This is a genomic window from Polynucleobacter sp. AP-Sanab-80-C2, from assembly GCF_035012965.1.
Taxonomy (GTDB): Bacteria; Pseudomonadota; Gammaproteobacteria; order Burkholderiales; family Burkholderiaceae; genus Polynucleobacter.
Genome location: NZ_JAYGQS010000001.1, coordinates 173015 through 616844 on the forward strand (window position 1 = coordinate 173015; position 443830 = coordinate 616844).

Here is a 443830-nt window from a genome sequence, read left to right on the forward strand (position 1 = left end):
CTCTGCGGCGCAGCGATTGGTAAACCAGGTAATTTTGAACGGGCGATGGCACAACTCCAACTCATGCGCGGTCAAACAGTGACCTTTCATACAGCGCTATGCTTAATGAAAGGTGATTCACAAACCACCTTAAGTGTTCCAACTGAGGTGAGGTTTCGTAAACTCTCCGATGAAATATTAGAAAGTTATTTGCTGGCAGAGGAACCTTATGACTGCGCCGGTAGTGCTAAGTCTGAAGGCTTAGGCATCAGCCTTCTAGAGGCGATTCAGAGCGATGACCCTACCGCCCTAATCGGTCTGCCACTCATCGCTTTGACAGGCTTGTTGCGTGATGCAGGTTTTGTGATTCCAGGCAAGAGTTAATCGGTTCATGGCAAAGCTCGGCACACTCTATTTAGTTCCCAACACCTTGGGTGATGATGCTCGCACGGAGCAATTACCTTGGGTATTGCCAAGTGAAACGATTGCTTGCACAGCCAAGCTGAAGCATTGGATTGTGGAAGATGCAAAAACTGCGCGCGCATTTTTGAAAGCGGTTGATAGCATTTCACCGCTAGCCTGCAGCATTCAAGAGATGCAAATGAGTGAGTGGCGTGGCGCTGCACGCAATGCAAAATATGGAGAGTCAGTAAAACCTGCTGACTTATTAAAACCCTTGATTGCGGGCAATGATATGGGCCTGATGTCCGAAGCTGGAGTGCCGGGCGTTGCTGATCCTGGCGCTGAACTGGTGCTTGCGGCCCACAAATTGGGTGCTCAAGTAAAGCCCTTGGTGGGACCTAGTTCTATCTTGCTGGGCCTTATGGCTAGCGGTCTGAATGGTCAGCGCTTTACTTTTCAGGGTTACTTGCCTCATGACGTTCATGAGCGTAGCGCCAAGCTCAAACAGCTAGAAGTTGAATCTCGAAAATTACAAGAAACGCAAATTTGGATTGAGACACCTTATCGCAATACGGCCATGCTGATGGCTTGTATCAATTCACTAGCACCACAAACATTACTTTGCCTTGGTGTTGATCTCAGCCTCAAATCTGAAATGATTACAACACTGTCAATTGCAGACTGGCGCAAACGCTATCCCAATGAAGCAGCCTGCGCCGCATTGCAATCTAAGCCAATGGTATTTCTACTATTGGCCTAGATTGATTCAGCTTTTATAAGTTCTGAAGTTTTCTATTTTTATTTAAGATCTGGCGCCTTTACTAAAGCTTTACCAGCAGCGGCACCCGCTTCAGCACCAAAGCGTTTAGCCACACGCTCCGCAAAGTTTTCTTTCATGGTGTAGTCGAGCACATCAGGCGCCTTAAAGATATCGCGCGCTACTGAATCGACAGTACCGTAACCATCTACCAAACCAAGCTTTACTGCCTGCTCACCATTCCAGATACGGCCCGAGAATAGATCTGGTGCGTCTTTTAAACGTGCGCCACGACCTTCTTTCACTACCGCAATAAATTGTTGATGAATCTCATCAATCATCGTTCTGACCATTTGCACTTGCTTTGGATCTTCCCTACTAAAAGGATCAAGCATGCCTTTATTAGAGCCCGAAGTAATCATGCGACGGGTCACACCCAATTTATCCATCAAGCCTGTGAAACCAAAGCCTTCCATAATCACGCCGATGGAGCCAACCAAACTGGCTTTATCTACCAAGATTTGATCTGCAGCCACCGCAACATAGTAGCCGCCTGAAGCACAAATATCCTCGACCACTACGTAGAAGGGCTTGTTTGGATATAGCTTACGTAGGCGATGAATCTCATCATTAATCATGCCTGCTTGCACAGGTGAACCGCCGGGACTATTAATACGCAGTACCACGCCTGCACTGTGCTCATTCTCAAACGCAGATACCAGAGATGAATTGATATCCATCGCATTAGCCAGCGAACTAGATGAGATCTCACCTTCTAGCGTCACCATCGCAGTATGTTTTTCAGTACCCATGCCGCGCCCAGGCAGATGAAAATCAAATACTGAAAGGACGACGCCAATGATGGCCACCAAAGTCAGAATACGAAGTACCGCCTTCCAGCGACGCGCTTTACGAGTCTCTTTTAGATTCTCCAAGAGCAAGTGCTCAAGCGCTTGACGTTCCCAGTTTGGATTTGGATTATTTTCCATCTTGATTCCTCAGTGTTGCCTATTAAATTACAGATTTTGCTTGAGCCATTGTGACAGTTGTGCAACATCATCTACCTGCGCTAACGACTGTGAGGTCTTTAAAGTATCCAAAGGATGAGCACCATAGGTGACTGCTACAGCATCTACTCCAGCGCTAGCAGCCATATCTAAATCATGCGTGGTATCACCAACCATCAACATCCGACGCGTGGGCACTTGAGTGACATCAGAGAGCTCGAGCAACATTCCTGGGTGCGGCTTAGAGAAGGACTCGTCAGCTGTGCGTGTTTCATGAAAGAGGTGCCCAATCTGATGATGCTGAAGGGATCGATCTAATCCAACACGAGATTTACCAGTGGCAACTCCCAGTAGATAGTTATCTGCTCGCAATTCTTCTAAGAGCTCACGAATCCCTGCGAATAAATCGAGTTCATGATCTTTTGCTAAATAGTGATAACGAAAACGATCAGTCAATTTTGGAAAGTGCACTGGCTCGATCCAAGGAACTGCGCGACGTAGTGAGTCATGAATACCTAAACCAATCACTGAACTTGCCAATGTGTCATCGGGTTCCTTAAAACCCAAATCACGACAAGCCTGCTGAATGCAGTGCACGATGGTTGGTGTGGAATCCATGATGGTTCCATCCCAATCCCACACAATCAGGTCATATCGGCGCTCCGACTTATTTTCTTCAGGCATCTTTTTTACTCATTACTTCTGTTCACATTACTGTTCAAAATTCTTCATCATCGCTTCAAACTCTGCCGGTAGAGGCGACTCGACACGCATCTTCTCGCCCGTGCGAGGATGGGTAAAACCAGCTAGGTGGGCATGCAAATAGAGTCTTTTGGATTTGATGAGCTTATCTTGATCTTCAAAGCCATACTTATCGTCACCCAAAATAGCGTGGCCCAACTTCTGCAGATGCACGCGGATTTGATGAGTACGCCCTGTTTTTAACTGAGCCTCAGCCAAAGTAATCGCAGCATCCTCACGCTTCATCGTTTTGCTGACACGTAAAGCAGTATGACTTGGCAAACCTTCAGGATCAACTCGCACCCGCCGCTCGCCATTTGCTAATAAATATTTATGAAGCGGGTATTTGAGCTGCATCACTTGAGCACCCTGCTGGATTTCACCATGAGCGAGCAAGTAATAACGTTTATCCGTTTGACCTTCGCGAATTTGGCGATGCAACTCTACAAGAGCACTGCGTTTCTTTGCCAAGAGCAACACTCCGGAAGTATCACGATCGAGACGATGCACTAATTCTAGAAATTTCAACTCAGGGCGGGTAATGCGCAAGGTCTCAATCACACCTAAGGCAATGCCAGATCCACCATGAACTGCTAAGCCAGCTGGCTTATCTACTATTAATAGAGCTTCATCCTCAAACAGAATCGGCATTTTGTCGGAATAGCCCTGAGCACGGGATCTGGTCTGGGCGGTATTGACCGCCGCCATTTGGGAAGACTCAGCAATTCTGACGGGCGGAACTCGAACGACATCACCTTCAATCAGGCGAGTAGTTGGCTCAGCCCGCTTTTTATTCACCCGAACTTCACCCGAACGAATAATGCGGTAAACGTGGCTTTTGGGGACCCCTTTGGCCCAGCGTAGTAAATAGTTGTCCAAACGCTGGCCTGCTTCTTCCGGACCAATCGTCTGCAAATGGACTGCAGCCGGGGGGCGGGTTGGGGCGGGTTTAGGCTTGGATACTGGGTCGGATTTCATGATTTATCTCTCTTGCGGCCTCGCTCAAGGACGACAAGGGACTCAACAATACCCCATTGTCATTCAACTTGTGCCGTATAATCAACGCTCTAGCCAATTTATTGGCCCGATAAGAACCTGAAGTCAGGTTTAAATCGTGGAGCTTGGAGTCGCCCTTTAAAAGACTCCCGGGGTTGCCCCTCCCCCGTTGTAATGAGGCGCAGGGTTGGTGTGCCGTATGCCGCGACCCGCGATTAGAAGACAGTTTTCAGGCGCGCGCCTGCATTGATGACCTAAAGGAGGTCTCTGCGGCGATCGTCAAGTGTGGCACCAAATTAACCAACAGTTAACTGGGTGAACTAGGCAAAAAGTGCCTAGAGTTGCATGAACCACACTTATATACCGCCTTAGGCTCAGTCCTTTGCGGCATCTAACTTGTCCCCTAACGCAGCGCGCTTACTTCACCCTCCCCCATAGGAGAGTGTTATGAAACGCATGTTATTTAATGCAACTCAACAAGAAGAGTTGCGAGTTGCCATCGTCGATGGTCAAAAACTCATTGATATTGATATCGAAGCTGCCGGTCGCGAACAACGCAAAGGCAATATCTACAAAGGTGTTATTACCCGTATTGAGCCTTCCCTAGAAGCTTGCTTTGTGAACTACGGTGAAGAGCGTCATGGCTTCTTGCCTTTTAAAGAAGTTGCCAGAGCCTATTTCAAAGAAGGTGTTGATGTTCGCAATGCTTCCATTAAGGATGCCCTGCGCGAAGGTCAAGAAATCATTGTTCAGGTAGAAAAAGAAGAGCGCGGCCAAAAAGGCGCAGCCCTCACCTCCTTTATCTCCCTAGCTGGTCGTTATTTGGTATTAATGCCAAATAACCCACGTGGAGGTGGCGTATCCCGCCGCATTGAAGGTGAAGACCGTCAAGAACTCCGTGAAGCGATGTCTCAATTAGAGGTACCTGATGGCATGAGCATCATCGCCCGCACGGCTGGTATTGGTCGCGACGCTACTGAATTGCAGTGGGACTTAAGCTACCTCATGCAGTTGTGGAAAGCGATTGATGAGGCTGCCAAAGGCAACTCAGCCCCATTATTGATTTACCTCGAATCTAGCTTAGTGATTCGCGCAATCCGCGATTACTTCCAACCAGATATCGGCGAGATCCTCATCGATACCGATGACATCTATGAACAAGCTGCTGCTTTCATGTCAGTAGTGATGCCAGACAATTTGCCCCGAGTAAAGCGCTATCAAGACGATGTGCCTTTGTTCTCTCGCTTCCAAATTGAGCATCAAATTGAAACTGCATACTCACGCACTGTGCCATTGCCCTCTGGCGGCGCGATCGTGATTGACCACACTGAAGCTTTAGTTTCCGTGGACGTCAACTCAGCACGTGCTACCCGTGGCTCCGACATTGAAGAGACTGCAACCCGCACTAACTTAGAAGCTGCCGATGAAATCGCTCGTCAAGCCCGTTTACGTGACTTGGGTGGTTTGATCGTGATCGACTTCATTGATATGGAATCAAGCAAAGCTCAAAAAGATGTTGAGAATCGCCTGCGCGATGCTTTGCGTCATGACCGTGCACGCGTTCAAATGGGCAAGATCTCTAAATTTGGTTTGATGGAAATGTCACGCCAACGTTTACGCCCTGCTCTCTCTGAAGGTAGCCATGTCACCTGCCCACGTTGTAATGGCACTGGTCACATCCGCGATACCGAATCATCTGCATTGCAAGTTCTGCGCATCATTCAAGAAGAGGCAATGAAAGAGAACACAGCAGCGATTCATACACAGGTTCCAGTCGAAGTGGCTGCTTTCCTCTTGAATGAAAAACGGGCTGAAGTCATCAAGATTGAAACTCGCTTCAAAGTTAATGTCTTGATGGTTCCGAACAAGCATTTAGAAACACCGCATTACAAGTTAGAGCGTTTGCGTCATGACGATCCTCGTTTAGATGATCAAAAAGCAAGCTACGTGATGGCTGAAGAGGCTGCTCGCGAATTAGAGACTGACACGACAGTGAGCCGCAAGGATGCTGAAGTCAAGGTTCGCCCAGAAGCAGCAGTCAAAGGCATTACACCAACACAACCTGCGCCTATGAGTCAGCCGCGTCCAGCGCGTACTGAAACAGCATCGGCTGAGAGTTCTGGCGGCTTCTTTAGCTTTATCAAGAAACTCTTCTCTTCTTCTCCAGTAACTGAAGAGAAATCAGTGCCAAGTAACAACCGTGGTCGTAATCAAGGTCGCAATGGTAATGGCGGTAATGGTGGCGATCGTAATCGTGGCCGCAATCGTCGTGGCGAACGCAATGATCGCAACGGTGAACGTGCTGAGCGTCCAGTAGCCAATGCTGCTGATGGTGCAGCTACTGAAGGCAATAACAACCGCAACGGCAATCGCAATAATCGCAATGGCAACCGTAATCAAAACGGCCCAAAACCTGAGCGTCAAGCAAACCCGGCTGCAGTAACCCCTGCAACTGAAGCTAGTCCTGGTAGCGAAGCTGCACCAAGTGCTGAAGGTGAAGAGCGTCGTGGTCGTGGTCGCAATCGTCGTGGTCGTGGTCGCGGTAGAAATGAACGTGGTGAACGCGATGAGCGCACTGAGAATAGTGATGCAGTTTCTGTAGCACCATCAGTAAATCCATTTAGTGGGCCTCCTGTAGGCATGGCTGGTGCATCCGCATCTATGCCGATTCAGAATCTTGCCAATAGTTTCGGTAATGCAAAGCAAGCTGCGGAAAAACAAGAAAGAGCTGAGAGAGCGCCACGCCCTCCACGTCAATCAAATCGTCCAGCTCAAAACACAGCTGCCACTCCAGCTGCAGCACCGGTTGCAATGGTGGCGGCAGTTTCTACTGTTGAGGTGATTGCTAAACCTGTACCAGAGCTTCCTAAAGTTGCTTTCCAGGCACTTGAAGAAACTCCTTTGCACAGCGTGGTGGAATCTGCCGGCATGATTTGGGTGGGTACTGATTCCTCTAAGCATGCTGAAGCACAAAACCAGATTCAGGCAGAACCCGTTGCGGATAACTTAGGCAGAACACCTAAACCAGCCGCAACCCTGCCCGATGGCCCCATGGTCTTAGTTGAAACCGGTGGCCAAGAAAAAACGGTTTAAGGCTTACTAAAACTTTTTCTCCAGACTGCCTCGTATCCCAAAAGGATATTGGACGGTTTGGCAGAAACCCCGTTTCACAGCCATAATTCAGCATATGGTTGAAAAAGTAATCTCCGCAACGTCCAAAGTCATTCCTATTCGCATTGATGAAGGCAAAGGCCTGACGCCCTCTATTGGCGGAGAATTGCTGGCGCCCCATGATCGCACTCAAGATACTCGTGGCCGTACTTTGCGTGATCTACGCATCTCTGTCACTGATCGCTGTAACTTCCGCTGCACGTATTGCATGCCAAAAGAAGTATTCGATCAACACTATCCTTACTTAGCGCATCAAGAATTATTAAGCTTTGAAGAAATTACGCGCCTCACCACCATTTTCTCAACTCTTGGAGTTGAGAAAATTCGCTTGACTGGCGGTGAGCCATTGTTGCGCAAAAATTTAGAAGTACTCATTGAGATGCTGGCAGCCGTGCGAACTCCTGCGGGCAAGCCTTTAGATCTCACCCTCACAACAAACGGCAGCATCCTGCGTAAGAAGGCTGCGGCTCTCAAAGTCGCTGGACTACAAAGACTGACGGTAAGTCTTGATGGCTTAGATGACGCGATCTTTAAAGAGATGAACGATGTTGATTTTCCAGTGGCTGATGTGTTGGATGGTATCAACGCCGCCCAAGAAGCTGGCTTTGAGAACATTAAAGTCAATATGGTTGTGAAAAAGGGAACGAATGATCATGAGATCGTTGCCATGGCCAAACACTTCAAAGGTAGCGGCATCATTCTGCGCTTTATTGAATTTATGGATGTGGGCAGCTCTAATGGATGGAATATGGCCGAAGTGCTTCCCTCTAAAGAAGTGATCGCTCGTATTCATGAAGTATTTCCTCTGGAAGCTATTGAGGCGAATTACACCGGAGAAGTTGCGCAGCGCTGGCGTTATGCCGATGGCTCTGGTGAGATCGGTGTGATCTCTAGTGTGACGCAAACCTTCTGTCATGAATGCACTCGTGCCCGTATCTCTACCGATGGCCAAATGTATCTTTGTCTTTTTGCCAATGAAGGATTTGATTTCAAAACTTTATTACGTTCTGGAAAAAGTGATTTAGAAATCGCCAATGCCATTATGAATACCTGGTCTGTGCGTGATGATCATTACTCCGAAATTCGAGGCTCGCATACCGCCAACCCATCGACTGGCAATCGCAAGGTCGAAATGTCTTATATCGGTGGCTAATGATTCTGACAGAACACATTACTGGACTGATTCTGGCGGGTGGCCGTGCTCAGCGCATGGGGGGCATCGATAAAGGCCTGATTCCTTTTCATCAAAAGCCCATGATCGAAGCGACGCTCACCAGACTCAAGCCACAAGTGGGCTCAATGCTGATTAATGCCAATCGAAATATCACTAAATACGCTGGCTATGGCTACCCCGTCATCATGGATGAAACGCCAGATTTCTCAGGGCCTTTGGCAGGTTTCTCGGTTGGATTGAAGGCTTGCACAACGCCTTATCTCATGACTAGCCCATGTGATTCACCGCTACTGCCAACTGATCTCGCTGCAAAACTTGCTACTGAATTAGAGCGGGGCGACTATCAATTGGTCTATGCCTCTAGTAAAGAGGCAGATGGTAAAGTTTGGGCGCAGCCTGTTTTCTGCCTGATGCGTACTGACTTACAAGATTCATTAGATTCTTTTCTACAGAAAGGTGATCTCAAAATTGATCGCTGGTTTAAAGAACTAAAAAGTAGTACTGTGATTTTTGACGATGCCCGAGCATTTGCCAATATCAACACACCGGAAGAATTGCAATCCTTAGAAGCAGCGTCTGCATGAAGCACTCGCCCAATAGCCCTATTTTACTGACTTCATCACTTCACGTTGATGAGGCACGCAAGGCTATCGCTGATTTAGTCAGTGAGTTGCTTCAAGAATCTCAAACCATGCATCATCCTGCTGACATCGAAACGGTTTCACTAGACCACGCGATTAATCGGATTCTTGCAGAAGATTTACTATCGCCAATTGATGTACCCGCCGCAGATAACTCTGCAATGGATGGTTATGCGTTTGACAGCCAATGTTTGAAAACAAGCGCTGATGAAATTAGCTTGCGTGTTGCAGGAACTGCCTTAGCAGGCAAGCCCTATGAGGGTGAGATTCAAGCTGGTGAATGTCTCAAGATCATGACTGGCGCGGTGATGCCCGCTGCTTGTGATACCGTGATACCCCAAGAGTTCATCACCAGCAATCATGAATCTATTAGTTTCAAATCAGATCAACTCAAGGCAGGCGAGAACCGTCGCTTACGTGGAGAAGATTTACAAAAAGGTAAAGCAGCTATTGCTGCTGGTCGATTATTGCGCCCCTCCGATTTAGGTTTAGCGGCATCGCTGGGTATTGCCACTCTTAAAGTACGACGCAAATTAAAGGTGGCTATTTTGTCTTCAGGTGACGAGCTACGCTCCTTAGGAGAGTCTCTCACTGCCGGCAGCATTTATGACAGCAATCGCTACAGTCTGACCGGTTTACTTAATCGCCTAGATCTAGACATCATCGACTGTGGCATTGTGCGTGATGATCCAGCATCGCTCAAGCAAGCTTTCATTGAGGCAGCTGCCAAGGCGGATGTATTGATTTCTTCTGGTGGCGTATCCGTTGGTGAGGCAGACTTTACTAAACAAATTATGCAAGAGTTGGGAGACGTTGGTTTCTGGAAAATTGCGATGCGCCCTGGTCGCCCCATGGCTTTCGGAATCCTCAAGCCCGCCCCTGGAACATCTAGCGCCCGCAAGACCCTCTTCTTTGGCCTTCCAGGCAACCCAGTGGCGGTGATGGTGACCTTCTATCAATTTGTCCGAAGCGCCCTCTTGCAACTCAATGGCGCCAGTCAAACTGAACCGCCACTAGTGCAAGCCGTGACTGAAACAGCCATTCGTAAAAAACCCGGTCGCACAGAATTTCAACGCGCCATCTTGGGGCGCAATGCTGAAGGCAAACCCAGCGTGAGGCTGACGGGTAGCCAAGGGGCAGGAATTTTGCGCTCCATGAGTGAGGCAAACTGCTTTGTCATCCTTGGTCACGACCAAGGAAATATTGCTACGGGTGACTGGGTTGATATAGCGCTTTTCGATGGACTGCTTTAAGATTGCGTCATCATGAAACTAACCAAAAAAGAGCTTGTCTTCCTAGATCCAACTCATACCGCTAAAACTTTGGTCTTAGTTTACTTATGCTTCTCTGTGCCCATCGTCTTATTAGCTTTATTTGTAGCCTTCATTCGTGATGGCGCGATTCCTGGATTTACCGTGCTATCTGCCTTGATTCTCAATGCACTTCTTGGATTTGGTTTACTGTGGATTGCCTGCAAAGTCTACAACTGGGTGGCTGGAAAATTTGGCGGTATTGAATTAGCTTTGCGCGATCTTCCAGAAGAAGTTGACGCAGAGTAATTGAGATCAGCATACTCAAATAAAAAGCCGAGAATTTCTCGGCTTTTTTACCTTCTACTTATTACTCTTTAAGAACATCTTTCCTAACTACCCCTTAAATACCTCGGTATTAATTAGGCTAGGTGGTTTCTTACCAGCGAGTGCTGCACGCAAATTCTCAACCGCCAAATCGATCATTGCTCTACGGGTTTTTTCAGTTGCACTCGCAATGTGTGGAGCTAACACTACGTTGCTTAATTTCAATAACTCAGGATTGACCTTCGGCTCACCTTCGAATACATCTAAGCCAGCAGCAAAAATCTTTTTGTCTTTGAGTGCTTGAGCTAAAGCCATATCATCCACAATTCCACCCCGGGCAATATTGACAAGGGTCGCAGTGGGTTTCATGAGTGCAATTTCTTTCGCACCGATAGTGTGGTGATTCTCTGGCGTGTAAGGTAAAACCAAAACAACGTGATCGGCAGTACGCAGTAATTCCTCTTTAGATACATAGCTCGCGTCGCAGGCTTTTTCGTCAACCTCAGATAAACGATTGCGATTGTGATAGATTACCTTCATTCCAAAACCGAGTGCGCGCTTGGCAATCCCCTGGCCAATTCGGCCCATTCCAATAATGCCGATCGTGCTGTGATGCAAATCCATACCCAAAGGGTTATGCACAATCGACCATTTATCCCAATGGCCTCCGCGCACCCAATGTTCAGATTCAGTAATCCGTCTGGCGGTTGCCATCAATAAGGCAAAACCAAAATCAGCAGTGGTATCGGTCAACACATCGGGCGTATTAGTAGCCATTACACCAGCCGCAGTAATTGCCGGCACATCAAAATTGTTATAGCCAACGGAGATATTGGCAACGATCTTCAAATTTTTAGCGTGAGCCAAAGCCGCAGCATCAATACGCTCACTTCCAGTCACTAATGCACCAGCAACACTCTCGAGTTCTTTCTGGAGCTCTTCTGGCGTGAGTACTTGATCTGCCTGGTTGGAGCGAACCTCAAAGGATTCCTCTAACTTTGCCAGTAAATCCGGAAATATTGCTCTCGCTACCAAAACTTTTGGTTTATTGCTCATGAATACCCTTTTATTAATCGATCAATTGCTTTTTGCATCAGCGGTAGTTTACCTAGGGTAGTGCCATGACCCTCGCAATCTCAGCTCAGGGTTTTATTATTGCAATGCACAATAAAAACCCTGACCAACAAGGGGAAACCCTCAACCCCCTAGCTAGCGAATTCGATTAATCTTAGTAAGATTTTGTTTTACTAAGCCGTAATTTATTAAAAGCAACAACCATAGGAGATACAGATGTCTGAAACAACCAACAACAGCCCACGTCGTAAGTTCTTAAAGAACGCAGCCGTTGGCAGTGCCGGCGCAGCTGCAATGGCTTTCCCAATGATTTCTTCTGCGCAAACTGTGAACTTGCGCTTTCAATCTACCTGGCCAGCAAAAGATATTTTCCATGAGTACGCCAATGACTACGCTACTAAGGTGAATGCAATGTCAGGTGGTCGCCTCAAAATTGAAGTGCTACCAGCTGGTTCAGTAGTAAAGGCCTTCGATATGTTGGACGCTGTATCTAGTGGAACACTGGATGGCGGCCATGGCGTTTTGGCTTACTGGTACGGTAAAAGCCCAGCACTAGCTCTCTGGGGATCTGGTCCTGCCTTTGGTATGGATGCCAATACATTGCTATCTTGGAACCAATATGGTGGTGGTCAGCAATTGCTCAATGAGATCTATAGCGACCTTAAGCTCGACGTCGTTTCCTTCCCTTATGGTCCAATGCCAACTCAGCCATTAGGCTGGTTTAAAAAGCCAATCGCTAAAACGGATGATTTGAAGGGCTTGAAATACCGTACTGTTGGCTTGTCCATTGAGATCTTCACCGATATGGGTGCATCAGTTCAGGCCTTGCCTGGCGGCGAGATTATTCCAGCGATGGATCGCGGCGTTCTCGATGCAGCTGAGTTTAATAATGCGTCTTCAGACCGTATCCTCGGCTTCCCAGACGTATCTAAGATCAACATGCTCCAAAGCTTCCACCAGTCTTCAGAGCAATTTGAAATTATCTTCAATAAGAAGAAATTCAACTCCTTGCCTGCTGATCTTCAAGCCATCCTTACCTATGGCACTCAGGCAGCTTCTGCAGATATGTCCTGGAAAGCAATCGATCGCTACTCCAAAGACTTCGCTGAGCTGCAAACCAAAGACAAAGTGAAGTTCTACGCTACGCCGAAGTCTATTTTGGTGGCCCAGTTGAACGCTTGGGACAAGATTATTGCGAAAAAAGCCTCCGAACTCCCAATGTTCAAGAAAGTGTTGGATTCACAAAAAGCCTTTGCCCAACGCGCAGTTCGCTGGGATTTGCTCACCAACGTTGATATGAAGATTGCCTACGACCATTACTTCAAGGGCTAATTTGCCTTTATAATAGTGTTTTATGAGTATCTGACCGGACGGTACCCCCGTCCGGTTTTTTATATTTCCCCAGAGAAATAAATAGTCGTTTTAGGAGAGTATTTCATGGATAAATTCATGCTGAGAGTAGATGAAATCAGCACTTTTGTAGGCAAAGCTGCTGCTTGGCTTGTGGTTCTACTGATGCTGATGGTCTTTACAGACGTCGTTCGGCGCTATGCATTCAATTCCCCATCGGCATGGATTGGTGAACTATCTGTCATGGCATACGGCACTCTGTTTATGCTGTGTGGCGCCTATACCTTGGCACAAAACGGACACGTTCGTGGCGACTTCCTTTATGGCTCCATGAAACCCCGCACACAAGCAACTCTAGATTTGATTTTGTACATTACTTTTTTCCTGCCTGGTATTGCCGCTTTGGTTTATGCAGGCTATACCTATGCAGCAGAATCCTGGCGCATCGGCGAACACACGACTCAGATTGCCAATGGTCCGCCGCTCTATCCATTTAAAACCATCATTCCGATTGCAGGCGCATTTGTGCTCTTGCAAGGTGTGGTTGAAATTATGCGTTGCATTCTTTGCCTAAAGACAGGCGAATGGCCAGCCCGCTTAAAGGATGCAGAAGAAATCGATGTGATTGAACAGCAGTTAGCTTCTTCCACTCACGTTGATGAAGAAGCCCGTCAACTCGCAATCAAAAATGCCAAAAATATCGATGAAGCAGCACACCATCGCATTGGTCAAACTAAAGAGATAAATCATGAGTGATCCAATTCTTGGCTTAGCCATGCTCGGCTTGATTATTGTTGTAATCATGCTGGGCTTCCCAACCGCCTTTACCCTGATGGGCTTAGGAATGATGTTTGGTTTTGCAGCGTTTTATGATCCCTCACAAAGTTGGGCTGCAAACAAAGTGTTTACTCTCATGGTGCAAAGAACTTTTGGGGGTATGACGAATGATGTCCTGCTATCCATTCCGCTCTTTGTATTAATGGGCTATGTGATGGAACGAGGGGCGCTGGTAGATAAGATGTTCTACAGTATTCAGCTCGCATTCCGTCGTGTACCGGCCTCATTGGCTGTAGCTACTCTGATTGTTTGTACTTTCTGGGGTATCGCAAGCGGTCTCGTTGGCGCCGTAGTTGTTCTCATGGGTGTGATTGCCATGAAGCCTATGCTCAATGCAGGTTACGATACACGGCTTGCTGCTGGTGTTATTACCGCTGGAGGCACCTTAGGCATTTTGATCCCTCCTTCAGTAATGATCATTGTGTATGCGGCTGTTGCAGGCCAATCTGTCGTTAAGCTCTATGCTGCGGCGATGGTGCCAGGTTTCTTCCTGGCATTCTTGTATTTGGTGTACATCATTGGTTGGGCTTTAATTAATCCTAAAGTTGCGCCTAAGCTACCCCCAGAGCAACTCGTCGTTCCAATTCCAGCAACAATTCGTTTTCTGCGTGAGAACTACTCGAGCAATATGTTAGTTGCCACATTTAAAGCTTTGCTCTCGCCAGCAAAACTATTGAATGCGCCGGTTGACGCAAAGTTGTCTTTTGGAAAAATTTTCAAAAATGTATTGGCCGCATTAACCCCATTCCTCTTGGTTGCAGTGACCATGTGGGGAGTGTGGTGGTACGTCATGATTCATCAGCAATCTGAAAAAGATGCTCAGAACGTGCCAGTAGCAACTCAAGTTGCCAAAGCCTCTACAAGCGCTGCAGAGCCAGTTGAAGAGGCTTTAGTAGCTATTGATGCCACCTCCAACAGCATCAAATCTAAAGAGACTGAGGAAGATGCACCATTGGTTGCCCTCGATGCCGCAGCTGGTGATGACCCCATTGAAGCTGGTGCTGTTGCAGAAGCTAATAATGGGCCACCAGAAAACTTCGAGCTGTATTTTGGCTTGACCTGCGTCCTCTTCGGCTTGCTGCTCATTTACTACTACATTAAGTTAGATGAAGAGCAGTTTGAAATCCTCAAACTATTGATCGAGTCTGTCATGCCCTTAGGCGTGCTGACTCTCTTAGTCTTGGCTGTCATCCTGCTCGGCATTACTACCGCAACCGAGTCTGCAGCGGTGGGCGCATTGGGTGCTTTCATTCTGGCACTACAAGCGGGCACCTTAGACTTTGAGCGCACTAAGCAAGCCGTTTTCTTGACAGCTAAAACAACATCGATGGTGTGCTGGTTGTTCGTAGGTTCAGCACTCTTCTCGGCTGTGTTTACTATTTTGGGCGGTCAATCGATCATTGAAAAATGGGTGCTCATGTTAGATCTGACACCTATTCAGTTCATGCTGCTCTCTCAAGCGATCATCTTCTTCCTGGGATGGCCTTTAGAGTGGACTGAAATTATTGTTATTTTCGTGCCGATCTTCTTGCCTTTGTTAGCTCACTTCAACATCGATCCGCTCTTGTGGGGAACCTTGGTATTTGTGAACTTGCAAGCAGCATTCTTGTCACCACCGGTTGCAATGTCTGCCTTCTATCTCAAAGGGGTATCGCCACCAGGCGTCACACTCAACCAGATTTTTGCAGGCATGATGCCTTACATGTTCATTGTGATTGCCTGTATGGTCTTCATGTACATCTGGCCAGGTATGACATTGTGGCTACCGAAGTTCCTCTACGGAGGTTGATGTTAGGTAGTTTCAGTAAAAGAAAAGCGCTCCCTTGGGAGCGCTTTTTTATGTCCACTGTAATGAATTAAGCAGCCTGTTTTAGCAACTCACTATTCGTCTTACCCAAAGCCAGAGTAAATAAACCTTGCCAGTAATTGAATGCTGCCAGCTCATCCTCATCTAACTCCATCTCAATAAAGGCTGGATGGCGAATTAAGGAAAGCCAAATACGGCAAAACATCTTGTCCTCAAGACGAGAGGGTTTACTGACAAAGGGAATCTCTTCAAGATTGGGGATCATTTCGTAAACACCCTCTTTATCGTCCATCTCTTGCTTATCTCTGCTTAAGCGCATCATTTCAAGCATCACTCGACCCAACTGATCGTAATGACCTTGCCAGCAAATAGGGGTTGCCGCAATCTCTTTTGTTTTCTGTAAATACTTACGGGCAAAGTCGCTCCAGGCATGCGCTAAATCAAACTCCGTTTTTACCTTAGCATTTTGCAGAGCAGTTGGTAAGTTGGTAGATTTCATTAACTCCAAACTGCGATCACTCCCAAAGGTGTAATCGATAATCAATAACGGTTTTGCTGTTTTATCGATCTGTAGCCGATACTCTTCCATAGTCCATTCTTTCTTGACAGGGTTTATTCGTGTGAATGCCTAAAGTGTAATCAATTGAGGTTTATCTTCTGAAAACCAAAGCCCTAGGGAAAGCCCTTGCTTAGACTTCACTCTTACTCTCGACCGCCATATGGGTAAAGGCAATTTTTAATAGCGGGCAGTCTATAGATCCCTGATTAGCAAAACCAATCAAATCGCCCAAGATATGTTGATGTTCATTTTTCTTGCTTGCCAGCAAGTCTCTCAGCATTGAGGCTGTAAAAGGTGAGCCTTCTTTTGTCAGAATTTCTTGAGAGCTCAATTGAGTCTTCTCGGCAATGGGATGACCTTCACTACTAGCAATAGCACAGCATTCTGCGAACATTCGCTTGCTGAGATCTTTGCCATAAGGGGTTGCGGTAATCTCGCCAATAGAGCCGCGACAGATGGTTGTAATGCCTGCTAAGGTTGCCAAGAACACCCATTTATCCCACAAAGTTTGCTCAATATTCTCATGATAGAAAGCATCGAAATCGGTTTTTTTGCACAGCGAAAAGAGTTCCTGACTCAGTGCGACTTGTTGTGGTGTTCTCGGGCCTATTGTGAATGAACCCAATTCGGTTAGCTGTTTTACTGAGCCTGATTCAGAAATGGTTGCAGCGATATGGGCTACCCCACCCATCACCCGCTCTTTGCCGAACTGACGGTCCAAAACCTCAAGGTGCGTGAACCCGTTTAAAAAAGGTAGGATCACTCCTTGAGAGCTTGCTTTGGCAATCGACTTTAACGAATCATCCAAATCAAAGGCTTTGCAGGCCAAAATGATGAGGTCGTAAATAGGCTCCAACTGGGCGGCTAAGACCGTTTTAGGGTGGATCGTAAAGCTGCCCTTCGGAGTCTCGATAGTCAGCCCCTTGGCTTGAATCAGTTGCTGGCGCTGCTCACGTAATAAATAAGTGATATCTGCGCCTGACTGCTGCAATTTGGCCCCAAAAAAGCCCCCGATACCACCTGCCCCAACAATCAGTATTTTCATAATAGATGCTCTTTTTACTCAATTTTCAGCCCCTAGGATAGTCCTCATTTTGCAAAGCCACCAAAAGGGTCATAAGCGCTAAAAATGGCTCATTTCGGCTAAAATTGACCTTTTATAATTTCCCAATTCTTATTTTGGGCTCTTTAGATTAAACGCTATGACATACGTTGTTACCGAATCCTGCATCCGTTGCAAATACACCGACTGCGTCGATGTTTGTCCAGTCGACTGCTTTCGCGAAGGCCCCAACTTCTTAGTCATTGATCCAGACGAGTGCATTGACTGCGCAGTGTGCGTTCCTGAGTGCCCTGTCAATGCGATTTATGCGGAAGACGACGTCCCTGGAGATCAACAAGACTTCATCAAACTTAATGCTGAGCTTTCTTCATCATGGACATCCATCACTAAATCAAAGTCCGCCCTTCCAGACGCTGATGAGTGGAAAGATGTCAAAAACAAACTCGATCAGTTAGCAAAGTAATCCACAACTACACGAGCATTGATTTGTACTCACCCACAGAAGCTGACGCAGTCATCATTGGCGCCGGTCCTGTGGGCCTCTTCCAAGTCTTTGAACTTGGACTGCTCGATATCAAAACCCACGTCATTGACTCACTACCAGAAGCTGGTGGTCAATGTATAGAGCTCTATCCTGATAAACCTATTTACGATATTCCTGCGATACCAGTGTGTACTGGGCGTGAACTCACGCATAACCTTCTCAAACAAATTGAACCTTTTAGTCCACAGTTTCATTTAGGACAAGAAGTCACTCAACTCGAGAAACAAGCCGATGGCCGTTTTTTGATTGGCACATCACAGAATCACCACTTCCTGGCTAAGACCGTCTTTATTGCTGCCGGTGTTGGCGCCTTTCAACCCAGACTACTCAACCTAGAGGGCATTGATAGTTTAGTGGGTAAGCAAGTCTTCTATCACATCAAAGATCCAGAACGATTTATCGGCAAGCGTATTGTTATTTGCGGCGGTGGAGATTCCGCACTCGATTGGGTCTTGTACTTTGCAGACAAAGCAGCGAGCGTCACCTTGATTCATCGTCGCGATGACTTTAAAGCGGCTCCACAATCTATTGCCAAAATGCGCGCACTGTGTGCCGCTGGAAAAATGCAATTACTCATTGGTCAAATTACTGGATACGAGACTAAAGAGGGTCAATTAACTGATATTGCGATCACCGACATTGATAGCAATACCACATTGCTTCCTTTGGATGATCTCTTGATCTTCTTTGGCCTCTCTCCCAAATTAGGCCCCATTGCAGAGTGGGGTCTTGATATTGATCGCAAGCAAATTACTGTCGATACTGAAAAGTTTCAGACCAGTATTCCAGGAATTTATGCAGTCGGTGACATCAATGTTTACCCCGGGAAAAAGAAACTCATTTTGTCAGGCTTTCATGAGGCGGCGTTAGCTGCTTTTGCGGCAGCCGCATACCTGAACCCTGAAAAACAAATCCAGTTGCAGTACACCACCACCTCCCCTAAGCTCCATAAGGCACTTGGGGTGAAGTCGCCCACATTCGAGTAAGCTATCCTTTCATTTATTTACTAAACCCCTTTTAGCCAATTTTTATGCGCCAATATCACGATCTCATGAAAGAAGTCCTTGCCAAGGGCGTCAATAAGTCAGATAGAACGGGTACTGGCACGATCTCAGTTTTTGGGCACCAGATGCGCTTTAATCTAGCTGAAGGCTTCCCCATGGTTACCACCAAGAAGCTCCACCTCAAATCCATCATTTACGAGTTGCTGTGGTTTCTCAAAGGTAGCACTGACAACAATTGGCTTAAAGAACGTGGCGTCTCTATCTGGAATGAATGGGCTGCACCTGATGGTGATCTAGGTCCGATTTATGGCTATCAATGGCGGTCATGGCCCGCACCAAATGGTCAGCACATTGATCAAATCACTGAAGTCCTTGAGACGATTAAAAAGAATCCAGACTCCCGTCGCATCATTGTTTCAGCATGGAACGTAGCGGATATTCCAAGGATGGCTTTAGCGCCATGCCACGCCTTCTTTCAGTTCTATGTGGCTGATGGCAAATTATCTTGCCAACTCTACCAACGCAGCGCTGATATCTTCCTCGGTGTGCCCTTTAATATCGCTAGCTATGCTTTGTTGACCCACATGATGGCCCAACAATGTAATTTAGAAGTAGGTGACTTTATTTGGACAGGTGGTGATTGCCACTTGTATAGCAATCACCTAGAACAAGTGGATCTTCAGCTCTCTCGAGATTTCTTTCCTCTGCCAAAGCTCAATATCTTGCGTAAACCTGCTTCGATCTTTGATTATGAATTCGAAGATTTTGAAATTATTGGTTACGAATCGCATCCCCATATCAAAGCTCCAGTAGCTGTTTAAGAAATCTCTCAGACATGACACAACCTGCTATCTCGATGATTGTTGCGCGCTCACGAAACCACGTGATCGGTCGCGACAATCAAATGCCCTGGAAAATCTCGGCAGACTTGCAATTCTTTAAGCGCGTCACTATGGGCTACCCGGTCATTATGGGTCGCAAGACTTGGGAATCGATTGGTCGCCCACTGCCAGGCCGACGGAATATCGTTGTCAGCCGTAATGCCAACTATGAGGCCGCTGGTGGAGAACTTGCTAGCTCTCTAGATGCGGCCCTCAATCAATTAAATGAAGCCCCAAGAGTATTTGTAATTGGTGGCGAACAATTATTTACGCAAGCCTTTGATAAAGCAGATCGCTTATACATTACCGAGATTGAGATGGATGTTCAAGGTGGCGACACTTTCTTTGAAATCCCTAACGAATCCGCCTGGAAAGAAGTAGAACGTACCCCAGGCTCAGAAAATAATATTCATTTTAATTTTGTAACGCTTGAGCGCAAATAAAAAGGACTCCGAGGAGTCCTTTTTATTCTGAGCATCAAATTCAATACATCGCGATTACTGAACAACGATTTTTGAATTCTTTGCAATCCCAGAAACAAATTCAAATTGCTTCCTCTGCGCTAGGCCAGCACGAATCGCTGGTTTGGCCTGCTCAAAAGTAGGTGGCTTACTGGACTTTTTATCTTCCAGCTTTACTAAATACCAGCCCTGTTGCAATTGAATAGGAGCCGATGTTTGCCCTTTTCCAAGATTGACTAATACAGCAGATATTTGCGGTGGAACTTGGCCAGGTTGAACCCAACCTGCAGCACCGCCTTGTGCTTTATTCGGCGCCAATGAAACGCTTTTAGCCACCTTATCAAAGGCTTCGCCCTTCTTAATACGATTTAAAGCAGCCTGAGCATCTGCCTCTGTGGCTAGCGCAATATCACTAATCTTGTATTCCATGATCATGCCTTGAGGGCCAAGAGATGCTACCTGCTTGTTGTACTCTGCCTGAATTTCGGCATCGGAAATCGGATTTTGCGCCATGAAAGTAGATAGCTCTAGGTCTGCCAAATAATTTTGGCGAATCATCGTTAGCTGAGCATTGGCTTTTTCAGAATTGGCTAAACCATCTTTTTCAGCTTGCTGTGATAACAACAATACCTCGATGAACTTCTCTATCACCATTTTACGGAGCTCGGGAGAATCCTTTTGACCTTGTGAGATTGCAACTTTGATACCTTGCTCAACCATATCGTTTGTAATGATGGCGCCATTCACCGAGGCTGCGGCATTAATAGGTAAACCGCTTTGCTGTGCATATGCAGCACTACACAATGCAAAACTCAAAAGACCGGCACAAATCAGGTGTACTGACCTTGGTTTTAATGGAGACATAAATGGTTTCATCAGGTTTGATCTTTCTAGGCTTTCTTAAAAGTAGCCCTAATAGTAACAGCAGCCTCAACAGTAAAATAAACTGATGTGCGTTCAATACCTCACCACCGTCAATATCGATTGGGTCAAAGCCCACTTTGATCTCGATCTACCAACATCCAGCACGCATGATGTGTTTCCAACCTATCCTGGAACAATCATTCTAAAAAGTCATAATACCCAACGCACAGCCATTGGTCCTGCGCGTTTTGGCTTGATACCGTCTTGGGCAAAAGATGAAGGCTTTGGCAGGAAAACCTATAACGCCAGATCTGAAACTGTCAGCCAAAAACCCTCATACAAACAGGCATGGTCTCAGCGGCACTTCGCACTCGCTCTAGCAGATGCTTTTTATGAACCCTGCTATGAATCTGGCAGGGCAGTGCGCACCAAAATTCAACAGGCCAATCGTGAGCCCATGGCAATCGCCTCTATTTGGGATACCTGGACTGAACCAGAGACTGGCGAACTGATTGTGTCATTCTCAATGCTGACGATCAATGCAAATCATCATCTATTAATGAATCGATGCCATCAGCCTGAAGATGAAAAGCGCACAGTCGTCCCATTGCGACCTGAACTATTTAATGATTGGCTTAACGCTACCCCTGATACAGCAAAATCACTCCTCAGTCTTGATGCAATCCCCGAATTAATTTTCTCTGATTGATTTCAAATCCAAAAGTACTAAAAAGAAATCGTCGGGGTCATGGGCTGGTAGGGTGCTGCCGACCCTGTTTCCAAAGCTTCAGCCTCTTGTTCGCCAACAGGGGCATTGAAAAACTTGGAATTTAACTGTGGTGGTTGCTGCAAATTCATTTGCTGTTGATTTGATCCAACCGGCCCAAAAGGCCCTTCTGCTGGAGAAATTTTTTGCTCATTAAAAGCTTTTAACTGTTCAGGGGTATAGGGAGAAAAGGTCTGCATTCCTTGGTTTGATGGGGTTTGCGCGCTGGCTGAACATCCCAATAACAGTAGGCATACTGCTAACTGAATACGAATAACATTCATCCTACTTCCCGACCAATAAGGTAATTCTGTCTCGCACCACGGGAAGTCTAATCGATAGCAGTAACAGTATCACTCCGGCATAAATCGATACAGTCTGCAAGTCATTTTTACCAGCCTTATGCCACCAGTAGTGCGCAATCACCGTACAAGCAATGATATAGATTAATCGATGTAATAAGCTCCAACGACGTCCCAACTGGCGGACTGCCCAGTGGTTTGATGTGATGGCCAAAGGTATTAATAAAACGAAACTCAAAAATCCCATGGTGATAAATGGTCTTTTGAGAACGTCATGGTTCATCGCCTGAACATCGAGACTCTGATCCAAGAAAAACCAAATGGCGAAATGAACGCAGGCATAGAAAAAACAAAACAGTCCAAACATACGACGATATTTGATTCCCAGACTAGATCCTGTCAAGACACGTAAGGGTGTCATTGCGAGGGTGATACATAAAAATACTAAAGCCCAAGTTCCAGTAGAGCGCGTCATAAACTCGATGGGATTAGCGCCTAAGTCATCCATATATCCCAGCCATACCAAACGCCCCAAGGGAATAAGGGAGATCAGAAACAAGATGCTTTTGAGATACTTCATGAGTAGATGTTAAACGACCCCATCAATATTCTCTGATGGGGTCGCTATTTTTCCTAAGCTTGGACCGAATAAAACAAATGGATCTTATGCCAAGCTCAATCCTTCTTTGTACAACGGGAAGTTGCGTACTGGTCTACCAATGGCTGCAGAGACGGCATTAGCAACTGCTGGCCCAACCACACAAATCGTTGGCTCACCTACTCCACCCCAGAAATCATAAGTTGGTACAAGAACCGTTTCAATTCGAGGTGTAGAGGCTAGTTTGAGCATTGGGTAAGAATCTAAATTCTGTTGCTTGATGCGTCCATTTTCAACTGAGATCTCTGGATTAAAGATGGCACCCAAAGCCATAGCCACAGAACCTTCAATTTGCTCACGCGTTAAATAGGGATTCACCACATGACCAGAGTTCAAAGCAAATACCAGGCGCTTAACGTGCACCATATTGCCATCGACTGAGACCTCAGCAACGCAAGCCGAGTAACTGGCATATCCCATGAACTGTGCTACTCCCCGGAAAGTTCCTGCTGGCAGTGGCTTATCCCAATTTGCTTTTTGGGCCGCCGCATTGAGTACGCCTAAATGTTTCGGATGACTTTGCATCACAGCCTGCCTAAATTTGACAGGATCCTTGCCGGCTGCTTTGGCGCACTCATCCATAAAGCATTCCATAAAAATACCGTTCTGGTTGGTATTCACACCACGCCATGGGCCTACGGGAACATGCGTATTCTTCATGACATATTCAGTCAACAAGGTTGGGAATGTGTAACCTAGCTGCGCATCAGGGCCATTCTCATAAAGACCTTGAAGTTGGCGCTCATCCTTGCCATTTTTGATATTCTGAGGAGCAAGCGTGGCATTAATCGATTGGCCTGCGACTTTGATATGCATACCAGTGATATTGCCACCAGCATCGATACCCGCAGTCATTTTTGCCATCGCAATGGGATGGTAGAAGTCATGCGTCATATCTTCTTCGCGGCTCCAGAGCACTTTCACTGGCACGCCGGGATATTTCATCGCGACCTTGGCAGCAAAAGTGGTGAAGTCTTGTGTGGAACCACGACGACCTAGGCCACAACCAGAATCCAATTTATATATTTCACAATTAGCCAGCGGAATTCCCGTTGCCTCTGATAATGCCGCTAAAGATCCCTCACCATTTTGGGTGGGTACCCAAGCCTCAGCACGATCGCCACTAATTTTGACAGTCGCATTCATCGGCTCCATAGTCACGTGAGCTTGAAAGGGCGTGAAATAAATGGCTTCTACTTTTTTGGCAGAACTATTGATTACTTCGGGCGCATCACCTACCTTGCGTTGCCAGAAGTCACCCTGCTCATCCAAGCCAGCGCGGAGCATTTTGTTAATGTCACCCTGAGAAACATTAGCGCTCTTACCCTCATCCCAAACTATTGGCAAAGTATTCAAAGCAGTATTGGCACGCCACCAAGTGTCTGCAACTACCGCGAGTGTGCTGTCATTAATCTGTACCACGCCTTTAACACCGCGCATATTTTTGATCTTTGATTCGTCATAACTCACCAGCTTGCCACCAAATACTGGGCACGACTTCACCGATGCACTCAACATCCCAGGCATCTGTAAATCTGCGCCATACACTTTAGTACCGTTCACTTTGTTTGCCGTATCTAAACGCGCATAAGGCTGACCGGCCACTTTCCAGTTGCGAGGATCTCTTAAGGTGATTGATTTTGGATCAGGCGGAGTCAAGGTAGATGCCAGTTCAGCCACTTTTCCATAGGTAGTTTTACGACCTGTTGGTACATGGGTAATTACACCCTTATCCACCTTGAGTTCACTGACTGGAACATTCCACTGGTTTGCAGCGGCTTGAACTAACATGATGCGAGCAGCAGCTGCGCCGCGGCGCACATAATCCTCAGAGATACGAATACCACGGCTGCCACCAGTTCCGTGCTCACCCCATACCCGCTTACGAGCTAAGCTTTGTCCAGGGGTTGCAGATTGGGTTTTAACATTCTTCCAGTTGCACTCTAACTCTTCTGTAACCAGTTGCGCTAGGCCCGTACGGGTACCTTGGCCCATCTCTGAACGCGCAATTCTGATGTATACCGTGTCATCGGGCTTGATGCCAACCCAAGCATTGACCTCAGCCTCACCAGCCTTGGTCGGTGTATTCGGATCATATTGACCAGCTTGCGCAAAAGCAAACTCTGGCAAAGCACCTACACCCAACATGAGGCCACCACCAACTAGGGTGCCTTTGATAATGAAGTCGCGACGTGAATGATTTTCTAATGTCATCTTCTTCCCCTTAACCACGAGTCGCTGGAGAAGCTTGGTATTGCGCCAACACTTCCGCTAATTTTTTCTGACCAGAGGCGACATGAATGCCATCCCGAATTTTTTGATAGGTGCCACAACGACAGATATTCGACATCGCATTATCAATATCGGCATCAGTAGGCTTTGGAATTCTTTTTAATAAGGCTGCTGCTGCCATGACCTGACCAGACTGGCAATAGCCACATTGCGGAACATCGAGTGCGATCCAGGCTTTTTGCACAGGATGACTATTGTCTTTAGAAAGTGATTCGATCGTGGTGATCTTAGCGGCACCAACCACAGAAACCGGAACAGAGCATGAACGTACCGGCTCACCATTCATATAGACGGTGCAGGCGCCGCATTGAGCCACTCCGCAGCCGTACTTTGTACCTGTCAATCCGACCACTTCGCGGATAGCCCACAATAAGGGCATATTGGGTTCTACGTCGATATTATGTGTCTGACCATTAATATTGAGCTGCATATTGCCTCCTATTTATTATTTTCAAATGACTATAAATCATTATTGGTTTTTTGTGGGCGCACATCAATTTCTCCCACCGCCAGGCGTAATTTGCTATTCTGAGCCATCAATTAAGGATATTTATGACAAACGAAAATCAAACCCAAAACGACGAAGATTTTGACTATGGGTGCGAATGTGCCATGACCCTACTCAATGAGCCAACCGAAGATTGCCTCAATGACTTAATTGACGAGTTAGACGAAGACGGCATGATCGCTACCGAAGTGGTCTACGGCTTACTAGCGACGATTTTGATGAGCCTAAATGAAGAAGATCACGAAGGCGAAGAACATTAACTTCTAAGTCTGGACCTGTAAGGCAAAAGCGTCCATGGCTTTTGCCATCTGAATATCCAATGCAGTCAACGCTTTTGCTGAGTGAGTGCTGAGGTGCACCACCACCTTATTCCAAGAATTGGTCCAATCTGGATGATGATCAATCTCCTCAGCATATTGGGCACATAAAGCCATAAAGGCGAATGCCTGCTTAAAGTCCTGAAAAATAAATTCCCGGGTCAATTGAATACCGGAGGGTTCGAGCACCCAATGAGGAATCACTCCTTTAAAGTCAAAGTCGATTGTTAAAGCCTGCTGACTCATTTAAGCTCCACACTTTGCGATAAGCATTTCAAATCCTCTGCATCAAGCCAACGCCATTGACCCTCAGCGAGATCTGCTGGCATGACATAAGCACCGATTTCAGCGCGATGTAACTTGGCCACATGATTACCCACTGCAGCCATCATACGCTTTACCTGATGATACCGACCCTCCACAATTGTCATTGCTAAGACATGCTCGGAAAGCTGCTTACAAGCGGTGGCATAACATGGCTTTGGATCATCATCTAGAACGACGCCATTCATCAGGTGATCGATTTGAGATTGTGTAATTGGTTCTGGCGTTGTGATTTCATAGACTTTGCCGATATTCTTTTTTGGCGTTGTCATTTTATGAATGAACTGACCATCATCAGAAATCAAGAGTAGTCCTGTAGTGTCATAGTCTAAACGCCCAACACATTGCAAGCCCCGCTCAACGAAAGGAGCTGGCAATAGACTGTACACACTAGGGTGATGCGCAGTCTTATGAGAGCACTCGTAGTTGGGGGGCTTGTTAAAAGCGATATACGCTTTTTCGTGATACTCCCAATCTGCACCCTCGACGTTGAGAACAAGTCCTTCAGTCGCAATGCGCTCCTCTGGGTCCTCTGCTAATACACCGTTGACCTTCACGAGGTCAGCATAGACCAAATCGCTGCAATAGCGTCGCGTACCAAAGCCTTGGCTAAAGAGAATTTTTTCAAGGGAAATCGGTTTTGCCATATGCTGCAGAGCATACTACAGAGCACTTCCGCCTAGCCGCTGCCACAGCGGGGAATTCATTATCATTAGACTTATCCATATGAATTGAATTGACGACATGCTCTCCAACCCAAAACCTCGCACACCACTCCATACTCGAGAAATTACTTTTCATGGTTTTGCAAGGGAAGATGGTCTATGGGATATTGAAGGTCACCTCAAAGATTACAAACCAACACCTTTTGTCACTGGCGAAACTACTTGGCAACCTGGCGAAGCTTTTCATGACATGTGGGTCCGTCTTACGCTCAATGATGAACTGGTTATCCAAGATATTGAGGTGGCGATGGATGGTCATCCACATCCTGAATGTCCTCAAGCTATGCCTCCAATGATAGGACTGATTGGTGAGCGCTTGGGTAAGGGTTGGCGCAAAACGATCCAAACACATTTGGGTGGCATTGCAGGTTGTACCCATTTACGCGAACTACTCAATAGTTTGGCGACTGCCGCTTTTCAATCGATCCCAAGGGCTCTATTTGATCCCGATGAAAATAAGCCGCCCCTCTATCTAGGCACCTGCAAGTCCTGGGATTTCAATGGCCCCGTTGTGATGCGTATTTATCCCCAGTTTTACCGCTGGCAAGACCAAGATAAAAAGTCTTAGAGCTTAGAGCTCTCCGCGGTGAATCGTGGTCCCTCCAAAAGACTGCTGAATTGGCATAATTTCTACTGCATTGATGTTCATATGGGGAGGCAATAAAGCAGCCCAATAAATCGCTTCAGCAATATCGTCTGAGCTCAACGCTTGCACGTTCTCATAGACTTTTGCTGCCTTAGCATCATCGCCTTTAAAACGAACATTAGAGTATTCAGTTCCAGAGCTAAGGCCTGGCTCAACACAAGTGACTCGTAAGCGCGTACCAAGTAAGTCTGCACGTAAGTTCAAACTAAATTGCTTCACAAATGCTTTGGTAGCTCCATACACATTGCTTCCAGGATAAGGATAAAGACCTGCAACCGAGCCAACATTAATAATATGGCCACATTTACGCTCAACCATACCTGTCAAAAACGCATGGGTCATATGAACTAAACCTTTGACATTGGTATCAATCATTTGATCCCAATCAGAAATGCTGGTTTTATAAGCAGGCTCTAAGCCTAAAGCAAGACCGGCATTATTCACGAGTACAGTGACATTCGCAAAGTCAGCAGGTAAAGTTTTTGGCAATGCGTCTACTTTAGCGCTATCACAGACATCAACTACAAGAGTCAATAATTTTTTCTGCTGCTCTGCTGGCAAAGATGCTTTGAGCGCCTCTAGACGCTCCGCTCTTCTACCGACTGCAATGACTTTATGGCTGTGAGCCAAAAAACGTCGAGCAGTTGCTTCTCCAAATCCAGCGGTGGCGCCGGTCACTAAAACGGTATGTTCCATATTTCCTCTTTTATTTAAATCATATTTCTCTTAAATGATAAATAAATGAATTATTCACCTATTTAAGATCTCTTTTTTATCAACTGCAAAATATTTTTAAATTGAGGATGGTCAGAAGTCTTCAGCCATTCGAATGCCAGCATTTCAGCCCCCAGCAAAATCACTCCCTGCTGGACTAAACGATCGAGTGCGAGCAATTGATCTTGCGCTAATCTACTGCCACAGGCCTCAGCCACTACCGCCACCTCATACCCCGCCTCGAGCAGACCTAAAGCAGTTTGCATCAAGCAAACATGGGCCTCACATCCAGCCAATACAACCTGAGTAATTTGTGGACTTACCGACTTCATGTAATCCACCAAACCATCTGCTGCAGCATTGAAAGAATGTTTGACTAGAGTCTGGCTGCAGAACTGTTTAATACGCTCATCATTTGGCCCTAATCCCTCTGGATTTTGCTCGGTTCCTAAAATTGGGATATCTAAAGCTTGTGCTACGTTTGCTAAAAATATTGCTGAAGCAATAGCCTTTTCTCCATCATGAATACTGGGCATTAAGCGTGTTTGATAGTCAACTAAAATGAGAATACTCGTGGCTTGATGAATCATGATTTGAATGAATTTAGAGTAATTTTTTCTTGGGCAAGCGCAGTGCTAAATGATCTAAATAGTGTGCTATTAATTCATCAGCACCCTTTCCAAACATCCGAATGCGACCTGTATGGTTGAGTAATAGCACGCCAACAATGTGCGCAAACATCGCAGTCAATTCAGTGTCGGTCTCTTTTGCATTACAACCCAATTTATTCAGAGCACTCTCTTGGGGGCGCATAGCATCTCTGAGGCGCATATTGAGTGCTTGATCCCACTCATTACCTAATCCACGCGGCTTTAAGCCTTGGAAGAGATAAAAACCTAAATCCAAGTCACGTGGGTTATCTCGATAGAACTGGTAGAACGCTAAAGCGCTATGACGCAGCTCCTCAAATGTAGTGCTTGGTTCACTTAATACTCTCTGCGCCGCTTCACCGACAAACGCATTTAGGCGCTCGAGTGATTCGGCAAGTAAAGCGCCATAAATCTCTTCTTTGTTGGCAAAGTAGCTGTAAATAGCTCCCGCTGTATAACCAGCGCGTTTAGCAATCTCGCGCATGCTGACTGCTTCCAAACCAAACTCAATAAACACCGCTGTAGCAGCACTCAGAATATGCTTACGCTTGGCATTCGCTAGCGCCTGCTGACGAAGATCTCGCGGGGAAGAAATCGCTTGGTTCATAGGTTAATTATACGACTGTATTAATAATTGAACAGTGTTTAATTATTGTGTATGATTTGAGCTATTGCCAATATCTAGCACCAGGACCCCTATGAGCCAAAGCACTACCAAATTCATGACCAGCAAAGACTATCAGGAGTCTTTGCGCAGCTTAAAGCCCACAGTATATGTAGACGGTCGCCTCATTGAGTCGGTTGCTGATGAGCCCTCTTTAAGGCCAGGCGTACAAGCTTTGGGGGTGACCTACGATATGGTGCATGATCCTGCTTTAGCACCCTTAATGCTGGCAGATCAAAATGGCGTGCAAGTACCACGAATGTTGCATATCAATCAATCCTCTGGTGATCTGCTGAACAAATTAGAAGCGATACGCGTACTGTGCCAAGAAACTGGTTGTGCTCAACGCTATTTAGCGCATGATGCATTAAATGCAATTGGCCAAGTGTCAGCGCATATCGATGATGCTCGCGGAAGTAATGAGCATCGCGCAAAATTTGCAGAATACCTTTCACATGTTCAGCAAAACGATTTTTCTCTTGGCATTGCGATGACCGATGCCAAAGGCGACAGATCTCGCAGACCTCACGAACAAGCAAACCCAGATACTTATGTTCACGTCGTTTCTCAAGATGCCAAAGGTGTAGTGATTTCTGGAACGAAAGCCATTGTGACTGGTGCGCCTTATATGCATGAGTTTTTAGTCATGCCAGGTCGCAATATGAGCAAAGAGGATGCAGCCTTTGCCATCTGCTGCGCAGTGCCGGTAGACGCGAAAGGTATTACCATCGTTGCCCGCCCTGCAGGTCGCCCAGGCGATAAAGTGGAGCATGGCAAACCATTGTTCTCAAGTAAATATGGGCAATCTACTGGTGTCGTGATTTTCGATAAAGTATTTGTCCCGTGGGAGCGAGTATTTTATGCAGGTGAATGGGAGCACTCTAGCGTCTTAACTTATAGCTATGCCACCCATCATCGTCACAGCTGTATTGCGGCGAGAGCAGGCTTTGGAGATCTTTTAATTGGTGCTGGTGCCTTGATGTGCGAAGCCAATGGTTTTGATCCAGAGACAAAATCCAATTTGCGTGACCCAATGGTTGAGCTCATCAAAATTACCGAAGGGTTTTATGCTTGTGGAGTTGCTGCCAGTGTGTACGGTACTCAAGATCCACATAGCAAATCCTTTATGCCTGAGCCCGTGTTCTCCAACATCGGCAAACTGCTATTGGCTACGCAAATTTACGATATGCATCGCTTAGCTCATGAGGTGTCGGGTGGATTAATCGTAGCACTACCTGGACCCGATGAAGATCACAATCCAGCGACTGCTGCTACCTTAGCAGAAGTCTTGCGTGCTAACCCAGCAGTTCCTTACGATAAGCGCATTGAAGTGGCACGCTTTATTGAAGATTTAACGGCATCCTATCAAGGTGGCTGGTACTCCGTTATCAGCTTGCATGGTGGTGGATCACCTGCTGCAATGAAAAAAGAAATCTATCGCCAATATCCCATTGGCAATAAAGTGGAATTAGTCGAACGTTTATTAGACCGCGGAGTACTGACGAGTAATGATGAGCGGGCGATTACCAAGAACAAACAGCCTGGACGCTGTTGTGATCAAGGTTGTAGTGCTCCAGGTCAAGCAGTGATGGTGCCATTGCCAGAGCCTGGCAGAAGAACTTAATTTTTTCTGAGTAAAGCTGATTTATCAGTTAATAGTACTTCTTTAAATCCATGCCAGCGTACATGCTGGCGACCTCATCAGCATACCCATTAAACATCTGGGTCTTGATCTTAGGGGCAAACATCCCCTTAGCATCACCAATACGACGCTCAGTAGCTTGACTCCAGCGTGGATGGTCAACTTGTGGATTGACGTTGGAATAAAAGCCATACTCACGAGCATCAAATTGATTCCAACTGGTTTTTGGCATCTCTTCAGTAAACCGCATTTTAACAATCGATTTGGCACTCTTAAAACCATATTTCCAAGGCACCACAATACGGACAGGCGCACCGTTTTGCTTTGGCAATACCTCACCATACAGACCGAAAGTGAGGAGAGTAAGTGAATTCATAGCTTCATCCATCCGCAAGCCTTCACGATAAGGCCAGCTAATAATATTGCTACTCAGTCCTGGCATTTGCTTGCGATCAGCTAAGGAAATAAATTCAACATACTTAGCAGAGCCCAGAGGCTCTACTTTATTAATGAGTTTGGCTAGCGAATACCCATCCCAAGGAATCACCATAGACCAACCTTCAACGCAACGCATGCGATAGATCCGCTCTTCCATTGGAGCGAGCTTTAATAAGGCATCAATATCGAGCGTGAGCGGTTTTTTTACTAAGCCTTCAATCGAGATCGTCCAGGGCCGCGTTTGTAAGCTACTGGCATAAGCAACAGGATCAGCCTTATCGGTACCAAACTCATAAAAGTTGTTGTAGCTCGTCACGTATTTATAAGGCGTCGATTCCTCTTTAACGCTATAGGCTGAATTGAGGGTAGCAGCTAATTTATCGGGAGTGGCGGCCAGGGCTTGTCTTGAAAACCAGGGGGCTAGAGCAGCGCCAAAACTACCTGCAGCTGCCGCTTTAATCAAGGTACGACGATTTTCAAAAACCGCTTGAGGCGTGATGTCACTAGAAAGAATGGTTTTATCAAGAAAACGCATGGCGAACCCCATCAAAGTATTGAGTCTATTTTGCTCCTGAAAATAATTTATTGCTTGATGCAGCGATGCTTGCTCAAAACAAAAAAGCAAACCCGAAGGTTTGCCTTTTCTGCTGAAACCTGAATTAAATTAGGCTTTCATAGCCTGCAAGGCTGCGTTGAATGTTGCGCTGGGGCGCATCACGGCCGTGCATTTTTCAGGATCAACTACATAGTAACCACCGATATCAGCAGGCTTACCTTGAACTGCCTTTAGTTCGTCAGTAATTTTCTTCTCGTTTTCAGCCAAAGATTTGGCCAAGGGCGCGAAGTAAGCTTGTAGCTCTTTATCTTCCGTTTGTGCAGCCAAAGCCTCAGCCCAATACAACGCCAAGTAGAACTGGCTACCGCGGTTATCTAACTCACCAGTGCGTGGTGAAGGTGACTTATTGTTATCCAATAATTTGCCAGTCGCATCATCCAGAGTGCGCGCTAAGATTTTCACTTTAGCGTTACCAGTCTTGTCACCAATATCTTCGAGTGACACACCCAAGGCTAAAAATTCACCTAACGAATCCCAGCGTAAGTGATTTTCTTCTACGAGTTGTTGCACATGCTTAGGAGCAGAACCACCAGCACCAGTTTCAAATAAGCCGCCACCAGCCATCAAAGGCACAATGGATAGCATTTTTGCGCTAGTGCCCAATTCCATAATAGGGAACAAGTCGGTGAGGTAGTCACGCAAGATGTTGCCGGTAACAGAAATAGTGTCTTTACCACGTATCACACGCTCTAAGGTGTAACGCATTGCGCGAGTCTGAGACATGATCTGGATATCGATACCCTCGAGATCGTAATCCTTGAGATAAGTCTTTACCTTCTTAATCAACTCTGCTTCGTGGGGGCGGTACTCGTCTAACCAAAATACTGCTGGAGTATTAGAGAGGCGTGCACGATTGACTGCCAATTTGACCCAGTCACGAATCGGAGCATCTTTACATTGGCACATACGCCAGATATCACCAGCTTCTACATGTTGCTCAAGCAATACAGTGCCGTCGTCCGCAACGATACGGGCTACACCTGCTTCTAAGATCTCAAAAGTCTTGTCATGCGAACCATATTCCTCAGCCTGCTGAGCCATCAAGCCAACGTTAGGTACAGTGCCCATAGTGGTTGGATCAAAGTTACCATGTGTCTTACAGAAATTGATGATCTCTTGATAGATGCGGGCAAAAGTACTTTCTGGAATCACTGCTTTAGTGTCATGCAAGCGACCATCCGCGCCCCACATCTTGCCGCCCACCCGAATCATGGCAGGCATAGAAGCATCCACGATCACGTCGCTTGGAGAGTGTAAGTTGGTAATACCTTTGGCAGAATCTACCATCGCCAATGCTGGGCGATGCTCATGACACGCATGAATATCTTGAATAATTTCTTCACGCTTAGATTCAGGCAAGGTTTTGATTTTCTCGTACAAGCTGCTCATGCCGTTATTGACGTTGACGCCTAGCTCATCAAATAGCTTGCCATGTTTAGCAAACGCATCTTTATAGAAAATTTTGACGGCGTGACCAAAGACGATCGGATGAGAAACTTTCATCATGGTAGCCTTGACGTGCAAGGACAGCATCATGCCTGTCTTATATGCATCTTCGATTTCTTTTTCATAGAAATCGCACAAGGCTTTTTTGCTCATATACATGCTGTCGATAATTTCGCCAGCCAATAAAGAGACTCTTGGTTTGAGCACAATCGTTTTGCCACTCTTCGTTACCAAGTCCATTTTCACATCGCAGGCCTTAGTCATCGTCATCGACTTTTCACCAGCATAGAAATCGCCGCCATGCATGTGTGACACGTGCGTACGGGAAGCTTGGCTCCACTCACCCATCGAGTGAGGATTTTTACGGGCATACCGTTTGACTGCATTCGGGGCGCGACGATCTGAGTTTCCTTCGCGCAAGACTGGATTGACAGAGCTCCCTAAACACTTTGAGTAACGAGTGCGGATAGCCTTCTCTTCATCGGTCTTAGGATCTTCAGGAAAATGAGGGATCTTGTATCCCTTATCTTGTAATTCTTTAATGGCAGCGAGCAGCTGAGGAACAGAAGCACTGATATTGGGTAGCTTAATAATGTTGGCGTCAGGCATTAAGGTCATCTTGCCCAGCTCAGCCAAATTATCAGGAACCCGTTGCTCAGGAGCTAAACAATCAGAAAATTCAGCCAAGATACGTCCAGCCACTGAAATATCGCTTTCTACTACCTCCACTCCAGCTGGAGCTGTAAAGGTACGGATGATCGGCAGAAATGCGCAGGTCGCCAAAAATGGCGCCTCGTCTGTCAGCGTGTAAATAATCTTTGATGTGCCTGAAGCCATGGATGTTTCCTTACTATTGATCAATAGACAGGGTCAGATTTTGACCCCACCACTCCTAGAGTCCGCATTCTGTCCGCCCGCTTTTAGCAGGCTTACTGATATGCCGAGCCTTCTATTTTAAATCATTGGGATTGGCAAAAATGGGGGTTTTGCACCCCAAAGTCGCAAATCAGCGCTAATTTAAGGAAATCCACCAAAATAACTAAAGCGGAAAATTCCTCGTAAACTGCAAGCCATGATGAGCAAGCACCCTTTACTGAATAAAAACTTGGTGCTGCTGATTGTTTGCCAGGGTCTATTTCTGACCAATAACGTCACCTTCATCGCGATCAATGGCTTGGTTGGCCTCAGCCTTGCCCCAGTGAGTTGGATGGCTACGCTGCCAGTCATGGGCTATGTTGTTGGGGCCGCCTTTTCCACTTCTATCGTGGCCAAATCTCAAAACCACTTTGGCAGAAAGATCTCTTTTCAGTTGGGACTGCTCGTAGCAGTGCTATCCGCCCTGTTATGCGCCTATGCAGCTCTGAGCCGTAACTTTTGGCTTTTGGTAACGGGCACGTTTATTGCTGGTTATTACAGCGCCAATGGCCAACTCTACCGTTTTGCTGCAGCAGAACTTACCGTAGCGAGTCAACGTGACAAAGCCGTGTCTTGGGTATTGGCAGGCGGAATCTTGGGAGCCGTCATTGGGCCGAACCTAGCCTCCTGGACCCGCAATCTTTTTGACACTGCATTCTTGGGCGCCTACCTCACGCTTTCGATTGCCGGCCTAATGGGGATCGTCGTAATGCAATTCATCCACTTCCCTACCGAATTCAAAACCGAGCACTCTCTAGCGGATGGACGCCCTCTAAAGGTCATCCTCAAGCAACCCGTGTTTATGGTTGCTGTAATTGGTGCAGCACTTGGTTACGGGGTGATGAATCTGCTGATGGCAGCCACACCCTTAGCGATGCAAATTTGTGGCCTGCCTTTTTCGGATACAGCCCTAGTTTTGGAGTGGCATGTCATTGGCATGTTTGCGCCAGGATTTTTTACTGGCACCTTAATACAACGTTTTGGTGCCCTCAAGATTATGAGCATCGGAGTCGTACTCAACTTCATCTGTATTCTGATTGCACTCACCGGTACAGACCTTCGTCAATTTTTGATTGCCCTCTTTTTATTAGGCGTTGGCTGGAACTTTTTATTCACAGGCTCAACCTCTTTGGCGATGACTGCCTACAAACCCGATGAGCGTGATAAAGCGCAAGCAGCGATTAACTTCTTTGTATTTGGCACGATGGCCTTCACTTCCTTTGGTTCTGGTGCCTTAATTACCTCACAAGGCTGGAGTATTTTGAACCTCGGCTCTCTGATTCCTGTGATCATTACTGCGCTGGCACTCCTTTGGCTATCAGCCCAGAATAAGAAGCAGAAAATCGCTTAAGACGCTCTCGCTAGCGGCAAATTAAATAATAAGTTTTGTGGCTTTAGCTTTAATTGCTGCTGATCATTCATGGCAATAGCAAGATAGACGGGCTTCCCTTGCTGCACCTTAGTCACCGCAGTCTCGTCAATAAAGTCAAGACGAAATAGACAAATCACTTTCTCAAGCTCATCTGCTTCTAACAATTCTTTGTTATAAAGTTTATTCAAGATGTCAGTTGCTGCCGCATCTAAACCGACATGCCAGGACCACTTAGGATCACTAATTTGCTGCATTGGGGTAATGCGTACTGACACCCCCAGAAAATGTTTAATCCACTTTTCTAGTACGCGACAAAAATGATTAATTGGCTCATGCCCAAAATTGAGTTGAACGGCAAAATCAAAGTCCTCATTACGCGTCCAATATTCGGCAGCATTGTCTTCATACAAAACATCAAGATCAGCAGACTTCGTGAGCATGGATTTACCTTTCAGTAAGTCCATGATGTTGCCGGACTCGCCCGCTTGCGCATTACGAGTAACCACCTCTTCGTCGGCGGCCATGACAATGCTGTCCTCCAATACAGTGATTTTTTGAGTTCTAAAGAAGATCTCGCCCATGCGTACTTCCAGCGGATGCGTATCATCTCCCAAGATATGGCGCACAAAAATTTGGGCTAGTTGCATCACAAATAAGGGAGGCACATCAACCCCATCTCCCTTAAATAAACTCATATAAAAACCTTCTAAGGAGCTTGCTGCTAATAGACGTGTTCGGTAGCGAAGCCAAACTCGATAGTTTTCCTGAATATCCTCATCAGCCATCGCCGTAATCTCTTGCTCGGTAATTTCTGTACGAGGGTTTTCAGTAAGGCGCTGATGCAGCGCTTGCTCGGCAGCACAAGATTCTGGAACTAGGCTGAGTTCAGGTCTTTGCAAATAGGTGCGTAAAAAATCGTCTGTTACCAACAACTGCCCATCAGGGCTGGTTAGCAGGGTTTGATATGCAGAATTGGGCCAGTAGTTACTCATGTCATTCCGTTTTCATTGCGCTTACAGTAAGAATCTAGAGCTCAGAATATACTAGCCAGTCATTTTGTACCCAATAGGAAAAATCATGACCGAACTCAAAAAAATCGATACCGTTGTTGGTGACGGCAAAGAGGCTGCTACTGGCAATGACGTTGATGTGCATTACACCGGCTGGCTCTATGACGAAAATGCCCCTGACCATAAAGGCCAGAAATTTGACAGCTCACTGGATCGCGGTCAGCTCTTTAGTTTTCCCTTGGGCGCAGGCCATGTGATTAAGGGTTGGGACCAAGGCGTTGCGGGCATGAAGATTGGCGGCAAGCGCACTTTAATTATCCCTTCTGAAATGGGTTATGGGGCCAGGGGTGCTGGCGGCGTCATCCCTCCTAATGCGACTCTGGTCTTTGATGTGGAATTACACGGTGTGAACTAAGCACTGCTCTTAGCTACTTAGCCAAAATAAAAGCCACCCGAGGGTGGCTTTTTTAATTATTCAGCTTCGTACAACTCTTAAATTAAGAGCGTACGTCTTTACCATTCAAGCTTAAGCGATTTATCGAGCGGGTTTGGCACAAGCTAATCAAGCGGTTACGTTCTGCCATCACTTTATCTGTATAACCACCATCATCTTCTATATTGGCCGCGCCAACATAGAACTTCAGACCATTACGCAAAGAACCTGCGGTGGCAATGAGGTACTTCAAGATATAAGCGCCAACACGAATATTGACCTCAGGCTTGACCGCTTCTTGCGTGCCACCAAACAAGGCATATTTCTCACGGTGCACTGAAGTCATTACCTGCATCAATCCTTCTGCGCCTGCATGACTCTTGATATTGGGATTGAAGTTGGACTCTACAGAGATCACCGCCAATAACAATACGGGATCAATGTTCACTTCCTTGGCAATCAAGATCGTATTAGAAACATATTCTTCAATCTTCGCGCGATCGAGACTGTATTTCTTTTCAAAGAAATCTGCAACTGCACGTTGATTCTGAATCGAACCCATCAAATTGCTATCCAAGGCTTGAGGGTCGATCTTGGATGTTGGAATGCGATCAGCCAAATGAGAGATCGACTTCACTTGAATCTTCGCGACTGAGGGCGCTAACAAAGCAATGGTTTGTTGTTTGGCGCTTGGAAAGCCAGAGCCGCCAGGGATTGATTTTGGGTAAATGACACTCGCAATATTTGTTTCAGAGGCAACGGAAGCAGAGCTCTCATTAGCACTCTTATATTGATCGAGCATGCTAAAGCCATTGCTCCACACGATATGGCGCGCCTCATCTGGCACCAAGATACGGGCGAGATCGAAGGCACCCGCATTCGTCCCATTACCTGATAGCCAAAAACCTACTACCATGAAGACGCTCAGAGCCAATAGGCCGTTAACGACTCGATAGACTGGAGCCATCGCCTGGGCTAGCAGCGCCTTAGCACTCAAAAAGGCTGGTTGCCTATCGAGCATCTCAATCAAATTTTTGGATAAATATTTAATCATTCACCTTGTCGCGAGCAGTTCAAAACTTTATAAAGAATTTTGCTGCAATGCAATATTTAAAAAACATGGGTCATCCTAAAAAGGTTCTTATATCAAGTCAAGAATAAGGAAAGCTGTTTCAATAACTTTTAGGTCTTGAATTACGGGAGTTCCCGTATATGCACCAAATAAATCATATTAAGTCTATTTAAATCAATGACTTATGGAAGTTAAGAAGCACTAATTTCATTTTATAAAAAATTACCTAAATCTAGACTTTTTTACTATTCGGAATGAAAAATTGCCTGCAAAAACCATACATCTAGTATTTCAGTCGCTCAAAATTTCTACCGGTAGTATCAGGCTGACTAATGCTGCAGGACATTATTTTTCAAGACTTTGAGTTCTTGAGCTCCCAACCTGAGTCCAGTAAGGATCAATTTCTGACTAGCTCAAGAGCTAACTCAAGTCAGAATGTATTTAAATAGGTTCGCCCAGCCCCTACACTTACAGATGATGAAATTCTCTCGCAAGCTCCTCGCGCCCCTAGTTTTGCTGTTTTTATTACTGAGTCCTTTGAGGGCTTTTGCCCTTTTCGATGAATGCAAGAACCTCTTTCCAGCTCAACAGGTTCCAATTACCAACCAAATGGGACGAGATCTTTGCTTTGATAGCTTTGCAGTTTTTTTCTCTCCTCAGGATAAAAAGCCGATTTATACGGTAGAAAAACTTCATCGCGACCAACTGCTAGCCCCACACCCCCGCAGAGGCAACCAGTTTTATGAAGAGGCCAGACTTCCTTTTGCAGAGCGGGCTTTGCTCTCAGACTACCGCGGCAGTGGTTACGATCGTGGTCACAATGCCCCCGCTGGAGATATGAGCAATGAAAGAGCGATGGCTCAGTCATTCTCATTGGCAAACATGATGCCGCAAGCCCGACAGAACAACCAAGGTATTTGGGCTAAAAATGTTGAGGAGCCAACCAGACTTTATGCCAAAAGAGCCACTGGAGATATTTATGTCTTTACTGGCTCCATTGGAAATCAAGGCAGCATAGGCAGAAGCCATGTCACCATTCCGAGTCATTTATTTAAGTTAGTTTATGACCCTGATAAAAGTGAGGCTTGGGCTTACTGGATCGAGAACAGTAATGAAGCCCAAATGTCCCCGCCTATTTCTTATGCTGAATTAATGACCAAAATAGGAATTGATTTTCAATTGCCCATCAAAGTAGGAGCTTCCCAGACCAAGCAAGCAATCGCGCCAACCGTCAAACCCCCAACTGCCAAGCCTCATCAGGATTTGATAGGAGGATGGTATCCAATCTTTTTCGATGAGTATTCAGCTGATAAGGTCAACGCCCTGATTGCCCGTATTCAAGATGGAAAAGTAGCCAGCGTTCAGATTCAATATGATCGCAATGCTGAGTTAGCGAACAGCATTGCCAGACAAATCGACTTAAAAACATCATTAAGAACTCAGCTCACACAAAGCAGTCCGCCAGACTCACCCAACGTGAGCTACGAACGTCATCGGGTTACTGCGATCGTTCACTCAAAGTAGTTTTGATTTGGCTTGCAAGCCATGTGCGCGCTGAATAGGTGCTAGCAGTCCACGTAATCCGTTGTGATCCAGTGTATGCATTAGCTCTAGTAACTCACCTAATTCCCCTTTAGGAAATCCCTCGCGCGCAAACCAAGCCAAATAGTTTCCTGGCAAGTCTGCTAGTGCACGCCCTGCATGCTTACCAAAGGGCATCTTCATGAGTACGAGTTTTTCTAGTGCTTGTGCATCCATTGAAAAGAAATCTTACAAGGGAAAGTAAATTCCCCCACAAATCTCAACATTTATTTAACGATGGGCTTTTTCTTGTTTGAGAATTATTCTCATTTGATGTTATATTGAGAACCATTCTCATTTACTTTTATCAACCCTCTCTCAGAAAACTATGAAACTGACCATTCAAAAACTGATTGCCTTTAGCCTCATCCTCGCCGCTACTTTGCACCTCTCATTAGCCCATGCTGGTGAAGGAGCCTTTGGTTGGATCTATACCCTAGACCTTCAGCCTAAAGGTAAGTGGGAATTTGAGCAGCGCCTACAACTCAACCAAACGCAAGCCGCAGGCACTTACGATGCATGGACTACTAGAACAGAACTTGAGTACGGCCTGACCAACGACTTACAAGTTGCTGGCTATATCAATTCGTACTACACGAATGCCAATCAAAACTACACCAATCCAGAAGCGTGCGGCGATGCGCCTACTTGTACCGGAGGTTATGGAGTCCCTTCTTCACATGACCCATCGACTGCATATAGAAAAAGTGGTATCGAAGGTGGCTCTTTAGAAGCTATTTACCGTATTACAAATCCAGTGACTTCGCCCGTTGGTGTTGGTCTTTATTTAGAACCCACCTGGGGAAGAAATAAAGATGAGATCGAAGCGAGGTTATTACTGCAATCGAACTTCATTGACGACCGCTTAATTTTGGCTAGTAACGTCGTTGTTGCCAACGAGCGTTTGAAGTTTATTGAAAATGGCAACGTTCCTGAGTCAATGTTAGATATCTTGGTTGGCGCTAGCTATCGATTTGCCCCAAAGTGGTCAGCTGGCGTTGAAGCACGCTTTCACAATGACTACTCAGAACTCAATTTACGTAATCAAGTGCAACGCGCAACCTTTGTTGGCCCGAATTTGCACTACGCCGCAAAAGACTGGTGGGTTACAGGTGCATGGCGCTATCAATTGGCAGGCGGAACCTGCATGGGTGGCGGCGAGGCAGAATGCTCCAATGCCCGCGTGTGGGATAGCCACTCAGTCAATGAATACATTCTCAAAGTTGGCTTTCCACTGAACTAATAAAAAAATAAGATCATGAATTGGAAACCAAATCCATATGCTGTAGCAGGGCTAGCCATACTAATTGCACCAATCTTTGCGCAAGCAAAGATTTACATCTCTAGCGAACAAGCCAAGCAAATACTTTTCCCCAATAAGGTACTCAGTAAATCACCCATCATCATTACTGATGATTTACAAGAAAAGATGCGGGCGGCTTCTAGCATCCGCCATCCCTTTCAAGGTGATCGTGTATGGAGGTCATCTGATGGCGGATGGTTTGTGATTGATGAAGTCGTAGGTAAGCATGAAATGATTACCTACGCCGTCGCCTTAAATGCAAAGGGTAGTGTTTTGGGCATTGAAGTCCTAGAGTATGTGGAATCTTATGGCTACGAAGTAGCTGAGGCACAGTGGCGCAAACAATTTGTTGGTAAAACTATCAACGACCCCATCAAACTGAATCAAGATATTCAAAATATTGGGGGCGCAACCCTTTCTTGCAAGCACCTCACCGATGGCGTGAAACGGATCACTGTGCTCTATGACTTGGCTCTCAAGAACATACCAGTCAAATCTCAATAAGCACTCAATGATGTCATGAAGACTCGCTGCAAACCGCTTTTAGGAACCTTTGTCGAAATCACTATTGATCAAGATACCAATCAGGCTGCTGTAGATCATGCCTTTGCCGCCATCGAAAAGATTCAGGGCTTAATGGGCTTTCATCAGCCCGATAGCGAACTCAATTACCTCAATCGTTATGCCCATCTCCGGGCGGTAGATATTCATCCCTGGACCTCACAAGTACTAAGCATTGCAAAACAGGTACATCGTCACTCACGTGGTCTATTTAACTGCGGTATTGGGCATCGCTTGGTTGCGGCTGGTCTTTTACCCCGTCATATTGACTTCACCAATCACAATCTTGGTGGCATTGAAGACATCTGTTTTTTGACGCCTGAGCTCATCACCTCCTCTCGTCCCGTATGTTTAGATCTTGGTGGCATTGCCAAAGGCTTTGCAGTTGATATGGCAGTCAAGATTTTGATCTCCGAAGGGATTCTCTCTGGCATCGTCAATGCAGGAGGTGACTTGAGAGTATTTGGAGATGCCCCTAAACCCGTTCAGATTCGCAATCCAAAAAATCTTTCAGAGCTGCTTCAAATCGGCTCTCTGCAAAACGCTGCGCTAGCTACTAGCAGTCTGTATTTTGCAAAAAGAGATGGGCATGAAAGTCATCTCATCAATCCCCTAGCAACAGAAGAATCTGATATTTATATTCATTCTTCAGACTCCTATTCCATCCTCGCAAAAGAATGCGTTTATGCCGATGCCCTCACTAAAGTGCTCGCTTTATCAAAACAAGCCAATCATCCTTGCTTTGCTAAATTCTCGGCACAAGCTATTCGGATTGCCATATGAGTCGTTTAGGAAAAATGCCAGAATGGCAGAAATGGTTTGTGATACTTGGGATCTTCAGTTGTTCTTTAAGCGGCGGCATTTACTTAATAGGTCACGAATTTCAGATTCAGCGATCCATTTTGGGATCACACAATATTTTAGTGATTCATGGGGTAGCGGCTATGCTGACAATCCTTGCGCTAGGGTCTGTTCTTCCTTTCCACCTCAAGGCCGGACTGAAGTCTAAAAGAAAATGGTGGAGCGGCTTAGGCCAACTGAGCTTCTTAAGCGCATTAATGATTACTGGCTTACTTTTGTATTACGGCCCAGAAGCCATTCGGGAAACGGTAGTCAGTACTCATTGGGGGCTTGGTCTTCTGTTTTTTGCCATTTTCTTAATCCACATTCCCATGGGCCCGAACAAGCAAGCAAGGAGTTAGCAACCCAAACACCTTACTTCTGGATTGATTCACCCTATAAAATCCATAGCAATGGATAACTCATTGCTCATCAGCCCAGCCCTCGGAATTATTGTGGGAGTTCTCATGGGGCTGACTGGCGCAGGTGGCGGCATTCTCTCTGTCCCACTATTAGTATTTGCCCTTGATCTGAATATGGTGGATGCCAGCCCCATATCCCTCTCGGCAATCGCCCTTGCTGCCAGCGTAGGCGCTTTACTGGGGCTAAAAAATAATCTTCTACGCTATAAAGCCGCCATCTTCATGGCTATCTTTGGAGTGATATTGGCTCCTGCTGGATTTTGGTTGGCAAGCCGCATCCCAAATGGTCCGCTACTACTTATTTTTAGCAGCGCGCTCTTTTACTCCGCGTATAGCCAATATAGACAAGCTCGCAATACTGCTTTAGGTATCCCAGAACCTCCAAGGCAGCCACCCCCTTGTTTGCTGAATCCATTAGTTGGAAAGTTTTCTTGGAATGTTCCCTGCGCTAAGGCACTTGCTCTTACCGGCGGCTTGGCAGGTCTCTTATCGGGACTGCTTGGAGTGGGCGGTGGCTTCATCATCATTCCAGCCTTAAAACGCTATACCAATTTATCAGCTCAATCGATCATCGTTACTTCATTGGGCGTACAAGCTCTAATTTCTGGTGGTAGCGTCATCTTTTCTGCGGCAACGGGTAGCTTTAATTTCATTGTGGCTGCACCCTTTTCTATCGGCGCGCTCGGTGGCCTACTCATTGGTCTAGCAATCAGTAAAAAGCTCAGTGGACCGAAGTTGCAGCAAGTCTTTGCAGTCATGGTTTTTGGTGTAGCAGTCAGCCTCACGCTGAAAGGTCTGCATTTACTATGATTTGTATTGATGTGTGAGGTCGTGCAGTAATAAACCATGAAGGCTTCTCGTTCGCTTCAGACTTCTAATCATCTTTGAGTTTTCCAGTAGGGCCAAAACAAATTGACCATCAAGCCCAAGATGACAATACCTGCTGCAAAAATTTTCCATAGGGGCAAAGGCTCACTCAAGAAAAATGCTGCAGAGCCCATACCAAAAATGGGCACCAATAAGGGTGCAGGTGCCACTGCTGCTGCAGGATGTTTGGAGAGTAGCCAGGCCCAAGCGCCATAGCCAAAGAGCGTGTTTCCCCAAGACTGCCACAGAACACCAAGCCAGGCACCTGTTGGCGCTGAAGTGAGTGAGACATACATCGAGTCCCAACCCCCTTCAAAAATCCAGGAGATCAGCAGCAAAGGTGGAATTGCAAAAGCACTAGCCCACACTACATAAGAAAGCATGTTGATAGCACCGGCACGACGACTAGCAGTATTGGCTACACCCCAAGAAAAACCTGCAAATACTACTAAGGCTAAACCCAGAAAGGTGGTAGTGGCATCTGTATGGACTGCAATAATTCCTAAACCGGTCATAGCAATGGCTACTGCAACCGCCTGATAGAGTTTTAACTGTTCTTTAGTAAACAGCATCGCAAAACCAATCGTGAAAAATACCTGTGTCTGGACGACCAAAGAAGCCAGGCCAGGTGAAATATTGCCATCAATCGCAAAATATAAAATCCCGAACTGCCCGACCCCTACCGCAAGACCATAAACACAGAGATTGACCCATGAGACCTTTGGTCTAGGCAAAAAGAACACTGCTGGTAAAAAGGCAAATACAAAACGCAAGGCGGCAAACAAAAAAGGTGGAAAACTCTCTAAAGAAATTTTGATCACTACAAAGTTGGTGCCCCATACGGCCACAATGGCTAATGCCAACAACAAATGGCTGACAGGCAATTGGTAATTATGAGATGGCTTCAATGAATTACTCACGCGTCAGCAATTCCGCTACGCGCTCTGCAATCATCATGGTTGGTGCAGCCGTATTACCCGAAGTAATGGTGGGCATGGCAGAAGCATCTACTACCCTCAAATGATGAATTCCCCTTACTCGTAATTGTGAGTCTAGAACGGCCATCGGATCATCAGACCGCCCCATCTTGCAAGTGCCCACTGGATGAAAAATCGTCGTACCAATATCTCCTGCTGCTTTTACCAACTCTTCGTCACTTTGATATTGAATACCCGGCTTATATTCTTCTGGCGTAAAAGGTTTGAGTGCAGGGCTTTCCACAATCTTGCGAGTTAAACGCAATGACTCTACTGCCACCTTACGATCTTCTTCAGTAGATAAGTAGTTCGGTTGAATTGCTGGAGGCGCTTCAGGATCAACAGAGGTGATGTGTACGCTACCTCGTGAAGTGGGACGTAAGTTACACACACTGGCAGTGAACGCATTGAAGGAATGCAAGTCTTCACCAAAACGTTCAAGCGACAAAGGTTGCACGTGATATTCCACGTTAGCACTCTTTTGAGCTGAAGAGCTATAAGCAAATGCCCCCAGCTGAGAAGGCGCCATCGACATTGGCCCCGAGCGCTTCAAGAGATACTCCAGTCCAATCATCATCTTGCCAAATAATGAATTTGCTTGGGTGTTGAGAGTTTTGATGCCATCCACTTTATAAATCATCCGCAATTGCAAATGATCTTGCAGATTTTCACCAACCCCCGGTAAGTCTGCAATCACCGGGATACCCAGCTGATTTAAATGCGCTGCAGCGCCAATACCGGAACGTTCTAAAATTTGTACGCTACCAATAGAGCCAGCACTCAGAATCACTTCGCCACCTGGATTGATCAATGATTCAGTGACCACACCGTTCCAGCGGTACTCAACCCCGTAACATTGTTTAGTTAATGGATCAATCTTGAGTTTGCTCACCATGGCTTCGGTGAGCACCGTCAGATTACTGCGCTTGACAGCATCTTTTAAGAAAGCTTTTGATGTATTGAGCCTCCAACCCTTACGCTGGCTCACATCAAAGTAGCCTACACCAAAGTTATCGCCACGATTAAAGTCATCTGATGCTGGAATACCAGCCTCTATTGCCGCATCTTTAAATCGGTCCATGATGGGCCAACGCAAGCGTTGCTTCGATACGGTCCACTCGCCACCTTTGCCGTGCCATTGATTGGCGTCACTGTGGTAATCCTCAAATACTTTATAGCGCTTGAGTGCATTCTCCCAAGACCAAGCTTCATCGCCTGTGGCTTGCACCCAAGACTCATAGTCACCCGCTTGACCGCGCATGTAGATCATGCCGTTAATCGATGAACATCCACCAAGTACACGACCGCGGGGATATAACAAAGAGCGGCCATTGAGACCTTTTTCAGCAACCGTCTTAAAGCGCCAATCTGTTTTTGGATTATCAATACAGTAAAGATAGCCCACTGGAATATGAATCCAGATATAGCGATCACTCTTACCGGCCTCTATTAATAAAACCTTCTTTTGTGGGTTCTCAGTTAAACGCTTAGCCAACATACAACCGGCACTGCCTGCCCCAATAATGATGTAGTCGTAAGTGTTTGCTTGAGTCATGTATCCGCTGCTTAAAACATAGTTGCTTCTATTATTGACCAATAAAAAAATCAGGGATTTCTTGGCATTTTTGTTGATTTGTTATAGAATCAATTACGATCTATTATTAGATCATGAGAACTTGCTATAAAAGAGCCTTTGCTCAATTTGTCAAAAGGGCTTCAAAGCCTTTGCAGTTAGCGATAGAAGATAAGGTTATTGAAGTTTGTAACAACCCCAGGATAGGTCAGCAAAAACTTGGTGATCTACAGGGAATATTTGTTTATAAGTTTCGCTTTAATAGACAGGAATATTTAATGGCATATCAATTTAACCATTTTGCAGATGGAAATTTCATAACCTGGATTGAGTTCTGTCAAATTGGACCTCATGAAAATTTCTACAATCAACTAAAACGATCAATTCGTCTCAAATGACAACTCAAAGACACTTGAATAAAGAAAGCGAGGTCAATGAATGACTCCAACGATGACTGCTGAGGATCTATTTGCTCAAGTGCAAAAAATGTCAGCAAAAGAACGTATTAAATTTTTCTCTTTAATTGCAATAAATGCCTTTAAGGAGGCCGATTACACTCACGAACAAGTATTTGGACATCTGAGAAATGCTACCTTTTCGGCAGAAGAGGCTGCAGAATTTTTAGAAATTTCGCTTCCCACTTTGCGTAGATATGTCCAGGCTGGTAGATTACAGCCATCAACCGTCATTGGCCGCAGTCAGTTGTTTTCTAGTGATAGTCTGCGACTTTTCAAACAAAAGATCAGCAAAGAATAATTCGGATCAAATACCCGTCTAAAATACTTAGATGCACATTAATGAGAAAAATCGCACTCCCAAGCTTGCTGAGGAAGATGAAGGCCCTAGCAAGTCGGAGTTAAAGCGCCAAATGACTGAACGCCAGAAATTGGCCGAGGTATTGGCTGCTTTGAGTAGCGATGCCCTCAAAACCATCCCCTTGGATGAAGCCATCAAAACAGCGATTGCAGAAACTAACAAGATTAAGAGTTTTGAAGCGATTCGTCGCCATAAGCAGTATTTAGGTAAGCTCATGCGCTTTCTGGATGAAGAAGAACTTGAAGCGATTCAAAAACGTTTAGATGCCATTCAGGGCGTCAGTAAAGCAGAGACTGCAAAGCTTCACTTCTTAGAGGGCTATCGTGATCGGCTTATCGCCCATGATGAAACTTTTACCAAAATGATTGAGCAATATCCAGATATGGATATTCAGAATATGCGCACCCTTATTCGCAATGCGCGAAGAGAGAAAGAGCAAAATAAGCCTCCTAAAGCTTATCGAGAAATCTTTCGTGTCTTAAAAGAAATGGGGCTTTAGAATTTAATTCTCCGCGCTGGCACTTCTACCCATCGATAGAGATAGTTCGCAGCTTGCCAACTTGCTACTAAGGAGAAGAACATCAGAACTATTGCCATGACTCCATCATGTTGCCGGCTCATACCCCAACCGATATAGAGCGTATTAGCCAACAAGATAAAAGCGAAGTGTATTAAGAAGGCGCAATACGATCTTCTGCTACTCCATAAAATGGCATTCACTAATTTATGTGGACGCAAATATTTTTGATCTCGCCATTGGTCAATGTAGGTCCAATCCCCCCAGAGGATCAAAACTAAAGCGACTACATAAGCCATAATATTTCGTAGCCAAAACTCTTGAAAACTGGCAACTATGATTGCCACACCAATAGCCCCCATCACTACTCTAGCAAAGCGATTGATTAATCGATCAGGATAATTTTTACAAAGTTGAGCCAAGACGCCTAAGCCGTAAGAACCAATGAAGTAGATGAAATAATTTTCGTAGTCAGCATTTCTATTGAAGTACAGCAGCGATAGAACACACAGTACAGCCAAAAACCACACTACTGAACGAAAGGTAGGAAACATTCCCAATATGATTGCCAGAATTGCGTATAACTGCCAATCAATCGCCACATACCAAACGCCAGCAGAAATAGAATCAAGCCCTAAGATGCCCTGCAGAAAAAATAGATGCGCTAAAAACTGACTGAGCGTTTCTGATTCACCCACGAATTCATCTTGTACCCAAAAACGCGCCACCCACGCACAAGCTATGGTGATGATCAGCGCAACAACGTACGGTGCAAACAAGCGCAGATAGCGATTAAAAATAATCCTTAAAACAGTTTGGAGATTTTTTAAGTTACTGGTGCGCGTCAGGGATTGGGCGGCCAAGTATCCGCCCATGACCAAAAAGATCTGTACTGCATAGCGTCCGTATTCAAACAACCAAGTCATTAGTTCTGGCAACACTGTGCGTGCATCCTCTGCGATCTGTCCGTAACTCGACAGATGGTGAATGATGATGATTAAAGCTGCAAAAGTCTTTAAAAAATCAACGAGGAGAAAATGGTTTTTTGACTGCAAAGAAGCAAATTGCTAAAGAGTTCGAAGGATCATTAGATGCTAGTTCAGCGAAGCAGCGTAAGCAGCCAAAGCGTCGATATCATCATCGCTCAAACCTCGCGCTGCGCTCCCCATTGTGCCATCCATGTCCACCCGACTACCAGTACGAATATTTTTAAGTTGAGTCATCACATACTCAGATGATTGCCCAGCCAAACGCGCAATATGCTTTTGTCCTTGTAACTGTGGACCATGACACGAATTGCAATACTGGGCACTGGAGATCTGCTGACCTTTAGCAATTTTTTCTGCATTACCTGATTTAGCCAGCGGCGGCGGTAAAGCGGCATAGTAGACCGCAATATCACGCATATCTTGATCGCTTAAGGGCATCGCTAGAGCCTCCATTGCTCCACCTTTGCGCTGTTGGCCTCTGAACTGAATCAACTGATAGGTAATGGATAGCGCTGGTTGTGCCGCAAGATTTGGTATCTCTGGTGAAATACTAATGCCATTTTCTCCATGACAAGCAAAGCATGTTTGTGCTTTTGCTTTACCTGCTGCTGCATCTGGTGGCGCAGCATATATATTAAATGAGCAGACTAAAGAAGTAAAAAAGGCCACCCCGAGGATGGCCCTAGTGCTAGAGATCAATTTCATTTACCGTATGATACGCGGAAGATTGCACCAGTTTCATCATCGGATACCAACATGGAACCGTCTTTGAGCATCTGAACGTCAACTGGACGCCCCCAATATTTATCACCATCCAACCAGCCGGTTACGAATGGCTCAGCTTTGACAACCTTATTTTTAGAATCAAGCACTACTCGCACCACTTGATAACCAACACGCTGAGTTTTATTCCAAGAGCCGTGTTCAGCAATAAAGATATTGCCTTTGTATTCTGCTGGAAATTGCTTGCCGTTATAAAAACGCATACCCAAAGCAGCTACGTGTGCGCCTAAGTTATAGACAGGCTTATCAAACTCATCGCATGAACGTCCTTTACCAAACTCAGGATCTAAGAAGTCACCCTGATGACAATGAGGGTAGCCGAAGTTCATTCCCTTAGGGCGAACTAAGCGATTTAAGGTGTCATTTGGCTTGTCTTCAGCAACCCAATCACGAGCATTGTTGGTAAACCAAAGTTCTTTAGAGCCTGGTTGGAAATCCATACCAACACTGTTACGAACACCGGTTGCAACTGTTTCTAAAATATTGGTTTTTAGGTTCAAGCGAACGATCGTTGCATGAGTTGATGGTGGCACAACAATATTTGCTGGTGTACCGATTTGAAAATACAAATACTGTCCATCAGGACTGAGCTTCATGAACTTCCAACCATGCGGCTCATCTTTCGGAAGCGCATCAAACACTACTACTGGTACAGGTGGATTATCTAAGTTCTGCTCAATATTGTCGTAACGAATGATGCGCGAGAGTTCAGCAACGTAAAGTGAACCATTGGTGAACGCTACACCGTTTGGACGATGCAAACCCTTGGCGATGGTTTTCACTTCGCGCTTGCCATCTTTAGTTACTACAGCATAGACATTTCCTGTAAAGCGGGTGCCTACAAAAACGGTGCCATTTGGAGACTCGGTCATAGAGCGACCGTTTGGCATACCGGATGCCCACAACTCAATCTTGAAGCCAGCTGGCACTTTTAGCTTGCTGACGGGAATTTCATCTGCAGACATTGCAGAAATACCAGGAGGATTTGGCGCCAAGGATGGATTCATACCATCTGGTGTTCTACCTTGCGCCCATGTTGGCGGAATTGCAGGCGCTGCAGCTGGTGCCGGAGCAGGAGCTTGTGCACTTGCCAAAGTAGCAACTACAATGCCGGCAGCAAACATTAAAGAATTAATAGTTTTTAATTTCACAGATACATCTCCTAATTTTTGTTTTTTATTGCACTTACTCTCATTTACTTCGAACTCAGTTTCGTTAAATCCTAAAGCATTTTCAATATGTTCACACTAAATTCAATACTACTGCACTGCATCAATTTTCTAGAAGATCATCCTAGCCCCAACGGTGATAGCTTGCGGCATGCCAGCCTGATACGAAGAGGCCTGCGATGCAATATTGAAGGTGACATACTGTCGATTCAGTAAGTTCACTGCTGAGGCAAATACTGAGGCCTGGGGGGTGACTTGATAATTCGCCTTTAAGCCAACCACGGCATAGGCAGGCACTGGCAGGGATCCTGTTGCCATCCAGGAGTTGCCAACATAACGCACGGTGGTTGTCAGGCTTGCCTGCGGCACAGGGTAATAAGTAATGGCTGCATTTGCAATATTCATCGGTACACCGCCCACCTGTGAATTAATCGCGTCAGTCGTGGCAGTCCACGTTAATACAGTTCGGGTGTAGGAGTAGCCACCATCTACAGCCCAATTCGGATTGAGATCGTGATGGTATTGCAACTCAAGACCGCGACTCAATAGATTTTGTTGATTGGTGTAGTAGCTGACATTGGTATAGCCTGAGCTTGTACTGGTAGCAGAGCATCCCGAAAGTCCAGCGGCACTACACAGACTGTTTGCATAAGCCCAATTTGCAGTAGTAATTTTGTAGCTGGCGATCGCATTCTGAATGTAATTATTAAAAGCAGTAAGCTGCGCAAAACCATTTTTCCAGCGGTAATCTGTCCCCACTTCATAACCCGTCATTGTCTCGGGCGTTAAATTCGGATTAGCCAGAGAATATCCACTGACAGAGTTTCCATAACTACGCAAAGTATTGTTCATACTCGGCGCATGAAAAGCTTGATAGGCAGCACTACGCAAGTCCCAATTTTGGGTTGCTTTATATAGCAGACCTAGAGTTGGACTCAACTGTGTTTTGCTCTGATTTGGAATGCCTTGATAGATAGGACTTGAACCATTGGCGCCAGCGTTATATGAAGTGGGTGTTTGACTATTCCATGCATCAACCCGCACACCCAGGGAGGTTTCTAGTGGAATTGCGCTAGCCCGAGATTTAACTTGACCAAGAAGTCCATAAAAGTTTTGCTGTCCCTGCGCGTAACTTACTGAGCTTACTGCGCCAGTCGTACCAAGATTATTTGTTAAGTTCGATGCAGAAATATTTCTGGCATCGATACCAACAATATATTGATCAATGCCGGCGGCTTTTAAGTCATGTGTATATTGCGCTGATGCGCCAAGAGTGGAATAGGGATCGGTGTAATTGGCATTGATATACGGCTTATAAGGTGAAGCGGTCAGATTATTAGCAGTTTGTTTATAGAAATTCGTATTTTGATAATAGACATTGACCTGCACTTTTTTATCTACGTCTAGATTTGTAGTTGAGCCACCAGCAACATCAGCTGTCTGAATTAAATTGGGCGCGATAGCGTAGTTGTTACTTAAGTCCGCCATCGTGCTGTAACCCATTCTTAAGAATGCATTGGTATCAGCAGTGGGTTTGAAGTAATTTTGTAGGCGGACATTCGAATTCTTAACGGCATCCGTTCCCATGCCATTTTTAATATTACTCGGCGATCCTGGAGAAATCGTAGCGTAGTTCTGAAAGCCTTCACTTGAAAAGTAATCGGCAGAAAAGCGCATTTGCATTGCATCTGACACGACCAGGTCTTTTGAGGCGGCTACGTTACCTGTCGCAAATGAGCCAATACTGGCAGAAACTTCTTGAGAACTATTTTTGGGTGTTTTGGTGTTGATATTGATCACACCACCCATACCGTAGTTGCCATACAAACTTGATACACCGCCACGCACAAACTCCACCGACTCAATCGAAGACATCGGCACCAAGTTCCACTGTACCGTTCCGTAGAAAGCGTCATTTGCTGGTAAGCCATCAATTAATACTAGGGTGCGGCCATAGCCTAAGCCGCGCACGTTAATGCTCTGGCCGGTAGGATCTTTTTGGTAGTAAGGCACATCATTTAAAAATACGCCTGGCACATTCTTGAGTACTTGATCAATGGTCTGATCTGGAGAAGATTCCAATACTTCTTTTGTCAGAATCGTTGTATTGAGTGACATTTCATCTAGGGGTGTTCCTGAACGAGTGGCATTCACCACCATGTCGTTGAGCTTTTGATCGTAATTTGGGGGTGGTGCAATTTGCGCCCAAGATTGACCAGATTGCAAAACCAATAAGAGAGCTAGAACATTCGCGCTAGATTGCAGTTGCTTACACATAACCATTATTAAGGACGTACTACTGGCATTTTTCTTTTGATTTATTTTTTCTTTGGCTTACTCTTGCCCATCAAAGAAGCCAGCATCGGGTTTGCCTCTGCTAGCTCTTTTTTGGTTTTTGCTACTGCATCGGCAGCTCCAGGCTTGGGAGTCTTGGCAGCATTCTTCATACGCTGAGCAGTAGTCAAGGCTAAGCTCTTGTACAGGTCTGTTTTTTTCATTGCCATGACTATGCTCTTTATATCGAATGATTCAGTGTTTATAGTTTCGTTAATGACTTGGCCGCAAAACCTAAGAACAATAATGTCCAGCCTTGTAGTAGCAATTCGATAGCAATTAACAATCCCGGTAGCCATAAGCTAGAAGAAGGGAAGCTATTCATGATGAGTACGCCCATCAAGATAGAAATGGCTGCAGATAAGGCAAGCCAGAACCACTCAGCAAAATGACGATGCTGAAATGCCGAGACCAAACGCAAGAAGCCAGTAATAAAAAAGATTGCAGCCAACCACAAGGTAATCGCTTCAAGCGCAGGAATCGGAAATGCCCATACATAAATTGCTGCACCAATATACAAAATAGCAAAAATCAGCTGCACGCCAACACTTTTCCAGCCAGTAGATTTAAATGCATGTGCTCCCTGAAGTATGCCGCCTGCAAATAAGAAGATGCCCAGCACATTGACTGAGACCAGAGAGAAGAGGGTTTGACCGGCAATGCCAATCATGCCGAGAATGAGGAACAAAATGCCTAGACCAATGAGTGCCCCCGGAACTTTTGCTGCTGCACCTAATACATTGCCACGGAGTACTTTCATTTGTTCTACTGATAAATCGGCCATGAGGAACCCTTTAGTGATCAATACAAAATAAGAAATATATCTTTAGCATCTTCAAAACTTAAAGATGGCTGTCTACCGAATCAATAAACTCTCGCACCGCTTGATTAAATAGAGCAGGCTGCTCAATGTTCGATAAATGGGCTGCGTCTTCAATAATAACCATCTGCGATCCATCGATCAGGCGATTAAGCACAATACCTTGATCTACGGTACAAGCAGGGTCATGACGCCCAGATAGAACCAGCGTTGGCGCCTTGATCTTCAGCAACATCGTGCTTTGCGCCATATCGCGCACCGCACTTCCGCAACCGATATAGCCTTCCACATTAGTAGCCAAAATCATCTGGCGTACTTTTTCAATATCTTGTGGAGCACGTTCTACAAATGGCGCTGTGAACCAGCGGCCAATCGTGCCGTCTACTAAACCAGCAAGACCTTGTGAGCAGGCGGTTTGAAAACGGTCTTCCCACAAACTGCGGGGTGGCATTTCACTGGCGGTATTACAAAGTGAAAGTGAAAGAATGCGCTCAGGATAACGAGCGCCTAATTGCTGACCAATCATTCCGCCAATCGATAGGCCCATGAAATGCACCTTCTCAATTTTCAATGCATCCAATAAACCAACAGCATCATCAGCTAATTGCGCAATGCTGTATGGGCCAGGCACAACTCCAGACTTGCCATGCCCTCTTTTGTCGTAACGCAGCACGCGGTAACGGTCAGCAAGAGCAGGCACATTCCAATCCCACATACTGCCGTTGGCCATCAAACTATTGGCCACTAACAGTACTCGGCCATCTTGGGGACCATCAAATCGATAGGCAATATCAACGCCATTGACGTTAACGGTTTTGGTGTCTTGCAATTGGGTCATCTGTCTCCGCCTTTTTGGATCTACCGGCCTCTATTTATCTATTTTTGAGACCGTGTTAGATTATCCAATGAAATACCCTAGAAGGTATTTAGACGCCACTAAAAAACGACGCCATAAAAGTCATAGGAGACACGATGTTGACATCACAAATTCAGGGCAAGCGCACCCGCATGCTTGGCAAACTCACTCTGATACTGAGCCTTTCCGTATCTGCAGCCATAGCCAATGCCCAAAGCTACCCCAATCGCACTGTCAAGATGATCGTGCCTTTGACTACTGGCTCTGGGGCTGACATTGCTGGACGACTGGTTGCTAAAAGCCTGACGGAGACTTGGAAGCAACCTGTCATTATTGAAAACCGCCCTGGCGCTGGCGGATTGATCGGGACAGGAGTTGTTGTCAATGCCGATCCAGATGGTTACTCCCTACTCGTTCAATCAGCATCCTATGCAGCCAACCCAGCCATCTATAAAAAATTACCTTATGACCCACTCAAGAGTTTGATTGATGTGGCGATTCTTGGACAAACGCCCTATGTAATGATCACCGCCATAGATGGACCCTATCAGACCATTCGTGATTTAGTGATCGCTACAAAATCTAAACCCGGTGAAATTACCTTCGCCTCTGCAGGCGTTGGCAGCTCATCCCACCTAGCTGCTGAGTATTTCAATCAAATGATGGGTATCAAATTAATCCATGTTCCATACAAGGGATCACCAGAAGCCATCTCCGACACAATGTCAGGTCGTACCGCTTTTTATATGGCACCGCTTGACACCGCAATTGGGCAACTCAAAGGCGGCAAGTTACGCGCATTAGGAGTCACTAGCAAAACTCGTAATGCGGCAGTTCCTGAAATTGCGAGTATCGCTGAACAAGGCTATCCCAATTTTGAAATTGGTCTTTGGTTTGGTGTTTGGGCACCTGCGGGCACTCCAGCTGCAGTAGTTAAAAAGATGAATACCGACATCAATCAATCAATGCAAGATCCTGAAGTGAAAGCTGCTTATGAAACCAAAGGAATCAAAGCAACACCGATGAGCCCAACTGAATTTGGCAAATTTGTTCGTGAAGAAATGGCGAAGTATCAAAAAATTGCTAAAGATGCGAACATCGAACCGCAATAAAGTAACGCAGTAAAAAAGCGGTAAAGCAATTGACCAATCATCCTTCAGCGCCTCTGTGCCAAGCCCCTGATCCAGAAATACGATCACCAAAGATTACGTTTCCGACTGGGGCGGTTGATTGTCATGCCCACATCTGTGGCCCCGCAACTCAATTTCCCTATGCGCAAGAGCGCATCTATACGCCGCCAGATGCCACTGTAGAGAACTACCAATCTTTACTGCACATGCTTGGTGTAGATCGAGCAGTGCTAGTGCAACCGAGCGTGTATGGCTCTGATAATCGTGCGATGTTAGCAGCGCTTAAGGCGCAACCCGTAAAGTTTCGTGGTGTGGCCGTTGTTTCAAACAACGTAAATGAAATTGGCGATCAAGAGTTAGAACAACTGCATGCAGCTGGTGTTCGGGGAATTCGTTGCAATATTGTGGATGTAGCCGATAAGTCTGCTGGTTTACCAATGCAAAATCTAAAAGCTTTAGCAGAGCGCATCAAACCATTTGGTTGGCATATTGAACTCCTCATGCATGTCAATGGGTGTCCAGACTTAGCTCAGGCTTTTGAAAACTTTCCAGTAGATTTAGTGTTTGGTCACTTTGGCTATAGCCATGCAAAATATGGAATTCAGGATCCAGGATTTCAGGGCTTATTAGAGTTACTTAAAAACCAACAGGCTTGGGTCAAAATGACAGGCCCTTACCGCATTTGCGATGGTAATCTTCCTTATGCCGATATGCGCCCTTTTAATGATGCAGTGATAGACGCAAATCCCAAGCGACTGATCTGGGGTAGCGATTGGCCCCATGTAATGGTCAAAAAGCAAATGCCGCATGATGTAGACCTTTGCGACCTATTTAGCGATTGGGTTACAGACCCAAGCTTAAGAAAATCGATCCTGGTCGATAACCCCTGTATCCTGTATGACTTTCCGGCAATCAATTTGTAAATAAGCCAGCAAAACAGAGTAAATACAGTAGAAAGAAGTTTTATATGGATACCACTCTTACCGTCATCTTAGGCATTGTTGCAATGTTGTTACCCCTATTGGTAGGTCGCCTAGTTTGGAAGCGCTTTGATCAATGGTTTGGTCGTAATCATGAAGCTTATATGGATAGCCTGGAATATTTCCTCAAGAAAATTGGCTTTACTGTGCTCGTTGCCTTTGTGCTTTTATGGCTAGGAATGAGCTTGGTCTTTAATGGCAACGGCGCTCCATTAGCCTAAGCAATATGAACGATCAACTTAAAGCTATTCTATCCAAAGCAAAGTTGAACTTTGCGATCTTGGCTAGCATTTTAGCTATTGCTGTATTGGGAAAATTTACCAACCCAGAATTAACCAATGCTATTTTTGTGACTGCGGACCAATTGGTTTCAGAGCTCTACTTAGTATTTATTGCAATCACCTTGGGTGCATTTATACCCAATTTCAAACTGGTAGCGTTTGGATCGATTGGTGCTTTTATAGCAGCTGCGATCATCATCCAACTCAAGGTCTTTAACTACCTCACTACTGAATACCTATTTGCAATACTGATTGTGACCTTAGGATTTGCGTCAATTGCTAACTTATATAGACACTATCGGGAACTCGGGCTTTAATAACCGCTGTTGGTGAAATCGGCTGGTGAAGCCAAATTACCCCCCAGATTTTGCAGCTTTAATCATTTTATCTACATCTACATTCTGATTAATAGCATGTATCAAAGTTTGAGGATTGCGCTTTACAAACACTCTAAATACCTCATCGGCAAAAGCTTGGCCAATCATGTCAACGCCTTTAAAGTCTAAAAGAACTGTTTCAAATTTTTCAATACGATTTAATATTCTTTTAGCCTGCGAACGCGACACCAATCTCTCACCTTCGTATAGGGCTAATTTTACTGGTACTACCGTTTTATTAAATGCGTAGTCTTGCTCTTCATTGCCAGTATATTCATCAAAAACAGCCTTTAATACTCGATTGGTATTTAGAAAAATTTCCATATAGATCTTTGTACCCTTTTGATCCCTTTCTCTATGAAGCAAAAAATCATCCTCATACTCATCTACATGCGAGAACGCCAGATCTCCCGATAGGATAAAAAATTCGTCAAAAGCTCGCGAGGTAAAAAAAATACCCTGGCCAGTATGGTTATCAGGATCGGTTGTAAGCTTTCCTTTGCTTAACTCCAATATTGACTCCCTTGGATCTTGCAAATTCATCAAACGGGCAATGTGGTTAAAAATTCCCTCACCATCATCCATAATAGTAATGGCAATTTTTTCTGCAGTGCGCTCAACGCTGATGAATACCTCGGCCCCAAGGGAATGGTCAATAGCATTATTTAGCATCTCCGTAAAACCATAATGACAAATGCTTTCGATTTCACGAGGCAAATCGGCAAAGATTGATCCAAAATTGTTGTAATAAACATCTGACTCTTGTAAATTTTTAAGCGCAAAGATACTAGACTCAGTTCGATTAACACCTAGTTGATAGGTGCGCCCCTTTGTATTTCCTGCGGCAACTAAATAGCCTTGCTGTATTAAAGCGCTTAAATGGGCATGTACTGCCTGTCGCGAAATCTCAAAGGCCTCCATGGCATCTGAAAGAATATTGCTATTCTTTGACTTGATGCCACTCAACAGGAAGCGGCGAATAACATCGGATCGTTTTGTTCTAGCAAGCGCCATTAGATCGGGAAATCTCTCAAATTATTTGTAAAGTATTCACCTGCTAATTGTAAAATTTAATAAATTAATTGTAAAGATATCTCTCCATACCAAGTCAATATTATTTTTAATGGACTACGTATAGAGCTCTAAACGACGTGTCCCTGACCATCAAAATAATTGCTCCATTCCTCTTGTGTCTATAAGTCTTTGCATCAACTTTCGCTCGCGATCCTCTATATGATCCAAGTCCAAAAAACGCTTGTTTCTCTCATAAATTGACAATGCTTCCGCATCCGTTAAGTATCCATCGTCTTTCAGTTGCCAACATAACGCCTTCAATTGAGGGTAGTCTTTAATGCGGATATGGGGTACCTCGGGACCCTGTAAATTGGCACCCGCCTTTTGACCAGCTATAGGCAATAAAGCCAAATGTAAACCCAAGGCTTCGCAGACCTGTAAATAAGCCCCAATACTCACTGTAGGCTCGCCTTTTTCAATGCGATGTAATGTCACCCTTGAAATACCGGCTACTTCAGCACAAACCTGGGCGCGAACCTTCAAAACCTTTCTTCTAGCTGTTATTTGAGCGCCTAAACGGGCTAACAAAGGCAAGTCTTGGGCTGGGGGTGGATTAATCTTTACTATCATAATGTTTCTTATTATATACAATTTATATTATTTGTATACTATAAGAAACATATTTTATAAAAACCAATGAAATACCCACTCACCACCAAGACCAATTGGCATCATGCTTGTGGCTAGCTTCAAAGACGGGATCAAAGTCATGGTTTCTGAGCCATTGCCTCATCACTCTGTCGTTTCTGGTGCGTCGACGCCGATCAAATACCTTGCGATACCAGCGTGGTGCGCTACTGCCCATAGTGACTTCTTTATAAGAATGAAATAGCGTAATCGCCTTTCTTCCAGCGGGTGAGCGTTGATCATGACGAATACTTGGACCTCCTTTAAGAAATAAATCCCAATCTTTTAAAACCCATACATATTCATGCCGCTGATTTTTACGTCTAACTGTTCGTGACATAACAAATTCCCTTAAATTCTTGTTAAAAAGTTATGTCATATCGATCTCCAGAGGTAAATGTGTTGGATAAAAAAATTAGCGCAAGCATTTTTAGTGCTTGCGCTAATTTTAAAGAAGGGAATATCCACTCAAATGGAGTGGTCAGGTTTAGTAGCTGTTCTTATAACTTTTCATTACTTCTCCAATGCGCCATAAATCACTGCATTCAATTGCTCGCGATGCACCTTACGGATTTCGCCTGGCGCTACACCCATCATGACCACCACCATTTGTTCTTTAGGGTCTGCCCAAAAGATGGTCCCGTATGCGCCGTTCCAGGTGAAATCGCCAACGTTGCCGTTAATCGCTGACAAGCCTCTATCAGTGCGAACTGCTACACCCAAACCGAAGCCATAACCTACGCGACCTGGCTCAGTACCACCGACATTATTTTTAATCTCTTTATTTAAGTGGTTTGATGTCATAAATGCCACCGTCTGCGGACCCAATACTTTCTTACCTTCAAGACTGCCGCCATTGAGCAGCATTTGACCAAAACGAATGTAGTCGCCAGCAGTAGAATAGGCACAAGAGCCGCCACAATCAAACTTGACCTTCTGCGTATGAATATCCACCTTTTGTGGTTTACCAGTAAGCGGGTCAATCAGTAATGGTTGCGCTAAGCGAGCACGATCTTTTTCAGCCAAGTCAAAAGTGGTATTCGGCATTCCAACTTTATTCCAAATACGCTCCTGCATGACTGCGCCCAAAGGTTTGCCGGCAATCTTTTCCTCAATGATGCCGAGCACATCCAAACCAAAACCATAATCCCATGCAGTGCCTGGCTCATATAGCAATGGTGCACTAGCTAACTTATCAATAAATTCTTGCGCATTGTATTGAACGGCTGCGGGCGCTGAACCTGCAGGATAAAACTGATGAACTGGTGTTGCACCACGACCGCCATAAGTGAGACCATTGGTATGGCGCATGAGATCTTGCACAGTAATGGGATTTTTTGCTGGCACGGTAGTGAGATTACCATCAGCATCAATCTTGCCTACTTTCATGTCTTTAAATTGGGGAAGCCAATTGGAGATCGGCGCATTGAGCGGCAACTTCCCTTCTTCATAAAAAGTGAGCCCGCCTACGGCAGCCATCACCTTAGTCATCGATGCCAAATTAAAGATGGCATCCGTTGTCATAGGCTTGTTGTTGGCTTTATCCAAATATCCATAAGGTTTGAAAATGACTAACTTGCCATTCTTGGCAACCGCCAATACGGCGCCGGGCATATTGTTAGCAGCAATTTGATCGGCAAAGAACGCATCAATTCTTTTGAGACCTTCCTGGGTAAATCCTTGGCCAGGAGTGCTACTGAGAGGTAATGGTGCTTTTGAGGTATCTGCGGCAAAACCTATCCCACTCGTCATTAGTCCGAAGCTGAGGGCAGTGGCCAAGCTAATTTCTTGGAATTTTTTCATGCTATCTCCGTATTTGATGTTTTGGGACCTAGCTTGCGCCCTCTTTTTTAAGGTTTAGGCCTATTGAAGCAGACTTTTAGGGATCAGGGTCTATTTCCAGCCTATATATCTATAAGTTATATAAGATCAATTTTTAAGTATTTGGCTGAATATAGAATAACCCTGACAATCGTGGGCTATGTATAAATATGACCACATTGACCAAACCCTTGTAGATCAACGGGTTGCACAATTTAGAGACCAGGTAGCCAGAAGACTCGATGGCAGTCTTGCCGAAGAAGAGTTTCGCCCCCTAAGACTGCAAAATGGTTTGTACCATCAGCGCCATGCGTATATGTTGCGCGTGGCAATTCCTTACGGTCTATTTAATTCAAAGCAATTGCGCACCATGGCGCTCATTGCGCAAAAGTATGACCGTGGTTATGGCCATTTCACGACTCGTCAAAATATTCAGTTCAACTGGGTCACACTAGAAGACACGCCAGATATTTTGGCGGAGCTTGCCAAAGTAGAAATGCATGCCATTCAAACTTCAGGCAACTGCATTCGTAATATTACGAGCGATGCGTTTGCCGGCGTCGCGGGTGATGAGTATGTTGATACACGACCTGTATGTGAATTACTCCGTCAGTGGTCAACACTACATCCTGAATTTGCTCATCTCCCCCGCAAATTTAAATTTGCCATCAATGGTGCAAAAGAAGATCGTACTATATTGCTTTGTCATGATGTTGGTATTGAACTCAAGAAAAGTCCGAGCATCAATCATGGTGAACTGACTGCAGATATCTATGCAGGTGGCGGTATGGGTCGCACACCAATTTTAGGCTCACTGATCAAAACAGATTTGCCATGGCAGCTACTACCAAGCTACCTCACAGCCCTCTTGCGGGTCTATAACCGCTTTGGGCGTAGAGACAATCTTTACAAGGCTCGTATCAAGATCTTGGTTAAGGCTTTAAGTCCTGAAGAGTTTGCTCGACAAGTTGAAGGTGAATGGATCCATATCAAAAATGGTGATGACAATTTCACTAAAGCCGAGTGGGATCGGGTTGCCAAACATTTCACAAAACCAGCTTACAAAAGCCTACCGGCACTTACGATCGAGCAAGTGATTAACCTAGCTAATGATGCAGACAAAACCATATTTACAAGATGGTTAGAGCGAAATGTAAAGTCTCACCAGGTATCAGGCTATGCCAGCGTGATTCTGTCACTCAAACCCCATGGCACTGTTGCGCCTGGTGACGCTACTACCGCACAAATGTTGGCTATTGCCGATTTAGCCGATCAATACAGTTTTGGTGAATTACGTGCAACGCATGAACAAAACTTAGTATTGGCTGATGTAGAACAAGATAAGCTTTATGACTTGTGGCAAGAAGCGAAAAAGCAAAAAGTAGCATTACCTAACGTAGGTCTACTCACCGATATCATCGCTTGTCCTGGCGGTGACTTCTGTTCTTTGGCGAATGCTAAATCTCTCCCGATTGCTAAAGCTATTCAAGAACGCTTTGATGATTTGGACTACTTATTTGACCTCGGTGATATCAGTCTGAATATCTCTGGCTGCATTAACTCTTGCGGTCATCACCACGTTGGCAATATTGGTGTTTTGGGTATCGATAAGGATGGTGAGGAGTGGTATCAAATTACTTTGGGTGGCGAGCAAGGCAATGATGCTGCCATTGGAAAAGTGATTGGCCCTTCTTTCTATGCCGATGAGATTCCGGATGTTATTACTAATGTCATTAGTACTTACGTCAATAACCGCAGTGAAGGTGAGTTCTTTATCGATGCCTATCGCAGAATCGGAGTGACCCCCTTTAAGGAGGCTGCTTATAAGAATGCTAAGAAGAAAGAAAAGGTTGAGTCAGCAGGAGATGCATCATGAGCCTGACAACGAACATCATGGCAGCGCATGATCAAATTTTGCATTTTCCGAAAGATGGTAAACCTAGCTTAGCTGCTAATGAGTGGCTGATTTGGAGTGGTAGCCAGCACGAAGACAGCCCACCCGATCTTGAGCACGGCAAAAAGAAAGTACTTGTGCCATTTACCTGGTGGATAAGCCATCACCATGAGGCTGATATCCAAACCAAAACAAAAAATGGCCAAATTGGCGTTTGGTTTGCAGCTGATGATGATATCCTGAAACATGCCGAGCTAGTTGAGCAAGGCAAGCAAGCATGGTCTCTAGTAGCAGCGCACTTTCCCATCTTTAGGGATGGCAGAAGTTTTAGTACTGCAGCTCTTTTGCGCGATCGCTTTCAATGGACTGGTGAGATTCGTGCGATTGGCGATGTTCTCATCGACCAATTATTACAAGGCGCCCGTGTTGGTTTTGATAGCTTTGCACTACGCCCTGACCAAAAAATCGATGTAGCACTAAAGCAGTTTGATTTGTTTTCTGTAACGACTCAAAACACTTGGCGTGGCCAAAGAACTACACGCTCCACGTTGAGTGCCTAAAAGTGCGAATTCATATGACAAAGCCTAACAACCTTAGAAGCGATCAAATGAATGCCAATACGCCCGGGAAAGTGTATTTGGTGGGTGCGGGTCCTGGTGCTGTAGACCTAATTACTGTGCGGGGCGCAAAGCTTTTAGCGCAAGCGGATATTGTGTTCTATGACGCTCTAGTTGATGCTCAGATGCTTGATCTTTGCCCGCAAGCAGAAAAAATTGCCGTTGGTAAGCGTTGCGGTAAACTCTCTTCCGCTCAACAATTTATCAATAAGCGCTTAGTAGATGCTGCTCAAAAGCACCAAATCGTGGTTCGCCTTAAAGGCGGTGACCCGATGCTCTTTGGACGTGCCGATGAAGAGCTAACCACACTCAAGCAAGCGGGAGTTGAGGTCGAAGTAGTGCCTGGCATTACTGCTGCTCTTGCTGGTGCTGCCAGCATTCAGCAATCCCTGACTCTACGAGGAGTCAGTAGAAGCGTCGCTTTTATAACATTAGCGCAAGCTTCAGAAGGCACTGAAAACGTAAACCCTAACCAACCCATCTCCAATCCAAGCGCTGATACCTTGGTGTACTACATGGGTCGAAAAGATGCTGCCAAGATTGCGCAGCAACTCATTGCGCAAGGTAAAAATCACACCGAAGATACCCCTGTACAAATTTTAGAGGCTGTCAGCACTTCTAAAGAGCGTCAATGGGAAAACAATTTAGGCGCGCTTGCACAAGGTAAGGCGGATAACTGGTTTGATCGCAATTCACCAGCACTCATTATGGTTGGTGAAGCTTTAAGAAGCAAGCAATCGACTACTACAGAATCACAGAGCTCTAGCACCGAAATCGATGATGGCTTGCAAAACGGCAAGATCCTCACCAACGGCAGGCGTCGCGCTTAAAACAATTTTCGGAAATTTTTCCTGGCAAGCAGATAGCAGTACGGGGAAGTCATTCCGTAAATGGCCACCTTGACCAAAAAAGACGGGCACCACCAGAATTTGGTTAGCTCCCTTAGTGCTTAATGAAGTAACCGCTTCCTCTAATGAGGGTTGCATCATCTCTAAGAAGGCTAGCTCAACTAGAGTGCCTGCATGCTGCGCACGCCAGAGATCAGCGAGTCGGTCAAAAGGCTCGCGCCAACGAGCATCTCTAGCGCCATGGCCAAAAAGAATGATTGCCTTCATAAATACCTATAAACTCCAATGAGAAACTTTGATAATCAATTCACCTGCTTATTTACACTGATTTACTAATGATTTGCCACTGATTATTCATACATAAGCTTAACCTTAATTTTATAAAAGCGTATCTATAGGCTCATTCATGGAACTTCTTCACTCCCTAGCCAGTCAAACTTGGTTTATTGCACTGATGTCTGTCATGCTCATTGGTGGCGTTCTTTCTGCTGTTCATCATGCTGAAGTCGTGGCTCATAAAACGGGTGAACCTTATGGTGCTTTAGTGCTTGCCATTAGTGTCACCATTATTGAAGTTTCTTTAATCATCTCCATGATGCTCTCTGGCCATGAGGGCTCTCAATTTATTGCTCGTGATGCTGTATTTGCCACCGTCATGATTGTGATCAACGGCGTCATTGGTCTATGTATTTTTATTGGCGGCCTGCATCATCATGAAATGTCTTTTCGCAATGAAGGCACTAATTCTGCTTTAGCAGTACTAACTGCATTAGCCACTTTCATCCTGGTCATGCCCATTGTGACTACTAGTACACCAGGGCCAGACTTTACCAAGAGTCAGCTAGCCTTTGCTGGCATAGCCTCTTTTGCGCTCTATGCTGCGTTTCTATTCTTTCAAACAGTAAGCCATCGGGACTACTACCTCCCTAAAACTGAGGAGAAGAAAACCGATATTAACTTTCATGCGCCTAAGCCAAGCAATATCAAGACGGGGATTAGCGTAGCACTACTTATTCTGTCGCTCATTGTTGTCGTAGGTCTTGCAGAGTTACTCAGCCCAGCTATCGAGGCAGGAGTCAATGCAGCTGGCGCGCCTAAGACGATTGTGGGTATTGCGATTGCGATGTTGGTCTTACTGCCAGAAGGCTTTGCGGCTGTTAGAGCAACAAAAGCCAATCGCTTGCAAAGTAGTCTGAACTTAGCACTAGGCTCAGCACTAGCCAGCATTGGACTGTCTATACCTGTGATTACAGTGATTGCGATCTATTTCAACCTACCGCTGAGCTTAGGCATCAGTAGCCTGAATATGACGCTGATGTATTTAACCTTCTTCATCGGCGCACTCACCCTTGCCATTGGTAGAACCACCCTACTTCAAGGTGTGGTTCACCTAATCATCTTCTTTGAGTACTTATTCTTAAGTTTGGTGCCTTAGAGTGCTAAGGGGTATTAGCAACCCTATCTTTGGGTCATTTTTGCCCTAAAAATCCCCATTGTTTTTGCCAATAAACTAGCGAAAAATAGAGAAAGCCCAATAATCAAATCTGACTTTGCGGGCGACCAATTGAGAACCAGTTCGTTTTGTAAATAGCTATTTTTGACTCAAAAAAAGGCTACTTCTTTTTAGACTTTGTTATAGCCTTAATTGGGGTAATAACATCCTTGATCACGCCCTGATTTTTACGCCAATTTTGCTGCACTCGTAACTCTTTCAAAGCCCGCGAATAAGCACGGTCTAAATCATCGTGCGCCCTTTGCGTAGAATTTTCTTTGAGAAATTTAAGCAACCTCTTGTCATTTACTTCTTGTTTAGCTTTCAGTAAACGCTCATAATTTTCGATTGCCCAGACCTCACCCTGATAATGTGCAATTAATTTCTCAACCGCATCGGCAATTGGAGTGCTTGGAGCATCCCAATAATATCTAGAGTGTGCCATATCAAAGTCAGAAAGGCTCTCTCCAGATATATCATTCAAAATCTGCTTTAGTTTTTGATAGACATCTGGAAAATTTTTCTCAAGCCCATTCAATAACTCTTCACGTAGGCCGCGCCGTCTAAATACCTCTAGAGCCCAAATTGACTGACGACTTTCTTTAGCGTTTAAGCGAGGAATAAGCTCTGGGCTGGCTACATAAGGCTCCGATGAGGCTGGATAGTTATTGATACCAGCCTTCTGCAGGTCAGACAAGATTGGTACCTTTGCAAGGTAGCCTGCTAAAACACGGGCCTCTATTTTTTCCAGGCGAAGCCTCTTCCAAGAAATCTGCGCCAGTATTTTGACCAATTCTGACTCGACCATCCCAATAGGCTTGAGATCATCTATGAATAATTGCTTAAGGGCGTCGTACTGGCGAACATCATCCTGCGGCAGCAAATCTGCTTGGGCATAAACACCTGCCTTTAAGGAATTTTGTGAGGCAATCGCTTTGCCAGCCATGGTCTTAGGGCCACCAGATCTTGTGGATTTAGGTTGCCCATCCATGGCTACTTTTGAGGTTTATTTAGCCGAACACCAGGGCGATCATCAGGAGCCCCGATGAATTCAACGCCTGCAGTAACAAGGGCCCTTGAAATCTCATCTAAAGTCCTAGCGTGAGATGCAGGAATCCCTGACCCAGCCTCAATTCTCTTTATTGTCGCAACACCCACTCCTGACAAACGAGACAAATCAACCACTGAAATTCGTAGCAATGCTCTAGCAGCTCTAATTTGTTCAGTTGTAATCAATTCTAAAAGTTTATATAATGATACCATAAGTATCGTTTAATAGTTGGATTGCTATATGAATAATACGCTAGACGCACTACAAATTCTTACGAATACAGTTCAAAAAATCGAGGGTGCCTATGCACCTTCAACTATACGTGCCTACAAATCCAGTTTTGAACGATTTATTCAATTTTGCGAAGAAAACAAAGTGTCCGCGTTAGCTGCCGACCCAGAGGACGTAGCACTATATATTTCCAAGTTGACTGCAAGCGGGCTAAAGTCTTCCAGCATCCGAATTATTGTTGCCTCGATTTCTAGCATTCATAAACTGAACTTATTAGACGACCCCACTCAGCATCCCACGGTGAAGATTGAATTGCGACGTATGCATCGAACTCTAGGTCGATACAGTCAACAAGCTTTTGGAATAACAGCACCGATTTTGGAGAAGATGCTGGAGGCTACCACCAATAACCTTAGGGGCACCCGAGATAGAGCACTTCTGTTATTGGCTTATGACAGCATGTGCCGAAGAAGTGAGCTAGTCTCATTAAAGGTGACAGATATCCATCTACAAGAACTAGACAATAAAGGTCAAATGAAAATACGCCTTCGCAAGAGCAAAACCGATCAAGAATTGCAAGGCAGATGGATTCAGCCATCCGAAAGATCAGCTGATGCCATTACTGCATGGATCAATCAAGCAAAAGTAGATAATGGTTACCTATTTAGAGGTATTAATAATGCGATAGATATCACTTGCGAATTAAAGTGCAGTCAAATTAATCGCATTTATAAAAGATTAGCGAAGGATGCCAACCTTCCCAAAGAAGTAATTGACCATATTAGCGGGCATTCGATGCGGGTCGGAGCAGCCCAAGATCTATTGAAATCTGGTGCTAGTATGCCAATGATTATGAATAAGGGAAGGTGGACTAAAACAGATACGGTTATGCGTTATTTAGAGGGAGCATATATTTAACTAGATAAAGCTAGCATTTGAGAATCTCTTTTAAATAACGCTAACCTGGGGGTGTAAATTACTATTCCATTCTTAACCAAAAAATAAGGTTCGCATTCATATTTGGACTATAGGCCCGTTAACTCAATCTGAGCACGCCTAAAGTCTTCAGGTATTCCAATATCGATAAAATGCCCATGCGTCTCAAAACCAAGAAGGGAAGTGTGCATCAAATTTTTAGAGAGGTATTCAGCCTCAAAAGAAAAATTTACTCCCAAAGCAAAAGCATCTAGTGCGAACCGCGGCAATACGTAACAGCCTGCGTTGATTAATCCAGCGCCGGACAATCCTTTTTCCAAAAAGGAAGTAATCCAACCGTCACTTACTTCCACTCGACCAAAGCGAGTGGCATCAAGAACTTCTCGCACCACGACTATTGGCCTTCGGTTACGTAACCAAAGATTCTCAAGTTGACTAACCTCAAGGTCAAGATAAGTGTCCCCATTAAAGACAAACGCATGATCATCGATGCAATGCGTCAGCGCTGCACGTATCGCCCCCCCGGTACCCAGTGGTAGTTTCTCAACCTCATATGTAAGCTCCATTCCCTGGTAACTCTCGCCGAAATGATCAATAATTTTGTCAGCCATAAATCCCAATGACAGAATGGCTCGGGAGAAGCCTTTTCGAGCCAAAGTCGAAAGTAAAATTTCTAAGAATGGACGCCCTGCAATGGGTGCCATGGGCTTTGGTAAATCAGGTACCACCCTCTTAAGTCGGGTTCCAAAGCCTCCTGCCAGAACAATCGCCTCCATCAGTGTGGCGCTGTAAAAATGGCACTTTCAATCAGGCCACATAAAATATGCCCTAGCACTAGGTGGTCCTCTTGAATCTTCGGGGTATCGTCAGAAGGGACCTCAAGTGAAAGATTGCACAGTTCCCGCATGGGTCCACCCCGATTGCCCATGAGCCCAATACAAAATAAACCTTTAGCTTGCGCTTCAGCGAGCGCCTTTAAAATGTTGGGAGATTTTCCTGAGGTTGAATAGCCAATAAATACATCACCCCTATTGCCTAAGGCCTGCACTTGTCTTGCAAAAAGCTTTTCATAGCCATATTCATTACCAATAGCAGTTAGGATAGAGGTATCCGTAGTAAGTGCTATGGCCGGCAAACCTGTCCGATCAAAAGCAAAGCGACTCACAAACTCTCCTGCAATATGCTGAGCATCAGCAGCGCTACCGCCATTGCCAGCCAATAACAACTTACCGTCGTTTTTAAAACAATTGATGCAAGCTTTTGCTGCGGCAACAATCCGATTTTGTAAATTAGAATCTGTCAGCATAGTGGCCATGACCCGCTGGGTCTCGGTAATTTGAGCAGCAATATAGTCGTGCATTAAACCCTCCAGGCTTGAGTTCCACTTTTAGTGAAATGGCAGTTACTCACCTGCCCAGGAAAGGTGTTAAGCGTATGTATTAGCTCCATCCGCCTCGCTGTGGAGACAAAGAACAGCATAAAGCCACCACCACCAGCACCAGAAACTTTGCCGGCTAACGCCCCAGCATTGATCGCAGTATCGTAAATTTCATCGATGTGCGGGTTAGACACAGTTTTGGCCGAGAGCTTTTTACTTTCCCAACCCAGCCTCATCGAATCAACAAAGCCGCTAAAGTCGCCCCGCAGCAATGCCTCCTTCATTACCAGTGCCTCATGCTTAATACCATGCATGGCTGCTAGCGCACCCGTAGATCCAGCTTTCAAGCTATTACTCTGATCGATAATAATCCTAGCGGATTCTCGTGAGATACCCATAAAGAACAGCACCAAGGAAGCCTCTAGTTCACAAAGTATCCAATTCTTTATCCGCAAAGGGTTGATAATAGCGCGCTCGTTTTCATAAAATTCCATGAAATTAAATCCGCCAAAGGTCGCAGAATACTGGTCCTGGCGCCCGCCCTGTAAACCGCAATCAATTCGCTCAATTTTATAAGCTAACTGCGCCATTGCATAGTCGTCCATTGGCAGATTCAGAAGCTCTACAAATGCCCGGATCATTGTCACGACCAAAGTGGACGACGAACCCAAGCCGGACCCAGCCGGTGCATCACAGAAAGTGGTGAGCTTAAGCGGGATAGCCTTGCCACCGTTGAAATGCTGCACCATATGTTTATAGACGGCCTTGTGGAGCATCAAATCGCCTTCGATAACTAAATGTTCTTTTGAAGACATTGTTACTTCAGTCAGAAGATCAGTAGCGGAAAAAAAAATTTTCTCTGAATCTAAAGTCTCAATTACTGCATATGCATATCGGTCAATCGTTGCATTAAGCACATAACCTCCATACTTATCACAATAGGGTGAGACATCAGTTCCGCCGCCAGCCAATCCAAGACGAAGCGGGGCGCGCGCTTTTACAGTTATTGTCATTTCTGCATACCTTAGCGGTTAAGAGGGATCTTGCCCTTAGCAATTTCTTCGCGCCAATGATTCAATAAATCTTCAAACATCTGTATAACCGGGATTTCTGGCTTCCAATTGATAACGGAGCGAATTTTAGTATTGTCGAACATCTGGTAGTCAGCATCAATCGGCCGAAGTCTCTCAACATCTGTAACTACCTTTATGTCATCCCTAGTGCTCATACCCAGCAGGATTTTAATCACTTCTGGCAACTGAAATGCTTCTTCGCCTGCTATATTGAAATAATCTCCGCACTTAATATTGCCCTTGGCACTCTCTTCCATCAAAAGAAAATAGGCTCTAACTACATCACGCGTATCCTGAAACGTACGCGCACTTGCCAAATTTCCCACTTTTAGAATGGGTTCTTGGAATCCGGCCTCAATCAATGCAATTTGCTTAGCCACTGTGCTCTCAAAAAACACATCGCTTCTTTTTGGCCCGGAGTGCGTACCCATTCTCGTAATCAATGTCCGTATGCTATAGGCTTCGCCATAAAAACGACCTAGATAATCCGTTCCAATCTTGCTGATACTATAAGGACTCGCTCCGTGAAATGGAGTGTCCTCCCCCAGCAACTGACCTGGATTTGCTTTGCCATAAACTTCGCTCGAAGAGCAAACATGCACAACAGGGTCGTAGCCATCCAGTTCCTTTTGCTGACGAATGGCCTCCAATAAATTGGCGGTTCCGATAATATTAGTTTGAAGAGTCTCGATGGGAATGTCGAACGAGGTTTTTGGGTAAGACTGAGCGGCTAAATGCGAAATGTAATTCGGCCGGACAGATTTAAGCATCCGTGCAAGGGCCGAGTAGTCATTAAGATCTGCGTAAAATAGATCGATGCGATCTTTCCGATTTATTCGATCTGTTAAGTGGTAAAGATTGTCCATCGACTCTTGCCAGCGCATCATGCCAATAACATCGTAATTAGTGTTTTCAAGTACAAAATCAACTAACTGTGATCCTACCTGTCCCGTGAACCCAGTAATTAATATTTTTTTTGCCATAATAAATTCCAAAGAAGAGTCAAGCTCGATAGGTAGATAAACTACCGTAACCTCTTTCTTCCACAATTTATCTCAACAAAAATAAAGAGCAGAAAACACAATACGCCCAAGACGCTCAAATATATAGAGCGATACAAGATCTTTGGGCGGTACTCAAATGTAATTAATTGGGTACCGCCAACTGAAACTACTCCATTTTGGGTGCCGTTTACTTGGAGGATTTCAGTAGGGCGCCCATTAATGTATGATTCCCAATTCCCATCATTATATTCATTTAAAATGATAGCAGCTCCAGGCGCGCAATCTACTAATAAATTATATTTATTGTAACTTCTGGAAAGCTCCTTGATATTGCAGTCGCTCAATTTTTTTTCTTTAAAGATTATATGGTTTGAGGTAGGCGACCTAACGTAGGCTTGTCGATTATTGCTAGTATTATTAGTTTGCACCTTCTCAATAAAATCTTTAGTATCGGAATAACTTCCCACGATAGGTGCCGCATAAATGCGGGGGTAAGCAGCCTCATTTCTATAAATCTTATATTCACCATAGGCGTTTAGTAGGTTGAAATTAGGATACTGTCCAATATCACACTGCCTACAAATTAAATAGCCGGCCCCTTGATAAGAAAAGAAATGATTGTAACCATGCCATTCAAAGTCAACAGCCTGTTTAATCGGCGCTGGATTTATATAGTAAGTGAAGCTTCGCACCCCATGATAAGCAGCAAGCATTGCAGCCTGCCCTTTGTCTATATTGCCATCAAAAATAAGCCTGTACTCTGAATGCTTATCTCGTTGACGTATATCAAGGATCGCCATTTCAAGTGTTGCGAGATTTTTTTGAACATAAATACTATCAGTAAGCCTGAGTGGGGGTTGCCACGAAACGGTTACAAATAATCCAACGACAGATCCAACTAACCAGAAAAAAAACACCAAACGCTTAAGTGCGACTAACTGGAATATGAAGGCTAAAGCCGTTCCTACAATTAGACCTAAGCAAACAAAAAATAAAATGCAATCTGTACTGTCCAGTTTATATTGATATCCACCAAAAACATTGGTGACATATGCGCCCTCTTTGAATCTTAGAAACCCATATAAAAATGCAAGCGAGATAATTATTGCGGAAAGGAGCAGCAAACCCAATCCTTTTAAGCCAAGTTTCTGACCCTTGCGATAAACAATATTTAAGTTAGAAAGACCAAGCGCCATAAGAATGGCAATACAAAATTGAAATAGGGCAAGGTTTCGCGTTGGCTCGCGAATTTTATTGACGAGCGGTATTTGATGATTTAGATAAGCAAAACCAAGATCATCGCCAAAAGAAGAAAGTAAAGCATAACTTGCCACAACACTCAAAACAATTAAAACCCAAGAAATATTCCTTAGGAAAGCAAAAGCAATCAGCGGAACAGCAAAGAAACCAACGTAGGGGTTACCAACCATTGCACCAGATTTATAAAAAAAGATGCGCCAAAAGTCCTGAATAGGGAACTTATAGTGCACAAATGCTTCAAATGGAATGCGCTGATTTAGAAGGATCGCAGGATAATTGCCGATCCAACGAATTAGCTTTTCAGCCTCTATTACAGGAGGAATTAAAATAGGCGCACACACTAACGCACAAATGCTTGCGATACTTAATAAACGTATCAGTGAAATTGCAACTTCATTACCATGTCCAGCCTTAATATTATTTGCAACGTATCCTATCGTCAAGAATCCCGTTAGACAAAAAGCTTGAATAAGCGGTTGTGATGGGGATGCAGCTATAAGCATGCAAATCGATAGTAATGCAAGCAATTCGTTCTTTACGATTTCCTTGCCCTTCAGGATGCCAAGTAAACCCGCCACGTAAAGGGGCAACCATGCATAAGGTGCCGTTATATTGACCCATAATGCATAGGAATACATATCTGCAGAAAATGTAAAAAAAACAGCGCCTGCAATGGCCGCTAGAATCGTAGCCCCCATTGTGCGAAGTAAATAGCACATATTCACCAGCATTAAAAACAAATGAAATAGTGTAATGTTGTGCAACGCCCTTAAGGTTGATATAAAACCATCAAACGAATCAAGAAAAAGTCCATAAAACGGATAGAATACCGATATTTGCGTAAAGTTATACAAGGGGAAACCGCCAAGTATTGCATCTAGCCGAAGTGGAATGAGGCCAGACCTAAGAATTTTTGAGGTAGCTGAGAAAATTGGACCAAGTAGAAATTCATTATCCTCATAAAGCGAGAATATTCTATCGCTATTAATTGCGCTCGATAAAAATATTAGCCAAACTAAACCCAACAGAGGCCCGACAATGAATATCTGCTTTATGGAACTATGTAGTTTTCGCATTCATTTCAAAAAATAAAAAAATTAAGTCCGGCCAAAGATGCTGGTTTAATTAACACCAGCAAGAGAAAATTCAATACTTAAAATCATAAACATACTATAGGCAGACAATAGTTAGCGCGCATGATTAGCTTTTACCCAATACTGTCCACCTAATGGCAGCCAGCCAAGCTTAGTCTCAAGCGGTAATAGCAACGAAAAAGATGGGGGCACAAATAAACAGTAGGAGTAATTAGATACTGAAAAGCCAGCATTAACGAGTATATTTTTGAGATTTGATGGCTTAAGGAGAACTGCATCCTTATCATATGGACAGTCATTTACAATCTTTCTGGTCACAGGATTGTATGGATTATGCTCGAAGATTAGGATCGTTCCCCCTGGAGCAAGTCGTTGATACAGCATCTTCATTACTCTAGCTCGCTCGACTGGCGGTATATGGTGAAAAACACCTGCAATGAAAATAACGTCATATAAACCCAAAATACTACTTTCTGAATACTCAGTGAAAAATTCGACGCCAGGGTTCTCCTGACGGGCAATATCAAGACTGGCATTCGAGATGTCAGTACCAGTAATCTTAGCCTCGGGGAATGCTGCCCGGAGAAATGGAATATTACGCCCAATCCCACAACCATACTCTAGGACCCGCTTAGCATTTGAGGAAACCTCCCGGCGAAGGATATCCACCTTATACCTTGCGAAGTAAGCCTCGCTCTCAGTAAAAAACCCAGTGCTATCACGAAGTAAGCTATTGTAATTGTCCGTAAACTCATCGAAATCAACCTTAGATTTATTCATATCTTTAAATCTGCTCATCAATAATGTAACGGGGACGGTTTTTCACTTCATCAAAGATACCGCCGATATAGGCACCAATAATTCCGAGAACAATCAACTGAATTCCACTAAACATTAAGAGAAGAACCACCAGAGTTGTCCATCCGCTTGGAATCGTACTATCAAAGAAAAACTCAGCAATCATCCAAATTGACAAAATGAATGCAAATAAAGAAAAGATACAACCCATGAAAATACCTAACCGCAAGGGTTTCGTGCTGAACGAAAGAACGCCAGCCGTAGCCAGTTGCAATACCCTTGAGAGTGAATACTTTGAACGACCGCCAGCGCGCTTATGAGCAACATATTCGATGCCTGCCTGACGAAAACCAATCCAACTAAAAATACCCCGAAGAAACATGTTACGCTCGCTGAAGTCTGTCGATAAAATTTTAGCCACTCGACCTGAGATTAGACGAAAATCGGCTACATTTGAATGCATCGGGATATGAGATAGTTTTGTAATTAGCTTATAAAAGAGATTGCCTGCCATCCGGCGAAAAGGGTTGATTTCCTCAGTATCTTTGCGAACCGTATACACCACGTCAAATCCATTGCGGAAGATATTAATCAGATCCGGTATTAGCTCAGGGGGATGCTGCAAGTCGCAGTCCATCATAATAATCGCATCAGAATCAAGGGCATTATCAATTCCCGCAACCAATGACATTTGGTGCCCAAAGCGTGATGACAATGCTATGACTCTGGTAATGCTATCTCGCTTTGCGAGTACTCGTAAAATCGCAAGCGTATTGTCAGTGCATCGGTCAACAACATAGATGACATTAGCATCAATACCATCGAGAGACGCCAACACCTCGCTTAAACGCGCATGAAAAGCCTCAATGACTTGTTCTTCATTAAAAACAGGGGCAATTACAGTTAGTTTAATTTGTGACATGGCAGCCCCATTTCTTCAATAGCGACATAGTCTTGCTCATTTCCGCATAAATCGATGGTACATCGTAACCTTGCCGATTCGATAAACCAACCCCTTCTATAACGATTGAATCCTCTAACCCATGAGCCGCTAGCTCTTGAGCTAATAGATCGCGCATTGTGATTGGCTCTCCACTAGCGACATGATAAACCTCACCGGCTTCACCATAATCAGCAATAGCCAGTAATTGCGTAACTGCATCATTTACTGAAATGTAATCTCTTACAGCAGAGAGTGGTCCAACTTCGATTTTTTTCCTATCTCCACTAAGCAACTCTTTGATTTGTCTGTGCAAACGCCCTATGAATAGTCGCTCCGATAGGTGAGGCCCAATCAGATTAAATATTCGCGCCATAACTACATTGACACCGCGCGTTGCATACAAATAACCAAGGTCGGTCTGCCAAGCCTTGGTTAAACCATATATTGATACCGGCCGCAATGATCGACTCTCCATTATCGGATTCTCATCTGCCGATACCACCCCATATTCTGCGGCTGAGCCAATCAGCAGGACGCGCGTAGAAAGGGATAACTCCTCAATCGTTTTAAGTATGTGCCAAGCTGAATTCACATTGACTGTAAAAGCCTCATCAAAATCACTTGAAAACGTCGCGGCAAGATGAATAATTAAGTCCGGCTTAGTACGAATGATAGCGTCAAAAATCTGCTCGCAATATCGCAGATCCAATGGATCCAATTCATCTCTACGACCGGGTGAATAAATAACTAGGTCACCTCTAGGGTTTGAACTCAAGCGTGTAATTATCGCCCTTCCCAAGACACCAGTGGCGCCAGTAATAAGAACTCTCCTACTCATTCGATCCCAAGACGCTGAGTGAGCTCATTAAAATTTTCGTCAGCATATTCGTAATCATCTGGACGACCAATATCCAACCAGTAACCATTAAATGGACAGATCTCTACGCGTCGATTAGCAGCCAGACTATCCAGCATTAAATTATCAAAACCATATTTTTTTTCACGTGGCAATTCTTCGATTACAGAACGATTGATACAATAGATACCCATACTAACGTCGAAATCATATTCGGGCTTTTCTTTGAAGCTTTCGAGCCGTCCTGAGGCATCATAATTCAGCACACCAAAATCAATTTTGACGCGCCTCTGGAACGCTGAAACTGAGATCACACTATCAGCAGTTAGGTGAGCCTCATAGAAAGCCCGATAGTCAAGGTCGCAAAGAATATCGCCGTTCATAACAAGGAACGATTCAGGCAAATCATCGATCAAGGTCAATGGGCCTATCGTACTAAGCTCCCCTTCTTCGAGCGAGTAATCGATGCGAACCCCGAGGCGGGCACCATCGCCAAAATATGCCATGATTAAGTGAGAGAGGTGGTTTACTGCGAGTGTTATGTGCGTAAATCCACTGTTACGAAGCTGAAGAATTATAATCTCCAAAATCGAATACTTTCCACCTAACGGAACCAGTGGCTTTGGAATTAGCGATGTGTAAGGACGTAGGCGCGTACCCTTACCGCCAGCAAGAATAATGGCCCTCATGATTTTCCTTTAAATGTTATACAACCAAGCCTTGTAGCGTAAGAAATTTTCTGGTACGCGGAACCAGTCTACCGTAGCCCTAAGCCCCGTATGAAGATCATGAATCGGACGCCAATCTGTGAGTGTGGTTATCTTTTTATTGTCGCCTATTAAACGAAATACTTCAGAAGCATCTGGACGCATGCGCTGTTCATCGCTTATTATTTTTACTTCAGGATTTATTTCGGAAATAAGAAAGTTAGCCACATCTGCTATAGTATGCTCAACACCAGTTGCAATGTTAACCTCCTCGCCTACTGCTTTATCACACTCGGCTAAAGCAATAAATCCTTCGACTGTGTCTCTAACAAAATTAAAATCACGTGTGGGACTCAAATCGCCGAGTTGGAGATTTTTTACTCCGGAAAGTAATTGTGTAATCACCGTTGGTATCACGGCTCGTGCCGACTGTCGTGGGCCATATGTATTAAATGGTCTCGCTATAATCACAGGGGTTTCGAATGACTTAAAAAAAGATTCTGCTAGTCGGTCAGCGCCAATTTTTGTAGCGCTGTATGGTGACTGCCCTTGAGAAGGATGCCGCTCGTCAATCGGAGCATATTGTGCAGTTCCATAAACTTCAGAAGTGGAGGTCACAATAACCCGCTCAGTACCCAGTCGTCGAGCAGCCTGCAAGACATTCAATGTACCCTTAATGTTAGTATCCACATAAGAGTCTGGCGAGTGATAGGAAAAAGGAATTGCAATTAGCGCCGCTAAGTGAAAGACCACACTACAGCCCTCCATGGCCTTTGTCACTCCATTCGGGTCGCGTACGTCTCCTAAAAAAACATCCAGCGAGCGAATCCTTTCCGGAGATAACGTATCGAGCCAGCCCCAACTGTTAAAGGAGTTGTAAAAGACGAATGCTCGCACGTCGTAACCCCTGTCTAATAAAGACTGAACAAGATGACTACCAATAAATCCATCTGCGCCCGTTACTAAAATCTTTTTATTTGATATCTTCATAACCTATATCCCAAGCTATTTATTTAATTGCAATAAACATAAATTGATCGCCACCTAAGTAACCAAATTCTGTTGAGCAATAACAAAGCGCATAAGCATCGCTAAAGCCTGCTGAACGAACCTGGTCAAGCATCTCCCAACCAAAATGTTGAAAGCACAATACACCATCTCCAGATAAGGGGTCTCCATGATATTCCGGGGACTCAATATGAATAATCTCATTATCCCGAATAATCGCCCTCAGTAAATTTTCTTGAGAACTCGGAACGAATGGAGCTGACCACATCAACCTCCCACCATTTTTCAAAACTCGGGCACATTCTTTAAAAGCCTTGCTATATTCGGGTATGTGCTCAAGCACATCAAGTGATATAACCATATCGAAAGATTGATCAGGAAAACTTAAATCACAAAGCGTCTCATTACGTATACCATCGATGTTCGCAGTTCCGAATGGCAATTGCTCACCAAGAAATTCACTACCGATCGTATTGGGAAATTTCTCTGCAAAATAGGTATAGATGGGTGTAATCTGCTCTGTGATGTATAACTTGCTATCTGGGTATGGCTCCATCTCTATATCAAATAAATGAAAAGTTGCGCGCATTCGATTGTTAAAATATGTTTTTGGACAACAAACACGTTCGCGCCAGTTGACTCTATTGCCATCGCCCGAGTGTTGGAAGTCAACAAGAAATTCGACTTGCTTACCAGCTGGATATGAATAGCCAGATACCGTAAATTCACTAGAGCCTGGTGGCGTGACTTGATCTAAATAGATTGTATGCGCATCAATAGAATTTTTATTTCTTAGGGCATGAGCAGCAAACTCATCATAAGACCGAATTCTATATATTTTCATTGATTTAATTACCTTCTAACAATTTTATAGTTTTGTTCATACCATTCATACGTGGAACGCACCCCATCGGCCAGCTTAACGCGTGATGAAAAACCAGTGGATATAAGGCGATCAAGATTGTAGTAGCGAACAAGTTGTCCATCTGGTTTACTAGCGTCCCATTCCACGAGAACTTGAGTGAATTCACTTAGAGCCCTAACAATATCTAGAATAGGATGGCGCATTCCACTCCCCATATTCACAGCCCCTTCCAAATTTCGAAGAATTGCTATCAGTGCATGCGCAGCATCATCTGCATGACTAAAATCACGTATTGCAACACCACTCCCCCAGACCTTTACGGGTGCTCCATTTCGTTTTGCCGCATGAAACTTAGCTATGAGCGATGGAATAACGTGGCCTTCCTCCATATTAAAACTATCATGCGGTCCATATAGATTGCCACTAATTACAAAGGCTGAGGACAATCCATACTGCTCTCTGGCAGCATTAAGTTGCGCAAGCATCAACCGCTTGGAATGCGCGTAAGAATCTTCTGAAGGATGCGGTGGGCCAGTCCATACCTGATTTTCAAAGAGCTCTTCTTGCCCATTAAGTTCCGGGTATACGCAGCCTGAGCCCATGGCAACTATTTTTTTTACACCGGCACGGCGCGCATACTCAATGACATTGGTATTGATAAGTACATTTTCAACCAAAACATCGGATTTGTAACGAGCATTACCACCAATGCCATGCACGCGTGCTGCGAGGTGATAGACGTAGTCGGGGGAAGACTGTGTCATCAGTTGTGACACTGCAGCGCTATCACGTAAATCGCAATCGCGACTGCCAACACTAATAATGTTGATGAAACCATTCTCTTTCAAAACGCGTGACAATGCGCGGCCAACTAGGCCTGTGCCACCCGTAATTAAGATACGTGCAGTGGGATCAATCGTTATTGGATTATTCATTTTTTTGCGTGATTGAAGCGTTCTTTAAATTTTCTTATGTAGGCAGTATTTTTTGAAGTTGAAATCAAAAGTAAGCTCACGAATCTGATCGTGTCAGGCCATGAAACTTTTAGAAGCTCTTTGCTGACGTCAAGCCAACTGGCAGGTTCGTAAAGGAATCTGATTACGTCTGATCCCATTAGCGGGGCAAATCTACTAATGGGCTGACCGCTGCCACAAAACAGTCGATATTTAGTCAGAATAAATTCAGCCTGGGATCGCGCCGACTTAACACGAACGCGCGATGTAACTTCATGCTTGCGAAATCGGTTTAGAGCAGTGTGATTAAACACGACTTTGCCTTGCTTCAATACCTCTCCAACAAATAACCAATCACCTGTGAGCCTTAATCGCTTCAGAAATGGTGTGTAAGCTGTACTGAATGCATTAGCAGTGAAAAGAGCCGAACTCATATTAGGTAACGTCTGTCCGCGCAGCTGAAACTGAATAAGCTCGGCGCGTCCGTCTGCAATAAAGTCGCCATCCCAGCGGGTTTCTTTCCAGATATCGTGAAAGTAGCTGTCGGTATGACCAATAATTTCACCAGCTTCGTTAATAACGTGTGAACTGCTATAAAACATTACCGCATCTGGTTCAGCTGCAAGGCTTGCAACAGCCATTTCCACAAAAGATGATTCTGCAATATCATCGCTCTCACAAACCCAAATGTATTCGCCTGTTGCCAAACTACTTACTCTCTCCCATGCGGAAAAGGGCGTGCCGGAATTCTGCTTGTTACGAAGGTATGCAAATCCATGCTGGGCTTGTAGCCCACGAATTACATCATCTGAATTATCTTCCGAACCATCGTCAATAACGATTAATTCGATATTGACATACGTTTGATTAATTATCGACTCGATCCGCTCCCGGATATAACGCCCATGATTATAAGAAGGTACCAAGACACTTACCTTTGAGGACTGATCCATCATTCAATCCTCACTAAGATTATAAATTTTCTTTATTGCATCCCACTTTGATGGCCATAAATAGCGCTCCATACACAACTTTCGCGCTGCTTGGCCCATACGGTCATTTAACTCTAAGTTAGTCAACAATTGAACACATCTCTCAGCAAAAACCTCTGGCGTTCTTCCGATAAATATATCAATGCCATCCTTGTAAGATAACCCTTTAAGCGCAATTGGTGAGGCCACACAAGGACACCCGAGCGCAGCATATTGATTCACCTTGCCGCGGAAACCTGAGCCGCCAAGCGCTGGGGCAATGCCGACGCGTGCCTTCCTCAGATGTGAGAGAAGATCCGGCACCTCACCAATAAATTCAATCGATGGATCACTGCGGAACTTTGAGAAGGGCGATAGGTCACCGCGACCAATAACAGTAAAAATATATTCCGGAACACGCCCCCTTACAAACGGGTGCACATTTTCCAAATACCAAAGTAAAGCCCGTACATTAGTTTCCGAACCGAAATAAGCTATATAAATTACAGAGGCACTTCTAGCGGCGGAGCTAAGCATTTTAAAATCAGCGCTCAGGACATCTTTGAACTCAAATTCTGATAGCCCCGTCTCAACTCCAGAGATATTTTTGGAAGAGGTTGCCGCCTTCAAAAATCTTGCGTCCGAACGAGATACGCACACGACTTCATCGACCTTCTGCGTCAATAACACCTCCTCTGCTGCAGTATTTAGCGACCTGGCGAACTGACGGAGATTCACAAATTTTTGATGTTTTAATCTTGAATGCAGATCCAGAAATAATGTTTTCGTCGCCGATTCCATAGGCGTAAAAACTACTTTCCGACCAATTTTTCTAAACTCATCTACGTACTTACCAGACTGATGAAATTGTAGGTCAATAACATCATATGTAGATAGCGAACTAAATGGAGTGCCTAAAGAATCTGGGCTTAATTCTTCAGTGGGTGAAAGGTAAACATTATCAAAAAGTATATTTACATCATCCAATGACCAATCAATGGTTGACCTATGATGTGTCAGAAGATCGATTTGAGCACTGGGACATTTCTTGCGAATCATCGAATAGAGATCCAAGATGCGAAGACCGCCAGCATGTGCTCGGGTTGGGTAGTAAAAACTCACAAGAAGAATTCGAAAAGTATTTTTATTTTTGCATTGCTCCTCGCTGTGAAATTTATCGCAAGCAATTACTCGAGAAGAGTCGCTGATTAAATCCTCTTGATAAGGCCCTTTTCTATCAAGAAAGAAAATTGCAACTAACCTTAAACATCGCCAAACAAACCTATGAAGAAAAAGTTTTAGACGCCATGTTTTTGTTTGATACACAGCTGGTAGCTCCCTATTTAAGTTTTCAAGCTCCGCCCTCTGATGGTCACGGTCAACAACCAGCGATTCGATAGTGCTCTTAAGATCATCTCGATCCTGGGAGACGTCGGTGTAATCGCCTCTTAACTTTTCAAGCTCCGCCCTCTGATGGTCACGGTCAACAACCAGCGATTCGATAGTGCCCTTAAGATCATCTCGATCCTGGGAGACGTCGGTGTAATCGCCTCTTAACTTTTCAAGCTCCGCCCTCTGATGGTCACGGTCAACAACCAGCGATTCGATAGTGCTCTTTAATGAACTAATAGCACCTTCTAATCGAGCAGCATGCTCTTTAGCAAGCCTCACTATTGGTGCACTGGTCAAGGGTAGATCAAACAGTCCACACCCCAGCAATGGCAATGGGCCATCCGAGGCAACCGCAATCAAATAAATCGCGTTTGGAACTCCTTGAAAATAACTAGGTATGCCATCTTTCAATACATAGCTTTCCACCCTCTGCGGTATGTCATTAGCCTCACTCAAAATGACCGATCCATATGATACTTTTTGACCATATAGATGATGTTGAGAAAAATACCTAGATAGCAGATGGCAAAATTCTGCGCGATAAAGCTCTTTCACATGAAACTGATTGATATAGCCGGGCTTGTCCGAGTATTCCAGCTTGTCAGGGCAAGAGATAATCAGCAAACCACCGGGGACAAGAACGCGCTTAATCTCCAACAGCATGGCATCATGCTCTGCATGATGCTCAATTGTTTCAAAACTGACAACCATATCCACTGAAGCGTCAGGCAAAGGAATGTCAACGCAAGATGCCTCTAAGAAGCGAAGATTTAAGGCAGTATATTTTTTCTTTGCATGTTGAATAGCCTTCTTCGAGATGTCAACACCAACTACATCATGAGCGTAATCAGCGAGCATTGAACTGCCATAGCCTTCACCGCTAGCTATATCCAATACTCGTTTGCCTGTAGCCAATTTACATACCAAAGCGTATCGATGCAGATGCTCAAGCTCGATATCACCAACTACAATTCCCGGAACAAAGCGTTCGCCAGTAAACTCCAGGACTCGTTTATTCATGAATGTTGCCAATACAAATTAACCAAAGGAGTTGCCTCATAATGTTTCATAGTTTTAATTGAACTATTTCCTAGCAATTAAAATCAATGCTGCAGGATATTCGTACGCATAAATTTCACAAGAAGAAAATCCAGCCATTAATGCCAATTTCCACACATCAACCCCAAATTCAGTCCACACTTTCATATCATTTGTAGGCATATCTGATGGCCCATGGTAACTTGACTCTAGCCCAACACGCGAACGACTCATACGATCAACAATAATTGGAACGGTGAATATACACTTACCACCCATTCGCAATATTCTTAAGCATTCTGCAAGAGCCCTTTCAGGATTTTCTACATGCTCTAAGGTATCAGAGTGAATTATCAAATCAAAACTCTCGGACTGGATATCCAAATCTAACATATCAAACTCTGGATATTCAATGAGTTTATGTTTTGGAGATTTCTGCAAAAAAGATGTTAAATTACACGCCCTATTGATCTCCAATATAGCTAAATCAGCATGATAATCAGAAAATTGCTTGATCAAGCCATTGAAACTATACTCTCGAAGAATAGCAGCCGATAAACCCATCGCCCGCAGGTTGTTTTTACAATTGTCGCAATGAAACCCTTGTTGACGATCAATATATTGAGCTTCCGTTTTTGATAGTTGCCAAGCATCAATAAGCTCAGGCCAAAGCACAAAATTTTCTGTAAACTTTTTTTCACCGCATATAGGGCACGAGATTGGCATGTTTACCCTTTTACTATAAGTCCCTGCCCAGTAGGCAAAGATGCAATTGGTACTCCTCGACTCTGCGCAAAATTATCCATAGCCACTTTTTGATGATGAAACCCAAAATAGGCATAATCATCCAAAAGCACTATTGCACCTGGAACTAATCTATCCCAGAAATAGTCAATGGCTGCAATTTCAGGAGGGGCGCAATTTAAATCAATATGTAAAAAGCTAATTTGATTGGCATCCACGTGCCTCAATGTGTCAGGTATGACTCCTTCAATTATTTTAATATTTTTCCACTGTGAAAAATTTTTCCTCGCACTTTCTGAAGAAGTTAAATAAAAACCGCTTCTAATAAGCGCGGAATTTTTATCTGCAATTCCATCGTTTAACTCCCCCTGGGTTACATGTTTCAAATCAATGCCAGAAAAAGTATCTAGCAGATAGAATGTCTTTCCCTGACTATCCCAATCAAGGTCATGCATTATGCTTGAACTTAAAAAGCCGGCATTCACCCCGCATTCAACGAAGTCACCAATTCGTTTTACCGCGTTTCTTGCGGCCCATAACCCGATATGAACACGCCAATGCCAGTTATAGTCTTTTCCTGCGGCACATACACCTCGTTGATAGGCCGAAGCAAACCTTTCATCAGCCATAAAATCATGGTTATGCATAGAAACCAATCCATCTTGGTTATAACTTTCAATCGGAAAATCTCTATGCAATTTAAACATCAAAATACCTCACTAAAAATATGCACCACAATATAAAACAATCAAAGCGCTAGTAGCTCAATTTTATTCATGGCAACACCCACTAACCCGTAGCACACTGAACTCGAATGTACTTTTAAAATCAAAGCATCATGCAACCAATGAAGCTGAATGTGACTATCTTGTAAGCCGTCAGCCAAAGCAACTGAAATGCTGTAATCGCCCGAAGGTAATACGGGCAAGCGAAAATTAAACTTTGCAATCAGCTCACAACCCTTGCTAACTGGTTGCGGTTGATCACGATAAACCAGGTATGTATTATCTGAAAAAATTACTTGGCCTAATCGATCTTTGAATTCAAAACCAACGATGGGACATAAAATCTCTTTATGAGCTAAAGATCGAATATCAAGAATAATGTCCTCCCCACCGACCGCCCAAGAAAGCCTCATACCGTCTTTATTGAGTAACTGCACTGATGTTATTTCAGCATTACCAGCTCCAAAGCCACTTTCTTCTGGATGGAATTTAAAAATCTCAACGTCATTACGCAATGTTGATGCATTAAATAGGTCCTCACGCATATCTCGATAATCAGTAACCCCCTCAGCATCATCGTCCAATAAAACTGAGTTGCCTGAAATCGTGCCGTCTATATTTTGACTTTCTTCATAGAGCGCTTCAAGATAATGCTTAGTAGCCTCCTTTGGAGAACCTCGTGCGATTATCTGCCCATGGCTCAATAGGATGGCACCATTACATAAATTAAGAACAGCACCCGTGTCATGACTAACAAATAATAAAGTGCCCCCATTACTTTGAAATTCACGAATAAACCGCATGCATTTTTGATTAAAAAAAGCATCCCCTACTGAAAGCGCCTCATCCACGATTAAAATATCAGCATCAACATGCGCTATTACGGCAAATGCCAGTCTAACTATCATCCCGCTTGAGTAGCAATTAATCGGTTGATCAATAAATTCACCAATATCAGCAAACGCACAGATTTCATCATAGCGCTGGTCAATTTCTTCCTTCGATAATCCTAAAATTGAACCATTCATATACACGTTATCACGCCCCGTAAATTCCGGATTAAATCCCGAACCCAATTCCAGCAATGCAGCAATACGTCCCCTGACTTCAATGCTGCCACTACTAGGCTTTAGGATTCCACAGATCATCTGTAGCAAAGTAGATTTGCCGCTTCCGTTACGACCAATAATTCCAACAGTCTCACCTCTTTTAAGGTCGAAGGAGATATTATCAAGAGCCAAAAATTCTCGATAATATTTTTTAGGCGCTTTGCCAAATAAACGAGAGAATTTAGGGAAAATAAATTGCTTTAGCCTGTCGCCAGGCTTTTCATATATTTCATAATGCTTGCTTAAATTTTTAACGCTCAGAACTATTTCTTCAGAGGACATCGGCAAACCCCCTCCTCGTCTTCTGAAACCAGGCATATCCGCACCACATAAATATGAGTGATCCTACCGTGTAAATACTTAGCAGATCCCAATTGGGCATTTGCCCTTGAATCAAAACAGCTCTTGCCTGCTCAATAATGAAACTCAAGGGATTTAGCATCATCCAAAATTGAAATCTTGGTGGCAGTGCATCGATCGAATAAAACACGGGGGATATAAACATCAGGACCGAAGTGAGAATGCCGATTGTCTGCCCCACATCACGCATGTACACACCAAGTGATGCAAAAATCCAAGACATCCCCAATATTAAAAAGATAAGCGGAAGAAATATCAAAGGAATCAATATCGTTGTCCAACTAATGTAGCCATTAAAAATAATCATGCCTGCCATTAATACAAATAGGCTTATTAGGGCATGAAACAAAGAGGCTCCCATGCTAACAACTGGAAGTATCTCCAAAGGGAACATGACTTTTTTTACATAATTGACATTCCCTAGAATTAAATTTGGGGCACGATTAATCGCTTCTGAAAAAAGATTGAAGATGATTAATCCAACAAAAAGCGTCAATGCAAACTGCGTCTTATCCTCATCATTGCTCATCCCCCACTTTGCCTTAAATACTACCGAAAAGACAAAGGTGTAAATAGTCAACATCAATATGGGATTAAAAAAAGACCAAGCCAGACCAAAGAAGGATCCCTTGTACCGCCCTAATACTTCACGCTTTACCATCTGAACAATTAATTGCCAGTTTTTTCTCAAGCTTCTAATCAGCGCTAATAGCGATGTAGGCGGAGTTTGATGGGTGTTCAATAGCTGTGACATGTATTTCGAATTCGTATTTAGCTTTAAATCTTATTGATTAAATTGGCTAGAAATAAGCTAAAAGTGCCGCGTCGTGTCTGTCGATATAAACCACACACCTCCATTAAGCGGAATCGATCTTTGATACCCGCACCTCTCAATAGCTCAAACATTTTTAAAATTTCTTGATGATTTTTTACTAACAAGTGGTTAACTTGCTTTAGCGCATGAATATTTTGCGTATTCCACTTTTGAAAGCGTCCCTGCAATAACATCCAAATTCGTTCCATTTTTGCTGGGAAGGAATCATTCCCGCCAACCAAAGCAAATTCATGCTGGCGGTATAGCAACTGTGGATTGCGATCATAAAAAACATCCCCCTCAACACCTGATATGAGTTGATAAAACCACCAGTCATGTGATGGCACATCAACAGCTCCCACTTTTTCAATTAAATTTTTTGCCGGCCGATTGAATACCATCGTGTTGCCACCGGCTATGCTTTGCACTAAAGCATTTCTAAAGCTTGGCGGAAATACGAATAGTGGCGACATACCGCACGGTTTTAGATTCTCGGTAACGTATTTAGTACGCCCACAATACAAGTAAGGCACACCATCAGATTGATTGGCAACGATATTGCTTAGTGCAACTTCTAATTTGGCTGGCAACCACACATCATCTTGATCACAAAAAGCAAAGTAATCGGCTTTAATTTCCGAATCACAAGCAAGCGATAAAAAATTTTGACAAAAGCCTTTTTGAGGGCCACTACGAATCGTCAATTTCCCGGCAGGCCACTTGGCCTGATATTGCCGCAAGATTTCTAGGGTTTGGTCGGTAGAGCCATCATCACTAGCAATCACCACCCAATTTTGATGAGTTTGAGCCTCCAAGGAATTAAGCTGCTCGGCTAAAAACCTTGCCCCGTTATACGTGCAAAGCAATATAGCCACCAACGGAGCATCGGAAGCGGGGCTCAATAGAGAATTTTTATCAATTAAATCGGTCATTTACAAAAATTTTTACCCAATTTTGACCAATTTATTGACAACTAAGCCGCTCCAGAGGGATTTGACCCCATTTATATATGGCAATTATAACTATTGGGGGGGGTAATTTGGTGCTTATCCGCACAAATTCACACTAAATCTCTCTAATTTAGGGAATAGGACTGCTAATACCGTTTACCGGACAAATACCTATATTTAATTGGTTAGATCATTAATGCATTTTGGGCAGATTAAAATCAATCCATGTACACCCTCATCTTTGGCTTCTTAAGCTCCCTGATTCTTACCCTTGCTTTGGTTAGGTATTCGCATCTTCACTCTCGTTTTAGCGACGATAACCAACTGGCTGGACCACAGAAATTTCATGTCATCCCAGTCCCCCGTATTGGTGGCCTAGGTATTTTCATTAGTCTTTGTATTGCCAGCTTTGTTAGGGCCTTGCAAAACTTGGATGATGGCTTTTTGCTGTTTACTGCGATTGCCTGCTCTTTTCCAGCATTTGCTATTGGCATTACTGAAGATATCAGTAAAAAAATTCGCGTCCTTACTCGGTTATTTGTAGTTGCCATTGGCGCATTACTCGCCATTTATTTTCTTGGGATTCGCATCACAAATTTAGACATGCTCTTTATCGATAGCGCGATCGCACTTCCTGTGATATCAATTATCTTTACTTGCTTTGCGATTACTGGGCTTGCAAATGCATACAACATCATTGATGGGTTTAATGGTCTTGCGAGTATGGTGGGAATCATTTCCTTAATGGCTATTGCCTATGTTGCCTTTAGAGTAGGCGATATTCCCATGGTCATCATGCCCTTAGCGCTCATTGGCAGCATTGCAGGATTTTTCGTCTGGAACTACCCCAGAGGCCTAATCTTCTTGGGAGATGGTGGCGCTTACTTAATTGGCTTTTGGATTGCTATTTCTTCAATACTAATCATTGATCGCAATCAACAAATCTCACCTTGGTTTGCATTGATTATTAACGCCTATCCTGTTTTTGAAACCTTGTTTACCATTTGGCGTAGAAAAGTACATCAAGGAAAAAGTCCAGGAATTCCAGATGCCGCTCATTTTCATTCACTCATCTATCGCAGATTATTACGGTGGGCACATGCCCCCCTCCAACTTCAGGTTGAGAAAGAACCTACTTTTTCAACTAATGCAAAAACATCGCCATATCTATGGCTACTTTCCAGCTTAGCAATAATGCCCGGTGTTTTATGGTGGAATTCTACTTGGGTGTTGCAACTATCATTTATAATTTTTTGTATCAATTACTGGTGGATATATAAATCCATAGTACGCTTTAAAACACCCAAATGGCTCAAAGGGAAATCTTAACTTTGAGCACTTTAGATAACTCATCAAAACTCTTTTGTTTGAGTAGGCTTAGATATTGAGGCGCATTAGCACCCCCTTCTTCAGGTGCCCAAGGTGCCAGCTCTTTAGCTAGAGAAGGGTCAAATGGTCCGCTTTTAACCTCAAATAGAATTGATTCATGAGTCAAAGAGATAACTGTGTGCCAAACCCCAGCAGGTACCTCGACACCTGATGCAATCACCTTTTCTTCTGAATACTTTTCGCTACCAAAAATCGTGATGGAGTTAATGACACCGCAATTTGAGAAAATAATTAGAGAAAATAAACCTTTGATAGCCATCAAACATTCATCTTTAGGGTCAAGGGAATGCCGATGCGGACGAATATAACTCCCAGAATTTAATGCATTAAAAAGTCTTTGGCAGGGATCCTGATGTGATTGATGTAAATTAGCGTGAGCCCTTAACCGCTTTGATTGTCTGGCGGTATTCAATAAATCACTGAGATAATTACTTGAAAATAGCTTCATTTCTTAGAATTTAGTGCAGCAAGAATTTGACTAACTGCCACCTGGGGTGAAAATAAATCCCTTGACAATGCTCTGCATCGCTCGCTAATTCCATTTGCATCTAGCTTAATGTCATCAATGATTGATTCAGCAAGCACTTTAAGATTTTCTTTTGTATAGTCTGAAGTTGCTTTACCTACCTGATATTTCCTAATTAGCAACGCAAGATCATTTTCTTTGTTAATAATTGCCAACACAGGTAAACCGGACTGCAAATAAGAAAGAAACTTGCCCGGAATATTATGCGTTGAATGCCGTGGGTCCAGGGCTATCAGACCAACATGGCATTGTGCATATAAGCCTGGAATCTGATCTGATTTAATCTGATCGAAAAAAAAAGTATTAACTAGTCCTTTATTTTTCGCCTCAAGCTTTAAACGCTCTACATCAGCTCCGCGCCCAACGAAAAGAAATCCAATATCACTTCGATAGAGCAATATCTCAGCTAATTCAATTAGCACCCCCATACCTTGCGCAACACCCATATTGCCCGCATAAATAAAGATTTTTTTATTGGCAATTGGCAGTTCTGAAACCGAGATACTGCAATAACTGACTGGAATAGGGGCAAGCCAATTTTGTAAAACTTGGATTTTTTTCTGTAGGCTAGGCGCACACTTCCTAAAGTAACCCAAATTCCCAAAAGATTGAATGCCAATAAAATCTGCAACTGAGTATTGGAATTTTTCACAACATTTTGCAAAGTAATAAAAAAAACCTTTTTTTATTAGTCCCAAATCTAAGGCCCAAGCAGGAAAAAAATCACGCAAAATTAAGTACACTTGACATGCATTTATTATTTTTAGATAATAAACAAATAGGCTTAAAAAAATACTGGGCGAATACCAAATTATTCCCTCCCATCGCGAGCTTGTCATGCTACTTTTTTGATAATTCCGAATCATAAAAAATGACATAGAAATTTCAGCTAAAGCACGTCTAATAAGGCTAACATCTTTATATCTTAGGGTCTTTAATCGCAATATCTTTACCCCATCCACAGACTCAACCAAATATGGGGACATTAATTCAGAATCAGAGGTGATAACTGTTGGGATAATATCCTGATTTAAAAATTCAATAGCCAGATCTTTTAATTGCTGTGAGGCCGAAGATTGTAAGGGAGGATACGCATCGCCAATAATGACTACGGTTTTAATGGATTTAGAAGGTGTAATAGTATGCAAATCTCATCCGGCTAAAAATTTATGCCTTAGAAATGATTGGTTATTTGAGTACGAAGAGCATTAATCACAACAGCCGAAGGCGATGTATTCTCTTGCAGATCATAGTATCCAGACCAAGGCATTGATGTTGCAGTAACTACGGATTCAACAATATTTACCATGTCCATACCCGATACAATCGTACCGCCACTTTCAACTGTTTCAGGGCGTTCAGTGGCCATCCGCAAGCTCACATTCGGAACTTTATAAAATAAACCTTCTTCAGCTGCTGTTCCAGAGTCAGATAATATACAAAACGCATTTTTTAAAAGCTTATTAAAATCATAAAACCCCAATGGGTCAATGATTTTTACGCCCTTGAGAGCTTCGGCACGGGGTAACTTGCTTCTCGTTCTAGGATGCATTGGGTATAAAACTTCCATATTAAAACGTTCCGAAAGACGCTCAAGCGCCATTAGGATTCGATGTAATATCTCCGGATTGTCGACATTTTCACTGCGATGAGCAGTAACTAATATATAGTCTCGCTTATGTAAACCTTGAGATGTCAATATTTTGCTAGATTCAATCTCATCGCTAAATGCACGCATGACTTCAAAAGTTGTATTACCAGTTACAAATATTTTTGAAGGATGTATATTTTCGCGAATTAAATTTTCACGGTGATACTGGTTGTAGGGCAAGAGGATATTGCTCATGTGATCAATGAGTATTCGATTACGTTGCTCAGGCATCCTTCTATCCCACGCCCTTAGACCTGCTTCCATATGAAAAATTTTAATGCCGCGATGTGATGCAGGCATGACAGACAAACCGCTATAGGTATCCCCCAAAATTAATAGTGCGTCAGGCTTTACTTTTTCCATTACCTCATCAGACTTGATGATTACATCAGCCACCTCCTTTGAATAGCTCGACGTATCAATACCCAGTTGGAAATCTGGTTCTCTTAGATTCAAATCCCTAAAAAAGAAGTCCTTGAGTTCGGGGGTAAAATTTTGACCTGTATGTACCATCACGTGTTCAAAATTGAGATCATCTAATTTTTTTAATGTGCCCCACATTTTGATCATCTCGGGACGGGTCCCAAAAATTGACATAACCTTCATTTCAGCGTTCCCATCCTAAATATCTAAATTTGATCAACACCCTGCTCGCCTATCGCAGAAATAATTTTTACTTTGGGTAATGGAATTATGAATTTACCACCGTTCCTTAAGTATGTAGAAGAACGCAACATTATTTCTTCCAAAAAACTCCACGCAAATATTAATACGTAATCTGGCGGATTACGAGACTCAAGGGCTGTACTTGGACGAATCAGTAAGTGTGAGTTTGGGGTATAAAACCCTTGCTTAATGGGCGCATCATCTACAACATAATCTAAATGCTGTTGCCCTAAGCCACAATACTGGATGAGAGTATTGGCACGCCCAGAAGCACCGTAACCAACAATGCTCTTGCCCGAGTCTTTGAGCCGATCAATCAAAGCCATTAATTCAAGCTTGGTATTATTAACCTGCGTAGAAAAATTGAGGAATGTTTCCTTTCGGTTATAACCGCGCTCAATCTCTTCATTGGCTAAGGTCTGAACTGCTTGTGTTAAATTATTTGCGTTCTCAGATCCTTCTTTGCAAACATAATAACGCATTGAACCGGCATGTGTGCTAACTGGTTCGACATCAAATATGAGCATTCTATATCGCTCAAAATGCTTTTTTAAGGAGAGCAAAGAATGGTAGTAGAGATGTTCGTGATAAATCATGTCGTACTGTAACTCATCCATCATCTTCCCAAGATAATGGACCTCGAAGATGAACACACCTTCTTCATTTAATACCTCATGAATTGCCCAGGTAACATCCTGCATGTCAGAGATATGAGCGTAAACATTATTAGCAATTACCATATCAACCTTACCAAATTGACTAATAACTTCTTTAGCAGTTGCAAGATTGAAAAAACTATTTACGATTTTTATTCGGGGATCATTGATTGTTTTTACTACATTAGCAGCAGGATCAACTCCAATAACTGTACCTATCTTAAGGTCTGCTAAAGGGCGCAATAAGACGCCATCGTTACACCCAAACTCTAGGACCTTTGCATCATTCAGCGGCTTTTTTAGAAATCGAGATACAACCTCAGTCGCATAGTTTTTGAAGTGATTCTTTAAGGTGTTGATTGATGATGAGAAATAGAAGTAATCTTGAAATAGCTCAGCTGCATCAACCTTATCGACCACCTGTAAACCATAGCATTGCTCACAATAAAAAAGTCTTAATGGATAAAAAGTTTCTTTTTGAAAACCATTAGGGCTCAAAAATCCTCCGGCTAATGCTACCTCACCAAAATCCATAACCTTGGTATGTAATTTTGCGTTGCAGAAGGCGCACCTAAGGCCATGTTTGCTGCTTTGCATTATGGTTTTAACGCATTACAAATATAATCTAGCTCAAGTAAAACTTTTTTTACACCCTCAGAATCAAGCAATAGAGTGTTGTGGGAAGTGTAATCATTTGTCTCGCTTATGAGCTCCTCGCCTTGGCTAAAATAAATGTTGTAGTTCAGGCCACGACCATCAGCCGGAATTCGGTAATATTGAGCGCCATTCTGAGCTCTGGCCATTTCTTCTCTAGACACTAAGGTCTCATACAACTTTTCACCATGCCTTGTTCCAATTACTCTTACTTCATTATCTCTTTGAAAAATATCTTTTAAAGCAGTAATTAAATTATTTAGCGTCGTTGCAGGTGATTTCTGTACAAAAATATCACCCTGCCGGGCATGCTCAAACGCATGTAAAACCAAATCTACTGATTCATCCAATGACATCAAAAAGCGAGTCATGTTTAAATCAGTAACAGTTAGCGGTTTACCGACCTTTAATTGCTCCACAAAGAGTGGGATTACTGATCCTCTAGATGCCATTACATTTCCATAACGAGTAGCGCAAAATATTGTTCCGGACTCTTTTTGCATTCTGGACTTTGCAACCATAAATTTTTCCATCATGGCTTTTGATATGCCCATAGCATTAATTGGATAAACAGCTTTATCCGTACTCAGTACAATCACTTTTTCTACGGCATTATCCATGGCAGCCTGCATTACATTTTCAGCGCCCAAAACATTAGTCATCAATGCTTCACGGGGATAAAATTCACATGAAGGAACTTGTTTTAAAGCGGCAGCGTGAAAAACATAACTTACTCCTTGCATCACCTGATATACGCTTCTTTCATCACGCACATCGCCAATGTAAAATTTTAATTTTGGATTATTAAGCTCTAACCTCATTTCCTCTTGTTTTTTTTCATCACGACTAAATATCCTGATTTCTTTGACATCAGTCTCTAAAAAGCGCTTTAACACTTGCTTTCCAAAAGAGCCTGTTCCGCCGGTAATTAATAAAGTTTTATTTTTAAACATTTTATTTAAATTTTTGGTGGGCATTCTTCATATGGCTTATTAATTTTTCCCAAGATGGAGCTGTATATCCAGTATGCAATTTAAATTTAGAGCTATCAAGTGTTCGATTAATTGTAAAACTGTTGTCTGCTATAAGTTCTATTTTTTTTTCATACTCAGAGGCAATCAATTCTAAAACTTCATATTTGGAAATTGGGTCTGCGCTTAAATGATATAAGCCCGTTAAGGAAGCATCGGGTATTATTATATCCTTAATAATATTGGCAATTTCAATGGTTGGAAGACCTGAAAACATAGCATTTATGTAGCCTTTGCAAAAATCTTGTTGGCCCAAAAACCAATCCAATAGACCACTCTGCCCATTTAAACTGTGGCCAATCATAGATGTTCGAAGCGTAATGCAATTCTCGTAATAAACTTCGCCCTGAAGTTTTTGTAAGCCATATTCGTCAATAGGATCTGGTATGTCAAATTCTGAATAACCCCCCTTAATTCCAGAAAATACCCCATCTGTACTTATATGGATCAATCTTGAACCAATTTTTCTACATTCCTTGGCAAGAAAATGCGGTAGCAATACATTAATTTTATAGGCTGCATCAATTTGATCTCTAGTCCTATCAAAATGATTAATAGCAATACAATTGATAACTTTTTCTGGCAAAAGGGATCTCAAAATCTTTCTCACACCTTCCAGATTTGATGCCTCAACCCCATCAATTAATTTTGCACTAAGTTCCGGTGCAAATTGATTTAACAGATTCGAATGCCTTAAAGTCCCATAACTATCGATATTATTTGATTTACTGATAGCCTGAAATATTTCGTTACCAAGCATCCCATTGGCGCCAAGCACTAATACCTTCAAAACAAGCCACTCAATATAGTAGATGCGCTCATTAAATACCGGGTATGCGATATACCGAAATGAATGAAATTGAATTCACCAAAAGGTAAATCCCCTTACATAATGAGTTACCTAAAAGAGGGACCTTACTTAAAACCCAGACCGTATTTGATATGATCTTAAGATAAGCAACCCGATAAGAAAAGGGTCCGGATTTAATCACTTCAAACCTTACTAAATCATTAATCCTATCCGCTGATATCTGCAATGATTTGTTACCTCCGTGCAATCGATGTCCAGCAACTGGCTCACTTAATTCTAACCATGAATATTTCAGATAGGCCTGGTAGAAAAAGATTGAGTCGAAAGCGTAATGACTTTCCGTGTCTAACGGGATGCTTTTGGAAACTTTATTTAACCAAAATGTTGCGGGCTGCAAAACTGCAGTTCGATATCTCATTAATGCAATGCTATCTAATGGATGGTAGCGCATTCTTACTGGCTTAATAATTCTCCCCATTTCATCTAAATAATATCCGCCAAAACTGATAATATCAACCGACGGATAATTTTGAAAGCTTTCAACTGCCTTAGTAATTGCATCTTTTGTAATATAGCAATCATCAGAGTTTAAAAAGCAATAAATTTTTCCATCCGCACACAAAAAAGCTTTATTTAAGCCATCAGATTGGCCACGATCACTTGTGCTTACAAGCTTAAATCTATTATCGCGATTGCAATACTCCATAATTATTTCAATAGATCCATCTGAAGACCCGCCATCAGCAATCAACACTTCGTAATTTTTATAATCTTGCATCAAAATGCTGCTAAGGCAATCCTCGATATATAGCCTATGATTAAAAGAGGGCACTGCAATGCTCACTTTCATTCCAGTCATACGCACTTTCTATATATACTTAATGTTTCTTTTGCACATTTTTCCCAGGAATATAGGCTTGCCTGATATTTACCAAATTTCTTTAATTCTTTAATCTTAGTATCTGAATACACTACTTGCTCTATCGACTTTCTTATATCTTCAATATCTGCAGAATTAAAATAATTAGCTCCATTGCCTAAAACTTCTGGCATGGAACTCGTATGACTGGCAACTACAGGACACCCTACTCTCATCGCCTCCAAGGGAGGCATCCCAAATCCTTCATATAGCGAGGGATATATAAATACAGTAGCTTTTTTATACAGAAATGCTAGATTCTCATCGCCCCCCAGAAAATGTCTGACCTGCCCCTCTCGAAATCCTAAGGCTTTAATAGTCTTGGCTTCTTGATCGGAAAACATCCCGCCACCGTATGCAACGATATCAAAATCGTTCATCAGTCGGGACGATGATGCTGCAGCCTTCAAGAGGCCAATAAAATTCTTATACCCGGCCCGTAATCCAACAAAAAGTAGAAATGGCTTATGTGGCAGGGTCAGGCTCGCTAAAGACGTTGTCTCTATTAAATTGAAATCCTCAAATCCGAGATGAACAACCGAAACTTTTTGAGGATTTACATCATAGAAACGCATCAAGTCATTGCGAGTATTTTCAGAGATACAAATGATTTTGTCAGCCCTTGCAATAGCACTTTTTTTTACATGAATTGTTCTATCAAAAAAAGATAAGCTCTCGCTGTAAACCTCATGAATCATGTCATAAATAGTCAGTACTGTAGGGCATTTATAAGGGGAGGAACCAAACCTAGAGTAATAGGTTTCGTGCACTATATCTGGCTTCCACTTTGCAATTTTATTACGGGATATCAACTGGCTATAGAGGTAATATAACCTCCAGGAGTATCGAGGATAGCTTTGAACAAAGCTGTCATTTTTTATGTTTTTTGGCAACTCATTTAAATAATAATTTCTATGTACATCAGCAAAAATACAGACATCCTGGTCTAGATTGTTTAACTCCAAGCTTAATCGTGTGAAATAGCGAGATATTCCCCCATAGGGCTGAAGAACAAAAGCCTGCGGATCATATGCAATGCGCATCTATCTTACCAAATAACTCTCTAATTTGATAAAGCTGACCATCTTCTATGCTCATTAAGGGTAAATTGGCCAATACTTCTATCCCCTGCTTTCTAGAAATGTATGAAAGCGATCCATCTGGACCTCTAGACTCTCTAAATTTAGATGGCCTCCATACGTCCTGAGTTTTAACGGCACTCAATGCGCCGAGGTTAGTTTTTTTAACAAAAAAGGCATTATTCCCAGCTAAATTTATCCCAACCATTGCATAACCTTTTGAATAAGCCAAATCTTCAAGCGCGCCAAGGGAGGCGCCAAAATATAAATTTGAGTAATGTGCATTGCCTCTAAAAAAAAGGGGGTCATAAGGAGTTGTAACCTTTAAATTTGGGCCCCATAGGTTGTTAAATTCACATATGACAATTTGCGGGTCAATTATATTTATAGATTTCCATACCCAATAATCATTTCCATCAATATCGATTGATAGGAGGCCAATTTCCCCCCTAATTCCATTCTCATCGATAACTTGATTGATATTCTCGCAATCTATAAATTGACTCACAGCAGTAATATCGCTTTTCCAATAAATTTCATCAGATTTAATATGCGCTATATTTTCAAGCGATCCATCTATGATCAGACCACGCCAACCATTATTTGATAACAAAAATCGTGTGTTAGCCTCTAGATATCTCTCGACCCCAAATTCTACGAAAACTGAATTATTAATTTGAATATTTTTTATTAAGTACTGAATTAACCCATCCTCACCAAATTGAGAATAGACCTGAAACTCATAGTCATTAAGATTCTTTGGGGCTACATCACCCAAAAGCTGTCGCGCCTCAATTCTGCCAACGGCAATTTGCAGCTGATTTAGTCTGACATTTAAAGATACCAATAACTTTAAGAGGGTTTTAATTTTTTTAAATTGATTTATAAGTTGTTTCATAATTCAACAATCCAGCCAATACCACGATAGCTTATTTACCTATTTAACGACTTCATTAAACACAGAACTTAGACCAATCAACGAATTTCTATCCACCTCCGGATACATTGGCAAACTGAGGATCGTGCTCTTCAAAACCTCAGTGACAGGCAGCCCACGCTTAGGCAGGACCACCAATTCTTGGTAACCAGGATGTTGATGTGCTGGCAGTGAATAGTGAACACCAGGATTAAAACCCGCATTAATTAACGCATCTCTAAGCTGATCTCTTTTTTTAAGTCCGCTAATTACATAAAGATGAAAAACGTGCCGACTATTTTCACGTTGGACGGGCTGCGTTAAATCAAAATCTTGCAATATCTCGTTATAGAATCTCGCCAATAAGCGTCGATTATTGTTATCCGCATCTAAGGTTTTCAGTTTAATCCTGAGAATGGCTGCTTGAAGCTCATCTAGCCTTGAATTAATCCCCGGCTGATTTGTATATCTATTTTCGTCCCATCCATAGCGCCCAAGAGCCCTTACTTTTATTGCCACCTCTTCATTATTGGTAATTAACATACCTCCATCACCAATTGCTCCTAAATTTTTGGTTGGGTAGAAACTAAAACAGCCAACATCCCCAAGCGTTCCTACCTTTCTACCCTTATAGTCCGCGCCAGTAGCCTGAGCACAATCCTCAATAACATAAAGGCCATATTCTTTTGCGATACTTAAAATATTTTCTAAGTCTGCTACCTGACCATATAAATGCACTGGAATAATTGCTCTTGTTTTTGATGTGATAGCCATCCTAAGGCCTGTCGGGTCCATTGTGTAGTAAATCGGATCTACATCTACCAACACAGGTACTGCCCCACAGGCTAGTATCGCAGATACTGTAGCTAAAGCTGTATGAGATACAGTAATTACTTCATCACCCGCACGAATACCTAATGCGCGAATTGCTAAAATTAGGGCATCTGTACCACTGTTTACCCCAATCGAGTATTTTGCATTAGTGTAAACAGAAAACTCTTTTTCGAATGAATGAACTTCTTCAGACTGAATATAGTTGCCACTATCTAAGACACGCTGTACAGCTTTTAAGATATCCTGTTTTTGACTGAGGTATTGAGCAAGAGGATAGCTACAGTGCAGCATTAGATCACCCTTAGGTCTGGAACAAATAGAACCCAACGACCACCTGCTGCACGAAACTCATCCTCTTTTTCAAAAATCTCTTTAGCATGATTCCAGGCAAATAAGAGAGCGTACTCAGGATAATTCTCATTAAATTTGTCATGCGAAAATACAGGAATATGCATTCCAGGCGTGACTTTACCCTGCTTAATAGGCGTGGTGTCAGAAATAAACTCTATGAGGTCTCCATTAATTTGACAATAATTTAATACCGTTGTGCTTTTTGAAGTTGCTCCATAGCCAACAACCCTTTTACCGTCTTTTTTTAGCTCTTTGAGTTTCTTAACAAGGTCAGATTTTGAACGCTCACAGTTTGATTTAAAGTTTAAATAAGTTTCTGCGAGATTTAATCCCTGAAATCTCTCTTGCTCTAAAAGCTCTTTTACATTTTTCGAAACATTTCGTGCGCCTTTATGTGCTAACACATAACGCATTGATCCACCATGAGTTGATTGTGCTTGCACATCAATCAACTCTAGCCCTTGAAGTCCGAAAGCATAAGCAACGGAAGTGGCTGAAAAAATAAAAACATGTTCATCATAAATTTGATCATATGAGGTTTTGGCAATCATATCCCCCAAATAAGGGTCTTCAAATATTAAAACTCCGCCTGGTTTAAGAAAATGGGAGATACCTGCAGCAACACTTTGAATATTTGGGATATGGCACATAACATTTGCTGCGAGAATTGCATCAGCATGTCCTCGTTCATTGACTAACTTTTTAGCCAACTCTAAGTCAAAAAATTCGCTGATTGTTTCAATTCCATTCTTTTTTGCTACATCGGCTACATTCTGTGAAGGCTCAATGCCGAGATGGCGATATCCACCCTCCTTAAAGTGGCGCAGCATAATGCCATCATTGCTACCCAATTCAACAACAAAAGTATCTTGGGATGCGGCGGGAATTATCTCTTTAACTGCTTTTGCAAAATCTCTAAAATGCTCTTGCATATGCTTAGATAAACTAGAAAAAAAAGCATACTCACTATGAAACATTTTTTTTGGGTCTGGTTGCTCCATTAACTGAAACATGCCACAGTTTTCGCAAAACGCAGGGGCTAATTCAAAAAAATATTCACCCTCAAAATGATTTTTATTCAAAAATCCATTAGCAATTGGCATTTGCCCAAAACTCATAAAAGCCTTTATTTTTGATCTACATACTCTACATTGATTCATTTAGAACTCCATTTAATTTTTACCAAACCCATTCTCCCTCATGGGGCAGAATTTGATTGTCGAATTAGATCAAGCGTTTTTAAAATCTCAGAACGCAAATTTCCTTTAAATTCAAAACCTGTGGACTTAAATTTCTCACACGAGACCTCGTAAGAGAGTTGGTTCATAATTTTGCTGTCAACAAATTGACATTTTAGATTTGGAACAAATTCCTCAATGGCCTTTACAATCATCTTTACAGTTGCATTAAGAGTTAGCACATTATAAATCCTCCCATCTAGCGCCTCCTTCTTAATTACGTGAGTAATTGCCCGGCATGCATCAATCAAATCAAGGTATGGTCTTTTTTGCTCATAAGCAGTTCGCCAGATAGTTAAAGGCTGTCGCATAACTGCCTGCCAGCAAAATTTATTCACAGCGGTATGGAATCTCATCCCAGGAGAAACCCCAAAGATTGTTCCAAATCTCAAAGTCACCGCCTTTAAATCACCTGCAATGACCATTTTTTGAACTAAAGACTCTTCCCGCAATTTAGTTTCTGCGTATGGGCTTTGTGGCCTTAAGTCAGTGTCAAGGCAGGCCTCTGAAACCAAACCCTCTTGAGTTCCATAAACACTGGTGGAAGAGATGGTGATTAATCTGGAATTAGCTCTAATACAAGCTTGGACAATATTAGATGTGGAATTGAAATTATTACTCTCAACCTCGGATGCTTTTTCAAAGCTACCAGCAGCATCAGTAATTGCTGCCAAATGAATCACAACATCATCCAAATTTAATAGAGTGGAAAAATCGAATTTTGTTACGTCCGCCTCTATAAATTTATACAAACTAGATGCAGGCAGAGAAAATAGTGATGGATATCGTTGTGTCAACATATTATCAATCATCACAATTTCAGCATTGGGAAACTCTAGTGGCAGGAACCGCACCAACGAAGATCCTATGTGACCCAATGCACCAGTAATTATTATTTTCATAAATTATCTTTTTGTGGCAGTTAGTCCCAACATATGGTCACGATTACCTTTCCATTGAAACTTTTCTATCTTGACTACTTCAAGATTAATTTTCTTGCATATAGCTCTTAACTTTGCCTCGCTGTAGCAATTTGTATGAAACTGACCATCACCATTTTGACTTCCATAAAAGGTAGCAGTGAGATATCCCCATCTATTGCTGGGCTCATAAGTATGGGTCCCGAACCAATGATTACTGGCAATTGCATCCGCATCATCCCTATAAAAGTCTTGCCAATCATCTTTAGCCAATAACCACTGTTTAGCAGCCATTTCAAAATCCACGGTAGAGATATACAAAATACCCCCTGGTTTTAATATACGCTCAATTTCATAAAAAAATCGCGGCTCATCTTTAAAAGGTAGATGCTCTACCAACCCCTCAGCCCTTATTTCATCGACGGTATCATTCTCGTAAGGCAAATTAAAAAGGTCATATTGAACTAAAACTAAGTCATCCCTAAAATTTTGGTGGGGATATCTTCTCTTGATAGCACTTAGGTCATCCATATCTACATTGATATATCCCTCTAGCGGTCTACCCCCACAACCCAGATTTAGTTTAATTTCATCTCCCAACTTAATTCCGACTTGATTTTGCATACCTTTAATCCACTTAGTCAATTTTGTTTAATTTTGTCTTTAAAAACACTTCATAATTTCGAATGTAGTCTGAAGCGACGTATTTTTTATCACACAATACAGCCAATACAGAATTATCTTCTCGATAATATTGACTGGCCCAAATCCCTGGCGGAATTACTAAACCAACATTGGGATTGCTCAAGCTAAATACCTTTTTATTTTTACCATCATCACACTTAACATCAATACTTCCAGACAGACACACTAACAACTGTGAGCATTCAATATGTGAATGGTTGCCTCTTATTGAATTGCTATCTGCAAGAACAAAAAAAACGCGGGCAATTTCAAATGGCACATTTTTCAAACCCTCTAGCACCGTTAAAGAACCATTTTCGGCAATATGCTGAGAAAAGTTAATTAGCTCCAAACTTTTTATCGCTAAAGTGTTCATTTGCCTCAAGGCTCAATATGTTTTGTTACTTGAATTATAGTGGTTTAGAAGAAGATTTACCCCCTCTTTAATATCAATTTTAGGCTCCCATCCACACACGCTCTTGATTAAATCAATATTTGCTACGTAGTTACGGCGATCTATTTCCTGTGAATTATTCGGCCAATCGATTAATTTTAAATTGACTGTTTCATCCAAAATCTCCTTGATGCAATCTGAAATTAATTTAAATGCGTCATATAAGGCAATCCCTTTGCCACTTCCAACATTCAAAGTTAACCCCGAGGAAACCGATCTAGCCTCAAGCTTCATAAATGCTCTAATAACGTCATCAATGTAGACATAGTCTCGTATATATTTGCCAGTTCCATAAACACTCAAGCTCTTACTCTCAATTGCTATCATTGCTGCCTTATTCAAAACGCCTCTTCCATCAACCTGCCCCATTGAAGGACTTGGTCCATAGACATTTGATAAGCGAACGGAAATACTCTCAATAATTCCCTGTCTATGCGCTAAAGCCAATTTTTCCTCGGAGAAAAGTTTGTACAGATCATAGTTAGTAATTGGCCTTGGCACAGTAGATTCATCTACGGGCAATTCAGTTGTCAAACCATAGACCGTGGCAGTTGAAGAAAAGATTACCCTTACTTTCTTTTTTAAAATGTTAGCAGCCAGAATTAAATGATCAATGGGCTGAATTGCAGAACTCAAGCATTCGAGGGCATGTGATTCTGCATAAGCTACGCTCGTATTGCCTGCAAAGTGATATACGGTATCAATTTTTGGCAAATTATCCAACCAAAAATCTAGAGTACACACATCACCTTGCAACACTCTAAAATATTTCTCAGATGGCAATTTTCTTGAGCTAACTTGGATTGCATTGCCTCCAAAATTATTGATCTCGCGCGCTAATGCTGAACCTAGATAGCCAACTCCTCCAGTAATTAATATTTTTTTATCTTTAAAGCTCAAATGGTTCATATTTCAATAGACTGCGTAGGACAAAAATTTTTATTAAGAGGTCATAAATCGCTGACGCTAACGAACCTTAGGAAGATCTTTTATTTCAATTTGACTCAAGCAAGGGAACTTACCATCCCGATCTTTTATGATGGGGCCCTCCAAGGGCCACGCAACATCAATATCTGGATCACTCCAAAGTAGCCCCCGCTCATCCCCCGGTTCATATTTATGGCTTACTTTGTAGTGCAAGTTCGCCTCGTCAGAGAGAACGCAATAACCATGAGCAAAACCATGTGGCATATAAATCTGCTGTGCCTCACCATCCTCGCCAAGATATGCGCCAAACCACTTTCCAAACGTAGGTGAAAATCTACGAAGATCGACCACCACATCATAGATCAATCCACTGATGACCGTTAAAAGCTGAGATTGTGGGTTTTTACATGTGTAATGCAAGCCTCGCAAAGAATTCTTAACCGCCCTAGAATGATTATCTTGCAAAAAATCCTCTTTGATGCCTATCTTGGCGTAGCGCTCCTTTTGATAAGTCTCGGCAAAAAATCCTCTCGAATCTCGAAAGAGACCTAACTTAATTAATTGGATATCAGATATGCCAACTTTTACAGACTCCACCTAGATCCTCCAGAAATATGAGATACCAACTTACGAAGCCCTTGAATAAGAAGCTTAAGAGAACTTCTTATTGTCATTTTCACAAGAAAGGATAGATATACAACTTTATTTACAGTATTTAATTTGGGAAAATTTACAACCCTTAGGTTGCGTGTAAATATTGATATTTTCTCGAAAAGTTTAACGCTTGGATTTCTTGATAAAATAGCCCATTCATCAACGCTAAACCAGGTCAACATGTTTAAAGTAACTTTATTAACGAGCACTCTAGGAAAGCTTGGCGCTTGGTATAAAAAATCAATTCTTGATAGAAAGTCTTTGCTTGCTGTCCTGTAAGCCTGTAGGTCAGTAGTGCTGCATGAAAGTGATCCAGGGTGCGTTCTTAAAAACAACAATTTGCTGTGGCAATAGATGATTTGTCCGCATTGAGATAATAGCAAGGGCACCAAAGTGTCTCCATATGGCCCAAAAGAACTGCCTAGACATGGCATCCCGCCAATCAGTTTTAATGCTTTAGTTCTAATCAAGCCATAACAACCAATCATTTTAATTTCCCTACCTGTGTAAACCAAAGGAAATGTAAGTTGATCAAAACTGCTGCAATTAACATCTTCATTTGCACTCCAAGATATTGGCGTTTGATTTCCAGTGAAATAATCCGTATAGATTGCAGATAAATAAGATGTATTTTTATTAGCCAAAATAGATCTCATTGTTATGAGGAATCTGGGGTGAAACAAGTCATCATCCCCCAACCATGTAAACCAATCTCCCGTAGCTTGTTTTAAGACATAATTCATATTTTCCAATTCGCCAAGATTAGTTCGTTGATTAACTAATCGAAATCGGTTATCAGAAATAATACCCAAATCTATTAAACTTAGCGGTTCCTCTACATAATCATTAGAAATAATTACTTCAATATTTTTATATTCTTGATCAAGAATAGAATTGATGGCCTCTTTTAATAAACTAATCCTATTATAGGTAACTAAACCTATTGAAATTTTTATATCCTGATTAAACATGATCGCCTAAAATATGCTTCCGATCCAATCTAAAGTCATCAGAATCTATAAAGCTTTTTATTCTTTGCATAATTAATTCATGCTCATGATTGGAAAAATTATCAATCCAATATTTATATACCTTTGGGGAAAATTGATTTTTATATCCCCCTAACAAATTTACCATTTCTGAATAATTATTGAAAAGCCAATTATCAGTATTGTAAATATTATGCATATAATAATACTCATATACTTTTAATTTACTAATTTTTAAATTTAAATTATCAAGATTCAATAACAATTTTCTATACTCATCTATTGATTTCGGGTGAATATTGAAATCATAAGCAATATGAGGATTATTGATTGAACAATTTATCACTGGAACATTTAGCGCGGCATACTCAAATCCAATAGTTCCATATGTTGTTAGCGCAACATCAATTCCCTCCAAAATAATTTGATGATGAGAGCAGTCTGGGGGTAATAACTTAAACTTAGGATATTCATTTATAAATTTTTTGATTATTTCTAATGTTTCATTTATATAATCTGGATGAGTTTTTATATACCAATCATAATTAGTTTGATTAGAAATTTTTCCTAAGAAATCTACCCATTCGTAAAAATCTGGAAATAAATTTTGACCGTAACTATGAGGGCTATCAAAAAAACAATGTGCAGCAATTAGAATTTTTTTTCTTACCGAATCTTTGATCAATTTTTCTGGGTAGATATTCTTAAATGCTGATTTAGTTGAATAGCTCATATCAACGCCTACTTGACCCGAAAATCTGAGATTAATGCGAGCTTTTGCTGTATTTAATCCTTCCTCTTGAATTTCCTTGGATAATTTTTGAAACTTTGTAGGGTAATCAAAAAATTCGTTGTATGCAAAAATTCTATCCCGGGACAAGCGGTATACATGTGTAGCATTAAGTTGATATGCAGGTATTCCATATTTGATTGCAATTCTTGTAGGAATAGCCGTTAAGTAGACGCAGTGACTACATATTAAAGCAGCTACATCTACTTTACTAAAATACTGACTCCAAAATATATATAGAGAAAGCGCTTCAAGTAAAAAAATTTTAAATTCGTGAGATGAAACATTTATAGTTGGCACTTTATATTTTTTTAAAAAAGAATCATAAATTAAGTCACCAACTAGTACTCCATCTATTTCTAAATTTTCAACATCACTTTTATTCTTTATTTTTGAAATAACTTCGGAATATTTTATTTTAGCTAATTTTTTAATTTTATTATTAAAATTTGGTTTTATTATTTTTGAGACTCCAAAGGACTTATATATAGTAAATTCTCTTAAAGATAAATTTGATGAGATATGCCATTCTATTATATGAAAAATTGAATTTATTACATTTGGAATGTAGCCTATTATTTTAGCATTATATTTTTTTGAAAGTGAATCTGAAAAATACGAATAGGCTATGTGATTGGAGCAGCCGGCGTTAAATTCTACTAATATAACTTTTGAGCTGTTAAATTGTAAACTTTTGGGATGAAAAAATTTCTTATTGAATTTCGCATATTTAGAGCTATTAAAAAAATATCTCTTGGCTACATCGAAAAATGAAAACATAGTTTTGAATAGATTTTTTTAAGTTTATAACTTTAAGTCTTCATCTTAAAGCGTTGTAAAATTACTCATTCTTTTTAAGGCGTTATGAAAATTGCAATAATACCCGCCCGCAGTGGAAGTAAACGGATACCCCAAAAAAATATTCGTGACTTTTCAGGAAAACCGATCATCGCATGGAGCATTGCAGCTGCACTAAACTCCAAATGCTTTGATAGAATCATTGTAACAACCGATTCTCCCATGATTGCAGAAATTGCTAGATCCTACGGGGCGGAGACCCCCTTCTTAAGGCCAGCTAATCTCTCAGACGACCACACCCCAACAATTCCGGTTATTCAACATGCAATCAAAGAGGCATCATACAAATATGGAGAGTTTTCTCTGGCTTGCTGCATATATCCAACGGCGCCTCTTATATCCTCAGAAGACATTGCCGAAGGATTAAATGCTCTGCTAAATTCTGATTCCGCAGAATTTTCATTCGGTGCCGCAAGATTTTCATATCCAGTTCAACGCGGCTTTACATTTGATGGAAACAATGGAGTTAGACTCATATACCCCGAACATCGAAACACCAGATCGCAAGATTTGCCTCCAGTTTTTCATGATGCTGGACAATTTTGCTGGGGTTTTTCTTCTGCTTTTTTAGCTGGAAAAGATATCTTTACAGCGACGTCCATTCCAATTATTTTGCCGACACTTAAAGTCAAAGATATAGACACAATTGAAGATTGGGAGGCAGCGGAGTTTGCATTCAATCTTATTAATAAATCAACATAACGGAACCCTGATGAAACTAAAACCGACAATAAGCATTTCCGGCACTTTAATAGGAAGAAACACAAAGCCCTATGTAATTGCAGAAATTGGATCAAATTTTGACCAGGATCTTTCTGTCGCAAAAAAGTTAATCAGCGAATCAGTGATGTGCGGTGTAAATGCTGTTAAATTCCAACTATTTAGCGCTAAGTCTCTGTTTCCCAATATGGATGGCAACTATTTAGACTTTAAAAAAGTTGAGTTAAATCCAAATTGGATTCCTGAGCTGGCTAATTATTCTAAGGAACTTGGCATCACTTTTCTTTGCTCAGTATTTGATCTTAATTCTTTAGCCGTTCTCGAAAATTGCAATGTACCTGCATATAAAATTGCATCTTCAGAAACTACTAATTTGAGTCTACTGAGGGCCGTTGCATCAACAAAAAAACCCGTAATAATTTCAACGGGTATGTGTGACATGGTTGATATTGAGGAATCAGTTAACGCATGCATTGACTCTGGAAACAATGAGATTGCACTTCTTCAGTGTGGAGCAATGTACCCCTTGCCAGAGAAATTGGCTAATCTAAATGTGATTAAAACACTTAGTTCTAGATTTGACTGCCCCATAGGGTTTTCTGACCACACTCTTGGACTTTTGGCTGGTCAAATTGCTGTTGGTGTTGGCGCCACGATTTTTGAGAAACATATAACCCTCAATAAGTCCAATCCTGGTCCTGATCACTTTTACGCATTAACTCCTGAGGAACTAAAAGCTTACGTGGAAAATTTACATCATGCATACTCTATTTTAGGAGACGCCGAAAAAATCATGCTGCCTGATGAAATAAAATTTGGTCGCAGAGATGGAATTTATTTTTTAAGAGATCTTGCTGCAGGGTCCATAATTACGCTTAAAGATATTATGCTAAAACGCCCTGCGACTGGAATAAGATCTAGATATGTAGGCCAAATTATTGGGAAAAAAATTTCTTGTGATTGCAAGAAGGATACGCCACTAACATGGGAGGCTATATCCAATGAATCCGAATAATCAATCACAAAAAATAGTATTCAGCGCTCTATCAAATAGCTTGTTAGACGCAGGTTCGATACTAATTAATGAGCGAGCTTCAGCATTAAAAGCCCAAGGAAAGGACATAACAGTATTATCCTTAGGAGAGGCATTTTTTAACATCCCCATGTTTAATTGGAAAGAATTGGACTTTCAGAAGGGATATCACTATTCCGATTCAATGGGAATGTCTAGTTTAAGAAATAAAATACTTGATTATTACAACGAAACACTTCATTCAGAGATCCGTAGTAGCAAGAATATTCTAATCTCAGCAGGATCAAAGCTTGCAATTTACCTGAGTATGCTTGTACTAATTAATCCGGGCGATGAAATTTTAGTTCAAGAGCCTTATTGGCTTAGCTACCCCGAGCAGGCAAAATTATCAGGCGGTGTAATTAAGCGTATACCTTTTAAATTCTTGGGAAAAAATCTAGAGAAATTTTATTCCGCCAAAACTAGGATGCTCATCCTAAACAATCCCAACAATCCAGCGGGATACCTCTATGACAGAGAAGAGCTTGAATTAATTTATAAACAATGCTTAGAAAGAAATATTTTTCTCTTGGTTGATGAGGCCTATTCGGAATTTTGCGTTGAAGGAAATTTTTATAGCGCAGCACGATTAAATGGTGATTTAAAGAATCTGATCATCATTAATTCTCTATCAAAAAACTTGGGAATGTCTGGGTGGAGATTAGGATACCTAATTGCAGATAAAAAATTAGTCGCAAAAATGCTGCAAGTAAGTCAACATTTGCTTACTTGTGCCCCCACTATACTTCAGCAATATTGCTCTCATTTTTTTGACAAAATACTAATGAGCGCAAAAAATGAAATTAAAAAAACTATGGCCACCAGGAAAATAATCGAAGAAAGATTGAATTCTATTGGTCTAAAGCATTTAAATGGAGAGGCTACATTTTATTTTTTCGTTGATATCAGTGACAGCGGTCTTGATGGTGACAGTTTTGCCCAAAAACTTCTCGAAGAAGATTTAATATCTACAGTCCCAGGATCCTGCTATGGTGAATCAACTAAAAATTTCATAAGAATCTCCTTTGGCTCCGAGCCTATAAAGCGCGTTCTGAATGCCCTAGAAAAAATTCAAGCTAAAATGTTGAATGGATAACATACTATTTAAAATTCAAGGAGCAGGCCATTACGGGCTTGGTCATTTAAATAGAAGTCTAAACATAGCAAAGTTTTTTAAAGCAGGGTTAACTGGGATTAATTGTTTTTTTTTAATAAACAATAACGAGTTTATTGCAAAAAAAATAAAATCCGAAAATTTTCATTTTGAATATGACTGCCATGATTTAATATCAGTCATAAAAAAATTTAAAATAACTAAGGTTATTTTTGATCAATATGATGAAATTGAAGCTGATGTATCATACGTTAAAAATATTGATCCAAAGATTACAGCATGTGCTTTGGATTATTTCAAGACTGATAATAAACATATAGATTTAGTTATCAATTTAGTTAATAGACATAAATTCGAAATCGCTTTTTCCGGACACACGGAATACCATGAAGGATTTCAATTCGTTACGTTAAATCACAATTTTTTAAAGTTTAGATTAAAAAATATTTCAAATTCATCTTTAAAAAATAGAATATTAGTTACATTTGGGGGCTCTGATCCCCAGAACTTTACTGAATTCGTCATAAATTTAATCTCTACATCCAATTTAGATCTTTCTAGATATCACTTAACAATTGTTATTACCTCCATAATGAATTCTGAAGATAAGCTAAAGAGCTTAATATCCAAAATTAACTGTAGGTGCTCTATCATTAAGGATGCAAAAAATATGGCTGAAATAATCAATGAATCTATGATTGGGATATGTAGCGGAGGTACTACTATGTATGAATTTTCAATGCTAGGAGTCCCAGCAATTGTGCTCCCTCAAAATGAAAATGAAATATTGGGAGCATTAAAATTTTCTCTTTTTGGCTCCATTAAAGTTATTGAACGGCAAAATACCTCTTTCTCAAAGGAAATTATTCATAATATACAATTGCTGTTGAGTGATAAGCATTTATGGAGTTGCTTAAGCAAGGCTGGAAGAGAAGCCATTGATGGTTTAGGGGCACTCAGAATTTGCAATATTTTACAAGGGGCTTCAAAAAAATGAATCTTATTTGCATTGATGAACTCAATCGCAATGGCTGGACAAAAATAGGTAAATTACTTACACGGGAAGAAATTCAACTTTATCGAGACAAATTAATCGCCCATAAATTTCAAGATATAAATCAATATGGGGAGGATGCCTTAATTACAAATGGAGATTTTGAAACTGTCAGAGATCTCACTCGCTTCAACAATGATTACCTAGCAATACTCGAAAATAAAAATCTTAATGAATTTTTAAATATTTCTTTGAATGACACTGCAATTGTGCATTCATACAACGGAATAATAACCCAGCCTAGCAAAAAATCTGAAATGCTTGGATTTAAATTTCACAGGGATCAACCATTTTTTGAAAGCACTAGAACTAGTCTGATCATTATGATTCCACTAGTAGACATTTCAAAAGAAAATGGGGCAACTCAAATTTTGCCAAGCTCCCATCTCATTTCAGCCGAGCCGAGTTCAGAGTTCTTTGAAAAACACCATTTTTCAATAGAGGCAAAGGCTGGGGAAGGATTTTGCATTGACTCCACCCTTTGGCATCGAGCCGGTAAAAACGAGAGTAACTTTGAAAGGCCAATGATTGTAATTAAATATACTCTTGCATTTATTAAACAACAAATTAATTTTTTTGAAAATGGAAATTCATCCCTTTATTATTCTAGTCCATTAGTAAAAAAACGTCTCGGCTGGGATTCTCGCACACCCTCTAACTATATTGAGTTTCGTGCACCCCCCGGTGATAGGAAATGGAAGTCTGGGCAATATAATATGCAAAATACAAAGATTAAATAATCAGGTTGCCTGCGCTTAATGAATAAGGATCTATTTGTTGCCGTTACCTTTGACACTGACAGCGATATTTTTGAAGGCGCGGATGTAGCATCAAACCCGTTCTCTCCGTTGCCTTGGAAAGGCATATCCGACGGAATTCCATTGCTTTATGAGCATACCCACTCAATTGTAGATAGCTATGGATCGCCCTTAATTTTTACGTGGCTAGTGAGGGCCGACAATCAAATAAAACGAATTCACGATAGCAGCACTTTCCTGCTTGAAGAATACAATCACATATGGAAGTTTGCTATTCACAGGGGTGATGAAATAGGTTGGCATCCTCATCTGTATAAGCTTGATGACAATTTATGGGTTCAGGAAACTTGCGATGCAACAAACACGCGGATTCTGATGTCAACTTTTGAAGATCTTAAAAAAATCGATACACTTCCGATTTCTGCCAGGGTAGGTGAAACTTATTGTAGCAATGCAATTATTGATACATTCGAAAAACTAGGTGTTATGTGCGACTCCTCTGCAATGCCTGGAAGAAGTAGAAAATTTAAGGGAGGGGGAGTATCTTGGATTAATGCGCCATCAAGACCTTATACCCCATCATATACTGACTACTCAAAGCCATGCTCACAAAGCAGGTCTATACTTGAGGTTCCATTATCAATGGTGCCAATAAAAGCACCCTATGATGAGGACTTTTACCAAAGATATGTTGACCTTACTTTTTATCATAAATTCCTTGAGAATGGGTTAAAAAAACTAGTCAAAGAATCTGACCTAATTGTCACAATTTCTCACCCAAATACTTTATTAAAAAGAAAATTATTGAGACATGGTTTGCTTTCTTTTGACATCAAAGAATTTATAAAGAATCTTAATGTCATAATTTCTGAGTGTAATAAAAATGGGCGAAATTTTCGCTTTATTTCCTTAAAAAATTGCTGTCATTTATTTAAAAACTATGTCAATAGCTAGCAGCGAAAAACTTCAAAACTACTTATGTTCATCTTTAAACAAAAAATACTGTTTATTAACAAGCAGAGCAACTTCAGGCATTTACATAGCATTAAAAACTCTCAATATAAATAAGGGTAAGGTTATTTGCCCAACTTTAATGTGTCCCCATCCTGCTAATGCTATTTTTTATGCCGGATTTGAACCATTATTTTGTGACTCTAATTTATTTGACTTCAATATCGACATAGACGAACTTAATACCTTGCTTCAAAAAACTCCGGATATTGTTGCAATCGTTGCTCCACACTTGTATGGACAGCCATGTCAGATTGAAGTAATTAAAAAAATGGCGATCCAGCATGATATTTTACTGATCGAGGACCTTGCTCAAGCATATGGCGCCTCACTAAATGATGTGCCATTAGGATATTATGGTGACTTTTCGGTAGTTAGCTTTGGACACTCAAAAATAATAGACATAGGCATTGGCGGAGCTTTACTTACAAACGACTATGACTTGTATAAACAATCTAAGGCAATAGAAAAAAATCTTCCACAAAAACCCCTCAACTATAAAGAAATTACTGCCAACTATCGTAGAGAATACTATGAAATACAAAATGCTAATTCGAGTCGCCAGTATCAGATAAGTAGAAAAAAAGCATTAGTAGAAAAATATCGAGAAATGTATATATTTCGATTAGATGTTGATTTTTCCGTAGAAGTTTTAAATTTACTTTTATCACTAAGTGATTGCCTAAAAATAAGAAAGTCTAATTATGCTCAATTTAGAGATAAATTAGAATGTCTAGATATATACATACCACCCTTAAACCGTGGAAGCGCACCCTGGAGATTTAATTTTCTCACTGGAAAGCAAAAATCAATAACTGAAAAATTAAGATTTATGGGTTTAGATGCAAGTAACTGGTATCCTACAACTCACGATCTATTCGTTGAATCCGAATTAAACTTAACTTTTAAAAACGCCATCCGAATCGAAAACGAAATTATTAACCTATGGATTAATCCAGGAACCTCTCAGAGCTACATAGATAATTGCTGTCTAGAAATTAAGCAATTTTTTAATCGATCTCAAATTTAATTTTTTTATTTATCACTTCAGCCTCTCTTCTCAAGCGCTCTTTTGAGAAACTTTGTAAGAGAAAGTATCCAGATCTACCTCTATCAGCTTTAATTACCTCGACTTCATCGCCCTCAACTTTGAAGAACTCAATTGCCCTCAGGCTTTCAAGCCTCATTACATCATTAATTCCATGAATCTTTTTTATTCTCCCTTTAGGTGATTCAAAAAACCCTAATGTGACCGCATTTTTTTCGCGCATAAAGTCCATCAGTACTTTCTCATTAAGAGCGAGCTTGAGGATTGCTTGCAAATGATCAAACCCTGAAACTAAAGGAATAATTTCAGATGAAATCCCAAATCCGCCTCCACGCGATGCTGTTTCTACCATTGCAATGCTTTCATCCTTTAATATGACTTCTGAGTGCGATGGCCCATTCAAGATTCCTAGCGAATTAATCGCATTAATAACAAAATCCTCTATAAGATAGATCTGATCAGAGTTAAGATCTGGCGGGTACTCTAGCATTGATGATACTTGGGGCGAATTTTTAGATTTTGACTTTTGAGAGATGCCTAAAACCTTGGTTTTACCCAAATAACTAAAAGCTTCAATAGTATACTCACGCCCTTCAATAAACTTTTCTGCAATTATCACATCTTTATTATTAGTCGAGTACTCAACAGCTTCCTTATATCCAACTTGTAAATCTTCTTCATTCATACAAATGCAAACCCCCTGACTTCCCATCGAGTCTAAAGGTTTAGTAACTACTGGGTACCCAACCTGGTTAGCAAATTGAATTAATTCTAAATATGAATTAATTTGTTTAAATTCTGGCACGCAGATGCCATCACGCAACCAACGCTGCCGCATTTTTAATTTATTGGTAGTCACGTCTATAACGTCTTGGGGTATAAAAGTCAGCCCTAAGATATCTGCTACCTTTCGAGCAGCATGAATTGGAATCTCAGTCTGATCAATTGCAAGTCCGTCTATATGAATAGAATTGATTTTTTCTAAAATTGCATTATGATCTTTTATATTACAAACCAGTGGAATATCAGAAAATATTAATCCTGGTGCAAGTCTATCTTGATCCATGCAAACTACACGAATGCCCAGTGATTTTGCTTTTAAAATTAATGGGCATTGCCATCTACCCCCACCAAGAATTAAGATAGTTTTCATAGGTTCTTAATAAATAAAAATAGATAAAGGGTTATAAATGTTAAATGTAATGCTTATCGGTTTAGGCAAAATTGGAATGCTAAATGATTACGATCATTCTAATTCTGCCCCGATTGAAACACTTGCTAATGCATTTTCTCAATGCCCAAGCTGCAATTTGGTTTCAGCTGTAGATCCAGACCAAGAAAAAAGGGGGCTCTTTCAAGAGAAATATAATACCAAATCTTTTTCTACTATTTCAGAGGCTGCTAATTTTAAAAATCCTGATATAGCAATTATTGCTACTCCGACTAATTCGCATGCAGAACTTTTTGAAAGCCTTCTAGAAAACTGCAAGCCTCAATTAGTGCTGTGTGAAAAGCCACTCTCTTTTACAAGAAAGGATGGGCTTAAAATCAAACAACTTTCGCAAAAATTAAATGTTCCAGTAGTAGTTAATTATATGCGGAGAACTGACTCTAGCATACTGAAAGTTAAAAATCTAATTGAATCTGGAGAAATTAGAGGTTCTTTCAAAGGTGTAGGGTGGTATTCTAAGGGCATCTTTAACAATGGTTCTCACTTAATTGATATTTTTCAATTTATTTTTGGTGAGATTAAGGAATGCAAAGCAATAAGCAAACCGATGCTCATGAGAGACAATGGCGATCTGGATATTGATATATTCATTAGATTTAATGACGCAGAATTTTATCTCTTAGCAACAAATGAAGTTTATTTTTCGAATTTTTCTTTTACTATTCACTGCAATAATGGGACTCTTAGTTACAATAATAAGACAATTTCCTGGAGCAATCGCTCTTCATTAACTCCTATAGAGTCCAATATCTTGGACTCTTTTATCTTTAATACAGATAGTCCAATTCTCTACTTAAATGTTGCTAATGATGTCTGTAACTTTGTCAATAAAAAAGAATTCTCACTTACATCTCTAAATTCTGCATATCAAATCGTTGATTTGTTAGAAGGCCTAAAGGAATCGATATATGCTAACTAGTAAACTAGCTTTAAATGGTGGTAGTCCAGTAATTAAAGTTAAGTTTCCTCGCTACAATTCCATTGGAAAGGAAGAATTAATTGCTGCCACTGCTGTTATAGAAAGTGGTGTTCTATCAAAATTTATCGGAGCCTGGAATTCTGACTTTTATGGCGGCAGTAAAGTTCAAGAGTTTGAAAGGAATTGCGAACAATATTTCAACGTTAGAAATGCCGTTACCGTAAATTCCTGGACCTCTGGATTAATTTGTGCAGTAGGCGCCCTAGAAATCGAGCCAGGCGACGAAATTATTGTAAGTCCCTGGACAATGTCGGCAACCGCCACATCCATTCTTCACTGGAATGCAATACCAGTATTTGCCGATATCGAAGATATAACCTATGGACTTGATCCCGTATCAATTGAGAAAAATATTACTCAATATACAAAAGCAATAATTTCTGTCGATATTTTTGGTCACTCTGCAAAAATGACTGAAATTTGTAAAATTGCAAAGAAATATAACCTGAAGGTTATTTCTGACTGCGCTCAGTCGCCAGGTGCAATTTATAATAATTCTTTTGCTGGCACTCTTGGAGATATTGGCGGATTTAGTCTCAATTACCATAAGCACATTCATACGGGGGAGGGTGGCATACTTGTCACTAATAATGATGAATACGCTGAACGCATGAGGCTAATTAGAAATCATGCTGAAGCAGTAGTTGGTGATATGCCTAATAATCGACTAATTAATATGCTTGGATATAACTTCCGCATGGGTGAGATTGAGGCAGCGATAGGTATTGAACAACTTAAAAAGTTAAATTCTTTTTTAAAATCAAGACAATCTGCAGCAAAATATCTCACTGAAAAGCTCTCGATTATTCCTGGCTTAAAATTGCCCTATGTAGAAAAAAACTGCACTCATGCTTATTATGCCTACCCAATGCAAATTGACTGCAAAATACTGGGCGTCACAAGAGACAAATTGCATTCCGCACTAGTGGCTGAAGGACTAAATATTTCAAACAGATATCAAAATATTCATTTATTACCGCTGTTCCAGAATAAAATTGCATATGGATCAAAGGGATTTCCTTGGAATTCTGAATTTACAAAACGAGAGGTTTCTTATCAAAAGGGTATTTGCCCCACCGCGGAGTATTTACAAGACAATTCTTTTATGTCAATCGGCATGTGCTTTACTGAAATGTCAAAAAGTGAGATTGATTTGATAGCTGAGTGTTTCTATAAAGTTTGGGCCAACCTAGATGATCTACGCTAAGTGAAAACTCTTTTATGGAAATTGGTTTTGTAGCCCACGATGCAGGAGGAGCTGAATTACTCTCTTCCTACGCTCTTGAAAATTGTTTTTCTGGAAAATTCTGTGTATCTGGCCCTGCCATTGAAATATTCTCACTTAAATTTGAAAAATTTCATAACTATACTCTCGAAGAGGTGATTGCAGATTCTGACCTTATTATGACCGGCACAGGCTGGGCTTCTAATTTTGAATGGAATGCCATAAGAACTGCAAAAATTCATAACAAGCGGGTGATTAGCTTCCTAGATCACTGGTGTAACTACAGAGATAGATTTATTAGAAATGGTATTTCTATTTTTCCTGACAAGATTTGGGTTGGCGATGTATTTGCCTTGAAAATTGCACAGGAAACCTTTCCAAATCTCGAAATCTTATTGGTTGAAAATCCTTTTTTTAAAAGAATTAAAAAATCTTTTTCATCATTCCCCAAAAAGAATTTAACCGGTAATCATAAGGTTTTATATGTATCTGAACCGATTTTAGACGCTGATAAACATGGTTATAGCGAAAGAGAAGCCATAAATTATTTTTTTCAGAAACTACCAGATATTGTTCCTTCTAAAGCTGAAATTATTTTCCGCAAACACCCCTCTGAAAATAAGAATAAATATGATTGGATTTTTGAGTTCTCATCTCAAAATATTAGTTTCAGCAATAATGTAGATCTACTGGATGATCTGAGAGAAAGCGACATTGTCATAGGAAGAAACTCTATGGCTTTAGTTGCTGCGCTAATGGCCGATAAAAAAGTCTTTAGCCTAATTCCTCCTGGAGGCGGTTTTTGTATCCTACCCTTTTCTGAGATTATTCAACTTTAAGTATGCATATACCCCAATACCCCCATCTGAATCTACAATCTAAAAAAATATTTTTAGAGAAATTTAACCACAAGCACATAACTCCCCAATACATCTCTTGGTTAAATGATAAAAATTTAATGCAATTTAGCAATCAACGATTTAACTCACACTCCACTACTACTTGTCAAACCTACTTGAATTCCTTTGCGGAATCTAATTCCTTTTTTTTCTCAATACATGATTTTTCATCCTCTGAGCAAATTGGCACCATAACTGCCAATTTTTTCCCTGCTCACAAAACTGTTGATATTGGCATGCTTATTGGACATCCCTCCTATAAAGGAAAGGGTTTTGGTAAGGAAGCGTGGACACTCCTAATGAGTTGGCTAGAAAAACAACCTTATGTGAGAAAAATAACCGCTGGAACATCCTGCCGAAATATCGGAATGATCAAGATCATTGAGTTTTCAGGCATGACGTTTGAATGCAAAAGGGTTAAGCATGAAGTTATAAATCATATACCAAGCGATGTATATTTTTACTCTAAATTTACTGATTAGGAGATAGTCTAACTTAAGATTTGATGTAGAGTGTTGACCACGAATTGCTGTTGATTTTCGCTTAATCCTGGGTAAATTGGCAAAGTAAGAGCCTCCCTGTAGTAAGACTCAGCTTCAACGCAATATCCTCGATTAAAACCTAATTGTTTGTAATATGGCTGCAAATAAATTGGAATATAGTGTAAATTAATATTGATACCAAGCTGCCTGAGACTGTTATGAACCTCTTTTTGAGATTTGCTAATTTTCTTTAAATTCAATCTAACTACGTATAAGTGATATGTAGAATAACTATTTGGATGGCAATACGGTACAGCAAGAGGAAGTTTTTTGAGAAGATCATCGTACTTATTTGCAATTAGCTGTCTTTTTTCAACGAACTTATCTAACTTTTTAATCTGAGACAATCCTAATGCGGCTTGAATATCAGTCATACGATAGTTATAGCCAAGACCAATTTGCTGATAATTCCAAATCTCCTCGTCTGAAGTCGGGGACATTTCATTTGGAGCGCTTGTTATGCCATGACTTCGGTATTGCCTCATTAATTTAGCCAAATTCTCTTGATTAGTGGTAACAGCACCACCTTCTCCAGTAGTAATAATTTTGACGGGATGAAAACTAAATACTGTTATGTCACTATATTTACATGACCCAACCGAGATATCTTTGTACTTCCCGCCGATAGCATGAGATGCATCCTCTATTACCTTAAAACCATACTCCCTCGATAAGTTATAAATTTTTTCCATATCGCAAGATTGACCAGCCATATGAACCGGAATAACTACTTTGGGTAAGTTATCTATTTTTTTTGCAACCCTCAGCTTTTCTTCAAGCTTATCGGCAGACATATTTAGCGTCAAAGGATCAATGTCTACAAAATCTATATTGGCACCGCAATAAAGCGCACAGTTTGCGCTTGCTACAAAACTTATTGGGGATGTCCAAACATTATCCCCTTTTGATACGCCCAAAGCTAAACATGCGATATGAAGCGCACTTGTAGCGCTATTACAAACAACGACACTCTTTACTTCGCAGTAATCCGCAATCTTTTGCTCAAATCTGGGCACCAATGGCCCTTGAGTAAGAAATTCTGAATTTAATACCTCCATTACGGCATTTTTATCATCGTTAGATAATTCTTGACGCCCATAAGGAATTGGAATAATTTTCATCTTTTCTTACAAGGCATTTATTAGAGCCGAAAAATAATTGGTTTTGTACATATCTTATCTATTATTAACTATTTTCAATTATTTCTTCATAGGTTCCTATTTTTGAAACGGAACCTTTGGATAATTGAACAATTTTCGTGCAATTTTTTAAGGTAGTAAGGCGATGGGCTACGATCAATACCGTTTTTTCATGTCCGATTGTATCAATAGTCCGCATAATTTCGCGCTCTGTTTCGCTATCAAGCGCACTAGTTGCTTCATCAAGAATAATTACATCTGCATCTTTATATAACGCTCTGGCTATACCAATACGTTGCCTCTGGCCACCTGAAAGGCGTATACCCCGCTCACCCACAAATGTTTGATAGTTTCTTGGCCAACTTTCTATGTCATCCGATAATTGGGCTTTTTCAGCTGCCACTCTAACGCGTGATAGATCTATCATATATTTTGGCACTCCGAAGGCAATATTCTCTGCGATTGTGGCATCTGCCAAAAAAATTGCTTGTGGAACATGGGCTATATTGACTTGCCAATCCCGATTATTGGCAAAGGTAACCTCTTCATCATCAATCCTTAATTGCCCAGATGTGGGTTGAAGTAGCCCCATAATAATGTCAAGCAATGTACTTTTGCCGCTACCAGTCACGCCAATAAAACCCACTCGACTTCCTTTTTTTATCGTTAGATTAACTTTTTCTAAAACCTGTGGGCCTTCCGCTAAGTAGCGAAATCCTACACTTTCAAGAGTAATGCAATTAGAAAAATTCATGCGACCTACCGGCTTATTTATATAATCTGGCATCGGCTGGTCCAGCAGTTCAAGAGTGAATTTTAAGGAGGATTGGCCACTATTAATGGTCGTCCATGATCCATAGACTTGTTGCAACATAGGAACTAAACGCTGGGCACCAAGTGCAAAGGCACCCAATATGGGAATTACTCCAACGCCCCCATCAGGTTGGATGTTCAGCCAATAAGCAATCAAAGCAATCAATAACATTCCCAGCGCTTCGATACAGTATCTTGGACTTGTAATAATAAATAAAGTAGTTCCTTGAGCGCGCCTTAGCAAATAATCTGAATTTCTGAAGATTTTGCAGAATACTTCTTGACTACCATCAATTAAGACATCTCGAATACCGCCTAAACTCTCCTGCAAGGACTTGAGTATCTTAGGCGATTCACTGGCAATGCATTCACTATCACGCTTTAATTTTTTGCGAGTCACCATACCAATCAGTAGATAAATAAAACCAAATCCACCAAAGCTAATAATTGCAACCATAGGCTGCATCAGTATTAGCCCTATGAGAATAAAGAGTAACATCACGCTAGAACTAATAATCGTCATAGCCGGAACTATGATGCCGTAAATAACTATGTTTAATTTTCCATTAAGTCCATCAATAATTTCGCTACTGTTACGTAGGGAATGAATTGCATAAGACTGATAAAGCGTACGCCTATAAATTTCAATGCTAAGATCTGCGCCCACAGCAAAAGAGAATTTGTTACTAAACCATAACAAAATTAAGCGCATACCTCCCGCAAGTATTGCCGCCAACCCAAATATAACTGCCAACACAAGGAGAAACTGCTTTGGTTCAGCAATGTTTAATATTTGGGCTATTAATTTAGCAGCAGGCAATTTAAATGCATTCTCTGGGGAAGTTAGTGCACCAAGAAATGGTACGGCAGAACCAATACTAATAATCTCAGAGAAAGAAGTAAGCAGCATTAGTATTAATAACAATTTAAACTGCCTACGACGACACCCGCCAATATGAATCCAAAGACGTTTTAAAAGAATATAAATCGACTGATTTGAATTCATTTTCATGAATTTTGCGTCTTACAGTCTAGGCAAGCTGTAGAAAATATACAAGTAGTGAAAATTAATGCATTAATAAATATTTCCGAAGATAGCTCTTTATTAAAAAAAACTAGCAACATAAAACCTAAAACCCATTTAATAAATTTCGCCCAAGGCAAAACTGCTCCTTTGGCATTTATTAGAACTAAGAGAATGGCTATAAAAATTAATAAAAAACCGGGTATGCCATATCCCAAACAAAAATCCATCCATCCGTTATGGCTCATATTGGTCTGAGACCCTGGAAAGTCTACACTATTTAGGCGTCCAAAAGAAAGGGTCATCAGACCATATCCAAGAGGTTTTTTTAAGATTAAATCAAAGCCCCTTATCGCCCAAGCAATTCGATCATAATTTGACTCATGAACCTGCATTCCCAATTCATTTATAAGTGGTGGGCTTTTCGACCCGGATAAATGCTTCCATTGATCATATTCATTAATCTGAACAGCGAATATTGCATCCGCTTTTAGCGCCCTCCATAAAGGATTCTGAACACTTATCACCACAATGGAAGCCAAGAAAATTAGCAGTATTAATAAAAGAATCAACTGTTTTTTGTTATTAAATTGAAAGTTAGCCACTTTTATAATTGACAGTATCCCAGCAATGATTCCAACCGCACAATAAAACAATCCAGTACGGTCGTGTTCCATTAACATTATTAGTGGGGTACCAATTATTGCAATTAAATACATCCAATTTTGATTTAACTGCCAAGTTTTCTTTCCACATACTTCACCTAACTCTGACATTGCTATGAAATAAGCGGGCAAACAAAAAAACACGTAAGCCGCTCTTGACACACCCCACGGATCAGTTAAATGCGCAGAGGAAAGCATTAAATATATCGGGGTCTCAAAACCCATTATTAAGCATATGTAGCTTGAAATGTATTTGACAAAATAGACGATAATCGGCGCCAAAAATCCTATGTAAATGATTCGCCAATATTTTTCTGTTTTGTAATCGCTTCTATACCATCCAAGAATACTAATTCCTAAGCCAGCACCAAAGGGAATGCTCAAGGCAATCTTTTTCCAAATACGCTGATATTCAAGAAGTTGAGTGCCTTTATCTTCACCAATAAAATATAAATGTATGCTGACCCACAACAATAGAAATACTATTAGCCATAGAGGTAACGATTTTTTTTGAATTAATAAACTCCAATTCCGCGCAATAACCCAGGAGCCTAAAATAGCTCCAATAACTAAACTAAAGTGTCGAATAAAAACAGTGTGGGGTTGAAGCCAAATTCCAAACAAAATTACGAAATTCCAACACAACACTAATGTGATCCAATTTGGAGTCCTAATGAATGAACGCTGATGATGCCCAGGCATCTTGTAGTTTGTTATCTTCATTTTATCTTTTAGATATATGACTTATATTTAGTGCAAAACAGCCCATTTCCAAGCGTCAATACACATTTGTAACAACCCTCTTTTAGCACTCCAGCCCAGAAACTTCTTAGCTTTCTGTGCATTCGCATAATAGGAAGCAATATCACCGCCCCTCCTATCAACAATTTCATAAGGAATTTTTCTTGAACTAGCACTTGTGAATGCATCCACTACCTCATAAACACTATAGCCATTCCCGGTACCTAAATTAAATACTGAAAATCCTGTATTTTCAGAAACGTATAACAAAGCCGAATTATGGCCTTCAGCCAAATCCATCACATGAATATAATCACGCACACCAGTACCATTAGGCGTGTCGTAATCATCTCCAAAAATTTTTAACTTCTCAAGCTTGCCAATGGCTACCTGTGCAACATAAGGAATTAAGTTGTTAGGAACCCCGGCTGGATCCTCGCCAATTAAGCCTGAATCATGCGCTCCCACTGGATTAAAATAGCGCAATGCTACAACCTTCCATTCAGGATCCGAATCAGATAAATCTTTGAGGATTTCCTCCACTTGAAGTTTGGATTTTCCATACGGGCTTTGAGGTCGAGTTGGATGCTCCTCGTCATATGGTAAGTACACCGGTATGCCATAAACAGATGCGCTGGAACTAAAAACAATTGTTTTAATTTCACAATTTTTCATTGCCTTTAGCAGGGAGATTGTTCCGCCAACATTGTTGTCATAGTACATGAGTGGCTCTTGGACTGACTCACCAACCGCTTTTAATCCAGCAAAGTGAATTACTGAATTGATCTGCTTTTCTTTAAGAATCGATTCCACTAAAGCTTGATCTCGCACATCTCCTTTGAAAAACGCAGGCGCCCTCCCCAAAATCTTTTCCAGACGATCTAACACCTCAATCTTGCAATTACAAAGATTATCCAAAATGGTCACTTGATGACCGGCCTCGGTTAGCACCACAGCTACATGGCTACCGATATAACCCAAACCACCCGTTAAAAGAATATTCACAATTGCGACCTAGTTAGGCTTCTAAAAATTGTAAGCGATGTAGATGTGCATAAAGCCCATCTTTGGCAATTAATTGCTCATGCGTACCCAATTCAGCAATCTTGCCTTTTTCCATCACCACAATACGATTCGCACGCTCAATGGTTGACAGACGATGAGCAATCACAATAGAGGTTCTCCCGGCCATCAACCTGTCCATAGCAATCTGAACGTGACGTTCTGACTCCGAATCCAATGCCGATGTAGCTTCATCCAAAATGAGGATAGGAGAATTCTTATAAATCGCCCTAGCAATGACAATGCGTTGACGCTGTCCACCGGAGAACTGATTACCCTTATCACCAATCACAGTATCAATACCATTGGGCAGCTCTGCCACCATATTCGTAAGGTTTGCAGCATCTAGAGCCTGCATTACCCTAGTTCTATCAATTTTTTCTGGTGACTCTCCGTATGCCACATTCACAGCAATCGAATCATTAAAAAGGATAATATCTTGACTAACAAATGAGATTTGACGGCGTAGATCTTTTAACACCAGATCATCCAAGCTAATGTCATCCAAATAAATTTGTCCAGAGCTCGGTCTTAAGAAGCGTGGTAACAAATTTACTAATGTTGTTTTACCAGCACCTGACGGCCCCACCAAGGCAATCACTTCACCAGGCTCAATACTTAGATTGAGATGCTGTAATGCAGCCTCACGACTGGCATCCTGATGGTAGGAGAAAGAAACATCTTTAAAAAGAATTTTTCCTCTTGCAACATCCAAAGATACTTCTTGATCTTTTTTATTGGAGTCAAATTCCACCTCTTGATCCATTAATTTAAAAACCATCTCAGCTGCCGTAAAACCCCGTTGCAATGGCTGACCCACATCTGCGATATGCTTAATGGGCGAAATAATTAGCATCATGGCCGTAATGAAGGAAGCAAATTCACCCACGGTAGTGCCTTGGGAGGAAGACTGCATAAGCGCTATGACTAACACCAAAGAAAGCGCAGTAGACGCTATTAGTTGAGTGATGGGTTGATTCATACCTCCCGTAACCGCTGACTTCATTGAAAACTGATAAAGCAATTTTGCGCGATCCATAAAACGGCGCATCTCATAGCGCTGGCCACTATGAAGCTTGACTAATTTATGGCCAGCCGATGATTCCTCAACTATGTAAGCCAGGTTACCAGTTAATTCTTGTTGCTGCCGATTAATTTTTCGTAAGCGTTTGTTGATCTTATTAGAAAGATAAGCTACCACTGGAAATATTGCCAATACTAAAATTGTTAGGCGCCAATTTAAATAAAGTAGGTATGCCAATAGCCCAATCACAGTTAGCGCATCGCGCAATAAGTTGATAAGTAAGCTACCCATTACTGAGAGGGCATTACCAACCTCAAAGACGACTACATTAATTAAATTAGATGCCGTGCTTCGTAAAAATAGATCTGTTGGAGAGTTCATTAGGCGCGCAAACATCTGTTCACGCATAGTGAGCAAGATATTACTGTTCATGCGAGTAAGCAAATAATTAGATGCAAATTGTGACATACTTCGCACCATCGCTAAGCCAACCAAAATGAAGGGAATCATCCACAGGGTATGATTCATCTTCCCTGTAAAACCATCATCAAGCAGCGGTTTCATGAGTGCAGGAATCGAGGTTTCAGAACCTGCCACAACTACAGTTGCCAAAATAGAGGCGATGAAAAGTTTGTAATGAGGCCGCAAATAGCCCAGCAAGCGAAACAGGATTTGGCGGTCTTGAATATTCATAAAAGCATAAAGGTAGCTAATCCACGCTAGATTGGCATAATATCTTGATTTTAATCGATTAATAGCGGTAAATTGACCTTATTAGAGACTAACGCTCTCCAGCTACCCATATGCCCTCTGAAACCCCTCAAGCTCCCGAAACCGTTTTTATCATCCACCATGGCTCCCAAGACTATCTAAGGGTTGCCGCCCATTTCGTAAAGAAATTTGGAAACCACGCTATTTTGATTGGGGATGATTCTGTCACTGGGAGTATGTGTGATCAATACTACGATGATAGCCAAATTGACCTACCCAATTACGCTACCTTTGTACACAACTATGTGCATATGTCTTCGGCCACGAGAGAGTTCGAATTGTTATGTTTTAAGCGCTACTTTTTTCTTTACGAGATTGCCAAGTCCCAAAGTCTTCATCATTTTTGGATGATTGATAGCGACCTAATTTTATTAAGCGATCTCAAGAGAGTAGTAACGCATCCACTATTTAGAGAATGTATAGCTGCCTTTTCTACACCCTATCAAGATGAAATGGCACTTGCCTCCTCCCCTCACTGCTCCTACTGGACGCTGCAAGGTCTTGAAAGCTTTATTCAATTTCTGGGAAAAATGTACCAAGGAGAAACTCGCAAATCCCTTGATAAGAAATACGCCCATCACCAAAAGTACAGCCTACCAGGCGGTATTTGCGATATGACTGCCTTATATCTTTGGCAAAAAAATAATTCACGAGTAGTCAATTTGGCGGATGTCCATTTTCATGGGCTGCCATTATTTGATAACAACATTAATCATGATGGTAATATGCACGCTAAAGAATTCAAAATGATCAGGCGCGTGAATCTTAAAAAAGTAACCGGTAACTTCCCACAATTTTTTGCCCACAGCATCTCTAGCCAAACACCCATTCCTCTCGCCTGTCTTCACTTTCAAGGTAAAGCAAAATCGTATATGAAACACTTCATGCATAATGAAGCCATATCCTACAGCGTTTACTTTATTGAAATTGCTCAGCTTTATATCAAACGTCGCATTCAATCTTTAAAAAGAATACTATCTTTTAAATCACAATAGCCATGAAACTCTTTCGTAAGTTATTCAAGAAAAAAAACACCTCCTCCACCAACGATTAATGACATCATTGCGGCAGAAATTAAAGATGATCCTTTTTATGATGAACTTCAAAAATATGCTCTCAAGACCGAACTGAAAAAATTCTTAGAGATCGGGTCTTCGAGCGGGGGTGGTAGTACAGATGCATTTGTCAGCGCTATTCGTAAACGAGCTGATAAAGACAGCGTTCAACTCTTTTGCATGGAACTTTCCAAGCCTCGCTATGAGCTATTGAGGAAAACTTATGAGAATGATCAATTTGTAAAAGCTTACAACGTAAGTTCTATTAGCGCCTCAGAGTTTCCGCAAGAAACAGAAATTATCAATTTTTATAATACCCAGCAGACCAACCTCAACCACCACAAACTAGAAACCGTTCTTGGATGGTATCACCAAGATTTGGTATATCTGAGGGATAATCAGTCGAATATTAGCGGAATTGCTTACATTAAATCCACTAACGCTGTTGACCTCTTTGACATGGTTTTGATTGATGGCTCAGAATTTACTGGAGAGAGAGAATTGGCATATGTGATTGGCGCTAAAGTCATTGCTCTCGATGATACCGAAACCTTTAAGTGCTTTAATGCGATGCGGGCCTTAGAAAATAACCCAAATTACCGCCTAGTTACCCATAGACCTTCAGTTCGTAACGGCTATGCAATCTTCGAGCGAATCAATTGATGATTTAAGAAGCTGCCAGATCGCCTTAAATATTTTCCATCAGCTGGGATAGATATTTTTTAAGGCGCTTCTTGCCAAATAAAGCAATACCCGTCTTGCGAATGGCGCTTATCATTACCGCTGATAATACTCTTGGCTTCTTTGGATTCTGGTCAGCTGGTCGTTTGCAATTAATCAGAGCGCTATTGATAAAGATCCGATAACCAGCCTTACGCATATCGGCGCAATGTGCAACATGCTCACAAGCCTCATGCCTGACGCCATCAGAAACTCCGCTACCAACGTAAGTTCCAGTGATATAGGCCTGCTTCTTATAAATAGCGAAACCACCAAACGCAGCTTCAACTTCAATATAACCAGCGGTTATAGGTAACTTAGCTTGTTTAGCCCATACCGCTAAATTAACTGATTGGTCATAGCCCAAAATTGACTCTAGACTACTTTGCTGAACAATACAGTCACCAGGCGACCAGTGTTTGTGACGTAGTGTCCAAACGTCATAATAAAAGTCAAGCTGATTAGCAGTGACAACATCCCAAGGTACATCGGTGTTCCAGCACTCTGCAACTGAGGTAGCATTGAGATGCGTATTGAGACCATCTAAGTCGGCCAGCATCACAAAATCCACTTCAGCATATTTTGGATCTTCTTTGACCAATTTGACAATTTGATTGCGACAATAGGCTATGCGTTCTGTGCGAACAGGAATTTCACCGGCAAGCTTACCTAAAGTGAGATAGTCAAAGTTAGGAATGTTTTTCTTTAATTCCTGCAGAACTTCAACGGTATTATCTGATGAGTCACTCTCAATCACCAATATGAAGACCTTCTTGAAGTTCTTCAGAGAAGACAAAAGATGTTTCATCTCAGAGGCAATATACGAAGCTACATCACGCCCTGTACCAGCTAGCAAGACGGTTGCTTCTTCTATAGGCACTAAAGGTATCTTGAGTTCACTCAAAGCACTATTTCTTTCATTTGATCGAGAGTACATCTTACGGGAGCAAATACTTGGTTAGCCGAATTCAAATTGATTTGCCCAATCCAATGCCGTAGCAAGAGTCTAGAATAATCCATAGTCTGCCCTTGTAATCTCTCAGCCTGTTCTTTCAAAAATAATGGGCTTACTTGCGCCCAATCATCTACCATCAACACTGGAAGGCCCTCAAAAACCTCGCCCATGGGTGAGCGCTTAACAATGGGTACGCAACCAAGAGCTAGAGCCTCCCAGGTTCTATGACAATCTAAACCTGCACCACTTGGGCTTATCACAAAAGCATATTGCGCTTGCTCAACCCAAGTTTGGGTCCGACTTAAACGCTTGCTTTGATAAAAGTATGCTTGAGGATTCATCTTTTGTTTGCATTCCTGGCGATCCCCTCTGTCAACAGACACTCCCCAATTACAATAGGCTAGAACCTTCCGCTCCGACCAGCGTGGCGACTGTTGCAATATCTGACGTAGCTCTGCCTCCTGCATGGCCGGCAAAATAAAACCACCACCCCAAATCTGGGCATCTCGCCAACGAGAATGAAAATCCAGACCAATAGGCAATGCGCGAAGCTTTGTATGCTCACTATCTTTATTTTGGGCAAACCACGCTATTAATAGAGAATGGTCAGCAATAGCTTTCAAGGTTGGGCCCAAAGTCTGCACTGAAATTGACAAATCACTATCGCCACTGACTAATACAAAAGGTATTTGTATTGCTGGTAATACATACTTTGAAAAATAGGGCAATGCATCCGAACAAATATAAATACTGACTGGTCTACCCAAATCATGTAGGGCATTAACTCTGTGTGCAGCCGCGTCTAGAAACTCAAGATCAATCTCTGAAGATTGGGGGTTACTCGCTTTAACATCGCAATTGGCTAGAATTGCACGGCTAGCAACAAGACGTGTATTCGCTATCGATATGACGTAATCATTTTGTAAGCAATACTTCAAAAATTCCTGATGATGATCTAAACGAAAACCGTATTTTGCGCAAGCGCCAAGACCCAACTGGATAATGTACCCATAGACTAAAAGCGACTAAACATGCTTTGACACTTCTTTATGGAAGTCTGTATAGGCGAGAGATAGGCCACGCTCTAAATCTACCTGCGCCTTCCAACCTAAATGATTAAGACGACTTGAATCCATCCATTTCCTAGGGGCACCATCAGGCTTGGATACATCAAATCTAATAGCTCCTTGATATCCAGTGGCTTTTGCTACAGCATGTGCCAGCTCAGCAATAGTAATATCGCTACCAAACCCCACATTAATATGACTTTGCATTGGCAATGTTTGGGCATCATAAGCAGATTTGTCTAATTCCATTACAAATACTGAAGCTGCCGCCATATCATCAACATACAAAAACTCACGTTTAGGCTTGCCCGAACCCCAAATCACAACTTCAGGAGCATTAGCTATCTTTGCCTCATGAAAACGTCTAATGAGGGCCGGAATTACATGACTATTTTCTGGGTGATAGTTATCACCTGGGCCATATAAATTGGTCGGCATGACTGAGCGGTAATCAACTCCATGAGACGATCCATACTGACGGTTATAGCTCTCACATAATTTGATGCCAGCGATCTTAGCAATGGCATAAGGCTCATTGGTAGGCTCTAGTTTACCAGTGAGCAATGCATCCTCGCTCATAGGTTGCGGTGCTAAACGTGGGTAGATGCAGCTAGAACCAAGAAATAGTAATTTTTTAACTCCGTGAACAAAGGCTTGATGTACAACATTGTTTTGCACCATCAAGTTGTCGTAAATGAATTCTGCTGGAAAGGTATGATTAGCATATATTCCACCAACTCTTGCAGCGGCCATATATACCTGATCAGGTCTCTCAAGCTCAAAGAATGACTCTACCGCTGCTTGATTAGTCAGATCCATTTCTGAGTGGCCACGCATAACAATATTGGTATACCCCTTAGCCCTCAGATTACGGACAATGGCAGATCCCACCATACCACGGTGACCAGCTACATAAATTTTTTGATTTAAATCTAAGGCCATTGTTTAATCAATTTTCCTTACCAACAGCTACAGAGTGTCCATGCTTAAGTAATAGCGCATGTTGCTTCGCTTTATCCAAGTCACTAGCCACCATCTCGACGATCATTTGATCGAGCGTAATTTCTGGAACCCAGCCGAGCTTCTCTTTTGCCTTAGAGGGATCACCCAATAGCGTTTCTACTTCAGTTGGACGGTAGTAGCGCGGATCAATTTGCACAATCACATCGCCTACTTTTAATGCTGAAGCCTTGCCCCCCTCAATAGAAGCAACAATTGCTTTTTCATTTTCAGCAGAACCTTCAAACTTCAGGATGATACCGAGCTGCTTAGCACTGCGAATAATAAATTCGCGCACAGTGAATTGAATACCAGTAGCAATCACATAGTCTTCTGGCTTATCTTGCTGGAGCATTAACCATTGCATACGCACATAATCTTTAGCATGACCCCAGTCACGCAAAGCATCAATATTCCCCATATAAAGACACTTCTCCAGACCCTGTGCAATATTAGCTAAGCCACGAGTTACCTTACGAGTCACGAAAGTTTCGCCGCGACGCTTAGACTCATGATTGAACAAAATTCCATTGCAGGCGTAAATACCATAAGCTTCACGGTAATTAACAGTGATCCAGTAAGCGTACATCTTCGCTACAGCGTACGGGCTTCTTGGGTAAAAAGGCGTAGTTTCCTTTTGTGGAATCTCTTGTACTAAACCATACAACTCAGAAGTTGAGGCCTGATAAAAACGGGTTTTCTTCTCCAGCCCTAAAATACGAATAGCTTCTAACATGCGGAGTGGGCCAATTGCATCAACATCAGCAGTGTATTCAGGAGACTCAAATGAAACCGCCACATGTGACTGCGCGCCCAAGTTGTAAATCTCATCAGGCTGGCATTCTTTAATAATGCGCACTAAATTACTTGTATCCGTCAAATCACCATAGTGAAGAATCAAATCTGGGTGGTTAATATGAGGGTCCTGATATATATGATCAATTCGCTCAGTATTAAAAGAAGAGGCGCGCCGCTTAATACCATGAACTATGTATCCTTTTTCCAAAAGAAACTCAGCAAGATAAGAGCCATCTTGACCGGTAATGCCCGTTATTAATGCAACTTTTTGTTTGCTCATATTGACTCTTCTTAATTTACTTTTGAATTAATTTTGACCGACTTTTTGTTCAATTTAACTTCTGCCGTAGGTATCTTCGAAACGGACGATATCATCCTCCCCGAGATAACTACCTGACTGCACTTCAATAATTTCTAATGGCTCAGTTCCTCGATTGGCAAGCCTATGAGTTTGTCCCTGAGGAATGTAGGTACTTTGATTCTCAGACAAAGTAATTACTTGATCACCATTCGTAATTTCTGCAGTACCTTTAACTACAATCCAATGCTCCGCTCGATGATGATGCATTTGTAAAGAAAGACTAGCGCCTGGCTTTACTTGAATACGTTTTACCTTAAAGCGCTCACCCTCATCAACACTGTCATACCAACCCCAGGGCCTAGATACTTTGCGATGCAGATTTTTTTCCTCGCGCTTTTGCGCTTCTAGCTGACCAACAATATTCTTCACGTCTTGACTATTTTTGCGATCGGCGACCAACACTGCATCCGCAGTCTCCACAATAATAAGATTTTCCACGCCAACAGCACTTACCAAACGACTACTTGCATGAATTAATGAGTTCTTTGAATTAGTCAGGAAGGCATCACCATTGGTGACATTACCGTGCACATCTTTTTTACCTACTTGCCAAACAGCATCCCAAGCACCTAAATCATTCCAGCCAGCGTCTAGCTCGACCATCTTAATGGGAAAATTCGAACCTGGGCATTTCTCAATAACAGCAAAGTCAATCGACTCGCTGGGGACCGCGTTAAATAATTCCCTTCCTGGGCGAATAAACTGAGTATCACCAGAAGCGTCAGTAGTTTTAGCTTGCCAAGAGGCCCGGGTTGTCTTCAGAATATCAGGGCGATACTCCTTAAGCACGGTCAACCAAACGCTTGCTTTGAGTACAAACATGCCACCATTCCAAAAATAGCCACCCTCATTTAAGTATCCCTGAGCAGCAGGCTGATTGGGCTTTTCAACAAAACGCTCAACTACATAAGCATTTTTAGAAGGGCCTGTACTAGCATTGCTATTTTCTACCTTAATATAGCCATAACCTGTTTCCGGACCAGTTGGTGTGATACCTAAAATAGCGATCCCATCCTCTTTAGCAATTTCAATACTTTTAGCTAGTACTTTTGTAAATTCTGCAGGATTGATAACCGTTTGATCTGCTGGTGTGACAATCAAAATCGGGTCTTCTTTTTCACCCCCAAGCTCTTTCGCGTAGAGTGCAGCAAGCGTTAATGCAGGAGCGGTATTTCTACCAGACGGCTCCAGCAATAAAGTAGCAGAAATATTTTTCAACTCACGTAATTGATCTAGCGCCAAAAAGCGATGCTCTTCATTCGTTACAATCACCGTTGTACCCAAGTTAACATCATTGCTACCTACCGAATGAATACGTTTGATAGCCTGTTGAAATAGACTTTCATTGGAGCCATCACCAGAGAGCGCCAAAAATTGCTTGGGAAAACCTGAGCGGGACAGCGGCCAAAGACGCGTCCCAGAACCCCCACAGAGTATTACAGGCAAAACTTGCGTCATAAAAAAATAGTTAACTTTCTAAATATATTATGTAATTTTAGAGTTTGATTTTAAAAATGAGCTACGTTAACCAGATTTTATCTCTATATATAAGGTCAAAATCTTTTATAAAATAGATGCGAGCCAAATAAAGGGAGCAAGATTGGGCCCTGGAAGCCAATTATTTCCATGACAACACGTAGGGGCCAATATGACCGCAGAAAATATCCCAAAAAATTAATGCTCAAAACTCCATAGATGAGTGCTCTGAATCACTAAAAACGGAAAATGCCGGAAAGTATCAAAATTACGGCATTTAAGACTATATCGAATTGATTGCAGCTACCAAGATAAGCAATAAAAATCCCAAAATAACCAAATATAAGTCTAATTTGCTCAGAATTAGAGGTTTTATATTTAGTTGAATCAATTTGGATGAATCATGCCTGTGAAATGCTATCAATAAAGATGATTTCATCATGCCAACTCAATAAAAAAGACTGCCGCGGCAGTCTTTTTTATTCATGGGACAAACGATTGCCACGTTTTTAATTGGGTAAGCTTAAGCCTTCTTAGCGTAAGCAGAGCACCAACCTTTAGCAGCAACTTGCTTACCAGCAAATAATGAACAACCGCCAGCAGCAGCATCAGGCTTGCCTTGGAACAATGCGCAGCTAGAGCATTGTTGACCAGCCGCATATTTTGCAAACTTTGCCTTGTCCACCTTAGTAGCGTCTGATTTGTAACCTAAAGCAGCAGCTTGTGGATCAGTTTCTGCAACCATAGCTTGAGCTTGGACTTTACCGTTCAAGGCCAAAGTACAGGCACCAGCAGCAGATAAAATCATAAATTGGCGACGACTATTTTTCATGGATTCTCCAAAATTAAGAAAGTAATAAGACAAAGATTCTCAAAACTAATGAGATCATAGTGGAGATGATTTTTACTTGTTGGTAGCGATATAAGTCTATGATAAATAACACTATTTAGTTGAGAATAATTCTCACCCAATACTAGATCTTAAATTAGATTATTTCCAGCCCTTCAAATTCATACAGCCCTCCCATTGTCGAATGTGAATGCCAGAACCCTGTTCTGGGTAATCCTCCCGACATTCTTTCCAATCTTTACGAAAAGTTGCCAGATTATTCTTGGTAGGATCTTGGTTCTGATCGGGGATGGCACTGCAAGCAGCAATAGTCATTGTCAATAAAGTCGTTACAACAATCCTGAACATAAAGAGCAGATTTAAATTATTTTCGATCAATCAGCGCCAAAAACTCACGACGTAAATTAGAGTCCTTTAAGAAAGATCCGCGCATCACACTGTTAATCATCTTAGAGTCACGATCTTTCACGCCACGCCATTGCATACAAAAGTGATCAGCTTCCATCACCACTGCAACACCAATTGGCTTAATCTTTCTCTCGAGCATATCTGCCAACTCGACAACCGCCTCTTCCTGAATTTGTGGTCTACACATTACCCACTCAGTTAACCTTGAGTACTTAGACAAGCCAATTAATGCCGACTCTTTGCTTGGCAAAACACCAATCCAAATACGACCCATAATTGGGCATAAGTGATGTGAGCATGCACTGCGTACTGTTATCGGCCCAATAATCATGAGTTCATTAAGGCGACTCACATTAGGAAACTTGGTCAAAGTCGGTTGATCAACATAGCGGCCATTAAAAACTTCTTGCACATACATCTTCGCCACTCGACGGCTAGTGTTTCTGGTGTTGTGGTCATTCCGAGTATCAATAACCAAGCTTTCTAGAACGGCTTGCATCTTTTCAGACACCTCATCAACTAAGCCCTCTAACTCACCGGGTTTAATGAAAGCAGCAATACTGTCATTAGCATGAAAGCGCGCCTTCTGCGCCTCGATACGGCGTCGAATGACTACAGATAGAGGCAGCCCGGTATCCTCTTTTTTGTTTATGACTTTCTTTGCTGAAACTTTAGGGGGTAGAGATTTCTTTGCAGCAGTCTTTGCCCTTACTGAGTTAGATGTTTTTTTTGCTGTCATAGTGATGATTTTTCTATTTAGATCTGACAAAAGATAGTAATAACGCAAATCAAACCAAGCAACCAAACTATTGATCTAGTAGTGGGCCAATTAGCGATATAACAAATGAGGTAAGCAATACGAGCAATGACAAAACCAATAGCAAGAAAATCAATTCTTTCCTGGGGTGCATGCTGTATGTGGGCAATAATGACTGCCGCAAAAAAGAGCGGCAAAGACTCAAAGAGATTTGCTTGAGCGGCATTTGCCCTTGCTCTAAAACCAGTTTGTTTGGCCAACCATTGCCTAGGCATGCTGTTGTCGTACTCTTCAAAGCCTTTCTTGGCAATGCCCGCAGCAATATAAGGCAGCAAGCCCATAAATAGAATACAGGCGTAAGCGATTGTCATAATGATTTTTCTTTTCTTTTAAGCAGTTTTAGCTTTTAGTCTTTTTAGAGCCAATACGACTTTCGGTGCCATTGAGCAAATTTTGAATATTGCTACGATGACGCCAAATCAATAACGAACAAACAGCTAAGAGTGCAATCCCCATGGGCTGAAAGCCAAACAGAAAAACAAAATAGATGGGGCCAAATACTGCGGCAGCCAGAGCAGCCAAAGAGGAATAACGCAAAAACACTGCCACAATAATCCAAGTGCTTAGGGTGGCAAGACCAAGAATATCATTCACACCAAACAAAATACCGCATGCAGTGGCAACGCCCTTGCCTCCCTTAAAACCATGAAATACCGGGAACAAGTGGCCTAAAAATACGGCGAGCACTACACCACATAAAACCCAAGAACTAAGTGATGCAGTGAGAGACTGATCCCCTAATAAAACTCGAGCAAGCATGACTGCAAAATAACCCTTGAGAGCATCACCCAAAAAAGTGAGCGCTGCGGCCAATTTATTCCCTGTACGCAGCACATTTGTTGCCCCAGGATTACCTGAGCCATAGGAGTGAGGATCAGGCAAGTTCATGCACTGACTCACCACTACTGCAAATGAAATCGAGCCAATCAGATAGGCAAGTGGAATCAGCAAAATATCTAGAGTGAAAATCATATCGTCATCTTAAACACTTTTAGCATTCCATTCATGTGCCACGTGGATGATGCTGTTGATGAATTGATTTAAGCCGCTCTCTGGCGACGTGAGTGTAGATCTGCGTGGTAGATATGTCTGCGTGACCCAAGAGCAACTGAACTACCCTTAAATCAGCACCATGATTTAGCAAATGGGTAGCAAAAGCATGCCTAAGAGTATGAGGAGATAGCGCTACGGGAATATTGGCTACTGTGGCATAACGTTTAATGAGAGCCCAGAAAGCCTGTCTTGTCAGGCCTAAACCTGTATGACGTCCCACAAAAACTGCATCCGTTGTTTTGCCTTCTAGTAGCGGCGTGCGGGCCTCAGCAAGATATCGCCTCAACCATTGCCCCGCTTCACCGCCAAAGGGCACCAAGCGCTCCTTACCACCTTTACCGTTAACAACTCGCACTACGCCCTCATTTAAGCCTAGGGCTACCGTTTTCAGAGAAATAATCTCTGAAACACGCAGGCCACTGGCATACATTAACTCGAGCATCGTACGATCACGTAAACCCAGCGGAGTTTCTATATCGGGTGCATTAAGCAAAGCGGTGACCTGATCTTCGCTCAGCGTCTTTGGAAAACGTAATGCTTGCTTTGCAGCGCGCAATCCAATACATGGATCGCTCTTGACTAAGTTGATGCGTAAGGCGTGACGATAAAAACGTTTGAAAACCGTAAGTCGTCGATTGGCGGTAGTTGCCTTGTCTGCTCTACGATGCGCTATGTAGGCAGTGAGATCTTTTTCTTGAACCGAGTATAAATCAGCGCCAGATTGCTGATACAGCCATTGCGCTAATAGCAACATATCCCTTCTATAAGCAGACAGACTGTTCTTTGCCAGACCATCCTCTAGCCAGCAAGCATCACAAAAGCGCTCGATCGCCTCTTCGCTTGCTGAGTGTATTTGACCTTTAGGGGTCATATTAGATGAGATTTTTTGGCAAAAAGCAAAGGGGCATCTCCCGATTACTTAGTAGCCTCTTCCAACTTTTCAGCTAGCCAAACTTTCATCAGGGACTGATAAGGCACATCCAACTTATTTGCCTGTAATTTAATATTCTCTAGAAGGCTCTGGGATAGGCGCAAAGAAATTGAGGCCGTTGAAGGCTTAAGATTTGGCATCGTCACTTTTGTTGCCTTGGACAGATCAAAATAATCTGAGGCATCATTTTTTTCCCAAAAAGCACGCTCTTCTTTTTCGTTCTTGAATTTAGGAATAATCTTATTAGGCTTTTTCATAAAACGCCCTTTCTTTTTTGCTCATTGGTCTTGCAGAAACCACTCTAATTAAGGTTTCCTTTTTGCGCAAAGTAAACACTACAGATAATGACACTTTTGCGCTAGTGACTCCAAGTGCAAGATATCGCCGCTCTTCCTCGCTATGCTTTTCATCACCCGAAATTAATAAAGGCTGATTAAAAAATATTTCTTCAGCTTCAACCTGAGTAACTCCATGCTTATCTTGGCTCTTATAGGCATTCCCTGCATCCCACTGAAACCCCGCTATTTGATGAAGATCTATCATTGAATGTATATTATCATAATATACATTAACTTAGCTAGCAAATGGTCTTTAGAGGCTCGCCAGCCTAGCGTTAGTCACGGAAATTATTAAAGCCCAATGGCGCTTCGGTCACGTCTTTTTTAAGTAGAGCCATTGTTGCTTGCAGATCATCTCGCTTTGCACCAGTAACACGAACCGCATCACCCTGAATACTCGCTTGCACTTTGATTTTGCTATCTTTAATAATGCGGACTACTTTTTTAGCAAGCTCTGAAGTGATGCCTTTTTGAATCTTCATGGTTTGCTTACGCTTATCGCTACCAATAGTCTCTTTTTTATCATCTTTCAGATAACGCACATCTACATTGCGCTTAGCCATCTTGCCAAAGAGCACATCCCGTACTTGACCCAATTTAAAGTCATCATCACCAAATAAGATGAGAGTTTCATCTTTTTGCTCTACGCGACTATCAGAACCCTTAAAGTCAAAGCGATTGCTAATCTCTTTATTGGATTGCTCAATCGCATTTTTCAGCTCAACCATGTCTGGTTCGCAAACCACGTCAAATGAAGGCATTTTTTACTCCCTATTTATTCAATTACGTAAGATCTTTAATTATCTGCGCACTTAGCAAACATTCGAATAAGATTGTGGCATGAACTCTGGCCAGAATGAATCCTCACACCCAAAATCGAGCCCAAACCTCGATCTTCAGGATCGCAATACCTTTGGGTTTGATGCCAGCGCAGAACTAGCCTACGAAATTACCGCTGCAGATCAAATTCCAGGGGTAATGAATGAAATTGCCGAGAAGCAATTGACTTGGCGAGTACTCGGCGGGGGTAGTAACGTCATCCTACCCAAGGTTCTACCTGGCGCAACCTTGCTCATGAATATCACCGGTCAGCAGATAAGTACTGCTGATGCCAGCTCAACTTTAATAGCCGTTGGCGGCGGAGTGAACTGGCATGAATTCGTTGCCTGGACCTTAGAGAACGATTTTCCAGGTCTAGAAAACCTAGCCCTTATACCGGGCACAGTTGGCGCTGCACCCATTCAGAATATTGGCGCTTATGGTGTTGAGATAGGCGAGTACATTGATTCTGTTGAAGCTTTTGATTCTAAAAGCCATGCCTTTGTCACGCTTACAAAAGATGCCTGCCAGTTTGCATATCGCGATAGCTACTTCAAGAAAAATCCCCATCGCTATATCGTGACAAAGGTCGTTTTTAAAATCCCCAAACAATGGCATGCACGTATTCATTACGCAGATTTAGCAAAACAGTTTTCAAAAAACTCGTCCCCAAGCCCAGAAGATATCTTTTTGGCAGTTTGTAAGATTCGCACATATAAGTTGCCTGACCCCAAGGTGATTGGTAATGCAGGTAGCTTCTTTCAAAACCCAATTGTTCCAAATGAACAATACGAGACCCTACTTCATAAATACCCAGAATTGGTTTCATACCCAGATGCTGTAGGTAAGCGCAAGCTTGCTGCTGGCTGGTTAATTGATCAATGCGGCTTTAAGGGTCAGCGCATGGGCAATGTTGGCGTTTATGACAATCAAGCGCTTGTCTTAGTGAACCACGGCAACGGCACATCCCAAGATATTTTGGGTCTGGCTCAATGCATCCAAGACAAAGTCAAAAAAGAATTTGGTGTGAGCTTAAAAATCGAACCCAATATTCTGTAGTTTTTTTGAATCTGACCTTAATTCTTTAGTGCGCTGACTTTCTCAAACTGCACTGTCGCCGCACCCTCAGCTAGGCGAATTTCATATTCTGTTGCGGCATGAAGATCGCCTGGTTTACGTGCAGCATGCAGACCTTCATTGATATTGAGCACAACGGCATAACCACGCTCTAAAGTTCTTTGAGGGTTAAGCATTTCAAGTTGGGATTGATAGTGCATTTGATTACGTTTCCAGCTTTCCATACGTACAGCCCAAGCTTGATTAAGGCGCTGTTGCCAGCTTGTCATTTGCTCTCGCATGCGATCTGGATTTGGTAATGCGTGACTTAATCTCAATGCCAATTGATCCAGTGTTTGTGCCTCACGCTCTACCCGTTGATTGATGCGCTGTAACAAGGCTTGCCTGATGGCATCAAGCTCTTGCAGCATTTGATCTCTGCGTGGAGCCGCCAGCTCAGCAGCTCCAGTCGGGGTTGGTGCACGTAGATCAGCTACAAAGTCTGCGATCGTGAAATCCGTTTCATGCCCAACACCACTCACTACTGGAATGGAAGAGCCCGCGATTGCATACGCTAACTGTTCATCATTAAATGCCCATAGGTCTTCAATGCTACCTCCGCCACGCACCAATAAGATTACATCTACCGCTTGTTCTTTTTCAGCAGCCTTGAGTGCAGTAATCATTCCTGCAGGCGCATCAGCGCCCTGCACCAAGGTTGGGTAAATCACAATCGGAATATGCGGCGCGCGTCTTGCCAAGGTGCTTAGAACATCCTTTAATGCGGCTGCTTGTGGCGAAGTAATAATGCCAATGGCTCTTGGGTGTGTTGGGAGCTCTCGTTTGCGATCCTCATCAAATAAGCCTTCTTTTGCGAGTTTGGCTTTGAGCTTTAAAAATGCCTCATACAAACCGCCCATCCCAGCGCGCCGTAAAGTTTGGATCGTCAGCTGAATATCGCCTCTAGGAACATACATGCTTAAGCTGGCGCTGACTTCTACCAAATCTCCCGATTGCGGTATAAAGCCAACTTGGCCATTTCGGCCACGGAACATCACGCAGCGAATTTGACCTTCTTCATCCTTTAATGAGAAATACCAGTGCCCACTGTCATAGGCCTTAAAGTTCGAAATCTCCCCGCTAACCCAAACGGTATCGAAACGATCCTCTAAAGATTGAGCAATGGCGCGGTTTAGATCGCCGACAGACAGAATTTCCCTTGATATTTCCGACATTTTTTCTCTTCGCTCCCTAAGCTATCTAGCCTAGACGGTAATAAATATCCACAGAAGCCCACTGGCTCTTGTTTAATACGAATAAGTAAGTAATTACTGACCCAAAACGTCTGATAAATACTACAGTTAAATGATAAGCATATGATTTATATGCTGAATTTATCCCGACTTCTCATAGTACTTTTAGGAGAATTACACCCAACCGACGATCAATCAAGGACTTAGAGCAGCCCTACAAAAAAGTTTTGCACAGAGTTATCCACAGGCAAGCTTTCTGAAAGGGGCTTATTAATTCAGCTAAAGTACTGGTCATATGTACTCCATCTTACTATCCGCTGGCTGGCCTATTTGGCCTCTTTTAATCATTTCTATTATTGGCCTAGCCATTCTTATAGAGCGCAGCTGGTATCTGCGCCAGGTTCATATTTTCCCAAAAGGGTGCCTAGAAACTGCTTTTACCCTTGCCAATCAGGTAGTTAGCCAAAAAACACTGGCGAGTGAGCAAATCACTCAGTTAGCCCAGTTATCCCCAGCAAGCCCATTGCTTGCCTGCGTTTTGCGCGAGAAATCTGCCGGCAATAACACTCAATCAGCCTTAGAAGAACTGCAAGCGGTTGCACAGGCTACTTGGTTAAAGTTTGACCGCTATTTAGGAGCATTGGCAACGATCGCCACCATAGCCCCTTTATTAGGTTTATTTGGTACCGTTGTGGGCATGATTGAAATCTTTGGTAGTCAAGGCGCTATCAATGGTGCTGGCAGCCCCCAACAGCTTGCACATGGAATCTCCGTGGCGCTCTATAACACTGCATTTGGTTTATTGATTGCGATACCTGCACTGGCAGCCTGGCGAACATTGCGTGCAATCGCCAATCAACGTCAGCGTGAATGCGAAGAGTTCACACGCCAATTATTTAAAAAACTGTATCCAACAGAATCTGCGTAATGAGTTGGTTAGACACCTATTCAAAATCAGGAAAGCAATTTTCCCTAGGAACGATATCAGTTTCTACTGAGCCAGAAATTAATCTGATTCCCTTTATCGATGTGCTACTGGTGATCCTAATCTTTCTCATGATCTCTACCACCTTCACGCGTTATCAAGAGTTAGCGATTACTTTGCCGACTGCAAGCGGCAATGAAACTCAAGTGGAGAGTAAACAAGTTCATATTGCAGTCAGCCGTGATGGCCGCTTTGCAATCAATGGCAAATTGACAGACCCATCTCAGTTAAGCAATGTCTTGACGCAGTTAAGCACTGAATCCAATAAGCAAGCTAACAATAATCTACAAATTAATATCGATGCAGATGCTAAAGCGCCTCATCAATCCGTCATGACGGCCCTAGAAGCAGCGCGTGACGCCAATCTGAGCAATATTGTTTTTAGTAGTCAGACAAAGAAGTAAGTAGAAGAAATTAGCGATGGCGTTATCTATTTTTCGCAATGCCCCCAAGTTTTGGGAGAGGCGTGGTCCAACCAGTCTTGCGCTGTGGCCGCTCTCCTGGCTATATAGCGTGATCTTACGCATTCGCAAGTTAATTCATGACTTGGATATTGGTAGGGCTGAACCCGCTCCAGTCCCCATCATCATTATTGGCAATATTCGGGTGGGCGGCACCGGTAAAACACCCATCGTGATTGCATTAGCGCAACAACTATCTCAACTCGGCTGGAAGCCTGGAATCATTAGTCGAGGTTATGGCTCATCTGTGCAGACGACGCCACTGCAAGTGAAGAGTGACTCTGATCCTGCTGAAGTTGGTGATGAGCCTGTATTGATTGCAAGGCGAACTGGCGACCAATTTCCGATCTGGGTTTTTCCCAAGCGACAGCAAAGCATCAAAGCAATGCTAAAGCACTCCCCTGATGTAAATATCATTATTAGTGATGATGGTTTACAGCATCGCGGCTTGATTCGTTGGCCTGCACGTGAAGGTGGTCGCGATATAGAGCTCGTAGCACGTGATGATCGAGGTGAAGGCAATCGCTTTCTACTTCCCGCTGGTCCACTACGTGAACCAGCTACCCGTGAACGTGATGCCACTTTATTTACTGGCACTCCCAAGAATCAAAAAAGTGGCCTCCTTGATGAATACTTTCTGGGTCGTCGATGTTTCAATTTGGCCAGTCGCTTGGGCATGCCTTATCAACTCATTAATATCTCGAACACTCAGTCGCTTCAACAAATTGCTGAACAATTCTCACCAAAGAATATTACGGCACTTGCTGGTCTTGGTAATCCACAACGATTTTTTGATGACTTAGCAAAGCATGGCATCAGTGGGAAATATATTCCGTTGCCAGACCATGCCACCTTCAGCCCAGACTTTTTCACTGCCATCAAATCAGAATGCATTCTCATTACAGAGAAGGATGCAGTTAAATGTGCGGCTATCCAGGATGAGCGTATTTGGGTTGTACCAATGTTGCTCCATCTACCTGACAATCTGATGGACTGGTTGCAATCCATTTTGCAAAGACCAGATCCTCGTCGATACACTTTATAAGCCCAGTAAGTGCATTAAGCGCTACACTCCTTTCTCATACCCTTCATTTAAATCATTATGGATAAACGCCTACTCAATATCTTAGTTTGCCCTTTGTGCAAAAGCCAACTGCAATTGGATATCGATAAACATGAGCTGATATGCAAAGCGGATCGTCTAGCCTATCCAATTCGTGATGATGTGCCAGTGATGTTGGTTGAAGAAGCTCGCAACTTAAACGCTGATGAAGTTCTCTAATTAAATCAGCATGAGTGACTCTAAAGCTCCAGATTTTTTAGTTGTCATACCTGCAAGGTTAGGCTCTACCCGTTTGCCCCGTAAACCACTTGCTGATATTGGTGGAAAACCTATGGTGGTGCGAGTTGCGGAGCAGGCCAAAAAATCTTTAGCGCATAGCGTAATAGTAGCGACTGATTCGACCGAGATTCAAGCGGCATGTAATGAGCATCGTATCGAATGTTTATTGACGAGTGAGAATCACCCAACGGGGACTGATCGTCTTGCAGAAGTGGTGCAATTACTCAAACTTCCTAATGATGCATTGGTAGTCAATGTTCAAGGTGACGAACCCCTCATACCGCCAGAGCTCATTAATCAAGTTGCGCAAACTTTGGCTGATCATGTGGAATGCGCGATCTCCACTGCTGCCGTTCCAATTGATGATGTTCCTGAAATTCAAAATCCAAATGTCGTTAAAGTAGTTCTCAATCGCACTGGGGAAGCACTCTACTTTTCAAGAGCAGCCATTCCTTTTGTTAGGGATATGCCCCAAAAACAAAAAATTGAGTATTTGCGTCATTTGGGTATTTATGCCTATCGTGCTGATTTTTTACAGGCCTATACTCGCCTAGAACCTGCACCACTGGAGCAAGCAGAAGCTTTAGAGCAGCTTCGCGCCCTTTGGAATGGCTATCGCATTGCGGTATATACGGCCACAGAGAGCCCCCCAGCAGGAGTAGATACTCCCGAAGATCTAGAACGAGTAAGAGCCCTCCTAGCTAAGGCTTGAGAATTCAAGAGCCGATTACTGTTTCTCGGGGATAATCCTAAGCATTAGATACAAAATATCCCGACAAAATACGGGACAATTAAAGATACTCTAAGGGGAAAACAATGCGCTTAATTCTGCTCGGTGCACCTGGTGCCGGAAAAGGCACCCAAGCTCAGTTTATTTGTGAAAAATTTGCAATTCCACAAATCTCTACTGGCGATATGTTGCGCGCAGCCGTGAAAGCTGGAACTGAGCTGGGAGTTGCTGCTAAAAAAATTATGGATGCCGGTGGCTTAGTTTCTGACGACATCATCATTGGCTTGGTGAAAGATCGCCTGACTCAACCTGATTGCAGTAAAGGCTATTTATTTGATGGCTTCCCAAGAACCATTCCTCAAGCACAGGCCATGAAAGATGCTGGGGTACCTATAGATTACGTCTTAGAAATCGATGTTCCGTTTGACGCGATTATTGATCGTATGGGTGGTCGTCGTGTTCACCCTGCTTCAGGTCGTACTTATCACATTAAATATAATCCACCCAAGCTTGATGGTAAAGATGATGTGACTGGCGATACTTTGATTCAACGTGATGATGACAAAGAAGAGACTGTCCGCAAACGTTTGCAAGTCTACGATGATCAAACTCGCCCGCTGGTTGAGTACTATTCTTCTTGGGCAACGCAAGCCAACTCAAGCGATAAAGTAAAAGCGCCAGCCTATCGCAAAGTCAGCGGTACGGGAAGCGTAGAAGACATAACTATCTCAATCTTTTCTGCTCTAAAGTAAATTGACATCCAAAAAAGCGCTAATCATTGGCATTACCGGGCAAGACGGTGCTTATTTAGCCAAACACCTTTTATCTAAGGGATATGAAGTTACCGGTTCATCACGCGATGTGATGTCTTCATCTTTTAATAATCTTAATACCCTGGGTATTCGCTCCCAAGTCAAATTGATTTCAGTATCCATTAATGACTTTAGAAGCGTTTTCAATGCCATTCAAGAGTCAACTCCTGATGAAATCTACAACCTTGCTGGTCAAACCTCTGTAGGGCTCTCATTTGATCAACCAGTCGAAGCCATTGAGAGTATTGCGATTGGCACCCTCAATATTTTGGAAGTGATTCGCTTACTCAATAAACCTGTGCGTTTTTATAATGCCGGTTCGAGTGAATGTTTTGGTGACACCGGAGATATGCCAGCCAACGAGCAAACGCCATTTGCACCACGCAGTCCTTATGCCGTAGCCAAATCCACTGCCAAGTGGCTGATTAACAGCTATCGCGAGTCCTACGGACTTTATGCATGTACTGGGATCTTGTTTAACCATGAGTCACCATTACGCCCTGAGCGCTTTGTCACCCAAAAGATCGTTACTGGTGCAGCAAAAATCAAAACGGGTCAACTCGATAAATTACAGCTAGGTAATTTAGATATTTCTCGCGACTGGGGCTGGGCTCCTGAGTATGTTCAAGCGATGTGGCTCATGATGCAACTAGATCAGCCAGATGACTTTGTGATTGCGACAGGTAGAAAAGAGTCGCTCAAATACTTTGTAGCCAAATCCTTTGAATATTTTGATTTAGATTGGCAAAAGTATGTCGAGATCGAACCTAGCTTCTTTCGCCCTAATGAAATTATTTCTAGTGTAGGCAACCCTGAAAAAGCAATCAAAACTTTTGGTTGGAGTAAGCCGACCGATATTGATGGCGTTATCAAGATGATGTGTGCCGAGCAAGCGAAAAAATACCAGCAATAGCCTGGAGCTTTAAGGCTTTGATCTACTACTTGAGCTCTTTTAGAGCGCTTTCAAAAGATTCAATATCGGCAAAGCTTCGATAGACAGAGGCAAAGCGAATGTAGGCCACTTTATCGAGACGCTTCAACTCTCTCATCACGAGTTCACCTACACGTTCACTAGGGATTTCTTTTTCACCCAGGCTGAGTAGCTTTTCTTCAATGCGCGCAATCGATTCGTCAACTGAATCCGAAGATACTGGACGCTTACGTAATGCCAGCTTAATTGAGCTTACTAGCTTGTCATGACTGTACTCAACCCGGCTACCATTCTTTTTCACAATGGCGGGCAATGCCAGCTCTACCCGTTCGTAAGTTGTGAAGCGCTTATCGCATTTGGCACAACGGCGACGGCGACGAATTGTGTCGCCCTCATCCGATACCCGGGTATCTAAAACTTGAGTATCCTCGTTATGGCAAAAGGGGCAGCGCAATGTGAACTCTTTTCTTTAGTGTTAGCTTGCTTAACCGTAAACTGGGAAGCGCTTCGTTAACTCAGAAACTTGTGCGCGAACCTTGGCGATATTTTCTGGGTCGGTTGGGTTATCTAAAACATCTGCAATGAAATTACCTACCTGTCTGGCTTCAGCTTCTTTAAAGCCCCGCGTTGTCATCGCTGGCGAACCTAAACGGATGCCACTGGTCACCATGGGTTTTTCTGGATCATTCGGAATGCCATTCTTATTGCAGGTGATATGGGCTTCACCCAAAACACGCTCCGCTTCCTTACCAGTCATTTTCTTCGCACGTAAATCAACCAACATCACATGAGAATCCGTGCCACCAGAAACAATGCGAAGCCCACGAGAGATTAATGTTTCAGCCAATGCTCTAGCATTGGCTATCACTTGCTTTTGATAATCTATAAAGCTTGGTTCTTGTGCCTCTTTGAATGCAACCGCCTTAGCAGCGATCACGTGCATCAAAGGGCCTCCTTGAAGGCCTGGGAAGACAGCAGAGTTAATCGCTTTCTCGTGCTCAGCCTTCATTAAGATGATGCCGCCACGCGGGCCACGTAAACTCTTGTGCGTAGTGGAGGTCACGATGTCAGCATGGGGTACTGGGTTTGGATAAACACCAGCAGCAATCAGACCAGAATAATGTGCCATGTCCACCATAAAAATCGCGCCAACCTCTTTTGCTAATTTACCAATGCGTTCCCAATCGATTACAAGTGAGTAGGCAGATGCACCAGCAATAATCAATTTAGGTTTGTGCTCGCGTGCCAAACGCTCCATTTGCTCATAGTCAATTGCTTCGTTTTTATCGAGACCATAGGAAATAGGGTTGAACCACTTGCCACTCATATTCAGGGCCATACCATGAGTTAAGTGACCGCCCTCAGCCAGACTCATCCCCATAAAGGTATCGCCCGGCTTTAAGAAGGCCAAAAAAACCGCTTGATTAGCAGATGCACCGCAATGGGGTTGAACGTTAGCAGCTTCAGCACCATACAGAACTTTGACACGATCGATTGCTAACTGCTCAGCAACGTCGACAAATTCACAACCACCGTAATAACGCTTGCCTGGATATCCCTCAGCATATTTATTAGTTAATTGAGAGCCTTGGGCTGCCATCACTGCGGGTGAGGCGTAGTTCTCAGAGGCAATGAGCTCGATATGGTCTTCTTGACGCTTATTTTCGTTCTGGATGGCTTCCCACAACTGGGGGTCGGTTTTGGCTAAAGTGTTCTGGCGGTCAAACATGGTAATAATCCTGAAGAAGTTGGATTGTTGAGTGAATTAACTTAGTAAAATCAACCTACATCATACAAAATCCATCATGACCACAACACAAGACCTCTCATTCCTTTCCCTCGTCCTCAATGCCAGCCTATTAGTACAGTTGGTAATGTTGTTATTACTGGGGATGTCTATTGCCTCTTGGACCATTATTTTCAAGAAAACGGCTGTTTTGCGTGGGGTAAGACGAGACACCGAACGCTTTGAACGTGATTTTTGGTCTGGCGGTGATCTCAAAACCCTTTTAGAGGCATCACAGCGCAATACTCGCAGTGACGCAGTCCTGGAACATATCTTCGAGGCTGGGATGCAAGAGTTCATGAAAGTGCGTGAAATCGATGCCGCCCGTCGTGCAATGAAGGCTACTTACCAGCGCGAAATGGATACCTTAGAGGCCAACTTGCCATTTTTAGCATCTGTTGGCTCCGTCTCTCCTTACATTGGTCTTTTTGGAACTGTATGGGGAATCATGCATGCATTCCGTGGTTTAGCGAATGTACAGAACGCGACCTTAGCTGCAGTAGCTCCTGGCATTGCTGAAGCGCTCGTCGCAACTGCTATTGGTTTATTCGCAGCGATTCCTGCGGTAGTTGCATACAACCGCGCAGCGACTGATGTAGATCGCCTTGCAATTCGCTTTGAAACTTTCATCGAAGAGTTTACGAATATCTTGCAACGACAAACTTCAGGTCGCTAATCAGCTATGGCCGGATCTTCTTTACGTAAATCAAAACGTCGGGCAATGTCCGATATTAATGTCGTTCCTTACATTGATGTGATGTTGGTCTTGCTGGTGATTTTTATGGTCACCGCACCCATGGTAAATCCAGGCGTTGTCAACCTACCAACCGTGGGTGGTGCTAAAGTGCAATCATTACCACCTGTCTTTCTGACGATTGATGCCAGCGAAAATGTCATCGTTCGCAAAGATGGTGAGCCTGTTCAGACACTGAATCCATTTGAACTTGGTGCATTTGCAAGAGCGCAAGCCGAGAAATCTGCTGAGCAACCAGTAGTACTAGCTGCAGATAAGTCCATCAAATATGAAACTGTGATGAATGTCATGTCTAAGCTCAAAGAAAATGGCGTCAAGCGTGTTGGTCTAGCAGTCAAGAGTCAGTAAGACGCTGATCTAACCTCTATTTGCTTATGAATAGCGCATCTACTTTTCAATCACCTCATTCTTCATTTAAGCGGGGACGCTTTACTAAAGAGGAAAGCACTAAGCGTGCATTTACGTTTTCTTTAATTGCACATCTAGGCTTGCTTGCTTTTTTAGTCATCGGCATTAGCTGGAATAACTCCACCCCTTCTGGAGTAGAAGTCGAGTTATGGGACTCCGCACCTCAAGTAGTAAATAAGCCTGAGCCTGAACTCAAAACAGTCATGAAAGAAGAGGCTGCTGATATTGCAGTCAAGAAAAAGGAAGTAGAAAAAGAGCTCCCTAAAAAAGAGGTGGCTAAAGAAATACCAAAAGTGGTGAAGCCTCCTCCACCGAAGAAAGAAGAGCCGCCTAAAAAAGCAGAAGCACCTAAAGCTCCCTCGCCTGCCGAAACTAAAGCCAATGCTGCCGCAGAAAAAGTTCGCGCTGATCAATTAGCAAGGCTACGAGCTGCCGCTGGCGCTGAAGGGGGTAGTGGTGGCAAGGTCGGAAGCGGTGTTGGTGGCGGTGGCAACGCTCCCCCAGGCTGGACAGATAAGGTCATTAAGAAAGTAAAGCCGCTCATCGTCTTTAATCCCGAATCAGTCAGCGGTAATCCTGCAGCCGTCATTCAGGTGAACCTTGCCCCAGATGGAGCCATTCTCAGTACGAGTGTTTTAACTTCCAGCGGCAATCCTAGCTGGGATCGCGCCGTGCTCTTAGCGCTTTCTCGCGCAGAAAGTCTGCCGAAAGATGACAATGGCAAAATTCCACAACGCGAAGTCAAGTTGACCTTTAAACCCAAGGACTAAAGCATGTTGCAGTTGATGAAAAAAATGATTTTGAAATTGCAATCTTTGTGTATTGCAGTAACTGCCTTACTGATGACTTTGACGAGTCCAGCATTCGCACAAATGAATATTGAAATCACTGGCGTTGGACAATCGCTTTACCCTATTGCCGTGATGCGCTTTAAAGATGAAAACAAATTACCTACTAGCGTTACTGAAATTATTCGCCAAGACTTGGCACGTAGTGGTTACTTTAAAAATACCGAGAACGGCAATGCTGCAGAAAGTGCTGACGATACGCCAAACTACAAATCTTGGGCAGCGCGTGGTGCTGATGCCCTCGTAGTTGGTTCAATCACACAGACTGGTAACGAGCAATTTGAGATTCGTTATAGGCTATTTGATATTCGCAAGTCGCAAAGTCTTGGTGGCTTGAATCTAAACTCTAGCGCAGATAATTTACGCGCAGCAGCACACAAAATTGCAGACGACATTATTTTCAAACTCTTGGGCGAACGTGGCGTCTTTTCTACTCGCCTGTCTTATGTCATCAAAGATGGTAAGCGCTATCGCTTAGTCATCTCTGATGCAGATGGTCAAAATATTCGTAATGCCATGAATAGTAGCGAACCGATTATTTCTCCATCATGGTCACCCGATGGCAAGAAAGTCGCCTATGTTTCTTTTGAAGATCGCAAGCCAGTGATTTATGTTCATGAACTTGCTACTGGTCGACGTATTTCACTTTCAAATCAAAAAGGAAATAACAGCGCCCCAGCTTGGTCGCCTGACGGCAGAAGATTGGCGATCTCACTTTCTAAGGATGGTAATACCCAAATCTATGGCATCAATGCCGACGGCACTGGACTGCATCGCTTAACTCGTGGCAGCACGATTGATACTGAGCCGCAGTACTCAATGGATGGTCGTTATATTTATTTCACCAGTGATCGGGGTGGCAATCCCCAGATCTATCGAATGAGTGCAGACGGTGAACAAGTTGAAGGCGCCAAACGCGTTACCTTCAAGCAAGGCTTTGTGACTTCACCCAGAATATCTCCTGACGGAAAATATTTAGCTTACATCGCCAATATTGGTGGAGCCTATCGACTCTATATTCTGAACCTGGCGACAGGGGATACCCAAGCATTAACCGATGGTACGAGCGATGAATCTCCATCATTTGCAGCCAACGGTCGCTATGTCCTTTACTCAACCAAGGTCAATGGCAAACGTGTCCTTGCAGCCGTTTCAGTAGACGGCAATTCTAAGCAAGTTTTAAGCATCCCGGGGTCTGATGTACGCCAGCCTTCCTGGGGTCCTTTCATGGACTAAAACGCCCTTTTCAGGCTGAAATAGGCACTTTTGATGCTCTTGGGAGCATAATATTAACTATAGGCTATATGCCAACTAAATTACGCATCAAATTCATTACCAAGTTTGTAGGAAAAGGAAAATCATGAACGTTTCTATCGTACGCCGTGCAGCCACATTTGCCCTAATTGGTGCAACTACATTTTTGATGGCAGCTTGCTCGAGCGTGAAATTAGATGATGTTGATAGTGCCAACGGTAGCGGCAGTGGTAACTTTGGCTCGCAACCTTGGAATGATCCTAAGAGTCCGCTTTTTGATAAAAGCGTTTACTTTGGCTTTGACGAGTTCACCGTTCAGACTAAATATCAGAAGATGTTGTCTGCACACGCTGGATACTTAAAGGCCAATCCAAATCAAAAGATCATTATTCAAGGCAATACAGATGATCGTGGTACAGCTGAGTACAACCTAGCATTAGGTCAACGCCGCTCTGATGCTGTTCGTAAATCACTCAATTTAATGGGCGTATCTGATAATCAAATGGAAGCCGTTAGTTTTGGCAAAGAGAAGCCAAAAGCTGAAGGCGATACAGAAGCAGCTTGGGCAGAAAACCGTCGTGCTGACATTATTTATATTACGAACTAAATGATCCACTCTTCACATGCTTTTAAACAAACGCTCTTACGAGCGTTTTGTTTAAGTGCCGCGCTAGTTTGCTTAGGTGCTTCTAATAACGTTTGGGCCCTATTCTCAGATGATGAGGCTCGTAAAGCGATTCTGGATCTACGTAAATCTCTAGCTACGACGCAACTTGAACTTCAAAGTCAAATTGATAAGCTCAAGGCTGAGAATGCAGAACTACGGGGCAAAGTGGAAGTGCTTGAAAAGCAAGGTGATGACATCTCATCTAGCCAAAAAACTTACTACCAAGATTTAGATACCCGCTTAGGTAATTTTGAGCCACGTACAGTCACAATTGAAGGTGTGAGTGGCACAGTGCAACCTGGTGAGAAAAAAGCGTATGACGATGCTCTAAAAGCATTCCAGGCAGGCAATCTTAAAAAAGCAGATGAAGGATTTTCTGCATTTAGCGCTAAATATCTGCAAAGCCCTTTCCTTCCTCTTGTGCTGTACTGGAGTGGCAATAGTAAATACGCAAATAAAAACTACGCGGGTGCTATTAGCCAACTTCAAAGTCTGATTAAGCGATATCCCAACCATCCGCGTGTTCCCGCTGCAATGGTGACATTGGGCAACTCTCAATTAGAGAGTGGCAACAAAGCAGCGGCCAAGAAAACCTTTAGCGAAATCATTGCAAAGTATCCCGATACCGATGCAGCCAAGGATGCGCAGCAACTGCTCGTCGCTACCAAATAATCGAATACCCAAGCTTCATGTCTAAGTTGTCTGCGGCATTTGAGAGTCTCGCGCCACGCAAGTCTGGCGCCCCTGCAGTGATCTTATTTTCTGGTGGCCTAGACTCCACTACAGTGCTCGCATTAGCCAAGGACTTAGGATACTCACCCTATGCTCTATCAGTAGGATATGGTCAGCGTCACTCTTCTGAATTAGCTGCAGCAAAACATATTGCCAGGCAAATTGGGGTCGCTCGTCATGAAGTAGTAAATCTAGATTTAACCCGTTTTGGTGGTTCAGCCCTAACCGACTCATCCATTGCTATACCAACGACTCCAGGCAAAGATTTAGAAATCCCCATTACCTATGTACCAGCACGCAATACGATTTTGCTGTCTCTCGCTTTGGGCTGGGCAGAATCACTTGGTGGCTTGGATGTCTTCTATGGTGCAAATTCAGTTGACTACTCAGGTTACCCCGATTGCCGCCCTGAATACGTTGCCTCTTTCGAAATGATGGCTAACCTCGCCACTAAGGCTGGTGTAGAGGCAATCAATAATGAAAATCGCTTTCGAGTTCATGCGCCCATCATCAAACTCACTAAAGCAGAAATTATTCAACTAGGAAGCACTCTTGGTGTAGATTACTCACAAACTGTATCCTGTTATCAAGCTAATGATTTGGGTGAAGCCTGTGGTGAATGTGAGTCTTGTCGCCTAAGACGAGAGGGCTTTAAGCAGGCTAATTTAGATGATCCAACGCGCTATCGATGAGGTATTGTCTCGTGTGGAAAATTCACACCAAAATCAAAGTCAATATGGCTAATTTAAAAAATAACCAAAACAAAATCACTGGAAGAACTAGAAATTTGCCTTTGGCAGCCCTAAACTGTAAGAAAGCTCAAGCCCACCCTTTATCAGCAAAAGATTATGAGTCACAACTCGACATGGTTGACGACCTTGCCCTAGTTAAAATTATCAAGGCACGCAAAGGTCGGAAAACAGTGAAAGTAAAACTAGAGCAACTTTAGTTTTGACTCTCAAGCATACGCGCAACATAACGCGCAATCAGATCAATCTCCAAATTCACTGCATCGCCCTGCTTTAAGTTTCCAAGAGTTGTACTTTGTAAGGTATGTGGAATCAAGTTGATATCAACAACACAAGCATTGGCACTATCTTCCGTTTTATTTACAGTAAGTGATACGCCATTAACAACGATAGAGCCCTTGTAAGCTAAGAACGGGGCTAATTCTTTTGGCGCCTCAATTCGCAATAACCAAGACCCGTATGCATCTTGAGCGACTTGCGCAAAGTATGCGACTTTACCAACACCATCAACGTGACCACTAACCAGGTGACCGCCAAGACGATCATTAAGTCGGAGTGCCTTTTCCAAATTAACTGGACCCACTTTATCTAAGCCAACCGTTTTATTTAAGGACTCTCGAGAGATATCCAAAGTAAAGGTATTACCTTCTAAATGGGTTGCCGTCATGCAAGCACCCTGAATAGCAATACTATCGCCTAGAGTTACATCATCCAAATATCCCGATGGAACTTCAACGATTAGATGAAGACCATCGCCCTTAGATTGAGCACTTTTGATTTGACCAACGGCAGTAATGATTCCTGTAAACATATGGGTGATTTTAGTTCTTCTGATTGAAATCTTGATTAAGACTTGATTAACCTGAGCCTGAGATCAGAGCCAATTAAACTCTGATCAATGATGTGCCAATCTTGCCGTGATTTCAATGAGGATAAAGCAGGGATATTTGCCATACCAATACCTTCACCCATCAAGAACGGTGAGTAGTAGAGCAAGAGCTCATCTACACAGTTTTCTCTGAGCATGGAGCCATTGAGCTTAAAACCTGACTCCACATGGATTTCATTCATCTCACGCTCTTGCGCAAGAAAAGCAAAGAGCTTTGGTAAATCTACCTTACCAAACTCATTTGCCATCGCAATTACCTCAATGCCTCGAGCCTCAAAGGCCTTGGCTTTTTCTTGGCTTTCTGAGCTATCCAAACTTGCGCAAACAATCATGGCACCAGACTGATCTGCCTTATTCAGAATCTTAGCTTGAGGCGGTGTTTCCAATTTAGAGTCAACAATAATTCGCCATGGCTGACGTTGGGTTTCAACATCACGCACATTCAGAGCGGGATCATCTTCTTTAACCGTACCAACGCCTGTAACAATGGCGCAAGCTTGCGCACGCCAGTGGTGACCATCAGCCCTCGCGAGCGGCCCAGTAATCCATTGACTCTCACCACTCGGCAAGGCCGTTTTTCCATCTAGACTTGCGGCAATCTTTAAACGTACCCATGGCAGACCACGAGTCATCCTGGATATGAATCCACGATTTAAGGCTTTGGCTTCCGATTCCATCAATCCAAATTCCACCTCAATACCAGCCGCTGTCAGCCTTTTCAAACCATTTCCTGCAACTAGGGGGTTTGGATCAGTCATTGCAGCAATCACTTTGGCTGGCTTTGCGGCAATCAAAGTATCAACACATGGTGGTGTGCGTCCAGTGTGGCTACATGGCTCTAAAGTGACATAGACCGTGGAACCTATAGGATCCTTCCCATTTGCTCTGGCATCCGAGATTGCTTGAACCTCTGCATGCGGACCACCAACGCGTTGAGTAAATCCACGACCAATGACTTGCCCATCCTTAACAATGACACAACCCACCCGCGGATTAGGGTTAGCCAAATAAAGTGCTTTTTGAGCCTTGGCTAAAGCCTCGCCCATCCATTGATAATCAATAGCGGTATACATGGGTCTATTAAACCATTCAATGGCAGTGCTTTGCATCCCTAGCTGGGTCACAGATACGCCATCGACCACCACTACCCAGTATCAGCTGGCGCTCCAAGCCAGAAAACCTCTGATGGCCCAAGATTAGACGATTAGCAACAAATCCACCTTGAGCTGTTTTGGCAGCTCCGGCAGCATTAAAAAGAATCCCCATCTTGCCTGTATGTGGATCAATAAAGTGCCTAGCCCCACCCTTAAAAGAAATCGGATCAGTCTTGCCATGCGAGATCCATGTTTTATCGACGCAAGTGGATTTAGGGTTCGTACCAATGCAGCCACTATTAATACTCCACCCATCCTCCCAAGACCTATTCGAGGTAGGCTCTATTTTTACAGACTCACCGAGATGTAAGGCTTGCTGACGAGCAAATTGGGCATGAGCAATAAATCTTCTGGCCACTGATTCAATTTCACGAATAGCAATTTGCTCCTGTAACAGTGGCATCGTGATTGTTGCCGAGATGGCAAGGATTAAAACTACCGCCATTAACTCCAGCAAGCTTGCTCCTGATTCAAGGTGATGATCTTTATTCAAATGCTTGACGCCAATTTAGTCGTGTCACCGCGCCTGATTTTTCATTCACTAAGATGTGCACTTGAATAGTTGGCTTCTCTTTACTGGAAATTAACCATTGATTTTTTCCTGCAGGTTGAATGAAGCAATTATTTTCAGTTAATGCAGATAAGTTAGTGATATTGCTTTGACACTCTAAAACTGATTTTTCTGCTGTTATAAATCTTTCATGCGCATGCTCGATAGTCTGCACCTCAATCATGCGTAAGACTGTCAATCGCTCTAGATACACAATCAAAGACGAACACAAAAGCAATAATGAAATAACCCAAGCCAAAATCATGGAAGATTTCTGGTAGTGAAGATTCGCTCAAAATCCTTCTGAATTGAAGCGCCATCAGTCATTTGAAGCTTGATCTTAAAAGCCCGCTGCCCTAGCCTTGAATGGCTTCCTAACTCCTCAACCCTAAAAGAATTGATGCCATTCATCAAAGTTGTATTTTGAATACGTCCTTGACGATCCAATGACTGGCACAGGAGTGAGCCGCCATTAGTCTTTGCGCCCTTAGGCAAACTAGCCTGTCTATCTACTAGAAAACCTTGAAGAGCTAAGTTATTTTTTGTTCGATCACTCGTTAAAACATTCCCAATGCAATCAAAATCAACACCATCAGATAACTGATGCCTGATCATTAAAGAATCTGATCCTTGGTAACCACTTCTTTTCTGAACTTCAATTACTAGGTTTGAATTTTTCTGATCAATTTTTTGATGGATGGATTGAATATTTTGGTAACCAGCCATTCGAATTGCGCGGCCAATTAATTCTAAGGCGCGCTCCGCTTCTGAAGTCAAGGCGTGCGTTTTTTCATACTCGATTTGTTTGACGAACAGATCAGCGCTCGTTTTCAAAAGAGGATTTAGCAACAGGACGCAAAGAGCGATTCCGACTAGACACTCGAGAAGATTCATTCTTCAAGCCCTTAGAAGAAGTGTTAGGGATACTGGGAGATTTAGTTTGACTGCTATTGGCTCTCACTTGCTCAGTGAGCTCATACACGTCTAAATCCTGCCTCAGTTGTGAACGCTTGCTTTCTTGCTGATTAAGCCGAAGAGCCAAATTCTGATAAGCGCCAATGGAAGTCATCCAAACCCCCAAAATGAGGCTCATTGCTACCAAAACTTCTAGCAGAATGAATCCATTCCGTGATTCTGAGCGCATACGCCATTTTCTAGGGCTTCGAATAGCACCGAAACAGCGTTTAGAGGCTCTTGCTGTCAGAAAAGCGGAAGATTGGCACTGTAGGATAAGGACAAGCGCCTGCTCAGCTTAAAATAGAGGGCTATGCCAAACGCCCTTGCCCATACAGAAGAAATCATCGCCGAGATACGTGCCGGCCGGATGGTCATTCTCGTTGACGAAGAAGATCGTGAGAATGAGGGTGATTTGGTCTTAGCAGCCGATCATGTCAGTGCTGAAGCGGTGAATTTCATGGCTAAACATGGTCGTGGACTCATTTGCCTGACCTTGACCCGCGAACGCTGCCAGCAACTAAATTTACCTCTGATGGTGCGTGATAACGGCACCTCAATGGGTACCAATTTCACAGTTTCGATTGAAGCGGCAAGCGGCGTTACAACTGGCATTTCTGCTGCAGATCGCGCCCTCACCATTAAGACTGCGGTTGCGCCCAATGCTAAACCAAGTGACTTGGTTCAGCCTGGCCATATTTTTCCCTTAATGGCACAACCAGGTGGCGTTCTGATTCGCTCTGGCCATACTGAAGCTGGCTGCGATCTTGCCGCGATGGCCGACTGCTCACCAACATCCGTGATTTGCGAAATCATGAAAGATGATGGCAGCATGGCACGTCTACCTGACTTACTAGAGTTTGCCAAAGAACATCAACTGAAGATTGGCAGCATCGCTGATCTCATTCAGTATCGCAGCCAACATGAAAGCATTGTAGTGCGCGAAGGAATGCGTGAATTTATTACCCCATGGGGCAAGTTTGAAGGCATTATTTATCGTGATACGCCAAGTTCTTGCATTCATATTGCACTCGTTCACGGTAAGCCATCCGAAGGACTAGAAACCCTTGTGCGTGTACATGAACCCGTCACCGTTCTCGATTTTCTAGACGCTAAGGTCAGCAATCACTCTTGGCCGCTAGCGCAAGCCCTGCAGCACATAGCCGCCGGCCCTAGCGGAGTTGCTGTTCTTTTGAATGCTGCTGGTATTGCCGCACCCAATAACGAAGATTGGTTGGCGCAGTTTCAGAAATTGAATCAATCAACAGATGAAGTGAAAAAACCTTTGTCTCGTAAAACAGATTTCAGAAGTTACGGAATCGGTGCACAGATTTTGAAAGATATTGGTGTCGGTAAAATGCGCTTATTAGCAAACCCAAATCCTGTACCCAGTCTTTCGGGCTATAAGCTAGAGGTTACTGGCTATACCCCGTATCAGCCCAAGTAATCTGTATTTATCCTATTGGAAAATGATCATGACCGACTCGAATAATGACTTTGTAGGCGTTTTAGAAGCAGATCTCAATGGCCAAGATTTACGCATTGGTATTGTGCAAGCACGCTTCAATGAAGATCATTGTGTTGCCCTCACAAATGCTTGCATTAGTGAATTAATTTCCTTGGGCGTTTCTCAATCAGACATTAAGTTAGTTACCGTACCAGGTGCCCTCGAAATTTCATTTGCCCTTCAAAAGCTTGCTGAAACAGGAGAGTTTGATGGGCTGGTAGCACTAGGCGCTGTGATTCGCGGTGAAACCTACCACTTTGAACTAGTCTCCAATGAATCTGCTTCTGGAATTACGCGCATCTCGATTGACTCTGGCTTACCAATTGCCAATGGAGTGCTCACCTGCGATACCGATGAGCAAGCAAAAGTGCGTGTGAATGTGAAGGGTGCTGATTGCGCTAAAGCTGTTGTGGAAATGGCCAACCTTGCTTTAGCGCTGACTCCAGATATTGATATCGAAATGAATGTTGGTGAAGAGTAATGGTTCATATGAACAAATCGACTCTTAACCCTTCTCAAGCAAACTCTGCTAAGGATGGTGATACCAAGTCTGCAGTCCCAAAACGCTCCCTGACGCCACGTCGTCGCGCTCGTGAATATGCCCTCCAAGGTGTGTATCAAAGCTTAGTTGTGCGTCGTGCAGGTAGCCTCCCTAATGGTGCAGCAATCTCAAAGCAATTGTCTGAAGATCCTGCTTTTAAGCGTTGCCAACTTGATTTATTTAATGGTATTTTTCAGGGGGTTTTAGAGCGTACTGACGAGCTTGAGGCCATCATTACGCCTGCACTTGATAGACCCATCAATGAACTATCACCAGTAGAGCATGCCGCTCTTTTGATTGGCACCTATGAATTATCTGCCGACCTATCTGTACCTTATAAAGTCGCCATTAATGAGGCCGTAGAGCTTGCTAAAACATTTGGTGGTACCGATGGCCACAAATATGTCAATGGCGTCCTAGACCTCTTAGCTCAAAAACTACGGGTAGCTGAAACTCAAGCGAAATAAATCAGTTCATTGAGTTAGTTGGCGATATCTGCCCCATAAGCCTTAGCTTGTCGGGCTTTTTTACTTCTAGGGATAAAATCATTCTAACAGTGCATACCCCTTTTGATCGGAAAAGTTCATCATGCAAAAAATTGATATTCGCAGCCTTCTAAAAGATCCTAGCCTATTTAAAGAGCAGGCCTTTATTAATGGCAAATGGATTGACTCTAAAGAATCATTTGCAGTCACCAATCCAGCTACCGATGAATTAATCGCATCGGTAAGCAACCTGGGTAGCAAGGATGCAGAACTGGCTATCAAGGCAGCCGAGCAAGCACTTCCTGATTGGCGCAATAGGATTGGCAAAGAGCGCGCCCAAATCATGCGCAAGTGGTTCGATCTCATTATTGAGAACACAAAAGATCTCGCCACCCTCATGACATTAGAGCAAGGTAAACCTTTAGCAGAAGCTTCTGGCGAAGTAGTCTATGGCGCTTCTTTTGTTGAGTGGTTTGCTGAAGAAGCAAAACGTGTTGCCGGCTCTATTCCTACAACCACTTGGGGCGATAAACGTATGATGGTGCTTAAGCAGCCTATCGGCGTATGTGTAGCTATCACCCCTTGGAATTTTCCGATTGCGATGATTACACGCAAGATTGCACCTGCTTTAGCGGCGGGCTGCACGATTGTGATCAAACCAGCAGAACTTACGCCCTTATCAGCTTTAGCTTTGGCAGAACTAGCAGTGCGCGCTGGGATTCCAGATGGGGTCATCAACATCATTACTGCTGATGCCAATCAATCTGTTGTGATTGGCAAAACACTGTGCACCTCACCAACAGTGCGCCACCTCTCCTTTACAGGCTCTACAGAAGTTGGACGCATTCTGATGGAGCAATGCGCTCCAACGGTTAAAAAAATAGCCTTAGAACTAGGTGGTCATGCTCCCTTCATTGTGTTTGAAGATGCCGATATTGATGCTGCAGTCATTGGCGCCATCTCCTCCAAGTTCCGCAACTCTGGGCAGACCTGTGTTTGCGCCAATCGCTTTTATGTCCACAAAAAAGTTCAAGATCAATTCGTTGAAAAATTTGCCAAAGCAATTACAGCGATCAAAGTGGGTAACGGTATGGAGCCAGGCATTACTCAAGGACCACTGATTGAAGCAGCGGCCTTAGAGAAAGTCGAAAAGCATGTAGCTGATGCTATTAGTAAAGGTGCCAAACTTGTTACAGGAGGTAAGAGAAGTATTGCTTCAAAGAACTTCTATGAGCCCACCATCCTATCCAATGTCAATAATCAGATGCTGATTACCTATGAAGAAACCTTTGGCCCTGTTGCCCCCATTATTCCTTTTGAAACAGACGAAGAAGTGATTGCATTAGCTAACAATAGTCAATTTGGCCTGGCTTCCTATTTTTATAGCCGGGATATTGGGCGCATCTGGAAAGTTGCAGAGGCTCTGGAATATGGAATGGTTGGGGTCAACACCGGAATCATTTCTAATGAAGTTGCCCCGTTTGGTGGTGTTAAACAATCCGGCCTTGGTCGCGAAGGCAGCGTCTACGGAATGGATGAATACCTAGAAATGAAATACGTCTGCGTTGGTCTATAACACCTAGGGCTTTATTTCTTTTTATAAACCAAGTCCCACACGCCGTGGCCCAACTTGATGCCACGGTTTTCAAATTTCGTTACTGGGCGATAGCTTGGACGCTCAACATAACCCAGATGCGGTGCACTTAATTGCTCAGCAGTGGGTTTAAATTCATTTAACTCTCTTCCAACCTCTTCTGGCTTAAGGAGATCTTCTACACCAAAGGTTTTAATCTTGGTCTGCTGACTAGAGGTATTTTGAAGAGATGGCTCGGCATTGAGCACTAAGAGCATTTGCTCTGCATAGTTATGCCAATCAGTTGCCAAATGTAAATATCCACCGATCTTTAAACGAGATACCAGCAATCTGGCGAATTCAGCTTGAATCAGGCGACGCTTATGATGACGCTTCTTATGCCAGGGATCTGCAAAGTAAATATGAATACCATCTAAAGATTCTGGTGCAATCATATTCTCCAGAACCTCAACAGCATCATGACGAATCAGGCGCAGATTAGTGAGATTATTTTCTCCAATCAGCTTCAATAAGGCTCCAACTCCCGGAGGATGTACCTCAATTGCCAAAAAGTCATCTTCACTTCTTAAAGCTGCGATCTTGGCGGTGGTCTCGCCCATACCAAAACCAATTTCTAGAATCTTGGGTTTTGTAGATCCCTCAAACGCGCTGTCCATATCAAGCTTCTTTTCTTGATATGGGATCAGAAAGCATGGTCCAAGATCATCGATTGCACGCTGTTGCCCTGCGGTAGTTCTTCCTGCCCTTAAAACAAATGAGCGAATGCGCTCAAATCGTTTTTCTTGTTTTTTTCCTACTTGCTCGATCAACTTAAGCAACAACCTTCTTAAAGTAAGCAATCGTCTCTTTCAGGCCGTCTTCTAGATTTACTTTTGGCTGCCAACCCAGCTTGGCTTTAGCTAATTCAATATTCGGTTGACGTTGCTTAGGGTCATCTTGAGGCAAGGGTTGATGAATTATCTTGGATTTACTACCTGAGAGTCTAAGGACTGTTTGCGCCAACTGCAGCATCGTGAACTCGCCTGGGTTGCCAATATTGACTGGACCAGTAAACCCTTGTTCAGAGTTCATCATTTTGACCATGGCATCGATGAGATCATCAACGTAACAAAAACTACGAGTTTGTTGACCATCTCCATAAATAGTGATGTCTTTGCCTTGCAAGGCTTGCACTATGAAGTTACTCACAACGCGACCATCGTTAGGATGCATCCGCGGACCATAGGTATTAAAGATACGTACGACTTTGATATCTAGATTGTGTTGACGGTTGTAATCAAAGAAGAGGGTTTCAGCGCAACGCTTGCCTTCATCATAGCAAGAGCGAATGCCAATTGGATTTACTTTTCCCCAATACCCCTCTGGCTGAGGATGTACCTCTGGATCGCCATAGACCTCGCTAGTGGAGGCCTGCAAAATACGTGCCCGAGTTCTTTTAGCAAGGCCGAGCATATTAATGGCGCCATGTACGCTTGTCTTAGTGGTCTGTACTGGATCATATTGATAATGTACTGGAGACGCTGGACAGGCGAGGTTATAAATTTGATTGGTTTCTACATAAAGAGGAAAAGTTACATCATGACGCATTAACTCTAAATGGGGATTTGACAACAGATGAGCCAAATTTTCTTTAGAGCCAGTGAAATAGTTATCCACCACCAATACATCATTACCCTCTTTAAGTAATTTCTCGGTGAGATGAGAGCCCAAGAAACCAGCGCCACCAGTAATCAGAATTTTGTTCATATTTTTATATTGAATAAGATGTTTTAATAATTTCTAGGGGCTCTCCAACCGGCGGATCTATAGGCATAAACTACCTCGGCTAGAACAATCAATAAAGATGTCATGAAGGATATCAGACCTAGCACGAAGGTCCAAATCACATAGCTTGTCTGTAGGGAACGGACAGCGCCAGCCTGAAAGAAAAATAGCTCAAGAACGGTAAGAGAGATAAAAACACCGCTTAGGACGTCAAAAAAGATGGCGGCGGTACAGAGTCGTCCACGAATCTTAGCCTCATTAGCCTCAACTTCCATATGCTTTAAAGCCTCTTGATCCTTGAATTTACCCTCATATAAGGCATTCTGAATTGTGCGCATACGATCAACCGTTCTCGCCAAACGACCAGAGATCGCATTGATCAGAGTGGCTACGGCAGTCAATAAAAATACTGGGGCTAAAGCCAGTTGAATATTATTTGTGATTGCGTCTATTGATATATCCATATTGAGCCTTCTAAATTCTTTCAGTAATTATTGTGACCAGGCAATTAAGCCACTATAGGATGTCCCCAAGACCAATAATCCGAATATGATCCGATACCAAGCGAATGGAATGAAATTATGATGCGCGACATAATGAATTAACCAGCGCACACAAACAAAAGCAGATAGAAAGGCCGCTATAAAACCGATAGCAATAGCAAAACTATATTCACCAGAAATTGTGACAGGATTTTTCCAAAGCTTTAATAACTCATAAGCAGTTGCACCCCCAATAACAGGGATGGCAAGGAAAAAAGAGAACTCTGTAGCTACAGCACGCGGCAAACCAAAAAGCATACCTCCAATGATCGTCGCACCAGAGCGAGAGGTGCCTGGAATTAATGCAACACACTGGGCAATACCTACTTTCAAAGCATCGAGGTAGGAGAGATCATCAACTGTATGTATTTGATTATTTGTATTACTAGTTTTTTCCTGACGATGCTCTGCCCAGAAAATAATCAATGCACCAACAATAAAAGCACTAGCAACTGGGATTGGCGAAAACAATACTGCTTTAATGTGTTTGCCAAATACAAAAGCTAAACTCATCGCTGGAGCTGAAGCAATCAAGAGGTTCAAAACAAAACGACGGGAGCTAGCGCTACTACTTAAAGACAAGGTAACCTTAAGAAGCTTTTCTCGCAATTCCCAGCAGACCGCCAAAATAGCGCCAAACTGAATAATGACCTCAAAGGCTTTACCCCGCTCGTCATTGAAATCAAGCAAATCTCCGACCAAGATAAGGTGTCCGGTACTAGAGATGGGCAAAAACTCTGTAAATCCTTCAACTACACCCAAAATAACTGCTTTTAGTAACAATATAAGATCCATAGGACAAATTTTATAGGGATATGAAGTTACCAAAGCTTATTTGGCAAAATTGAGGGTAAATACCCTTCTAAAGCGATTTAGCCTTAAACTTCATGCACCTTTAAAGTAGATGAATTTGATGAACCCAGCACGCTTTCGCCTTTCTCGACTGACCATCTTTGGCTTAGTTCTGAGCCAGGCGCTCGGCCTAAATTCTTGGAGCTCTTTGACCTTTGCCCAAAGCCCTAATGGTTCGGTAAGGCCCGCTTTACCGACCTCAATCAGCGCCTCAACATTAATAGGCTTGGAGCAGCCGCCTCAAATTGCACCTGTGCCAAGTAAAACTGCTCTACCTAGCACTTCTGCGCCATCAAGCGTTAATAGCACTAATAGCAACAATCAAAAAGAGCAATTAACTGATTTGATTCAGCTATACCAAGAGGCGGCATTTAGCGATCCAGTCTTAAATGCGGCGCGCTTTAATTACCAGGCTAGCAAAGAGCTGTACTGGCAAGGCTTATCTCTCTTATTGCCTCAGGCTAGTGCTACACCAGGCGCTACTCGTTACTACCAGCACGGCGTTGGTCAAACTGTAGTGGCCGTAGGTCCAGGTAATTCACGTGTATTTGATCAAAAGAATTACACCGTCACCTTAACGCAGCCTGTTTTCAATATGGGGGCATTTGAGGCATTTAAACAGGGTGACCTCAATACCAAAATCGCAGATATGCGTTTTTACCTGGCTCAACAAGATCTCATTATTCGGGTTTCACAAGCTTACTTTGATGCCCTCACTAGCCAAGATAACGTAGAACTCTATCGCAATAAAAAAAGTCTCATTAAGCAACAATTAGAAATCGCACAAGCAAAATTTGATGCTGGCTTAGCAACTATTGTCGATGTCAATACGGCGCAAGCAGCACTAGATTTAGCCAATTCTCAAGAAATTGCTGCTCAAGCAGATTTAGTGGTAAAGCGCGGAGTTCTAGAGCAGCTCGTAGGAAGGCCAGTTGGCCCTCTTCGCCCATTAATTAAGGAAGCAAAAATCGATGGCGTGCTGAAAGATCCACGCTCTAAAAATAAAGATGTCAAAGGGATTCCGATTGCTGAAAGCGTGAACCCACAGTTGCCGCCAGGACAAACCTTAGATGACTGGGTTAATCAAGCGGAAGCAGCAAACTTTAATGTCCTTGCGGGTCAGCTAACAGTTAGTCTTGCTGAGAGTACCTATCGCGCCTCTCAGGCATTGAACTATCCTTCGCTTAACTTTGTTGGTACCAGCGGTTACAACACTTCGAATGGCACACCAAATAGCTATACACCCGCCAATACCAATGTTTACAACAATACAGTTGCCCTGCAAATGACAATACCTTTGGTGTCTGGCGGCTTTAATAGCTCTGTTATTCGTCAAAATGCTGCATTAGTGGATACAGCAAAAGCTAACTATGATAATGCTCGTCGTACTGCGGCGCAAAATACACGTGCAGCTTTCACAGGTTTCTATGGTGGTCTTGCCAGCGTTAAAGCTTATGAGGCGGCCGAGCGCTCCTCCAACTCTGCGCTCGAATCTAGTAAATTAGGATTCCAAGTAGGCACTTTAATTAATATCGATGTCTTAATTGCACTTGATACCTTAATTACTACTAGGTCTCAATTACAGCAGGCTCGTTACAGCACTATTCTCAATGCGATCAAACTGAAAGCCCACGCTGCTGCATTAAGCGATGAAGACTTAATTGCAATTAATTCTTTGCTCCGCTAAGAAGCTCCAAACAAGCTTTTGAAACCTCGTAAATAGTTGGTGGAGCTTGCATGTCACCAACATTTTGAATCTTGTCTGACCAGTAACCCTCTGTCTTCCACCTTGGTGAATCGCAATAAATCTCAACTGTAGGCTTATTCAATACTGCAGATAAATGGGTCAGGCCAGTATCAACACCAACTACCAAAACTGAATTAGCAATCAACGAAAATGCATTCTCAATAGAAAAAGAATTCGGCACTATTGATCCTGGAATTTGTGCAGACAACTCGTTGCTAATCGCCCTCTCGACGGCGCTTCCCCAAGGAAGCACTACTTGATAACCATGATCTGATAGCTTCTTACCAAGGTCAACCCAATGCGTATTGGCCCAGCGCTTAGCATTTCTTGCGGTTGAATGGAAAAATAAAATATAAGGTTTCTGCAAATCTGTTGCCTGTTTGAAACCAATTGCCTCCACAAAGGTATCGGGATAGAAATTAGGCTTATCAGATCGATCAATCAATGGCCAATTGAGAGCTGAGCATGCTACAAAACGGGAACGATCTACAGCATGACACCTCAGGGGAACCTGAACTGACTGGCTGTAAAATATACGAGAAATTGATTCATATCCAGAAAATTCAGTAGCATTCGCAAGTCCAGCCACTTCTACATATGGACTTTTCTTGGCCAAGGCGGAAACTAGAGCTGACTTTAATAGCCCCTGGGTTTCAATGATGACATCATAAGTCACTTGCTGGAGCTCTCTCTTGAAGGCAAAAAACTCCTTCCAAGAGGTTAGTGCAAGTAATGATTTTTTCCAACGACGCAATCCAAAGGGAATAATTCGATCAATTCCTCGAAAACTACCTCGACTAAGTAATGGCTTTAAGAGGTGTATATAGCTCTCCTCAACAACCCAATCAATTTGAGCATTCGGTAAGCGCGACCGAATATCCCAAACAATCGGTAAGTTATGCAGCACGTCCCCCAGAGAGGACAGCTTTACTAATAGTATTTTGGGGGATGCGCTCGAATTGGCCATTAAAACTTTGGAACTTGTTCCCAAGACAAGCCAGCCAAATCTTTAGGATTGAGATTAGGGGTGAAGCTTGGGGATTTAGGCCATTCAATAGCTACAGTAGGATCGTCCCAAGCCAAACAAATCTCACTTTGTGGGTGATAGTAGTCAGTCGTTTTATACAAAAACTCAGCCATCGGAGTAAGCACTAAAAATCCATGGGCCAGCCCAGCAGGAATCCAAAGTTGCTTGTGATTTTCCGCGCTCAACTCTAAACCCATCCACTTACCATAAGTTGGAGAATTTTTTCGCAGATCTACGGCTACATCGTATACGGAACCAGATACCACCCGCACTAATTTTCCTTGCGCTTTCTCTAGCTGGTAATGCATACCACGCAATGTAGATTGACGAGAAAACGAATGATTGTCCTGCACAAAATTGACATCAAGTCCCACCGCGCCTGAAAAATCTTGTGCGTTAAATGATTCAGTAAACCAACCACGTTCATCACCGAATACTTTTGGCTCAATAATCAATACATCTGCGATTGATGTTGGTGTTACTGAAATTTTAGGATGCTGTTTCAAGCTAGACATTAACTAACCTTCTTGGATGACAAAGAAATAGGTTGCGCACCATTCTTCATCTCATTCAAAATCTTGGTTAAATACTTACCATAACTGTTCTTGCTGAGTTGAGAAGCCACCTTTTGCACCGCCTCTGCTCCAATCCAACCTTGGCGATATGCAATCTCTTCAGGACAGGCAACCATTAAACCTTGGCGTTTTTGCAAGGTTGCAATAAAGCCAGCGGCATCCAATAAAGAGTCGTGTGTCCCAGTATCTAGCCAAGCAAATCCTCGACCCATAATCTCGACACCTAACTGATTTTTTTTGAGATAGATACGATTGATGTCTGTAATTTCTAATTCCCCACGCGCGCTTGGTTTAATCGAGCTGGCGATATCACACACTTGGTTGTCATAAAAATATAGTCCTGTGACAGCATAATTACTTCTGGGCTGCAATGGCTTTTCCTCAATCGAAATAGCTTTATGATTTTCGTCAAACTCGACTACACCATAGCGCTCAGGATCGGTCACATGATAGGCGAACACCGTTGCTCCATTTAGGCGGCTGTCCGCACCCTCAAGATTACTCTTTAAGTGATCGCCATAAAAAATATTGTCTCCAAGCACTAATGCACTAGGATGGTTATTAATAAAGCTCTTACCAAGAGTGAATGCCTGGGCTAAGCCATCGGGCGAAGGTTGTACGCAATACTCAATATTTAAACCCCACTGAGAACCATCACCAAGCAGCTCGGTAAAACGTGGCGTGTCATGAGGAGTAGAGATTAATAAGATATCTCGAATACCTGCCAACATTAAGGTGGTTAATGGGTAATAGACCATAGGCTTGTCATACACCGGCATGAGCTGCTTAGAAACTGCTTGGGTGACTGGATATAAGCGAGTACCAGACCCGCCTGCCAAAATAATTCCCTTGCGATTTTTTGTAAGACTATTTGCCATCTTTACCCCTATTTAATAGGATGAAGCAAACCGTCAATTTTAAGAAAGTTGCTTGACGTAAGTGGAAACTTGCTCATCCCATGGCGTATTCCAATGGGGTAATTTTGACACAAGACCTAGGCGCTCTAGCTCAATTTGAAGCTTATTTGTAGATAAACGAGAATTCATTGGCCTTTGAGCCAGCGAGGGATACTCAGATGTAGATATTGGAACAATTGAAGCGGGGGAGGTTTGCAGTTGCCATCCGGCATCTAGGGCTGACTGAACGGCTAAGCAAGCCAAACCGTACCAACTGGTTTCTCCTGGTGGCACCGCATGATATACACCTGAAGTAAATTGTCTTTTTTGACTACCGTCAAGCACTAGATAACATCCCACTTCTGCCAACCAAGCGGCGCTAGTAGGGGCTCCATGCTGATCATCGATCACTTGGAGCGCTGAACGCTCTTTTGCTAAACGTAAAATGGACCTGATGAAATTATTACCATCGCCATAAAGCCAACTAGCCCTCAAAATGGCATAGCGCCCAACCACCGAAGTGGCAAAAGCCTCCACAATTGCGCGCTCTCCCGCCTCTTTCGATTTGCCATAGACACCTAAAGGACTACAAGGATCGACCTCCTGATGGACACCTTGCTTAAATCCATCAAAGACATAATCAGTAGAAAAATGGAGGATAGTTGCTCCATATTGTGCAGCATACTTAGCCATCAATCCTGGAGCATCTGCATTAACAGCAAATGCAATGTCAGATTCTGATTCTGCTTTATCTACCGCAGTATAAGCAGCGGCATTAATAATCAACTGGGGCCTAAAGTTATTTAATAAACTAGTAATTTGATATGAGTCACTAAGATCACAGTCGCTACGATCAACTAATTTAATTGTATTACCAGCATGAAATGACGAATGTTGAAGCTGCTCCTTAAAAGCTCGCCCTAGCTGGCCATCTTTTCCAAAGACGAGAATATTCATTAGTGAATAGCGACTAGATGAGATATTGCTTTTGAAGCCAGTCACGGTAAGAGCCAGTGACGACACCTTGAACCCAATCCGGGTTATCTAAATACCACCGAACTGTTTTACGAATACCGGTATCAAAGGTCTCAGCAGGCCGCCATCCAAGCTCCTTTTGAATTTTGCGCGCATCAATAGCATAACGAAGATCATGACCGGGACGATCTGCTACGAAAGTGATCTGCTTCGAGTAAGGTTTACCATCAGAACGAGGTCTAAGCTCATCCAAGATTGCGCAGATTATATTGACTACATCAAGATTGGTCTTTTCATTCCAGCCGCCAATGTTGTATGTTTCTCCAAGCTTACCTTTATCCAGCACCACACTTATTGCTGAGCAGTGATCCCCGACATAAAGCCAGTCGCGTATTTGTTGGCCGTCACCATAAACAGGCAAAGACTTACCGGCCAATGCATTCAAAATGACTAGAGGAATTAACTTTTCAGGAAAGTGATAGGGGCCATAATTATTAGAGCAATTAGTAGTTACGACCGGTAATTTATAGGTATGGAACCATGCTCTCACTAGATGATCAGATGCTGCCTTAGAAGCTGAATAAGGACTGTTTGGCTCATATGGTTTCGTTTCTTTAAATGCGGGATCTGATAAAGATAAAGATCCATAGACCTCATCGGTCGATACATGGTGAAAACGAAAACGATCTTTTTCAACATGCTCTAACCCCCCCCAATACTCACGGGCACATTCTAATAGATTAAATGTACCAACAATATTAGTTTGAATAAACTCCGTAGGTCCATGAATGGAGCGATCTACATGGCTTTCAGCAGCAAAGTTGATGATCGCACGGGGACGATGCTCAGCCAACAACTTGTTAACCAACTTCTTATCACCTATGTCCCCATGGACAAAAGTATGCCTAGAATCATTCTTTAGACTCTGCAAATTGGCAAGATTACCAGCGTAAGTTAATTTATCTAAATTGATGACTCCCTCAGCACTTACAGATGAGAGCCAATTCAAAACGAAGTTTGCACCAATAAATCCAGCGCCACCAGTTACTAAAATCATTTTTCTAGATTAATTAAGTTCACCAACTGAAATCTATGGTGTTTGCATCATTTGAAGATATTTATTAAAGCGCTTTTTACCAAATAAAAAGATGCCACATCTTTGCACTAATTTTAGCCCACCCTTGGGCTTAGGCAATAGTGGCTCCTCAACAACACCATCAGGAGTCTTATTGCAGTTAATTAAGGCTGGGTTAATAAAGATGCGATAACCTTTTTTTCGCAATTCACGATGGAATGGAATGTGGTCTGCAACATCAATGCTACCAGCTTGATCATCAGTACCCGCATATCTTCCAGCTAGAAATGCCTCGCGGGTATAAATTCCTAATCCACCAAAAGCAGAATCAACTTCAATTAAATCTGCGCGCGGATCGATGGCAGCCTGCTTGCAACCTACCGCAATATTCTGAGCCGCTTTATCACCGAGGATATTTTCAAGTTTATGTTTTTGCTTCCAGCAATCCATTGGATTCCAATAAGGGTGGCTTAACGCCCAAATATCATAGTACTCGCCCAACTGATTAGCAGTAATAACATCCCATGGCTCATCAACCTCCCAGCACTGTGCAACTTTTTCACGGGTAATCAGTCCATTCATTCCATCCATATCAGCCATGACAATGAAATCAAGCTCTTGATATTTTGGATCATTCGTAACCGCATCAATAATAAGATTTCTGCAATAAGCAATCCTATCTGTTCTTTTAGAAAGCTTTTTACTTAACTCGCCAACACTTATAAATGAAAAATTTGGGAAGATTTTGGCAAATTTTTCTAGCCTAGCGACGGTATCATCACTGGAATCACTCTCCACAATAAGACAAAAAACCTTCTTAAATTGATCAAGGCTGGCCAGTAAACGCCCGAAATCATCATCAATTTTCGCAGAGGCATTACGGACCGGGCCCGCCAACAAGACAGTAGCATCAGCAATAGACTTTCTGGACTTTTTCAGCATTTTTATTAAGGACATAGCAGCATCTTACACGGAACAGGCATCTCAATTACCCACTCAAGTTAATGAAAAATCCTGTTTAATTTTATGGATAACAATGTTGGCAAAGTTTTGCGAAGTAAATGGCGCAAACTGATCGCTCAATAAAAAATTCTTTGCGGCCTGCTGATAATCAGAAAACTGTTTTGACGTGAGCGCTTTTACATATTGATATAGATCTTCATAAGAAGAAAATTGACGGAAATCAATAAAGCAATTTGACGGAATGGATAGCCCAATATTCGCATCACCCCAGTAAATAGGAACGCACCCCGCAAAGAAGCAATCGAATATCTTTTCAGTGATATAACCATCAATGTCACGAGCATTTTCAAAGCAAACACAAAACTTAGTTTTACTTAAGACCTCATATTTTGTTCTAGCAGATCCCTGGTAACTAGGAAATACTGGCTTACCCAAGATCCAAGGCAAAATCTTTTCTAAGCGATATCGCATCTTACCTGCACTGCCAAATCTTTTTTGAGGTACTTTCCAACCATTACCATAGAGCTTAAAGTCATTTAGTGCGTGGGCTTCAAACCACTTGATCGCCTTTACTCGCTCTGAGTAAAGCTCACGCGTATCAGCTAAATTGGCATGTCGATTGCTACCAATTAAACATATCAGATCAGGCCGCTGGTAGAACGCAAGGCTTTGAAAATTATCACCACACTCTTTTGGGATTGGATTGGGATACTGAATCTGAACAAAACGATCACTGGTAATATGCTTGCCAAACCCATCATGTAGCCCACTTTGTAGGAGCTCTTTATTCCACGTAAAGATTGAATCAAACTGATTCAGATAGCTGTAGTCAGAGTTTCTGGGAACAGTTAGCGGAGTCTCATACAAGATGAGGTAGTTTTTTTTAGCAGCGCAGGGAACAAAATTAATCGACTCAACGTAAAGTGAAAAATCTGGATTCACCCGATTGCGCTCGTTCACATCAGAAGTATGTAATGCAACCCCATACTGACGCCCTAAACCCTTCATGAAGCGCATAGGCTCAAGACAATCATCACGGTTGCGATGACTTAGAGGATCGAATATATCGTCCTTACCGATCTCCCACCCATAAATACTGCCTGTTAGCATAAATTACCTATTAATAAAAAAGCGACAAGATACCAGAATCGAATTTGGGAATGAATTCCCATCTAATGCTTTAATTATAGGTATATGAACATTACTACCCAAATCCAAGGAGGCCTCGGAAATCAACTTTTCCAATATGCCACCGGCAAAGCCTTGAGCGTTCGGTTAAAGGGGTCACTACAACTTGGTATTGACTGGTTTAATCATGGCTGGGAAGATGTAACACCTAGGCATTTTTTACTGCCTAATCTCCAGGTTAAATATGAATTAAAACCAGGTAGCACGATAACAAGAGCACCCAAGCTATGGCGCCGAATCGCACAACAATTTTTGCCTTGGACTCCCTATGTGCTTACCGAGCGACCATTTCGTTTTGATGCAAAATTAAATCATATCAAGCCATACGCCAATCAAGATATTTATCTTCAAGGTTACTGGCAATCATTTCGCTACTTTGAAGCAATCCGTGATGCTCTTATTCAAGAAATCAGACCTGTTCATGATTTGTCAAAGCCATATCAGAAATACCTAAATCAAATTCAAAGCAGCTCATCCGCAATGATTCATATTCGGAGAGGTGATTACGTTCATCTACCAGTTGCAGCAAAAATACATGGCTTTCTAGGATTGGATTACTACCAAAAAGGAATGGAAATACTTTTAGCATCGGATCCCAATATACAATTCTTTGTATTCTCTGATGACCTAGAATGGGCAAAAGCAAATCTACCTCATCAAGATAAAATGACATTTATTCAAAGCACTGAAGAGAAAACAGCCCCTATTCAGGAACTCTTTTTAATGATTCAATGTCAAAAGCATTTAATTGCTAACAGCTCATTGAGTTGGTGGGGAGCTTGGTTAAGTAATAGTGCGAATCCTCAAGTCATTGCGCCACTGAAGTGGACCAACGATACAGATAAAAGCTGGGATGATTTACTACCAGCACAGTGGCAAAGAATCTAAAATGATTTTATAAATTGTCCCCAAATGAAGGCTATGAGAGCCACTGTAAATCGCTCTAGACGAGTAAATGGAGTCCACACACCATTACCCCGAAACTGGAATCGAGAATAAATTTGGTAATTAGCGCCAAATGTTATCCCCGGAATCTTTTTATTCAGCTTAATTAAAAAATGGGTTCCAATTTTTAATCTCTCAGACCAATGCAACCTTCTTGGGATGAAATTGGAATCGATGCCAATTGCTGCAAGATATTTTTTCCTGTGCTCATCAAAAATATGATTGACTGTGGCATTTTGTATCTGACTAATTTGATTATCATGCACACGATAGGTAATTAAATTTCTTGGCACGTTGCCAAACTTGCAACCGTTTAAAGCTAAGTTTACCCACATTACATAGTCTTCTGCACCATCATTACCTGGGAGGTATGGCACTTTTTTAAATATCTTTGAGCACCCCATTACCGAAGGATTGCAAAGAGGACTGCATATTGAAATCATCGCACGTATATCAGCATCAGAATGACGCTGCTTAGAGTGCTTAAGTTTGCCATTAGCTTGGTGTAAAACGAGATGATCTGTCCCACAAAGGTCTAAATGATTGGACTCTAAATATTGCAACTGTAGCTCTAAACGCTTGGGATCAGCTAGATCATCAGAGTCCAAAAAAGCGATATATTTTCCTCGAGCCATACCTACCAAAGTGTTTCTTGCACTGACTAGGCCTTTATTTTCCGAAAGAAAAACTTTCTTCATGCGTGGATCTAAATAGGTATCAATAATTTTTGCAGTGTCATCACTCGAACCATCATCCAAGATAATGAATTCAAAATTAGCAAAAGATTGATTAAGAACGCTCTCAATAGCAACAGCAATATATTTTTCAACATTAAAGGCTGGCATTAAAACGCTAATGATTGGTTTTAATGTGAGCTCTGGTGCAGGTTTTTGCATTAAACAAAACTTTGTAGGTAACGGCTGAAGCGTTTGAGGCGCTTGAGTAAATGTGAGGAAAGAGATTTTTGAGATTGGCCTAAGTTAAGCTCAGACTCCCATGCAGACTGATAAATGACCCCTAAGTAATTTTGGGCAACTTTTGCTTTAGTTTCACCCAAGCGCTTCATCAAAAAGTATTGCCAGTCATAGTGGTATGTGCGAAACAAAGGCTCAATTGCAATCAATTGAATAGCACGATACCTTAGAAGGGTTTCACCATAAATGAGTGTCTCCGGAAGTTCTGGACTAATGAGGTCCCACAAACTCATCCCCTTAGGCTCCAAATATTGGGTCTCCAAGGATTGCCATACCTTAGCCGACCAAATAAAAGGGGCAGGGGCGCAATAAAAATTCGGGCCTTTGCGATTAAAAACTGCTTTAACACGCTCAGCTTCTTTTCTTAGATCTCTTTCTACCTTCTCATGTCCCCGATCAGTGGCGAGTTGAAACAGCTCTTTATTCTGATGTAATACCGTATAGGGCATACCATCATTTGCCAAGAAATCAGACTTAAAAAAATTTCTAATGAAGAGACAATCAGAATCTAAGCATAAATAATTTTCCGCATACCTGAGGCGCCAAAATTCCGATTTAATAATTTGCTGAGATAAGCCACCAGGCATAGCATGGTATTTTGCAATATCTGCGTGAGGATTTGCAGTAATAATATCCTCGTCTGCAACCCAGAAATATCCATCCCCACCCAGAGTTTTTTCTAATAAATCTTTATCGACCTTGGGAGTGGAAATATAAAAATCTAAATGATCGGCATTGAACTGATTAACAGACTCCAGCAGGCGCTTTAAGCGTAGAAAATCCCTAGAATAGGATTTGCAATAGAGAACAAAATCTTTCAAGCGATTTTCCTATAACGATTTCTGGCGCGCTTGCACATTAGTCAATATGGTTTTTACTGCCTGATCTACGCCAATCGGATTCCAAATAGGCTCAATTAAGCATTTCGACTGCCAGTCTAACCAAATTCTTTCAAGCGCGATTGAAATTCCCTCAGAGTCTCCCTCGGCGCTTAAATAAGCACCCCGCTCTAATAACATTTGATCAAGCTGTGGATTGCGATGGGTAATTCCCCATATTGGCCTTCCCGTCCATAGGTAGTCATAAAACTTGGAAGGGATATATTCGGCACACCACTCATCATTACCGTGAAGCAAAATCAATACATCAGCTTCTTGCATTTTTTTTGCCACGCGCTGACGACCCGATTTTCCAGTCGTAGGATCAACTTCTAAGCGTCCATGCGCTAGAAGCACATCACTAAACCCCAATTGCTCAATAGCTTCCGCTGATAACGAATCCAAGGGCGCTCCATAAGCATGGACTCGAATCAGATTTCGTGCTTGAGGATATTTTTCAAATAAAGGCACCAAAGCCTTGAGGACAGTTGATAAGGAACGATCATTCGCTAAAGAGCCAAAGTGGGATAAATTTAATTGGTCGGTGTATTTATGCGCCTGATTCGCACTGAGACCACCTGGAGGATGGGCGCCGGGGGTTACTACAAAACCACGTGCATTCGTAGGTGTATTAAGATTAGGATTGCGTACCTTAGCGTAATGTAAAGCACCATCAGTAAACCACCAGACCTTATCAGAGAAGCAGGTAAGCTGATTTTCTAAATAATGCCTAAACCGAGCATCCCGATTAAGAGGTTTTTCAAATCCCTGATCATTAGGATTTCGACGTATCACTAATGGGTCATGTACTTCCGAGATCAATTCAATACCAGTTGCCTTTTTTAGCCATACACCAGCCAAGTGAGCCGACCACGCACTACCAACAGAAAGCACCACATCTACTTTGCCAGCCCGAATTAACCGGTAACCATGAAAAAAAGCCGGTAGAGCCCATGACCATTGACTCGAATATCCCAAGCAGAACTTTTCAATCGCAATAAACGGAGCAAGCAGTATAGAAACTGTTCGAGTCGTCAGCTTGTAGAACCAGCCGCGACCATATTTATTGGCAACCCAATGTCGAAAATCAAAACGAAAACCGGCTGGGGCCCAGGCAATAAATTGATGATGTGGAAAACGTTGATCTTTAATCCCAGTAATTGCACTAAAGACAATAGGCTCTACTCCAGCCTCTAAAAAATAGGGGATCTTGTCTGTAATGGTTAAGCTGGCAGCACGCCCATCCATATTGAAAGCGTGAGACAAAATCAACCAACGCTTTTTTTCAGTGACTACAGGAATTTCAATGCTCACTAGCGATTCCAGTTGGCCTAACTAATTACCAGCAACCATCGACATTACAGCCATACGCACTGCAATGCCAAAGGTAACTTGATTCAAAATGACTGATTGTGGCCCATCAGCTACGACAGAATCAATCTCGACTCCACGATTCATAGGGCCAGGGTGCATGACGATTGCATCAGTCTTAGCGAGTGCCAAGCGTGAAGGCGTTAAACCATACTGCTTAAAGAAGGCCTCACCCTCTGGAACTTGTCCTACTTCCATACGCTCTTTTTGAATACGTAAAGTCATGACTACATCAACATCTTTTAAGCCCTCTTCCATGCTATGAAAGACCTTTACGCCCAACATATTGAGATCGCTAGGCAATAAACTCTCAGGACCAATTGCCCTAATGTCTTCACAGCCCAAAGTAGTCAGGGCATTAATATTCGATTTAGCAACGCGGCTATGGACGATGTCACCAACAATCGCCACTTTTAAGCCTTTGAAATTCTGCTTGAAGTGACGCATCGTATACATATCTAACAAGCCTTGAGTTGGATGCTGGTGACTTCCATCTCCGGCATTAACCACATGTACATGTGCTGGCACATGGTTGGCTATTTCAATTGGTGCTTTTGAAACACTGTGGCGCACTACAAATATATCTGCCTGCATTGCAACTAAGTTATCAATTGTGTCGAGAAGACTCTCACCCTTCGCAGTAGAAGAGGTGGAGATATCTAAATTAATCACATCAGCCGATAAACGCTTGGCGGCAATCTCAAAAGTCGTTCTAGTGCGTGTAGAATTTTCAAAAAAGAGGTTAAAGACACTCTTACCTCGTAATAGAGGTACCTTTTTTACCTCTCTTGATGGATCGGTAATGCTCACAAACTGCTGAGCAGTATCGAGTATATGAAAGATCTGCTCTTTTGGCAAACCCTCTAAAGTTAAGAGGTGGGTGAGCTCTCCAGCGGAATTAAATTGATTCACTAAGCTACTCTCCGAGCCCATTATTCATGCTCCTCAAGCTGAAAGTTAAATTTACCAGCGGTATCTTTTTCTAAAACTAAGATTTGCTTTTCGGAGATGTGGACTTGTTCACTTACAAAGTTTGCGCAAACCGGAAGCTCTCGATTACCACGATCTGCAAGCACCATTAATTCGACTTGTGCAGGACGACCAAAGTCAAATAACTCATTCAAGGCTGCGCGCACTGTTCTACCGGTGAGCAAAACATCATCAATCAAAATAATGTTGGCACCATTCACATCAAAAGGTAAATGAGTCGTCATGGTGCTAGCGGTACGCAGAGCAGTCATTCCTTTCTCAGCATAATCATCGCGATGAAAAGCAACATTAATTACGCCATAGTGAGGCAAGCCCAAATCTTTAGCTAAGCGCTCAGCAATCCAGGCGCCGCCCATTGCTAAGCCAGCAAGCTCAAAAGAGCCTTGCTGCAACTTTTTGTGAAGCTCTTCGAGTAATTTTCCGTATAACAGTTCAGCGTTCATTCGTTTTCCAACACTTCTCAGTTTAAGTCAGCGGTCGTTCCGCAAAATACTGCTCCAAAATCAAAGCAGCAGAGTGTGCATCTAGATTGTCCCGCATCTTGGAGCCCCCCTCCAAAATAACGGACGTATAGCGCTCATCAACCCAAGCAACCGGCAAATTCAGCCTGCCATGTAATTGATTACCAAATCGAGTCGCCTTAGCCGTCATCTCATGCTCAGCCCCATCAGGATAGACTGGGCGTCCGACCACAAGCTGCTGGGGTTGCCACTCCCTAGTCAGCACCTGGATTTCTTGAAAAAGTGCATCAATATTAGGCGCAGCAATTATTTTTAAGGCTTGCCCCGCTTGCGTTACTGAATTTCCGACTGCGACACCAACTCTACGTGTTCCATAATCAAAGGCCATTACTGTAATTGGCTCAGTGAGTGAAGCGTTGGTCATATTAGGCATGCCCCGCTTCACCGGAAAAAGATGCCAAATCAAATCCGAGATGACTCATAGTTTTTTCATAGCGCTGAGTCGATGGTGTATTGAAAATAATTTCCATCATTTGCTCGCGTGACAAAGGGACGTTCATCCAACCATTCAAGATAATCTCTTCTTCTAGCTGACCAGCCCCCCAACCCGCATAACCAAGCGTCATCAAAAATTTTCTGGGGCCATTGCCGATAGCTACTGCCTCTAGAACATCCTTAGATGTGGTCATCGTAAGTCCACCCGGAATAATTAAGGAGGAGCTATAAGCAAGATGAGGGTTGGACTCATGAAGTACAAATCCACGCTCAACCTGAACAGGACCGCCGAAATAGACAGGCTGCTCGAGTAAGGGTGCAATTTCAAGTTTAAGTTCAATCTTGTCAAACAAAGTTGCCAAATCAACTTCAGTGGGTTTGTTCACTACCAAACCCATCGCACCTCGTTCGTTATGCTCAAACAAATAGATGACAGAGTTTGCAAAGTTAGGGTCTACCATGCCCGGCATAGAGATGAGAAACTGATTGGCTAAATGATCGGCAGAATAGGAAATTAAAGACCCTGAGTCTGAATCATGGGGGGCTTTTTTGGCCTTAGACATATAGTCCTATTTTACCGAATATCTAGATTTTTCCGGTAATCCAATAGGCAAAAATGCCAATTACTTCGTGAACTAACTTGTTCCAGTTTTGTGCCCCCTCTTTCAAGTCAAAGGTATCCCAATTGAGACTATTTGCCGTCTGGTAATCCACTGGTAAAGGCAAGACATCAATACCTTGTTTTTCAAATATCTTGACCGATCGATACATATGAGTAGCAGAGGTAATCAGTAGCCAAGGCTTTGAAGCTCCAGCCGCATTCTTTAGGCCGAATTCTTCAATCATGGGCTTCATATAAAGAACGTTCTCATAGGTATTTCGCGACTGATTTTCGTAGTGCGCCATCTTTTCACTCAATCCCTGCTCAGCCACCAATTGCTTGAATGCCTCAGCCTCAGAAGGCCCTCTTGGATTAATACGACCTGAGTAACCACTGAAAATAAAAGGTAGGTCTGGATACTTTCGAATGAGCTCAAAAGCTTTGGTGACACGTTCTGCAGCAGAGCCAATAGATACTTCTCCGCGATCAAGTGCGATTTCTCCACCCTCAATCGCACCACCTAAAATGATGATCCCGCCAATATCATTTCCCGCAAGATTTACTAAAGACGTTTTAGGAACGGCATCCTCAAGACTCCTTAAGCCTAACTCAGAGGTCGGTAGCCACCCCACTATCAGGAGATCCAGTAAAGCCAGTATCAAGAAGCGTTTACACAAGTCGAGCTTTCTGAGGGCTAGAAATAGTAAGCTCAGAAAAACAAAAGTGATGACCCAATTCAGTGGCTCTATGCAGAGCTGCACCACCTTCGAAAGAATAAAAAAGATCGTATCCATCATTAATCAAGATCTTAACCCTTTTAACTAAAGCCCCCTCAACAAATTCTTCCAATTACCCCTAATATAGGAGCTATGCAAAAAGCTCTTGTTTGGCTCCGACGTGACCTCCGCTTATATGACAATGCGGCGCTTCATCACGCCTTAAAAGAAAGTAAGCAAGTCTGGCTGACTTTTATCTTTGATACAGATATTCTCAGACCTCTGATTCAAGGTGAACTCGATGTTAGAGGCTTGAAACATGACCGTCGAGTCGATTTCATTTGGCAGGGTTTAAAACAGATAGACGATGAGCTTAAAAAACAAGGTGGCGGTCTTATCGTTCGCTACTGCAAGCCAACTGAATACATCCCTCAAATCGCCAAAGATCTTGGCGTTGAAACTGTCTTTACCAATCATGACTATGAGCCCTCTGCCATCGCTCGAGATGACATTATCAAGACTTCGTTACAAAAAATAAATATTCAGTTTGCCAGCTTTAAAGACCAAGTCATTTTTGAGAAAAAAGAAATTCTCACTAATTCAAATACTGTTTTTTCTATCTTTACACCCTATAAAAACAATTGGCTAAAAACGCTTCAAGAAAAAGATCTCGCATCTTATGAATGCAGCCCTAAGCCAGGGCAAATTGCTGCTATTCCTAAAAAATTAGACTTGCCATTCCCCTCGCTAGAATCTATGGGCTTTTGTCCTACCGGCATTAAAGCTTATCTTCCACCCGGATCTGAAGGCGGACAGGCATTCTTGGAAGACTTTCTCTCGCGAATTGATCAGTACCAAATGGGGAGAGATTTTCCAGCCATCAAGGGCGTGAGCTACCTCTCTACCCATTTACGCTTTGGCATGCTCTCGATTCGGGACCTAGTACGCGAGGCCCATCGCAGAATGTTGGCAGGCAGCATGGGCGCTACCATTTGGCTGAGTGAGCTCATTTGGCGGGATTTTTATTTCATGATTCTGGCCAATCATCCACGCTTAGCGGATGGTGCTTCATTCAAACCAGACTATGACAATATTGCCTGGGAAGAAGGGACTCATGCTAAAAAATTATTTAAAGCCTGGTGCGAAGGTAAAACTGGTTATCCATTAGTTGACGCAGCAATGCATCAACTCAATCAAACTGGTTATATGCACAATCGCCTGCGCATGGTAGTCGCGAGCTTTCTAACGAAAGACTTAGGAATTGATTGGCGTTGGGGTGAAGCCTATTTTGCGGCACATCTCAATGACTTTGAGCTCTCATCCAATAATGGCGGCTGGCAATGGGCGTCTTCTTCAGGTTGCGATGCCCAACCCTATTTCCGGATTTTTAATCCCATTACTCAATCAGAAAAATTTGACCCAGAAGGAAAATTTATACGCCGTTACTTGCCGCAATTGGAAAAACTTTCTAAGAAATCGATTCATGCACCATGGAAAGCAGGTCATATTGAGCTTGAGACTGCAGGCATCGTACTGGGGCGAGACTATCCGCTACCTGTAGTCGATCACGACGAGGCACGCAAGAAGACCTTGGTACGTTATAGCGTTGTTAAAAAAGTCGGCTAAGTCTACTAATAACTTATCAATCCGCTTTAAGATAGGGTATGAGCAAGATCTATGCTGTTGGTGACGTTCAAGGATGTGCACCATCACTCAAAGCCCTCGTTAAGAAGCTTCCCAAACAGTCGAAAATGATTTTTTTGGGTGACTTAGTCAATCGCGGTCCCAACTCACTTAGCGCGTTGCGTCAACTCAAAAAACTTCAAGAATCCGGTCGAGCTGAATGCATTTTGGGCAATCACGATCTTCACCTTCTGGCAATTGATGCTGGAATTCGTAAAACCAAAAGCCTTGATACGGTGGAAGCAATTCTCAAAGCATCAGATCGCAGAGAGCTTATTAATTGGGTACGCAAGCGCCCTATGGCGCTCAGCAATGGAAAACTACTGGCCGTGCATGCTGGTGTTCTCCCACAATGGGATTTACAGCAAGCGATCGAATGTGCGCAAGAAGTGGAGAAGGCTTTACGTAGCAAATCCTATAAAGAATTTCTGGGAAATATGTATGGCAATACGCCCAATAAATGGAGTAACTCCCTAAAAGGCTACGAGCGCTTACGAGTCATTACCAATGCATTGACCAGAATGCGCTTTTGTACCCCAGGCGGACAAATGGAGTTTGAAAGCAAAGAAGGTCTAGAGAATGGTCCAAAAGGCTATATCCCCTGGTTCAAAGTTCCCAAAAGAAAAACCCGAGATACCTTGATTTACTTCGGCCATTGGTCCACTCTGGGCTTACTGCGTCAGCACAACGTTGTAGGACTAGATACTGGCTGCGTGTGGGGAGGAAAACTCACCGCCATGCAAATCTCAGACAACAATAAAGATATGAAGAAGTCTGAGATTATTCAAGTGGATGGCTATGACCATCCCTTGCGAATGTAATTAAAGCAACTGCTTTATTTCAGTTTTTGGAATGATTTTTCAGCAGCAGTAATAATCGCATCAAGTACATCATTGTCATGCGCAATGGATGTAAAGCCTGCTTCGTATGCTGACGGTGCTAGATAAACACCTTCATCTAACATCAAGTGAAAAAACTTCTTAAAAGCTTCAATATCAGTTTTCGTGACAGCCTCATAAGAGCTTGGAACGGCATTGGCAAAATAGAAGCCAAACATACCGCCAACTTTATCAACCGCAAATGGAATGCCTGCTTTGTCGGCGGCTTGTTTTAAACCAGCCATGAGTTTTTGAGTTTGACCAGTCAGGCACTCATAGAAACCTTCTCTCGAAATAATCTCCAGAGTCTTTAAGCCAGCGGCCACAGCAACTGGATTACCAGACAAAGTGCCAGCCTGGTACACACTACCTAAAGGTGCTAACTTAGACATGATTTCTTTTTTTCCGCCAAAGGCTGCCATTGGCATACCACCACCCATGACTTTTCCAAGACAAGTTAAGTCGGGAACAATACCTTGCAGTGACTGAGCACCTCCAAGAGCCACTCTAAAGCCGGTCATGACTTCGTCATAAATTAAAACGCTACCATGCTTGCTCGTGAGATTACGAATCGCAGTCAAAAATGCTTTTGAAGGCTGAATCAAATTCATATTGCCAGCAATCGGCTCGATGATGACTGCAGCAATTTGATCGCCCTGCTTTTTAAATACCGCCTCGATCGCTTCAACATCGTTGTATGGCAAAACCAATGTGTGCTTGACTAAATCTTGAGGTACACCACCAGAAGATGGCGCATTCTGGGTTGAGTCTGCAAAGGTCAACAGGCCTGAGCCAGCCTTCACTAATAAGCTATCCGCATGTCCGTGGTAGCAACCTTCAAACTTAATGATGAGATCACGACCTGTGTAGCCACGAGCGAGACGTAAGGCGCTCATCGTTGCTTCAGTGCCGCTAGAGACCATACGTACTTGCTCAACACTTGGCATCACAGCGCAAATACGCTCTGCTAATTCAATTTCGCCTTCGGTTGGGGCGCCGTAACTAAAACTCGTTTCAGCAGCTTTTTGAACAGCCTCAACCACTTCTGGATTCGCATGACCGACAATCATGGGACCCCAAGACATAATTAAATCGATATAACGCTTATTGTCAGCATCCCAAAAATAGGGGCCTTTGGCTTTGGTTACAAATCGTGGAGTACCCCCAACCTGACGGAATGCCCGAACTGGCGAGTTCACTCCACCTGGAATTGTCTTCTGTGCCCGTTCAAATAAAACGTCGTTTTGACTCATGTTTATCTCAATCGCTTTTATCTATTTTTAGCTGTTATCAGCCAATTAAATTGCCATCATTTCAAAATCGTCTTTGCGTGCTCCACACTCTGGGCAAGTCCAATTCATTGGTACATCTTTCCAGAGTGTTCCTGGCGCAATCCCTTCATCAGGCAAACCAGCAGCCTCGTCATAGACCCATCCACAAATTAGGCACATATACGTTTTAAATTCCATTTACCTAGTCTCCGCAGTAGTCACGCATTTAGAGGAATAGCTTCTATTTTAAAGCGCATCAATCTTCTAAATCATCGTCTACATTTTTAGTCGCTGGACGCTTTGCATGCATCTCAAACTTGAATAACCGACATTCTAGAGGACCATTAAATAAAGGTGTTCGTTTTGACTCTTTAATGCGCAACTGCCCAGGCAAAGCCATATCCGCCGTCAATACAAAGACATTCCAGCCGCCAAACGTATCCTTAAGGTGCTGCCCAAACTGCCGTAAAAACTCTACAAACTTAGGATCTTGCTCCTCCTGAGCCTGAAGTTTCTTGAGAGACTCACGGCTTGAGCGTTTAGCACTCTGACGCCCCGTTTCTAGATTGAGTTCAAAACGATTTTCAGGTTCTGCAGTTTCATAACTAGCATCGCGCCCATCTTTTTCCTGACCTCTGCCCCCTTTAATTGCCAAACGCTCTCCATAAGGAGGGTTCAATAGCATGACGCCTCCTTTGGTATTGGTTGGTGGCTTACTTGCCATCGCATCGATTTGACGGACAACGGGTTGATCTGGTAACTGAGCTCTTTGCCAATTTCCCCGAAACATAGAAACTAACTTCTCATTAATATCGCTACCACTAATACCAAGAGATTCAGCATGAGGGTGTTGCTTACGCCTCTCCAATATCTCGTTTAGAGATGAGTCTTTTAAAGTAATCCAGCGCTTTTGTTCAGCTGCTTCGTTAAACGGCTTTAGCCTTTGAAAACCAAAACCATGTGCTGAGCTCACTAATGGGCGATACGCAAGCCTACTGGGCTTAGCATCATCACCATACATCCCCGCACGAATCCCGCCTGGAGGAATGGCCAAGGCAATTTGCGCAGCCTCAATCAAGAAAGTGCCACTGCCGCACATCGGATCAAATAAAGTCTGCCCAGGCTTCCAGCCTGTAATAGATAAGATCCCTGCGGCCAGATTTTCTTTTAAAGGAGCATCGCCCTTTTCATCTCGCCAACCTCGTTTAAAAAGTGCCTCACCCGAGGTGTCTAAATAAATGGTGACTTGAGTTGCCGTTAAATGTGCCTGCACCCGAATATCCGGAAAGGCCGTATCAATACTTGGTCGGTCACCTGTGACATCGCGCAAGCGGTCCACAATCGCATCTTTAATTTTGAGAGTCGCAAAATTTAAACTTTTTAATGGCGAACGATGCGCTGTTACATCTACCCGTAAAGTTTGCTTACTGGTAAACCAATCTTCCCAAGCCAAACCACTGGCTAACTTATACAAGTCATCTTCTTGTCGATAGGGCGCTTGCGCCATCTGTAGTAAAACACGACTGGCAATTCTGGAATGAAGATTCAATGCCATTGCCGCAGTAAGCGGACCCGCAAGACCAATCCCGCCGGTAGGACTGGTCGGGGTTGGATCAATCACCCATGCACCCAATGCTTTGGAATCTGGGCGCTGGGAAATTTCTGAAAGCTCCTGTGCAAGCGGTACTTCTAAACCGCCTGGGCAAACAACAAAAAATCTCATGGGGCTAACAGTCTTAAATAGAAAAAAGAGTAGAAAAAGAAATTTGGAATAGTTTTTGAACTTATGGTTTAAAAATGACTAAAGCCACAATTACCAATAGCAAGATGACTGGGACTTCATTAAACCAGCGATACCACACTCCAGACTTGGTATTTAGACCAGCACGAAACTTCTTTAATAAGCTGAGGCAGACATGGTGATAACCAATCACCAGGATTACAAAAAATAATTTAGCGTGCATCCATATATCGCCAGCACCAACTTCAAAAACAAGCCAAAGTGTTAAGCCTAGTAATACTGCTGGCACTGCCAATATGGTCATAAAGCGAAAGAGGCGATTAGCCATTCCCAAGAGACGCTCATAAGTCTCGGGATTTTTTTCATTAGCCAAGTTCACATAAATTCTTGGGAGATAAAACAAGCCTGCGAACCATGAAGTGATCAGCACAATGTGTAAGGTTTTTATCCAGAGGTAAGCATTCGTCATGGTGTATTAGATATGGTGAAGTTAAGTACGAATTTCGCCATGACCCATGACGACATATTTAAGAGATGTCAAACCATCCAAGCCAACAGGGCCGCGGGCATGGAGCTTGTCATTCGAAATACCAATTTCAGCGCCTAAGCCATACTCAAAGCCATCGGCAAAACGGGTACTAGCATTCACCATCACGCTAGCACTATCGACTTCACGCAAAAAACGATCGGCTTGCATCTTATTATTCGTGATGATCGCGTCGGTATGTTTACTACCATAGCGCTCGATATGATTCATGGCCTCATCGATATCGGCCACGGTCTTAATCGACAAAATAGGAGCGAGATACTCTGTGTGCCAATCTTCTTCTGTAGCATCCACTAAGTTTTTAAAGCCACTAGCCTCTAGAGTTGAGCGCGTCAAAGTATCCACGCGCAACTCAACACCTTTATCTTGATAAATTTTGCAAAGCTCAGGCAAGACCTCGGGGGCAATAGCCTTATTTACTAAAAGCGTCTCCATCGCATTGCAAGGTGCATAGCGCTGTGTCTTGGCGTTATCGCAAACTCTGACTGCCATCGCGAGATCAGCATCAGCATCAATATAGATATGACAAATACCATCTAAGTGCTTAATCATTGGGACACGTGCTTCTGCCATCAGGCGAGCAATCAGACTCTTGCCGCCACGAGGAACAATGACATCAATATATTGGGTCATCGTGATCATTTCACCAACAGCGCTACGATCCGTGGTCGTAACCACTTGGACAGCATCTTTAGGCAGGCCCGCAGCAGCAAGACCTTCTTGAATGATTTGGGCCAACACGGTGTTGGAATCAATTGCCTCAGATCCTCCACGCAATATCACTGCATTGCCAGACTTTAAACACAGTGCTGCCGCGTCAATCGTCACATTTGGACGTGACTCATAAATGATGCCAATGACACCAAGTGGTACGCGCATCTGAGCAAGCTCGATACCAGAGGCCTGCTTTTTCAAGGCAGTCATTTTTCCGATTGGGTCTTCTAAGGAAACAATTTGCTCTAAACCTAAAGCCATTGTCTCGATGGTCCTAGGAGTCATTGTTAAGCGATCGATAAAAGCAGTATCTTGACCATTTTTCTGAGAACGCTCAACATCAATCTGATTTACTTTTTGAATTTCACTTGTCTTTTGACGAACTAAGTTTGCGATATGCAATAAAGCTTGGTTCTTCTGCTCACTCGATGCACGAGCCATGGCACGCGACGCACTGCGTGCTCGCTTTCCAATGTCCTGCATCATTTCTTGAATCTCTTTACTCATTGACTTTGTTCTTTAAATTACCGCAATAAGTTTCCAACCAAACGCAATCCATCCCAAGGATCTGCAGGCAATTCAGCTGCAGAAAGACCTTTAACCTGACGATCTAGGCCTGCAGCAACCTGCATTGCCCTGCGCAATTTCAGCGGCTGAACTCTTCTGAGCGCAGCTGGATATAAACGCTCTTTGTTACCCCAGATCCGATTTGCCCGCATCAGCTGTTGCACAGACTCTCCAGCATCACTAGCTACCTTCAATTTAGATAGTAGCCTAAGCTCTTCGGTCACGCTCCACAGAATCAATACTAAGGGCTCGCCCTCGCCTTTTAGACCATCTAGCATGCGATTTAGCCTCGGTAAATCACCCGCAAGCATTGCCTCAGTTAACTCAAAAACGTTATAGCGAGCTACTTTTAGAATGGCAGACCGAATTTGCTCTTCAGTTAAGACGCCTGTGGGATATAGGAGTCCTAGCTTCAGAATCTCTTGGTGAGCAGCAATAAGATTACCCTCAACCTGGTCGGCAATAAACTCCAGAGCACGTTGACCTTCAGTACCACTCTCCACTTCTTGATTTTGCATCTTCAGTCGACCTGCAATCCATCTTGGCAAGTGACTGCGATCTAAAGAGTCAATCTGAATAGCCATCCCAGCATCACCTAAAGCGCTAAACCAAGCCGAAGTCTTCGTCTTGCCATCTAATCTAGGCAGGACAATACATACCACTGTGTCCGGGCCATCTGGAGAATTTGGCTGTGACTCTATTTGCGCGGCAAATTGTTTTAAAGCATCAGCACCATCACGCCCCGGCTTACCAGTAGGAATGCGTAGCTCCACCAAACGCTTATCTCCAAACAAAGACATCGTTTGACCGGCGCTCATGAGTGCACTCCAATCAAACCCTCGCTCCTGCAGCATCACCTCACGCTCGGTAAAGCTCAGTTTTTTAGCGGCTAGACGTAATTGATCCATTGCTTCCATCATCAGCAGTGGTTCGTCGCCACTAAAAATATAGAGAGGGAGCATCGCACCCCCTGAACCTAGGGATTTAAGGTGCACTTGCAAGGCGTCAACTTTGACCATGCGAGCTTTACATACCCTTAGAAAGTTCTACTGCGTGGGGCTTTTGCAGCCGCAGAAACACGGCGCAAGATCTGCACTGCCAAGTCTTTACGCATTAAGGATAAGAATTGTTGCTGCTGAACATCGGTCGCCAACACAGTCGTATTTGAGAAGTCCATATCACGCGTCATATAGATTTCGCTATCAGGAATAATCTCTGCGCCAGCAAGATCGTAAGCTCTAAAGCCCACTCGAATATTTAAGCGATATGCAGAAACTTGACCAGCAGAGTTGTAAGCCAATATCTCGCGACCACTAATGTCGTTCGTAATCTCTAAAATTAAGTCGGCATCTTTTGGATTAATCGCAACCTTGACGTCTGTACCCGTCAAAATAGAGGTTTGAATATCGGCACGTAAGGGTGGCGATGGATTGCCAGTAATGGCAATTGCCTGAAATGGTAAGTCCACCATGCCGCGTAAGCGATAGCCACAAGCCAGCAAGCCCCCGATTGGCGCACTGACGATTAATCCAAGCATTGCACGTCGCAGTCGATTTGTGCTCATATCCTTAGTTTCTCTCATTAGCCTCTATACAGCTATGCAACGATATTTACTAAACGGCCAGGCACGACGATCACCTTTTTAGGAGCTCCGCCGTTCAGCGCTTTAACCGCTGGATCAGTTTGTAAAGCCAAAGATTCAATTTGCTCTTTGGTAGCCTCTGCTGGCACCCTGATATCACCTCGCAACTTACCATTAATTTGGAGCATCAAAATAATCTCACTTTGAACTAGGGCAGATTCATCTACAGCAGGCCATGAGGCATCCAAAAGGGGGCCAAAGGTCTTGACATAAGCCATATCTTTCCAGAGTACATGCGTTAAATGTGGCACCACTGGGTAAAGCATTCGCAATAAGATGCTAAGGCACTCACGTAAAACAGGTGCACTAATAGCGGCAGCTTGATCCAATTTAATGGGTTCAAGCACATTGAGCATCTTCATGGCGGCAGATACCACTGTGTTGTACTGGCGACGCTGGTAGTCAAAATTCGCCTGCTTCAAAATCGAATGGACTTCGCGACGTAATTCTTTCTCAGCATCATTAAGATTGCTCGGTATAGCATCCTGCGCATCACGAATCCAGTTAGCTTGACTACTTGAATACATCCAAACACGTCGTAAGAAACGGGAAGCGCCCTCAACCCCAGCACCCGACCACTCCAACTGTTGCTCTGGTGGTGCCGCAAACATCACAAACAAGCGTGCAGTATCTGCACCGTATTGATCAATCAAAGCCTGCGGATCAACGCCATTGTTCTTGCTCTTAGACATCTTCTCAACGCCACCAATCATGACCGGTGTGCCTGAGGTATCGCCCTTTAGCTTCGCGCCTTGAGGACGACCTTTTTCATCGAGCTCTAACTCTACGTCCAAGGGATTAAGCCAAGTCTTTTTACCAGAAGCCTCTTCTGAGTAATAGGTCTCATTGAGTACCATGCCTTGCGTCAACAGATTTTGGAAAGGCTCATCAAAAGTGATCAAGTTCAGATCACGCATGACCTTGGTCCAAAAGCGCGCATACAGTAAATGCAGGATCGCATGCTCGATACCGCCAATATATTGATCCATTGGCATCCAGTATTCATTGCGCCCATCCACCATCGTCTTCGCGTCAGGACCGGTATAGCGCATGAAATACCAGGACGAATCTACAAAGGTATCCATCGTGTCAGTCTCACGTCTTGCAGGCTTGCCACACTTGGGACATTTCACATTCAAAAAGTCTGCACGCTTATTTAAAGGATTACCACTGCCATCGGGCACACAATCTTCTGGCAACACCACTGGCAAATCAGCCTCTGGAACAGGTACTGCTCCACAACCAGGGTGACTCTCATCACCACAATGAATAATCGGAATGGGAGTGCCCCAATAACGCTGACGTGAAATACCCCAATCACGCAATCGATAGGTAGTCTTGATCTCTCCAATACCCATCTTCTCTAAATCTTTGGCAACGGCACTGACTGCTTCTTCATGTGAGAGTCCGTCATATTTGTCGCTGTTAAAGCAAATCACATCTTCTTTTTGGGCATACCAATCTTCCCAACGCGTTGCATTAAACATGGGTGATTCCCCTTTGAGGGCGATCACTTGTTTGATTGGCAAGTCATATTTGAGGGCAAAAGCAAAATCACGCTCATCATGTGCTGGGACACCCATCACGGCGCCATCACCATAAGACATCAAGACATAGTTACCTACCCAAACAGGCACTGGCTCATTCGTCAATGGATGCGTGACATATAAACCGGTAAACATACCCTCTTTTTCTTGAGTAGCTAGGTCAGCTTCAATCACGCTACCGGTTTTGCACTTCTCAATAAATGCGGCTAAGGCAGGATTATTAGCGGCAGCTTTAGTGGCTAACGGATGCTCAGCTGCCACGGCGCAGAAAGTAACGCCCATAATGGTGTCAGCCCGGGTAGTAAACACGTATAGCAAGCCATCCTGAATAAAGTTGCCATGATCATCTGCGACCTCATGCTTAAAAGCAAAGCGCACGCCACGACTTTTACCAATCCAATTCTGCTGCATGGTTTTGACACGCTCAGGCCAACCCAAACCATCTAAGCCAGTCAGCAATTGCTCTGCGTAAGCAGTGATATTGAAGTAGTAGCCTGGAATCTCACGCTTTTCAACTAAGGCGCCTGAACGCCAACCACGACCATCAATCACTTGCTCGTTTGCTAGAACAGTTTGATCGATCGGATCCCAGTTGACTACTTGAGTCTTGCGATACGCAATCCCTTTTTCCAGCATCTTCAAAAAGAGCCATTGATTCCAGCGGTAATAATCAGGACTACAAGTGGCAACCTCACGAGACCAATCAATTGCTAAGCCCATCGCCGCCATTTGCTTTTTCATATAGGCAATGTTGTCGTAGGTCCACTTCGCTGGCGGCACTTTATTCTGGATGGCTGCATTTTCTGCAGGCATACCAAAAGCATCCCAGCCCATCGGCATCAAGACGTTATAGCCTTGCATGCGGAGTTGACGCGCCATCACATCATTAATGGTGTAGTTGCGCACATGACCCATATGTAACTTGCCGGATGGATAAGGCAACATGGAGCAAGCGTAATACTTCGGCTTCTTCTTGCCGTCTATACCGAGAGTATTTTCTGTTACTTGGTAGACTTGCGCACTTTCCCAATCAGCTTGTGCTGCTGCTTCAATGCTGCGGTAGTCGTAATCCTTACTCATTCAAAACAACTCTTTTCTGTCTTATTTTTTGGTTTTTTATTAATGTAGTTATTTGCGTAAGCCAAGCACGTCTTGCATGTCATAAAGACCTGAAGTTTGGTTCTGCAAGAAACGCGCGGCCCGCAAAGATCCTTGGGCATAAGACTGACGGCTTGAAGACTTGTGGCTAATCTCAATACGTTCGCCATCGCCAGCGAACAGCACAGTATGGTCTCCCACAATATCGCCACCACGAATCGTTGCAAAGCCAATTGACCCCTCTTTGCGCTCGCCAGTATGGCCTTCGCGTGCATACACAGCCAGATCATCTAGCTTTTCACCAAGTGCATCTGCAATAACCTCGCCCATCTTCAAAGCAGTGCCGGAAGGCGCATCTACTTTGTGACGATGATGGGCTTCGATGATTTCAATGTCGTAACCTTGATTAAGCATCTTAGCTGCGATCTCCAGTAACTTGAATGTGGCATTCACACCAACACTCATATTGGGCGCAAACACAATAGCTAACTTTGCAGAAGCTTTTTTAAGATTTGCAATTTGATCCGCACTCAATCCCGTTGTACCAATAATCATCTTGGTGCCCGTTTTTTCTGCCACAGCCAAGTGCGCCATAGTGCCCTCTGGCCTTGTGAAATCAATCAGAAAATCAGCGTTCGCTAATACCTTAGACACATCAGCAGAAATGAGCACACCCGTCTTTTTACCCAGGAAAGCGCCCGCATCTTCTCCCAATTGAGGGCAATCTGAATGCTCAAGAGCACCTTCAAGTTGCGCATCAGATGCATTAAGAACAGTCTCAATCAACATCTTGCCCATACGACCGGTTGCTCCAGCAATTGCAATCTTCATCATGTGTTTCTTCGCTTCTTATTAAAAGTTTCTAGAGACGTCCAGGATTATTTATCTGGCATCAATGTATCAATCATTTCTACTGCTTTTTCTCAGCCGCTGGCGGAGTATTCATTGCGCCAGGGCCTAAAGTTTCTGGCTGGGATACTTTGCCATCTGACGACTTTGAAAAAGTAAAATAGTCCCAGAAAGATCCTGTACTTGCAGCAGGGACCGGTGGTATAGCAGCCCCCTTAGGCAAGTTATCGGTTGGACTTGGCACCAATAATTCTGGTTGTTGCAAAGGCGGTGTTACTGGCGGTTTATTTGAACCCGTCATCACATCCCAAAACGAACGCTTCGTCTTAGCGTAGTTATCAATCTCAGCCACCAACTCCACATCTGTTGGCAAAGCATCACCTTCAAACTTCACCACTTTATCGCCATCAAAAAATACGGTGACATGCCGCTCTTTGCCAACACGCTGACCTGAGCGTTTAAATTCAAAAACATAATCCCAGCGATTGGCATGGAAGTAACTTGCTAATAATGGAGTGCCTAAAATTTGACGCACCTGCTCACGCGTCATACCTAACTGCAATTTGGCATATTGCTCACTGGAGATAAAGTTACCTTGAACAATGTCAGGAACATAAGGTCTAAAAATTTTGTTCATCCAGGCGCGCTGGGTTTCATCTACCGCGGTAGTACACCCCGCAATACCTAGCAAGCCAAACAAAGCAAGAGCCAATACACCCCCTCTTGAAGAGGCAAAATACCTCTTCAGAAACGGGTTAAAAAAACGACTAAAAAGTTCAAGGCAATTTTGCATGGCTGGCCGTATCATTAAGACATTGATTTTAGCTCCCAAAGCCATGAATACGAACCAAAACCCTACTCCTGAAAATTTGCGTGATATTGGCCTCAAAGCCACTGGCCCACGCATGAAAATTCTCGATTTTTTTCATCAAAATGGCGGCACCCACTTTAGTGCTGAGGACATCTTTATGGCCCTCACTAAAGAAGATCAGGAAATCGGTTTAGCCACGGTATATCGAGTGCTTACCCAGTTTGAGCAGGCAGGGCTTTTGCTCCGCAGCCATTTTGAGTCTAGCAAGGGTGATAGCAGGGCCATCTACGAACTTAATGAAGGTAACCACCATGACCACTTGGTTTGCCTAGACTGCGGGCATGTAGAAGAGTTTGTGGATGAGGCCATTGAAAAGCGGCAACGGGATATTGCCAAGAACCTCGGTTTTAAGCTTCAAGAGCACTCTTTAGCAATGTACGGGCATTGCCAGAAGAAAAACTGCCGAAATAAGCAAAAATAAGCACTTTTCTGAGGTTTTGAGTTGATTCTCAGGACTGCAGATATGAAAAAAAACCTCAATTTGAGGTCTTTTTTGTTTTTTAAGCTCTTTTAACTACATTTAATGACTTTTAATCACTTTACAGCCATTAATGCTTCAGCCGCATTGAGCATTTGTACTGAATAACCCCATTCGTTGTCGTACCAAGCCAAAACTTTGACTAGCTTGCCATCAGCAGAAACACGGGTTTGAGAGGCGTCATAAATACTTGGGCGTGGATCATGGTTAAAGTCGATTGAAACCAAAGGCAAAGTATTAAAGCCCAAGATACCTTTGAGCTCGCCCTCGCTAGCAGCCTTCAAAATAGAATTCACTTCATCAATGCTCGTTGCACGACTTGCTGCAAACGTCAGGTCAACCACTGAGACATTGATCACTGGCACCCGCATCGCAAAACCATCAAAGCGACCTGCTAAAGCGGGCAAAACTAAGCCGACTGCTTTTGCTGCACCAGTCTTCGTTGGAATCATGCTGCTCACAGCAGAGCGCGCACGACGCATATCCTTGTGATACACATCGGTCAACACCTGATCATTCGTAAATGCATGAATCGTTGTCATCAAGCCAGACTCAATACCAATTTTTTCTAACAATGGCTTAACTAATGGCGCCAAACAGTTGGTAGTACAACTTGCATTAGAAACAACCACGTCACTTGGCTTTAATACATTTTGGTTCACACCGTACACAATGGTGGCATCGACATCTTTTTCGCCAGGCGCAGAAATCAATACTTTCTTAGCACCCTGTTGAATATGAATCATCGCCTTTTCTTTAGAGGTGAACTTACCAGTGCACTCTAAAACTAAATCCACACCTAACTCACCCCATGGGGTTTCAGCAGGATTGCGTGTACAGAACATCTTGATACGATCACCATTCACTACCATGCAATCGCCATCTACAGATACCTCGGCAGGGAAACGGCCGTGGGCAGAGTCATATTGAGTGAGGTGGGCGTTGATTGCAATATCACCCATCGCATTAATCGCAACGATCTTGATATCACGACGTGGCTTGCCGTTTACCTGATCTTCATACAAGGCGCGGAGTACCATACGGCCAATACGCCCGTAACCATTAATTGCGACACGAATTGTCATTTATTTCCCCTTACTAATATTAAATTTATTGCGCTAACTTTTATTTATTTTATTTATTTGATTTTTTCGAGATGCATTGCTTAACAGTCTTTGCAATTTGATCGACCGTTAAACCAAAATATTCATACAGCTGAGCGGCGGGTGCTGACTCACCAAAGGTATCGACACCATGCACGGCTGCGCAACCATACTTCCACCAGAAATCCGTTACGCCTGCCTCAACAGCGATGCGTGGGATATTGGCCGGCAATACTTTAGATTTATAGGTGGCATCTTGCTGATCAAATACCGTGGTCGAAGGCATCGAAACCACTCGAATACCGATTTTTCCAGCACTCTCTTTTTCTAAATGTTCGGCTGTTTGCAATGCAAGTGCAATTTCAGAACCAGTAGCAATAATGACTGCATCGATCTTTCCTGATTGAGGATCACGTAATACATAGCCACCACGTGCAATGTCTTTAATCTGCTGGCTGTTACGAGCAACAAATGGGCAGTTTTGACGACTAAAGATCAAAGCGCTCGGACCATTCTGACGTTCAACCGCCGCGCCCCAAGCAACAGCGCTCTCGGTAGTGTCACAAGGACGCCAAACCATCAGGTTAGGAATCAGACGTAGGCTAGCAACGTGCTCCACAGATTGATGGGTTGGGCCATCTTCTCCTAGACCAATTGAGTCATGGGTGAAAACAAAGATGCTACGTAACTTCATCAAAGCAGCCATACGAATAGCATTACGACTGTAATCGGAGAAGGTTAAAAAGGTGCCTCCGAATGGAATATAACCACCATGCAAGACAATCCCGTTCATGATGGCGCTCATACCAAACTCACGCACACCATAGTTAATGTGATTACCCCATTGATCGCCGCGTACAGGTTTGCATGCCGACCAATTAGTTAAGTTTGAACCGGTTAAGTCTGCGGAACCGCCCATGAATTCTGGTAAAACGGGTGCTAAAGCTTCAATCGCATTTTGACTCGCTTTACGAGTAGCAATCGTTTCTGCTTTAGATTGGCAAGTTTTTAAATACGCATTGAGTGTGGCTGAAAAGTCTTTTGATAAATCACCTTGCATACGGCGCTGTAATTCAGAAGCAAGTTCTGGAAATTGGATTTTGTATTTTTGGAATTCTTTATTCCATTCGTGTTCAGCAGTTTGGCCACGCTTTTTAAAATCCCAAGCAGCATAAATATCTTTTGGAATTTCAAATGGTGGATAGGGCCAATTCAAGGCCACACGAGTCTCAGCAATTTCAGCAGCACCTAGTGGCGAACCATGTACCTTATCGCTACCAGCCATATTAGGAGAACCCTTACCGATCGCTGTCTTGCAACAGATCAGGGTTGGCTTAGCACTCTTTTTAGCCTGAGCAATCGCCTTCGAAACTGCTTCCGCATCATGGCCATCCACATCAGGAATGACATTCCAGCCATAAGCTTCGAAACGTTTTGGCGTATCTTCGTTAAACCAAGAAACCACCTTGCCGTCAATCGAGATACCGTTGTCATCCCAAAGTGCTATCAACTTGTTTAGCTTTAATGTGCCAGCCAATGAACAAACTTCATGGCTGATACCCTCCATCAAGCAACCGTCACCTAAAAATACATAAGTGTAGTGATCGATGATGTTGTGACCGGGACGATTAAATTCTTCAGCCAGCAACTTTTCAGCAAGCGCCATGCCAACCGCATTTGAAATACCTTGACCCAATGGACCTGTAGTGGTTTCTACTCCGGCTGTAATTCCATACTCAGGATGTCCTGGGGTTTTACTATGCAATTGACGGAAATTTTTTAACTCTTCAATGGGTAAGTCATATCCAGAGAGATGCAACAGTGAATACAACAACATCGATCCATGACCATTAGATAAAACAAAACGATCGCGATCGATCCAGTGGGGATCAGTCGGATTGTGTTTTAAATGTTCATTCCATAATCCAACAGCAATATCTGCCATTCCCATCGGCATACCAGGGTGCCCTGAGTTTGCCTGTTGAACTGCATCCATGGATAAGGCGCGAATGGCATTCGCCATACGAATTTGAAGGTTTGACATCGTAAAAGTGGTCTCGAGGAAAATAAATTGGCTATATTTCAGTAATGCCTCAATTTTATCTTCCCGGACCATGGGAATCCCAAAAGCCCACCCTCCTCACCTCTGAGGTTTGCCACCATTTACGGGTTCGGCGCGTTCAGGTTGGCGAGTCGTTTCCCATATTTGATGGAAAAGGGCAAATCGCTAAGGCAGAGCTCCTTTCCTTAAGTGGAAAAAGCGGTTTAGCCCAACTGAGCGATATCCGCACTGATACCCACCGTGAGGCCCCATATGCAATTACTTTGGCCCAAGGCTTGGCAGGCGGTGACAAAATGGATTGGATTGTTGAAAAAGCCATAGAAACAGGTGCCCAAATCATCGTGCCATTACAGTGTGAACGCTCCATTCTCAAACTGACCCGCTCAAGTGACCAGGATCGCGCCCAAAAGCGTTTAACCCATTGGAATGGGATTATTCAAGCTGCTTGCGAGCAATGCGATAGAACAGTATTGGCGCACATTGAGCCTATCCAAAATTTTGCAACTTACCTCAAAGTAAGTTCAAAGCCTGCACTCAAACTTCTACTGAGTCCCGATGCCAGCAAAAGCATGTACTCCGTCTTAATAGAAAATACACCTCAAGATATTGTTCTCATGATCGGACCAGAGGGTGGTCACTCACCAGAAGAGGAAGCGCAAGCTCAAGCCGCGGGGTACCAAATTGTTTCTTTAGGAGAGCGCGTATTGCGCACTGAAACCGCAGGCCTTGTAGCCATTACAGCGGTACACAGCATTTGGAATCCTGAAATGCAAAATCGCCTCAAATAGAGGCGATTCATTGGTTTGCGGTCTTTTAGCGATTAAGCAAAAGAGTAGAAAACCCGATATGGTGTGCGACGCTCAGCCCAATAATCTACGGCATCGCGGAAGACATCTAACAGAGTCTCGCGTGCTTCTTTATCAAACTTTTGAGTACAAGGTAAACCTTCGAGCACCACTACAAATCCGGGCTGTTGACCAGCCTTATCTGTAGTTGTGGTCAACGCATCCAATAAAGGATCAAAGTTTTTTGCTTGTTGCTTGGTAAAGGTGTAAGCAATGGCGATTGCTTCAAGAACCTCACCCTTAGTCATTGCATTGACGCAATTGGCATAAATGAAATGTTGACCGAGCTCTGTAGCGGCTTCCTGTAAATCTGGTGTACGGAAAGCACGAATAGATTGCACGATATTAGTGCGCACACTGCGCAACATGGCCGGCGGTCCGGCATCACGAACGGCCAAAGCGGCACGCCAAGAAGCTGTCACTTTTTTCCCCGAAACTTGATTTGCTGCATAGGTTTGTAAACGAGATAAACCGCCTTGGGCATAAATATTGGCAGCAGACGATTCGGTCTCGAGTCGATCATTGCTATCCCAACTTTCAGCGCGGCTATGTTCTTCGAAGCTTGCTAGATTGGTATTTTCAGAGCGATTATTCATGATGGGTAGTAGGTTACCCTTAACACGTCATCAAATCAAGCCCAAATACAGTGCTTTTTATATAAGTTATTGATTAATATAGGATTAATTTATGTAAGTAATTGCTTACTTACATAAATGATGAGCGCTCAGGAGATGCCTCTTGCGTTACTAGCAGCCTCAACCACAGCCAAAGTAGTCACATTCACAATCCTACGAACCGTCGCTGCTGGCGTCAAAATATGAATTGGTTTAGCAACCCCCAGCAACAGAGGACCGATAGCAATGCCATTACCTGCAGCTGTTTTTAACAAGTTGTAAGAAATGTTGGCGGCGTCAATATTTGGCAGAACTAATAAGTTGGCATCGCCTTTTAATGGCGATGAAGTGACTGTGCCAGCGCGAATGGTTTCATCTAAAGCGCTATCCCCATGCATCTCACCATCAACCTCTAAGGTGGGATCTGCCTTTTGAATTAAAGCCAAGACTTCGCGCATTTTGATTGCAGATGGCGCATTACTAGATCCAAAGTTTGAGTGTGAGAGTAATGCCACTTTAGGAATTAAACCTAACTTACGCATTTCGCTAGCGGCCATCAAAGTCAATTCTGCCAATTCTTCGGCAGTTGGATCTAGATTGATATGCGTATCTACCAAGAACACTTGGCGACCTGGAAGAATTAATCCAGACATTGCTCCATAGACGTTTGCACCTGGCTCACGACCAACTACTTCATCAACATACTTCAGATGAGTAGCTGCATTACCAATCGTTCCACAAATCATGCCGTCAGCCATTCCCTTAGCAATCATCATGGAGCCAATTAAAGTATGACGGCGGCGCATTTCTAATTTAGCAAATGACTCTGTCACTCCCTTACGCTCAGTCAAACCAAGATAGGTTTGCCAGAAGTCACGAAAGCGTGAATCACGCTCTGGATTCACAATCTCAAAATCATCGCCCGTCTTCATCCGCAAGCCGAACTTCTCAATACGATGTTCAATCACCTCGGGGCGACCAATCAGAATTGGGGTAGCTAAGTGCTCGTCGATGATAATTTGTACGGCACGCAATACACGCTCATCCTCACCTTCGGCAAAGACAATGCGTTTTTGATTTGCTGGAACTCTCTTCGCAATACTAAAGAGCGGTTTCATCAAAGTACCGGAGTGATACACAAATTGTTGTAGCTGATTGCGATACGCATCAAAATCTTTAATCGGACGTAAAGCAACGCCGTCATCCATTGCAGCCTTAGCCACAGCGGGAGCGATGACGGTAATTAAGCGCGGATCAAATGGTTTTGGAATCAAATACTCAGGACCAAAAGAAAGGTTCTCAATTCCGTAAACCGATGCCACTACTTCGCTTTGCTCAGCTTGGGCAAGCTCTGCAACGGCTTTTACGGCCGCTACTTCCATACCGCGAGTAATGGTGGTTGCGCCAACATCGAGTGCGCCACGGAAAATAAATGGGAAGCACAAAACGTTATTGACTTGATTTGGATAGTCAGTACGGCCCGTTGCCATCACCGCATCGGGACGAACTGCTTTTACTTCTTCAGGCAAGATTTCTGGGGTTGGATTTGCTAAGGCGTAAATCAATGGCTTGTCGGCCATCTTCTTCACCATGTCTTGCTTCAATACACCACCAGCAGATAGACCTAAGAAAATATCTGCGCCAGCAATCACTTGATCGAGAGTACGCAAATCAGTCTCTTGGCAGAAAGGCTCCTTCTCAGGATCCATTAATTCTTTACGGTCTTTGTAAGCAACACCAGCAAGGTCAGTTACCCAGATATTTTTACGAGGAATGCCAAGGTCCACCAACAGGTCTAAGCAAGCCAATGCAGCTGCGCCAGCACCAGAGGTAACTAACTTCACATTGCTAACGTCTTTTCCAACCACCTTCAAACCATTGATAATTGCGGCTGCAACTACAATCGCAGTGCCGTGCTGATCATCATGAAAGACTGGAATCTTCATACGAGCTTGCAGCTTGCGCTCGACAATAAAGCAATCTGGAGCTTTGATATCTTCTAAATTGATGCCACCAAAAGTAGGCTCAAGTGCCGCAATAATTTCGACTAATTTTTCTGGATCATTTTCATTGACTTCGATATCGAAAACATCAATGCCAGCAAATTTCTTAAAGAGAACGGCTTTACCTTCCATCACTGGCTTACTTGCCAATGGTCCGATATTTCCCAAACCTAAAACAGCAGTACCGTTTGTAATCACGCCAACCAAATTTCCACGGGCGGTGTACTTAAAAGCATTAGCTGGGTCCTTCACAATTTCTTCGCAAGGGGCTGCGACGCCAGGAGTATAGGCAAGCGCTAAATCGCGTTGATTAGTCAGTTGCTTAGTTGGAGCAATCTCGATCTTTCCAGGAACTGGAAACTCGTGGTACTGAAGGGCAGCTTCTCTTAAAGCTGCAATTTGTTGCTCTTTACTATTTTCTATGCTCATCAACTAACTCGCTTACTCGTTTTGTCTAATGCTTATTAAGGCTTTAATTCTATTCCTCTCTCGCATTGCACTGCCAAGGGTCATAAAATGAGGTATGCATTCTCAATCCGGCCCAATCGGCGAATTCGATCTCATTGAACGTTTTTTTAAAACGGGTAGTGCCTCAAACGCTTCAAATACGACCCTCAGTTTGGGCATTGGGGATGATTGCGCACTCATCAAACCCCTGCCAGGCGAAGAAATTGCTATTACCAGCGATATGTTGGTTTCGGGTAGACATTTTTTTGCCGATGCTGACCCTGAGAAATTAGGTGGCAAAGCCTTAGCAGTCAATCTTTCTGACCTTGCCGCAATGGGTGCTAAGCCACTGGGGTTTACATTGGCCATTGCCTTGCCTGAGGTTGATACAAAATGGTTGGAAGCATTCTCTAAGGGCTTATTTGCGGTTGCCAATCAATTTTCTTGCCCCCTCATCGGTGGCGACACTACTGCTGGCCCCCTCACCATTTCGATTACTGCATTTGGCAGCATTCCTACTGGAAAAGCCATTCTTAGATCAGGGGCAAAGATTGAGGATGAGATTTGGGTTTCAGGCACTGTTGGCGATGCAAGACTCACTCTTGCTGCACTGCGTCATGAAATCACGCTCTCGGAAAGCGACTTAAAAGCAATTGACCATCGCATGCATCAACCCACACCCAGAGTTGGGCTTGGTATGGCACTGAGGGAAGTGGCAAGTGCCGCCTTAGATGTATCGGATGGCTTGCTTGGTGATCTAAAGCACATCCTGAAACAATCACAGCTTGATGCAGAAATTATTTTGGAGCAACTTCCCACATCAGCAACATTGCAAAAACAAAGTAAAGCAATTCAAAATCAATTTGCTGCCAGCGGTGGCGATGATTACGAACTTTGCTTTACTGCACCTAGTAGCAAACGTGATGTGATTCTCAATATCAGCAAAGAACTCAAACTTCCCCTCACATGTATTGGCCGCATTACGTCCATGAAAAATAGTAGTACCCAGATTTGCATCCAGGGCACTGATGGTAAGTTACTTAGTGATGCGGATACCGCTGCACTACTCCGCTCTTTTGACCACTTTGCAAAATGACTGATCAGAATCCATCCTTTGTGAAGCCCAGTTTCAAGTGGATGTTCCAGAGCCCAAGTCGTACCCTAGCCTTTGGCTTTGGAAGCGGTCTAAGCCCGGTAGCGCCTGGCACTGCAGGCACTCTCTGGGCCTGGGCAAGCTTTTTGATTGCTGAGCATTTCCTCGCCACAGAACATTTTCTATGGATCACTGGTGGCGGTATTTTGTTGGGCTGTTGGATCTGTGGCCATGTCAGTGAAGAGTTAGGTAAGAAAGATTTTGGCGGCATTGTTTGGGATGAAATGATGGCTTTTTGGTTGGTGCTGTTATTCATCACACCGACCAGTATTTGGATGCAGATCCTTGCGTTCGCTCTCTTTAGATATTTCGATGCTGCTAAACCGGGTCCTATCGGCATGATTGATCGCCACTTTAAAACGCTCGAGAATACCGATACCCCTTCACACTTCCTGCAACTCCTGTGGCGTGGGTTTGGCATCATGGTGGATGATCTTGCGGCAGCTTTCTTCACACTCTTGGTGATTACTCTCTTGCAAGTAGTCAGCACTCAAATGGGTTGGATTTAAATATGCATTCACTCGATACCGTCCAAACCTTGGCAGAAATTTTGCGCTCGAGAAATTGGAAAATGACGGTTGCAGAGTCCTGTACTGGGGGCTTGGTCTGCGCCACTCTCACTGAATTAGCGGGCTCAAGCGAATGGTTTGAGCGGGGCTACATCACTTACAGCAACCAAGCCAAAGAAGAATCCTTGGGAGTGCCAGCAGAGCTTATTCAAAGCTTTGGAGCAGTGAGCGAGGAAGTTGCTAAAGCGATGGCTAAAGGCGCTCAGCTGAATGCAGATGTCAATGCCGCCATCTCAATTACCGGTATTGCAGGTCCCAGCGGTGGCTCAGCAGGCAAACCTGTGGGAACAGTATGCTTTGGCTGGTCAATTCAAAATGAAGCTGGTGAAAATAGAGTGCTCGCAAAAACGATGCACTTTGCTGGAGACCGCCAAGCGATTCGAGAACAATCTTGCAATTACGTACTGAGCGAATTGGCAAAGCTACTCGAGAATTAAATTACTTCATCCAGCCTTTGCTATGGAAGTAGCCCAGCGGAATAATCGCTGAAATAATCATCAAACCGATTGCCATTGGATATCCCCAAGTCGCATCCAATTCAGGCATGTGCTTGTAGTTCATACCCCAAATACTCGCCAGCAAAGTAGGCGGCATTAAAGCGACGGAGACCACCGAGAAGATCTTGATAATTTTAGATTGATTCAAATTAATAAAACCGACTGTCGCATCCATCAAGAAGTTGATCTTGTCGAATAGGAATGCTGTATGGTTTTCAAGTGAGTCAATATCACGCAAAATTTGGCGCGCTTCCTCTTGTTGCTCATCCGATAGTAACTTGCTGCGCATTAAGAAAGACAGGGCTCTGCGGGTATCCATCACGTTACGACGAATGCGTCCGTTGGTATCCTCTTCCTTTGCAATCGTCTCTAAAACCTCTGCAGCATCGGCATCATTAATGCTATCAGACAGCACTCGCTTACCTGCTTGCTCAAGGTTTTCATAAACCTCTTCTAAAGCGTCGGCTGAATACTCGGCATCCGTGGAGTAGAGGTCAAGCAAGACATCTTTTGCATTGCTGACTGAGCCGGGGCGCAAACGCGCACGCAAACGGACTAAGCGGAATACTGGTAAATCTTCATCATGAATCGAGAACAGCACTTGCTTAGTCAGCACAAACGCCACACGCACGTTGCGAGAAGTCTCTTCTTCATCCAATAAAAAATCGGTGCGGATATGGAGATGACCGTCATCCGCTTCAAAATAACGAGCAGAGGCTTCTAAGTCGCCCAAGTCATCTAACTCAGGCAAAAGCACACCAAAAGCCTCTTTAATCCAAACGAGCTCTTCTTCCTCTGGATCAACTACGTCAATCCAGATAGGATTAGCGTATTGCAATAATTCATTGCGATCTTCCACTTGCTCTTGAGAGAGGCGGCCATTTTGCAGGACGAACAAGTTGATCATGGTGAACTCCTAAGGAATGTGCGCTAGTTTATCCTATAGATCATGACTGTTTCACTAAAATAAGCTAAATCCAATGAACCCTCGCTCAAATACCTTTCACCAGCAACTCCAGTCTGCATGGGCTTCCCAAGGCAGCATGCTGTGTGTTGGTTTTGACCCAGACCCCAAGCGCTTACCCCCATCCCTGCAAGGAAAACCTGAGGGGATCTTTGAGTTCTGTCGCGATATCGCTGATGCCACCGCAGATTTGGTCAGCGCCTTTAAGCCTCAGTTTGCCTACTTTGCCTCACAACGCGCTGAAGTCCAACTAGAAAAACTGGTACGTCACCTCAAAGACAAATACCCCCATATCCCTGTCATCCTCGATTCCAAGCGTGGTGATATTGGCAGTACCGCAGACCACTACGCTCTTGAGGCCTTTGAACGCTATGGTGCGGATGCCATCACCGTCAATCCCTATATGGGCTTTGACACGATTGAGCCCTATCTAAAACATGCTGGTAAAGGTGTCATTGTCCTGTGTCGCACTTCTAATCCAGGTGGCTCAGATTTACAGTTCTTAAATGTTTCCCCAAATGGGGAGCCTTTGTATCTGCATGTAGCCAAACTTGCAGCCACTCAATGGAATCGCTCGGGTCAAATTGGTCTTGTTGTGGGCGCAACCTTCCCAGAAGAGATCGCAAAGGTACGAGCAATTGTTGGGGAGATACCTTTACTCATCCCCGGCATCGGAGCCCAAGGTGGAGATATTGAAGCCACCGTTAAAGCGGGCAGTATTTCAGGGAAACCTGGAACAGGCATGATCATTAATTCTTCAAGAGCTATTCTGTATGCAAGCTCTGGAAATGATTTTGCGCAGGCTGCACGAAACGTAGCACAGTCCACGCGTGATGCGTTAAGAGCGGCTACTTAGCAGTCTTAGACGAACTCTTGGGCTGAGCTATCGGCGCTAAAGCGACACGCCCCATATTCTCCAAAATAAATTCTTGTCTGGTTGGAAAGTGGATCCTGGCCTTGCGGCAATATTGCTCTTTATCAAAACACTTGGGTGCTGGCAAAGCGGAAGCTAGAGCCGCAGCCTGATCTAGATCTAGTCCTGCTGGCGTAGTTGCGTAATAGTGCTCAGAAGCAGCCCCAATACCAAAAATGCCTTCACCCCACTCTACTGAATTAAGGTAGATCTCAAACAATCTCTGCTTAGACAGCGTAAGCTCTAAGAGTCCGGTAATGATGAGCTCTTGCCCTTTACGAAAATAATTTTGCTCGGAAGATAAGAATAAATTTTTTGCAAGCTGCTGAGTAATGGTTGACCCACCACGCAGCACGGTTTTAGATTTAGCCCCCGTCTGAGGTTTTTGCTGATTTTGCTGTTGATTTTTTTGCCATGCTTTTTGCATGTCTTCAACACGAACCCCTTTGTGTTGAAAAAAGATGTCGTCTTCGCTAACCAAAACCGCACGTTTGAGATTGTTTGAAATCTTATCGTAAGGCGTCCACTTTGATTGTACGGAACAAGTCCAATGCCAGGAACACAAGCGCCAGCGCTCCGCTCTCTGAAAGGCTGTGCTGCTGGGATCTACACTAATCCATAGGCCGATCTGAACGGCAAAATATACCTGCATGGCTATGAAACCAGCCAAGAGACATTTGACTAGGTAAGCAATCCAGCGCATGAGTGAGAAATTAACTGCAAGTAAATTTGATCAACTGCGCAACTTAGCGAGCACTGCTCGCGAATCAATTTGTGTTGCTAGATCGGTTCCCCGCCATAACAAGAATGCATCTGCAGCTTGCTCCACCAACATACCAAGGCCATCGCTAATGCGTGCCCCACGCTGTAAAGCTTGCTTCATAAAGGCCGTTGTTTTACCGTAGACCATGTCGTAAGCAAATGAGCTTGGCGTAAAGATGTTTGCTACCGCGGCAATGCTCAAAGGAGACTCATCTGCTAGTCCTGCAGCAGTTGCATTAATCACCAGGTCAAATGGATAGGGTGTTTTTTCAGAACTCTCTAATTGAGCTAATGTGCGAGCTTCCAAGGCAACCTCTTTTGAAGCAGCTACGTTGGCAAATAATTTGATCAATTCATCAGCCTTTATGCTTGAGCGATTAGCAATCACTAAGCATTTAGGTGAATGCTCCAATAAGGGCCCGATCACTCCACGTGCTGCTCCACCAGCACCTAAAAGCAAAATACGCGACTCATGGACGGCGATACCCTGCGCCAATAGGTCGCGCACCAAGCCAGCGCCATCAGTATTGTCACCATAAATCTTGCCATCCTGAATCCATAGCGTATTGACTGCACCAGCCAACTGGGCTCGACTAGTTAATTGATCAGCAAAAGCTTGGGCATATAACTTAAATGGCACGGTGACATTCATACCCTTACCGCCAGCAGAAAAGAATGTTTTAGCAGCTTGAGCAAAACCATCTAGCTCCGGCTGTAAACGGCCATAGTGCATAGCTTGTTTAGCTTGCTCTGCAAAGCGCTGGTGAATGGCGGGCGACTGACTATGGCCTATTGGATTGCCCGCTACCGCATAGACATCTAGACCCGGGTGAAGACTTGGATCGGTATGCAAATCAACGGAAGCGTTTGAACTCATGATGGCTACAGAATAAGCGAATTTGCGATTTTAAGAATAAGGAGTGCTGCACTAACGTTTGAGTTCCAGAAGATCATTCCCATCGCGAGTAAAGTCAAAGGTGGAGATCCAATCGAGCACATCAATTTGATTACGCATTTCTGAAGGGAATGGGCCAAATGGGGCTGATGCACGAACAATGGCTAGGGCCTGTCGATCCAATTCAGGATTACCTGAGCTTCGCCCTATTGACACCCCATCTTTACCTTGCGCATTGGTAGTAATTCGGCCTTGAGAATCGATACTCACAACGATAATCAAGCTGCCGTATAGCGGTCGACCATTGGCACGCGGAAAAAATGTACTACCGTAAGCCTCAATCTTTTGGCGCATACCATCAAAGTAATGGGCAAAAGTCACTGCCCTAGTATTAGCGCCGGTGAGCACCTTACGGCGAGGCTCACGTCCATCCGCTTGCAACTGCTTCGCCAACTCTGCCTCTAGAGAATTCAGTTGGGGGGCAATCTTTTGCTCATCCCCACTTTTCCGTCCACCAGATTTAGCTCGCTGCTCGTCTAACTTGGCCAGCATCTGTTTTTGCTGTTTCTCTAAAACCTCAAGACGTGCCTCCGCTCCCAGTCTGGCTCGATGTAGTGCTGTGGCATCTTGATTTTCAGACTTACCTCCGCCCTGAAGATCTGCCTGGGCCAATTTGTTCACCTGCTTTGGGGGCGTCTTGTTACTGGCATTCACGAGGACAACACTCAAAGGCGTATTCAGTCGGCGATTTTGAATTTCACCAATACCCCAACGAAACGATAGAAACAGTGCATGAATAATGAGTGATACGCATAGTGCGAGTCGAAAAGGATAGCGTCGCCAGGTATTCTGAAAAAAGATCACAGCTCGGTTGAATTTTTCTGAGCGAGGAATCTGAACAGGATTAATCTGGGCTGGCATCTTCTTCTGCATCCTCGGGCAATGCATCGGTCAATTCTTCTACAGTCTTTACTTCTGGCTCTGCTTTGGCTTCAATCTCTAGTACTCTCACGGCGGCACTCAATTGCAACAAGTCGACATCAGCTACCGCGACTTCTGCACGAGTCATGCGGGGGTGACTTGCCAACTCTGGGATAGGTAAGTGTAGAGGTACTAGTTCTACCCTAGACATCCCCTCTTTTAAGTGACGTACATAAACGTTTTTGGAATCTCCATCCTGCGCAATCCAACGCAAGCACCAATACTTTTCTAGGCGATCTTGAAATTCGCCATAAGCTTGATAACAAGATTCAAAGTCTGCAGCGATTCCCATCAGAGTCGCATCTCGTGGTGGAAATGGTGCCATCATCTTCGCAGTCACCCCATGTTTTGCTAAGGCGATTAACTGCCACTGATTGACGAGATCGGAGTAGCGACGTAGCGGTGAGGTGCACCATGCGTAGTAGTCAAGCCCCAAGCCTTCATGAGGCCCCGGGGTAGTTTGCATACGAGTACGCAATGGTCCCCAACCCTTTTGGGTTCGGAACAAACCCGGCAAACCATGATCCGCTAGCAATTTACCAGATGCGCTATTGCAAAAGATCATCCACTCTGCAACGATCGTATCGAGAATAGAACCACGCTGACGCGGAATAATTTCTACACGTTGAACTCCATCCACATCTTGAATTTGAAAATGAAAATCTCTTGCCAAAGCATTGGGATCAATCACACCCAACTGTTCAGCACGTAGACCATTGAGGATTCTTTTTTCTTGTCGACCAGCATGCAAGAGTTTTGCGGCACGCCACAAGATAGCTAACTCTTTTCGATAGGGATAGCTAACGCCTTCATCTAACAAACTCTCTTCGCTCACCAAATGCTCCACATCTTCTAGACGAAGATTAGCAGTCATCGGCACCATCTCTGCCCGCATTTGCAGGGTATCTCGGTTTACTATTCCATCCGCATCAAGATCTACATAGATGGATAGCGCGGGTCTAGGAGCACCCGCATCCAGGGAGAATTGCTCAATGACCGAATCAGGCAACATCGTAATTTTGTTGCCCGGAAAATAAACGGTAGACATACGATTGCGAGCCACTTGGTCCAATGGATCATCTTTACTAATCGCCAAACCTGGTGCTGCAATATGAATACCGATGCGATGACTACCCTCTACAAGTTCTGTTACCGAAAGCGCATCATCAATCTCAGTAGTTCCTGAGTCATCAATCGAGAAAGCATTTACTTCGGCCAAAGGCAGTTCTGCAATCGCCGCATCATAGGCTGCTTGATCAACTCCGATATTGACATGATGAGCAGCGCCATTTGGAAAATGGGCTTTCAAGAACATTCCCTGGTGATAGGCTAATGGAGATTCAATTGCAGCACAACGAATCATCAACTGCGCCGGGGATTCACCTGTTTCTGTGCATGCGGCTATGAGGGCCTTATAAGCTGAAGAATTCTTATCTGGGGAGAACAGTAGTTGCTTAGCTGAAGACTTCAAGGTGTCAGGGAATATGCCTGCGACTAAATCTTGTTGCCAAACAGATTGTTGCTCTAACTCTTTTTGCTTGCGCTCCAGTGCAGCTAAGCCTGCTTGCAATTGCTCAAGGGGCGCTCTTTGAAAGCGCCCTCGCCCTTTGCGACGGAAAAATACTGGAGCATCTTGTAAGGCAATCGCTAATGCTACTTGCTGAGGGATCGTTGCTTGCGAGCCAAAATATTCAAGAGAAACATCTACCAGACCAAACTCTTCTTCAGGCGCGCAATCCCAGAGCAATTGCAAGTCAATATCCTTAGATAAAACGAGCGCTTCATCCATCGCAGCTTGTGCCTCGGGCTTTTCAAAGCGCAACCAAACCTCTTTCGCCTTGAGTTTGATCTTCTTGCCAGAAAGACTGGTCGCCTGCCAGGATTCAGCATCGCCTGTTCCTGTTGCAGACTGTACGGTAGCAATTTTGATATCGCCACCCTCTTCATATAAGAGATTCATGCTTAGAGGGAAATCCCACCGCTAGCTTCTAATGCAACTCCATTAACGTAACTCGCTTCATCGCTGGCAAGGAATAGATATACGTTGGCCATTTCTTCAGGCGTGCCCAAGCGACCTAGCCAACTGCGACGCTCAATATCTTGCAGAATATTTTCTGGCATGGCTTTAACCATTTCTGTCGCAATAAATCCAGGACAAACTGCATTGACTCGAATGCCTTTAGGACCAAGCTCACGAGCCCAAGTCTTGGTAAAGCCAATCACACCAAACTTTGTCGCTGAATAATTAGTTTGACCAAAGTTCCCATACAAACCGACTACGCTAGAAGCATTCACAATCGCGCCAGTACCAGCTTCCAGCATGTGTGGCACTACCAATTGGGTGCAGTTGAATACGCCCTTGAGGTTGACATCAATCACGGTATCAAATTGCGCCTCAGTCATCTTGATCAAACGTGCATCTTGCGTAATACCAGCGTTATTAATCAAAATATCAATGCGGCCATGTTTTTGGATGACTTGATCAACTACCGCCTGAATGCTGGCACGATCAGTCACATCCATTGCATAGGCCTCAGCATGAGGAATTTGGGCTGCAGCACTCTTTACTGCCGCAAGATTAATATCAGCAACGATCACTCTTGCACCCGCTTCTGCAAAGCGCTGGGCCGTTGCAAATCCAATCCCTTTTGCTGCGCCTGTGACAATGGCGACCTTATCTTCTAATCGATTGCCCATATTTTGCTTTCAGTATTTATTTATTAGGTTGCGGTAAGTTACATTAAACAGATATGGCTTCTAATATTTTTTGATGCACTCCACCAAAGCCGCCATTACTCATCACTAGAATGTGATCGCCTGGTTTAGCTTCTTTGGCAACTGCATTCACTAATGCACTAAGGTCATCGAAGGCATGGGCTTTACCAGCCTCTTTTGTATTTAGTGGGGCTAGGGCTTCTGCCAAATCCCAGCCCAAAGATTCCTTGCCACTAGTGGCTCCATAAGCAAAGACCTTATCAGCCTGCTGCAAGCTATCAGGTAGTTGCGCCTTCATTACACCCAGTTTCATCGTATTCGAGCGTGGCTCCAATACCGCCAAGATGCACGCCTTACCCACTCGACGACGTAAACCATCAACCGTGGTGGTGATCGCCGTTGGATGATGCGCAAAGTCGTCATACACCGTAATGTCGTTTGCCACACCAATCGTTTCAAGACGACGCTTCACGTTTTTAAATGCCGCCAAGGCGCGTGCAGAATCTGCTGGTGAAATACCAATGTGATTGGCAGATGCAATTGCAGCAAGTGCGTTGAGTTGATTGTGTCTGCCCATCACACCCGAATCAGGAGCCCATTGCACGGTGGCCACCTCTTTACCTAGCTGACGCACAATAAAGCCATCACTCTCTTGTGAAATCAATGACCACTGGTTAGCGGCATCCTGTCCAAAACGCTCTACCGGCGACCAAGCACCACGGGTGACAACCCGCTCTAGCGCAGGTTCCTCGCCATTGACCACCAATAAGCCATCACTGGGCACTGTGCGTACTAAGTGATGAAACTGAGTTTCGATAGCAACAAGATCCGCAAAAATATCTGCATGATCAAACTCTAAGTTATTTAATAAAGCAGTGCGTGGTCTGTAATGGACAAACTTACTGCGCTTATCGAAAAAGGCAGTGTCATATTCATCGGCCTCTATTACAAAATATTGACTTTCACCCAAGCGTGCAGATACTGTGAAATTCAGTGGCACTCCACCAATTAAATATCCAGGCTTGTAGCCATTAAATTCCAGAATCCAAGTAAGCATGGCTGATGTAGTCGTCTTGCCATGCGTGCCGGCTACCGCTAAAACATGTCGGCCATATAAAACTTGTTCCCCTAGCCATTGAGGTCCAGAGATATAGGGCAGCCCTTGATTCAGAATGGCTTCCATTAAGGGATTGCCACGAGAAACGACATTGCCAATCACAAATAAATCGGGCATGGTCTCAAACTGCAATAATTGATCTGGCGAGAACCCCTCAATGAGCTCAATACCTTGAGCTTCAAGCTGTGTGCTCATTGGTGGATACACGTTGGCATCACAACCCGTTACACGATGTCCGGCTTGCCGAGCGATTGCGGCAATGCCGCCCATAAAGGTACCGCAAATGCCCAAGATATGAATATGCATTAGCGAATTTTAGCGAAGGAGTTGTAATGAATCGAAGACAGTGGATCATGATTGGCGGAATTAGTCTTCTGGCGCTCCTTGCTGGAGTCTTTTCATCTCAGTGGATTTCGCAAACAGGCTTGGCGAACGACCCATCTATTAAAGCTTTCTTTGGCAACCCTTGGCAAACACCCGATGGTAAATCGGCAAACTCTGAAAATTGGCGAGGAAAAGTACTCGTTGTGAACTTTTGGGCCTCCTGGTGCCCCCCATGCGTAGAAGAAATGCCTGCTTTAGACAAAATTGCCCAAGAATATGCCGCTAAAAATGTGTTAATTGTCGGTATCGGTATTGATTCACCATCCAACATACGCGAATTTCTTGAAAAAACCCCAGTTTCTTATCCCATTGTGATTGGTGGATTAGAGGGCAGCAATCTCTCCAAACAAATGGGCAATACCCAAGGTGCCCTACCCTTTACAGTCATCATCAATTCAAAAGGTAAGTCTATTTATAGTAAATTAGGGAAGATAAGCGAAGAAGAGCTCAAAAAAGTCATTAATTCAGAGTTATAAAGATTTTTAAAGACTTTTAACCCTAAGAATTCTATTGAAAATTGCTTAAATATTAAGCAATTACACCCATCATTTTTATATTTACCCTGAAAAGCAGTAAAAAATTTGCTTCCTAAAGGCATTTTTGGGCATTTTCAAGACCCCAGAGGGTATACTCGCATCCTTAGCAGGTAATGCATCAAGTTGCTCTACTTACAGATTAGTGGCCTAAAGCCAAATTAAACCATTGACATCTAACTGCCTCTAAAAATAGGGATCTATGTCTAAAAAAGCATCAATTCTGGTTATTCAAGGCCCCAACCTCAATCTATTGGGAACCCGTGAGCCTGAGGTTTATGGGAAAACTACCCTAGAAGATATCCACCAAAAGCTCGGAGATCTCGCAAAAGCCGAGTCTGTCGATTTAAGTACCTACCAAAGTAATCATGAAGGCGAGTTAATTGACCGCATTCAGAAGGCTAAACAAGATTGCGTGGATTTCATCATCATTAATCCTGGTGCATTTACTCATACCAGCGTTGCCTTGCGTGACGTTTTAGCTGGTGTAGCCATTCCGTTTACCGAGGTGCATCTATCAAACATTCACCAAAGAGAAGAGTTCCGCAAACACTCTTATCTATCAGATATCGCTACCGGTGTGATTTGTGGACTTGGAGCTATTGGCTACGAATTAGCCCTGCAAGCTGCGATCGCCCGCATACAAAAATAAGCTAATTAAAGAATTTCAAGAGAGGACTCACTCATATGGATCTAAGAAAACTCAAAACCTTGATCGACTTAGTTTCTGAATCAGGTATTTCCGAATTAGAGGTCAACGAAGGTGAAGACCGTGTTCGTATTGTGAATGCTGGTACTGCAGTTCCTACTGGACACGTGGTTTATACCAATCCTGCTCAGACACACACGATGCAAGCAGCGCCTGCTGCTGCAGCTCCCGCATCACCCGTACTAGATGCGCCTGCAGCTGAAGCCGGATTTATTGCACGCTCACCCATGGTGGGCACTTTCTATCGCGCCCCAAATCCAGAATCGCCTAACTTCGTCAACGTTGGTGACACTGTTAAGGTTGGTCAAACACTGTGCATCATTGAAGCGATGAAATTGCTTAACGAAATCGAATCAGAACAAGCGGGGGTCATTAAAGAAATTCTTTGTGAGAATGGTCAGGGCGTCGAGTTTGATCAGCCCTTATTTGTCATTGCTTAATTTCTCTGCCTTTCTTTCCAATCTTTATTACCTAACTCAGAGCCTACATGTTCGATAAGATTCTGATTGCCAATCGGGGAGAAATTGCTCTCCGTATCCAACGCGCATGCCGCGAGTTGGGAATTAAAACGGTGGTGGTGTATTCCACTGCAGATAAAGAAGCCAAGTATGTGAAGCTTGCTGATGAGGCGGTCTGCATTGGGCCTGCGCCTTCGCCACTAAGTTATCTCAATATGCCTGCGATCATTTCTGCAGCAGAGGTGACTGATGCCGAAGCGATTCACCCTGGATATGGCTTCCTCTCTGAAAATGCCGATTTTGCAGAGCGTGTTGAAAAATCTGGTTTTGCCTTTATTGGTCCCACTGCTGCCTCAATTCGCTTGATGGGCGACAAAGTTTCGGCTAAGCGCGCCATGATTAAAGCCGGTGTACCCTGCGTACCTGGTTCTGAAGGTGCGTTACCAGATGATCCAAAAGAAATTATTGCTACCGCTAAAAAAGTGGGTTACCCAGTCATCATTAAGGCTGCTGGTGGAGGTGGTGGACGCGGTATGCGTGTTGTCCATACTGAAGCTGCGCTAATCAATGCTGTCAATATGACTCGCGAGGAAGCTGGGCGCGCATTCGGTAATCCAGAAGTCTATATGGAGAAGTTTTTAGAAAAACCTCGCCATGTTGAAATTCAAATTCTGGCCGATACCCATGGCAATGCTATTTGGTTAGGTGAACGTGATTGCTCAATGCAACGTCGCCATCAAAAAGTGATTGAAGAAGCACCAGCTCCTGGCATTGACCGTCGCTTGATTGCCAAAATTGGTGAGCGTTGTGCTGAAGCTTGTAGAAAAATTGGCTATCGTGGTGCCGGAACTTTTGAGTTCCTCTATGAAAACGGTGAATTTTTCTTTATTGAGATGAATACTCGCGTTCAGGTTGAACATCCAGTCACAGAAATGATCACTGGTGTAGATATCGTTCAAGAACAAATTCGAATTGCCGCTGGTCTCAAATTGGCTTATCGCCAAAAAGATATTGTGTTCCGCGGCCATGCAATTGAATGCCGTCTGAATGCAGAAGACCCATTCAAGTTCACGCCGAGCCCAGGAAAAATTGGTTCATTCCATATGCCTGGCGGTCCTGGTATTCGCGTAGATTCTCATGCCTATAGTGGCTATGTAGTCCCCTCAAATTACGATTCCATGATTGGTAAGTTAATTTCTTACGGCAATACTCGCGAGCAAGCGATTCGCCGCATGCAAATTGCCTTGTCTGAGATGGTGATTGATGGGATTACTACTAATGTTCCGCTTCACCGCGAACTGATGCTAGATCCCAACTTCATGGAAGGTGGCACCAGCATTCACTACTTAGAGCATCGCTTAGAAGAGCAAGCTGCAAGTCGCGGTAAATCCTAATTCACTCCAAATTCATGCGAGCACTCCATGTCTTATCGTGAACTGGTATTCACGGTAGCCGCTGAAACTGCCGAGCCCTTAGGCGATGCCTTACTCGAACTAGGAGCACTCTCTGTCACTGTAGAAGATGAAGCCGCAGGGGGGAACGATGAGAACCCTCTTTACGGAGAGCCCGGTCTTTCGCCCAAAGTCCAAGCATGGGATAGATCTGCCGTTACCGCTCTTTTTAACCCTGAGATTGATCACTCAGACAGAGCAGAATTCATTCCCGAACTGCTCGCCACTCTAAATGAAGCAGGCTTTGCATTAGCCCCGCCCCAAGAAAAAACCGTTGAAGAGCAAGATTGGGTCCGACTGACACAAAGCCAATTTACACCGATCCAAATTGGAAAACGTATCTGGGTTGTACCCTCATGGCATGAAGCTCCAACTGATCCTAACGCAATTTGTTTAGCAGTAGATCCTGGACTTGCCTTCGGAACTGGTAGCCACCCTACAACACACCTGTGCTTACTTTGGCTTGAGGAGTACTCCAATTTAAAGAACCAGAGTTTGCTTGATTATGGTTGTGGATCTGGGATTTTGGCGATTGCGGCTGCAAAACTGGGTTGCAATCCAGTCGTTGGTACGGACATAGATCCCCAATCCATGATTGCGGCGCGCAGTAATGCAGAAATTAACAATACGGTTATTCGCTTTGTTTTACCAACCGAAGACGCACCAGAGCTAGCGGCAGAAACGAAATACGATATCGTGATGGCCAACATCTTGGCCAATCCCTTGCAAGTGCTTGCCCCCGCTCTAGCCAATAAAATGCGTGCTGGCGGACATATCATTTTGTCTGGCGTGCTGGCGCGACAAGCGGATGAGGTAATTGCGACCTATAGTCAATGGCTCAAACTTGCCATTTGGAAGGAAAGTGAAGGCTGGGTATGCTTACATGGAATCCTCGAGCAAGACAAACAAAGTACTGAACCCATTCCCGATGCTGTAGCCGCTCTTGCAGCGCCTAGTCAAAAAAAAAGTCTTAAGCGAATCCTTTTAGCTTGCTTTTTGACTTTGCTCCTCATTTTTGGCGAGCATTTATCTAGGAATTCTCTGCTACCTTTACTAGCGCCAAGAGTAGATGGCTCATCAAATTCATTTTCAGTTGGTGCATTTTCGATATTGCAGCAGATTGATGAGAAATTGTGTAGCGCACTGAAATGCTTTAATCGCCCTGTAAGCGATTTTGCTGCATGGAAAATAACTTCTGCCGCACTAACCCCAGAAAACGCAGGAGAGGGCCTTAAAAACGCCCTAAATCAATCAATATTACAAATTGAAATACAAAATCGACTGGCAATTCCAATTTTGTTGCCAAATTTAGAAATTTCTCTCACTGATGCAGAAGAATCTGAGTTGAAATCAATTCGGTTCAGCCCAAATGAATGGTTACCACTATCTTGGCAAGAATCTCATCCTGATTTTTTGAAAATTGGTGCACCTGCTGGAGAAATGATTCAAGCAGAACTGCCGATTATCCTGCCGCCGACTACTGCTGGGTATCGAGTACGTATTCTTTATCCTGAATAATCTCCTTTTATTCATTTTTTATTACCTTACCCATTACAGAAAGTAATTTATGGCTAGCTTGATCTGCGGCTCTATCGCTTACGACACCATCATGAACTTTGAAGGCAAATTTGCCGATCAAATTCTCCCTGAGCAGATCCACATCTTGAATGTGGCCTTCTTAGTACCAACCATGCGCCGAGAATTTGGTGGCTGTGCAGGCAATATTGCCTACAACCTCAGCCTTTTGGGAGGAGATCCCATCATCATGGCAACTGTTGGTGGCGATGCAGCGCCCTATATGAGCCGCTTAAAGCAACTGAATATTGATGCGAGCCATATTCGCCAAATTGAAAATGCATTTACGGCACAAGCAATGATCACTACTGATCAAGCCAATAACCAAATCACGGCATTCCATCCAGGCGCGATGGACGAGTCGCACCTTAATCTAGTTTCTGCAGTGATCACTGAAAGAAGCAAAAACTCCAAAGGGGCAGCTAAATTTGGCATCGTTGCGCCTGATGGTCGCCAAGGAATGTGGGAACACTGCCATCAATTAGTAGAAGCCAATATTCCGTTTGTCTTCGATCCTGGTCAAGGATTGCCAATGTTTAACGGGCCAGAGCTCTTAGAGCTAGTTGATATTGCCAGCTATTTGGCTGTTAACGACTATGAAGGCGAAATGCTTTCGCAGCGAACTGGCTTGAGCGTGCCAAAGGTTGCTGAGCGTGTCAAAGCACTGATCGTGACCAAGGGTGCAGAAGGTGCTGATATTTATACCGAAGGCAAATGTATCTCGATTCCTCCAGTACCGGCAGGAAAAGTAGTCGACCCCACTGGATGCGGCGACGCATTTCGTGGCGGACTCTTGTTTGGTCTTGAGAATGAAATGGATTGGGAAACCACTGGTCGCTTGGCCAGCCTAATGGGTTCGATCAAGATTATCCATCAAGGACCACAAAATCATCAACTCAGCAAAGCAGAGATCGCAGACCAATTTAAAGCAGCATTTGGCTTTAGCTTTTAACCTTGATTCAAAATAATCAAAGCCTATACTCAATAAAAAAGGGGTCTCGTGAGAGACCCCTTCTAATAACACCCGTCTGATTAAGGACGTGTGCCAGTTGGGAAGGGCCAAGCAGCAGCAGGATTCAACGCACTAGTCGCTGGTGCAGCTTTCTTAGCCACGGGCTTTTTTACAGCAGAGCCCGCTTTCTTCGCAGCAGGCTTACTTACTTTTTTTTTGCTACGCGCTTTTTTGCAGCTGGACGCTTCTTAGCAGCTGGCTTCTTCTTTGCGGCAGCTTTTTTAGCAGCTGGACGCTTTTTAGCGGCTGGCTTCTTTTTAGCGGCTGGACGCTTTTTAGCGGCTGGCTTCTTTTTAGCGACTTTTTTAGCAGCTGGTTTCTTAGCAGCTACTTTTTTCTTAGCAGCTGGTTTCTTTGCAGCAGGTTTTTTCTTGGCGATTGCCATAGTCATACTCCTTCACGTGAGGATTAGTTCAAACTACCGATTAAGAAGACCCGACCACTCATTTCCGCCTGGTTTTGCAACCTTTTGGAATTGGCGAGCGAGCCATTCATCGGCGCGCGGCTTGATGCTAAGTGCTGCACGCTAATGAATCCTGGAAAAAAAGCCGTGGCCCCAAGGGACAACGGCTTCTTAAATGTGCTGGAAAAAATGGAGAGAATAGCTCTGGCACCCTTGAGTAAGGGTTTGCGGATTTGAGTCTGTTTCTGCTGACTTCTTAAACTATCCAACCGTCTAATCTCCTATTTAGCCAGTTGTGCGCTTACTTACTGCCAACTACTCCCAACTCAGCGCACCACCGGTTTGATACTCAATAACGCGTGTCTCAAAAAAGTTTCGTTCTTTTTTCAGATCAATCATTTCTGACATCCATGGAAATGGATTCTCTTCATTTGGGAACATCGCGTCAAGTCCTATTTGCAAACATCTGCGATTACAAATGTATCTTAGGTACCCTTTGAACATCGGAGCGTTCAATCCGAGCACTCCACGAGGCATCGTATCTTCGGCATAACGGTACTCTAATTCGACTGCTTTTTCGAAGATGGATTTGATCTCGTCTTTGAACGCGGAAGTCCATAACTGCGGGTTCTCCAGCTTGATTTGGTTAATCAAATCAATACCAAAATTGCAGTGCATAGACTCATCACGAAGGATGTATTGATACTGCTCAGCAGCACCCGTCATTTTGTTTTGACGACCCATTGCAAGTATTTGCGTAAAACCAACATAAAAGAACAAACCTTCCATTACGCAAGCAAAAACAATGAGTGATCGGAGTAACTTTTGATCGTTTTCTAATGTGCCAGTCTTAAAATTTGGATCAGTTAAGACATCAATAAACGGAATTAAGAACTCATCTTTAGCGCGAATCGAGTCAATCTCGTGATACGCGTTGAAGATTTCGGACTGATCTAAACCTAAAGATTCCACAATATATTGGTATGCATGGGTATGAATTGCTTCTTCAAAAGCCTGGCGCAATAAGTATTGGCGGCATTCTGGAGCAGTAATGTGGCGATACGTACCCAAAACAATATTATTAGCCGCTAAAGAATCGGCAGTTGTAAAGAAACCCAGATTGCGCTTAATAATGCGACGCTCATCTTCTGTCAGGCCATTCGGATCTTTCCAGAGCGCGATATCGCGGTTCATATTGATCTCTTGTGGCATCCAGTGATTTGCACAACCAGCCAAATATTTCTCCCAAGCCCATTTGTACTTAAATGGCACCAGCTGATTAACGTCAGTCTTAGCATTAATCACACGCTTATCAGCAGCATTAACACGCAAGGCTGCACCACCAGCCAATGAGACGGCTGGTGCAGGCGTACTTACCTGAGGCGCTGCCATTGCTACTTGATCAGGCTGTGGGCGTTGTGGCTCCACTGCAACCGGCTGCGGTGCAAGACCAGCTTTCGCTAGTGCTGGAGCAACTTCCTCTTCCCAATTCAACATAACTTTCTCCTAAATTCTTCTATTTCTGACCAATAAGCAAATGGCTTATTGGCATGCTTCACATTCTTCAAAGCCAGCATCACCTGGGCGCATTGTGCAAACTGGGCCATCAGCCTCTACTGCACCAGTTGCATTTGCAGCAGCTGTCGCATCAGTTCCATTTACGCCACCACCACTCGAGACTGAGTTCAATTGACCACTAGCCACGGTTGATTTCTCAACGTGGGTTGCGGCCATCGTGCGGAGGTAATAAGTGGTCTTTAGACCACGCAACCAAGCCAGCTTATAGGTGTCGTCCAATTTCTTACCAGATGCACCGCCCATGTAGATATTCAATGACTGAGCCTGGTCAATCCATTTTTGACGACGGGAAGCCGCTTCAACCAACCAACTTGGCTCGACTTCAAAGGCGGTCGCATACAGATCACGCAAATCTTGTGGAATACGATCGATCTTCGATAAAGTGCCATCAAAGTACTTCAAGTCGGCAATCATCACTTCATCCCAAAGACCACGATCCTTCAAATCCCGCACCAAGTACTCGTTTACCACCGTGAACTCACCGGATAGGTTGGACTTCACAAACAAGTTCTGGAAGGTTGGCTCGATACAAGCAGAAACACCAATGATGTTGGAGATCGTTGCCGTAGGCGCAATAGCTACGCAATTGGAGTTACGCATACCGTGTTGTTTGATCCGGGCACGCAAACCGCTCCAATCCATAGTGGATGAGTTATCCACTTCTACATAACCACCGCGCTCAGCTGCCAATAAGGCCACTGAATCTTGTGGGAGGATGCCACGATCCCATAAAGAGCCTTTATAGGTGCTATAAACACCGCGCTCTTCAGCCAACTCACAAGAAGCTTGATAAGCGTAGTAGCACACTGCTTCCATAGAGGAATCTGCAAACTTCACGGCTGCATCGCTAGCGTAAGGAATACGTTGCATATGCAAGCAATCCTGGAAGCCCATAATGCCCATGCCAACCGGACGGTGCTTCAGATTGGAATTACGTGCCTTAGCAACCGCGTAGTAGTTAATATCGATCACGTTATCGAGCATGCGCATTGCAGTGCGCACAGTTTTCTGGAGCTTCTCGTGATCTAAGACCAATTTACCGCTTGCATCAGTAGTCATATGCGCAGTTAAGTTCACAGAACCCAAGTTACAAACTGCAATCTCTTCCTCATTGGTATTGAGAGTAATTTCAGTACACAGGTTAGATGAGTGAACCACGCCAATATGTTGCTGTGGGCTACGGATGTTGCAAGGATCTTTGAAAGTGATCCATGGGTGACCAGTTTCAAACAACATACCAAGCATCTTGCGCCACAATTGTTGCGCTGGAATTCTGCGGAATGGCTTTAACTCACCACGATCTGCTTTTTGCTCATAGGCAACATAAGCCTCTTCAAACGCCTTGCCAAACTTATCATGCAAATCCGGAGTATTAGAAGGTGAGAACAAAGTCCAGTCACCGTTTTCCATGACACGCTTCATGAACAAGTCAGGAATCCAGTTAGAAGTATTCATGTCGTGGGTACGACGACGGTCATCACCAGTGTTCTTACGCAATTCTAAGAACTCTTCAATATCCAAGTGCCATGTTTCTAAGTAGGCGCAAACTGCACCCTTACGCTTACCGCCTTGGTTCACAGCAACTGCAGTGTCATTCACCACTTTGAGGAATGGCACAACACCTTGCGATTTACCGTTAGTACCTTTGATATGGCTTCCTAGGGCGCGGACGTTAGTCCAATCATTACCCAAGCCACCAGCAAACTTAGATAACAAGGCATTTTCTTTCAACGCTTCGTAGATGCCATCAAGATCGTCTTCAACAGTTGTCAAATAGCAGCTAGAGAGCTGTGGACGAGTCGTTGCTGAATTAAACAAAGTTGGTGTGCTGGACATGAAATCAAATGTAGAGAGGATTTCATAGAACTCAATCGCACGACTCTCGCGATCCAACTCATTCATTGCCAAGCCCATTGCAACACGCATGAAGAAAGCCTGTGGCATTTCAATACGACGATCTTCAATGTGCAAGAAATAGCGGTCATACAAAGTCTGGAGACCAAGGTAGTTGAACTGCAAATCACGGCTCGCGTTCAATGCAGTAGCCAATTTTGGCAAATCAAAATCACGCATGCGTGGGTCTAACAATTCTGCAGAGATACCTTCATTGATGTACTTAGCAAAGTAGGTGCTGTATTCAGCTTGGGTATCGCCTTGCAATACTTCCTTACCAAAAATTTCCTTACGGATCACGTGCATCAGGATGCGTGCAGTTACTTGACTATATGCAGGATCTTTTTCGATCAAGGTACGTGAAGCCAAAATAGCGGAGTCATAAACTTGCGCCATAGGCACGCCATCGTACAAGTTCTTGATAGTTTCAGTAATGATTGGGCTTGCATCAATGTGATTGCCCAGGCCTTCACATGCGGCTTCAATCACAGTGCGCAAAGCTGCCATATCGAGATACTTCTCAACGCCGTTATCAGTCACCTTAATGCCGGATTCACCAGCTTGATGAGCCGCTTGCGTTTCTTGATTGATTTCTTGTTGGGCAGCACGCTCTTGATTGCGCTTCTCGCGATAAAGAACATAGGCACGGGCAACGTTGTGCTCACCACTACGCATCAAAGCCAATTCAACTTGGTCTTGAATATCTTCAATGTGGAAAGTACCGCCATTAGGACGGCTACGCAATAGAGCGCGCACTACTGCATGAGTTAATTGCTCAACTTGCTCGCGCACGCGTGCTGATGCCGCACCCTGACCACCATTAACCGCCAAAAATGCTTTAGTTACCGCAATCGCAATCTTAGAAGGCTCAAAAGCTACCACTGAGCCATTACGGCGAATAATTTTGTAGTCAGACAACTGGGTAGCTTGGGCTCCACCAACACCGCCAGCTACAAAGCTAGCAGAAGGGGTCTGATTAATCGCCCCCGCAGGACTCATTCCTGGGTTATTTGCTCCCGGTGTTTGACCTGCCGTCTGTGGATTTGCGTATGTCATGTTATTCCTACGTCTCTATATAGTTATTTGGACAAAATATCGTTAAAAAACAATGGTGTATTGCTGGATTCAAACACTACATCTAGTGTCTCGAAGGGCATTGGGTACTAAGTATAGGGAAATATTTACCCTTTGGTAAGCTTTTTCTAACAAAATTTCATAAGTATTTTTACTAAGGAATCTAATGATCTTGGGGGCAATTTGGTGCATGATTTTTAGCCCTTTTAGGAAAAGGCTAAAAAAGTAAGCGTACGCTTACATACTTAAAACAGACTAGCGAGAAGCAATCCCATAAGGAAGGTTTTTGGTAGAGGCACCTGTCTCATTTTGGAACTTTTTCCAATCAAAAAAGATTCCAGGATCGGTTTTTCTATCGGGCGCGATATCGCTGTGTCCTGCAAATTGAAGATGGGGATAACTTACTTCTAATTTTTTTATTAGGCCTGCCAAAGTTTTGTACTGAACTTCTTCAAAGGGCGTATCTCCATCGCCCTCCAACTCAATGCCAATAGAAAAGTCATTACACTTTTCCCTACCCAAAAATGAAGAGACTCCAGCATGCCAAGCCTTGTTTCGGGTTGAAACAAACTGAATCAACTCACCAGAGCGGGTAATCAGAAAGTGACTAGATACTTTTTGCTCGGCAATTTCCGCAAAATAAGGATGCGCATTTGGATCAAGCTTATTTTGGAAAAAATCCACGATGTAAGAGCTACAGTCTTGGGATTTAAATTGTCCCGGCGGCAAACTAATGTGATGCATGACCACAAGATCTGGTTGTGTGCTGTCTGGTCTCACATCTTGATGCGGTGAAGTACGCCATTGAGCAGAACCTATCCACCCCTCTTCATCCAGTGAATTAAGATGCTCATGAGAGCAATAAAAACGTTGCTCATGAGCGATTGCTTCAGATTTTGGAAGGTGTACTTTGCAATGCTGACAAGGCACCATGATCTCGGGCTCAAAGGTCTTGTGAGCTGTATCTGGCTTAGGGTTCGCTGCAGCTGCCTGATTTGCCTTGATTTGCTTTTTACCCTTTATCCAGAGATAAAAAAGATATGCGCCAGCAAATAAAAGAAGCCACTTAAACAAGGATCATGCTCGCTGAAGAATCACTTCCAATACAAAACGGCTACCAACATAAGCGAGTAATAGGGCAACATAGGCACTCAAGACCAAACGAATTGCGAGTCTACCTCTGAGCCCAACTCTCCAGCGGGCAATAATTAATCCAGCAAATAGAAGCCAAGACACTACGGCAAAAATTGTTTTGTGGTCCCAAACAAAGGGTTTACCAAACAATGCTTGAGAAAATAATAGACCCGAAAATACGGTGAGCGTCAGCAGACCAAAACCAACATATAACAGGTTAAATAAGAGACTTTCAATAGTCATCAAAGGTGGTAGATCATCCAGCCAAAAAGCCACGCGGCTATTGGGCAGAATCCCAAGCTGTTGATGTAAGGCGCGGTCATAGGCACTCATTAACATTGCTTGCATTGCCGCCAAACTTAATAAGCCCACAGAAACAGTTGCCACAATAAAGTGCGCCTTAAACCAAGGATCTGAAACAGCCTCTGGAGAAATCAAGGTACCTGGGAAAAAGAGTGGCAGCAAGGAACAAAATAAAGCAAATAAAACCGACATCCAGAGCAAACTGGCGATTGGTAAAAACCAAGATTGGAACCAATAAAATGCCAAGCCTACCCAGGCAGTCAGGGATAAATCTTGGGCAAAGCCAAATACAAAGCCTTCTGGCGTGAAAACGGATTCATGAATCTGAATACCATGCACTACCAGTAATGCAAATATCAGCGCTCTCACCAGTAAAGATGACTGGGAGGATTGGCTCTCTCTTTTCTTGGACCTTAAGCCCAAAAAGATCAACAGAATCAAATAGCACAGGGGGATAAGGGCGTCGAGACTTAAGTAATCTAAAATGTTCATCATCAAAGTCTAATCGATAAATGCTACAAAACCTTACCGACCGCCTATCTCGCGTTGTTAAAACCATGCGGGGTCAAGCCCGCCTAACGGAAGAAAACACTGCAGAAATGCTGCGGGAGATCCGTTTGGCCTTATTAGAAGCCGACGTAGCCCTCCCCGTTGTCAAATCTCTCCTGGAACAAATTAAATTTAAAGCCCTTGGCGAGGAAGTGGTTGGAAGCCTCAGCCCTGGTCAGGCGCTCGTTGGCGTAGTTCAGCGCGAGCTGGCCCAAGTCATGAGGGGCGATGTTCAGCAAAGTGGTGAACTCAATTTAGCCACTCAACCGCCCGCCGTGATTCTGATGGCAGGCTTACAGGGTGCTGGTAAGACTACCTCCGTCGGTAAGCTAGCCAAATGGCTCCAAGAAAAAAAGAAAAAGAAAGTTCTCACCGTTTCTTGCGACGTATACCGCCCAGCTGCTATCGAACAGTTAGAAACGGTTACCAAACAAGTTGGCGCAGAATTTTTCCCCAGCAGTATCAATCAAAAACCAAATGACATTGCAACTGCTGCACTCGACTGGGCACGCCGTCATTATTTTGACGTAGTCATTGTTGATACGGCAGGACGCCTGGGCATTGATGAGGCACTCATGCAAGAAATCAAAACTTTGCATGCGAGCTTACATCCGATCGAGACCTTATTTGTAGTGGATGCCATGCTTGGTCAAGATGCCGTCAATACTGCTAAAGCATTCCATGAAGCGCTCCCACTTACCGGCGTCATCCTCACTAAGTTAGATGGTGACTCACGCGGCGGTGCAGCCCTCTCTGTTCGTCAGGTGACTGGTGTGCCACTCAAATTTATTGGGGTGGCAGAAAAGATGGATGGCCTTGAAGCCTTTGATGCTGAGCGGATGGCTAACCGCATCCTTGGTATGGGCGACATCCTAGCCTTGGTTGAACAAGCCCAGCAACACGTGGATGTTGCTAAAGCAGAAAAATTAGCTAGCAAGATTTCTAAGGGCGGTTTTGATCTCGAGGATTTTCGCGATCAACTTCTGCAAATGCAAAAGATGGGTGGTATGGCTAGCTTGATGGATAAACTCCCAAGCCAAGTAGCTCAAGCGGCAACCAAAACCAATCTGAGTAATGCCGATAAACAAACCAAGCGGATGCGCGGAATCATCGACAGTATGACTCCGCGTGAGCGCAGTAAACCTGAGTTACTCAAAGCGAGTCGCAAACGGCGTATTGCTGCAGGTGCTGGCGTAGAGGTGCAAGAAGTAAACCGTCTACTTACTCAGTTTGAGCAAATGCAAACCATGATGAAGCAATTCAAAGGCGGGAAGATGGCGCGCACCATGGCAACGATGGCCGCTAAAGGCGCCGCCAAGGGTATTGGCGGGCTCTTCAAAAAATAAATCGCTAACTAAAGTGAATTAACTGAACTCTTTGACGCTTGAACCGCAGTAATTACTTTCTCTTTGATTTGCGCTAGCGGGATATTTTGTGATTCCGCATCAGTGCGCCCTTTGAATTCCACTTGAGAATCTGCCAAGCCACGATCACCAATAACAACGCGGAATGGCGCGCCAATCAATTCCCAGTCAGCAAACATTGCACCCGGACGCTCATTACGATCATCCAAAATCACATCGATCCCAGCCGTCAGTAATTCATGATGCAACTGATCGCATGCTACTTTTACTTGTTCAGATTTCTCGTAACCCATTGGGCAAATCACGACTTCAAATGGCGCCATCGAGATCGGCCAAATAATGCCGCGCTCATCGTGACCTTGTTCAATTGCAGCGCCTAGCAATCGAGTAACACCGATACCGTAACAACCCATCACCATCGGCTGTGCTTTACCTTGTTGATCCAAGTATGTACAACCCATGGCTTCGGAATAACGAGTGCCCAACTGGAAAACGTGACCGACTTCAATGCCGCGGCAGATATCAACAACACCTTTACCGTCAGGCGAAGGATCGCCAATGACCGCATTACGAATATCTAAGACGAGTGGCTCTGGTAAATCACGGCCCCAGTTCACGCCAGTTAAATGGTGGCCAGCCTCGTTTGCACCACACACAAAGTCAGCCATATTGGCAACTGTACGATCCGCGACCACTGTGACGTCAGCACTGACGCCAACCGGACCCAAGTAGCCGGCAGGTGCATTACAAGCTTGTTTAATTTCTGCTTCAGTTGCAAAGCGAGATTCGACCATCCCTGGAATCTTGCTTGCCTTCACTTCATTAAGCTCATGGTCCCCACGCACTAACAACATAAAGAGTTTGGCTGGACCTTTTTCTTGATCAGCAGCAAACAATAAAGTCTTGACGGTCTTTTCTAATGGAAGCTTGAGAAACTGGGCAACATCAGCACACGTACTCTTATTCGGTGTTGGAACCTTATTCAATGCAGTACTTGCAGCAGCACGTTGAGCAATCAATACAAGGGATTCTGCCGCCTCTAGGTTGGCTGCGTAATCTGAACTCGGGCAATAGACAATCGCATCTTCACCGGTATCGGCAATCACATGAAACTCTTGGCTACCTGAGCCACCAATCGCGCCGTTATCTGCTGTCACCGCACGGAACTTGAGTCCCATTCGCTTAAAGATACGGGTATAAGCATCAAACATGATTTGATAGGACTTCTTTAAGCCTTCAGCATCTCGATCAAATGAGTAAGCGTCTTTCATGCTGAACTCACGACCACGCATGATTCCAAAACGTGGGCGACGCTCATCGCGGAACTTCGTTTGTATTTGATAGAAGTTGACTGGTAACTGCTTGTAACTCTTGATCTCGTTGCGAGCTAAATCGGTAATAACTTCTTCCGAGGTTGGCTGAATTAAGAAATCGCGATCGTGACGATCTTTAATGCGGAGCAACTCAGGCCCCATCTTTTCCCATCGACCAGTCTCTTGCCATAATTCAGCAGGCTGAATTATTGGCATTAGCAATTCAATTGCGCCAGCACGATTCATTTCTTCGCGAATGATATTTTCAACCTTGCGGATCACTTTTAATCCCAGCGGCAAGTAGTTATAAATACCGGCACTCAGCTTACGAATTAAACCTGCTCGCACCATGAGCTTATGCGAAACCACCTCAGCGTCAGAGGGGGCTTCTTTTAGCGTGGCGAGAAATGATTGTGATGCTTTCATGTATGGATATAATCAAATCATTGATTTTAAAGGATTTGGGGCACGATCATGCTTGACCGTGAAGGGTATAGACCCAATGTCGGCATTGTCCTCCTCAACAGCCGTAACGAGGTTTTCTGGGGAAAGCGCGTTGGGCAGCATTCGTGGCAGTTCCCGCAGGGCGGAATATCGCATGGCGAGAGTCCTGAACAGGCAATGTACCGCGAATTGCATGAAGAGGTTGGCTTGCTACCGGAACATGTCCAGATTATTGGACGAACCAGGGACTGGCTTCGTTATGACGTCCCTGAGGAATATTTACGTCGTCAACATGCCACCCGCGTTCACCGTGCCGCCTACCGTGGTCAAAAACAAATCTGGTTTCTACTTCGTCTAGTCGGCTTAGATAGCGATATTCAATTAAGAGCTACGGAACATCCTGAATTTGATGCTTGGCGCTGGGTTCCATTTTGGATTCAGCTTGATGCTGTTATTGGTTTTAAACGCGAAGTTTATCAACTGGCTTTATCTGAGCTTGCCCGCTATCTTGCTAAAGGGGTCCGCATGCAACAATTAGCCTGGGGAACGCCTTTAGATCTCCTGCAATCTTTTTACTCCAAGGGCGACGAGATTCATCAAGAGTCTACTAAATCGGATAAGCAAAAATAATGAGTTCTTTCTTTCGCACCCTTAGCCAATATGTCTCTTGTATTTGTGCTGCCTTAACTTTACTGGCCTGTGCTGGTGATCCCATGCAAAGCGGTCTTGATCCTTTCGCGCCGATGGTGTTTAAAGAAGGTGCGACCAAAATGCCCCTGAACCCGCCCAATCCATTAACTCTGCTCCCTTTTTACGTGTCACAACACACTATTTTTAAATTTGCGGTCGACACCGACTCGATTTTGATTGGTGCCGATGGCGTAACTCGCTACATTGTTGTGATGACAAATCCCAGCGGTGGTCAACAAGCACAATATGAGGGCATCCGTTGTGATTCATTCCAATGGCGCCTATATGGCAACTTGGAAAATAGTGCTTGGAGAGAAAATCCGCTTTCTAGCTGGAGGGGGATCCAAAACAATGTTCCCAATCGCTACCAAGCGGCTTTAGCGCAAGGTGCATTTTGCAATTTCAACTCGCAAGAAAAGAATATCAAGACTATCCTTCAATCTCTAAATCCCAATGGATTTACAGGTGGCACCAAGCCAACCAACTCATTTGGTATTCAATAAAGTGGCAATGCAGTTTATTTAGGGCTTAGGCAAGTACCAATTTTCTCGCCAGCTAGAAGGCGTGTTAACACCTCTGGCTCACGACCTGAAGCAATCACCGTAGATGCGCCAGTTTGGACTGCAATTTTTGCCGCTAATACTTTAGTCAGCATGCCGCCTTTACTCAGCTCACTTGCCGCCCCGCCAGCCATTTTTTCCAGGGCAGGATCCCCAGCAATCGCATCGATCAAGAGGGTTGCATCCGGATTTTGACGAGGATCAGCGGTAAATAAACCACCCTGATCAGTGAGAATCACTAAGAGGTCTGCATGCACTAGGTTTGTCACCAAGGCAGCGAGACTATCGTTATCACCAAATTTAATTTCGTCAGTAACGACGGTGTCATTCTCATTGATGATAGGCACTACGCCTAATTTCAACAAGGTGTCTAGGGTACCTTTTGCATTCGCATTACGTTCAGTATGGGCTAAGTCTGCGTTGGTAAGTAAAACCTGGGCACTACGCAAATTAAAGCGTGCAAAACAGCTCTCATATACCTGCACTAAACCCATTTGACCAACGGCAGCAGCAGCCTGTAATTGATGAATTTCTTGTGGACGCTTAGGCCAACCCAAACGCTGCATACCTTCAGCAATCGCGCCCGAGCTCACCATTAAAACTTCATGACCAGCCTCTAGTAAACCCGCAATTTGTTCTGCCCACATGCCAATAGCAACATGATCTAAGCCCTCACCATTATTTGTGACTAGGCTAGATCCAACTTTGACAACGATACGTTTAGTTTGTTTAAGGTTCATAGCAAATGAAGATGCTCAATTAACTTTTAATCTGGAGTTTTATCTTTGTCTTGCGCTTGATCTTGATAGCGTGGGTCTGCTGCGCGCTCCTCAGCATCATCACGATCACGACGTACAGAATCCAAATAATCTTGCAGGGAATAACAAAGCTTGTCGCAACCCAGCCCAGTTAAAGCAGATATCTCAAATACAGGACCTTTCCACTTAAACTTTTTGATAAAGTCAGCAACAACTTTTTGACGATCCTCTTCAGGAATCATGTCGACCTTGTTTAAGACCAACCAGCGTGGCTTTTCAACCAAAGCCTCATCGTATTTACGTAATTCATTCACGATCGCCTTGGCATCCGCTACTGGATCTACATTCTCATCAAATGGGGCTAGATCAACTAGGTGCAAGAGAACTCCAGTACGTTGCAAGTGACGCAAGAAACGATGGCCTAGACCTGCACCCTCTGCCGCACCCTCAATTAACCCAGGAATATCTGCGATCACAAAGCTCCGCTCATTACCGACACGCACTACACCCAAATTAGGATGAAGCGTTGTAAATGGATAGTCCGCAATTTTTGGGCGCGCATTGGATACGGCGGTAATCAAAGTAGACTTACCAGCATTTGGCATGCCCAACAAACCCACATCAGCCAATACTTTTAATTCGAGTTTGAGTTTGCGACGTTCACCAGGCTTGCCATTGGTCTTTTGACGTGGCGCTCTATTTGTACTGCTCTTAAAGTGAATATTGCCCCAACCACCAACACCACCTTGTGCCAAACACAAACGCTCACCATGAGTTGTTAAGTCTGCAATCGGCTCACCGGTTTCATAGTCAGAAATGATGGTGCCTACTGGCATGCGCAATTCAATATCATCACCTGCACGACCATAGCAGTCAGCGCCTCGGCCTGGCTCACCATTTTTTGCAGTATGTGTTTTAGCGTAGCGGTAATCAATCAAGGTATTGATATTTCGATCAGCCGTTGCCCAAACGCTCCCGCCCTTACCACCATCACCGCCATCGGGTCCGCCAAATTCAATAAACTTTTCGCGGCGCATGGAAGCACTCCCGGCGCCACCCTGGCCAGCTATGACTTCAATACGTGCTTCGTCTATAAATTTCATGAATAAAAAAGGCCTCGCTTAGCGAGGCCTGTTCCTAAGAGTTAAATTCGGAATGAATCTGAATCAAACGAGTCTCAGTCAGGCGCCTTATGAACGAGGCAAAACTGAAACTTGGGCCTTCTTCAAAGCACCCTTAACGCCGAATTCCACTTGACCGTCAATTAAGGCGAACAAAGTGTGATCTTTACCAATACCAACGTTAGCACCTGGATGAACACGTGTGCCACGTTGACGAATAATGATGCTGCCAGCATTAATATGCTCGCCGCCAAATACCTTAACGCCTAAGCGTTTCGATTCCGAGTCGCGACCATTTCGTGTTGAGCCGCCGCCTTTTTTCTGTGCCATATCTTTCTCCTACCCTGAATTAGGCTTTAATCGTATTGATCAAAATTTCAGTGAAATTCTGACGATGGCCTTGGTGCTTTTGATAATGCTTGCGACGGCGCATCTTAAAGATTGTCACTTTATCGTGACGTCCTTGGGAGACGACAGTGGCCATCACAGCTGCACCATTAACCATTGGATCACCTAACTTCAGTGAAGCGCCTTCGCCAACGGCGAGGACTTGGTCAAGAGTGATTTCGCTGCCGATTTCCGCTGGTATCTGTTCTATTTTCAATTTTTCGCCTGCGGCAACTTTATACTGTTTGCCACCGGTTTTTATGACCGCGTACATGGTTTGAAACCTCAATTAATATCTAACATTTAAGCTAATCCACCCTGGATAAGCTAAGCCGATTATTATATCTTGCATGACCAGCACTGTCAAAATCAATGAGTTAAGCCAAATCCTGGCCCCTATTTCCTTAGAATTCAAGGACTTAGATGGGGTGATTCGTGAGCGTTTAGCCTCAAAAGTAGCCTTAATTGACCAAATTTCGGCTTATATCATTCAGGCTGGCGGCAAACGCGTGCGGCCAGCGCTCTTGATGTTAGTTGCCAAGGCTCTGAGCAATGGCAAAGTATCTCCTCATACCCAAGAAATGGCTGCTGTAGTTGAATTCATCCATACTGCCACCCTCTTACATGACGATGTAGTCGATGAATCCACGCTGAGAAGGGGTCGTGAGACAGCAAATACCGCTTTTGGCAACGCCGCTAGCGTATTAGTGGGCGATTTTTTATATTCCAGAGCCTTTCAGATGATGGTCAAGCCAAACGATCTGCGGGTGATGCAAATTCTGTCAGACGCAACCAATACGATTGCTGAAGGAGAGGTGCTGCAACTCCTGAATATGAATGACCCTGAAGTTGACGAAGCGAGCTACCTACAAGTCATTCGCTACAAAACTGCCAAATTGTTTGAGGCTTCTACTGAGCTTGGCGCCATTTTGGCAAATGCCACAGACGTTCAACGTGAACAAGCAGCAGCATTTGGTCGTCACATTGGCACTGCATTCCAGTTGATGGATGATCTTTTAGATTACACAGCCAATTCCTCACAGATGGGGAAAAACGCTGGCGATGATTTGCGCGAAGGTAAGCCCACTTTACCGCTCATCTATCTGCTAGAAAATGGCAGCAATGAAGAACGTTTATTGGTCCGCGCAGCGGTGGAGCAAAACCAAGATTTACCTGATGATGTATTTGCACAAATTCTCAACGCAGTGCAAAGTTCTGGTGCGCTTGATTACACCCAAGCCGCAGCAAAGCGTGAAGCAGATTTGGCTTTGGAATGCATTCAGGATTTTCCAGCGAACGAGGCGACATCTGCACTGCAAGCCCTCTGCGAATATTCGCTCTCGCGCCAGACCTAAAAACGCTTAATTTCCAACGCTTTTCATTCTAAGTTCACGCGCTGTAATGCGCGCCTGTTCAGCTTCATCTCTCAATCTTTCAACTTCTTGCTTAGATAACTTTTCCAGATTGGAATAGTCCAATTTCCAACTAGGATCCACCGACCAAACGAGGGGTGATTGCATCGTGGTTCGAGCTGCAGGAGCAGACTCCAATAGGCGCAGTGCTAATTCAAAATTGAGAATCTGAGACTCGGGATCCTTGAGTTTTGCAGCGGCATTTCCTAATGGGAAATCGCTAAACAAAAATCTGGGAACGCCACAATACTCAACAATATCTTTTGCTGCGCCCATCACTACTGTTGAAATACCTGCTTCCTCCAGATATCTCGCTAATAAACTTTGGCTCTGATGGCAGACAGGACAATTCGGAATTAAAACAGCGACCTCAACATGATCTGCACGCAACATGTCCAAAATGATTGGGGCGTCTATCTCGAGAGTATGACGTTGACTGCGATTAGTAGGTAAACCATAAAAATGGGGAGAAAGTGCTTGGATCCTGCCCGCCTTTACAGCCTGCTGAGCTGCTGACAATGGAAACCAACAAGGCATATCTTCCATATTGGCATTTTTACGATCAATACCGACATGCGCAATTCTTAAATCGATATCGCCATCTATTGAATGTTGATAGGGCTGATAAAACTTTGCTGCCGCGTTATAAGGGGCACCAGGACCTTGATTCCCTTTGCTAGCATCAAAGGGTACTGCGGTAGTAATTAAACCCAAAATAGATTGATTGAGGAGTTTCTTGAGCGGCGTAAATGGCGCATCAATATAGTGAGCCCACACATAGGGATTGTCGTATCCCAAAGCTAAATAATAGCTACGGGTGCGTTCCATGTAACGAACGGGCTGATCCAATTCTGGTGCAAAAACGAGCTCAGAAGTCTTAGACATCAACTCACCCCTGTAAGATATTGACTATCAAATATTTAATTCATAGGAACTCATTATGGCTCAATGGCTCAAATTTCATCATCAAGGAAAAAGCGGTTTAGGACAAGTGCAGGGTGACCAAATCGCGGTGTACTCAGGCGACTTGTTTCAAAACCCAAAACCGACTGGCGAAACCGTAAAATTGGTCGATGTCACCATTGACATCCCATGTATCCCATCCAAGATGGTTGCCATGGTGGATAACTTTCATGCGCTCGTAACTAAGCTTGAGCACGCCGTACCTGCCGAGCCGCTGTATTTCCTCAAAGGCAATAATTCCTTTCTGGCTACCAATCAAGTGATTCGCACTCCCAAGTCCTATTCAGGAAAAGTAGTTTATGAGGGAGAACTTGGTATCGTGATTGGTAAGCGCATCCATGATGCAGATGAGGCTGAGGCAGCAAAAGCGATTTTTGGTTACACCTGTATTAACGATGTCACTGCCATTGAGATTCTGAATCGTGATCCTGGTTATGCACAGTGGACCCGCTCCAAGAGCTTCAACACTTTTGGTGTCTTTGGCCCTTACATCACTACCGATGTTGACCCAAGCAAATTAACTATCAAAACTATTCTCAATGATCAAGAGCGTCAGAATTACCCAATATCAGACATGATCTTCCCACCAGCCAAATTGGTAAGCCTAATTTCCCAAGATGTGCCTTTAGAGGCAGGTGACATCATTGCATGCGGCACTTCAGTAGGCGTTGGCTCCATGAAACCTGGTAGCAATGTCAGCATCATCATTGATGGCGTGGGTCGACTCGATAATCGCTTCGAATAGTTGACTCTCTACAAGACAAAAACCCTTGCTATGTTAAGTAGCAAGGGTTTTTTATTTACTGAAAGAACTAAAAGTTTTTAGTAGCCTGATACCGATGGCAATGCCAAGCTACCTTTAGAGGCCTGCACGTTTTCATCCAAATATTTCGTTAAAGCAAATACCGTATTCAAACAAGGTGTAGGTGTCTGAGTAATCTTGCCTAACTCAATTACTGAGCCCAAGAGTGCATCGATTTCTAAACTACGACCAGCCTCCAAGTCCTGCAACATTGAAGTCTTATGCTTGCCCACCTTCTCAGCACCCGCAATGCGACGCTCGATATCCACGCGGAAAGTAACACCGAGTTTTTCAGCAATCGTTTGTGCTTCAGCCATCATGCTGCGCGCTAATTCTTTGGTTAATGGATATTGGCAAATGCCTTCCAAAGTGCCGTGAGTCAATGAACTGATTGGATTGAATGTCATATTGCCCCACAGCTTGAGCCAAATTTCAGAACGGATATCCTCCAAAATGGGTGACTTAAAACTAGCTGCACCCATCATCTCAGACATCTTCTGAATACGTTCAGTTACCTTACCATCCAGCTCGCCCAATGGGAAACGATTGCCTTCTACGTGACGAATCACACCCGGAGCTTGAGTAAAAGTTGCTGGATACACAACACAACCAATGATGTTGTTTGGATTAATGGCCTTCTTTGCTTGACCACCAGCATCAACTGTTTCAACAGAATGATCTTGAAATTCGCCACCCAGTTTTTGGAAATACCACCAAGGAATTCCGTTTTGCATCGGGATCAAAATCGTTTCTGGTCCCATGATCGCAGCTAAGTCATCAATAATCGGCTCAACTTGATGGGCCTTCACTGCCAAGATCACAACATCTGGTGTTTCAGCATCTCTAATTTTTTCTACTGCTTTTACTTCTGCCACTAAAGGCTCGGGTTGGTCATCCATAATTAATGCCAAGCCACGCTCTTTAATTGCCGCTAAAGTTGCACCGCGCGCAACAACCGTTACATCATTACCCGATCGCGCCAACATGACAGCTAGGTAACCGCCAATGGCGCCACCTCCTCCGATCACACAGATTTTCATAGGAACCCCAGAAGAATAGAAAATTTAGTATTACTGTCATATTAGAGGAGAACATTTTGGGCTACAACACATTTGAGTGCCTAATTTTTAGGCACTACTGAAGCTAAACTGCCTTTAAGAGGTCTTTGGGTACTAGACTACCCAAAATCATGCCAGCAATACTGGCCAGTAAGCCAGCCAACTGAGGCGGCATGATGGCATTAGGGGCTAAGATTTCACAGCTAATCCAAATAGTCAGGCCGCCAACCACGGCCAATAGACCGCCCAAAGAATTAGCCTTAGACCAATAGACCCCGAAGGCAAGGGGCACAAAAGCTGCCACTAGAGTCACCTTGTAAGCGCTCTCCACCATCTTAAAAATAGACAACTCAGAATTCACTGCAAAGAAAGTGACTATTACGGCAAAACACAACACTGTGATTCGCATGATTTTTAGTAAATCTTGATCGGATAGATGCTTGAAAAAGCCTCTCACAATATTTTCTGCAAAGGTCACTGAAGGTGCCAATAGAGTTGCACTGGCGCAACTCTTAATTGCCGAGAGTAAAGCGCCAAAGAACATCACCTGTGCAACGATGGGGACATGATTCAGAATCAGTTTTGGCAAAATCATTTGTGGATCGGTATCTAAGTATTCTTTTACCAAATCAGGATTAATCAAGGTCGCCGAATAGGCCAAGTACATCGGTACAAAAGCAAAAATAAAGTAAAGCACGCCACCGAGAATGGCAGCATTGACGGCAATGTTGACGTTCTTACTCGAGGTAATGCGCTGGAAAACATCTTGCTGTGGAATGGAGCCTAGCATCATGGTGCAAAGCGCTGCAACAAACCCGAGAATGGATGCCAAATTCATCTCAGGCCAGAAATTACTAAATTGCCCCGCAGCAGCAGCATGTTCAATGACTACGCTAAAACCACCTGTTTGCGCTGTCATCTCGCCGCCGATGTACAGCATACCAATCACAATAATGATCATCTGAATAAAGTCGGTAATGGCTACTGACCACATGCCGCCGAAGAGGGTGTAGATCAAAACGCTGGCAGCACCAATCATCATGCCACCTGTTTGAGAAATGCTGCCCTCAGACACCACGTTAAAAACTAAACCCAAGGCTTTAATCTGAGCAGCAACCCAACCCAAATACGAAACAACGATACAAAGGGTTACCAAGACCTCTACAGTGCGACCATATTTTTCCCGAAAGAAATCACCAATGGTGAGCATACGACGGTTGTAGAGATGTCGCGCAAAAAAGAGGCCAACTAAAATCAAACAAAGAGAGGAGCCAAATGGATCTGAGACAACGCCCCCCAAGCCTTCTTTCAAAAAGGTGGCAGGAATGCCTAAAACTGTCTCGGATCCAAACCAGGTAGCAAAAACAGTGGCCGTCACAATTGGCATTGGAAGGCTATGACCTGCTGCTGCAAAGTCCGCAGTATTTTTTACGCGCAATGCAGCCCATAGGCCGATGCCAACCGATATAACCCAGTAAATGATGACGAACCAAATCAGCACGCCTGATTTCTCCTTGCAGAATTTGGTGAAATTATATGGCTATGTCACTTTTGTTACTAAGGAAATAAGTCCCAATTCAGGGCAAGTTCGTCTGACATAATTGACGGGTGCAATCACCTAAATCTAACCCTATCGAGAATCTAGATATTGATCTAGCCTACCAAAAAGCCATTTTGGGCTCGGTATCGCGAACCTTTGCACTCACTATCCCCTTGCTACCACCAGAGATGGAAAAGGTCGTTGGCAATACCTACCTGCTTTGCCGCATTGTCGATACGATTGAAGATGCCGCAGACCTCAGCCCAGAGACTAAGCAAACATTATCTAAATTATTTCTCGATGCTGTTCTGGATAAATTACCGGTACAGTTATTTGTCGATCCCTGTCTCCAAGAGTTAAAGGGCTATGACAATCAAGATGAGCTTGATTTAATTACGCATACCCCAGCCGTCCTCAGAATTTTGCATACTTGCTCAAGTGCAGATCAAGCGGCAGTGAGTCGCTGCGTTTCTATCATGTCTGAAGGCATGTCGCATTTTCATGGGAAGCAAACTGAATCAGGTTTAAGGGATCTGCAAGAGTTCGAGAAATATTGCTATGTGGTCGCCGGAGTTGTTGGCGAACTCCTGACAAGCATCTTTAGTAATCACTCTGCTAAGTTTGCAATAAATATTCAGGGACACGAGGCTCTCTCGGTTGCTTTTGGTCAAGCTCTGCAAATGACTAACATTCTCAAAGACTCGCCCGAGGACAAAGCACGTGGCGTCTCATGGAAGCCATGCAATATGACTCAAGCTGAGCTGCTCAAGATTGCGTATCAAAAACTTCAAGATTCGATGAGTTACATTCTTCTGATTCCGAAAGAAGAGGCTGGGGTAAGGCGCTTTTGTTTTTTAGCTTTTGGCTTAGCAGTGATGACGCTCTCCAAAATAGCTGCTCGTAAACAATTTGATCACAAAGATGAAGTAAAGCTTTCTAGAAAAACAGTAATGGCTTTTTATGCTTTTACCAAAGTAGCTGTTGGTAGCGATGCCCTCATGAAGCTCTTTTTTCATAATGCATCAAGCCCACTTAGAAAAGCCCTTTAAAACTTAAAGCACTCCCTCGTGCTTTAAAAGCCATATTTTTATTTGGCGATAAAGACCTGGTGAATTTTCTTTCATAAATCCGCCAATACCTTGCGCGGAAACGACGCGATGACAGGGTGTGATCAAAGGAAAAGGGTTGGCGCCACATGCAGTGCCCACCGCACGAGGACCGCTCTTGATAACGCTAGCTACCTCACCATAGGTTTTTGCCTTTCCGGCCGGTATCTCCCGAATCTGTTGCCATACCTTTTGCTGGTGAACACTACCCATAGGCTTCATAGGTAAATCAAATTGGAACCTTGGATCCTTAAAGTAGGCTGTGCATTGCTGAGCCACCTCCTTAGCCAGCTCATTCTGAGGCTTTGATAAAGCGGCTTTAGCTGGCAGGTAGTCGATCTTCGATAGCATGAGACTACCATCGACTAATTCAGTCAAAATCCCCAATTTTCCAAAAGGGGCGTCGATGACGCAGTAACGCGCACTTTCTGAAAGAGGTGATTTTTTAGAAGAAGGCATGGGGATAATTCTCACATAATTCGGTAAGGCAGATTACAAGCCTTTCTACCCTAGCCATAGCTTGTGAATATGGCTTGTGAAAGCCTACTTTGCTATATTGAATCATCCTTAATTTTTGCAGGCAAACACCATGGACAATTTTTTTGACGATTGGCCCCTTTATAGCCAGGCTGCCTTAGTCCTATTTTTGCTCGCGCTTTCTGGCTTCTTTTCGATGGCCGAAACCAGTATGTTGTCATCGAACCGCCATCGCTTACGCGCCATGGCCAATAGCGGTAATGCAGGCGCCGCTCTAGCAGAAAGACTTCTCAAGCGAATTGATTCCCTTTTATCAGTCCTACTGATATCCAACAATCTCATCAATACCATCCTCCCTATTCTGGTAACTGGTATTGCTCTCCATCTATTTGGTGATAGTGGACTGGTTCTATCAATTGCCACTCTGGTAGTTGCATTACTGATCATCATCTTTAGCGAAATTACTCCCAAGGTCATTGGCGCCGCCTTTCCCGAAAAGATTGCCTCCAATGTCGGCTGGCTCATTCTGCCGCTGACTTTCTTATTAAAGCCCTTGCTCTGGCTGATTAACAGTTTTGTTTCTGGTTTGATGAAGGTTTCTGGTTTGCAATCATCCTCAGATAGTAGGACGATGAGCAAAGAAGAGTTGCGTAGCTTGGTTTTGGAATCCAATCGCTTTGTTTCTAATCACCATCGCAATATTTTGCTCAATCTATTTAACCTAGAGAACATCACAGTGGATGATGTCATGACACCAAGGTCAAAAATAGAAATTTTGGATCTTGCTAGACCCATTGATGAAGTAGTTCAGCAATTAGAAACTTGTTATCACAACAAATTACCTGTTTGCGATGGCGACTCCGAAAGAATTGTAGGCATCCTATCGGTTAAGAAAGCCTTGTCTTTGTTGGGTGATTCAGACCTAAAGCACGAAGACTTTAGATCCTTGGTTAATGAGCCTTACTTCATACCGAGCGGTACACCGGTATTACAGCAGATGCAATTTTTCCAAGACAACCAGCAACGCTTAAGTCTAGTAGTGAATGAGTATGGCGAGGTTCTTGGTCTAGTTACCTTTGAGGATATTGTGGAGGAGCTCATTGGCGAATTTACAACCTCATTCTCCAGCCTCTCGACCGATCCGCACTGGCTTTCAGACGGAACCTATCTGGCTAGTGGCGGAGCGTCCTTGCGAGACCTCAATCGTCTTTTGAATTTGAATCTACCGCTCGATGGGCCACGAACTTTAAATGGACTGATTTTAGAAAACCTTGAAGCGATTCCTGACCACGATGTCAGTATCAAAATTGCTGGCATTGTCATGGAAATCGTACAGTTTGATGATCAAGGAGTGAAGACTGTCAAACTCTATCGTCCTACCCTCAATCAAGATCAAGATTGAACCTTTCTCAAGATGACTCACTCATTATTCGCACCTGGTATGAAATCGCAGCACATGCACTTCACGCCAGGGCGAGTGACATTCACATTGAAGCGTGCGCCCTAGGAACTCAAGTTCGCATTCGAGTGGATGGCTTACTCCAAGCTCAGTCACAATACCCTGCCGAACTGCATGAGCGTCTCATTACGCGCATCAAGATATTGGCGCGTTTAGATATTGCAGAAAAACGCATTCCTCAAGATGGTCGTCTCTGCATTGGCTTAGATTTTTCAAAACCCACCATTGATTGTCGCGTCTCAATACTTCCAACCCTTCATGGTGAAAAAGCAGTTATTCGCATCCTTCCCAATCGTCTTGAGGAACTCTCCCTAGAGCAAACGGGTTTACTACCTGAGCAACTGCATATTTTTCAAAAAGCGATTGCAAGACCTAATGGCTTAATACTGGTAACGGGCCCGACAGGCAGCGGCAAAACGCGTACGCTTTATAGCTGCCTGCACGCACTCAATCAAAGCCATCGCAACCTTTGTTCGATTGAGGATCCCATCGAAATCCGTCTCCCTGGCGTTAATCAAGTGGCGTATCACCCACGCGCAGGCCTTGATTTTCCAGTCATTATCAAAGCACTCCTCAGACAAGATCCTGATGTCATCATGATTGGAGAGATTCGGGATGGGGCTACTGCGGCACTTGCAATTCAGGCTGCACAAACAGGACATCTTGTTTTAAGCACCTTACACACGCGCAATGCCAGAGCTGCACTCACTAGACTCAAAAGTCTCGGGATAGATCAAGAATCGCTTGAATCTTGTTTGCAAAGTGTCAGCTCTCAGCGTTTAGTTCGAACACTCTGCCGTGAATGTAAAAACTGCACTGCTGGCAATGTCTCTGAAGTTTGTAGAGTTTGTAAGGGCATTGGTTACTTTGGTCGCATCGGAGTACATGAGGTTCTAGGTCGTCAGCAATTATTTGACCCATCCTTGCCCTACCTCAATATGGCTGAAGCTGGATTACATCATGTCAAAAAGGGGAACATTGATCAAGCCACCTTAGATACTGAGGTATGTACATGGCACTAAACAAGCAATCGCAATTAGATTTCGCTCAGCAATTACTGACCTTGTTTAATGCTGGGCTAGCCCTCTTGAATGCCATTGAACTCATTCAGTCTTCAGCGCCTAAGGACTGGCAGCATTGGCTCAGGGATGTACAGGCTCATTTAAAGAAAGGTAACAGTTTTTCTCAAAGCCTCATGGCACAACACAATCTGTTTTCGATGGAGTTCATTAATCTGATCCGTGTGAGTGAACGTACAGGAGATATTGAGCTTGCACTCAAGACTATTTGCCAACAACTAGAAGCTCAAATTGAATTAAGGCGCAAAGTACAACAAGCACTAAGCTACCCCATCATTACCTTAAGCAGCTCGCTTCTATTGGTCATCGTCATGATGATTTGGGTAGTGCCAGTATTTAAAGATGTCTTTGGTCACTTTCAAGCAGAATTACCACCGCCGACCAAAGCACTCATTCAAATATCGTCCATCATGAATCATTTCTTTATAGAAATCTGTGCCTGCCTTCTTACTAGCACTCTCATCTGCTTACTTGCTTGGATAAAATCTATTTACGTACAAAAAATGTGTGACCAATGGAGCTTTCGGATACCGCTACTGGGTAAATTGCTTCGCTTGGCTGCCCTGACTTACTGGTGTCGAACTCTGGGCCATCTTCTAGAGTCAGGTTTACCACTCCCTGATGCGCTACGCGTCACCGCGCAATCCTCTAATCACTGGCTCAGTCATGATCTCAGTGCAGAAGTTTTTAAACACCTGACCCGAGGCTGGCCATTAGGTGCGTCCTTGAAAAAGGCTGATCCAAAACATTCTTTTTTCGATACTGAGACTTTGCAATTGCTTCATATTGGAGCAGAAAGTGGCTTTCTTGCACAGATGCTAAGTAAGCGCGCCAACACTTTAGGCTCTCAACTCAGCGGCAGCCTCAATAGTCTTAGCCAGACCCTAGAGCCCTTGCTCATCATGCTAGTTGGCATCATCATTGGTGGACTAGTCATTATTCTGTATCTACCAATATTTAATTTAGGGCAAATCGTTTAATGCATGCTTTAACGATGATTGATTTAGTTCGCACCTTGCTGATCTTGGCTTTGGTATATCTAGCCTATATTGATCTGCGAACTTTGCGCCTACCTGATGCCATGACTATTCCCATCATTGCCGCTGGCTTAGTCTTTAATTACTTTCCAAATTTAGGATTGACCAGCTTTCCAAATGCGATTGCAGGTGCATTCCTTGGATATGCATTTTTATGGGGGCTCAACTTCATTTATAGATGGGCTAAAAAGCAAAATGGGGTCGGCATGGGCGATGCAAAACTACTAGCTGCACTTGGAGCATGGTTTGGCCTCAGTGCTTTACCAGGAATTTTATTAGTGGCATCCATCAGCGGCCTGCTTGGGGGGCTCATCTGGCTTCGATACCAAAAGCAATCTATTCGCTCAGCATTTCCTTTTGGGCCATTCCTGGCTGTTGCTGGCATCATTGAGTTGTTATGGCCACAGATCCTCCAAACATGGTTTCTAAACAATCCGATTTAAGCGGACTCAAGGGGCGCATTCCCCTGATCGGTCTAACCGGAGGCATTGGCTCAGGCAAAACTGCAGTCAGCGATTTACTGGGCAGCTTAGGAGCAGGGATTGTAGATACGGATCTCATAGCCCATCAGATCACCTCGCCAAAGGGAGTGGCAATAGAAGCTATAAAGGAACAATTCGGCGCCGACTATCTCGATGCAGCCGGAGCATTAAATAGGGGCAAGATGCGCGCCCTAGTATTTGCTAAGCCTGAGGCGAGAAAGAACTTAGAGGCGATTACCCACCCCCTCATCCGCCTAGAGACTATCAAGCAAGCCAAGCGATTGGCTGCTGAAGGTGTGCCCTACTTAGTCTTTGTCGTTCCTCTCCTGCTTGAATCAGGCTCTTGGCAAGGACTGATTGACCAGTTGGTGGTGGTGGACTGCCCTGAAGAAGTCCAAATTACCAGAGTGATGCAGCGCAGCAATTTACCCCGGGCAGAGGTGGAAAAAATTTTGCAGGCTCAAGCAGCCAGAAAAGATCGTCTTGCTAGTGCGGATATCGTTATTGAGAATCAAGCTAGCTTTGAGAAGTTGAAAGCTGAAGTAAACCATTTGCACGAAAAAATCCTACAGATTAAGTAAGAACAGCTCAGTTCGTCATAGAATATGGGCTTGTGATTGTCTACGAATACCCCTTCAATGAATTAGTTCGAAGCATGCTTCGACTGGAGTACTTGTTCGCCCGCTTCAATCATTTCGTACGCTCCGATGACCCCGAACTTCATCACAATGCAATCGCCATGTTGTTTGACCTGGGAGATATTGGTGCACGTGGCGATATCAAATCACTTCTACTAAAAGAATTTGAGCGTCAAAAATATGCCCTCAATGGACTAAAGACCTCACAAAAAGTAGATCAAGAAACTCTTTCTCAAACACTAGCAGAAATAGATTCTGTTGCTAGCAAGATTAATCAATCAACCGGCAGACCAAACTTAGCAATTTCTGAGAGCGAGTGGCTCAATAGTATTCGTACACGCTTAAATATTCCCGGCGGTACAAGTCCGATTGATTTACCCAGTTACCATGCTTGGAAAAATAGTCCATCGAATGAGCGTCGCAAGTTACTAGAAAATTTTGCACACCCCTTGTTACCATGGCAAGATGCCTGTCAATTATTTTTACGCTTACTACGTCAGTCAGGTGAAGCAAAAGATGTCTTGGCTCATAACGGCTCATTCCAGCAGGCACCTTCTGGGAAAATTTATCAGCTGATGCGAGTTGCAGTAGAAGATGACACGCTCTTCTCCGAGATTAGCGCCAATAAATATTTACTATCCGTGCGCTTTATGCAAACAGATCGTGATAAAAAATCGCAGCCTGCAAATAAGGATGTGTCATTCAAGCTGACGCTCTGCCACTTCTAGGTCAAAAGGGCTTTCAGCCTCTCCAGCATTGGCCAAGCGGCTGGTAATAGCGGTTCCACACTAGGCTTTTCTGAGCTTAATAATTGCCAGGACAGGGACTGGCCTTCGCAGCCTTTTGGAGTACCTATCCATTCTCGAATAATGCTCACATGTAAGCGTACATAAGCATGCGGATAGTCATACTCGAGGATGGTTAATTCTTCACTCGCATGAATGTCGATACCAAGCTCTTCTTGTAGCTCACGTTTCAGCGCCTCGAAAACAGATTCACCTTTTTCAATCTTGCCGCCAGGTACTTCCCAATAACCTGCATAGGGCTTGCCTTCTAGTCTTTGTCCCAATAGATAGCGCCCGGATTGATCCAGCAATATTCCAGCGGCTACTTCAGTAACGGGTCGATTAATTTCACTCACCAGAATCAATCCATCTTAGGCGTGTGATCCAGCCCAATGTTTTGCAAACTGCCAAGCCACACGGCCAGAACGAGAACCGCGCTCTAAAGCCCAAACGAGCGCTTCTGCACGAGCAGCCGCAATTTGCTCCGCACTCAAACCAAAATGTGCCAACCAGTGAGCCACAATTGCCAAATATTCATCTTGCTTAGGCGGATAAAACGAGAGCCACAAACCAAAGCGCTCTGATAAAGAAATCTTTTCTTCCACCACCTCACCAGGATGAATTTCACCATCATCTCCGTGTACATAACCTTCGTTATCCTTCATATACTCCGGCAATAAATGACGACGATTAGAGGTGGCATAGATCAAAATATTGTCGACTTGAGCCGATACTGAGCCATCAAGAGCAGATTTCATAGCCTTATAGCCTGACTCACCATCTTCAAAGGAGAGATCGTCGCAGAAAATAATGAAGCGCTCGGGACGATCAGCCAGAAGCTCCGTGATATCGGCCAAGTCGGCAAGATGCTCTTTTTCCACCTCTACCAGACGCAGGCCTTGGCTTGCAAACTCGTGCAAGCTGGCTTTAATCAAGGAAGACTTACCCGTTCCTCGGGCGCCAGTAAGCAGAATATTGTTGGCTGGTTTTTTCTGGATGAAATTTTTAGTGTTATCCCGAATCGCATCTCTTTGACGATCAATATTTTGAAGGTCTTCAAAGGTAATATCAGACACATGCTTGACTGGCTGTAAAAATCCAATACTGCCAAAGATACTGTCTCTACGACGCCATCTAAATGCAGTGGAAGATTTCCACAGTTCATCAGTTAATGGCTTGGGTAAAAAGGTTTCGAGATGATCTAAAAGACGGTCTAATTTTTCATTCATATGATTGATATCTTTAAGAGCGATAGTCCGCATTAATCGAAACATAGTCATGCGACAAGTCACAGGTCCACATCGTTTGAGTAGCAGCTCCGCGCCCTAGATCAATCTTGACTGTAATTTCTGGAGCCTGCATTACTCTTTGACCATCTGCCTCTTGATAACTTGGATTGCGCCCACCATCTTTAGCAACCCAAACATCACCCAGCCACATTTGGACATGATTAACGTCTAAGTCTTTTATGCCTGCGTAACCAATAGCCGCAAGAATACGACCCAAATTAGGATCACTCGCGAAGAATGCGGTTTTAACCAATGGTGAATGAGCTACTGCTTTTGCTACTAGACGGCATTCTTCAGCAGTCTTGCCACCAACCACTTCAATTGTCATGAACTTAGTGGCACCTTCGCCATCACGCACAATCATCTGCGCTAATTTTCTAGCTAGGGTAATTAAAGCCTCGCGCACGATGGTGTAACTGGGGTCGCTGGTCGACTTGATGTGTACTGACGATTGATCAGTCGCCATGATGATGAAGGAATCATTAGTCGAGGTATCACCATCAATCGTGATAGCGTTAAACGAAAGATCAGCAACCTCGCGAGTGAGTTCGCTCAATAAGCCAGGGGCAAAACCAGCGTCAGTGGCGATAAATCCCAACATGGTTGCCATATTGGGATGAATCATTCCTGCGCCCTTACAAATACCCGTCAACACAACTTGACCAGCTGGCGTTTGAACCGTGACTGAACTTGCCTTTGGCTGAGTATCTGTAGTCATGATTGCTTGGGCCGCATCAAACCAGTTGTCCTCACCCAAATTAGCTACTGCCTTGGGAAGCGCAGTAATGATTTTCTGAATCGGTAAAGACTCCAGAATCACCCCTGTTGAAAATGGCAAGATCTGCTCTGGATTGATCTTGAGATCCTTGGCTAAAGCAGCGCATGTTTCTAAAGCATGTTTCATACCCTGCTCACCTGTGCCGGCGTTTGCATTACCAGTGTTGACAACTAAGGCCCGAATTTCGCCATTTCGACCCTCTTGCGCCAGATGCTCGCGGCAAACTTGAACAGGGGCGGCGCAAAAACGATTCAAGGTAAAAACACCAGCGACTTGTGAGCCAGGAGCAAGAGTCATCACCAATAAATCTTTACGATTGGCCTTCTTAATTCCAGCTTCAGCGATACCCATCTCAAAACCTTTAACAGGCTTCAGATCGGCTTTTTGGGGGAGAGGTAAATTAACTGTCATAGTCCGATAATTGTAGATGAGGCGTATCAAAAACAGGGGGAGATATCAATTTATCTCCCATTTCGGCATTGAAATAAAAATAGCCAAAAAAAAAAGGCTCTGCATTAGCCGAGCCATTTGATGATTAACGCATTCAGGGCGATGGTTAAGTTAATGCACCACAGCAGTTCTTGTACTTCTTGCCACTACCACAAGAACAAGGATCGTTTCGACCAATCTTCGGACCAGTACGGACTGGCGCTGGTTGAATATCAATTGCAGCGCCGCGATCACCAGTAGAGCCAGCAACTTCCATATCGGCATCTGCATGCTGGTACTGAAGATCTTTTAACTTAGCTAAATCTTCATTCATCGATTCTGCTGCGCGATCTAATTCACTCGCACTACGAATTTGTACCGTCGTGATGCTCTTAACAACATCATTCTTAATAGTACTCAAGAGTTCGCCATATAGCTCAAAGGCTTCGCGGCGATACTCTTGTTTTGGATCTTTTTGGGCATAGCCCCGCAAGTGAATTCCTTGGCGCAAATGATCTAAAGCAGCCAAGTGCTCACGCCAATGGGTATCTACGCTATAGAGCAGTACAGAGCGCTCAAAGCCAGCAAAAGATTCACGTCCAGAGAGATCAACCTTCGCATCATAAGACTCTTTAGCAGCAGCTAATACACGTTCCACGATCTCTGCGTCATCGACACTTTCCGCGCCCTCAACCCATTTCTGCAAATCAACCGCCAGACCCCACTCATTAGCTAGGGCATTCTCCAGTCCAAGCAAATCCCACTGCTCTTCCATAGACTCTAGGGGAACATAGAAAGAGCAAACGGAACGCAATACATCCTCGCGCAAATTAGCAATCAGCTCGCCAATATCCTGGCTCTCAAGTACTTCATTTCTGAGGCGATAGGTTTCTTTGCGCTGATCATTAGCAACGTCGTCATACTCGAGCAACTGCTTACGAATATCAAAGTTACGACCCTCGACCTTACGTTGCGCAGACTCAATAGAACGTGTCACCATACCCGCTTCAATCGGCTCGCCGTCAGGCATTTTCAAGCGCTCCATGACAGACCTTAAGCGGTCACCAGCAAAGATACGCAGCAATGGATCATCTAAAGACAGAAAAAAACGTGAAGAGCCTGGATCACCTTGTCGGCCAGAGCGACCTCTTAATTGATTGTCGATACGACGACTCTCATGGCGCTCAGTACCAATAATATGCAAACCACCTGCAGCTAACACTTGATCATGAATGCTTTGCCATTCATCTTGAAGCTGCTTAATCTTGCTCGCTTTTTCTGAATCTGATAAAGCCTCATCAGCTTCAATCAAGGTGGACTGCTTGCCCACATTACCACCAAGCACGATGTCGGTACCACGACCAGCCATATTAGTGGCAATCGTAATCATCTTCGGACGACCTGCCTGCGCAATGATTTCTGCTTCACGGGCATGTTGTTTTGCATTCAAGACTTGATGCGGCAACTTACGCTTGTCTAATAAGCCAGAGATTAATTCTGAGTTTTCAATCGAGGTTGTACCAACCAATACTGGTTGACCACGCTCATAGCAATCTTCAATATCTTTGATAACAGCGTCATAACGTTCGCGAGAAGACTTATAGATTTGATCTTGTTTGTCTTTTCTTTGGCTAATACGATTGGGTGGAATGACTACGGTTTCAAGGTTATAAATTTCCTTGAACTCATATGCTTCAGTATCAGCAGTACCAGTCATACCAGCCAACTTGCCATACATCCGGAAATAGTTCTGAAAAGTAATCGTTGCTAAGGTTTGATTCTCATTCTGAATCGGCACACCTTCTTTAGCCTCGACTGCCTGATGCAAACCATCAGACCAACGACGGCCTTGCATTAATCGACCAGTAAATTCATCAACAATGATGACTTCTTTGTTTTGCACAACATAGTGTTGGTCTCGGTTGTACAAAGTATGTGCACGTAAGGCTGCATAAACATGGTGCATCAGGGTGATGTTCTGTGGCGCATAGAGAGAGTCGCCATCATTTAAAGCGCCAATCTGAACCAATACTTGCTCAGCTTTATCGTGGCCCTGCTCAGTTAAATAGACCTGCTGAGATTTTTCATCTACCCAATAGTCACCTGGCTTTTCAACACCAGTACCATCCGCTTTCTCTTCACCAATCTGACGCTCTAAATGAGAAGGCAGCGCATTCATTTTGATATAGAGATCGGTGTGATCATCCGCTTGACCAGAAATAATTAATGGCGTGCGAGCCTCATCAATCAAAATCGAGTCAACTTCGTCAACGATCGCATAAGCTAAGCCACGTTGCACACGCTGATCCAAATCTTGGACCATGTTGTCGCGCAAGTAATCGAAACCGAATTCATTGTTGGTACCATAAGTAATGTCGGCTGCGTATGCTTCTTGCTTGGTGTTGTGATCCATCTGCGATAGATTGACACCCACCTTCATGCCTAAGAAGTTATACAACTTCGCCATCCATTCAGCGTCACGTTGCGCCAAATAATCGTTCACGGTAACAACATGAACACCTTTACCGGTCAAAGCATTCAAATACACTGGGAGTGTGGCAGTTAAAGTTTTACCCTCACCCGTACCCATCTCAGCAATCTTGCCTTGGTGAAGTGCCAGTCCACCCATGAGCTGAGCATCAAAGTGACGCATTTTCATAACGCGTACGCTAGCTTCACGCACTACTGCGAATGCTTCAGGCGCAATGTCATCTAAAGACTCGCCAGCAGCCAGTCGAGACTTAAATTCAGCAGTTTTAGCGGCAAGCGCAACATCATCCAAAGATTGCAGGCTTGGCTCGAAAGCGCCAACCTTGGCAACGACTTTGCGATACTGTTTTAAGAGGCGGTCGTTACGACTGCCGACCAGGGTTTTAAGAAGACCGATTACCATGGGATATTGAAGAAAATGAAGACCTTGAGTTTATCACCCGTAACCCCATTTTTTATGAACTCTGCCCCTAAACCATCCCGCAAGCACAAGGCCTATGACTGGCTTGATTACCTACGCAAATCCAATGGTCTTGGGGGAATACTGGCTAAGACCGAAGATCTAGCCAGAATCAAGTCCGCCTTAGGAATAGCGCTGGATAAACTGGGTTTGGGCCATCTCAGCCCCAAAATTGATGCTGGGTGGCACTCTGGAAGCCAAGATGAACTCTTTTTACTGGTCAGTAGTGCCAGCATCGCCAGTCGTTTGCAACAAAATTTACCTAGCTTAATCAATGAGTTATCAAAATTAGGGCTGAAATGCAGCGCTATTAAAGTCAAAATGAAGCCAGCGCCCGCAGGGTGGGAAGTAAAAGCTCGCGCCAAAGATCAACAGCATCGTAAATCCCAAGGTTTTAATGCCATTGCTAAAAAATCATGGGAAGAGTTACTAGAAAAGCTTGCTCCAGACTCTGAACTGCGGAAGACGGTAGAGCGATTACTGCAGCATAAGCCGAAGTAATTCAACACTCAAAAGAATAAAGGTTGGCTTTCTTGAGAGAAAGCCTCAGGGGCCTTATTTTCAGCAAAGCTGCTAATTTCATAAGAACTGGGATCTTCTAAGAGCTTACGTAATAAAGCGTTATTGAGTGCATGACCTGATTTTTCAGCCACATAAGCTCCCACAATGGGATGACCTACTAAGTAGAGGTCGCCAATCGCATCCAAAATTTTGTGACGCACAAACTCATCCTCATAACGAAGTTCTTCGTTATTCAAAATACGGTGCTCATCCAAAACAATCGCATTATCTAAGCTACCGCCTCGTGCTAGGCCCATTTCTCTTAAAGCCTCTACTTCGTGAGCAAAACCAAACGTGCGTGCCCGTCCAATTTCACTACGATATGCATGCTCTGCAAAATCGACAATAAATCGCTGACCCGTTTTATCAACAGCGGGATGTTTAAAGTCGATTGTGAAATCCAACTTAAACCCGAAAAAAGGTTCAAGGCGAGCAAGTTTGTCGCCATCACGTACTTCAACTGGTTTTTTAATGACTACAAATTGACGAGCAGCCGCTTGCTCAACAATACCAGCAGATTCAATCAAAAATAGAAATGAAGCAGCACTTCCATCCATGATGGGGACTTCTTCACCATCAAGCTCAATCAAGAGATTATCCAAACCTAAGCCAGCACAAGCCGAGAGCAAGTGCTCTACTGTAGAAACTCTCACACCATCTTTTTGGATCACAGACGCAAGCCGTGTATCGCATACAGCCAAAGCAGTTGCGGGTACTACCGACTGCTCTGGAGTATCAACACGGACAAACTGAATCCCTGAATCAACTGGCGCAGGTTTAATAGAGATCGTCACCTTGCTACCAGAATGCAAACCAATTCCCACGGTTTTAACCGGAGTGGCAATCGTTCTTTGCTTCATCATGATGACGTCTCTAAATTCAGGGGTGGTTAGTTAATCAATTGAATTACAGTTTTTTCAGAATAGAAGCGGCATCACTGACTTCAAATTTACCTGGCGCTTCGCGCTCCAAAGTTTTTACTACGCCATCTTCCACAATCATGGCATAGCGATCAGAACGCACACCAAAACCACGGGCAGTCAAATCCAGCTCCAAGCCTACCTTTTTGGTGAACTCAGCACTGCCGTCACCCAACATGCGAATTTTTTTACCTACCTTTTGGTCACGGCCCCATGCGCCCATCACAAATGGGTCATTCACAGAAATACACCAAATCTCATCCACACCCTTTGCTTTAATCGCATCGTAGTGCTCAACATATCCAGGGACATGCTTTGCAGAGCAGGTCGGCGTAAAGGCGCCAGGCAATGCAAAGATCACAATCTTTTTGCCAGCCATCAGCTTTTCAACTTCAAAAGCATTAGGCCCTAACGCACAGCCTTCAGTCTCTTCGTTAAAAAATTCATAAAGAGTAGCATTTGGTAATTTTTGTCCAACAGCAATCATGATGTCTCCAATAGGTAATTGTTAGTAAGCATGCCAACGCAAGCGCGGGATTCGTCGTCCGGAGGGGCGCCGCGCTGGCATTTCGCAATGACCTATTGTATTAAGCAGTCAATTAATCTGCTTGCTTACGTAAAAAAGCAGGAATTTCATAGTAATCAGCCCCTTTATCAAGCAAGGTCTTTGCTTGAGGGGAGCTATCGGCACCTAAAGTCGGCGCAGCGCTTGCCTCACGAGAGCTACGAAATACTCGTGGCAAATCATACTGACTATAATCAACACCGCTGCTAGCTGGTTGCGCAGCTGTTGCAGGCGCACTGCCAGAACCTGTCAAAGCCATACCCGCGCTAGTACTCAAAGCAGAATCTAAGCTAACTTTGCTCATCGCTGCTGATGCACTAGCAGGAGCAAAGCTATTGAGATCTGCCATCGTTGGCATTGCATCATGCGTACCAGTCGCTTGTCTCCACACCACTTCTGGTTGGTGATTTTGGCGGGCTTGTGGATTATTCAAACCCGTAGCAACTACGGTGACACGCAATGCATCACCTAAGCTCTCGTCATATACCGTTCCGAAGATCACAGTTGCATCATCAGCAGCATAACCACGAATAGCAGCCATGACTTCACGTGTTTCAGACAACTTCAATGAACGATTAGCAGTAATGTTGACCAAAACGCCGCGAGCACCAGATAAATCAACGCCCTCAAGCAGTGGAGAAGCAACAGCAGCTTCAGCAGCCAAGCGGGCACGATCCATACCTGAAACCGTTGCGGTTCCCATCATTGCTTTACCTTGCTCGCCCATAACAGTCTTCACGTCTTCAAAGTCAACGTTAATTAAGCCTTGAACATTGATGATTTCTGCAATACCAGAAACAGCGTTGTGTAATACATCATCAGCACAAGCAAAGGCCTTATCAAACTCAGCATCTTCACCCATCACTTCAAAGAGCTTTTCATTGAGCACCACAATTAATGAATCCACATAGGACTCAAGTTCGGTTGCCCCATTCTCTGCCACTTTCAAGCGCTTGACGCCCTCAAAATCAAATGGCTTGCTGATCACACCAACGGTCAGAATGCCCATTTCTTTTGCCACTTGAGCAACGATAGGTGCCGCACCTGTTCCAGTGCCGCCACCCATACCAGCAGTGATAAACACCATATGTGCACCTTGCAATACATCAGCAATGCGTGCACGAGCTTCTTCTGCAGAAGCTGCACCAATTTCTGGTTTAGCGCCCGCACCCAATCCGCTAGAGCCCAGTTGCAAATTCACAGATGCCTCAGAGCGCTGTAATGCGCCAGCATCGGTGTTCATGCAAATGAACTCTACGCCATTAACACCGCGACGGATCATGTGCTGGACTGCATTACCACCAGCCCCACCGACTCCAACCACTTTAATAATGGTTTTACCGGCTGTTTCTTGATCTAACATTTCAAATTCCATATACCCTCCTAGGTAAAAAACGGACTACATTGACGACGACGAAAAACTTAAAAATTTCCTGCAAACCATTCCTTCATGCGTGACATCACACCTTGCAACGCGCCTGATTGAGAAAAACGGCGGCCACGCAATAACTGCACCTGACCTTCCATTAATAAACCGATGCTGGTAGCAAATCTCGGACTACGTAAGACCTCATGCAAATGACCGCGATATTCTGGAGTACCAACACGAGCCGGTCTCAAGAACACTTGCTCGGCTAGCTCAACCATTCCTGGCATCAATGAAGTACCGCCAGTCAAAACAATTCCAGAAGAAACCATGTCTTCATAGCCAGAATCACGCACAACTCCTCTAACCAAAGTAAATAGCTCTTCAACCCGCGGCTCGATCACCGCAGCTAAAGCTTGTTTAGACATTGGCCGTGGGTCACGATCACCCATACCAGGGACATCGATCATGGCGGTTGGATCGGCCATTTCTTGACGTGCAATACCGTGAGCAATCTTTAAATCTTCGGCATCAATTGTTGGCGTACGTAATGCCATCGCGATGTCATTGGTGATTTGATCACCAGCAATAGGAATTACCGCCGTATGACGAATCGATCCTTGGCAATAGATTGCAATGTCGGTTGTGCCGCCACCAATATCCACCAAGACAACCCCAAGCTCTTTTTCATCTTCAGTTAAGACTGCAAGGCTCGAGGCCAAAGGCTGCAAAATGAGGTCATTGACTTCAAGACCGCAGCGACGTACACACTTCACAATATTTTGCGCGGCGCTTACGGCACCCGTGACAATATGTACTTTGACTTCTAAGCGAAGGCCGCTCATCCCAATCGGCTCGCGAACATCTTCCTGTCCATCGATAATGAATTCTTGAACAAGAATGTGCAAAATTTGTTGATCCGTTGGAATGTTGATTGCTTTGGCTGTCTCTAGAACGCGCTCCACATCACCTGCTGTAACTTCTTTATCGCGGATAGCCACCATACCGCTCGAGTTGAAACTCACAATATGGTTACCTGCGATACCCGTAAAGGCCTGAACGATTTGACGATCAGCCATGATCTCGGCTTCTTCTAAAGCCTTCTGAATCGATTGAACAGTAGCTTCAATATTGACGACAACGCCCTTCTTCAACCCTTTTGAAGAAGTTTGACCAACACCCACCACATTAAATTTGCCATCGGGTGCTAATTCCGCAACTAGGGCAACCACCTTGGAGGTTCCAATATCTAAACCAACCAATAGGTCGCGATTGTCTTTACTCATTCCCATTCCTTCATTGCTTCAACTCGCTTTTCTTGCCATCAATATCATTTTTTTTCACACTTGCAGACGCTAGATGAACTGCAAAACCATTGGGATAACGTAAATCCACGGCATCAATTCGGTTGGCCCACTTTTCTTGAACTTGTGGCCAATACTTAAAAAGACGCGCAATACGCTCTTCCGTTAATGTTTTGTCTGAATTCTCTTCATCACGCCCAAATTCGACTCTCATGCCGTTGGATAGCTTGATATGCCAGGCATAGCGCTCAGTCAAGGCAAGACTGACAACCTCAGCACCCCAAGGTTTAAACCAGTTATTGGATCGCTCATAAAGACTCATCACTTCCTTACTCGCATCATCCGGACCATAGAAATCGACCAATCGAATGTCATCACTAATCTCAGAAACGCGACCAGCAAAAATTTCTCCGTGATTGTTAATTAGCACATGACTATCGGAACCGCCCCATGTACCAAATGGTTTCTGTTCTTCAATACTCACAATCAGGCCGTTAGGCCAAACTCGGCGCACATTGGCATGTCGTACCCACGGCATACTTTCAAAGCCGCGCTTTACTTCCTCAAGACGCACACTAAAGAAGTTTCCCTGCACAGTTTCATAAACCTGGCGCTTCACAATAGCTTTATTGATGTGTTTTAGTGTTTGACCAGCAACTGGTTCAATCTGAATTTGCTTTAGCGCAAATACGGGGCGCTGACTAAGCCACACCAAGGCCCCTAGCACCATCATTAATACGAAGCAACTCATTAAGAAACGACTGAGCTTTTGCATCCGATCTGGATGATTCCAGAGTGGTGACATCAACATACCGAAAATTTCGCCGAACCGATCCATGAAATTACTCATGCAAGGGCACCCTCTTTTTGTTCTAAGGTTTGACTGAGTAACCAAAGAACTAAATCTGCATACTCAATGCCGGCAGCTTTTGCAGCCATTGGCACCAAAGAATGGGAAGTCATGCCCGGAGAGGTGTTCATCTCAAGCAAATAAGGTTTACCGGTTTTTTGATCTAACATCACATCGGCGCGACCCCAGGTACGGCAACCGAGTGCTTTATAGGCAGCCAAAGCCAGCGCTTGAACTCGCTCGTTTACTTCTGAAGCAAGTCCAGTGGGGCATAGGTACTGCGTTTCATCTGAAAAATATTTGTTATGGAAATCGTAATTGGCTTGCGGCGGAATAATTTTGATTACTGGCAAGGCTTCGGCATTACTACCCTGACCAACTAAGGGGCAAGTCAACTCATCACCAATGATGCATGTTTCTGCAATAACCTTCTTGTCCAGTCCTGCAGCCAATTGATAAGCAGCCGGCAACTCATCGACGGATCTCACCTTGGTTAAACCGAGCGAAGATCCTTCATGAGCAGGCTTCACAATCAAAGGTAAACCAAGATACTTCACTACTGCATTCCAGTCACTATTGGCGGTTAACTCTTCAAATTCAGGAGTAGCGAGCCCATTGCTAATCCACACTTGCTTGGTGACAATCTTGTCAATTGCTAAGGCCGATGCTAAAACACCGCTGCCGGTATAAGGTAAATCAATTAGATCTAGCAAGCCTTGAATAGTTCCATCCTCACCATATCGACCATGCAAGGAAATAAAAATACGATCAAATTTCTCAGAAACTAATTCTGTCGGATTGCGCAATCCTGGGTCAAAGCCATGGGCATCAACTCCCTTAGATAGAAGGGCTTGCAGCACACCATTGCCAGACAACAAAGAAATTTCACGCTCACCGGAGCGACCGCCAAGCAAAACCCCTACTCGACCGAGAGACTTCACATTTAAGCTTGCTAGCCGTGATTTAACACGGCCGCCCCATGCGCTGAGAATATGCTCAGACATTTTTTGTCTCCAACAAGGTGTGAGGCAAAGCAGAAATTGAACCTGCGCCCATCGTAATTAATACATCCCCATCTTTTAAAACTTGACTTAATTTTTCTGGCATCTCAGCAACATTGGATGCAAATACCACTGCGGGAGAATTGAGTGGTGCTTTCGAATTTTTCTCTTCAGCTAAAGTAGCTTTCATCAAACTCTTACCATCTGCGCCTGGAATCTTCGCCTCTCCAGCGGGATAAACCTCAGTTAATACCAAAGCATCAAAATTTCGGAGTACTTGTACAAATTCACCAAAACAATCCCGTGTTCTTGTAAAGCGATGTGGCTGGAATGCGAGAACTAAGCGACGACCTGGAAATGCGCCACGTGCTGCGGCTAAAGTAGCAGCCATCTCTACCGGGTGATGACCATAGTCATCGATCAAAGTAAAACTACCTCCAGAGGCAAGTGGAAGCTCGCCATAACGCTGGAAACGTCGACCAACACCGCCAAATTCAGACAGTGCTTTTGTGATCGCTTCATCGCCAACACCCAATTCAGTAGCAATACCAATTGCCGCAAGCGCATTTCGCACGTTATGCAAGCCAGGCAAATTCAGCTTCACATTGAGTGGTCCAGGTTTGTTGCCATGACGCCGAACAGTACGACGCTCAACCGTAAAGTGCATGCTGGTGCCATTAGCACGAATATTGCTTGCACGAATATCTGCATCTTCTGAGAGGCCATAGCGTAATACAGGCTGCGAAACAAAAGGAATGATGTCGCGTACATTTGCATCATCAATACATAAAACAGCTACACCATAAAAAGGCATCCGCTGGATAAATTGCACGAAAGCTTGTTTCAATCTCGCCATATCGTGCTGATAGGTGTCCATATGATCAGCATCAATATTGGTCACCACTTCCATTGCGGGGAATAGTTGCAAGAACGAAGCATCGGATTCATCTGCTTCAACGACAATGAAATCACCCTGGCCTAAACGGGCATTGACACCAGCAGAATTCAGCTTGCCACCAATCACAAAGGTTGGATCCAGGCCGCCCTCAGCCAGTACGGAGGCTACTAAACTTGTTGTCGTTGTCTTGCCATGCGTGCCAGCAATCGCAATACCTTGCTTCAAACGCATTAACTCACCTAACATCACAGCACGCTGGATCACAGGAATTTTCGCTGCGCGTGCAGCCAATACCTCAGGATTATTCCCAGCTACTGCCGTAGAAATAACCACCGCTTCTGCAGTACCTACATTTTTTGGGTCATGCCCAATATGAATCACCGCGCCCAAGTCTTTTAAGCGCTTCGTTGTAACGCTCTCGGCTAAATCAGAGCCCGAGACTTGATAGCCTAAATTCAAAAGTACTTCGGCGATACCGCTCATACCGGCGCCGCCAATACCAATGAAATGAATTTGTTGAACGATATGTTTCATACGCCCACCCCCGCACAATCAGCACACACTTCAGCTACGCGCTGAGTTGCATGTGGCTTAGCCAATGCATGAGCACGCATGGCCATTTCTTGAAGATCATCACGATTGAAGTTTTGAATCATCAAAGCCAAATCCTGAGGATTGAGATATTGCTGAGGTAACAGGACTGCTGCATTAGCATCTGATAAAAATTTGGCATTAGCGGTTTGATGATCATCAATCGCATAGGGGAAGGGAATCAAGCAAGAAGCTACACCGCATGCTGCCAACTCTGAAACTGTCATTGCACCAGATCGACAAATCACTAAATCCGCCTGCGCGTACGCAGTTGGCATATCGTCAATGAACGGACGAATATCAGCCTCAACGCCACACTCCGCATAACGTTTTTGTAAATCGACTAAATGCTTATCTCCCGCCTGGTGGATCACTATTGGTCGAGCATTTTGTGGTATCAACGCTAACGCAGCTGGAATATTTTCATTTAGCGCTGCTGCCCCCAAACTACCCCCAACAACTAAAAGGGATAAGGGGCCTTGGCGTTGCTGATAACGTAGATCTGGTTTTTGTATGTGGTCAAATTCTTCACGAATAGGATTACCAACCCACTCTGCTTTTTCCATGGTGTTAGGAAAGCCTGTTAAGGTACGCATGGCAATTTTTGTCAGCGCACGATTAGCGCTTCCCGCTACAGAGTTTGATTCATGTAGTACCAATGGTCGCTTCAAGAATTTTGTCACCAAGCCACCCGGAAAAGTAATGTATCCACCCATCCCCAAAACAACGCTTGGCTTTAAACGGCGCATGATCTTCCAGCTCTGAAAGCATGCTCGTATCAAATTGATCGGCAACATGAGCTTGGCCCTCAAGCCCTTACCACGCAAACCGCCAAACTCAACTGCTTCAAACGGAAAGTCACAAGACTTCACAAGCCGATACTCCATGCCACTTTGATTGCCCAACCACGACACATTCCAACCACATATCCGCAAATATTCAGCCACAGCAAGGCCTGGGAAGATATGCCCACCAGTACCGCCAGCCATGACTAATATTGAGGGTTTGGTCACAGCTTCCCTCCGCGCATCAGAATGCGATTCTCATAATCAATTCGCAATAGCATCGCAATCGCTACTGCATTCATCAAAATTCCAGATCCGCCATAACTCACTAATGGCAGAGTTAAGCCTTTTGTAGGGAGCAAACCCAAGTTCACACCCATATTGATAAATGCCTGCCAACCAATCCAGATGGCTACTCCTTTTGCTGCTAAGCCTGCAAAGCTTCGATCTAATTGCAAAGCAGTACGGCCAATGATGAAGGCTCTACGCACAATCCAGTAGAACAAGAAAATCATCACGACAACACCGACAAAGCCGAGTTCTTCACCAATCACCGCCATGATGAAGTCGGTATGCGCTTCCGGAAGATAGTGAAGTTTTTCCACGCTTCCGCCTAGACCAGTACCAAACCATTCACCTCGACCAAAAGCCATCAGCGAATGCGTCAATTGATAGCCCTTATTAGCAGCGTTATCCACTTGCCATGGATCCATAAATGCCAACATGCGACCACGCCGGAATGGTGAGAGCGCAATCATGGCTGCACCACTCATTAAGCCGACCAGAATCAAACCACCAAATAATTTTGCGTTGATACCACCTAAAAACAAAATACCGAATGCAATGATGGCAACAACTACAAAGGCTCCCATATCAGGCTCTTTCATCAAGAGTCCGCCAACCAGCGCAACTGCAATACCCATTGGCAGCATTCCTTTAGAAAAAGAATGTAGATACTCTTGTCGCTGAACCGTATAACTTGCTGCAAAGATCACCGCAGCAAATTTCATTAATTCGGATGGCTGGAAATTCATCACACCTAAGGATATCCAGCGCCTTGCACCATTCACCCCCTTACCAATGCCAGGAATCAAAACCAAAATCAGTAATAGAACGGTAAAACCAAAAATTACCGGTGAATAGCGATCCCAAACCTTGGTCGGTATCTTAAAAACTGTAATGCCAACAACAACAGCAATAGCTAATGAGATCAAATGGCGAATCAAAAAATAGTTACTACTGTAGTTGGCATATTTAGGACCATCAGCCAAAGTAATCGATGCCGAATAAACCATGACTAAACCAATCAGCATGAGCGATAACACTGCCCATACCAATAATTGGTCATATTCCATCATGCGTGAACGAGTTTGCTCTACCCCAGAGACTGCGTCTCTTAAGCCAGTTCGGAAATTATCAATACCGCCCCTAGAAAAATTCCAAAAGCGATCTAAGCCAAGACGGTTTTCAGGAGATAGTTTTTCTCTAAAGTTCATACCTGAACCCCTTCAAAACGCATTCCCAATTCTTCAACCTCTGATGCAAATACCTGTGCCCGCTCCTTATAGTCTCGGAACTGATCGAGGCTCGCACATGCTGGCGATAGTAAAACCAAATCACCTGAGACCGCCTTTGCTGCAGCCGCTTGCACGGCCGCTGCTAAATTACCACTATTGGTAAAAGAGACATCGCCACCGATTGCTTGGGCAATCTTTTCACCATCTTTACCAATTAAGAAAACACCCTTAACAAAACGTAATGCAGGTTCACGCAATGGGCTAAAGTCCTGACCCTTGCCATCGCCCCCTGCAATGAGCCAAATTCTTTTACCGGCTTCGTTACTACCCAAGCCATTTAAAGCGGCGACTGTAGCGCCAACGTTAGTGCCCTTACTATCATCCACATACTCAACATCATTCACAATTGCGATACTTTGTACACGGTGCGGCTCGCCATGGTAATCGCGCAAACCATGGAGTAATACATTCATCGGTAAATTAGCTGCGCGTGCTAATGCTAGGGCAGCAAGCGCATTCAAAGCATTATGACGACCCCGAATGCGTAATGCATCTGCAGGAATCAAACGCCTCAAACGCAATGGCTCATCTTCTTGAACCATTGCGGACTTGCGACGACGCTTCGGTTTGGGATCAAGATCTTCATCGACCTCAGCCCATACCAACCAATCAATGCCACCAGCGCGCAAATCGTGCTCAATGCCAAATGCACCTTGTTCGTCAGGGCGATTCGAACCAAAAGTGACCAGCGCTTTTTCTACTTTTTGCTCATCAGTTAATAAACCCATCACTGCTGGGTCATCGCGATTCAAGATACATATCGTGTCAGAGCCAAATATTTTGGCTTTAGCCTCTGCATAGGCGCCCATATCCCCGTGCCAATCTAAATGATCTTGGGTGATATTCAGAACGGTTGCCGCAGTAGCATTTAAAGAATAGGTATAAACCAATTGGAAGCTTGAAAGCTCCAATACCCAAACGTCTGGCAAATCCTTAATCTGATCAGCACCATTCAAACATGTCATGAGCTTATCGAGTGCTGCAGGACTGATATTGCCAGCAACTGCTACTTTCTTGCCAGCGCGTTCACACAACTGACCGGTTAATGCCGTCGTAGTTGTTTTGCCATTGGTGCCCGTAATAGCCAACACTGAAGCTGTATAACTAGATTGCTTATCTAATGCCATGCGCGATATAGCAGCGATTGCGCGGGCAAAAAATTCAATTTCACTCCAAACATCTACTCTTGCTTTACGTGCTTTGACCAAGAATGATTCTGTTGGCTCTTGTAAGGGCGAAAGTCCGGGGCTAATACCAATCACATCAATATCCGTCAGTAGTTCATCACTGAGAGGGCCAAACTGAGAGGCTTGTAATCCGACCAACTCAAGCTCGGCAAGCCATGCTAGCTGACGCTCTGATAACTGGGAACGATCGCGTGTATCAACTAAGTGCACTACTGCACCATTACGCAAGCACCACTTTGCCATGGCAACGCCAGACTCGCCGAGACCCAAAATCAAAAAGCGATGTGGGGCTACGTAGCTAGCATCAGCTACAGCAGTGGGATTAGCGAAAGTATTTTCTATAGTCAGCATATTTACTCTGTGGTTCACCGTAATTTCAAACTTGATAAACCAATTAATACCAAGAGGATCGTGATAATCCAAAAACGAACCACCACTTGTGTTTCTTTCCAACCGCCTAGTTCAAAATGGTGATGTAAAGGCGCCATCCGGAAGATACGACGACCCTCACCAAAATGTTTTTTAGTCAGCTTGAACCAAAAGACTTGCAACATCACTGAAAGCGTTTCAGCAACAAAAATACCGCCCATCACAAAGAGAACAATTTCTTGACGCACAATCACTGCAATTGTTCCAAGCGCGCCACCGAGAGCTAAGGCACCCACATCACCCATAAATACTTGCGCTGGATGCGCGTTGTACCAAAGGAAAGCTAGACCTGCTCCACCCATGGCGCCACAAAAGATCAATAACTCACCAGCACCTGGGATATACGGAAACAATAGATATTTGGCATAGATAGCATTACCCATCACATAGGCAAAAGCACCCAATGCAGCGCCTACCAAAATCACTGGCATGATTACTAAGCCATCAAGGCCATCAGTCAAATTGACGGCATTACTACTGCCGACAATGACGAGATAACTTAAGATGATGAAGCCCATCATGCCCAAGGGATAGCTCACTTCTTTCATAAAAGGTATTAGCAAATTCGTTTTGGCTGGGAGATCTAAAGCAAAGCCACTTTTGAGCCACTCATAAAACAATTGCAATACCTTGAGGTTATTCACCTCAGACACTGAGAACGCTAGGTAAATCGCTGCAAACAAACCAATCAAGGTTTGCCAGAAAAACTTTTCTCTTGATGCCATGCCCTTAGGGTCTTTGCGTGCGACCTTGCGATAGTCATCCACCCAGCCCACAGCCCCAAAACCAAAAGTCACGATCATCACAATCCATATAAAGCGATTACTGAGATCAGCCCAGAGCATGCAAGAGACAAAAATACCAATGAGAATTAATACGCCACCCATCGTTGGCGTTCCCGATTTCACTAAATGGGTTTCTGGACCATCCGTACGGACGGCCTGCCCCATCTTCAATGTAGTTAACTTCCGAATCACCCAGGGACCTGCAGCCAAGCCAATTAACAATGCAGTAACGGTCGCCATTACCGCTCTAAAGGTGATGTAATTAATTACTCGGAAAAAGCCGAAATCCTCTTGTAACCATTGGGCCAAAATTATGAACATGTCTTAGCCTCCTCTAACAAGGCTTGTACTACACGTTCCATGCGCATAAAACGGGAACCCTTAACCAAAATATTGAGATACTGATTACTACCTGCGTTCTGTGCATGCAATGCATCTCTTAATTGAGCAATCAAACTATCTATATTGGAAAAATGTATGGCTTTTGATGCTGGATTGGTTTTTACGACGCTATCAAAACCTTGAATCGCAAACTGGCATTGCTCACCAAGAGCAAATAACTGAGCAACTCCCTGCTCAGCTGCATAAGCACCTACTTCACGATGAAACTCAGGGCCCTGATTACCAACCTCTCCCATATCACCCAGAATCAACCAAGCAATATTTCCAGACTGCTTCAACGCATCAATGGCAGCCCGCACTGAATCTGGATTAGCGTTGTAGCTATCATCAATCAATGTGTAATTTGGATGAATCTTTTTAGGCTGCATCCGTCCATTCACGGGCGCAAAAGCCTCCAGGCCTTGCTTGATTTTTTCAAGACTAAGTCCAGCAGCCAAAGCTACAGCACTTGCAGCCAAAGCATTACGTACATTGTGGCTACCAAGAGTATTCAGCTGAATTTCAACCGATCCCATATCGGTAATCACCTCTACGAGACCATTGTTTAATAAACAACCTCTTACTGAAGCATTCGTGCCTGCTTGAGCAGACAACAAAGCGAAATCAATCACCTTTCTTGCGCCCGCAGCTACACGCCATACCGAAGTGAACTCGGAGTCTGCGGGAAACACAGCAATACCATCTTTAGGTAAAGCGCGGATCACATCGGCATGCTCCTCAGCAACCGCAGCAACCGTTGCCATAAATTCTTGATGCTCGCGTTGGGCATTATTAATGAGGGCAATATTCGCTTGAGCAATCGCCGCTAGTTGTGCCGTTTCGCCGGGATGATTCATACCCAACTCCACTACTGCAAGGCGATCTGTCGAACGCAGCTTCAACAAGGTCAAGGGCAAGCCAATCTCATTATTGAGATTACCTTTCGTGACTAAGGTATGAGTCTCGCCGGCTGCCACTTTAAATATAGAGGCAATCATCTCTTTAACCGTAGTCTTACCATTGCTACCGGTAACCAAGGCTAATGGAATCTCATGATTTGCGCGCCAAGCTTTCGCTAAATCACCCAAACTAATGCGTGTATCCGCAACACAAACTGCCGGTAAATTTCCTGGGCACTTCTCTGCGCTGCTCACTAGTGCAGCTCCAGCACCAGACTTTGCAACATCGACTAAAAAATCATGGGCATCAAACCGCTCGCCTGACAAAGCAATAAATAGCTCACCAGCATCAATTTGACGGCTATCTGTGCCAACCCTCGATAGGGCAATAACTCTTGCAGCCTCATCAGAAACATTCAGCAATCTACTTCCTGGCAACATGGTGTGTACTTGGGCTAATGTCGTCATCATCAGACTAGACCTCCGGCAGCCAGACGAATATGCTCTTGATCAGAAAAATCAAAACGCTTGCCTTTAATCTCTTGCGAAGTCTCATGACCTTTGCCGGCAACCAGCACCACATCCTTTATATCTGCGTGTCGAATAGCGGCCATGATTGCTACTGCACGATCTGCAATCACCTGCACATTTGCACTAGACGAGTGAATTCCTTGACGAATCATCTCCATAATCGCCTCAGGATCTTCAGAGCGCGGATTATCACTGGTAATGATGATTTGATCGGCAATGTTAGCAACAACGGTACCCATTTGAGGACGTTTGCCACTATCGCGATCACCACCGCAACCAAATACACACCATAACTTGCCACCGCGTTGCTGAGCAATCGGGAGCAATGCCTGCAAAGTCTTCTGCAAAGCATCCGGCGTATGTGCGTAATCCACAACTGCCAAAGGACCTTCAGACTTTTGACTCTTACCTAATGAGATGAGCTCCATGCGGCCGATGACTGGCTGCAATTGACCGACACATTTACTTGCTTCATCCCGAGTGAGGCCTTGCGTCAATAGCGTTGTCCACACTGCCAGCGCATTGCTTAAATTAAACTCGCCAAGCAGAGGAATATGGAGAGAATTTTTACCCACACCTTCGTATGTGAAAACAGAATCATATCCAAAGCCATTTAAGACACTATCTACTGCATAAATACGTTGTAGACGATCACCAAATTTTTCAAAGCCTTTGAAAGCTGATGAATTTAAAGCGTAAGCCCAAACTCTCAGTTCATCCCTAGCCAACAGATTCATCGCCAGCTCACGACCAAAAGGATCATCTAAATTTACGACGGCATGCTCTAAACCAGGCTGACTAAATAACTTTGCTTTTGCTTCAGCATAGTTAGCCATACTTCCGTGGTAGTCGAGATGATCTTGGCTTAAGTTGGTAAATACTGCGCAATGAAATGTAGTTCCTGCGACGCGCTCCTGTTGCAATGCGTGAGATGACACTTCCATTGCCACTTGTTTAGCACCAGCGTCTAATAACTGCTTTAACTGAGTCTGTAGCTTTGGCGCGTCTGGGGTTGTGTATCCAGTCTTCTCCAGCGAACCTGGAAAACCCGTTCCCAAGGTGCCCAGTACTGCTGTACGGTGATTCGGTTGATCCAATGCGTTAGCTAACCACTGAGTAATACTGGTCTTACCGTTAGTACCCGTAACACCGATCACTTGTAATTGCTTGCTTGGCTCGCCATACCATTGGGCGCAAAACTTACCTACTTTCTCTGCAAGATTTTCAATCGCAATACATTGGGGATGATCCAAATAATCAGCATCAGCACTAACAGAGTCAAATACGACTGCTGCTGCGCCTTTTTGTAAAGCAGTATCAATAAATTGGCGCCCATCACGCAAGGCGTTTCCGTGGCCAACAGGGTATGCAAAAAAGATATCGCCAGATTCAATCTGACGACTATCCGCGCTCACCTTTGCTGAAGAATTTGCTAGGGTGTGCAAGTGGTCAATCAAATGATTGGGTTTCATATTCAATGCCACCGTCATCTTTTCAGAACCACATGCTGTGTCTGTACATTAGCAGTACGAACCTCTGTAGGGCTCTTATCATCTAATGCCATTAGATTTGGTCTTGTATCAGGCGCAACATTTAAAGCCCTCAATGTTTCACCAACAATCGTAGAAAAAACAGGGGCTGCCACATCTCCACCGTAGTGGCTACCACCAGTAGGCTCATCAATCATGACCGCCACAACAATCCTCGGTGCGCTAATAGGGGCAAGTCCAGCAAAGTAAGCACGATAAGAATTTCCGTACCCCTTGCCAACAAGCTTATGCGCTGTGCCTGTCTTACCGCCAACCCGATAACCTTCAGTCTGCGCCTTGACAGCTGTGCCGCCAGTCTCAGTTACCGTTTCCATCATTTCCCGCATTTCAATGGCAGTTTTTGCTGAAAGCACTTGCGTACCATTTTTCACGCCCGGACTACGCTCGATGGTTAGTGGAATCAACTCACCATCGCGCGCAAATATCGTATAAGCACGCGCAACTTGAAAGAGCGAAGCAGAAATGCCGTATCCAAAGGCGATACGTGCCTGGTCAGTGGGCACCCATTTTTTAAAGGGATGCACTGTGCCAGCAACAGCGCCTGGGAAACCAATTTTTGGCGCTTGTCCTAAACCTACTGATGTATAAAAATCCCACATCTCTTCTGCGGAGAGATTATTCAATGCGATCTTTGCAGTGCCAATATTGCTTGACTTCTGAATTACTTGGGAAACAGTTAAGTTAGCAAAAGGGTGTGAATCTGTAATTGGCTTAGGTCCAACCAGATACTTTGCACCAATCACCATATTAGTATTTGGTTTAACTACTCCCTTTTCTAAAGCAATGGAAATCGTCAAAGGTTTCATTGTTGAGCCAGGCTCAAAAGTATCTGTCAGCACCCGATTACGCAGTTGCTCGCCACTTAAATTCCGACGATCATTTGGGTTGTAGCTTGGGTAATTTGCCAAAGCCAGGATTTCACCGGTCTGCGTGTCTAAAACAACGGCACCACCCGCTTTTGCATGATGTTGCTCTACTGCACTCTTTACCGCGTTATAAGCAAGATATTGAATTTTGCTATCGATCGATAATTGCAAATCTTTACCATTCTGCGGCAACTGCTCAATAGCGATGTCCTCTACTACACGTCCTAGGCGATCGATTACTACACGTCTTTGACCGGGATGAGCTGCAAGCTCTCTTTCTCTAGAGAGCTCCATTCCTTCTTGACCCTTATCCTCAACGTTAGTAAATCCCACAACGTGAGCCATCGCCTCGCCTTCAGGATAAAAGCGTCGATATTCATTATTCAGACCAATGCCTGGAATTTCTAGTTGCTTAATCTGTAGCGCAATTTCTGGATCGACTTGACGCTTTAAGAAGACTTGCTTCCGATCGTCTTTTAGCTTTTTACGCAATTCAGCTTCGCTAATTTGCAACAAGCCAGCCAGTTTTTTTACCTTATCCGCAGCTAAGTCATCTGGCACAGTATCGTTGTATGCAATCACCGATTTTGCTTCAAGGCTAGTTGCAATCACCTGCCCATTGCGATCCAAGATCTTTCCGCGACTAGCTGGCAACTCTAACTCACGCTGTGTACCTCTCACGCCCTTTGCCTCATAAAAGGCATTACCCGGACCTTGAATCCAGAACGCGCGCAGCAACAGCAACATGAAGACAAAAAACAAAAGAAATAGCATCAAGCGCGACCGCCACATAGGCAGACGCAATACTAAGTTTGGCGTAGTTGAAAATCCAACCGTTCTCATGGGGCCTCCTTGATGTACAAAGTACGTTCAGGAGAAATCGGTGCCATATGCAATTGATTACGCGCTACGCTTCGTATACGCGCGGATTTTGAAAGATTGCGCTGCTCGTATTCCAAACGCAACCACTCTTGATTCAACTTACGCTCTTCAATTTGAGTACGTTCTTGGGCGATAAATAATTGACGAGCACGTTGCTGCGCAGCGACCAAAGATAATGCGCAAAGCAATAACAAAGCTAATAAGGTCAAGGTTGCGCGATTCATGCGAATGCCCCAAATCGCTTTTCTGCTACTCGCATAATGGCTGAGCGAGCGCGCGGATTTTCCGCAACCTCTTCATCACTGGGCTTTATGCGTCCAATAATCTCAATCATACTTTGGGGTAAATCTTTTTCACGCACCGGTAACCCACGAGGTATTTCTACTTTTGCATGAGCCTGTAAAAATTGTTTAACAATACGATCTTCTAATGAGTGAAAACTAATCACTGCAAGCCTTGCGCCTGGCTTCAATAATTTCAGGGCCGCCTTTAGGCCTAACTCCAAATCTTCCAGCTCACGATTGATAAAGATACGTAAGGCCTGAAAAGTTCTAGTGGCAGGATCTTGTCCAGCCTCGCGGGTACGCACTACACCTGCAATGAGACTTGCTAATTGCGTAGTCGTTTGCGGCGACAGGCCCTCTTCTCGCTTAGCCACAATCGCCTTTGCGATTTGAAATGCAAAACGCTCTTCCCCGTAAGTCTTAATCACGTGCGTGATTTCCTCCTGCGGTGCTTGCTCTAACCACTCTGCAGCCGTCAAACCTTGATTGGTGTTCATCCGCATATCGAGTGGACCTTCGCGCCGAAAAGAAAATCCCCGGTGCGCTTCGTCCACTTGCGGCGAACTGATCCCCAGATCTAACAAAATTCCATCGACTGATTCTGGTGCTGCGTACTGATCCATCTGCGCAAAACTGTCGTGTACGATCCTTAAGCGTGGATCGTTGATTTGTTGTGCTACGGCAATCGCATCCAAATCCTTGTCGAATGAAATCATGCGAGCTGAGGCTGGTAATTGCTTGAGCAGTGCTTGTGTATGACCGCCGCGCCCAAACGTTCCATCGATGACTAGCATGTTTTGGGTTGCGCTTTGATTCTGAATGAGCGGACCATTGACTAGCGCCGTCACCGCCTCGGCCAGTAACACTGGGCGATGAGTTATGTTCATAGCACCCTGTCATCAAAAATTAAATTGCTTGAGCGCTTCAGGCATACCTTGCGAAATCGCAGCCTGTTCTTTTGCGGCGTATGTAGCTGCGTCCCACAATTCCAAGTGACTGCCCATGCCGAGCAAGATCACTTCTTTTTCGATTCCTGCAGCAGCACGCAATTCTGGACTGACCAAAACACGACCTGCGCTATCAAGATCAATCTCAGCAGCATTGCCAAGAAAAATTCTGCGCCACCAATGAGCGTTCATGGGCAGTTGCGCAACCCTAGCTCTGAAGCCCTCCCACTCTGGTCTTGGGAACAAAAGAAGGCAGCCATCGGGGTGTTTTGTGAGCGTGACACGGCCGTCACCCTGCACCATTAGGGCGTCACGATGCTTTGCCGGAATCGACATCCGACCTTTTGCATCTAAATTGAGAGCTGACGCACCTTGAAACACCATTTACCCCACTTTTTCACACTTCCTCCCACTTTAGAGGATTGCAATAGGGGGGTCAAGTGTTTTTGGCTATTTTTTGGGAATTTCTCTAGTGTTTACAAACACTTAGCGTCGTATGTTCATAAAATGGTGATAATAAAATAGCTACTTGAAACAATGGCTTGGAAAATATACTTAAGAATACATCTTAGCTATAGAGCTAGATAATGGATAAAGATACTGTTTTTATAAACAGTATCTGTAAAAAATAAATCAAAAAAAATTATTTTCAAACTCTTCAGTACCACTATCAGGCAACTTAAATTTTGTAAGCGGTTGTAGTCATCACTTTAGATGCGGCCTGCATCATTTTATGAACTGGCTCAGGCAAGCTTACTCCGCCAGCATGCAAGGCAGCTTGTCCGTGCTCAATTTCATCGATCCGCATTTGATCAACAATCGCGCGTGAGCGGTGATCTTCTGGTGGTAATTTTTCAAGATGACTCTGAAGATGATTTTCAACTTGCTTTTCTGTTTCAACCACAAAACCTAGACTCCATTGATCACCCGCTAAGCCAGCTGCCAAGCCGATTGCAAAGGATCCTGCGTACCATAATGGATTGAGATAACTGGTATGCGAACCAAGCTCTTGCAGGCGAGTTTCGCACCATGCCAAGTGGTCCATTTCTTCTTGAGCGGAATGATTGAACATCTCTTGAATTTGCGGATTTCTGGCAACTAATTTTTGTGATTGATAGAGCGCCTGCGCGCACACCTCGCCAACGTGATTGACGCGCATGAGACCTGCAGCATGTTTACGTTCCGCTGCATCCAAAGAATGGCTTGGAGTCAATGCTGACCCTGGTGTTGGTCGCCCAGCATTTGCCCCACCAAAGACAGATCGCAAGGCGGTATCAAACTCAATAATCAGCTTATCAATGGGCGAGGTCATGGCCATAAACTTAAACTAAAACCTCGGCTTTACAGCTTTGCTTGGTCTTGAGGCCCAGCTCAGCCAAAAGCGCACGGTCTTGCTCAGCCTCAGGATTAGCGGTAGTGAGTAGTTGCTCACCATAGAAAATGGAATTGGCGCCGGCCAAGAAACACATAGCCTGAACAGCCCTGCCAAGCTCTTGTCGACCAGCAGATAAACGCACGCGTGCCTGAGGCATCGTGATGCGGGCAACTGCAATTGTTCTGACAAATTCAAGGTGGTCTAGAGGCTTTTGATCCGCCAATGGTGTACCTGCAACTGGCACTAAATGATTGATTGGCACTGACTCGGGATAAGGGCTCAAGTTAGCTAAACGGGTCAAAAATGCGGCACGCTGTTCACGGGATTCGCCCATCCCCACAATGCCGCCACAACAAACGGACATGCCTGCTGAACGAACATGAGAAATCGTATCTAAGCGATCTTGATAGTCGCGGGTAGAAATCACGGAGCGATAAAAATCTTCACTCGTATCAAGATTGTGGTTATAAAAATCTAAGCCCGCATCTGACAGGGCCTGGGCTTGCTCAGCCTCCAACATGCCTAAGGTGGCGCAAGTCTCAAGACCCAAAGCCTTAACCCCCTTAATCATGGCGGTCACTTTTTCAATGTCACGATCTTTGGGTTCGCGCCAAGCAGCGCCCATACAGAAACGGTTCGAACCAGCCGCCTTAGCCGCCTTAGCCGCCTCTAAAACCTCCTCTAGACCCATAAGCTTTTCAGCCTTCACATCAGTGTCATAGCGAGCAGCTTGGGGGCAATATGCACAATCCTCTGGGCAGCCACCAGTCTTAATCGACAGCAAAGTGGCTAACTCCACATCACCCTCAGGGAAATAAGCTTTATGGGTCTCTTGGGCCTTGAGCATTAACTCATTGAAAGACAAGGCAAATAGGGCCTCAACCTGAGCAACCGACCACTTACCAGATACATCAAGCTCTTTTCGCAAATCAGCTTTCGATTTGACTTGGGTCAGGGGTTTTTCTACGGTTTGAGCGTACTGCATCGGTAAATTCCAGAAAATAGGTCAATCCAAGGCATAAACATAACAGATACAAGCCTGAATTAGGAAAAACTAGTGGTCAAATATCAAACATGAAGGTTATTTCTGATTTAAATCAAACCAGCTTAGTAGATCGCAGCCTAGCTGCTGTTTGGCATCCCTGTACGCAGATGAAACACCATGAATCTTTTCCGCTGGTGGCGATCACTAAAGGCAAGGGAGCCTGGCTGTATGACGAGCATGGAAATGCCCTACTCGATTGCATCAGCTCATGGTGGACCAATCTCTTTGGACACTCGAACCCTCACATCATTCAAGCCATCACTAGACAACTAGAAAAGATTGAGCATGTCATGCTTGCCGGCTTCACACACCCTCCAGTAATAGAGTTATCTGAAAAACTAGCAGTACTGACCAAAGGGAATTTAGGTCACGTCTTCTACGCATCTGATGGCGCTTCCGCAGTGGAGATTGCATTAAAGATGAGTCACCACTTTTGGCAACTCAATGGCAAACCACAAAAGAAAAAGTTTGTTTGTCTTGAAAATGGCTATCACGGAGAAACGCTTGGTGCACTTGCGGTTACCGATGTTGCGATTTTCCGAGAGGCTTACGGATCGCTTTTGCAGGATGTCTACACAGTAAGCTCACCCGATGTGCGTAAAGCAAAAAATGGTGAAAGCGTAGAGGATGTTGCAAGACAGGCAGCGAATGAGCTCGAGCAATTATTTGCAAAAGAGCATGAACAGATTGCCGCAATCATTATTGAACCGCTCGTGCAATGTGCTGGCCAAATGGCGATGTATTCCCCCGAATATCTACGACTCATTAAAGATTTATGTGAACGCTATCAAGTCCACCTAATTGCGGACGAGATCGCGGTAGGATGCGGTCGCAGCGGAAAGTTCTTTGCCTGCGAACATGCTGGAATTTGGCCTGACTTTTTAACGCTCTCCAAAGGAATTAGCGGAGGGTATTTACCCCTGTCGCTTTGTATGACTACCGATAAAATTTATCGCGCCTTTTACAACGATCAAACCAAGAATGGATTCTTACATTCGCATTCTTACACTGGTAACCCACTGGCTTGCGCAGCAGCGCTAGCCAGTCTCGAGCTCTTTGAAACAGAACAAGTTCTTGAAAAAAATATCATTCGCTCACAAGATTTAGCCAATGCATTTGCTTGGGCTAAATCAGATGCCCGCATTGAGCATTGGCGCCAACAAGGGATGATCTTGGCGTTTGATGTCAAAGCTTCTAAGCTCACATATGCCAATACTTTTCCTCGCGAGATGTTTGCAAAGAGTTTGAATGAAGGTATTTTGATGAGACCAATTGGTAATACCGTTTATGTAATGCCTCCCTATATTTTGTCTGCACAAGAAACTGAGCAAATGGGTCAGGCAGTACAACGTGCACTCAATCAGGTTGTAAATGTCTAAATCTTTTAATGCGCTCAAATTAGCAGAAGAGCAAATTGCAGATTTAGATCTGCAATTACTTAAGCGCAAGCTGCGTATTACTTCATCCCCTTGCGATTCCAAAGTATTGATAGAAGAACGAGAACTGAAAGCCTTTTGTAGTAATGACTATCTTGGTCTTGCAAACCACCCTGAGATTGCCAATGCATGGTCTGAGGGCGGTCAAAAATACGGCGTAGGAAGTGGTGCCTCCCACCTCATCAGTGGCCATAGCATTGCCCATGAGCTACTAGAAAAAAGACTGGCTGCATTTCAGAGCCACCACATTCCTAAGCCGCGTACATTATTTTTTAGTACCGGCTATCTTGCAAACCTCACGGCTATTACTGGCTTGGTAAGGCTTGCTTCTCCGGGTAATGCCAGTATTTATTCAGCAAAACTCAATCATGCTTCTTTGATTGATGGTGTTCGCTTAGCGAGCGCACAAACCAACGCTGTAGTGACGCTGTTTGATCACACACAACTAGACTCTTTAATTGAAGCAATCAAAAAGGATGCCAGGCCTTTTAAATTGATTGTGACTGATGGCGTGTTCAGCATGGATGGTGATCTCGCGCCTATCAAAGAACTGCTAGCTATTGCTGAGCAATACGATGCCCTCTTGATGGTAGATGATGCTCATGGATTTGGAGTGCTAGGTAAACAGGGTCATGGCATTTTGGAGCAAAAGAATATTTGCTCGGATCGTATCATCTATATCGGCACGCTAGGCAAGGCTGCTGGGGTCAGTGGTGCTTTTATCTGCGCACAAGACTCTTTTATCGAGTGGCTGATTCAAAAGGGTCGTCCTTATATCTACAGCACAGCTACGCCCCCTGCGATTGCCCATGCACTTCTCAAAAGCCTAGAGATCATTGAAACAAATGAAGGCAAACAACGCCGCACTCACTTAGATAAACTGATTGATATCTGGCAAAAAGAAATGCATTTCTCAGCATGGAAAAAGATTTCTTCAAGCACACCCATTCAGCCACTGATTCTTGGTAGCAATGCCAATGCTTTATTAGCGGCTCAGTTATTGGATGATGCAGGCTATTGGATTCCGGCAATTAGGCCGCCCACCGTTCCCGCAGGCAGTGCACGCTTGCGTATTACGTTTTCTGCAAACCATAGCGAAGATGATCTGCGCGCCCTGATCAACACACTACAGTCAATCGAACAACAAGTGATTGAAAAGAGTCTTTGATGAATCAACATCCTGGGTTCTTTATTACCGGCACGGATACTGAAGTTGGCAAAACGCTAGTCAGCGGCGCCATAATTCTCAAATTGCGTAAGCAAGGTAAACATGTTCTTGGCTTTAAGCCTGTGGTTGCTGGCACCTATCAAAGCAATGAAGGTCAATGGCTCAATGAAGATATAGAGACTTTACGTATCGCTTCGAATTTAGCCCCAGGTCAACTAACTCTATGTCCTTATGTTTTAGATACTCCAGCAGCACCCCACTTAGTTGCTAAATCTAAAAATATTCAGCTTGAGCTTGACACAATGATGAGAGCTTACAGTGAGATTCAGAAGCAAAGCGACTGTGTAGTGGTGGAGGGGGCTGGTGGTTTTTTAACCCCACTAAATGATCATGAAGATTTGGGAAACTTCGCAGAGCGAATCAATTTACCGGTTATTCTGGTTGTAGGCATGCAATTAGGCTGCATGAATCATGCTTTACTCACCATAGAAGCAATCAAGGTGCGCCACTTAAAAATTGCTGGCTGGGTTGCGAATACCCTTTTTCAAAAAATGCATTTACTCACTGAAAATATCGAATCGCTGCAATCTAAGATAGATGCTCCTTTTTTAGGGCTGATCCCTCAATTGCCCGCTGCAATTCAAAAGCCTGATAACAGCCCCTACTCTGTAGAAGCGCTCGAATTTGCTGCACAGCACATTCAACTACCCAATGCATAAATACATTCATAGCTATCTGTAATCGCCCCATTAAGCCCAGCTAGGGTGCGCCTAGAGCCACTTTCAGATAAGATAAAGGCATGCATTTACTTCCTGAAATCGTCGCATCCACAGAAGCAATCCAAGATATTCGTCGCAATATTCATGCTCATCCTGAATTGCGTTTCGAAGAAAACCGCACAGCTGATCTTGTTGCAGAAGCTTTATCAAGCTGGGGCATTACTGTCTTTCGTGGCATGGGCAAAACCGGGGTGGTTGGACGACTAGATGGAGATTTAGGCGCAGGCAAGATGATTGGTTTGCGTGCAGACATGGATGCACTCCCACTCCAGGAACACAACAACTTCGCGCACACCTCTCGTAATCCTGGAAAGATGCATGCCTGCGGTCATGATGGTCACACTGCCATACTCTTGGGCGCAGCACAATATTTATCGAATCATCGCGACTTTAAAGGTGCGGTGATTTTTATTTTTCAGCCGGCCGAAGAGGGTGGTGCCGGTGCTCGCGAAATGATCAAAGATGGCTTGTTTGAGCAGTTTCCGTGTGATGCTGTATTTGGATTGCACAATTGGCCCGGTTTGGCTGAAGGTCATTTTGGCGTGACTGCTGGCCCAATGATGGCATCGAGTAATGCTTTTGAAATTACTATTACTGGCAAAGGTGGTCATGCCGCCTTGCCGCACAACAGCGCTGATCCCGTGCTTACGGGTGCACAAGTAGTGCTGGCCCTACAGAGCATCATTACCCGTAATAAACGACCTGTAGACGCAGCTGTGCTTTCAGTCACACAATTTCATGCAGGCGAGACCAGCAATGTCATTCCTGATAGTGCGTTCATTGGCGGCACTGTTCGCACCTTTACGCTTGAGGTCTTAGATTTAATTGAGCAACGCTTGCGAGATATCACCCATCAGGTCGCAGCTGCATTTGATTGTCAGGCGGAAATTCAGCTCTCAAGAAACTATCCGCCATTAATCAATCATGAAAAGGAAGTCGTATTTGCCAGCGAGGTGATGAGCGAGTTAGTTGGTGAGCAAAATGTAAATACCTCGATTGACCCAACCATGGGTGCAGAGGATTTTGCTTTTATGTTGCTAGATAAGCCTGGTTGCTACGTTTTTTTAGGCAATGGCGATGGTGATCATCGCTCTGTAGGACATGGCATGGGACCGTGCCATCTTCATAATCCTTCATATGACTTCAATGACGCTTTGATACCAGTAGGTGTGAGCTATTGGGTCAAACTAGCTCAACGCTACCTAGAAAAAAATTAAGCAATTGAATCGTTAAGAATTCGTAAATTTGGCAGGGCGTTTTTCAATAAATGCTGCCATGCCTTCTTTTTGATCATTCGTTCCGAAGCAAGTATGGAACAAACGGCGTTCAAAATGAATGCCTTGTGACAGTGTAGTTTCGTAAGCAGTATTCACTGCCTCTTTCACCATCATTGTGGTCAATAAAGGCATATCAGCAATGTCTTTAGCAATTGCTTTCACCTCTTTTAATAAATCCGCTTTGGGAAAGACGCGGGATACCAAGCCTGAACGTTCAGCTTCTGCTGCATCCATCATGCGACCTGTCAACGCAAGATCCATCGCCTTCGCTTTAGATATCGCACGTGGCAAACGTTGTGTACCACCAGCGCCTGGGATGATGCCTAATTTAATTTCTGGCTGAGCAAACTTAGCGTTATCGGCCGCCATGATGGTGTCGCACATCATGGCCAGTTCACAACCACCACCTAGCGCATAGCCTGATACCGCAGCAATTACAGGCTTGCGTACTTTTTGCATATGCTCCCAGTTGCGCGAAATAAAGTTATGACGATAGACATCTTGCAAGTTACGCTTTGCCATTGATGCAATATCAGCACCAGCGGCAAATGCTTTTTCACTGCCTGTAACGATGATGCAAGCAATATTGTCATCCGCGTCAAAACTCAATAATGCAGCGCCAAGCTCATCCATTAGTTCATCGTTAAGTGCATTGAGTACCTCAGGACGATTCAAAGTGATGGTGGCAACCTTGCCATCTACCTCAGTCAAAATAGTTTTGTAGCTCATAGTTTTCTTTCTAATGTGACATTCATTAACGCGGCAACAATAACCACATCTTGCCATTTTGTTTCATGCGCCCCGCCATTTCTTCGGCAGCCTCACCCGATCCCCAATAGTAATCAGCTCTGACGCCGCCCACAATTGCCTTGCCAGTATCCTGGGCCATTACCAGCTTTTGCAGGGGCTGGCTACTTAAGGGTTTGGTGGTGGCCAAGAATACAGGCGCGCCTAAGGGCATTGCCTGAAGATCGATCGCAATACTCCGCTCACTCGTTAAAGGTACTCCTAGCGCACCATTGGGGCCCAAATCAGCCTCTACATTACCTGGCAGCTCTTTGAAAAAGACAAACCGAGGATTAGCGTTGAGCATTTCATGCACACGCTCTGGGTTGCGCTTAGCCCATTGTGAAATTCCCTGCATCGTTGCCTCGCTACGTGTAATTTCTTTGCGATCAAGCAACCATTGTGCAAAAGATTTAAAGGGTTGGTCATTAGTACCCGCGTAGCCTAAACGCAGAACGCGACCATCCTCAAGGCGAATTTTTCCAGAGCCCTGTATTTGCATAAACGCAGCCGCAACAGGGTCTTGCACCCATGCAATTTCAGATCCCTTCAGCATTCCTGAGCTCATTAACTCTGCTCGCGATGGTCCTGGATTTGGCTTAGATTTTTTCCAAGCATTGGGGTAGGCATAGAGCGGCACGCTGTACATACCGGTTCTCGTTTGCGAACCATTCATGACTGGCTCGTAATAACCTGTGATCAAGCCTGTCTCACTTCCAGAGCTATTGCGAATTTCATAAGCCTGAAAATAATTTTCAAAATAGCGACGAATCGCTTGGCCATCGCTGCTCGAGACACCGTTAGTTTGATTACAGACTTGGCGCCAGTTGGTTTCGCCACTGCGTCTGCGCAAGGCCTCGCAGCTCTTGAGCCAAGCTGGCCATGCCAGCGCCATATCATCTTCCTGCCAACCCGGTAAGACTTGCCAAGATACGGCGCTAAAACTGGCAATGGATGAGCTATAGGTGGATGGTGCAGTACCCGACCCACTGGATCGATATCCCGTACTTCGAGTAGGAGGCGTTGAACAAGCAACCAGCAAGCTGGCAACAACAATAGCGAATACACTTGTCTGGAACAATTTAACTTTAGAAATCATGATTGCCAATTTACTCGATGAATACCCAATGCTACTGTTTGTCCTTGAGGGTGCTATTGCCTTAGGACTTTTATTATTCATCGTCCTTTGGACTGGCAAAGGCAAAAAGTAAGCCTCCAGAAAATAAGGCCCCTTGCTTAGTGGAGGGTGCGGGGCATTACCAGTGCAAATTCTGGGATGGGCGCCTGAAAAAACTGCGCATCCTCGGTTACGCAAAAATACTCGCCCCGCATCGTTCCGGCGGGCGTTGGCAGGGTAGCCCAACTGGTGTACTCAAAATGCTCGCCGGAGCGCAATAGAGGTTGCTGACCAACAACCCCCAGACCGCGCACCTCTTGAACGTCGTTGTCCCCGTCTGTAATGAACCAATGGCGGGCAATCAACTGAATACTGGCTGATCCCGTATTGCGGATGATGACCGTATAGGCAAAGGCAAATTGGCGATTATCTGGGTCAGATTGGTCTGGAAGGTACTGGGTCTTAACCGTAATGCTGATTTCATGGGGATTCATGCTCGAATTCTGCTCCATCCCAAGGCCAACTGCAAGCTAGAATCTAGGGATGGAAAGCCAAAAAACACCATCTGATCGTCAATTTCTGATTGCCCCCTCCATTTTGTCGGCTGACTTTGCCTGCCTTGGCAAGGAAGTACAAGATGTTTTAGGGGCTGGCGCTGACTGGATTCACTTTGATGTGATGGACAACCATTACGTACCTAATCTGACTATTGGCCCCTTAGTGTGTGAGGCCATTCGCCCCTATGCAAATAAAAATGGCACATCTGCGCTTATCGATGTTCACTTAATGATTGAACCGGTTGATCGCATTGTTCCTGATTTTGCAAAAGCTGGGGCCAATTTGATTAGCTTTCATCCAGAGGCAAGCCCTCATGTGAATCGCACATTGAATTTAATTCGTGATCAAGGCTGTCAAGCAGGGCTAGTTTTCAATCCCGCAACACCACTTGATCATTTGGATCACACCTTAGACCTGCTAGATCTTGTACTACTCATGTCAGTCAATCCTGGCTTTGGTGGTCAATCATTTATTCCAAGCACTCTTCAAAAGATTACTCAAGTGCGTTCCCGTTTAGATCGCTACGAAGCAGAGACAGGTCGTCACATTCGTCTTGAAGTAGATGGTGGGATTAAGGTCGATAACATTGCGCAAGTTGCACAAGCAGGTGCAGATACTTTTGTTGCAGGCTCAGCCATTTTTGGTCAAGAGAATTACGCCCAAGTCATTGACGCAATGCGCGCAGAGTTAGGAAAGTCAGGAAAAGCCTAATGCTGCGCGAGGAATTCAATGCCCTAGCAAAGCAGGGTTTCAATCGCATTCCTCTGGTGAAAGAGGTTTTGGCGGATTTAGAAACGCCGCTATCGCTCTACGTCAAGTTGAGCCAAGCTTTTGGCAAAAAAAATACCTACCTTTTGGAATCAGTTTTAGGTGGCGAGCGCTTTGGTCGCTTCTCCTTTATTGGTCTTCCTGCCAGGACTGTTATTCGTACAGTAGGCACCCCATCTAAACCCATTAACGAAGTGCTTACTGATGGCAAAGTAGTTGAGACCAATACAGATAATCCACTAGATTTTGTAGATGCTTATTTCAAAAGATTTAAGGTTGCAGTAGAGGCGGGGCTACCGCGCTTTTGTGGAGGTCTAGCTGGCTACTTTGGATATGACACAGTTCGTTATATCGAATCACGTCTTGCCAAACATTCACTACCAGATGAGCTGGGTGTTCCTGATATTCAACTCATGCTCACTGAAGAGTTGGCTGTCATTGATAACGTCGCAGGAAAAATTTATCTCATCGTCTATGCTGATCCAAGCTTGACTGATGGCTTTGAAAAAGCACAGGCTCGCTTGAAAGAATTACTGGCCTGTCTGAGCAAGCAATTCAACATGCCGCCTTCTTTGGCAAGCAGTAAAACCGATCTGATTCGTAAATTCAAGGCGGTAGATTTCGAAGATGCCGTTCGTAAAACCAAGGAATATATTTTGGCTGGCGATTGCATGCAGGTTGTCATTGGTCAGCGCATTAGCAAACCCTTTACCGATTCACCGCTTGCGCTCTACAGAGCATTGCGCTCATTGAACCCATCGCCCTATATGTATTTCTATGATTTTGGCGATATGCAGATCGTCGGCTCTTCCCCAGAAATCTTAGTACGCCAAGAAAAACGTGCGGCAGAAAAAATTGTGACGATTCGGCCGCTAGCCGGAACACGTCCCCGTGGCGCCAACCCAGAAGAAGATGAGCGCCTAGCCAAAGAGCTATTGGCAGATCCAAAAGAAATTGCTGAGCACGTCATGCTGATTGATCTTGCTCGCAATGACGTCGGTCGTATTGCTAAAACAGGCTCGGTCAAGGTGACTGACTCTATGTCTATTGAAAAGTACTCTCACGTACAACATATTGTGAGCTCGGTTGAGGGTGATCTTTTAGACAATATGAGCAATATGGATGTCTTGCGTGCCACTTTCCCTGCAGGCACCTTATCAGGCGCCCCAAAAATTCGGGCAATGGAAATCATTGATGAAATGGAAATTGTGAAGCGGGGTGTTTATGGTGGCGCAGTAGGCTACCTCTCTTTCTCCGGTGATATGGATGTAGCAATTGCGATTCGTACTGGGGTCATTCGTGATGGTATGCTGCACTCGCAAGCTGGCGCTGGTGTCGTAGCTGACTCAGACCCCACAGCTGAATGGAAAGAAACTGAAGCTAAGGCACGCGCAGTATTAACAGCGGCCGATTTAGTACAAGGAGGACTCGATGCTCCTAATGATTGATAACTATGATTCATTTACCTACAACCTCGTGCAGTACTTTGCTGAGCTAGGTGAAGACGTCAAAGTATTTCGGAATGATGAACTTACCGTTGAAGCGATTGCAAAACTCAATCCTGCACGCATTTGCATTTCACCGGGACCATGTAGCCCAGCAGAAGCTGGTATCTCTGTAGAGACTATCAAGCAATATGCTGGAAAGATTCCTATCTTGGGTGTGTGCTTAGGTCATCAAGCGATTGGTGAAGCTTTTGGAGGCAAGGTAATTCGCGCTCAGAAAGTAATGCACGGCAAGACGGATAGCATTCATCACACTGGCGTTGGTGTATTTAAAAACCTACCAGACCCATTCAAGGTCACTCGCTATCACTCTTTGGCAATTGAAAAAAGCTCTTTGCCAGCATGCTTGGAAGTTACTGCCACCTCCTCTGATGGAGAGATCATGGGTGTGCGTCACAAAGAATTGGCAGTTGAAGGCGTCCAGTTTCATCCAGAATCAATTCTTTCTGAGCATGGTCATGCCCTGCTCAAGAATTTTCTAGAAAACAAGTAACTCAGCAAACATATAAAAGCGTCATGCCAATTACTCCACAAGAAGCCCTCCAACGTTGCATCGAACATCGCGAACTCTTCCATGATGAAATGACGGCAATGATGCGCCTCATCATGAGTGGCGAAATGTCACCCGAGCTTGTAGCCGGTCTCTTAGTTGCTCTACGCACTAAAAAAGAAACCGTTGGTGAAATCGCAGCCGCCGCACAAGTGATGCGTGAGTTTGCTACTGCGGTTCATGTAGATGACCGCTCTCATTTAGTTGATGTTGTGGGTACTGGTGGCGATGGAGCCCATACATTCAATATTTCTACTGCAGCAATGTTTGTTGCAGCGGCAGCAGGTGCAAAAATTGCTAAACATGGCAATCGCAGCGTAAGCAGTAAGTCTGGTAGCGCCGATGTATTAGAGGCGCTTGGCGTCAATCTCGCACTTTCCGCAGAGCAAGTGGCAGCATGTATTTCTCAAGCTGGCGCTGGTTTCATGTTTGCACCGAATCATCACCCTGCCATGAAAAATGTTGTACCGATTCGTAAGCAATTGGGTGTGCGCACTATTTTTAATATCCTGGGACCATTAACTAATCCAGCAGATGCTAAACGTATTTTGATGGGTGTATTCCATGCAGATCTCGTTGGTATTCAGGCGCGCGTATTAGAGGCACTCGGCATGGAACATGCTTTAGTAGTGTATGGTCGTGATGGCCTTGATGAAATTTCACTTGAAGGCCCTACTCTTGTAGGCGAGCTTAAAGACGGGCTTGTGCGTGAATATGAAATTCATCCAAAAGACTTTGGATTAAATACCGCTCTCACTAGTAGTTTCAAGGTTGCTAATGCTGAAGAATCCAAGAACATTTTGCTTGATGTCATCGACAATAAGCCTGGTGCAGCAAGTGATATTGTCTGCCTTAATGCAGGCGCCACACTGTATGTAGCTGGCGTTGCCCCTGATATTGCCAGCGGTATTGCAAAAGCTAAAGCTGCCATTACATCAGGCGCTGCCCGACAAAAATTAGATGCCTTCGTTGCAGCAACTCAATCTAAATAAATCACGGTTCATGAGCGATATTCTCGAAAAAATTGTTGCAACTAAAAAGATAGAGATTGCACAAAGCTTAAAACAACTCTCGCTCGCAAATCAACGCGATCAAGCGCAGGCAAACAATCAAGATCCAGCGTTAAAGCCTAGAGGCTTTATTCGCTCCATTGAGCAGAAAATCGCAGCGGGTAAAGCTGGCGTGATCACCGAAATCAAGAAAGCGAGTCCAAGCAAGGGTATTTTGCGTGAGAACTTTATTCCAGCCGAGATTGCTCAGTCCTATGAAAAACATGGTGCGGCCTGCTTATCCGTCTTAACAGATGTCGATTACTTTCAAGGCTGTAATGACTATCTTCAGCAAGCGCGTGATGCTTGCAGCATTCCAGTATTGCGGAAAGATTTCACGATTGATCCCTACCAAGTTTATGAAGCGCGAGCGATTGGTGCGGATGCTATTTTGCTGATTGTGGCTTGTCTTGAGTTAAACCAAATGAAAGAGCTTGAAGCTTGCGCTCATGAATTAGGTCTTGATGTCTTAGTAGAGGTGCATAACGCTGCTGAACTTGATCAAGCGCTGGAACTCAAGACACCATTGCTGGGAATCAATAATCGCAACCTTAAAACATTTGAAGTAACACTACAAACTACTCTCTCGCTCCTACCTTCTATTCCAAGCAATAAAATATTAGTCACTGAATCGGGAATACTGAGTCGCGCAGATGTTCAACTTATGCGTGCCAATCATATAAATGCATTCTTAGTTGGCGAAGCATTTATGCGCTCACCCGATCCTGGCGTCGCCCTCAGCGAGCTGTTTTCCTAGGCTGCTTTTGAATTTCATTGTTAAAAAGCCCTTCAAGAAGGGCTTTTTTATTTAGGGCTCAAACGAGTAATGCGTCAAGATTTATACATTGAACAAGAAGTTCAAGACATCGCCATCTTTTACAACATACTCTTTCCCTTCAGCGCGCATCTTGCCAGCCTCTTTAGCGCCTGACTCACCCTTAAATTGAATGAAGTCATCATAAGCAATAGTTTGCGCCCGAATGAAACCACGCTCAAAATCGGTATGGATCACACCAGCGGCTTGTGGAGCAGTATCGCCTTGGTGAATAGTCCAAGCGCGTACTTCTTTAACACCTGCCGTGAAATAAGTATGTAGACCCAACAATGAATAACCCGCACGGATGACGCGATCTAAGCCCGGCTCTTCCATCCCTAAATCAGCTAAGAACTCCGTTTTATCTGCATCATCTAAATCGGCAATTTCAGCCTCAATTGCTGCACATACAGCCACAACCGGGGCTTTTTCTTTAGAAGCATGTTGCTTGACAGCCTCAAGATGAAGATTATTTTCAAAGCCATCTTCTTTTACGTTGGCTACATACATCGCAGGCTTTGCGGTAATCAAGCAAAGGGGCTTAATGAGGAGTTTTTCGTCATCAGATAAATTCATACTGCGCACCGGTAAAGCAGAGTCTAAATGCGCTTGAACTTTTGTTAGGACTGCCACCAAAGCAGCAGCCTCTTTATCATTACCTGACTTTGCAGCTTTAGTAGAACGATTGAGTGTCTTTTCCACTGTCGCTAAATCAGAGAGTGCTAGCTCGGTGTCAATGACACCAATATCAGCAATCGGATCAATCTTGCCTGCGACGTGGATCACGTTAGGATCTTCAAAACAGCGCACCACATGGGTAATAGCGTCAGTTTCCCGAATATTGGCCAAAAATTGATTGCCAAGACCTTCGCCTTTTGAGGCGCCCGCCACCAATCCTGCAATATCAACAAACTCCACTGCGGCAGGCAGAATGCGCTCAGGCTTCACGATCTCAGCCAAAGCAGCCAGACGGGGGTCAGGAACCTCAACTACGCCTACATTAGGCTCAATCGTGCAGAAAGGATAGTTTTCCGCTGCGATCCCAGCCTTGGTAAGCGCATTAAAGAGGGTAGATTTGCCGACATTAGGCAGGCCGACGATGCCACATTTTAAAGACATGGCTTTATTGTAAAGGGGCTGGTTTCGATATCATCGAGTTATGTCAGAAGCTCACTCAAATCATTTATCTAAGATGCCTTCCCGTTCCCCACAAATTCGCTCTGTTGATGTTGTTGTGGTCGGTGGAGGCATTACTGGCAAGGCTTGTGCCCTTGGCATGGCTCAACTTGGGCTTCAGACCCTAGAAATTGCCCCTGATTTAGGGCAAACCGTCCCTAACCCTCAAGGAAGCCAATGGGGCCAACGAATTTATGCCTTTTCACCGAGCACCCAAAAGCTCCTGGCCCATTTACAGATTTGGGATGCACTAGACCATAGTCGCCTACAAGTGGTCCGCGATATGCGGATATACGGTGATCGCGGTGAAAAAAATGATCAGCTTCATCTTTCTGCATTTGAAGCTGGTACACCACAACTCGCATGGATTGGTGAATCGAATTTGATCGAGCACACACTAGATCAAGCATCGCGTTTTCAAAATAAATTAGAGCGGATTTCAGATACTGTAGAAAAAATTAAAGTTGATATAGAAGGAAGTTCATTACATTTAAAAAATAGCGGCATTGTTCGCGCATCGCTCGTGATCGCTGCTGATGGCGCGAACTCACCGATTCGATCTGAGATTGGTATCAGTGCTAGCGAAGAAAGTTATTCACAAAGTGCTGTTGTAGCCAATTGGACTTGTACTTATCCTCACCTAGAAACTGCTTTTCAGTGGTTCCTACCAGGTGGTGATATTGTTGCCATGCTCCCCTTGCCCAATAAACAAGTATCTATGGTGTGGTCTACTTCACCGGAGCTGGCTGCAGAACTCTTGCAACTGAGTCAATCCCAGTGGTTAGATCGTTTCGCATCCATTGCAAATGGTGCGATTACTAAACAATTGGGCGAGCTCACCCTTAACTCCGCTCCTGCCGCATATCCACTAAGAAAGATTCGTGCCGCTCGCTTTATTGGCCCAGAAACAAATCCAAAAGTGGTATTGATTGGCGATGCGGCTCATGTTATGCACCCACTAGCAGGCCAAGGCCTGAACTTAGGATTGAGAGATGTAGCCGTACTACTCAATATTTTTAGCAAACGGGAATCTTTTCGCTCACTAAGCGACCTGAACTTATTACGTCGCTATGAACGTCAGCGACAAGGCGACACTAGCGCACTTTTATGGGTTACCGATAATTTGAAAAAATTGTTCTCTGGTAGTAGCAGTACTGAAAAGCAGTTACGTAATTGGGGGCTAGGCTTGGTGAATAAAAGTCACTTCATTAAACAGCGCCTCATTGAGCGCGCATTAGGAGAAATTGATTTTGAATAAATTTTTATCTGTAGCCTTATCCATGCTTGCATTCATGTGCACCAGCATGATTTTTTCTGGATCAGTTCAAGCCCAAGTTGATCAGCAAATCAAGGCAGATATCCAGAAAAAACTAGGTGCAAATGCTAAAGTACGCAGCGTTACGTCTGCCCCAGTACCCGGGCTATATGAGGTGCTAGTGGGCAATGATATTTTCTACACTGACAGCTCAGGAAAATACCTGATCCAAGGTGAAATCATTGAGCTCGCTACTGGTAAAAACATTACGGAGCAAAGACAGGCTGACTTAAACCGAATTAAATGGACTGATCTGAATCAAGCCAATGCCTTCAAGGTAGTACGGGGCAATGGCACTCGCCAATTAGCTATTTTTTCAGATCCAAATTGTGGCTATTGCAAGCGCCTCGAGAAATCGTTGCAGCAATTAGATAATGTCACTATTTATACTTATCTCATTCCGATTCTCTCGGCAGACTCCGCACAAAAATCTAAGCAGATATGGTGCTCAGCCGATCCTAATAAAGCTTATATTGATTGGATGGTTAATGGTATTGCGCCTAGCGGGAAAACGGACTGCAGTAGCCCACTAGATAAAAATCTGACCTTTGCTAAAACCTATGGCATCACCGGCACCCCTACGCTCTTCTTTACCGATGGCAGCCGCTTCCCTGGCGCAGTTCAGATTGCCGATATTGAAAAGAAATTTGCGTCTCTGAAATAATTACTTCAAGAATGATGAATAAAACCGATCTGCCAGCAATTCAATACACTGTCTGGCCTGCAGACCCTCATGGCCATCGTTTTCAGGTAAAGCTTCATATTGCTCACCCCGATCCTCAAGGACAAATTCTGCAAATGCCTGCATGGATACCGGGCAGCTATTTGATTCGGGACTTTTCAAAACATATTGAAACCATCGAGGCGTTTAGCGCAGAATCCACTAAGAAAAAAATTACTCTGGAGCGCATTGATAACAATCAATGGCTTTTACCAACAGCGGTTGGTGCCGTAGATATCCTGACAACAGTTTATGCTTTCGATAACTCTGTTCGAGCAGCTTACCTTGATACAGAACGTGCATTCTTCAACGCAACCAGTCTCTGCCTGACAGTCAAGGGGCAAGAAAATATTCCCTGCTCTTTAGCAATCGTCTCGCCTGAAGGTGGATTTGCTGATCACTGGACTGTGCAAACCACTTTGCGATCTGCAAAAACTGATGGGCGTGGTTTTGGGTTTTATCTTGCCCAAAACTATGATGATCTGATTGATCACCCAGTGGCTATGGGCGAGTTTCAGATGGTGCACTGGAAATCAAACAATACGTCTCATAGCATGGCGATTCAAGGATGTATACATCCAATTGATGCAGTACGCCTAGCAAGTGACTTGCAAGCAATTTGCTCTTGCACTATCAATCTTTTCGAGCCCAAAATAAAAAAAGCGCCATTCACTAACTACTTATTTTTAGTCAATGCTGTCTTAAATGCTTATGGTGGTCTTGAGCATCGCAATAGCACCGCACTATTGTGTCGTCGAGATCAAATCCCGCAGAAGAATATTCCCTTAGATGAAGCGAGCTATCGTGAATTCTTAGGCTTATGTAGTCATGAGTATTTCCATGCATGGTTAGTAAAGCGTATTCAGCCGAAGGCTTTCCAACCCTACGCACTAGGAGATAGAAATCACACTCGCCTTCTTTGGTTATTTGAAGGCTTTACTAGCTACTATGATGATCTGCAACTATTCCGTAGCAAACGCATTGATCTAAGCACGTATTTGAAGCTGGTTTCTGATAATTTGAACAGCGTCTTACGTGGACCAGGCAGATTAAAGCAAAGCTTGGCTGATAGCTCATTTGATGCTTGGACCAAGTACTACCAAGCAGATGAGAACACTCCTAACGCCGTTGTGAGCTATTACGGTAAAGGGGCTTTGCTAGCCCTAGGCTTGGATTTACAAATTCGTGCATTCTCCAAGAATAAAAAATCTTTAGACAATCTCATGCGCCTGATTTGGCAAAGACATGGCGTCACGCTGGATGGCATCTCTGAAGATAGTTTAGATGAATTGATAAACGAGCTACTAGGAAGTAACTTTAGAAAAATATGGAGCGACATCAAGTCTCGCTATATTTTTGGTGTCGAAGATATTCCAATTCAAACATGGATTACTTCAAAGCTAGTGTTAGTGAAACCAAAAACACAAACTAAGCTGGAGAAAATAAAGTTGCAGCTAGGTATACGCCACACTGATGTCAATGGCTGGCTTAAAGTCACTCATGTGTTAGATGGTGGTGCAGCACAAGCAGCAGGCTTAGCAGCAGGTGACTTAGTAGCAAGCATCAATGGTCAACGCATCACGAATGCACGCTGGGATAAGGTACTCCAGGGTCTTTCAGAAAACGAGAGCATCAGCATATCGTTTTATCGCGACGATCTCGAACATGAACGTATCTTGGTTCTAGAACCTACTCAGCTCCCAGCACAATATGAGCTGATTTCGGCGACCACTAGCTCCAAACAAAACTAATGCCCTCTTTTTCTAAAGATGATATCCCGCAGGACTGGCGTAAATTATTGGGTGACTATTTCGCTTCACCGGCTTGGAGTAATTTAGAAAAAAATATTCGAGCAGTCTTAGATGCTGATTTTGCAAGTGTCTGCCCTGAGCCACAGAATTTTTTCAAAGCGCTCAAGTTAACCCCATTAAATTCAGTAAAAGTGGTGATTATTGGACAAGATCCCTATCACTCACCCGGGCTTGCTCAAGGGCTTGCATTTTCAATTCCCGAGAGCATTCCAACAAATTCTCGTGTGTTTCCGAGTTCGCTGCGCAATATTAGCAAGGCACTAACACTTGAGGGCTTTGGTAGCCTGCCCAATGGTGACTTACACGCTTGGAGCAAGCAAGGAGTACTGCTGCTCAACACGGCACTCAGCGTTCAATTAGGTAAAGCCGGTAGTCATACTAAGCTCGGATGGCAAAATCTAATTGATCGCTTAATTTCATCGCTTGCTCTAAAAAAGCCATACTTAGTCTGGATGCTTTGGGGAGGACATGCTCAATCTAAGTTACCCCTCATTGAAGCTGGAAAAGATCAGTTGATTTTGCAATCCTCACATCCTTCAGGTCTAGGAGTCTATAAAACCGATAAGCCGTTTTTAGATCCGGGTGGCGCTGGTAGTTGTAATCACTTCACCAAAACCAATGAATGGCTACTAGCAAATAAGCTTGCTCCTATTGAATGGATTCATAGCTCTGCGAAAGCCCCAAGAAAAGGGGGGCAAGTCGATCTATTTAGCGAAAGCGGTATAGATGCACCCAATGGTGCAAGAGGCCAAGATAGCCACAAGCCACTCTAGCATTTGGCCGGATTGAAAAAAACCGGTGTATTGACCCAAGTAAGAGCTTGCTGCCGCTGCAATAAAGCCCATCAATGCAGCCATGAGGAAGCCTAAAGTGTTTGGGCCTCTGGATCGACCAGGGTAAAAAATCCAGGAAGAAGCCCCAGATAAACCCCCAATTAGCAGAAAAGCCAAAAACCCCATTCTTACCTCCAATAATGACATCATCAAATCTATAATCACCATTATGAAGTTGTTGACACTCGGCATCAATCATCACACAGCGCCGGTCGCCATTCGGGAAAAGGTCGCCTTTGATCCTGAATTTCTTCAAGAAGCGTTGCACGATCTTCGCCAGCATTTGCTTGGGGCGAATCAATCCGGCCTGCCCGAAGCCACCATCCTATCAACCTGTAACCGCACCGAGGTCTATTGCGCCGCCAATGATCCTCATGCTGCCGACATTCTTCACGAAGCAACGTTTGATTGGCTAGCCAAAACTCAGCAGCTTGCCCCAAGCAGTCTTGAACCTCATATCTATTCCCTTCCCCAATCCGATGCTGTTCGTCATGCCTTTAGAGTAGCCTGCGGTTTAGATTCGATGGTGATTGGTGAAACCCAAATTTTGGGTCAGATGAAAGATGCTGTCCGTACTGCAAATGATGCTGGTGTTTTGGGCACTTACCTCAATCAGTTATTTCAAAAAACGTTTGCTGTTGCCAAGGAAGTTCGCGGCTCTACTGAAATTGGCGCGCACTCGATTTCTATGGCTGCTGCATCAGTGCGACTTTCAGAGCGGATTTTTGAAAAAATATCTAATCAAAAAGTTTTATTTATTGGCGCTGGTGAAATGATCACATTATGCGCAACCCACTTTGTTGCTCGTAAACCAAAAAATGTAGCTATTGCCAATCGCACCATCGAACGTGGACAAGAATTAGCAGACTCGATTGCTGAACAAGATATCCAAGCTGAATCCTTCAAGCTTTCTGAACTCCCTAGCCGCTTACATGAGTTCGACATTATTGTTTCAAGCACTGCTTCATCTTTGCCTATCATTGGCTTGGGGATGGTAGAAAGTGCTCTCAAGCAGCGCCGCCAAAAGCCTATGGTGATGATTGATTTAGCAGTGCCGCGTGACTTTGAGCCAGAAATTTCTAGACTAGGTGATGTGTATCTTTATACAGTTGATGACTTAGGCGTCATGATTCAAACAGGAGCAAGTTTGCGCCAAGCGGCTGTGAGCCAAGCAGAGGCGATCATTGAAGATCGTGTTGGTAACTTTATGCATTGGATGCAAGGCCGTAATGCCGTTCCTATAATTCAAGATATTCAGCAGCAAGGCGAACGTTTAAGACAACTTGAGTTAGAGCGTGCCATGAAACGCTTAATACGTGGTGATGATCCACAAGAAGTCCTTAATGCAATGGCACAAGGTCTTACCAATAAATTCTTGCATGGCTCACTCCATGCTTTGCAGCACTCAAACGGCGCTGAGCGTGATGCTTTGATTAAATTGTTACCAAAACTATTCGCCTCACATTCCAAACCAGAAGACCATTAGATGAAGCCCAGCATGCGGGCTAAGCTAGATCATCTAGACACGCGCTTAGCCGAACTCAACTCCCTTTTAACGTCCGAAGAAGCAACCAAAGATATGGATGCTTATCGGAAGCTCACGCGTGAGCATTCGGATATTGCAACTGTCGTTGAGCAATTTGGCCTTTACAAACAGGCTGAGGCGGACGCGCAAGCTGCAGAAGAGATGCGCAAAGATCCCGATATGAAGGACTTTGCGGACGAAGAGCAGAAACAAGCTCAATCAACTATGGAAGAGCTTGAGGCAGCACTGCAAAAGCTCTTGTTACCCAAAGACGAAAATGATGAGCGCAATGTGTTCTTAGAGATTCGTGCGGGGACTGGCGGCGATGAAAGTGCTCTATTTGCTGGCGATCTTTTGCGGATGTATACCCGCTTTGCAGAACGTCAAGGCTGGAAAGTGGAAGTAGTCAGTGCAGCTGAATCCGATTTAGGGGGTTATAAAGAGGTTGTCCTGCGCTTGGTAGGTCAATCTGTATACTCGCGTCTGAAATTTGAGTCGGGCGGTCATCGCGTACAACGCGTACCCCAAACAGAGACCCAAGGACGTATTCATACATCAGCTTGCACGGTTGCAGTCATGCCAGAAGCTGATGAACTAGAGGCCGTCAAAATTAATCCTGCCGAATTACGCATCGATACCTTCCGTGCTTCTGGTGCTGGTGGCCAGCACATTAATAAGACGGATTCAGCTGTTCGTATTACTCACCTACCAACAGGCACCGTAGTGGAATGTCAGGACGATCGCAGCCAACACCGCAACCGTGAGCAGGCAATGAAAGTATTGGTTTCACGCATCATGGATGCACGCGAGCGTGAGAAGCATCAGCTCGAAGCGCAAACTAGGAAATCCTTGATTGGCTCAGGCGATCGTAGTGACCGCATTCGGACTTACAACTTTCCACAAGGTCGTATTACCGATCACCGCATTAATCTCACGCTCTACAAAATTGATGCCATGATGGATGGCGATATTAATGATCTTTGCAATGCCCTTGCATCTGAGCATCAAGCAGAATTACTTGCCGCCCTTGGTGACAATTAAGCGATAGCAACACTTTCATGGGTCAAGATTTCAGTCTGCGCTCTTTGTTGGGTGCTTCGCCTCTTCCCCTAAATGAAGCACGCATTCTGATGGCAAATGTGCTGGATAGGTACTACCAACTTCCGCGCTCTGCCCTGCTATCACGTGATGATATGGAGCTGAATGCCAATGCCCTTGAGGACTGGAAAGCACTTGAATTGAGGCGGCTACAAGGTGAACCTATTGCCTATCTCATCGGTAAACGAGGCTTCCACAATATTGAACTACAGGTTGCATCAGGGGTATTGATACCACGACCAGAAACTGAGCTACTAGTAGACATTGGACTTCGTGAGATTGGGCGAATTGAAAATGGGGTTTCCACCCCTAAGTTGCTTGATCTGGGAACGGGTTCTGGCGCGATTGCATTAGCAATTGCTCATGCAGCCCCAGACGCCATCGTTACCGCAACAGATCAATCTCCTGAAGCCCTCGTAATTGCTAAAGCCAATGCAAAGCACTTAGATCTTGAATCTCGGGTGCAATTTGCCCAAGGGAGCTGGTATGTAGCCCTGGTAGATAATACCTTGTTTGACGTCATCTTAAGCAACCCTCCCTACATCGCTAACGAGGATCCCCATCTCACTCAAGGTGATCTGCGTTTTGAACCCATTTCCGCATTAACCGACCATGCCAATGGGCTCACCTGCCTTGAAGCAATCATTCATGGGGCTTCAAACCACTTAAAACCCATGGGTCTGATTGCCGTGGAGCACGGCTTTGATCAGTCAGAGGCGGTGGCCAACCTGATGAAAGATGCAGGATTGCGCGATATTCAAACCCATCAAGATTTGGCTGGTCATAACCGGGCAGTATCAGCACGAAAATGAGACCTTAAATCACCCTTTTTTGCATTAAGTCTTAAAATCAAACCCATAGCAGGCGTCAAACTATCGTTATCGTTTTTATAGAAAGAATTTATGGATACTCAAGCTCAAATCAAAGAAATCGTTACTAGCCATCCCGTTGTTTTGTTTATGAAGGGTACCGCTCAATTTCCGCAGTGCGGCTTCTCTGGTAATGCCATCAATATTCTTCGTGCCAGTGGCGTTGAAACACTTCATACTGTCAATGTATTGGAAGATGCCGGGATTCGCGAAGGCATTAAGCAATTTGCCAATTGGCCAACAATCCCTCAGCTCTATATCAATGGTGAATTCATTGGCGGCTCAGACATCATGTCAGAGATGTTCGAGTCTGGTGAACTTCAAAAATTAGTTAAAGCTTAAATTCGTTTTCCTGGTGACTTTTGATCTAAGTTCCCTTCTACTATTTGGCCTGCCACTCGGATTGTGTGCAGGCCTTTTGGTTTATGTACTAAATTTACGCTCTAGTCTTACTAGAGCTGAACTTCAAGCCAAAACAGAAATTGCTTTAGCTCTCAGCCTAAGAGCTGAACGAGATATAGCATTACAAAACGCCATTCGGCTTGAAGCAGAACTTGACTCAGAACGCAAACAAGGACTTGGACGGATTGAGTCGCTCAATGAAGCTAAAGAAGTACTAACTAGCCAATTCAAAAATTTGGCTAATGAAATCCTGGAAGACAAATCCAAGCGCTTCACAGAACAAAACGCAGCCAGCCTTGATGCTCTTTTAAAACCATTGCAAGCCAAGCTCACGGAATTTAAAGAGCAGGTCAATAACTCTTATGGCAATGAAGCGCGTGAGCGCTTTGCCCTGAAAAGTGAAATTGAGCGCCTAGCAAATCTAAATTTACGCATGTCAGATGAGACGCGCTCTTTGACTCAAGCATTGAAAGGCGACTCCAAGGCTCAGGGTAACTGGGGCGAACTCGTACTCGAATCTATTCTTGAATCATCAGGTCTTCGTAAAGGCGAGGAATATGTAGTTCAAGATAGCCATACACAAAGTGATGGCTCACGTCTTCAACCTGATGTAGTAATTAAACTTCCCGAAGGTAGGAGTTTGGTGGTTGATAGCAAAGTATCGATTACGGCCTATGCCCGCCATGCAGAAACTACCGATGCAGATACTGCAGAGCGAGAACTGGCTACCCATATTCAATCATTACGTCAGCATATCCACGGGTTATCTGGAAAGAATTACAGCTCTCTCTATGGCGCAGGTTCCGTAGATTTTGTACTCATGTTTGTGCCAATTGAACCTGCGTTTTTATTAGCCCTTAAAACTGCTCCAAATTTATATCAGGAGGCGCTTTCTAAAAATATTGTGTTGGTATGTCCAAGCACTTTGATGGCTACTCTGCGAACAGTGGCCCATCTCTGGAGACAGGATCATCAAAATCGCAATGCCCTAGAGATTGCAAAACAATGCGGCAGTCTCTACGACAAGTTTGTAGGATTTGTAGAAGATCTTGAGAAACTCGGTCAGCGATTGGACCAGGCTCAAACTAGCTACCACGATGCCTTTAATAAACTGAAGACTGGCAAAGGTAATTTGATTCGCTCTGCAGAGAGAGTGCGTGAACTGGGGGTTAAACCCAGCAAGAATCTATCCGCCCCTCTAATTGAATCTTCATCAGATTCTGAATAAATTGAACAGTATTAAAAAGATAGAAGAAGTAAGAGGTCCACAGCATTACAGAAAGGTGGCCATTGCCGCTTGTTTTGGGACTTTTTTAGAGTGGTACGACTTTCTCACCTTTGCAACCCTAGCTGTTGCTCTCGGCCCTTTATTTTTTCCTTCTAATGACCCTAATACAGGGCTTCTAGCCAGCCTTGCAACTTTTGGGATTGGGATGGTAGTGAGGCCTATTGGATCAGCCTTATTTGGATCCTTGGGAGATCGCATAGGCCGTAAACCGGTCTTCATGATTACTATCGCTTTAATGGGCCTCGCAACTGTCAGTGTCGGCTTTCTACCCACCTACGCCCAGATTGGTATTTGGGCTCCGATTCTTTTAGTTGGCCTTCGACTCATGCAAGGGCTCTCTGCCGGCGGCGAAATCGGCGGAAGCGCCGTCTACCTCACAGAACACGCTGGCAACGAAAACCGCGGATTTAAAACAAGCTTTTTACAGTTGATGGGACCATTAGGGATTCTTTTGTCTACGCTACAAATAGCCTTCTTGCAGCAATGGCTATCGCCAGAAGAATTTCAGGCATGGGGTTGGCGCGTACCGTTTTGGATTTCGATACTACTGCTACTCATTGCATTTAAAGCACGCATGGCACTGGAGGAGACCCCTGTATTTTTAGAGCTTAGCAAGCATGCTGAAAAAAATGAGTCTCACCTTATGAATAATTTCAAAGATCCAGAAATTCGCAAGAGAATGTTTCTATTATTTTTTTGCATTTCTTCAAGCGGCGCAATTCTGTTCTTTTGTGTACAGGTATACACCGCAATCTTTTTAAAAACATCCGTAAGGCTCAATACCTCACTGGTTGATCAATTGAGCATTTTTGCAACGATGATGCTTTTTCCGCTGACGATATTCGCAGGATGGATATCAGATCGTATTGGGAGAAAACCAGTTGTATTGATTGGCATTTTTCTTGGTGCTATTTTTATACACCCCGCATTTCAACTACTTCAGCACTTTGGCGAAATCTATATTGAAGCGCCCACTTACGATTTACTACTAGTAATGGGAGCCATACTAATGACTCTCTCGCTTGCTCTTGGAATGGTAGCTGGCCCTCAAACAGCTCTACTAGCAGAATTATTTCCAGCAAAAAATCGCAATAGTGCTGCAACACTACCTCATAATTTAGCTGCAGGCTGGATAGGGGGCTTACTGCCACTAATTATTGCTTGGCTAAACCAATCCTGGGGAAATAGCCTAGCAGGGCTATGGTATCCAACCCTTTTTCTTGGGGCAGCTGGAATTGCGGCGTTTTTTTATTTACCAGAAACCAAAAGAATTAATCTATCTAAATAACCTTACAAGGCATCAATACGATTGACAATCTTTTTCTGCATACTCATTTTGAAGCTTGACCACCAATCAATACAACGCCGTTGGAGTTCGAATATTTCATTAGGGTTAGATATCAACTTCTCCTTCATTTCTACTAAGAATTGAGGCAACTCAGACCAAGATCCTAGAAGCGGAAATGGAACAGGTCCAAGCGATGCTAAAGCATCTTTGGAAAGTAAAAAATCATGTGAAAGTGAGATTGGGATGCAGCCAAGCTCTAATGTGTCATATAAACGAATTGTCTCAGGATTGTTGCCCGATGGACATGGAGCAAAAATACTATCCTCCATAATGGCTGAATATAGTCCAACGTTATAGCCGCCTGCAAAGCCATTAGAAGGCATTATATATAGATCTTCACCACAAGCCGCTGCGGGTCCAGCAAAGCTAGCGCGCTCTTGATTGTAGGAAGCAGCGTTATTAATCCACCCTAAAAAAGCTGCTAAACATTGACGCTGTGAAATTTTCTTTAGGGCAGATTTATCCCTTGGACCAACACCAGTCCTAAATCCATTGGGCGCCCATAAAACTTTTTTTCCGGATTCTGAGTCATTAATAATGCTCGGGAAATAATAATTGCGAATGACAAGGTCACATTCAGGGTATGCTGAAATATCCTTATCCAGCCGCTCACCACCCATGTGGTAAAGAACTACCTTATTGCCAAGAGATTTAATGTGACGAATGAGGTCAACATTAATTTGGCTTAACTCCAAATAAATAATGGTCGCATCACCAAGATGGGTCGAAGACACTCCAAGACTATAAGGCGCCCCTCCAAAAAGCTCATTCTGCACAAACCAGGTTTCCAAAGCGCCGTTAAGCGAATCAGGTGAGCTGATTATTTGTAGATTCATCTTTGAAACGTTAACCTTGATGATATTGAATGATGGAATCTTCACTGGAATAGTATTTACTCAATTCCTCAAAGAATGGGGGAGGATCAACATAGTCATGCCATATTTTGATTGGCCCAAAAAAACTTCTTTGCCATTGGGGACGAAAATTCCAATTTAGGGGCAATACAAATGGATTAAAACCTGTCTCCTTAACTGCCAAAGCAAAAGAGCCTTGATCATTTGCAGGCATTCTGTAAGGGCCATCCTTATTGACACCCAAAATAGTAGAGTCGACCATATATGCCAACTCATTCCATTTTTCAAAAACAGGTCTTGCCTGTTTTTGAAAAAAAATAACGCCAGTGTTGTATTCGATTTCATCGCCCTTGAATATATTTGGGTATCTCTTTCCCCATGGGGACTCGCAAATAGATAGAGCCAAACCAAATTGTTTTGCTTTTTCAAACCCGAAGTCTAGCTTATCCAAGACTACCGTATCCAAATCCAAAAAAAGAGTTTCTTCAAATGGAGTTAACTCAAACATAGATGCTTTTATATTCAAGCTTGCTGGATCATTGCCAGGTGCCTCTACCTTGATAATTTCATGGGGTAATTCAGGGTGGAACTTTTGAACTGATGCCTTTAAACGATCAATAGGAAGCTTAGTTTCGTCACCCCAGTAAATAGATAAGATTCCGCGGGACATTGATATCCTTAGTTAACAGTTATTGAGTTTGGTTAAAGTAATAGTGTACTAAGGGGAAAGCCATAAAGAATAGCCCAATGACTGCGAAATCCTGTGTAAGGGTCAAGCATAATGTGTATACTCGCGTCCAATCCATGATTGAAAACTGCCAATAAGCCTCCGAGCCAAGTAAATTGGGCATGCCTCATTCCAATTACATAATTGCACTCGCCGAGTAACGAGATATTCTTGGCTGCAGTAATACTTTCCTGCAGAGCTAATTCTGGGTTAGCGGCCACCATCCCCGCATTAAAATTATTGTATCTAGCTTCGCAGTCATCCCAGCGCACATCAACCCCAATCAAACCAGTCTGAATGTGCTCAATAGCATTAGGGTCATCACTTGATAAAAAAACTAGTATTTTTTTCTGTGGGTTTTTGAAAATCAAACCTCTAACCTCCCGCAGGTACGACTCATTAGGAACATATGGGCATTCTGAATTTTTATCTCCCCTGCGAACATGTAAGCCAATGTGAACATCATAAGAATTCCAGTGAATGCGATTTTTTAGGGCATCGATTTCTTTGTATAGAGTTGCACTGGGCGCCCCACAAATTGCTTGTGCTAGCACCGCACACCATTGATGTCTTGATAATTCGGCACACTCCTTTATTGGCGATGCTGGATATTGATGATCCGCCTTGATTTGGGGTTGCGCATTCCATGTATCCCGCATAAAGTCCCACTCAATAAGTTCTTGATGCTTTGCTATCTCTATGGATTGTTTGACTCCGATGTCGAACATTTCTTCAACAACATATGGCGAGTCTATCAAATAAGAATAATTGGCATCCAACGCTAAAGAAATATTTAAGCCCGTCATCAACCTAGAGGTAATCGCGCCAAATCCGGCATGCTCAACGCGATGAAATAATGTCTCTGCACTCTTTGATTGGTTAGCCTTAAATAGGGCTTGGAGGTAGTAATCCGGAGATTTCTCAAAAGCCATCATTTGAACTTATTGGTTATTGATTCAGGGCTAGCGCCCGACACCTAATAGTAGACGCATTACAGTGGTGCCCCTTGTCCGACTCGAACAGACCACCTACTGATTACAAATCAGTTGCTCTACCAGATGAGCTAAAGGGGCACATGTGTTATTTTAGCCTATTTGACAATCTTCAAGGATGGTCTGCTAGTTTTTGGCTTTTCAGATGTCCTATCTAGCGGATCTGCTAGATGCAAATCCGGAATCTGGCCTGGATCAAACGGGAATGACATACCCTGACCATTCTCTCTGGCATAAATTGCCAGAACGTGACTTACGGGAACCATGATTTTCTTGGGAACCCCGCCAAATCTTGCCTGAAAACTAATCCAATCATTTTCCATTTGCAGCTGATGGCAGGCCTCTAAGGAGAGATTCAAAACGATCTCATCATTCTTTACGAACTCCATGGGTACTTCGACTCTGGCATCAACAAAAACTGCTATGAAAGGTGTAAAACCAAAATCCGTACACCACTGATGAAGAGCACGGATTAGATAAGGCTTATTGCTTGGAACGTCAGACATGCCGACCAAATGAACCGCTAGGATTGCTTAGCGGCGCATTACCTTTTCTGAAGGAGTCAAGGCTTCAATATAGGCAGGTCTGCTGAAAATACGCTCAGCATACTTCAAGAGGGCTGCAGCATTACGAGAAAGATCTATACCATAGTGCTCAAGACGCCACAACAACGGCGCAATTGCTACATCAAGCATGGAAAATTCATCACCGAGCATGTACTTATTCTTGACGAAAATTGGTGCTAACTGAGTTAAGCGGTCACGAATTGCTAAACGCGCTTTCTCATGAACTTTTTCAGCCGCCTTACCTTTTTCATTTTCTAAAGCAGCAACATGAACAAAGAGTTCTTTCTCAAAATTGAAAAGGAAGAGGCGAGCACGTGCGCGAGCAACTGGATCGGGGGGCATCAATTGAGGATGAGGGAAGCGCTCATCAATATATTCATTGATGATATTTGACTCATACAAAATTAAATCTCGCTCTACCAATATTGGCACCTGGCCATAGGGGTTCATCACTGAAATATCTTCAGGTTTATTAAACAAGTCGACATCGCGGATTTCAAAATCCATGCCTTTTTCAAAAAGCACCAAACGGCAGCGTTGCGAGAATGGGCAATTAGTGCCCGAGTACAACACCATCATAAATTTATTTCCTTAAATTTCCACTTCAATAAAACAAACGCACTACAACTGGCGGCTTTCACTTTTAGATGAAGTTTAAATCCCATCTAATTTCTAGTGCACATCTTTCCAGTAGGCTTTATTCAAGCGCCACGCCAAGATGGTGAAGATAGCTAAGAACAGGAGAACCACTACGCCAAGGCGCTTGCGCTCTAGCTGAACAGGCTCAGCCATCCAAGACAAAAATGCAACCAAATCAGCAATGTTGTCGTCATACTCTTGTGGCTTCATAGTGCCTGGAGTCAACTGCTCAAACCCAACAAAGGCTTTTTCAATTCTACCTTCGTCATGCGGATCTTTGCGCTCTTCAAACTTGGCAGCCCGCTCACCTTGTAATTGCCATAGGACGTGAGGCATGCCAACGTTTGGATACACCAAATTATTCCAACCGGTTTGAGTAGTGTCATCTTTATAAAAGGTGCGAAAGTAGGTATAAAGCCAATCAGTACCACGCGCTCGAGCCTCAACAGAGAGATCTGGCGGCGTCTTACCGAAATAAGCCTTACCTTCTTTTGGAGTCATGGCAATAGTCATCAAATCGCCGACCTTTGCATCAGTCAAAATTAGATTATCTTTAATTTGTTGGTCGGTCAAGCCAATATCACGCAAGCGGTTATATCGCATGCTCGCAGCCGCATGACAGTTCAAGCAATAATTTACAAATATCTTCGCACCATTTTGCAAAGAGGCATTACTGCTAACCCGGTTAGGGGCAGCATCTAATGGAAAGCCACCTTCATTTGCATTGGCATTCACACTAAAAACAAGGGCAGTAACTAATGCCGTTACTTGGCAGATGCCCATCAAAATTTGCAGAATTCGTTTCATACTAGTTCCTAATTTCTCTTAGCTGATATCTCAGGCGTGAATTAATGAGCTTCAAAAGTAACGCGGTTTGGAACTGGCTTAAAGGTGCCAAGCTTGCTCCAGAACGGCATCGCCAAGAAGAAGCCCAGATAATAAATAGTACAGATCTGAGAAATCTTTTCAAATACTGGTGATGGTGGCTGAATGCCCAAATAACCCAAGATCACAAAAGTGACCACGAAAATTCCATAGATATATTTATGGAATTGTGGACGGTAGCGAATCGATTTAACCGGTGAGTGATCTAACCAAGGCAAGAAGAACATAATCACAACAGATCCACCCATAATCACCACACCCCAGAATTTTGCATCAAGCATGTAAAAGGTAGCAGCTAAAACAGCTGCAATGGCAACACAAGCGCCTTTAATCTTAATATCTTTGGACTTTGTGGAGAACATTCCAAGAATGACTGCTAAAAAGATCCATAAAGGCAGCAAGAAGTTTGTCGTAGTAGCGCGCAACATAGAGTAGAAAGGCGTGAAATACCAAACTGGCGCAATGTGCGAAGGGGTTACAAATGGGTTTGCCGGTATGAAGTTATTAGCTTCTAAGAAATATCCACCCATTTCCGGTGCAAAGAAAACAATTGAAGCAAAAATGATCAAGAAACCGCCAAGATACATCACATCGTGCACGCTGTAAAAAGGATGAAATGGAATGCCATCAACTGGATGACCTTCAGCATCAAGATTATTCTTAATCTCAACACCGTCTGGATTGTTTGAGCCCACTTCATGTAGGGCCAGAATGTGCGCTGCTACCAAGCCAATCAACACTAATGGAATGGCGATTACGTGAAATGCGAAGAAGCGATTTAGGGTGGCGTCACCCACTACGTAATCGCCACGCAACCACAAGGAAAGATCTGGCCCAATCAGTGGAATCGCGGAGAACAAGTTCACAATCACTTGAGCACCCCAATAAGACATTTGTCCCCATGGTAGCAAATAGCCGAAGAAGGCCTCACCCATTAAGCACAAGAAAATTGCGCAACCGAAAATCCAAATGAGCTCACGCGGCTTTCGATAGGAACCATAGATCAAGCCACGGAACATGTGCATGTATACCACCACGAAGAACATGGAAGCGCCAGTCGAATGCATATAGCGAATCAACCATCCAAATGGAACTTCACGCATTATGTACTCAACCGACTCAAATGCTTTGGCGGCATCAGGCTTATAGTTCATCACCAGGAAAATACCGGTAATGATCTGAATCGCCAAAACCACGATAGCTAAGGCCCCAAAGATGTAGAAAAAATTTAAATTTTTAGGGGCATAGTATTCACTCATATGCCTTTTAAAGGCTTCTGTCACTGGCAACCTGGAGTCGATCCAGGCCATCACCTTTTGGGCAGCCGATGCATCAGCTGGAACCACTTTTTCTTGAAATGCCATTTATCTCTCCTTAGGCCTTCTTATCGTCGCCAATCAGAATCTTGGTATCGCTCAAATACATATGTGGCGGTACTTCAAGGTTATCTGGGGCTGGTTTATTTTTGTATACACGGCCTGCCATATCAAAGGTTGAGCCGTGACAGGGGCAAAGGTAACCTCCTGGCCAGGTATTTGGTAGAGAAGGCTGTGCACCTGCTTCAAACTTAGCAGATGGAGAGCACCCTAAATGAGTACAAATGCCCACGACTACAAAGTACTCAGGCTTGATTGAACGCCATTGGTTTTGAGCATATTCAGGGGTTAATTGCGCTGGGTTGCGCAAAGAATCTGGGTCGGCCAATTCACCATCAATTTTGGATAATTCAGCAACTTGCTCAGGAGTGCGACGCACTACCCAAACTGGCTTACCGCGCCACTCAGCAGTTCTCATCTCATCTGGCTTCATACCGGAAATATCGATCTCAACCGCTGCACCAGCAGCCTTGGCACGCTCGGAAGGCTCAAAACTATCAACAAAAGGGTAAAGGGCTGCGGCTGCGCCTACACCACCAACCGCCGATGTGGCGATTAGCCAGGTGCGACGATCCTTGTCCATACTGGGCTTGTCACTCATTTACAAAATTCCTAGAAAGGGTATTTAAGGGTGGAAATTGCTCAAACAAGGTATTTTAAAGTAAAAAGTGGGGTAAGCACGGAAGTTATGGGGTTAATCTCTGGTTAATCAGGATTTAGACAAAAAGGGAAGTAATTATGGCTGTTTTAGAGGAATTTCGGGACTTTGCAGTCAAGGGCAATGTGATCGATTTAGCAGTAGGTGTCATTATTGGCGGGGCTTTCGGGAAAATTGTAGATTCATTGGTTAACGACATTGTTATGCCGGTGGTTTCAACTCTTTTAGGCGGTCATATTGATTTCACCAATCTATTTATTGTTCTAGGGCATATTCCAGAAGGTGTTCCAAAAACTTTTGATGCCCTTAAAAAAGCTGGCGTACCTATCTTTGCATATGGGAATTTCATCACCATTTCCATTAATTTCATCCTCTTGGCATTAGTCATCTTTCAGATGGTCAAGGTGGTCAACAAAATACGTATGGTGGATGCGGCGCCCGCTCCATCTACCCCCGAAGATATTGTGCTCTTGAGAGAAATCAGGAATAGTCTGAAAAAGTAAGCCTAGGAAAATAATTAAATAATTGAAACTGTGATGGTCTATGAACCCCCAACTAATAACCATGCTTAATCAAGCAATCCATCACTTTCAGTCTGGCAAACTTCCTGAAGCAGAACGATTACTAAACCAAATTCTTGGCTTAAACCCGTCAAACCCGCCAGCATTGCAAATTCTAGGGCTTATCAAGGCGACTCAAGGAAGCTTTACAGAGGCCTCCAAGCTTCTAAAAAAGGCTTCAAAACTGAATCCAAATGACCTAAGTTTGCTATACAACTTAGCAAAAGTTTTATCAGATTCTGGAGAAGAAATTGAAGCAATCTTGGTACATGAAAAATTAATAAAACTTGACCCTAATAATATCAATGTATGGATCAACTATAGCAAAAGCTTGGCGAATGCAAAGAAATTTCCGCAAGCCCTGAATGCAATTGAAAAAGTCATTCAATTTAATCAGAATAACGCTGAAGCTTGGAATAATAAAGGAGCGATACTGAAAGAGCTTGGTCAAATTGATGAGGCTCTTGAAGCATATGCAATAGCACTGTCATTGAATCCATTGTTTGCAGAGCCTTTATACAATCAAGGTATCGCCCTCATGGAACAAGAAAAATATCTTGACGCGATCAATTGTTTTGATAAAGCACTTGGGCTTAAACCAAACTACTTTGCAGCCTTTAATAATAAGGGAATTGCGTTAACAAATTTGGTTCGGCATGAGGAAGCTTTGTTAGCCTTTGATAGGGCCCTTTCTTTAAAGAATGACTATGTTGAAGGATCAATTAACAAAGCAGTGACCCTAATGCACTTGAGAAAATTTGATGAGGCAATAAAAACACTGTCAGCTATAAACGAATTAATTCCTAACAATTCAGCAGCCTGGAATAATAAAGGAGCAATATTGTTAGAACTTAAACGCCATTCAGAGGCATTGTATTGTTTTGAGAAGGCAATACAAATTCAACCACTCAATCCTGAGGCTCTGGTTAATTTGGGGCAAACATTAGTTCACTTGAAGCGCTTTGATGAGGCAATTCCCGCACTTGAGAGTGCTTATAAAATTTCTCCTGATTACAAAGCCCTACAAGGACTGTTACTGGGTACAAAAATGCAAATTTGTAATTGGAAAAGCTTTTCTCAAAACATAAATTCCCTACACAAAACAATTGATTCTGACAAAGTAGCAGTAACCCCATTCACCTTGCTTTCCCTCACAGGAGATGAAACCCTACATCGCAAGGCTGCTATAAATTACATAAATTCCCTTTACCCAAGCAATCTGTTATCCCAGTCATCTACAATCACAAATCAAAATGGAAAAATTAAACTTGGGTATTATTCTGCTGATTTCCATAATCATGCCACTGGCTATTTAATGGCAGAGCTCTTTGAGCTACATGATAAAGAAAATTTTGAGCTTTTTGCATTCTCTTTTGGCCCCAATAAAAAAGACGAAATGCAGATAAGAATTTCTTCTGCATTTGATCACTTTATTTACGTTGGCGAAAAATCAGATATTGAAATTGCAAATATCTCGAGGGATTTTGGGATTCAAATAGCGGTTGACCTCAAAGGATTTACCCTTGATAGTCGCCCAGGTATTTTTGCAAATCGTGCCGCCCCAATTCAAATAAGCTATTTAGGGTATCCGGGCACAATGGGTGCTGACTATATTGACTACATCATTGCTGATAGGGTTGTCATTCCTGAGGAATCTCAACACTTCTATACAGAAAAAGTTTTATATCTGCCTAATTGTTATCAAGTTAATGACTCGAAACGTGAAATTTCTAGCAAGCAATTTACTCGTTCTGAATTTGGCTTACCAGATGAGGGCTTTGTTTATTGTTGTTTTAATAACAATTACAAGATCAGTCCAGATACCTTTAAAACGTGGATGAATATTCTCAAACGTGTTCCAAATAGTGTGCTGTGGCTGTTTGAGGACAATGAATTTGCTGCAAAAAATTTACAGCTACATGCTGAATCATTAGGTATTAAGGCGGGCCGGCTTATCTTTGCAAAGCTGATACCGCTATCAGAACATTTAGCAAGACATCATCTTGCAGATTTATTTCTTGACACAATTCCCTACAATGCTCACACCACAGCAAGTGATGCGCTGTGGTCAGGCCTACCGGTTCTCACACTTCATGGATCAAGCTTTGCTGGACGGGTATCTACAAGTCTTCTAACTGCAATAGGGCTAAAAGACCTGATTACGAATTCCCCCGAAGAATATGAAAATCTCGCAGTCTCTCTTGCCAATAATCCCAAAGAATTGAATCAGTTAAGAACTAGACTAATGGAAAATAAGAAGTGCTCCCCCTTGTTTAATCCCCAACTTTTTGCCAAGGACATTGAAAATTTGTACATTAACACTCTCAATAACTCGTTGAACGCATGAGTATTTTCGAAGAAGCTAAATCCTGCTTTCTCAAGGGCATCGAAAGTCTCGAATCAAAAAGTTATGAGCAGGCAAACGACTATTTTGAGAAATCTCTAAGACTTTTGCCAGATCGAGTCTCCACTATTACCAATCTATCGGTCACTAAAATTCATCTGAAGAAATTAGATGACGCAATAAGACTTGCTAACCAATCGATTGCTCTCGATCCCGAAAATTTTCAAGGCTATCTTAATCTCGGTCTTATTGAAAAAGAGCGTAAAAATTTTCAACACGCAATTACATATTTTGCTAAAGCTATCAAAATTAATCCTAAGTATGCGGAGGGCTGGCACAACCAAGGCGTTGTTTTGAACGCGCTGAAGCGCTACCCTGAAGCTATTATTGCATTTGAAAAAGCCCATGGGCTAAACCCAAACTTTAATTGCTTGCTTGGAACCTTAATTGAAACCAAGAGCACGATATGCGACTGGACCAGGTTTAATGAATTAACGAATGAGTTGAACAAAAAAATTATATCAGGGGGAAAAGTAACGCACCCTTTTCCAACTTTATCCATATGCTCATCAGAAAACTTGCAATTGAAAGCTGCAAAAACATGGGTACAGGATCAATTTTCTTTTGCTAGCACAACTAAGGAATCATTTCGTTTCCGAAGTAAAAACTCCAAGATACGTATTGGCTATTTTTCCTCTGATCTCATTGATCATGCTATAGCAGTGTTAACAACAGAGCTATTTGAATTACATGATCGGAATGTATTTGAGGTCTTCGCATTTTCCTTAAGCAAGTCTGACCAAAGCGCAGTTCGAAAACGTCTTGAGAAGGCTTTTGATCATTTTATTGACTGTGAAGAACTCGACGATCAGGCAATTGCTCAAATGAGTAATGATTTAAAAATCGATATTGCAGTAGATCTTGGGGGATTTACAAACAAATCACGCACTAAAGTATTTGCGTTTCGGGCTGCCCCAATCCAAATTAGCTATTTGGGGTACTTAGGAACCATGGGTTGTAACTTTATTGACTATATCATTGCCGATCGCATCATTCTTCCGAGGACTTCATATCAATATTATTGCGAAAAGATAATTTGCCTGCCAAGCTATCAAGCCAATACAAGAAGGGTAGTGAGCGATTATTTATTCACACGTAAGGAGCTGGGGCTGCAGGACTCAAATTTTGTTTTTTGCTGCTTTAATAATAGCTATAAAATTACACCCACCACCTTTGATTCTTGGATACGTATATTAAAAAACGTTGAGAGTAGCGTTTTATTTTTATATGCTGATAATGAAGACGTCAAGCAGAATTTACGACTTGAAGCAGAAAATAGAGGCCTTGATTCCACCAGGTTAGTATTCGGCGGCAGGCTCCCAAAACATCTCTATCTTGCGCGTTTCAAGGTTTGCGATCTATTCCTCGATACCCTTCCTTACAATTCTGGAACAATAGCAAGTGATGCACTTTGGTCAGGCCTTCCAGTTCTAACATTAAGCGGTAATACTTTTGCCGGAAGAATGTGCGCCAGCATCCTTAACGCGGCCCACTTGCCTGAGTTAATTACCCAAACTAGCCAAGAGTATGAGGACTTGGCTATTGACCTTGCACGGAATCCTCAAAAACTTAGTCAAATAAAAAATAAATTAAACACAAATCGTCAATCTGCTCCACTATTTGACACTCCCTCATTTGTCAAAAATCTCGAAGAAGCCTACAAACGCATTTATAAACTTTCATTTTCTGATAGCCCACTAGATGATATTTTAATTTAATCATCGACAGAAATGATCAATCCCAAGTCTGATAACAATGTTAAAGCCAAAGAAAAAGCCCGCTAGAAAAATCTAGCGGGCTTTACTTTTACTGCTTTCTATGTGTGCCAGCTTATGCTAGCTCATCATTAGAATGTATGGCGTACACCAATAGCGTAGTTGCTCAAGTTGCCGCTAACTGTTGCTGTTGAAGTAGTGCCAGCAGTGCTAACTGTAGCAACAGCTGCAGTGCTGGTTGAAGAATAACCATAGATAGCATACAGGTTAGTACGTTTGCTCAACCAGTAATTAGAACCCAACTGCCATGCGCTAAAGTTCATGGTTGGGTTGTTATTGCCAGCGGCTGTATAACGGCCTAAACCAGCAGACGCCCAACCTTCGATTGTTGGAGTGATGTAGCTACGTACACCAATCTGCTCAGCAGAGCGCTTGAGGAAGTAGCTGGAGTTTGAAACGTCATTGGCTTTTCTAGAAATCCAGCTTCCGTATGCCTTCAAGATACCGAAGTCATAGGTAGCACCAACATAAGTTTGGTTGTCCTGTACGTTTAAGGGAGCAGCTAGCTGAGTTCCGCTGGTGTTGTAGCCCGTACCAGAAGTACCGTTAACAATAGCGCCACCAGCTTGGCTCCATGGATTCCAACCTGTAGCAATAGCAGCTGCACCAGAGCCAGAGATACCATAGCCTGATCCAGTGCTTGTGTTGTAGTTTTGGGTAACAGTGGTTACTTGGCGCAATTGTTGTGTGTTTGCAGTTACAAACAACTTATTCCAAGTGTAATCAAGACCTAAACCCCAGCCGTTTGCGTTGGTATTACCACCAGAAGAGCTCGAAACAACAGTCGCATTTTGATTGTTTAATGTGTACATCGCATTAAGCTTGAAGCCTGCGATATTGTCAGTCGAAGCGGTCAATGTATTGGCTGTACGAACGGTGTAAGCAACTCCATTGGTCTGTGCAATTGATTTACCTACATCACCGTTTGTGGATGATGCGGGACCAGTAGAGGCAGCATAAATCACGTTACCGGCAACGTTGTTCTGCTGACCAGGGTCAGTAGCGCCAACAGCATTATGAATTGGCGTGTATTGAGTACCCAATGCAAACTGACCGACACCATTTTGCTTCAAACCAACAAATGTTTGGCGATTTAATAAGCCAGTATTGCTGTTGCCAGATAATGTTTGATCCGCTGGGTAAAGCTGGAATTCCGCTGTGAAGAATGCAGATTTACCGCCGCCCAAATCTTCAGTGCCCTTAAAACCTAAACGGCTGGTTTGTTCAGCGCTTGCTGCAAATGCGCTATTTTGGACTTTAACGTTACCGTTAGAGTTGGTTGCTGATGGAGCACCAGCGCTTGTGTAGGATGATGAATTCAAGGTATTGTTGGAACCAACATAACCCATGTCCAAAATACCGTATACGGTTACGCTGGACTGAGCTTGAGCAGCGCCAGCAATAGCCGACAAAGCTGCAACTGCAAATAGCGATTTTTTCATTCTGTAAATCTCCATAAATTAAAGATAATGCCCAAAAATTTGGGACTAATGAATTCTCCACCCTTACGCTTAGTGGACTGGGGGTAAGGGTATTTATGAGCTCTTTTTGCTTGTCAAAAGGTAGTTTTTTGGCTTTCTTCGTTGTATCTCGGCAACAATGGCTACAATTTCTGTCTTTTCAACACCCCAGATGCCAAAATTGTCATATGGCAAGTCGTGAATTCTTAAAAATCCTCCACTCAGCGCGTCTTGGTGATGTATTGGCGCAACAAAAGTTGGCTGATGCATACCTTACCGGTGCATTTAAAACCCCCATTCAACCTGCTAATGCTTTGATTTGGCTGGAAAAATCCTATTTTTCCTTAAAGAATCAAGTGACTCAGGAAGGCCTCTCAAGTGCCGAAGAAATTACTCGTGTATTGACGAAGATATCAAATGTTCCATTAGCGCAGACCTTTAATTCCGCATCATTTCATTTTGGCTGGGAGTCTTTTTGGCAACTCGCGGAAGCTAAAACAGAGTCAAGCTCAACTATTGCAGCTAAGTGGCAACTTGTAGACCTACTTATCAACCCCAATAATCAAGCAATTCAATCACAACTGATGGATTGGTTTGGAAAGAAATTAGTAAGCCTATCAAGCGAAAAATTATCCAACTTGGATTTCAATGGACTTCAAACAATTGCTCGGCAATATTTACAAGAACTAGCAGATGGAAGCTCTGAGTTTGAAAACCAAGCCAATGATTTACTCATTAAACTACAACCCAAAAATGAGGCTCTTTCCTCGCTATGGAATTCATGGTTAGACAGCCAGAATGAATATGCCTTAGCTCAGGCTGCTCAATTAGGTTTAACAGCTGCGAAACTCACTTTGGGTTTACGCCTCGCTCAATTCGATGGAAATAAAGATAGCAAGTCAAATGCATCTCTTAAAAAAGCAGTGTACTGGATAGAACTTGCCGCTAAAGATGGTGATCGCGATGCCTGGTATGCACTGGGCGAAATATATCGTCGCCCACAATTTTCTGGATATAGCGCTGCAGAGAGTGATCGCTGTTTTGATCGTGCCGCAGATCTTGGCCACGCAAAAGCTCAACTCCGCAAAGGTGCAAATCTCTGGCGAAAACGCGAAAAGATCGAAGAAAAAGTTCGCGGCTTACAAGCATCCTATTGGGTTTGGCAAGCACATCAACAAGGTGTCGCTGAGGCAAAAGAATTGCTATGCAAAATATTGGTTAGCTGCCCTGATCCCAGGAAAAATGATTGGTATCTGCTTGCTCAATACGCAGATCATGCGATCAATTATCATGCGGAACATAAATTAGATCTTGACTGGCTAATGCTTTGTCACCGCATCATCATTGCCAATCAATTTAACCTTAGTAAAGCAGAATTATTGCTATCCGAAATCAGCCAACTTCAGCATGAGCATTGCGTGGTGGTGGATATTCGCTGGGAACTTCCTAAGATATTGCCAAGATTGATTCAAATTGAAACGATTCAGCAACGACGTGCTCTGCTAGCTGCTGGAAAAATTTTTGCTAGTGCTGATATAAATATTGAGGGCAATTTACGCCAGAGACGTTATCGCTTTGATCAAGTGACCAACTGGTTAAACACAACGTTTTCTAAAAATCTGAAAACCAAACCTATACTTAACTAGCTTAATTAGCTACCTTATTCTCATCTTCCTGAGAAGGTTTGGGTACATAGAGGCGTGCAACTAATAAACCTAACTCATACAGCAGGGTCATGGGCACTGCTAGCAATAACTGGGATAACACATCTGGCGGAGTCACTACTGCAGAGATAACAAAAGCGCCAACAATCACGTAGGGTCTAATCTCTTTCAATTTTGCCAAAGAGACAATACCCATACGAACTAAAACGACAACTACTACCGGAACTTCAAAGGTAATACCAAACGCTAAGAAAGTGTTCATAGCAAAACCAAGGTACTTATCGATATCGGTAGACATCTCTGCGCCTAACGGGGCGTTATAACTAGCCATAAAATTAAACACAGTTGGAAATACTAAGAAATAGGCAAATGCCATACCAAAGATAAATAGGCTATAGCTACTCACGACCAATGGAACAACCAACTTGCGCTCATGTTGATATAGACCAGGGGCAATAAAAGCCCATAGTTGATAAATGACTATCGGCAAGGCAATGATAAAAGCCACCAACATCGTGACCTTCATGGGTACAAAGAAAGAGCCCGTTACATCCGTCACAATCATCTTTCCGCCCGCAGGTAATGAATCAAGCAGCGGCTGCGAAAACAGATGAAAAATATCTGGCGCCCAATAAACCAAACAAACAAACACCACAATAATCGCTAATGCAGACTTGATGACACGATCACGCAGTTCAAATAAATGCGATAGAAAAGATTCTTGCAAGCCTGAATCTTCGGTAGGGTTATTTTCTGTCATGCCAATCTAATTTTTATTTGCCAGCACTATGATGAAAGCGCTTCATTCTTGCGGCACCAGATTGCACACGAGTGCGTAAGCCAGCCGAACGTTTAAACCAAATAGGCCTTGCTGAGCGCCTAACGCCCCAGCTATTGCGCCCCTGCCGCTTAGTCTTATCTAAAACAGCTCTTTCATCAAGAGGCAACTTCTCAAAATTGGTTTCAAAAATATCCGCCTGATCTGTGAGATTTGCATTTGCTTCGCTAGCTACCGAGCTAATACTGTTTTCAACTTCTTTTAAAGCAGATGCACTTTCTTCGCGGAACTTTTTAAATTCCTCAACTTCCATCTGCCGATTTACTTCAGACTTAAGGTCTGCCATATAACGTTGCGCACGACCAAATAAATTACCAGCCATACGAGCTACTTTTGGCAAGCGCTCTGGACCAACCACCACCAGAGCTACAACTGCAATCAGCGCAAGTTTTGAAACCCCTAAATCAATCATCTTAGGGAGCTAAATGAGGACCGCACGATTTCTCTTTGCGCTATGAACAAATGATGTGAATTATTTATTCAGGTCTTTAGCCTGCACATCCACAGTTTTTTCTGTTGATGCAGCAGCTTGCTGGATTTGCTCCTTAGGCTCATCAGATGGCTTCATGCCGTCCTTAAATCCCTTAACAGCACCGCCCAAATCTTGACCGATATTGCGCAATTTCTTGGTACCGAATACCAACATCACGATGACCAAAACAATTAACCAATGCCAAATGCTAAATGAACCCATCTCTAATCTCCTTGGAATTCCTAAACTTGTTCTTTATCTTGCTTTTTCCAGGGACGCGGACCGCCCATCACATGCAAGTGCAAGTGATAAACCTCCTGCCCACCATCTGCCCCGTTATTGACCATCAATCTAAAGCCGCCATCCCTTCCAGGTCGGCAACCCTGCTCTTTGGCAAGACGAGGTGCTAATTCCATCATTCTACCTAGCAAAGGGGCATCGATGCCTTCCGCCAGCTCCAACATAGGGATATGTTTCTTCGGAATCATTAAAAAATGTACTGGAGCAGCAGGATTAATATCCTTAAAGGCATAGATCTCTTCATCCTCATACACCTTTTGGGACGGAATCAAGCCCTGAGAAATCTTACAAAATAGGCAATTAGGATCGTGGCTCATCTTTTCCTATTCATCCTTATTCCTTCTTCGCTGCTTTTCTGGCGGCTTTTTCTTCAATTCCTGAGGTACCCAGGCGACGATCAAGCTCAGCAATCACGTCTTCAGGGCGCAAATTGAACTGGGACAGCGCAATTAAACAGTGAAACCAAAGATCCGCCATCTCCCCAAGCAAAAGCTTTTGCTGCTCAGCTGCCATATTTGAGCTACGCGCATCTTTAGCAGCCATGACAGCCTCGGTTGCTTCCTCGCCAATCTTTTTGAGGATACCGTCATCACCCTTTGAGAAAAGCAGGGCGGTATAAGAGGTTTTTGGGTCGACATTGCCGGCCTTAAACGCATCCCGACGTTGATCCACCACATCAGCCAAATGGGCTAATACAGAATCTAAATTAGAAGGTTTATTTACTGAGCTACTCATAGCTTCATTTTATGTCTTTTATGAAAGACTTTTATTTTGGCTTGGACTCGTCCACCCAAGTCAAATTACCTGAGTCCCACTGCTGGAAAAAACAGCTATGCTCACCGGTATGACAAGCAATTCCGTCTTTTTGCTCAACAATGAGCAAAATCGTGTCTCCATCACAATCCAAGCGAATTTCTTTCACCCTCTGGGTGTGGCCAGATTCTTCGCCCTTGTGCCAAAGTTTTTGACGTGAACGCGTCCAGTAGACAGCCTCGCCTAAACGCAAAGTAGCTAACAAAGCATCGCGATTCATCCAGGCCATCATCAGGATATCTTTACTACCAAACTCTTGCGCAATCACTGGAACCAAGCCTTGCTCATTCCAAGCGACGGCATCGAGCCAGGACCCTGCTTGAATGGATTCAATTGGAGTAAAGGTGCTCTGGGTTTTGTTATGGAGTTCGCTCATACATAAACTTTACCGTGAATCTGATTTAAATACGAACCGGAATTCCCTGAGCAGCCATATATTCTTTTGCCTGACCAACGGTGTACTCACCATAGTGAAAAATACTTGCGGCCAAGACAGCGTCTGCATGACCTTGGGTAATACCATCAACCAAATGCTGCAAATTGCCCACGCCGCCGGAAGCAATTACTGGAACGGACACCGCATCGCTTACTGCAGCAGTGAGGGCTAAGTCAAAACCATCTTTACTACCATCGCGATTCATGCTCGTCAGGAGAATTTCTCCAGCACCGCGTTTGGCAACCTCAATAGCCCATGCCACCACATCGATTCCAGTAGCGGTTCTGCCGCCATGCGTAAACACTTCCCAATTTCCTGCCTCAGTTTGTTTGGCATCAATTGCAACAACGATGCATTGAGAGCCGTAATAGGCTGCCGCATCTGAAACTAAATCTGGATTAGTGATGGCGGAAGAATTGATGCTCACTTTATCAGCACCAGCATTAAGTAAGCGACGCACATCAGCCACTGCACGCACACCACCACCAACAGTAAGCGGAATAAATACTTGTGATGCGACATCTTCAATAATGTGCAGGATCAAATCACGCCCATCGGACGTCGCGGTAATGTCTAAGAAAGTTAACTCATCAGCGCCTTGAGTGTCATAACGCTTGGCGATTTCTACAGGATCGCCTGCATCACGCAAACCAACAAAGTTCACTCCTTTAACAACGCGCCCTGCTGTGACATCCAAACAAGGAATAATTCTTTTGGTTAACACTAGGTAATGTTCTTTTTGTATTTGAGTGTTAACTCATCAGCATATTTTTGAGCAGCTGCCAGATCAAGGTCACCAGCATAAATAGAGCGCCCAGCAATCACGCCCATCACACCCTCTTCTTCGGCTTTACAGAGCGCTTCAATATCTTTGTTATTAGAGAGGCCGCCACTGGCAATCACTGGAATACGGATTGCTTGAGCCAGCTTCATCGTGGCCTCAATGTTAACGCCTTGGAGCATGCCATCGCGACCAATGTCGGTATAGATAATGGCCTCTACACCCCAGTCTTCAAATTTCTTGGCGAGATCAATTACTTCATGGCCGGTAATCTTGCTCCAACCATCAGTGGCTACTTTGCCATCGCGAGCGTCAAGCCCTACCATCACCTGTCCAGGAAATGCCGTGCAAGCATCCTGTACAAAGCCGGGATTTTTTACTGCAGCGGTACCAATAATCACCGTGCTAATACCATCATCCAATAAACGTTCAATTGTTTCCAAATCCCGAATACCACCACCAAGTTGAACCGGAATTTCATCTCCGACTGCTTTCAAAATCGATTTGATAGCGGACTCATTTTTGAGTTTTCCAGCAAACGCGCCATTCAGATCAACCAAGTGCAAACGTCGCGCGCCTTTGCTAATCCAATGCGCAGCCATAGCCCCTGGATCTTCAGAAAATACCGTGGCTTTGTCCATATCACCTTGTTCTAGTCGAACGCAGTGGCCGTCTTTAAGATCTATTGCAGGGATGAGCAGCATAGTGAAACGTTAATAAATTAATTAAGGTTGCCAAGAAAGAAAATTTTGATAAAGCTTTAACCCGTATTCTGCACTTTTTTCTGGATGAAATTGCGTTGCAAAAATATTATCTCTTGCAACCGCAGATGTAAACCAATCGCCGTATTCAGTAGATCCAGCAGAATCTTCTTTACGTTGCGGCACAACATAGTAGCTATGCACAAAGTAAAAACTCGTTAAATCCGGAATTCCCTCCCAAATGGGATGCTGACGGTCTTGACGGACTTGATTCCAGCCCATGTGGGGCACTTTGTAAGCTGAGCCGTCGGCTTGCTTTTTACCGTTTAAATCAAAGCGACGTACTTCCCCGGAAATGAGCCCTAAACAAGGCGTCCATTGCTCATTAGCCCGAACTTCTGCACTTTTATCAAAGAGCATTTGCTCGCCCACACAAACCCCTAGCAATGGCTTGTTTTTGGAAGCCTCTAGCAAAGCCTCAAGAAGTCCTGACTCCTCAAGATGTTTTATGCAATCAGGCATGGCGCCTTGACCAGGCAACACTACGCGATCGGCAGTACGAATTTCTTCTGGCTTGTGAGCAATCAATACCTTGTCATCAGGCGCTACATGATGGCATGCCTGATATACGGAACGAAGGTTACCCATTCCGTAATCAACGATCGCAATAGTTTGCGCCAAAATTTAGCCTATCTTTGCTGTTATCTAACGGGCAACTAGAAGTATCTAGATTAGAGACTGCCTTTGGTTGAGGGAACCGAACCAGAAGCGCGTGGATCAATTGCCAAAGCCATCCGAAGTGCACGCCCAAAGGCTTTGAAGACCGTCTCAATCTGGTGGTGCGCGTTAATACCGCGCAAATTATCAATGTGCAAAGTCACTCCCGCATGGTTTACAAAACCACGGAAGAACTCGATGCTCAGATCAACGTCAAAATCACCCACCCGCGCACGGGTAAATGGGACATTGAATTCCAGGCCTGGGCGCCCAGAAAAATCGACCACTACGCGAGAAAGGGTTTCATCTAAAGGAACATAAGAGTGGCCATAACGGGTAATACCTGCTTTATCGCCCACTGCCTTTGCAAAAGCTTGGCCCAATGTAATCCCCACATCCTCAACGGTGTGATGATCATCAATATGAGTATCGCCCTGCGCGACTACTTTCAAGTCAATCATGCCGTGACGGGCAATCTGATCGAGCATATGGTCTAAGAAAGGGACACCTGAAGCTAGTTCGGCCTTCCCAGCACCATCTAAATTGATGGAAATTTGAATTTTGGTTTCCGAAGTGTTTCGGGTAACGTCGGCTTGCCGCATGCTTCATTGCGCCGCGAGGCGAAGTGTTGATTGAAGCCTCATAATATCATTCCTAGAAGATATATAAATGCTGAAATTACTTCACTTTCTTTCTGATTTTTGACCTGAGTACCCTCATGAGCCGTTTTTGGAGCCCCGTTGTTCAAACTTTAACCCCCTATGTTCCTGGGGAGCAACCGCAAATGCAGCGGCTGGTAAAGCTCAATACGAATGAGAGTCCTTATGGCCCATCACCAAAAGCGTTGGCAGCGATCAATAGTCAAACGAACGATGACTTGCGCCTCTACCCAGATCCAGAAGGTGTGGCCCTAAAACAAGCTATTGCCAAATTGCATGGCCTAAATCCAAACCAAGTATTTTTAGGAAATGGTTCGGACGAGGTTCTAGCCCATGTTTTTGCGGGTTTATTGAAGCAAAACAAACCAGTACATTTTCCAGATATTACTTATAGCTTCTATCCGGTTTACTGCAAGCTCTTTGGCATCGAATATCAAACGATTCCACTAGGAAACGATTTTGAAATCAATACTAGCGATTTTTGCGAACCCAATGGTGGCGTTATTTTCCCCAATCCCAATGCCCCCACTGGAAGATCAATTGCTCGCTTAGAGATTGAAAAACTACTCGCGAAGAACAAAGACTCTGTAGTAGTGATTGATGAAGCCTATGTCGACTATGGAACACAGTCTTGCGTTCCCCTCTTGCGCGGTAGTCAGTGTCCTGAAAATCTTTTAGTAGTGCATACGCTTTCTAAATCCAGAGCGCTTGCTGGCCTACGAGTTGGCTTTGCTCTTGGTCACCCCACCTTGATTGAAGGCTTAGAGCGAGTAAAAAATAGTTTTAACTCTTATCCATTAGGGCGCCTTGCTCAAGCAGGTGCTATTGCAGCCATTGAGGATCAAGCGCACTTAGAAACTACCAGTGCCAAAGTGATTCAGACACGTACTAAGTTAGTTGAGCAATTACATGCTTTGGGTTTTGATACCTTGCCATCAACCGCAAACTTTATTTTTACTCGTCACCCAAAACATTCTGGCGCAACAATGTATCAAGCCTTGAGAGATCGCGGCATCATCGTACGTCATTTCCAATCTGCGCGTATTGAAGAATTCTTGCGTATTACGATTGGTACAGATGAACAAAGTGGTGAACTTGTCGCCGCTTTAAAAGAAATACTTTCTTAACTTCGTTATTATTTCTTCAGACGCATCTCAGCCGCACGTGCGTGAGCTTGCAAGCCCTCGCCGTGGGCCAGGGTGCTAGCTACAGCACCCAAGGTTTGTGCGCCAGCCTCGCTAACCTCAATCATGCTTGAGCGCTTAATGAAGTCATACACACCCAATGGTGACGAGAAGCGGGCGGTGCGCGCAGTAGGTAAGACATGGTTAGGACCAGCACAGTAATCGCCAAGTGACTCACTAGTGTAATTACCCATGAAGATGGCGCCAGCATGACGAATCTGTTCGGCCCACTTACGTGGATCTACAGCACAAATCTCTAAGTGCTCAGCAGCGATTTCATTGGCAATATCACAAGCCTCATTCATATCTTTAACTTGAATCAGAAGAGCGCGATTGGTTAAAGAAGTCTCAATCACTTTTGCTCTTGGCATCTCAGGAAGTAATTTATTGATGCTTGCCTGCACTTGCTCAATAAATGCTGCATCAGGGGATAGCAAAATGGATTGCGCTTGCTCATCATGCTCTGCTTGAGAAAACAAATCCATTGCGACCCAATCGGGATTACTAGAGCCATCGCATAAAACCAAAATCTCTGAAGGCCCAGCAATCATATCGATGCCAACCGTACCAAATACTCTGCGCTTAGCAGCAGCAACATAGGCATTGCCTGGACCAACAATCTTGTCTACGGATGGAATACTCTTTGTACCAAAGGCTAAAGCACCAACTGCTTGAGCACCACCAATGGTGAAGACGCGATCTACGCCAGCCAAATAAGCTGCAGCCAACACCAAAGGGTTGCGCGCGCCATCAGGAGTTGGCACCACCATGATGACTTCAGTAACACCTGCTACTTTTGCAGGAATCGCATTCATTAAAACAGATGATGGATACGCGGCTTTGCCACCAGGTACATAAATACCAACACGATCTAGAGCTGTTACTTTCTGACCAAGACGGGTGCCATCAGCTTCTTCATATTCCCAAGAGTGGCAGCCTGCTTCAATCTTTTGTTTCTCGTGATACGCACGCACTCGTTTAGCAGCAATGTCCAGAGCATTCTTTTGCTCGACAGATAAAGAGTTGTAGGCTTGCTCCAAATCTTTACGAGGAATTTCTAATTCCGAAACATGAGAAACATTTAAGCGATCAAATTGCTTAGTAAAGCTGAGAACTGCTTCATCGCCCTGCTTTTTAACGGCTGACAAGATTTTGACAACAGCAGCATCAATTGCCTCGTCATCAGCCATGGGCAAGGAAAGACTAGAGAGCAGTGTTTCTTTGAAACCCGCATCTTTACTATTGAGACGCTTAACCTTGACCTGTGAAGACATTGAATGTGTTTTTAGCTTATTTCAACAAATCAAAAATAGGTTGAAGCTGAGTGCGCTTACGTTTGTACGAAGCTTGATTCACCACTAAACGTGCACTGATATCAGCAATAGGCTCAACCTCAACCAGGCCGTTGGCTTTAAGCGTATTGCCTGTCGAGACTAAGTCCACAATAGCATCAGCCAAGCCTACTAAGGGAGCAAGCTCCATCGAGCCGTAAAGATGAATCGTATCAATATGAACACCTTTATTAGCAAAGTGATCACGCGCGCAATTGACATACTTCGTTGCCACTTTTAAACGAGAGCCTTGCTTTACTGCCGCCGCGTAGTCAAAGCCTTCACGAACTGCAACTGACATACGGCACTTGGCAATATTTAAATCAAAAGGCACATATAAGCCATCTGTACCTTTTTCCATCAAGACATCTAAACCTGCGACACCAAAATCAGCGCCACCAAATTGCACGTAAGTCGGCACATCTGAAGCACGCACAATAATCAAGCGTACATCAGGGTTAGATGTCTCAATAATAAGTTTGCGAGACTTCTCAGGATCCTCTTTTGGCACAATGCCAACCTTAGACAGGATCTCAGCAGTCTCTTCGAAGATACGCCCTTTAGAGAGGGCTAAAGTCAATTTCATGACTTAATTATCACTCAGTTATGCCACTGAGTTACTTCACGCGTTTAATGTTGGCGCCCAAGAGGGTCAACTTTTGCTCCATACGGTCATATCCACGATCTAAATGGTAAATTCGGTCTACCTGGGTTTCGCCTTGGGCTGCAAGCCCCGCAATCACTAGGCTGGCAGAGGCGCGTAGGTCAGTCGCCATAACAATGGCGCCAGAAAGCTTTTCTACACCCTGAGCAATCGCGGTATTACCTTCAATTGCAATATCAGCGCCTAGACGATTGAGTTCCTGAACATGCATAAAGCGGTTCTCAAAAATAGTCTCGGTAATAGTTGAATTGCCACTAGCTACTGCATTGACTGCCATCAGTTGCGCTTGCATATCCGTTGGAAATGCGGGGTACTCAGAAGTACGGAAACTCACTGCTTTTGGACGAGCCCGCATCGAAGCTTTAACCCAATCAGGGCCCACCTCCATTTGTAAGCCAGCCTCTTTCAATTTCACCATCACTGCATCGAGCGTATCGGGACGACAGTGCTTGACTAGTACCTCGCCACCAGCGGCAGCGACTGCACAAAGGAAGGTGCCCGCTTCAATTCGATCCGGAATCACAGAGTGTTCAGCGCCGTGTAATTTCTCGACACCCTCAATCACTAAACGATCACTACCAATTCCCGAAATCTTCGCGCCCATCTTCACTAATAGTTCAGCTAAATCACCAACCTCTGGTTCGCGTGCAGCATTTTCTAAAATGGTTGTGCCTGAAGCTAAAGTTGCCGCCATCAATAAATTTTCTGTACCAGTGACAGTAATCATGTCTGTCAAAATTGAAGCGCCTTTTAGGCGATCAGTTGGCGGATTTGTTTCAGCCTGAATGTAACCACTCTTAATTTTGATGCTTGCGCCCATGGCCTTTAAGCCTTTAATATGCTGATCCACAGGGCGGGCACCAATTGCACAACCGCCTGGCAAAGAAACCTTGGCGCTATGCATTCTAGTAAGAAGCGGGCCTAGCACCAAGATAGAAGCGCGCATAGTTTTTACCATTTCATAGGTAGCTTCTGAGCTCTTGATGGCTGCAGCATTCAATACCACATGGTTACGATTTTCTGCATCAGGAAAGCTCACCACCACACCAATCTCTTGCAAGAGTTTAAGCATGGTACGAACATCTTGGAGATCTGGCACATTACGCAAGACCACCGGTTCATCGGTTAATAGGCAAGCACACAAAATGGGTAAAGCGGCATTTTTAGCACCAGCTATCTTGACCTCACCCTTGAGGGGGGTCCCGCCTACCATTCGTAATTTATCCATGAAACGCTTCCAGTAAAAACTTGTATATGTGATTTAAATCTTGTTGCTGTTCTGGGTTTTCTACTAGGCAGCTGAATTCTGAGCAAACTCTTCTGGTGTAAATACCTTCATTGATAAAGCATGTACTTCAGCTTTCATACGATCGCCCATCGCACCATAAACCAATTGATGACGCTGTACGAGACGCTTACCTTCAAACTCAGGACTAACAATCGTTGCAAAAAAATGTTGGCCGTCACCCTCAACCTGAACGTGGGTACAGTTAATGCCTTGTTTGATATAGCCCTCAATCTGCTCGGGGGTTGGAAACATGCTTCTCTCCTCAAAATCGATATAGTGCAAATCATTAATGGCGCAGCTTATAACCCTTTTGCAATAAGCGCAAAGCAACGGCTGAAACTACCGCAAAGAAACACAGAACGATGGCTAAGCTACTCCATGGGGAAACATCAGAGACACCAAAGAACCCAAAGCGAAAACCATCAATCATATAAAAGAATGGATTGAAATGGGATACAACCTGCCAAGCGGGAGGCAGAGAATGAATCGAATAGAAAACCCCCGATAACATTGTGGCAGGCATGATGATAAAGTTTTGAAAAGCAGCCAGTTGATCGTATTTATCTGCCCAAATACCTGCTATCAAGCCTAAGCTACCAAGAATGGCAGCACCTAGAAAGGCAAACGCCAAAATCCATAGCGGATGTTCTAAGGAGGGCAATCCAAACCAGAGCGTAATTAAAAATACACCTAAGCCAACAACAATTCCACGAAATACAGCGGCCAAAATATACGCTGCATAAAATTCAAAGTGACTCAAAGGGGCAAGCAATACAAATACCAAGTTGCCGGTAACCTTTGATTGAATCAGGGATGAAGAAGTATTTGCAAAGGCATTTTGCAACACACTCATCATGACCAAGCCTGGAATTAAGAAAGCGGTGTAATTCAAACGTCCGTACACTTCTCTACCTTCTAGCACATGACCAAAAATCATGAGATAGAGAACTGCGGTTAAGACTGGCGCAGCCACTGTCTGAAAAGCCACCTTATAGAAACGCTTCACCTCTTTAAACAACAAAGTCGGAAAGCCGCTGCCATATTCGAGGGCGGGTTTATTGAGAGCCTGATTTGGGGCCTTACTCACAATGCACCTCCTGACATGATGTTGACAAATACATCTTCAAGATCAGTTTTACCTTCACCATCTTTTTTCACCGAGCCATAGCGGGTGAGCAAATTTGCAGTTGTATCTAAGGCAACAATCTTGCCCTGCTTGAGCATCGCAATACGCTGACACAAAGCCTCGGCTTCTTCCAAGTAATGGGTGGTTAATACAATCGTGTGACCATCCTGATTGAGTCTGCTAATAAATTGCCACAAGGATTGACGTAGCTCGACATCAACGCCAGCAGTAGGCTCATCCAAAATAATGACGGGTGGTCGATGGACTAAGGCTTGGGCAACCAATACGCGACGTTTCATACCGCCAGACAAAGCACGCATATTGCTATCGGCTTTTCCTGTGAGATCTAAATTTGCCATGATTTCATCGATCCAGGCATCGTTGTTGCGGATACCAAAATAGCCTGACTGAAAACGCAAAGTCTCGCGAACAGTAAAGAATGGGTCAAAGACTAATTCCTGCGGCACAACGCCGAGCATGCGACGCGCTTCACGAAATGAACTCTGAACATCTGCCCCCAAGATGGCCGCATGTCCTTTATCGGCCCTTACCAGACCTGCAAGAATCGAAATCAGCGTGGTCTTACCCGCACCATTGGGTCCGAGCAGTCCAAAAAACTCTCCAGGCTCAATTTCCAAAGAAACATCATCTAGCGCTTGAAGGGCGCCGTATTGCTTTGAAATATGTTGAATCGAGATCGCTGAATGCATGCTGCTACAAACCTAGCAATGCAGAGACGCCATAGACATTGGCTAATACTTTGAGCTTTTCAGGAGGACGCTCAACTATTAAAGACTGTCCATCAGCTTGTAACTTTTTTTGCCATGCCAATAAGACTGTCAAAACCGTTGAATCAAAATCTGTCAGGGCTGAGCAATCAACGTTTGTCAACGTTGCACTATTTAATAAGCCCTCTTTTTGCAACTGCAGAGCATTTTCTTGTGTAACCGTCTGAGGCAAAAGAAAGGGCATAGTTTGGGGGGCTTAAATTAATTCGCTGGCTTAGCAGTTGCGAGCTGCTTATTACGATCTTGCAAGAATTTCACAAGACCTTCAACGCCATTTTGGCTAATCTGATTTGTAAACTGATTACGATAGGCCTCCACCAACCAAACGCCCATGATGTTCATGTCGTAAACTTTCCAGCCCTTATCCGTTTTTTCTAAACGGTAATCTAAAGGTACTGGATCGCCACGACCAAGTACTACAGTTTTAACAACAACCTCTTTGTCATCTGGTGCAGCACGCAACGCTTTAAATTGCACAGTCTGATCGCGCAATTGACTGAGTGCGCCAGAGTAAGTACGGATCAGCAGATTTTTAAATTCAGAAGTAAGTTGCACCTGTTGCTCAGGAGTCGCTTTTTTCCAGTTAGAGCCCATCGCCATTTCGGTAGTGCGGCGCATATCGGTGTAGGGAACAATTTTCTTTTCAACTAAATCTACAATCTTCGGAATATTACCTTTTTGAATTTCTGCATCGGCCTTGACTGAGGCCATAACATCGGTCACTACCATCTTGATTAAGGCATCTGGAGGGGTTGCCTGATCAGGCACTTGCGCAAAGAGGGGGCCAGAAATCAACAGCAAGCCGATTGCTAAGCATCTGGAAAACATATTGCAACTTTTCATATATTCCAACTCGCTAGATTTAACTAAAACATTGAACTCATTGAGGGCTCATTTTAGCCCTTTACACCAACCCTTGAGCGCTGCTTACTGGTAAGGGTTTTCGTAAACCGGCATCTGAGGCTCTTCGTCATCACGCCCCTCATTAATCTGATATTGACGCCTTTGAATATAGGCATCTCGCATGAAGCTGTACTTATCAATAGCAGCTCCATCCAAAAGATCGCCCGCCTCGTAATAGGTGTTACGAGCGTTAATAACGCGCAAACCAGTGATGCTATTACGTAGGCCCACATCTTTTACATATTTAAATAGGTAATCAGACTCTAAATCAGCGACTGTACCGAAGGTATCGCGTACGTTACTTGGACCAAAGAAAGGCAGAACAACATAAGGACCAGCAGGTACACCCCATACACCAAAGGTTTGACCCCAGTCTTCTTTATGCTTCTCAAGGCCACCTGGAGTAGCTAAATCTATAAAGCCTCCAAGACCCATCGTTGTATTCACAGCGACACGCATGAAATCATTGAAAGCATAACCAGGCTTACCCTGTAATAAGTTATAGAAAATGTTATAGATATCGCCGTAGTTACTAAAGAAGTTATAGATACCGTCGCGAACAAACTCAGGCAATACAAAACGATAACCAGCAACCACCGGCTTTAACAAATAAGCATCTAGGCCTTCGTTAAATTCAAAGACAGAGCGATTGAAAGGCTCCCATGGATCATGGGGAGAAGGCTCAACTCCCGCAGGAATAGAAGCGCAGCCCACCAATGCAACAGCCATGCAAAGCAAGATGCATTGCCTAAGCTTGCTGATGAACCTGACTGCTGACAACATTATTTTGCTGTGCTCTTCTCTTGGCCGCTATCAGCAGCCTTGTTGTAGAGGAACTGACTAATCAGATTTTCTAAAACAATCGCTGATTGGGTTTGTGAAATCCTTTCACCATTAGTTAACATATCATCTGACCCGCCAGCTTCTAGCCCAATGTACTGCTCACCCAATAGACCTGAAGTCAAAATCTTTGCCGATGAATCTTTGGGAAACTTATAAGAATCTTCTATCGTCATCACAACAGTTGCTTGATAGGTTTTATCATCGAATGAAATATTGGCGATGCGCCCCACTACGACACCAGCACTCTTAACAGGCGCACGTGGTTTGAGTCCACCGATATTGTCAAAGCGCGCAGAAATTTTGTATGTCGGCGCAAATGAAACAGCATTCATATTGCCAACTTTTAATGCAAGAAATAACGCTGCCAGCAAACCAATGGCAACAAAAATTCCTACCCAGATATCAATTGCACTTTTTCTCATAAGAACCCTAGTTTATTCTTTCTAATTTGAGAACATCATTGCGGTGAGCAAGAAATCCAACGCTAAAACCGACAAAGAAGAAATCACCACGGTACGTGTGGTTGCCTGTGAAACACCTTCAGGCGTTGGTTTTGCCTCATAGCCTTGATAAAGGGCTATGAAAGTCACTGCCACACCGAATACCAAGCTTTTAATTAAGCCATTTCCAATATCGGAAAAGAGATCCACCCCACCCTGCATTTGTGACCAAAACGCCCCCGAATCGACCCCAATTAAAGGAACGCCAACAAAATAACCGCCCATCACGCCCACAGCCGTAAAAATCGTTGCCAAGATCGGCATAGAAATAATGCCAGCCCACAGACGCGGGGCAATCACACGGCCCAATGGGTCTACCGCCATCATCTCCATGGCACTTAACTGTTCACCCGCTTTCATTAGCCCAATTTCTGCAGTTAAAGAAGTGCCGGCACGCCCCGCAAACAATAAGGCCGTAATGACTGGGCCCAACTCACGCGTAAGGGACAAAGCAACCAATAAACCTAAAGCTTGTTCTGAGCCATAGCGGTTTAAGGTGTAGTAACCCTGGAGACCCAAAACAAACCCAACAAACAAACCGGAGACAGCAATGATCACAAATGAGTGATTGCCAACAAATAAAATTTGATCCACAACTAAGCGTGGTCTTTTCAATAAAAAACCTGAGCGCCAAATGACTGCAGCAAACATGCACGTAGCTAGTCCAAGACTAATTAAGTTACGACGAATAAAAAATCCGAGGTCACCAAAAAGATTGAGGATTGCAGTCATCAAGCCCTCACTCCAAAATCTTCTTCCAAGCTTTGGCCCGGGTAATGAAATGGCACCGGACCATCAGGCGCGGCGTCTAAAAACTGTCTGACAAAAGGATCTGTGGAACGACTTAATTCCTCAGGTGTACCTTGTGCACCAATGCTGCCATTCGCAATGAAATATACATAATCTGCAATCTCAAAGGTTTCTTCAACATCGTGCGTGACCAATAGGCTCGTGGCCCCTAGGGCATTGTTCAGATCGCGAATGAGCCTGGCTGTAATGCCCAAAGAAATGGGATCCAAGCCTGCAAAGGGCTCGTCGTACATGATGAGTGGAGGATCTAATGCAATTGCTCTAGCCAGGGCTACTCGTCTTGCCATACCACCCGAAATTTGCGAGGGCATTAAATCGCGTGCGCCACGCAAACCGACTGCATTTAATTTCATGAGTACGAGTGAGCGCAAAAGCTCTTCACTTAAATCGGTATGTTCACGCAATGGAAATGCGACGTTTTCAAAAACACTCAGATCAGTGAACAAGGCGCCGAATTGAAAAAGCATTCCCATGCGACGACGGGCAGCCATTAATTCCTTGCTACTCATCTTGCCAATATCCTGACCTTCGAATAAGACCTGTCCAGATTGGGCGGTGAATTGACCACCAATTAAACGCAGAATCGTCGTCTTACCACAGCCAGATCCGCCCATTACGGCAACTACCTGGCCACGACGGAACTCCATATTAAGCCCTGACAAAATTTGTCGCTCGCCAGGGGCATAGGAAAAGTTGACGTCTTTAATAGAGACGACAACTTCACCTAGAGATTTTTTGACATCCAATGAGCTTGGCCGAGGACTATTCATATCCCCAATATTATCGGGGTAAAACAGATGACCCCATTAAGTACTGGTCTACTGCTTGGGCGCATTGGCGACCTTCACGAATTGCCCAAACTACTAAGGATTGACCGCGGCGCATATCCCCCGCAGCAAAAACCTTGGAAACGTTAGTTTGATAGGCATTTTGACCATCTACCGTGGCTTTAGCATTGCCACGAGCATCTTTGTCAACGCCAAATGCATTGAGCACCTGCTGAACTGGTGATACAAAGCCCATAGCTAAAAGCACCAAATCTGCCTTGATCTCAAATTCAGAATTGGGAACTTCGGTCATCTTGCCGTCTTTCCATTCCAAACGAACACCAATCAATTTTTCTACCTTACCGTTTTTACCTTCAAAACGTTTGGTTCCCACTGACCAATCGCGATCACAACCTTCTTCGTGCGAAGAGGAGGTACGCAACTTGGTTGGCCAATAAGGCCATACCAATGGCTTGTTCTCTTCTTCTGGTGGCTGAGGAAGCAGCTCAAACTGCGTGATCTTGGTCGCGCCATGACGGTTCGATGTCCCCACGCAATCAGAACCCGTATCACCGCCACCAATCACGACAACGTGTTTATCAGTTGCACGAATTTCGTTCTTAAAGTCGCCTGCATTTTCTTTGTTTTGGGGAATCAAGAAATCCAATGCATAGTGCACACCAGCCAATTCACGACCCGGTACTGGCAGATCACGTGGTTGCTCAGCGCCACCAGTAATGACCACTGCATCAAAATCTTTCATTAACTGCTCAGGCGAAACAGTCTTGGTAGAGTAATTTTTTACTTCTGCACCCATGGCTTCTTTACCAACAAAAACGCCTGTTTCAAATTTCACGCCTTCGGCCTGCATCTGCTCTACACGACGATCAATCAGCCACTTCTCCATTTTGAAATCTGGAATACCGTAACGCAGTAAACCACCAACGCGATCGTTCTTCTCAAACACGGTCACATCATGACCAACGCGCGCTAATTGTTGGGCGGCTGCCATACCTGCAGGACCACCACCAACAATCGCTACCTTCTTGCCAGTCTTCGTTTTAGAGGGTTGCGGTTTTACCCAGCCGCTTTCCCAGCCCTTATCAATAATGGCGTGCTCAATGGACTTAATGCCAACGGGTGCACGATTAATGCCTAATGTACAAGCAGCTTCGCAAGGTGCTGGACAAATACGACCCGTAAATTCTGGGAAGTTATTAGTAGACTGCAAAACATCTAAGGCATTCTTCCAATCGTTATGAAACACCAAGTCATTGAAGTCTGGAATGATGTTATTCACTGGGCAGCCGTTATTACAGAACGGAATACCACAGTCCATACAACGCGCGCCCTGAACTTTGGCTTCTTCGTCAGTTAACGCTACAACGAATTCTTTATAGTGGTGGAGGCGTTTAGTGGGCGCTTCGTATGTCTCATCGACGCGCTCAAACTCCATAAATCCAGTGACCTTACCCATATCTAATCCTTAGTATCTTTTCTTAATATCCGTCTATCTGTTTACTTAAGCTACTTAAGCAGCGACCGTTTTCTTCTGAGCCTTTTCCCACAACTCACCTAAAGCACGCTTGTACTCAGTGGGGAGAACCTTCATAAAACGACCGCGGGCATTTTCCCAATCAGCCAAGATTGCTTTAGCGCGCTCTGAACCGGTATAGCGGAAATGACGCTCAATCAGGCTCTTCAAGATTTGTTCGTCTGTTAAGCGCTCGCCACCATCTTTAACATCGACAGGAGCATGCCACTCAGACTTCGGCATCTTGGCGTTTTGTTCGGCAGAAGGAAGTACTTTTTCCAAAGTCGCCATGCTGGTATTACAACGCTTATCGAATAAACCATCTTCATCATAGACATAAGCAATACCGCCGCTCATGCCGGCAGCAAAATTACGACCTGTTGTACCCAACACGACTACGGTTCCACCAGTCATGTACTCACAACCATGATCGCCAGTACCTTCAACAACTGTAGTAGCACCAGAGTTACGAACTGCGAAACGTTCACCAGCAACGCCATTAAAGAATGCTTCACCAGCGATTGCACCGTACAGAACAGTGTTGCCAACAATGATGTTCTTCGCCGTATCGCCACGGAACTCATGTGGAGCACGAACAATGACGCGACCGCCGGACAAACCTTTACCCACGTAGTCATTTCCATCGCCAACTAAATCTAAAGTGATGCCGCGTGCCAAGAAGGCTGCGAAGCTTTGACCAGCAGTGCCATTTAATTGAATGTGGATAGTGTCATCAGGCAAACCTGCATGACCATAGCGCTGCGCTACTTCACCAGAGAGCATTGCGCCTACTGTGCGGTTCACGTTCTTGACTGGAACAATGAAAGAGACTTTCTCGCCACGCTCTAAGGCAGGCTCGCTCTTCTCAATCAAAATATTGTCAAGTGCACTTGCTAAACCATGATCTTGAGTGAGCACTTGATAACGTGGAACGTCTGCAGCCACTTGAGGTTCAGCAAAAATCTTGCTGAAGTCCAGACCATGTACCTTCCAGTTCTCAATGCCTTTACGGGTATCTAACAAATCAACGCGACCAATCAAGTCATCGAACTTACGAATACCCAATTGCGCCATGATCTCGCGCGCTTCTTCTGCGATAAAGAAGAAGAAGTTCACAACATGCTCAGGTTTACCAGAAAACTTCTTACGGAGTTCTGGGTCTTGAGTAGCAACGCCTACTGGGCAGGTATTCAAATGACACTTACGCATCATGATGCAACCCTCAACCACCAATGGAGCTGTTGCAAAACCGAACTCATCTGCTCCCAATAAAGCGCCGATTACCACATCGCGACCCGTCTTCATTTGGCCGTCAGCCTGAACACGAATACGGCTACGCAAACCATTTAGAACCAAGGTTTGCTGAGTTTCAGCCAAACCAAGTTCCCATGGTGAACCAGCATGCTTGATTGAGGAAAGCGGTGAAGCGCCAGTACCGCCATCATGACCAGCAATCACAACGTGATCTGCTTTGGCCTTAGCAACGCCAGCAGCAACCGTACCAACACCTACTTCAGAAACCAGCTTGACTGAAACGTCGGCTTTTGGATTGACGTTTTTCAAATCGTGAATCAACTGGGCGATATCTTCAATTGAATAAATGTCATGGTGTGGAGGAGGAGAAATCAAACCAACGCCCGGTACAGAGAAACGCAACTTACCAATGTAGTCAGATACTTTTCCGCCTGGTAATTGACCGCCCTCACCTGGCTTTGCACCTTGCGCCATTTTGATCTGAATCTGATCAGCCGAACGGAGATACTCAGTAGTGACGCCAAAACGACCAGAAGCTACTTGTTTAATCTTAGAGCGTAATGAGTCTCCATCAAGCAATGGAATATTAGCTTCAACAACATCACTGCCTAAGATGCTAGAGAGGGTTTCGCCCTTCTTGATTGGGATACCTTTGAGTTCATTTACATAACGATTGGGATCCTCGCCACCTTCTCCCGTATTGGATTTACCGCCAATACGATTCATCGCAATCGCTAGAGTAGCGTGCGCTTCAGTAGAGATCGAACCCAAAGACATCGCACCTGTTGCAAAACGTTTAACGATTTCTTTTGCAGACTCAACTTCATCCAATGGAATAGCTTTACTTGGATCAAGCTTGAACTCAAACAAACCACGCAAAGTCATCTGACGCTTAGTTTGGTCATTAATAATGTTGGCGTACTCTTTATAAGTCTGGTAGCCCTTCTCCGCTCCAGTGCGAGTAGAGTGTTGCAACTTCGCAATCGTGTCAGGCGTCCACATATGGTCCTCACCACGAATACGGAATGCATATTCACCACCAGCATCTAACATATTGGTCAATACTGGATCATTACCAAATGCAGCACCGTGCATGCGCAAGGCTTCTTCAGCCACTTCAAATACGCCGATACCACCAACATTAGATGGAGTGCCTTTAAAGTACTGATCAATGATGTCGTGGTTTAGGCCGATTGCTTCAAAAATCTGTGAGCCGGTATAAGACATGTAGGTAGAGATGCCCATTTTGGACATGACTTTTTGCAAGCCCTTACCAACTGCTTTCACGAAGTTCTTCACGGCTTTTTCAGCAGATAAATCACCTGACAAGCCTTTAGCCATCTCAGCCAAAGTTTCCAGTGCGAGGTATGGATGAATAGCTTCCGCACCATAACCCGCCAAGAGCGCAAAGTGGTGTGTCTCGCGCGCACTGCCGGTCTCTACTACGAGACCAACGCTGGTACGTAAACCTTTTTGAACCAAGTGCTGGTGAATTGCTGAAGTCGCCAACAATGCAGGAATAGCAACGTGCTTCTCATCCACTTGACGATCGCTGACGATCAAGATGTTGTAGCCAGAACGAACAGCGTCAGCAGCTTCCGCACACAAAGATGCTAAGCGCGCTTCGATACCGGCTTTACCCCATACTGCTGGATAGCAAATGTCTAACTCGTAAGAACGGAATTTACCATTGGTGTAGTGACCAATGTGACGAATCTTAGTGATGTCATCAAAATCCAAAATCGGCTGACTCACCTCTAAACGCATTGGAGGGTTGATATTGTTGGTATCTAACAAATTAGGCTTAGGCCCAATGAAAGAAACCAAAGACATCACCATGTTTTCGCGGATTGGATCAATCGGCGGATTGGTGACCTGCGCAAATAATTGTTTGAAGTAGTTATAGAGAGGCTTGTTCTTATTTGAGAGAACAGCCAACGGACTGTCATTACCCATTGAACCAATCGCCTCTTCACCATTCATGGCCATTGGAGCCATCAGGTATTTGATATCTTCTTGGGTATAACCAAACGCTTGTTGGCGATCGAGTAATTTTGCTGCTGGGCGAATGGTTGTCTTCTCATCGATTAAGTCTGCCTTGCTGGCATCCACTTCATCCAACTTTACCCGCACTGCATCAATCCAGCTCTTGTAGGGCTTGGCTTTAGAGACAGCATTCTTAAGTTCAATGTCATCAATGATGCGACCTTGTTCCATATCGATCATGAACATCTTGCCTGGTTGCAGACGCCATTTTTGAACAATCTTGCTTTCAGGAATTGCTAACACGCCAGCCTCAGAAGCCATGATGACCAAGTCATCATCCGTTACGTAATAACGTGCTGGGCGCAAACCATTGCGATCCAAAGTTGCACCAATTTGACGACCATCAGTAAATGCCATTGCAGCAGGGCCATCCCATGGCTCCATCATGGCTGCGTGGTATTCATAAAATGCGCGGCGGTTGTCATCCATCAAGGTATGTTGTTCCCATGCCTCAGGAATCATCATCATCATGGCTTGTGCCAATGGATAGCCAGACATTACCAATAACTCTAAGCAGTTATCAAAGCAGGCAGTATCAGACTGACCTGGATAAATGAGTGGCCAGAGTTTTTTTAAGTCGTCACCGAGGACTGGAGAGCTAATCGCACCTTCACGTGCATTAACCCAATTCACGTTACCCTTAACTGTGTTGATCTCACCATTGTGCGCAATCATGCGGTATGGGTGAGCCAACTCCCAAGCTGGGAAGGTGTTGGTAGAGAAGCGTTGATGTACTAGGGCTAAAGCAGATACAGTCCGCTGATCCTGTAAATCTTGATAGTACGCACCTACTTGATTTGCTAATAACAAACCTTTGTACACAATCGTCCGTGCAGACATCGATGCTACGAAATATTCTTTGCCATGCTTCAAATGCAAATCTTGAATAGCATGACTTGCTGTTTTACGAATCACATATAACTTCCGCTCCAGTGCATCCGTTGTCATGATGTCGCGCCCGCGACCGATAAAAATTTGACGAATGAATGGCTCTGTCATTTGTACCGTTGGAGACATCGGCAACTTCACATCTACCGGCACATCTCTCCAACCTAAAACAACCTGACCTTCTAAACGCACAGTGCGCTCTAATTCTTGCTCGCAAGCCAAACGTGATGCATTTTCTTTTGGCAAGAAAATCATGCCAACACCATACTCACCGTATGGAGGCAATGCGACTCCTTGCTTGGCCATCTCCTCGCGATACAAAGTATCTGGGATCTGAATCAAAATTCCTGCACCATCACCCATCAGTGGGTCAGCACCAACAGCGCCCCGGTGATCTAAGTTCTCCAAAATCTGCAGGCCCTGAGAAACAATCTCGTGTGATTTTTTACCCTTGATGTGGGCAACAAAACCTACGCCGCAAGCGTCATGCTCATTGCATGGGTCATATAAACCTTGAGCAATAGGACGAAGAACTGAATTGAGTTGTGTGGTCATAGTATTTCCGAGGGCGACAAAGGCCTAATAACTTTTGGAGGATCAAATATAGGGGAATACCCATACCGATGCAATAGAAATAAAATGACTCTGTCCCATTTATTTTCAGGCAAAACCATAATCCGTTTTTTAATTAGGGACAGACTCGAGGCAAGCAGCACTTCAAATACTACTCAATAAACCCTATCCTTTTGTATTTAAAGGGTTTATTTTCTTTGGGCGTCCTCGAGTACGAATCTGAACTAACTCAGGAGCATCTTTGAATAGCTTTTTGGCATAAATATCGCTTATCCAAGGCTTTGAACGGACCAAAGATTCGGTGATTTGTTGGTCTTCCCAGTGAGGGGCGCCCTCTTTGACAAACTCGGCCCACTTCATTTGTCTCTCAAAGGGGGTATTGCCCAACTTCCAAAAATGCTGATGGTCGACCAGCCAAGGTTCTGCATTTCCCCCAATATGAGTGGTAAAGCTAGTCCAGACTGAATCCTGAGGATTAGATTCATATCCAGCCCTTACTGGATTCAACTCAATATAGCGCTGGCAACGCAAAAAATAATTGGGGTCAATGAGAGATGAACGATACCTCCCCTCCCAAATTGTTCCAGAGCGATGATGCTGTTGATTAAAGTACTGGGCATAGCGTCGACCTAAAGACTGCATTGTCTTTGCCAATGAATCGTCATTTTGGGGGGTCATTAATAAATGCACATGATTTGGCATTAATGCAAACGCATGAATAGCGCAAGCAAACTGTTTTGCTGCTTGACGCAACCATTCCAAATAAATCCGTCGATCATCATCGCTAAAGAAAAGTGTTTCGCGATTATTGCCACGCACCATCACATGCATTGCTTGGCCTGGTATGACAGTGCGCGCTTGCCGAGCCATGCTGATGACGAACTACTGTAGTTCGCGTACTCCACCACTGCGAGAGAACTCAGGAATAAACCAATCGCCATCCGCTTGCGTTACACCCTCTGGAACAGGACGTGATTCTTGTGGAGAATCTCTCAAAGCGGTCGTCATATAAGCAATCCACATTGGTAAAGCAAGGCCGCCACCAGTTTCACGATCACCCAAACTGGCTGGCTTATCAAAACCAATCCAAGCAATGGCAACAACTTGAGGGTTGTAACCTGCAAACCAGGCATCATGGGATTCATTAGTAGTGCCCGTCTTACCAGCAATATCGTTACGCCCAAGCTTGACGCGGGCCGATGCAGCAGTGCCTGTCTTGGTCACTTCTTGCAGCATGCTATCCATCACAAAGGCAGTACGAGCATCTAAAACACGAGGGGCGCCATCACCTACGCGTGTTGGTTTAGCTTCAAACAAAATAGTGCCTTTCGCATCTACCATCTTATCGATCAAGAATGGATCTACACGATAACCACCATTTGCAAACACACTATATGCGGAAGCCATTTGCAAAGGTGTTACTGATCCCGCACCCAAAGCCATGGTCAGATAAGGTGGATGCTTCTCTGGCTCAAAACCAAATCGTTGAATAAATTCCTGAGCATATGAGGGACCAATCGCACGAATAATACGGACAGATACCAAGTTCTTTGATTTAGCCAAAGCATTCCGTAAACGCATCATGCCGTCATATTTACCATCGTAGTTTTTTGGCTCCCACGCTTGGCTGCCGGTCTCTAAGCTACCTATGGATAAAGGTGCGTCATTGACCATCGTGCTTGGCGTAAAACCTTTTTCAATTGCTGCAGCATAAATAAACGGCTTGAATGAAGAGCCTGGCTGACGTAAGGCCTGGGTCACGTGATTAAATTGATTGCGACGGAAATCAAACCCTCCTACCAAGGAGAGAATCGCGCCCGTATTTGCATTCATAGATACAAAGGCAGCTTCAACCTGTGGCAATTGCGCCAGCTTCCATACACCACCGTCCGATAGCAATCTCACCACTGCGCCTGGACGTAGACGCTTTTTGGGCTGAGTACTGTCAGTCAAAGAAGCTGTGGCTAACTTCATACCATCGCCCTTGAGCGTAATAGTGTCGCCAGTAGAAATCATCACCTGCATTTCCTTTGGCTTTACATCCAATACAACACCAGACTGCAAGTCATCCAACTGAGGATAGGCTAACAAGGCTTCGTCGATAGCACGCTGACGTTTCACCTGCTCTTGAGGTAAATCAATAAAGCCTTCTGGACCACGGTATGCGTGGCGCAGGTCATACTCGAATATTCCACGACGCACTGCTTTATAAGCGGCGTCTTGGTCGGCCTTCAAGATGGTGGTGTATACATCGATCCCTTGAGAATAGATTGCTTCGCCGTATTGACTAAACAGTAATTGGCGGACCATCTCGGCAGGGAAATCTGCGCGCACTGCAAACTCATTACCTAGTCCACGGATGCGCAACTCCTCAGCCATTGCTTTTTGGTATTGCTCAGTACTGATGTAGCCAAGATCGCGCATGCGCTGCAAAATATATTCTTGACGAATCTTTGCGCGCCTGTAATTAGTCACTGGATTGTATGCCGAAGGGGCTTTAGGTAATCCGGCCAACATCGCCGATTCTGCAATCGAGATATCTTTTAAGTCCTTGCCGAAATAAATCTGTGCTGCACTAGAAAATCCATATGCCCGCTGGCCCAAGAAAATTTGGTTCATATAGATTTCAAGGATCTTATCCTTAGTTAACTGAGATTCAATTTCCCAGGCTAACAAGACTTCATAAATTTTCCTGCTAAAGGTTTTCTCATTACTCAAGAAGAAATTACGAGCAACCTGCATCGTAATAGTCGAGGCACCCTGTGAAAGGTTACCTCGCAAATTAGTTGCTGCTGCCCGAATGATTCCCACATAATCTACGCCACCATGAGAGTAGAAGCGATCATCCTCAATGGCCAATACAGCGTTTTTCATGCTCGCTGGAATTTCACTCAGCGGAATGACTTTGCGGCGTTCTTCACCAAACTCACCGATTAATACCTTATCAGCCGTATATATACGCAAAGGTGTTTTGGGGTTGTAATCCGTTAATGCAGAAATTTTTGGCAAATTGGGTTTGGCTATCAGAAAGGCGTATCCCAATATCAGCGTCACCACGAATGCAGCGGCTACGCCAATAATGAGTAATGCTTTAACAAGGGGGCTGCCAGAAGATTTGCGTGGCGCGCCTGGATCGACTCGAGGCTGACGTGGACGTCTGTCGGGCTGACGAATAGGACGTTGATTAAACGTCGGCTTGTCTTTTGGGGGAAGCGCCATAAGCTTAAATTATAGGGTGCCTAGGCAATTCCACCGAAAGCTCCAAAACCCTCGTTTTCCGACCACTAGTTCAATAAAGGCTGATAGTTTTTTGTCTCCCACATTCTCAGAATATGGGCATGCCTTCACGCCAAATATCCCCGCAGTCCTTTGATGAAATTTTGACTGAACTTGGGGATGATCCTGCAATCCCAGACCCCCATGGAATCCGTAAATCTGGTAGCCCCAAAACCCAGCCAAAAGTACAGGTCCCAAGTCAGATTCCATCTGTAGCTGATCTCAAGAAAATTGGCATATTAATTGCAGTGGTTGTCGGCCTAATTGGTCTAGGGATTGTCTTATTTACTGCTTACGGTTCTTCGCAAGCCTCTGAGGAATCGAATCTAGCAATGACACAAAACCAGATTTCAGAACTCAAAAAAGAATTGGCTAATGTACGTGAAGAAATTCTAGTAATTGAGGATGATCTATATGATGCAATTGATTTATTAGAAGTAAGTATTCACTCATTAAACCACAATAAGCCTTCAATAACCACAAAACCTAAACCTCAAACAATTCCTTTCGAGGCTGAACTTCGTCGTTGGCGTTACTTGGGGCTTAGCCAAATTGGCTCATCCCAGCGAGCCTTTTTCCACAATGGGAAAGGAACGGTCATGCTTGAAAAAGGATCTCTCGCACTGGGTGATTGGAGGCTTAGCCAGCTCGATAAAGAGCTTGCCATCCTTACCCATTCTCAAGGCAAATCTTTTACTCTCAAACCCGCCAAAACTGAATGATCTTTCCACTCAAAAACCACATCCTATGCCTAGTCCTAATGACGATTGTTTTAAGCACCCCCACAGCTGGAACGCTTGCGCAAAATAAGGAGCTAGAAGTGCCTATCAGTTTGCAATTTACTGATATTGATGTGGTTGAGCTTTTACAAATTCTTGCCAAACTTGGCAGCACCAATTTTTTATTAAGCGAATCCATCAAAGGCAAGATCACGGTCGATCTTCACAACACGCCTTGGCAAACTGCCCTCCACTCCATTTTGGCTAGCCGAGGTTTGCGCTTAGTCAGAAATGGTGACATCTACTGGATTGGTCCACATGCGGAAATTGCTGCATTTCAGAAATATCGCCGCGAAGATGCTGCACTTCCTTTTGGCGGGGATCACATCAATAGTCCACAACAGATCTTGATTGAGGCTCGCATTGTAGAAGCAGATGAGCGCTTTGCCCGTGAGCTTGGCGCCAAACTGGGTTACCAAGTAAATTCCCTAGGCGGAATTCCAGATAACAAAATTAGTAGTAGCTTTGATTTGGCTGGCACCGGCTTAAATGGCTTTAACCCCGCAGCAGTTGCGGCAACCTTAGTTTCTAAGAACGCTAGCCGCCTTTTACAGATGGAGCTCTCAGCACTCGAGTCGGAAGGTCAGGGCAAGATTCTCTCTAATCCGCGCATCATGACAGGAGATCAGGTGAAGGCCACAATTGAGCAAGGAACCGAACTGCCATACCAAACCACCTCACAAAATGGTAGCAAGCTGCAGTTCAGAAAAGCCAACTTGCGTTTAGAGGTTTTGCCCAAAATCCACCCTGATGGAAAAATTTCTATGTTGGTCGGGATCAATAAAGACACTATTGGCATGAAAACAGAGCAGGGTTACGCCATCGATACCAAAAGCCTCAGCTCCGAAGTCACCGTAGAAAACGGTGGCACTGCCATTATTGGTGGAATCTTCCAAACCACCGAAAGAGAGGATGAGGTCAAGGTGCCTCTATTGGGAGATATCCCCCTGATTGGCCATTTATTTCGCCATAAATCCAAATTAAAAGATAAAACTGAACTCCTAGTCTTCCTAACCCCCACTGTTCTAGATAAACCCTAATAAAATCAAAGGGTGAACTCTATAACGAACAATATCTTTCTAATCGGCCTCATGGGCGCCGGAAAGTCGACCGTTGGTAAAGTTCTAGCAAAAAAATTGGGGCGTCGATTTTTAGATGCTGATCATGTTATTGAAGAGCGTTGTGGTGTAAAAATTCCCGTCATCTTTGAGATGGAAGGTGAAGAAGGCTTTCGCAAGCGCGAAGCTCAAGCCATCCGTGAGGTCACGAATGAAAAAAATATCGTGCTTGCTACTGGTGGTGGCGCTGTATTACTGCCAGAGAATCGCAAGGTCCTGAGCGAAAAAGGCACCGTCATTTATCTTCATGCTAACCCGATTGAGTTGTGGCATCGTACCAAGAGTGGCGAAGGTCGCCCCCTGCTTCTCAACGGGGATGCAAAAAAAATTCTAGAAAATTTATACGTCATTCGTGATCCTTTATATCGCGAGATTGCTGATCATGTCATTGAAACTGGTAAGCCCAGCGTCAATCAGCTGGTGAACACCTTAATCATGCAACTTGAACTTTCCACTTGAAATTTATGATGAAAACACTTGAAGTTGATCTTGGTAATCGCAGCTATCCAATTTACATTGGCACTGACTTAATTGATCAGCCCCAGTTATTTAACGCCTGCGAAAAATCAAGCTCGATTTACATCGTCACCAATACAACAGTGGCCCCCCTATATGCCCAGCGCCTTACCAAAACTCTAGAAACTTTTGGCAAGCCGGTAAGAACTATCACCCTGCCAGATGGTGAGTCATATAAAGATTGGAAAAATCTCCAATTGATTTTTGATGACCTTCTAAAATTCGGCGCCGATCGTCAAACTATGTTAGTAGCTTTGGGTGGTGGCGTGATTGGAGATATGACTGGCTTCGCAGCTGCTAGCTTCATGCGTGGTATTCGCTTTATTCAAGTGCCAACCACTCTTTTAGCTCAAGTAGATTCTTCCGTTGGCGGCAAAACGGGCATCAATCATCCTTTAGGTAAAAACATGATTGGCGCCTTTCATCAGCCGGTTGCCGTCATTGCTGACCTGAATACTTTGAAGACACTGCCACCACGCGAACTATCTGCAGGCCTTGCTGAAGTAGTGAAACATGGTGCGATTGCAGATTCTCAATTTTTAGATTGGATTGAAGCAAATGCAAAATCATTACTAAACTGTGATACCGCTGCAATGGGTCATGCAGTCCTGCGTTCTTGTGAAATTAAATCCGCAGTGGTTTCTGCTGACGAGAGAGAAGGTGGCATTCGTGCTACCTTGAACTTTGGGCATACCTTTGGTCATGCGATTGAGGCAGGCATGGGTTACGGTGAATGGTTACATGGTGAAGCGGTTGGATGCGGCATGGTGCTTGGTGCAGACTTATCTTGCCGACTCAATTTCATTACCAAGGCAGAGGCTGAGCGTCTAACCAACATTATTCAGTCAATGAATCTTCCAATCGCTCCGCCAAAATTTGGTGCTGAGCGTTATATGGAACTCATGCAAGTTGATAAAAAAACGGAGGGAGGGCAAATCCGCTACGTAGTTCTAGAAAAAATTGGTAAGGCGCAAATTAAAAGCGTGCCAGATGCACAGGTTATTGATACCTTAATAGCAACTGGGGCTGCTTAAACCTTGATTAGTTGAATCTTGACTGGCTGCCCCGCTTGGGTGCTAGCAAATTCTGAAAGATCGCTCAAAAGCTCTTTGCCAGTCTTAGTGTCCAGCCATAGGGGCTGCGACATGGTTCCTGCCCAGCGATAGTGATATCCGCCTGATTTCGCAGCTACCCAAATTTCATGGAGCGGGGCTTGGGTATTGACCACAATCACGCTTTTATCCCGAAACCGAATATTGATGACATTGCCTCCTTGGCGCTCCACATCCAGATCGAGATCCAACTCATCATCGGCAGATTCTAATGCCACTTCGATCGACTGCAATAGATTGCTGCCCAACTGGTAAAACTGCTTGTCGTCAATGGTTTCCACACCTGAATTATTTGGATTCATAACAGAGTCCTGCATGCTATATTCAATCATTCGTTTTAGAGACATTCATGATAGCGATTCTTAACAGAGCCCTTGGTATTAGCCTCCTAATATCCCTTGTGGGATGTGGGGTTAGAGGTCCCCTGTTCATACCAAATGTGCCGCCTGCTCCTACAGCCCCCTCTGAGCCTGAGCCTAAGGGCAAACTATACCCGCCACCCGCCACTTCATCATCGGTCCAGCAATGACAAGCAAAGTAATTCCTCTTCCTAAATTATCTGGATTTACTGAGCGTAGTGGCAATTGGTATGCCGAAGACATTGCGCTGGCGGATTTAGCAAAAGAGTTTGGTACCCCACTTTACGTTTACAGTAAAAAAGCGCTGACTGAGGCATACCAAGCCTACGACAAAGCTTGCATGGATAGCAAAGGCAATCGTCGCGCACGCGTTCACTACGCCATGAAGGCCAATAGTAACTTAGCCGTCATTGATTGCTTTAAACAACTTGGTGCCGGTTTTGATTTGGTTAGTGGAGGCGAATTAGCTCGTGCATTAGCGATTGGCGCAGACCCTAAGAGCTTGGTATTTGCTGGCGTTGGTAAATCCGCCTCTGAAATTGCAACTGCACTCAAAGCCGGTGTCAAATGCATCAATGTGGAATCGATTGCTGAGCTTCACAAAATTAATCACGTGGCAACCGAACTTAAGTTACGTGCCCCGATTTCCTTACGCGTCAATCCTGATGTCGATGCGCAAACACATCCCTATATCTCTACCGGTTTAAAAGGAAATAAGTTTGGCATCGCGTATCACGAAGTATTAAAAACTTATCGTGAAGCGGCACAACTCTCTCAAATTGATGTCGTTGGTATTGATTGTCATATTGGCTCTCAAATCACCACGACTGCGCCTTACCTAGATGCGCTCGATAAAGTATTGGATCTGGTAGCGCAACTGAAAAAAGAAGGCATCGTTATTCATCATCTTGATCTCGGTGGTGGTCTCGGAATTTCCTATAGTGATGAAACGCCTCCTGATATCACCGACTTCACTAATACCTTATTAAATCGAGTAGCAGAACGCGGGTTTGGGCATTTAGATGTTGTCCTTGAGCCTGGCAGATCCCTAGTAGGTAATGCTGGTGTGCTTTTGGCTACCGTTGAATACCTCAAGCCCGGTGCTGAGAAAAACTTTTGCATCGTTGACGCAGCCATGACTGAACTCATGCGCCCTGCCCTGTATGAGGCTCACCATGGCATCGTTCCAGTACAAGCTAAAGAAGCCAAGGGGCTCACTTATGACATCGTGGGTCCTGTATGCGAATCAGGTGATTGGCTTGGAAGAGATCGCTACCTTGCCGTTGAAGAGGGTGATCTTCTGGCTATTCTTTCTGCTGGTGCTTATGGATTTGTGATGGCCTCAAACTACAACACGCGCCCCAAACCAGCAGAGATTATGGTTGATGGAAAGAATGCTTATGTAATTCGTGCTCGTGAAAAAACGACGGACTTGTTTGCAAGTGAAAGTGTTTTACCAAAATAATTTACGAGAAAAATTACCACTGCTTTAGAAATGTTGGACAAATAAAAACCCCGCTGAATGAGCGGGGTTTTTATTTAAAGCTTGGAAAATAGCTTAGTGCAAACCAGCCATGTAGTCGGCAACTGCTTTCATTTCTTGGTCAGACAACTTAGTAGCAATCGTTGTCATCTGGCTGCTATTTTTACGAACGCCTTCGCGGAAAGCGAGCAGCTGTGCATTGGTGTATTCAGCCCACTGGCCACCCAAGAGCGGATACTGCGCAGGAATACCAGCACCCGTTGGGCTGTGGCATGCTGCACAAGCAGGAACGCCTTTTGCTGCAATACCGCCACGATAAATACTTTGACCTAACTCAATCGTATCTTTGTTTTGTGCAACACCTTGTGAAATCGATTGCTTAGCTAAATAGGCAGCAATATTTTGCATATCTTGTTCGGTCAAAGTGGCAGCCATACCCATCATGATTGGGTTAGCACGACTACCTTCTTTAAAGTTCTTCAACTGCTTGGCTGTATAGGCCGCATGCTGAGCAGAGAGTTTTGGCCATGCACCGACTGCGCTTTGGCCTTTAGGGCCATGGCAAGTGATACAGGCAGTAACGCCACGCGTTGCATCGCCGTTTGAATATAAAGTCTCACCAACAGCTGGATCAGTTTTTGGCTTGCCTGGAACCGCAGCCTTAGCTTCAGCAGCTGGAGCCATAGGTGCAGCATCAGCTGCAATTGCCACGCCAGAAGCGCCAACTAGGGCGAAAATGGAAAGGGCTACAAAACCAGCACGCAAGCTAGTGAATTTGGAGATTTGGGAGGTTTGACGCATTATGTTTACCTTGGCAAAAATTCCTAAAAGTGTTTGGGCCCTACATTTACAACCTTTTTACCCAACACCATGAGATATTTCATGATTTGGCGTGATTTTACAATAGCTTCAGGACATGTCTAAACTCTTTCAAGCCCGATTCGCCACCACAGTCAATGACACCCATTGCCTGCCTGCCACACCCCTGCGTGAGGTAGCCTTTGCTGGTCGCTCAAATGCGGGTAAATCGAGCGCAATTAACGTCCTTTGTAACCAAAAAAGGCTTGCTTTTGCCAGCAAGACCCCTGGCCGGACCCAACACATCAACTATTTTGGTCTTTTCTCAAAAGACGACCTTTTAGCCTATTTAGTGGACTTACCAGGCTATGGCTATGCCGCCGTGAATCATGAGACCAAATACCACTGGAACGCCCTTCTCAGTGACTATTTACAAGAGCGCGAGCAATTAGTTGGTATGGTTCTGATTGTCGATGCGCGGCGCGGCATTACCGATCTTGATGAGCAAATGATTCAATGGTTTGTTCCAACAGGCAAATCGATTCATATCTTGCTCAGTAAGTGCGACAAACTCAATAAAAGCGAATGCAAACATGCTCTGGAAGCCGTCCGCAAACAACTCCAACAATACGACCCTGCGCTTCCAGAGGGCACTGGTGACTCCAAGCAACTTACGGCACAATTGTTCTCAAGCACCAAGCGTATTGGCCTTGAAGAGGCAGATAATTTAATTATTAAATGGCTATTTGAAGCAGAAACCCATGAAGATGAAATCACAAGCTAGCTCTTTACTTAACTTTCCAGAACATCGCCCTCGTCGTATGCGTCGAGATGATTGGTCACGTCGACTCATGCAAGAAAATAGCGTGTCTGCGAACGACTTGATCTATCCAGTCTTCTTACTAGAAGGCCAAGGCAAATCTGAGGCTGTTGCTTCCATGCCCGGCGTCAATCGTGTTTCATTAGATTTGTTATTGCCTGTTGCGCAAGAGTGTGTTGATCTAGGTATTCCAGTGCTAGCACTTTTTCCAGTAATAGATGCTTCGTTAAAAACACCTGATGGTAAAGAAGCATTCAATCCAAATGGCCTCATCCCTAATGCAGTTCGTGAACTCAAAAAACGTTTCCCGAATTTAGGCATCATGACGGACGTTGCGCTTGATCCGTATACAAGCCATGGTCAAGATGGCGTTCTCGATGAGCAAGGCCGTATTCTGAATGATGAGACTGCAGCGATCTTAGTAAAGCAGGCAGTTGCACAAGCAGAAGCTGGTGTCGATATCGTTGCACCATCAGACATGATGGATGGTCGTATTGGAAAAATTCGGGAAGCACTTGAGCAAAAGAATTTAATTCATACGCGCATCATGGCTTACTCAGCCAAATATGCATCGGCCTTTTATGGCCCATTTAGAGATGCAGTAGGTTCCGCCAAGAATCTTGGTAAGGCTGATAAGAAAACTTATCAAATGGATTGCGCCAATGGTGACGAGGCTTTGCGGGAGGTTGCACTAGATATTAGCGAAGGCGCAGATATGGTCATGGTCAAGCCTGGCATGCCTTATTTAGATATCGTGCGTCGCGTGAGAGAAGAGTTTGATTACCCCACTTATGCCTATCAAGTGAGCGGCGAATACGCGATGCTCAAAGCTGCTGCACAAAATGGTTGGCTAGATCACGATGCTGTCATGATGGAATCTTTACTTGCATTTAAACGTGCTGGTGCCGATGGTGTGCTGACTTACTTTGCGCTGGAAGCAGCAAGACTCATGAAATCAGGTAGGTGAAGCTTCTTTGAATTGATCGCCAATTCTGATTTGGCCAGAGTCTAAAATTTGGGCTCTAATACCACCCCTGTTTTTAAATGCAGAAATAAAATCAGACTTCTTGCTTAAACTCGCTGGGCGCTCACAGGGGATACATAATTCTGTAGCTTTTAGTCGAATTGAGCCCAGAAAAAATTCTTTTCCAACTAACTGATTGAGATCTTCTGCGCTCACACTCTCAATCACGATATTTCTTCTTGTTTCACTCGGAAGATAGGCCTTTAATCCGCCCGCCGCCAACTCTTCGTTAGCAACTTCAATTCCTGAAAGCGCAATCAGAGAAACATCCCTGATTTTTGCTGGAACAGAGTCAGAGAATGCGCCGATACCAAGCGCGTATCTATCGCCCTCAATTCCTACGCCAGGACTAAGTCTCGCAGCATCCCTTTTAATCATGGGCTCACCGGCCTGAGAGGCAATATAAATCGAGTGTATTTTGATCATAGTGATTAGTTCCGCAGCAACTTTTGCAAACGCTCAATGAAACGCTGAGGCGGCATATAGCCAATCACACGTTGCTTTTTTTGTTCTTCTGAGTTTGGGTTAAAGATCAAAATCCCCGGCGGACCAAATAATCCAAAACGTTTTAGTAGCGCCTGATTTTCTGGGCTGTTAGCAGTGACATCGGCTTGCAATAACACCAACTGCTTCAATTCTTTACTGACCTCTGGATTTGTAAAGGTGTTCACTTCCATTTCTTTGCAACTAATACACCAGTCTGCATAGAAATCTAACAAGACCCATTTTTGCTCTTGCTGCGCTTTCGTAAGTTGCGCATCTAATTCTGCTGGTGAATGAATCACCACAAAAGATAGCTCTCCTACCTGATGGATGCGTTGGCCATTGATTGTTTTTACAGCTCCAATAGGTTCATTTTTCTGAATTAAAGGAGAGGCAATCCACGCTGCGGTAGCTACCAACAAGACACCCAAGGTACGCTGTAACCAGACCATCCAGATACCAGTCGAGGGAATCAAAATACGCGCCTCAATTGCAATAAAGAGGAGTGGCAAGCCCATGCCTAAGGCCATCACAAATAGCAATCCTGCGCCTAGACTCATAGAACCTGTCTGGGCGATAAACGCTAAAACACCTGCTAATGGCGCTGTAATACATGGGCTGGCAACCAAAGTAGAAATGCCACCTAAGATAAAGGCACCTAAAACGCTACCTCCCTTTTGGCGCCCAGCTAAACGATCAATATGGTGATGCCATGACTGAGGCAATCGTAGATCATAGAGGCCGAACAGACTACCCGACAAAGCTAGTAGCAAGATTGCGAAGGCAGCTAGTGCAAGTGGACTTTGTAATGCCCTTTGTACACTACCGCCAAGGGCTGCCATGAGGACCCCAGCCAAGGAATACACCAAGGCCATACCCAAGACATATGCAAGTGCAAGTAGGCTCGCACGGCCCTTAGAGATCGCCTTACCGCCCTGCGTTCCGAAGATGACACTAGAGAGAATTGGCAGCATTGGCAAAACACAGGGCGTAAAAGCTAAAGCGAGCCCTAAAACAAAGAAAGCAAGAAATAAATAGCCAGTTGATGTGCCCTCTAAAAAACGGGTAATCGCATTAACGTCGTCTCGTTCGCGCCATAAATCAGTCAAGCTCAAATCAGCTTGGGTATTAACAGCAGCCTGGGCCCCATCAAGCACTTCAGGTATTGGCGCTGCTCTAACACCAGGGCCCGCTAATAGAAATTTTAGAGTCATGGGTGGATAGCAAATACCAGCCTCTGCACAACCCTGCAAACCTAGCTCAATATGAATAGGCCTACCAGAGGCCGGATTAACATCCAATAGAACCACAAAAGGCTGCTTATACACTTGCAGTTTTTTCTGAAAAGTTTCATCAAACTTTTCTATACCCTTTGGCAATGCAGGCCTTGTTGTATATAGCTTTCCGAGCTCAGTTCCCACTTGAAATTGGAGTGATTCTTGATAGAGGTAATAGCCCTTAGCAGGCATAAACTCAATCTCAACTTGCTTGGAGTTTTCCAACCAAGTAGCCTCAACCCGAAATGCTTTTTCTGGTGGCAAAAAATCAGTTGCAGCAAAAACTGGTGTCATTAACAGCGAAAGTGCTGTGATAACCATTCTCAGAAAGGATTGCATTCTCATATCTTCGAATTTACCTCAGCTTCTACCCACTCACCGTATTGCTGTGCATATTGTGCTGGTGAAAAAGCCAGAATTTCGGGAAGGTCATAAGGATGTTGAGCTCGAATAAAGCTTGAGATCTCTGACCATTTACTACTGATAGTTTTCGCTGATAGAAGAATTTCTTGTTCTTCACAAACCTTCCCTTCCCAGCGGTAAATAGAATGGACGCCATCAATCAGTTGCACGCACGCAGCAATCTTTTGCTCCACTAAAGCGCGAGCTAAGCTTTTGGCAATCTCCATATTAGGCAGGCTTGTGACCACCACCAGAAGCTGATTGGGATTAACAGGGGCGGTAACTGAGGGGTTTTGAGGCATACCGTATTTATAAACCTATCAATGAAAAAAGCCAGACCGAAGCCTGGCTTTTTGCGTATCTAAGAGACTTAAGCCTCTTCAGCTACAACTGCTGTTTCTTCAACTTCTGGACGGTCAACCAACTCAACCAATGCCATAGGCGCATTGTCGCCATGACGGAAGCCAAACTTCAAAATACGAAGATAGCCACCTGGACGTGTTGCGTAACGTGGGCCGAGCTCTGTGAAGAGTTTGGCCACGATATCGCGATCACGAGTGCGATTAAATGCCAAGCGACGGTTTGCTAAGTTGTCTTTTTTACCCAAGGTAATCAAAGGCTCAACAACCATGCGCAATTCTTTTGCTTTTGGCAAAGTGGTTTTAATCACTTCATGCTCCAAAAGAGAATTGGACATATTGCGCAACATCGCCAGACGATGTGAAGATGTTCTATTTAGTTTGCGTAAGCCGTTTCCGTGACGCATGATGCTTCCTTTCTAATTATTTCTCGAGGTTAGCTGGAGGCCAGCTTTCGAGTTTCATGCCAAGACTTAAGCCACGAGCAGCCAATACATCTTTGATTTCATTCAAAGACTTACGACCCAAATTAGGCGTCTTCAACAATTCATTCTCTGTACGTTGAATCAAGTCACCGATGTAGTAAATGTTCTCAGCCTTCAAGCAGTTTGCAGAGCGAACTGTGAGTTCGAGATCATCAACTGGACGCATCAACATTGGATCAACCATTGAAGAGCGACTTGGTGCAAGATCACCAGACACTTCACTGCTCTCAAGAGCTGCGAATACAACTAACTGATCCACCAAGATGCTAGCCGCTTGACGAATTGCTTCTTCAGGAGACAATACACCGTTTGTTTCGATAGTCATTACGAGACGATCGAGGTCGGTACGTTGCTCAACACGAGCAGATTCAACAGCATAGCTAACGCGGCTTACTGGACTAAATGAGGCATCCAATACGATACGGCCAATGATCTTAGTAGTCTCGTCGTTGTATTGACGCACGTTACCAGGAACATAACCACGACCTTTTTCAACCTTAATCTGCATATCTAACTTGCCACCAGCAGACAAGTGAGCGATCACGTGATCAGGATTGATGATTTCTACATCGTGTGGCAAATCGATATCTTTTGCAGTAACAACGCCTGGGCCTTCTTTACGCAAATTGATAGTGACTTCGTCACGGGATTGCAACTTAAATACGATTCCCTTGAGGTTGAGCAAGAGGTTTACAACGTCCTCTTGCACGCCATCCAATGTGGAATATTCATGAACTACACCTGCAATAGCTACTTCAGTTGGTGCATAACCAACCATCGAGGACAAGAGTACGCGACGTAATGCATTTCCGAGTGTGTGGCCATAGCCACGCTCGAACGGCTCCATAACAACCTTAGCTTGGTTGGCGGAAAGCGCTTCAACAGAAATAATTTTTGGCTTGAGCAAATTTGTTTGCATATTTTTTCCTTGATAGTGCCTAATTAGCGTGAATACAATTCGACGATCAAACTTTCATTAATTTCACCGCTAATATCTTCGCGGTCGGGCACTTGCTTAAATGTTCCTTCCAGCTTAGCTGCATCAACTGAAACCCAGGTAACTGCAGACATTTGCTGAACCAAATTGAGTGATTCTGTAATACGCGCTTGCTTCTTCGCTTTTTCACGAATAGCAACCACGTCACCAGGCTTAACTTGGATGGATGGAATATTCACTGCGCTGCCATTGAGCATGATGGCGCCATGAGAAACTAACTGACGTGCTTCAGCACGTGTTGAACCAAAGCCCATGCGATACACCACGTTGTCGAGACGTGACTCTAGCAATTGGAGCAATGTTTCGCCAGTATTGCCCTTACGACGCTCAGCTTCAGCGAAGTAACGACGAAATTGACGCTCTAGTACGCCATAGATACGCTTAACCTTTTGCTTTTCACGCAACTGATTACCGTAGTCTGATGTTCTTGAGCCAGATGTACGACCATGTTGACCAGGCTTAGTATCTAACTTGCACTTGTCTGACAGGGCGCGACGTGCGCTCTTTAAAAATAAGTCGGTACCTTCCCGACGTGCTAATTTGGCCTTAGGCCCTAAGTAACGTGCCACGATGCTTTCCTTTCTTTGCCGCAGTCTTGCGACCGGCGGTGAGTTCACCCTTTAAATCAGATGAACGGTGGGCTTTAATAAAAAACTACTAAAACTTGTACTGCCAACTTCCTAGCTTAGATACGACGACGCTTAGGAGGACGGCAACCGTTGTGAGGAACTGGAGTGACGTCTTGAATCTCAGTGATCTTGATCCCCAATGAGTTCAATGCACGAACTGCTGATTCACGACCTGGGCCTGGGCCTTTGATCTGAACTTCCAAGTTCTTGATACCGCATTCAACGGCAGCTTTACCAGCAACTTCAGCCGCTACTTGAGCAGCAAAAGGTGTTGACTTACGTGAGCCTTTGAAGCCTTGGCCGCCAGAAGTTGCCCATGAAAGCGCATTTCCTTGACGATCAGTGATCGTAATAATGGTGTTGTTAAAAGAAGCATGAACGTGTGCAATACCGTCAGCAACGTTCTTTTTAACCTTCTTACGAGTGCGCTGTGAAGCGGCGGAAGCGGATTGTTGTTTTGCCATGTCAATAAACTTTCTTGATTATTTCTTCAGTGCGATGCCGGACTTACGTGGGCCCTTACGGGTACGCGCATTGGTCTTGGTACGTTGACCACGAACAGGCAAGCCTTTACGATGACGCACACCACGGTAGCAACCTAAGTCCATCAAACGCTTGATGCTCATAGTTACTTCTCGACGAAGGTCACCTTCGGTAATGAACTTACCTACTTCATCACGCAACTTTTCCAAGTCAGCGTCAGTAAGATCTTTAACTTTTTTATCGATTGCAACACCTGTGGTTTGGCAAATTTTGTGAGCACGAGTTGTGCCAATGCCAAAAATTGCTGTTAAACCGATAACAGTATGTTGATGATTTGGGATGTTTACCCCAGCGATACGTGCCATGAGATTTCCTCTTAATTAACCAGATCAGCCTTGACGCTGCTTATGACGTGCGTCTGAAGAACAGATCACGCGCACAACGCGTTTGCGCTTAATGATCTTGCAATTTCTGCAAATACACTTAACGGATGCTAAAACTTTCATAACTCACCTCTTAAAAATAGGTACAACTTAATCTTTACTTCGCCCGGAAAATGATTCTGGCGCGCGTCAGGTCGTAAGGAGTCATCTCCACCGTTACCTTATCTCCCGGCAAAATACGAATGTAGTGCATCCGCATCTTTCCAGAAATGTGCCCTAGAACCACATGTCCGTTTTCTAGCTTCACGCGAAACATCGCGTTCGGCAAATTCTCAATAATCTCTCCCGCCATCTGAATAACATCGTCTTTAGACATTCAGTTAAGCGCCCATCTTAAAGTTGGCTTTTTTCATCAAAGAGCCGTACTGCTGTTGCATCACGTATGACTGAACTTGAGCCATGAAATCCATTGCAACAACCACAATAATCAACAATGAAGTACCGCCAAAATAGAACGGCACGTTGTACTTCAGCACTAAAAATTCTGGTAATAAACAAACCAAAACCATGTAAATTGCACCAGCCAAAGTTAAGCGCACCAGGATCTTATCGATATATCGTGCTGTTTGATCGCCTGGACGAATACCCGGAACAAATGCACCGCTCTTCTTCAAGTTATCTGCTGTCTCACGACTGTTAAATACCAATGCGGTGTAGAAGAAACAGAAGAAGATGATCGCTGCAGCATACAAAATTGTGTACACAGGCTGGCCAGGAGCTAATGTTGCTGCCAAGTCTTTAATGATTCTGCTAAACATATTGGTTGGCTCACCTGAAGTAAACCAGCCAGCAATCGTTGCAGGGAACAAAATAATTGAAGACGCAAAAATTGGAGGAATAACGCCTGCCATGTTTAACTTCAATGGGAAGTAAGAAGATTGGCCACCGTAAACCTTATTGCCAACCTGGCGCTTAGCGTAGTTCACTAAGATACGACGCTGACCGCGCTCTACGAATACCACAAAATAAGTCACTGCTACGCAAATGACAACGATGAGTAATGCAGAAATAATATTCATCGAGCCAGTACGAACTAACTCTAATAAGCTAGCTAAAGCGTTTGGCAAACCAGAGACGATGCCGCCAAAAATAATGATGGAAATACCGTTACCCAAACCACGCTCAGTGATTTGCTCACCAAGCCACATCAAGAACATCGTGCCAGTTACCAGAGTCACTACAGTATTGATTTCAAACATCAAACCTGGATTAACCACTAGTCCTGGCTGAGCTTGCAAAGCAACAGAGATTCCTAATGCCTGGAAGGTTGCTAAAAGCACAGTGCCGTAACGGGTGTACTGAGTGATCTTGCGCTGACCAGCTTGGCCTTCTTTTTTCAAAGACTCTAATGATGGCACAACAATAGTCATTAACTGCATGATGATCGATGCAGAAATATAAGGCATGATTCCCAGGGCAAATACAGTAAAGCGAGATAACGCACCGCCTGAGAACAAGTTAAACATTCCCAAGATGCCGTCTTTTTGGCCAGCAAATAACTGCGCGAGCTGGTCTGGATCAATACCCGGAACTGGAATATGGGCACCTAAACGGAACACGAGCAAAGCCAACACCAAGAAAATCAAGCGTTGACGTAATTCGCCAAACTTGCCTCCTGCTGTTGCAGTGCCTGAGTTATTGGTAGGTGCTAATGCCATTTTGAGTAAAAAGACCTATTACGCTGCTTCAACCAATTTGCCGCCAGCCGCTTCAATAGCTGCTTTTGCGCCAGCAGTTGCTGTAATGCCCTTAAGGGTTACAGCAATCTTGATTTCACCAGTCTTAATTACCTTCACTGCATTAATTTGTTCGCCAGCAAAGCCATGAGCCTTCAATGTCAACAAGTCCACTTCTGGCAAGTTGATTTTTGCTAAGTCGTTCAAAGTAATTTGGCCAACATGACGACGTGTCAAAGACACGAAACCGCGTTTTGGCAAACGACGATACATAGGCATCTGGCCGCCTTCGAATCCAACCTTGTGGAATCCGCCGGAACGAGATTTTTGACCTTTGTGACCACGGCCAGCAGTTTTACCAAGGCCAGAACCAATGCCGCGACCTACGCGACGACGGTTTTTCTTGGAGCCCTCTGCGGGCTTGAGTGTATTGAGTTCCATATTCTTCGCCTATTTACTTGCTAGTTATCAGCCAACGACTTTAACTAGATAAGAAACTTTATTAATCATGCCGCGAACAGCTGGCGTATCTTCCAATTCAGAAACTGAATTAATACGACCAAGGCCTAAGCCACGCACAGTTGCACGGTGGCTTTCACGAGTACCGATCAAGCTGCGCACTAATTGCAGTTTGACTTTGGAGTTTGATTTTGTCATTTGTAGAGTCCTAATCTTTTGGTCTTAGCCGAGAATCTCTTCAACTGACTTACCGCGCTTAGCAGCAATCTCTGCAGGAGTACTCATCTTGCTCAAACCATCAATCGTTGCGCGAACCAAGTTGTACGGGTTTGTAGAGCCCAGGGACTTAGCAACTACGTTGGTTACACCCATTACGTCGAAAATTGCGCGCATTGGGCCGCCAGCAATAATTCCAGTACCGTCTTTAGCTGGAGAAATCAAAACGCGTGAGGCGCCATGTTGGCCAGTAACAGTATGCTGCAAAGTACCTTTACGTAAGGAAACTTTGATCATCTTGCGACGAGCTTCATCCATTGCTTTTTGAACAGCCACTGGAACTTCTTTTGATTTGCCTTTACCCATGCCGATGCGGCCATCGCCATCGCCAACTACAGTGAGTGCGGCAAAGCCAAGAATACGACCGCCCTTAACCACTTTAGTTACACGATTAACAGCGATCATCTTCTCGCGAAGACCATCATCACGCTCTTCGTTTTGCATCTTAGTTTGCATTTTTGCCATGTTTTTTCCTAAACCCTATTAGAACTTCAGGCCGGCTTCACGCGCAGCTTCAGCTAAGGCCTTAATACGGCCGTGGTAACGATGACCGGAACGATCAAAAGCAACATCAACAATGCCTGCCTTAACAGCACGCTCAGCAACTAACTTGCCGATTTGTTTCGCTGCATCAGCGTTGCCGCCGTTTTTGATCGCTTGGCGCAATTCTTTTTCCATTGTTGAAGCAGCTGCCACAACTTTGGTTCCGCATGGGCTATATACCTGAGCAGAAATATGAGTATTGCTACGGATAACTGTTAAGCGATTTGCCATTGCTTCGGCAATGCGAATACGAGTCTGCCGAGCACGTCTTTGTCTGGATTCGTCTTTATTCATTTTCTAATCTCGCTTACTTCTTCTTAGTTTCTTTCAGATGCACAACCTCATCCACGTAGCGAACACCTTTGCCTTTGTATGGCTCTGGTGAACGGTATGCGCGAACTTCCGCTGCGACCTGGCCAACTTGCTGCTTGTTGGAGCCTTTAATAATGATTTCAGTTTGCGATGGAGTCTCAGCTTTTACACCCTTTGGCAGGTTGTAAATAATGTCGTGTGAAAAACCCAACTGCAACTTCAATGTTTCGCCTTGGGCTTGGGCACGGTAACCAACGCCTACCAAGCTGAGCTTGCGCTCAAAGCCAGCAGTAACGCCAACAACCATGTTATTGACCAAAGCACGTGCCGTACCTGACTGTGCACCAGCTTCTGGTGAGTCGTTGTTGACAACTACTGTCAATACGCCATCTGCTTGTTTCAAACCAACAGCAGGATGCAAGTTGTGTGTCAATGTGCCCAAAGGACCTTTAACAGTAATGTTTGCACCGTTGATGCTGATTTCAGCGCCCTTGGGAACTGTAATTGGTGATTTACCTACGCGGGACATATTTCGCTCCTTAAGCTACGTAGCAAATAACTTCGCCGCCCACGCCTGTTGCACGTGCTTTACGGTCTGTCATTACGCCTTGAGGGGTTGAAATAATTGCAATGCCCAAGCCATTCATTACTTCTGGAATGTCATGACGTCCTTTATAAATGCGTAGACTTGGTGTAGATACACGGTCAATACGCTCGATCACAGGACGGCCTGCATAGTATTTGAGATCAATGTGGAGCACTGGCTTAGCTGCTTCACCTTTGATTTCGAAACTTTCGATATAGCCTTCATCTTGCAAAACTTTTGCAATAGCTACTTTAACTTTTGACGACGGCATTGCGACCAAAGGCTTCTGCACTGCTTGCGCATTGCGGATCCGGGTCAACATGTCGGCGATTGGATCGCTGATACTCATGAGTTCTCCTAATTCTTTCGCCGCTTACCAGCTGGCCTTGGTTAAACCGGGGATTTCGCCACGGAAGGCGATTTCACGAATCTTGCTACGAGCCAAACCGAACTTACGGAATGTGCCGCGTGGGCGACCGGTTAATGAACAACGATTTCTTTGACGAATCGGGCTTGCGTTACGTGGAAGTGCCTGTAGCTTCAAGCGAGCTTCATAGCGCTCTTCATCGCTGCGCGATTGATCAGCAATGATCGCTTTGAGTTCAGCACGCTTAACAGCGTACTTCTCTACAGTTTTTGCGCGCTTATTCTCGCGCTCAATCAGGGATAGTTTTGCCACGTTAGCCTCTTAATTGCGGAAAGGGAATTTGAATGCTGCCAACAAAGCTTTTGCTTCTTCGTCGGTTTTAGCAGTCGTCGTAATACTGATATTGAGACCACGCAGGGCATCAATCTTGTCGTATTCGATTTCAGGGAAAATGATTTGTTCTTTAACGCCGATGTTGTAGTTGCCACGACCGTCAAATGCTTTACCGGAGATGCCGCGGAAGTCACGTACGCGTGGTAATGCAACAGTCACGAAACGATCCAAGAATTCGTACATGCGTTGACCACGCAATGTCACCATGGCACCGATTGGGTAGCCTTGACGAATTTTGAAACCAGCAATCGCTTTTTTAGCTTTAGTCACCACTGGCTTTTGGCCTGCAACTTTAGTTAAATCGCCAACTGCATTTTCGATAATTTTCTTGTCGTTCACTGCATCGCCCAAGCCCATATTGAGGGTCACTTTGGTGATACGTGGAACTTCCATTACAGACTTGTAACCAAACTTGGTAATCAAATCAGCAACAACTTTTTGTTGATAGTGTTCTTGAAAACGTGTGCTCATAATTTCTCCGTGCCCCTTATGCGCTTAATGTCGCGCCAGTGGTTTTGAGGAAACGCTGTTTTTTACCGTCAACGAGTTTGATACCAACACGTGATGGTTTGCCGTTACCGTCAACCAAAGCCACATTAGAAATGTGAACAGGCATAGTCTTGTCAATCATGCCGCCGGTTACACCAGCAGCTGGGTTTGGCTTAACGCTCTTTTTATAAATATTCACGCCTTCGATGACTAACTTCTCATCGAGAATGGCTGTAACAGTTCCTTGCTTGCCTTTATCACGGCCAGTCAACAGAACTACGGAATCACCTTTACGAATCTTTTTCATATCAGCCTCTTAAATCACTTCGGGGGCGAGAGAAACGATCTTCATGAACTTTTCAGTACGCAATTCGCGTGTAACTGGTCCAAAGATACGTGTGCCAATTGGCTCTAACTTAGCGTTGAGCAATACCGCAGCGTTTGCATCGAACTTAATCAATGAACCGTCTGGACGGCGAACACCCTTAGCTGTTCTCACTACAACAGCGTTATAAATATCACCTTTTTTTACACGGCCACGTGGAGCGGCTGACTTTACAGTCACCTTAATGACATCACCAATACTGGCGTAACGACGCTTGGAGCCGCCCAATACCTTGATGCACAAAACTTCACTGGCGCCAGTGTTATCGGCGACCTGCAATCTACTTTCGGTTTGTATCATTTCTAATCCCCAACTTATTGGCCAAAGGCAAACAGTCTTGGTTCCGTCTATGGGCTTTAACGAAAATTAAAACCCGGAATTAATGAAAAACACTGCTTCTCCAATAAAACCAGAGAAGCCTTCTATTCTACTACGTAAAACAGGGATTTGGTAAGAAACTTCGCCAAAATCCCTTAAAAATACCTTAAATACCCTTTGAAGCCTCAACCAAACGGGTTACAACCCAAGATTTGGTGCGTGAAATTGGCTTAGATTCAGCAATTTCAACCGTATCACCCATCTTGTAGGTGCTAGTTTCGTCATGAGCGTGGTACTTTTTGGACTGGCCAACATACTTACCAATCACGGGATGCTTGACTTGACGCTCAACCAACACGGTCACAGTTTTTTGCATTTTGTCGCTAACAACGCGGCCCACGAGGGTGCGGCGTAAGGGTTTAGATAATTCTGTCATATCCCTTTTTCCTTATTTCTGCGCAGTCTTTTGGGCAATAAAAGTCTTCACACGAGCAATGTCGCGCTTCGTTTTACCCAATTGGCTGGTATTGGTGAGTTGCTGAGTGCCTTTTTGCATACGGAGCTTAAAGTTAGTCTTTAAGAGCTCTGTTAATTCTGCGTTCAAGCCAGTCAGATCTTTGGCTGCTAATTCTTTATTTTTCATAATCTCTATCCCGATCAACCTAAGTGGCGAATCACGAACGTGGTCTGCAAAGGCAACTTAGCAGCAGCAAGCTTGAAAGCTTCGCGCGCCAAAGTCTCATCCACACCATCCATTTCGTAAAGCACTTTGCCTGGTTGAATTTCAGCTACGTAGTACTCTGGGTTACCTTTACCGTTACCCATACGTACTTCAGCAGGTTTTTGTGAAATTGGCTTATCTGGGAAAATACGAATCCAGATACGGCCACCACGTTTAATGTGACGGGTCATTGCGCGACGTGCTGACTCGATTTGACGAGCAGTCAGACGGCCACGGCCAACGGCCTTCAAGCCAAAGTCACCAAAGGCTACAGAACTACCGCGTGTTGCCACGCCAGTGTTACGGCCTTTTTGTTCCTTGCGATACTTACGACGCTTTGGTTGTAGCATGCTTACTCTCCTGACTTCTGCGTATCTGCGGCAGGTGCTTCAACCTTACGCACACGCTTTACTGCTGGTTTAGCAGCAACTAATGGCTTGTCAGTGCCAGCAGCTGGTTTACGAGCAGCTGTTTTGCTTGGAGCACGACGAGTTTTCTTTTCTTCGGCAGCTGGTTCAGCAGATGGAGCAGCCACTTGAGCTTCTGCACCGCGACCCAATGTATCGCCTTTGTATACCCAAACTTTTACACCGATGATGCCGTAGGTTGTTTCAGCCTCTGATGTTGCGTAATCAATATCAGCCTTCAATGTATGAAGTGGAACACGACCTTCACGGTACCATTCGCGACGAGCAATTTCTGCACCGTTCAAACGACCAGACGACATGATCTTGATGCCTTGTGCGCCAAGACGCATTGCGCTTTGCATTGCACGCTTCATAGCGCGACGGAACATGATGCGCTTTTCTAACTGCTGAGTAATAGAGTCAGCAATCAATTGTGCATCTACTTCAGGCTTACGAATTTCTTCAATGTTCACGTGAACTGGAACACCCATGCGTTTTTGTAATTCACGACGGAGAACTTCAATATCTTCGCCTTTTTTACCAATCACAACACCTGGACGTGAGCTATAGATAGTGATGCGGGCGTTCTTAGCAGGACGCTCGATTACCACTTTACTAACGGATGCATTCTTCAACTTCTTCTTCAAATAGCTGCGGACATCTACGTCCTCTTTCAGCATCTTTGCGAAGTCAGTGTTATTTGCATACCAACGTGATGTCCAATTCTTCGTTACCGCGAGTCGGAATCCGGTGGGATTAATCTTTTGGCCCATATCTTTCCTTAGTTACTCAAGGTCACGCTAATGTGACAAGTTTGTTTTTCGATTTGATTGCCACGTCCCTTAGCACGTGCAGTGAAGCGCTTTAAGGAAGTTCCTTTATCAACGATTACCGCTGATACCTTGAGCTCATCAATGTCGGCACCTTTATTGTGTTCAGCATTTGCAATCGCTGATTCAACTACTTTTTTCACAATGAAGGCAGCTTTTTTGGGGCTGAAATTCAAAATGTTCAATGCGCGTGCAATTGGCAAACCACGAATTTGGTCTGCGACCAAACGTGTCTTTTGCGCAGAAATGCGGGCGCCCTTGTGAATAGCTTTAACTTCCATCATCATCCCCTTACTTCTTCACAACTTTCTTGTCAGCAGCGTGACCTTTGAAAGTACGGGTCAAGGCAAATTCGCCTAACTTATGACCCACCATGTTTTCTGATACATAAACCGGAACGTGTTGACGACCGTTATGAACAGCAATTGTCAGACCGATAAAGTCTGGAAGAATTGTTGAACGGCGAGACCAAGTTTTGATCGGCTTTTTGTCTTTGTTGGCTTGTGCAACTTCAACTTTTTTTACTAAGCTGGCGTCGCAGAATGGGCCTTTTTTAGCTGAACGTGTCATATCTATTTATCCTTATCGCTTAACGTTTTTGACGACGTTGAACGATCATCGAAGTTGTGCGCTTATTGCGACGTGTGCGATAACCTTTGGTTGGAGTGCCCCATGGAGATACAGGTACACGGCCTTCGCCAGTTCTACCTTCGCCACCACCGTGTGGGTGATCTACTGGGTTCATTGCCACACCGCGAACGGTTGGGCGAATACCACGCCAGCGATTTGCACCTGCTTTACCAATTTGACGCAAGCTGTGCTCTTCGTTACCAACTTCACCAATAGTGGCACGGCACTCAATCAGAACACGGCGAACTTCACCGGAGCGCAAACGCACTTGAGCGTATACGCCTTCACGAGCCAGCAATACTGCTGAACCACCAGCAGAGCGCGCTACTTGAGCACCTTTGCCTGGGAGGATTTCAACGCAGTGAATAGTGCTACCAACTGGAATGTTGCGAATTGGCAAATTATTACCAGATTTGATTGGTGCCTCAGAACCATTCATGATTGCTTGACCAACAGTCATGCCTTTAGCAGCAGGAATGTAGCGACGCTCACCATCAGCAAACACGATCAATGCAATATTTGCACTGCGGTTTGGATCGTATTCCAAGCGTTCAACTTTTGCTGGAATTCCATCTTTGTCGTTGCGTTTGAAATCAACAACACGATAGTGATGCTTATGACCACCACCTTTATGACGGGTAGTGATATGACCATTATTGTTACGACCCGCTTTTTGGAATTGTGGCTCTACCAACGCTGCAAAAGGCTTACCTTTATGCAGGTCAGGATTGACCACCTTGACCATTGAACGACGACCTGGTGAGGTCGGTTTTGTCTTCATCAAAGGCATGATTAATTCGCCTCCGCTTCAAAGTTAATTTCTTGACCTGGCTTCAAATTCACATAGGCCTTCTTAGTGTGGTCACGACGACCTTCAAAACGGCCATAGCGCTTAGGCTTACCCTTTTGATTCACGATTTGAACTGAGTCAACTTGCACTTTGAAGAGCAATTCAACTGCTTGTTTTACATCGCTCTTGTTTGCATCGCGAGCTACTTGGAAAACTACTTGTTCGTTTTTCTCTGCAACCATAGTGGCTTTCTCAGAGATAACAGGACCAAGCAGAACCTTCATCAGGTTGTGATCGTTTTTACGGACTTGGCTCATTTCAGCAACTCCTCAATTTTTGCGATCGCTGCTTTGCTGACCAATACTTTTTTGTATTGAACCAAAGCTAATGGATCAGCGTGCTGTGGCTCAACCACGGCAACTTTATGCAAGTTACGTGATGCCAAGTACAAATTCTCGCTAACCTGATCAACAATAATCAAGACTGAATCCAAGCCCATTGCCTTAACTTTGTCAGCCAAAACTTTAGTCTTTGGAGCATCAAGATTAAATTGATCAACGACATTCAAACGACCTTCGCGAGCTAACTGAGACAAGATAGATCTCATACCAGCGCGGTACATTTTCTTATTTACTTTTTGGCTGAAATTCTCTTCTGGAGAATTCGGGAATATACGACCACCTCCACGCCACAGCGGGGAAGAGCTCATACCAGCACGTGCACGACCAGTACCTTTTTGACGCCAAGGTTTCTTGGTGGTGTGCTTAACTTGCTCACGGTCTTTTTGTGCACGGTTACCGCTACGTGCATTTGCTTGATAAGCCACTACAACTTGGTGTACCAATGCTTCGTTATATTCGCGTTCGAATACTTCTGGTGAAGCTTGTACGCCTGCACCTAAAGTACCGTTGTCTTGGAGAAGCTTAAGTTCCATATTCGCTCTCCTTATTTCTTCTTCAACGGTGTCTTCACCGCTGGAGTAACAATCACTTTACCGCCTGGGGCACCTGGAATAGCGCCTTTAACCATGATGAGATTGCGTTCTGCATCAATGCGTGCGATGACTAAATTTTGTACGGTACGGGTAACGTCACCAAGGTGACCAGTCATGCGCTTACCTGGGAAAACACGACCTGGATCTTGCGCCATACCGATTGAACCTGGTACGTTATGTGAACGTGAGTTACCGTGGGATGCGCGACCAGAAGCAAAGTGATAACGCTTGATGGTACCGGCGTAACCTTTACCGATCGATACGCCTTGCACGTCCACTTTTTGACCAGCCGTAAATGCAGCGTCAGCAGGAATTACTTGTCCTGGTGTCATTTCTGCAATTTTTGCTGCGTCTAATTGGAATTCGTTGAGCCCATTACCAGCCATCACCCCTGCTTTAGCGAAGTGACCAGCCATTGCTTTGGTAACGCGAGTAGCTCTACGTGTGCCATGTGCCAACTGGATAGCATCATAGCCATCAGTTGCCTGGGTCTTGATTTGAGCGATTCTGTTGTCGCTCACGTCGATTACGGTCACAGGAATTGAATCCCCTTCGTCCGTAAATAGACGGGTCATGCCGACCTTGCGGCCGATTAAGCCTAAGCTCATATTCATGCTCCACGCCGACTACGATTGGTCGGCAAAATTAATTTAAGTGATTTACAAGTAAAAGTACTTCTAAATCAATAACTTACAACATTTTTAATGCTAATACAGCCTAAAATATCGCCCAAATAAATCAGCGAAGCCTTAGATTCTATCCTGAAATGCCGATCTTGACAAGCAAAAAGACCGGAAACTACAAATTACTGCAACTTAATTTCGACGTCCACACCTGCTGGAAGGTCTAATTTCATCAAAGCATCTACTGTTTTCTCTGTAGGATCAACAATATCCATTAAACGGAGATGGGTACGGATCTCTAATTGATCACGAGATGTCTTGTTCACGTGTGGTGAACGCAAGATATCAAAACGCTCAATACGAGTTGGCAAAGGAACTGGACCCTTAACAACCGCACCAGTACGCTTAGCTGTGTCAACGATTTCAGCTGCAGACTGGTCGATCAAACGGTAATCAAATGCTTTAAGGCGAATACGAATTTTTTGGTTTTGCATATTAATTCCAAAGAGCGGTGTGGTGCTGCCACGTTATACATCCAAAGAGCACGGTGACATCAGCAGCACTGATGTCACCGGTTAGCAAACCGCTAAATATTATTTACTGCTACTTCCTTAAGCCAAAATCTTTGCAACCACACCAGCGCCAACAGTACGGCCACCTTCACGGATCGCAAAACGTAAACCTTCTTCCATCGCGATAGGGGCGATGAGTTTGACGGTAATCGTGACGTTATCACCCGGCATGACCATTTCTTTGTCTTTTGGCAACTCAATAGAACCCGTTACGTCCGTTGTGCGGAAGTAAAACTGAGGACGATAGTTGTTAAAGAATGGTGTATGACGGCCACCTTCATCTTTACCCAAGATATAGACCTCGGCTGTAAAGTGAGTATGGGGGGTGATTGAACCTGGCTTAGCCAATACTTGGCCGCGCTCAACTTCTTCACGTTTTGTACCGCGTAACAAGATACCCACGTTATCGCCTGCTTGACCTTGGTCGAGTAATTTGCGGAACATTTCAACACCAGTACAAGTAGTTTTGAGAGTTGGTTTGATACCAACGATTTCAATCTCTTCGCCAACCTTAACGATACCGCGCTCAATACGACCAGTCACTACAGTGCCGCGACCAGAGATAGAGAACACGTCTTCTACTGGCATCAAGAACGCACCATCAATGGCACGCTCTGGAGTTGGGATGTAAGTATCAAGGGCTTCAGCCAATTTCATGATGGCTTCTTTACCCAATGGGCCTTCGTCGCCTTCTAAGGCTAACTTAGCAGAACCTTGGATGATCGGTGTGTCATCGCCTGGGAAGTCATATTTAGACAGAAGTTCACGCACTTCCATTTCAACTAACTCGAGCAATTCAGCATCATCAACCATGTCGCACTTGTTTAAGAACACCACGATGTAAGGAACACCCACTTGGCGTGCCAAGAGGATGTGCTCACGCGTTTGTGGCATTGGGCCATCAGCTGCAGAGCAAACTAAAATAGCGCCGTCCATCTGAGCAGCACCTGTAATCATGTTCTTAACGTAGTCAGCATGTCCTGGGCAGTCAACGTGAGCGTAGTGACGGTTTGCAGTCTCATACTCAACGTGCGCAGTATTAATCGTAATACCACGGGCTTTTTCTTCTGGAGCAGCATCGATCTGATCATATGCTTTTGCTTCGCCACCGAATGCTTTTGAGAGCACAGTTGCAATTGCTGCTGTCAAAGTCGTTTTACCGTGGTCAACGTGACCGATAGTGCCTACGTTTACGTGCGGTTTTGTCCGCTCGAATTTTTCTTTTGCCATTTTTGTTCTGCCTTCTTTAGCTAGTCAATATTCAAAATTAATGTGGATAAATTACTTCGCTTTAGCAGCCATAACTGCTTCAGCAACGTTCTTCGGTGCTTCGGAATAATGCTTAAATTCCATGGTGTAGGTAGCGCGACCTTGGGTCAACGAGCGCAAGCCAGTTGAGTAACCAAACATCTCTGCCAACGGCACTTCAGCACGAACGATCTTGCCGCCGCCTGGAATGTCATCCATACCTTGCAAAATACCGCGACGGGATGAGAGGTCACCCATTACGTTACCCATGAAATCTTCTGGTGTTTCAACTTCAACAGCCATCATTGGTTCAAGCAATACTGGAGATGCTTTACGCATTCCATCTTTGAACGCCATTGAGCCTGCCATCTTAAATGCGTTTTCGTTGGAGTCAACGTCGTGGTATGAACCAAAGAACAATGTCGCTTTGATATCTACTACTGGATAGCCAGCCAAAATACCGGAGTTCAATGTCTCGATAATGCCTTTTTCTACTGCAGGAATGTATTCACGTGGAACTACGCCGCCCTTAATAGCATCAACGAATTCAAAACCTTTGCCTGGGGCTTGTGGCTCTAACTTCAAAACCACGTGACCGTATTGACCACGACCACCAGACTGCTTAACAAATTTACCTTCGATCTCTTCGCAAACCTTACGAATGGTTTCGCGGTATGCAACTTGTGGCTTACCAACAGTGGCTTCAACGCTGAATTCACGCTTCATACGATCAACCAAAATTTCCAAGTGGAGCTCGCCCATACCGGAAATAATGGTTTGGCCTGACTCTTCATCAGTCTTCACGCGGAAAGAAGGATCTTCTTGTGCCAAGCGATTCAAAGCAAGACCCATTTTTTCTTGGTCAGCTTTTGTCTTTGGCTCAACCGCTTGTGAGATCACTGGCTCTGGGAATACCATGCGCTCCAAAATCACGATGCTATCTGGATCACACAATGTTTCGCCAGTTGTCGCGTCTTTTAGACCAACTGCTGCAGCAATATCGCCTGCGTACACTTCTTTAATTTCTTCACGTTGGTTTGCATGCATCTGCAACAAACGGCCAACACGCTCTTTCTTGCCCTTGATTGGGTTGTAGATCGTGTCACCAGACTTCATGACGCCTGAGTAAACGCGGAAGAAAATGAGCTGGCCAACAAATGGGTCAGTCATGATCTTAAATGCCAATGCAGAAAACTTGGCACTATCAGATGCTTCACGAGTTGCAGGTGTACCGTCTTCCAATTCGCAAGGAACTGGTGGCACATCTAATGGGGATGGCAACAACTCAACTACTGCGTCCAACATCGCCTGAACACCTTTGTTTTTGAAAGCAGTTCCACACAACATTGGAACGATTTCATTGGCGATAGTGCGTTGACGCAATGCGCCTTTAATTTCTTCTTCGGTCAAGCCTTCGCCACCGAGATACTTTTCCATCAACTCTTCTGAGCTTTCAGCAGCAGCTTCGAGCATCTTCTCGCGCCACTCTTCAGCAGAAGCTTGCAATTCAGCAGGGATTTCTTCGTAGGTGAATTTGGTACCTTGTGAAGCCTCATCCCAATAGATGGCCTTCATCTTTACTAAGTCCACAACGCCTTTAAAGTTTTCTTCTGCGCCGATTGGAATCTGGATCAAGATTGGGTTTGCCTTGAGACGAGTCTTCATTTGGTCATAGACCTTGAAGAAGTTCGCACCAGTGCGGTCCATCTTGTTAACGAATGCCAAACGTGGAACTTGATACTTGTTTGCTTGACGCCAAACAGTTTCAGATTGTGGCTGCACTCCACCTACCGCACAGTAAACCATGCAGGCACCATCCAAAACGCGCATTGAGCGCTCAACTTCAATCGTGAAGTCTACGTGCCCTGGAGTATCAATAATGTTGATACGGTGCTCAGGCATTGTTCCTGCCATACCCTTCCAGAAAGTGGTGGTAGCAGCAGAAGTAATCGTGATACCACGCTCTTGCTCTTGCTCCATCCAGTCCATGGTAGCTGCGCCATCATGCACTTCACCGATTTTGTGGTTAACACCGGTGTAGAACAAAACGCGTTCTGTAGTTGTTGTCTTACCTGCGTCAATGTGCGCAGAAATACCAATATTGCGGTATTTGTCGATGGGGGTTTTACGTGCCACTGTTGGTGCCTTTTCTTAACTATTGGATTAGAAGCGGAAATGTGAGAAAGCTTTATTAGCTTCTGCCATACGGTGAACTTCTTCACGCTTCTTCATTGCGCCGCCACGACCTTCGGCAGCTTCTAATAATTCGTTGGCCAAACGTTGAGCCATGGATTTTTCACCGCGCTTTTTAGCGGCTTCGCGCAACCAGCGCATTGCCAAAGCGGAACGGCGTGATGGACGAACTTCAACAGGAACTTGATAGTTAGCACCACCAACACGACGGCTCTTTACCTCAACCATTGGCTTAACGTTACCCATGGCTGTAGAAAAAATTTCGAGTGGTTCTTTATTTGCTTTTTTCTCGATGTGATCAAAGGCACCGTAAACGATACGCTCTGCAACCGATTTCTTGCCGTCCAACATCAGGACGTTCATGAATTTAGCGACTTCTACATTGCCGAATTTTGGATCCGGCAAAATTTCCCGTTTGGGAACTTCACGACGACGTGGCATAACTACTCCTTCAGTTCAGTTAGGGGTGGCCCACCTGGATCACCCGCTCCGGTTGTCCTACTATCTAAGAAAAATTCCTAGACGGAACAACCACTTACTTGTCTTTTGAGTCTGACAAACAACGACTTACTACAAAAACCGCTACTGCTTAATTCTTAAAAATTAAGCAGCTTTCTTAGCACGCTTAGCACCGTATTTAGAGCGGGCTTGTTTACGATCTTTAACACCTTGTAAGTCCAAAGAACCGCGAACGATGTGGTAACGCACACCTGGCAAGTCCTTTACACGACCGCCACGAATCAACACTACTGAGTGTTCCTGGAGGTTATGGCCTTCACCGCCAATATATGAAATCACTTCAAAACCATTGGTTAAGCGAACTTTGGCTACTTTACGGAGCGCAGAGTTAGGCTTTTTAGGAGTAGTGGTGTACACACGTGTACAAACACCACGGCGCTGCGGGCTGTTTTGCAGCGCAGGGCTCTTGCTTTTAACGGTAAGCCTTGTTCTTGGCTTGCGTAATAATTGATTAATTGTTGGCATAAAATAGCTCGGTTAGTACTTCTTTGTTGCTTTCTTCAAGAAAATCAATGACTTAGAGAATTTCTAGGTCAAAAAGACCTTCTTCTGAATCAGTAGAACTCAGCATTCTAGCTTGGCCAGCCTTTTCCGTCAACCTAAAGGGAAAAAACTGGCCATTTCTGGCCAGAATTACCAAATTAGCTCGGATCAGCCTCCCCAGCAGGAGCAATGACTTCAGCCTCGATTTCAACAGGGGCGTTAGCCAATGCTTCCTCTTCGGCGGCAATCATTTGAGCGCGATCACGCTCAAATTGCTCCCTGACCTTGCGTGCACGGCGATAAGACAAGCCGGTACCAGCAGGGATCAAACGACCAATAATGACGTTTTCCTTGAGACCACGGAGTGTATCGGTCTTGCCCATAATGGCGGCTTCGGTCAATACACGGGTGGTTTCTTGGAAAGAGGCCGCTGAAATGAAGCTGTCGGTCGACAAGGATGCCTTAGTAATACCAAGCAATACGTTGTCGAACTGAGCTGGGTGCTTGCCTTGTGCAATCACAGCATCGTTTGCGTCATATAACTTAGAACGCTCAACTTGCTCACCAGTAATGAAGGATGTATCGCCTGGATCAGTTACCTGAACACGACGCAACATCTGACGCACGATCACTTCAATGTGCTTGTCATTGATCTTCACGCCCTGGAGACGATAAACGTCTTGAACTTCGTCAACGATGTAGATTGCCAACTCTTCGATACCTTTGAGAGTCAAGATGTCATGCGGGTCGGCAGGACCTTCCACAATCATCTCGCCCTTATTCACAACTTGACCGTCGTGAACGAGAACTTGTTTCTCTTTAGGAATCAAGAACTCATTGGCTTCGCCATCCATATCGGTAATCACCAAACGCTGTTTACCTTTGGTTTCTTTACCGAAGGACACTGTTCCAGTCACTTTCGCCAATACTGCTGCATCTTTTGGTGAACGTGCTTCGAACAATTCTGCAACGCGTGGCAAACCACCGGTAATGTCGCGAGTCTTCTGTGATTCGATTGGAATACGCGCCAATACTTCACCAACTTCGACTTTTTGACCATCCTTAACAGTAATCAAAGCGCCCACTTGGAGACCAATGTTTACTGGGTGATCAGTGCCGGCGATCATGACTTCGTTACCCTTCTCATCAACTAAGTTGATCATTGGGCGAACACCTTTGCTTGCAGCTGAACGACGCTTACCGTCAATCACCACCAAAGTGGAAAGACCAGTCACTTCGTCAACCTGCTTAGCAACAGTGACGCCCTCTTCGACGTTGTCGAAGCGGGCGATACCAGCGTACTCAGAAATAATCGGGCGTGTTAACGGATCCCAGGTTGCTAAGCTTGCACCAGCCTTCACTGCTGCATCTTCTTTTAACAAGAGAGTTGCACCGTAAGGTACTTTATGACGCTCACGCTCACGGCCATTCTCATCAACGATCAAGGCTTCGCCAGAACGTGAAATCACGATCTGCTCACCCTTCGCGTTCTTCACAACACGCATCGTACCGGAGAACTTCAAAGCACCATTTGATTTGGCTTCAATATTGCTTGCAACCAAGGCACGTGACGCTGCACCACCAATGTGGAAGGTACGCATAGTCAACTGTGTGCCTGGCTCACCGATAGACTGAGCAGCGATCACACCAACTGCTTCACCAACGTTCACCAAACCACCGCGACCTAGATCACGTCCGTAGCACTTAGCGCACAAGCCAAAGCGAGTTAAGCAAGACAATACTGTGCGAACTTTAACTTCGTCGATGCCCAATGCCACGATTTGATCGACATGATCTTCATCGAGCAAGGTGTCGTTAGGAACGATGACTTCTTGTGTATCAGGATGAACAATGTCACCGATGCAGACACGACCCAAAATACGGTCACGCAATGCTTCGATAATTTCGCCACCTTCAACAAGGGCCTTCATAGTAACGCCAGAAGTTGCGCCGCAATCATCCTCGATCACTACGAGGTCTTGAGTAACGTCGCACAAACGACGGGTCAAGTAACCAGAGTTCGCTGTCTTCAATGCAGTATCAGCCAGGCCTTTACGAGCACCATGGGTTGAGATGAAGTACTGCAATACGTTCAAACCTTCGCGGAAGTTTGCAGTAATTGGGGTTTCAATAATGGAGCCATCAGGCTTCGCCATCAAACCACGCATACCAGCTAACTGACGAATCTGCGCTGCAGATCCACGCGCACCAGAATCCGCCATCATATAGATAGAGTTAAAGGATTCTTGACGCACAGTTTTGCCGTTACGGTCGATTACGTCAACGTGTGACAACTCATCCATCATCGCCTTGCCAACTTGGTCGCCTGCAGCGCCCCAAATGTCAACCACGTTGTTATAACGCTCTTGATTGGTTACGAGACCTGACATGAACTGCTTGTCATATTCCTTAACCTTGGCAGAAGCTTCAGTGATGATGCGCTCTTTGGAGGTTGGGATCAGCATATCGTCGATCGCAACCGAGATACCAGCATTGGTCGCCAAGCGGAAACCAGACTGCAAGAGACGGTCAGCAAAAATCACAGTTTCACGCAAGCCGCACTTACGGAATGAAGTGTTGATCAAACGTGAGATTTCTTTTTTCTTCAAAGGCTTGTTGATTTCCTCGAAGGACATCCCTTTAGGCAAAATCTCAGACAAGATTGCACGACCAACTGAAGTTTGATAGATCTTGGTTTTTTCAGCAAAACGGGCATCGCCCTCTGCCTTCTTATCCACAATCTCAAACTCAGTAATACGCACAGCAACACGAGATGCCAATTCAACCTGGCCGGCTTCGTATGCGCGTACTACTTCAGTAATGTTGGCGAAAACCATGCCTTCGCCCTTACCGTTGATCTTGTCACGGGTAGCGTAGTACAGACCCAACACCACGTCCTGAGAAGGAACGATGGATGGTTCGCCGTTAGCTGGGAACAATACGTTGTTCGAAGCCAACATCAATGTACGCGCTTCCATTTGCGCTTCAAGCGACAAAGGAACGTGAACCGCCATTTGGTCACCGTCAAAGTCCGCGTTAAATGCCGCGCAAACTAATGGGTGCAATTGGATTGCTTTACCTTCAATCAGCATTGGCTCGAAAGCCTGAATACCGAGACGGTGCAATGTAGGCGCACGATTCAACATGATTGGATGTTCACGAATGACTTCTTCGAGAATGTCCCAAACGATTGGAGTCTGACTTTCAACTTCTTTCTTCGCAGCCTTAATAGTGGTTGCAATTCCTAAGGTCTCAAGCTTGTTGAAAATGAATGGCTTGAACAATTCCAAGGCCATCAATTTTGGTAAACCGCACTGATGCAATTTCAATGTAGGGCCAACTACGATGACTGAACGACCAGAGTAGTCAACGCGTTTACCCAACAAGTTTTGACGGAAACGACCGCTCTTACCTTTAATCATCTCAGCCAAGGACTTAAGAGGACGCTTGTTAGCGCCAGTCATAGCCTTACCGCGACGGCCATTGTCGAGCAATGAGTCAACCGCTTCTTGCAACATGCGTTTTTCGTTACGAACGATGATCTCTGGTGCGCGCAACTCTAACAAACGCTTCAAACGGTTGTTACGGTTGATCACACGACGATAGAGGTCGTTCAAATCGGAAGTAGCAAAACGACCGCCATCCAAAGGCACCAATGGGCGCAATTCAGGCGGCAATACTGGCAATACTTCCATGATCATCCAGTCAGGCTTGATACCTGAAGTCTGGAACGCCTCAAGCACTTTTAAGCGCTTAGCGTATTTCTTGATCTTGGCATCGCTACCTGTAGCTTTCAAATCAGCGCGAATGGTCTCTACTTCACGATCGATATCAATCGAACGCAAGAGATCGCGAATACCTTCAGCGCCCATGATGGCGGTAAATGCGCCGTCACCATACTCTTCAGTTTTCGCAATGTATTCATCTTCAGACATGATCTGACCACGCTTCATTGCGCCTTCAGGAGTCATGCCAGGATCGACCACTACATATGCTTCAAAGTAGAGAACGCGCTCGATATCACGCAAGGTCATATCGAGAACCATACCCAAACGAGATGGTAGGGACTTCAAGAACCAAATGTGCGCTACAGGGGCTGCCAACTCAATGTGGCCCATGCGCTCACGACGTACCTTAGCGAGAGTAACTTCAACGCCACACTTCTCGCAGATAACGCCACGGAACTTTAAACGCTTGTACTTACCGCATAAGCACTCGTAGTCTTTGGTTGGTCCAAAAATCTTGGCGCAGAACAAACCATCACGCTCGGGCTTAAAAGTCCGGTAGTTGATGGTTTCTGGTTTGCGTACTTCACCAAAAGACCATGAGCGAATTTTCTCAGGAGATGCGAGACCAATTTTGATGACATCAAACTGTTCTTCGCCCTGCGTTTGCTTAAATAAATCGAGCAATGCTTTCATATCAGTTGCGCTCCATGTCAATGTCAATACCCAACGAACGGATTTCTTTTACCAGTACGTTGAAGGATTCGGGCATGCCAGCATCAATCGTGTGCTCGCCCTTGACGATGTTTTCGTAAACCTTGGTACGGCCTGCGACGTCATCGGACTTCACTGTCAGCATTTCCTGCAAGACATATGAAGCACCGTATGCTTCGAGGGCCCAAACTTCCATCTCACCAAAGCGCTGACCACCAAACTGGGCTTTACCGCCCAATGGCTGTTGCGTTACTAATGAGTAAGGTCCGGTTGAACGTGCGTGCATCTTGTCGTCGACCAAATGGTGTAGTTTCAAGACATGCATGACACCAACAGTCACTGGACGCTCAAACTGATCGCCAGTGCGGCCGTCGCACAAAATCATTTGCTGACGTGAAGGGGTCATCTTCAAAGATTTTGCAACCTCTTCTGGATAAGCCAACTCGAGCATACGTCCGATTTCTGTTTCAGTGGCGCCGTCAAACACTGGTGTTGCAAATGGTAAGCCTTGGCGAAGATTCTCTGCCAAAACAGTGATCTGCTCATCAGTGAAATTGTCGATGTCTTCAATGCGACCGGTTTCGTTGTAAAGCTGCTTGAAGAACTTGCGTAATTCAGTTTGCTTAGCGTGCTCACGAACCATCTCGTCGATACGCTTACCAATACCTTGAGCTGCCCAACCTAAGTGGGTTTCCAAGATCTGACCAACGTTCATACGGGAAGGCACACCCAATGGGTTCAAGACGATGTCTACAGGGCGTCCGTCAGCCATAAATGGCATGTCTTCTGCTGGAGCGATTTTAGAAACCACACCCTTGTTACCATGACGACCGGCCATCTTGTCACCAGGCTGTAAGCGGCGTTTCACTGCCAAGTACACCTTAACCATCTTGGTTACACCAGGCTGTAAATCATCGCCCTGGGTAAGCTTGGTACGCTTCTCTTCAAAAGCTTCATCAAACTGTTTACGCTTCGCTTCGATGGAAGATTTAATTGCCTCAACTTGAGAGGCAACATCATCATCCGCCGGACGAACATCAAACCAATGGTATTTGTCCAAATCAGCAAGGTAATCCTTGTCGATCTTGGTGCCTTTAGCTAATTTCTTAGGGCCGCCATTAGCAACTTTGCCAACCAACAGCTTTTCTAAACGCATGAAGGCATCGCCTTCAACAATACGTAACTGGTCGTTTAAGTCCAAACGATAGCGTTGGAGTTCTTCTTGAATGATGGACTGGGCACGGGCATCGCGCTCAATACCTTCACGGGTGAAGACTTGAACATCGATAACGGTACCAATCATTCCTGAAGGAACGCGCAAAGAAGTATCTTTCACGTCAGATGCTTTTTCACCGAAGATCGCACGCAGTAACTTTTCTTCAGGAGTGAGAGTTGTCTCGCCCTTTGGAGTTACCTTACCAACCAATACGTCACCAGCTTCAACTTCAGCACCGATGTACACAATACCGCTCTCATCCAAACGAGAGAGTTGTGACTCAGCCAAATTGGATATATCGCGTGTAATTTCTTCTGAACCAAGCTTGGTGTCACGTGCAACTACTGACAACTCTTCAATATGAATAGAGGTGTAGCGGTCATCAGCAACAACCTTCTCAGAGATCAAGATTGAGTCTTCGAAGTTGTAACCGTTCCATGGCATAAATGCCACAGTCATGTTTTGACCCAAAGCCAATTCACCTAAATCGGTAGATGCACCGTCAGCAACGACGTCGCCACGGGCTACACGATCGCCAACTTTTACGATTGGACGTTGATTGATGTTGGTATTTTGGTTTGAACGGGTGTACTTGATGAGGTTATAAATATCCACACCTACTTCACCAGCTGCAGTTTCATCATCGTTTACACGAATCACCACACGGTTTGCATCAACGTAATCTACGATACCGCCGCGGTTAGCCAGTACAACAGTGCCGGAGTCAACTGCAACAATACGCTCTAAACCTGTACCAACCAATGGCTTATCTGGACGCAAGCAAGGAACTGCTTGACGCTGCATGTTCGCACCCATCAACGCACGGTTCGCATCATCGTGCTCTAAGAATGGAACGAGTGAGGCTGCAGCAGAAACGATCTGGCTAGGAGCAACGTCGATGAAATCGATACGCTCTGGGCTAACCATCATGGTCTCACCAGCTTGACGAGCAGAAACCAATTCGTCAGCTAACTTGCCGTTTTTGTCGATCGTGGCATTGGCCTGAGCAATCACATACTTCGCTTCTTCAATCGCAGAGAGGTACACCACTTCATCGCTTACCTTGCTATTGGAAACCTTACGGTACGGAGTCTCTAAAAAACCATGCTCATTCAAACGTGCAAATAGCGCGAGTGAGTTGATCAGACCAATATTTGGTCCTTCTGGAGTTTCAATTGGGCAAACACGTCCGTAGTGGGTTGGGTGCACGTCGCGCACTTCGAAACCTGCGCGCTCGCGTGTCAAACCACCAGGTCCCAATGCAGAAATACGACGCTTGTGCGTGATCTCTGAAAGTGGGTTGGTTTGATCCATAAACTGGGATAACTGTGAAGAACCGAAGAACTCACGAATCGCAGAAGAGATTGGTTTGCTGTTAATCAAGTCATGCGGCATGAGGTTTTCTGTTTCGGCTTGGCCGAGACGTTCTTTAACCGCACGCTCAACACGTGACAAACCAGCACGGAATTGGTTTTCTGCCAATTCGCCAACGCAACGTACACGACGATTACCTAAGTGATCGATATCGTCTACTTCGCCTTTGCCGTTACGCAAATCTACGAGGGACTTAATCGTGTCGAGAATATCTTCATTCGACAGAACCATTGGACCTTCCATTTCTGGGCGGTTCAAACGGCTATTGACCTTCATACGGCCAACACGAGATAAGTCGTAAGTATCTTCGCTATAGAACAAGCGCTGGAACAAAGCTTCAACAGCATCTTCTGTTGGAGGCTCACCAGGGCGCATCATGCGGTAGATGGCAATACGTGCCGCTGTTTGATCAGCAATTTCATCAGTACGCAGTGTCTGAGAAATATACGCACCAGAATCTAAATCATTGGTGTAAATGGTTTCCAATTGCTTGATGCCAGCATCGCGCAATGTAGCCAATAACTCTTCAGTGATTTCATCATTAGCGTACGCCAAGATTTCACCAGAATCTGGATCAACGATATTACGTGCAACTACACGACCAACTAAATAGTCATCTGGTACAGCAATTGTTTTTGTCTTAGCAGCTTCAAGTTCGCGAATATGCTTTGCATTGATGCGCTTGTCTTTTTGAATGACAACGACGCCATTCTTATCGAGCACATCAAAGTTAGCCAACTGGCCACGCAAGCGCTCTGGAACAAATTCCATCGAAGCGCCATTGGCGGTCAATGCAAAATGATCAAAGTTGAAGAAGTTTGCAAGAATCTGTTCGTTGTTTAAACCAATTGCTTTGAGCAAAATGGTGACAGGCATCTTACGACGACGGTCAACGCGGAAATAGAGAATATCTTTTGGATCAAACTCGAAATCGAGCCATGAACCACGGTAAGGAATAATGCGTGCTGAGAACAGCAACTTACCGGAACTATGGGTTTTGCCCTTATCGTGCTCAAAGAACACGCCTGGAGAACGGTGTAACTGAGAAACGATCACACGCTCAGTACCATTGATTACAAAAGAGCCATTTTCTGTCATAAGTGGAATTTCACCCATGTAGACTTCGCTCTCTTTTACCTCTTTCACCTTAGTAGGCGCTTCGCGATCATAAATAATCAAGCGAACTTTTGCGCGTAAGGCAGAGTGATATGTGTAACCACGCTGTTGACATTCTTTAACGTCAAATGGGGGTTGTGATAACTGGTAAGACACGTATTCCATACGTGCGTAGCCGTTGTTAGACACAATTGGGAATGCTGAAGTAAAGGCAGCTTGAAGTCCCTCTGTAAGGCGAGACATGGCTGGCTTTTCAGCCTGTAAAAATTTAGCGTAGGATTCCAGCTGCGTTGCGATCAGGTACGGAACCTGGTGGTTATTTACTCGCTTAGCAAAGCTTTTACGGACTCGCTTGCGTTCGGTGAAGCTATAGTTCATTTCATCTCCGAATTCAGCGACTGTACAAAGATTTGGCGATTGGCCACTACCAATCACTGGCGGACAACACTAAACCGTTCGATTTAGTGTCCGACCAAACTTGCATTCTGCAGTCGTATCAGAAGGCAAACCCGATTTCAATCAAAAATGAAATCGGGTTTGACCACTAATGGTCAAACCCAACATAGCTAACGCTCCTTTTTGAGAAGCGCTAGCGAAGTTTGTATTACTTGAGTTCTGCTTTAGCGCCAGCTTCTTCAAGCTTCTTCTTAGCTTCTTCAGCAGTTTTCTTGTCAACGCCTTCTTTGATTGGCTTTGGTGCACCGTCAACCAAGTCCTTAGCTTCTTTTAAGCCAAGACCAGTAATTTCGCGAACTGCCTTAATTACTGAAACCTTGTTTGCGCCAGCTTCGAGCAAGTTCACAGTGAATTCTGTTTGCTCTTCAGCAGCAGCACCGCCACCGCCTGCACCAGCAGGACCAGCAACAGCCATCGCTGCAGCTGAAACGCCAAACTTCTCTTCGAACGCTTTGACTAAGTCGTTCAAATCCATAACGGACATGCTACCTACTGCTTCAATGATTTCTTCTTTAGTAATCGCCATTTTTAGCTCCTAATACTTAAATAGTTAATCTGTCGCTTATTCAGCGGCAGGGGTTTCTTTTGCTTCTGTTCCAGCTTCTGGGGCTGCGGCTGCAGGCTCAGCGGCTGCTTCAGGAGCTGCGGCTTCAGCAACGACTGCTGCTGGGGCTGCTGCTTCTGCTACAGGTGCTGGAGCTTCGGCTACAGGAGCAGGTGCTCCAGCTGCCTTTTGTGCTGCTACTGCGCCCAATACGCGAGCCATCGCAGAAACAGGTGCCAACATCACACCTAACAACTGAGATAACAACTCGTCGCGGCTTGGAATTGTTGCGAGAGCTTTTACACCCGCAACATCTAACAACTTGCCGTTGTATAAGCCAGCTTTAATGACTAGCAAATCTTGAGTCTTAGCAAAGCCCTGCAATACTTTTGCCGAAGCAATCGGATCAGCAGAGATGCCGTAAATCAAGGGGCCAACCATCGAATCAGCAAGAGGCTCAAACTGTGTGCCTTGTGCAGCACGGCGTGCCAATGTGTTCTTCAAAACGCGAAGATAGACACCTTGGTCACGTGCGCTAGCACGTAGCTTTGTCAACTGCTCTACTGGAATACCACGGTATTCAGCGAGCACGACAGTTTGGGCTCCAGCCAATTGAGCGCCGACATCAGCAACAATCGCTTTTTTGTCTTGTACATTCAAAGGCACGGTTTAACTCCATAAAAACCAACTGTTTCCAGTTGGGGTTACACACCAGCGTCTGATCATTTGTTCACAAAGACTCTTGTGAAAATCTTTTCAGGGTCGCCATCTGCGCTGGCTATTACTTTCGTAACGATTAAGAATTAACTCTGTATTAGCAACTAATTCACCAACGGTCTTTGATGTTCGACTCTCACTCAAAGAGCAGGAGCCGACCCAAAGTTCTTTTTTGTTACAAGCTACTTATTGAGCCGCTTGTAACGATGCTTGGTCAACACGTACGCCTGCACCCATGGTGCTGCTTACGGCAACCTTCTTTAAATAAATTCCCTTAGATGCAGGCGGCTTTGCTTTATTCAAAGCTTCAAGCAACGCAAGCAAATTGGACTTTAGTGCAGTTGGCTCGAATGAACGACGACCAATGCTTGCGTGCACGATACCGGCTTTGTCCACACGGAATTGCACTTGACCCGCTTTTGCATTCTTCACTGCAGTAGCTACGTCAGGAGTCACAGTTCCCACTTTTGGATTTGGCATCAAACCACGTGGGCCCAATACTTGACCCAAGGTACCAACAATTTTCATTGTGTCTGGTGATGCGATCAAAACGTCAAAATCAATTTTGCCGCCTTTAATTTGTTCAGCAAGTTCTTCCATGCCAACGATTTCTGCGCCAGCGGCTTTAGCCTGTTCGGCTTTCTCGCCTTGTGCAAAAACAGCAACACGAACGTGCTTACCTGTACCAGCTGGGAGCACTACTGCGCCACGCACAACTTGGTCAGATTTCTTAGCATCAATACCCAACTGAACAGCAACGTCGATGGACTCATCGAACTTAGCAGTTGCACACTCTTTAACGAGGCTCAATGCATCCTCCAATGAATAGAACTTGTTGCGATCAACCTTAGATTGAATTGCTTTTACGCGTTTAGATAATTTAGTCATGATTAGAGACCTTCCACAGTGATGCCCATGGAACGGGCGCTACCAGCAATTGTTCTAACAGCTGCGTCCATATCGGCTGCTGTCAAATCTGGCATTTTTGCTTTAGCGATTTCTTCCGCTTGAGCACGGGTAATTTTTCCTACCTTGTCGGTATGAGGACGTGGTGATCCTTTTTCGATCTTCGCAGCCTTCTTGATCATGATGGTTGCTGGAGGAGTCTTCATGATGAATGTGAAGCTCTTATCAGCGAATGCTGTAATCACGACTGGAATTGGCAGGCCAGGTTCCATGCTCTGAGTTTGAGCATTAAACGCCTTACAAAATTCCATAATGTTCAGGCCGCGTTGACCCAATGCTGGACCTACGGGTGGTGATGGATTTGCTTTGCCTGCAGGGATCTGCAGTTTGATAAAGCCAATAATCTTCTTTGCCATGTGTGCTCCTTAAAGCGCGCCTAACCTCATTAGGAAAGACCGCCGTTGAGTAAACGCTTTGCTAGTTTTTGGCTTTCTAGCTCCGCTCCTCGGTTAATTACTAAAACCAAATAACCACTTAAAACAACTATTTCACTTACAAAACTGGACTAAGTCCTTGTTTTTACATCTTTTCTACTTGGCCAAACTCCAGCTCAACTGGGGTACCGCGACCGAAGATTGTAACAGAAACGCGTAATCTTGACTTCTCATAGTTCACTTCCTCAACGTTTCCGTTGAAGTCTGTAAATGGGCCTTCTTTCACGCGAACCATCTCACCCACCTCAAACAGGGTCTTGGGCTTCGGTTTATCCACGCCAGCCTGCATCTGATCCATGATTTTGGTGACTTCAGCAGTAGAAATAGGGCTTGGACGGTTACGAACACCTCCCACGAAACCGGTCACTTTTGGGGTATTTTTCACCAAATGCCAGCTTTCATCGGTCATTTCCATCTCAATCAGGACATAACCTGGGAAGAAACGGCGCTCAGTGACTGATTTTGTGCCAGATTTGATCTCTACCACCTCTTCGGATGGGACCAAAATACGGCCAAATTTCTCAGGCATGCCAGAACGTGCAATACGCTCCTCAAGGCCTTTTTTAACGCTCTTTTCCATTCCAGAATAAGCGTGGATTACGTACCAGCGCATATTGCCGGTAGCTTGTGGATTTGCAGCTACTTCAGAATCAATCATGTTTTACTCACTTCCAGCCTAAAAGGACTGAAAAAACTAGCCATTCAATCAATTTGTCTGCAATCCATAAAAACAAGGACATGATCAGAACAAAGCCAAATACGACTAGAGTCATTTGGGTAGTCTCTTTACGAGTCGGCCAAACAACCTTTTTTACTTCGTACCAAGAATCTTTTGCATAGGCGATAAAACGACGCCCATCGGGTGAAATCGCCACAATCAAAACCGCAGCTGCAATGCCACCGAACAATACACCCAAGCGCACCAATAAAGATTGGTCGATGAGCGTGTAGTAAAGCACTAACGCAGCAACGACGATTAAAGCAGCGAGTCCAGAGACCCAGCTGCTCTTTTCTTCAGAATGACTTGCAGTTTGTTGAGACATATTACTTTCAGTTCAAATCGTGGCAGGGGCGGAGGGCATCGAACCCCCAACCTTTGGTTTTGGAGACCAACGCTCTGCCAATTGAGCTACACCCCTTTATAAAAACTCATTACCAAAACTACTTAAGCCAAAATCTTTGCAACCACACCGGCGCCAACAGTACGGCCACCTTCACGGATCGCAAAACGTAAACCTTCTTCCATCGCGATAGGGGCGATGAGTTTGACGGTAATCGTGACGTTATCACCAGGCATGACCATTTCTTTGTCTTTTGGCAACTCAATAGAACCCGTTACGTCCGTTGTGCGGAAGTAAAACTGAGGGCGATAGTTGTTAAAGAATGGTGTATGACGGCCACCTTCATCTTTACCCAAGATATAGACCTCGGCTGTAAAGTGAGTATGGGGGGTGATTGAACCAGGTTTAGCCAATACTTGGCCGCGCTCAACTTCTTCACGTTTTGTACCGCGCAACAAGATACCCACGTTATCGCCTGCTTGACCTTGGTCGAGCAATTTGCGGAACATTTCAACACCAGTACAAGTAGTCTTCAATGTTGGTTTGATACCAACGATTTCAATCTCTTCGCCAACCTTAACGATACCGCGCTCAATACGACCAGTCACTACAGTGCCGCGACCAGAGATAGAGAACACGTCTTCTACTGGCATCAAGAACGCACCATCAATGGCACGCTCTGGAGTTGGGATGTAAGTATCAAGGGCTTCAGCCAATTTCATGATGGCTTCTTTACCCAATGGGCCTTCGTCGCCTTCTAAGGCTAACTTAGCAGAACCTTGGATGATCGGTGTGTCATCGCCTGGGAAGTCATATTTAGACAGAAGTTCACGCACTTCCATTTCAACTAACTCGAGCAATTCAGCATCATCAACCATGTCGCACTTGTTTAAGAACACCACGATGTAAGGAACACCCACTTGGCGTGCCAAGAGGATGTGCTCACGCGTTTGTGGCATTGGGCCATCAGCTGCAGAGCAAACTAAAATAGCGCCGTCCATCTGAGCAGCACCTGTAATCATGTTCTTAACGTAGTCAGCATGTCCTGGGCAGTCAACGTGAGCGTAGTGACGGTTTGCAGTCTCATACTCAACGTGCGCAGTATTAATCGTAATACCACGGGCTTTTTCTTCTGGAGCAGCATCGATCTGATCATATGCTTTTGCTTCGCCACCGAATGCTTTTGAGAGCACAGTTGCAATTGCTGCTGTCAAAGTCGTTTTACCGTGGTCAACGTGACCGATAGTGCCTACGTTTACGTGCGGTTTTGTCCGCTCGAATTTTTCTTTTGCCATTTTTGTTCTGCCTTTAGTTAACTCTTAAACCAAACACGAAATACACAATTAATAAAATCAAACATGGTGCCCATGGGCAGGATCGAACTGCCGACCTCTCCCTTACCAAGGGAGTGCTCTACCACTGAGCCACATGGGCGAAATCTAATACAACAAATCTGGAGCGGGATAAGAGAATCGAACTCTTGACCGAAGATTGGAAATCTGCTGTTTTACCATTAAACTAATCCCGCACATCTGGTGGAGGGGGTAGGATTCGAACCTACGTAGGCGTAGCCAACAGATTTACAGTCTGCCTCCTTTAGCCGCTCGGACACCCCTCCGCGAACCCAATATTCTGACTCCAAACGGAGTATCTGTCAATCTCTCTAACGCTTTGCACAAGTAAAAACGCCCAGACCTAAAGGGGTCTGGGCGTCGCATTGGTGCCCGGCAGTTACCTACTTTCACACGGGTAATCCGCACTATCATCGGCGTAGAATCGTTTCACTGTCCTGTTCGGGATGGGAAGGAGTGGTTCCAATTCGCTATGGTCACCGGGCGTAGAGGGTTGAGTTGCTGATAAATCAACAACTCTATTTGAGTAAGCATGTAATAAGGATGCAGAATAAATCTGGCAAACATCCAACACAATAGTGCTGGTTATAGGATCAAGCCTAACGGGCAATTAGTATCGGTTAGCTTAATGCATTACTGCACTTCCACACCCGACCTATCAACGTTGTGGTCTTCAACGACCCTTTATGTAGGTTAAACCTACGGGAGATCTCATCTTCAGGCAAGTTTCCCGCTTAGATGCTTTCAGCGGTTATCTCTTCCATTCATAGCTACCCTGCGATGCTTCTGGCGAAACAACAGGTACACCAGCGGAATGTCCACTCCGGTCCTCTCGTACTAGGAGCAGCCCCCGTCAAATCTCCAACGCCCATGGCAGATAGGGACCAAACTGTCTCACGACGTTTTAAACCCAGCTCACGTACCTCTTTAAATGGCGAACAGCCATACCCTTGGGACCGGCTACAGCCCCAGGATGAGATGAGCCGACATCGAGGTGCCAAACACCGCCGTCGATATGAACTCTTGGGCGGTATCAGCCTGTTATCCCCAGAGTACCTTTTATCCGTTGAGCGATGGCCCTTCCATACAGAACCACCGGATCACTATGACCTGCTTTCGCACCTGCTCGACTTGTCGGTCTCGCAGTTAAGCACGCTTTTGCCATTGCACTTTAGGTACGATGTCCGACCGTACCAAGCGTACCTTCGTACTCCTCCGTTACACTTTGGGAGGAGACCGCCCCAGTCAAACTGCCTACCATGCACTGTTCCCGACCCGGATAACGGGCCAAGGTTAGAACCTCAAATAAATCAGGGTGGTATTTCAAGGTTGGCTCCAGCGAAACTAGCATTCCGCTTTCAACGCCTCCCACCTATCCTACACAGACCGATTCAAAGTCCAATGCAAAGCTACAGTAAAGGTTCATGGGGTCTTTCCGTCTAGCCACGGGTAGATTGCATCATCACAAACATTTCAACTTCGCTGAGTCTCAGGAGGAGACAGTGTGGCCATCGTTACGCCATTCGTGCAGGTCGGAACTTACCCGACAAGGAATTTCGCTACCTTAGGACCGTTATAGTTACGGCCGCCGTTTACTGGGACTTCAATCAAGAGCTTGCACCCCATCATTTAATCTTCCAGCACCGGGCAGGCGTCACACCCTATACGTCCACTTTCGTGTTTGCAGAGTGCTGTGTTTTTATTAAACAGTCGCAGCCACCTTTTTATTGCAACCCTTTCGTCCTTCCGTTGTTCACGGTCAAACTACAAGGGCGCACCTTATCCCGAAGTTACGGTGCAAATTTGCCGAGTTCCTTCTCCTGAGTTCTCTCAAGCGCCTTAGAATACTCATCTCGCCCACCTGTGTCGGTTTGCGGTACGGTCTTGTTAGACTGAAGCTTAGAGGCTTTTCTTGGAACCACTTCCAATTGCTTCGCGAATAAATTCGCTCGTCTCACGCCCTTGAATTACGCTACCGGATTTACCTAATAGCCATCTCCAACGCAAGAACCGGGACATCCAACACCCGGACAACTTTCCGCGATCCGTCCCCCCATCGCATCTAACAATGGTCAAGGAATATTAACCTTGTTCCCATCAGCTACGCATCTCTGCCTCGCCTTAGGGGCCGACTCACCCTGTTCCGATGAACGTTGAACAGGAAACCTTGGGCTTACGGCGAGGGGGCTTTTCACCCCCTTTATCGCTACTCATGTCAGCATTCGCACTTCTGATACCTCCAGCATCCTTTACAAGACACCTTCACAGGCTTACAGAACGCTCTCCTACCATCACATTGCTGTGATCCGCAGCTTCGGTTATATGCTTAGCCCCGTTACATCTTCCGCGCAGGACGACTCGATCAGTGAGCTATTACGCTTTCTTTAAAGGATGGCTGCTTCTAAGCCAACCTCCTGACTGTTTTAGCCTTCCCACTTCGTTTCCCACTTAGCATATATTAGGGACCTTAGCTGGCGGTCTGGGTTGTTTCCCTCTTGACACCGGACGTTAGCACCCGATGTCTGTCTCCCGTGCTTGCACTTGTAGGTATTCGGAGTTTGCTATGGCGCAGTAATCCGCAATGGACCCCACTACCATGACAGTGCTCTACCCCCTACAGTGATACACGAGGCACTACCTAAATAGTTTTCGGAGAGAACCAGCTATTTCCAGTTTTGTTTAGCCTTTCACCCCTATCCACAGCTCATCCCCTAACTTTTCAACGTTAGTGGGTTCGGTCCTCCAGTACGTGTTACCGCACCTTCAACCTGGCCATGGATAGATCAACTGGTTTCGGGTCTACACCCAGCAACTAGCGCCCTATTCGGACTCGCTTTCGCTACGCCTTCCCTATTCGGTTAAGCTTGCTACTGAATGTAAGTCGCTGACCCATTATACAAAAGGTACGCAGTCACCCCTTACGAGGCTCCTACTGTTTGTATGCACACAATTTCAGGATCTATTTCACTCCCCTCCCGGGGTTCTTTTCGCCTTTCCCTCACGGTACTTGTTCACTATCGGTCGATTACGAGTATTTAGCCTTGGAGGATGGTCCCCCCATATTCAGACAGGATTTCTCGTGTCCCGCCCTACTTGTCTCTAGCCTAGTACCACTCAATAATTTTCACATACGGGACTATCACCCTTTATTGTTGGACTTTCCATTCCATTCTGTTAATTACTGAGCTATCACTAGAAGGCTCTTCCCATTTCGCTCGCCACTACTTTGGGAATCTCGGTTGATGTCTTTTCCTCTTGCTACTTAGATGTTTCAGTTCACAAGGTTCGCTTCTCATACCCTATGTATTCAGGTATGGATACCACAAAAGTGGTGGGTTTCCCCATTCAGAAATCCCCGGATCAAAGCTTATTTACCAGCTCCCCGGGGCTTATCGCAGGTTATAACGTCTTTCGTCGCCTGTAATCGCCAAGGCATCCATCATGTGCACTTATTCACTTGATCCTATAACGAGCACCATTGCTAGCACCTGTTACAGGTTTTACTTCTACTTCTGACATGTTTGCCGTAATCCAAACTGTAAGTACTTGTTAAGAACTTTGTAAAACTCGTTTGATATTACTGATTGATGATTCAATCTTTACCCTTATTACATTGTCAAATGTCCTCTCAAAGAAACATTTGACACTTTGCTTACTCAAATTTTTAAAGAACAGCCATAAATGGCAAAACTAAACGATTCAGTATTCGCTTAGTTTTGACATTTAGATGTTGGTGGAGGATGACGGGATCGAACCGACGACCCCCTGCTTGCAAAGCAGGTGCTCTCCCAGCTGAGCTAATCCCCCAACGTCCACTAAGTCCATATCAACGCTGATTGGTGGGTCTGGTAGGACTTGAACCTACGACCCCTGCGTTATCAACACAGTGCTCTAACCAGCTGAGCTACAGACCCGTGGCTTTTATTGTCAACCGATAAGTGTGGGCACTATAGCTCCAGCATCTTTTCTCTAGAAAGGAGGTGATCCAGCCGCACCTTCCGATACGGCTACCTTGTTACGACTTTACCCCAGTCATGAACCCTGCCGTGGCAGTCGCCCCCCTTGCGGTTAGGCTAACGGCTTCTGGCAAAACCCACTCCCATGGTATGACGGGCGGTGTGTACAAGACCCGGGAACGTATTCACCGCGACATTCTGATCCGCGATTACTAGCGATTCCAGCTTCACGTAGTCGAGTTGCAGACTACGATCCGGACTACGATGCATTTTCTGAGATTAGCTCCCCCTCGCGGGTTGGCAACCCTCTGTATGCACCATTGTATGACGTGTGAAGCCCTACCCATAAGGGCCATGAGGACTTGACGTCATCCCCACCTTCCTCCGGTTTGTCACCGGCAGTCTCTTTAGAGTGCTCTTGCGTAGCAACTAAAGACAAGGGTTGCGCTCGTTGCGGGACTTAACCCAACATCTCACGACACGAGCTGACGACAGCCATGCAGCACCTGTGTTCACTTTCTCTTACGAGCACCTAATGTATCTCTACTTCGTTAGTGACATGTCAAGGGTAGGTAAGGTTTTTCGCGTTGCATCGAATTAATCCACATCATCCACCGCTTGTGCGGGTCCCCGTCAATTCCTTTGAGTTTTAATCTTGCGACCGTACTCCCCAGGCGGCTGACTTCACGCGTTAGCTACGTTACTCAGGATGTAAATCCCGAACAACTAGTCAGCATCGTTTAGGGCGTGGACTACCAGGGTATCTAATCCTGTTTGCTCCCCACGCTTTCGTGCATGAGCGTCAGTGTTATCCCAGGGGGCTGCCTTCGCCATTGGTATTCCTCCACATATCTACGCATTTCACTGCTACACGTGGAATTCTACCCCCCTCTGACACACTCTAGCTATACAGTCACAGGCGCCATTCCCAGGTTAAGCCCGGGGATTTCACGCCTGTCTTGTATAACCGCCTGCGCACGCTTTACGCCCAGTAATTCCGATTAACGCTCGCACCCTACGTATTACCGCGGCTGCTGGCACGTAGTTAGCCGGTGCTTATTCTTCAGGTACCGTCATTCCCGGACTGTGTTAGAGCCGGTGTTTCTTCCCTGACAAAAGAGCTTTACAACCCGAAGGCCTTCTTCACTCACGCGGCATTGCTGGATCAGGGTTGCCCCCATTGTCCAAAATTCCCCACTGCTGCCTCCCGTAGGAGTCTGGGCCGTGTCTCAGTCCCAGTGTGGCTGATCGTCCTCTCAGACCAGCTACTGATCGTCGCCTTGGTGGGCTTTTACCCCACCAACAAGCTAATCAGGCATCGGCCGCTCTAATCGCGCGAGGTCTTTCGATCCCCCGCTTTCCCCCTCAGGGCGTATGCGGTATTAGCACAGCTTTCGCTGCGTTATCCCCCACGATAAGGTACGTTCCGATGTATTACTCACCCGTTCGCCACTCGCCACCAGGTGCAAGCACCCGTGCTGCCGTTCGACTTGCATGTGTAAGGCATGCCGCCAGCGTTCAATCTGAGCCAGGATCAAACTCTTCAGTTCAATTCCTGTGATCCTTGCGGATCGTCGCACTCATTCAAGAAATTGACTTGGTAATAAAACCAAATCTTTTTACTGTCTATGAGTACTATTTGTTTACATCTGTCCCGAAGGACTGGATGCTTTCGCCTAGTACCCACAATTATCGGTTGACTAATTTTTAAAGAGGGCTGTATCGTTTTTCAAAAACATTCAGCGAAGAAGCGAGACTATGACATACCCGAATAGGGTTGTCAACACCTTTCCCACTCTTTTTCCTATAAAAGACGAAGATTTTTCTGACTTTTCAAATAAAACCAATGAAATCAATGGGATAAATTTTGAAAAATTTTTCAACTTTTTTAGATATTTCCTCTTTTTAGAGCTTTTGCGTAAAAAGGAAGGGCGCTAAACCTAGATTTTTGATGCTTATTTGCAGATAGTCCACACCCTAGGGAAAACCCTTAATTTTTCCTGCTTTTCTGCTAAAATGTTGCTATGCACAATAATAACTTAGCAAACGATCACTTATCTACCCAGCCTTATATGGCAGGGAAGGCCGTGCCAGTTCGAGAGCTTCATGCAGGCCACAGGTCAGAAATTCTGAACCATCTATTGCAGTTGGGCGCTGAAGATCGTCGCTTACGTTTTGGCACCCAGACCCCTGATGAAGTTATTCATCACTATGTTGAGAGCCTTAATTTCAAGCGAGATGCTGTTTTTGGCGTCTTTGACCATGATTTAAGGCTCATTGGCATGGCGCATCTAGCGTATTTGCCTGAAATCAAAGGGCAAGCTCACGCCGCTGAATTTGGCGTATCCGTATTGCCAGAGGGAAGGGCGCAGGGGCTTGGAACCGCTCTGCTGCAACGCTCTGCAGTGCACTCACGTAATAGCAATATTCAAACGCTTTATGTTCACTGCCTAGCTAACAACAAAGCAATGATGCATCTAGCTCAAAAAGCTGGCATGACAGTTGAATATGCCTACGGTGATGCTGATGCGTATCTCAAATTGCCACCAGCAAACTCTGGGACGATTGTTGAGGAGGCCGCTAATGAGCAGTGGGCAGACTTTGATTACGCCCTAAAAGAAAACTTGAAGTTGGCGAATCAAGCTTGGTGGTGGTTCTTAGGCAGACCTCGTCACGCACGCTGAGCTAAATAGATTGATGCGCGCTGAATTCTCACATCAATTTTGACTCGGTGTACCCCGCAATATCCAGCTAACCAGTAAAGATAAATCCGCTTCATTTAACTTTGAATTCGCGGGCATGGGCACAACCCCCCAAGAGCCTGCACCACCTTTAGCGATTTTATTTTTCAAAAATGCTTGCGCATTTGGATTGCTTTTATATTTTTGCGCAACGGATTGGAAGCTTGGTCCCACTATTTTTCTGTCAAGAGCATGACAACCTAAGCAAGCATTTTGCTTTGCAAGCGTAAATGCTTTTTGATCCTCGCTGTCTGCATGCGCATGGGGAATGAAATAAGCAAGCGCTGTAAATATAAAAACTATTTTTACAATTACTCGCATTGCGGACATCACTAACCCAAAAAAATTACTGGAATTTAGGCGGGCTGTTTGGCGTTGTTTGATCGGCCTTGCCTTGCTTTTCTAGACGATTTTTTTCTTCTACAGAAATTAAGTCAAAGTAAACATAAACATCTTTCACACCATTTGTATTGCTAGCTACTTTTTTTGCTAAGTCAGCTTCGTTCTGCGTCAAGATGCCCATCAGATAGACGCTTGATCCCTCGGCAATAATCGACATAGAGTTTGATGGCAATTGATCTGTAAAGATCATCTGGGTTTTTATTTTCGACTCAAGATAAGAATCGTTAGCACGTGCTGTATATGTGCTGTTAGAGCCAATGATCAATTCATTAAAAACGGTGCGCGCGTTCTTCATCGCCTTTACATATGCGCCTGCTTCGCTTTTGATACCAGCATCTTTTACTTCGCCTGTCAGCAATACTTTTTGATTGAATGAGGCCACGTTAATGTGTGCGTTATCACCAAACTTTTTGCCAAGCGCAGCATTCGCCTCCAACTCAATACCATTATCAATTGCTTGCACTCCTGGAGTACGACGATCAGCCATGACGCTTGCACCCGCAGCAACGCCACCTACAGCCAAAACTCCGCATGCAGATAATTGAGATGTCATTACTACAGCAATGACTAATTTTCTGAAAGATTGAATTTGCATATGCATTTCTTTAGCGTGTTTAAAAAAATTAATCGAGCAAAATATGATCAACGCCATCACACAGGCTATGCAGTAAAACTAAGTGAGTTTCTTGAATTCTCGCAGTACGAGTTGAGGGCGCACATAAATGAATATCATCCTTATCCAGTAGTGCCGCAATCTTTCCACCGCCATTGCCAGTAAGCGCAATAATTTTGATCCCAATTTTTTTTGCAGCTTCGATTGCTTTAATTACGTTCTTAGAGTTACCAGACGTCGAAATTCCCAAGAGAATGTCGCCTTTTTTTCCAAGGCCACGCACTTGCTTGCTGAAGACTTCGTCATAGCTGTAATCATTGCCAATCGCAGTCAGGATCGAGGTATCCGTTGTCAGTGCAACTGCAGCCAACTCTTGGCGCTCTCTTTCAAATCGACCCATCAACTCAGCGGCAAAGTGTTGTGCATCTGCTGCCGAGCCACCATTGCCACAAGCCATCACTTTACCGCCAGCCTTCAAACAATCGACCATCGCCTGCACACCATGTGCCACAGACTCTGGAAGAATTTTTTCAGCCTCTTGCTTTACCGCAATACTGTCTAAAAAATGTTGAGAGGCGCGCTTGCGCAAACGTTCAATAGTGTCTTTATCCATAGCAATATTATGCGCCAAAGCAAGCCTAAATTCTGATGCAATCAGCTTAACTCAAAAGCAACGTATTCTCTTGCTTATTGATTAACCTTCAGCAGACAATATCCCTATGGAACTAGGCTCATTGGATTTTTTAAAGCAACAGGATTTACCTGCTGGGGCCTTGTATATGATTGCTACGCCGATTGGCAATTTAGGTGACATTACCTTACGCGCACTTCACGTCCTAAATTCAGTAGATGGCATCGCTTGTGAAGACACTAGACATAGTGCCGCACTACTGCAGCAATTTGGCATTCATAAAAAATGTTTGGCCTTGCATGCGCACAATGAGCTTGGCGGCGCCCAAACAGTGATCCAACACCTAGCCAACGATGAGCGCTGGGCTTATATTTCGGATGCTGGGACTCCCGGGGTTTCAGATCCTGGCGCTCGACTTGTAGACGAAGTGCAAAAAGCCGGCTTTCGTGTCATTCCGATTCCTGGTGCCAGCTCGGTATCCTGCGCCATATCTGTATCGGGGTCTGTCATGCTCAACTCCGATGGTCAATTTCAATTCTTGGGTTTTTGGCCACATAAAACTAAAGACCGCGATGTGCTTTTGCACGATATTTGCAGCAGCAAAAAAACGAGCATCTTCTTTGAGTCACCGCACAATATTCGTGAAACACTTCTGTTTCTTGCCGGGTCATTAGAAAAAGAGCGCCAAGTTTTTATTTGCCGTGAGCTCACTAAAAAATTTGAGCAACTTGTTTCCATTCAGGCCCAAGAAATTGAATCTTGGATTGAAAATGCTGAGAGCCTTAAAGGTGAATTCATCATACTGATTGCAGGGCGCCACGCCAATGCTGACGAGGCTCCAGAGCATGCCTCTCTAATGCGTTGGGCAAATGCATTAAACCCATATCTAGGCAGCAAAGAGATCGCAGCAGTACTTTCACAAGTGTTGGGCTTAACAAAAAAAGATGCCTATCAAATTGCACTTGACGCGAAAGATAGCAATTCAGAGCAATAAAAAAGCTGGCATATAGCCAGCTTTTTCGAATACTAAAAAATTTTATTTGGCATTAGGGGCCGGTGTGCTGCTGGCCTCTTGCACATTCAACTGGGCCACCGGCTTAATAAGCGCTTCGGAGGTGCTAGAAGAATCGCCACGCTTACCGTTATTCACAAACACCATCAACAACAAAATAATAATCAAGGGCACAAAAAAGCTTGCAAACACCACGATGATGAGTTGTTTTGGGGACTTAATAAGGTTTCCGTGCTCGTTGCTCATAAGAATTTATCTTTTAATGCGTTGTAGGGTTGATTTGCGGTGATTATAACTAGAGAGCAAGGATAGAGGCACTTACAATAGCGGGGTAGCCAGTTTTCCTGGCGCCCGTAGCTCAGTGGATAGAGTATTGGCCTCCGAAGCCAAGGGTCGCAGGTTCGATTCCTGCCGGGCGCGCCAAAACAGAAGGGGTATTTGACCTACATTATGCGCAAAACTATGAAAACCGCTATCATTTGGGTCTAAATTATTGATTCTTATCGTGTCTACACATCTAAATTCAGCCCTTTCAGAGCCCTCTCTGACAAATCCTTTGCATCCTGAGGCGCCCTTGCCACACCGAAAGATTATTCGGAGTTGGTTAATTCCAATGGCACAAGGTGAAACTGGGCGCGCGATCATGTTGCTCATGATCGATGCTTTTTTATGGCTCAGCTGTATCGCTGGGACGATTTTCGTTGAGAACGTTCTGCTCAAAATCATTTTTGGGGTGGTTGCTGGTTTTGTAACCGGTCGCATTTTTATTTTGGGTCACGATGCATGCCATCAAAGCTTCACACCGAGTCGTGAGCTCAATAAGGTGTTGGGTCGCATTGCATTCTTGCCATCCCTGACTCCATATAGCCTTTGGGATGTTGGCCATAACGTAGTGCACCACGGCCAAACCAATTTGAAGGGTTTTGACTTTGTTTGGGCGCCGTTATCAAAAGCAGAATATGACGCACTGTCCCCTGGCCGGAAAGCTCTAGAGCGCCTGTATCGCAGTGGTTGGGGCCCTGTTTTCTACTACCTTATTGAAATTTGGTGGAGACGTGAATACTTCCCCAATGCACATAACAAACCTGGCGACCGCCCCATTTTCCTTAAAGATAATTTGCTCGTAAGCGCCTTCGGAATAGTCTGGATTGGCTGTCTCATTGCCGGCGCAATCGCTACCGATCAATCCATTTTGGTGGGTTTAGTGACTGGTTTTGCAGTGCCATTCTTATTCTGGAATGGCATGATTGGATTTGTGGTCTATGTTCACCACACCCATCCTTCCGTCTCTTGGTATGACAAAAAATCTGAATGGCTCCGCGCCCAGCCTTTTGTGTCAACTACAGTTCACCTGACTTTTAACTGGATTTGGGGTGCTTTAATGCACCATATCATGGAGCACACTGCCCATCACGTAGACATGAGCGTGCCCCTCTATCGTCTCACAGAGGCCCAAAAAACCCTTGAAACCATCCTTCCAGAGCGTATTTTTGTTCAAAAGTTCTCTTGGGGCTGGTATTTTGATACCGCTCGCAAATGCAAGCTCTACGACTTTGAAAACAAGGCTTGGCTGGATTTTGACGGTAACAAGACAGCCGATTCTGTCCGGGTTGTCTTAACCCCAATACCAGCAGGACAAAACGGGTAAAATAGACCTCTGTATAAAGATTTGCCTTACCCGGATTGCCCATGACTACCTCGACTCCAGCAGTTACCCAAGATTCTTCCCAGAGCCTTAAGTTTTGCTCTTCTTGCAGTCGCGAAAAACGACTTGAGGGTGGCACATGGATTCCGACTAGCAATCGTAAGCAACGCTGGATTTGCGCTAGCTGCCTCTATAACCGTACCCACCGTACCGGTTCAGCAAAAGCCTAATTTTTTCGTTTTACTGTTTTAAGTGCCATCCCCAACATAGGGGTTAGTTTTGCGTTCTTGTCCAAATGTAGACATGGGCCCATGTCCGGGTACAAACTGCACATCATCCCCAAGCGGCAAAAGTTTTGTTTTAATTGCGTTGATCAAGTCAGCATGATTGCCGCGCGGAAAATCTGTTCTGCCAATTGAACCTGCAAACAGAACATCACCCACGATGGCTAGACGATCTTCTTTGTCAAAAAAGACAACGTGGCCCGGCGTATGTCCAGGGCAATGCAATACTTCTAAATTAACATTGCCAACTTGAACATGATCGCCATCATTGAGCCAACGATTTGGCTCAAATACTTTTGCATGACCAAAACCAAAACGCACAGTCTGCTCAGGCAACCGCTCAATCCAAAAACGTTCATCCTCCTGGGGGCCTTCAATGGGAACGCCCAACTGATCAGCCAAATCTTTAGCACAGGCGCAGTGATCTAAATGTCCATGGGTCAACAAAATCTTTTTTACATTGCCGCCCATTTGTTGAACACCATCAAGAATCTTTTCAATATCACCACCTGGATCAACCACGGCAGCATCCCCAGTCTCCTGACAGACCAGAATCGAGCAGTTTTGCTCAAACGGAGTAACTGGGACAATTCCTAATTTAATTGGCATATGTGAATTTTTCAATCAAAGCTAGTTTATGGGACTACGCATAAAATGTTCTCAAAGGATAAAACATGAACAGCCAAGATACATTTAAATTTGCAGAAACTCATGAGTGGGCCGATATGGAAAGTGATGGCCTAGTGTGGGTTGGGATTAGCAATCATGCTCAAGAAGCCTTGGGAGATGTAATGTTCTTTCAAGCGCCTAAGATTGGTCAACTAGTCAAGCAGGGCGAAGCCATTGCGGTAATCGAGTCTGTCAAAGCAGCGAGCGATATTCATGCGCCAGTGAGCGGTGAAATTGTTGAGCTCAATGCGGAAGTCGAAGCCTCTCCCGAGCTTGTCAATGAAAAACCGTATGCAGTTTGGTTATTCAAAATCAAAGCGAGCTCAGACGACAGTCTTATTTCAGAATTCAATCAACTCATGAGTTTAGAAAAATACAGCTCAGGCCCTGGAGCGTAAACATTAGATTGAGATTGGGTCACGCTCAATCAACCAACGAATGCGCTCAAGTTTGCTAATGCGTCCTTGAGAGCTATCTCGCAAATCGCGATCGATTGCCTCTAGAACATCCTGCAGTTGCCTACGATCATCGGACTCGATGACCAGCTGAGCACGCTCATTTCCAGCGACCCGCATAATGCTTTTGGGAACGGGGTCGTAGACCCGGAGACCCTGTGTAATCAGGCCCTGATCTCTTAAGCGTGCTTTTATAGAACTCAAAAACCCAATTGCCTTATCCAAACTCTTGGCTTCAGCGTGGACCAAGCCCTGATAAGAGAAGGGCGGTAATTTAGCCTCATCTCGCTCGCTAGCAATGTGAGATAGAAATCCATCAACATCATGCCTTAACAAATACTGAAATACTGCCGCTTCCGGAAATTGGGTTTCGATATAAATATCACCACTCTGCTCTCCATCTTTGTTAGCCCTTCCAGCTCTGCCCGCCACCTGAACGAGCTGTGCAAATAGTCTTTCTGCTGCTCGAAAATCTTGGGAGAACAAACGGCTATCCGCATCTAGCACTGCAACCATGCCAATGTTTTGGTAGTCATGTCCTTTAGCAATCATTTGAGTGCCAACTACGATGTCTACATTCCCATCATGAATTTCTTGAAACAGCTCCTCCGCACCTTTGCTCTTGCGACTAGAGTCTGTATCCACCCGGAGAACTCTTGCCTTAGGCCAGACCTCTTCAATAGCATCCTCTAACTTTTGGGTACCTTGGCCCAACGTTTTTAAATCGGCATTACCACAATCAGGACAATGACTAGGAATGGGCTTAACCAAGCCACAGTGGTGGCAGCTTAACACTGGCTTACGTCCTAAAGCGCCTGCCTTATGCATCACCATATATGAACTGCATTGTTGACACTTCGATAACCATGAGCACGCACTACAGCTCAACACCGGTGCATAGCCTCTTCGATTAATCAATACTAGGCTTTGCTTTTTATCTTGCAAATTTTTATTCATTGCATTTACCAAGGGCTTACTCAATGAAATTTTTGCTGTGGGCCTATCAATATCTCCAGGACTAAACTGATTCTGTGGATCTCGTGTATTAATTAAATGCACTTTTGGTAGGCTCGCGCCCTGTGCTCGTTGGTCTAAGCGCAGATACTGATAGCGTCCTGATTTGGCTGCCATCCAAGTTTCAAGTGAGGGCGTAGCTGAAGAAAGCAATATCGGAACCTTTAAATCGTGTGCACGCCAAACGGCCAAATCTCTAGCCGAGTAACGAATTCCATCTTGTTGCTTATAAGATGGGTCATGCTCTTCATCAACCACAATTGCACGTAGATTCGGTAATGGAGTTAATACCGCCAATCTTGTACCCAAAATGATTTGCGCTTTTCCAGTAAGCGCTTCATACCAAGCAATGCCACGTTTTTTTTCGCTCACGCCACTATGGAGCACTACCATTTTCTTATCCGGAAAATAAACGCGCACCCTGCGCTCTAACTGTGGCGTTAAGTTAATCTCCGGCACCAAAATTAATGCTTGAGAATTGTCATTCTGAAGAATGGTTTTTAGCCAATTTAAAAACACAGCGGTCTTTCCGCTACCAGTTTGACCTTGAAGTAGGGCTACTTTAAATTCTTGCGCAATGACATTGGCTCGCAAATCTTTTAAGGCTAACTCTTGAGCTTCATTTAACTGCGCTTCGCTGATATAACCCTCGCTTAGTTTGGGCTCTTCTTTTTTCTTTTTCTTTGTTTCGCCTAGCATTAACTTTGCAGGTATTTTTTCCCAATCTGCTGGCTTTTTCCACATCTGTGGAATTGCTGGAATGATGGTTTCCCCAAGTCCATGAATGTAATACTGGCTAGCAAAATTCATTAGTCTGAGTGTCGCTGGATCTAGCAGCGGCAATGGGGAAAGCTTAGTTATACCCTTTAATTTATCAAAATCAGAGTGAGTACTAACTTTTATCACCACGCCAACCAAAGTTGAGCGCCCAAAAGGAACTTCAACAATATGGCCAATCTCTGGGTCGGCCCCCAGCACCTCTTTATTCCACAAATAATCAAAACCCTGGGCCAAGGGCTTATCGACAACTACTTGAACCACAATGGGTAAGGGCATTTACTTCTTTTTTCTATTTTGCTTGTGGATAAGTCTGTGGATATCATCCAAGAATGATGATTTATAAGCTAATTTACCAGCAATCTGTGCTAGCACTCATTTTGAGCCCAATAGCCAGATAATCATATAAATCAATAACTTATAAGAACTTCCGAAAGTTAAAGTTCATCTTTAATCGGAATCTCACTGAATTTTGAATTATGACCAAAATTGTGCATAACTTTTGTCTAAAAATACTGAAAGTTAGCAAATACTATGGATTATTGCTTTGATCTAAGAGCCCTGGAGTGCTGAATAACGGTTTCTGTTAAAGCAGTTACGCTTTCTGGCGGGGTAAATTGAGAGATCCCGTGACCCAGATTAAATACATGTCCATCCAATGGATGGAGACCTGGCTTGAGAGTTGGGGCACTCGCCAAATCATCTAGTAATGTACTTGCCTGCTGAGCGATCTGCTCAGGCTCTGAGAACAAAATCAGAGGATCCAGATTACCTTGTAACGCCAAAGGCTTATTTAAAGACAGCAACTGTTTACGTGCGCGACTGAGAGACATAGTCCAGTCAATGGCAATGACATCAGCGCCAACTTGTGCCATATCGTTTAACCAGATGCCACCGCCTTTTGTGAACATGATCACTGGAATTTTTCTACCTTCATGCTCACGCGGTAACAATGCAATCACTTTTTGCATCGAGGCCAAAGACATTTTTTGATACCAACCATCTGGCAGCATTCCACCCCAAGTATCAAAAATCATCAACGCCTGTGCGCCCGCTTTTAATTGCTCAGTGAGATAAGCGGCAACCGATTGTGCATTGATATCTAGAACATGCTGCAACAAATCAGGGCGACTAAACATCATCGTCTTGGCATGACGGAAATCATCTGAACTTGAACCATCAATCATGTAGCAAGCTAATGTCCATGGGCTTCCTGAGAAGCCAATCAAAGGAACGCGTTGTTTGCCATTCTGGATCAAAGCTTTACGGATCTCAGAGACAGCATCAAATACGTACTTGAGCTCACCCATATCTGCTACGCGTAATTTCTTAACCGCTTCTTCAGTACGAAGCGGATGATCAAAGCTCGGGCCTTCACCAGCAGTAAATTTCAATCCCAATCCCATAGCATCTGGGACAGTCAAAATATCAGAGAATAAAATAGCTGCATCCAATGGATAGCGATCTAAGGGCTGAAGTGTTACTTCAGTCGCGTATGCAGGATTTTTTGCAAGCCCTAAAAAACTTCCTGCCTTAGCCCGTGTAGCATTGTATTCAGGAAGGTATCGCCCAGCTTGGCGCATGAGCCAAAGCGGTGTTTGATCAACCGCTTCACCCAAGCAGGCTTTTAAAAAACGGTCGTTTAACAGCAAGGGGATAACCAGCGCTTACTTTTTGCGACGGAAGCGGGCGATAGCAGCCAACTGTGCAGCTGCCATAGCGAACTCGGACTGAGCCAAAGCCAAATCAAAATCGGTGCCACGGTTTTGCATGGCTTCTTCAGCACGCTTCTTAGCTTCGAGCGCTTTGGCTTCATCAAGATCATGGCCTCGAATAGCAGTATCTGCTAATACGGTCACGTGGTCTGGCTGAACCTCTAAATAGCCACCCGCCACGAAAACGAACTCTTCGTCACCATCGGCTTTTTCAATACGAACTGAACCTGGACGAATACGTGTGATCAAAGGAGTGTGGCCGTGCAAAATGCCGAGCTCACCAGTTTCGCCAGGAAGCGCGACAAATTTGGCTTCCCCGCTAAAAATAGAGTGCTCAGCACTTACTACATCGACGCGTATGGTTGACATAATTTCCCTAGATGAAATCGATTAAAGCTTCTTGGCTTTCTCGATGGCTTCATCAATTGAACCCACCATGTAGAACGCTTGCTCTGGCAAGTGATCCAACTCACCACTGACGATCATCTTGAAGCCACGGATGGTTTCTTTCAATGGAACGTATTTACCTGGTGAACCAGTGAAAACCTCAGCAACGTGGAAAGGCTGGGACAAGAAACGTTGAATCTTACGAGCACGAGCCACGGCTAACTTGTCTTCGGGAGACAATTCGTCCATACCCAAAATCGCAATAATGTCACGCAACTCTTTGTAGCGTTGTAATGTCATCTGAACCGAGCGAGCTACTTCATAGTGCTCTTGACCAACCACTTGCGGGTCGAGCTGACGGCTGGTGGAGTCAAGTGGGTCAACCGCTGGATAAATACCCAAAGCAGCAATATCACGTGACAGAACAACAGTAGAGTCTAAGTGCAAGAAGGTTGTCGCTGGTGACGGATCAGTCAAGTCATCCGCAGGAACGTAAACGGCTTGAATAGAAGTAACAGAACCCGTCTTCGTAGAGGTAATACGCTCTTGCAACTTACCCATCTCTTCAGCCAATGTAGGCTGGTAACCCACAGCAGAAGGCATACGACCAAGCAAGGCAGAAACTTCAGTACCAGCCAATGTGTAACGGTAGATGTTGTCAACGAAGAACAAAATATCACGGCCTTCGTCACGGAATGCTTCAGCCATAGTCAAACCTGTCAACGCAACGCGCAAACGGTTACCTGGAGGCTCATTCATCTGACCAAACACCATCGCCACTTTATCGATAACGTTAGATTCTTTCATCTCGTGATAGAAGTCATTACCTTCACGAGTACGCTCACCAACACCAGCAAACACTGATAAACCTGAGTGTTGTTTAGCAATGTTATTAATCAATTCCATCATGTTGACGGTCTTACCAACACCCGCACCACCGAACAAGCCAACCTTACCGCCTTTAGCGAATGGGCAAACCAAGTCGATCACCTTAATGCCGGTTTCGAGCAGATCAACAGAAGGGGATAGTTCATCAAACTTTGGTGCTGGCTGGTGAATAGCGCGACGCTCTTCAGTAGCAATTGGGCCTGCATCATCAATTGGGCGACCCAATACATCCATAATCCGGCCAAGTGTTGCTGGGCCAACTGGAACAGAAATTGGCTTACCAGTAGATTTCACTTCCATGCCACGACGCAAGCCATCGCTTGCACCCATTGCAATCGCGCGAACTACGCCGTCACCGATTTGTTGCTGAACTTCAAAGGTCAAACCTTTTTCAGCAAATGATTTTTCACCGCTTTCAACTAATGTCAACGCATCATAAATGTTTGGCATTTTGTCGCGTGGGAACTGAATGTCCACCACTGGACCGATACATTGCACGATATTTCCGTTACTCATCGCTTTCTCCGCTCTTAATTCCTAAATTCTTTGTATTCCTAAACGCTGACCGCTTAAACAGCAGCCGCTCCACCAACAATTTCTGACAACTCTTTGGTAATGGCAGCTTGTCGTGTTTTGTTGTAATCCAATTGCAATTCGCCAATCACGTTCTTCGCATTATCTGAAGCGGCCTTCATTGAGACCATGCGTGCAGATTGCTCAGAAGCCATGTTTTCAGCAACGGCTTGGTAAATCATTGCTTCAACGTAACGCTTCAACAGGCCATTTAAGATGGACTCAGCGTCAGGCTCATAGATGTAATCCCAAGAGGGGCCTGCTTTATCTTCAGGAGTCAAAGCAGCTGGCTCTAAAGGCAAAAGCTTCTCTAAAACAGGCTCTTGTTTCATTGCATTTACAAAACGGGTATATGCCAAATAGACCGCATCAATCTCACCTCTCTCAAACGCCTCTAACTGGGCAGTAATTGCGCCAATCAAAACATCTAAATGCGGTGTGTCACCAATTTGGATTGTTTGAGAAATGAGTTTCGCTTTTGAACGATTCAGAAATTGCAGGCCTTTTGAACCAATCGCGGTGTACTCAATACCAACATTTTTGTCTTGCAACTCACGCACTTGGTTAGCAATCAAACGCAGTACGTTGGTATTCAAACCGCCGCATAAGCCTTTGTCTGTTGTAACCAAGATCGTGCCAACTTTCTTTACTTCACGAGTCGCCATGTAAGCAGGGCGGTACTCAGGATTTGCTTTAGAAAGATTGGCCACAATTTCACGAATTTTTTCAGCATATGGGCGCGCATTACGCATGCGCTCCTGGGCGCGACGCATCTTGGATGCGGCGACCATTTCCATTGCCTTCGTGATCTTGCGCGTGTTTTGCACGCTCTTGATCTTTGATCGTATCTCTTTTGTGCCGGCCATGATCTCTATGCGTCCTTAGAAGGCTGCTGAACGCTTGTAGTCCTCAATCGCAGCACGCAAAGCGGCTTCGTCTTCTTTGCTCAAATCTTTAGTTTCTTCGATGCGGCCAACTAAATCTGCATATTTAGATTTCAAATGATCTTGTAAGCCCTTTTCAAACGGCAATACATTCTTCACTTCGATATCGTCAAAAAAACCATTGTTCACGGCATAGAGTGAAGCAGCCATTTCCCAAACTTGAAGCGGCTTATATTGAGCCTGCTTACACAATTCAGTAACACGACGACCGCGCTCAAGCTGCTTGCGGGTTGCTTCGTCAAGATCTGAGGCGAACTGAGCAAACGCTGCCAATTCACGGTATTGCGCTAAGTCGGTACGAATACCACCAGACAATTTCTTAATGACTTTAGTTTGTGCTGCACCACCAACGCGGGAAACAGAAATACCGGCGTTAATCGCAGGACGCACACCAGCGTTGAACAAATCAGTTTCCAAGAAGATCTGACCGTCAGTAATGGAAATCACGTTGGTTGGAACGAATGCAGAAACGTCACCAGCTTGAGTTTCAATAATTGGCAATGCAGTCAAAGAACCGGTTTTACCTTTTACTGCGCCGTTGGTGAACTTCTCAACATACTCAGCGTTTACACGAGCAGCGCGCTCGAGCAAGCGTGAGTGGAGGTAGAACACGTCACCAGGATAGGCTTCGCGACCTGGTGGGCGACGTAGCAACAAGGAGATTTGACGATAAGCAACCGCTTGCTTGGTCAAGTCATCGTAAACAATCAAAGCATCTTCGCCACGATCGCGGAAATATTCACCCATGGTGCAACCTGCGTATGCAGAGAGGTATTGCATCGCTGCAGACTCAGAAGCACTCGCTGCAACCACTACGGTGTAATCCATCGCGCCCAATTCTGTGAGCTTGCGAACCACGTTAGCAATAGTAGAAGCCTTTTGACCAATCGCCACGTAAACGCAATAAACGCCTTTGCCCTTTTGATTAATGATCGCGTCAACTGCAACCGCTGTCTTACCAGTTTGACGGTCGCCAATGATCAACTCACGTTGACCACGGCCAATAGGAACCATCGCGTCAATCGCTTTCAAACCCGTTTGTACTGGCTGGCTAACAGATTGACGTGCGATCACGCCAGGAGCAACTTTTTCAATAAAGTCAGTTAACTTGGTATTAATTGGGCCTTTACCATCAATGGGTTGACCAAGTGCGTTAACAACGCGCCCGAGCAACTCTGGGCCAACGGGAACTTCTAAAATGCGGCCCGTACATTTAACGGGGTCGCCTTCTTTAATGTGGGTGTATTCACCCAACACTACAGCACCAACAGAATCACGCTCAAGGTTCAAGGCGAGGCCGATAGTGTTGTTAGGGAACTCCAACATTTCGCCTTGCATAACACCTGACAAGCCATGAACGCGGCAAATACCGTCGGTCACTGAAATGACAGTACCTTCATTGCGAGACTGGGTGTCAACGCCCATTTCGCTAATTCGGCTTTTGATCAGCTCGCTGATCTCGGAAGGGTTGAGTTGCATTACTTACTCCTGGGTCTTATTTCGTATGTTCTTAATCGGGATAACTTATGCGCCAAGACTTGCTTGCATTTGAGCTAACCGTGCCTTTACAGAACTATCCATTACTTCATCGCCAACTTGAATGCGAACACCGCCAATCAATGCTGGATCAACCTGAATAGTTGGGCGCAAATCTTTACCCCCAAAGCGCTTCTTCAAACTTGACAACAAATCATTTAGTGCACTTCCCTCTAGAGGGAATGCGCTGGTAATCATTACTTCTGCTGCACCTTCGCTTTTATTTTTCATCGACTCAAATTGGCTTGCAATTTCAGGGATGGCTGCGAGACGATGGCTTTGATTCACAAGGCTTAAAAAGCTAGAAACTTTGCCATCTAACTTTGTCTTGACCATACCGGAAAGAAGCTTAGTCAAATCATCAGCAGAAACTTTTGGATTATTAGACAAACCAGCGACTTCCGGCAGCACAGCGAGCTGAGCCAATTCATTCAACTGCTCGAGCATCGAAGCAAGTTCAGCAGACTGAGCACTTTGAAAAAGTGCCTCAGCATAAGGACGTGCAATGGTGGCTAACTCAGCCATATCAAAGCTCTGCCTTAAGTTGGTCAAGCAATGCGCCGTGGGCTTTTGCATCCACTTCACGACGCAAAATCTGCTCAGCGCCTTTAACGGCTAACACAGCCACTTCCGCACGCAATACTTCACGAGCACGAGTTACTTGTTGATCAGCATCTTCTTTTGCTTGCGAGATGATGCGCGCAGCTTCAGCTTGTGCGTTCGCACGAATTTCTTCGGCTGACATTTGCGCACGTTTTTCTGCTTCAGCCACACGCTGAATACCTTCTTGACGTGCTTTAGAAAGCTCTTGCTCGGCCGCATTATTTGCGAGTGCTAATTCTTCTTTGCCGCGCTCGGCCGCAGCCAAGCCATCTGCAATTTTGGTCGAACGCTCGTCTAATGCCTTAACCAATGGAGGCCACACAAAACGTGCAACCACCCACCATAAGACAAAAAAGACGATCATTTGCGCGAATAGGGTCGCGTTCAGATTCACGATATTCCTTTCAGTATTGTTGAGAACGGTTGGATGACCCGTTGGTCATCCACGCCAAAACAATTACTTAATAACTGCGAGCAGTGGGTTTGCGAAAGCAAACAACATTGCAACACCAACGCCGATCAAGAACGCAGCGTCGATCAAACCAGCCAAAAGGAACATTTTGGTTTGCAATTCGTTGATGAGTTCTGGTTGACGGGCAGCGCCCTCAATGAACTTACCACCCATTAGGCCAATGCCCAAACAGGCTCCTAAAGCGCCGAGGCCGATGATGAGGCCAATACCGATAGCGGTTAGTCCTTGAATGTTGGCTAAGAATGCTTGCATGTTTACTCCTAAGTATTGAAGGTGAGGTTAAAAATAAAAAGGTTAATGGTGACTATGCGCTTGGCCGATGTAAACCAAGGTCAACATCATGAAAATAAAGGCTTGCAACAAAATCACCAAAATATGGAAAATTGCCCAAGCAGAGCCAGCAAGTACGTTGCCAACAAAGCCGAGCATGTAGAGATCTAAATTGAAGGTCCACATACTTCCCAAAAGGGCGATCAACAAAAATATCAACTCGCCTGCATACATATTGCCAAAAAGTCGCATTCCTAAAGAAACACCTTTAGCAATATATTCAATGATGTTGAGGATGAGATTAAATGGGGCCAAATACCACTTAGCGCCAAAAGGGGCAGAAATGAGCTCATGCAGAAATCCGCCAACGCCTTTTACCTTGAAGCTGTAAAAGAAAACCAACAGCAACACTGAGAAAGACATTCCGAGGGTGGCATTTAGATCCGTGGTTGGAACAATCTTATGGTGCGGCACGTGCACACCAAAACCTTCAATAAAGTGATTGACGCCAACAACCCAATCTACCGGAACTAAATCCAAAGTATTTAAGAGAATGATCCAGCAAAAAACAAACAGGGCCAATGGGGCAATATAAGATCTGTCACCGTGAACAATCCCTTTGGATTGAGTCTCGACCATTTCAACCAGCATTTCAACCAAACATTGAAAGCGGCCCGGGACACCTGGCGAAGCTTTGCGAGCAGCGATCACCAGCAGTAGGACTGCGACCAAACCCATGAGGGTGGTCCAAAACATGGTATCGAAATGAATAACGCTGAAGTCAATAATGGATGCCTGTGGCCCCCCAATATTGTTGAGATTTTGCAGATGTTCCGCAATGTAAGCAGTTGGTGTAAGCGCTTCTGTAGCCGCGTGGTGGCCTACTTCTGCTGCTGCGTTAACTTCACTAGACATCTCTTACTTGTCCTTGTTTATTTGCTTCTTGTTACTTCCAAAACCACGCCAACAAGTAACACTTGAGGGTAGCCAAATAAGTAACAAGCAACGGGATCCATTTCAAATCAGGCTGCTTTAGGGCAAAGCCTATGAACAAAACGATAGTTGCTAGGATTTTGATAAATTCGCCAGAAACCACTGCCGCCAAAAAGCCGCCGGGGCTGCGTTTGACACTCTTCTTTGCCGCCTCTATTCGCATCAAAAACAGCGCGGAAGGCAAAAATCCAATCAAACCGCCTACTAAAGCCGAATAAGTATAAACGCTTTTATCAGCTTGACTGGAAAAAACAAAGCACGCTCCAGCAATCGCCAGAGTAACCGCTACCTGACTTAAAACAACCCACCATGAATTGATTGAAGAAAAATTACGTGGCTTTGATGCACGCAAGGCATCCATTTCTTCTTTGCTAAGGGTTTTAAAGGAATCTTCCTCAATTTCATCCCATTCACGTTTGGTATTGAGCGGTTTGTTATTCACAAAAGTCTTTTGCCAATGAGCAGCTAGTCAGCCGCTATACCCAGCTTTTTTAATAGGGAATCAAGCTCATCAAACTGGCTAAAGCGAATTCTGAGCTCTCCACCTTTGCCTTTGAACTTAAATTCAGCATTTAACCCAATTAAATCAGCGATTTCTTGGGTTAAGCGGCGCATGTCAGGATCACGACTCGGCACAACTTCACCAGCCTTAGTCTTTGTTTTTTTGTCCCCAATTTGTCCGCCTGCAATTACCAGCGCTGCAGCCATTCTTTCCGCTTCGCGCACAGAAAGGCCTTGAGCGGCAATCTTCTGTGCCAGTGCAACCTGGCTAGCACCAGGAAGCGGCAACAGCGCACGGGCATGGCCCATATCAATATCACCCGCCAACAGCATTGCTTGTACAGGCTTGGCCAGCTGTGCTAAGCGCAATAAATTACTAATGGCGCTACGGGACTTGCCCACTGCTTTTGCAGCCTGTTCATGCGTAAAACCAAATTCTTCGATCAAACGCGCCAAACCCTGTGACTCCTCTAGAGGGTTTAAGTCCTCACGTTGCATATTCTCTACCAAAGCCATTGCGGCTGCGGCTTGATCATCAGCATCAGAAACCAAAACAGGAACTTCTTTTAAGCCGGCAAGCGTGGCGGCACGAAAGCGTCTTTCACCAGCAATAATTTCGTACTTACCAGCGCTTACCATTCTCACCAAGAGCGGTTGCATCACACCTTGTTCTCGAATGCTCTCCGCCAATTCTTGAAGTGCGCCCGTTTCCATTTTTTGACGTGGCTGGTATTTACCCGCTTGCAATGCAGTTAAGGGCAAACGGTTTATTTCTGCGGAAGAGTTCGCTTGCGCAGCTTTCTCACCGAGCAAGGCCTCTAAACCCCTGCCCAAACCTTTTTTCTTAATGGCAACCATGATGTTCTATCTTCTTAAAAAATTACATGTGTTTGATGCGCTCAACCATCTCGGCGCCAAATTCTAAATATGCTTTTGCACCGCGCGATGTCTTGTCAAACGCAACGCCCGGAAGGCCATAAGATGGCGCCTCGGCAAGCCTGACATTACGAGGAATAATCGCCTTAAAGACCTTATCTCCAAAGTGTTCTATTAACTGATCGGATACTTGCTGTTGCAAGGTCATGCGCGCATCAAACATCACTCGCAATAAACCGATAATCACCAGGTCAGGATTTAAATTGGCATGCACTTGTTTAATGGTGTTTACCAAATCCGACAAGCCTTCTAGCGCAAAGTACTCACACTGCATTGGTACGATGACGCCATTCGCAGCACACAATCCATTGAGTGTTAACAATGACAAAGCAGGCGGGCAATCAATCAAGATGAAGTCGTAGTCAGTAGCTACTTGCGCAAGCGCATCTTTTAAACGTGATTCGCGCGCATCCATATCTACCAATTCAATTTCCGCTCCTGCTAAATCACGATTTGCGGGTAACACATCGTAGCCAGAACTTTCGCAAGGTTGTGCGCAATCTTTTACTGCAGCCAAGCCAATTAAAACTTGATAAACACTGTTGTTCAAATCTGCTTTTTCAACCCCAGAGCCCATCGTGGCATTCCCTTGCGGATCTAAGTCCACCAGCAATACTCGCTGTCCAAGCCCAACCAATCCCGCAGCTAAATTAACCGCGGTAGTGGTCTTACCAACGCCGCCTTTTTGATTTGCAATACAGAATATTTTTGCCATGGGTGCTTTAGGGTTTGCTTAAAGGGAAGAATTCGATTTTCTCACGGGGGTGAACACCAACAAGCGGCGCTCTACCGGCAGATTAGGAATAAACAGGGCTTGATCGGCCAATAAACACCAATCGTCTTTACTTACTTCAGCCATTTCCTCGTCCGCCCGCTTAGCTTTCATGGCAAATACGAGACCATCCGGCTTAAGAAGTGGCAAGGAGAGCTCCAAAAAGCGCGCTAGATTGGTAAACGCACGTGAAATAACGGCATCAAATTGACCAGGTTGTTGCATCGCAACATTTTCAACTCTTTCGCTTAATACTTCGATGTTTTTGAGCTTTAGCTTTCCTCGTATATGTTGCAAAAAAGCCGTCTTTTTACGGATTGCCTCAATCAGACTCAAGCGCCACTCAGGCTGGACAATGGCAATGGGAATGGCTGGCAAGCCACCGCCCGAGCCAAGGTCGGCAATTTTAGGCGTGGATGTCTTTAGAAATTGCCTCAATAGAGGTAAAACAGAAATAGAATCAATCAGGTGGAGGCGCACTGAATCTTTTTGATCTTCAATTGCCGTGAGGTTATGCACCTGATTCCAGCGGCTCATTTCTTGCAAAAAAACCTCTAAGTCTGCAATGTTGGCCTCACTTAAATTGAGGCCCAATTCTTCAATGCCCAGCGCAAGCAAATCTTCGGTCATGCAGCCTCTTGGGTTCGGCCCAAACCTTTTTTAAGGTGTACCAAAAGCAAAGAAAGTGCTGCTGGAGTTACTCCTGAGATTCTTCCTGCTTGACCCAGTGTTGCTGGCTTATGCAAATTCAGCTTTTGCTGAACCTCTTTAGACAGGCCCAGAACTTGCGAATAATCAAGCGACTCTGGGAGGGGGAAGGTCTCGTTGTGCTCCTGACGGGTAATTTCAAGTGCCTGACGATCAATGTAGCCCTGGTATTTAATGGAAATCTCGACCTGGTCACTAATTTGAGCAGCTAAACCGAGATCTTCATCCAAAACACCTGGCGACCACATGCCGCTACCCAAGCTAGCAATGGCTTGATAAGTAATGCCGGGACGCCTTAAAAGCTCGGTTAAATTACATTCATGGGATAAGTCTTGACCCAGCAACTGAGAAATCAGGGGGGCGGCTTCATGTTTTGGCCCCACCCAAATATCTTGCAAACGAGATGTTTCACGTGAAACAGCCTCTTGTTTTCTGCAAAATACTTCCCAACGATAGTCATCAACCAAGCCAAGTTCACGACCAATCCCAGTTAAACGCATATCTGCATTGTCTTCGCGCAAGCTCAAGCGGTACTCGGCACGACTAGTAAACATACGGTAGGGCTCTTGGACCCCGCGGGTGATTAAGTCATCTACGAGGACACCAATATAGGATTCGCTCCGCTTTGGAAGCCAAGGTTCTTTGCCTTGGGAGGCCAATCCAGCATTAATACCTGCCAACATGCCTTGGGCGGCAGCCTCTTCATAACCCGTCGTGCCATTGATCTGCCCAGCAAAATATAAACCCCCAATAACCCTAGTCTCTAGGCTATGGCGCAATTGGCGTGGATCAAAGAAGTCATACTCAATGGCATACCCCGGGCGCACAATGACTGCAGACTCTAAGCCGCGAATGCTGCGGACCAAATCCCATTGAATATCAAAGGGGAGGCTAGTTGAAATCCCATTGGGATAAAACTCATTGGTTGTTAGTCCCTCAGGCTCCAAAAAGATCTGATGGCTATTTTTAGAGGCAAAACGATGAATTTTGTCCTCAATCGAAGGGCAGTAGCGTGGACCAACGCCCTCAATCACGCCCGTATACATTGGCGAGCGATCCAAACCACCCCGAATAATGTCATGCGTTTTCTCATTTGTATGAGAAATCCAGCAGGGAACCTGCCTGGGATGCTGTTCTGGGCGCCCTAAATAGGAAAAAACGGGGAGCGGATCCAAGTCGCCAGGCTGCTCAAGCATCACCGAGAAGTCAATAGTTCTGCCATCAATGCGAGGCGGGGTGCCAGTCTTTAGTCTACCCTGGGGAAGTTTTAGCTCTTTCAGGCGGGCAGAGAGGGAAACGGCCGCAGGATCACCTGCACGACCACCGGCATAGTTATTCAAGCCAACATGGATCTTGCCGTCCAAAAAGGTTCCTGCGGTAAGAACTACTTTTTTGGCAATAAACTCGAGGCCCATTTGGGTCAACACACCTTGAACCTCGTCGCCCTGAACTATAAGATCGTCTACCGCAGCCTGAAATAGGCTCAAGTTGGGTTGGTTTTCGAGCCTACGTCGGATAGCAGCTTTATAGAGGATTCGATCGCCTTGAGCACGAGTCGCACGAACCGCGGGACCCTTGCTTGAATTGAGAATCCGGAACTGGATTCCTGCCTCGTCTGTTGCGGCAGCCATGGCACCACCCATGGCATCAATTTCTTTAACTAAGTGGCCCTTACCAATTCCTCCAATCGAAGGATTGCAACTCATTGCCCCCAGATTTTCAATGCTGTGGGTAATTAATAGGGTGTCGCAGCCCATGCGCGCCGATGCAAGGGCAGCCTCAGTCCCAGCGTGCCCACCGCCTACAACAATGACATCGAAACTTTTGGAATAACGCATGATTTGCCTCAGATAGGGCGATGATCATAGCATTTTGTTTGTTTCACGTGAAACAAAAGATCATAAAATCTTGGAAAATCAATGGAATAATTTATAAGTCGTTGATTTAATTGATAAAATATGCATTCCAGGCTGACTTCAGAATCAAAGCCGTCACAATGACCAAAAAAGCCTTTCTAACAAATGAGCTGCCGTGTTGAATTGCCAGGCGGCTTCCAAATTGACTGCCTGCAATGTTGGCAATCATCATGGCCAAACCAAGAGGCCAGTTAATTTGCCCAAGACTGGCTAGCATCAAGATAGCAGCCAAATTAGTGGCGACATTCACCAGTTTTGTTGCAGCTGAGGCATGCAAAAAGTCAAAAGCAAAAAATCGCACAAAACCAAAAAGCAAAAAGCTGCCGGTGCCAGGGCCGAAGAAGCCATCGTAAAACCCAATAGTTAGACCAAGCGTAGCTGCTTTAAGTTGCTGAAAACGACTTTCGCCTTTGGGAGCATGGGCCTCACCAAGCGATGGCTGAAACCAGGTGTAGAGCAAAAGAAATAGCAAAACAAAGGGCAGCGCTTTACGCAAAGGCTCTGCTGGAAAGCTGCTAACTGCGCTGGCACCCAAAAGCGAGCCCAAAAAACCCGCCACGATTGCAGGCAATACAACCGCCCAGGGCAGAGATACATGATGTAAATATTTTCGTGCAGCATTTAAAGTGCCGCCAACAGCAGAAACTTTATTAGTAGAAAGTAATGTTGCAGGATGTTCGTTAGGGTAAGCAGCAAATAGAGCGGGGACCTGAATTAAGCCTCCGCCGCCAGCCACTGCATCAACTAAGCCAGCAAAAAAAGCCATCGCCAATAGCAAGGGCCAAATGAAAATTGAAAATTCGATAAGGGGCTCAATTAAAAAAAATAATCATAAGGTCTTACGTGGCAGCCTTATTCAAAATGTATTTTAGTCATAGGAAGTTTTAAGTGTAATTTCAGTTTTGCCTGCTATTACAATCTAACAATGGACTTCTCTTTAACGCCCAAACTAGAAGGGTTGCGGGATCGGACGCGCTCATTTATTCGCGATCAAGTGGTTCCGTTCGAAAAAGATCCGCGCCAAAATGAACATGGTCCCTCCGAAGAGTTACGTAAGGAATTAATCGAGCTTGCTCGAAAAGCGGGTTTATTAACGCCACACGCTTCGATTGAAATGGGTGGCTTAGGATTAAGTCATATAGAAAAAGCCATCGTTTTTGAAGAGGCGGGCTACTCTTCATTAGGGCCGACTGCGATGAATATCCACGCGCCCGATGAAGGCAACATTCATTTACTAGAAGAAATTGCTAGTCCAGAACAAAAAGAGCGTTGGCTTCGCCCCTTGGTCGCAGGAAAAATTCGCTCATGTTTTGCCATGACAGAACCTGCTCCCGGTGCTGGCTCAGATCCTTCAATGCTCATGACCACAGCAGCTAAAGATGGTGAAGGTTATCTTATTAACGGTCTAAAGTGGTTTATTACTGGGGCCGATGGAGCAGACTTTGTCATCATCATGGCCCGCGGGGAAGATGGCTCTGCCACCATGTTTTTATCAGACATGAATGTGCCAGGCATTGAGCTTGTTCGAAATATGGATGCGATGGATAGCTGCTTTGCTGGCGGACATAGCGTTCTTCGGTTCACAAATTTACGCGTCTCTTCCAAACAAATATTGGGTGAGCTTGGTAAGGGCTTTAAAAATGCTCAAGTACGTTTAGCACCTGCGCGACTAACCCATTGCATGCGTTGGCTTGGTCAAGCGCAACGTGCGCAAGACATTGCAATTGCCTACGCAAAGAAAAGAGAAGCCTTTGGGAAAATTTTAGGCGAGCATGAGGGCGTTGGATTTATGTTGGCAGATAACGATATGGATCTGCAAACCTCTCGACTAAATATTTGGCATACTGCCTGGCTTTTGGATCAAGGGCAACGTTGCAATTTTGAGTCTAGTCGCGCAAAAGTCATTTGCTCTGAGGCTGAGTGGCGAGTGGTAGATCGTTGCGTACAAATGTTGGGTGGCCAAGGTGTCACCAGTGAAACCGCGCTGATGAAAATTTTTAAAGATATGCGTGGCTTCCGAATCTACGATGGCCCAAGTGAAGTTCATCGTTGGAGCATGGCTCGCAAAATTATTGGAAATAAAGAAACTAAGTGATGGATATCAATCAGCTGTTTCGATTAGCTAATAAAACAGCGCTTGTAACGGGCGCGTCGAGTGGTATCGGCAGGCATTGCGCGCTACTGCTTGCCAAGGCTGGCGCAAAGGTAGCAATCGCATCTCGACGTGTAGACCAACTTCAATCTGTAGTCGATGAAATTACTCAATTGGGCGGCCAAGCAAAAGCATTTGAGCTTGATGTCACGAACAACAAAAGTGTGACGCAGTGTTTTGATGAGCTTGCGCAATGGTCATTGCCGACGATCGTTATCAACAACGCTGGCATGAGCATCAATCGCAAATTACTTGACCAAACTGAGGAAGACTGGGATCGGGTAATCGATACGAATCTGAAGGGCTGTTGGTTGGTTGCTACCGAAGCGGCGCGGCGACTAGCGGCAGCCAATAAGCCTGGAAACATTGTCAATATTGCCTCTATCTTGGGGGAGCGAGTCATCGGCGGGGTGGCCCCTTATGTCATCTCAAAAGCAGGCGTGGTCCAACTCACAAAAGTAATGGCTCTTGAATTAGCGCGTCATCAAATCCGCGTCAATGCCCTGTTACCAGGCTATGTGATTACTGACCTCAATCGCGAATTTCTACTAAGTGAAGCTGGACAAAAAATTCTGGCGCGCATCCCTTCACGGCGCTTTAATAATTTAGAAGACTTAAATGGGCCATTATTGCTCTTAGCCTCTGACGGTAGCACTGCAATGACCGGTGCAACTATTGCGGTAGATAGCGGCCACCTGATTAACGGCTTATAAATACAAATTGCTTATGCAAACCCCCTCTTTTCAAGAGTCGCTTGAGCAGTACTTAAATTCATTAGGGTTTATTAGAGGCCGCATTGAGCTTAACCAGCTAACTGGTGGCCAATCGAACCCGACATTCAAAATTACTAACGGCAGTTCTCATTACGTGCTCAGAAAAAAACCGAATGGGGTTTTATTACCATCAGCGCATGCGGTTGATCGAGAGCATCGCGTGATGAAAGCGCTGGCAGGTACAGACGTACCGGTTCCCCAAATGCTAACTTATTGTGAAGATGAGAGCATTATTGGAACCGCCTTTTTCATCATGGAATATCTTGATGGAAGGGTATTCGTTGATCAGTCTTTGCCAGACATATCAGCAAATGATCGTCGTAAGATTTATGAAGAAATGAATCGCACCATCTCTGCTATACATCGCCTAGATTATGCGTCGCTTGGATTAGAAACTTTTGGTAAGCCTGGTAACTATTTTGCAAGACAAATTGCGCGCTGGTCTCGGCAGGTGCGCGAAGCGAGTATTGCCATACCCGATTCTCTTAATAAATTGATGGACTGGTTGCCCGAGCACATTCCTGCTGGAGACGAAACTTCGCTCATCCATGGCGACTTTCGCATGGACAATCTCATCTTTCACAAAACGGATTTACGCATCATTGGCGTTTTGGATTGGGAGCTTTCTACGCTTGGCAACCCGTTGGCTGACTTTGCTTACCAATGCATGGCCTGGAGAATCCCGCCAACCCTATGGCGTGGAATACAAGGCCTCGACTTGCTTGCACTAGGAATTCCTAGTGAGTCTGAATATATCGCTATGTATGAAAAACAAGTGGGAAGATCGATTTCAGAACACTGGCCTTTTTTAATGGCCTACAACTTATTTCGAATTTCGGCAATTTTGCACGGCATTACCAAGCGCGCAATGGATGGCAATGCCAATGCAAGTGATGCCATTGAAAACGGGGCAAAAGCGGGGGCACTTGCTGATCTCGGTTGGGGTTGTACACAACAGTAAAGCTATTACTTTTTAGTAAAGATACCAACTAAGCCGCGGCGAAAAGCCATTACACAGAAAACAAATATCAGGCCCGTAACAATGGTGACGGACTCGCCCAAAGAGTTAAACCACGCGACACCCGTAATTTGAGCTAAGAAGTTTCCAATCTCACCCACTCTATGTTCAAGCAGAACAATTACCAGCGACCCAACAAATGGGCCCACCAAGGTGCCAACACCACCAACCAAGGTCATCAAAATAACCAAGCCGGACATTGACCAGTGCACATCTGTCAGCGTCTCGAAGCCTAAGACTAATGCTTGAACGGCCCCAGCCAAACCAGCTAGTGCAGCAGACAAAATAAATACTAAAAACTTAAAACGATTGACGTTATAGCCTAGAGATATTGCACGCGGCTCGTTTTCTTTAATTGCTTTTAGGATCTGTCCAAACGGGGAGGAAATGATTCTGGAAATGAATAAGAACCCAACAAGTGTTGTAGCCAAAACAAAGTAATAAAGATTTAAGTCATTTTGTAAGTTGATTAGGCCAAATAGTTCGCCTCTTGGGATACCCTGAAAGCCATCCTCGCCCCCAGAAGCTGGGGCTTGCAGGCAAATAAAGTAAAACATTTGCGCCAAGGCCAAAGTAATCATAGAAAAGTAAATGCCCTGTCTTCTAATTGCAAGGCCGCCAATCAGCGCACCCAAGGCTGCAGCAAACAAAACCCCAAGCAAGATTCCGCCTGCCGGGCCAACGCCCATTTCTCGCATCAAATATCCCGCACAGTATCCGGCGCCACCGAAAAATGCGGCATGGCCAAAAGATAGAAGGCCTGTATAGCCCAACAATAAATTAAATGCTGCCGCAAAAAGAGCAAAACATAAAATCTTCATTAGGAAAATGGGGTAAGCAAAAAATGGTGCCGCTATTGCGACAGCAAGTATTGCCAGAAAAAGCCAGAGCTTAAGTGATTTCATTTTTCACGCCCAAACAAGCCTGCCGGCCTAAAGAGCAAAACAATCACCATGATTGCAAATACCACAGTGCTTGAAGCTTCTGGATAAAACACCTTGGTCAAGCCCTCAACCAAACCCAATCCTAGGCCAGTAACAATTGACCCCATGATAGAACCCATGCCGCCAATCACCACCACAGCAAACACAACAATGATGAGGTTAGACCCCATCAGCGGAGAAACCTGAATAATCGGCGCAGCGAGCACGCCTGAAAATGCCGCAAGTGCCACCCCAAACCCATAAGTCAATGTTGTCATCAGAGGAAAATTCACCCCAAATGCCTGAACTAGTTTTGGGTTTTCTGTGCCAGCGCGTAAATAAGCGCCAATGCTAGTTTTTTCTATCACGTACCACGTGGCAAAACATACCGTAAGGGAAGCAAGCACCACCCATGCGCGATAGTTTGGTAAAACCATAAAACCTAAATCGGTGGCTCCGCGCAAGGCATCGGGAGCGCTATAAGACAAACCCGAAGCGCCATATATGGAGCGCAGCACGCCCTCGATAAAAAGCGTTAAACCAAAGGTCAACAGCAATCCGTACAAATGATCGAGCTTATACAAATGCCTTAGCAATAGACGCTCAATCACAATGCCAATCAAACCAACAATGCTTGGGGCCAATATCAGCATTACCCAATAGTTAATTCCAAAATATTGCCCAGCCATCCACGTCACAATGGCGCCCAACATAAACATGGCGCCATGTGAAAAATTAATCACATTTAACAGGCCAAAGATTACCGCCAATCCCAAACTGAGGATTGCATAGAAGCTGCCGTTAACCAGCCCCAAAAGGAGCTGGCTTAACAGAGCGGAAATAGAAAGGCCGAAGATTTCCAAGATTACTTATTAGCGCACTGAGAATAAGCCTCTGGAGCAAAAGCTTTTTCCCCAGGCACGGTAGCAACTAACTTGTAGTAATCCCACGGACTTTTGACTTCGCTTGGGGCCTTCACTTCATAAAGATACATGTCGTGGACCATGGTTCCGTCTTTGCGGATATAACCATTTTTCGTGAACATATCGTTAATTTTGACCTTGCGCATTTGCTGCATCACTTTGTCTGAATCACTGGTGCCGGCCGCTTTAACAGCATTCAAATAGGTCATCGTAGATGAATAGTTGCCTGCCTGAACCATTGTTGGCATGCGTTTCATTTTTTCAAAGAAACGTTTTGCAAACTTACGCGTCTGGTCGTTTTGATCCCAATACCAGGCCTCGGTAGCTAGCAAGCCTTGTGCATTTTGGATACCAATTGCGTGTACATCAGTAATAAATACTAATAAACCAGCAATCTTCATGGTTTTGGTAATGCCGAACTCATTGGCAGCCTTGACGGAATTAATGGTGTCGCCACCCGCATTAGCTAAGCCCAAAACCTGAGCTTTTGAAGCCTGTGCCTGCAATAGATAAGATGAAAAATCGCTCGCATTTAATGGGTGCTTTGATGTTCCCAAAACCTTTCCACCGCTGGCATTAATCACGTTCGTTGCATCTTTCTCAAGGGCATAACCAAAAGCGTAGTCAGCAGTCAAAAAATACCAAGTCTTTAAGCCTTTATCCATCATCCCTTTAGCTGAGCCGTTTGCCAAAGCAACCGTGTCATAGGTGTAGTGAATGGTGTATGGGGTGCACTGTTCATTGGTTAATGCGGAAGTGCCAGCGCCGTTATTGATGTAAATCCGTTTTTTTTCTGCGGCCACTTTTGAAGTTGCTAACGCAGTTCCGGAGTTGGTTCCACCAAAGACAACGGTAACGCCGTCTTGGTCGATCCATTCTCTAGTTTTAGATGCAGCAATATCTGCTTTGTTTTGGTGGTCCGCTGAAACCACTTCAATTTTTTTACCCAAAACACTGCCGCCAAAGTCGGCAATAGCCATCTTGATCGCCTCCAAACCACCCTGACCATCAATATCTGAATACAAACCAGAGATATCAGTAATAAAACCAATTTTTACAGCGGATGGATCCGCCGCATTCGCACCACTAGAAACTGCAGCTAGGGCTGCCACTGCCATAGAAATTAAAGTCCGCTTCATTGTTTTTCCTTTAAAAGTAAACACCCGACTAAACGCCTAAATAACCGTTTAAGACTTCGGCCTTGGCCTTTAAGTCTGCACGCTCAACCACCTCTACTATCAAACCACTTTCAACCACATAATGTCTGTCTGCAAGTTCCGCCGCAAATCTAAAGTTTTGCTCTACCAAGACAATCGTAAAGCCCTTATTTCTTAATTTAGATACCACCTCACCAAGTTTTTCGACAATCACAGGCGCGAGGCCTTCGGTGATCTCATCTAACAACAAAAGTTTGGCGCCAGTTCTTAAAATTCGAGCCATAGCCAGCATTTGCTGCTCACCACCAGAAAGTCTGGTGCCCGGACTATTTCTTCTTTCATAAAGATTTGGGAACATCTCGTAAATTTCTTCTAGCTCCATGCCACCAGAAGAAACCTTTGGAGGAAGTAGTAGGTTCTCTTGCGCGTCTAGGCTGGCGAAAATACCTCTCTCTTCTGGACAATAGCCAATGCCTAGACGAGCAATTTGATAGGTTGGGAGATCGACAGTCTCGACTCCAAAGACATTGATAACACCCTTACGCTTACTGGTCATGCCCAAGATGGTTTTCAGAATGGTGCTTCTGCCAGCGCCGTTTCTTCCTAAAAGCGTGACAACCTCACCATCGCGCACCGCAAAATTTACACCATGCAAAATATGGGACTCCCCATACCAGGACTCTAAATTTTTAACCTCTAGCGCCATACCACTCATAAATTATCGCCCCCGTGGCTGCCCATATAGGCCTCAATCACTAGCGGGTTTTTCGAAACCTCTTGATAAGGGCCTTCTGCCAAAATGGCCCCGCGCTGGAGCACAGTAATCCGATCAGCAATCGAAGCAACAACTTTCATATTGTGCTCAACCATCAAGATGGTGCGTCCCTTAGCAACGCGATCAATCAACTCTGTGACGCGCTCTACGTCCTCGTGCCCCATCCCTTGAGTAGGCTCATCTAAGAGCATTAATTCTGGCTCCATGGCTAGAGTGGTTGCAATTTCTAGCGCTCGCTTACGTCCATAAGCCAGGTTCAAAGTTTGCTCGTGGGCAAACTCCTCCAAACCAACTTCATGAAGCAGCTCTAGGGCGCGATCGTTCAGAATATTGAGAGAGTCGCCGGATTTCCAAAAATGAAACTCGGTACCCAGCCCTCGCTGCAGCGCAACACGAACGTTTTCTAAAACGCTTAAATGGGGGAAAACAGCTGAAATTTGAAAGGAGCGAATAATTCCCCGTCGTGCAATTAAGGCTGGGGCCTCATTTGTAATATCTAAACCATTAAATAGGATTTGACCGCTACTGGGTTCTAAGAATTTAGTTAGCAAATTGAAGCATGTGGTTTTGCCCGCCCCATTGGGTCCTATGAGGGCATGAATACTCCCCCTTGACACCTTTAAGTTAACATCAGTAACAGCAGAAAACCCCTTAAAGGATTTCCCCAGGCCAATTGTCTCTAATATTGTTTCTTGCAATCTATTGTCCTCTACCCTTTGCTGGGGCAAGGTATTGAGGATACCCCAAGACGGGCTTGCTTTATATAGCGATAACCCTAAACTTTAGGGGTTTATAGCTTAGCTTTGGGTCAGCCTATTAAATGTTTGGATGGCAGTTCTTGCAAGCTCATCCAAAACATCCAGCGGCATCCGTTGTGAGCCCTGAACAATCATGAGGGCATATGGCTTGGCAAGGGCGGCCGCTTCGGGACATAAACGCAACTCATCCCCCACCGCTGGAGATTGATTGCGCCAATAATTAATGGCCGCCTCAAGTTCTTGAATGGTGATGTACAACATAAAAAGTGGGTGGTTTATTTTTTATCTTGCGCAAGCATTGTGCCGCGGCACTTTTTAGCCCCACAACGACATTCGTAATCTTTTTTCATCTGCTTAGTGACGCGACCCTCAATGTCCAGGGAGTAGTCATAAAAAAGTTCTTCGCCAACCTTAAGGGCTCGCTTGGCATAAATGAAAACGCGTGGCTTACCATCGTAGATATCTTCGCGCGTTTCGCAACTAGGTTTACAAGAGTGATTAATCCAACGCGCAGCATTACCGCCATACTTAGCATCAATCACGCGACCATCATCTAGGGAAAAATAAAATGTATGGTTTGGGTCTTTGGGGTCGTGTGGATGGCGCTTCTCGGCAAGCTTCCAACTAATGCGCTCCCCTTTGTACTCAATGATTACCTGGCCTTTTTTAATAGGCTTAACTACAAAAACGCCTTTGCCATGGATCGGTGAAGACTTCACAACAATAAAAGACCGATCCACCTTTGGTGGTTTTAATTTTTTAGATGCCATATTTAAACGTCTAGGTTACGAGCAATAAGTGCGTTCTTTTCAATAAATGCGCGACGGGGCTCCACTTCGTCGCCCATCAGCGTTGTAAAGACTTGATCCGCAGCAATTGCATCTTCGATTTTTACTTGTAACAAAGTGCGAGAGCTCGCATCCATGGTGGTTTCCCATAGTTGGGATGGATTCATCTCACCAAGACCTTTATATCGCTGGCGGCTTAAGACACGCTCTGCCTCGGACAACAACCAAGAAAAAGCGCCCCTAAAGTCATTAATGGTTTGCTCTTTTTGATTCTTATCTGGATCTCCGCGGCGCACCCGTGTGCCAGGCAAAACCCTGCCCGACAAAACAGCTGCTGCATTCGCAAGGCTCTGATAGTCATCGCCATGAACAAAGTCAGAATTAATTGTGGATAGTTTGAGGTTGCCATGAATACGGCGTGATAACAACAAACGAAAACGCTCAGTGCGATCTTCTTTTTGCACAATAATTTCTGGTGGCAGAGCCAGTGGATTGAGCGAATCAGCAAGAGCCAACCTTAATCGATCCGCAGATTCATTCGCTGATTTTTCGGTATCCAAATTCAATTGGGTACCAGAAGCAATGGCTCGCAGTGCATCTTCATCAATGGTGCGAGACAAGCGATCGACAATCGACTGAATAACTTGGTAGTGCTTGGCCAACTCGTTCAATGATTCGCCCTCGATCAACTCTCCCGTCGGGGTCTGGAGAGAGGCGGTTTCTAGGGCAATCTTTAGCAACAATTGATTGAGCTCTGCATCATCTTTAATATATTGCTCGCTCTTACCAAACTTCACCTTATAGAGTGGTGGCTGAGCAATATAAATGTGGCCACGCTCAATCAACTCTGGCATCTGCCTATAGAAGAATGTTAAGAGCAGCGTACGAATGTGGCTTCCATCTACGTCCGCATCGGTCATGATGATGATCCGGTGATAACGGAGTTTGTCAGCTTTATATTCTTCAACACCAATACCGGTGCCCAATACCGTAATGAGTGTTACAACCTCTTGGCTTGCCAACATTTTGTCAAAGCGGGCTTTTTCAACGTTCAGAATTTTTCCCTTTAAGGGAAGAATTGCCTGGAAGCGACGATCTCGCCCCTGTTTAGCAGAGCCGCCTGCGGAGTCGCCCTCAACAATAAATAACTCGGACTTTGCTGGGTCTTTTTCTTGACAGTCTGCCAACTTACCAGGCAAACCCAAACCATCTAATGCGCCCTTGCGTCTTGTCATGTCGCGCGCCTTACGCGCAGCTTCACGGGCACGAGCAGCGTCGACAATTTTTCCACAAAGAATTTTTGCGTCGGCTGGTCGCTCCTGCAGGTAAGCGCTTAAGGCCTCAGCAACAATTTCTTCTACCGGCCCACGAACTTCGCTTGAAACCAGCTTGTCTTTTGTTTGGCTAGAAAATTTTGGCTCCGGCACTTTCACCGACAAGACGCAGGCAAGGCCTTCGCGCATATCATCGCCGGAAATTTCTACTTTTGCTTTTTTGGCTACTTCGTTTTCATCAATGTATTTGTTAATGACTCGCGTCATCGCAGCACGCAAACCAGTTAAGTGGGTGCCGCCATCCCGCTGGGGAATGTTGTTGGTAAAACAAAGCACTTGTTCGCTAAAGCTATCATTCCATTGCATTGAAACTTCAGCAGTAATTTGACCACCGAGGTCGGAAGGGCGAATGCCTTCGGCATAAAAAATATTAGGGTGTAAAACATTTTTGGTTTGGTTGATGTACTCAACAAAACCTTTGACGCCGCCAGAAAATGCAAAGTCTTCTTCCTGGCCAGTACGCTGGTCAATCAATTTAATATGTACCCCGTTATTCAAGAACGAGAGTTCACGAATACGCTTTACTAGAATTTCGTAATGAAACTCAACATTTCCAAAAATCTCTTCGTCGGCTAAGAAATGAACTTCAGTGCCTGAAAGTTCGGTGTCGCCTGTAACGGTAATGGGTGAGGTAGCAACGCCATTTTCCTGCTGGATGTTGCGATTCTGAATAACGCCACGAGCAAACTCCATGTAATGTGCTTTGCCGTCGCGACGAATCGTGAGCTTTAACCACTTTGAGAGCGCATTGACGCAACTTACACCCACGCCATGTAAACCACCAGAAACCTTATAACTGTTTTGATCAAACTTACCACCAGCATGTAACTCAGTCATCACAATTTCAGCCGCACTTCTCTTTGGCTCATGCTTGTCGTCGTATTTGATGCCAGTTGGTACACCCCGGCCGTTATCCACAATTGAGATGGAATTATCGGTTTGTATAACAACCGTAATCTCGGAGCAGTATCCCGCTAATGCTTCGTCGATTGAATTATCTAAAACCTCAAAAACAAGGTGGTGCAATCCTGTGCCATCAGAGGTGTCTCCAATGTACATACCAGGACGTTTACGAACAGCTTCTAGACCCTCTAAGATTTGAATCGATGCGGCGCCGTACTGCTCTACTACTTTTTTTTCTTCAGTCATGTTCTTCTAAATTAAATGCGCATTGGCATTACAACGTACTTAAAGTTCTCTGATCCAGGTAATGTAATCACAGCACTACTGTTTGCATCTCCCAAACTAATTTGAATTTTTTCATTCTTTAGATTTGCTAAGACGTCTAGTAAATAACTCACATTAAAGCCAATCTCTACTGCATCGCCGCCATATTCGGTCTCAATTTCTTCCTGCGCCTCTTCTTGCTCAGCATTGGTTGATTGAACGGTAATGCGATTTGGTGATAGGGAAAAACGAACTCCTTTAAATTTGTCTGTGGTCAAAATCGCAGCGCGTTGAAGTGCAGCTTGCAGTACATCGCGATCAACTGTTAAAGAGTTTTTATGTCCCTTGGGAATTACCCTTTGGAAATCTGGAAACTTACCTTCAACCAGTTTAGAAATAAGCTCAATGTCCCCAAAGGCGAACTTCACCTGGTTTGCGGTTAAGCTGATTTCTAAAGGCTCATCAGAATCTTCAAGAAGGTGTTGGCACTCTAGAATGGTTTTGCGAGGAATAATAATTTCTTGTCTTTGACCTGAACCAGACGGAGCTTCAGCAAGCTCCACTTGGGAAAACGCCAAGCGATGACCGTCAGTTGCAACAGCGACAACCTCTTTACCCTCAATCACCAACAACATACCATTTAGGTAATAACGGATATCTTGCTGCGCCATTGAGAAATGAACTTGACTAATAAGTTGGCGGAAACTCTTTTGTGACATCTTCCAGGCTGCCATCACCTCACCAACACTTTGCATTACAGGAAATTCTGTAGCAGATAGGGTTTGCAGCGAAAAGCGGCTTTTGCCACTCTGCACTACCATGCGATTGTCTTTAAGATTAAGCGATACCGGCCCTTCTGGTAAAGCGCGCAAAATATCCAACAACTTTCTTGCTGCCACGGTTGTCGTTACATCCTCTGAGCCAACGCCAAAATTTGCGTTAGTGGTAATTTGAATTTCGATATCAGTAGAAACAAAAGATACCTTCTCGCCACTCTTTTTAAATAAGAGGTTAGCCAAAATGGGAAGTGTATGTCTACGCTCAACAATCCCACTAACCACTTGTAGTGGTTTCAATAAATTATCGCGAGAGGTGTTAACAAGTTGCATTGCTTTTAAATCCTTGTATATATCTTAGTAGTAATAGTAATAAGGCTTCGTTTTTCCGTGGATAAGTCAAAAACCTCAAACAAAACAACACATTAAACGTCTAAAAATCTGTGGAAAACTTCTGTATAAAGACTGCATAAAAATGGGATAACTTTTTACCAACACCCTATTTTTGCATGAAGTGTGGACTCTTCACAATTTATCCACAACCAATCCCCAAACATATCCCCATGGTTACCCACAAGCTTATCCACAGGCAAAAAATTATGCTTTCAAGGTTTGCTCGATAACGTGAATTTCGTGGTTCAGCTGGCTATCATGCGCCCGTTCGTCACCAATCTTTCGAACGGCGTGTAGAACGGTAGTGTGGTCTCTTCCGCCAAAGAGCTCGCCGATCTCAGGGAGGCTTTTTTGGGTCAACTCTTTTGCCATAAACATGGCGATTTGGCGTGGGCGCGCGATGTTAGCCGGACGCTTTTTCGAATACATATCAGCGACCTTGATGCTGTAAAAATCAGCAACAGCTTTTTGAATATTTTCGACAGAAATTTGACGGTTCTGGATTGAGAGAAGGTCCTTAAGGGCGGTTCTCGCAACCTCTATGGTTACCTCGCGACCGTGGAAGCGAACATAAGCCAAAATCTTACGTAAAGCCCCCTCTAACTCACGAACATTTGAGCGTAGGTGTTTTGCTACAAAGAAAGCAACATCTTCACTCATGGGGATGCCCTCGCTCACAGCCTTCTTCATCAAAATAGCTACCCGCATCTCTAGCTCAGGAGGCTCGATTGCGACCGTTAGGCCAGAGTCAAAACGAGAAATCAGGCGATCGTCAATTCCTGCCATCTCTTTGGGATAGGTGTCGCTCGTAATAATGACCTGGGACTTGTTGCTCAACAGGGCTTCAAAAGCGTAGAAAAACTCTTCTTGAGTCCTCGATTTTCCGCTAAAGAATTGAATATCATCAATCAATAGAAGGTCTAGCGAGTGGTAGTAGCGCTTAAAGCGGTCGAAGGCTTTTTGTTGATAAGCCCTAACCACATCTGAAACATATTGTTCCGCATGAATATAGCGAATTCGGGCATTTGGCTTTTCTTTTAAAAGGTGGTTGCCAATCGCATGGATTAAATGGGTTTTTCCTAAACCAACCCCACCGTATAAAAACATGGGGTTGTAGGATGTCCCCGGGTTGTGGGCAACCTGAATCGATGCGGCCCTTGCTAGTTGGTTTGCCTTACCGGTTACAAAGGTTTCAAAGGTGAGGTTTGGATTTAGTTTTGAGTGATCCTCAATCTCGAAAGATTGCTCTTCCACAGAAATGGTAGGGGCAATCTCAACGGCTACCCTGACCTCAGAGGCCTCTACTTCTTTGGCGACAATCGTTACTGGAGTGCTTGCTGAGCCCTCTACGGCAAGTACAAAACTGACATTAATTGGGTTGCCAAAGTATTGGGAGGCAAGCTCTTGAAAGCGGTCCGCAAAAGTTTTCTTAATCCAGTCTAACTTAAATCGATTTGGTGCACCCAATGTTAGTGAATGTTCACTCTCTTCAAAAGAAAGAAGGGTTAAGGGCTGTATCCAGGTTTTGAATTGCTGAGGCGACAGCTCGCGGGACAGGGCACCAAGGGCGCTATCCCAAAAACCCAAGGGGCTGACTGAATTCAAGGCGGGGGGATTTTGTAGGTTGCTCATATTTTTGGAGGATCCATTGTAGCCACCTCACAAAGTTATCCACAAGGTAAAAGTTCGTGGAAAAACTGTGGATAACTTGTGAATAAAAGAAAAAATCCCTTATGAATTAATGTTTTAGTCAAAAAGTAAGTAAAAATAGAGAAAAACACCTACATATTTATTGAGATAGATTGACCTTTTGCTTCGCAACAAGGAAAATAGTGGGTTTTCCAGGGATCTATCATGAAAAGAACTTATCAACCATCAGTTACACGTCGCAAGCGCACCCACGGCTTTCGTATTCGCATGAAAACCAAGAGCGGACGCGCTGTATTAAATGCACGCCGCGCAAAAGGTCGCAAACGTTTGGCTGTGTAATTTAGCCATTGAATAGCGCAAGGATTTCTGAATTACTTAAATCGCGCCCCAAAACAAATCTGTCTTGGGGCATGTATTCTGTGGGCGCTCAAAATGGCGCCAAGCCTGACCTAGGAATTGCAGTAGCCAAAAAATTGGTTAAACGCGCCGTAGACCGAAATCGCTTGAAGCGAATGATTCGTGAAATAGTTTGGACTGCACAGGCAACGGCATTTAACAAAGATGTTGTCCTTAAGCTTAAAAAGCCAATTGGTCGTCAAACTCGCGGCAGACTCAGAAAAAAAGAGAAAGATCTCCTGCGCTCTCAGGTGATGGAGCTTATTTAGGGTGCGCGTTTTAAATAAGGTCGCAGTGAGCTTGGTGCGCTTGTATCAACTTGCACTTAGCCCTTACATTGGCATGCGGTGTAAGTATGTGCCTAGCTGCTCTCAATATGCCTGTGACTGCTTTCATCATTATGGATTTTTCAAAAGCTTTGGTTTAACGGCATGGCGCATTTTGCGTTGTAACCCTTTGTCACAAGGCGGTTATGATCCTGCGGTAAAACAAACGTCTCAATCATTTAAGTGAATACAAATGGACTTTAAAAAAACAATTCTTTGGGCTGTGTTTTCACTATCAGGTCTCATGCTGTACAACAATTGGCAGGTTCATGAGGGCAAACCATCGATGTTCGCTACTGCCCCAGTTGCAGCGCCCGCAGCCGCAGACAAGACAGGCACAGCCAGTAAATTAGATGTGCCCACACAAATTTCTGGTGCCACTAAGACCGCTACAGCAGCACCGACTGCAAATGTTGGCTCAATTGAGGGCGAAGAAAAGTTTGTATTACAAAACGATGTGCTAGTTTTGGAGATAAGCGCAAGCGGTGCAAATGTTATTGATGCAAAACTCCTCAAAGCCTTAACTGCGGAACAAAAACCGGTTGAGCTATTCCAATACACACCAAACCATAAATATTTTGCGAGATCTGGGTTAATCACCCTTAACAACAATGATTTGCCAAACCATACAAGCACCTTTAAGTTGGTTCAGTCTGGCAAAGATGGTTCAGGCAGGCCGTTTGTTGTGCTTGCCAGCGAACGAGGTGGCGTAAAGCTCGAAAAAACCTTCATCCTTAATTCAGGAAGTTATGTGGTGGATGTGGGTCACCGGGTTACACAAAGCGTGACAAATCCAAACCCTTTGGTTCTCTATACCGAGATTGTGCGAGATGGTTCGCAAGAACAAAAAATTGGACCGTTCGATGGTGCTTTCTCTGCTAGCACCTTTACTGGACCAGCTGCTTATACCGACAAAGAAAAGTTCAATAAGCTTGAATTCACGGAGATTGATAAAAACAAAATCACACTGCCAAAGCAAGTGCCTGCAGGCGATCCAGCTTGGATTGCCATGGTGCAACACTATTTTGCTAGCGCCTGGATTCCGGGCGATAAGGTCGTCCGTGATATCTACGCTGGAAAAATTGATAACGGCCTGTATCGCGTTGGCATGCAGACCCCATTGGGTATTGTTGCGCCAGGAACAGTGGTGACTGAAAAAGCACAGCTCTTCGTTGGACCACAAGAAGAAAAAGTTTTAGAAACCATCGCCCCAGGTTTTGAGCTCTTGAAGGACTATGGCTATCTCACCATTCTTGCTAAACCCATTTTCTGGTTGCTAGAAAAAATCCACGGTTATGTAGGCAATTGGGGTTGGGCCATCATTCTGTTAACAATCTTAATTAAATTGGTCTTCTTCCCACTCTCCGCTGCTAGCTATAAATCGATGGCTCGTATGAAAGAGGTTCAGCCGCGTTTGATGGCGATGAGGGAGCAATACAAAGGCGATCCACAAAAGCTTAATCAAGCCATGATGGAGATGTATCGCAAAGAAAAAATCAATCCACTCGGCGGCTGTTTGCCTGTAGTGATTCAGATTCCCGTATTTATTTCTTTGTACTGGGTCTTGTTGTCATCTGTCGAGATGCGCGGCGCGCCATGGGTTCTTTGGATACAGGACTTATCCGTGCCGGATCCTTTTTACATCTTGCCAGTGATCATGGCGGTATCCATGTTTGTGCAAACTAAACTTAATCCAACCCCACCAGATCCAATTCAGGCTAAGGTCATGTTGTATATGCCGATCGTGTTTTCGATCATGTTCTTTTTCTTCCCTGCAGGCTTAGTTTTGTACTGGGTGGTTAATAATTTGTTGTCCATTGCACAACAGTGGCAGATCAACCAAATGTTTGGAAAAAAAGAAGCCAAGTAATTTGTTGATGGCATAGCATTTCATGAAAAACAAACAGCAATGATGACTCGTAAGCTTCCCATCATTGCTGTAGCAACCGCCCCAGGTAAAGCTGGGGTTGGTATTGTCCGCTTGAGTGGACAATACCTAAGGCCAATCATCAAAGCCCTTTTTCAAAGGGATCTACTTCCTCGCCAAGCAACCCTGCTCAGCTTGCGCGATGCGGGCGGGCAGCTCATCGACCAATTGGTAGCAATTTATTTTGCCGCACCCGCTTCGTTTACTGGCGAAGATGTTTTGGAGTTGCAGTGCCATGGCGGCCCTCAGCTGCTTGAGCTAGTAATGAGGCGCTGCCTCGAGCTTGGCAAAGAAGCTGGTCTCGTTATCGCTGAGCCCGGTGAGTTCACTCTACGCGCCTATCTCAATAACAAAGTTGACTTAGCCCAGGCTGAGGCAATAGCAGACTTGATTGATGCTCAGAGTGAGGCAGCCGTCCGTGGAGCTGCTAGATCCTTGCAGGGCGCCTTTTCAGACGACATCAATAGTCTTGTTGAAGAAATTACCCAGCTAAGAATTTTGGTGGAATCGACCCTTGATTTCCCCGAAGAAGAAATCGAGTTTCTAGAAAACGCGCAAGCACGCGATCGTCTTTCGGCAGTGAAAACAAAACTTCAAGCGCTGCGCAACAACGCCAAGCAAGGAAAAATTTTGCGCGATGGCATACAGCTGGTATTGGCTGGCGCTCCCAATGTTGGCAAGAGCTCACTCTTAAATAGGCTGGCCGGTGAGGAAGTTGCTATCGTGACTCCTATTGCTGGCACCACCCGGGATAGAGTGAAAGAAAGCATCCAGATTGAGGGGGTGCCAATGCACATTATTGATACCGCTGGATTAAGGCAAACCTCGGACGAGGTTGAGGCAAAGGGGATTGAGAGAACCTGGGATTCGATTCGTCTGGCAGATTTGATTATTTTCTTGACCGCCCCGAATGCCGAAAAAGAAGCTAATGATTTAAGGGTTCAAATTTTGGATGCTGCACCCGCCAATTGCCCCATTTTGGAGTTGATGAATAAGTCTGATTTATTGGATAAAAATTCCGGCGTCATAAAAGATGGCGCCTTGTTGATTTCGGCGAAAACAGGCGAGGGTGTTGAAGCCCTGAAACAGAAAATTCTCGAAACCGTTGGCTGGAGTGGCCCTCAAGAAGGGGCAATTGTTGCTCGCAGGCGCCAATTGGATTGTTTAGAGCGCGCTGCCGAACATATTGAAAAATCAGAAAAATTTGCTGCAAATGGTAACAATTCGCTTGAATTTTTCGCAGAAGAGCTATCTTTGGCCCAAAATCATCTTGGCCAAATAACGGGCAAGCTCCTACCAGATGACCTTTTGGGCAAAATTTTTAGCCAATTCTGTATCGGCAAATAAGAGCCTGGTCGTGTGACTTGCTGAGCCGTCAAATATGTCCAAAATGTTAAAATCATTGGATTAAAAAATTCAATCTTCATGGGGAAACATATGACTTCAACTATTAGCGGCCAAGTGAATGCGAATGCGCCGGCTTACGTAAAAAACGAGCGTTTAATTGAGTGGGTTTCAGAGGTGGCTGCACTCACAAAGCCTGACGCCATTCGTTGGTGCGACGGCTCTCAAGCTGAGTACGATGAGTTATGTGAATTATTAGTAAGTGCCGGGGTTTTCAAGCGACTCAATCCTGCAAAACGGAAAAATTCATTTTTAGCGCTTTCTGACCCAGAAGATGTCGCCCGCGTTGAAGACCGCACTTTCATTTGTTCGGCTAAAAAAGAAGATGCTGGACCTACCAATAACTGGGTGGAGCCAAATGAAATGCGCGCAACATTAAATCCATTATTTGATGGTTGTATGCGTGGCAGAACAATGTATGTAGTGCCATTTTCAATGGGCCCAATCGGCTCACCAATTGCCCACATCGGCGTTGAGTTATCTGACAGCCCTTATGTTGCAATCAATATGCGCCTCATGACCCGTATGGGCAAGGCAGTGATTGATCAGTTGGGCGCAGATGGCGAGTTTGTTCCTTGTATCCACACCGTAGGCAAACCATTGGCAGCCGGTGAAAAAGACGTTGCATGGCCGAATAACAAAACCAAATACATTGTTCATTACCCAGAGACGCGCGAGATTTGGTCTTTTGGTTCAGGCTACGGTGGCAATGCTTTGTTGGGCAAAAAATGTTTCGCATTGCGTATTGCATCCAATATGGGTCGCGATCAAGGTTGGTTAGCTGAGCATATGTTGATTCTTGGCGTAACTTCACCTGAAGGCAAGAAGTATCACATTGCTGCCGCATTCCCATCCGCCTGCGGAAAAACCAACTTCTCTATGATGATTCCGCCAAAAGGATTTGACGGCTGGAAAGTCACCACAATTGGTGATGACATTGCATGGATCAAGCCACGCAAAGACTCGGTTACCGGCAAAACACGTTTGTTCGCGATCAACCCAGAGTCTGGTTACTTCGGTGTTGCCCCTGGCACAAACCGTCAAACCAACCAAAACTGTATCGATTCCTTAAATCAAGATGTGATCTTTACGAATGTTGGCTTAACTGATGATGGTGATGTTTGGTGGGAGGGTTTGACAGAAACACCACCAGCACATTTGATTGATTGGCAGGGGAAAGACTGGACTCCAGCAGATGGCGCTGCAGGCCGTAAAGCTGCCCATCCAAACTCACGCTTTACAGTAGCCGCGACCAATAACCCTGCAGTAGATCCAAAGTGGGATGACCCAGAAGGCGTTCCAATTGATGCGTTCTTATTCGGTGGCCGCCGTTCTAATACCGTGCCATTGGTAAGTGAAGCGCGCGATTGGGTAGAGGGTGTTTACATGGCTGCTACTTTGGGCTCAGAAACCACCGCTGCGATTACTGGTCAAATTGGTGTCGTACGTCGAGACCCATTTGCAATGATTGCGTTTGCTGGTTACAACATGAGCGACTACTTCCAGCATTGGCTCAACATTGGTAAGAAGCTTGAGGCGGACGGTGCCGTATTGCCGAAGATCTACTGTGTGAACTGGTTCCGTAAAGACGAAAATGGCAAGTTTATATGGCCAGGCTTTGGCGAGAACATGCGGGTTCTTTCATGGATCTTGAATCGTGCTGAAGGTAAAGCAAGCGGTAAAGAAACCCCGTTTGGTATTTGCCCAGAACACACCGATATGCATTGGGGTGGCCTGGACTACTCCGCTGAGAAGTTTGCTAAAGCGATCCATGTAGCTGTTGATGACTGGAAAAATGAGCTGAAGCTGCACACAGAATTGTTTGATCACCTTGGCGAGCGTTTGCCTAAAGAGTTGCAAGAGACTCGTGCCAAGATCGAACAGCGCTTGAACGTGTAAGCTGCTAAGCTATTAGTAATTTTTACGCTACCCCTAGATTAAATTAATGACCGAACCCCAACACCATGAAATCGTGGTGATTGGGGCAGGCATTTGTGGCGCAACCATCGCAAATGAGTTGCTCGAACGCGGCAAGTCCGTCTGCGTTATTGATGCCTCTCACTCCCCTGCTACCGCTTGCTCCAGTCATGCCTATGCGATAGCACACCCGCATATTGGAAAAGGCTCCCCTCGTTTATTACGCTTAACGCGCCTGGCATTTTTGTTGGCCGAAGCTCGGTGGGGAAAGACTTGGAGAGCACATGGCATTTTTCAGCCGACAAAAAAAGATAGAGAGTTTAATCGCGTAGAAGTCTCGGCCCACCTTCATTCTCTAGATTTAAAAGAAGACATTGCGATTGCCCTCGATGTTGAAGAAGCCAGAACAATGTGTGGCATCTCACAAAGCGGTGTTTGGATTTCTCGCGGGGCTTGCTTAAATTTATTGGAGGCAAGCAAGCAACTACTGAAGGAGCATGAGCGCCTAACATGCCTTTGGAGTACTCGTATTACAAGGCTGGAAGAGTGCAATGGAATATGGCACTTATTTGATTGCTCAAACAATGTGCTCATCAGTGCGAAGAAGGTCGTGATTGCTACAGCAATCGATAGCAAAGATTTAATTAATAGCCTCGGGGTGCGTCTCCCCCTAAAACCAGTGCGCGGGCAACTCAGTATTTTTTCAATTGGGCCCGATGACCCTTGGGTGTCAAAGTTGCCCAAGGTAGGCATTTCAGGGGATGGCTATTGTTTGCCAGCAGAGCAGCTAGAAGACGGCAGCTATCGCTGGATCGTTGGCTCTAGTTTTGATGAAGGCGAAGATGACTTGTCTCCAAGAGAGGCGAGCGATGAATTTAATCGCGCACAGGCAAAAGGCTTGCTTGACCATCCAGAGGGGGATTCCAGCAGCCTTATTAAAAACGATGAGTTTGTTGGCGTGCGCTGTGTTGCTGGCGATCGTCTTCCAATCATTGGAGCGCTTCGTCAGCGCCCGGGAATTTTCTTGGCTACTGCCTTGGGGTCAAGGGGGATTTTGTGGTCAGCCTTAGCGGCTAAGCTAGTTACAGCTCAGCTACTAGAGGACGACTTTGCCTTGCTTACGCGCTTAGGTTTTGCTGCGGACTTAGTTGCAGCGCTGGCACCCGCACGTTTCTTAGCGGGCGCTTTGGCTGCACCAGGTGCTTTAGCCTCAAATTCAAAACCAATTTTTCCATCAGAACCAAGTGCTAAGTAGGCCTTAAAGCCTCGCCCAGTGCGGTTAGATTTGAAGTTGGTCAGCAGATCCGTTTTGCCTTCTTTGAGCAATTTTTGAATTTGTTCAGCCGACACTTCTTGCTGTAGGACGACTTTGCCTGTTTTGAAGTCGCAAGATTTACTAGGGCCAGTATTGTTTTCGCAAACATAGCGCATGCCATCTTCATAAACGGCACCAGAACATTTTGGACATACGCCTAAAGCTTGGTGACCGGTGAAATCTATCGCTTCTGTTTCGTCATCTTGCGTGTTGCCAAAATCAAACTCTAATTTAAAGCCTGCATTTGGATAGTCAGCATCATCTTCTGGAATTTCAGTTAACTTGATGATGGCGGCAAAGGGGCGACCTATTTTGCTGCGAAATCCTTGTAAAGGCCCAATCGTTTTTTCACGTAACAACTCTTCTACTTCAGGGTATTCAAATGCGCGCCCACCGGGAGTTTTGCTAATCGTAAAGCCACATTTTTCACAAGCAAAGCGACGATAGTTTTCTTTCACCGGCCCTTTGCAGTGTGGGCAGGGCGTGGTCATTGTCGCGTAGTCGCCTGGGATAGTGTCGCTGTCATATTCTTTTGCGCGCTTCACAATGCGTTGAGTCATCTGTGCAATTTCTTGCATGAAGGTGTCGCGATTCATCTTCCCTTGCTCGATGAGCGATAACTTATTTTCCCAGCTGCCCGTTAAATCAGGGCGAGTTAATTCTTCTACATCTAAGCCGCGCAGCAAAGTCATTAGCTGGAATGCTTTCGCAGTAGGAATTAGTTCACGCGCTTCGCGCACAATGTATCTTTCGGCCAGCAAGCCTTCGATGATGGCTGCTCGCGTTGCTGGAGTCCCAAGACCTTTTTCGGCCATGGCTTCCCGCATTTCATCATCATCAACCCATTTGCCTGCACCTTCCATTGCAGAGAGCAAGGTTGCTTCTGTATAGCGGGCTGGGGGCTTGGTTTTCAAGGGCACAGAAATCACAGATTCCGTTTGAACCGTTTCACCTTCTTGCACTGGCACCAACTCATCATCTGCCTGATTCGATTTGCCATAAACAGTTAGCCAACCCGGATTTACAAGGACACGACCCTCTGTTTTGAAGTGATGCCCAGATGCTTCGGTAATCCGAGTCGTGACCCGGAATTCAGCAGCAGGATAGAAGACAGCCAAGAAGCGACGCACTACCAAGTCATAAAGCTTTGCTTCTGGCTCGCTCAAACTCTTCGGCGACTCTAGGGTTGGGATAATCGCAAAGTGATCAGAAATCTTGGAGTTATCAAAGATTCGCTTATTAGGTTTGATCCAACCGTAACCTGCTTTTGCTTTGGGGTCCTTGGGATCGCCCTGCAAAATTTGTTTAGCAAACGGACGATATTCTTGCGAGTGATCTGCAAGGTTCTCCATGGTTTGCTTCACGGTATCCAAATAATCTTCCGGCAGCGCTTTTGCGTCAGTACGGGGATAAGTCAATACTTTATGGCGTTCATACAAAGCTTGCGCAAGGCCTAGTGTGTTTTTTGCAGAGAAACCAAAACGTGCATTAGCTTCGCGCTGCAAGCTAGTCAAATCAAAAAGTTGTGGTGCAAGCTGGGTCGCCGGTTTTGCTTCTTCACTGACGGTTGCTTTTTTTCCGCGACAAGCCGCCACAATACTTTGCGCTGCAGCTTCGCTCCAAAGGCGATTCTCACGAGCATCAGGCTCGGCAACATCTTTCTTAAACTTAGGATCAAACCAACGACCTTCATATACTCCAGCTGCAGCAATAAACTCCGCCTTTACTTCCCAATAATCTTTTGAAATAAATTTGCGGATGAGTTCTTCACGCTCTACAACAATAGAGAGAGTTGGTGTTTGTACGCGACCCACAGTAGTTAAGAAGAAGCCACCACTCTTGCTATTGAAAGCAGTCATGGCGCGGGTGCCATTAATACCCACGAGCCAATCAGCCTCAGAGCGGCAGCGTGCCGCATCAGCAAGCGGCTGCATATCTTCATCGCTACGCAGGTTAATAAAGCCATCACGAATGGATGCTGGCGTCATCGACTGAAGCCATAGGCGTTTAATCGATTGCGATGCTTTTGCATGCTGGGCAATCAGTCTGAAGATAAGCTCACCTTCGCGTCCCGCGTCACAGGCATTAATCAATGAAGTGACGTCTTTGCGCTTGATCAATTTTTGTAGCACTTTTAAGCGCGACTCTGTTTTAGCAATCGGGCGCAAATCAAAATAAGGGGGCACCACTGGCAGGTTGGCAAAAGACCACTTGCCACGTTTGACGTCATATTCCTCTGGCGCAGCAATTTCTAAAAGATGGCCAACAGCAGACGAGACTAGAAAGTCATCGCTTTCAAAATAGTCCTCATGCTTGGTAAAGCCGCCCAGGGCTTTAGCGATGTCATTGGCAACCGAGGGTTTTTCGGCAATGATCAGCGCCTTTGGGTTATCCACGGATGAGGTCTTGGAACTGCTTTTGGTAGATGCTTTAGCCACGCGTTTGCCTAAATTTGAGCCTGAATAAATGTTTTTAATAGGGAAAAAGGATGATCAATTTAAACCAAATTACGATTTATCCTATTGCAGATCCCTTTTTTATTATTAACCGATAAATCCTGAAAAGTCCAAAAAAGCCCTTTTTAAAGCACTTGAGATTCCTATTAGGCGACTTTTTGTTGGATAAAACCCTCTTAAAATCCCTTTAAATGGGGTTTTTGAGAAAAATGAGCTCTTCCAGCACATCTTGGGGGCTTCGAACCAACTTGGCCCCCTGTTGTATGAGTTGATGGCAGCCTGCAAAAAGAGGGTCATCAATGGAGCCGGGTAAAGCAAAAACCTCTCTTCCCAGCTCACAGGCAAGACGGGCAGTGATTAAGGAGCCTGATTTTTCAGCAGCTTCGATTACTACTACACCTAGCGACAGGGCTGCAATGATGCGATTGCGCCTGGGAAAGTGAAAAGCTTTTGGACCAACCCCTGGTGGAAACTCTGAAACCAATAAACCATGATGCCCAATCGTCGTCATCAGTCCTTGGTGCTCAAGAGGGTAGGCAATGTCTAGCCCAGTCCCGCATACGGCTAACGTGTGATGGTTTGCCCCAAGACCAAGTGTGGCGCGGTGTGCTGCCCCGTCAACTCCCTTGGCTAGCCCGGAAATAATGGTGCCACCAGCCTTAGACAGGCTTTGGGCAAAGTGGCTGGCATTTTTGAGTCCTTTGGCACTGGCGTTGCGCGAGCCCACAATGGCGATCATGGGCATCAGCAGCAGCCCAATATTCCCTTTTATATATAGGCAACTTGGAGGGTCGAAAAGATCATTGAGCCGAGCTGGGTAATGTTGATCCCCGCGCACAATTTTACGGATGGTTCTTGGTATTGATGGCATAGGTAGCAAACATTTTGATCTGCGGGGGATTATGAACAATCAGGACAGACGGATTGCTCTGTTAGATAATTCCTACATGGCTTTGTTAACCGTCCTTTGTTACCCCGACCCACGCTTGCATAAAGTTGCTAAACCTGTGGCGCAGGTAGATGCTCGTGTTAAAAAAATTGTGGCTGATATGGCTGACACTATGTATGAGGCGCCTGGAGTTGGGTTAGCTGCAACACAGGTCGATATTCATGAGCGCATTGTTGTGATTGATGTTTCTGATGAGCAAAATGAGTTGATGGTTTTTATTAACCCAGAAATTATTTGGGCGAGTGCTGAAACAAAATCTTGGCGCGAAGGTTGTCTTTCAGTGCCTGAGTTTTATGATGAAGTTGAACGCCCAGCCCAAATACGCTTGAAGGCTTTAGATCTTGATGGCAAGGAGTTTGAGATTGAGGCTGATGGACTATTAGCCGTTTGTTTGCAACACGAATTAGATCATCTGCAAGGCAAAGTATTTGTTGAGTACCTATCCTTGCTCAAGCGAACTCGTATCTCACAAAAAATGAAAAAGCGCGCCAAAGAATTGGTAGGTCAGCGCTAGTCGCCCTGCATGAAGATTGTCTTTGCCGGCACCCCTGAGTTTGCAGCGCAAGCGATGCGCGCAATTGCTGCGGCTGGTCATGAAATCGTGCTCGTACTCACTCAGCCTGACCGCCGCGCTGGTAGGGGAATGCATTTGCAAGCCAGCCCTGTCAAAGAGTTTGCATTAGAGAAACAGATACCAGTGATGCAGCCAGAAACGCTGAAACGCAATCATTCTGATGCGCAAAAAAAGCTACAGGCAGAAGAAGCATATCAACGCTTATCCCAGCTTGATTTTGATGCGATGGTAGTAGTTGCTTATGGCTTGATATTGCCCCAAGAGATTTTGGATATTAGCGAACGTCCAGGTAGGCATGGAAGTTTTAATATTCATGCATCCTTATTGCCTCGTTGGCGCGGTGCTGCTCCCATTCAGCGCGCTATAGAGTCAGGCGATCATAAGACGGGCGTATGCATTATGCAGATGGATGCGGGCCTTGATACGGGCGACACGGTTTTGCTTGAGGAGCTTGAAATTGCTCCCAATGAAACAAGCGTGACCTTGCACGATAGATTAGCTGCTTTGGGCGCAAAGTTAATTGTGAACACGCTTGCTCAGTTGGGGGGTGTTAAATCTTTGGCTCGCATACCGCAATCAAATATAGGCATTACCTATGCAGAGAAAATATTAAAAGCAGAGGCTGAGATTGACTGGAGCCTGAGCGCAAAGCAAATTGATGCTCGTATTCGGGCGCTTAATCCTTTCCCTGGTGCCAGCAGTAGTTTTGCTGGGCATGGGATTAAATTTTGGAATTCATGCATGCCAAAAGAGGCTCCTAGTAAGTCGGGTTTGCCTGGCGAAGTTCTGGGGTTTGGCGACGAGAGTATTTATGTGCAGTGCGGCTCTGGCGTGCTTGAGGTTTTAGAAATGCAAAAGCCCGGCGGTAAAAGAATGAACGCAAAACTTTGTTTGCAAACATTTGATGTTGCTGAAAAACCATTTTGTTTTAAAACAAAGGTCGAGCAATCTTGACATCGAGTAAAACCCATTGCTAGATCAAAAAACAGCCCAAAGCCTGCCACTTTCAGAGGCAATCACTATTGCCGCACAAGCTATTGGTGAGGTTATGAGTGGCAGGTCTCTTACCGAAGTGTTGGACCAACTAGATGCCCACGAGAGACCCATAGTTCAAAGCTTGAGTTTTGATGCGCTGCGTAAATGGGTTCGCTCTCATGAATTGATAAAACAATTTGTACCCAAAACTCCGCCACCTGAAGTTGATCACTTATTGAGTGTTGCAATTGCGTTGTTTATGCGCGATGGTACCGAGGGCAAAGGCTATGCAACCCATACGATTGTTGATCAGGCAGTCAGAGCGTGTGGCGAGTACGACCAAACCATGTATGCCAAGGGCTTAGTAAATGCGGTGCTTCGCAAAGTGAGTTTGATTTTGCAGCCCCCCGAGGGCAAACCTAGTTACCCGCCAGACCCGATCTCGATGTATGTTCCCGCGTGGTGGCGCGCAAACCTCAAGCGAAATTACTCGAAGCTATGGCAAACCATTTTGTTTGCTCAAGCGAAGCGCGCACCCTTCATTTTGCGAGTGAATCAAAAACAATATACGCGGGAGCAATATCAAGCTTTATTAAATGATGCTGGTATTGCATCTTCTCCCATTGAGTCGGTAACAGGCATTACTTTACCTAGTGCGCTGTTGATCACAAATCCTGTGCCTGTTTCTGAGTTGCCGGGTTTTTATAGTGGTGCTGCATCAGTACAAGATACTGGCGCTCAATTAGCAGCAATTCTATTGAACCCCCAACCTGGTGATTTAATACTAGACGCTTGCGCAGCGCCAGGAGGAAAGACAGCCCATCTATTAGAGCTAGTAGACTGTCAGATGGTTGCGCTAGAGTTAGACGGCGCTCGCCTTGGAAAAATTGGCGGCAACTTAGATCGATTGCGCTTGCACTCTGAAAAAGTAAAGGTAATTCGCGGTGACGCATCAAAAGCTGCTTGGTGGGATGGCACTCTCTTTGACAAAATTTTGTTAGATGCCCCTTGCTCGGCCTCGGGCATTGTTTCTCGACATCCAGATATTCCATTTTTACGGCGTGAGGCAGATATCAAGTCCTTGCAGAAAAAGCAACGTGAAATCTTGACCCAGGTATGGAAGATGCTCAAGCCCGCAGGACTGCTTTTATACGTTACTTGTTCGGTGTTTCCGGAGGAGGGTAAAGAGCAGGCAGCTTGGTTTGCGCAGCAGCATGGCAATGCGGTACGATTAGATGCTCCAGGACAGCTTTTGCCAACCGAAGCGAACGATGGTTTTTACTATGCTTTGTTTAAGAAAAATGGGCCATGAGCCGAAGAATTAAGCAATTCATCTTTTTGGGTTTGATGGCCTTGAGTATTTTTTCAACGGCCGTTAATGCCGAGGGCATCAAAATCAAATCCTTTGAGCTAGAGAAGGTCGATAACGATTGGCTGCTAAATGCCACCTTCCAAATTGAGTTGTCGCCGGGCTTGGAAGATGTTGTACAAAAAGGCGTTGTGCTTTATTTTCAAACAGACTTTGAGTTGACACGCTCGCGCTGGTATTGGTTTGATGAAAAACCAATCTCTGCCCAAAGACAAGCGCGCTTATCTTATCAGCCCTTGACTCAGCAATATCGTATTGCCTCCGAAGGCTTTAGTTTTTCTGCCAAAACGATTTCTGAAGCCTTGCAAGCGGTTGGCAGTATTGGTGGTTGGCGTGTGATTGATAACAGCCAGCTTGACCCCAGCAAAGCATACACCGCAAGCTTGCACATGGCCTTGGATTTAAGCAAGCTACCCAAACCATTTCAGGTAAATGCCCTGAACAGTAGAGAGTGGAATGTCTCTAGTGATTGGTTCCGCATGCCTTTCTCTACCGGCGGATCAAATCTAATTAAGCGATGAGACAAGCTATAACATCGGCTAAGCCCAGCTTCTTTGAATCCAAGGTCTGGAGAAAAAAAATACTGCCAGCTGCAATAGGCTTGATTGGAGCATTGGCATTATTGCTATTGGTTTTGTTATCGATTGCTTCCTCCAACACCGAATTCTTTGACCGTTACTTTATTTTGCTTTATGCAGCAAACCTGGTCATTGGCGTTTGCTTAACGCTTGTCATTTTGACTTTAGCTATCGTCATTGCCGTGCGTTGGCGTCGCGGTCACTTCGGTACACGTTTGATCGCCAAATTGGCAATGATTTTTGCGCTAGTGGGGGTGGTGCCAGGATTAATTTTATACGGGGTTTCTCTTCAGTTCGTTTCCCGAAGTATTGAAACCTGGTTTGACGTCCAAGTCGAATCCGCTCTTAACTCGGGCTTGGAGTTGGGGCGTGTTACTTTAAGGGTTGCCCAAGAAGAAATCTTGGCCGAAGGTAATTTCATTGCCGAACAAATTGTGCTGGCTCCTGCTGGTTCAAGCACGGAGCAGGTTGCGAGCGTGGTAATGAAGATTCGCAATCAATTTGGCATTCAAGAACTTAGTCTGTTTAGCGTCCAACGTACTTTGATCTTTACTAGTGAGGTAAAGCCTAAAAAGTATTTTCCTCCCCCTAGTGAAGAGGTCATTGCGGAAGCATTTAAAAAGAAGGGCCTGACCTTTGTAGATCAAACTGAAATAGACGGTGGGCAGCGTGGGTATAGAGTAAGAGCGATTGTGCCAATTGTGCGCAAGAAATTTATCCAAGGAAAGCCTGATCCCAGCAAAGATCTCGACGATAAATATTTTCTTCAGTTGGTACGTTTCATTCCCGGCCCACTATCTAAGAATATTGATGCGGTTGAATCTGCCTATACTGATTATCAAGAAAAGTCTTTGGGCCGCACCGGTTTGCGCAAGATGTTTGTTGGTACTCTCACACTGACACTCTTTTTTGCATTATTTGTCGCGGTGATTTTGGCCTTACTATTAGGCCGTCAACTTGCCAAACCATTGCTGATGTTGCTCAAAGGAACTCAGGCAGTTGCCCAAGGCGATTTGTCGCCCAAGCCAGAGCTCGATACGGGCGATGAGCTTGGCATGCTGACACGGCAATTTAATGTGATGACCAGGCAATTGGCCGACACGCGCACATCTTTGCAAGAATCCAAGGCCTTTTTAGAAAAGGTTTTGGGAAGCCTCACTGCAGGGGTGTGTATCTTTGATAAAAGCTATAACGTAGTGTCTAGCAACGCTGGCGCAGACCGCATCTTTGCACAAGATTTAACCCTTTTGGACGGCAAACCACTGAGTAGTAATCCCGCGCTTTTGGAGTTTGAAGAAGCCATTAAAGAAGGCTTCGCAAGCCTGAAGCTCGCCGTTTCTAATGATGTGGCTGATTCTGCAGCCGAATCAGCCCAACAGGCGGCGCCTATCTGGCAAAAACAAGTTCAGCTTCATACTGCTAATGAATTTGATAATGAGTTAGGTGTAACCCTGTTTGTACGTGGCACACAGCTGACGACGGATCTGCGCATGGTGGTCTTTGATGATATTACTGATGTCATTAGTGCACAAAGATCCATTGCTTGGAGTGAAGTTGCAAGACGCCTTGCCCACGAAATTAAAAATCCACTGACCCCAATTCAGCTCTCTGCTGAGCGCTTACAACACAAACTTGCGGGTAAGCTTAGTCCCGAGCAAGAGGACATGATCAATCGCAGCACCGAGACCATCATTGGACAGGTCCAAGCCATGAAAGAAATGGTGAATGACTTCAGGGATTTCGCAAAGACCCCCACACCACAACTAAAGCCCGTCTCCATTAATACGCTCACCACGGAAATACTCGGTTTATACGAGGGCAGTCCCTTGCGAACCCAGCTCGATCCACGCTGCCCAAATATCTTGGGAGACTCAACTCAGCTGAGACAAGTTATTCATAATCTGCTCCAAAACGCTCAAGACGCTACGCTGGAGGGCAGTCATCAGGCTGAACCGGTCGAGGTAAAAACAGAGTTGGTGGCTTATGGTGAGCAAGATGGGGTCACTCAAAATGCAGTGCGATTAACAATAAGTGATTGTGGAGTTGGATTTCCAGCTAAGATATTGGCAAGAGCATTTGAGCCTTACGTAACAACTAAGAGTAAAGGCACGGGATTAGGCTTGGCGGTCGTTAAAAAAATTATTGACGACCACGGTGCCAAAATAGAAATACGAAATCGTATGCGAGGAGAAGAAGTGGTCGGTGCACAAGTATCTATTTTGTTTATGAACTTAGCAAAAGAGGCGGCCTAAGCATGGCGAGTATTTTGGTCGTTGATGATGAGATGGGCATTCGTGAGCTTCTCAATGAGATTCTGACGGATGAAGGCCATACTGTTTATGCTGCAGAGAGCGCTATTCAGGCGCGCACTATTCGCGAACAAATGCGTCCTGATCTGGTGCTGTTAGACATTTGGATGCCAGATACTGACGGTATTACTTTATTAAAAGAGTGGTCAAAGACTGGGCAGCTAACCATGCCAGTAGTCATGATGTCTGGTCATGCCACAATAGATACGGCAGTTGAAGCCACACGCATTGGCGCACTGAACTTTTTAGAAAAGCCGATTGCTTTACAAAAACTTCTGAAGACCGTCAGCAAAGCCCTAGAGAATTCACCAAAATATATAGAGCCAGCAGAAGAGAGAGTAGTTCAGTCCAGCCTATCTGCAGGCGCTTCCCCAAAGCCGCTTGGTGCTGAGCCTGCTCCAGCGCCTGCCGAAGGCGAGTTCATCAGTGGAATCGCCAAAACGTATTTTGATCTACCCCTGCGAGAAGCCAGAGATCTTTTTGAAAAGGCCTATTTTGAGCATCAAATGCAAATTATGGGTGGCAGCATGACGAAGATCTCTGAATACACTGGACTAGAAAGAACGCACTTATATCGTAAGCTCAAAGCTTTAGGAATTGATACATCACGCAATAAGGGCGAGCAATAGGCCTGACAATATTTGCCGCAAGCACTTGGTAAATATTTTTGCATGTGCGTTTGTTTTAAAGCTAAGGCCGTGCTCACCCCAGTGATATATCTTATTCGGAATCATTCCTATGGAAATTAAAGTCAACTTTCTCGACAAGTTTCGCCTTGAAGCTAAGTTCGATGACTTCACCGTAATTGCCGATCAGTCGATAAGGTATAAGGGTGATGGTTCAGCTCCTGGACCATTCGATTATTTTCTGGCTTCATCGGCTCTGTGCGCCGCTTATTTTGTGAAGTTGTACTGCGACACCCGAAAGATCTCTACCGAAAATATTCGTCTCTCACAAAATAATATTGTCGATCCTGAAAATCGCTATCAGCAGATTTTTAAGATCCAGGTTGAGTTACCAGAAGATATTTCTGCCAATGACCGCCAAGGTATTTTGCGCTCCATTGAGAGATGTACTGTAAAAAAAGTGGTGCAAGCCGGTCCAGAGTTTGTCATAGAAGAAGTTAAAAATTTGGATGCGGATGCGCAGACCTTGTTGACTTTAAAGCCTGCTACCGATGCAAAAACTTTTATTGCCGGCAAGGATCTACCGCTAGAGCAAACCATTGCCAATATGTCTGGTGTGTTAGCAAACCTTGGAATCAAGATTGAAATTGCTTCATGGCGCAACATTATTCCAAACGTGTGGTCCTTGCATATACGCGATGCACATTCGCCGATGTGTTTTACCAACGGTAAAGGATCAACAAAAGAAAGCGCTTTGGCATCTGCTTTAGGAGAATACCTCGAGCGATTAAGCAACAACCATTTTTATGCTGGCGCATACTGGGGCGAGGATATCGCCAATAGAGCATTTGTGCATTATCCTAATGAGCGCTGGTTTCAACCGGGCAACGATGATGCATTGCCAACAGAAATTTTGGATGAATATTGCCTAGAAATTTTTAATCCTGACGGTGAGTTGCGTAGTTCACATTTAATGGATACGAATTCAGGTAATGCAGAGCGCGGTATTTGTTCGTTACCTTATGTACGTCAATCTGATGGCAAGACTATTTATTTTCCATCGAACCTGATTGAAAATCTTTATGTCAGCAATGGTATGAGTGCTGGCAACACCCTCGCTGAAGCCCAAGTGCAGTGCCTATCAGAGATTTTCGAGCGTGCAGTTAAACGTGAAATTCTAGAAGGTGAAATTGCTCTACCTGATGTGCCGCAGGAAGTACTGGCTAAGTATCCTGGCATTCTAGAAGGGATTCGAGGATTAGAAGAGCAGGGCTTTCCAGTGTTAATAAAGGATGCCTCACTTGGCGGGGCTTATCCAGTGATGTGCGTGACCTTAATGAATCCACGAACAGGGGGCGTGTTTGCTTCCTTCGGAGCACACCCGCGTTTAGAGGTCGCATTAGAGCGGAGCTTAACGGAATTACTCCAGGGTCGAAGCTTAGAGGGACTTAATGATTTGCCACCACCCACTTTTTCAAGCGAAGCGGTGACCGAACCCAATAACTTTGTTGAACACTTTATTGATTCCAGCGGCATAGTGTCATGGCGTTTTTTTAGTGCAAAGTCAGATTATGAATTTGTTGAATGGGATTTCTCGGGGCGGGGTGAGAGCTCTAATGCTGAGGAGGCTGCGGCCTTGTTTGGCATCCTCAAGGATATGAATAAAGAAGCTTACGTTGCGGTATACGACGAACTAGGCGCGATAGCCTGCAGGATTTTGGTCCCAGGTTATTCGGAGGTTTATCCAATTGAAGATCTGGTTTGGGATAACACGAACAAGGCCTTGTTATTTCGCGCTGATATTTTGAATCTACACACATTAGATAACGCTAGACTGGGCACATTGCTTGAGCGTCTAGAAAATAACGAGCTAGATGAGTATGGCGACATTGCAACACTAATTGGTATTGAGTTTGATGAAAATACACCTTGGGGCCAGTTAACAGTTCTGGAGTTGAAGTTGTTAATTCATCTTGCATTAAAGCAATTTGATGAAGCACATGAGTTAGTAGGCGCCTTTCTTCAATACAACGACAACACAGTCGAGCGCAAATTGTTCTATCAGGCCTTAAATGCAGTTCTAGAGATTCTGCTAGATGATGATTTGCAGCTTGATGACTACGAAGTCAACTTCCGCCGCATGTTTGGCAATGAGCGGATGGACGCGGTAATGGGTTCTGTAGATGGCACACTGCGTTTTTACGACCTGACCCCAACCAGTACAAAGCTCGAGGGACTTGACCGGCACCACCGCTTGATCGACAGCTATAGGAAATTACATGCTGCCCGCTCCAAGGCTTTAACTACAGCCAGTTAAGTCCAGCAAGTCCATTTTTCAGGCTAAAACACACTTTCATTTATAATTCCCAGTCTTGGCCTGGTAGCTCAGTCGGTAGAGCAGAGGATTGAAAAGCTAGGATAGAGGCTTGAACAGTTCTACACATTCGGCCTAAGCACAGCAAGACCGACTGCCCTGCCTGCAGCGAATCTATCGGCTCGTAGCGGTTTCGAATATTCCCGAATTGGTATCGACAGTATTGATGTTGGCTACCAAAAATACTTTTTTACTTCTCGTAATTCGCATAGTAGATTTTCTATATGGGAGAACAGAAAAGAAAATTGCAGCACTTCATAAGTGAACACAAAAAGTGTATTTTCTGTGGCGGCATTGTTGATGCGACGACGATTGAGCATTGCCCACCCCGTGCGTTATTTCAAAATCGAATTGCTCCAAATAGTTTCGAATTTCCATCATGTACCGCTTGTAATAACTATTCATCCGACGAGGATTTGATAGTGGCAGTTATTGTAAGGATGGGCTCTCCTGAGCATGGTGATTTAGATGGAAAATTGCAAGGAATGATGAAGGCCTTGAACCGCCAAAGGCCTGAGTTCTATAAATCATTTTTGCCGTCCGCTATAGAGACAAGAGCTAATAATCGTCAGGATGGCATAAAGCCAGGCCAGGAATGATCCATCAAAAAATGAGCGTTCTAAATATTAATGATGAAACAAGAGTTGCGATAAGAATTTTTGCGAAGAAGTTGACCAAGGGAATTACATATCTTGAATCAGGCCTAGTCTCTAAGAATGAAGATTGTCTGGCGCTTAATTGGTTTACAAATGCAAATGTTATTGAAGATGGTGGGTATAAAGTATTTGAGATTCTTGGCCACATTAATGGGGTAATGCCTAAGCTCATTAGAAACAGGGCGATATTGAATAACCAGTTCGAATATAAATTCTCACTTTCTGACGATAAAAATTTAATTCTTATTCAGGCAAAGTTTGGAGAATTATTATTCTTGGCAATAGCAGGCTGCATGACCCCTGAATATCTTGAAGGTCTCTTAGAAAAAACATATCCAGATTTAGATAAGGACTATCAACCCTTTGAGATTATTCAGGGAAAGGTGGCCACCCCACCAAGCCCCGTTAGATAGAGAATCAGTTATTATTTGTTCCTAATGGAACAAACTTATTTCGCGTCTAGTTACGGTGCGCCTAACTAAAGAAGAGCAATTTAAAAACCCTTCATTAATAAGGCAAACAGTCCAAAGCAAATGACTATCACAGCAACACGTGATCCCATTCAGTAGCCCTTTCAGGATTAAGCGCTTGTTTATTTAAATGTAATGATTTTTATAATGAAATGTGCTTGCCAGAGCTTATTAAACTTATCTACTTTGCGTAACTTATGTCTCTAAAACGAACAAAATATCGGCCTGATATTGATGGTCTTCGTTCTTTCGGAATAGTTCCATTATTAGGATTCCACGCATTTCCAGGCATTTTTTCTGGCGGGTTTATTGCCGTAGACATTTTCTTTGTAATTTCAGGTTTTTTAATCACAACAATTATTTTGCAAAATTTGGAGAAAAATTCATTTAGTTTTATAGAATTTTACAGCCGTCGTATAAGACGAATTTTTCCAGCTTTATTTTTAGTCCTTCTCGCCTGTTATGCATTTGGCTGGTTTGCTTTATACGCTTCTGAGTATATGCAGTTGGGCAAGCATATTGCAGCAGGTGCAGGCTTCATGCAGAACTTCGTTTTGTGGGATGAAAGCGGATATTTTGATAATTCATCTAAAACTAAGCCATTGCTTCATTTGTGGTCGCTCGCAATAGAAGAACAATTTTATATATTTTGGCCGTTAATTTTATGGGTAGCATTTAAGAAAAAATTAAATGTTCTCAAAATTACATTAATCATTGCCTGTATTTCATTTCTTATAAATTTATGGATGGTGACTAGCAATCCCATCGCCGATTATTATTCTCCATTTAGTCGTTTTTGGGAGCTGCTCATCGGAGCAATTTGGGCGTACATTGCGCTTAATAAAAATATTGACAATAAAATTAGCGCTCGATATTCCAATGTTTTATCTATTTTAGGAATGGTCAGCATACTCATCGCCATGTTTATTGTTGACGATAAAAGCCCATTTCCTGGCTGGTGGGCTTTGTTACCTACATTGGGCACAGTAATGTTATTGGCTGCAGGGCAAGACGCCTGGGTAAATAAAAGAATTTTGTCAAATAAGGTTCTTGTTTGGTTTGGACTTATTAGCTACCCACTATATCTTTGGCACTGGCCTTTGCTAAGCTTTGGGCAAATTATTGCCGCCGGAAAATTGCCCACTTTTTATAAGTTAATGCTAATCGTTGTATCGATTGTTTTGGCACAAATTACCTATAAGTATTTTGAAAGTCCTACTCGTAATAAGAGCCATAAGACAACATTAGTTCTATTGGTACTTGTTGGATTAATTGGTTCCCAAGGTTGGAGCGCCTATGTTAGGGATGGTTTGGGATTTAGGGAGAAGCACGTATTAGATTTACACGGAGGGCGACCACCTCAAATAGATGAAGGCTGCCTGGAAATATTTGACAACTATCAGCCAACATTTTGCCGGCTATCAAAAACAAAGAATAAATTAGAAACAATTTTGATTGGTGATAGCATCGCACATAGTGCCTTCCCTGGCATAGCAAAAAAATATTCATCAAATGGAAAAAATTTTGCTATGGTTGGCTGGCCAGCCAGACAGCCATTTCTAAAATTAAGCTCTGATAAAGATTATGAGGCTGAGCAATCTGAGCAAATGAATAAGCTTATTAATGGAATTGCTCGCAATAGCGATGTAAGAACAATCGTGTTAGCAATGAATCAGCCTGAAATAACAGATTCAATAAGAGTACAGCTTAGACGAACAGTTGAGTACTTTAAAAATAATAATAAACAAGTGATTTTTATCTATCCACCACCACGCCTTACATTTGATCCAATTGAGTGTGTAGGCATGCCACCGTTTCGTCCCATTCTAAATGAAGATTGTACCCAACAAGTTAAAGATATTGATAAGAGATATTTTGCAGATAGGTTAGAGTTGAAAAAATTAGTTAATGAAGTAAAAATTCTTTCTTATGACACTTACCCCCGGGTTTGCGATGAACAACAGTGCAAGATAAGACTCAGCAATGGGTTGCTATATAGATTGGAATTATATTTTACTGAAGTTGGTTCTGAGATAGTATTTCAAGGCTTTTCATATTAGCCTAAGGACTATAAGAAGTGCTGAGCAGAATGTTGTACTGTCTGACGATAAAAATTTGTGCGCTAATAAAGATTAGTGTTACCAATAGTTTCACAGCAGCCCCTTTATACTTTTTATGACTATAAGTGATTTCTCCCCACTGCTACTTTTAGGCCTCGATCGCTTTTAAATAGAGGTTAGATGAGGTTTGCATAAGGTGGCAATAAAACTATTCAGGGTCATCTATACAGTCGGCACCAGCTTATCGTAGGATTAGCAAAATCCAGTGGGATTATCTACAGTAAGTCCATTTTTCAGGCTACAACACACTTTCATTTATAATTCCCAGTCTTGGCCTGGTAGCTCAGTCGGTAGAGCAGAGGATTGAAAATCCTTGTGTCGGTGGTTCGATTCCGCCCCGGGCCACCATAGATAACAGGGTACGTACCGGACACATGCTTTACGTCCGGTACCGACCACATGGTTTACACCTTTACCAATCACATCCCCAATACTTTGGGACCAAATGGGTTTTCTAGGGCTTGTACCCTTGAAGACTCCATATC

Annotated in this window: 453 protein-coding genes, 9 tRNA genes, 3 rRNA genes and 5 pseudogenes (1 of these 470 only partly in view); 161 read left to right on the top strand and 309 right to left on the bottom strand. The window is 44.5% G+C overall.

All coding sequences use genetic code 11. The features are described 5' to 3' along the window. Nucleotides 1-363, top strand: partial view of a Maf family nucleotide pyrophosphatase gene (locus VC178_RS00880; protein WP_323481263.1) — the 3' portion only. 246 nt of this gene lie to the left of the window's left edge; 363 of the gene's 609 nt are visible here — the last part of the coding sequence; its start codon lies off the left edge, out of view; it ends in the stop codon at nucleotides 361-363. Nucleotides 364-370: 7 nt separating this feature from the next. Then, nucleotides 371-1141 carry an SAM-dependent methyltransferase gene (locus tag VC178_RS00885; RefSeq protein ID WP_323481264.1) on the top strand — a complete coding sequence of 257 codons (771 nt, stop codon included), beginning with the start codon at nucleotides 371-373 and terminating at the stop codon, nucleotides 1139-1141. Nucleotides 1142-1179: 38 nt separating this feature from the next. Here VC178_RS00885 and sppA read toward each other — a convergent pair whose 3' ends face one another. From sppA to VC178_RS00900, 3 genes are read right to left on the bottom strand one after another with little or no spacing between them, the layout of a single operon-like run. Then, entirely contained in the window at nucleotides 1180-2127 is a 948-nt protein-coding gene (gene sppA / locus VC178_RS00890) for a signal peptide peptidase SppA (protein ID WP_323481265.1), read from the bottom strand. Nucleotides 2128-2154: 27 nt separating this feature from the next. After that, nucleotides 2155-2829 (bottom strand): HAD-IA family hydrolase, encoded by a 675-nt coding sequence (locus VC178_RS00895; protein WP_323481266.1) that lies wholly within the window; start codon nucleotides 2827-2829, stop codon nucleotides 2155-2157. 27 nt (nucleotides 2830-2856) lie between these two features. Further along, complete coding sequence (locus VC178_RS00900) at nucleotides 2857-3864, bottom strand: RluA family pseudouridine synthase (protein WP_323481267.1); 1008 nt, start codon at nucleotides 3862-3864, stop codon at nucleotides 2857-2859. Between the two features lie 465 nt (nucleotides 3865-4329). On the opposite strand from VC178_RS00900, the gene VC178_RS00905 reads away from it, so the two are divergent. The 5 genes from VC178_RS00905 to VC178_RS00925 all read left to right on the top strand — a co-directional run bounded on the left by VC178_RS00905 (nucleotide 4330) and on the right by VC178_RS00925 (nucleotide 10427). Beyond that, a complete protein-coding gene (locus VC178_RS00905; RefSeq protein WP_323481268.1) occupies nucleotides 4330-6975 on the top strand; it encodes an Rne/Rng family ribonuclease in 2646 nt (881 codons plus the stop codon). Nucleotides 6976-7069: 94 nt separating this feature from the next. Then, complete coding sequence (gene moaA, locus VC178_RS00910; RefSeq protein WP_323481269.1) at nucleotides 7070-8206, top strand: GTP 3',8-cyclase MoaA; 1137 nt, start codon at nucleotides 7070-7072, stop codon at nucleotides 8204-8206. Further along, nucleotides 8206-8811, top strand: coding sequence for a molybdenum cofactor guanylyltransferase MobA (gene mobA / locus VC178_RS00915; protein ID WP_323481270.1), 606 nt, complete (start codon nucleotides 8206-8208; stop codon nucleotides 8809-8811). The genes moaA and mobA overlap by 1 nt, the downstream gene beginning before the upstream one ends. Further along, nucleotides 8808-10121: a gephyrin-like molybdotransferase Glp gene (gene glp, locus VC178_RS00920; protein WP_323481271.1), complete on the top strand. Its 1314-nt coding sequence runs from the start codon at nucleotides 8808-8810 to the stop codon at nucleotides 10119-10121. Before mobA ends, glp begins: the two co-directional genes overlap by 4 nt. Nucleotides 10122-10133: 12 nt before the next feature. Further along, entirely contained in the window at nucleotides 10134-10427 is a 294-nt protein-coding gene (locus VC178_RS00925; RefSeq protein WP_215296404.1) for a hypothetical protein, read from the top strand. A gap of 87 nt (nucleotides 10428-10514) precedes the next feature. On the opposite strand, the gene VC178_RS00930 is transcribed toward VC178_RS00925, so the two are convergent. After that, entirely contained in the window at nucleotides 10515-11501 is a 987-nt protein-coding gene (locus VC178_RS00930) for a D-glycerate dehydrogenase (protein ID WP_323481272.1), read from the bottom strand. A 234-nt stretch (nucleotides 11502-11735) separates the two neighbouring features. Between VC178_RS00930 and VC178_RS00935 the strand changes: the two genes are divergently transcribed. From VC178_RS00935 to VC178_RS00945, 3 genes are all read left to right on the top strand, one after another. After that, nucleotides 11736-12851 (top strand): TRAP transporter substrate-binding protein, encoded by a 1116-nt coding sequence (locus VC178_RS00935; protein WP_323481273.1) that lies wholly within the window; start codon nucleotides 11736-11738, stop codon nucleotides 12849-12851. Nucleotides 12852-12956: 105 nt separating this feature from the next. Then, nucleotides 12957-13625, top strand: a complete 669-nt coding sequence (locus VC178_RS00940; RefSeq protein ID WP_215296401.1) for a TRAP transporter small permease subunit — start codon at nucleotides 12957-12959, stop codon at nucleotides 13623-13625. Next, the gene (locus VC178_RS00945; RefSeq protein WP_323481274.1) at nucleotides 13618-15495 is read left to right on the top strand and encodes a TRAP transporter large permease; all 1878 of its coding nucleotides are present in this window, start codon (nucleotides 13618-13620) and stop codon (nucleotides 15493-15495) included. Before VC178_RS00940 ends, VC178_RS00945 begins: the two co-directional genes overlap by 8 nt. 67 nt (nucleotides 15496-15562) lie before the next feature. Here VC178_RS00945 and VC178_RS00950 read toward each other — a convergent pair whose 3' ends face one another. Continuing rightward, entirely contained in the window at nucleotides 15563-16102 is a 540-nt protein-coding gene (locus VC178_RS00950; protein ID WP_215296399.1) for a hypothetical protein, read from the bottom strand. A 100-nt stretch (nucleotides 16103-16202) separates the two neighbouring features. Beyond that, nucleotides 16203-17117 (bottom strand): 2-dehydropantoate 2-reductase, encoded by a 915-nt coding sequence (locus tag VC178_RS00955; RefSeq protein WP_323481275.1) that lies wholly within the window; start codon nucleotides 17115-17117, stop codon nucleotides 16203-16205. 157 nt (nucleotides 17118-17274) lie between these two features. Between VC178_RS00955 and fdxA the strand changes: the two genes are divergently transcribed. Genes fdxA through VC178_RS00975 form a run of 4 tightly spaced genes read left to right on the top strand, consistent with a single transcriptional unit; the run spans nucleotide 17275 to nucleotide 20007 of the window. Next, nucleotides 17275-17598, top strand: a complete 324-nt coding sequence (gene fdxA / locus VC178_RS00960) for a ferredoxin FdxA (RefSeq protein ID WP_215296397.1) — start codon at nucleotides 17275-17277, stop codon at nucleotides 17596-17598. A gap of 17 nt (nucleotides 17599-17615) precedes the next feature. After that, on the top strand, nucleotides 17616-18665 hold the full coding sequence (locus VC178_RS00965; protein ID WP_416350527.1) for an NAD(P)/FAD-dependent oxidoreductase: 1050 nt from the start codon (nucleotides 17616-17618) through the stop codon (nucleotides 18663-18665). A gap of 44 nt (nucleotides 18666-18709) precedes the next feature. After that, complete coding sequence (locus VC178_RS00970) at nucleotides 18710-19504, top strand: thymidylate synthase (RefSeq protein ID WP_323481277.1); 795 nt, start codon at nucleotides 18710-18712, stop codon at nucleotides 19502-19504. Between the two features lie 14 nt (nucleotides 19505-19518). After that, a complete protein-coding gene (locus tag VC178_RS00975; protein WP_215296395.1) occupies nucleotides 19519-20007 on the top strand; it encodes a dihydrofolate reductase in 489 nt (162 codons plus the stop codon). A gap of 54 nt (nucleotides 20008-20061) precedes the next feature. Here VC178_RS00975 and VC178_RS00980 read toward each other — a convergent pair whose 3' ends face one another. Then, nucleotides 20062-20901: a peptidylprolyl isomerase gene (locus tag VC178_RS00980; protein ID WP_323481278.1), complete on the bottom strand. Its 840-nt coding sequence runs from the start codon at nucleotides 20899-20901 to the stop codon at nucleotides 20062-20064. Nucleotides 20902-20974: 73 nt separating this feature from the next. Here VC178_RS00980 and VC178_RS00985 point away from each other — a divergent pair, with 73 nt between their 5' ends. Next, a complete protein-coding gene (locus VC178_RS00985; RefSeq protein WP_323481279.1) occupies nucleotides 20975-21598 on the top strand; it encodes an SOS response-associated peptidase in 624 nt (207 codons plus the stop codon). Between the two features lie 17 nt (nucleotides 21599-21615). On the opposite strand, the gene VC178_RS00990 is transcribed toward VC178_RS00985, so the two are convergent. From VC178_RS00990 to VC178_RS01005, 4 genes are all read right to left on the bottom strand, one after another. Then, a complete protein-coding gene (locus tag VC178_RS00990; protein ID WP_323481280.1) occupies nucleotides 21616-21939 on the bottom strand; it encodes a hypothetical protein in 324 nt (107 codons plus the stop codon). 1 nt (nucleotide 21940) lies between these two features. Further along, the gene (locus VC178_RS00995) at nucleotides 21941-22537 is read right to left on the bottom strand and encodes a protein-methionine-sulfoxide reductase heme-binding subunit MsrQ (RefSeq protein ID WP_323481281.1); all 597 of its coding nucleotides are present in this window, start codon (nucleotides 22535-22537) and stop codon (nucleotides 21941-21943) included. A gap of 84 nt (nucleotides 22538-22621) precedes the next feature. Then, nucleotides 22622-24829, bottom strand: a complete 2208-nt coding sequence (locus VC178_RS01000; RefSeq protein WP_323481282.1) for a xanthine dehydrogenase family protein molybdopterin-binding subunit — start codon at nucleotides 24827-24829, stop codon at nucleotides 22622-22624. Nucleotides 24830-24839: 10 nt separating this feature from the next. Then, complete coding sequence (locus VC178_RS01005; protein WP_215296390.1) at nucleotides 24840-25337, bottom strand: (2Fe-2S)-binding protein; 498 nt, start codon at nucleotides 25335-25337, stop codon at nucleotides 24840-24842. 122 nt (nucleotides 25338-25459) lie between these two features. Here VC178_RS01005 and VC178_RS01010 point away from each other — a divergent pair, with 122 nt between their 5' ends. Then, the gene (locus VC178_RS01010) at nucleotides 25460-25675 is read left to right on the top strand and encodes a hypothetical protein (protein ID WP_215296389.1); all 216 of its coding nucleotides are present in this window, start codon (nucleotides 25460-25462) and stop codon (nucleotides 25673-25675) included. A 3-nt stretch (nucleotides 25676-25678) separates the two neighbouring features. Here the strand turns inward: VC178_RS01010 and VC178_RS01015 are convergent, their stop codons facing one another. Together VC178_RS01015 and VC178_RS01020 are read right to left on the bottom strand one after the other, a co-directional pair. Next, nucleotides 25679-25978, bottom strand: coding sequence for a 4a-hydroxytetrahydrobiopterin dehydratase (locus VC178_RS01015; protein ID WP_215319716.1), 300 nt, complete (start codon nucleotides 25976-25978; stop codon nucleotides 25679-25681). Further along, nucleotides 25975-26703 carry a pseudouridine synthase gene (locus VC178_RS01020; protein WP_215319715.1) on the bottom strand — a complete coding sequence of 243 codons (729 nt, stop codon included), beginning with the start codon at nucleotides 26701-26703 and terminating at the stop codon, nucleotides 25975-25977. Before VC178_RS01020 ends, VC178_RS01015 begins: the two co-directional genes overlap by 4 nt. Nucleotides 26704-26800: 97 nt before the next feature. Between VC178_RS01020 and VC178_RS01025 the strand changes: the two genes are divergently transcribed. Next, the gene (locus tag VC178_RS01025) at nucleotides 26801-27349 is read left to right on the top strand and encodes a DUF2889 domain-containing protein (RefSeq protein ID WP_323481283.1); all 549 of its coding nucleotides are present in this window, start codon (nucleotides 26801-26803) and stop codon (nucleotides 27347-27349) included. A gap of 3 nt (nucleotides 27350-27352) precedes the next feature. Here VC178_RS01025 and VC178_RS01030 read toward each other — a convergent pair whose 3' ends face one another. The 3 genes from VC178_RS01030 to VC178_RS01040 all read right to left on the bottom strand — a co-directional run bounded on the left by VC178_RS01030 (nucleotide 27353) and on the right by VC178_RS01040 (nucleotide 29398). Then, the gene (locus VC178_RS01030) at nucleotides 27353-28123 is read right to left on the bottom strand and encodes an SDR family NAD(P)-dependent oxidoreductase (RefSeq protein ID WP_215296385.1); all 771 of its coding nucleotides are present in this window, start codon (nucleotides 28121-28123) and stop codon (nucleotides 27353-27355) included. Nucleotides 28124-28185: 62 nt separating this feature from the next. Continuing rightward, the gene (locus VC178_RS01035; RefSeq protein ID WP_323481284.1) at nucleotides 28186-28731 is read right to left on the bottom strand and encodes an isochorismatase family protein; all 546 of its coding nucleotides are present in this window, start codon (nucleotides 28729-28731) and stop codon (nucleotides 28186-28188) included. A 13-nt stretch (nucleotides 28732-28744) separates the two neighbouring features. Further along, nucleotides 28745-29398, bottom strand: coding sequence for a helix-turn-helix domain-containing protein (locus VC178_RS01040; RefSeq protein WP_323481285.1), 654 nt, complete (start codon nucleotides 29396-29398; stop codon nucleotides 28745-28747). Nucleotides 29399-29489: 91 nt separating this feature from the next. Here VC178_RS01040 and VC178_RS01045 point away from each other — a divergent pair, with 91 nt between their 5' ends. After that, on the top strand, nucleotides 29490-31079 hold the full coding sequence (locus VC178_RS01045) for a 4-hydroxyphenylacetate 3-hydroxylase family protein (RefSeq protein WP_323481286.1): 1590 nt from the start codon (nucleotides 29490-29492) through the stop codon (nucleotides 31077-31079). A gap of 28 nt (nucleotides 31080-31107) precedes the next feature. Here the strand turns inward: VC178_RS01045 and msrP are convergent, their stop codons facing one another. Then, nucleotides 31108-32070 carry a protein-methionine-sulfoxide reductase catalytic subunit MsrP gene (gene msrP / locus VC178_RS01050; RefSeq protein WP_323481287.1) on the bottom strand — a complete coding sequence of 321 codons (963 nt, stop codon included), beginning with the start codon at nucleotides 32068-32070 and terminating at the stop codon, nucleotides 31108-31110. A 129-nt stretch (nucleotides 32071-32199) separates the two neighbouring features. Next, nucleotides 32200-34434 (bottom strand): NADP-dependent isocitrate dehydrogenase, encoded by a 2235-nt coding sequence (locus VC178_RS01055; RefSeq protein ID WP_323481288.1) that lies wholly within the window; start codon nucleotides 34432-34434, stop codon nucleotides 32200-32202. A gap of 256 nt (nucleotides 34435-34690) precedes the next feature. On the opposite strand from VC178_RS01055, the gene VC178_RS01060 reads away from it, so the two are divergent. Further along, complete coding sequence (locus tag VC178_RS01060; RefSeq protein WP_323481578.1) at nucleotides 34691-35863, top strand: MFS transporter; 1173 nt, start codon at nucleotides 34691-34693, stop codon at nucleotides 35861-35863. On the opposite strand, the gene VC178_RS01065 is transcribed toward VC178_RS01060, so the two are convergent. Further along, nucleotides 35860-36876, bottom strand: a complete 1017-nt coding sequence (locus VC178_RS01065) for a DUF6352 family protein (protein WP_323481289.1) — start codon at nucleotides 36874-36876, stop codon at nucleotides 35860-35862. The genes VC178_RS01060 and VC178_RS01065 overlap by 4 nt on opposite strands. An 85-nt stretch (nucleotides 36877-36961) precedes the next feature. On the opposite strand from VC178_RS01065, the gene VC178_RS01070 reads away from it, so the two are divergent. Then, entirely contained in the window at nucleotides 36962-37309 is a 348-nt protein-coding gene (locus VC178_RS01070; RefSeq protein ID WP_215296378.1) for an FKBP-type peptidyl-prolyl cis-trans isomerase, read from the top strand. Between the two features lie 82 nt (nucleotides 37310-37391). Here the strand turns inward: VC178_RS01070 and VC178_RS01075 are convergent, their stop codons facing one another. Continuing rightward, complete coding sequence (locus VC178_RS01075; RefSeq protein ID WP_323481290.1) at nucleotides 37392-38381, bottom strand: transglycosylase SLT domain-containing protein; 990 nt, start codon at nucleotides 38379-38381, stop codon at nucleotides 37392-37394. Between the two features lie 492 nt (nucleotides 38382-38873). On the opposite strand from VC178_RS01075, the gene VC178_RS01080 reads away from it, so the two are divergent. Beyond that, on the top strand, nucleotides 38874-39923 hold the full coding sequence (locus VC178_RS01080) for a DNA/RNA non-specific endonuclease (protein ID WP_323481291.1): 1050 nt from the start codon (nucleotides 38874-38876) through the stop codon (nucleotides 39921-39923). On the opposite strand, the gene VC178_RS01085 is transcribed toward VC178_RS01080, so the two are convergent. After that, nucleotides 39915-40157, bottom strand: a complete 243-nt coding sequence (locus VC178_RS01085) for a DUF3820 family protein (RefSeq protein ID WP_215319705.1) — start codon at nucleotides 40155-40157, stop codon at nucleotides 39915-39917. The two genes, VC178_RS01080 and VC178_RS01085, sit on opposite strands and share 9 nt — an antisense overlap. A gap of 151 nt (nucleotides 40158-40308) precedes the next feature. Here VC178_RS01085 and VC178_RS01090 point away from each other — a divergent pair, with 151 nt between their 5' ends. The 5 genes from VC178_RS01090 to VC178_RS01110 are packed head-to-tail and all read left to right on the top strand — an operon-like array spanning nucleotide 40309 to nucleotide 43916. Beyond that, entirely contained in the window at nucleotides 40309-41223 is a 915-nt protein-coding gene (locus VC178_RS01090; protein WP_323481292.1) for a DUF6662 family protein, read from the top strand. Nucleotides 41224-41238: 15 nt separating this feature from the next. Further along, on the top strand, nucleotides 41239-41787 hold the full coding sequence (locus tag VC178_RS01095; protein ID WP_323481293.1) for an FMN-binding protein: 549 nt from the start codon (nucleotides 41239-41241) through the stop codon (nucleotides 41785-41787). Between the two features lie 15 nt (nucleotides 41788-41802). After that, a complete protein-coding gene (locus VC178_RS01100) occupies nucleotides 41803-42627 on the top strand; it encodes an FAD:protein FMN transferase (protein ID WP_323481294.1) in 825 nt (274 codons plus the stop codon). Further along, entirely contained in the window at nucleotides 42624-43046 is a 423-nt protein-coding gene (locus VC178_RS01105; protein ID WP_323481295.1) for a hypothetical protein, read from the top strand. Before VC178_RS01100 ends, VC178_RS01105 begins: the two co-directional genes overlap by 4 nt. Nucleotides 43047-43097: 51 nt before the next feature. Continuing rightward, entirely contained in the window at nucleotides 43098-43916 is an 819-nt protein-coding gene (locus VC178_RS01110) for a sulfite exporter TauE/SafE family protein (RefSeq protein ID WP_323481296.1), read from the top strand. Nucleotides 43917-43984: 68 nt separating this feature from the next. On the opposite strand, the gene VC178_RS01115 is transcribed toward VC178_RS01110, so the two are convergent. Both VC178_RS01115 and VC178_RS01120 read right to left on the bottom strand, forming a co-directional pair. Then, nucleotides 43985-44857: an EamA family transporter gene (locus tag VC178_RS01115; RefSeq protein ID WP_323481579.1), complete on the bottom strand. Its 873-nt coding sequence runs from the start codon at nucleotides 44855-44857 to the stop codon at nucleotides 43985-43987. 28 nt (nucleotides 44858-44885) lie between these two features. Further along, complete coding sequence (locus VC178_RS01120; RefSeq protein WP_323481297.1) at nucleotides 44886-46505, bottom strand: GMC family oxidoreductase; 1620 nt, start codon at nucleotides 46503-46505, stop codon at nucleotides 44886-44888. Between the two features lie 113 nt (nucleotides 46506-46618). Between VC178_RS01120 and VC178_RS01125 the strand changes: the two genes are divergently transcribed. Genes VC178_RS01125 through yjgA form a run of 3 tightly spaced genes read left to right on the top strand, consistent with a single transcriptional unit; the run spans nucleotide 46619 to nucleotide 47838 of the window. Then, a complete protein-coding gene (locus tag VC178_RS01125; protein WP_216177628.1) occupies nucleotides 46619-46921 on the top strand; it encodes a type II toxin-antitoxin system RelE/ParE family toxin in 303 nt (100 codons plus the stop codon). 52 nt (nucleotides 46922-46973) lie between these two features. Beyond that, nucleotides 46974-47279 (top strand): helix-turn-helix domain-containing protein, encoded by a 306-nt coding sequence (locus tag VC178_RS01130; RefSeq protein WP_323481298.1) that lies wholly within the window; start codon nucleotides 46974-46976, stop codon nucleotides 47277-47279. Between the two features lie 31 nt (nucleotides 47280-47310). After that, nucleotides 47311-47838 (top strand): ribosome biogenesis factor YjgA, encoded by a 528-nt coding sequence (gene yjgA / locus VC178_RS01135; protein WP_216127579.1) that lies wholly within the window; start codon nucleotides 47311-47313, stop codon nucleotides 47836-47838. Here yjgA and VC178_RS01140 read toward each other — a convergent pair. From VC178_RS01140 to pcaD, 7 genes are all read right to left on the bottom strand, one after another. After that, nucleotides 47835-48911, bottom strand: coding sequence for an acyltransferase (locus VC178_RS01140; RefSeq protein ID WP_323481299.1), 1077 nt, complete (start codon nucleotides 48909-48911; stop codon nucleotides 47835-47837). The two genes, yjgA and VC178_RS01140, sit on opposite strands and share 4 nt — an antisense overlap. Nucleotides 48912-48950: 39 nt before the next feature. Beyond that, the gene (locus VC178_RS01145; RefSeq protein WP_215319694.1) at nucleotides 48951-49550 is read right to left on the bottom strand and encodes a c-type cytochrome; all 600 of its coding nucleotides are present in this window, start codon (nucleotides 49548-49550) and stop codon (nucleotides 48951-48953) included. Continuing rightward, the gene (locus VC178_RS01150) at nucleotides 49547-50779 is read right to left on the bottom strand and encodes a PQQ-dependent sugar dehydrogenase (protein WP_251372094.1); all 1233 of its coding nucleotides are present in this window, start codon (nucleotides 50777-50779) and stop codon (nucleotides 49547-49549) included. The genes VC178_RS01145 and VC178_RS01150 overlap by 4 nt, the downstream gene beginning before the upstream one ends. A gap of 129 nt (nucleotides 50780-50908) precedes the next feature. Beyond that, nucleotides 50909-53074, bottom strand: coding sequence for a TonB-dependent receptor (locus VC178_RS01155; protein ID WP_323481300.1), 2166 nt, complete (start codon nucleotides 53072-53074; stop codon nucleotides 50909-50911). 41 nt (nucleotides 53075-53115) lie between these two features. Then, nucleotides 53116-53301: a hypothetical protein gene (locus VC178_RS01160; RefSeq protein ID WP_215296363.1), complete on the bottom strand. Its 186-nt coding sequence runs from the start codon at nucleotides 53299-53301 to the stop codon at nucleotides 53116-53118. A gap of 32 nt (nucleotides 53302-53333) precedes the next feature. Continuing rightward, nucleotides 53334-53915 (bottom strand): HdeD family acid-resistance protein, encoded by a 582-nt coding sequence (locus tag VC178_RS01165; RefSeq protein ID WP_323481301.1) that lies wholly within the window; start codon nucleotides 53913-53915, stop codon nucleotides 53334-53336. Nucleotides 53916-53973: 58 nt separating this feature from the next. Next, a complete protein-coding gene (gene pcaD / locus VC178_RS01170; RefSeq protein ID WP_323481302.1) occupies nucleotides 53974-54789 on the bottom strand; it encodes a 3-oxoadipate enol-lactonase in 816 nt (271 codons plus the stop codon). A gap of 134 nt (nucleotides 54790-54923) precedes the next feature. Between pcaD and VC178_RS01175 the strand changes: the two genes are divergently transcribed. From VC178_RS01175 to VC178_RS01190, 4 genes are read left to right on the top strand one after another with little or no spacing between them, the layout of a single operon-like run. After that, the gene (locus VC178_RS01175; protein ID WP_323481303.1) at nucleotides 54924-55919 is read left to right on the top strand and encodes a tripartite tricarboxylate transporter substrate binding protein; all 996 of its coding nucleotides are present in this window, start codon (nucleotides 54924-54926) and stop codon (nucleotides 55917-55919) included. A gap of 29 nt (nucleotides 55920-55948) precedes the next feature. Continuing rightward, nucleotides 55949-56860, top strand: a complete 912-nt coding sequence (locus VC178_RS01180; RefSeq protein WP_323481304.1) for an amidohydrolase family protein — start codon at nucleotides 55949-55951, stop codon at nucleotides 56858-56860. A 44-nt stretch (nucleotides 56861-56904) separates the two neighbouring features. Continuing rightward, a complete protein-coding gene (locus VC178_RS01185) occupies nucleotides 56905-57138 on the top strand; it encodes a hypothetical protein (protein WP_323481305.1) in 234 nt (77 codons plus the stop codon). Between the two features lie 5 nt (nucleotides 57139-57143). Further along, the gene (locus VC178_RS01190) at nucleotides 57144-57515 is read left to right on the top strand and encodes a hypothetical protein (RefSeq protein ID WP_323481306.1); all 372 of its coding nucleotides are present in this window, start codon (nucleotides 57144-57146) and stop codon (nucleotides 57513-57515) included. Nucleotides 57516-57551: 36 nt separating this feature from the next. Here VC178_RS01190 and VC178_RS01195 read toward each other — a convergent pair whose 3' ends face one another. The 4 genes from VC178_RS01195 to VC178_RS01210 form a co-directional block, all read right to left on the bottom strand. Further along, entirely contained in the window at nucleotides 57552-58589 is a 1038-nt protein-coding gene (locus tag VC178_RS01195) for an STAS-like domain-containing protein (RefSeq protein ID WP_323481307.1), read from the bottom strand. A 150-nt stretch (nucleotides 58590-58739) separates the two neighbouring features. Further along, a complete protein-coding gene (locus VC178_RS01200; RefSeq protein WP_323481308.1) occupies nucleotides 58740-59219 on the bottom strand; it encodes a helix-turn-helix domain-containing protein in 480 nt (159 codons plus the stop codon). Nucleotides 59220-59298: 79 nt separating this feature from the next. Beyond that, on the bottom strand, nucleotides 59299-59616 hold the full coding sequence (locus VC178_RS01205) for a hypothetical protein (RefSeq protein ID WP_323481309.1): 318 nt from the start codon (nucleotides 59614-59616) through the stop codon (nucleotides 59299-59301). A 173-nt stretch (nucleotides 59617-59789) separates the two neighbouring features. Then, nucleotides 59790-61079, bottom strand: a complete 1290-nt coding sequence (locus VC178_RS01210) for a serine hydrolase domain-containing protein (RefSeq protein WP_323481310.1) — start codon at nucleotides 61077-61079, stop codon at nucleotides 59790-59792. 178 nt (nucleotides 61080-61257) lie between these two features. Here VC178_RS01210 and VC178_RS01215 point away from each other — a divergent pair, with 178 nt between their 5' ends. The 3 genes from VC178_RS01215 to cobA are packed head-to-tail and all read left to right on the top strand — an operon-like array spanning nucleotide 61258 to nucleotide 64438. After that, on the top strand, nucleotides 61258-62973 hold the full coding sequence (locus VC178_RS01215) for a nitrite/sulfite reductase (protein WP_323481311.1): 1716 nt from the start codon (nucleotides 61258-61260) through the stop codon (nucleotides 62971-62973). Then, the gene (locus VC178_RS01220) at nucleotides 62970-63551 is read left to right on the top strand and encodes a DUF934 domain-containing protein (protein WP_323481312.1); all 582 of its coding nucleotides are present in this window, start codon (nucleotides 62970-62972) and stop codon (nucleotides 63549-63551) included. Before VC178_RS01215 ends, VC178_RS01220 begins: the two co-directional genes overlap by 4 nt. Before the next feature lie 14 nt (nucleotides 63552-63565). Then, entirely contained in the window at nucleotides 63566-64438 is an 873-nt protein-coding gene (cobA, locus tag VC178_RS01225) for a uroporphyrinogen-III C-methyltransferase (RefSeq protein ID WP_323481313.1), read from the top strand. Here the strand turns inward: cobA and VC178_RS01230 are convergent. Then, nucleotides 64361-64723, bottom strand: a complete 363-nt coding sequence (locus VC178_RS01230) for a CbiX/SirB N-terminal domain-containing protein (RefSeq protein ID WP_323481314.1) — start codon at nucleotides 64721-64723, stop codon at nucleotides 64361-64363. The genes cobA and VC178_RS01230 overlap by 78 nt on opposite strands. A 139-nt stretch (nucleotides 64724-64862) precedes the next feature. Between VC178_RS01230 and VC178_RS01235 the strand changes: the two genes are divergently transcribed. After that, entirely contained in the window at nucleotides 64863-65891 is a 1029-nt protein-coding gene (locus VC178_RS01235) for an ionic transporter y4hA (protein WP_323481315.1), read from the top strand. 178 nt (nucleotides 65892-66069) lie between these two features. Here the strand turns inward: VC178_RS01235 and VC178_RS01240 are convergent, their stop codons facing one another. After that, nucleotides 66070-66939 carry a hypothetical protein gene (locus VC178_RS01240; protein ID WP_323481316.1) on the bottom strand — a complete coding sequence of 290 codons (870 nt, stop codon included), beginning with the start codon at nucleotides 66937-66939 and terminating at the stop codon, nucleotides 66070-66072. Nucleotides 66940-66941: 2 nt separating this feature from the next. Beyond that, the gene (locus VC178_RS01245) at nucleotides 66942-67184 is read right to left on the bottom strand and encodes a helix-turn-helix transcriptional regulator (protein WP_323481317.1); all 243 of its coding nucleotides are present in this window, start codon (nucleotides 67182-67184) and stop codon (nucleotides 66942-66944) included. 55 nt (nucleotides 67185-67239) lie between these two features. Here VC178_RS01245 and VC178_RS01250 point away from each other — a divergent pair, with 55 nt between their 5' ends. Continuing rightward, nucleotides 67240-68148 (top strand): site-specific integrase, encoded by a 909-nt coding sequence (locus VC178_RS01250; RefSeq protein WP_323481318.1) that lies wholly within the window; start codon nucleotides 67240-67242, stop codon nucleotides 68146-68148. Between the two features lie 107 nt (nucleotides 68149-68255). Here the strand turns inward: VC178_RS01250 and VC178_RS01255 are convergent, their stop codons facing one another. The 19 genes from VC178_RS01255 to VC178_RS01345 all read right to left on the bottom strand — a co-directional run bounded on the left by VC178_RS01255 (nucleotide 68256) and on the right by VC178_RS01345 (nucleotide 88190). Beyond that, nucleotides 68256-68942, bottom strand: coding sequence for a nucleotidyltransferase family protein (locus VC178_RS01255; protein ID WP_323481319.1), 687 nt, complete (start codon nucleotides 68940-68942; stop codon nucleotides 68256-68258). After that, nucleotides 68942-69526 (bottom strand): D-sedoheptulose 7-phosphate isomerase, encoded by a 585-nt coding sequence (locus tag VC178_RS01260; RefSeq protein ID WP_323481320.1) that lies wholly within the window; start codon nucleotides 69524-69526, stop codon nucleotides 68942-68944. The genes VC178_RS01255 and VC178_RS01260 overlap by 1 nt, the downstream gene beginning before the upstream one ends. Further along, nucleotides 69526-70557, bottom strand: a complete 1032-nt coding sequence (locus VC178_RS01265) for a dehydrogenase (protein WP_323481321.1) — start codon at nucleotides 70555-70557, stop codon at nucleotides 69526-69528. The genes VC178_RS01260 and VC178_RS01265 overlap by 1 nt, the downstream gene beginning before the upstream one ends. An 11-nt stretch (nucleotides 70558-70568) precedes the next feature. Next, on the bottom strand, nucleotides 70569-71600 hold the full coding sequence (locus tag VC178_RS01270; protein ID WP_323481322.1) for a GDP-mannose 4,6-dehydratase: 1032 nt from the start codon (nucleotides 71598-71600) through the stop codon (nucleotides 70569-70571). Nucleotides 71601-71641: 41 nt separating this feature from the next. Next, on the bottom strand, nucleotides 71642-73906 hold the full coding sequence (locus VC178_RS01275; protein WP_323481323.1) for a hypothetical protein: 2265 nt from the start codon (nucleotides 73904-73906) through the stop codon (nucleotides 71642-71644). Between the two features lie 162 nt (nucleotides 73907-74068). Then, nucleotides 74069-74755, bottom strand: a complete 687-nt coding sequence (locus VC178_RS01280) for a class I SAM-dependent methyltransferase (protein WP_323481324.1) — start codon at nucleotides 74753-74755, stop codon at nucleotides 74069-74071. A gap of 4 nt (nucleotides 74756-74759) precedes the next feature. Continuing rightward, nucleotides 74760-75695, bottom strand: coding sequence for a glycosyltransferase family 2 protein (locus VC178_RS01285; RefSeq protein WP_323481325.1), 936 nt, complete (start codon nucleotides 75693-75695; stop codon nucleotides 74760-74762). Beyond that, a complete protein-coding gene (locus VC178_RS01290; RefSeq protein ID WP_323481326.1) occupies nucleotides 75682-76554 on the bottom strand; it encodes an NAD-dependent epimerase/dehydratase family protein in 873 nt (290 codons plus the stop codon). Before VC178_RS01290 ends, VC178_RS01285 begins: the two co-directional genes overlap by 14 nt. Then, the gene (locus tag VC178_RS01295; protein WP_323481327.1) at nucleotides 76551-77261 is read right to left on the bottom strand and encodes a sugar phosphate nucleotidyltransferase; all 711 of its coding nucleotides are present in this window, start codon (nucleotides 77259-77261) and stop codon (nucleotides 76551-76553) included. Before VC178_RS01295 ends, VC178_RS01290 begins: the two co-directional genes overlap by 4 nt. A gap of 9 nt (nucleotides 77262-77270) precedes the next feature. Beyond that, the gene (locus tag VC178_RS01300; RefSeq protein ID WP_323481328.1) at nucleotides 77271-78269 is read right to left on the bottom strand and encodes an NAD-dependent 4,6-dehydratase LegB; all 999 of its coding nucleotides are present in this window, start codon (nucleotides 78267-78269) and stop codon (nucleotides 77271-77273) included. A gap of 19 nt (nucleotides 78270-78288) precedes the next feature. Further along, a complete protein-coding gene (locus tag VC178_RS01305; protein ID WP_323481329.1) occupies nucleotides 78289-79131 on the bottom strand; it encodes a class I SAM-dependent methyltransferase in 843 nt (280 codons plus the stop codon). Nucleotides 79132-79139: 8 nt separating this feature from the next. Further along, on the bottom strand, nucleotides 79140-80087 hold the full coding sequence (locus VC178_RS01310) for an NAD-dependent epimerase/dehydratase family protein (protein ID WP_323481330.1): 948 nt from the start codon (nucleotides 80085-80087) through the stop codon (nucleotides 79140-79142). Beyond that, a complete protein-coding gene (locus tag VC178_RS01315; protein ID WP_323481331.1) occupies nucleotides 80084-81061 on the bottom strand; it encodes a glycosyltransferase family 2 protein in 978 nt (325 codons plus the stop codon). Before VC178_RS01315 ends, VC178_RS01310 begins: the two co-directional genes overlap by 4 nt. Next, nucleotides 81062-83488 carry a methyltransferase domain-containing protein gene (locus tag VC178_RS01320; protein ID WP_323481332.1) on the bottom strand — a complete coding sequence of 809 codons (2427 nt, stop codon included), beginning with the start codon at nucleotides 83486-83488 and terminating at the stop codon, nucleotides 81062-81064. 63 nt (nucleotides 83489-83551) lie between these two features. After that, nucleotides 83552-84232, bottom strand: coding sequence for a class I SAM-dependent methyltransferase (locus VC178_RS01325; RefSeq protein ID WP_323481333.1), 681 nt, complete (start codon nucleotides 84230-84232; stop codon nucleotides 83552-83554). A gap of 2 nt (nucleotides 84233-84234) precedes the next feature. After that, entirely contained in the window at nucleotides 84235-84957 is a 723-nt protein-coding gene (locus VC178_RS01330; protein WP_323481334.1) for a TylF/MycF/NovP-related O-methyltransferase, read from the bottom strand. A gap of 41 nt (nucleotides 84958-84998) precedes the next feature. Then, the gene (locus VC178_RS01335) at nucleotides 84999-86366 is read right to left on the bottom strand and encodes an ABC transporter ATP-binding protein (protein ID WP_323481335.1); all 1368 of its coding nucleotides are present in this window, start codon (nucleotides 86364-86366) and stop codon (nucleotides 84999-85001) included. Next, nucleotides 86356-87198, bottom strand: a complete 843-nt coding sequence (locus VC178_RS01340) for an ABC transporter permease (RefSeq protein ID WP_323481336.1) — start codon at nucleotides 87196-87198, stop codon at nucleotides 86356-86358. The genes VC178_RS01335 and VC178_RS01340 overlap by 11 nt, the downstream gene beginning before the upstream one ends. A 23-nt stretch (nucleotides 87199-87221) precedes the next feature. Further along, the gene (locus tag VC178_RS01345) at nucleotides 87222-88190 is read right to left on the bottom strand and encodes a glycosyltransferase family 2 protein (protein ID WP_323481337.1); all 969 of its coding nucleotides are present in this window, start codon (nucleotides 88188-88190) and stop codon (nucleotides 87222-87224) included. Between the two features lie 243 nt (nucleotides 88191-88433). Here VC178_RS01345 and VC178_RS01350 point away from each other — a divergent pair, with 243 nt between their 5' ends. Beyond that, nucleotides 88434-89537 (top strand): glycosyltransferase, encoded by a 1104-nt coding sequence (locus VC178_RS01350; RefSeq protein ID WP_323481338.1) that lies wholly within the window; start codon nucleotides 88434-88436, stop codon nucleotides 89535-89537. On the opposite strand, the gene VC178_RS01355 is transcribed toward VC178_RS01350, so the two are convergent. From VC178_RS01355 to VC178_RS01440, 18 genes are all read right to left on the bottom strand, one after another. After that, entirely contained in the window at nucleotides 89521-90045 is a 525-nt protein-coding gene (locus VC178_RS01355) for a WbuC family cupin fold metalloprotein (protein WP_323481339.1), read from the bottom strand. The two genes, VC178_RS01350 and VC178_RS01355, sit on opposite strands and share 17 nt — an antisense overlap. Further along, nucleotides 90042-91271 carry a glycosyltransferase family 4 protein gene (locus VC178_RS01360; protein ID WP_323481340.1) on the bottom strand — a complete coding sequence of 410 codons (1230 nt, stop codon included), beginning with the start codon at nucleotides 91269-91271 and terminating at the stop codon, nucleotides 90042-90044. The genes VC178_RS01355 and VC178_RS01360 overlap by 4 nt, the downstream gene beginning before the upstream one ends. A 26-nt stretch (nucleotides 91272-91297) precedes the next feature. Beyond that, nucleotides 91298-92380, bottom strand: a complete 1083-nt coding sequence (gene wecB / locus VC178_RS01365; RefSeq protein ID WP_323481341.1) for a non-hydrolyzing UDP-N-acetylglucosamine 2-epimerase — start codon at nucleotides 92378-92380, stop codon at nucleotides 91298-91300. A gap of 23 nt (nucleotides 92381-92403) precedes the next feature. Beyond that, nucleotides 92404-93693, bottom strand: a complete 1290-nt coding sequence (locus VC178_RS01370; RefSeq protein ID WP_323481342.1) for a class I SAM-dependent methyltransferase — start codon at nucleotides 93691-93693, stop codon at nucleotides 92404-92406. Next, nucleotides 93693-94703: a polysaccharide biosynthesis protein gene (locus tag VC178_RS01375; protein ID WP_323481343.1), complete on the bottom strand. Its 1011-nt coding sequence runs from the start codon at nucleotides 94701-94703 to the stop codon at nucleotides 93693-93695. Before VC178_RS01375 ends, VC178_RS01370 begins: the two co-directional genes overlap by 1 nt. Before the next feature lies 1 nt (nucleotide 94704). Then, a complete protein-coding gene (locus tag VC178_RS01380) occupies nucleotides 94705-95571 on the bottom strand; it encodes an SDR family oxidoreductase (protein ID WP_323481344.1) in 867 nt (288 codons plus the stop codon). A 31-nt stretch (nucleotides 95572-95602) separates the two neighbouring features. Further along, nucleotides 95603-96451 carry a glycosyltransferase gene (locus VC178_RS01385; RefSeq protein ID WP_323481345.1) on the bottom strand — a complete coding sequence of 283 codons (849 nt, stop codon included), beginning with the start codon at nucleotides 96449-96451 and terminating at the stop codon, nucleotides 95603-95605. After that, entirely contained in the window at nucleotides 96448-97554 is a 1107-nt protein-coding gene (locus VC178_RS01390; protein WP_323481346.1) for a glycosyltransferase family 1 protein, read from the bottom strand. The genes VC178_RS01385 and VC178_RS01390 overlap by 4 nt, the downstream gene beginning before the upstream one ends. Then, nucleotides 97538-98488 (bottom strand): hypothetical protein, encoded by a 951-nt coding sequence (locus VC178_RS01395; protein WP_323481347.1) that lies wholly within the window; start codon nucleotides 98486-98488, stop codon nucleotides 97538-97540. The genes VC178_RS01390 and VC178_RS01395 overlap by 17 nt, the downstream gene beginning before the upstream one ends. Before the next feature lie 39 nt (nucleotides 98489-98527). Further along, the gene (locus VC178_RS01400; protein WP_323481348.1) at nucleotides 98528-99631 is read right to left on the bottom strand and encodes a DegT/DnrJ/EryC1/StrS family aminotransferase; all 1104 of its coding nucleotides are present in this window, start codon (nucleotides 99629-99631) and stop codon (nucleotides 98528-98530) included. Continuing rightward, entirely contained in the window at nucleotides 99631-100851 is a 1221-nt protein-coding gene (locus tag VC178_RS01405) for a class I SAM-dependent methyltransferase (protein WP_323481349.1), read from the bottom strand. The genes VC178_RS01400 and VC178_RS01405 overlap by 1 nt, the downstream gene beginning before the upstream one ends. 38 nt (nucleotides 100852-100889) lie before the next feature. Next, complete coding sequence (locus VC178_RS01410; RefSeq protein ID WP_323481350.1) at nucleotides 100890-101831, bottom strand: SDR family oxidoreductase; 942 nt, start codon at nucleotides 101829-101831, stop codon at nucleotides 100890-100892. A 3-nt stretch (nucleotides 101832-101834) separates the two neighbouring features. Continuing rightward, complete coding sequence (locus tag VC178_RS01415) at nucleotides 101835-102473, bottom strand: class I SAM-dependent methyltransferase (RefSeq protein WP_323481351.1); 639 nt, start codon at nucleotides 102471-102473, stop codon at nucleotides 101835-101837. A 13-nt stretch (nucleotides 102474-102486) separates the two neighbouring features. Next, nucleotides 102487-102909, bottom strand: a complete 423-nt coding sequence (locus VC178_RS01420) for an FdtA/QdtA family cupin domain-containing protein (protein ID WP_323481352.1) — start codon at nucleotides 102907-102909, stop codon at nucleotides 102487-102489. 12 nt (nucleotides 102910-102921) lie between these two features. Next, nucleotides 102922-103887 carry an NAD-dependent epimerase/dehydratase family protein gene (locus tag VC178_RS01425; protein ID WP_323481353.1) on the bottom strand — a complete coding sequence of 322 codons (966 nt, stop codon included), beginning with the start codon at nucleotides 103885-103887 and terminating at the stop codon, nucleotides 102922-102924. A 66-nt stretch (nucleotides 103888-103953) separates the two neighbouring features. Then, entirely contained in the window at nucleotides 103954-104511 is a 558-nt protein-coding gene (gene rfbC / locus VC178_RS01430) for a dTDP-4-dehydrorhamnose 3,5-epimerase (RefSeq protein ID WP_323481354.1), read from the bottom strand. Continuing rightward, nucleotides 104499-105539, bottom strand: coding sequence for a glycosyltransferase family 2 protein (locus tag VC178_RS01435; protein WP_323481355.1), 1041 nt, complete (start codon nucleotides 105537-105539; stop codon nucleotides 104499-104501). Before VC178_RS01435 ends, rfbC (VC178_RS01430) begins: the two co-directional genes overlap by 13 nt. Beyond that, complete coding sequence (locus VC178_RS01440) at nucleotides 105532-107127, bottom strand: hypothetical protein (protein ID WP_323481356.1); 1596 nt, start codon at nucleotides 107125-107127, stop codon at nucleotides 105532-105534. Before VC178_RS01440 ends, VC178_RS01435 begins: the two co-directional genes overlap by 8 nt. A gap of 84 nt (nucleotides 107128-107211) precedes the next feature. Here VC178_RS01440 and pseF point away from each other — a divergent pair, with 84 nt between their 5' ends. The 7 genes from pseF to VC178_RS01475 are packed head-to-tail and all read left to right on the top strand — an operon-like array spanning nucleotide 107212 to nucleotide 113964. Next, on the top strand, nucleotides 107212-107907 hold the full coding sequence (gene pseF, locus VC178_RS01445; protein ID WP_323481357.1) for a pseudaminic acid cytidylyltransferase: 696 nt from the start codon (nucleotides 107212-107214) through the stop codon (nucleotides 107905-107907). 10 nt (nucleotides 107908-107917) lie between these two features. Continuing rightward, nucleotides 107918-108940: an N-acetylneuraminate synthase family protein gene (locus tag VC178_RS01450; protein WP_323481358.1), complete on the top strand. Its 1023-nt coding sequence runs from the start codon at nucleotides 107918-107920 to the stop codon at nucleotides 108938-108940. Next, nucleotides 108927-110093, top strand: coding sequence for a pyridoxal phosphate-dependent aminotransferase (locus tag VC178_RS01455; RefSeq protein WP_323481359.1), 1167 nt, complete (start codon nucleotides 108927-108929; stop codon nucleotides 110091-110093). The genes VC178_RS01450 and VC178_RS01455 overlap by 14 nt, the downstream gene beginning before the upstream one ends. Next, nucleotides 110086-111108 (top strand): glycosyltransferase, encoded by a 1023-nt coding sequence (locus tag VC178_RS01460; protein ID WP_323481360.1) that lies wholly within the window; start codon nucleotides 110086-110088, stop codon nucleotides 111106-111108. Before VC178_RS01455 ends, VC178_RS01460 begins: the two co-directional genes overlap by 8 nt. Further along, entirely contained in the window at nucleotides 111105-111905 is an 801-nt protein-coding gene (locus VC178_RS01465; protein WP_323481361.1) for a phytanoyl-CoA dioxygenase family protein, read from the top strand. Before VC178_RS01460 ends, VC178_RS01465 begins: the two co-directional genes overlap by 4 nt. Before the next feature lie 18 nt (nucleotides 111906-111923). Next, a complete protein-coding gene (locus VC178_RS01470; protein ID WP_323481362.1) occupies nucleotides 111924-112877 on the top strand; it encodes a hypothetical protein in 954 nt (317 codons plus the stop codon). After that, on the top strand, nucleotides 112864-113964 hold the full coding sequence (locus VC178_RS01475; RefSeq protein ID WP_323481363.1) for a DegT/DnrJ/EryC1/StrS family aminotransferase: 1101 nt from the start codon (nucleotides 112864-112866) through the stop codon (nucleotides 113962-113964). Before VC178_RS01470 ends, VC178_RS01475 begins: the two co-directional genes overlap by 14 nt. Here VC178_RS01475 and VC178_RS01480 read toward each other — a convergent pair. Next, on the bottom strand, nucleotides 113945-115135 hold the full coding sequence (locus tag VC178_RS01480) for an ATP-grasp domain-containing protein (protein ID WP_323481364.1): 1191 nt from the start codon (nucleotides 115133-115135) through the stop codon (nucleotides 113945-113947). The genes VC178_RS01475 and VC178_RS01480 overlap by 20 nt on opposite strands. A gap of 37 nt (nucleotides 115136-115172) precedes the next feature. Between VC178_RS01480 and VC178_RS01485 the strand changes: the two genes are divergently transcribed. The 4 genes from VC178_RS01485 to VC178_RS01500 are packed head-to-tail and all read left to right on the top strand — an operon-like array spanning nucleotide 115173 to nucleotide 118798. Next, the gene (locus VC178_RS01485) at nucleotides 115173-116132 is read left to right on the top strand and encodes a Gfo/Idh/MocA family oxidoreductase (protein ID WP_323481365.1); all 960 of its coding nucleotides are present in this window, start codon (nucleotides 115173-115175) and stop codon (nucleotides 116130-116132) included. Beyond that, complete coding sequence (locus tag VC178_RS01490) at nucleotides 116122-117399, top strand: DegT/DnrJ/EryC1/StrS family aminotransferase (RefSeq protein ID WP_323481366.1); 1278 nt, start codon at nucleotides 116122-116124, stop codon at nucleotides 117397-117399. Before VC178_RS01485 ends, VC178_RS01490 begins: the two co-directional genes overlap by 11 nt. A gap of 14 nt (nucleotides 117400-117413) precedes the next feature. Next, the gene (locus VC178_RS01495; RefSeq protein ID WP_323481367.1) at nucleotides 117414-118256 is read left to right on the top strand and encodes a hypothetical protein; all 843 of its coding nucleotides are present in this window, start codon (nucleotides 117414-117416) and stop codon (nucleotides 118254-118256) included. A 2-nt stretch (nucleotides 118257-118258) separates the two neighbouring features. Then, nucleotides 118259-118798, top strand: a complete 540-nt coding sequence (locus tag VC178_RS01500) for a GNAT family N-acetyltransferase (protein WP_323481368.1) — start codon at nucleotides 118259-118261, stop codon at nucleotides 118796-118798. Nucleotides 118799-118806: 8 nt separating this feature from the next. Here VC178_RS01500 and pseC read toward each other — a convergent pair whose 3' ends face one another. The 5 genes from pseC to msbA form a co-directional block, all read right to left on the bottom strand. After that, the gene (gene pseC / locus VC178_RS01505; RefSeq protein ID WP_323481369.1) at nucleotides 118807-119979 is read right to left on the bottom strand and encodes a UDP-4-amino-4,6-dideoxy-N-acetyl-beta-L-altrosamine transaminase; all 1173 of its coding nucleotides are present in this window, start codon (nucleotides 119977-119979) and stop codon (nucleotides 118807-118809) included. A gap of 64 nt (nucleotides 119980-120043) precedes the next feature. After that, nucleotides 120044-121822: an ABC transporter ATP-binding protein gene (locus VC178_RS01510; protein WP_323481370.1), complete on the bottom strand. Its 1779-nt coding sequence runs from the start codon at nucleotides 121820-121822 to the stop codon at nucleotides 120044-120046. Beyond that, on the bottom strand, nucleotides 121819-123222 hold the full coding sequence (locus tag VC178_RS01515) for an O-antigen ligase family protein (protein WP_323481371.1): 1404 nt from the start codon (nucleotides 123220-123222) through the stop codon (nucleotides 121819-121821). Before VC178_RS01515 ends, VC178_RS01510 begins: the two co-directional genes overlap by 4 nt. Nucleotides 123223-123249: 27 nt before the next feature. Further along, nucleotides 123250-124245, bottom strand: a complete 996-nt coding sequence (gene galE, locus VC178_RS01520) for a UDP-glucose 4-epimerase GalE (RefSeq protein ID WP_323481372.1) — start codon at nucleotides 124243-124245, stop codon at nucleotides 123250-123252. 13 nt (nucleotides 124246-124258) lie between these two features. Then, nucleotides 124259-126019: a lipid A export permease/ATP-binding protein MsbA gene (gene msbA / locus VC178_RS01525; RefSeq protein ID WP_323481373.1), complete on the bottom strand. Its 1761-nt coding sequence runs from the start codon at nucleotides 126017-126019 to the stop codon at nucleotides 124259-124261. A 110-nt stretch (nucleotides 126020-126129) separates the two neighbouring features. Between msbA and VC178_RS01530 the strand changes: the two genes are divergently transcribed. Together VC178_RS01530 and VC178_RS01535 are read left to right on the top strand one after the other, a co-directional pair. Further along, nucleotides 126130-127092, top strand: coding sequence for a hypothetical protein (locus VC178_RS01530; RefSeq protein WP_323481374.1), 963 nt, complete (start codon nucleotides 126130-126132; stop codon nucleotides 127090-127092). A 240-nt stretch (nucleotides 127093-127332) separates the two neighbouring features. Next, nucleotides 127333-127815 (top strand): hypothetical protein, encoded by a 483-nt coding sequence (locus VC178_RS01535; protein WP_323481375.1) that lies wholly within the window; start codon nucleotides 127333-127335, stop codon nucleotides 127813-127815. Nucleotides 127816-127840: 25 nt separating this feature from the next. Here the strand turns inward: VC178_RS01535 and VC178_RS01540 are convergent, their stop codons facing one another. From VC178_RS01540 to VC178_RS01605, 14 genes are all read right to left on the bottom strand, one after another. Continuing rightward, entirely contained in the window at nucleotides 127841-128776 is a 936-nt protein-coding gene (locus tag VC178_RS01540) for a hypothetical protein (protein ID WP_323481376.1), read from the bottom strand. Next, on the bottom strand, nucleotides 128773-129765 hold the full coding sequence (locus tag VC178_RS01545) for a hypothetical protein (RefSeq protein ID WP_323481377.1): 993 nt from the start codon (nucleotides 129763-129765) through the stop codon (nucleotides 128773-128775). Before VC178_RS01545 ends, VC178_RS01540 begins: the two co-directional genes overlap by 4 nt. A gap of 87 nt (nucleotides 129766-129852) precedes the next feature. After that, nucleotides 129853-130836 carry a GDP-L-fucose synthase gene (gene fcl / locus VC178_RS01550; protein ID WP_323481378.1) on the bottom strand — a complete coding sequence of 328 codons (984 nt, stop codon included), beginning with the start codon at nucleotides 130834-130836 and terminating at the stop codon, nucleotides 129853-129855. Nucleotides 130837-130843: 7 nt separating this feature from the next. Next, the gene (gene gmd / locus VC178_RS01555; protein ID WP_323481379.1) at nucleotides 130844-131971 is read right to left on the bottom strand and encodes a GDP-mannose 4,6-dehydratase; all 1128 of its coding nucleotides are present in this window, start codon (nucleotides 131969-131971) and stop codon (nucleotides 130844-130846) included. Nucleotides 131972-132025: 54 nt separating this feature from the next. Continuing rightward, nucleotides 132026-133510: a mannose-1-phosphate guanylyltransferase/mannose-6-phosphate isomerase gene (locus VC178_RS01560; protein WP_323481380.1), complete on the bottom strand. Its 1485-nt coding sequence runs from the start codon at nucleotides 133508-133510 to the stop codon at nucleotides 132026-132028. A gap of 541 nt (nucleotides 133511-134051) precedes the next feature. Next, nucleotides 134052-134360 carry a high-potential iron-sulfur protein gene (locus VC178_RS01565; protein WP_323481381.1) on the bottom strand — a complete coding sequence of 103 codons (309 nt, stop codon included), beginning with the start codon at nucleotides 134358-134360 and terminating at the stop codon, nucleotides 134052-134054. Between the two features lie 159 nt (nucleotides 134361-134519). Next, complete coding sequence (locus tag VC178_RS01570; RefSeq protein ID WP_323481382.1) at nucleotides 134520-134726, bottom strand: hypothetical protein; 207 nt, start codon at nucleotides 134724-134726, stop codon at nucleotides 134520-134522. Nucleotides 134727-134742: 16 nt separating this feature from the next. After that, complete coding sequence (gene folE, locus VC178_RS01575; RefSeq protein WP_323481383.1) at nucleotides 134743-135525, bottom strand: GTP cyclohydrolase I; 783 nt, start codon at nucleotides 135523-135525, stop codon at nucleotides 134743-134745. 17 nt (nucleotides 135526-135542) lie between these two features. Further along, nucleotides 135543-135914 (bottom strand): MAPEG family protein, encoded by a 372-nt coding sequence (locus VC178_RS01580; RefSeq protein WP_216177457.1) that lies wholly within the window; start codon nucleotides 135912-135914, stop codon nucleotides 135543-135545. Between the two features lie 28 nt (nucleotides 135915-135942). Then, the gene (gene plsY / locus VC178_RS01585; RefSeq protein WP_323481384.1) at nucleotides 135943-136575 is read right to left on the bottom strand and encodes a glycerol-3-phosphate 1-O-acyltransferase PlsY; all 633 of its coding nucleotides are present in this window, start codon (nucleotides 136573-136575) and stop codon (nucleotides 135943-135945) included. Nucleotides 136576-136606: 31 nt separating this feature from the next. Beyond that, nucleotides 136607-137527 (bottom strand): site-specific tyrosine recombinase XerD, encoded by a 921-nt coding sequence (gene xerD, locus VC178_RS01590; RefSeq protein WP_323481385.1) that lies wholly within the window; start codon nucleotides 137525-137527, stop codon nucleotides 136607-136609. A 44-nt stretch (nucleotides 137528-137571) separates the two neighbouring features. Then, nucleotides 137572-137844 carry a BrnA antitoxin family protein gene (locus VC178_RS01595; RefSeq protein ID WP_323481386.1) on the bottom strand — a complete coding sequence of 91 codons (273 nt, stop codon included), beginning with the start codon at nucleotides 137842-137844 and terminating at the stop codon, nucleotides 137572-137574. Then, nucleotides 137831-138130, bottom strand: coding sequence for a BrnT family toxin (locus VC178_RS01600; RefSeq protein ID WP_323481387.1), 300 nt, complete (start codon nucleotides 138128-138130; stop codon nucleotides 137831-137833). Before VC178_RS01600 ends, VC178_RS01595 begins: the two co-directional genes overlap by 14 nt. A 70-nt stretch (nucleotides 138131-138200) precedes the next feature. After that, entirely contained in the window at nucleotides 138201-138686 is a 486-nt protein-coding gene (locus tag VC178_RS01605) for a YajQ family cyclic di-GMP-binding protein (RefSeq protein WP_068947903.1), read from the bottom strand. 79 nt (nucleotides 138687-138765) lie between these two features. Here VC178_RS01605 and murB point away from each other — a divergent pair, with 79 nt between their 5' ends. Next, nucleotides 138766-139803, top strand: a complete 1038-nt coding sequence (gene murB / locus VC178_RS01610; protein ID WP_323481388.1) for a UDP-N-acetylmuramate dehydrogenase — start codon at nucleotides 138766-138768, stop codon at nucleotides 139801-139803. 17 nt (nucleotides 139804-139820) lie between these two features. On the opposite strand, the gene xseA is transcribed toward murB, so the two are convergent. Next, the gene (gene xseA, locus VC178_RS01615; RefSeq protein ID WP_323481389.1) at nucleotides 139821-141035 is read right to left on the bottom strand and encodes an exodeoxyribonuclease VII large subunit; all 1215 of its coding nucleotides are present in this window, start codon (nucleotides 141033-141035) and stop codon (nucleotides 139821-139823) included. 313 nt (nucleotides 141036-141348) lie between these two features. Here xseA and VC178_RS01620 point away from each other — a divergent pair, with 313 nt between their 5' ends. From VC178_RS01620 to VC178_RS01650, 7 genes are all read left to right on the top strand, one after another. Further along, a complete protein-coding gene (locus tag VC178_RS01620) occupies nucleotides 141349-141981 on the top strand; it encodes a MotA/TolQ/ExbB proton channel family protein (RefSeq protein ID WP_323481390.1) in 633 nt (210 codons plus the stop codon). Then, a complete protein-coding gene (locus VC178_RS01625) occupies nucleotides 141981-142442 on the top strand; it encodes a biopolymer transporter ExbD (protein ID WP_323481391.1) in 462 nt (153 codons plus the stop codon). The genes VC178_RS01620 and VC178_RS01625 overlap by 1 nt, the downstream gene beginning before the upstream one ends. A 16-nt stretch (nucleotides 142443-142458) precedes the next feature. Then, complete coding sequence (lpxK, locus tag VC178_RS01630; RefSeq protein ID WP_323481392.1) at nucleotides 142459-143544, top strand: tetraacyldisaccharide 4'-kinase; 1086 nt, start codon at nucleotides 142459-142461, stop codon at nucleotides 143542-143544. Nucleotides 143545-143601: 57 nt separating this feature from the next. Then, nucleotides 143602-143781 carry a Trm112 family protein gene (locus VC178_RS01635; RefSeq protein ID WP_323481393.1) on the top strand — a complete coding sequence of 60 codons (180 nt, stop codon included), beginning with the start codon at nucleotides 143602-143604 and terminating at the stop codon, nucleotides 143779-143781. A 10-nt stretch (nucleotides 143782-143791) separates the two neighbouring features. Then, a complete protein-coding gene (gene kdsB / locus VC178_RS01640; protein ID WP_323481394.1) occupies nucleotides 143792-144553 on the top strand; it encodes a 3-deoxy-manno-octulosonate cytidylyltransferase in 762 nt (253 codons plus the stop codon). Between the two features lie 104 nt (nucleotides 144554-144657). Further along, nucleotides 144658-145323, top strand: coding sequence for an adenylate kinase (adk, locus tag VC178_RS01645; protein ID WP_323481395.1), 666 nt, complete (start codon nucleotides 144658-144660; stop codon nucleotides 145321-145323). Between the two features lies 1 nt (nucleotide 145324). Continuing rightward, nucleotides 145325-146296: a GDP-mannose 4,6-dehydratase gene (locus tag VC178_RS01650; RefSeq protein ID WP_323481396.1), complete on the top strand. Its 972-nt coding sequence runs from the start codon at nucleotides 145325-145327 to the stop codon at nucleotides 146294-146296. A 25-nt stretch (nucleotides 146297-146321) separates the two neighbouring features. Here the strand turns inward: VC178_RS01650 and nrdR are convergent, their stop codons facing one another. Together nrdR and glyA are read right to left on the bottom strand one after the other, a co-directional pair. Further along, nucleotides 146322-146768, bottom strand: coding sequence for a transcriptional regulator NrdR (nrdR, locus tag VC178_RS01655; RefSeq protein ID WP_216177429.1), 447 nt, complete (start codon nucleotides 146766-146768; stop codon nucleotides 146322-146324). Nucleotides 146769-146798: 30 nt separating this feature from the next. Beyond that, entirely contained in the window at nucleotides 146799-148043 is a 1245-nt protein-coding gene (gene glyA, locus VC178_RS01660) for a serine hydroxymethyltransferase (protein WP_323481397.1), read from the bottom strand. Nucleotides 148044-148119: 76 nt separating this feature from the next. Between glyA and tolQ the strand changes: the two genes are divergently transcribed. The 8 genes from tolQ to VC178_RS01700 all read left to right on the top strand — a co-directional run bounded on the left by tolQ (nucleotide 148120) and on the right by VC178_RS01700 (nucleotide 153712). Then, entirely contained in the window at nucleotides 148120-148776 is a 657-nt protein-coding gene (gene tolQ, locus VC178_RS01665) for a protein TolQ (protein ID WP_323481398.1), read from the top strand. A gap of 6 nt (nucleotides 148777-148782) precedes the next feature. Further along, nucleotides 148783-149202 (top strand): protein TolR, encoded by a 420-nt coding sequence (gene tolR / locus VC178_RS01670; RefSeq protein WP_215319615.1) that lies wholly within the window; start codon nucleotides 148783-148785, stop codon nucleotides 149200-149202. A 26-nt stretch (nucleotides 149203-149228) separates the two neighbouring features. Next, nucleotides 149229-150032, top strand: coding sequence for a cell envelope integrity protein TolA (gene tolA / locus VC178_RS01675; RefSeq protein WP_323481399.1), 804 nt, complete (start codon nucleotides 149229-149231; stop codon nucleotides 150030-150032). Nucleotides 150033-150035: 3 nt separating this feature from the next. Then, on the top strand, nucleotides 150036-151346 hold the full coding sequence (tolB, locus tag VC178_RS01680; RefSeq protein WP_323481400.1) for a Tol-Pal system beta propeller repeat protein TolB: 1311 nt from the start codon (nucleotides 150036-150038) through the stop codon (nucleotides 151344-151346). A gap of 124 nt (nucleotides 151347-151470) precedes the next feature. Next, nucleotides 151471-151971: a peptidoglycan-associated lipoprotein Pal gene (pal, locus tag VC178_RS01685; RefSeq protein WP_323481401.1), complete on the top strand. Its 501-nt coding sequence runs from the start codon at nucleotides 151471-151473 to the stop codon at nucleotides 151969-151971. Continuing rightward, nucleotides 151972-152703, top strand: a complete 732-nt coding sequence (gene ybgF / locus VC178_RS01690; protein ID WP_323481402.1) for a tol-pal system protein YbgF — start codon at nucleotides 151972-151974, stop codon at nucleotides 152701-152703. 17 nt (nucleotides 152704-152720) lie between these two features. After that, a complete protein-coding gene (gene queC / locus VC178_RS01695) occupies nucleotides 152721-153455 on the top strand; it encodes a 7-cyano-7-deazaguanine synthase QueC (protein WP_323481403.1) in 735 nt (244 codons plus the stop codon). 44 nt (nucleotides 153456-153499) lie between these two features. Then, nucleotides 153500-153712 carry a hypothetical protein gene (locus tag VC178_RS01700; protein WP_323481404.1) on the top strand — a complete coding sequence of 71 codons (213 nt, stop codon included), beginning with the start codon at nucleotides 153500-153502 and terminating at the stop codon, nucleotides 153710-153712. Here VC178_RS01700 and VC178_RS01705 read toward each other — a convergent pair. Genes VC178_RS01705 through VC178_RS01730 form a run of 6 tightly spaced genes read right to left on the bottom strand, consistent with a single transcriptional unit; the run spans nucleotide 153709 to nucleotide 157249 of the window. Beyond that, nucleotides 153709-154323: a riboflavin synthase gene (locus VC178_RS01705; RefSeq protein WP_323481405.1), complete on the bottom strand. Its 615-nt coding sequence runs from the start codon at nucleotides 154321-154323 to the stop codon at nucleotides 153709-153711. The genes VC178_RS01700 and VC178_RS01705 overlap by 4 nt on opposite strands. A gap of 35 nt (nucleotides 154324-154358) precedes the next feature. Further along, nucleotides 154359-155474, bottom strand: coding sequence for a bifunctional diaminohydroxyphosphoribosylaminopyrimidine deaminase/5-amino-6-(5-phosphoribosylamino)uracil reductase RibD (gene ribD / locus VC178_RS01710; RefSeq protein WP_323481406.1), 1116 nt, complete (start codon nucleotides 155472-155474; stop codon nucleotides 154359-154361). A gap of 16 nt (nucleotides 155475-155490) precedes the next feature. Beyond that, nucleotides 155491-156048, bottom strand: coding sequence for a pilus assembly FimT family protein (locus VC178_RS01715; RefSeq protein WP_323481407.1), 558 nt, complete (start codon nucleotides 156046-156048; stop codon nucleotides 155491-155493). After that, nucleotides 156041-156370, bottom strand: coding sequence for a hypothetical protein (locus VC178_RS01720; RefSeq protein ID WP_323481408.1), 330 nt, complete (start codon nucleotides 156368-156370; stop codon nucleotides 156041-156043). The genes VC178_RS01715 and VC178_RS01720 overlap by 8 nt, the downstream gene beginning before the upstream one ends. Then, nucleotides 156367-156939, bottom strand: coding sequence for a hypothetical protein (locus tag VC178_RS01725; protein ID WP_323481409.1), 573 nt, complete (start codon nucleotides 156937-156939; stop codon nucleotides 156367-156369). Before VC178_RS01725 ends, VC178_RS01720 begins: the two co-directional genes overlap by 4 nt. Continuing rightward, the gene (locus tag VC178_RS01730) at nucleotides 156923-157249 is read right to left on the bottom strand and encodes a hypothetical protein (RefSeq protein WP_323481410.1); all 327 of its coding nucleotides are present in this window, start codon (nucleotides 157247-157249) and stop codon (nucleotides 156923-156925) included. Before VC178_RS01730 ends, VC178_RS01725 begins: the two co-directional genes overlap by 17 nt. A gap of 123 nt (nucleotides 157250-157372) precedes the next feature. Here VC178_RS01730 and ribBA point away from each other — a divergent pair, with 123 nt between their 5' ends. The 4 genes from ribBA to VC178_RS01750 all read left to right on the top strand — a co-directional run bounded on the left by ribBA (nucleotide 157373) and on the right by VC178_RS01750 (nucleotide 161168). Then, a complete protein-coding gene (gene ribBA / locus VC178_RS01735) occupies nucleotides 157373-158506 on the top strand; it encodes a bifunctional 3,4-dihydroxy-2-butanone-4-phosphate synthase/GTP cyclohydrolase II (RefSeq protein ID WP_323481411.1) in 1134 nt (377 codons plus the stop codon). Nucleotides 158507-158534: 28 nt separating this feature from the next. After that, nucleotides 158535-159047: a 6,7-dimethyl-8-ribityllumazine synthase gene (gene ribH, locus VC178_RS01740; protein WP_323481412.1), complete on the top strand. Its 513-nt coding sequence runs from the start codon at nucleotides 158535-158537 to the stop codon at nucleotides 159045-159047. Between the two features lie 8 nt (nucleotides 159048-159055). Next, nucleotides 159056-159574, top strand: a complete 519-nt coding sequence (gene nusB, locus VC178_RS01745) for a transcription antitermination factor NusB (RefSeq protein WP_323481413.1) — start codon at nucleotides 159056-159058, stop codon at nucleotides 159572-159574. A 121-nt stretch (nucleotides 159575-159695) separates the two neighbouring features. Continuing rightward, the gene (locus VC178_RS01750; protein ID WP_323481414.1) at nucleotides 159696-161168 is read left to right on the top strand and encodes an NAD-dependent succinate-semialdehyde dehydrogenase; all 1473 of its coding nucleotides are present in this window, start codon (nucleotides 159696-159698) and stop codon (nucleotides 161166-161168) included. Nucleotides 161169-161179: 11 nt separating this feature from the next. Here VC178_RS01750 and trmB read toward each other — a convergent pair whose 3' ends face one another. From trmB to VC178_RS01770, 4 genes are read right to left on the bottom strand one after another with little or no spacing between them, the layout of a single operon-like run. After that, entirely contained in the window at nucleotides 161180-161995 is an 816-nt protein-coding gene (trmB, locus tag VC178_RS01755; RefSeq protein ID WP_416350528.1) for a tRNA (guanosine(46)-N7)-methyltransferase TrmB, read from the bottom strand. Between the two features lies 1 nt (nucleotide 161996). Further along, nucleotides 161997-162932, bottom strand: coding sequence for a UDP-glucuronic acid decarboxylase family protein (locus VC178_RS01760; protein ID WP_323481416.1), 936 nt, complete (start codon nucleotides 162930-162932; stop codon nucleotides 161997-161999). 23 nt (nucleotides 162933-162955) lie between these two features. Next, nucleotides 162956-163414 carry a DUF2721 domain-containing protein gene (locus VC178_RS01765; RefSeq protein WP_216126483.1) on the bottom strand — a complete coding sequence of 153 codons (459 nt, stop codon included), beginning with the start codon at nucleotides 163412-163414 and terminating at the stop codon, nucleotides 162956-162958. 27 nt (nucleotides 163415-163441) lie between these two features. Next, nucleotides 163442-164287: an undecaprenyl-diphosphate phosphatase gene (locus VC178_RS01770; RefSeq protein WP_323481417.1), complete on the bottom strand. Its 846-nt coding sequence runs from the start codon at nucleotides 164285-164287 to the stop codon at nucleotides 163442-163444. 109 nt (nucleotides 164288-164396) lie between these two features. On the opposite strand from VC178_RS01770, the gene VC178_RS01775 reads away from it, so the two are divergent. After that, complete coding sequence (locus tag VC178_RS01775; RefSeq protein ID WP_323481418.1) at nucleotides 164397-166031, top strand: TolC family protein; 1635 nt, start codon at nucleotides 164397-164399, stop codon at nucleotides 166029-166031. On the opposite strand, the gene waaC is transcribed toward VC178_RS01775, so the two are convergent. Genes waaC through VC178_RS01810 form a run of 7 tightly spaced genes read right to left on the bottom strand, consistent with a single transcriptional unit; the run spans nucleotide 166012 to nucleotide 172712 of the window. Continuing rightward, nucleotides 166012-167058 (bottom strand): lipopolysaccharide heptosyltransferase I, encoded by a 1047-nt coding sequence (gene waaC / locus VC178_RS01780; RefSeq protein ID WP_323481419.1) that lies wholly within the window; start codon nucleotides 167056-167058, stop codon nucleotides 166012-166014. The genes VC178_RS01775 and waaC overlap by 20 nt on opposite strands. Then, nucleotides 167058-167633, bottom strand: coding sequence for a dTDP-4-dehydrorhamnose 3,5-epimerase (gene rfbC / locus VC178_RS01785; RefSeq protein ID WP_323481420.1), 576 nt, complete (start codon nucleotides 167631-167633; stop codon nucleotides 167058-167060). Before rfbC (VC178_RS01785) ends, waaC begins: the two co-directional genes overlap by 1 nt. Then, complete coding sequence (rfbA, locus tag VC178_RS01790; protein ID WP_323481421.1) at nucleotides 167633-168571, bottom strand: glucose-1-phosphate thymidylyltransferase RfbA; 939 nt, start codon at nucleotides 168569-168571, stop codon at nucleotides 167633-167635. The genes rfbC (VC178_RS01785) and rfbA overlap by 1 nt, the downstream gene beginning before the upstream one ends. Nucleotides 168572-168610: 39 nt before the next feature. Next, complete coding sequence (rfbD, locus tag VC178_RS01795; protein ID WP_323481422.1) at nucleotides 168611-169546, bottom strand: dTDP-4-dehydrorhamnose reductase; 936 nt, start codon at nucleotides 169544-169546, stop codon at nucleotides 168611-168613. 13 nt (nucleotides 169547-169559) lie between these two features. Then, nucleotides 169560-170621, bottom strand: a complete 1062-nt coding sequence (gene rfbB, locus VC178_RS01800) for a dTDP-glucose 4,6-dehydratase (RefSeq protein ID WP_323481423.1) — start codon at nucleotides 170619-170621, stop codon at nucleotides 169560-169562. Nucleotides 170622-170654: 33 nt separating this feature from the next. Next, nucleotides 170655-171596, bottom strand: a complete 942-nt coding sequence (locus VC178_RS01805) for a hypothetical protein (protein WP_323481424.1) — start codon at nucleotides 171594-171596, stop codon at nucleotides 170655-170657. A gap of 39 nt (nucleotides 171597-171635) precedes the next feature. Next, nucleotides 171636-172712 (bottom strand): glycosyltransferase family 10 domain-containing protein, encoded by a 1077-nt coding sequence (locus VC178_RS01810; RefSeq protein ID WP_323481425.1) that lies wholly within the window; start codon nucleotides 172710-172712, stop codon nucleotides 171636-171638. Between the two features lie 84 nt (nucleotides 172713-172796). Here VC178_RS01810 and VC178_RS01815 point away from each other — a divergent pair, with 84 nt between their 5' ends. Further along, the gene (locus VC178_RS01815; protein ID WP_323481426.1) at nucleotides 172797-173678 is read left to right on the top strand and encodes an alpha-1,2-fucosyltransferase; all 882 of its coding nucleotides are present in this window, start codon (nucleotides 172797-172799) and stop codon (nucleotides 173676-173678) included. Here VC178_RS01815 and VC178_RS01820 read toward each other — a convergent pair. The 8 genes from VC178_RS01820 to VC178_RS01855 are packed head-to-tail and all read right to left on the bottom strand — an operon-like array spanning nucleotide 173675 to nucleotide 180302. Beyond that, nucleotides 173675-174631: a glycosyltransferase family 2 protein gene (locus VC178_RS01820; protein WP_323481427.1), complete on the bottom strand. Its 957-nt coding sequence runs from the start codon at nucleotides 174629-174631 to the stop codon at nucleotides 173675-173677. The genes VC178_RS01815 and VC178_RS01820 overlap by 4 nt on opposite strands. Then, nucleotides 174631-175530 (bottom strand): DUF6492 family protein, encoded by a 900-nt coding sequence (locus VC178_RS01825; protein ID WP_323481428.1) that lies wholly within the window; start codon nucleotides 175528-175530, stop codon nucleotides 174631-174633. Before VC178_RS01825 ends, VC178_RS01820 begins: the two co-directional genes overlap by 1 nt. 9 nt (nucleotides 175531-175539) lie before the next feature. Continuing rightward, nucleotides 175540-176901, bottom strand: a complete 1362-nt coding sequence (locus tag VC178_RS01830) for a hypothetical protein (RefSeq protein ID WP_323481429.1) — start codon at nucleotides 176899-176901, stop codon at nucleotides 175540-175542. Nucleotides 176902-176922: 21 nt separating this feature from the next. Continuing rightward, nucleotides 176923-177891 carry an aspartate carbamoyltransferase catalytic subunit gene (locus tag VC178_RS01835; RefSeq protein WP_323481430.1) on the bottom strand — a complete coding sequence of 323 codons (969 nt, stop codon included), beginning with the start codon at nucleotides 177889-177891 and terminating at the stop codon, nucleotides 176923-176925. Then, on the bottom strand, nucleotides 177891-178391 hold the full coding sequence (gene pyrR, locus VC178_RS01840) for a bifunctional pyr operon transcriptional regulator/uracil phosphoribosyltransferase PyrR (RefSeq protein ID WP_216177345.1): 501 nt from the start codon (nucleotides 178389-178391) through the stop codon (nucleotides 177891-177893). The genes VC178_RS01835 and pyrR overlap by 1 nt, the downstream gene beginning before the upstream one ends. A 22-nt stretch (nucleotides 178392-178413) precedes the next feature. Next, nucleotides 178414-178833 (bottom strand): Holliday junction resolvase RuvX, encoded by a 420-nt coding sequence (ruvX, locus tag VC178_RS01845; RefSeq protein ID WP_216177342.1) that lies wholly within the window; start codon nucleotides 178831-178833, stop codon nucleotides 178414-178416. A 1-nt stretch (nucleotide 178834) separates the two neighbouring features. Beyond that, a complete protein-coding gene (locus tag VC178_RS01850) occupies nucleotides 178835-179467 on the bottom strand; it encodes a YqgE/AlgH family protein (protein ID WP_323481431.1) in 633 nt (210 codons plus the stop codon). Between the two features lie 22 nt (nucleotides 179468-179489). Next, entirely contained in the window at nucleotides 179490-180302 is an 813-nt protein-coding gene (locus VC178_RS01855) for a YdcF family protein (protein WP_323481432.1), read from the bottom strand. A gap of 72 nt (nucleotides 180303-180374) precedes the next feature. Here VC178_RS01855 and VC178_RS01860 point away from each other — a divergent pair, with 72 nt between their 5' ends. Both VC178_RS01860 and VC178_RS01865 read left to right on the top strand, forming a co-directional pair. Continuing rightward, entirely contained in the window at nucleotides 180375-181847 is a 1473-nt protein-coding gene (locus VC178_RS01860; RefSeq protein ID WP_323481433.1) for a deoxyribodipyrimidine photo-lyase, read from the top strand. Nucleotides 181848-181885: 38 nt separating this feature from the next. Continuing rightward, nucleotides 181886-182725: a symmetrical bis(5'-nucleosyl)-tetraphosphatase gene (locus tag VC178_RS01865; protein ID WP_323481434.1), complete on the top strand. Its 840-nt coding sequence runs from the start codon at nucleotides 181886-181888 to the stop codon at nucleotides 182723-182725. Nucleotides 182726-182739: 14 nt separating this feature from the next. Here VC178_RS01865 and hemL read toward each other — a convergent pair whose 3' ends face one another. The 10 genes from hemL to VC178_RS01915 form a co-directional block, all read right to left on the bottom strand. After that, nucleotides 182740-184035: a glutamate-1-semialdehyde 2,1-aminomutase gene (hemL, locus tag VC178_RS01870; protein WP_323481435.1), complete on the bottom strand. Its 1296-nt coding sequence runs from the start codon at nucleotides 184033-184035 to the stop codon at nucleotides 182740-182742. A gap of 45 nt (nucleotides 184036-184080) precedes the next feature. Beyond that, on the bottom strand, nucleotides 184081-184251 hold the full coding sequence (locus VC178_RS01875) for a rubredoxin (RefSeq protein WP_068947854.1): 171 nt from the start codon (nucleotides 184249-184251) through the stop codon (nucleotides 184081-184083). Between the two features lie 58 nt (nucleotides 184252-184309). Continuing rightward, nucleotides 184310-185776 carry a THUMP domain-containing class I SAM-dependent RNA methyltransferase gene (locus VC178_RS01880; protein ID WP_323481436.1) on the bottom strand — a complete coding sequence of 489 codons (1467 nt, stop codon included), beginning with the start codon at nucleotides 185774-185776 and terminating at the stop codon, nucleotides 184310-184312. Nucleotides 185777-185837: 61 nt separating this feature from the next. Continuing rightward, nucleotides 185838-186263 carry a CopD family protein gene (locus VC178_RS01885; protein ID WP_323481437.1) on the bottom strand — a complete coding sequence of 142 codons (426 nt, stop codon included), beginning with the start codon at nucleotides 186261-186263 and terminating at the stop codon, nucleotides 185838-185840. Nucleotides 186264-186284: 21 nt separating this feature from the next. Next, nucleotides 186285-187562 carry a glutamate-5-semialdehyde dehydrogenase gene (locus tag VC178_RS01890; RefSeq protein ID WP_323481438.1) on the bottom strand — a complete coding sequence of 426 codons (1278 nt, stop codon included), beginning with the start codon at nucleotides 187560-187562 and terminating at the stop codon, nucleotides 186285-186287. Nucleotides 187563-187579: 17 nt separating this feature from the next. Beyond that, nucleotides 187580-188641 (bottom strand): DNA polymerase III subunit delta, encoded by a 1062-nt coding sequence (gene holA, locus VC178_RS01895; RefSeq protein WP_323481439.1) that lies wholly within the window; start codon nucleotides 188639-188641, stop codon nucleotides 187580-187582. Nucleotides 188642-188658: 17 nt separating this feature from the next. Further along, nucleotides 188659-189186: an LPS assembly lipoprotein LptE gene (lptE, locus tag VC178_RS01900; RefSeq protein ID WP_323481440.1), complete on the bottom strand. Its 528-nt coding sequence runs from the start codon at nucleotides 189184-189186 to the stop codon at nucleotides 188659-188661. 32 nt (nucleotides 189187-189218) lie between these two features. Beyond that, nucleotides 189219-191891, bottom strand: coding sequence for a leucine--tRNA ligase (gene leuS / locus VC178_RS01905; RefSeq protein ID WP_323481441.1), 2673 nt, complete (start codon nucleotides 191889-191891; stop codon nucleotides 189219-189221). A 48-nt stretch (nucleotides 191892-191939) separates the two neighbouring features. Next, nucleotides 191940-192740, bottom strand: coding sequence for a 4-hydroxy-tetrahydrodipicolinate reductase (dapB, locus tag VC178_RS01910; protein WP_323481580.1), 801 nt, complete (start codon nucleotides 192738-192740; stop codon nucleotides 191940-191942). A gap of 79 nt (nucleotides 192741-192819) precedes the next feature. Then, nucleotides 192820-193470 (bottom strand): outer membrane protein assembly factor BamE, encoded by a 651-nt coding sequence (locus VC178_RS01915; RefSeq protein ID WP_370624052.1) that lies wholly within the window; start codon nucleotides 193468-193470, stop codon nucleotides 192820-192822. 124 nt (nucleotides 193471-193594) lie between these two features. Here VC178_RS01915 and fur point away from each other — a divergent pair, with 124 nt between their 5' ends. Continuing rightward, complete coding sequence (gene fur, locus VC178_RS01920; RefSeq protein ID WP_215297255.1) at nucleotides 193595-194050, top strand: ferric iron uptake transcriptional regulator; 456 nt, start codon at nucleotides 193595-193597, stop codon at nucleotides 194048-194050. Between the two features lie 113 nt (nucleotides 194051-194163). On the opposite strand, the gene gap is transcribed toward fur, so the two are convergent. Further along, nucleotides 194164-195192: a type I glyceraldehyde-3-phosphate dehydrogenase gene (gene gap / locus VC178_RS01925; RefSeq protein ID WP_323481442.1), complete on the bottom strand. Its 1029-nt coding sequence runs from the start codon at nucleotides 195190-195192 to the stop codon at nucleotides 194164-194166. A 49-nt stretch (nucleotides 195193-195241) separates the two neighbouring features. Next, nucleotides 195242-197254: a transketolase gene (gene tkt / locus VC178_RS01930; RefSeq protein ID WP_323481443.1), complete on the bottom strand. Its 2013-nt coding sequence runs from the start codon at nucleotides 197252-197254 to the stop codon at nucleotides 195242-195244. A 44-nt stretch (nucleotides 197255-197298) separates the two neighbouring features. Here tkt and VC178_RS01935 point away from each other — a divergent pair, with 44 nt between their 5' ends. Next, entirely contained in the window at nucleotides 197299-198060 is a 762-nt protein-coding gene (locus tag VC178_RS01935) for a 16S rRNA (uracil(1498)-N(3))-methyltransferase (protein ID WP_323481444.1), read from the top strand. 32 nt (nucleotides 198061-198092) lie between these two features. Here the strand turns inward: VC178_RS01935 and VC178_RS01940 are convergent, their stop codons facing one another. Together VC178_RS01940 and VC178_RS01945 are read right to left on the bottom strand one after the other, a co-directional pair. After that, complete coding sequence (locus VC178_RS01940; RefSeq protein WP_216126383.1) at nucleotides 198093-198713, bottom strand: barstar family protein; 621 nt, start codon at nucleotides 198711-198713, stop codon at nucleotides 198093-198095. Nucleotides 198714-198841: 128 nt separating this feature from the next. After that, nucleotides 198842-201163 (bottom strand): NADP-dependent malic enzyme, encoded by a 2322-nt coding sequence (locus VC178_RS01945; protein WP_323481445.1) that lies wholly within the window; start codon nucleotides 201161-201163, stop codon nucleotides 198842-198844. A gap of 94 nt (nucleotides 201164-201257) precedes the next feature. Between VC178_RS01945 and thiL the strand changes: the two genes are divergently transcribed. Genes thiL through VC178_RS01960 form a run of 3 tightly spaced genes read left to right on the top strand, consistent with a single transcriptional unit; the run spans nucleotide 201258 to nucleotide 203340 of the window. Continuing rightward, entirely contained in the window at nucleotides 201258-202277 is a 1020-nt protein-coding gene (thiL, locus tag VC178_RS01950) for a thiamine-phosphate kinase (protein ID WP_323481446.1), read from the top strand. Next, a complete protein-coding gene (locus VC178_RS01955) occupies nucleotides 202274-202843 on the top strand; it encodes a phosphatidylglycerophosphatase A (RefSeq protein ID WP_323481447.1) in 570 nt (189 codons plus the stop codon). The genes thiL and VC178_RS01955 overlap by 4 nt, the downstream gene beginning before the upstream one ends. A gap of 2 nt (nucleotides 202844-202845) precedes the next feature. Continuing rightward, complete coding sequence (locus VC178_RS01960) at nucleotides 202846-203340, top strand: CinA family protein (protein ID WP_323481448.1); 495 nt, start codon at nucleotides 202846-202848, stop codon at nucleotides 203338-203340. 1 nt (nucleotide 203341) lies between these two features. Here VC178_RS01960 and corA read toward each other — a convergent pair whose 3' ends face one another. After that, a complete protein-coding gene (gene corA / locus VC178_RS01965; protein WP_215296244.1) occupies nucleotides 203342-204307 on the bottom strand; it encodes a magnesium/cobalt transporter CorA in 966 nt (321 codons plus the stop codon). A 73-nt stretch (nucleotides 204308-204380) separates the two neighbouring features. On the opposite strand from corA, the gene pyrF reads away from it, so the two are divergent. Next, the gene (gene pyrF, locus VC178_RS01970) at nucleotides 204381-205220 is read left to right on the top strand and encodes an orotidine-5'-phosphate decarboxylase (protein ID WP_323481449.1); all 840 of its coding nucleotides are present in this window, start codon (nucleotides 204381-204383) and stop codon (nucleotides 205218-205220) included. Here pyrF and mtgA read toward each other — a convergent pair. The 6 genes from mtgA to mpl are packed head-to-tail and all read right to left on the bottom strand — an operon-like array spanning nucleotide 205213 to nucleotide 212053. After that, the gene (mtgA, locus tag VC178_RS01975; RefSeq protein ID WP_323481450.1) at nucleotides 205213-205980 is read right to left on the bottom strand and encodes a monofunctional biosynthetic peptidoglycan transglycosylase; all 768 of its coding nucleotides are present in this window, start codon (nucleotides 205978-205980) and stop codon (nucleotides 205213-205215) included. The two genes, pyrF and mtgA, sit on opposite strands and share 8 nt — an antisense overlap. A 30-nt stretch (nucleotides 205981-206010) precedes the next feature. Then, entirely contained in the window at nucleotides 206011-206916 is a 906-nt protein-coding gene (gene aroE, locus VC178_RS01980) for a shikimate dehydrogenase (RefSeq protein WP_323481451.1), read from the bottom strand. A gap of 51 nt (nucleotides 206917-206967) precedes the next feature. Further along, complete coding sequence (locus VC178_RS01985; protein WP_323481452.1) at nucleotides 206968-207855, bottom strand: TonB family protein; 888 nt, start codon at nucleotides 207853-207855, stop codon at nucleotides 206968-206970. Then, nucleotides 207839-209875: a ribonuclease catalytic domain-containing protein gene (locus VC178_RS01990; RefSeq protein ID WP_323481453.1), complete on the bottom strand. Its 2037-nt coding sequence runs from the start codon at nucleotides 209873-209875 to the stop codon at nucleotides 207839-207841. Before VC178_RS01990 ends, VC178_RS01985 begins: the two co-directional genes overlap by 17 nt. Nucleotides 209876-209877: 2 nt before the next feature. Beyond that, complete coding sequence (gene fabG, locus VC178_RS01995; RefSeq protein ID WP_216177276.1) at nucleotides 209878-210612, bottom strand: 3-oxoacyl-ACP reductase FabG; 735 nt, start codon at nucleotides 210610-210612, stop codon at nucleotides 209878-209880. A 43-nt stretch (nucleotides 210613-210655) separates the two neighbouring features. After that, complete coding sequence (gene mpl / locus VC178_RS02000; RefSeq protein WP_323481454.1) at nucleotides 210656-212053, bottom strand: UDP-N-acetylmuramate:L-alanyl-gamma-D-glutamyl-meso-diaminopimelate ligase; 1398 nt, start codon at nucleotides 212051-212053, stop codon at nucleotides 210656-210658. Nucleotides 212054-212079: 26 nt separating this feature from the next. Between mpl and VC178_RS02005 the strand changes: the two genes are divergently transcribed. The 7 genes and pseudogenes from VC178_RS02005 (at nucleotide 212080) to VC178_RS02035 (ending at nucleotide 217809) form a co-directional block, all read left to right on the top strand. Beyond that, entirely contained in the window at nucleotides 212080-212607 is a 528-nt protein-coding gene (locus VC178_RS02005; RefSeq protein ID WP_323481455.1) for a TlpA disulfide reductase family protein, read from the top strand. Between the two features lie 259 nt (nucleotides 212608-212866). Beyond that, complete coding sequence (gene aroQ / locus VC178_RS02010) at nucleotides 212867-213316, top strand: type II 3-dehydroquinate dehydratase (RefSeq protein WP_323481456.1); 450 nt, start codon at nucleotides 212867-212869, stop codon at nucleotides 213314-213316. 35 nt (nucleotides 213317-213351) lie between these two features. Continuing rightward, nucleotides 213352-213813 carry an acetyl-CoA carboxylase biotin carboxyl carrier protein gene (accB, locus tag VC178_RS02015; RefSeq protein WP_216177267.1) on the top strand — a complete coding sequence of 154 codons (462 nt, stop codon included), beginning with the start codon at nucleotides 213352-213354 and terminating at the stop codon, nucleotides 213811-213813. A 47-nt stretch (nucleotides 213814-213860) separates the two neighbouring features. Next, the gene (accC, locus tag VC178_RS02020) at nucleotides 213861-215225 is read left to right on the top strand and encodes an acetyl-CoA carboxylase biotin carboxylase subunit (RefSeq protein ID WP_215296233.1); all 1365 of its coding nucleotides are present in this window, start codon (nucleotides 213861-213863) and stop codon (nucleotides 215223-215225) included. 27 nt (nucleotides 215226-215252) lie between these two features. Then, a pseudogene (gene prmA / locus VC178_RS02025) lies at nucleotides 215253-216170 on the top strand (50S ribosomal protein L11 methyltransferase); the annotation flags it as partial. Nucleotides 216171-216284: 114 nt separating this feature from the next. Then, nucleotides 216285-216800, top strand: a complete 516-nt coding sequence (locus VC178_RS02030; RefSeq protein WP_323481581.1) for a DUF3426 domain-containing protein — start codon at nucleotides 216285-216287, stop codon at nucleotides 216798-216800. A 49-nt stretch (nucleotides 216801-216849) separates the two neighbouring features. Next, on the top strand, nucleotides 216850-217809 hold the full coding sequence (locus tag VC178_RS02035; protein WP_323481457.1) for a carbohydrate kinase family protein: 960 nt from the start codon (nucleotides 216850-216852) through the stop codon (nucleotides 217807-217809). Nucleotides 217810-218014: 205 nt separating this feature from the next. Here the strand turns inward: VC178_RS02035 and VC178_RS02040 are convergent, their stop codons facing one another. The 5 genes from VC178_RS02040 to VC178_RS02060 form a co-directional block, all read right to left on the bottom strand. Then, the gene (locus VC178_RS02040) at nucleotides 218015-218254 is read right to left on the bottom strand and encodes a hypothetical protein (protein ID WP_251370122.1); all 240 of its coding nucleotides are present in this window, start codon (nucleotides 218252-218254) and stop codon (nucleotides 218015-218017) included. A gap of 333 nt (nucleotides 218255-218587) precedes the next feature. Beyond that, nucleotides 218588-219769 carry a ribonucleotide-diphosphate reductase subunit beta gene (locus VC178_RS02045; protein ID WP_215296230.1) on the bottom strand — a complete coding sequence of 394 codons (1182 nt, stop codon included), beginning with the start codon at nucleotides 219767-219769 and terminating at the stop codon, nucleotides 218588-218590. Between the two features lie 45 nt (nucleotides 219770-219814). Continuing rightward, nucleotides 219815-222742: a ribonucleoside-diphosphate reductase subunit alpha gene (locus VC178_RS02050; RefSeq protein WP_416350529.1), complete on the bottom strand. Its 2928-nt coding sequence runs from the start codon at nucleotides 222740-222742 to the stop codon at nucleotides 219815-219817. Nucleotides 222743-223072: 330 nt separating this feature from the next. After that, complete coding sequence (ampD, locus tag VC178_RS02055) at nucleotides 223073-223891, bottom strand: 1,6-anhydro-N-acetylmuramyl-L-alanine amidase AmpD (RefSeq protein WP_323481459.1); 819 nt, start codon at nucleotides 223889-223891, stop codon at nucleotides 223073-223075. A 3-nt stretch (nucleotides 223892-223894) separates the two neighbouring features. Then, nucleotides 223895-224749 (bottom strand): cytochrome C assembly family protein, encoded by an 855-nt coding sequence (locus VC178_RS02060; RefSeq protein ID WP_251370026.1) that lies wholly within the window; start codon nucleotides 224747-224749, stop codon nucleotides 223895-223897. A gap of 17 nt (nucleotides 224750-224766) precedes the next feature. Here VC178_RS02060 and ffh point away from each other — a divergent pair, with 17 nt between their 5' ends. Then, nucleotides 224767-226149, top strand: coding sequence for a signal recognition particle protein (gene ffh / locus VC178_RS02065; RefSeq protein WP_323481460.1), 1383 nt, complete (start codon nucleotides 224767-224769; stop codon nucleotides 226147-226149). Nucleotides 226150-226157: 8 nt separating this feature from the next. Here ffh and VC178_RS02070 read toward each other — a convergent pair whose 3' ends face one another. Next, a complete protein-coding gene (locus tag VC178_RS02070; RefSeq protein WP_323481461.1) occupies nucleotides 226158-227906 on the bottom strand; it encodes a proline--tRNA ligase in 1749 nt (582 codons plus the stop codon). A gap of 48 nt (nucleotides 227907-227954) precedes the next feature. Here VC178_RS02070 and VC178_RS02075 point away from each other — a divergent pair, with 48 nt between their 5' ends. Both VC178_RS02075 and VC178_RS02080 read left to right on the top strand, forming a co-directional pair. After that, nucleotides 227955-228554 (top strand): RNA pyrophosphohydrolase, encoded by a 600-nt coding sequence (locus tag VC178_RS02075; protein WP_323481462.1) that lies wholly within the window; start codon nucleotides 227955-227957, stop codon nucleotides 228552-228554. Beyond that, nucleotides 228554-229117: a CNP1-like family protein gene (locus VC178_RS02080; RefSeq protein ID WP_323481463.1), complete on the top strand. Its 564-nt coding sequence runs from the start codon at nucleotides 228554-228556 to the stop codon at nucleotides 229115-229117. The genes VC178_RS02075 and VC178_RS02080 overlap by 1 nt, the downstream gene beginning before the upstream one ends. A 26-nt stretch (nucleotides 229118-229143) precedes the next feature. Here VC178_RS02080 and proB read toward each other — a convergent pair. From proB to rplU, 4 genes and pseudogenes are all read right to left on the bottom strand, one after another. Then, nucleotides 229144-229914 (bottom strand): annotated as a pseudogene (proB, locus tag VC178_RS02085) (glutamate 5-kinase); the annotation flags it as partial. A 26-nt stretch (nucleotides 229915-229940) separates the two neighbouring features. Continuing rightward, complete coding sequence (gene obgE / locus VC178_RS02090) at nucleotides 229941-231035, bottom strand: GTPase ObgE (RefSeq protein WP_323481464.1); 1095 nt, start codon at nucleotides 231033-231035, stop codon at nucleotides 229941-229943. 87 nt (nucleotides 231036-231122) lie between these two features. Further along, entirely contained in the window at nucleotides 231123-231383 is a 261-nt protein-coding gene (gene rpmA / locus VC178_RS02095) for a 50S ribosomal protein L27 (protein WP_011902041.1), read from the bottom strand. A gap of 19 nt (nucleotides 231384-231402) precedes the next feature. After that, nucleotides 231403-231714 carry a 50S ribosomal protein L21 gene (gene rplU / locus VC178_RS02100; RefSeq protein ID WP_215296220.1) on the bottom strand — a complete coding sequence of 104 codons (312 nt, stop codon included), beginning with the start codon at nucleotides 231712-231714 and terminating at the stop codon, nucleotides 231403-231405. A gap of 76 nt (nucleotides 231715-231790) precedes the next feature. Between rplU and VC178_RS02105 the strand changes: the two genes are divergently transcribed. After that, nucleotides 231791-232795, top strand: coding sequence for a polyprenyl synthetase family protein (locus tag VC178_RS02105; RefSeq protein ID WP_323481465.1), 1005 nt, complete (start codon nucleotides 231791-231793; stop codon nucleotides 232793-232795). 6 nt (nucleotides 232796-232801) lie between these two features. Here the strand turns inward: VC178_RS02105 and VC178_RS02110 are convergent, their stop codons facing one another. Further along, the gene (locus VC178_RS02110) at nucleotides 232802-233737 is read right to left on the bottom strand and encodes a hypothetical protein (RefSeq protein ID WP_323481466.1); all 936 of its coding nucleotides are present in this window, start codon (nucleotides 233735-233737) and stop codon (nucleotides 232802-232804) included. Between the two features lie 55 nt (nucleotides 233738-233792). On the opposite strand from VC178_RS02110, the gene VC178_RS02115 reads away from it, so the two are divergent. Then, nucleotides 233793-234560, top strand: coding sequence for a fumarylacetoacetate hydrolase family protein (locus tag VC178_RS02115; protein WP_323481467.1), 768 nt, complete (start codon nucleotides 233793-233795; stop codon nucleotides 234558-234560). A gap of 77 nt (nucleotides 234561-234637) precedes the next feature. Here the strand turns inward: VC178_RS02115 and VC178_RS02120 are convergent, their stop codons facing one another. Both VC178_RS02120 and VC178_RS02125 read right to left on the bottom strand, forming a co-directional pair. Next, nucleotides 234638-235657, bottom strand: a complete 1020-nt coding sequence (locus VC178_RS02120; protein ID WP_215296216.1) for a 2-dehydropantoate 2-reductase — start codon at nucleotides 235655-235657, stop codon at nucleotides 234638-234640. Nucleotides 235658-235760: 103 nt separating this feature from the next. Then, entirely contained in the window at nucleotides 235761-237176 is a 1416-nt protein-coding gene (locus VC178_RS02125) for a sodium:solute symporter family protein (RefSeq protein ID WP_215296215.1), read from the bottom strand. 107 nt (nucleotides 237177-237283) lie between these two features. Between VC178_RS02125 and VC178_RS02130 the strand changes: the two genes are divergently transcribed. Next, nucleotides 237284-238264 (top strand): squalene/phytoene synthase family protein, encoded by a 981-nt coding sequence (locus tag VC178_RS02130; RefSeq protein ID WP_323481468.1) that lies wholly within the window; start codon nucleotides 237284-237286, stop codon nucleotides 238262-238264. Between the two features lie 3 nt (nucleotides 238265-238267). Here VC178_RS02130 and VC178_RS02135 read toward each other — a convergent pair whose 3' ends face one another. Beyond that, nucleotides 238268-238780 (bottom strand): methylated-DNA--[protein]-cysteine S-methyltransferase, encoded by a 513-nt coding sequence (locus tag VC178_RS02135; RefSeq protein ID WP_323481469.1) that lies wholly within the window; start codon nucleotides 238778-238780, stop codon nucleotides 238268-238270. 130 nt (nucleotides 238781-238910) lie between these two features. Here VC178_RS02135 and VC178_RS02140 point away from each other — a divergent pair, with 130 nt between their 5' ends. The 6 genes from VC178_RS02140 to zapD are packed head-to-tail and all read left to right on the top strand — an operon-like array spanning nucleotide 238911 to nucleotide 244221. Beyond that, nucleotides 238911-240200, top strand: a complete 1290-nt coding sequence (locus VC178_RS02140) for an HlyC/CorC family transporter (RefSeq protein WP_323481470.1) — start codon at nucleotides 238911-238913, stop codon at nucleotides 240198-240200. Continuing rightward, nucleotides 240197-241279: a GspE/PulE family protein gene (locus VC178_RS02145; protein ID WP_323481471.1), complete on the top strand. Its 1083-nt coding sequence runs from the start codon at nucleotides 240197-240199 to the stop codon at nucleotides 241277-241279. Before VC178_RS02140 ends, VC178_RS02145 begins: the two co-directional genes overlap by 4 nt. Continuing rightward, on the top strand, nucleotides 241270-242316 hold the full coding sequence (locus VC178_RS02150) for a type II secretion system F family protein (protein ID WP_323481472.1): 1047 nt from the start codon (nucleotides 241270-241272) through the stop codon (nucleotides 242314-242316). The genes VC178_RS02145 and VC178_RS02150 overlap by 10 nt, the downstream gene beginning before the upstream one ends. Continuing rightward, nucleotides 242316-242816 carry an A24 family peptidase gene (locus tag VC178_RS02155; RefSeq protein WP_323481473.1) on the top strand — a complete coding sequence of 167 codons (501 nt, stop codon included), beginning with the start codon at nucleotides 242316-242318 and terminating at the stop codon, nucleotides 242814-242816. Before VC178_RS02150 ends, VC178_RS02155 begins: the two co-directional genes overlap by 1 nt. After that, a complete protein-coding gene (gene coaE / locus VC178_RS02160) occupies nucleotides 242792-243436 on the top strand; it encodes a dephospho-CoA kinase (RefSeq protein WP_416350530.1) in 645 nt (214 codons plus the stop codon). The genes VC178_RS02155 and coaE overlap by 25 nt, the downstream gene beginning before the upstream one ends. A gap of 32 nt (nucleotides 243437-243468) precedes the next feature. Continuing rightward, nucleotides 243469-244221, top strand: a complete 753-nt coding sequence (gene zapD / locus VC178_RS02165) for a cell division protein ZapD (protein ID WP_215296208.1) — start codon at nucleotides 243469-243471, stop codon at nucleotides 244219-244221. Here the strand turns inward: zapD and VC178_RS02170 are convergent. The 4 genes from VC178_RS02170 to secA all read right to left on the bottom strand — a co-directional run bounded on the left by VC178_RS02170 (nucleotide 244218) and on the right by secA (nucleotide 249667). After that, nucleotides 244218-244634 (bottom strand): NUDIX domain-containing protein, encoded by a 417-nt coding sequence (locus VC178_RS02170; protein ID WP_323481474.1) that lies wholly within the window; start codon nucleotides 244632-244634, stop codon nucleotides 244218-244220. The two genes, zapD and VC178_RS02170, sit on opposite strands and share 4 nt — an antisense overlap. Before the next feature lie 15 nt (nucleotides 244635-244649). Continuing rightward, nucleotides 244650-245507, bottom strand: coding sequence for an ATP-binding protein (locus VC178_RS02175; protein WP_416350531.1), 858 nt, complete (start codon nucleotides 245505-245507; stop codon nucleotides 244650-244652). Nucleotides 245508-245520: 13 nt separating this feature from the next. Beyond that, nucleotides 245521-246756, bottom strand: a complete 1236-nt coding sequence (argJ, locus tag VC178_RS02180; protein WP_323481475.1) for a bifunctional glutamate N-acetyltransferase/amino-acid acetyltransferase ArgJ — start codon at nucleotides 246754-246756, stop codon at nucleotides 245521-245523. A 145-nt stretch (nucleotides 246757-246901) separates the two neighbouring features. Continuing rightward, nucleotides 246902-249667 (bottom strand): preprotein translocase subunit SecA, encoded by a 2766-nt coding sequence (secA, locus tag VC178_RS02185; protein ID WP_323481476.1) that lies wholly within the window; start codon nucleotides 249665-249667, stop codon nucleotides 246902-246904. Nucleotides 249668-249691: 24 nt separating this feature from the next. Between secA and VC178_RS02190 the strand changes: the two genes are divergently transcribed. Continuing rightward, complete coding sequence (locus tag VC178_RS02190; protein WP_323481477.1) at nucleotides 249692-250225, top strand: hypothetical protein; 534 nt, start codon at nucleotides 249692-249694, stop codon at nucleotides 250223-250225. An 8-nt stretch (nucleotides 250226-250233) separates the two neighbouring features. Here VC178_RS02190 and lpxC read toward each other — a convergent pair whose 3' ends face one another. The 19 genes from lpxC to bioB form a co-directional block, all read right to left on the bottom strand. Then, nucleotides 250234-251148, bottom strand: coding sequence for a UDP-3-O-acyl-N-acetylglucosamine deacetylase (gene lpxC, locus VC178_RS02195; RefSeq protein WP_215296204.1), 915 nt, complete (start codon nucleotides 251146-251148; stop codon nucleotides 250234-250236). A 43-nt stretch (nucleotides 251149-251191) separates the two neighbouring features. Further along, nucleotides 251192-251692 (bottom strand): peroxiredoxin, encoded by a 501-nt coding sequence (locus tag VC178_RS02200; protein ID WP_216126270.1) that lies wholly within the window; start codon nucleotides 251690-251692, stop codon nucleotides 251192-251194. Between the two features lie 112 nt (nucleotides 251693-251804). Next, nucleotides 251805-253145 (bottom strand): cell division protein FtsZ, encoded by a 1341-nt coding sequence (ftsZ, locus tag VC178_RS02205; protein ID WP_215296202.1) that lies wholly within the window; start codon nucleotides 253143-253145, stop codon nucleotides 251805-251807. 47 nt (nucleotides 253146-253192) lie between these two features. Further along, complete coding sequence (ftsA, locus tag VC178_RS02210; protein WP_323481478.1) at nucleotides 253193-254422, bottom strand: cell division protein FtsA; 1230 nt, start codon at nucleotides 254420-254422, stop codon at nucleotides 253193-253195. 10 nt (nucleotides 254423-254432) lie between these two features. Further along, entirely contained in the window at nucleotides 254433-255290 is an 858-nt protein-coding gene (locus VC178_RS02215) for a cell division protein FtsQ/DivIB (protein WP_323481479.1), read from the bottom strand. Beyond that, on the bottom strand, nucleotides 255287-256294 hold the full coding sequence (locus VC178_RS02220; RefSeq protein ID WP_323481480.1) for a D-alanine--D-alanine ligase: 1008 nt from the start codon (nucleotides 256292-256294) through the stop codon (nucleotides 255287-255289). The genes VC178_RS02215 and VC178_RS02220 overlap by 4 nt, the downstream gene beginning before the upstream one ends. After that, entirely contained in the window at nucleotides 256287-257723 is a 1437-nt protein-coding gene (gene murC, locus VC178_RS02225; RefSeq protein ID WP_323481481.1) for a UDP-N-acetylmuramate--L-alanine ligase, read from the bottom strand. Before murC ends, VC178_RS02220 begins: the two co-directional genes overlap by 8 nt. Continuing rightward, on the bottom strand, nucleotides 257720-258793 hold the full coding sequence (gene murG / locus VC178_RS02230; RefSeq protein ID WP_323481482.1) for an undecaprenyldiphospho-muramoylpentapeptide beta-N-acetylglucosaminyltransferase: 1074 nt from the start codon (nucleotides 258791-258793) through the stop codon (nucleotides 257720-257722). Before murG ends, murC begins: the two co-directional genes overlap by 4 nt. Beyond that, complete coding sequence (gene ftsW, locus VC178_RS02235) at nucleotides 258790-260061, bottom strand: putative lipid II flippase FtsW (RefSeq protein ID WP_215296195.1); 1272 nt, start codon at nucleotides 260059-260061, stop codon at nucleotides 258790-258792. Before ftsW ends, murG begins: the two co-directional genes overlap by 4 nt. Further along, nucleotides 260058-261680: a UDP-N-acetylmuramoyl-L-alanine--D-glutamate ligase gene (murD, locus tag VC178_RS02240; protein ID WP_323481483.1), complete on the bottom strand. Its 1623-nt coding sequence runs from the start codon at nucleotides 261678-261680 to the stop codon at nucleotides 260058-260060. Before murD ends, ftsW begins: the two co-directional genes overlap by 4 nt. A gap of 14 nt (nucleotides 261681-261694) precedes the next feature. After that, complete coding sequence (gene mraY / locus VC178_RS02245; RefSeq protein WP_323481484.1) at nucleotides 261695-262864, bottom strand: phospho-N-acetylmuramoyl-pentapeptide-transferase; 1170 nt, start codon at nucleotides 262862-262864, stop codon at nucleotides 261695-261697. Then, entirely contained in the window at nucleotides 262855-264297 is a 1443-nt protein-coding gene (locus tag VC178_RS02250) for a UDP-N-acetylmuramoyl-tripeptide--D-alanyl-D-alanine ligase (protein WP_416350532.1), read from the bottom strand. Before VC178_RS02250 ends, mraY begins: the two co-directional genes overlap by 10 nt. Continuing rightward, a complete protein-coding gene (locus VC178_RS02255; RefSeq protein ID WP_323481485.1) occupies nucleotides 264294-265826 on the bottom strand; it encodes a UDP-N-acetylmuramoyl-L-alanyl-D-glutamate--2,6-diaminopimelate ligase in 1533 nt (510 codons plus the stop codon). Before VC178_RS02255 ends, VC178_RS02250 begins: the two co-directional genes overlap by 4 nt. Before the next feature lie 14 nt (nucleotides 265827-265840). Then, nucleotides 265841-267613 (bottom strand): peptidoglycan D,D-transpeptidase FtsI family protein, encoded by a 1773-nt coding sequence (locus VC178_RS02260; protein ID WP_216126253.1) that lies wholly within the window; start codon nucleotides 267611-267613, stop codon nucleotides 265841-265843. Beyond that, nucleotides 267610-267876 carry a cell division protein FtsL gene (gene ftsL / locus VC178_RS02265; RefSeq protein WP_323481486.1) on the bottom strand — a complete coding sequence of 89 codons (267 nt, stop codon included), beginning with the start codon at nucleotides 267874-267876 and terminating at the stop codon, nucleotides 267610-267612. Before ftsL ends, VC178_RS02260 begins: the two co-directional genes overlap by 4 nt. Then, nucleotides 267873-268823, bottom strand: coding sequence for a 16S rRNA (cytosine(1402)-N(4))-methyltransferase RsmH (rsmH, locus tag VC178_RS02270; RefSeq protein WP_323481487.1), 951 nt, complete (start codon nucleotides 268821-268823; stop codon nucleotides 267873-267875). Before rsmH ends, ftsL begins: the two co-directional genes overlap by 4 nt. A gap of 12 nt (nucleotides 268824-268835) precedes the next feature. Then, nucleotides 268836-269264 carry a division/cell wall cluster transcriptional repressor MraZ gene (mraZ, locus tag VC178_RS02275; RefSeq protein WP_323481584.1) on the bottom strand — a complete coding sequence of 143 codons (429 nt, stop codon included), beginning with the start codon at nucleotides 269262-269264 and terminating at the stop codon, nucleotides 268836-268838. Between the two features lie 298 nt (nucleotides 269265-269562). Continuing rightward, nucleotides 269563-270195 (bottom strand): 2-polyprenyl-3-methyl-6-methoxy-1,4-benzoquinone monooxygenase, encoded by a 633-nt coding sequence (gene coq7 / locus VC178_RS02280; RefSeq protein ID WP_323481488.1) that lies wholly within the window; start codon nucleotides 270193-270195, stop codon nucleotides 269563-269565. A gap of 10 nt (nucleotides 270196-270205) precedes the next feature. Continuing rightward, complete coding sequence (bioB, locus tag VC178_RS02285) at nucleotides 270206-271243, bottom strand: biotin synthase BioB (RefSeq protein WP_323481489.1); 1038 nt, start codon at nucleotides 271241-271243, stop codon at nucleotides 270206-270208. Between the two features lie 89 nt (nucleotides 271244-271332). Between bioB and bioA the strand changes: the two genes are divergently transcribed. The 4 genes from bioA (at nucleotide 271333) to VC178_RS02305 (ending at nucleotide 275903) form a co-directional block, all read left to right on the top strand. Continuing rightward, nucleotides 271333-272682: an adenosylmethionine--8-amino-7-oxononanoate transaminase gene (gene bioA, locus VC178_RS02290; protein ID WP_323481490.1), complete on the top strand. Its 1350-nt coding sequence runs from the start codon at nucleotides 271333-271335 to the stop codon at nucleotides 272680-272682. Further along, nucleotides 272675-273907 (top strand): 8-amino-7-oxononanoate synthase, encoded by a 1233-nt coding sequence (locus VC178_RS02295; RefSeq protein ID WP_323481491.1) that lies wholly within the window; start codon nucleotides 272675-272677, stop codon nucleotides 273905-273907. The genes bioA and VC178_RS02295 overlap by 8 nt, the downstream gene beginning before the upstream one ends. Then, a complete protein-coding gene (gene bioD / locus VC178_RS02300; protein WP_323481492.1) occupies nucleotides 273907-274626 on the top strand; it encodes a dethiobiotin synthase in 720 nt (239 codons plus the stop codon). Before VC178_RS02295 ends, bioD begins: the two co-directional genes overlap by 1 nt. A gap of 80 nt (nucleotides 274627-274706) precedes the next feature. Then, complete coding sequence (locus VC178_RS02305) at nucleotides 274707-275903, top strand: M20 aminoacylase family protein (RefSeq protein WP_323481493.1); 1197 nt, start codon at nucleotides 274707-274709, stop codon at nucleotides 275901-275903. A 12-nt stretch (nucleotides 275904-275915) separates the two neighbouring features. Here VC178_RS02305 and VC178_RS02310 read toward each other — a convergent pair whose 3' ends face one another. From VC178_RS02310 to apaG, 3 genes are all read right to left on the bottom strand, one after another. Further along, entirely contained in the window at nucleotides 275916-276692 is a 777-nt protein-coding gene (locus tag VC178_RS02310; protein WP_323481494.1) for an enoyl-CoA hydratase, read from the bottom strand. A 25-nt stretch (nucleotides 276693-276717) separates the two neighbouring features. Continuing rightward, complete coding sequence (locus tag VC178_RS02315) at nucleotides 276718-277848, bottom strand: murein transglycosylase A (RefSeq protein WP_323481495.1); 1131 nt, start codon at nucleotides 277846-277848, stop codon at nucleotides 276718-276720. Between the two features lie 137 nt (nucleotides 277849-277985). After that, nucleotides 277986-278360: a Co2+/Mg2+ efflux protein ApaG gene (gene apaG / locus VC178_RS02320; protein WP_215296174.1), complete on the bottom strand. Its 375-nt coding sequence runs from the start codon at nucleotides 278358-278360 to the stop codon at nucleotides 277986-277988. Between the two features lie 49 nt (nucleotides 278361-278409). Between apaG and rpe the strand changes: the two genes are divergently transcribed. The 5 genes from rpe to trpC are packed head-to-tail and all read left to right on the top strand — an operon-like array spanning nucleotide 278410 to nucleotide 283053. Further along, a complete protein-coding gene (gene rpe / locus VC178_RS02325; RefSeq protein WP_323481496.1) occupies nucleotides 278410-279135 on the top strand; it encodes a ribulose-phosphate 3-epimerase in 726 nt (241 codons plus the stop codon). Beyond that, on the top strand, nucleotides 279135-280640 hold the full coding sequence (gene trpE / locus VC178_RS02330) for an anthranilate synthase component I (RefSeq protein WP_323481497.1): 1506 nt from the start codon (nucleotides 279135-279137) through the stop codon (nucleotides 280638-280640). Before rpe ends, trpE begins: the two co-directional genes overlap by 1 nt. Continuing rightward, nucleotides 280624-281190: an aminodeoxychorismate/anthranilate synthase component II gene (locus VC178_RS02335; protein WP_323481498.1), complete on the top strand. Its 567-nt coding sequence runs from the start codon at nucleotides 280624-280626 to the stop codon at nucleotides 281188-281190. Before trpE ends, VC178_RS02335 begins: the two co-directional genes overlap by 17 nt. 23 nt (nucleotides 281191-281213) lie before the next feature. After that, a complete protein-coding gene (gene trpD, locus VC178_RS02340) occupies nucleotides 281214-282239 on the top strand; it encodes an anthranilate phosphoribosyltransferase (protein WP_323481499.1) in 1026 nt (341 codons plus the stop codon). A gap of 10 nt (nucleotides 282240-282249) precedes the next feature. After that, nucleotides 282250-283053, top strand: coding sequence for an indole-3-glycerol phosphate synthase TrpC (trpC, locus tag VC178_RS02345; protein WP_323481500.1), 804 nt, complete (start codon nucleotides 282250-282252; stop codon nucleotides 283051-283053). 81 nt (nucleotides 283054-283134) lie between these two features. Here trpC and ychF read toward each other — a convergent pair whose 3' ends face one another. Beyond that, a complete protein-coding gene (gene ychF, locus VC178_RS02350; protein WP_323481501.1) occupies nucleotides 283135-284229 on the bottom strand; it encodes a redox-regulated ATPase YchF in 1095 nt (364 codons plus the stop codon). Nucleotides 284230-284269: 40 nt separating this feature from the next. Here ychF and VC178_RS02355 point away from each other — a divergent pair, with 40 nt between their 5' ends. The 10 genes from VC178_RS02355 to VC178_RS02400 all read left to right on the top strand — a co-directional run bounded on the left by VC178_RS02355 (nucleotide 284270) and on the right by VC178_RS02400 (nucleotide 295436). Beyond that, on the top strand, nucleotides 284270-285544 hold the full coding sequence (locus VC178_RS02355; protein WP_323481502.1) for an FAD-dependent monooxygenase: 1275 nt from the start codon (nucleotides 284270-284272) through the stop codon (nucleotides 285542-285544). After that, entirely contained in the window at nucleotides 285537-286265 is a 729-nt protein-coding gene (locus VC178_RS02360) for a DsbC family protein (protein ID WP_323481503.1), read from the top strand. Before VC178_RS02355 ends, VC178_RS02360 begins: the two co-directional genes overlap by 8 nt. An 11-nt stretch (nucleotides 286266-286276) precedes the next feature. Next, nucleotides 286277-288073 carry a M61 family metallopeptidase gene (locus VC178_RS02365; RefSeq protein WP_323481504.1) on the top strand — a complete coding sequence of 599 codons (1797 nt, stop codon included), beginning with the start codon at nucleotides 286277-286279 and terminating at the stop codon, nucleotides 288071-288073. Then, nucleotides 288073-288906 (top strand): uracil-DNA glycosylase, encoded by an 834-nt coding sequence (locus VC178_RS02370; RefSeq protein WP_323481505.1) that lies wholly within the window; start codon nucleotides 288073-288075, stop codon nucleotides 288904-288906. The genes VC178_RS02365 and VC178_RS02370 overlap by 1 nt, the downstream gene beginning before the upstream one ends. Nucleotides 288907-289135: 229 nt before the next feature. Beyond that, nucleotides 289136-290452 carry a glutamyl-tRNA reductase gene (hemA, locus tag VC178_RS02375; RefSeq protein WP_215296164.1) on the top strand — a complete coding sequence of 439 codons (1317 nt, stop codon included), beginning with the start codon at nucleotides 289136-289138 and terminating at the stop codon, nucleotides 290450-290452. Next, nucleotides 290453-291532 carry a peptide chain release factor 1 gene (gene prfA, locus VC178_RS02380; RefSeq protein WP_215296163.1) on the top strand — a complete coding sequence of 360 codons (1080 nt, stop codon included), beginning with the start codon at nucleotides 290453-290455 and terminating at the stop codon, nucleotides 291530-291532. 17 nt (nucleotides 291533-291549) lie between these two features. After that, nucleotides 291550-292401, top strand: a complete 852-nt coding sequence (prmC, locus tag VC178_RS02385; RefSeq protein ID WP_323481506.1) for a peptide chain release factor N(5)-glutamine methyltransferase — start codon at nucleotides 291550-291552, stop codon at nucleotides 292399-292401. A gap of 90 nt (nucleotides 292402-292491) precedes the next feature. Beyond that, nucleotides 292492-292800, top strand: coding sequence for a Grx4 family monothiol glutaredoxin (grxD, locus tag VC178_RS02390; RefSeq protein ID WP_215296161.1), 309 nt, complete (start codon nucleotides 292492-292494; stop codon nucleotides 292798-292800). Between the two features lie 13 nt (nucleotides 292801-292813). After that, nucleotides 292814-294088, top strand: a complete 1275-nt coding sequence (locus VC178_RS02395) for a DNA recombination protein RmuC (RefSeq protein ID WP_323481507.1) — start codon at nucleotides 292814-292816, stop codon at nucleotides 294086-294088. A 1-nt stretch (nucleotide 294089) separates the two neighbouring features. Further along, nucleotides 294090-295436 carry an MFS transporter gene (locus VC178_RS02400; protein WP_323481508.1) on the top strand — a complete coding sequence of 449 codons (1347 nt, stop codon included), beginning with the start codon at nucleotides 294090-294092 and terminating at the stop codon, nucleotides 295434-295436. 2 nt (nucleotides 295437-295438) lie between these two features. Here the strand turns inward: VC178_RS02400 and VC178_RS02405 are convergent, their stop codons facing one another. From VC178_RS02405 to petA, 9 genes are all read right to left on the bottom strand, one after another. Then, nucleotides 295439-296332 carry a hypothetical protein gene (locus VC178_RS02405; protein ID WP_323481509.1) on the bottom strand — a complete coding sequence of 298 codons (894 nt, stop codon included), beginning with the start codon at nucleotides 296330-296332 and terminating at the stop codon, nucleotides 295439-295441. Between the two features lie 10 nt (nucleotides 296333-296342). Beyond that, nucleotides 296343-297020 (bottom strand): hypothetical protein, encoded by a 678-nt coding sequence (locus VC178_RS02410; protein ID WP_323481510.1) that lies wholly within the window; start codon nucleotides 297018-297020, stop codon nucleotides 296343-296345. Nucleotides 297021-297052: 32 nt separating this feature from the next. Then, complete coding sequence (locus VC178_RS02415; RefSeq protein ID WP_323481511.1) at nucleotides 297053-298012, bottom strand: hypothetical protein; 960 nt, start codon at nucleotides 298010-298012, stop codon at nucleotides 297053-297055. 62 nt (nucleotides 298013-298074) lie between these two features. Next, nucleotides 298075-298150: transfer RNA gene (locus tag VC178_RS02420), tRNA-Thr, on the bottom strand. Nucleotides 298151-298167: 17 nt separating this feature from the next. Further along, the gene (locus VC178_RS02425) at nucleotides 298168-298575 is read right to left on the bottom strand and encodes a ClpXP protease specificity-enhancing factor (protein ID WP_323481512.1); all 408 of its coding nucleotides are present in this window, start codon (nucleotides 298573-298575) and stop codon (nucleotides 298168-298170) included. A gap of 27 nt (nucleotides 298576-298602) precedes the next feature. Then, entirely contained in the window at nucleotides 298603-299214 is a 612-nt protein-coding gene (locus tag VC178_RS02430; protein WP_068320223.1) for a glutathione S-transferase N-terminal domain-containing protein, read from the bottom strand. A 93-nt stretch (nucleotides 299215-299307) separates the two neighbouring features. Next, nucleotides 299308-300081 (bottom strand): cytochrome c1, encoded by a 774-nt coding sequence (locus VC178_RS02435; protein WP_416350522.1) that lies wholly within the window; start codon nucleotides 300079-300081, stop codon nucleotides 299308-299310. 41 nt (nucleotides 300082-300122) lie between these two features. Beyond that, nucleotides 300123-301523 carry a cytochrome bc complex cytochrome b subunit gene (locus tag VC178_RS02440; RefSeq protein ID WP_323481513.1) on the bottom strand — a complete coding sequence of 467 codons (1401 nt, stop codon included), beginning with the start codon at nucleotides 301521-301523 and terminating at the stop codon, nucleotides 300123-300125. Between the two features lie 10 nt (nucleotides 301524-301533). Next, the gene (gene petA / locus VC178_RS02445) at nucleotides 301534-302136 is read right to left on the bottom strand and encodes a ubiquinol-cytochrome c reductase iron-sulfur subunit (RefSeq protein WP_323481514.1); all 603 of its coding nucleotides are present in this window, start codon (nucleotides 302134-302136) and stop codon (nucleotides 301534-301536) included. A gap of 137 nt (nucleotides 302137-302273) precedes the next feature. Here petA and mscL point away from each other — a divergent pair, with 137 nt between their 5' ends. From mscL to VC178_RS02460, 3 genes are all read left to right on the top strand, one after another. Beyond that, complete coding sequence (mscL, locus tag VC178_RS02450; protein WP_323481515.1) at nucleotides 302274-302696, top strand: large conductance mechanosensitive channel protein MscL; 423 nt, start codon at nucleotides 302274-302276, stop codon at nucleotides 302694-302696. A gap of 61 nt (nucleotides 302697-302757) precedes the next feature. Continuing rightward, complete coding sequence (locus VC178_RS02455; RefSeq protein ID WP_323481516.1) at nucleotides 302758-305100, top strand: tetratricopeptide repeat protein; 2343 nt, start codon at nucleotides 302758-302760, stop codon at nucleotides 305098-305100. After that, nucleotides 305097-306875 (top strand): tetratricopeptide repeat protein, encoded by a 1779-nt coding sequence (locus VC178_RS02460; protein WP_323481517.1) that lies wholly within the window; start codon nucleotides 305097-305099, stop codon nucleotides 306873-306875. Before VC178_RS02455 ends, VC178_RS02460 begins: the two co-directional genes overlap by 4 nt. 128 nt (nucleotides 306876-307003) lie before the next feature. Here VC178_RS02460 and VC178_RS02465 read toward each other — a convergent pair whose 3' ends face one another. Further along, on the bottom strand, nucleotides 307004-308374 hold the full coding sequence (locus VC178_RS02465; RefSeq protein WP_323481518.1) for a porin: 1371 nt from the start codon (nucleotides 308372-308374) through the stop codon (nucleotides 307004-307006). Between the two features lie 206 nt (nucleotides 308375-308580). Here VC178_RS02465 and VC178_RS02470 point away from each other — a divergent pair, with 206 nt between their 5' ends. Next, entirely contained in the window at nucleotides 308581-310038 is a 1458-nt protein-coding gene (locus VC178_RS02470; protein ID WP_323481519.1) for a sel1 repeat family protein, read from the top strand. A gap of 1 nt (nucleotide 310039) precedes the next feature. On the opposite strand, the gene tatC is transcribed toward VC178_RS02470, so the two are convergent. From tatC to hisB, 10 genes are read right to left on the bottom strand one after another with little or no spacing between them, the layout of a single operon-like run. Beyond that, complete coding sequence (gene tatC / locus VC178_RS02475) at nucleotides 310040-310816, bottom strand: twin-arginine translocase subunit TatC (protein ID WP_323481520.1); 777 nt, start codon at nucleotides 310814-310816, stop codon at nucleotides 310040-310042. A gap of 13 nt (nucleotides 310817-310829) precedes the next feature. Continuing rightward, on the bottom strand, nucleotides 310830-311306 hold the full coding sequence (gene tatB / locus VC178_RS02480) for a Sec-independent protein translocase protein TatB (protein ID WP_323481521.1): 477 nt from the start codon (nucleotides 311304-311306) through the stop codon (nucleotides 310830-310832). Between the two features lie 60 nt (nucleotides 311307-311366). After that, entirely contained in the window at nucleotides 311367-311588 is a 222-nt protein-coding gene (tatA, locus tag VC178_RS02485) for a Sec-independent protein translocase subunit TatA (RefSeq protein WP_215296145.1), read from the bottom strand. Nucleotides 311589-311608: 20 nt separating this feature from the next. Continuing rightward, the gene (locus VC178_RS02490; RefSeq protein WP_323481522.1) at nucleotides 311609-311983 is read right to left on the bottom strand and encodes a histidine triad nucleotide-binding protein; all 375 of its coding nucleotides are present in this window, start codon (nucleotides 311981-311983) and stop codon (nucleotides 311609-311611) included. Nucleotides 311984-311999: 16 nt separating this feature from the next. After that, nucleotides 312000-312401: a phosphoribosyl-ATP diphosphatase gene (locus VC178_RS02495; protein ID WP_323481523.1), complete on the bottom strand. Its 402-nt coding sequence runs from the start codon at nucleotides 312399-312401 to the stop codon at nucleotides 312000-312002. Nucleotides 312402-312432: 31 nt separating this feature from the next. Further along, nucleotides 312433-312855 (bottom strand): phosphoribosyl-AMP cyclohydrolase, encoded by a 423-nt coding sequence (gene hisI, locus VC178_RS02500; RefSeq protein WP_323481524.1) that lies wholly within the window; start codon nucleotides 312853-312855, stop codon nucleotides 312433-312435. 25 nt (nucleotides 312856-312880) lie between these two features. Next, nucleotides 312881-313639, bottom strand: coding sequence for an imidazole glycerol phosphate synthase subunit HisF (hisF, locus tag VC178_RS02505; protein WP_215319493.1), 759 nt, complete (start codon nucleotides 313637-313639; stop codon nucleotides 312881-312883). Further along, nucleotides 313639-314400 carry a 1-(5-phosphoribosyl)-5-[(5-phosphoribosylamino)methylideneamino]imidazole-4-carboxamide isomerase gene (gene hisA / locus VC178_RS02510; protein ID WP_215381787.1) on the bottom strand — a complete coding sequence of 254 codons (762 nt, stop codon included), beginning with the start codon at nucleotides 314398-314400 and terminating at the stop codon, nucleotides 313639-313641. Before hisA ends, hisF begins: the two co-directional genes overlap by 1 nt. Nucleotides 314401-314421: 21 nt before the next feature. Next, entirely contained in the window at nucleotides 314422-315078 is a 657-nt protein-coding gene (gene hisH / locus VC178_RS02515; RefSeq protein ID WP_323481525.1) for an imidazole glycerol phosphate synthase subunit HisH, read from the bottom strand. Nucleotides 315079-315128: 50 nt separating this feature from the next. Further along, the gene (gene hisB / locus VC178_RS02520) at nucleotides 315129-315716 is read right to left on the bottom strand and encodes an imidazoleglycerol-phosphate dehydratase HisB (RefSeq protein WP_323481526.1); all 588 of its coding nucleotides are present in this window, start codon (nucleotides 315714-315716) and stop codon (nucleotides 315129-315131) included. Between the two features lie 116 nt (nucleotides 315717-315832). On the opposite strand from hisB, the gene hisC reads away from it, so the two are divergent. Beyond that, nucleotides 315833-316900 carry a histidinol-phosphate transaminase gene (hisC, locus tag VC178_RS02525; protein WP_215296138.1) on the top strand — a complete coding sequence of 356 codons (1068 nt, stop codon included), beginning with the start codon at nucleotides 315833-315835 and terminating at the stop codon, nucleotides 316898-316900. 8 nt (nucleotides 316901-316908) lie between these two features. On the opposite strand, the gene hisD is transcribed toward hisC, so the two are convergent. From hisD to VC178_RS02605, 16 genes and pseudogenes are all read right to left on the bottom strand, one after another. Further along, nucleotides 316909-318231 carry a histidinol dehydrogenase gene (gene hisD, locus VC178_RS02530; protein WP_323481527.1) on the bottom strand — a complete coding sequence of 441 codons (1323 nt, stop codon included), beginning with the start codon at nucleotides 318229-318231 and terminating at the stop codon, nucleotides 316909-316911. Nucleotides 318232-318247: 16 nt separating this feature from the next. Then, nucleotides 318248-318874, bottom strand: a complete 627-nt coding sequence (gene hisG / locus VC178_RS02535) for an ATP phosphoribosyltransferase (protein WP_216123498.1) — start codon at nucleotides 318872-318874, stop codon at nucleotides 318248-318250. A 31-nt stretch (nucleotides 318875-318905) separates the two neighbouring features. Then, nucleotides 318906-320180, bottom strand: a complete 1275-nt coding sequence (gene murA, locus VC178_RS02540; protein WP_323481528.1) for a UDP-N-acetylglucosamine 1-carboxyvinyltransferase — start codon at nucleotides 320178-320180, stop codon at nucleotides 318906-318908. A 63-nt stretch (nucleotides 320181-320243) separates the two neighbouring features. After that, on the bottom strand, nucleotides 320244-320492 hold the full coding sequence (locus tag VC178_RS02545; RefSeq protein ID WP_215296134.1) for a BolA family protein: 249 nt from the start codon (nucleotides 320490-320492) through the stop codon (nucleotides 320244-320246). A gap of 34 nt (nucleotides 320493-320526) precedes the next feature. Next, nucleotides 320527-321327: an ABC transporter permease gene (locus VC178_RS02550; RefSeq protein WP_216123494.1), complete on the bottom strand. Its 801-nt coding sequence runs from the start codon at nucleotides 321325-321327 to the stop codon at nucleotides 320527-320529. A gap of 65 nt (nucleotides 321328-321392) precedes the next feature. Next, nucleotides 321393-322076: pseudogene (locus tag VC178_RS02555) on the bottom strand (ABC transporter ATP-binding protein); the annotation flags it as partial. Nucleotides 322077-322080: 4 nt separating this feature from the next. Beyond that, on the bottom strand, nucleotides 322081-322338 hold the full coding sequence (locus VC178_RS02560; RefSeq protein WP_215296131.1) for an STAS domain-containing protein: 258 nt from the start codon (nucleotides 322336-322338) through the stop codon (nucleotides 322081-322083). Between the two features lie 17 nt (nucleotides 322339-322355). After that, nucleotides 322356-322982: an ABC transporter substrate-binding protein gene (locus tag VC178_RS02565; RefSeq protein ID WP_323481529.1), complete on the bottom strand. Its 627-nt coding sequence runs from the start codon at nucleotides 322980-322982 to the stop codon at nucleotides 322356-322358. Nucleotides 322983-323081: 99 nt separating this feature from the next. Next, nucleotides 323082-323786: a VacJ family lipoprotein gene (locus tag VC178_RS02570; protein WP_323481530.1), complete on the bottom strand. Its 705-nt coding sequence runs from the start codon at nucleotides 323784-323786 to the stop codon at nucleotides 323082-323084. A 53-nt stretch (nucleotides 323787-323839) separates the two neighbouring features. Continuing rightward, nucleotides 323840-324322, bottom strand: coding sequence for an outer membrane lipid asymmetry maintenance protein MlaD (mlaD, locus tag VC178_RS02575; protein ID WP_323481531.1), 483 nt, complete (start codon nucleotides 324320-324322; stop codon nucleotides 323840-323842). 21 nt (nucleotides 324323-324343) lie between these two features. Beyond that, a complete protein-coding gene (gene mlaE, locus VC178_RS02580; RefSeq protein WP_323481586.1) occupies nucleotides 324344-325132 on the bottom strand; it encodes a lipid asymmetry maintenance ABC transporter permease subunit MlaE in 789 nt (262 codons plus the stop codon). Continuing rightward, nucleotides 325132-325980 (bottom strand): ABC transporter ATP-binding protein, encoded by an 849-nt coding sequence (locus VC178_RS02585; RefSeq protein WP_216123486.1) that lies wholly within the window; start codon nucleotides 325978-325980, stop codon nucleotides 325132-325134. Before VC178_RS02585 ends, mlaE begins: the two co-directional genes overlap by 1 nt. 10 nt (nucleotides 325981-325990) lie before the next feature. Continuing rightward, nucleotides 325991-327454 carry a glutamate synthase subunit beta gene (locus tag VC178_RS02590; protein WP_323481532.1) on the bottom strand — a complete coding sequence of 488 codons (1464 nt, stop codon included), beginning with the start codon at nucleotides 327452-327454 and terminating at the stop codon, nucleotides 325991-325993. 54 nt (nucleotides 327455-327508) lie between these two features. Beyond that, on the bottom strand, nucleotides 327509-332254 hold the full coding sequence (locus tag VC178_RS02595; protein ID WP_323481533.1) for a glutamate synthase-related protein: 4746 nt from the start codon (nucleotides 332252-332254) through the stop codon (nucleotides 327509-327511). Between the two features lie 183 nt (nucleotides 332255-332437). Then, nucleotides 332438-333142, bottom strand: coding sequence for a transposase (locus tag VC178_RS02600; RefSeq protein ID WP_323481534.1), 705 nt, complete (start codon nucleotides 333140-333142; stop codon nucleotides 332438-332440). A 12-nt stretch (nucleotides 333143-333154) separates the two neighbouring features. After that, on the bottom strand, nucleotides 333155-335491 hold the full coding sequence (locus VC178_RS02605; protein ID WP_216175976.1) for a penicillin-binding protein 1A: 2337 nt from the start codon (nucleotides 335489-335491) through the stop codon (nucleotides 333155-333157). Nucleotides 335492-335610: 119 nt separating this feature from the next. Here VC178_RS02605 and VC178_RS02610 point away from each other — a divergent pair, with 119 nt between their 5' ends. From VC178_RS02610 to aroB, 4 genes are read left to right on the top strand one after another with little or no spacing between them, the layout of a single operon-like run. Next, entirely contained in the window at nucleotides 335611-336270 is a 660-nt protein-coding gene (locus tag VC178_RS02610; RefSeq protein WP_323481535.1) for a hypothetical protein, read from the top strand. A 38-nt stretch (nucleotides 336271-336308) separates the two neighbouring features. Then, a complete protein-coding gene (locus VC178_RS02615; protein WP_323481536.1) occupies nucleotides 336309-337367 on the top strand; it encodes a secretin and TonB N-terminal domain-containing protein in 1059 nt (352 codons plus the stop codon). Nucleotides 337368-337379: 12 nt separating this feature from the next. Beyond that, the gene (locus VC178_RS02620; RefSeq protein WP_323481537.1) at nucleotides 337380-337904 is read left to right on the top strand and encodes a shikimate kinase; all 525 of its coding nucleotides are present in this window, start codon (nucleotides 337380-337382) and stop codon (nucleotides 337902-337904) included. An 8-nt stretch (nucleotides 337905-337912) separates the two neighbouring features. Continuing rightward, nucleotides 337913-338995 carry a 3-dehydroquinate synthase gene (gene aroB, locus VC178_RS02625; RefSeq protein ID WP_323481587.1) on the top strand — a complete coding sequence of 361 codons (1083 nt, stop codon included), beginning with the start codon at nucleotides 337913-337915 and terminating at the stop codon, nucleotides 338993-338995. Here the strand turns inward: aroB and cyaY are convergent. After that, complete coding sequence (gene cyaY / locus VC178_RS02630; protein ID WP_215319476.1) at nucleotides 338992-339375, bottom strand: iron donor protein CyaY; 384 nt, start codon at nucleotides 339373-339375, stop codon at nucleotides 338992-338994. The two genes, aroB and cyaY, sit on opposite strands and share 4 nt — an antisense overlap. A gap of 47 nt (nucleotides 339376-339422) precedes the next feature. Here cyaY and VC178_RS11425 point away from each other — a divergent pair, with 47 nt between their 5' ends. Both VC178_RS11425 and lysA read left to right on the top strand, forming a co-directional pair. Next, nucleotides 339423-339602, top strand: coding sequence for a lipoprotein (locus VC178_RS11425; protein WP_223146553.1), 180 nt, complete (start codon nucleotides 339423-339425; stop codon nucleotides 339600-339602). Beyond that, nucleotides 339599-340897 (top strand): diaminopimelate decarboxylase, encoded by a 1299-nt coding sequence (lysA, locus tag VC178_RS02635; RefSeq protein ID WP_323481538.1) that lies wholly within the window; start codon nucleotides 339599-339601, stop codon nucleotides 340895-340897. The genes VC178_RS11425 and lysA overlap by 4 nt, the downstream gene beginning before the upstream one ends. A gap of 93 nt (nucleotides 340898-340990) precedes the next feature. On the opposite strand, the gene VC178_RS02640 is transcribed toward lysA, so the two are convergent. Continuing rightward, entirely contained in the window at nucleotides 340991-341716 is a 726-nt protein-coding gene (locus VC178_RS02640) for a c-type cytochrome (protein WP_215296117.1), read from the bottom strand. A gap of 115 nt (nucleotides 341717-341831) precedes the next feature. Here VC178_RS02640 and yihA point away from each other — a divergent pair, with 115 nt between their 5' ends. Continuing rightward, the gene (gene yihA / locus VC178_RS02645; RefSeq protein ID WP_323481539.1) at nucleotides 341832-342497 is read left to right on the top strand and encodes a ribosome biogenesis GTP-binding protein YihA/YsxC; all 666 of its coding nucleotides are present in this window, start codon (nucleotides 341832-341834) and stop codon (nucleotides 342495-342497) included. Further along, complete coding sequence (gene hemB / locus VC178_RS02650) at nucleotides 342481-343500, top strand: porphobilinogen synthase (RefSeq protein WP_323481588.1); 1020 nt, start codon at nucleotides 342481-342483, stop codon at nucleotides 343498-343500. The genes yihA and hemB overlap by 17 nt, the downstream gene beginning before the upstream one ends. Here hemB and VC178_RS02655 read toward each other — a convergent pair. From VC178_RS02655 to VC178_RS02920, 54 genes and pseudogenes are all read right to left on the bottom strand, one after another. Further along, entirely contained in the window at nucleotides 343489-343983 is a 495-nt protein-coding gene (locus VC178_RS02655; RefSeq protein ID WP_216175966.1) for an MOSC domain-containing protein, read from the bottom strand. The genes hemB and VC178_RS02655 overlap by 12 nt on opposite strands. 5 nt (nucleotides 343984-343988) lie before the next feature. Then, nucleotides 343989-345662, bottom strand: coding sequence for a protein-disulfide reductase DsbD (gene dsbD / locus VC178_RS02660; protein ID WP_323481540.1), 1674 nt, complete (start codon nucleotides 345660-345662; stop codon nucleotides 343989-343991). Beyond that, nucleotides 345659-346021 carry a divalent-cation tolerance protein CutA gene (cutA, locus tag VC178_RS02665; protein WP_323481541.1) on the bottom strand — a complete coding sequence of 121 codons (363 nt, stop codon included), beginning with the start codon at nucleotides 346019-346021 and terminating at the stop codon, nucleotides 345659-345661. The genes dsbD and cutA overlap by 4 nt, the downstream gene beginning before the upstream one ends. Before the next feature lie 68 nt (nucleotides 346022-346089). Further along, nucleotides 346090-346485, bottom strand: a complete 396-nt coding sequence (gene rplQ, locus VC178_RS02670) for a 50S ribosomal protein L17 (protein WP_087908811.1) — start codon at nucleotides 346483-346485, stop codon at nucleotides 346090-346092. A 16-nt stretch (nucleotides 346486-346501) separates the two neighbouring features. Next, entirely contained in the window at nucleotides 346502-347482 is a 981-nt protein-coding gene (locus tag VC178_RS02675) for a DNA-directed RNA polymerase subunit alpha (protein ID WP_215319470.1), read from the bottom strand. A 23-nt stretch (nucleotides 347483-347505) separates the two neighbouring features. Further along, complete coding sequence (rpsD, locus tag VC178_RS02680) at nucleotides 347506-348129, bottom strand: 30S ribosomal protein S4 (RefSeq protein WP_173954863.1); 624 nt, start codon at nucleotides 348127-348129, stop codon at nucleotides 347506-347508. 116 nt (nucleotides 348130-348245) lie between these two features. After that, nucleotides 348246-348653 (bottom strand): 30S ribosomal protein S11, encoded by a 408-nt coding sequence (gene rpsK / locus VC178_RS02685; protein ID WP_088525623.1) that lies wholly within the window; start codon nucleotides 348651-348653, stop codon nucleotides 348246-348248. Nucleotides 348654-348671: 18 nt separating this feature from the next. Next, a complete protein-coding gene (gene rpsM, locus VC178_RS02690; RefSeq protein WP_215296111.1) occupies nucleotides 348672-349037 on the bottom strand; it encodes a 30S ribosomal protein S13 in 366 nt (121 codons plus the stop codon). A 24-nt stretch (nucleotides 349038-349061) separates the two neighbouring features. Then, on the bottom strand, nucleotides 349062-349178 hold the full coding sequence (rpmJ, locus tag VC178_RS02695) for a 50S ribosomal protein L36 (protein ID WP_012357167.1): 117 nt from the start codon (nucleotides 349176-349178) through the stop codon (nucleotides 349062-349064). 34 nt (nucleotides 349179-349212) lie between these two features. Beyond that, nucleotides 349213-349431 carry a translation initiation factor IF-1 gene (infA, locus tag VC178_RS02700; RefSeq protein WP_015420252.1) on the bottom strand — a complete coding sequence of 73 codons (219 nt, stop codon included), beginning with the start codon at nucleotides 349429-349431 and terminating at the stop codon, nucleotides 349213-349215. A 4-nt stretch (nucleotides 349432-349435) separates the two neighbouring features. Continuing rightward, the gene (gene secY / locus VC178_RS02705; RefSeq protein WP_216175963.1) at nucleotides 349436-350773 is read right to left on the bottom strand and encodes a preprotein translocase subunit SecY; all 1338 of its coding nucleotides are present in this window, start codon (nucleotides 350771-350773) and stop codon (nucleotides 349436-349438) included. 18 nt (nucleotides 350774-350791) lie between these two features. Further along, nucleotides 350792-351232, bottom strand: a complete 441-nt coding sequence (rplO, locus tag VC178_RS02710; protein ID WP_215296109.1) for a 50S ribosomal protein L15 — start codon at nucleotides 351230-351232, stop codon at nucleotides 350792-350794. A gap of 27 nt (nucleotides 351233-351259) precedes the next feature. Continuing rightward, a complete protein-coding gene (gene rpmD, locus VC178_RS02715; RefSeq protein WP_215296108.1) occupies nucleotides 351260-351448 on the bottom strand; it encodes a 50S ribosomal protein L30 in 189 nt (62 codons plus the stop codon). A gap of 24 nt (nucleotides 351449-351472) precedes the next feature. Next, nucleotides 351473-351991 (bottom strand): 30S ribosomal protein S5, encoded by a 519-nt coding sequence (rpsE, locus tag VC178_RS02720; protein ID WP_068947703.1) that lies wholly within the window; start codon nucleotides 351989-351991, stop codon nucleotides 351473-351475. An 18-nt stretch (nucleotides 351992-352009) separates the two neighbouring features. Further along, nucleotides 352010-352363 carry a 50S ribosomal protein L18 gene (gene rplR, locus VC178_RS02725; protein ID WP_215296107.1) on the bottom strand — a complete coding sequence of 118 codons (354 nt, stop codon included), beginning with the start codon at nucleotides 352361-352363 and terminating at the stop codon, nucleotides 352010-352012. Between the two features lie 13 nt (nucleotides 352364-352376). Then, nucleotides 352377-352910, bottom strand: a complete 534-nt coding sequence (rplF, locus tag VC178_RS02730) for a 50S ribosomal protein L6 (RefSeq protein WP_215296106.1) — start codon at nucleotides 352908-352910, stop codon at nucleotides 352377-352379. A gap of 10 nt (nucleotides 352911-352920) precedes the next feature. Then, on the bottom strand, nucleotides 352921-353316 hold the full coding sequence (gene rpsH / locus VC178_RS02735) for a 30S ribosomal protein S8 (protein ID WP_215296105.1): 396 nt from the start codon (nucleotides 353314-353316) through the stop codon (nucleotides 352921-352923). Nucleotides 353317-353340: 24 nt separating this feature from the next. Next, entirely contained in the window at nucleotides 353341-353646 is a 306-nt protein-coding gene (rpsN, locus tag VC178_RS02740) for a 30S ribosomal protein S14 (protein WP_011901913.1), read from the bottom strand. 9 nt (nucleotides 353647-353655) lie between these two features. After that, the gene (gene rplE, locus VC178_RS02745) at nucleotides 353656-354198 is read right to left on the bottom strand and encodes a 50S ribosomal protein L5 (RefSeq protein ID WP_215296104.1); all 543 of its coding nucleotides are present in this window, start codon (nucleotides 354196-354198) and stop codon (nucleotides 353656-353658) included. A gap of 16 nt (nucleotides 354199-354214) precedes the next feature. Beyond that, the gene (rplX, locus tag VC178_RS02750; RefSeq protein WP_215296103.1) at nucleotides 354215-354523 is read right to left on the bottom strand and encodes a 50S ribosomal protein L24; all 309 of its coding nucleotides are present in this window, start codon (nucleotides 354521-354523) and stop codon (nucleotides 354215-354217) included. Between the two features lie 9 nt (nucleotides 354524-354532). Beyond that, nucleotides 354533-354901, bottom strand: coding sequence for a 50S ribosomal protein L14 (gene rplN / locus VC178_RS02755; RefSeq protein WP_087908804.1), 369 nt, complete (start codon nucleotides 354899-354901; stop codon nucleotides 354533-354535). A gap of 184 nt (nucleotides 354902-355085) precedes the next feature. After that, entirely contained in the window at nucleotides 355086-355355 is a 270-nt protein-coding gene (rpsQ, locus tag VC178_RS02760; protein WP_215296102.1) for a 30S ribosomal protein S17, read from the bottom strand. Between the two features lie 12 nt (nucleotides 355356-355367). Then, entirely contained in the window at nucleotides 355368-355562 is a 195-nt protein-coding gene (gene rpmC / locus VC178_RS02765) for a 50S ribosomal protein L29 (RefSeq protein WP_216175961.1), read from the bottom strand. 14 nt (nucleotides 355563-355576) lie between these two features. Beyond that, the gene (gene rplP / locus VC178_RS02770) at nucleotides 355577-355990 is read right to left on the bottom strand and encodes a 50S ribosomal protein L16 (RefSeq protein ID WP_071464443.1); all 414 of its coding nucleotides are present in this window, start codon (nucleotides 355988-355990) and stop codon (nucleotides 355577-355579) included. Between the two features lie 2 nt (nucleotides 355991-355992). After that, on the bottom strand, nucleotides 355993-356820 hold the full coding sequence (rpsC, locus tag VC178_RS02775) for a 30S ribosomal protein S3 (protein ID WP_087908802.1): 828 nt from the start codon (nucleotides 356818-356820) through the stop codon (nucleotides 355993-355995). Nucleotides 356821-356828: 8 nt separating this feature from the next. Then, nucleotides 356829-357161, bottom strand: coding sequence for a 50S ribosomal protein L22 (rplV, locus tag VC178_RS02780; RefSeq protein ID WP_197712017.1), 333 nt, complete (start codon nucleotides 357159-357161; stop codon nucleotides 356829-356831). A gap of 7 nt (nucleotides 357162-357168) precedes the next feature. Further along, nucleotides 357169-357447 carry a 30S ribosomal protein S19 gene (rpsS, locus tag VC178_RS02785; protein WP_087908800.1) on the bottom strand — a complete coding sequence of 93 codons (279 nt, stop codon included), beginning with the start codon at nucleotides 357445-357447 and terminating at the stop codon, nucleotides 357169-357171. A gap of 19 nt (nucleotides 357448-357466) precedes the next feature. Further along, entirely contained in the window at nucleotides 357467-358297 is an 831-nt protein-coding gene (gene rplB, locus VC178_RS02790) for a 50S ribosomal protein L2 (RefSeq protein ID WP_087908799.1), read from the bottom strand. Between the two features lie 2 nt (nucleotides 358298-358299). Then, nucleotides 358300-358614, bottom strand: a complete 315-nt coding sequence (gene rplW / locus VC178_RS02795) for a 50S ribosomal protein L23 (protein WP_068947693.1) — start codon at nucleotides 358612-358614, stop codon at nucleotides 358300-358302. Continuing rightward, nucleotides 358611-359231 carry a 50S ribosomal protein L4 gene (rplD, locus tag VC178_RS02800; protein WP_087908798.1) on the bottom strand — a complete coding sequence of 207 codons (621 nt, stop codon included), beginning with the start codon at nucleotides 359229-359231 and terminating at the stop codon, nucleotides 358611-358613. The genes rplW and rplD overlap by 4 nt, the downstream gene beginning before the upstream one ends. A gap of 11 nt (nucleotides 359232-359242) precedes the next feature. Then, nucleotides 359243-359899: a 50S ribosomal protein L3 gene (gene rplC / locus VC178_RS02805; RefSeq protein WP_215320696.1), complete on the bottom strand. Its 657-nt coding sequence runs from the start codon at nucleotides 359897-359899 to the stop codon at nucleotides 359243-359245. A gap of 197 nt (nucleotides 359900-360096) precedes the next feature. Beyond that, nucleotides 360097-360408 carry a 30S ribosomal protein S10 gene (gene rpsJ / locus VC178_RS02810; RefSeq protein ID WP_011901899.1) on the bottom strand — a complete coding sequence of 104 codons (312 nt, stop codon included), beginning with the start codon at nucleotides 360406-360408 and terminating at the stop codon, nucleotides 360097-360099. A 117-nt stretch (nucleotides 360409-360525) separates the two neighbouring features. Then, nucleotides 360526-361716 carry an elongation factor Tu gene (tuf, locus tag VC178_RS02815; protein ID WP_215296093.1) on the bottom strand — a complete coding sequence of 397 codons (1191 nt, stop codon included), beginning with the start codon at nucleotides 361714-361716 and terminating at the stop codon, nucleotides 360526-360528. A 51-nt stretch (nucleotides 361717-361767) separates the two neighbouring features. Next, entirely contained in the window at nucleotides 361768-363870 is a 2103-nt protein-coding gene (gene fusA, locus VC178_RS02820) for an elongation factor G (protein WP_215296099.1), read from the bottom strand. Between the two features lie 27 nt (nucleotides 363871-363897). Then, a complete protein-coding gene (rpsG, locus tag VC178_RS02825) occupies nucleotides 363898-364368 on the bottom strand; it encodes a 30S ribosomal protein S7 (protein WP_068320103.1) in 471 nt (156 codons plus the stop codon). A 162-nt stretch (nucleotides 364369-364530) separates the two neighbouring features. Beyond that, complete coding sequence (gene rpsL / locus VC178_RS02830) at nucleotides 364531-364911, bottom strand: 30S ribosomal protein S12 (RefSeq protein ID WP_068947691.1); 381 nt, start codon at nucleotides 364909-364911, stop codon at nucleotides 364531-364533. Nucleotides 364912-365087: 176 nt separating this feature from the next. After that, on the bottom strand, nucleotides 365088-369350 hold the full coding sequence (rpoC, locus tag VC178_RS02835; RefSeq protein ID WP_215319466.1) for a DNA-directed RNA polymerase subunit beta': 4263 nt from the start codon (nucleotides 369348-369350) through the stop codon (nucleotides 365088-365090). Nucleotide 369351: 1 nt separating this feature from the next. Beyond that, a complete protein-coding gene (gene rpoB, locus VC178_RS02840) occupies nucleotides 369352-373452 on the bottom strand; it encodes a DNA-directed RNA polymerase subunit beta (RefSeq protein ID WP_215296097.1) in 4101 nt (1366 codons plus the stop codon). Between the two features lie 226 nt (nucleotides 373453-373678). Next, nucleotides 373679-374056, bottom strand: a complete 378-nt coding sequence (rplL, locus tag VC178_RS02845; RefSeq protein WP_068947688.1) for a 50S ribosomal protein L7/L12 — start codon at nucleotides 374054-374056, stop codon at nucleotides 373679-373681. A gap of 165 nt (nucleotides 374057-374221) precedes the next feature. Next, nucleotides 374222-374740: pseudogene (rplJ, locus tag VC178_RS02850) on the bottom strand (50S ribosomal protein L10); the annotation flags it as partial. A 237-nt stretch (nucleotides 374741-374977) separates the two neighbouring features. Continuing rightward, nucleotides 374978-375679, bottom strand: a complete 702-nt coding sequence (gene rplA, locus VC178_RS02855; RefSeq protein ID WP_215296095.1) for a 50S ribosomal protein L1 — start codon at nucleotides 375677-375679, stop codon at nucleotides 374978-374980. 2 nt (nucleotides 375680-375681) lie between these two features. Then, on the bottom strand, nucleotides 375682-376113 hold the full coding sequence (gene rplK / locus VC178_RS02860) for a 50S ribosomal protein L11 (RefSeq protein WP_011901890.1): 432 nt from the start codon (nucleotides 376111-376113) through the stop codon (nucleotides 375682-375684). A 163-nt stretch (nucleotides 376114-376276) separates the two neighbouring features. After that, nucleotides 376277-376849, bottom strand: a complete 573-nt coding sequence (gene nusG, locus VC178_RS02865) for a transcription termination/antitermination protein NusG (protein ID WP_087908791.1) — start codon at nucleotides 376847-376849, stop codon at nucleotides 376277-376279. 7 nt (nucleotides 376850-376856) lie between these two features. Then, a complete protein-coding gene (secE, locus tag VC178_RS02870) occupies nucleotides 376857-377234 on the bottom strand; it encodes a preprotein translocase subunit SecE (RefSeq protein WP_215296094.1) in 378 nt (125 codons plus the stop codon). 20 nt (nucleotides 377235-377254) lie between these two features. Further along, nucleotides 377255-377330 (bottom strand) — tRNA-Trp (locus tag VC178_RS02875). 26 nt (nucleotides 377331-377356) lie between these two features. Continuing rightward, nucleotides 377357-378547: an elongation factor Tu gene (gene tuf / locus VC178_RS02880; RefSeq protein ID WP_215296093.1), complete on the bottom strand. Its 1191-nt coding sequence runs from the start codon at nucleotides 378545-378547 to the stop codon at nucleotides 377357-377359. A 64-nt stretch (nucleotides 378548-378611) separates the two neighbouring features. Beyond that, nucleotides 378612-378686, bottom strand: a tRNA-Thr gene (locus tag VC178_RS02885). A 20-nt stretch (nucleotides 378687-378706) separates the two neighbouring features. Beyond that, nucleotides 378707-378780 (bottom strand) — tRNA-Gly (locus tag VC178_RS02890). Nucleotides 378781-378785: 5 nt separating this feature from the next. Next, nucleotides 378786-378870: transfer RNA gene (locus VC178_RS02895), tRNA-Tyr, on the bottom strand. Nucleotides 378871-378974: 104 nt separating this feature from the next. Further along, nucleotides 378975-379088: ribosomal RNA gene (gene rrf, locus VC178_RS02900) — 5S ribosomal RNA — on the bottom strand. Between the two features lie 105 nt (nucleotides 379089-379193). Further along, nucleotides 379194-382067 (bottom strand): 23S ribosomal RNA (locus tag VC178_RS02905). A 268-nt stretch (nucleotides 382068-382335) separates the two neighbouring features. After that, a tRNA-Ala gene (locus VC178_RS02910) sits at nucleotides 382336-382411 on the bottom strand. 30 nt (nucleotides 382412-382441) lie between these two features. Further along, a tRNA-Ile gene (locus VC178_RS02915) sits at nucleotides 382442-382518 on the bottom strand. Nucleotides 382519-382577: 59 nt separating this feature from the next. After that, nucleotides 382578-384110: ribosomal RNA gene (locus tag VC178_RS02920) — 16S ribosomal RNA — on the bottom strand. Together the 16S, 23S and 5S rRNA genes with 5 tRNA genes alongside form the textbook arrangement of a ribosomal RNA operon. Nucleotides 384111-384584: 474 nt before the next feature. Here VC178_RS02920 and VC178_RS02925 point away from each other — a divergent pair. Beyond that, complete coding sequence (locus tag VC178_RS02925; protein ID WP_215296092.1) at nucleotides 384585-385244, top strand: GNAT family N-acetyltransferase; 660 nt, start codon at nucleotides 384585-384587, stop codon at nucleotides 385242-385244. Nucleotides 385245-385277: 33 nt separating this feature from the next. Here the strand turns inward: VC178_RS02925 and VC178_RS02930 are convergent, their stop codons facing one another. Genes VC178_RS02930 through VC178_RS02940 form a run of 3 tightly spaced genes read right to left on the bottom strand, consistent with a single transcriptional unit; the run spans nucleotide 385278 to nucleotide 386929 of the window. Then, nucleotides 385278-385631: a c-type cytochrome gene (locus VC178_RS02930; protein WP_323481542.1), complete on the bottom strand. Its 354-nt coding sequence runs from the start codon at nucleotides 385629-385631 to the stop codon at nucleotides 385278-385280. Between the two features lie 16 nt (nucleotides 385632-385647). Beyond that, the gene (locus VC178_RS02935) at nucleotides 385648-386298 is read right to left on the bottom strand and encodes a BON domain-containing protein (RefSeq protein WP_215319458.1); all 651 of its coding nucleotides are present in this window, start codon (nucleotides 386296-386298) and stop codon (nucleotides 385648-385650) included. A gap of 28 nt (nucleotides 386299-386326) precedes the next feature. Further along, the gene (locus VC178_RS02940; protein WP_215296090.1) at nucleotides 386327-386929 is read right to left on the bottom strand and encodes a phosphoheptose isomerase; all 603 of its coding nucleotides are present in this window, start codon (nucleotides 386927-386929) and stop codon (nucleotides 386327-386329) included. A 106-nt stretch (nucleotides 386930-387035) separates the two neighbouring features. Here VC178_RS02940 and rsmI point away from each other — a divergent pair, with 106 nt between their 5' ends. Beyond that, the gene (gene rsmI / locus VC178_RS02945) at nucleotides 387036-387941 is read left to right on the top strand and encodes a 16S rRNA (cytidine(1402)-2'-O)-methyltransferase (RefSeq protein WP_323481543.1); all 906 of its coding nucleotides are present in this window, start codon (nucleotides 387036-387038) and stop codon (nucleotides 387939-387941) included. Between the two features lie 42 nt (nucleotides 387942-387983). Here the strand turns inward: rsmI and VC178_RS02950 are convergent, their stop codons facing one another. After that, on the bottom strand, nucleotides 387984-388205 hold the full coding sequence (locus tag VC178_RS02950) for a hypothetical protein (RefSeq protein ID WP_251370013.1): 222 nt from the start codon (nucleotides 388203-388205) through the stop codon (nucleotides 387984-387986). A gap of 101 nt (nucleotides 388206-388306) precedes the next feature. Between VC178_RS02950 and VC178_RS02955 the strand changes: the two genes are divergently transcribed. The 3 genes from VC178_RS02955 (at nucleotide 388307) to VC178_RS02965 (ending at nucleotide 389834) form a co-directional block, all read left to right on the top strand. Continuing rightward, nucleotides 388307-388382: transfer RNA gene (locus tag VC178_RS02955), tRNA-Arg, on the top strand. Between the two features lie 82 nt (nucleotides 388383-388464). Further along, nucleotides 388465-389607 carry a fatty acid desaturase gene (locus VC178_RS02960; protein WP_323481544.1) on the top strand — a complete coding sequence of 381 codons (1143 nt, stop codon included), beginning with the start codon at nucleotides 388465-388467 and terminating at the stop codon, nucleotides 389605-389607. Nucleotides 389608-389648: 41 nt separating this feature from the next. After that, the gene (locus VC178_RS02965; protein WP_215296088.1) at nucleotides 389649-389834 is read left to right on the top strand and encodes a hypothetical protein; all 186 of its coding nucleotides are present in this window, start codon (nucleotides 389649-389651) and stop codon (nucleotides 389832-389834) included. A gap of 18 nt (nucleotides 389835-389852) precedes the next feature. Here the strand turns inward: VC178_RS02965 and VC178_RS02970 are convergent, their stop codons facing one another. After that, nucleotides 389853-390497 (bottom strand): MBL fold metallo-hydrolase, encoded by a 645-nt coding sequence (locus VC178_RS02970; RefSeq protein ID WP_416350523.1) that lies wholly within the window; start codon nucleotides 390495-390497, stop codon nucleotides 389853-389855. A 65-nt stretch (nucleotides 390498-390562) separates the two neighbouring features. Between VC178_RS02970 and gcvH the strand changes: the two genes are divergently transcribed. After that, nucleotides 390563-390955, top strand: a complete 393-nt coding sequence (gene gcvH / locus VC178_RS02975; RefSeq protein ID WP_215296087.1) for a glycine cleavage system protein GcvH — start codon at nucleotides 390563-390565, stop codon at nucleotides 390953-390955. A gap of 3 nt (nucleotides 390956-390958) precedes the next feature. Here the strand turns inward: gcvH and priA are convergent, their stop codons facing one another. The 16 genes from priA to VC178_RS03055 all read right to left on the bottom strand — a co-directional run bounded on the left by priA (nucleotide 390959) and on the right by VC178_RS03055 (nucleotide 406783). Then, entirely contained in the window at nucleotides 390959-393082 is a 2124-nt protein-coding gene (gene priA, locus VC178_RS02980) for a replication restart helicase PriA (RefSeq protein ID WP_323481545.1), read from the bottom strand. Between the two features lie 260 nt (nucleotides 393083-393342). Next, complete coding sequence (hemE, locus tag VC178_RS02985) at nucleotides 393343-394461, bottom strand: uroporphyrinogen decarboxylase (RefSeq protein WP_416350533.1); 1119 nt, start codon at nucleotides 394459-394461, stop codon at nucleotides 393343-393345. A 9-nt stretch (nucleotides 394462-394470) separates the two neighbouring features. Further along, nucleotides 394471-394887: a F0F1 ATP synthase subunit epsilon gene (locus VC178_RS02990; RefSeq protein WP_215296084.1), complete on the bottom strand. Its 417-nt coding sequence runs from the start codon at nucleotides 394885-394887 to the stop codon at nucleotides 394471-394473. Between the two features lie 21 nt (nucleotides 394888-394908). Further along, nucleotides 394909-396309, bottom strand: coding sequence for a F0F1 ATP synthase subunit beta (atpD, locus tag VC178_RS02995; RefSeq protein ID WP_112202554.1), 1401 nt, complete (start codon nucleotides 396307-396309; stop codon nucleotides 394909-394911). Nucleotides 396310-396362: 53 nt separating this feature from the next. Beyond that, complete coding sequence (atpG, locus tag VC178_RS03000) at nucleotides 396363-397232, bottom strand: F0F1 ATP synthase subunit gamma (protein WP_215296083.1); 870 nt, start codon at nucleotides 397230-397232, stop codon at nucleotides 396363-396365. A 15-nt stretch (nucleotides 397233-397247) separates the two neighbouring features. Then, nucleotides 397248-398789, bottom strand: a complete 1542-nt coding sequence (gene atpA / locus VC178_RS03005) for a F0F1 ATP synthase subunit alpha (protein ID WP_215296082.1) — start codon at nucleotides 398787-398789, stop codon at nucleotides 397248-397250. 45 nt (nucleotides 398790-398834) lie between these two features. After that, nucleotides 398835-399371, bottom strand: a complete 537-nt coding sequence (locus VC178_RS03010; protein WP_215297218.1) for a F0F1 ATP synthase subunit delta — start codon at nucleotides 399369-399371, stop codon at nucleotides 398835-398837. A 1-nt stretch (nucleotide 399372) separates the two neighbouring features. After that, complete coding sequence (locus VC178_RS03015) at nucleotides 399373-399843, bottom strand: F0F1 ATP synthase subunit B (protein WP_215296081.1); 471 nt, start codon at nucleotides 399841-399843, stop codon at nucleotides 399373-399375. A gap of 63 nt (nucleotides 399844-399906) precedes the next feature. Further along, entirely contained in the window at nucleotides 399907-400173 is a 267-nt protein-coding gene (gene atpE / locus VC178_RS03020) for a F0F1 ATP synthase subunit C (RefSeq protein ID WP_028818346.1), read from the bottom strand. A 42-nt stretch (nucleotides 400174-400215) separates the two neighbouring features. Continuing rightward, on the bottom strand, nucleotides 400216-401106 hold the full coding sequence (atpB, locus tag VC178_RS03025; protein ID WP_215296080.1) for a F0F1 ATP synthase subunit A: 891 nt from the start codon (nucleotides 401104-401106) through the stop codon (nucleotides 400216-400218). 31 nt (nucleotides 401107-401137) lie between these two features. Further along, entirely contained in the window at nucleotides 401138-401626 is a 489-nt protein-coding gene (locus VC178_RS03030) for an ATP synthase subunit I (RefSeq protein ID WP_323481547.1), read from the bottom strand. 23 nt (nucleotides 401627-401649) lie between these two features. Continuing rightward, nucleotides 401650-402543: a ParB/RepB/Spo0J family partition protein gene (locus tag VC178_RS03035; protein ID WP_215296078.1), complete on the bottom strand. Its 894-nt coding sequence runs from the start codon at nucleotides 402541-402543 to the stop codon at nucleotides 401650-401652. A 22-nt stretch (nucleotides 402544-402565) separates the two neighbouring features. Further along, nucleotides 402566-403336, bottom strand: coding sequence for a ParA family protein (locus tag VC178_RS03040; RefSeq protein WP_216123437.1), 771 nt, complete (start codon nucleotides 403334-403336; stop codon nucleotides 402566-402568). 18 nt (nucleotides 403337-403354) lie between these two features. Continuing rightward, on the bottom strand, nucleotides 403355-404023 hold the full coding sequence (gene rsmG / locus VC178_RS03045; RefSeq protein ID WP_323481548.1) for a 16S rRNA (guanine(527)-N(7))-methyltransferase RsmG: 669 nt from the start codon (nucleotides 404021-404023) through the stop codon (nucleotides 403355-403357). Beyond that, nucleotides 404020-405939 carry a tRNA uridine-5-carboxymethylaminomethyl(34) synthesis enzyme MnmG gene (mnmG, locus tag VC178_RS03050; protein WP_323481549.1) on the bottom strand — a complete coding sequence of 640 codons (1920 nt, stop codon included), beginning with the start codon at nucleotides 405937-405939 and terminating at the stop codon, nucleotides 404020-404022. The genes rsmG and mnmG overlap by 4 nt, the downstream gene beginning before the upstream one ends. 106 nt (nucleotides 405940-406045) lie before the next feature. Further along, nucleotides 406046-406783, bottom strand: coding sequence for a sulfite exporter TauE/SafE family protein (locus VC178_RS03055; RefSeq protein WP_215296074.1), 738 nt, complete (start codon nucleotides 406781-406783; stop codon nucleotides 406046-406048). 159 nt (nucleotides 406784-406942) lie between these two features. Between VC178_RS03055 and VC178_RS03060 the strand changes: the two genes are divergently transcribed. From VC178_RS03060 to VC178_RS03070, 3 genes are read left to right on the top strand one after another with little or no spacing between them, the layout of a single operon-like run. Beyond that, the gene (locus tag VC178_RS03060; RefSeq protein ID WP_323481550.1) at nucleotides 406943-408112 is read left to right on the top strand and encodes an acyl-CoA dehydrogenase family protein; all 1170 of its coding nucleotides are present in this window, start codon (nucleotides 406943-406945) and stop codon (nucleotides 408110-408112) included. Continuing rightward, nucleotides 408112-408882, top strand: coding sequence for an SDR family oxidoreductase (locus VC178_RS03065; protein WP_323481551.1), 771 nt, complete (start codon nucleotides 408112-408114; stop codon nucleotides 408880-408882). Before VC178_RS03060 ends, VC178_RS03065 begins: the two co-directional genes overlap by 1 nt. Nucleotides 408883-408895: 13 nt before the next feature. Further along, nucleotides 408896-409903 (top strand): phosphotransferase family protein, encoded by a 1008-nt coding sequence (locus VC178_RS03070; RefSeq protein WP_416350524.1) that lies wholly within the window; start codon nucleotides 408896-408898, stop codon nucleotides 409901-409903. Between the two features lie 5 nt (nucleotides 409904-409908). Here the strand turns inward: VC178_RS03070 and VC178_RS03075 are convergent, their stop codons facing one another. The 10 genes from VC178_RS03075 to dnaA all read right to left on the bottom strand — a co-directional run bounded on the left by VC178_RS03075 (nucleotide 409909) and on the right by dnaA (nucleotide 420586). Then, nucleotides 409909-410865 carry a branched-chain amino acid ABC transporter permease gene (locus tag VC178_RS03075; protein WP_323481553.1) on the bottom strand — a complete coding sequence of 319 codons (957 nt, stop codon included), beginning with the start codon at nucleotides 410863-410865 and terminating at the stop codon, nucleotides 409909-409911. After that, the gene (locus VC178_RS03080; protein WP_323481554.1) at nucleotides 410862-411746 is read right to left on the bottom strand and encodes a branched-chain amino acid ABC transporter permease; all 885 of its coding nucleotides are present in this window, start codon (nucleotides 411744-411746) and stop codon (nucleotides 410862-410864) included. The genes VC178_RS03075 and VC178_RS03080 overlap by 4 nt, the downstream gene beginning before the upstream one ends. A gap of 2 nt (nucleotides 411747-411748) precedes the next feature. After that, entirely contained in the window at nucleotides 411749-412945 is a 1197-nt protein-coding gene (locus VC178_RS03085) for an ABC transporter substrate-binding protein (RefSeq protein WP_216123415.1), read from the bottom strand. 28 nt (nucleotides 412946-412973) lie between these two features. Next, complete coding sequence (locus VC178_RS03090; RefSeq protein WP_216175931.1) at nucleotides 412974-413678, bottom strand: ABC transporter ATP-binding protein; 705 nt, start codon at nucleotides 413676-413678, stop codon at nucleotides 412974-412976. After that, a complete protein-coding gene (locus VC178_RS03095; RefSeq protein ID WP_323481555.1) occupies nucleotides 413675-414436 on the bottom strand; it encodes an ABC transporter ATP-binding protein in 762 nt (253 codons plus the stop codon). The genes VC178_RS03090 and VC178_RS03095 overlap by 4 nt, the downstream gene beginning before the upstream one ends. 99 nt (nucleotides 414437-414535) lie before the next feature. Beyond that, entirely contained in the window at nucleotides 414536-414757 is a 222-nt protein-coding gene (locus VC178_RS03100) for a DUF3717 domain-containing protein (RefSeq protein ID WP_323481556.1), read from the bottom strand. A gap of 14 nt (nucleotides 414758-414771) precedes the next feature. Next, entirely contained in the window at nucleotides 414772-415266 is a 495-nt protein-coding gene (locus tag VC178_RS03105; protein WP_215319423.1) for an SET domain-containing protein, read from the bottom strand. A 2-nt stretch (nucleotides 415267-415268) separates the two neighbouring features. Continuing rightward, a complete protein-coding gene (gene gyrB, locus VC178_RS03110) occupies nucleotides 415269-417767 on the bottom strand; it encodes a DNA topoisomerase (ATP-hydrolyzing) subunit B (RefSeq protein ID WP_323481557.1) in 2499 nt (832 codons plus the stop codon). An 11-nt stretch (nucleotides 417768-417778) separates the two neighbouring features. Then, the gene (gene dnaN, locus VC178_RS03115; protein WP_323481558.1) at nucleotides 417779-418894 is read right to left on the bottom strand and encodes a DNA polymerase III subunit beta; all 1116 of its coding nucleotides are present in this window, start codon (nucleotides 418892-418894) and stop codon (nucleotides 417779-417781) included. Between the two features lie 264 nt (nucleotides 418895-419158). Then, nucleotides 419159-420586 (bottom strand): chromosomal replication initiator protein DnaA, encoded by a 1428-nt coding sequence (gene dnaA, locus VC178_RS03120; RefSeq protein ID WP_323481559.1) that lies wholly within the window; start codon nucleotides 420584-420586, stop codon nucleotides 419159-419161. Between the two features lie 222 nt (nucleotides 420587-420808). Here dnaA and rpmH point away from each other — a divergent pair, with 222 nt between their 5' ends. The 7 genes and pseudogenes from rpmH to mnmC form a co-directional block, all read left to right on the top strand. Beyond that, nucleotides 420809-420943, top strand: coding sequence for a 50S ribosomal protein L34 (gene rpmH / locus VC178_RS03125; RefSeq protein WP_011903922.1), 135 nt, complete (start codon nucleotides 420809-420811; stop codon nucleotides 420941-420943). A gap of 8 nt (nucleotides 420944-420951) precedes the next feature. Then, nucleotides 420952-421269 (top strand): ribonuclease P protein component, encoded by a 318-nt coding sequence (gene rnpA, locus VC178_RS03130; RefSeq protein WP_215296060.1) that lies wholly within the window; start codon nucleotides 420952-420954, stop codon nucleotides 421267-421269. A 25-nt stretch (nucleotides 421270-421294) separates the two neighbouring features. Then, the gene (gene yidD, locus VC178_RS03135; RefSeq protein ID WP_256441770.1) at nucleotides 421295-421513 is read left to right on the top strand and encodes a membrane protein insertion efficiency factor YidD; all 219 of its coding nucleotides are present in this window, start codon (nucleotides 421295-421297) and stop codon (nucleotides 421511-421513) included. 6 nt (nucleotides 421514-421519) lie between these two features. Next, nucleotides 421520-423196, top strand: a complete 1677-nt coding sequence (gene yidC, locus VC178_RS03140) for a membrane protein insertase YidC (RefSeq protein ID WP_323481560.1) — start codon at nucleotides 421520-421522, stop codon at nucleotides 423194-423196. A 42-nt stretch (nucleotides 423197-423238) separates the two neighbouring features. Beyond that, on the top strand, nucleotides 423239-424600 hold the full coding sequence (gene mnmE / locus VC178_RS03145; RefSeq protein WP_323481590.1) for a tRNA uridine-5-carboxymethylaminomethyl(34) synthesis GTPase MnmE: 1362 nt from the start codon (nucleotides 423239-423241) through the stop codon (nucleotides 424598-424600). 90 nt (nucleotides 424601-424690) lie between these two features. Further along, entirely contained in the window at nucleotides 424691-426556 is a 1866-nt protein-coding gene (locus VC178_RS03150; RefSeq protein ID WP_215319415.1) for a phosphoenolpyruvate carboxykinase (GTP), read from the top strand. A gap of 46 nt (nucleotides 426557-426602) precedes the next feature. Then, nucleotides 426603-427604, top strand: a pseudogene (gene mnmC, locus VC178_RS03155) (FAD-dependent 5-carboxymethylaminomethyl-2-thiouridine(34) oxidoreductase MnmC); the annotation flags it as partial. A 59-nt stretch (nucleotides 427605-427663) separates the two neighbouring features. Here the strand turns inward: mnmC and VC178_RS03160 are convergent. Beyond that, nucleotides 427664-430327: a DNA topoisomerase III gene (locus VC178_RS03160; RefSeq protein ID WP_323481561.1), complete on the bottom strand. Its 2664-nt coding sequence runs from the start codon at nucleotides 430325-430327 to the stop codon at nucleotides 427664-427666. Nucleotides 430328-430532: 205 nt separating this feature from the next. Next, the gene (gene dprA, locus VC178_RS03165) at nucleotides 430533-431216 is read right to left on the bottom strand and encodes a DNA-processing protein DprA (protein ID WP_323481562.1); all 684 of its coding nucleotides are present in this window, start codon (nucleotides 431214-431216) and stop codon (nucleotides 430533-430535) included. Between the two features lie 76 nt (nucleotides 431217-431292). Here dprA and def point away from each other — a divergent pair, with 76 nt between their 5' ends. The 11 genes from def (at nucleotide 431293) to VC178_RS03220 (ending at nucleotide 443693) form a co-directional block, all read left to right on the top strand. After that, entirely contained in the window at nucleotides 431293-431808 is a 516-nt protein-coding gene (gene def, locus VC178_RS03170) for a peptide deformylase (RefSeq protein ID WP_215297544.1), read from the top strand. Nucleotides 431809-431817: 9 nt separating this feature from the next. Continuing rightward, complete coding sequence (gene fmt, locus VC178_RS03175) at nucleotides 431818-432822, top strand: methionyl-tRNA formyltransferase (RefSeq protein WP_323481563.1); 1005 nt, start codon at nucleotides 431818-431820, stop codon at nucleotides 432820-432822. A gap of 16 nt (nucleotides 432823-432838) precedes the next feature. Then, nucleotides 432839-434155 carry a 16S rRNA (cytosine(967)-C(5))-methyltransferase RsmB gene (gene rsmB, locus VC178_RS03180; RefSeq protein ID WP_251372067.1) on the top strand — a complete coding sequence of 439 codons (1317 nt, stop codon included), beginning with the start codon at nucleotides 432839-432841 and terminating at the stop codon, nucleotides 434153-434155. Beyond that, nucleotides 434152-434733 (top strand): DUF4390 domain-containing protein, encoded by a 582-nt coding sequence (locus tag VC178_RS03185; protein WP_323481564.1) that lies wholly within the window; start codon nucleotides 434152-434154, stop codon nucleotides 434731-434733. The genes rsmB and VC178_RS03185 overlap by 4 nt, the downstream gene beginning before the upstream one ends. Then, nucleotides 434730-437042: a sensor histidine kinase gene (locus tag VC178_RS03190; RefSeq protein WP_323481565.1), complete on the top strand. Its 2313-nt coding sequence runs from the start codon at nucleotides 434730-434732 to the stop codon at nucleotides 437040-437042. Before VC178_RS03185 ends, VC178_RS03190 begins: the two co-directional genes overlap by 4 nt. Nucleotides 437043-437044: 2 nt before the next feature. Beyond that, nucleotides 437045-437728 (top strand): response regulator, encoded by a 684-nt coding sequence (locus tag VC178_RS03195; RefSeq protein WP_323481566.1) that lies wholly within the window; start codon nucleotides 437045-437047, stop codon nucleotides 437726-437728. A 109-nt stretch (nucleotides 437729-437837) separates the two neighbouring features. Then, nucleotides 437838-440042, top strand: a complete 2205-nt coding sequence (locus VC178_RS03200) for an OsmC domain/YcaO domain-containing protein (RefSeq protein WP_323481567.1) — start codon at nucleotides 437838-437840, stop codon at nucleotides 440040-440042. Nucleotides 440043-440323: 281 nt separating this feature from the next. Beyond that, complete coding sequence (locus tag VC178_RS03205; protein WP_323481568.1) at nucleotides 440324-440698, top strand: hypothetical protein; 375 nt, start codon at nucleotides 440324-440326, stop codon at nucleotides 440696-440698. Nucleotides 440699-440709: 11 nt separating this feature from the next. Continuing rightward, nucleotides 440710-441168, top strand: a complete 459-nt coding sequence (locus tag VC178_RS03210; RefSeq protein WP_323481569.1) for a hypothetical protein — start codon at nucleotides 440710-440712, stop codon at nucleotides 441166-441168. Nucleotides 441169-441422: 254 nt separating this feature from the next. After that, the gene (locus tag VC178_RS03215; protein WP_323481570.1) at nucleotides 441423-443285 is read left to right on the top strand and encodes an acyltransferase family protein; all 1863 of its coding nucleotides are present in this window, start codon (nucleotides 441423-441425) and stop codon (nucleotides 443283-443285) included. A 332-nt stretch (nucleotides 443286-443617) separates the two neighbouring features. Continuing rightward, nucleotides 443618-443693: transfer RNA gene (locus VC178_RS03220), tRNA-Phe, on the top strand. Nucleotides 443694-443830: the final 137 nt, after the last annotated feature.

What these genes read in the sequence shown, in the direction of transcription:
- VC178_RS00885 (WP_323481264.1), top strand. Translation starts at nt 371, where the DNA reads ATGGCAAAGCTCGGCACACTCTATTTAGTTCCCAACACCTTGGGTGAT.
- sppA (WP_323481265.1), bottom strand. Translation starts at nt 2,127, where the DNA reads ATGGAAAATAATCCAAATCCAAACTGGGAACGTCAAGCGCTTGAGCAC.
- VC178_RS00895 (WP_323481266.1), bottom strand. Translation starts at nt 2,829, where the DNA reads ATGCCTGAAGAAAATAAGTCGGAGCGCCGATATGACCTGATTGTGTGG.
- VC178_RS00900 (WP_323481267.1), bottom strand. Translation starts at nt 3,864, where the DNA reads ATGAAATCCGACCCAGTATCCAAGCCTAAACCCGCCCCAACCCGCCCC.
- VC178_RS00905 (WP_323481268.1), top strand. Translation starts at nt 4,330, where the DNA reads ATGAAACGCATGTTATTTAATGCAACTCAACAAGAAGAGTTGCGAGTT.
- moaA (WP_323481269.1), top strand. Translation starts at nt 7,070, where the DNA reads ATGGTTGAAAAAGTAATCTCCGCAACGTCCAAAGTCATTCCTATTCGC.
- mobA (WP_323481270.1), top strand. Translation starts at nt 8,206, where the DNA reads ATGATTCTGACAGAACACATTACTGGACTGATTCTGGCGGGTGGCCGT.
- glp (WP_323481271.1), top strand. Translation starts at nt 8,808, where the DNA reads ATGAAGCACTCGCCCAATAGCCCTATTTTACTGACTTCATCACTTCAC.
- VC178_RS00925 (WP_215296404.1), top strand. Translation starts at nt 10,134, where the DNA reads ATGAAACTAACCAAAAAAGAGCTTGTCTTCCTAGATCCAACTCATACC.
- VC178_RS00930 (WP_323481272.1), bottom strand. Translation starts at nt 11,501, where the DNA reads ATGAGCAATAAACCAAAAGTTTTGGTAGCGAGAGCAATATTTCCGGAT.
- VC178_RS00935 (WP_323481273.1), top strand. Translation starts at nt 11,736, where the DNA reads ATGTCTGAAACAACCAACAACAGCCCACGTCGTAAGTTCTTAAAGAAC.
- VC178_RS00940 (WP_215296401.1), top strand. Translation starts at nt 12,957, where the DNA reads ATGGATAAATTCATGCTGAGAGTAGATGAAATCAGCACTTTTGTAGGC.
- VC178_RS00945 (WP_323481274.1), top strand. Translation starts at nt 13,618, where the DNA reads ATGAGTGATCCAATTCTTGGCTTAGCCATGCTCGGCTTGATTATTGTT.
- VC178_RS00950 (WP_215296399.1), bottom strand. Translation starts at nt 16,102, where the DNA reads ATGGAAGAGTATCGGCTACAGATCGATAAAACAGCAAAACCGTTATTG.
- VC178_RS00955 (WP_323481275.1), bottom strand. Translation starts at nt 17,117, where the DNA reads ATGAAAATACTGATTGTTGGGGCAGGTGGTATCGGGGGCTTTTTTGGG.
- fdxA (WP_215296397.1), top strand. Translation starts at nt 17,275, where the DNA reads ATGACATACGTTGTTACCGAATCCTGCATCCGTTGCAAATACACCGAC.
- VC178_RS00970 (WP_323481277.1), top strand. Translation starts at nt 18,710, where the DNA reads ATGCGCCAATATCACGATCTCATGAAAGAAGTCCTTGCCAAGGGCGTC.
- VC178_RS00975 (WP_215296395.1), top strand. Translation starts at nt 19,519, where the DNA reads ATGACACAACCTGCTATCTCGATGATTGTTGCGCGCTCACGAAACCAC.
- VC178_RS00980 (WP_323481278.1), bottom strand. Translation starts at nt 20,901, where the DNA reads ATGAAACCATTTATGTCTCCATTAAAACCAAGGTCAGTACACCTGATT.
- VC178_RS00985 (WP_323481279.1), top strand. Translation starts at nt 20,975, where the DNA reads ATGTGCGTTCAATACCTCACCACCGTCAATATCGATTGGGTCAAAGCC.
- VC178_RS00990 (WP_323481280.1), bottom strand. Translation starts at nt 21,939, where the DNA reads ATGAATGTTATTCGTATTCAGTTAGCAGTATGCCTACTGTTATTGGGA.
- VC178_RS00995 (WP_323481281.1), bottom strand. Translation starts at nt 22,537, where the DNA reads ATGAAGTATCTCAAAAGCATCTTGTTTCTGATCTCCCTTATTCCCTTG.
- VC178_RS01000 (WP_323481282.1), bottom strand. Translation starts at nt 24,829, where the DNA reads ATGACATTAGAAAATCATTCACGTCGCGACTTCATTATCAAAGGCACC.
- VC178_RS01005 (WP_215296390.1), bottom strand. Translation starts at nt 25,337, where the DNA reads ATGCAGCTCAATATTAATGGTCAGACACATAATATCGACGTAGAACCC.
- VC178_RS01010 (WP_215296389.1), top strand. Translation starts at nt 25,460, where the DNA reads ATGACAAACGAAAATCAAACCCAAAACGACGAAGATTTTGACTATGGG.
- VC178_RS01015 (WP_215319716.1), bottom strand. Translation starts at nt 25,978, where the DNA reads ATGAGTCAGCAGGCTTTAACAATCGACTTTGACTTTAAAGGAGTGATT.
- VC178_RS01020 (WP_215319715.1), bottom strand. Translation starts at nt 26,703, where the DNA reads ATGGCAAAACCGATTTCCCTTGAAAAAATTCTCTTTAGCCAAGGCTTT.
- VC178_RS01025 (WP_323481283.1), top strand. Translation starts at nt 26,801, where the DNA reads ATGCTCTCCAACCCAAAACCTCGCACACCACTCCATACTCGAGAAATT.
- VC178_RS01030 (WP_215296385.1), bottom strand. Translation starts at nt 28,123, where the DNA reads ATGGAACATACCGTTTTAGTGACCGGCGCCACCGCTGGATTTGGAGAA.
- VC178_RS01035 (WP_323481284.1), bottom strand. Translation starts at nt 28,731, where the DNA reads ATGATTCATCAAGCCACGAGTATTCTCATTTTAGTTGACTATCAAACA.
- VC178_RS01040 (WP_323481285.1), bottom strand. Translation starts at nt 29,398, where the DNA reads ATGAACCAAGCGATTTCTTCCCCGCGAGATCTTCGTCAGCAGGCGCTA.
- VC178_RS01045 (WP_323481286.1), top strand. Translation starts at nt 29,490, where the DNA reads ATGAGCCAAAGCACTACCAAATTCATGACCAGCAAAGACTATCAGGAG.
- msrP (WP_323481287.1), bottom strand. Translation starts at nt 32,070, where the DNA reads ATGCGTTTTCTTGATAAAACCATTCTTTCTAGTGACATCACGCCTCAA.
- VC178_RS01055 (WP_323481288.1), bottom strand. Translation starts at nt 34,434, where the DNA reads ATGGCTTCAGGCACATCAAAGATTATTTACACGCTGACAGACGAGGCG.
- VC178_RS01065 (WP_323481289.1), bottom strand. Translation starts at nt 36,876, where the DNA reads ATGAGTAACTACTGGCCCAATTCTGCATATCAAACCCTGCTAACCAGC.
- VC178_RS01070 (WP_215296378.1), top strand. Translation starts at nt 36,962, where the DNA reads ATGACCGAACTCAAAAAAATCGATACCGTTGTTGGTGACGGCAAAGAG.
- VC178_RS01075 (WP_323481290.1), bottom strand. Translation starts at nt 38,381, where the DNA reads ATGATTAAATATTTATCCAAAAATTTGATTGAGATGCTCGATAGGCAA.
- VC178_RS01080 (WP_323481291.1), top strand. Translation starts at nt 38,874, where the DNA reads ATGATGAAATTCTCTCGCAAGCTCCTCGCGCCCCTAGTTTTGCTGTTT.
- VC178_RS01085 (WP_215319705.1), bottom strand. Translation starts at nt 40,157, where the DNA reads ATGGATGCACAAGCACTAGAAAAACTCGTACTCATGAAGATGCCCTTT.
- VC178_RS01090 (WP_323481292.1), top strand. Translation starts at nt 40,309, where the DNA reads ATGAAACTGACCATTCAAAAACTGATTGCCTTTAGCCTCATCCTCGCC.
- VC178_RS01095 (WP_323481293.1), top strand. Translation starts at nt 41,239, where the DNA reads ATGAATTGGAAACCAAATCCATATGCTGTAGCAGGGCTAGCCATACTA.
- VC178_RS01100 (WP_323481294.1), top strand. Translation starts at nt 41,803, where the DNA reads ATGAAGACTCGCTGCAAACCGCTTTTAGGAACCTTTGTCGAAATCACT.
- VC178_RS01105 (WP_323481295.1), top strand. Translation starts at nt 42,624, where the DNA reads ATGAGTCGTTTAGGAAAAATGCCAGAATGGCAGAAATGGTTTGTGATA.
- VC178_RS01110 (WP_323481296.1), top strand. Translation starts at nt 43,098, where the DNA reads ATGGATAACTCATTGCTCATCAGCCCAGCCCTCGGAATTATTGTGGGA.
- VC178_RS01120 (WP_323481297.1), bottom strand. Translation starts at nt 46,505, where the DNA reads ATGACTCAAGCAAACACTTACGACTACATCATTATTGGGGCAGGCAGT.
- VC178_RS01125 (WP_216177628.1), top strand. Translation starts at nt 46,619, where the DNA reads ATGAGAACTTGCTATAAAAGAGCCTTTGCTCAATTTGTCAAAAGGGCT.
- VC178_RS01130 (WP_323481298.1), top strand. Translation starts at nt 46,974, where the DNA reads ATGACTGCTGAGGATCTATTTGCTCAAGTGCAAAAAATGTCAGCAAAA.
- yjgA (WP_216127579.1), top strand. Translation starts at nt 47,311, where the DNA reads ATGCACATTAATGAGAAAAATCGCACTCCCAAGCTTGCTGAGGAAGAT.
- VC178_RS01145 (WP_215319694.1), bottom strand. Translation starts at nt 49,550, where the DNA reads ATGAAATTGATCTCTAGCACTAGGGCCATCCTCGGGGTGGCCTTTTTT.
- VC178_RS01155 (WP_323481300.1), bottom strand. Translation starts at nt 53,074, where the DNA reads ATGTGTAAGCAACTGCAATCTAGCGCGAATGTTCTAGCTCTCTTATTG.
- VC178_RS01160 (WP_215296363.1), bottom strand. Translation starts at nt 53,301, where the DNA reads ATGGCAATGAAAAAAACAGACCTGTACAAGAGCTTAGCCTTGACTACT.
- VC178_RS01165 (WP_323481301.1), bottom strand. Translation starts at nt 53,915, where the DNA reads ATGGCCGATTTATCAGTAGAACAAATGAAAGTACTCCGTGGCAATGTA.
- pcaD (WP_323481302.1), bottom strand. Translation starts at nt 54,789, where the DNA reads ATGACCCAATTGCAAGACACCAAAACCGTTAACGTCAATGGCGTTGAT.
- VC178_RS01175 (WP_323481303.1), top strand. Translation starts at nt 54,924, where the DNA reads ATGTTGACATCACAAATTCAGGGCAAGCGCACCCGCATGCTTGGCAAA.
- VC178_RS01185 (WP_323481305.1), top strand. Translation starts at nt 56,905, where the DNA reads ATGGATACCACTCTTACCGTCATCTTAGGCATTGTTGCAATGTTGTTA.
- VC178_RS01190 (WP_323481306.1), top strand. Translation starts at nt 57,144, where the DNA reads ATGAACGATCAACTTAAAGCTATTCTATCCAAAGCAAAGTTGAACTTT.
- VC178_RS01195 (WP_323481307.1), bottom strand. Translation starts at nt 58,589, where the DNA reads ATGGCGCTTGCTAGAACAAAACGATCCGATGTTATTCGCCGCTTCCTG.
- VC178_RS01200 (WP_323481308.1), bottom strand. Translation starts at nt 59,219, where the DNA reads ATGATAGTAAAGATTAATCCACCCCCAGCCCAAGACTTGCCTTTGTTA.
- VC178_RS01205 (WP_323481309.1), bottom strand. Translation starts at nt 59,616, where the DNA reads ATGTCACGAACAGTTAGACGTAAAAATCAGCGGCATGAATATGTATGG.
- VC178_RS01210 (WP_323481310.1), bottom strand. Translation starts at nt 61,079, where the DNA reads ATGAAAAAATTCCAAGAAATTAGCTTGGCCACTGCCCTCAGCTTCGGA.
- VC178_RS01215 (WP_323481311.1), top strand. Translation starts at nt 61,258, where the DNA reads ATGTATAAATATGACCACATTGACCAAACCCTTGTAGATCAACGGGTT.
- VC178_RS01220 (WP_323481312.1), top strand. Translation starts at nt 62,970, where the DNA reads ATGAGCCTGACAACGAACATCATGGCAGCGCATGATCAAATTTTGCAT.
- cobA (WP_323481313.1), top strand. Translation starts at nt 63,566, where the DNA reads ATGACAAAGCCTAACAACCTTAGAAGCGATCAAATGAATGCCAATACG.
- VC178_RS01230 (WP_323481314.1), bottom strand. Translation starts at nt 64,723, where the DNA reads ATGAAGGCAATCATTCTTTTTGGCCATGGCGCTAGAGATGCTCGTTGG.
- VC178_RS01235 (WP_323481315.1), top strand. Translation starts at nt 64,863, where the DNA reads ATGGAACTTCTTCACTCCCTAGCCAGTCAAACTTGGTTTATTGCACTG.
- VC178_RS01240 (WP_323481316.1), bottom strand. Translation starts at nt 66,939, where the DNA reads ATGGATGGGCAACCTAAATCCACAAGATCTGGTGGCCCTAAGACCATG.
- VC178_RS01250 (WP_323481318.1), top strand. Translation starts at nt 67,240, where the DNA reads ATGAATAATACGCTAGACGCACTACAAATTCTTACGAATACAGTTCAA.
- VC178_RS01255 (WP_323481319.1), bottom strand. Translation starts at nt 68,942, where the DNA reads ATGGAGGCGATTGTTCTGGCAGGAGGCTTTGGAACCCGACTTAAGAGG.
- VC178_RS01260 (WP_323481320.1), bottom strand. Translation starts at nt 69,526, where the DNA reads ATGCACGACTATATTGCTGCTCAAATTACCGAGACCCAGCGGGTCATG.
- VC178_RS01265 (WP_323481321.1), bottom strand. Translation starts at nt 70,557, where the DNA reads ATGACAATAACTGTAAAAGCGCGCGCCCCGCTTCGTCTTGGATTGGCT.
- VC178_RS01270 (WP_323481322.1), bottom strand. Translation starts at nt 71,600, where the DNA reads ATGGCAAAAAAAATATTAATTACTGGGTTCACGGGACAGGTAGGATCA.
- VC178_RS01280 (WP_323481324.1), bottom strand. Translation starts at nt 74,755, where the DNA reads ATGAATAAATCTAAGGTTGATTTCGATGAGTTTACGGACAATTACAAT.
- VC178_RS01285 (WP_323481325.1), bottom strand. Translation starts at nt 75,695, where the DNA reads ATGTCACAAATTAAACTAACTGTAATTGCCCCTGTTTTTAATGAAGAA.
- VC178_RS01290 (WP_323481326.1), bottom strand. Translation starts at nt 76,554, where the DNA reads ATGAGTAGGAGAGTTCTTATTACTGGCGCCACTGGTGTCTTGGGAAGG.
- VC178_RS01295 (WP_323481327.1), bottom strand. Translation starts at nt 77,261, where the DNA reads ATGAGGGCCATTATTCTTGCTGGCGGTAAGGGTACGCGCCTACGTCCT.
- VC178_RS01300 (WP_323481328.1), bottom strand. Translation starts at nt 78,269, where the DNA reads ATGAAGATATCAAATAAAAAGATTTTAGTAACGGGCGCAGATGGATTT.
- VC178_RS01305 (WP_323481329.1), bottom strand. Translation starts at nt 79,131, where the DNA reads ATGAAAATATATAGAATTCGGTCTTATGATGAGTTTGCTGCTCATGCC.
- VC178_RS01310 (WP_323481330.1), bottom strand. Translation starts at nt 80,087, where the DNA reads ATGAATAATCCAATAACGATTGATCCCACTGCACGTATCTTAATTACG.
- VC178_RS01315 (WP_323481331.1), bottom strand. Translation starts at nt 81,061, where the DNA reads ATGATGGATCAGTCCTCAAAGGTAAGTGTCTTGGTACCTTCTTATAAT.
- VC178_RS01320 (WP_323481332.1), bottom strand. Translation starts at nt 83,488, where the DNA reads ATGAATAAACGAGTCCTGGAGTTTACTGGCGAACGCTTTGTTCCGGGA.
- VC178_RS01325 (WP_323481333.1), bottom strand. Translation starts at nt 84,232, where the DNA reads ATGCCAATCTCGTGCCCTATATGCGGTGAAAAAAAGTTTACAGAAAAT.
- VC178_RS01330 (WP_323481334.1), bottom strand. Translation starts at nt 84,957, where the DNA reads ATGTTTAAATTGCATAGAGATTTTCCGATTGAAAGTTATAACCAAGAT.
- VC178_RS01335 (WP_323481335.1), bottom strand. Translation starts at nt 86,366, where the DNA reads ATGTCCTCTGAAGAAATAGTTCTGAGCGTTAAAAATTTAAGCAAGCAT.
- VC178_RS01340 (WP_323481336.1), bottom strand. Translation starts at nt 87,198, where the DNA reads ATGTCACAGCTATTGAACACCCATCAAACTCCGCCTACATCGCTATTA.
- VC178_RS01345 (WP_323481337.1), bottom strand. Translation starts at nt 88,190, where the DNA reads ATGACCGATTTAATTGATAAAAATTCTCTATTGAGCCCCGCTTCCGAT.
- VC178_RS01350 (WP_323481338.1), top strand. Translation starts at nt 88,434, where the DNA reads ATGTACACCCTCATCTTTGGCTTCTTAAGCTCCCTGATTCTTACCCTT.
- VC178_RS01355 (WP_323481339.1), bottom strand. Translation starts at nt 90,045, where the DNA reads ATGAAGCTATTTTCAAGTAATTATCTCAGTGATTTATTGAATACCGCC.
- wecB (WP_323481341.1), bottom strand. Translation starts at nt 92,380, where the DNA reads ATGAAGGTTATGTCAATTTTTGGGACCCGTCCCGAGATGATCAAAATG.
- VC178_RS01370 (WP_323481342.1), bottom strand. Translation starts at nt 93,693, where the DNA reads ATGCAAAGCAGCAAACATGGCCTTAGGTGCGCCTTCTGCAACGCAAAA.
- VC178_RS01375 (WP_323481343.1), bottom strand. Translation starts at nt 94,703, where the DNA reads ATGTTTAAAAATAAAACTTTATTAATTACCGGCGGAACAGGCTCTTTT.
- VC178_RS01385 (WP_323481345.1), bottom strand. Translation starts at nt 96,451, where the DNA reads ATGACTGGAATGAAAGTGAGCATTGCAGTGCCCTCTTTTAATCATAGG.
- VC178_RS01390 (WP_323481346.1), bottom strand. Translation starts at nt 97,554, where the DNA reads ATGCGCATTGCATATGATCCGCAGGCTTTTGTTCTTCAGCCCTATGGG.
- VC178_RS01395 (WP_323481347.1), bottom strand. Translation starts at nt 98,488, where the DNA reads ATGAAACAACTTATAAATCAATTTAAAAAAATTAAAACCCTCTTAAAG.
- VC178_RS01400 (WP_323481348.1), bottom strand. Translation starts at nt 99,631, where the DNA reads ATGCTGCACTGTAGCTATCCTCTTGCTCAATACCTCAGTCAAAAACAG.
- VC178_RS01405 (WP_323481349.1), bottom strand. Translation starts at nt 100,851, where the DNA reads ATGAATCAATGTAGAGTATGTAGATCAAAAATAAAGGCTTTTATGAGT.
- VC178_RS01410 (WP_323481350.1), bottom strand. Translation starts at nt 101,831, where the DNA reads ATGAAAATAATAATTACTGGTGCATTGGGTCACATAGGATCTTCGTTG.
- VC178_RS01415 (WP_323481351.1), bottom strand. Translation starts at nt 102,473, where the DNA reads ATGCAAAATCAAGTCGGAATTAAGTTGGGAGATGAAATTAAACTAAAT.
- VC178_RS01420 (WP_323481352.1), bottom strand. Translation starts at nt 102,909, where the DNA reads ATGAACACTTTAGCGATAAAAAGTTTGGAGCTAATTAACTTTTCTCAG.
- VC178_RS01435 (WP_323481355.1), bottom strand. Translation starts at nt 105,539, where the DNA reads ATGTTTAATCAGGATATAAAAATTTCAATAGGTTTAGTTACCTATAAT.
- VC178_RS01440 (WP_323481356.1), bottom strand. Translation starts at nt 107,127, where the DNA reads ATGTTTTCATTTTTCGATGTAGCCAAGAGATATTTTTTTAATAGCTCT.
- pseF (WP_323481357.1), top strand. Translation starts at nt 107,212, where the DNA reads ATGAAAATTGCAATAATACCCGCCCGCAGTGGAAGTAAACGGATACCC.
- VC178_RS01450 (WP_323481358.1), top strand. Translation starts at nt 107,918, where the DNA reads ATGAAACTAAAACCGACAATAAGCATTTCCGGCACTTTAATAGGAAGA.
- VC178_RS01455 (WP_323481359.1), top strand. Translation starts at nt 108,927, where the DNA reads ATGAATCCGAATAATCAATCACAAAAAATAGTATTCAGCGCTCTATCA.
- VC178_RS01460 (WP_323481360.1), top strand. Translation starts at nt 110,086, where the DNA reads ATGGATAACATACTATTTAAAATTCAAGGAGCAGGCCATTACGGGCTT.
- VC178_RS01465 (WP_323481361.1), top strand. Translation starts at nt 111,105, where the DNA reads ATGAATCTTATTTGCATTGATGAACTCAATCGCAATGGCTGGACAAAA.
- VC178_RS01470 (WP_323481362.1), top strand. Translation starts at nt 111,924, where the DNA reads ATGAATAAGGATCTATTTGTTGCCGTTACCTTTGACACTGACAGCGAT.
- VC178_RS01475 (WP_323481363.1), top strand. Translation starts at nt 112,864, where the DNA reads ATGTCAATAGCTAGCAGCGAAAAACTTCAAAACTACTTATGTTCATCT.
- VC178_RS01480 (WP_323481364.1), bottom strand. Translation starts at nt 115,135, where the DNA reads ATGAAAACTATCTTAATTCTTGGTGGGGGTAGATGGCAATGCCCATTA.
- VC178_RS01485 (WP_323481365.1), top strand. Translation starts at nt 115,173, where the DNA reads ATGTTAAATGTAATGCTTATCGGTTTAGGCAAAATTGGAATGCTAAAT.
- VC178_RS01490 (WP_323481366.1), top strand. Translation starts at nt 116,122, where the DNA reads ATGCTAACTAGTAAACTAGCTTTAAATGGTGGTAGTCCAGTAATTAAA.
- VC178_RS01495 (WP_323481367.1), top strand. Translation starts at nt 117,414, where the DNA reads ATGGAAATTGGTTTTGTAGCCCACGATGCAGGAGGAGCTGAATTACTC.
- VC178_RS01500 (WP_323481368.1), top strand. Translation starts at nt 118,259, where the DNA reads ATGCATATACCCCAATACCCCCATCTGAATCTACAATCTAAAAAAATA.
- pseC (WP_323481369.1), bottom strand. Translation starts at nt 119,979, where the DNA reads ATGAAAATTATTCCAATTCCTTATGGGCGTCAAGAATTATCTAACGAT.
- VC178_RS01510 (WP_323481370.1), bottom strand. Translation starts at nt 121,822, where the DNA reads ATGAAAATGAATTCAAATCAGTCGATTTATATTCTTTTAAAACGTCTT.
- VC178_RS01515 (WP_323481371.1), bottom strand. Translation starts at nt 123,222, where the DNA reads ATGAAGATAACAAACTACAAGATGCCTGGGCATCATCAGCGTTCATTC.
- msbA (WP_323481373.1), bottom strand. Translation starts at nt 126,019, where the DNA reads ATGAATATTCAAGACCGCCAAATCCTGTTTCGCTTGCTGGGCTATTTG.
- VC178_RS01530 (WP_323481374.1), top strand. Translation starts at nt 126,130, where the DNA reads ATGCCCTCTGAAACCCCTCAAGCTCCCGAAACCGTTTTTATCATCCAC.
- VC178_RS01535 (WP_323481375.1), top strand. Translation starts at nt 127,333, where the DNA reads ATGGAACTTTCCAAGCCTCGCTATGAGCTATTGAGGAAAACTTATGAG.
- fcl (WP_323481378.1), bottom strand. Translation starts at nt 130,836, where the DNA reads ATGGCCTTAGATTTAAATCAAAAAATTTATGTAGCTGGTCACCGTGGT.
- gmd (WP_323481379.1), bottom strand. Translation starts at nt 131,971, where the DNA reads ATGAGCAAACAAAAAGTTGCATTAATAACGGGCATTACCGGTCAAGAT.
- VC178_RS01560 (WP_323481380.1), bottom strand. Translation starts at nt 133,510, where the DNA reads ATGACGCAAGTTTTGCCTGTAATACTCTGTGGGGGTTCTGGGACGCGT.
- VC178_RS01565 (WP_323481381.1), bottom strand. Translation starts at nt 134,360, where the DNA reads ATGAAAAATAGTCGTCGCCAATTTATGATTTTATCTGCTGCTGGTGCC.
- VC178_RS01570 (WP_323481382.1), bottom strand. Translation starts at nt 134,726, where the DNA reads ATGTTCAGGATTGTTGTAACGACTTTATTGACAATGACTATTGCTGCT.
- folE (WP_323481383.1), bottom strand. Translation starts at nt 135,525, where the DNA reads ATGACAGCAAAAAAAACATCTAACTCAGTAAGGGCAAAGACTGCTGCA.
- VC178_RS01580 (WP_216177457.1), bottom strand. Translation starts at nt 135,914, where the DNA reads ATGACAATCGCTTACGCCTGTATTCTATTTATGGGCTTGCTGCCTTAT.
- plsY (WP_323481384.1), bottom strand. Translation starts at nt 136,575, where the DNA reads ATGATTTTCACTCTAGATATTTTGCTGATTCCACTTGCCTATCTGATT.
- xerD (WP_323481385.1), bottom strand. Translation starts at nt 137,527, where the DNA reads ATGACCCCTAAAGGTCAAATACACTCAGCAAGCGAAGAGGCGATCGAG.
- VC178_RS01595 (WP_323481386.1), bottom strand. Translation starts at nt 137,844, where the DNA reads ATGAAAAAGCCTAATAAGATTATTCCTAAATTCAAGAACGAAAAAGAA.
- VC178_RS01600 (WP_323481387.1), bottom strand. Translation starts at nt 138,130, where the DNA reads ATGATAGATCTTCATCAAATAGCGGGGTTTCAGTGGGATGCAGGGAAT.
- VC178_RS01605 (WP_068947903.1), bottom strand. Translation starts at nt 138,686, where the DNA reads ATGCCTTCATTTGACGTGGTTTGCGAACCAGACATGGTTGAGCTGAAA.
- murB (WP_323481388.1), top strand. Translation starts at nt 138,766, where the DNA reads ATGAACTCTGGCCAGAATGAATCCTCACACCCAAAATCGAGCCCAAAC.
- xseA (WP_323481389.1), bottom strand. Translation starts at nt 141,035, where the DNA reads ATGTCGGAAATATCAAGGGAAATTCTGTCTGTCGGCGATCTAAACCGC.
- VC178_RS01620 (WP_323481390.1), top strand. Translation starts at nt 141,349, where the DNA reads ATGTACTCCATCTTACTATCCGCTGGCTGGCCTATTTGGCCTCTTTTA.
- VC178_RS01625 (WP_323481391.1), top strand. Translation starts at nt 141,981, where the DNA reads ATGAGTTGGTTAGACACCTATTCAAAATCAGGAAAGCAATTTTCCCTA.
- lpxK (WP_323481392.1), top strand. Translation starts at nt 142,459, where the DNA reads ATGGCGTTATCTATTTTTCGCAATGCCCCCAAGTTTTGGGAGAGGCGT.
- VC178_RS01635 (WP_323481393.1), top strand. Translation starts at nt 143,602, where the DNA reads ATGGATAAACGCCTACTCAATATCTTAGTTTGCCCTTTGTGCAAAAGC.
- kdsB (WP_323481394.1), top strand. Translation starts at nt 143,792, where the DNA reads ATGAGTGACTCTAAAGCTCCAGATTTTTTAGTTGTCATACCTGCAAGG.
- adk (WP_323481395.1), top strand. Translation starts at nt 144,658, where the DNA reads ATGCGCTTAATTCTGCTCGGTGCACCTGGTGCCGGAAAAGGCACCCAA.
- glyA (WP_323481397.1), bottom strand. Translation starts at nt 148,043, where the DNA reads ATGTTTGACCGCCAGAACACTTTAGCCAAAACCGACCCCCAGTTGTGG.
- tolQ (WP_323481398.1), top strand. Translation starts at nt 148,120, where the DNA reads ATGACCACAACACAAGACCTCTCATTCCTTTCCCTCGTCCTCAATGCC.
- tolR (WP_215319615.1), top strand. Translation starts at nt 148,783, where the DNA reads ATGGCCGGATCTTCTTTACGTAAATCAAAACGTCGGGCAATGTCCGAT.
- tolA (WP_323481399.1), top strand. Translation starts at nt 149,229, where the DNA reads ATGAATAGCGCATCTACTTTTCAATCACCTCATTCTTCATTTAAGCGG.
- tolB (WP_323481400.1), top strand. Translation starts at nt 150,036, where the DNA reads ATGTTGCAGTTGATGAAAAAAATGATTTTGAAATTGCAATCTTTGTGT.
- pal (WP_323481401.1), top strand. Translation starts at nt 151,471, where the DNA reads ATGAACGTTTCTATCGTACGCCGTGCAGCCACATTTGCCCTAATTGGT.
- ybgF (WP_323481402.1), top strand. Translation starts at nt 151,972, where the DNA reads ATGATCCACTCTTCACATGCTTTTAAACAAACGCTCTTACGAGCGTTT.
- queC (WP_323481403.1), top strand. Translation starts at nt 152,721, where the DNA reads ATGTCTAAGTTGTCTGCGGCATTTGAGAGTCTCGCGCCACGCAAGTCT.
- VC178_RS01700 (WP_323481404.1), top strand. Translation starts at nt 153,500, where the DNA reads ATGGCTAATTTAAAAAATAACCAAAACAAAATCACTGGAAGAACTAGA.
- VC178_RS01705 (WP_323481405.1), bottom strand. Translation starts at nt 154,323, where the DNA reads ATGTTTACAGGAATCATTACTGCCGTTGGTCAAATCAAAAGTGCTCAA.
- ribD (WP_323481406.1), bottom strand. Translation starts at nt 155,474, where the DNA reads ATGTATACCGCTATTGATTATCAATGGATGGGCGAGGCTTTAGCCAAG.
- VC178_RS01720 (WP_323481408.1), bottom strand. Translation starts at nt 156,370, where the DNA reads ATGATTTTGGCTTGGGTTATTTCATTATTGCTTTTGTGTTCGTCTTTG.
- VC178_RS01730 (WP_323481410.1), bottom strand. Translation starts at nt 157,249, where the DNA reads ATGCGCTCAGAATCACGGAATGGATTCATTCTGCTAGAAGTTTTGGTA.
- ribBA (WP_323481411.1), top strand. Translation starts at nt 157,373, where the DNA reads ATGCCAAACGCCCTTGCCCATACAGAAGAAATCATCGCCGAGATACGT.
- ribH (WP_323481412.1), top strand. Translation starts at nt 158,535, where the DNA reads ATGACCGACTCGAATAATGACTTTGTAGGCGTTTTAGAAGCAGATCTC.
- nusB (WP_323481413.1), top strand. Translation starts at nt 159,056, where the DNA reads ATGAACAAATCGACTCTTAACCCTTCTCAAGCAAACTCTGCTAAGGAT.
- VC178_RS01750 (WP_323481414.1), top strand. Translation starts at nt 159,696, where the DNA reads ATGCAAAAAATTGATATTCGCAGCCTTCTAAAAGATCCTAGCCTATTT.
- VC178_RS01760 (WP_323481416.1), bottom strand. Translation starts at nt 162,932, where the DNA reads ATGAACAAAATTCTGATTACTGGTGGCGCTGGTTTCTTGGGCTCTCAT.
- VC178_RS01765 (WP_216126483.1), bottom strand. Translation starts at nt 163,414, where the DNA reads ATGGATATATCAATAGACGCAATCACAAATAATATTCAACTGGCTTTA.
- VC178_RS01770 (WP_323481417.1), bottom strand. Translation starts at nt 164,287, where the DNA reads ATGGATCTTATATTGTTACTAAAAGCAGTTATTTTGGGTGTAGTTGAA.
- VC178_RS01775 (WP_323481418.1), top strand. Translation starts at nt 164,397, where the DNA reads ATGAATTTGATGAACCCAGCACGCTTTCGCCTTTCTCGACTGACCATC.
- waaC (WP_323481419.1), bottom strand. Translation starts at nt 167,058, where the DNA reads ATGGCCAATTCGAGCGCATCCCCCAAAATACTATTAGTAAAGCTGTCC.
- rfbC (WP_323481420.1), bottom strand. Translation starts at nt 167,633, where the DNA reads ATGTCTAGCTTGAAACAGCATCCTAAAATTTCAGTAACACCAACATCA.
- rfbA (WP_323481421.1), bottom strand. Translation starts at nt 168,571, where the DNA reads ATGGCAAATAGTCTTACAAAAAATCGCAAGGGAATTATTTTGGCAGGC.
- rfbD (WP_323481422.1), bottom strand. Translation starts at nt 169,546, where the DNA reads ATGAATATTCTCGTCTTTGGAAAAGATGGCCAGCTAGGGCGAGCTTTT.
- rfbB (WP_323481423.1), bottom strand. Translation starts at nt 170,621, where the DNA reads ATGATTTTAGTAACTGGTGGCGCTGGATTTATTGGTGCAAACTTCGTT.
- VC178_RS01805 (WP_323481424.1), bottom strand. Translation starts at nt 171,596, where the DNA reads ATGTCCTTAATAAAAATGCTGAAAAAGTCCAGAAAGTCTATTGCTGAT.
- VC178_RS01810 (WP_323481425.1), bottom strand. Translation starts at nt 172,712, where the DNA reads ATGCTAACAGGCAGTATTTATGGGTGGGAGATCGGTAAGGACGATATA.
- VC178_RS01815 (WP_323481426.1), top strand. Translation starts at nt 172,797, where the DNA reads ATGAACATTACTACCCAAATCCAAGGAGGCCTCGGAAATCAACTTTTC.
- VC178_RS01820 (WP_323481427.1), bottom strand. Translation starts at nt 174,631, where the DNA reads ATGCAAAAACCTGCACCAGAGCTCACATTAAAACCAATCATTAGCGTT.
- VC178_RS01835 (WP_323481430.1), bottom strand. Translation starts at nt 177,891, where the DNA reads ATGGGCTCGGAGAGTAGCTTAGTGAATCAATTTAATTCCGCTGGAGAG.
- pyrR (WP_216177345.1), bottom strand. Translation starts at nt 178,391, where the DNA reads ATGAACGCTGAACTGTTATACGGAAAATTACTCGAAGAGCTTCACAAA.
- ruvX (WP_216177342.1), bottom strand. Translation starts at nt 178,833, where the DNA reads ATGACCAACGCTTCACTCACTGAGCCAATTACAGTAATGGCCTTTGAT.
- VC178_RS01850 (WP_323481431.1), bottom strand. Translation starts at nt 179,467, where the DNA reads ATGTCTAAGGCCAAAAAAGCCCCCCATGATTCAGACTCAGGGTCTTTA.
- VC178_RS01855 (WP_323481432.1), bottom strand. Translation starts at nt 180,302, where the DNA reads ATGATGGATACGATCTTTTTTATTCTTTCGAAGGTGGTGCAGCTCTGC.
- VC178_RS01860 (WP_323481433.1), top strand. Translation starts at nt 180,375, where the DNA reads ATGCAAAAAGCTCTTGTTTGGCTCCGACGTGACCTCCGCTTATATGAC.
- VC178_RS01865 (WP_323481434.1), top strand. Translation starts at nt 181,886, where the DNA reads ATGAGCAAGATCTATGCTGTTGGTGACGTTCAAGGATGTGCACCATCA.
- hemL (WP_323481435.1), bottom strand. Translation starts at nt 184,035, where the DNA reads ATGAGTCAAAACGACGTTTTATTTGAACGGGCACAGAAGACAATTCCA.
- VC178_RS01875 (WP_068947854.1), bottom strand. Translation starts at nt 184,251, where the DNA reads ATGGAATTTAAAACGTATATGTGCCTAATTTGTGGATGGGTCTATGAC.
- VC178_RS01880 (WP_323481436.1), bottom strand. Translation starts at nt 185,776, where the DNA reads ATGAGATTTTTTGTTGTTTGCCCAGGCGGTTTAGAAGTACCGCTTGCA.
- VC178_RS01885 (WP_323481437.1), bottom strand. Translation starts at nt 186,263, where the DNA reads ATGACGAATGCTTACCTCTGGATAAAAACCTTACACATTGTGCTGATC.
- VC178_RS01890 (WP_323481438.1), bottom strand. Translation starts at nt 187,562, where the DNA reads ATGAGTAAAGAGATTCAAGAAATGATGCAGGACATTGGAAAGCGAGCA.
- holA (WP_323481439.1), bottom strand. Translation starts at nt 188,641, where the DNA reads ATGGTCAAAGTTGACGCCTTGCAAGTGCACCTTAAATCCCTAGGTTCA.
- lptE (WP_323481440.1), bottom strand. Translation starts at nt 189,186, where the DNA reads ATGAGCACAAATCGACTGCGACGTGCAATGCTTGGATTAATCGTCAGT.
- leuS (WP_323481441.1), bottom strand. Translation starts at nt 191,891, where the DNA reads ATGAGTAAGGATTACGACTACCGCAGCATTGAAGCAGCAGCACAAGCT.
- dapB (WP_323481580.1), bottom strand. Translation starts at nt 192,740, where the DNA reads ATGAAGATTGCAATTGCTGGAGCAACCGGTCGTATGGGCAAGATGTTG.
- fur (WP_215297255.1), top strand. Translation starts at nt 193,595, where the DNA reads ATGAATACGAACCAAAACCCTACTCCTGAAAATTTGCGTGATATTGGC.
- gap (WP_323481442.1), bottom strand. Translation starts at nt 195,192, where the DNA reads ATGACAATTCGTGTCGCAATTAATGGTTACGGGCGTATTGGCCGTATG.
- tkt (WP_323481443.1), bottom strand. Translation starts at nt 197,254, where the DNA reads ATGTCAAACCTTCAAATTCGTATGGCGAATGCCATTCGCGCCTTATCC.
- VC178_RS01935 (WP_323481444.1), top strand. Translation starts at nt 197,299, where the DNA reads ATGCCTCAATTTTATCTTCCCGGACCATGGGAATCCCAAAAGCCCACC.
- VC178_RS01940 (WP_216126383.1), bottom strand. Translation starts at nt 198,713, where the DNA reads ATGAATAATCGCTCTGAAAATACCAATCTAGCAAGCTTCGAAGAACAT.
- VC178_RS01945 (WP_323481445.1), bottom strand. Translation starts at nt 201,163, where the DNA reads ATGAGCATAGAAAATAGTAAAGAGCAACAAATTGCAGCTTTAAGAGAA.
- thiL (WP_323481446.1), top strand. Translation starts at nt 201,258, where the DNA reads ATGCATTCTCAATCCGGCCCAATCGGCGAATTCGATCTCATTGAACGT.
- VC178_RS01955 (WP_323481447.1), top strand. Translation starts at nt 202,274, where the DNA reads ATGACTGATCAGAATCCATCCTTTGTGAAGCCCAGTTTCAAGTGGATG.
- VC178_RS01960 (WP_323481448.1), top strand. Translation starts at nt 202,846, where the DNA reads ATGCATTCACTCGATACCGTCCAAACCTTGGCAGAAATTTTGCGCTCG.
- corA (WP_215296244.1), bottom strand. Translation starts at nt 204,307, where the DNA reads ATGATCAACTTGTTCGTCCTGCAAAATGGCCGCCTCTCTCAAGAGCAA.
- pyrF (WP_323481449.1), top strand. Translation starts at nt 204,381, where the DNA reads ATGAACCCTCGCTCAAATACCTTTCACCAGCAACTCCAGTCTGCATGG.
- mtgA (WP_323481450.1), bottom strand. Translation starts at nt 205,980, where the DNA reads ATGCGCTGGATTGCTTACCTAGTCAAATGTCTCTTGGCTGGTTTCATA.
- aroE (WP_323481451.1), bottom strand. Translation starts at nt 206,916, where the DNA reads ATGAGTTCAAACGCTTCCGTTGATTTGCATACCGATCCAAGTCTTCAC.
- VC178_RS01985 (WP_323481452.1), bottom strand. Translation starts at nt 207,855, where the DNA reads ATGCCAGCCCAGATTAATCCTGTTCAGATTCCTCGCTCAGAAAAATTC.
- VC178_RS01990 (WP_323481453.1), bottom strand. Translation starts at nt 209,875, where the DNA reads ATGAATCTCTTATATGAAGAGGGTGGCGATATCAAAATTGCTACCGTA.
- fabG (WP_216177276.1), bottom strand. Translation starts at nt 210,612, where the DNA reads ATGGGCAATCGATTAGAAGATAAGGTCGCCATTGTCACAGGCGCAGCA.
- mpl (WP_323481454.1), bottom strand. Translation starts at nt 212,053, where the DNA reads ATGCATATTCATATCTTGGGCATTTGCGGTACCTTTATGGGCGGCATT.
- VC178_RS02005 (WP_323481455.1), top strand. Translation starts at nt 212,080, where the DNA reads ATGAATCGAAGACAGTGGATCATGATTGGCGGAATTAGTCTTCTGGCG.
- aroQ (WP_323481456.1), top strand. Translation starts at nt 212,867, where the DNA reads ATGTCTAAAAAAGCATCAATTCTGGTTATTCAAGGCCCCAACCTCAAT.
- accB (WP_216177267.1), top strand. Translation starts at nt 213,352, where the DNA reads ATGGATCTAAGAAAACTCAAAACCTTGATCGACTTAGTTTCTGAATCA.
- accC (WP_215296233.1), top strand. Translation starts at nt 213,861, where the DNA reads ATGTTCGATAAGATTCTGATTGCCAATCGGGGAGAAATTGCTCTCCGT.
- VC178_RS02035 (WP_323481457.1), top strand. Translation starts at nt 216,850, where the DNA reads ATGGCTAGCTTGATCTGCGGCTCTATCGCTTACGACACCATCATGAAC.
- VC178_RS02040 (WP_251370122.1), bottom strand. Translation starts at nt 218,254, where the DNA reads ATGGCAATCGCCAAGAAAAAACCTGCTGCAAAGAAACCAGCTGCTAAG.
- VC178_RS02045 (WP_215296230.1), bottom strand. Translation starts at nt 219,769, where the DNA reads ATGTTGAATTGGGAAGAGGAAGTTGCTCCAGCACTAGCGAAAGCTGGT.
- VC178_RS02050 (WP_416350529.1), bottom strand. Translation starts at nt 222,742, where the DNA reads ATGAGTCCTGCGGGGGCGATTAATCAGACCCCTTCTGCTAGCTTTGTA.
- VC178_RS02060 (WP_251370026.1), bottom strand. Translation starts at nt 224,749, where the DNA reads ATGATGAACATTTTAGATTACTTAAGTCTCGACGCCCTTATCCCCCTG.
- ffh (WP_323481460.1), top strand. Translation starts at nt 224,767, where the DNA reads ATGCTACAAAACCTTACCGACCGCCTATCTCGCGTTGTTAAAACCATG.
- VC178_RS02070 (WP_323481461.1), bottom strand. Translation starts at nt 227,906, where the DNA reads ATGAAAGCATCACAATCATTTCTCGCCACGCTAAAAGAAGCCCCCTCT.
- VC178_RS02075 (WP_323481462.1), top strand. Translation starts at nt 227,955, where the DNA reads ATGCTTGACCGTGAAGGGTATAGACCCAATGTCGGCATTGTCCTCCTC.
- VC178_RS02080 (WP_323481463.1), top strand. Translation starts at nt 228,554, where the DNA reads ATGAGTTCTTTCTTTCGCACCCTTAGCCAATATGTCTCTTGTATTTGT.
- obgE (WP_323481464.1), bottom strand. Translation starts at nt 231,035, where the DNA reads ATGAAATTTATAGACGAAGCACGTATTGAAGTCATAGCTGGCCAGGGT.
- rpmA (WP_011902041.1), bottom strand. Translation starts at nt 231,383, where the DNA reads ATGGCACAGAAAAAAGGCGGCGGCTCAACACGAAATGGTCGCGACTCG.
- rplU (WP_215296220.1), bottom strand. Translation starts at nt 231,714, where the DNA reads ATGTACGCGGTCATAAAAACCGGTGGCAAACAGTATAAAGTTGCCGCA.
- VC178_RS02105 (WP_323481465.1), top strand. Translation starts at nt 231,791, where the DNA reads ATGACCAGCACTGTCAAAATCAATGAGTTAAGCCAAATCCTGGCCCCT.
- VC178_RS02110 (WP_323481466.1), bottom strand. Translation starts at nt 233,737, where the DNA reads ATGTCTAAGACTTCTGAGCTCGTTTTTGCACCAGAATTGGATCAGCCC.
- VC178_RS02115 (WP_323481467.1), top strand. Translation starts at nt 233,793, where the DNA reads ATGGCTCAATGGCTCAAATTTCATCATCAAGGAAAAAGCGGTTTAGGA.
- VC178_RS02120 (WP_215296216.1), bottom strand. Translation starts at nt 235,657, where the DNA reads ATGAAAATCTGTGTGATCGGAGGAGGTGGCGCCATTGGCGGTTACCTA.
- VC178_RS02135 (WP_323481469.1), bottom strand. Translation starts at nt 238,780, where the DNA reads ATGCCTTCTTCTAAAAAATCACCTCTTTCAGAAAGTGCGCGTTACTGC.
- VC178_RS02140 (WP_323481470.1), top strand. Translation starts at nt 238,911, where the DNA reads ATGGACAATTTTTTTGACGATTGGCCCCTTTATAGCCAGGCTGCCTTA.
- VC178_RS02150 (WP_323481472.1), top strand. Translation starts at nt 241,270, where the DNA reads ATGGCACTAAACAAGCAATCGCAATTAGATTTCGCTCAGCAATTACTG.
- VC178_RS02155 (WP_323481473.1), top strand. Translation starts at nt 242,316, where the DNA reads ATGCATGCTTTAACGATGATTGATTTAGTTCGCACCTTGCTGATCTTG.
- coaE (WP_416350530.1), top strand. Translation starts at nt 242,792, where the DNA reads ATGGTTTCTAAACAATCCGATTTAAGCGGACTCAAGGGGCGCATTCCC.
- VC178_RS02175 (WP_416350531.1), bottom strand. Translation starts at nt 245,507, where the DNA reads ATGAATGAAAAATTAGACCGTCTTTTAGATCATCTCGAAACCTTTTTA.
- argJ (WP_323481475.1), bottom strand. Translation starts at nt 246,756, where the DNA reads ATGACAGTTAATTTACCTCTCCCCCAAAAAGCCGATCTGAAGCCTGTT.
- secA (WP_323481476.1), bottom strand. Translation starts at nt 249,667, where the DNA reads ATGGTAATCGGTCTTCTTAAAACCCTGGTCGGCAGTCGTAACGACCGC.
- lpxC (WP_215296204.1), bottom strand. Translation starts at nt 251,148, where the DNA reads ATGATGAAGCAAAGAACGATTGCCACTCCGGTTAAAACCGTGGGAATT.
- VC178_RS02200 (WP_216126270.1), bottom strand. Translation starts at nt 251,692, where the DNA reads ATGATTGCTGTTGGACAAAAATTACCAAATGCTACTCTTTATGAATTT.
- ftsZ (WP_215296202.1), bottom strand. Translation starts at nt 253,145, where the DNA reads ATGGAATTTGAAATGTTAGATCAAGAAACAGCCGGTAAAACCATTATT.
- ftsA (WP_323481478.1), bottom strand. Translation starts at nt 254,422, where the DNA reads ATGAGTAAAGACAATCGCGACCTATTGGTTGGTTTAGATATTGGAACC.
- VC178_RS02215 (WP_323481479.1), bottom strand. Translation starts at nt 255,290, where the DNA reads ATGAGTAATTTCATGGATCGGTTCGGCGAAATTTTCGGTATGTTGATG.
- VC178_RS02220 (WP_323481480.1), bottom strand. Translation starts at nt 256,294, where the DNA reads ATGTCTGAGCATATTCTCAGCGCATGGGGCGGCCGTGTTAAATCACGG.
- murC (WP_323481481.1), bottom strand. Translation starts at nt 257,723, where the DNA reads ATGAAACATATCGTTCAACAAATTCATTTCATTGGTATTGGCGGCGCC.
- ftsW (WP_215296195.1), bottom strand. Translation starts at nt 260,061, where the DNA reads ATGAACTTTAGAGAAAAACTATCTCCTGAAAACCGTCTTGGCTTAGAT.
- murD (WP_323481483.1), bottom strand. Translation starts at nt 261,680, where the DNA reads ATGCTGACTATAGAAAATACTTTCGCTAATCCCACTGCTGTAGCTGAT.
- mraY (WP_323481484.1), bottom strand. Translation starts at nt 262,864, where the DNA reads ATGTTCATAATTTTGGCCCAATGGTTACAAGAGGATTTCGGCTTTTTC.
- VC178_RS02255 (WP_323481485.1), bottom strand. Translation starts at nt 265,826, where the DNA reads ATGAAACCCAATCATTTGATTGACCACTTGCACACCCTAGCAAATTCT.
- VC178_RS02260 (WP_216126253.1), bottom strand. Translation starts at nt 267,613, where the DNA reads ATGAGAACGGTTGGATTTTCAACTACGCCAAACTTAGTATTGCGTCTG.
- ftsL (WP_323481486.1), bottom strand. Translation starts at nt 267,876, where the DNA reads ATGAATCGCGCAACCTTGACCTTATTAGCTTTGTTATTGCTTTGCGCA.
- rsmH (WP_323481487.1), bottom strand. Translation starts at nt 268,823, where the DNA reads ATGAACATAACTCATCGCCCAGTGTTACTGGCCGAGGCGGTGACGGCG.
- coq7 (WP_323481488.1), bottom strand. Translation starts at nt 270,195, where the DNA reads ATGACCTCGCCCATTGATAAGCTGATTATTGAGTTTGATACCGCCTTG.
- bioB (WP_323481489.1), bottom strand. Translation starts at nt 271,243, where the DNA reads ATGCAGTACGCTCAAACCGTAGAAAAACCCCTGACCCAAGTCAAATCG.
- bioA (WP_323481490.1), top strand. Translation starts at nt 271,333, where the DNA reads ATGAAGGTTATTTCTGATTTAAATCAAACCAGCTTAGTAGATCGCAGC.
- VC178_RS02295 (WP_323481491.1), top strand. Translation starts at nt 272,675, where the DNA reads ATGTCTAAATCTTTTAATGCGCTCAAATTAGCAGAAGAGCAAATTGCA.
- bioD (WP_323481492.1), top strand. Translation starts at nt 273,907, where the DNA reads ATGAATCAACATCCTGGGTTCTTTATTACCGGCACGGATACTGAAGTT.
- VC178_RS02305 (WP_323481493.1), top strand. Translation starts at nt 274,707, where the DNA reads ATGCATTTACTTCCTGAAATCGTCGCATCCACAGAAGCAATCCAAGAT.
- VC178_RS02310 (WP_323481494.1), bottom strand. Translation starts at nt 276,692, where the DNA reads ATGAGCTACAAAACTATTTTGACTGAGGTAGATGGCAAGGTTGCCACC.
- VC178_RS02315 (WP_323481495.1), bottom strand. Translation starts at nt 277,848, where the DNA reads ATGATTTCTAAAGTTAAATTGTTCCAGACAAGTGTATTCGCTATTGTT.
- apaG (WP_215296174.1), bottom strand. Translation starts at nt 278,360, where the DNA reads ATGAATCCCCATGAAATCAGCATTACGGTTAAGACCCAGTACCTTCCA.
- rpe (WP_323481496.1), top strand. Translation starts at nt 278,410, where the DNA reads ATGGAAAGCCAAAAAACACCATCTGATCGTCAATTTCTGATTGCCCCC.
- trpE (WP_323481497.1), top strand. Translation starts at nt 279,135, where the DNA reads ATGCTGCGCGAGGAATTCAATGCCCTAGCAAAGCAGGGTTTCAATCGC.
- VC178_RS02335 (WP_323481498.1), top strand. Translation starts at nt 280,624, where the DNA reads ATGCTCCTAATGATTGATAACTATGATTCATTTACCTACAACCTCGTG.
- trpD (WP_323481499.1), top strand. Translation starts at nt 281,214, where the DNA reads ATGCCAATTACTCCACAAGAAGCCCTCCAACGTTGCATCGAACATCGC.
- trpC (WP_323481500.1), top strand. Translation starts at nt 282,250, where the DNA reads ATGAGCGATATTCTCGAAAAAATTGTTGCAACTAAAAAGATAGAGATT.
- ychF (WP_323481501.1), bottom strand. Translation starts at nt 284,229, where the DNA reads ATGTCTTTAAAATGTGGCATCGTCGGCCTGCCTAATGTCGGCAAATCT.
- VC178_RS02355 (WP_323481502.1), top strand. Translation starts at nt 284,270, where the DNA reads ATGTCAGAAGCTCACTCAAATCATTTATCTAAGATGCCTTCCCGTTCC.
- VC178_RS02365 (WP_323481504.1), top strand. Translation starts at nt 286,277, where the DNA reads ATGATGAATAAAACCGATCTGCCAGCAATTCAATACACTGTCTGGCCT.
- VC178_RS02370 (WP_323481505.1), top strand. Translation starts at nt 288,073, where the DNA reads ATGCCCTCTTTTTCTAAAGATGATATCCCGCAGGACTGGCGTAAATTA.
- hemA (WP_215296164.1), top strand. Translation starts at nt 289,136, where the DNA reads ATGAAGTTGTTGACACTCGGCATCAATCATCACACAGCGCCGGTCGCC.
- prfA (WP_215296163.1), top strand. Translation starts at nt 290,453, where the DNA reads ATGAAGCCCAGCATGCGGGCTAAGCTAGATCATCTAGACACGCGCTTA.
- prmC (WP_323481506.1), top strand. Translation starts at nt 291,550, where the DNA reads ATGGGTCAAGATTTCAGTCTGCGCTCTTTGTTGGGTGCTTCGCCTCTT.
- grxD (WP_215296161.1), top strand. Translation starts at nt 292,492, where the DNA reads ATGGATACTCAAGCTCAAATCAAAGAAATCGTTACTAGCCATCCCGTT.
- VC178_RS02405 (WP_323481509.1), bottom strand. Translation starts at nt 296,332, where the DNA reads ATGAATCTACAAATAATCAGCTCACCTGATTCGCTTAACGGCGCTTTG.
- VC178_RS02410 (WP_323481510.1), bottom strand. Translation starts at nt 297,020, where the DNA reads ATGTCCCGCGGAATCTTATCTATTTACTGGGGTGACGAAACTAAGCTT.
- VC178_RS02415 (WP_323481511.1), bottom strand. Translation starts at nt 298,012, where the DNA reads ATGATGGCTTTTGAGAAATCTCCGGATTACTACCTCCAAGCCCTATTT.
- VC178_RS02425 (WP_323481512.1), bottom strand. Translation starts at nt 298,575, where the DNA reads ATGTCTGACGTTCCAAGCAATAAGCCTTATCTAATCCGTGCTCTTCAT.
- VC178_RS02430 (WP_068320223.1), bottom strand. Translation starts at nt 299,214, where the DNA reads ATGATGGTGTTGTACTCGGGCACTAATTGCCCATTCTCGCAACGCTGC.
- VC178_RS02435 (WP_416350522.1), bottom strand. Translation starts at nt 300,081, where the DNA reads ATGAAACGAATTCTGCAAATTTTGATGGGCATCTGCCAAGTAACGGCA.
- VC178_RS02440 (WP_323481513.1), bottom strand. Translation starts at nt 301,523, where the DNA reads ATGGCATTTCAAGAAAAAGTGGTTCCAGCTGATGCATCGGCTGCCCAA.
- petA (WP_323481514.1), bottom strand. Translation starts at nt 302,136, where the DNA reads ATGAGTGACAAGCCCAGTATGGACAAGGATCGTCGCACCTGGCTAATC.
- mscL (WP_323481515.1), top strand. Translation starts at nt 302,274, where the DNA reads ATGGCTGTTTTAGAGGAATTTCGGGACTTTGCAGTCAAGGGCAATGTG.
- VC178_RS02455 (WP_323481516.1), top strand. Translation starts at nt 302,758, where the DNA reads ATGCTTAATCAAGCAATCCATCACTTTCAGTCTGGCAAACTTCCTGAA.
- VC178_RS02460 (WP_323481517.1), top strand. Translation starts at nt 305,097, where the DNA reads ATGAGTATTTTCGAAGAAGCTAAATCCTGCTTTCTCAAGGGCATCGAA.
- VC178_RS02465 (WP_323481518.1), bottom strand. Translation starts at nt 308,374, where the DNA reads ATGAAAAAATCGCTATTTGCAGTTGCAGCTTTGTCGGCTATTGCTGGC.
- VC178_RS02470 (WP_323481519.1), top strand. Translation starts at nt 308,581, where the DNA reads ATGGCAAGTCGTGAATTCTTAAAAATCCTCCACTCAGCGCGTCTTGGT.
- tatC (WP_323481520.1), bottom strand. Translation starts at nt 310,816, where the DNA reads ATGACAGAAAATAACCCTACCGAAGATTCAGGCTTGCAAGAATCTTTT.
- tatB (WP_323481521.1), bottom strand. Translation starts at nt 311,306, where the DNA reads ATGATTGATTTAGGGGTTTCAAAACTTGCGCTGATTGCAGTTGTAGCT.
- tatA (WP_215296145.1), bottom strand. Translation starts at nt 311,588, where the DNA reads ATGGGTTCATTTAGCATTTGGCATTGGTTAATTGTTTTGGTCATCGTG.
- VC178_RS02490 (WP_323481522.1), bottom strand. Translation starts at nt 311,983, where the DNA reads ATGAGCCACGATCCTAATTGCCTATTTTGTAAGATTTCTCAGGGCTTG.
- VC178_RS02495 (WP_323481523.1), bottom strand. Translation starts at nt 312,401, where the DNA reads ATGAGTAGCTCAGTAAATAAACCTTCTAATTTAGATTCTGTATTAGCC.
- hisI (WP_323481524.1), bottom strand. Translation starts at nt 312,855, where the DNA reads ATGAGCGAACTCCATAACAAAACCCAGAGCACCTTTACTCCAATTGAA.
- hisA (WP_215381787.1), bottom strand. Translation starts at nt 314,400, where the DNA reads ATGCTGCTCATCCCTGCAATAGATCTTAAAGACGGCCACTGCGTTCGA.
- hisB (WP_323481526.1), bottom strand. Translation starts at nt 315,716, where the DNA reads ATGCGGCAAGCCGACGTTACCCGAAACACTTCGGAAACCAAAATTCAA.
- hisC (WP_215296138.1), top strand. Translation starts at nt 315,833, where the DNA reads ATGAGCCGTTTTTGGAGCCCCGTTGTTCAAACTTTAACCCCCTATGTT.
- hisD (WP_323481527.1), bottom strand. Translation starts at nt 318,231, where the DNA reads ATGTCTTCACAGGTCAAGGTTAAGCGTCTCAATAGTAAAGATGCGGGT.
- hisG (WP_216123498.1), bottom strand. Translation starts at nt 318,874, where the DNA reads ATGAAATTGACTTTAGCCCTCTCTAAAGGGCGTATCTTCGAAGAGACT.
- murA (WP_323481528.1), bottom strand. Translation starts at nt 320,180, where the DNA reads ATGGATAAATTACGAATGGTAGGCGGGACCCCCCTCAAGGGTGAGGTC.
- VC178_RS02545 (WP_215296134.1), bottom strand. Translation starts at nt 320,492, where the DNA reads ATGTTTCCAACCCCCGAGCAGATTGAGGGCTATATCAAACAAGGCATT.
- VC178_RS02560 (WP_215296131.1), bottom strand. Translation starts at nt 322,338, where the DNA reads ATGCCCTTTCTTTTGCCTCAGACGGTTACACAAGAAAATGCTCTGCAG.
- VC178_RS02565 (WP_323481529.1), bottom strand. Translation starts at nt 322,982, where the DNA reads ATGTTTTCCAGATGCTTAGCAATCGGCTTGCTGTTGATTTCTGGCCCC.
- VC178_RS02570 (WP_323481530.1), bottom strand. Translation starts at nt 323,786, where the DNA reads ATGGCTGTTGCATTGGTGGGCTGCGCTTCTATTCCTGCGGGAGTTGAG.
- mlaD (WP_323481531.1), bottom strand. Translation starts at nt 324,322, where the DNA reads ATGAGAAAAAGTGCAATTGATATCTGGGTAGGAATTTTTGTTGCCATT.
- mlaE (WP_323481586.1), bottom strand. Translation starts at nt 325,132, where the DNA reads ATGACTGCAATCCTCAATCTTTTTGGTGACCTCGGATTTTTTATTCGT.
- VC178_RS02585 (WP_216123486.1), bottom strand. Translation starts at nt 325,980, where the DNA reads ATGAATAGTCCTCGGCCAAGCTCATTGGATGTCAAAAAATCTCTAGGT.
- VC178_RS02590 (WP_323481532.1), bottom strand. Translation starts at nt 327,454, where the DNA reads ATGGGTAAGGTCACTGGATTTATGGAGTTTGAGCGCGTCGATGAGACA.
- VC178_RS02595 (WP_323481533.1), bottom strand. Translation starts at nt 332,254, where the DNA reads ATGACCACACAACTCAATTCAGTTCTTCGTCCTATTGCTCAAGGTTTA.
- VC178_RS02600 (WP_323481534.1), bottom strand. Translation starts at nt 333,142, where the DNA reads ATGGCTCGGCAAGCGCGCACTGTCATACCAGGCCAAGCAATGCATGTG.
- VC178_RS02605 (WP_216175976.1), bottom strand. Translation starts at nt 335,491, where the DNA reads ATGGCGCTTCCCCCAAAAGACAAGCCGACGTTTAATCAACGTCCTATT.
- VC178_RS02610 (WP_323481535.1), top strand. Translation starts at nt 335,611, where the DNA reads ATGCCTTCACGCCAAATATCCCCGCAGTCCTTTGATGAAATTTTGACT.
- VC178_RS02615 (WP_323481536.1), top strand. Translation starts at nt 336,309, where the DNA reads ATGACGATTGTTTTAAGCACCCCCACAGCTGGAACGCTTGCGCAAAAT.
- aroB (WP_323481587.1), top strand. Translation starts at nt 337,913, where the DNA reads ATGAAAACACTTGAAGTTGATCTTGGTAATCGCAGCTATCCAATTTAC.
- cyaY (WP_215319476.1), bottom strand. Translation starts at nt 339,375, where the DNA reads ATGAATCCAAATAATTCAGGTGTGGAAACCATTGACGACAAGCAGTTT.
- VC178_RS11425 (WP_223146553.1), top strand. Translation starts at nt 339,423, where the DNA reads ATGATAGCGATTCTTAACAGAGCCCTTGGTATTAGCCTCCTAATATCC.
- lysA (WP_323481538.1), top strand. Translation starts at nt 339,599, where the DNA reads ATGACAAGCAAAGTAATTCCTCTTCCTAAATTATCTGGATTTACTGAG.
- VC178_RS02640 (WP_215296117.1), bottom strand. Translation starts at nt 341,716, where the DNA reads ATGCGTCAAACCTCCCAAATCTCCAAATTCACTAGCTTGCGTGCTGGT.
- yihA (WP_323481539.1), top strand. Translation starts at nt 341,832, where the DNA reads ATGTCTAAACTCTTTCAAGCCCGATTCGCCACCACAGTCAATGACACC.
- hemB (WP_323481588.1), top strand. Translation starts at nt 342,481, where the DNA reads ATGAAATCACAAGCTAGCTCTTTACTTAACTTTCCAGAACATCGCCCT.
- VC178_RS02655 (WP_216175966.1), bottom strand. Translation starts at nt 343,983, where the DNA reads ATGATCAAAATACACTCGATTTATATTGCCTCTCAGGCCGGTGAGCCC.
- dsbD (WP_323481540.1), bottom strand. Translation starts at nt 345,662, where the DNA reads ATGAGAATGCAATCCTTTCTGAGAATGGTTATCACAGCACTTTCGCTG.
- cutA (WP_323481541.1), bottom strand. Translation starts at nt 346,021, where the DNA reads ATGCCTCAAAACCCCTCAGTTACCGCCCCTGTTAATCCCAATCAGCTT.
- rplQ (WP_087908811.1), bottom strand. Translation starts at nt 346,485, where the DNA reads ATGCGTCACGGAAACGGCTTACGCAAACTAAATAGAACATCTTCACAT.
- VC178_RS02675 (WP_215319470.1), bottom strand. Translation starts at nt 347,482, where the DNA reads ATGCAAACAAATTTGCTCAAGCCAAAAATTATTTCTGTTGAAGCGCTT.
- rpsK (WP_088525623.1), bottom strand. Translation starts at nt 348,653, where the DNA reads ATGGCAAAACAACAATCCGCTTCCGCCGCTTCACAGCGCACTCGTAAG.
- rpsM (WP_215296111.1), bottom strand. Translation starts at nt 349,037, where the DNA reads ATGGCACGTATCGCTGGGGTAAACATCCCAAATCATCAACATACTGTT.
- rpmJ (WP_012357167.1), bottom strand. Translation starts at nt 349,178, where the DNA reads ATGAAAGTTTTAGCATCCGTTAAGTGTATTTGCAGAAATTGCAAGATC.
- infA (WP_015420252.1), bottom strand. Translation starts at nt 349,431, where the DNA reads ATGTCTAAAGACGATGTTATTCAGATGGCGGGAGAGATTATTGAGAAT.
- secY (WP_216175963.1), bottom strand. Translation starts at nt 350,773, where the DNA reads ATGGCATTAGCACCTACCAATAACTCAGGCACTGCAACAGCAGGAGGC.
- rplO (WP_215296109.1), bottom strand. Translation starts at nt 351,232, where the DNA reads ATGGAACTCAATACACTCAAGCCCGCAGAGGGCTCCAAGAAAAACCGT.
- rpmD (WP_215296108.1), bottom strand. Translation starts at nt 351,448, where the DNA reads ATGACAAAATCAAACTCCAAAGTCAAACTGCAATTAGTGCGCAGCTTG.
- rpsE (WP_068947703.1), bottom strand. Translation starts at nt 351,991, where the DNA reads ATGGCAAAAATGCAAACTAAGATGCAAAACGAAGAGCGTGATGATGGT.
- rplR (WP_215296107.1), bottom strand. Translation starts at nt 352,363, where the DNA reads ATGAATAAAGACGAATCCAGACAAAGACGTGCTCGGCAGACTCGTATT.
- rplF (WP_215296106.1), bottom strand. Translation starts at nt 352,910, where the DNA reads ATGTCCCGCGTAGGTAAATCACCAATTACAGTTCCCAAGGGCGCTGAA.
- rpsH (WP_215296105.1), bottom strand. Translation starts at nt 353,316, where the DNA reads ATGAGTATCAGCGATCCAATCGCCGACATGTTGACCCGGATCCGCAAT.
- rplE (WP_215296104.1), bottom strand. Translation starts at nt 354,198, where the DNA reads ATGAGCACACGTTTTCAAGAACACTATCAACAAAAAGTTGTTGCTGAT.
- rplX (WP_215296103.1), bottom strand. Translation starts at nt 354,523, where the DNA reads ATGAAAAAGATTCGTAAAGGTGATTCCGTAGTTCTGTTGACTGGCCGT.
- rplN (WP_087908804.1), bottom strand. Translation starts at nt 354,901, where the DNA reads ATGATACAAACCGAAAGTAGATTGCAGGTCGCCGATAACACTGGCGCC.
- rpsQ (WP_215296102.1), bottom strand. Translation starts at nt 355,355, where the DNA reads ATGACAGAATTATCTAAACCCTTACGCCGCACCCTCGTGGGCCGCGTT.
- rpmC (WP_216175961.1), bottom strand. Translation starts at nt 355,562, where the DNA reads ATGAAAAATAAAGAATTAGCAGCCAAAGATCTGACTGGCTTGAACGCA.
- rplP (WP_071464443.1), bottom strand. Translation starts at nt 355,990, where the DNA reads ATGCTACAACCAAAGCGTCGTAAGTATCGCAAGGAACAAAAAGGCCGT.
- rpsC (WP_087908802.1), bottom strand. Translation starts at nt 356,820, where the DNA reads ATGGGCCAAAAGATTAATCCCACCGGATTCCGACTCGCGGTAACGAAG.
- rplV (WP_197712017.1), bottom strand. Translation starts at nt 357,161, where the DNA reads ATGATGGAAGTTAAAGCTATTCACAAGGGCGCCCGCATTTCTGCGCAA.
- rpsS (WP_087908800.1), bottom strand. Translation starts at nt 357,447, where the DNA reads ATGACACGTTCAGCTAAAAAAGGCCCATTCTGCGACGCCAGCTTAGTA.
- rplB (WP_087908799.1), bottom strand. Translation starts at nt 358,297, where the DNA reads ATGCCTTTGATGAAGACAAAACCGACCTCACCAGGTCGTCGTTCAATG.
- rplW (WP_068947693.1), bottom strand. Translation starts at nt 358,614, where the DNA reads ATGAGCCAAGTCCGTAAAAACGATCACAACCTGATGAAGGTTCTGCTT.
- rplD (WP_087908798.1), bottom strand. Translation starts at nt 359,231, where the DNA reads ATGGAACTTAAGCTTCTCCAAGACAACGGTACTTTAGGTGCAGGCGTA.
- rplC (WP_215320696.1), bottom strand. Translation starts at nt 359,899, where the DNA reads ATGAGCTTAGGCTTAATCGGCCGCAAGGTCGGCATGACCCGTCTATTT.
- rpsJ (WP_011901899.1), bottom strand. Translation starts at nt 360,408, where the DNA reads ATGCAAAACCAAAAAATTCGTATTCGCCTTAAAGCATTTGATTACCGT.
- tuf (WP_215296093.1), bottom strand. Translation starts at nt 361,716, where the DNA reads ATGGCAAAAGAAAAATTCGAGCGGACAAAACCGCACGTAAACGTAGGC.
- rpsG (WP_068320103.1), bottom strand. Translation starts at nt 364,368, where the DNA reads ATGCCACGTCGTCGTGAAGTTCCCAAACGGGAAATTTTGCCGGATCCA.
- rpsL (WP_068947691.1), bottom strand. Translation starts at nt 364,911, where the DNA reads ATGCCAACAATTAATCAATTATTACGCAAGCCAAGAACAAGGCTTACC.
- rpoC (WP_215319466.1), bottom strand. Translation starts at nt 369,350, where the DNA reads ATGAAAGCATTGCTCGATTTATTTAAGCAAACGCAGGGCGAAGAACAG.
- rpoB (WP_215296097.1), bottom strand. Translation starts at nt 373,452, where the DNA reads ATGAACTATAGCTTCACCGAACGCAAGCGAGTCCGTAAAAGCTTTGCT.
- rplL (WP_068947688.1), bottom strand. Translation starts at nt 374,056, where the DNA reads ATGGCGATTACTAAAGAAGAAATCATTGAAGCAGTAGGTAGCATGTCC.
- rplA (WP_215296095.1), bottom strand. Translation starts at nt 375,679, where the DNA reads ATGACTAAATTATCTAAACGCGTAAAAGCAATTCAATCTAAGGTTGAT.
- rplK (WP_011901890.1), bottom strand. Translation starts at nt 376,113, where the DNA reads ATGGCAAAGAAGATTATTGGCTTTATCAAACTGCAGATCCCTGCAGGC.
- nusG (WP_087908791.1), bottom strand. Translation starts at nt 376,849, where the DNA reads ATGATTGATTCTGAAGTAGCTGCAAATCCACAAGCTACCGGCAATATG.
- secE (WP_215296094.1), bottom strand. Translation starts at nt 377,234, where the DNA reads ATGTCTCAACAAACTGCAAGTCATTCTGAAGAAAAGAGCAGCTGGGTC.
- tuf (WP_215296093.1), bottom strand. Translation starts at nt 378,547, where the DNA reads ATGGCAAAAGAAAAATTCGAGCGGACAAAACCGCACGTAAACGTAGGC.
- VC178_RS02925 (WP_215296092.1), top strand. Translation starts at nt 384,585, where the DNA reads ATGCACAATAATAACTTAGCAAACGATCACTTATCTACCCAGCCTTAT.
- VC178_RS02930 (WP_323481542.1), bottom strand. Translation starts at nt 385,631, where the DNA reads ATGTCCGCAATGCGAGTAATTGTAAAAATAGTTTTTATATTTACAGCG.
- VC178_RS02935 (WP_215319458.1), bottom strand. Translation starts at nt 386,298, where the DNA reads ATGCAAATTCAATCTTTCAGAAAATTAGTCATTGCTGTAGTAATGACA.
- VC178_RS02940 (WP_215296090.1), bottom strand. Translation starts at nt 386,929, where the DNA reads ATGGATAAAGACACTATTGAACGTTTGCGCAAGCGCGCCTCTCAACAT.
- rsmI (WP_323481543.1), top strand. Translation starts at nt 387,036, where the DNA reads ATGGAACTAGGCTCATTGGATTTTTTAAAGCAACAGGATTTACCTGCT.
- VC178_RS02950 (WP_251370013.1), bottom strand. Translation starts at nt 388,205, where the DNA reads ATGAGCAACGAGCACGGAAACCTTATTAAGTCCCCAAAACAACTCATC.
- VC178_RS02965 (WP_215296088.1), top strand. Translation starts at nt 389,649, where the DNA reads ATGACTACCTCGACTCCAGCAGTTACCCAAGATTCTTCCCAGAGCCTT.
- VC178_RS02970 (WP_416350523.1), bottom strand. Translation starts at nt 390,497, where the DNA reads ATGCCAATTAAATTAGGAATTGTCCCAGTTACTCCGTTTGAGCAAAAC.
- gcvH (WP_215296087.1), top strand. Translation starts at nt 390,563, where the DNA reads ATGAACAGCCAAGATACATTTAAATTTGCAGAAACTCATGAGTGGGCC.
- priA (WP_323481545.1), bottom strand. Translation starts at nt 393,082, where the DNA reads ATGCCCTTACCCATTGTGGTTCAAGTAGTTGTCGATAAGCCCTTGGCC.
- VC178_RS02990 (WP_215296084.1), bottom strand. Translation starts at nt 394,887, where the DNA reads ATGTCAACCATACGCGTCGATGTAGTAAGTGCTGAGCACTCTATTTTT.
- atpD (WP_112202554.1), bottom strand. Translation starts at nt 396,309, where the DNA reads ATGAGTAACGGAAATATCGTGCAATGTATCGGTCCAGTGGTGGACATT.
- atpG (WP_215296083.1), bottom strand. Translation starts at nt 397,232, where the DNA reads ATGGCCGGCACAAAAGAGATACGATCAAAGATCAAGAGCGTGCAAAAC.
- atpA (WP_215296082.1), bottom strand. Translation starts at nt 398,789, where the DNA reads ATGCAACTCAACCCTTCCGAGATCAGCGAGCTGATCAAAAGCCGAATT.
- VC178_RS03010 (WP_215297218.1), bottom strand. Translation starts at nt 399,371, where the DNA reads ATGGCTGAGTTAGCCACCATTGCACGTCCTTATGCTGAGGCACTTTTT.
- atpE (WP_028818346.1), bottom strand. Translation starts at nt 400,173, where the DNA reads ATGCAAGCATTCTTAGCCAACATTCAAGGACTAACCGCTATCGGTATT.
- atpB (WP_215296080.1), bottom strand. Translation starts at nt 401,106, where the DNA reads ATGTCTAGTGAAGTTAACGCAGCAGCAGAAGTAGGCCACCACGCGGCT.
- VC178_RS03035 (WP_215296078.1), bottom strand. Translation starts at nt 402,543, where the DNA reads ATGGTTGCCATTAAGAAAAAAGGTTTGGGCAGGGGTTTAGAGGCCTTG.
- VC178_RS03040 (WP_216123437.1), bottom strand. Translation starts at nt 403,336, where the DNA reads ATGGCAAAAATATTCTGTATTGCAAATCAAAAAGGCGGCGTTGGTAAG.
- rsmG (WP_323481548.1), bottom strand. Translation starts at nt 404,023, where the DNA reads ATGACCGAAGATTTGCTTGCGCTGGGCATTGAAGAATTGGGCCTCAAT.
- mnmG (WP_323481549.1), bottom strand. Translation starts at nt 405,939, where the DNA reads ATGCGTTATTCCAAAAGTTTCGATGTCATTGTTGTAGGCGGTGGGCAC.
- VC178_RS03055 (WP_215296074.1), bottom strand. Translation starts at nt 406,783, where the DNA reads ATGGCTTTTTTTGCTGGCTTAGTTGATGCAGTGGCTGGCGGCGGAGGC.
- VC178_RS03060 (WP_323481550.1), top strand. Translation starts at nt 406,943, where the DNA reads ATGGACTTCTCTTTAACGCCCAAACTAGAAGGGTTGCGGGATCGGACG.
- VC178_RS03065 (WP_323481551.1), top strand. Translation starts at nt 408,112, where the DNA reads ATGGATATCAATCAGCTGTTTCGATTAGCTAATAAAACAGCGCTTGTA.
- VC178_RS03070 (WP_416350524.1), top strand. Translation starts at nt 408,896, where the DNA reads ATGCAAACCCCCTCTTTTCAAGAGTCGCTTGAGCAGTACTTAAATTCA.
- VC178_RS03075 (WP_323481553.1), bottom strand. Translation starts at nt 410,865, where the DNA reads ATGAAATCACTTAAGCTCTGGCTTTTTCTGGCAATACTTGCTGTCGCA.
- VC178_RS03085 (WP_216123415.1), bottom strand. Translation starts at nt 412,945, where the DNA reads ATGAAGCGGACTTTAATTTCTATGGCAGTGGCAGCCCTAGCTGCAGTT.
- VC178_RS03090 (WP_216175931.1), bottom strand. Translation starts at nt 413,678, where the DNA reads ATGAGTGGTATGGCGCTAGAGGTTAAAAATTTAGAGTCCTGGTATGGG.
- VC178_RS03100 (WP_323481556.1), bottom strand. Translation starts at nt 414,757, where the DNA reads ATGTTGTACATCACCATTCAAGAACTTGAGGCGGCCATTAATTATTGG.
- VC178_RS03105 (WP_215319423.1), bottom strand. Translation starts at nt 415,266, where the DNA reads ATGGCATCTAAAAAATTAAAACCACCAAAGGTGGATCGGTCTTTTATT.
- gyrB (WP_323481557.1), bottom strand. Translation starts at nt 417,767, where the DNA reads ATGACTGAAGAAAAAAAAGTAGTAGAGCAGTACGGCGCCGCATCGATT.
- dnaN (WP_323481558.1), bottom strand. Translation starts at nt 418,894, where the DNA reads ATGCAACTTGTTAACACCTCTCGCGATAATTTATTGAAACCACTACAA.
- dnaA (WP_323481559.1), bottom strand. Translation starts at nt 420,586, where the DNA reads ATGAGCAACCTACAAAATCCCCCCGCCTTGAATTCAGTCAGCCCCTTG.
- rpmH (WP_011903922.1), top strand. Translation starts at nt 420,809, where the DNA reads ATGAAAAGAACTTATCAACCATCAGTTACACGTCGCAAGCGCACCCAC.
- yidC (WP_323481560.1), top strand. Translation starts at nt 421,520, where the DNA reads ATGGACTTTAAAAAAACAATTCTTTGGGCTGTGTTTTCACTATCAGGT.
- mnmE (WP_323481590.1), top strand. Translation starts at nt 423,239, where the DNA reads ATGACTCGTAAGCTTCCCATCATTGCTGTAGCAACCGCCCCAGGTAAA.
- VC178_RS03150 (WP_215319415.1), top strand. Translation starts at nt 424,691, where the DNA reads ATGACTTCAACTATTAGCGGCCAAGTGAATGCGAATGCGCCGGCTTAC.
- dprA (WP_323481562.1), bottom strand. Translation starts at nt 431,216, where the DNA reads ATGCCATCAATACCAAGAACCATCCGTAAAATTGTGCGCGGGGATCAA.
- def (WP_215297544.1), top strand. Translation starts at nt 431,293, where the DNA reads ATGGCTTTGTTAACCGTCCTTTGTTACCCCGACCCACGCTTGCATAAA.
- fmt (WP_323481563.1), top strand. Translation starts at nt 431,818, where the DNA reads ATGAAGATTGTCTTTGCCGGCACCCCTGAGTTTGCAGCGCAAGCGATG.
- VC178_RS03185 (WP_323481564.1), top strand. Translation starts at nt 434,152, where the DNA reads ATGAGCCGAAGAATTAAGCAATTCATCTTTTTGGGTTTGATGGCCTTG.
- VC178_RS03190 (WP_323481565.1), top strand. Translation starts at nt 434,730, where the DNA reads ATGAGACAAGCTATAACATCGGCTAAGCCCAGCTTCTTTGAATCCAAG.
- VC178_RS03195 (WP_323481566.1), top strand. Translation starts at nt 437,045, where the DNA reads ATGGCGAGTATTTTGGTCGTTGATGATGAGATGGGCATTCGTGAGCTT.
- VC178_RS03200 (WP_323481567.1), top strand. Translation starts at nt 437,838, where the DNA reads ATGGAAATTAAAGTCAACTTTCTCGACAAGTTTCGCCTTGAAGCTAAG.
- VC178_RS03205 (WP_323481568.1), top strand. Translation starts at nt 440,324, where the DNA reads ATGGGAGAACAGAAAAGAAAATTGCAGCACTTCATAAGTGAACACAAA.
- VC178_RS03210 (WP_323481569.1), top strand. Translation starts at nt 440,710, where the DNA reads ATGAGCGTTCTAAATATTAATGATGAAACAAGAGTTGCGATAAGAATT.
- VC178_RS03215 (WP_323481570.1), top strand. Translation starts at nt 441,423, where the DNA reads ATGTCTCTAAAACGAACAAAATATCGGCCTGATATTGATGGTCTTCGT.